This is a genomic window from Arthrobacter pascens, assembly GCF_030815585.1.
Lineage (GTDB): Bacteria > Actinomycetota > Actinomycetes > Actinomycetales > Micrococcaceae > Arthrobacter > Arthrobacter pascens_A.
The window spans coordinates 340,918-797,346 of the sequence record NZ_JAUSWY010000001.1 but is presented as its reverse complement, the minus strand read 5'-3'; the positions used below and the strand labels follow the sequence as shown (position 1 = coordinate 797,346).

The 456,429-nt window shown below is 65.2% G+C and carries 418 protein-coding genes, 1 tRNA gene, 9 pseudogenes and 2 riboswitches (2 of these 430 cut by a window edge); of the genes and pseudogenes, 197 read left to right on the top strand and 231 right to left on the bottom strand.

The features are described 5' to 3' along the window. Both QFZ30_RS03755 and QFZ30_RS03750 read left to right on the top strand, forming a co-directional pair. Nucleotides 1-334, top strand: the 3' end of a protein-coding gene (locus QFZ30_RS03755; RefSeq protein ID WP_307073617.1) for a FadR/GntR family transcriptional regulator. The gene continues 347 nt to the left of window position 1, outside the view; 334 of the gene's 681 nt are visible here — the last part of the coding sequence; its start codon lies beyond the left edge, outside the window; the stop codon is at nt 332-334. Between the two features lie 132 nt (nt 335-466). Then, nucleotides 467-1,690, top strand: coding sequence for an AI-2E family transporter (locus tag QFZ30_RS03750; RefSeq protein ID WP_307073615.1), 1,224 nt, complete (start codon nt 467-469; stop codon nt 1,688-1,690). Nucleotides 1,691-1,828: 138 nt separating this feature from the next. Here QFZ30_RS03750 and QFZ30_RS03745 read toward each other — a convergent pair whose 3' ends face one another. Next, nucleotides 1,829-2,365: a hypothetical protein gene (locus QFZ30_RS03745; protein WP_307073613.1), complete on the bottom strand. Its 537-nt coding sequence runs from the start codon at nt 2,363-2,365 to the stop codon at nt 1,829-1,831. A gap of 151 nt (nt 2,366-2,516) precedes the next feature. On the opposite strand from QFZ30_RS03745, the gene QFZ30_RS03740 reads away from it, so the two are divergent. Both QFZ30_RS03740 and QFZ30_RS03735 read left to right on the top strand, forming a co-directional pair. Then, entirely contained in the window at nt 2,517-2,807 is a 291-nt protein-coding gene (locus QFZ30_RS03740) for a hypothetical protein (RefSeq protein ID WP_307073612.1), read from the top strand. A 106-nt stretch (nt 2,808-2,913) separates the two neighbouring features. After that, complete coding sequence (locus QFZ30_RS03735; RefSeq protein ID WP_307073611.1) at nt 2,914-4,062, top strand: SRPBCC family protein; 1,149 nt, start codon at nt 2,914-2,916, stop codon at nt 4,060-4,062. A 97-nt stretch (nt 4,063-4,159) separates the two neighbouring features. Here the strand turns inward: QFZ30_RS03735 and QFZ30_RS03730 are convergent, their stop codons facing one another. From QFZ30_RS03730 to QFZ30_RS03665, 14 genes are all read right to left on the bottom strand, one after another. After that, complete coding sequence (locus QFZ30_RS03730; RefSeq protein WP_307073610.1) at nt 4,160-5,626, bottom strand: FAD-dependent oxidoreductase; 1,467 nt, start codon at nt 5,624-5,626, stop codon at nt 4,160-4,162. A 98-nt stretch (nt 5,627-5,724) separates the two neighbouring features. Beyond that, the gene (gene cobA / locus QFZ30_RS03725; protein ID WP_307073609.1) at nt 5,725-7,020 is read right to left on the bottom strand and encodes a uroporphyrinogen-III C-methyltransferase; all 1,296 of its coding nucleotides are present in this window, start codon (nt 7,018-7,020) and stop codon (nt 5,725-5,727) included. Nucleotides 7,021-7,225: 205 nt separating this feature from the next. Beyond that, on the bottom strand, nt 7,226-8,170 hold the full coding sequence (locus tag QFZ30_RS03720) for a PLP-dependent cysteine synthase family protein (protein WP_307073607.1): 945 nt from the start codon (nt 8,168-8,170) through the stop codon (nt 7,226-7,228). An 8-nt stretch (nt 8,171-8,178) separates the two neighbouring features. Then, nucleotides 8,179-8,544 (bottom strand): DNA alkylation repair protein, encoded by a 366-nt coding sequence (locus QFZ30_RS03715; protein ID WP_307073605.1) that lies wholly within the window; start codon nt 8,542-8,544, stop codon nt 8,179-8,181. 45 nt (nt 8,545-8,589) lie between these two features. Next, nucleotides 8,590-9,057 (bottom strand): SRPBCC family protein, encoded by a 468-nt coding sequence (locus tag QFZ30_RS03710; protein WP_307073603.1) that lies wholly within the window; start codon nt 9,055-9,057, stop codon nt 8,590-8,592. Between the two features lie 39 nt (nt 9,058-9,096). Further along, nucleotides 9,097-10,047 carry an ABC transporter permease gene (locus QFZ30_RS03705; RefSeq protein ID WP_307073601.1) on the bottom strand — a complete coding sequence of 317 codons (951 nt, stop codon included), beginning with the start codon at nt 10,045-10,047 and terminating at the stop codon, nt 9,097-9,099. Then, nucleotides 10,037-10,762 (bottom strand): ABC transporter ATP-binding protein, encoded by a 726-nt coding sequence (locus QFZ30_RS03700; protein WP_307073599.1) that lies wholly within the window; start codon nt 10,760-10,762, stop codon nt 10,037-10,039. Before QFZ30_RS03700 ends, QFZ30_RS03705 begins: the two co-directional genes overlap by 11 nt. Before the next feature lie 45 nt (nt 10,763-10,807). Next, nucleotides 10,808-11,938 (bottom strand): ABC transporter substrate-binding protein, encoded by a 1,131-nt coding sequence (locus QFZ30_RS03695; RefSeq protein WP_307080032.1) that lies wholly within the window; start codon nt 11,936-11,938, stop codon nt 10,808-10,810. Nucleotides 11,939-12,081: 143 nt separating this feature from the next. After that, entirely contained in the window at nt 12,082-13,248 is a 1,167-nt protein-coding gene (locus tag QFZ30_RS03690; protein ID WP_307073597.1) for an RtcB family protein, read from the bottom strand. Between the two features lie 138 nt (nt 13,249-13,386). Beyond that, nucleotides 13,387-14,826: a sulfate adenylyltransferase subunit 1 gene (locus QFZ30_RS03685; RefSeq protein ID WP_307073595.1), complete on the bottom strand. Its 1,440-nt coding sequence runs from the start codon at nt 14,824-14,826 to the stop codon at nt 13,387-13,389. Beyond that, nucleotides 14,826-15,773 carry a sulfate adenylyltransferase subunit CysD gene (cysD, locus tag QFZ30_RS03680; RefSeq protein ID WP_307073593.1) on the bottom strand — a complete coding sequence of 316 codons (948 nt, stop codon included), beginning with the start codon at nt 15,771-15,773 and terminating at the stop codon, nt 14,826-14,828. Before cysD ends, QFZ30_RS03685 begins: the two co-directional genes overlap by 1 nt. Continuing rightward, entirely contained in the window at nt 15,770-16,501 is a 732-nt protein-coding gene (locus QFZ30_RS03675) for a phosphoadenylyl-sulfate reductase (protein WP_307073591.1), read from the bottom strand. The genes cysD and QFZ30_RS03675 overlap by 4 nt, the downstream gene beginning before the upstream one ends. Beyond that, nucleotides 16,498-18,243 (bottom strand): nitrite/sulfite reductase, encoded by a 1,746-nt coding sequence (locus QFZ30_RS03670; RefSeq protein ID WP_307073589.1) that lies wholly within the window; start codon nt 18,241-18,243, stop codon nt 16,498-16,500. The genes QFZ30_RS03675 and QFZ30_RS03670 overlap by 4 nt, the downstream gene beginning before the upstream one ends. 75 nt (nt 18,244-18,318) lie before the next feature. Then, entirely contained in the window at nt 18,319-19,080 is a 762-nt protein-coding gene (locus tag QFZ30_RS03665; protein WP_307073587.1) for a sirohydrochlorin chelatase, read from the bottom strand. Between the two features lie 60 nt (nt 19,081-19,140). On the opposite strand from QFZ30_RS03665, the gene QFZ30_RS03660 reads away from it, so the two are divergent. Next, nucleotides 19,141-19,812 carry a trimeric intracellular cation channel family protein gene (locus tag QFZ30_RS03660; RefSeq protein WP_307073584.1) on the top strand — a complete coding sequence of 224 codons (672 nt, stop codon included), beginning with the start codon at nt 19,141-19,143 and terminating at the stop codon, nt 19,810-19,812. Between the two features lie 14 nt (nt 19,813-19,826). Then, the gene (locus QFZ30_RS03655; protein WP_307073582.1) at nt 19,827-20,252 is read left to right on the top strand and encodes a hypothetical protein; all 426 of its coding nucleotides are present in this window, start codon (nt 19,827-19,829) and stop codon (nt 20,250-20,252) included. Between the two features lie 115 nt (nt 20,253-20,367). Here the strand turns inward: QFZ30_RS03655 and QFZ30_RS03650 are convergent, their stop codons facing one another. From QFZ30_RS03650 to QFZ30_RS03635, 4 genes are all read right to left on the bottom strand, one after another. After that, nucleotides 20,368-21,207, bottom strand: a complete 840-nt coding sequence (locus tag QFZ30_RS03650; protein ID WP_307073581.1) for a type IV toxin-antitoxin system AbiEi family antitoxin domain-containing protein — start codon at nt 21,205-21,207, stop codon at nt 20,368-20,370. A 387-nt stretch (nt 21,208-21,594) separates the two neighbouring features. After that, nucleotides 21,595-22,695 (bottom strand): polyprenyl synthetase family protein, encoded by a 1,101-nt coding sequence (locus QFZ30_RS03645; protein ID WP_307073580.1) that lies wholly within the window; start codon nt 22,693-22,695, stop codon nt 21,595-21,597. Next, entirely contained in the window at nt 22,692-24,020 is a 1,329-nt protein-coding gene (locus tag QFZ30_RS03640) for a geranylgeranyl reductase family protein (protein ID WP_307073577.1), read from the bottom strand. The genes QFZ30_RS03645 and QFZ30_RS03640 overlap by 4 nt, the downstream gene beginning before the upstream one ends. 4 nt (nt 24,021-24,024) lie before the next feature. After that, nucleotides 24,025-24,792 (bottom strand): demethylmenaquinone methyltransferase, encoded by a 768-nt coding sequence (locus QFZ30_RS03635; protein ID WP_307073575.1) that lies wholly within the window; start codon nt 24,790-24,792, stop codon nt 24,025-24,027. Between the two features lie 108 nt (nt 24,793-24,900). On the opposite strand from QFZ30_RS03635, the gene QFZ30_RS03630 reads away from it, so the two are divergent. The 4 genes from QFZ30_RS03630 to QFZ30_RS03615 all read left to right on the top strand — a co-directional run bounded on the left by QFZ30_RS03630 (nt 24,901) and on the right by QFZ30_RS03615 (nt 29,123). After that, the gene (locus QFZ30_RS03630) at nt 24,901-26,322 is read left to right on the top strand and encodes an isochorismate synthase (RefSeq protein WP_307073573.1); all 1,422 of its coding nucleotides are present in this window, start codon (nt 24,901-24,903) and stop codon (nt 26,320-26,322) included. Nucleotides 26,323-26,596: 274 nt separating this feature from the next. Continuing rightward, a complete protein-coding gene (locus tag QFZ30_RS03625; protein ID WP_307073571.1) occupies nt 26,597-27,397 on the top strand; it encodes an ABC transporter substrate-binding protein in 801 nt (266 codons plus the stop codon). 118 nt (nt 27,398-27,515) lie between these two features. Then, entirely contained in the window at nt 27,516-28,307 is a 792-nt protein-coding gene (locus QFZ30_RS03620; protein ID WP_307073569.1) for an amino acid ABC transporter permease, read from the top strand. Between the two features lie 12 nt (nt 28,308-28,319). Continuing rightward, nucleotides 28,320-29,123: an amino acid ABC transporter ATP-binding protein gene (locus QFZ30_RS03615; protein WP_307073567.1), complete on the top strand. Its 804-nt coding sequence runs from the start codon at nt 28,320-28,322 to the stop codon at nt 29,121-29,123. A 94-nt stretch (nt 29,124-29,217) separates the two neighbouring features. On the opposite strand, the gene QFZ30_RS03610 is transcribed toward QFZ30_RS03615, so the two are convergent. From QFZ30_RS03610 to QFZ30_RS03585, 6 genes are all read right to left on the bottom strand, one after another. Continuing rightward, nucleotides 29,218-30,192 carry a hypothetical protein gene (locus tag QFZ30_RS03610; RefSeq protein WP_307073565.1) on the bottom strand — a complete coding sequence of 325 codons (975 nt, stop codon included), beginning with the start codon at nt 30,190-30,192 and terminating at the stop codon, nt 29,218-29,220. Nucleotides 30,193-30,379: 187 nt separating this feature from the next. Then, complete coding sequence (gene menD / locus QFZ30_RS03605) at nt 30,380-32,188, bottom strand: 2-succinyl-5-enolpyruvyl-6-hydroxy-3-cyclohexene-1-carboxylic-acid synthase (RefSeq protein ID WP_373462808.1); 1,809 nt, start codon at nt 32,186-32,188, stop codon at nt 30,380-30,382. A 90-nt stretch (nt 32,189-32,278) separates the two neighbouring features. Continuing rightward, on the bottom strand, nt 32,279-34,024 hold the full coding sequence (gene argS, locus QFZ30_RS03600; protein ID WP_307080028.1) for an arginine--tRNA ligase: 1,746 nt from the start codon (nt 34,022-34,024) through the stop codon (nt 32,279-32,281). 173 nt (nt 34,025-34,197) lie between these two features. Then, entirely contained in the window at nt 34,198-36,279 is a 2,082-nt protein-coding gene (locus QFZ30_RS03595; protein WP_307073563.1) for a PhoX family protein, read from the bottom strand. Between the two features lie 186 nt (nt 36,280-36,465). Next, entirely contained in the window at nt 36,466-37,512 is a 1,047-nt protein-coding gene (locus QFZ30_RS03590) for an o-succinylbenzoate synthase (RefSeq protein ID WP_307073561.1), read from the bottom strand. Between the two features lie 43 nt (nt 37,513-37,555). Continuing rightward, nucleotides 37,556-38,572 (bottom strand): magnesium and cobalt transport protein CorA, encoded by a 1,017-nt coding sequence (locus QFZ30_RS03585; RefSeq protein WP_307073559.1) that lies wholly within the window; start codon nt 38,570-38,572, stop codon nt 37,556-37,558. A 120-nt stretch (nt 38,573-38,692) separates the two neighbouring features. Here QFZ30_RS03585 and QFZ30_RS03580 point away from each other — a divergent pair, with 120 nt between their 5' ends. The 5 genes from QFZ30_RS03580 to QFZ30_RS03560 all read left to right on the top strand — a co-directional run bounded on the left by QFZ30_RS03580 (nt 38,693) and on the right by QFZ30_RS03560 (nt 42,660). Beyond that, nucleotides 38,693-39,208, top strand: a complete 516-nt coding sequence (locus tag QFZ30_RS03580) for an ArsR/SmtB family transcription factor (protein ID WP_307073557.1) — start codon at nt 38,693-38,695, stop codon at nt 39,206-39,208. Next, on the top strand, nt 39,103-39,555 hold the full coding sequence (locus QFZ30_RS03575) for an SRPBCC family protein (protein ID WP_307080026.1): 453 nt from the start codon (nt 39,103-39,105) through the stop codon (nt 39,553-39,555). Before QFZ30_RS03580 ends, QFZ30_RS03575 begins: the two co-directional genes overlap by 106 nt. A 130-nt stretch (nt 39,556-39,685) precedes the next feature. Continuing rightward, the gene (locus QFZ30_RS03570) at nt 39,686-40,228 is read left to right on the top strand and encodes a Chromate resistance protein ChrB (RefSeq protein ID WP_307073555.1); all 543 of its coding nucleotides are present in this window, start codon (nt 39,686-39,688) and stop codon (nt 40,226-40,228) included. A 47-nt stretch (nt 40,229-40,275) separates the two neighbouring features. Further along, a complete protein-coding gene (locus QFZ30_RS03565) occupies nt 40,276-41,409 on the top strand; it encodes an MFS transporter (RefSeq protein WP_307073553.1) in 1,134 nt (377 codons plus the stop codon). A 138-nt stretch (nt 41,410-41,547) separates the two neighbouring features. Continuing rightward, nucleotides 41,548-42,660, top strand: coding sequence for a LacI family DNA-binding transcriptional regulator (locus QFZ30_RS03560; RefSeq protein ID WP_307073551.1), 1,113 nt, complete (start codon nt 41,548-41,550; stop codon nt 42,658-42,660). 54 nt (nt 42,661-42,714) lie between these two features. Here the strand turns inward: QFZ30_RS03560 and QFZ30_RS03555 are convergent, their stop codons facing one another. The 4 genes from QFZ30_RS03555 to QFZ30_RS03540 are packed head-to-tail and all read right to left on the bottom strand — an operon-like array spanning nt 42,715 to nt 47,576. Further along, nucleotides 42,715-44,283: a glycoside hydrolase family 32 protein gene (locus tag QFZ30_RS03555; protein WP_307073549.1), complete on the bottom strand. Its 1,569-nt coding sequence runs from the start codon at nt 44,281-44,283 to the stop codon at nt 42,715-42,717. Between the two features lie 25 nt (nt 44,284-44,308). Beyond that, entirely contained in the window at nt 44,309-45,193 is an 885-nt protein-coding gene (locus QFZ30_RS03550; RefSeq protein WP_307073548.1) for a carbohydrate ABC transporter permease, read from the bottom strand. An 8-nt stretch (nt 45,194-45,201) separates the two neighbouring features. Then, nucleotides 45,202-46,158 (bottom strand): carbohydrate ABC transporter permease, encoded by a 957-nt coding sequence (locus QFZ30_RS03545; protein WP_307073546.1) that lies wholly within the window; start codon nt 46,156-46,158, stop codon nt 45,202-45,204. Next, entirely contained in the window at nt 46,155-47,576 is a 1,422-nt protein-coding gene (locus tag QFZ30_RS03540; RefSeq protein ID WP_307073544.1) for an extracellular solute-binding protein, read from the bottom strand. The genes QFZ30_RS03545 and QFZ30_RS03540 overlap by 4 nt, the downstream gene beginning before the upstream one ends. A gap of 159 nt (nt 47,577-47,735) precedes the next feature. On the opposite strand from QFZ30_RS03540, the gene QFZ30_RS03535 reads away from it, so the two are divergent. Next, nucleotides 47,736-48,644 carry a phosphatase PAP2 family protein gene (locus QFZ30_RS03535; protein ID WP_307073543.1) on the top strand — a complete coding sequence of 303 codons (909 nt, stop codon included), beginning with the start codon at nt 47,736-47,738 and terminating at the stop codon, nt 48,642-48,644. 132 nt (nt 48,645-48,776) lie between these two features. On the opposite strand, the gene QFZ30_RS03530 is transcribed toward QFZ30_RS03535, so the two are convergent. The 4 genes from QFZ30_RS03530 to QFZ30_RS03515 all read right to left on the bottom strand — a co-directional run bounded on the left by QFZ30_RS03530 (nt 48,777) and on the right by QFZ30_RS03515 (nt 52,689). Continuing rightward, complete coding sequence (locus QFZ30_RS03530; protein ID WP_307073540.1) at nt 48,777-49,397, bottom strand: DUF305 domain-containing protein; 621 nt, start codon at nt 49,395-49,397, stop codon at nt 48,777-48,779. Nucleotides 49,398-49,563: 166 nt separating this feature from the next. Beyond that, nucleotides 49,564-50,061 carry a hypothetical protein gene (locus tag QFZ30_RS03525; RefSeq protein ID WP_307073538.1) on the bottom strand — a complete coding sequence of 166 codons (498 nt, stop codon included), beginning with the start codon at nt 50,059-50,061 and terminating at the stop codon, nt 49,564-49,566. 94 nt (nt 50,062-50,155) lie between these two features. Beyond that, entirely contained in the window at nt 50,156-52,312 is a 2,157-nt protein-coding gene (locus tag QFZ30_RS03520) for a heavy metal translocating P-type ATPase (RefSeq protein ID WP_307073536.1), read from the bottom strand. 65 nt (nt 52,313-52,377) lie between these two features. Continuing rightward, entirely contained in the window at nt 52,378-52,689 is a 312-nt protein-coding gene (locus QFZ30_RS03515; RefSeq protein WP_307073534.1) for a heavy-metal-associated domain-containing protein, read from the bottom strand. A 217-nt stretch (nt 52,690-52,906) separates the two neighbouring features. On the opposite strand from QFZ30_RS03515, the gene QFZ30_RS03510 reads away from it, so the two are divergent. The 4 genes from QFZ30_RS03510 (at nt 52,907) to QFZ30_RS03495 (ending at nt 55,425) form a co-directional block, all read left to right on the top strand. Beyond that, the gene (locus QFZ30_RS03510; protein WP_307073532.1) at nt 52,907-53,329 is read left to right on the top strand and encodes a hypothetical protein; all 423 of its coding nucleotides are present in this window, start codon (nt 52,907-52,909) and stop codon (nt 53,327-53,329) included. 324 nt (nt 53,330-53,653) lie between these two features. Continuing rightward, nucleotides 53,654-54,259 (top strand): TasA family protein, encoded by a 606-nt coding sequence (locus QFZ30_RS03505; protein WP_307073530.1) that lies wholly within the window; start codon nt 53,654-53,656, stop codon nt 54,257-54,259. Nucleotides 54,260-54,296: 37 nt separating this feature from the next. Continuing rightward, complete coding sequence (locus QFZ30_RS03500; RefSeq protein WP_307073528.1) at nt 54,297-54,962, top strand: signal peptidase I; 666 nt, start codon at nt 54,297-54,299, stop codon at nt 54,960-54,962. Beyond that, entirely contained in the window at nt 54,955-55,425 is a 471-nt protein-coding gene (locus tag QFZ30_RS03495; protein WP_307073525.1) for a hypothetical protein, read from the top strand. The genes QFZ30_RS03500 and QFZ30_RS03495 overlap by 8 nt, the downstream gene beginning before the upstream one ends. A gap of 315 nt (nt 55,426-55,740) precedes the next feature. Here QFZ30_RS03495 and QFZ30_RS03485 read toward each other — a convergent pair whose 3' ends face one another. From QFZ30_RS03485 to QFZ30_RS03475, 3 genes are all read right to left on the bottom strand, one after another. Further along, nucleotides 55,741-56,667, bottom strand: a complete 927-nt coding sequence (locus tag QFZ30_RS03485) for a phosphotransferase family protein (protein WP_307073523.1) — start codon at nt 56,665-56,667, stop codon at nt 55,741-55,743. A gap of 493 nt (nt 56,668-57,160) precedes the next feature. Beyond that, nucleotides 57,161-57,970 carry an SRPBCC family protein gene (locus tag QFZ30_RS03480; RefSeq protein WP_307073521.1) on the bottom strand — a complete coding sequence of 270 codons (810 nt, stop codon included), beginning with the start codon at nt 57,968-57,970 and terminating at the stop codon, nt 57,161-57,163. Next, complete coding sequence (locus QFZ30_RS03475; protein WP_307073519.1) at nt 57,967-58,545, bottom strand: ArsR/SmtB family transcription factor; 579 nt, start codon at nt 58,543-58,545, stop codon at nt 57,967-57,969. The genes QFZ30_RS03480 and QFZ30_RS03475 overlap by 4 nt, the downstream gene beginning before the upstream one ends. Before the next feature lie 166 nt (nt 58,546-58,711). Between QFZ30_RS03475 and QFZ30_RS03470 the strand changes: the two genes are divergently transcribed. Further along, on the top strand, nt 58,712-59,131 hold the full coding sequence (locus tag QFZ30_RS03470) for a GNAT family N-acetyltransferase (RefSeq protein WP_307073517.1): 420 nt from the start codon (nt 58,712-58,714) through the stop codon (nt 59,129-59,131). A 760-nt stretch (nt 59,132-59,891) separates the two neighbouring features. Here the strand turns inward: QFZ30_RS03470 and QFZ30_RS03465 are convergent. Continuing rightward, nucleotides 59,892-60,461 (bottom strand): RBBP9/YdeN family alpha/beta hydrolase, encoded by a 570-nt coding sequence (locus QFZ30_RS03465; RefSeq protein ID WP_307073515.1) that lies wholly within the window; start codon nt 60,459-60,461, stop codon nt 59,892-59,894. An 81-nt stretch (nt 60,462-60,542) separates the two neighbouring features. On the opposite strand from QFZ30_RS03465, the gene QFZ30_RS03460 reads away from it, so the two are divergent. Next, entirely contained in the window at nt 60,543-60,680 is a 138-nt protein-coding gene (locus QFZ30_RS03460) for a MerR family DNA-binding transcriptional regulator (RefSeq protein ID WP_307073513.1), read from the top strand. Between the two features lie 342 nt (nt 60,681-61,022). On the opposite strand, the gene QFZ30_RS21940 is transcribed toward QFZ30_RS03460, so the two are convergent. Beyond that, on the bottom strand, nt 61,023-61,451 hold the full coding sequence (locus tag QFZ30_RS21940) for a nucleotidyltransferase domain-containing protein (RefSeq protein ID WP_373462807.1): 429 nt from the start codon (nt 61,449-61,451) through the stop codon (nt 61,023-61,025). A 95-nt stretch (nt 61,452-61,546) separates the two neighbouring features. Next, entirely contained in the window at nt 61,547-62,002 is a 456-nt protein-coding gene (locus tag QFZ30_RS03455; RefSeq protein WP_307073511.1) for an AAA family ATPase, read from the bottom strand. A gap of 444 nt (nt 62,003-62,446) precedes the next feature. Between QFZ30_RS03455 and QFZ30_RS03450 the strand changes: the two genes are divergently transcribed. Together QFZ30_RS03450 and QFZ30_RS03445 are read left to right on the top strand one after the other, a co-directional pair. After that, nucleotides 62,447-62,830, top strand: a complete 384-nt coding sequence (locus QFZ30_RS03450; protein ID WP_307073509.1) for a PAS domain-containing protein — start codon at nt 62,447-62,449, stop codon at nt 62,828-62,830. A gap of 578 nt (nt 62,831-63,408) precedes the next feature. Further along, nucleotides 63,409-64,038 carry a recombinase family protein gene (locus QFZ30_RS03445; RefSeq protein ID WP_307073507.1) on the top strand — a complete coding sequence of 210 codons (630 nt, stop codon included), beginning with the start codon at nt 63,409-63,411 and terminating at the stop codon, nt 64,036-64,038. Between the two features lie 86 nt (nt 64,039-64,124). Here the strand turns inward: QFZ30_RS03445 and QFZ30_RS03440 are convergent, their stop codons facing one another. The 3 genes and pseudogenes from QFZ30_RS03440 to QFZ30_RS03435 all read right to left on the bottom strand — a co-directional run bounded on the left by QFZ30_RS03440 (nt 64,125) and on the right by QFZ30_RS03435 (nt 66,198). Then, nucleotides 64,125-64,514, bottom strand: a complete 390-nt coding sequence (locus tag QFZ30_RS03440; RefSeq protein ID WP_307073505.1) for a hypothetical protein — start codon at nt 64,512-64,514, stop codon at nt 64,125-64,127. 143 nt (nt 64,515-64,657) lie between these two features. Continuing rightward, a pseudogene (locus tag QFZ30_RS21935) lies at nt 64,658-64,981 on the bottom strand (LD-carboxypeptidase); the annotation flags it as partial. Next, nucleotides 64,981-66,198, bottom strand: coding sequence for an MFS transporter (locus QFZ30_RS03435; protein WP_307073503.1), 1,218 nt, complete (start codon nt 66,196-66,198; stop codon nt 64,981-64,983). The gene QFZ30_RS03435 and the pseudogene QFZ30_RS21935, both read right to left, overlap by 1 nt. Nucleotides 66,199-66,351: 153 nt before the next feature. Here QFZ30_RS03435 and QFZ30_RS03430 point away from each other — a divergent pair, with 153 nt between their 5' ends. After that, complete coding sequence (locus tag QFZ30_RS03430; protein WP_307073501.1) at nt 66,352-66,720, top strand: hypothetical protein; 369 nt, start codon at nt 66,352-66,354, stop codon at nt 66,718-66,720. A gap of 38 nt (nt 66,721-66,758) precedes the next feature. Here the strand turns inward: QFZ30_RS03430 and sigJ are convergent, their stop codons facing one another. Further along, on the bottom strand, nt 66,759-67,700 hold the full coding sequence (gene sigJ / locus QFZ30_RS03425) for an RNA polymerase sigma factor SigJ (RefSeq protein ID WP_307073499.1): 942 nt from the start codon (nt 67,698-67,700) through the stop codon (nt 66,759-66,761). 121 nt (nt 67,701-67,821) lie between these two features. After that, complete coding sequence (locus QFZ30_RS03420) at nt 67,822-68,481, bottom strand: SDR family oxidoreductase (protein ID WP_307073497.1); 660 nt, start codon at nt 68,479-68,481, stop codon at nt 67,822-67,824. A 216-nt stretch (nt 68,482-68,697) separates the two neighbouring features. Between QFZ30_RS03420 and QFZ30_RS03415 the strand changes: the two genes are divergently transcribed. Together QFZ30_RS03415 and QFZ30_RS03410 are read left to right on the top strand one after the other, a co-directional pair. Then, on the top strand, nt 68,698-69,441 hold the full coding sequence (locus tag QFZ30_RS03415) for an SDR family oxidoreductase (protein ID WP_307073495.1): 744 nt from the start codon (nt 68,698-68,700) through the stop codon (nt 69,439-69,441). 159 nt (nt 69,442-69,600) lie between these two features. Further along, the gene (locus tag QFZ30_RS03410; RefSeq protein ID WP_307073493.1) at nt 69,601-69,924 is read left to right on the top strand and encodes a hypothetical protein; all 324 of its coding nucleotides are present in this window, start codon (nt 69,601-69,603) and stop codon (nt 69,922-69,924) included. 193 nt (nt 69,925-70,117) lie between these two features. Here QFZ30_RS03410 and QFZ30_RS03405 read toward each other — a convergent pair whose 3' ends face one another. The 4 genes from QFZ30_RS03405 to QFZ30_RS03390 all read right to left on the bottom strand — a co-directional run bounded on the left by QFZ30_RS03405 (nt 70,118) and on the right by QFZ30_RS03390 (nt 75,644). Then, nucleotides 70,118-71,386: a MinD/ParA family ATP-binding protein gene (locus QFZ30_RS03405; protein ID WP_307073491.1), complete on the bottom strand. Its 1,269-nt coding sequence runs from the start codon at nt 71,384-71,386 to the stop codon at nt 70,118-70,120. A 683-nt stretch (nt 71,387-72,069) separates the two neighbouring features. Next, the gene (locus QFZ30_RS03400; RefSeq protein ID WP_307073489.1) at nt 72,070-73,254 is read right to left on the bottom strand and encodes a sensor domain-containing phosphodiesterase; all 1,185 of its coding nucleotides are present in this window, start codon (nt 73,252-73,254) and stop codon (nt 72,070-72,072) included. Nucleotides 73,255-73,629: 375 nt separating this feature from the next. Next, the gene (locus tag QFZ30_RS03395) at nt 73,630-75,105 is read right to left on the bottom strand and encodes a signal peptidase I (protein ID WP_307073487.1); all 1,476 of its coding nucleotides are present in this window, start codon (nt 75,103-75,105) and stop codon (nt 73,630-73,632) included. A 149-nt stretch (nt 75,106-75,254) separates the two neighbouring features. Beyond that, nucleotides 75,255-75,644 (bottom strand): hypothetical protein, encoded by a 390-nt coding sequence (locus tag QFZ30_RS03390; RefSeq protein WP_307073485.1) that lies wholly within the window; start codon nt 75,642-75,644, stop codon nt 75,255-75,257. Nucleotides 75,645-76,046: 402 nt separating this feature from the next. On the opposite strand from QFZ30_RS03390, the gene QFZ30_RS03385 reads away from it, so the two are divergent. Then, nucleotides 76,047-76,499 (top strand): Hpt domain-containing protein, encoded by a 453-nt coding sequence (locus QFZ30_RS03385; RefSeq protein WP_307073483.1) that lies wholly within the window; start codon nt 76,047-76,049, stop codon nt 76,497-76,499. Nucleotides 76,500-76,558: 59 nt separating this feature from the next. Here the strand turns inward: QFZ30_RS03385 and QFZ30_RS03380 are convergent, their stop codons facing one another. After that, on the bottom strand, nt 76,559-77,338 hold the full coding sequence (locus tag QFZ30_RS03380; RefSeq protein ID WP_307073481.1) for a response regulator transcription factor: 780 nt from the start codon (nt 77,336-77,338) through the stop codon (nt 76,559-76,561). Nucleotides 77,339-77,469: 131 nt separating this feature from the next. Then, a complete protein-coding gene (locus QFZ30_RS03375; protein ID WP_307073480.1) occupies nt 77,470-78,285 on the bottom strand; it encodes an MBL fold metallo-hydrolase in 816 nt (271 codons plus the stop codon). Nucleotides 78,286-78,450: 165 nt separating this feature from the next. Between QFZ30_RS03375 and QFZ30_RS03370 the strand changes: the two genes are divergently transcribed. Next, entirely contained in the window at nt 78,451-78,597 is a 147-nt protein-coding gene (locus tag QFZ30_RS03370) for a hypothetical protein (protein WP_307073478.1), read from the top strand. Nucleotides 78,598-78,776: 179 nt separating this feature from the next. On the opposite strand, the gene QFZ30_RS03365 is transcribed toward QFZ30_RS03370, so the two are convergent. The 4 genes from QFZ30_RS03365 to pdhA all read right to left on the bottom strand — a co-directional run bounded on the left by QFZ30_RS03365 (nt 78,777) and on the right by pdhA (nt 83,334). Further along, the gene (locus QFZ30_RS03365; RefSeq protein WP_307073476.1) at nt 78,777-79,253 is read right to left on the bottom strand and encodes an SGNH/GDSL hydrolase family protein; all 477 of its coding nucleotides are present in this window, start codon (nt 79,251-79,253) and stop codon (nt 78,777-78,779) included. A 345-nt stretch (nt 79,254-79,598) separates the two neighbouring features. Continuing rightward, complete coding sequence (locus QFZ30_RS03360) at nt 79,599-81,005, bottom strand: dihydrolipoamide acetyltransferase family protein (protein ID WP_307080024.1); 1,407 nt, start codon at nt 81,003-81,005, stop codon at nt 79,599-79,601. A gap of 2 nt (nt 81,006-81,007) precedes the next feature. Further along, complete coding sequence (locus QFZ30_RS03355) at nt 81,008-82,120, bottom strand: alpha-ketoacid dehydrogenase subunit beta (RefSeq protein WP_307073474.1); 1,113 nt, start codon at nt 82,118-82,120, stop codon at nt 81,008-81,010. Then, nucleotides 82,117-83,334 carry a pyruvate dehydrogenase (acetyl-transferring) E1 component subunit alpha gene (gene pdhA, locus QFZ30_RS03350; protein WP_307073473.1) on the bottom strand — a complete coding sequence of 406 codons (1,218 nt, stop codon included), beginning with the start codon at nt 83,332-83,334 and terminating at the stop codon, nt 82,117-82,119. Before pdhA ends, QFZ30_RS03355 begins: the two co-directional genes overlap by 4 nt. Before the next feature lie 159 nt (nt 83,335-83,493). On the opposite strand from pdhA, the gene QFZ30_RS03345 reads away from it, so the two are divergent. Next, nucleotides 83,494-83,958, top strand: coding sequence for an Lrp/AsnC family transcriptional regulator (locus tag QFZ30_RS03345; protein WP_307073471.1), 465 nt, complete (start codon nt 83,494-83,496; stop codon nt 83,956-83,958). A gap of 322 nt (nt 83,959-84,280) precedes the next feature. Further along, the gene (locus tag QFZ30_RS03340; protein ID WP_307073469.1) at nt 84,281-84,850 is read left to right on the top strand and encodes a YdcF family protein; all 570 of its coding nucleotides are present in this window, start codon (nt 84,281-84,283) and stop codon (nt 84,848-84,850) included. A gap of 99 nt (nt 84,851-84,949) precedes the next feature. Here the strand turns inward: QFZ30_RS03340 and QFZ30_RS03335 are convergent, their stop codons facing one another. Genes QFZ30_RS03335 through QFZ30_RS03325 form a run of 3 tightly spaced genes read right to left on the bottom strand, consistent with a single transcriptional unit; the run spans nt 84,950 to nt 88,145 of the window. Then, nucleotides 84,950-86,713 (bottom strand): glycosyltransferase family 4 protein, encoded by a 1,764-nt coding sequence (locus tag QFZ30_RS03335; protein ID WP_307073466.1) that lies wholly within the window; start codon nt 86,711-86,713, stop codon nt 84,950-84,952. Next, nucleotides 86,710-87,957, bottom strand: a complete 1,248-nt coding sequence (locus QFZ30_RS03330) for a glycosyltransferase family 4 protein (protein ID WP_307073464.1) — start codon at nt 87,955-87,957, stop codon at nt 86,710-86,712. The genes QFZ30_RS03335 and QFZ30_RS03330 overlap by 4 nt, the downstream gene beginning before the upstream one ends. 11 nt (nt 87,958-87,968) lie before the next feature. Further along, nucleotides 87,969-88,145 (bottom strand): hypothetical protein, encoded by a 177-nt coding sequence (locus QFZ30_RS03325; RefSeq protein WP_307073463.1) that lies wholly within the window; start codon nt 88,143-88,145, stop codon nt 87,969-87,971. Between the two features lie 1,363 nt (nt 88,146-89,508). On the opposite strand from QFZ30_RS03325, the gene QFZ30_RS03320 reads away from it, so the two are divergent. Then, entirely contained in the window at nt 89,509-90,585 is a 1,077-nt protein-coding gene (locus QFZ30_RS03320; RefSeq protein ID WP_307073462.1) for an LCP family protein, read from the top strand. On the opposite strand, the pseudogene QFZ30_RS03315 reads toward QFZ30_RS03320, so the two are convergent. From QFZ30_RS03315 to paaA, 8 genes and pseudogenes are all read right to left on the bottom strand, one after another. Beyond that, nucleotides 90,582-90,907 (bottom strand): annotated as a pseudogene (locus tag QFZ30_RS03315) (integrase core domain-containing protein); the annotation flags it as partial. The gene QFZ30_RS03320 and the pseudogene QFZ30_RS03315 overlap by 4 nt on opposite strands. A 102-nt stretch (nt 90,908-91,009) precedes the next feature. Next, nucleotides 91,010-91,900, bottom strand: coding sequence for a UTP--glucose-1-phosphate uridylyltransferase GalU (galU, locus tag QFZ30_RS03310; RefSeq protein WP_307073460.1), 891 nt, complete (start codon nt 91,898-91,900; stop codon nt 91,010-91,012). A gap of 38 nt (nt 91,901-91,938) precedes the next feature. Then, entirely contained in the window at nt 91,939-92,718 is a 780-nt protein-coding gene (locus QFZ30_RS03305) for an enoyl-CoA hydratase/isomerase family protein (protein ID WP_307073458.1), read from the bottom strand. 30 nt (nt 92,719-92,748) lie between these two features. Next, nucleotides 92,749-93,990, bottom strand: coding sequence for a 1,2-phenylacetyl-CoA epoxidase subunit PaaE (gene paaE / locus QFZ30_RS03300; RefSeq protein ID WP_307073456.1), 1,242 nt, complete (start codon nt 93,988-93,990; stop codon nt 92,749-92,751). A gap of 9 nt (nt 93,991-93,999) precedes the next feature. Further along, complete coding sequence (gene paaD, locus QFZ30_RS03295) at nt 94,000-94,536, bottom strand: 1,2-phenylacetyl-CoA epoxidase subunit PaaD (protein ID WP_307080023.1); 537 nt, start codon at nt 94,534-94,536, stop codon at nt 94,000-94,002. 11 nt (nt 94,537-94,547) lie between these two features. Further along, a complete protein-coding gene (gene paaC / locus QFZ30_RS03290) occupies nt 94,548-95,432 on the bottom strand; it encodes a 1,2-phenylacetyl-CoA epoxidase subunit PaaC (RefSeq protein WP_307080021.1) in 885 nt (294 codons plus the stop codon). Between the two features lie 14 nt (nt 95,433-95,446). Next, complete coding sequence (gene paaB, locus QFZ30_RS03285) at nt 95,447-95,881, bottom strand: 1,2-phenylacetyl-CoA epoxidase subunit PaaB (RefSeq protein WP_307073454.1); 435 nt, start codon at nt 95,879-95,881, stop codon at nt 95,447-95,449. Then, nucleotides 95,878-96,945 (bottom strand): 1,2-phenylacetyl-CoA epoxidase subunit PaaA, encoded by a 1,068-nt coding sequence (gene paaA / locus QFZ30_RS03280; RefSeq protein ID WP_307073452.1) that lies wholly within the window; start codon nt 96,943-96,945, stop codon nt 95,878-95,880. Before paaA ends, paaB begins: the two co-directional genes overlap by 4 nt. 199 nt (nt 96,946-97,144) lie before the next feature. Between paaA and QFZ30_RS03275 the strand changes: the two genes are divergently transcribed. The 3 genes from QFZ30_RS03275 (at nt 97,145) to QFZ30_RS03265 (ending at nt 99,803) form a co-directional block, all read left to right on the top strand. Beyond that, complete coding sequence (locus tag QFZ30_RS03275; RefSeq protein WP_307073450.1) at nt 97,145-98,548, top strand: HNH endonuclease signature motif containing protein; 1,404 nt, start codon at nt 97,145-97,147, stop codon at nt 98,546-98,548. An 89-nt stretch (nt 98,549-98,637) separates the two neighbouring features. Next, a complete protein-coding gene (locus tag QFZ30_RS03270) occupies nt 98,638-99,387 on the top strand; it encodes an ABC transporter permease (RefSeq protein WP_307073448.1) in 750 nt (249 codons plus the stop codon). 128 nt (nt 99,388-99,515) lie between these two features. Then, the gene (locus QFZ30_RS03265) at nt 99,516-99,803 is read left to right on the top strand and encodes a hypothetical protein (protein WP_307073446.1); all 288 of its coding nucleotides are present in this window, start codon (nt 99,516-99,518) and stop codon (nt 99,801-99,803) included. Nucleotides 99,804-99,915: 112 nt separating this feature from the next. Here the strand turns inward: QFZ30_RS03265 and QFZ30_RS03260 are convergent, their stop codons facing one another. The 3 genes from QFZ30_RS03260 to QFZ30_RS03250 form a co-directional block, all read right to left on the bottom strand. After that, nucleotides 99,916-100,200 (bottom strand): DUF1540 domain-containing protein, encoded by a 285-nt coding sequence (locus QFZ30_RS03260; protein ID WP_307073444.1) that lies wholly within the window; start codon nt 100,198-100,200, stop codon nt 99,916-99,918. A gap of 72 nt (nt 100,201-100,272) precedes the next feature. Continuing rightward, nucleotides 100,273-101,244 (bottom strand): siderophore-interacting protein, encoded by a 972-nt coding sequence (locus QFZ30_RS03255; RefSeq protein ID WP_307073442.1) that lies wholly within the window; start codon nt 101,242-101,244, stop codon nt 100,273-100,275. Nucleotides 101,245-101,263: 19 nt separating this feature from the next. Beyond that, nucleotides 101,264-102,268 carry an ABC transporter substrate-binding protein gene (locus QFZ30_RS03250; RefSeq protein ID WP_307073440.1) on the bottom strand — a complete coding sequence of 335 codons (1,005 nt, stop codon included), beginning with the start codon at nt 102,266-102,268 and terminating at the stop codon, nt 101,264-101,266. 127 nt (nt 102,269-102,395) lie between these two features. Between QFZ30_RS03250 and QFZ30_RS03245 the strand changes: the two genes are divergently transcribed. The 4 genes from QFZ30_RS03245 (at nt 102,396) to QFZ30_RS03230 (ending at nt 106,095) form a co-directional block, all read left to right on the top strand. After that, entirely contained in the window at nt 102,396-103,466 is a 1,071-nt protein-coding gene (locus QFZ30_RS03245) for a FecCD family ABC transporter permease (RefSeq protein WP_307073438.1), read from the top strand. After that, nucleotides 103,463-104,554: a FecCD family ABC transporter permease gene (locus QFZ30_RS03240; protein WP_307073435.1), complete on the top strand. Its 1,092-nt coding sequence runs from the start codon at nt 103,463-103,465 to the stop codon at nt 104,552-104,554. The genes QFZ30_RS03245 and QFZ30_RS03240 overlap by 4 nt, the downstream gene beginning before the upstream one ends. Further along, nucleotides 104,551-105,396, top strand: a complete 846-nt coding sequence (locus QFZ30_RS03235) for an ABC transporter ATP-binding protein (protein ID WP_307073433.1) — start codon at nt 104,551-104,553, stop codon at nt 105,394-105,396. The genes QFZ30_RS03240 and QFZ30_RS03235 overlap by 4 nt, the downstream gene beginning before the upstream one ends. 102 nt (nt 105,397-105,498) lie before the next feature. Beyond that, the gene (locus tag QFZ30_RS03230) at nt 105,499-106,095 is read left to right on the top strand and encodes a ferritin (RefSeq protein ID WP_307080019.1); all 597 of its coding nucleotides are present in this window, start codon (nt 105,499-105,501) and stop codon (nt 106,093-106,095) included. Between the two features lie 25 nt (nt 106,096-106,120). On the opposite strand, the gene QFZ30_RS03225 is transcribed toward QFZ30_RS03230, so the two are convergent. Continuing rightward, complete coding sequence (locus tag QFZ30_RS03225; protein WP_307073431.1) at nt 106,121-106,798, bottom strand: hypothetical protein; 678 nt, start codon at nt 106,796-106,798, stop codon at nt 106,121-106,123. A 261-nt stretch (nt 106,799-107,059) separates the two neighbouring features. Here QFZ30_RS03225 and QFZ30_RS03220 point away from each other — a divergent pair, with 261 nt between their 5' ends. Then, nucleotides 107,060-108,373 (top strand): aspartate aminotransferase family protein, encoded by a 1,314-nt coding sequence (locus QFZ30_RS03220; RefSeq protein WP_307073428.1) that lies wholly within the window; start codon nt 107,060-107,062, stop codon nt 108,371-108,373. Between the two features lie 53 nt (nt 108,374-108,426). On the opposite strand, the gene mmuM is transcribed toward QFZ30_RS03220, so the two are convergent. Beyond that, complete coding sequence (mmuM, locus tag QFZ30_RS03215; RefSeq protein ID WP_307073426.1) at nt 108,427-109,380, bottom strand: homocysteine S-methyltransferase; 954 nt, start codon at nt 109,378-109,380, stop codon at nt 108,427-108,429. Nucleotides 109,381-109,517: 137 nt separating this feature from the next. On the opposite strand from mmuM, the gene QFZ30_RS03210 reads away from it, so the two are divergent. The 3 genes from QFZ30_RS03210 to QFZ30_RS03200 are packed head-to-tail and all read left to right on the top strand — an operon-like array spanning nt 109,518 to nt 111,537. After that, entirely contained in the window at nt 109,518-109,964 is a 447-nt protein-coding gene (locus tag QFZ30_RS03210) for a hypothetical protein (protein ID WP_307073424.1), read from the top strand. Further along, a complete protein-coding gene (locus QFZ30_RS03205) occupies nt 109,961-110,713 on the top strand; it encodes a cyclase family protein (RefSeq protein ID WP_307073423.1) in 753 nt (250 codons plus the stop codon). The genes QFZ30_RS03210 and QFZ30_RS03205 overlap by 4 nt, the downstream gene beginning before the upstream one ends. A 47-nt stretch (nt 110,714-110,760) precedes the next feature. Beyond that, nucleotides 110,761-111,537 (top strand): IclR family transcriptional regulator, encoded by a 777-nt coding sequence (locus tag QFZ30_RS03200; RefSeq protein WP_307073421.1) that lies wholly within the window; start codon nt 110,761-110,763, stop codon nt 111,535-111,537. 32 nt (nt 111,538-111,569) lie between these two features. On the opposite strand, the gene QFZ30_RS03195 is transcribed toward QFZ30_RS03200, so the two are convergent. The 3 genes from QFZ30_RS03195 to QFZ30_RS03185 all read right to left on the bottom strand — a co-directional run bounded on the left by QFZ30_RS03195 (nt 111,570) and on the right by QFZ30_RS03185 (nt 114,681). Then, nucleotides 111,570-112,370, bottom strand: coding sequence for an IclR family transcriptional regulator (locus tag QFZ30_RS03195; RefSeq protein ID WP_307073419.1), 801 nt, complete (start codon nt 112,368-112,370; stop codon nt 111,570-111,572). A gap of 56 nt (nt 112,371-112,426) precedes the next feature. Then, nucleotides 112,427-113,863: an amino acid permease gene (locus tag QFZ30_RS03190; RefSeq protein ID WP_307073416.1), complete on the bottom strand. Its 1,437-nt coding sequence runs from the start codon at nt 113,861-113,863 to the stop codon at nt 112,427-112,429. Nucleotides 113,864-114,012: 149 nt separating this feature from the next. Further along, nucleotides 114,013-114,681 carry a class I SAM-dependent methyltransferase gene (locus tag QFZ30_RS03185; protein WP_307073415.1) on the bottom strand — a complete coding sequence of 223 codons (669 nt, stop codon included), beginning with the start codon at nt 114,679-114,681 and terminating at the stop codon, nt 114,013-114,015. Between the two features lie 294 nt (nt 114,682-114,975). Between QFZ30_RS03185 and QFZ30_RS03180 the strand changes: the two genes are divergently transcribed. The 7 genes from QFZ30_RS03180 to QFZ30_RS03150 all read left to right on the top strand — a co-directional run bounded on the left by QFZ30_RS03180 (nt 114,976) and on the right by QFZ30_RS03150 (nt 122,649). Continuing rightward, on the top strand, nt 114,976-115,233 hold the full coding sequence (locus tag QFZ30_RS03180; protein ID WP_307073413.1) for a hypothetical protein: 258 nt from the start codon (nt 114,976-114,978) through the stop codon (nt 115,231-115,233). A gap of 460 nt (nt 115,234-115,693) precedes the next feature. Continuing rightward, complete coding sequence (locus QFZ30_RS03175; protein ID WP_307073410.1) at nt 115,694-117,676, top strand: amino acid transporter; 1,983 nt, start codon at nt 115,694-115,696, stop codon at nt 117,674-117,676. A gap of 19 nt (nt 117,677-117,695) precedes the next feature. Beyond that, nucleotides 117,696-119,120 (top strand): TrkH family potassium uptake protein, encoded by a 1,425-nt coding sequence (locus tag QFZ30_RS03170; RefSeq protein WP_307073407.1) that lies wholly within the window; start codon nt 117,696-117,698, stop codon nt 119,118-119,120. A 167-nt stretch (nt 119,121-119,287) separates the two neighbouring features. Beyond that, a complete protein-coding gene (locus QFZ30_RS03165) occupies nt 119,288-120,148 on the top strand; it encodes a phosphatase PAP2 family protein (RefSeq protein ID WP_307073405.1) in 861 nt (286 codons plus the stop codon). Between the two features lie 62 nt (nt 120,149-120,210). Continuing rightward, on the top strand, nt 120,211-121,470 hold the full coding sequence (locus QFZ30_RS03160) for an APC family permease (protein ID WP_307073402.1): 1,260 nt from the start codon (nt 120,211-120,213) through the stop codon (nt 121,468-121,470). 52 nt (nt 121,471-121,522) lie between these two features. Next, nucleotides 121,523-121,849: an ArsR/SmtB family transcription factor gene (locus QFZ30_RS03155; RefSeq protein WP_307073401.1), complete on the top strand. Its 327-nt coding sequence runs from the start codon at nt 121,523-121,525 to the stop codon at nt 121,847-121,849. Further along, complete coding sequence (locus QFZ30_RS03150; protein ID WP_307073399.1) at nt 121,846-122,649, top strand: cation diffusion facilitator family transporter; 804 nt, start codon at nt 121,846-121,848, stop codon at nt 122,647-122,649. Before QFZ30_RS03155 ends, QFZ30_RS03150 begins: the two co-directional genes overlap by 4 nt. Before the next feature lie 46 nt (nt 122,650-122,695). Here the strand turns inward: QFZ30_RS03150 and QFZ30_RS03145 are convergent, their stop codons facing one another. From QFZ30_RS03145 to QFZ30_RS03135, 3 genes are all read right to left on the bottom strand, one after another. Continuing rightward, on the bottom strand, nt 122,696-123,487 hold the full coding sequence (locus QFZ30_RS03145; protein WP_307073397.1) for a M23 family metallopeptidase: 792 nt from the start codon (nt 123,485-123,487) through the stop codon (nt 122,696-122,698). A gap of 3 nt (nt 123,488-123,490) precedes the next feature. Continuing rightward, nucleotides 123,491-123,668, bottom strand: a riboswitch (cyclic di-AMP (ydaO/yuaA leader). A gap of 272 nt (nt 123,669-123,940) precedes the next feature. Continuing rightward, entirely contained in the window at nt 123,941-124,684 is a 744-nt protein-coding gene (locus QFZ30_RS03140; protein ID WP_307073395.1) for an NlpC/P60 family protein, read from the bottom strand. Nucleotides 124,685-124,687: 3 nt separating this feature from the next. Further along, a riboswitch (cyclic di-AMP (ydaO/yuaA leader) is annotated at nt 124,688-124,883 on the bottom strand. A gap of 156 nt (nt 124,884-125,039) precedes the next feature. Then, entirely contained in the window at nt 125,040-125,789 is a 750-nt protein-coding gene (locus QFZ30_RS03135; RefSeq protein WP_307073393.1) for a PAS and ANTAR domain-containing protein, read from the bottom strand. 194 nt (nt 125,790-125,983) lie between these two features. On the opposite strand from QFZ30_RS03135, the gene QFZ30_RS03130 reads away from it, so the two are divergent. Continuing rightward, complete coding sequence (locus tag QFZ30_RS03130) at nt 125,984-126,628, top strand: arsenate reductase/protein-tyrosine-phosphatase family protein (protein ID WP_373462879.1); 645 nt, start codon at nt 125,984-125,986, stop codon at nt 126,626-126,628. A 147-nt stretch (nt 126,629-126,775) separates the two neighbouring features. Next, a complete protein-coding gene (locus tag QFZ30_RS03125; protein WP_307073389.1) occupies nt 126,776-127,873 on the top strand; it encodes an LCP family protein in 1,098 nt (365 codons plus the stop codon). Here the strand turns inward: QFZ30_RS03125 and QFZ30_RS03120 are convergent. Continuing rightward, nucleotides 127,827-128,819 (bottom strand): acyltransferase family protein, encoded by a 993-nt coding sequence (locus QFZ30_RS03120; RefSeq protein WP_307073387.1) that lies wholly within the window; start codon nt 128,817-128,819, stop codon nt 127,827-127,829. The two genes, QFZ30_RS03125 and QFZ30_RS03120, sit on opposite strands and share 47 nt — an antisense overlap. Beyond that, nucleotides 128,768-130,471, bottom strand: coding sequence for a non-ribosomal peptide synthetase (locus QFZ30_RS03115; RefSeq protein WP_307073386.1), 1,704 nt, complete (start codon nt 130,469-130,471; stop codon nt 128,768-128,770). Before QFZ30_RS03115 ends, QFZ30_RS03120 begins: the two co-directional genes overlap by 52 nt. 158 nt (nt 130,472-130,629) lie before the next feature. Here QFZ30_RS03115 and QFZ30_RS03110 point away from each other — a divergent pair, with 158 nt between their 5' ends. The 3 genes from QFZ30_RS03110 to QFZ30_RS03100 all read left to right on the top strand — a co-directional run bounded on the left by QFZ30_RS03110 (nt 130,630) and on the right by QFZ30_RS03100 (nt 134,166). Next, nucleotides 130,630-132,300: an alkaline phosphatase D family protein gene (locus QFZ30_RS03110; RefSeq protein ID WP_307073385.1), complete on the top strand. Its 1,671-nt coding sequence runs from the start codon at nt 130,630-130,632 to the stop codon at nt 132,298-132,300. A gap of 149 nt (nt 132,301-132,449) precedes the next feature. Then, nucleotides 132,450-133,211, top strand: a complete 762-nt coding sequence (locus QFZ30_RS03105; RefSeq protein ID WP_307073381.1) for a histidine phosphatase family protein — start codon at nt 132,450-132,452, stop codon at nt 133,209-133,211. A gap of 85 nt (nt 133,212-133,296) precedes the next feature. Further along, on the top strand, nt 133,297-134,166 hold the full coding sequence (locus QFZ30_RS03100; RefSeq protein WP_307080017.1) for an NAD(P)H-hydrate dehydratase: 870 nt from the start codon (nt 133,297-133,299) through the stop codon (nt 134,164-134,166). A gap of 211 nt (nt 134,167-134,377) precedes the next feature. On the opposite strand, the gene QFZ30_RS03095 is transcribed toward QFZ30_RS03100, so the two are convergent. Then, nucleotides 134,378-134,800, bottom strand: a complete 423-nt coding sequence (locus QFZ30_RS03095) for an Hsp20/alpha crystallin family protein (RefSeq protein ID WP_307073379.1) — start codon at nt 134,798-134,800, stop codon at nt 134,378-134,380. 445 nt (nt 134,801-135,245) lie between these two features. Here QFZ30_RS03095 and QFZ30_RS03090 point away from each other — a divergent pair, with 445 nt between their 5' ends. The 4 genes from QFZ30_RS03090 to QFZ30_RS03075 all read left to right on the top strand — a co-directional run bounded on the left by QFZ30_RS03090 (nt 135,246) and on the right by QFZ30_RS03075 (nt 141,815). Continuing rightward, the gene (locus tag QFZ30_RS03090; RefSeq protein ID WP_307073376.1) at nt 135,246-135,662 is read left to right on the top strand and encodes a CBS domain-containing protein; all 417 of its coding nucleotides are present in this window, start codon (nt 135,246-135,248) and stop codon (nt 135,660-135,662) included. A 630-nt stretch (nt 135,663-136,292) separates the two neighbouring features. Continuing rightward, nucleotides 136,293-138,548 carry a S9 family peptidase gene (locus QFZ30_RS03085; protein ID WP_307073374.1) on the top strand — a complete coding sequence of 752 codons (2,256 nt, stop codon included), beginning with the start codon at nt 136,293-136,295 and terminating at the stop codon, nt 138,546-138,548. A gap of 114 nt (nt 138,549-138,662) precedes the next feature. Further along, nucleotides 138,663-139,361 carry a peptidoglycan-binding protein gene (locus tag QFZ30_RS03080; RefSeq protein WP_307073372.1) on the top strand — a complete coding sequence of 233 codons (699 nt, stop codon included), beginning with the start codon at nt 138,663-138,665 and terminating at the stop codon, nt 139,359-139,361. 6 nt (nt 139,362-139,367) lie between these two features. Further along, nucleotides 139,368-141,815: a M50 family metallopeptidase gene (locus QFZ30_RS03075; RefSeq protein WP_307073370.1), complete on the top strand. Its 2,448-nt coding sequence runs from the start codon at nt 139,368-139,370 to the stop codon at nt 141,813-141,815. 21 nt (nt 141,816-141,836) lie between these two features. Here QFZ30_RS03075 and QFZ30_RS03070 read toward each other — a convergent pair whose 3' ends face one another. Both QFZ30_RS03070 and QFZ30_RS03065 read right to left on the bottom strand, forming a co-directional pair. Beyond that, nucleotides 141,837-142,301 (bottom strand): SRPBCC family protein, encoded by a 465-nt coding sequence (locus QFZ30_RS03070; protein WP_307073368.1) that lies wholly within the window; start codon nt 142,299-142,301, stop codon nt 141,837-141,839. 351 nt (nt 142,302-142,652) lie between these two features. Beyond that, nucleotides 142,653-143,255: a carboxymuconolactone decarboxylase family protein gene (locus tag QFZ30_RS03065; protein ID WP_307073366.1), complete on the bottom strand. Its 603-nt coding sequence runs from the start codon at nt 143,253-143,255 to the stop codon at nt 142,653-142,655. A gap of 844 nt (nt 143,256-144,099) precedes the next feature. Between QFZ30_RS03065 and QFZ30_RS03060 the strand changes: the two genes are divergently transcribed. Continuing rightward, nucleotides 144,100-144,600 carry a hypothetical protein gene (locus tag QFZ30_RS03060; protein WP_307073364.1) on the top strand — a complete coding sequence of 167 codons (501 nt, stop codon included), beginning with the start codon at nt 144,100-144,102 and terminating at the stop codon, nt 144,598-144,600. Between the two features lie 124 nt (nt 144,601-144,724). Then, complete coding sequence (locus QFZ30_RS03055; RefSeq protein WP_307073363.1) at nt 144,725-145,342, top strand: dihydrofolate reductase family protein; 618 nt, start codon at nt 144,725-144,727, stop codon at nt 145,340-145,342. Nucleotides 145,343-145,364: 22 nt separating this feature from the next. Here QFZ30_RS03055 and QFZ30_RS03050 read toward each other — a convergent pair whose 3' ends face one another. From QFZ30_RS03050 to QFZ30_RS03040, 3 genes are all read right to left on the bottom strand, one after another. Beyond that, nucleotides 145,365-145,919, bottom strand: coding sequence for a GNAT family N-acetyltransferase (locus tag QFZ30_RS03050; RefSeq protein WP_307073360.1), 555 nt, complete (start codon nt 145,917-145,919; stop codon nt 145,365-145,367). A 67-nt stretch (nt 145,920-145,986) separates the two neighbouring features. After that, nucleotides 145,987-147,153 (bottom strand): acetate kinase, encoded by a 1,167-nt coding sequence (locus QFZ30_RS03045; protein ID WP_307073358.1) that lies wholly within the window; start codon nt 147,151-147,153, stop codon nt 145,987-145,989. 52 nt (nt 147,154-147,205) lie between these two features. Next, nucleotides 147,206-147,565 carry a VOC family protein gene (locus QFZ30_RS03040; protein WP_307073356.1) on the bottom strand — a complete coding sequence of 120 codons (360 nt, stop codon included), beginning with the start codon at nt 147,563-147,565 and terminating at the stop codon, nt 147,206-147,208. Between the two features lie 68 nt (nt 147,566-147,633). Between QFZ30_RS03040 and QFZ30_RS03035 the strand changes: the two genes are divergently transcribed. The 4 genes from QFZ30_RS03035 to QFZ30_RS03020 all read left to right on the top strand — a co-directional run bounded on the left by QFZ30_RS03035 (nt 147,634) and on the right by QFZ30_RS03020 (nt 150,119). Then, nucleotides 147,634-148,758, top strand: a complete 1,125-nt coding sequence (locus tag QFZ30_RS03035; RefSeq protein ID WP_307073354.1) for a GTP-binding protein — start codon at nt 147,634-147,636, stop codon at nt 148,756-148,758. A gap of 73 nt (nt 148,759-148,831) precedes the next feature. Then, nucleotides 148,832-148,954, top strand: coding sequence for a type B 50S ribosomal protein L36 (ykgO, locus tag QFZ30_RS03030; protein ID WP_307073352.1), 123 nt, complete (start codon nt 148,832-148,834; stop codon nt 148,952-148,954). A gap of 122 nt (nt 148,955-149,076) precedes the next feature. Beyond that, entirely contained in the window at nt 149,077-149,334 is a 258-nt protein-coding gene (locus QFZ30_RS03025; RefSeq protein WP_307073350.1) for a hypothetical protein, read from the top strand. A 47-nt stretch (nt 149,335-149,381) separates the two neighbouring features. Continuing rightward, nucleotides 149,382-150,119, top strand: a complete 738-nt coding sequence (locus QFZ30_RS03020) for a VOC family protein (protein WP_307073348.1) — start codon at nt 149,382-149,384, stop codon at nt 150,117-150,119. Nucleotides 150,120-150,147: 28 nt separating this feature from the next. Here QFZ30_RS03020 and pta read toward each other — a convergent pair whose 3' ends face one another. Then, a complete protein-coding gene (gene pta / locus QFZ30_RS03015; RefSeq protein WP_307073346.1) occupies nt 150,148-152,223 on the bottom strand; it encodes a phosphate acetyltransferase in 2,076 nt (691 codons plus the stop codon). A 101-nt stretch (nt 152,224-152,324) separates the two neighbouring features. After that, the gene (locus QFZ30_RS03010) at nt 152,325-152,927 is read right to left on the bottom strand and encodes a DUF4190 domain-containing protein (RefSeq protein ID WP_307073343.1); all 603 of its coding nucleotides are present in this window, start codon (nt 152,925-152,927) and stop codon (nt 152,325-152,327) included. A gap of 228 nt (nt 152,928-153,155) precedes the next feature. Between QFZ30_RS03010 and QFZ30_RS03005 the strand changes: the two genes are divergently transcribed. From QFZ30_RS03005 to QFZ30_RS02985, 5 genes are all read left to right on the top strand, one after another. Further along, nucleotides 153,156-153,617, top strand: a complete 462-nt coding sequence (locus QFZ30_RS03005) for a hotdog fold thioesterase (RefSeq protein ID WP_307073341.1) — start codon at nt 153,156-153,158, stop codon at nt 153,615-153,617. 6 nt (nt 153,618-153,623) lie between these two features. Next, on the top strand, nt 153,624-155,018 hold the full coding sequence (gene paaK / locus QFZ30_RS03000; RefSeq protein WP_307073339.1) for a phenylacetate--CoA ligase PaaK: 1,395 nt from the start codon (nt 153,624-153,626) through the stop codon (nt 155,016-155,018). A gap of 59 nt (nt 155,019-155,077) precedes the next feature. After that, the gene (locus QFZ30_RS02995; RefSeq protein ID WP_307080015.1) at nt 155,078-155,683 is read left to right on the top strand and encodes a TetR/AcrR family transcriptional regulator; all 606 of its coding nucleotides are present in this window, start codon (nt 155,078-155,080) and stop codon (nt 155,681-155,683) included. A gap of 101 nt (nt 155,684-155,784) precedes the next feature. Beyond that, entirely contained in the window at nt 155,785-156,912 is a 1,128-nt protein-coding gene (locus QFZ30_RS02990) for a S1C family serine protease (protein WP_307073337.1), read from the top strand. Between the two features lie 30 nt (nt 156,913-156,942). Continuing rightward, nucleotides 156,943-157,179, top strand: a complete 237-nt coding sequence (locus tag QFZ30_RS02985; protein ID WP_307073335.1) for a hypothetical protein — start codon at nt 156,943-156,945, stop codon at nt 157,177-157,179. A gap of 70 nt (nt 157,180-157,249) precedes the next feature. Here the strand turns inward: QFZ30_RS02985 and QFZ30_RS02980 are convergent, their stop codons facing one another. Together QFZ30_RS02980 and paaZ are read right to left on the bottom strand one after the other, a co-directional pair. Then, nucleotides 157,250-157,657: a VOC family protein gene (locus QFZ30_RS02980; protein ID WP_307073333.1), complete on the bottom strand. Its 408-nt coding sequence runs from the start codon at nt 157,655-157,657 to the stop codon at nt 157,250-157,252. Nucleotides 157,658-157,938: 281 nt separating this feature from the next. Further along, complete coding sequence (gene paaZ / locus QFZ30_RS02975) at nt 157,939-160,047, bottom strand: phenylacetic acid degradation bifunctional protein PaaZ (RefSeq protein WP_307073329.1); 2,109 nt, start codon at nt 160,045-160,047, stop codon at nt 157,939-157,941. Between the two features lie 136 nt (nt 160,048-160,183). On the opposite strand from paaZ, the gene QFZ30_RS02970 reads away from it, so the two are divergent. Then, complete coding sequence (locus tag QFZ30_RS02970) at nt 160,184-160,624, top strand: PaaI family thioesterase (protein ID WP_307073327.1); 441 nt, start codon at nt 160,184-160,186, stop codon at nt 160,622-160,624. Here QFZ30_RS02970 and QFZ30_RS02965 read toward each other — a convergent pair. Continuing rightward, nucleotides 160,621-163,512, bottom strand: coding sequence for a trypsin-like serine protease (locus tag QFZ30_RS02965; protein WP_307073325.1), 2,892 nt, complete (start codon nt 163,510-163,512; stop codon nt 160,621-160,623). The genes QFZ30_RS02970 and QFZ30_RS02965 overlap by 4 nt on opposite strands. Nucleotides 163,513-163,522: 10 nt before the next feature. Continuing rightward, entirely contained in the window at nt 163,523-164,239 is a 717-nt protein-coding gene (locus tag QFZ30_RS02960; protein ID WP_307073323.1) for a tyrosine-protein phosphatase, read from the bottom strand. A gap of 163 nt (nt 164,240-164,402) precedes the next feature. Here QFZ30_RS02960 and QFZ30_RS02955 point away from each other — a divergent pair, with 163 nt between their 5' ends. The 3 genes from QFZ30_RS02955 to QFZ30_RS02945 all read left to right on the top strand — a co-directional run bounded on the left by QFZ30_RS02955 (nt 164,403) and on the right by QFZ30_RS02945 (nt 169,113). Beyond that, nucleotides 164,403-165,287, top strand: coding sequence for an SGNH/GDSL hydrolase family protein (locus tag QFZ30_RS02955; RefSeq protein ID WP_307073322.1), 885 nt, complete (start codon nt 164,403-164,405; stop codon nt 165,285-165,287). A gap of 61 nt (nt 165,288-165,348) precedes the next feature. Next, nucleotides 165,349-165,624, top strand: a complete 276-nt coding sequence (locus QFZ30_RS21925; RefSeq protein ID WP_373462806.1) for a hypothetical protein — start codon at nt 165,349-165,351, stop codon at nt 165,622-165,624. A 717-nt stretch (nt 165,625-166,341) separates the two neighbouring features. Then, the gene (locus tag QFZ30_RS02945; protein ID WP_307073320.1) at nt 166,342-169,113 is read left to right on the top strand and encodes a galactose oxidase-like domain-containing protein; all 2,772 of its coding nucleotides are present in this window, start codon (nt 166,342-166,344) and stop codon (nt 169,111-169,113) included. 17 nt (nt 169,114-169,130) lie between these two features. Here the strand turns inward: QFZ30_RS02945 and QFZ30_RS02940 are convergent, their stop codons facing one another. The 6 genes from QFZ30_RS02940 to QFZ30_RS02915 all read right to left on the bottom strand — a co-directional run bounded on the left by QFZ30_RS02940 (nt 169,131) and on the right by QFZ30_RS02915 (nt 173,893). Continuing rightward, nucleotides 169,131-169,739, bottom strand: coding sequence for a GNAT family N-acetyltransferase (locus QFZ30_RS02940; protein WP_307073318.1), 609 nt, complete (start codon nt 169,737-169,739; stop codon nt 169,131-169,133). Nucleotides 169,740-169,748: 9 nt separating this feature from the next. After that, on the bottom strand, nt 169,749-170,609 hold the full coding sequence (locus QFZ30_RS02935) for a 3-hydroxyacyl-CoA dehydrogenase family protein (RefSeq protein ID WP_307073316.1): 861 nt from the start codon (nt 170,607-170,609) through the stop codon (nt 169,749-169,751). A gap of 2 nt (nt 170,610-170,611) precedes the next feature. Further along, nucleotides 170,612-171,430 (bottom strand): enoyl-CoA hydratase/isomerase family protein, encoded by an 819-nt coding sequence (locus QFZ30_RS02930; RefSeq protein WP_307073314.1) that lies wholly within the window; start codon nt 171,428-171,430, stop codon nt 170,612-170,614. After that, nucleotides 171,430-172,641, bottom strand: coding sequence for a thiolase family protein (locus QFZ30_RS02925; RefSeq protein ID WP_307073313.1), 1,212 nt, complete (start codon nt 172,639-172,641; stop codon nt 171,430-171,432). The genes QFZ30_RS02930 and QFZ30_RS02925 overlap by 1 nt, the downstream gene beginning before the upstream one ends. Nucleotides 172,642-172,772: 131 nt before the next feature. Further along, entirely contained in the window at nt 172,773-173,435 is a 663-nt protein-coding gene (locus QFZ30_RS02920) for a pentapeptide repeat-containing protein (RefSeq protein ID WP_307073311.1), read from the bottom strand. Continuing rightward, on the bottom strand, nt 173,435-173,893 hold the full coding sequence (locus QFZ30_RS02915; protein ID WP_307073309.1) for an SRPBCC family protein: 459 nt from the start codon (nt 173,891-173,893) through the stop codon (nt 173,435-173,437). Before QFZ30_RS02915 ends, QFZ30_RS02920 begins: the two co-directional genes overlap by 1 nt. 133 nt (nt 173,894-174,026) lie before the next feature. Between QFZ30_RS02915 and QFZ30_RS02910 the strand changes: the two genes are divergently transcribed. Next, nucleotides 174,027-174,203, top strand: coding sequence for a CsbD family protein (locus tag QFZ30_RS02910; RefSeq protein WP_307073306.1), 177 nt, complete (start codon nt 174,027-174,029; stop codon nt 174,201-174,203). A 188-nt stretch (nt 174,204-174,391) separates the two neighbouring features. On the opposite strand, the gene QFZ30_RS02905 is transcribed toward QFZ30_RS02910, so the two are convergent. The 9 genes from QFZ30_RS02905 to QFZ30_RS02865 form a co-directional block, all read right to left on the bottom strand. Then, nucleotides 174,392-175,462, bottom strand: a complete 1,071-nt coding sequence (locus QFZ30_RS02905; RefSeq protein ID WP_444875967.1) for a DNA polymerase IV — start codon at nt 175,460-175,462, stop codon at nt 174,392-174,394. 270 nt (nt 175,463-175,732) lie between these two features. Beyond that, nucleotides 175,733-177,193 (bottom strand): amino acid permease, encoded by a 1,461-nt coding sequence (locus tag QFZ30_RS02900; RefSeq protein ID WP_307073304.1) that lies wholly within the window; start codon nt 177,191-177,193, stop codon nt 175,733-175,735. Nucleotides 177,194-177,367: 174 nt separating this feature from the next. Continuing rightward, a complete protein-coding gene (locus QFZ30_RS02895) occupies nt 177,368-177,736 on the bottom strand; it encodes a Rieske (2Fe-2S) protein (RefSeq protein WP_307073302.1) in 369 nt (122 codons plus the stop codon). Further along, the gene (nirB, locus tag QFZ30_RS02890; RefSeq protein WP_307073300.1) at nt 177,733-180,285 is read right to left on the bottom strand and encodes a nitrite reductase large subunit NirB; all 2,553 of its coding nucleotides are present in this window, start codon (nt 180,283-180,285) and stop codon (nt 177,733-177,735) included. The genes QFZ30_RS02895 and nirB overlap by 4 nt, the downstream gene beginning before the upstream one ends. Beyond that, a complete protein-coding gene (locus QFZ30_RS02885; protein ID WP_307073298.1) occupies nt 180,285-180,632 on the bottom strand; it encodes a molybdopterin oxidoreductase in 348 nt (115 codons plus the stop codon). Before QFZ30_RS02885 ends, nirB begins: the two co-directional genes overlap by 1 nt. A gap of 138 nt (nt 180,633-180,770) precedes the next feature. After that, nucleotides 180,771-182,429: an ABC-F family ATP-binding cassette domain-containing protein gene (locus tag QFZ30_RS02880; RefSeq protein WP_307073296.1), complete on the bottom strand. Its 1,659-nt coding sequence runs from the start codon at nt 182,427-182,429 to the stop codon at nt 180,771-180,773. Between the two features lie 298 nt (nt 182,430-182,727). Beyond that, a complete protein-coding gene (locus tag QFZ30_RS02875; RefSeq protein WP_307073294.1) occupies nt 182,728-183,603 on the bottom strand; it encodes a metal ABC transporter permease in 876 nt (291 codons plus the stop codon). A 3-nt stretch (nt 183,604-183,606) separates the two neighbouring features. Further along, on the bottom strand, nt 183,607-184,404 hold the full coding sequence (locus QFZ30_RS02870) for a metal ABC transporter ATP-binding protein (RefSeq protein WP_307073292.1): 798 nt from the start codon (nt 184,402-184,404) through the stop codon (nt 183,607-183,609). Beyond that, on the bottom strand, nt 184,401-185,390 hold the full coding sequence (locus tag QFZ30_RS02865; protein ID WP_307073290.1) for a metal ABC transporter substrate-binding protein: 990 nt from the start codon (nt 185,388-185,390) through the stop codon (nt 184,401-184,403). Before QFZ30_RS02865 ends, QFZ30_RS02870 begins: the two co-directional genes overlap by 4 nt. A 165-nt stretch (nt 185,391-185,555) precedes the next feature. Between QFZ30_RS02865 and QFZ30_RS02860 the strand changes: the two genes are divergently transcribed. From QFZ30_RS02860 to QFZ30_RS02845, 4 genes are all read left to right on the top strand, one after another. Further along, complete coding sequence (locus QFZ30_RS02860) at nt 185,556-186,317, top strand: CPBP family intramembrane glutamic endopeptidase (RefSeq protein ID WP_307073288.1); 762 nt, start codon at nt 185,556-185,558, stop codon at nt 186,315-186,317. A gap of 410 nt (nt 186,318-186,727) precedes the next feature. Beyond that, nucleotides 186,728-187,681, top strand: a complete 954-nt coding sequence (locus tag QFZ30_RS02855) for a 1,4-dihydroxy-2-naphthoyl-CoA synthase (RefSeq protein ID WP_307073286.1) — start codon at nt 186,728-186,730, stop codon at nt 187,679-187,681. Between the two features lie 12 nt (nt 187,682-187,693). Beyond that, a complete protein-coding gene (locus QFZ30_RS02850) occupies nt 187,694-188,914 on the top strand; it encodes an AMP-binding protein (protein ID WP_307073284.1) in 1,221 nt (406 codons plus the stop codon). Nucleotides 188,915-189,000: 86 nt separating this feature from the next. Then, a complete protein-coding gene (locus tag QFZ30_RS02845; protein WP_307073282.1) occupies nt 189,001-189,882 on the top strand; it encodes a 1,4-dihydroxy-2-naphthoate polyprenyltransferase in 882 nt (293 codons plus the stop codon). Here the strand turns inward: QFZ30_RS02845 and QFZ30_RS02840 are convergent. Beyond that, nucleotides 189,879-190,247, bottom strand: coding sequence for a DUF4229 domain-containing protein (locus QFZ30_RS02840; RefSeq protein WP_307073281.1), 369 nt, complete (start codon nt 190,245-190,247; stop codon nt 189,879-189,881). The genes QFZ30_RS02845 and QFZ30_RS02840 overlap by 4 nt on opposite strands. A 61-nt stretch (nt 190,248-190,308) precedes the next feature. Between QFZ30_RS02840 and QFZ30_RS02835 the strand changes: the two genes are divergently transcribed. Both QFZ30_RS02835 and QFZ30_RS02830 read left to right on the top strand, forming a co-directional pair. Further along, nucleotides 190,309-190,800, top strand: coding sequence for a PLD nuclease N-terminal domain-containing protein (locus QFZ30_RS02835; protein ID WP_307073278.1), 492 nt, complete (start codon nt 190,309-190,311; stop codon nt 190,798-190,800). 5 nt (nt 190,801-190,805) lie between these two features. Beyond that, nucleotides 190,806-191,447, top strand: a complete 642-nt coding sequence (locus QFZ30_RS02830; RefSeq protein WP_307073277.1) for a hypothetical protein — start codon at nt 190,806-190,808, stop codon at nt 191,445-191,447. Here the strand turns inward: QFZ30_RS02830 and QFZ30_RS02825 are convergent. From QFZ30_RS02825 to QFZ30_RS02780, 10 genes are all read right to left on the bottom strand, one after another. Then, on the bottom strand, nt 191,444-192,928 hold the full coding sequence (locus QFZ30_RS02825; RefSeq protein WP_307073275.1) for a dynamin family protein: 1,485 nt from the start codon (nt 192,926-192,928) through the stop codon (nt 191,444-191,446). The two genes, QFZ30_RS02830 and QFZ30_RS02825, sit on opposite strands and share 4 nt — an antisense overlap. Beyond that, a complete protein-coding gene (locus QFZ30_RS02820) occupies nt 192,925-194,781 on the bottom strand; it encodes a dynamin family protein (RefSeq protein ID WP_307073273.1) in 1,857 nt (618 codons plus the stop codon). Before QFZ30_RS02820 ends, QFZ30_RS02825 begins: the two co-directional genes overlap by 4 nt. Nucleotides 194,782-194,979: 198 nt before the next feature. Then, complete coding sequence (locus QFZ30_RS02815; protein WP_307073271.1) at nt 194,980-195,984, bottom strand: IniB N-terminal domain-containing protein; 1,005 nt, start codon at nt 195,982-195,984, stop codon at nt 194,980-194,982. A 164-nt stretch (nt 195,985-196,148) separates the two neighbouring features. Then, nucleotides 196,149-198,200, bottom strand: coding sequence for a LuxR C-terminal-related transcriptional regulator (locus QFZ30_RS02810; RefSeq protein WP_373462805.1), 2,052 nt, complete (start codon nt 198,198-198,200; stop codon nt 196,149-196,151). 137 nt (nt 198,201-198,337) lie between these two features. Continuing rightward, nucleotides 198,338-200,458, bottom strand: coding sequence for an Hsp70 family protein (locus tag QFZ30_RS02805; protein WP_373462804.1), 2,121 nt, complete (start codon nt 200,456-200,458; stop codon nt 198,338-198,340). A gap of 214 nt (nt 200,459-200,672) precedes the next feature. Then, the gene (gene ccsB / locus QFZ30_RS02800) at nt 200,673-201,791 is read right to left on the bottom strand and encodes a c-type cytochrome biogenesis protein CcsB (protein WP_307073268.1); all 1,119 of its coding nucleotides are present in this window, start codon (nt 201,789-201,791) and stop codon (nt 200,673-200,675) included. After that, nucleotides 201,791-203,527 (bottom strand): cytochrome c biogenesis protein ResB, encoded by a 1,737-nt coding sequence (resB, locus tag QFZ30_RS02795; RefSeq protein WP_307073266.1) that lies wholly within the window; start codon nt 203,525-203,527, stop codon nt 201,791-201,793. The genes ccsB and resB overlap by 1 nt, the downstream gene beginning before the upstream one ends. Next, nucleotides 203,527-204,282 carry a cytochrome c biogenesis CcdA family protein gene (locus tag QFZ30_RS02790; protein ID WP_307073264.1) on the bottom strand — a complete coding sequence of 252 codons (756 nt, stop codon included), beginning with the start codon at nt 204,280-204,282 and terminating at the stop codon, nt 203,527-203,529. Before QFZ30_RS02790 ends, resB begins: the two co-directional genes overlap by 1 nt. A 15-nt stretch (nt 204,283-204,297) precedes the next feature. Beyond that, nucleotides 204,298-204,909 carry a TlpA family protein disulfide reductase gene (locus tag QFZ30_RS02785; RefSeq protein ID WP_307073263.1) on the bottom strand — a complete coding sequence of 204 codons (612 nt, stop codon included), beginning with the start codon at nt 204,907-204,909 and terminating at the stop codon, nt 204,298-204,300. Nucleotides 204,910-204,912: 3 nt separating this feature from the next. Further along, nucleotides 204,913-205,593 (bottom strand): histidine phosphatase family protein, encoded by a 681-nt coding sequence (locus QFZ30_RS02780; RefSeq protein WP_307073261.1) that lies wholly within the window; start codon nt 205,591-205,593, stop codon nt 204,913-204,915. Nucleotides 205,594-205,791: 198 nt separating this feature from the next. Here QFZ30_RS02780 and QFZ30_RS02775 point away from each other — a divergent pair, with 198 nt between their 5' ends. From QFZ30_RS02775 to QFZ30_RS02765, 3 genes are all read left to right on the top strand, one after another. Beyond that, nucleotides 205,792-206,340 carry a YceI family protein gene (locus QFZ30_RS02775; protein WP_307073259.1) on the top strand — a complete coding sequence of 183 codons (549 nt, stop codon included), beginning with the start codon at nt 205,792-205,794 and terminating at the stop codon, nt 206,338-206,340. Between the two features lie 191 nt (nt 206,341-206,531). After that, entirely contained in the window at nt 206,532-207,218 is a 687-nt protein-coding gene (locus QFZ30_RS02770) for a hypothetical protein (protein WP_307073257.1), read from the top strand. 242 nt (nt 207,219-207,460) lie between these two features. Then, entirely contained in the window at nt 207,461-208,270 is an 810-nt protein-coding gene (locus QFZ30_RS02765; RefSeq protein WP_307073254.1) for a hypothetical protein, read from the top strand. A gap of 90 nt (nt 208,271-208,360) precedes the next feature. Here the strand turns inward: QFZ30_RS02765 and QFZ30_RS02760 are convergent, their stop codons facing one another. Then, a complete protein-coding gene (locus tag QFZ30_RS02760; RefSeq protein WP_307073252.1) occupies nt 208,361-209,065 on the bottom strand; it encodes a redox-sensing transcriptional repressor Rex in 705 nt (234 codons plus the stop codon). 90 nt (nt 209,066-209,155) lie between these two features. Then, the gene (locus QFZ30_RS02755) at nt 209,156-209,410 is read right to left on the bottom strand and encodes a glutaredoxin family protein (RefSeq protein ID WP_307073250.1); all 255 of its coding nucleotides are present in this window, start codon (nt 209,408-209,410) and stop codon (nt 209,156-209,158) included. Between the two features lie 88 nt (nt 209,411-209,498). Between QFZ30_RS02755 and QFZ30_RS02750 the strand changes: the two genes are divergently transcribed. Further along, complete coding sequence (locus tag QFZ30_RS02750; RefSeq protein ID WP_307073248.1) at nt 209,499-210,317, top strand: HAD family hydrolase; 819 nt, start codon at nt 209,499-209,501, stop codon at nt 210,315-210,317. A gap of 70 nt (nt 210,318-210,387) precedes the next feature. Here QFZ30_RS02750 and QFZ30_RS02745 read toward each other — a convergent pair whose 3' ends face one another. The 3 genes from QFZ30_RS02745 to QFZ30_RS02735 form a co-directional block, all read right to left on the bottom strand. After that, nucleotides 210,388-210,486 carry a 30S ribosomal protein bS22 gene (locus QFZ30_RS02745; RefSeq protein ID WP_003792170.1) on the bottom strand — a complete coding sequence of 33 codons (99 nt, stop codon included), beginning with the start codon at nt 210,484-210,486 and terminating at the stop codon, nt 210,388-210,390. Nucleotides 210,487-210,691: 205 nt separating this feature from the next. Then, nucleotides 210,692-210,904, bottom strand: a complete 213-nt coding sequence (locus QFZ30_RS02740) for a helix-turn-helix domain-containing protein (RefSeq protein ID WP_018761777.1) — start codon at nt 210,902-210,904, stop codon at nt 210,692-210,694. A 142-nt stretch (nt 210,905-211,046) separates the two neighbouring features. Next, complete coding sequence (locus QFZ30_RS02735; RefSeq protein WP_307073245.1) at nt 211,047-212,180, bottom strand: 3-deoxy-7-phosphoheptulonate synthase; 1,134 nt, start codon at nt 212,178-212,180, stop codon at nt 211,047-211,049. A gap of 421 nt (nt 212,181-212,601) precedes the next feature. Between QFZ30_RS02735 and QFZ30_RS02730 the strand changes: the two genes are divergently transcribed. Further along, nucleotides 212,602-213,069 (top strand): GyrI-like domain-containing protein, encoded by a 468-nt coding sequence (locus QFZ30_RS02730; protein ID WP_307073243.1) that lies wholly within the window; start codon nt 212,602-212,604, stop codon nt 213,067-213,069. Here QFZ30_RS02730 and QFZ30_RS02725 read toward each other — a convergent pair. The 6 genes from QFZ30_RS02725 to QFZ30_RS02700 all read right to left on the bottom strand — a co-directional run bounded on the left by QFZ30_RS02725 (nt 213,059) and on the right by QFZ30_RS02700 (nt 222,134). After that, nucleotides 213,059-214,078, bottom strand: a complete 1,020-nt coding sequence (locus QFZ30_RS02725) for an acetylxylan esterase (protein WP_307073241.1) — start codon at nt 214,076-214,078, stop codon at nt 213,059-213,061. The genes QFZ30_RS02730 and QFZ30_RS02725 overlap by 11 nt on opposite strands. A gap of 74 nt (nt 214,079-214,152) precedes the next feature. Further along, nucleotides 214,153-216,765 carry a glycosyl hydrolase family 95 catalytic domain-containing protein gene (locus QFZ30_RS02720; RefSeq protein ID WP_307073239.1) on the bottom strand — a complete coding sequence of 871 codons (2,613 nt, stop codon included), beginning with the start codon at nt 216,763-216,765 and terminating at the stop codon, nt 214,153-214,155. A 182-nt stretch (nt 216,766-216,947) separates the two neighbouring features. Further along, nucleotides 216,948-218,444: a rhamnulokinase gene (locus QFZ30_RS02715; RefSeq protein WP_307073238.1), complete on the bottom strand. Its 1,497-nt coding sequence runs from the start codon at nt 218,442-218,444 to the stop codon at nt 216,948-216,950. Continuing rightward, entirely contained in the window at nt 218,441-220,507 is a 2,067-nt protein-coding gene (locus QFZ30_RS02710) for a bifunctional aldolase/short-chain dehydrogenase (protein WP_373462803.1), read from the bottom strand. The genes QFZ30_RS02715 and QFZ30_RS02710 overlap by 4 nt, the downstream gene beginning before the upstream one ends. 2 nt (nt 220,508-220,509) lie before the next feature. Continuing rightward, nucleotides 220,510-221,676, bottom strand: coding sequence for an L-rhamnose isomerase (rhaI, locus tag QFZ30_RS02705; protein ID WP_307073236.1), 1,167 nt, complete (start codon nt 221,674-221,676; stop codon nt 220,510-220,512). A gap of 74 nt (nt 221,677-221,750) precedes the next feature. Further along, a complete protein-coding gene (locus QFZ30_RS02700; protein WP_307073234.1) occupies nt 221,751-222,134 on the bottom strand; it encodes an L-rhamnose mutarotase in 384 nt (127 codons plus the stop codon). Nucleotides 222,135-222,286: 152 nt separating this feature from the next. Between QFZ30_RS02700 and QFZ30_RS02695 the strand changes: the two genes are divergently transcribed. Continuing rightward, nucleotides 222,287-223,300 carry a LacI family DNA-binding transcriptional regulator gene (locus QFZ30_RS02695; RefSeq protein WP_307073232.1) on the top strand — a complete coding sequence of 338 codons (1,014 nt, stop codon included), beginning with the start codon at nt 222,287-222,289 and terminating at the stop codon, nt 223,298-223,300. Nucleotides 223,301-224,358: 1,058 nt separating this feature from the next. On the opposite strand, the gene QFZ30_RS02690 is transcribed toward QFZ30_RS02695, so the two are convergent. The 3 genes from QFZ30_RS02690 to QFZ30_RS02680 all read right to left on the bottom strand — a co-directional run bounded on the left by QFZ30_RS02690 (nt 224,359) and on the right by QFZ30_RS02680 (nt 226,240). Continuing rightward, nucleotides 224,359-224,847: a GNAT family N-acetyltransferase gene (locus QFZ30_RS02690; RefSeq protein ID WP_307073230.1), complete on the bottom strand. Its 489-nt coding sequence runs from the start codon at nt 224,845-224,847 to the stop codon at nt 224,359-224,361. Further along, complete coding sequence (locus QFZ30_RS02685; protein ID WP_373462802.1) at nt 224,834-225,319, bottom strand: hypothetical protein; 486 nt, start codon at nt 225,317-225,319, stop codon at nt 224,834-224,836. Before QFZ30_RS02685 ends, QFZ30_RS02690 begins: the two co-directional genes overlap by 14 nt. Nucleotides 225,320-225,433: 114 nt before the next feature. Continuing rightward, nucleotides 225,434-226,240, bottom strand: coding sequence for an APH(3') family aminoglycoside O-phosphotransferase (locus QFZ30_RS02680; protein ID WP_307073228.1), 807 nt, complete (start codon nt 226,238-226,240; stop codon nt 225,434-225,436). A 231-nt stretch (nt 226,241-226,471) separates the two neighbouring features. Here QFZ30_RS02680 and QFZ30_RS02675 point away from each other — a divergent pair, with 231 nt between their 5' ends. Continuing rightward, complete coding sequence (locus QFZ30_RS02675) at nt 226,472-227,215, top strand: class I SAM-dependent methyltransferase (RefSeq protein WP_307073226.1); 744 nt, start codon at nt 226,472-226,474, stop codon at nt 227,213-227,215. Between the two features lie 294 nt (nt 227,216-227,509). Here QFZ30_RS02675 and QFZ30_RS02670 read toward each other — a convergent pair whose 3' ends face one another. After that, nucleotides 227,510-228,208 carry a class I SAM-dependent methyltransferase gene (locus QFZ30_RS02670; RefSeq protein WP_307073224.1) on the bottom strand — a complete coding sequence of 233 codons (699 nt, stop codon included), beginning with the start codon at nt 228,206-228,208 and terminating at the stop codon, nt 227,510-227,512. Nucleotides 228,209-228,875: 667 nt separating this feature from the next. Between QFZ30_RS02670 and QFZ30_RS02665 the strand changes: the two genes are divergently transcribed. The 5 genes from QFZ30_RS02665 to QFZ30_RS02645 all read left to right on the top strand — a co-directional run bounded on the left by QFZ30_RS02665 (nt 228,876) and on the right by QFZ30_RS02645 (nt 232,961). Then, nucleotides 228,876-229,781, top strand: a complete 906-nt coding sequence (locus QFZ30_RS02665) for an NADP-dependent oxidoreductase (protein ID WP_307073222.1) — start codon at nt 228,876-228,878, stop codon at nt 229,779-229,781. Between the two features lie 136 nt (nt 229,782-229,917). Further along, complete coding sequence (locus tag QFZ30_RS02660; protein ID WP_307073220.1) at nt 229,918-230,406, top strand: MarR family winged helix-turn-helix transcriptional regulator; 489 nt, start codon at nt 229,918-229,920, stop codon at nt 230,404-230,406. Then, entirely contained in the window at nt 230,403-231,335 is a 933-nt protein-coding gene (locus QFZ30_RS02655; RefSeq protein WP_307073218.1) for an SDR family oxidoreductase, read from the top strand. The genes QFZ30_RS02660 and QFZ30_RS02655 overlap by 4 nt, the downstream gene beginning before the upstream one ends. Before the next feature lie 106 nt (nt 231,336-231,441). After that, nucleotides 231,442-231,828 (top strand): MmcQ/YjbR family DNA-binding protein, encoded by a 387-nt coding sequence (locus QFZ30_RS02650; RefSeq protein ID WP_307073216.1) that lies wholly within the window; start codon nt 231,442-231,444, stop codon nt 231,826-231,828. Nucleotides 231,829-232,217: 389 nt separating this feature from the next. Next, nucleotides 232,218-232,961, top strand: coding sequence for a GAF and ANTAR domain-containing protein (locus QFZ30_RS02645; protein WP_307073214.1), 744 nt, complete (start codon nt 232,218-232,220; stop codon nt 232,959-232,961). Between the two features lie 328 nt (nt 232,962-233,289). On the opposite strand, the gene QFZ30_RS02640 is transcribed toward QFZ30_RS02645, so the two are convergent. Next, nucleotides 233,290-233,988 carry an alpha/beta fold hydrolase gene (locus tag QFZ30_RS02640; protein WP_307073211.1) on the bottom strand — a complete coding sequence of 233 codons (699 nt, stop codon included), beginning with the start codon at nt 233,986-233,988 and terminating at the stop codon, nt 233,290-233,292. A gap of 537 nt (nt 233,989-234,525) precedes the next feature. Between QFZ30_RS02640 and QFZ30_RS02635 the strand changes: the two genes are divergently transcribed. Continuing rightward, nucleotides 234,526-235,056, top strand: a complete 531-nt coding sequence (locus tag QFZ30_RS02635; protein WP_307073209.1) for a hypothetical protein — start codon at nt 234,526-234,528, stop codon at nt 235,054-235,056. 7 nt (nt 235,057-235,063) lie between these two features. Further along, nucleotides 235,064-236,218 carry a hypothetical protein gene (locus QFZ30_RS02630; RefSeq protein WP_307073207.1) on the top strand — a complete coding sequence of 385 codons (1,155 nt, stop codon included), beginning with the start codon at nt 235,064-235,066 and terminating at the stop codon, nt 236,216-236,218. A gap of 61 nt (nt 236,219-236,279) precedes the next feature. Here the strand turns inward: QFZ30_RS02630 and QFZ30_RS02625 are convergent, their stop codons facing one another. From QFZ30_RS02625 to QFZ30_RS02595, 7 genes are all read right to left on the bottom strand, one after another. Beyond that, nucleotides 236,280-236,951, bottom strand: a complete 672-nt coding sequence (locus QFZ30_RS02625) for a DUF1961 family protein (RefSeq protein ID WP_307073204.1) — start codon at nt 236,949-236,951, stop codon at nt 236,280-236,282. Further along, a complete protein-coding gene (locus tag QFZ30_RS02620) occupies nt 236,952-237,665 on the bottom strand; it encodes a rhamnogalacturonan acetylesterase (RefSeq protein WP_307073202.1) in 714 nt (237 codons plus the stop codon). 58 nt (nt 237,666-237,723) lie between these two features. Next, nucleotides 237,724-238,596, bottom strand: coding sequence for a carbohydrate ABC transporter permease (locus QFZ30_RS02615; RefSeq protein ID WP_307073200.1), 873 nt, complete (start codon nt 238,594-238,596; stop codon nt 237,724-237,726). A gap of 3 nt (nt 238,597-238,599) precedes the next feature. Next, the gene (locus QFZ30_RS02610; RefSeq protein ID WP_307073199.1) at nt 238,600-239,604 is read right to left on the bottom strand and encodes an ABC transporter permease; all 1,005 of its coding nucleotides are present in this window, start codon (nt 239,602-239,604) and stop codon (nt 238,600-238,602) included. Nucleotides 239,605-239,690: 86 nt separating this feature from the next. Further along, nucleotides 239,691-241,220 carry an extracellular solute-binding protein gene (locus tag QFZ30_RS02605; protein WP_307073197.1) on the bottom strand — a complete coding sequence of 510 codons (1,530 nt, stop codon included), beginning with the start codon at nt 241,218-241,220 and terminating at the stop codon, nt 239,691-239,693. A 155-nt stretch (nt 241,221-241,375) separates the two neighbouring features. Then, nucleotides 241,376-241,537, bottom strand: a complete 162-nt coding sequence (locus tag QFZ30_RS02600) for a hypothetical protein (RefSeq protein ID WP_307073195.1) — start codon at nt 241,535-241,537, stop codon at nt 241,376-241,378. 3 nt (nt 241,538-241,540) lie between these two features. After that, nucleotides 241,541-242,281, bottom strand: coding sequence for a YesL family protein (locus tag QFZ30_RS02595; RefSeq protein WP_307073193.1), 741 nt, complete (start codon nt 242,279-242,281; stop codon nt 241,541-241,543). Between the two features lie 345 nt (nt 242,282-242,626). On the opposite strand from QFZ30_RS02595, the gene QFZ30_RS02590 reads away from it, so the two are divergent. Continuing rightward, entirely contained in the window at nt 242,627-243,967 is a 1,341-nt protein-coding gene (locus QFZ30_RS02590) for a Gfo/Idh/MocA family protein (RefSeq protein ID WP_307073191.1), read from the top strand. Continuing rightward, nucleotides 243,967-247,368, top strand: a complete 3,402-nt coding sequence (locus tag QFZ30_RS02585; protein WP_307073189.1) for a family 78 glycoside hydrolase catalytic domain — start codon at nt 243,967-243,969, stop codon at nt 247,366-247,368. Before QFZ30_RS02590 ends, QFZ30_RS02585 begins: the two co-directional genes overlap by 1 nt. 90 nt (nt 247,369-247,458) lie before the next feature. Here QFZ30_RS02585 and QFZ30_RS02580 read toward each other — a convergent pair whose 3' ends face one another. From QFZ30_RS02580 to QFZ30_RS02560, 5 genes are all read right to left on the bottom strand, one after another. After that, entirely contained in the window at nt 247,459-248,712 is a 1,254-nt protein-coding gene (locus QFZ30_RS02580) for an ABC transporter substrate-binding protein (protein ID WP_307073186.1), read from the bottom strand. A 185-nt stretch (nt 248,713-248,897) separates the two neighbouring features. Next, nucleotides 248,898-249,581 carry a Poxvirus protein I5 gene (locus tag QFZ30_RS02575; protein WP_307073185.1) on the bottom strand — a complete coding sequence of 228 codons (684 nt, stop codon included), beginning with the start codon at nt 249,579-249,581 and terminating at the stop codon, nt 248,898-248,900. A 25-nt stretch (nt 249,582-249,606) separates the two neighbouring features. Next, complete coding sequence (locus QFZ30_RS02570) at nt 249,607-250,524, bottom strand: carbohydrate ABC transporter permease (RefSeq protein WP_307073183.1); 918 nt, start codon at nt 250,522-250,524, stop codon at nt 249,607-249,609. Continuing rightward, a complete protein-coding gene (locus QFZ30_RS02565; protein ID WP_307073181.1) occupies nt 250,521-251,474 on the bottom strand; it encodes a carbohydrate ABC transporter permease in 954 nt (317 codons plus the stop codon). Before QFZ30_RS02565 ends, QFZ30_RS02570 begins: the two co-directional genes overlap by 4 nt. Nucleotides 251,475-251,505: 31 nt before the next feature. Further along, nucleotides 251,506-252,789, bottom strand: a complete 1,284-nt coding sequence (locus QFZ30_RS02560) for an ABC transporter substrate-binding protein (RefSeq protein ID WP_307080005.1) — start codon at nt 252,787-252,789, stop codon at nt 251,506-251,508. 172 nt (nt 252,790-252,961) lie between these two features. On the opposite strand from QFZ30_RS02560, the gene QFZ30_RS02555 reads away from it, so the two are divergent. The 4 genes and pseudogenes from QFZ30_RS02555 to QFZ30_RS02540 all read left to right on the top strand — a co-directional run. Beyond that, a complete protein-coding gene (locus tag QFZ30_RS02555) occupies nt 252,962-254,977 on the top strand; it encodes a beta-galactosidase (RefSeq protein ID WP_307073179.1) in 2,016 nt (671 codons plus the stop codon). A gap of 435 nt (nt 254,978-255,412) precedes the next feature. Then, nucleotides 255,413-257,236 carry an HNH endonuclease signature motif containing protein gene (locus tag QFZ30_RS02550; RefSeq protein WP_307073177.1) on the top strand — a complete coding sequence of 608 codons (1,824 nt, stop codon included), beginning with the start codon at nt 255,413-255,415 and terminating at the stop codon, nt 257,234-257,236. 89 nt (nt 257,237-257,325) lie between these two features. Then, the gene (locus QFZ30_RS02545; RefSeq protein WP_307080003.1) at nt 257,326-258,576 is read left to right on the top strand and encodes an IS256 family transposase; all 1,251 of its coding nucleotides are present in this window, start codon (nt 257,326-257,328) and stop codon (nt 258,574-258,576) included. Between the two features lie 49 nt (nt 258,577-258,625). Beyond that, a pseudogene (locus tag QFZ30_RS02540) lies at nt 258,626-259,114 on the top strand (AAA family ATPase); the annotation flags it as partial. Nucleotides 259,115-259,271: 157 nt separating this feature from the next. On the opposite strand, the gene QFZ30_RS02535 reads toward QFZ30_RS02540, so the two are convergent. The 3 genes from QFZ30_RS02535 to QFZ30_RS02525 all read right to left on the bottom strand — a co-directional run bounded on the left by QFZ30_RS02535 (nt 259,272) and on the right by QFZ30_RS02525 (nt 262,780). Next, complete coding sequence (locus QFZ30_RS02535; RefSeq protein ID WP_307073175.1) at nt 259,272-260,633, bottom strand: ABC transporter substrate-binding protein; 1,362 nt, start codon at nt 260,631-260,633, stop codon at nt 259,272-259,274. A 262-nt stretch (nt 260,634-260,895) separates the two neighbouring features. Then, complete coding sequence (locus QFZ30_RS02530) at nt 260,896-261,846, bottom strand: carbohydrate ABC transporter permease (RefSeq protein WP_307073173.1); 951 nt, start codon at nt 261,844-261,846, stop codon at nt 260,896-260,898. Continuing rightward, the gene (locus QFZ30_RS02525) at nt 261,836-262,780 is read right to left on the bottom strand and encodes a carbohydrate ABC transporter permease (RefSeq protein ID WP_307073171.1); all 945 of its coding nucleotides are present in this window, start codon (nt 262,778-262,780) and stop codon (nt 261,836-261,838) included. The genes QFZ30_RS02530 and QFZ30_RS02525 overlap by 11 nt, the downstream gene beginning before the upstream one ends. 374 nt (nt 262,781-263,154) lie before the next feature. On the opposite strand from QFZ30_RS02525, the gene QFZ30_RS02520 reads away from it, so the two are divergent. The 5 genes from QFZ30_RS02520 to QFZ30_RS02500 all read left to right on the top strand — a co-directional run bounded on the left by QFZ30_RS02520 (nt 263,155) and on the right by QFZ30_RS02500 (nt 271,730). Continuing rightward, on the top strand, nt 263,155-264,453 hold the full coding sequence (locus QFZ30_RS02520) for an ABC transporter substrate-binding protein (RefSeq protein ID WP_307073169.1): 1,299 nt from the start codon (nt 263,155-263,157) through the stop codon (nt 264,451-264,453). A gap of 47 nt (nt 264,454-264,500) precedes the next feature. Then, the gene (locus tag QFZ30_RS02515) at nt 264,501-265,670 is read left to right on the top strand and encodes an acetylxylan esterase (protein ID WP_307073168.1); all 1,170 of its coding nucleotides are present in this window, start codon (nt 264,501-264,503) and stop codon (nt 265,668-265,670) included. Between the two features lie 17 nt (nt 265,671-265,687). Next, entirely contained in the window at nt 265,688-267,778 is a 2,091-nt protein-coding gene (locus tag QFZ30_RS02510) for a DUF6807 family protein (protein WP_307073165.1), read from the top strand. 143 nt (nt 267,779-267,921) lie between these two features. Further along, a complete protein-coding gene (locus tag QFZ30_RS02505; RefSeq protein ID WP_307080001.1) occupies nt 267,922-268,995 on the top strand; it encodes a M24 family metallopeptidase in 1,074 nt (357 codons plus the stop codon). Nucleotides 268,996-269,345: 350 nt separating this feature from the next. Then, on the top strand, nt 269,346-271,730 hold the full coding sequence (locus QFZ30_RS02500) for a bifunctional SulP family inorganic anion transporter/carbonic anhydrase (protein WP_307073164.1): 2,385 nt from the start codon (nt 269,346-269,348) through the stop codon (nt 271,728-271,730). Between the two features lie 29 nt (nt 271,731-271,759). Here QFZ30_RS02500 and QFZ30_RS02495 read toward each other — a convergent pair whose 3' ends face one another. Genes QFZ30_RS02495 through QFZ30_RS02475 form a run of 5 tightly spaced genes read right to left on the bottom strand, consistent with a single transcriptional unit; the run spans nt 271,760 to nt 277,734 of the window. Next, the gene (locus tag QFZ30_RS02495) at nt 271,760-273,211 is read right to left on the bottom strand and encodes an aldehyde dehydrogenase (NADP(+)) (RefSeq protein ID WP_307073162.1); all 1,452 of its coding nucleotides are present in this window, start codon (nt 273,209-273,211) and stop codon (nt 271,760-271,762) included. Between the two features lie 43 nt (nt 273,212-273,254). Then, nucleotides 273,255-274,367 (bottom strand): mandelate racemase/muconate lactonizing enzyme family protein, encoded by a 1,113-nt coding sequence (locus QFZ30_RS02490; protein ID WP_307073160.1) that lies wholly within the window; start codon nt 274,365-274,367, stop codon nt 273,255-273,257. Continuing rightward, nucleotides 274,367-275,272 (bottom strand): 5-dehydro-4-deoxyglucarate dehydratase, encoded by a 906-nt coding sequence (locus QFZ30_RS02485; protein WP_307073158.1) that lies wholly within the window; start codon nt 275,270-275,272, stop codon nt 274,367-274,369. The genes QFZ30_RS02490 and QFZ30_RS02485 overlap by 1 nt, the downstream gene beginning before the upstream one ends. Then, nucleotides 275,269-276,237, bottom strand: a complete 969-nt coding sequence (locus QFZ30_RS02480; protein ID WP_307073156.1) for an NAD-dependent epimerase/dehydratase family protein — start codon at nt 276,235-276,237, stop codon at nt 275,269-275,271. Before QFZ30_RS02480 ends, QFZ30_RS02485 begins: the two co-directional genes overlap by 4 nt. A 30-nt stretch (nt 276,238-276,267) precedes the next feature. Next, nucleotides 276,268-277,734: a Gfo/Idh/MocA family oxidoreductase gene (locus QFZ30_RS02475; RefSeq protein ID WP_307073154.1), complete on the bottom strand. Its 1,467-nt coding sequence runs from the start codon at nt 277,732-277,734 to the stop codon at nt 276,268-276,270. Nucleotides 277,735-278,091: 357 nt separating this feature from the next. Between QFZ30_RS02475 and QFZ30_RS02470 the strand changes: the two genes are divergently transcribed. Then, nucleotides 278,092-279,105: a LacI family DNA-binding transcriptional regulator gene (locus QFZ30_RS02470; RefSeq protein WP_307073152.1), complete on the top strand. Its 1,014-nt coding sequence runs from the start codon at nt 278,092-278,094 to the stop codon at nt 279,103-279,105. 72 nt (nt 279,106-279,177) lie between these two features. Here the strand turns inward: QFZ30_RS02470 and QFZ30_RS02465 are convergent, their stop codons facing one another. Then, on the bottom strand, nt 279,178-279,876 hold the full coding sequence (locus QFZ30_RS02465; RefSeq protein ID WP_307073149.1) for a FadR/GntR family transcriptional regulator: 699 nt from the start codon (nt 279,874-279,876) through the stop codon (nt 279,178-279,180). A gap of 125 nt (nt 279,877-280,001) precedes the next feature. Here QFZ30_RS02465 and QFZ30_RS02460 point away from each other — a divergent pair, with 125 nt between their 5' ends. Beyond that, nucleotides 280,002-281,342, top strand: a complete 1,341-nt coding sequence (locus QFZ30_RS02460) for an alpha-hydroxy acid oxidase (protein WP_307073148.1) — start codon at nt 280,002-280,004, stop codon at nt 281,340-281,342. An 87-nt stretch (nt 281,343-281,429) separates the two neighbouring features. Here QFZ30_RS02460 and QFZ30_RS02455 read toward each other — a convergent pair whose 3' ends face one another. Further along, entirely contained in the window at nt 281,430-282,014 is a 585-nt protein-coding gene (locus QFZ30_RS02455; RefSeq protein ID WP_307073146.1) for an ArsR/SmtB family transcription factor, read from the bottom strand. Between the two features lie 89 nt (nt 282,015-282,103). Next, on the bottom strand, nt 282,104-283,315 hold the full coding sequence (locus QFZ30_RS02450; protein WP_307073144.1) for an acetoin utilization protein AcuC: 1,212 nt from the start codon (nt 283,313-283,315) through the stop codon (nt 282,104-282,106). A 104-nt stretch (nt 283,316-283,419) separates the two neighbouring features. Here QFZ30_RS02450 and QFZ30_RS02445 point away from each other — a divergent pair, with 104 nt between their 5' ends. Together QFZ30_RS02445 and QFZ30_RS02440 are read left to right on the top strand one after the other, a co-directional pair. Next, entirely contained in the window at nt 283,420-284,853 is a 1,434-nt protein-coding gene (locus tag QFZ30_RS02445) for a TrkH family potassium uptake protein (protein WP_307073142.1), read from the top strand. Between the two features lie 40 nt (nt 284,854-284,893). Next, on the top strand, nt 284,894-285,532 hold the full coding sequence (locus QFZ30_RS02440; protein ID WP_307079999.1) for a potassium channel family protein: 639 nt from the start codon (nt 284,894-284,896) through the stop codon (nt 285,530-285,532). Between the two features lie 58 nt (nt 285,533-285,590). Here QFZ30_RS02440 and proC read toward each other — a convergent pair whose 3' ends face one another. The 6 genes from proC to QFZ30_RS02410 all read right to left on the bottom strand — a co-directional run bounded on the left by proC (nt 285,591) and on the right by QFZ30_RS02410 (nt 293,854). Next, on the bottom strand, nt 285,591-286,424 hold the full coding sequence (proC, locus tag QFZ30_RS02435) for a pyrroline-5-carboxylate reductase (RefSeq protein ID WP_307073140.1): 834 nt from the start codon (nt 286,422-286,424) through the stop codon (nt 285,591-285,593). A gap of 352 nt (nt 286,425-286,776) precedes the next feature. Further along, nucleotides 286,777-287,778 carry a Ppx/GppA phosphatase family protein gene (locus QFZ30_RS02430; protein ID WP_307073138.1) on the bottom strand — a complete coding sequence of 334 codons (1,002 nt, stop codon included), beginning with the start codon at nt 287,776-287,778 and terminating at the stop codon, nt 286,777-286,779. A 52-nt stretch (nt 287,779-287,830) separates the two neighbouring features. Beyond that, entirely contained in the window at nt 287,831-288,283 is a 453-nt protein-coding gene (locus QFZ30_RS02425; RefSeq protein WP_307073136.1) for an SseB family protein, read from the bottom strand. A 131-nt stretch (nt 288,284-288,414) separates the two neighbouring features. Then, entirely contained in the window at nt 288,415-291,144 is a 2,730-nt protein-coding gene (topA, locus tag QFZ30_RS02420) for a type I DNA topoisomerase (protein WP_307073134.1), read from the bottom strand. Nucleotides 291,145-291,281: 137 nt separating this feature from the next. Further along, complete coding sequence (locus QFZ30_RS02415) at nt 291,282-293,015, bottom strand: DUF7059 domain-containing protein (protein ID WP_307073131.1); 1,734 nt, start codon at nt 293,013-293,015, stop codon at nt 291,282-291,284. A 71-nt stretch (nt 293,016-293,086) separates the two neighbouring features. After that, entirely contained in the window at nt 293,087-293,854 is a 768-nt protein-coding gene (locus tag QFZ30_RS02410; protein ID WP_307073129.1) for a MerR family transcriptional regulator, read from the bottom strand. 264 nt (nt 293,855-294,118) lie between these two features. Between QFZ30_RS02410 and srmL the strand changes: the two genes are divergently transcribed. The 3 genes from srmL (at nt 294,119) to QFZ30_RS02395 (ending at nt 296,517) form a co-directional block, all read left to right on the top strand. Beyond that, nucleotides 294,119-295,276, top strand: coding sequence for a PheS-related mystery ligase SrmL (gene srmL, locus QFZ30_RS02405; RefSeq protein WP_307073127.1), 1,158 nt, complete (start codon nt 294,119-294,121; stop codon nt 295,274-295,276). A gap of 23 nt (nt 295,277-295,299) precedes the next feature. Further along, nucleotides 295,300-295,737: a hypothetical protein gene (locus tag QFZ30_RS02400; protein ID WP_307073125.1), complete on the top strand. Its 438-nt coding sequence runs from the start codon at nt 295,300-295,302 to the stop codon at nt 295,735-295,737. A 186-nt stretch (nt 295,738-295,923) separates the two neighbouring features. Further along, nucleotides 295,924-296,517, top strand: a complete 594-nt coding sequence (locus QFZ30_RS02395) for a hypothetical protein (RefSeq protein ID WP_307073124.1) — start codon at nt 295,924-295,926, stop codon at nt 296,515-296,517. Between the two features lie 31 nt (nt 296,518-296,548). On the opposite strand, the gene trhO is transcribed toward QFZ30_RS02395, so the two are convergent. Both trhO and QFZ30_RS02385 read right to left on the bottom strand, forming a co-directional pair. Next, complete coding sequence (gene trhO / locus QFZ30_RS02390; RefSeq protein ID WP_307073122.1) at nt 296,549-297,442, bottom strand: oxygen-dependent tRNA uridine(34) hydroxylase TrhO; 894 nt, start codon at nt 297,440-297,442, stop codon at nt 296,549-296,551. Nucleotides 297,443-297,493: 51 nt separating this feature from the next. Further along, nucleotides 297,494-297,796 carry a hypothetical protein gene (locus QFZ30_RS02385; RefSeq protein ID WP_307073120.1) on the bottom strand — a complete coding sequence of 101 codons (303 nt, stop codon included), beginning with the start codon at nt 297,794-297,796 and terminating at the stop codon, nt 297,494-297,496. A gap of 312 nt (nt 297,797-298,108) precedes the next feature. Between QFZ30_RS02385 and QFZ30_RS02380 the strand changes: the two genes are divergently transcribed. Together QFZ30_RS02380 and QFZ30_RS02375 are read left to right on the top strand one after the other, a co-directional pair. Next, nucleotides 298,109-298,801, top strand: a complete 693-nt coding sequence (locus tag QFZ30_RS02380) for a GNAT family N-acetyltransferase (protein WP_307073117.1) — start codon at nt 298,109-298,111, stop codon at nt 298,799-298,801. A gap of 70 nt (nt 298,802-298,871) precedes the next feature. Continuing rightward, on the top strand, nt 298,872-301,262 hold the full coding sequence (locus tag QFZ30_RS02375; protein ID WP_307073115.1) for a DEAD/DEAH box helicase: 2,391 nt from the start codon (nt 298,872-298,874) through the stop codon (nt 301,260-301,262). Here the strand turns inward: QFZ30_RS02375 and QFZ30_RS02370 are convergent. Genes QFZ30_RS02370 through QFZ30_RS02360 form a run of 3 tightly spaced genes read right to left on the bottom strand, consistent with a single transcriptional unit; the run spans nt 301,259 to nt 302,567 of the window. After that, entirely contained in the window at nt 301,259-301,618 is a 360-nt protein-coding gene (locus tag QFZ30_RS02370; protein WP_307073113.1) for an Rv3654c family TadE-like protein, read from the bottom strand. The genes QFZ30_RS02375 and QFZ30_RS02370 overlap by 4 nt on opposite strands. Then, nucleotides 301,615-302,208, bottom strand: coding sequence for a TadE family type IV pilus minor pilin (locus tag QFZ30_RS02365; protein ID WP_373462801.1), 594 nt, complete (start codon nt 302,206-302,208; stop codon nt 301,615-301,617). Before QFZ30_RS02365 ends, QFZ30_RS02370 begins: the two co-directional genes overlap by 4 nt. Beyond that, nucleotides 302,205-302,567: a DUF4244 domain-containing protein gene (locus QFZ30_RS02360; protein WP_307073111.1), complete on the bottom strand. Its 363-nt coding sequence runs from the start codon at nt 302,565-302,567 to the stop codon at nt 302,205-302,207. Before QFZ30_RS02360 ends, QFZ30_RS02365 begins: the two co-directional genes overlap by 4 nt. 544 nt (nt 302,568-303,111) lie before the next feature. On the opposite strand from QFZ30_RS02360, the gene QFZ30_RS02355 reads away from it, so the two are divergent. Beyond that, the gene (locus QFZ30_RS02355; RefSeq protein WP_307073108.1) at nt 303,112-304,452 is read left to right on the top strand and encodes a hypothetical protein; all 1,341 of its coding nucleotides are present in this window, start codon (nt 303,112-303,114) and stop codon (nt 304,450-304,452) included. 28 nt (nt 304,453-304,480) lie between these two features. On the opposite strand, the gene QFZ30_RS02350 is transcribed toward QFZ30_RS02355, so the two are convergent. Genes QFZ30_RS02350 through ssd form a run of 4 tightly spaced genes read right to left on the bottom strand, consistent with a single transcriptional unit; the run spans nt 304,481 to nt 308,353 of the window. Further along, nucleotides 304,481-305,137: a type II secretion system F family protein gene (locus tag QFZ30_RS02350; protein WP_307073106.1), complete on the bottom strand. Its 657-nt coding sequence runs from the start codon at nt 305,135-305,137 to the stop codon at nt 304,481-304,483. Further along, nucleotides 305,134-306,003, bottom strand: a complete 870-nt coding sequence (locus QFZ30_RS02345; RefSeq protein WP_373462800.1) for a type II secretion system F family protein — start codon at nt 306,001-306,003, stop codon at nt 305,134-305,136. Before QFZ30_RS02345 ends, QFZ30_RS02350 begins: the two co-directional genes overlap by 4 nt. Next, entirely contained in the window at nt 306,000-307,208 is a 1,209-nt protein-coding gene (locus tag QFZ30_RS02340) for a TadA family conjugal transfer-associated ATPase (protein ID WP_307079993.1), read from the bottom strand. The genes QFZ30_RS02345 and QFZ30_RS02340 overlap by 4 nt, the downstream gene beginning before the upstream one ends. 38 nt (nt 307,209-307,246) lie before the next feature. Next, nucleotides 307,247-308,353 (bottom strand): septum site-determining protein Ssd, encoded by a 1,107-nt coding sequence (gene ssd / locus QFZ30_RS02335; protein ID WP_307079990.1) that lies wholly within the window; start codon nt 308,351-308,353, stop codon nt 307,247-307,249. Nucleotides 308,354-308,606: 253 nt separating this feature from the next. Here ssd and QFZ30_RS02330 point away from each other — a divergent pair, with 253 nt between their 5' ends. After that, nucleotides 308,607-310,319 carry a bifunctional 3'-5' exonuclease/DNA polymerase gene (locus QFZ30_RS02330; RefSeq protein WP_307073104.1) on the top strand — a complete coding sequence of 571 codons (1,713 nt, stop codon included), beginning with the start codon at nt 308,607-308,609 and terminating at the stop codon, nt 310,317-310,319. A gap of 141 nt (nt 310,320-310,460) precedes the next feature. Next, complete coding sequence (locus QFZ30_RS02325; RefSeq protein WP_307073102.1) at nt 310,461-310,655, top strand: YegP family protein; 195 nt, start codon at nt 310,461-310,463, stop codon at nt 310,653-310,655. 100 nt (nt 310,656-310,755) lie between these two features. On the opposite strand, the gene QFZ30_RS02320 is transcribed toward QFZ30_RS02325, so the two are convergent. The 3 genes and pseudogenes from QFZ30_RS02320 to QFZ30_RS02310 all read right to left on the bottom strand — a co-directional run bounded on the left by QFZ30_RS02320 (nt 310,756) and on the right by QFZ30_RS02310 (nt 313,661). Continuing rightward, a complete protein-coding gene (locus QFZ30_RS02320; RefSeq protein WP_307073101.1) occupies nt 310,756-311,433 on the bottom strand; it encodes an NUDIX hydrolase in 678 nt (225 codons plus the stop codon). Beyond that, a pseudogene (nth, locus tag QFZ30_RS02315) lies at nt 311,430-312,201 on the bottom strand (endonuclease III). Before nth ends, QFZ30_RS02320 begins: the two are co-directional and overlap by 4 nt. 104 nt (nt 312,202-312,305) lie before the next feature. After that, complete coding sequence (locus QFZ30_RS02310; protein WP_307073099.1) at nt 312,306-313,661, bottom strand: hypothetical protein; 1,356 nt, start codon at nt 313,659-313,661, stop codon at nt 312,306-312,308. A 411-nt stretch (nt 313,662-314,072) separates the two neighbouring features. Here QFZ30_RS02310 and acs point away from each other — a divergent pair, with 411 nt between their 5' ends. After that, entirely contained in the window at nt 314,073-316,121 is a 2,049-nt protein-coding gene (acs, locus tag QFZ30_RS02305) for an acetate--CoA ligase (RefSeq protein WP_307079988.1), read from the top strand. Between the two features lie 178 nt (nt 316,122-316,299). Beyond that, on the top strand, nt 316,300-317,088 hold the full coding sequence (locus tag QFZ30_RS02300) for a DeoR/GlpR family DNA-binding transcription regulator (protein WP_307073097.1): 789 nt from the start codon (nt 316,300-316,302) through the stop codon (nt 317,086-317,088). Between the two features lie 59 nt (nt 317,089-317,147). Here QFZ30_RS02300 and QFZ30_RS02295 read toward each other — a convergent pair whose 3' ends face one another. Both QFZ30_RS02295 and QFZ30_RS02290 read right to left on the bottom strand, forming a co-directional pair. Next, on the bottom strand, nt 317,148-318,167 hold the full coding sequence (locus tag QFZ30_RS02295) for a LacI family DNA-binding transcriptional regulator (protein ID WP_307073095.1): 1,020 nt from the start codon (nt 318,165-318,167) through the stop codon (nt 317,148-317,150). Between the two features lie 14 nt (nt 318,168-318,181). Beyond that, the gene (locus tag QFZ30_RS02290; protein WP_307073093.1) at nt 318,182-319,384 is read right to left on the bottom strand and encodes a Gfo/Idh/MocA family protein; all 1,203 of its coding nucleotides are present in this window, start codon (nt 319,382-319,384) and stop codon (nt 318,182-318,184) included. A 219-nt stretch (nt 319,385-319,603) separates the two neighbouring features. Here QFZ30_RS02290 and QFZ30_RS02285 point away from each other — a divergent pair, with 219 nt between their 5' ends. From QFZ30_RS02285 to QFZ30_RS02255, 7 genes are all read left to right on the top strand, one after another. Continuing rightward, the gene (locus tag QFZ30_RS02285) at nt 319,604-320,566 is read left to right on the top strand and encodes a carbohydrate ABC transporter permease (protein ID WP_307073092.1); all 963 of its coding nucleotides are present in this window, start codon (nt 319,604-319,606) and stop codon (nt 320,564-320,566) included. A gap of 11 nt (nt 320,567-320,577) precedes the next feature. Further along, on the top strand, nt 320,578-321,522 hold the full coding sequence (locus QFZ30_RS02280) for a carbohydrate ABC transporter permease (RefSeq protein WP_307073090.1): 945 nt from the start codon (nt 320,578-320,580) through the stop codon (nt 321,520-321,522). Nucleotides 321,523-321,611: 89 nt separating this feature from the next. Continuing rightward, nucleotides 321,612-322,952 carry an ABC transporter substrate-binding protein gene (locus tag QFZ30_RS02275; protein WP_307073089.1) on the top strand — a complete coding sequence of 447 codons (1,341 nt, stop codon included), beginning with the start codon at nt 321,612-321,614 and terminating at the stop codon, nt 322,950-322,952. A gap of 166 nt (nt 322,953-323,118) precedes the next feature. Next, on the top strand, nt 323,119-325,305 hold the full coding sequence (locus QFZ30_RS02270; RefSeq protein ID WP_307073087.1) for an alpha-galactosidase: 2,187 nt from the start codon (nt 323,119-323,121) through the stop codon (nt 325,303-325,305). Nucleotides 325,306-325,385: 80 nt separating this feature from the next. After that, complete coding sequence (gene aroQ / locus QFZ30_RS02265) at nt 325,386-325,850, top strand: type II 3-dehydroquinate dehydratase (protein WP_307073084.1); 465 nt, start codon at nt 325,386-325,388, stop codon at nt 325,848-325,850. Nucleotides 325,851-325,852: 2 nt separating this feature from the next. Then, nucleotides 325,853-326,653 (top strand): DUF2332 domain-containing protein, encoded by an 801-nt coding sequence (locus QFZ30_RS02260; RefSeq protein WP_307073082.1) that lies wholly within the window; start codon nt 325,853-325,855, stop codon nt 326,651-326,653. Beyond that, nucleotides 326,653-326,892: a DUF2332 family protein gene (locus QFZ30_RS02255; protein WP_307073080.1), complete on the top strand. Its 240-nt coding sequence runs from the start codon at nt 326,653-326,655 to the stop codon at nt 326,890-326,892. Before QFZ30_RS02260 ends, QFZ30_RS02255 begins: the two co-directional genes overlap by 1 nt. 12 nt (nt 326,893-326,904) lie before the next feature. Here QFZ30_RS02255 and QFZ30_RS02250 read toward each other — a convergent pair whose 3' ends face one another. Then, entirely contained in the window at nt 326,905-328,089 is a 1,185-nt protein-coding gene (locus tag QFZ30_RS02250; RefSeq protein WP_307073078.1) for a MarP family serine protease, read from the bottom strand. A gap of 263 nt (nt 328,090-328,352) precedes the next feature. On the opposite strand from QFZ30_RS02250, the gene QFZ30_RS02245 reads away from it, so the two are divergent. The 3 genes from QFZ30_RS02245 (at nt 328,353) to QFZ30_RS02235 (ending at nt 330,687) form a co-directional block, all read left to right on the top strand. Continuing rightward, entirely contained in the window at nt 328,353-329,030 is a 678-nt protein-coding gene (locus QFZ30_RS02245) for a Crp/Fnr family transcriptional regulator (RefSeq protein WP_214961308.1), read from the top strand. A 265-nt stretch (nt 329,031-329,295) separates the two neighbouring features. Next, nucleotides 329,296-329,475: a hypothetical protein gene (locus QFZ30_RS02240; protein WP_307073076.1), complete on the top strand. Its 180-nt coding sequence runs from the start codon at nt 329,296-329,298 to the stop codon at nt 329,473-329,475. A 39-nt stretch (nt 329,476-329,514) separates the two neighbouring features. After that, nucleotides 329,515-330,687 (top strand): pyridoxal phosphate-dependent aminotransferase, encoded by a 1,173-nt coding sequence (locus QFZ30_RS02235; RefSeq protein ID WP_307073074.1) that lies wholly within the window; start codon nt 329,515-329,517, stop codon nt 330,685-330,687. Between the two features lie 7 nt (nt 330,688-330,694). Here the strand turns inward: QFZ30_RS02235 and QFZ30_RS02230 are convergent, their stop codons facing one another. The 3 genes from QFZ30_RS02230 to QFZ30_RS02220 are packed head-to-tail and all read right to left on the bottom strand — an operon-like array spanning nt 330,695 to nt 332,314. Then, nucleotides 330,695-331,606, bottom strand: a complete 912-nt coding sequence (locus tag QFZ30_RS02230; protein ID WP_307073072.1) for an NUDIX hydrolase — start codon at nt 331,604-331,606, stop codon at nt 330,695-330,697. Nucleotides 331,607-331,622: 16 nt separating this feature from the next. After that, nucleotides 331,623-332,156: a RidA family protein gene (locus tag QFZ30_RS02225; protein ID WP_307073070.1), complete on the bottom strand. Its 534-nt coding sequence runs from the start codon at nt 332,154-332,156 to the stop codon at nt 331,623-331,625. 2 nt (nt 332,157-332,158) lie between these two features. After that, nucleotides 332,159-332,314, bottom strand: coding sequence for a DUF4177 domain-containing protein (locus QFZ30_RS02220; protein WP_011693223.1), 156 nt, complete (start codon nt 332,312-332,314; stop codon nt 332,159-332,161). Between the two features lie 37 nt (nt 332,315-332,351). On the opposite strand from QFZ30_RS02220, the gene QFZ30_RS02215 reads away from it, so the two are divergent. The 5 genes from QFZ30_RS02215 (at nt 332,352) to QFZ30_RS02195 (ending at nt 339,639) form a co-directional block, all read left to right on the top strand. After that, nucleotides 332,352-334,622: a transglycosylase domain-containing protein gene (locus QFZ30_RS02215; RefSeq protein WP_307073068.1), complete on the top strand. Its 2,271-nt coding sequence runs from the start codon at nt 332,352-332,354 to the stop codon at nt 334,620-334,622. Between the two features lie 6 nt (nt 334,623-334,628). Further along, complete coding sequence (locus QFZ30_RS02210; protein WP_307073066.1) at nt 334,629-335,576, top strand: metallophosphoesterase; 948 nt, start codon at nt 334,629-334,631, stop codon at nt 335,574-335,576. A gap of 150 nt (nt 335,577-335,726) precedes the next feature. Beyond that, nucleotides 335,727-337,541, top strand: a complete 1,815-nt coding sequence (locus QFZ30_RS02205) for an ABC transporter ATP-binding protein (protein ID WP_307073064.1) — start codon at nt 335,727-335,729, stop codon at nt 337,539-337,541. Beyond that, nucleotides 337,538-339,406 (top strand): ABC transporter ATP-binding protein, encoded by a 1,869-nt coding sequence (locus QFZ30_RS02200; RefSeq protein ID WP_307073062.1) that lies wholly within the window; start codon nt 337,538-337,540, stop codon nt 339,404-339,406. The genes QFZ30_RS02205 and QFZ30_RS02200 overlap by 4 nt, the downstream gene beginning before the upstream one ends. A gap of 156 nt (nt 339,407-339,562) precedes the next feature. Continuing rightward, nucleotides 339,563-339,639: transfer RNA gene (locus QFZ30_RS02195), tRNA-Pro, on the top strand. 125 nt (nt 339,640-339,764) lie between these two features. Here QFZ30_RS02195 and QFZ30_RS02190 read toward each other — a convergent pair. Beyond that, complete coding sequence (locus QFZ30_RS02190; protein WP_307073061.1) at nt 339,765-340,007, bottom strand: hypothetical protein; 243 nt, start codon at nt 340,005-340,007, stop codon at nt 339,765-339,767. Between the two features lie 132 nt (nt 340,008-340,139). Between QFZ30_RS02190 and QFZ30_RS02185 the strand changes: the two genes are divergently transcribed. Beyond that, a complete protein-coding gene (locus QFZ30_RS02185) occupies nt 340,140-341,420 on the top strand; it encodes a helix-turn-helix domain-containing protein (RefSeq protein ID WP_307073059.1) in 1,281 nt (426 codons plus the stop codon). A 7-nt stretch (nt 341,421-341,427) separates the two neighbouring features. Here QFZ30_RS02185 and QFZ30_RS02180 read toward each other — a convergent pair whose 3' ends face one another. Both QFZ30_RS02180 and purD read right to left on the bottom strand, forming a co-directional pair. Then, the gene (locus tag QFZ30_RS02180; RefSeq protein ID WP_307073057.1) at nt 341,428-342,381 is read right to left on the bottom strand and encodes a phosphoribosylaminoimidazolesuccinocarboxamide synthase; all 954 of its coding nucleotides are present in this window, start codon (nt 342,379-342,381) and stop codon (nt 341,428-341,430) included. Nucleotide 342,382: 1 nt separating this feature from the next. Further along, nucleotides 342,383-343,699 (bottom strand): phosphoribosylamine--glycine ligase, encoded by a 1,317-nt coding sequence (gene purD, locus QFZ30_RS02175; RefSeq protein ID WP_307079986.1) that lies wholly within the window; start codon nt 343,697-343,699, stop codon nt 342,383-342,385. Between the two features lie 117 nt (nt 343,700-343,816). Between purD and QFZ30_RS02170 the strand changes: the two genes are divergently transcribed. The 4 genes from QFZ30_RS02170 to nboR all read left to right on the top strand — a co-directional run bounded on the left by QFZ30_RS02170 (nt 343,817) and on the right by nboR (nt 347,590). Continuing rightward, on the top strand, nt 343,817-345,394 hold the full coding sequence (locus QFZ30_RS02170) for a molybdopterin-dependent oxidoreductase (RefSeq protein ID WP_307073055.1): 1,578 nt from the start codon (nt 343,817-343,819) through the stop codon (nt 345,392-345,394). A 36-nt stretch (nt 345,395-345,430) separates the two neighbouring features. Beyond that, a complete protein-coding gene (locus QFZ30_RS02165; protein WP_307073052.1) occupies nt 345,431-346,447 on the top strand; it encodes an asparaginase in 1,017 nt (338 codons plus the stop codon). A 63-nt stretch (nt 346,448-346,510) separates the two neighbouring features. After that, nucleotides 346,511-346,888: a sterol carrier family protein gene (locus tag QFZ30_RS02160; protein WP_307073050.1), complete on the top strand. Its 378-nt coding sequence runs from the start codon at nt 346,511-346,513 to the stop codon at nt 346,886-346,888. A gap of 87 nt (nt 346,889-346,975) precedes the next feature. Beyond that, nucleotides 346,976-347,590, top strand: coding sequence for a nicotine blue oxidoreductase (nboR, locus tag QFZ30_RS02155; protein ID WP_307073048.1), 615 nt, complete (start codon nt 346,976-346,978; stop codon nt 347,588-347,590). 37 nt (nt 347,591-347,627) lie between these two features. On the opposite strand, the gene QFZ30_RS02150 is transcribed toward nboR, so the two are convergent. The 6 genes and pseudogenes from QFZ30_RS02150 to QFZ30_RS02125 all read right to left on the bottom strand — a co-directional run bounded on the left by QFZ30_RS02150 (nt 347,628) and on the right by QFZ30_RS02125 (nt 355,842). Continuing rightward, nucleotides 347,628-348,608, bottom strand: a complete 981-nt coding sequence (locus QFZ30_RS02150; protein ID WP_307073046.1) for an aldo/keto reductase — start codon at nt 348,606-348,608, stop codon at nt 347,628-347,630. A 25-nt stretch (nt 348,609-348,633) separates the two neighbouring features. Continuing rightward, nucleotides 348,634-351,453 (bottom strand): molybdopterin-dependent oxidoreductase, encoded by a 2,820-nt coding sequence (locus QFZ30_RS02145; protein ID WP_307073044.1) that lies wholly within the window; start codon nt 351,451-351,453, stop codon nt 348,634-348,636. A 2-nt stretch (nt 351,454-351,455) separates the two neighbouring features. Next, nucleotides 351,456-352,391 carry an FAD binding domain-containing protein gene (locus QFZ30_RS02140; RefSeq protein WP_307073042.1) on the bottom strand — a complete coding sequence of 312 codons (936 nt, stop codon included), beginning with the start codon at nt 352,389-352,391 and terminating at the stop codon, nt 351,456-351,458. After that, nucleotides 352,382-353,684 (bottom strand): annotated as a pseudogene (locus QFZ30_RS02135) (XdhC family protein). The gene QFZ30_RS02140 and the pseudogene QFZ30_RS02135 overlap by 10 nt, the downstream one beginning before the upstream one ends. 104 nt (nt 353,685-353,788) lie before the next feature. Next, nucleotides 353,789-355,333 carry an NCS2 family permease gene (locus tag QFZ30_RS02130; RefSeq protein ID WP_307079984.1) on the bottom strand — a complete coding sequence of 515 codons (1,545 nt, stop codon included), beginning with the start codon at nt 355,331-355,333 and terminating at the stop codon, nt 353,789-353,791. Nucleotides 355,334-355,347: 14 nt separating this feature from the next. Further along, nucleotides 355,348-355,842 carry a nucleoside deaminase gene (locus QFZ30_RS02125; protein ID WP_307073040.1) on the bottom strand — a complete coding sequence of 165 codons (495 nt, stop codon included), beginning with the start codon at nt 355,840-355,842 and terminating at the stop codon, nt 355,348-355,350. 395 nt (nt 355,843-356,237) lie between these two features. On the opposite strand from QFZ30_RS02125, the gene QFZ30_RS02120 reads away from it, so the two are divergent. The 4 genes and pseudogenes from QFZ30_RS02120 to pucL all read left to right on the top strand — a co-directional run bounded on the left by QFZ30_RS02120 (nt 356,238) and on the right by pucL (nt 360,623). Then, nucleotides 356,238-356,675: a CBS domain-containing protein gene (locus QFZ30_RS02120; RefSeq protein ID WP_307073038.1), complete on the top strand. Its 438-nt coding sequence runs from the start codon at nt 356,238-356,240 to the stop codon at nt 356,673-356,675. Between the two features lie 90 nt (nt 356,676-356,765). Further along, a pseudogene (locus tag QFZ30_RS02115) lies at nt 356,766-358,140 on the top strand (8-oxoguanine deaminase). An 88-nt stretch (nt 358,141-358,228) separates the two neighbouring features. Further along, on the top strand, nt 358,229-359,473 hold the full coding sequence (gene ligD, locus QFZ30_RS02110) for a non-homologous end-joining DNA ligase (protein WP_307073036.1): 1,245 nt from the start codon (nt 358,229-358,231) through the stop codon (nt 359,471-359,473). Nucleotides 359,474-359,714: 241 nt separating this feature from the next. Continuing rightward, nucleotides 359,715-360,623, top strand: coding sequence for a factor-independent urate hydroxylase (gene pucL, locus QFZ30_RS02105; RefSeq protein WP_307073033.1), 909 nt, complete (start codon nt 359,715-359,717; stop codon nt 360,621-360,623). A gap of 127 nt (nt 360,624-360,750) precedes the next feature. Here the strand turns inward: pucL and QFZ30_RS02100 are convergent, their stop codons facing one another. Next, nucleotides 360,751-360,999 (bottom strand): SCO4226 family nickel-binding protein, encoded by a 249-nt coding sequence (locus tag QFZ30_RS02100; protein WP_307073032.1) that lies wholly within the window; start codon nt 360,997-360,999, stop codon nt 360,751-360,753. 126 nt (nt 361,000-361,125) lie between these two features. Then, nucleotides 361,126-361,881: an IclR family transcriptional regulator gene (locus tag QFZ30_RS02095; RefSeq protein WP_307073031.1), complete on the bottom strand. Its 756-nt coding sequence runs from the start codon at nt 361,879-361,881 to the stop codon at nt 361,126-361,128. A 317-nt stretch (nt 361,882-362,198) separates the two neighbouring features. On the opposite strand from QFZ30_RS02095, the gene aceB reads away from it, so the two are divergent. The 5 genes from aceB (at nt 362,199) to QFZ30_RS02070 (ending at nt 367,211) form a co-directional block, all read left to right on the top strand. Next, the gene (gene aceB, locus QFZ30_RS02090) at nt 362,199-363,797 is read left to right on the top strand and encodes a malate synthase A (protein WP_307073029.1); all 1,599 of its coding nucleotides are present in this window, start codon (nt 362,199-362,201) and stop codon (nt 363,795-363,797) included. A 3-nt stretch (nt 363,798-363,800) separates the two neighbouring features. Next, nucleotides 363,801-365,123 carry a DUF6986 family protein gene (locus QFZ30_RS02085; RefSeq protein ID WP_307073027.1) on the top strand — a complete coding sequence of 441 codons (1,323 nt, stop codon included), beginning with the start codon at nt 363,801-363,803 and terminating at the stop codon, nt 365,121-365,123. Then, nucleotides 365,120-365,941, top strand: coding sequence for a bifunctional allantoicase/(S)-ureidoglycine aminohydrolase (locus tag QFZ30_RS02080; RefSeq protein WP_307073025.1), 822 nt, complete (start codon nt 365,120-365,122; stop codon nt 365,939-365,941). The genes QFZ30_RS02085 and QFZ30_RS02080 overlap by 4 nt, the downstream gene beginning before the upstream one ends. Before the next feature lie 79 nt (nt 365,942-366,020). Further along, a complete protein-coding gene (locus QFZ30_RS02075; RefSeq protein ID WP_307073023.1) occupies nt 366,021-366,380 on the top strand; it encodes a VOC family protein in 360 nt (119 codons plus the stop codon). Between the two features lie 24 nt (nt 366,381-366,404). Next, nucleotides 366,405-367,211, top strand: a complete 807-nt coding sequence (locus tag QFZ30_RS02070) for an SDR family oxidoreductase (RefSeq protein WP_307073021.1) — start codon at nt 366,405-366,407, stop codon at nt 367,209-367,211. A 9-nt stretch (nt 367,212-367,220) separates the two neighbouring features. On the opposite strand, the gene QFZ30_RS02065 is transcribed toward QFZ30_RS02070, so the two are convergent. Then, nucleotides 367,221-368,402 (bottom strand): zinc-dependent alcohol dehydrogenase, encoded by a 1,182-nt coding sequence (locus QFZ30_RS02065; protein WP_307073019.1) that lies wholly within the window; start codon nt 368,400-368,402, stop codon nt 367,221-367,223. Between the two features lie 158 nt (nt 368,403-368,560). On the opposite strand from QFZ30_RS02065, the gene QFZ30_RS02060 reads away from it, so the two are divergent. Then, the gene (locus QFZ30_RS02060; RefSeq protein ID WP_307073017.1) at nt 368,561-368,833 is read left to right on the top strand and encodes a hypothetical protein; all 273 of its coding nucleotides are present in this window, start codon (nt 368,561-368,563) and stop codon (nt 368,831-368,833) included. A 4-nt stretch (nt 368,834-368,837) separates the two neighbouring features. Here QFZ30_RS02060 and QFZ30_RS02055 read toward each other — a convergent pair whose 3' ends face one another. The 3 genes from QFZ30_RS02055 to QFZ30_RS02045 all read right to left on the bottom strand — a co-directional run bounded on the left by QFZ30_RS02055 (nt 368,838) and on the right by QFZ30_RS02045 (nt 371,775). Then, nucleotides 368,838-369,557, bottom strand: a complete 720-nt coding sequence (locus tag QFZ30_RS02055; protein WP_307073015.1) for an HAD family hydrolase — start codon at nt 369,555-369,557, stop codon at nt 368,838-368,840. Next, nucleotides 369,557-369,850, bottom strand: a complete 294-nt coding sequence (locus QFZ30_RS02050; RefSeq protein WP_307073013.1) for a hypothetical protein — start codon at nt 369,848-369,850, stop codon at nt 369,557-369,559. Before QFZ30_RS02050 ends, QFZ30_RS02055 begins: the two co-directional genes overlap by 1 nt. A 116-nt stretch (nt 369,851-369,966) precedes the next feature. Then, nucleotides 369,967-371,775 carry a glycoside hydrolase family 15 protein gene (locus tag QFZ30_RS02045; protein ID WP_307073012.1) on the bottom strand — a complete coding sequence of 603 codons (1,809 nt, stop codon included), beginning with the start codon at nt 371,773-371,775 and terminating at the stop codon, nt 369,967-369,969. Between the two features lie 151 nt (nt 371,776-371,926). On the opposite strand from QFZ30_RS02045, the gene QFZ30_RS02040 reads away from it, so the two are divergent. From QFZ30_RS02040 to QFZ30_RS02030, 3 genes are all read left to right on the top strand, one after another. Then, complete coding sequence (locus QFZ30_RS02040) at nt 371,927-372,661, top strand: GAF and ANTAR domain-containing protein (protein ID WP_307073010.1); 735 nt, start codon at nt 371,927-371,929, stop codon at nt 372,659-372,661. A 2-nt stretch (nt 372,662-372,663) separates the two neighbouring features. After that, a complete protein-coding gene (locus tag QFZ30_RS02035; protein ID WP_307073008.1) occupies nt 372,664-373,395 on the top strand; it encodes a DUF72 domain-containing protein in 732 nt (243 codons plus the stop codon). Nucleotides 373,396-373,474: 79 nt separating this feature from the next. Beyond that, complete coding sequence (locus tag QFZ30_RS02030; RefSeq protein WP_307073006.1) at nt 373,475-374,581, top strand: App1 family protein; 1,107 nt, start codon at nt 373,475-373,477, stop codon at nt 374,579-374,581. Nucleotides 374,582-374,624: 43 nt separating this feature from the next. Here QFZ30_RS02030 and QFZ30_RS02025 read toward each other — a convergent pair whose 3' ends face one another. Both QFZ30_RS02025 and QFZ30_RS02020 read right to left on the bottom strand, forming a co-directional pair. After that, the gene (locus QFZ30_RS02025) at nt 374,625-376,172 is read right to left on the bottom strand and encodes a glycoside hydrolase family 1 protein (protein ID WP_307073005.1); all 1,548 of its coding nucleotides are present in this window, start codon (nt 376,170-376,172) and stop codon (nt 374,625-374,627) included. Between the two features lie 12 nt (nt 376,173-376,184). After that, the gene (locus QFZ30_RS02020; RefSeq protein WP_307073003.1) at nt 376,185-376,307 is read right to left on the bottom strand and encodes a hypothetical protein; all 123 of its coding nucleotides are present in this window, start codon (nt 376,305-376,307) and stop codon (nt 376,185-376,187) included. A gap of 146 nt (nt 376,308-376,453) precedes the next feature. Here QFZ30_RS02020 and QFZ30_RS02015 point away from each other — a divergent pair, with 146 nt between their 5' ends. Then, entirely contained in the window at nt 376,454-377,863 is a 1,410-nt protein-coding gene (locus QFZ30_RS02015; RefSeq protein ID WP_307073001.1) for an AAA family ATPase, read from the top strand. Nucleotides 377,864-377,871: 8 nt separating this feature from the next. Here the strand turns inward: QFZ30_RS02015 and QFZ30_RS02010 are convergent, their stop codons facing one another. The 3 genes from QFZ30_RS02010 to QFZ30_RS02000 form a co-directional block, all read right to left on the bottom strand. Then, on the bottom strand, nt 377,872-378,249 hold the full coding sequence (locus QFZ30_RS02010; protein ID WP_307072999.1) for a hypothetical protein: 378 nt from the start codon (nt 378,247-378,249) through the stop codon (nt 377,872-377,874). A gap of 65 nt (nt 378,250-378,314) precedes the next feature. Then, nucleotides 378,315-378,680, bottom strand: a complete 366-nt coding sequence (locus tag QFZ30_RS02005; protein ID WP_307072997.1) for a J domain-containing protein — start codon at nt 378,678-378,680, stop codon at nt 378,315-378,317. A gap of 74 nt (nt 378,681-378,754) precedes the next feature. Next, complete coding sequence (locus QFZ30_RS02000; protein ID WP_307079982.1) at nt 378,755-379,180, bottom strand: Hsp20/alpha crystallin family protein; 426 nt, start codon at nt 379,178-379,180, stop codon at nt 378,755-378,757. Between the two features lie 149 nt (nt 379,181-379,329). Between QFZ30_RS02000 and QFZ30_RS01995 the strand changes: the two genes are divergently transcribed. Continuing rightward, entirely contained in the window at nt 379,330-379,650 is a 321-nt protein-coding gene (locus QFZ30_RS01995) for a MerR family transcriptional regulator (RefSeq protein ID WP_307072995.1), read from the top strand. 16 nt (nt 379,651-379,666) lie between these two features. Here QFZ30_RS01995 and QFZ30_RS01990 read toward each other — a convergent pair whose 3' ends face one another. Further along, complete coding sequence (locus QFZ30_RS01990) at nt 379,667-379,978, bottom strand: MmcQ/YjbR family DNA-binding protein (protein ID WP_307072993.1); 312 nt, start codon at nt 379,976-379,978, stop codon at nt 379,667-379,669. A gap of 6 nt (nt 379,979-379,984) precedes the next feature. Continuing rightward, a complete protein-coding gene (locus QFZ30_RS01985) occupies nt 379,985-380,788 on the bottom strand; it encodes a phosphatase PAP2 family protein (protein WP_373462799.1) in 804 nt (267 codons plus the stop codon). A 76-nt stretch (nt 380,789-380,864) separates the two neighbouring features. On the opposite strand from QFZ30_RS01985, the gene QFZ30_RS01980 reads away from it, so the two are divergent. The 6 genes from QFZ30_RS01980 (at nt 380,865) to QFZ30_RS01955 (ending at nt 386,862) form a co-directional block, all read left to right on the top strand. Further along, on the top strand, nt 380,865-381,974 hold the full coding sequence (locus QFZ30_RS01980; RefSeq protein WP_307072991.1) for a DNA alkylation repair protein: 1,110 nt from the start codon (nt 380,865-380,867) through the stop codon (nt 381,972-381,974). A gap of 302 nt (nt 381,975-382,276) precedes the next feature. Beyond that, nucleotides 382,277-383,401, top strand: coding sequence for a multiple monosaccharide ABC transporter substrate-binding protein (gene chvE / locus QFZ30_RS01975; protein ID WP_307072989.1), 1,125 nt, complete (start codon nt 382,277-382,279; stop codon nt 383,399-383,401). 111 nt (nt 383,402-383,512) lie between these two features. Further along, a complete protein-coding gene (mmsA, locus tag QFZ30_RS01970) occupies nt 383,513-385,042 on the top strand; it encodes a multiple monosaccharide ABC transporter ATP-binding protein (protein ID WP_307072986.1) in 1,530 nt (509 codons plus the stop codon). 5 nt (nt 385,043-385,047) lie between these two features. Beyond that, on the top strand, nt 385,048-386,358 hold the full coding sequence (gene mmsB, locus QFZ30_RS01965) for a multiple monosaccharide ABC transporter permease (protein WP_307072984.1): 1,311 nt from the start codon (nt 385,048-385,050) through the stop codon (nt 386,356-386,358). Nucleotides 386,359-386,440: 82 nt separating this feature from the next. After that, nucleotides 386,441-386,650 carry a hypothetical protein gene (locus QFZ30_RS01960; protein ID WP_307072982.1) on the top strand — a complete coding sequence of 70 codons (210 nt, stop codon included), beginning with the start codon at nt 386,441-386,443 and terminating at the stop codon, nt 386,648-386,650. Nucleotides 386,651-386,664: 14 nt separating this feature from the next. Further along, nucleotides 386,665-386,862, top strand: a complete 198-nt coding sequence (locus QFZ30_RS01955; RefSeq protein ID WP_307072980.1) for a hypothetical protein — start codon at nt 386,665-386,667, stop codon at nt 386,860-386,862. Nucleotides 386,863-386,983: 121 nt separating this feature from the next. Here the strand turns inward: QFZ30_RS01955 and QFZ30_RS01950 are convergent, their stop codons facing one another. Further along, nucleotides 386,984-388,816, bottom strand: a complete 1,833-nt coding sequence (locus QFZ30_RS01950) for a S8 family serine peptidase (RefSeq protein WP_307072978.1) — start codon at nt 388,814-388,816, stop codon at nt 386,984-386,986. Between the two features lie 192 nt (nt 388,817-389,008). Next, nucleotides 389,009-389,587 (bottom strand): adenylate kinase, encoded by a 579-nt coding sequence (locus QFZ30_RS01945; protein ID WP_307072976.1) that lies wholly within the window; start codon nt 389,585-389,587, stop codon nt 389,009-389,011. A 513-nt stretch (nt 389,588-390,100) separates the two neighbouring features. On the opposite strand from QFZ30_RS01945, the gene QFZ30_RS01940 reads away from it, so the two are divergent. After that, nucleotides 390,101-390,844 carry a GAF and ANTAR domain-containing protein gene (locus QFZ30_RS01940; protein WP_307072973.1) on the top strand — a complete coding sequence of 248 codons (744 nt, stop codon included), beginning with the start codon at nt 390,101-390,103 and terminating at the stop codon, nt 390,842-390,844. Between the two features lie 164 nt (nt 390,845-391,008). Here the strand turns inward: QFZ30_RS01940 and QFZ30_RS01935 are convergent, their stop codons facing one another. Continuing rightward, nucleotides 391,009-391,590 (bottom strand): DUF488 domain-containing protein, encoded by a 582-nt coding sequence (locus tag QFZ30_RS01935; protein ID WP_307072971.1) that lies wholly within the window; start codon nt 391,588-391,590, stop codon nt 391,009-391,011. A 74-nt stretch (nt 391,591-391,664) separates the two neighbouring features. Here QFZ30_RS01935 and QFZ30_RS01930 point away from each other — a divergent pair. Further along, nucleotides 391,665-392,525, top strand: a pseudogene (locus QFZ30_RS01930) (phosphodiester glycosidase family protein). Between the two features lie 271 nt (nt 392,526-392,796). Here QFZ30_RS01930 and QFZ30_RS01925 read toward each other — a convergent pair. Continuing rightward, nucleotides 392,797-393,204 carry a winged helix-turn-helix transcriptional regulator gene (locus QFZ30_RS01925; protein ID WP_307072969.1) on the bottom strand — a complete coding sequence of 136 codons (408 nt, stop codon included), beginning with the start codon at nt 393,202-393,204 and terminating at the stop codon, nt 392,797-392,799. A gap of 237 nt (nt 393,205-393,441) precedes the next feature. On the opposite strand from QFZ30_RS01925, the gene QFZ30_RS01920 reads away from it, so the two are divergent. Then, the gene (locus QFZ30_RS01920; protein ID WP_307072966.1) at nt 393,442-394,119 is read left to right on the top strand and encodes an FMN-dependent NADH-azoreductase; all 678 of its coding nucleotides are present in this window, start codon (nt 393,442-393,444) and stop codon (nt 394,117-394,119) included. Nucleotides 394,120-394,171: 52 nt separating this feature from the next. Here the strand turns inward: QFZ30_RS01920 and QFZ30_RS01915 are convergent, their stop codons facing one another. Further along, nucleotides 394,172-394,534 (bottom strand): sugar-binding domain-containing protein, encoded by a 363-nt coding sequence (locus tag QFZ30_RS01915; protein WP_307072964.1) that lies wholly within the window; start codon nt 394,532-394,534, stop codon nt 394,172-394,174. A 66-nt stretch (nt 394,535-394,600) separates the two neighbouring features. Here QFZ30_RS01915 and QFZ30_RS01910 point away from each other — a divergent pair, with 66 nt between their 5' ends. Together QFZ30_RS01910 and QFZ30_RS01905 are read left to right on the top strand one after the other, a co-directional pair. Further along, nucleotides 394,601-394,798, top strand: coding sequence for a hypothetical protein (locus QFZ30_RS01910; RefSeq protein WP_307072963.1), 198 nt, complete (start codon nt 394,601-394,603; stop codon nt 394,796-394,798). A gap of 104 nt (nt 394,799-394,902) precedes the next feature. Beyond that, entirely contained in the window at nt 394,903-395,739 is an 837-nt protein-coding gene (locus QFZ30_RS01905) for an alpha/beta fold hydrolase (protein WP_307072961.1), read from the top strand. 72 nt (nt 395,740-395,811) lie between these two features. On the opposite strand, the gene QFZ30_RS01900 is transcribed toward QFZ30_RS01905, so the two are convergent. The 4 genes from QFZ30_RS01900 to QFZ30_RS01885 all read right to left on the bottom strand — a co-directional run bounded on the left by QFZ30_RS01900 (nt 395,812) and on the right by QFZ30_RS01885 (nt 399,650). Beyond that, entirely contained in the window at nt 395,812-396,981 is a 1,170-nt protein-coding gene (locus QFZ30_RS01900) for a fatty acid desaturase family protein (RefSeq protein ID WP_307072959.1), read from the bottom strand. Nucleotides 396,982-396,994: 13 nt separating this feature from the next. After that, on the bottom strand, nt 396,995-398,092 hold the full coding sequence (locus QFZ30_RS01895) for a ferredoxin reductase (RefSeq protein WP_307072957.1): 1,098 nt from the start codon (nt 398,090-398,092) through the stop codon (nt 396,995-396,997). 217 nt (nt 398,093-398,309) lie between these two features. Further along, nucleotides 398,310-398,513, bottom strand: a complete 204-nt coding sequence (locus tag QFZ30_RS01890) for a hypothetical protein (RefSeq protein WP_307072955.1) — start codon at nt 398,511-398,513, stop codon at nt 398,310-398,312. Nucleotides 398,514-398,615: 102 nt separating this feature from the next. Then, a complete protein-coding gene (locus tag QFZ30_RS01885; protein ID WP_307072953.1) occupies nt 398,616-399,650 on the bottom strand; it encodes an LLM class flavin-dependent oxidoreductase in 1,035 nt (344 codons plus the stop codon). Between the two features lie 76 nt (nt 399,651-399,726). Here QFZ30_RS01885 and QFZ30_RS01880 point away from each other — a divergent pair, with 76 nt between their 5' ends. The 3 genes from QFZ30_RS01880 (at nt 399,727) to QFZ30_RS01870 (ending at nt 400,893) form a co-directional block, all read left to right on the top strand. Continuing rightward, nucleotides 399,727-400,065, top strand: coding sequence for a YnfA family protein (locus QFZ30_RS01880; protein WP_307079978.1), 339 nt, complete (start codon nt 399,727-399,729; stop codon nt 400,063-400,065). 80 nt (nt 400,066-400,145) lie between these two features. Then, the gene (locus tag QFZ30_RS01875; RefSeq protein ID WP_307072951.1) at nt 400,146-400,550 is read left to right on the top strand and encodes a YidH family protein; all 405 of its coding nucleotides are present in this window, start codon (nt 400,146-400,148) and stop codon (nt 400,548-400,550) included. Nucleotides 400,551-400,554: 4 nt separating this feature from the next. Then, on the top strand, nt 400,555-400,893 hold the full coding sequence (locus QFZ30_RS01870) for a DUF202 domain-containing protein (RefSeq protein WP_307072949.1): 339 nt from the start codon (nt 400,555-400,557) through the stop codon (nt 400,891-400,893). 50 nt (nt 400,894-400,943) lie between these two features. On the opposite strand, the gene QFZ30_RS01865 is transcribed toward QFZ30_RS01870, so the two are convergent. The 3 genes from QFZ30_RS01865 to QFZ30_RS01855 all read right to left on the bottom strand — a co-directional run bounded on the left by QFZ30_RS01865 (nt 400,944) and on the right by QFZ30_RS01855 (nt 402,715). After that, on the bottom strand, nt 400,944-401,342 hold the full coding sequence (locus tag QFZ30_RS01865) for a DUF3592 domain-containing protein (RefSeq protein ID WP_307072948.1): 399 nt from the start codon (nt 401,340-401,342) through the stop codon (nt 400,944-400,946). A gap of 95 nt (nt 401,343-401,437) precedes the next feature. Continuing rightward, nucleotides 401,438-402,004 carry an alpha/beta fold hydrolase gene (locus QFZ30_RS01860; RefSeq protein ID WP_307072946.1) on the bottom strand — a complete coding sequence of 189 codons (567 nt, stop codon included), beginning with the start codon at nt 402,002-402,004 and terminating at the stop codon, nt 401,438-401,440. Between the two features lie 90 nt (nt 402,005-402,094). Next, a complete protein-coding gene (locus tag QFZ30_RS01855) occupies nt 402,095-402,715 on the bottom strand; it encodes a PadR family transcriptional regulator (protein ID WP_307072944.1) in 621 nt (206 codons plus the stop codon). Nucleotides 402,716-402,926: 211 nt separating this feature from the next. Between QFZ30_RS01855 and QFZ30_RS01850 the strand changes: the two genes are divergently transcribed. Continuing rightward, nucleotides 402,927-405,092 carry a transglycosylase domain-containing protein gene (locus QFZ30_RS01850; protein ID WP_307072942.1) on the top strand — a complete coding sequence of 722 codons (2,166 nt, stop codon included), beginning with the start codon at nt 402,927-402,929 and terminating at the stop codon, nt 405,090-405,092. Nucleotides 405,093-405,115: 23 nt separating this feature from the next. Here QFZ30_RS01850 and QFZ30_RS01845 read toward each other — a convergent pair whose 3' ends face one another. Continuing rightward, the gene (locus QFZ30_RS01845; RefSeq protein ID WP_307072941.1) at nt 405,116-406,510 is read right to left on the bottom strand and encodes an alpha-amylase family protein; all 1,395 of its coding nucleotides are present in this window, start codon (nt 406,508-406,510) and stop codon (nt 405,116-405,118) included. A gap of 52 nt (nt 406,511-406,562) precedes the next feature. Between QFZ30_RS01845 and QFZ30_RS01840 the strand changes: the two genes are divergently transcribed. Then, the gene (locus QFZ30_RS01840; protein ID WP_307072939.1) at nt 406,563-407,096 is read left to right on the top strand and encodes a GNAT family N-acetyltransferase; all 534 of its coding nucleotides are present in this window, start codon (nt 406,563-406,565) and stop codon (nt 407,094-407,096) included. A gap of 50 nt (nt 407,097-407,146) precedes the next feature. On the opposite strand, the gene QFZ30_RS01835 is transcribed toward QFZ30_RS01840, so the two are convergent. Further along, nucleotides 407,147-407,746 carry a DnaJ family domain-containing protein gene (locus tag QFZ30_RS01835; RefSeq protein ID WP_307072937.1) on the bottom strand — a complete coding sequence of 200 codons (600 nt, stop codon included), beginning with the start codon at nt 407,744-407,746 and terminating at the stop codon, nt 407,147-407,149. A gap of 233 nt (nt 407,747-407,979) precedes the next feature. On the opposite strand from QFZ30_RS01835, the gene QFZ30_RS01830 reads away from it, so the two are divergent. The 5 genes from QFZ30_RS01830 to QFZ30_RS01810 all read left to right on the top strand — a co-directional run bounded on the left by QFZ30_RS01830 (nt 407,980) and on the right by QFZ30_RS01810 (nt 415,943). Continuing rightward, a complete protein-coding gene (locus QFZ30_RS01830) occupies nt 407,980-410,352 on the top strand; it encodes a beta-galactosidase (protein WP_307072935.1) in 2,373 nt (790 codons plus the stop codon). A gap of 329 nt (nt 410,353-410,681) precedes the next feature. After that, entirely contained in the window at nt 410,682-412,454 is a 1,773-nt protein-coding gene (locus tag QFZ30_RS01825) for a family 43 glycosylhydrolase (protein WP_307072933.1), read from the top strand. Between the two features lie 77 nt (nt 412,455-412,531). Continuing rightward, complete coding sequence (locus QFZ30_RS01820; protein WP_307072931.1) at nt 412,532-413,560, top strand: LacI family DNA-binding transcriptional regulator; 1,029 nt, start codon at nt 412,532-412,534, stop codon at nt 413,558-413,560. A gap of 110 nt (nt 413,561-413,670) precedes the next feature. After that, nucleotides 413,671-413,928, top strand: coding sequence for a hypothetical protein (locus tag QFZ30_RS01815; protein WP_307072928.1), 258 nt, complete (start codon nt 413,671-413,673; stop codon nt 413,926-413,928). Nucleotides 413,929-414,110: 182 nt separating this feature from the next. After that, nucleotides 414,111-415,943, top strand: coding sequence for an HNH endonuclease signature motif containing protein (locus tag QFZ30_RS01810; RefSeq protein ID WP_307072926.1), 1,833 nt, complete (start codon nt 414,111-414,113; stop codon nt 415,941-415,943). A gap of 164 nt (nt 415,944-416,107) precedes the next feature. On the opposite strand, the gene QFZ30_RS01805 is transcribed toward QFZ30_RS01810, so the two are convergent. Then, nucleotides 416,108-418,309, bottom strand: a complete 2,202-nt coding sequence (locus QFZ30_RS01805; protein ID WP_307072924.1) for a glycoside hydrolase family 36 protein — start codon at nt 418,307-418,309, stop codon at nt 416,108-416,110. Between the two features lie 168 nt (nt 418,310-418,477). Then, nucleotides 418,478-419,389, bottom strand: coding sequence for a LysR family transcriptional regulator (locus tag QFZ30_RS01800; RefSeq protein ID WP_307072922.1), 912 nt, complete (start codon nt 419,387-419,389; stop codon nt 418,478-418,480). A gap of 93 nt (nt 419,390-419,482) precedes the next feature. Here QFZ30_RS01800 and QFZ30_RS01795 point away from each other — a divergent pair. From QFZ30_RS01795 to QFZ30_RS01780, 5 genes and pseudogenes are all read left to right on the top strand, one after another. Further along, nucleotides 419,483-420,310, top strand: a pseudogene (locus QFZ30_RS01795) (NAD(P)/FAD-dependent oxidoreductase); the annotation flags it as partial. Further along, nucleotides 420,270-420,530, top strand: a pseudogene (locus tag QFZ30_RS21920) (hypothetical protein); the annotation flags it as partial. The pseudogenes QFZ30_RS01795 and QFZ30_RS21920, both read left to right, overlap by 41 nt. 226 nt (nt 420,531-420,756) lie before the next feature. Continuing rightward, entirely contained in the window at nt 420,757-422,169 is a 1,413-nt protein-coding gene (gene hglS, locus QFZ30_RS01790) for a 2-oxoadipate dioxygenase/decarboxylase (protein ID WP_307072918.1), read from the top strand. Nucleotides 422,170-422,202: 33 nt separating this feature from the next. Continuing rightward, entirely contained in the window at nt 422,203-423,741 is a 1,539-nt protein-coding gene (gene amaB / locus QFZ30_RS01785) for an L-piperidine-6-carboxylate dehydrogenase (RefSeq protein ID WP_307072917.1), read from the top strand. 125 nt (nt 423,742-423,866) lie between these two features. Further along, the gene (locus tag QFZ30_RS01780) at nt 423,867-425,216 is read left to right on the top strand and encodes an FAD-binding oxidoreductase (protein ID WP_307072915.1); all 1,350 of its coding nucleotides are present in this window, start codon (nt 423,867-423,869) and stop codon (nt 425,214-425,216) included. Nucleotides 425,217-425,367: 151 nt separating this feature from the next. Here QFZ30_RS01780 and QFZ30_RS01775 read toward each other — a convergent pair whose 3' ends face one another. Genes QFZ30_RS01775 through QFZ30_RS01760 form a run of 4 tightly spaced genes read right to left on the bottom strand, consistent with a single transcriptional unit; the run spans nt 425,368 to nt 428,288 of the window. Beyond that, nucleotides 425,368-426,201, bottom strand: a complete 834-nt coding sequence (locus QFZ30_RS01775; RefSeq protein ID WP_307072913.1) for a substrate-binding periplasmic protein — start codon at nt 426,199-426,201, stop codon at nt 425,368-425,370. Between the two features lie 22 nt (nt 426,202-426,223). Beyond that, nucleotides 426,224-426,877 (bottom strand): amino acid ABC transporter permease, encoded by a 654-nt coding sequence (locus tag QFZ30_RS01770; RefSeq protein WP_307072911.1) that lies wholly within the window; start codon nt 426,875-426,877, stop codon nt 426,224-426,226. Then, on the bottom strand, nt 426,874-427,512 hold the full coding sequence (locus QFZ30_RS01765; RefSeq protein ID WP_307072909.1) for an amino acid ABC transporter permease: 639 nt from the start codon (nt 427,510-427,512) through the stop codon (nt 426,874-426,876). Before QFZ30_RS01765 ends, QFZ30_RS01770 begins: the two co-directional genes overlap by 4 nt. A gap of 5 nt (nt 427,513-427,517) precedes the next feature. Then, nucleotides 427,518-428,288: an amino acid ABC transporter ATP-binding protein gene (locus tag QFZ30_RS01760; RefSeq protein ID WP_307072907.1), complete on the bottom strand. Its 771-nt coding sequence runs from the start codon at nt 428,286-428,288 to the stop codon at nt 427,518-427,520. A gap of 333 nt (nt 428,289-428,621) precedes the next feature. On the opposite strand from QFZ30_RS01760, the gene QFZ30_RS01755 reads away from it, so the two are divergent. The 3 genes from QFZ30_RS01755 to QFZ30_RS01745 all read left to right on the top strand — a co-directional run bounded on the left by QFZ30_RS01755 (nt 428,622) and on the right by QFZ30_RS01745 (nt 431,844). Next, on the top strand, nt 428,622-429,533 hold the full coding sequence (locus QFZ30_RS01755; protein WP_307072905.1) for a LysR family transcriptional regulator: 912 nt from the start codon (nt 428,622-428,624) through the stop codon (nt 429,531-429,533). 160 nt (nt 429,534-429,693) lie between these two features. Then, nucleotides 429,694-430,866 (top strand): Glu/Leu/Phe/Val family dehydrogenase, encoded by a 1,173-nt coding sequence (locus QFZ30_RS01750; protein ID WP_307072903.1) that lies wholly within the window; start codon nt 429,694-429,696, stop codon nt 430,864-430,866. A gap of 3 nt (nt 430,867-430,869) precedes the next feature. Then, the gene (locus QFZ30_RS01745; protein ID WP_307072901.1) at nt 430,870-431,844 is read left to right on the top strand and encodes an ornithine cyclodeaminase family protein; all 975 of its coding nucleotides are present in this window, start codon (nt 430,870-430,872) and stop codon (nt 431,842-431,844) included. Between the two features lie 87 nt (nt 431,845-431,931). On the opposite strand, the gene QFZ30_RS01740 is transcribed toward QFZ30_RS01745, so the two are convergent. The 3 genes from QFZ30_RS01740 to QFZ30_RS01730 all read right to left on the bottom strand — a co-directional run bounded on the left by QFZ30_RS01740 (nt 431,932) and on the right by QFZ30_RS01730 (nt 434,554). Next, nucleotides 431,932-432,519 carry an adenylate kinase gene (locus QFZ30_RS01740; RefSeq protein ID WP_307079976.1) on the bottom strand — a complete coding sequence of 196 codons (588 nt, stop codon included), beginning with the start codon at nt 432,517-432,519 and terminating at the stop codon, nt 431,932-431,934. Between the two features lie 156 nt (nt 432,520-432,675). Next, on the bottom strand, nt 432,676-434,199 hold the full coding sequence (gene exaC / locus QFZ30_RS01735) for an acetaldehyde dehydrogenase ExaC (protein ID WP_307072900.1): 1,524 nt from the start codon (nt 434,197-434,199) through the stop codon (nt 432,676-432,678). A gap of 157 nt (nt 434,200-434,356) precedes the next feature. Next, entirely contained in the window at nt 434,357-434,554 is a 198-nt protein-coding gene (locus QFZ30_RS01730; RefSeq protein WP_307072898.1) for a hypothetical protein, read from the bottom strand. Nucleotides 434,555-434,898: 344 nt separating this feature from the next. On the opposite strand from QFZ30_RS01730, the gene QFZ30_RS01725 reads away from it, so the two are divergent. Further along, nucleotides 434,899-435,156: a hypothetical protein gene (locus QFZ30_RS01725; RefSeq protein ID WP_307072896.1), complete on the top strand. Its 258-nt coding sequence runs from the start codon at nt 434,899-434,901 to the stop codon at nt 435,154-435,156. A gap of 1 nt (nt 435,157) precedes the next feature. Continuing rightward, on the top strand, nt 435,158-435,403 hold the full coding sequence (locus tag QFZ30_RS01720; protein WP_307072894.1) for a hypothetical protein: 246 nt from the start codon (nt 435,158-435,160) through the stop codon (nt 435,401-435,403). 46 nt (nt 435,404-435,449) lie between these two features. On the opposite strand, the gene QFZ30_RS01715 is transcribed toward QFZ30_RS01720, so the two are convergent. From QFZ30_RS01715 to QFZ30_RS01695, 5 genes are all read right to left on the bottom strand, one after another. Then, nucleotides 435,450-435,794 carry a hypothetical protein gene (locus QFZ30_RS01715; RefSeq protein WP_307072892.1) on the bottom strand — a complete coding sequence of 115 codons (345 nt, stop codon included), beginning with the start codon at nt 435,792-435,794 and terminating at the stop codon, nt 435,450-435,452. Nucleotides 435,795-435,967: 173 nt separating this feature from the next. Further along, nucleotides 435,968-436,465 (bottom strand): SRPBCC family protein, encoded by a 498-nt coding sequence (locus QFZ30_RS01710; protein ID WP_307072890.1) that lies wholly within the window; start codon nt 436,463-436,465, stop codon nt 435,968-435,970. Nucleotides 436,466-436,478: 13 nt separating this feature from the next. Then, nucleotides 436,479-436,811 (bottom strand): ArsR/SmtB family transcription factor, encoded by a 333-nt coding sequence (locus QFZ30_RS01705; RefSeq protein ID WP_307072888.1) that lies wholly within the window; start codon nt 436,809-436,811, stop codon nt 436,479-436,481. 117 nt (nt 436,812-436,928) lie between these two features. Beyond that, a complete protein-coding gene (locus tag QFZ30_RS01700) occupies nt 436,929-437,291 on the bottom strand; it encodes a VOC family protein (protein WP_307072886.1) in 363 nt (120 codons plus the stop codon). 124 nt (nt 437,292-437,415) lie between these two features. Beyond that, on the bottom strand, nt 437,416-438,753 hold the full coding sequence (locus QFZ30_RS01695; protein ID WP_307072884.1) for an MFS transporter: 1,338 nt from the start codon (nt 438,751-438,753) through the stop codon (nt 437,416-437,418). A gap of 269 nt (nt 438,754-439,022) precedes the next feature. Here QFZ30_RS01695 and QFZ30_RS01690 point away from each other — a divergent pair, with 269 nt between their 5' ends. From QFZ30_RS01690 to QFZ30_RS01640, 11 genes are all read left to right on the top strand, one after another. Continuing rightward, entirely contained in the window at nt 439,023-439,706 is a 684-nt protein-coding gene (locus tag QFZ30_RS01690) for a GntR family transcriptional regulator (protein WP_307072882.1), read from the top strand. A gap of 198 nt (nt 439,707-439,904) precedes the next feature. After that, nucleotides 439,905-441,251 carry an enolase C-terminal domain-like protein gene (locus QFZ30_RS01685; protein WP_307072881.1) on the top strand — a complete coding sequence of 449 codons (1,347 nt, stop codon included), beginning with the start codon at nt 439,905-439,907 and terminating at the stop codon, nt 441,249-441,251. Further along, on the top strand, nt 441,248-442,753 hold the full coding sequence (locus tag QFZ30_RS01680; RefSeq protein ID WP_307072879.1) for an aldehyde dehydrogenase (NADP(+)): 1,506 nt from the start codon (nt 441,248-441,250) through the stop codon (nt 442,751-442,753). Before QFZ30_RS01685 ends, QFZ30_RS01680 begins: the two co-directional genes overlap by 4 nt. Further along, nucleotides 442,750-443,949 (top strand): fumarylacetoacetate hydrolase family protein, encoded by a 1,200-nt coding sequence (locus QFZ30_RS01675; protein WP_307072877.1) that lies wholly within the window; start codon nt 442,750-442,752, stop codon nt 443,947-443,949. Before QFZ30_RS01680 ends, QFZ30_RS01675 begins: the two co-directional genes overlap by 4 nt. 387 nt (nt 443,950-444,336) lie before the next feature. After that, on the top strand, nt 444,337-447,795 hold the full coding sequence (locus tag QFZ30_RS01670; protein ID WP_307072875.1) for a putative Ig domain-containing protein: 3,459 nt from the start codon (nt 444,337-444,339) through the stop codon (nt 447,793-447,795). Between the two features lie 241 nt (nt 447,796-448,036). After that, entirely contained in the window at nt 448,037-449,215 is a 1,179-nt protein-coding gene (locus QFZ30_RS01665; protein ID WP_307072873.1) for a serine hydrolase domain-containing protein, read from the top strand. A 388-nt stretch (nt 449,216-449,603) separates the two neighbouring features. Then, nucleotides 449,604-450,902: an ABC transporter substrate-binding protein gene (locus QFZ30_RS01660; RefSeq protein WP_307072871.1), complete on the top strand. Its 1,299-nt coding sequence runs from the start codon at nt 449,604-449,606 to the stop codon at nt 450,900-450,902. A 2-nt stretch (nt 450,903-450,904) separates the two neighbouring features. Next, nucleotides 450,905-452,032, top strand: coding sequence for a Gfo/Idh/MocA family protein (locus tag QFZ30_RS01655; RefSeq protein ID WP_307072869.1), 1,128 nt, complete (start codon nt 450,905-450,907; stop codon nt 452,030-452,032). Continuing rightward, nucleotides 452,029-452,970 carry a DUF6807 domain-containing protein gene (locus QFZ30_RS01650; protein ID WP_307072867.1) on the top strand — a complete coding sequence of 314 codons (942 nt, stop codon included), beginning with the start codon at nt 452,029-452,031 and terminating at the stop codon, nt 452,968-452,970. Before QFZ30_RS01655 ends, QFZ30_RS01650 begins: the two co-directional genes overlap by 4 nt. Further along, complete coding sequence (locus tag QFZ30_RS01645; RefSeq protein WP_307072865.1) at nt 452,967-453,704, top strand: cupin domain-containing protein; 738 nt, start codon at nt 452,967-452,969, stop codon at nt 453,702-453,704. The genes QFZ30_RS01650 and QFZ30_RS01645 overlap by 4 nt, the downstream gene beginning before the upstream one ends. Nucleotides 453,705-453,806: 102 nt before the next feature. Beyond that, nucleotides 453,807-454,841 (top strand): LacI family DNA-binding transcriptional regulator, encoded by a 1,035-nt coding sequence (locus tag QFZ30_RS01640; protein WP_307072863.1) that lies wholly within the window; start codon nt 453,807-453,809, stop codon nt 454,839-454,841. A 39-nt stretch (nt 454,842-454,880) separates the two neighbouring features. Here the strand turns inward: QFZ30_RS01640 and QFZ30_RS01635 are convergent, their stop codons facing one another. Then, entirely contained in the window at nt 454,881-456,371 is a 1,491-nt protein-coding gene (locus QFZ30_RS01635; protein WP_307072861.1) for a lyase family protein, read from the bottom strand. A gap of 45 nt (nt 456,372-456,416) precedes the next feature. Then, nucleotides 456,417-456,429, bottom strand: partial view of an ABC transporter permease gene (locus QFZ30_RS01630; protein ID WP_307072859.1) — the 3' end only. 1,745 nt of this gene lie beyond the right edge of the window; 13 of the gene's 1,758 nt are visible here — the last part of the coding sequence; its start codon lies off the right edge, out of view; the stop codon is at nt 456,417-456,419.

Here is a 456,429-nt window from a genome sequence, read left to right as displayed (position 1 = left end):
GGCCGACGACGTCTCCGCCCTGCGCGCGCTGCTCACCCGACGCGATGAGGCGTGGAACGCGGCCGACTACGCGGGCTGGGCCCTCGCGGACTGGGGCTTCCATGAGCGTGTAGCCCAGGCGTCAGGGAATCCCCTGCTGCACGAGCTGTACGTCAGCTTCGGCGACGTATTCCACAAGGACCTGCTGAATCAGCAGCGCCGCGCTGGCTTTGTCGGGCTCCCGCATGAGGGCCACGGTGCCCTGGTGGACGCCATTGAGGCCCACGACGTCGACGCTGCCGTGGCCAGCGTCAACAGGAACCTGAACTCCTGTGCGGAGTGGCTGCGGACGTAGGCCCCTGGCCGCCGGATTGTCCGGGCCGGTTCACCGACTCGCAACCAGTCAGTAGGCTTGCTATCTGATCCAGATAGTTGACCGTCGGGCGCCACCTGCGCCCGCGGTGCCCGCCGATGACGAGGAGTCCCCATGGCCCGAGCAGCAAAACTGTCCGAGCACGAACCTTCCGGTGAGCCGCCCGCCCCAGCCCCCGGGAAGTCCCCCGGTTCGCCGGCCGGTTCGCCAGCCGGTTCGCCGGCCGGGAAGCGGAACGGGCCAAAGCCGCCCGGCGCCCTGTGGGCCGACAGCCTTGGCCGGATAAGCATCCGCTCGGCCCAGATCCTGCTGATCCTGGGAGTGGCCGTGACCTCCGTCTACGCACTCATGCAGATCAAGCTCCTGGTTATTCCGGTCCTGATCGCGCTGATCCTTGCCGCCGCGATCGGCCCGTTCGTGAACCTGCTCCGGCGCCGTGGACTGCCCGGCGCCGCTGCCGCCAGCCTGGCTTTTGTAGCCTTGCTGATCCTGCTGGCCGGGATCTCCACGGTGATCTATTTCTCCGTCCGGAGCCAATGGAGCGACCTGGTGCAGCAGGCCTCCTCCGGCCTGGACCAGTTTGAACAGTTCCTGCTCACGGGACCTGTGCCCGTGGACCGCGAGCAGCTGGACCAGGCCAGGGAGGGGATCATCCAGTTCGCCACGAGCAGCCAGGTGCGCTCCGGCGCCATCACCGGACTGTCCGTAGTGACCGAGTTCCTGGCAGGGGCCGCCCTGATGGTGGTGATCCTGTTCTTCTTCCTCAAGGACGGCGCCAAGATCTGGAACTTCTTCCTCCGGCCCTTCAGCGGGAACCGCGAGGCAAAGCTCCGCCGGGCGGGCAGCCGGACCCTGGAGGTACTGGGAGGTTACGTCCGCGGAACCGCCGTGGTGGCCCTGGTGGACGCCGTCGCCATCGGCGCCGCGCTCCTGATCCTCCAGGTTCCGCTGGCCTTCCCGCTGGCCATCATCGTCTTTATGACCGCCTTCATCCCGCTGGTGGGAGCCACAGTTGCCGGCATCCTCGCCACCCTGGTGGCGTTGGTGGCCAACGGCCCGGTTGTGGCCCTCATCGTGGTGGCCGTGGTCATTGCCGTGAACCAGCTCGAGGGGGACCTCCTGCAACCCATCGTTATGGGCAAGTCGCTTCAGCTGCATGCCCTGGTGATCCTGATGGCGCTGACTGCCGGCACCATCCTGGCCGGCATCGTGGGCGCAGTGCTCTCCGTTCCCCTGGCCGCCGTAATCTGGGCAGTCATCCAGGTCTGGACGGCCGAGGATCCCAACTTGGAGCCCATGAATCCGGACCTGCCGCCGGCCAACAGCGAGCCCGTCTAGAACGACGGGGGCCTAAGACGACGGTGGCCCGGCACTTTGGTGCCGGGCCGCCGTCGAGCGTTGCCGCCTGTTACGGCTTCTGCCGCAAGTGCTTTGCCCTATCCTCCGGGCAGCACCCCTACTCCTCTGGGCAGTCCCCTACGACCTGAGGCCTGCGAACACGTTCTTGGGCCGCTGCATCTCACCATGCTTGGCGCCGAGGATAATCACCACAGCTGCGAAGACGGGGATGGTCCACTGCAGCATCTTGAGCTGCTCCTGCGCGGACTTCAGCTCCTCCGAGGCTTCCGGGTTGGGCTCCGTCGCGCCGCGTGCGCCCTGGTCCGCCAGCTTCTCCACTTTCTTGCCCAGAACGCCGGCGTAGAGCGTGACCGCGGCGCCGGCAACTGTCACGGCCGTCTTGACCGCGGTGTCCCGCGCCACGCCATCCTGCTTGGCGATGCGCCCTTTGTTCTCCCAGGCGATGGCGAGGTCTGCGACCAGGTGCGATGCGAAGGCCGCCGTCTGGATCGGCGCCCACTTCATCCATCCTGCGCTGGAGAGCCGCGTGCGTTCGGCCGGATCGCTGGCTTCAGCCGCCGCCCCGTTCAGGCCGATGGCACCCATCAGCGATCCACCGAACCACGCGGCGGCCGTCAGATCGTGCACGGACCGGGCAATGAGATTTCCTGCCATGATGTGTTTCCTAACGTTGAAGTGGTTCCGAGGTGCCGCTCGTGCGGTCTTCACCGTGTCCCATCAAGGTCATGGTGTAGCTATGGTAAGCACACTTACTAATGTTACGAAAGCCCGGTCTTTCCGCGGCCGTTGCGCGTAATATCGCTGCATGGAGAACACAGGGACTTTATTTGGCTGGGCATTCGGTGACGCCGACCGCGAAGACGACGGCAGGTACGTTGACTGGCTTCAGCGCGAAGCCCTGGATAACGCCCGGAAGACTGCAGAAGCTAAAGGACTCAAGGTAGAGGCAGGTTCCGAGGTCTATACCTTCCTGAACGCCAACGACACCCTGGTTGAGCACGATACCGCCCCGGACAGCCTGGTTGTCCGCTGCACCGTCAAGGTGGAGGGCCCGGGAGCCGGCAAGCTGCACGCCGAAGGCCCCATGAACGGGTAGCCATGTCGGACCGCGCGTCATACCGGCCACGTCGGACTGCCACGTCAGACCGGGGAATCCGCCGTCGTAGCCTGCTCTGCCAGGCCGATACCTGAGGAGGGAAGCCATGACGCAAGACCCCAACGGAGATCCCGCAGCGCCTGCCGCCGAACTCGGCGGCCGGGCGTTCGCAGCCCTCTTCCGGGCCCTCAAGGTGGTGCGTCCGGACCGGCCCATCCATCCGCACGGCATCCGCCTCGTGGGTGAGCTCACCCGAAGCGGGTTCAATGGCGCAGCCAGCGGCCTGGACTGGCTCGATTCTTCCGGGGTTGACCCTGTAGAGGCGCGCTTCTCCCGCTCGGCAGGATTGCCGCCGTCGGTCCCTGACATCCTGGGCCTCGCGCTCCGGATCGGCTCACCCGAAAAGGCCGCGGACGCGTTGTTCGCGTCCACCGGCTGGCGATTCCCTGCGAGGTTCATGCTCCTGCCCAAGCTCAATGTTGAAGCTGCCACGCTGACCACCCTGATGCCGTACAGGGGCCGGAAGGGTCCCGTGCTTCTGGGCCTGCGGACTCAGCAGGGCCGGCCTGCCGGCGACTGGGTCCTGGGGCTGTACTTCGCCGCACCGGCCGGGCACTGGATCAAGGCCGGGGAGCTTAGGCTGCGGCCAGCCCCTGAACCAGCGGATACAGCCATGCGCTTCAACCCGCTGCAACACCCGCTTCCGGACACCGGGACCTACCCCTGGACCCGGCGCCTGCGGGAACGGTCCTACCGGGCGGCACAGCGTCCGGCCGGCGCTGCAGCCCACTCCGCCCCGAACGAAAGGAAACCGATGTCAACAGTGACCAAGCTTTTCAATTCCCCCGCGGCGGATATCTGGAAGGTGATGGCCGACGGCTGGCTCTACTCCGGCTGGGTGGTGGGCGCGTCCCGGATCCGGGCCGTGGACGCCCAATGGCCCGAAGCGGGTTCCTGGCTCCACCATTCCGTGGGCGCCTGGCCGCTCGTCATCAACGACAGCACGCGAGTGACCGACGTCGATCCAGGACGGTCGCTGGAACTTGTCGCCCGCGGCTGGCCCATGGGTGAAGCCAAGGTGGTCATCAGGCTCGAGGACAGGGGCACCCAGTGCCTGGTCTCCATCGCCGAGGACGCCGTCCGCGGACCGGGGAAGATGGTGCCCAAAGTGCTGCGGGACGCCTTGATCGGCGTCCGAAACCGCGAGTCCCTCAACCGGCTGGAGCTGATGGCCGCCGGCGGCGCGGGACGCTAAGTCCCCCAAACCCAGCCCCCAAACCCGGCGCGAACTGGCAGCTAATGACCTCAAATCCGTGCGCAGGGGTCATTAGCTGCCAGTTCGCGTGTGTGCGTCAGACCTGGGCGGCTACCCCGTCGCGGGAAATAGCAACCATGTCCTCGCGCGGCACAACCTTGATGCGCTCACGCTTGACCTCAACACCGTGCGAACCGCCGGCGGCTGTGGCCTCGGCGCCCAGCGTAAGCTCGTGTGCGTCCAGGGCCAGCCAGCCTTCCCAGCTGGTGTACTGCACGCCGCGCCTCTCAAGGAGTTCGACGACGGCGCTGGCCGCGGGTGCCTCGGCAACCGGAAGGTTTTCGCGGTCTTCCAGCAGGTAGGTCACGGTTTCCAGGGCGTCGCCCTTGGTGTGGCCGATCAGGCCGACGGGTCCGCGCTTGATCCAGCCGGTGGCGTAGATGCCCGGCACGTGGGTGCCGGAGGCATCCAGGACGCGGCCGCCGTCGTTCGGGACCACGCCCTTCTTGTGGTCGAATTCGATCTCCGGCAGGGCCGAACCGAAGTAGCCGATGGCACGGTAGACGGCCTGCACCGGGTAGTCCACAAACTCGCCGGTGCCGCGGGCGTTGCCCGTGCCGTCCAGCTCGGTGCGCTCGAACTTCATGCCGGCAACGCGGCCGGGGGCCTCGGCGTCGTCGTAGATTTCCACCGGGCTGTGCAGGAAGTGCAGGTGCAGGCGGCGGGAGGCTGTGAGCTCGGAGAGGTCTTCGGGCTGCTCAGCGATCCAGTTCGTGAGCGTGCCCACCATGGTCTTGACCTGGTTGTTGCTCTGGATCAGGCGGTCCGATTCCTCGTCGAACTCGAAGTCCTCAGCGTAGAGGATGATGTCCACGTCCTTGGAGTGGGACAGCTCGCGCAGCTCCAGCGGGGTGAACTTCACCTGGGCCGGGCCGCGGCGGCCGAACACGTGCACGTCGGTAACGGGCGAGTTCTTCAGGCCGGCGTAGACGTTGTCCGGGATTTCGGAGACCAGGAGATCGTCGGCGTGCTTGGACAGGACGCGGGCCACATCCAGTGCCACGTTGCCATTGCCGATCACGGCGATTTCCTTGGCGTCCAGCGGCCATTCGCGGGAGACGTCCGGGTGGCCGTCGTACCAGGAGACAAAGTCCGCGCCGCCGTAGGAACCGTCCAGTTCGATGCCGGGGATGTTCAGGTCCGCGTCCTTGATGGCGCCGGTGGCGAAGATGACGGCGTCGTAGTGGGTGCGCAGGTCCTCGATGGAGAGGTCCGTGCCGTAGTCAACGTTGCCGAAGAAGCGGATGTCGCCGCGGTCCAGGACCTTGTGCAGGGCGTTGACGATGCCCTTGATGCGGGGGTGGTCCGGCGCAACGCCGTAGCGGATCAGGCCGTAGGGTGCCGGGTAACGGTCAAAGAGGTCGATGCTCACGGTCAGCTCGCCGCTCTTGACGGCCTCGCTCTTGGTGAGGATGTCCGCGGCGTAGACGCCGGCCGGGCCGGAGCCCACGACGGCGACGCGCAGCGGGCGTTCGGCAGATCCTACGGAGGTGCTTGATGACACGGCTGTGTTCCTTTTCTTCGGTCCCGCCCAACTGACTCGCACTTAACGTCGTGAAATCGACTTTTCAGTGCGTTATCTGCGAGTCAGTTGGGTGAGGGCTAGGTGGTGAGGACCCGGGCGGTTCTCGACGTGGTTCGGGGGCTTGCGGTGGTGCGGGGCTTGTTCGGGGTGGTGGTGCCGTAGTCGGCGGTTTTGAAGTGCGACGGCGCGAAGGGGCTCACGCGCACCACGTCACCGATGACGATCACTGCGGGGTTTGCGACGCCGGTGGCTGCCGCCTGGTCGGCGATGGAACCGAGCGTGCCGATCGTCACGCGCTGATTCGGCAGATAGCCGTTCTCAACGATGCCAACTGGAGTGTCCTGAGGCAAACCGGCACCGGCCAGGGCCGCGGCGGATTCGCGCAACTGGCCCACACCCATGAGCAGCACAATGGTGTGGTCCGCCCGGGCCGGAACCTCGGACAGCTCCTCGTGGCCAGTGACCACGCTGAAGCCCTTGGCAAGGCCGCGGTGGGTCACCGGGATGCCGGCGGCTGCAGGAACGGAAATCGCGGAGGTCACGCCGGAGACCACTTCAACCTCGACGCCGTGCTGCCGGCAGTATTCGGCTTCCTCGCCGCCGCGGCCCAGGACGTAGGGATCGCCGCCTTTGAGCCGGACCACCCGGTGTCCGGCCAGGGCTTCCTCGACCAGTATCCGGTTGATGTCGGCCTGCGGTACGGGATGGTGGCCGGGGGTCTTGCCCACCTCGATGACGCGGACGTCAGGGGCCAGTTCATGGAGCAGTTCGCGCGGGCCCAGCCGGTCTGCCACCACAACGTCGGCCTGGCCCAGGAGTCGGCGGCCGCGGACGGTGATCAGGCCGGTGTCGCCCGGGCCGCCGCCCACCAGGGCAACGGAGCCCCGGTGAGCCCGACGGCGGCGCAGCGGAAGGTCGCCGGTCTCCAAGGCAGTGGCGACGGCGTCACGCAGGGCCATGGCACGGCGCGGGTCACCGCCTGCATTGACGGCAATCTTCACGTCGTCCACCACGGCGACGGCGGGGGTCCAGGCGGCTGAGGCTTCATGGTCGGAGGCGTTGACGCACCAGACGCGCTGCGCCTCGGCGTCGGCCGAAACCTGGGCGTCCACCGCGGAATCGCCGGTGGCCGTCTGGACGAACCAGACGCCGTCGACGTCGGAGGGAAGGTAGGGGCGGGGCTCCCAGGTGAGCAGGCCGGCGTCGGCAAGTTCGCGGAGCGCAGCGGAGGCAACCGGAGCCACGACGGTGACCCGGGCACCGGCGTCGAGCAGGCCCTTGGCGCGGCGGGCAGCCACGGGGCCACCGCCCACCACCAGCACGGGGCGGCCCAACAACCGCAGTGCTGTGGGGTAGATATCCTGAATTGCCATAGATCGACGATAGGGCCGCGTCACATTCCCCAACAACGGCGGCGGAAACACCAGTTCACGTAAGGTAACGCGGCGTAACTTAGGCCGGGCCCCTCACGCGCCGCGGGGTGACCAAACATCCTGTTTCGTTCCCCGGCTAGGCCTCGGCCAGTGCCAACATTCCAGGTTAATTCCTCGTTCCGGCAGCGATGCGAGTCCCGGCCAGCTAGTGCCCGTATAGACCGGTGCTGAGGTAGCGAAAGCCGGAGTCGACCATGAGGGTGACAACGGTTGCGTCTGGCCCGAGCTGTTCGGCCACGCGCAGCGCGGCCACGACATTTCCTCCGGAGGAGGTGCCGGCGAAGATGCCTTCCTCGCGGGCAAGCCGCCGGCTCATCGCCATCGCTTCGTCGGATGAGACCTGTTCAATCGCATCAACTTCCTCGGGCTCCCAAAGCGGGGGAATGAAGCCGATACCGGTCCCCTCAATCCGGTGGGAGCCTGTCGGGCCCCCGGAGAGTACGGCAGACTCGGCCGGCTCGACGGCGACGACCCGCAGCCCGGGAAGGTGGACGCGGAGGGCACGCGCTGTGCCGTGGATCGAGTGGGCCGTGCCGACGAACTGGACAAAAGCATCTACGCGGCCGTACGACTGTTGCCAGATTTCTTGGCCCAACGTCAGGTAACCCGTCACGGCGTCGCGGTTGTTGAGCTGGTCGCAGGCCCAATGGCGTGGCTGCGCGCTCAGTTCAGCCGCACGGGCGATCATCGCCTTGATCAGCCGCTCCGTGATTCGTCCGTGGTCGCTAGGCACGTCCTCGACCTTTGCCCCCAGCGCCTCCATGGTGCGGCGTTTCTCGTCACTGAACGCGTCCGAAAAAACTACATGGAGCCCGTAGCCCTTGGCTGCGCAGACCAGTGCGAGCGAGATGCCCGTTGTCCCGGCGGTGTATTCGACGACCGTATCGCCAGGGGCCAGATCACCGCGGGCTTCGGCTCCCCTGATCGCCGCCACGGCCATCCGGTCCTTCATGCTCCCGGTGGGGTTCGCGAACTCAATCTTGGCAAGCACCCTGGCCGATCCCGCCGGTACCACTTTGCGCAGCTCGATCAGCGGCGTAGAACCGATCCCCGCCAGAACGCCACTGCCTGCCCCCACCGCCCGTTCCATGGTCTTCCTCACATCGCGCAATGCCTGCCCGGATGACTCCGGATAAGTCCCAAGATATACCTCTCAGGACAGAGAGCCGCGGGCGCGTCAAGGAATTCCAGCAGCCGTGGCCGGTCGCTCCGGCCGGCGTCACGGAGCCAACCACCCGTGGCCTTGTGGATCAGGTCCTCTGTGTCGTCGAGGAGCAACTCCGCGATGGCAAATGTATCTTTCACCTCGCCGGTCCGCAGGAACCACGATGTCGCCACGATGGCCGTGCGCCGCTCCCACATGTTGGCTGAGCGGGCCAGGCCGTAGAGGACGTCGCGGGGTTTGTCGACGAGCCAGCCGCCAACAACCCGCGAGGCTGTCGGAGTCGCTTCTGCTGGCGGCATAGCTGAATCATGACGCCGGGAAGTCTCAGTGTCTACAGCCCCGGGCTACAGCCAGGGGGCCTGGTCGCCAGGCAGTCCGGCCAGGAACCGGCCGCGGTCCGCGATGAGGCGCTGCAGGTAACCGCGGAGGATCAGCCGCTCAGCGAGGCGCCCCAGAATGCCGAATGGCGCTTTGAACTCGACGCGGTCCGTCATGATGCTGCCAGTCTCAGTGGCTTGGAACTCGTGGACGTGGCGAAAGAGCTTGAACGGGCCCCTGACCTGCTCATCCGTGAAGCTGGCGGGAAACTCCAGCGCTGTGATGCGGCTGGTCATGGTCAGCGGAACGCCGAAGTGCCGGGCCCGCCAGGTCACTTCCTGGCCTTCATCGATCAGCCCGGACATGACTCCCGCAATGGCTCGCTCCCCCGCACCCCGCTGCGAGTCCACGTGGGCGTCAACGCTGCGGGCGAGGTCGAAGAGGCGCTCCGGTGGCAGGGCGGACTCGGTGCGGCACACGAAGCTGACGGTCATGGCGTCAGTCTGCCAGACCCACGGCTCCGGCCGGTGCGGCTAGCGGGTGCTGCCTGAAAGTAGCCCACGGCTGCGGAGGAGGCGCTTTTCGATCGGCGCGAAGACCAGCAGTTCGATCAGGATGCCGACGGCGAGGATCAGCAGGATTGCCGACATCACCACGGTCATGTCGGAAAGGATCCGGCCCTGGTCCAGCAGTGAACCCAGGCCGAAGCCGATAGTGCCGCCCACCGCGATGATTTCCGCAGCCATCAGGGACCGCCAGGAGAATGCCCACCCCTGCTTGAGTCCGCTGAGGTAGCCGGGAAGCGCCGCGGGAAGGACAATCTGCAGCGCCATCTCAAGCCGTGACGCACCCAGGACGGTGCCCACCCTGCGGTACTGCGGCGGGATCTGGTCCACACCGGAGATCAGGCCATTGATGATGGACGGGATGGCGCCCATAAACACCACGAAGTACACGGTGGCATCGGTGAGGCCGAACCAGATGATGGCCGCCGGCACCCACGCCACGGACGGCAGCACCTGCAGCCCCGAAATGAGCGGTCCGAAGGCACGGCGCAGCGGAGCCACCTGAGCCAGCAGAAGACCCACCGGAGTGGCAATGGCAACACTGATCAGGAACCCTACGATTCCGCGTTGCAGCGACGTCCACACCGCTTCCTGGAGCTTTCCCTCGCCCCAGAGCACGCCGACCTGGCCCAGGACGTCGAGCGGGCCGGGGACCAGGTCACGCCGCTTCACGCCGAGCGACACGTAGAACTGCCAGGCGAGGACGAGGACCACCAGGGCAGCCACCGGAAGCAGCACGCGGCTCCAGCCGATCCGGTGCCTGCGCGCGGCGTCGGACTGCAGGGAATCAAGCCCGGATTCCAGCTCGCGGAGGTCCTCCGAACCGGTGGAGGACCGGGTGAGGGCCGCTGTGATGTGCCGGGTTTCGGTGGGCTCTGCCTCAGGGGCCTCAGCGGGCGGGGCGGGGTTACTTGGCATGGCGGCGAATCTCCTCCCGCAGCCGGGCGGTGATGACCCCGGTCAGCTGTCCGGCAAGTCCGGCGTCGGTTCGGTGTTCCTCGGTGACGGCCCATTCCTGGACCACCCGGCCGGGGCGGGAGGACAGCAGGAGCACGCGCTGTCCCAGCCGCACGGCCTCACGGACGTTGTGCGTAACAAAAACGATGGTGCGTCCGGTTTCCTTCCAGATGCGTTCCAGCTCGTCATGGAGGAGGTCGCGGGTGATGGCGTCAAGGGCGGCGAACGGCTCGTCCATCAGCAGCAGCTGCCGGTCCTGGGCCAGCGAACGTGCCAGGGCCACGCGCTGGCGCATTCCGCCGGACAGCTCGTGCGGGCGCTTGTCCCCCGCGCCGCCCAGGTGTACCAGGTCCAGGAGTTCATTGGCCTTGACGCGCCGCTGGGACTTGCCGACGCCGCGCAGCTTCAGGGCCAGCTCGATGTTCTCCCGGGCCGTGAGCCAGGGGAACAGGGCGGCGTCCTGGAACATAAAGGCGGCGCCGTCGCTGGGTACTTCAAGAGCGCCCGACGTCGGGACCTCCAGTCCCGCCATGATGTTCAGCAGGGTGGATTTGCCGCAGCCGGAGGCACCGAGGAGGGCGACGAACTCGCCTTTTTCGATGTTGGCGTTGACGTCGTCCAGCACCGGGGCGCCGTCGCCGAAGCGCTTGCCCAGGTTTTCCAGTACGACTGGCATGGTCCCGTCCTTCGATTGGTGGTGGATGGATTCGTAAAGCTGCGGTTAGTCCTGGCCGAGCCCTGCGGCGGAGATGGACTCGCCTGCGACTTCGTTGAGCGCCCGGAGGTCGAAGAGGCCGTTGATGTCTGCCTGCTTGGTGGTTCCGGCTTCCACCCCGTCCTTCAGCAGCTTGGGGTAGGTACCTGCCAGCGGATCCACGGTGAACACGATGTTCTTCAGGGACCTGTCGATGACGTCCGCCGGGAGGGCCGCGCCGGCGGATTCCTGCAGCGCGGTGTTGATGACTGCTGTCTTCTCGGCGGCGGGCGCCTCATTGAGCCAGGCCACCGACTCTGTGTGGCCCTTGAGGAGCGCCTTGACCGTGTCCGGGTGCGCTGCGGCGAACTTCTTGTTCACGATCAGGATGGTGGTGGGGAATTCGCCCGGTTTGCCGGAGCCCGAGCCGTCCCACAGGTCCTTCTCGTCCACCAGGACCTTGGCTCCGGCCTGGAGCACCAGGCGGGAGGCCCAGGGCTCGGGCAACCACGCGCCGTCGAGCTTTCCGTCCTGGAACAGCTTCAGGGCCTGGGCATTCTCGGTGGGGTTGATGGCGACGTCGCCGCTGCCGTCCACATTGGTCTTGTACCCCTGCGTGCCAAGCCAGGCGCGCAAGGCCACATCCTGGGTCCCGCCGAGCTGCGGGGAGGCGAGCGTCTTGCCCTTCAGGTCCGCCGCGGAGCTGATTCCCGGCCGGACCACCAGCTGCGCACCGCCCGCAGCAGCACCGGCGATGACGCTGACCGATTCGCCCTGGCTCTTGACGAAGGAATTGATGGCCGGGTTGGGCCCGATGTACGCGGCGTCGATGGCACCGGCATTTAGGGCCTCGATCGCGGCGGGCCCGGCGTTAAACGTCTCGGTGCTGAGCTTGGTGCTGCCCAGGTTCTTTTCGAAGAAGCCCTGGTTGAGGCCCACGAGGGCGGGGGCGTGGGTGAGGTTTCCGAAGTAGCCCAGTTTCAGTTCAGCCGCTGGAGTGGGCGACGGTGCTGCCGCCTGCGCTTCCGTATTACGGGAAACGGTGGAAGCCACCACTGCGCCCACGGCGATCAGGAGGACGAGTCCGATGGCCAGGGCTGCCTCGATGGCACGCTTGCGCTTGGGCACCGCGCTTTCGCCTGCCACGATGCGGGTCATCCCGGGCTTGGAACTAGTCATGCTTTCACCATAGGGAGTGTCGTAAACCCGGTTCAATGAAGCGGAAACGGGGGGTCACGCGCGTTCATCTGGCGTCACATTCGCTTCCGGGCGAACGGGCAGGCTTCGGGCGAACGGGCGGTTCAGTTGCCCTTGACGTTGACCAGCTGGCGCAACTTGTGACGGACCTTGACCAGGTCCTCCGCATCGCGCATGACCTGGTCGATCGGCTTGTACGCGGCCGGAATCTCGTCGATGAACGCTTCCGAGGCGTGGAACTCAATCCCGTGCATGGCTTCTTTCAGTTCCGCCAGCGAGAATGTCTTGCGCGCGGCCGTGCGGGAATATTCGCGGCCGGCGCCATGCGGGGAGGAATTCAGCGCAACCGGGTTGCCGAGGCCTTCCACCACGTACGACGCCGTCCCCATGGATCCGGGGATAAGTCCTGGATCGCCCTGCTCGGCTTTGATGGCTCCCTTGCGCGACACCCACACGGTCTTGCCGTAATGGGTTTCCTGCCGGGTGAAGTTGTGGTGGCAGTTGATCCGTTCCCTTTCCTGCACCCGGCCGCCCACCCAGTTGCCGAACTGGGTGATGACGCGGTCCATCATTTCCTCGCGGTTCAGCAGGGCGAAGTGCTGGGCCCAGCGCAGCTCCTCGATGTACCGGCTGAATTCGTGGGTCCCCTCCTCCAGGTACGCGAGGTCCGCATCCGGCAGCCTGATCCCCTTCTTCTCGATGACCCGCCGGGCCACCCCGATGTGGTGTTGGGCGATCTTGTTGCCCACTCCCCGTGATCCGGAATGCAGGAACAGCCAGACGGCGTCCGACTCATCCGCACACACCTCGATGAAATGGTTGCCCGAACCGAGGGAGCCCAGTTGCAGTTCCCACTTGGCGACATACTGTGCAGGATTGAAGCCTGCCTTCGCCGCCAGCCTCTTCAGCTCGGCAATGCGCGGTTCGGCCGTGGCCAGGACTTTCCTGTTGTTGTGGCCGGCAGACAATGGGATGGCCCGCTCTATGTCTTCGCGCAGCCGCTTCCTGTCCCGGGGCAGATCCTTCAGTGAGTACTGGGTTCGAACGGCGATCATGCCGCACCCGATGTCCACTCCCACGGCGGCCGGAATGACGGCGCGTACGGTGGGAATCACCGACCCCACCGTGGCGCCTATGCCAAGGTGCGCGTCCGGCATGAGCGCCAGGTGCGGATAGATGAACGGCAGCCGGGACGTTGCCAGCGCCTGCTCACGCGTCTTGTCGTCCAGGATCGAGGCCCAGTTGATGAGCCGGCTGTTGATGCGTTCCATGCGCGGCCTCCTACTGACGATAATGGTGCGCCGGTCGCAAGGTGGCAAGGCTAGCCGGGGCCCCAGGAACGGCTCTGCCCCGCATGAACGGTGTGTGGCAACACCGTTCATGCGGGGCAGGGCAGTTCTTGCTGAGGCTCAGATGGAGTAGCGCTCATCCTCGTGGTCGCCCGGGTGGTCCTTGACCAGGCCGGCGGCGAGGGTGTTGCCGTCCAGCGGGTCGATGACCAGGAACGCGCCGGTGCGGCGGTGGTGCAGGTAGTTCTCCAGCGGCAGCGGGGCGGCGAGCCGGAGCTGCGCGTGGCCGATGTCGTTCAGCTCCAGGCTTGACGCCGGTTCCAGCTTGAAGGAAGCCAGGTCCAGTTTGCCGTTAACGTTGCGGACCAGTGCCTGGACCGTGCGGGTGCCGTGCTTGACCAGGACCTTGGCGCCTTCACGCAGCGGCTTGGGCGAGAGCCAGCACAGGGCGGCGTACAGGTCGGCCGAGGATTCGCGGACCGTCCCCGCGGCGGCGATGGTGTCGCCCCGGGCAACGTCGAACTCGTCGGCCAGACGGATCGCAACGGACTGCGGCGCTGCGGCTTCCTGGAGCGACGTCCCGGCGAAATCGATGCCAATCACCGTGGTGGTGCGGGGCGCCTGGCCAGGCGTCAGCACACTCACCTTGTCCCCGACCTTCACGGAACCTTCGGTGATCTGGCCGGCGTAGGCGCGGTAGTCGCGGTAGGCCTCCACGTCCAGCCCGGCAGCCACGGCATCCGGAGCCAGCGCGCCCTGCGGCCGGACCACCAGCTGCACAGGGAGGCGGAAGCTCTCCAGCTGCGTGTCGATCTCGTCCGCGGCCGGCAGGGTCTCGAGGACCTCCAGCAGGGCCGGTCCGTCGTACCAGGGAGTGCGCTCGGAGCGGTCCACCACATTGTCGCCGTCGAGCGCGGAGACAGGGATAACCACCAGGTCGTCGATGTGGTCCGCGGTGCCCAGCTCAGCGGAGCCGATGCCCAGTTCGCGGGCAACCTGCTGCACGTCAGACTGGATTTCGCGGAACACGGATTCGCTGAAGTCCACCAGGTCGATCTTGTTCACAGCCACGATCACGTGCGCCACCCGCAACATCTGCAGCACGGACAGGTGCCGGCGGGTCTGCTCCAGGACACCCTTGCGGGCGTCAATGAGTACGACGACGGCGTCCGCAGTGGACGCGCCGGTCACCGTGTTTTTGGTGTACTGCACGTGCCCGGGGCAGTCCGCGAGGATGAAGCTGCGCTGGTCCGTGGCGAAGTAGCGGTAGGCGACGTCGATGGTAATGCCCTGTTCGCGCTCAGCCCGCAGGCCGTCGGTCAGAAGGGCCAGGTCAATCGCTTGGGTACCGGTGGCGCCGGCCCCGCCGAAGCCACGGTCCGCCGAGGTGCGGGTCACGGCTTCGAGCTGGTCCGCCAGGATCGCCTTGGAGTCGTGAAGGAGGCGGCCCACCAACGTGGACTTGCCGTCGTCGACCGATCCCGCGGTGGCAAAGCGGAAGAGGGTGGTGGGCAGGGCTGTCTCCAGCTCTGAGGCCAGGAGTGAAGTCTCGGTGCTCATTAGAAGTAACCATCCTTCTTGCGGTCTTCCATGGCTGCCTCGGAGATGCGGTCATCTGCCCGGGTGGCGCCACGTTCGGTGATGGTGGAGGCGGCAACTTCGATCACAACGTCGCTCACGGTGGCTGCGGCCGATTCGACCGCACCGGTGCAGGACATGTCCCCCACAGTGCGGTAGCGGACCGTCTTGATGGTGACTTCCTCATGGGGAAGCGGCTGCGAAACCTCGCCCACCGCCCGCCACATGCCGTCGCGGGCAAACACTTCGCGGTCATGGGCGTAGTACAGGCCCGGCAGCTCGATGTTTTCGCGTTCGATGTAGCGCCAGATGTCCAGTTCGGTCCAGTTGCTGATGGGGAACGCGCGGACGTGCTGGCCTACGGTGTGGCGGCCGTTGTACAGGTTCCACAGCTCGGGGCGCTGGTTGCGCGGATCCCACTGGCCGAACTCGTCACGCAGGCTCAGGATGCGCTCCTTGGCGCGGGCCTTGTCCTCGTCACGGCGGCCGCCGCCGAACACGGCGTCGAACTTGTTCTGCTGGATGGCGTCCAGCAGCGGGACGGTCTGCAAGGGATTGCGGGTGCCGTCGGCACGCTCGGCCAGCTCGCCGCGGTCGATGAATTCCTGGACGCTTCCGACGACGAGCTTCAGGCCCAGCCGCTCCACCGTCCGGTCGCGGAAGTCGATGACCTCCGGAAAGTTGTGGCCGGTGTCCACGTGCAGCACCGGGAACGGGACCTTGCCCGGCCAGAACGCCTTGGTGGCCAGGTGCAGCATCACCACGGAGTCCTTGCCGCCGGAGAACAGCAGCGCGGGCTTCTCGAACTCGGCCACAACCTCGCGGATGATATGGATCGCTTCGGACTCGAGCGTGTCCAGGCTGGAGAGGCGCGTGGAAATGGCAGCGTCGGTCACCTGGGTGGGCTCCTCGGTTAGGAAAGTGCTCATACGTGTAGTCCGCATTCTGTCTTGTCGGTCCCTGCCCAGCGGCCGGCGCGGGGGTCGTCGCCCGGCGCCACCTTCCGGGTGCAGGGCTGGCAGCCAATGGAGGGGTAACCCTGGGAAAGCAGCGGGTTGACGGGCAGGAGGTTGTCGTCGGAGTACTCGACCAGCTGATCGAACGTCCACGCGGCCACCGGGTTCACCTTGACCAGGCCGTTGGCCTCGTCCCAGGTCACCAGTGGCGTGTTGGTGCGGGTGGGGGCCTCGTCGCGGCGGACGCCGGTGAACCACAGTTCGTAGCCAGCCAGCGTGCGCTTGAGCGGGGCCACCTTGCGGAGGGCGCAGCACTGGGCGGCGTCGCGGGCAAAGAGGTCCTTGCCCAGGAGCCGGTCCTGCTGTTCCACGGTGTTCTCCGGGAGCACGTCCACCACGTTGACGCGCAGGTTCGCGGCCACTTCATCACGGGTGGCGTACGTTTCCGGGAAGTGGTAGCCGGTCTCCAGGAACAGGACGTCGACGCCGGGCATCTGGTCCGCGACCAGCGCCGGCAGGACGGCGTCGGCCATGGAGCAGGCGACAGCCACCGAGGAGAGGTCGAAGTTGCGCTCCACCCAGGCGATGACGTCGCGGGCGGGGGCGTCCCAGCCGAGCTCGGCGGCGCCGGCTTCGGCGATGGCCTTGAGCTCGTCCTTGCTGCGGAGTACCGGCTCCGCGCCCAGTGCGTGCTTGCTCATTGGAGATCCCCCTCATCAGCTGCGTGTGCCCACTCAGCAAAGGTCTGGCCCTCACTGCGCTGGGCAACGAATGTACGCACCACGCGTTCCACGTAGTCCGGCAGGTCCTCGACGTAGACCTTGAGGCCGCGGACGGTGCGTCCCAGGCCGGCCTCTTCACGGTCGGTGGAAGCCAGCCCGCCGCCCAGGTGGACCTGGAAACCCGGGGTGGGGTCGCCGTCGGGCGTTGGCAGCATCATGCCCTTGAGCCCGATGTCCGCGGTTTGGATGCGGGCGCAGGAGTTGGGGCAGCCGTTGATGTGCAGGGACAGGGCGTGCGGCAGTTCGCCGGATGCCGTGAGGTCCGCCAGGCGGCGTTCCAGCTCGGCAACGGCCGTTGCCGCGGTGACCTTGGTTTCCACGATGGCCAGCTTGCAGTATTCGATGCCGGTGCAGGCGATGGTGCCGCGGCGGAACACGGACGGCCGGGCGGAAAGGCCCAGGGTGTCAAGCTCGGCAACAAGCGGCTCAACCTGGTCCTTGGGAACGTCCAGGACCACCAGCTTCTGGTGCGGGGTGGTGCGCAGCCGGTAGGAGCCGCGCGCCTCCAGGGTCTCAGCGAGCTTGACCAGCTGCCCGCCGGAGAGGCGGCCGGCCAACGGGGTGGCGCCGATGAAGAACTTGCCGTCCTTCTGCTCGTGGATGCCGATGTGGTCGCCGGGAGCGGTGGGCTTGGGTGCGGCCGGGCCGTCGGCCAGCTTGTAGCCGAGGTATTCGTCCTCCAGGATCTGGCGGAACTTCTCCGGGCCCCAGTCGGCCATCAGGAACTTCAGGCGGGCCTTGGTGCGCATCCGGCGGTAGCCGTAGTCGCGGAAGATGCTGGTGACGCCGAGCCATACTTCGGCGGCTTCCTCGGGCTTCACGAAGGCACCGAGTCGCTTGCCCAGCATCGGGTTGGTGGAGAGTGCGCCGCCGGCCCAGAGGTCGTAGCCCACGCCCAGCTCGGGGTGGACCACGCCTACAAGGGCGAAGTCGTTGATCTCGTGCACCACGTCCTGGCTGGGGTGGCCGGTGATGGCGGTCTTGTACTTGCGGGGCAGGTTGGACAGCAGCGGGTTGCCGATGAAGCGCTCGCCCAGTTCCGCGATCAGCGGCGTGGGATCGATGATCTCGTCCTTGGCGATGCCTGCCACGGGCGAGCCCAGGATGACGCGGGGAACGTCGCCGCACGCCTCGGTGGTGGACAGGCCCACGCCCTCCAGCCGGCGCCAGATCTCGGGGATGTCTTCAACCCGGATCCAGTGCAGCTGGATGTTCTGGCGGTCGGTGAGGTCGGCGGAATCCCGGGCGAAGTCAACGGAGATCTGGCCGATGACGCGCAGCTGCTCGGTGGTGAGCGCGCCGCCGTCGATCCTTACCCGGAGCATGAAGTACTTGTCCTCAAGCTCGTGCGGCTCGAGCGTTGCGGTCTTGCCGCCGTCGATCCCGGGTTTGCGCTGGGTGTACAGGCCCCACCAGCGGAAACGGCCGTGCAGGTCCTGGCCCGGGATCGAGTCGAAGCCCTCCTTGGAGTAGATGGACTCGATACGCTCGCGCACGTTAAGGCCGTCGTCTTCCTGTTTCCAGGTTTCGTTGGCGTTCAGCGGCGTGGTGCCGTCCACTTTCCACTGGCCGTGCGGCTTTGCAGCGGGGCGGGACGGGCGTGCGGGGCGCTTGGCGGCAGCGGAGTCCGCGGACGCTCCGGCTAGAGCTGTATCAGTCATATATCGACTGTAGGGCCCACCCGAATTGGGTCCCAAAGGTCCGGGAAACGCTAGGTCACCTAGGGAAATATTTCGTCATGAATCGCCGGAAGTCCTTGCGGAATCCGAATTGGCCGCCACTGCGGCGTCGAACCGTTCCAGCGCGATCTCGGCGAGCACCGGAGAGGGGAGCAGCGGCGCCGTGACCAGGTCCGCCCCGGCCTTGGCCAGCTGGTCATGGAAGTAGCCCGGCGCCAGCAGGTAGGACGCAATAACGATGCGGCCGCCGAGGTCAACGGCGCCGGCGGACTCCCCCGCCCCGGCACCGCCTTCGGCTTCCTCGCGGAGCATGGCGACGGCGTCGGGCACCGACGGTTTGGCTGAGGCGCCATAGGCGGCCACGATCCTGTTGGGCCGGAGTTCCCTGAGCTGTCCTGCCAGTTCCTCCACGCTCTTCGCCGCATTCGGGTTGGAGGACCCGGCGGCGGCAAGGACCACGGAATCACGGTCGGTGACTCCGGCCTCAAGCAGGCGCCGGTCCAGCAGCGCTGCCAGCCGCGGATCCGGGCCCAGCGGCGCGGCGGCGAGGCTGCCCGGCCTGCTCTTCACGGCCCGCGCGATGTCCACCTTGACGTGGTACCCCACACTCAGCAGCAGCGGCACCACGACGGCCTTGTCCTCTTGGGGCAGCGAGGCCACCACATCCACGAGGTCCGGCTGCTGGACGTCCACGTAGGCTTCCCGCACCTCCAGGCCGGGCCGCAGGGCGGCGATGGCGTCGCGCAGGGCGTTGACCTCCGCGGCGCCTTGCACGCTGGACGTCCCGTGGGCACAGGCAATCATGATGGGGCTGTTCATAATGGCTAGCGTAACGTTGGAGCCGCCCTGTCCGCCCTCTTTGAATAGACGGGACGCTCCATGACTTTCGCTTTTGACATCGCCCTGGTGTGGCTGGATTTGGCGGGCGTCTTCTTCTTCGCGGTGTCCGGATCCCTCCTGGCAGCCAGGAAACAGTTCGACATCGTGGGCTCCCTGCTGCTGGCCTCCCTGGTCTCATTGGGCGGCGGCGTCATCCGCGACATCATCCTGGCCGCCGGCCCTCCCGCCGCGTTCACCAACCCCGCCTACCTGGCTCCTCCGGTGCTGGCCACCGTCCTGGTCTATTTTCTCTTTTCAAGTGTTCAGCGGTTCACCTCGCTCCTGGTCCTGTTCGACGCCGGCGGGCTGGCCCTCTTCTGCATCACCGGCACACTGAAGGCTTTGTCTTTGGGCATGAATCCGGTGGCAGCCGTCCTGCTGGGGGTTACGACGGCGGTGGGCGGGGGCCTTCTCCGGGACATCACGGCCAATGAGGTGCCCCAGCTGTTCGACCCCAGGGACCTCTACGCCTTACCGGCCTTCAGCGGGGCGGCTTTGACTGCCGTCCTCTGGACTTCGGGTGGCTTTAATGCCCTGACCGCAGGTGCCGTGGCGGCCGTGGTGTTCACCTTCCGGGTCCTTGCCTGGCGCCGGTCCTGGCACATTCCGCTGGCGGTGCACGGGTGGCACCGGCCGGGCGTGGACACGTCCGAATACGGGCGCCGCGATTAGCTAGGATAAGAGCCATGACTGACATGTTCCTCGAGAAATTCCGCGCGCTCGTTCCGAAGTATCTCGAAGACGAATGGCAGGAAGAGGACGGGCTGCCCGCCGACGAGCTTGATGAGGCCCTCACCGAACACCAGTTCCAGGTCCCGCTGGTCCTGCGCGAGTTCTACCTGGCCCTCGGCGGCTGCGAGGACCTCATGGAGGCCTACCACTACTTCTGGGATCCCGAAGAGCTCGAAGTCGATGACGAGGGCTTCCTGATGTTCATGGAGGACGAGGAAGAACAGTTCACCTGGGGCTTCCGCGTAGGCGATCTCAGCGTCCCGGACCCCATCGTCTGGCGGCGGAACAACGCCCGCGGCCAGTGGAAGAACGAAGAGGGAACCTTCTCGGAGTTCGTCTTCGACATGTTCGAGTGGGCCTTCAACGACGAAGAGGACTAGGGCTCCCCGGGCGCTCCGCCTAGCCGTACTAAACGGGGCACTTCGACCCGGACCCGCCGCCTACTAAGCCTGTTCCCTCGGTTTCGTCGCCCAAAGTGCCCCACGACGGCGGCACTTATCGCGTGCCGAAAGCTCCCTGCCGGCACAGTTCCAGTACCGCCAACACCTCGCCCACCATCCGCTCAGGGTGATGGACGACGTCGTCATAGCCGAATCTGAGGCCAAGACGTCCGCCGATGATGGTGGCATTGTTGCGCTTTCGGTCCTTCTTCACTTGCCGTGGCTCCAGATGGGTACTGCCGTCGACTTCCACCGCGAGGCACTCCTCAATAAGGAAGTCCACTTCTCCCACTCCAGGAAGTTCAACATGCCTGCGGACATGGAGCCCCGCCCGCCGGAAGTGGTAGTTGGCCAGTACTTCCAGTATGGAATCCGCCCTAGGGATCAGGCCGTCCAGGACGGACCGGGCGCGGGCATTGCGGTTTCCGGGGAGCTTGCGCCGCAGGAAACCAATAGTCACGTCCCCCCGCTGCGTTGCGCACTGAAGCATGACCAGCGACTCCAGTGGGGGCAAGCAGCGCAACGAATGAATCAGGACGTCGGCCAGGCCCGCGACCGGCAGCCATGGGTGGGGCGGATGGGGGCATCGGCCATGGGTCAGTGTCCCCAGTGGCGTCTTCTTGTGCCCTGGGCTCAGGTGCACAGAACCTGCGTCATGTAGCGTCCAGAGCCGGTACGTGGGGGCGGCCGACAGGCACGTCAGCAGAGCGTTGTGCTGCAGCGCCAGGCCGAACAGGCCAGCCTCCCGCGGCATGCTGTAGATGCCTCGCCGGACCCTCACAATGCGGCCGTCGGTCAGTGCTTTGCCGACGTAAGTTCGGGAAAACCCGGCCACCTGGAGCGTCGAAGCCCGGGCTACGCCGGCCCGCGCCCGGAGAAAAGTCTCAATATCCATGATCCCACGGTGCCCCGTAGCTACGGGAAAAGGGCAGATCCAAGCAGCGCCATGTGGACAAGGCAGCCGCAGCGGGGCACTTCGACACGGACACGCCGTCTCTCCAGCCGGAATGCCCACAGGGCACGGCGATGTGCCCCACAAAGGCTCCGAAAAAACTGTGACACGGCAGTAACAACAGGCTTGCCTTTTGTGACAAACCTGTCATAGACTGTTCACGGATCCGCTAAACGCCTCCGGCGGATCTGATGCGAACGGAGAAATAGCCTCGGTTCAATGCAACGTAATGACTCGTATCGTTGCAGCGGACCGGGGCTATTCCGCGTTAAGCCCAGTTCACGTTTACATCCCAGGTTCATCCCGACGGCACCGCCGCCAGGGAACAGCTTAGCTGGCGCGGTCCACCACAGCCAGGGCGAAGTTGGACAGCGAGGTCTTCACCACACCCTCCGGCAGCGGCGCCAGCGCGGCGATGGCCTCGTCAGCCCAGGCGCGCGCCACTACCCACGACTCTGCAGTCACCGGGTGCTCGCGCAGCCCTGCCACGGCGGCGGCCAAAGCGGAGTCGGAGGTCAGGTCCCCGTCGATCAGTTTCAAGAGTTCGACGGCGGACTGGTCACCCTCCGTGGCAGCCTTGCGCAGGAGCAGGACGGGAAGGGTGGGGACGCCTTCGCGGAGGTCCGTCCCCGGGGACTTGCCGGATTTGACCTTGATCCCGGTGACGTCGATGACGTCGTCCGCGAGCTGGAAGGCCACACCAACCTTTTCGCCGTACTCCACGAGCACTTCCTCATAGCCCTCGTCGGCACCGGCGAAGATCGCGCCCAGCTGGCCGGACGCAGCCACCAATGAGCCGGTCTTGTCAGCAATGACGGACAGGTAGTGCTCCACCGGGTCCTCATCCGGGCGGGGTCCCACGGTCTCGTGGAGCTGGCCCAGGCAGAGCCGCTCGAAGGTGCGGGCCTGGATCCCCAGCGCGCGCGAGCCCAGCTCGGACACCAGGATGGAGGCACGGGCAAAGATGAGGTCTCCCGTAAGCACGGCCACGGAGTTTCCCCACACCTCATGGGCCGTGGGGGCGCCGCGGCGGAACGGGGCCGAGTCCATCACGTCGTCGTGGTAGAGCGTGGCCAGGTGGGTCAGTTCCACCACCACGGCAGCCTGGACCACTGCGGGGAGGGAGGCGTCGCCAAGGTGCGCGCACAGCAACGTCAGCAGGGGACGGATCCGCTTGCCGCCGGCCTCCACCAGGTGGCGCGACGTCGCGTCAGCCAGCGGATCCGAGTTGGCAATGGCTTCACGGAGCTGCTTTTCCACCCGCGCCAGGTTGTTGGTGATAGCGGGGCCCAGCTCGGCGTCCTCCGCGATGGCCGCAAAGCCTGCGGGCAGCTGAAGTCCCGTGGCAATGGCCGTGGTGTTGAGGCTGGGTTCAGCGTCCGGCAGGCCGTGCCCGGCGTGCGTCCAGCTGTGGTCTGCGGAGTTGGTCACGGGTTAACCCTAACTTTATGTTGCGGATACCGCAGATTCGATGCAGATGAGGTGTTTGACGTGGCCGGGACCAACGACTCCAGGACGCGGATGGCCCGGTCCTCGAAACCTCTCGCCGACGGGTCTGTGAGGTTGGCCAGCAGGCGCACCACAAAGCGCATCAGCAGCGGAATGGGCATCCCGGTCCGCAGCGCGAGCTTCATCACCGCAGGCTTTCCGATCAGCGCGGCAAAGGCCCGGCCCAGCGTGAAGTGCGATCCCCACTGGCCACGCACGTAGTCCGCGTACCCTGCCAGGTGCGCATCGGCGTCGTAAGTTCCGGCAGATGCGGAACGCGGAGGGGCGTCAATGATGAACTCGGCTGCGAAGCGAGCGGACTCCATGGCGTAGGAGATGCCCTCGCCGTTGAACGGGGAGACCATGCCGCCGGCGTCGCCCAGCAGCAGGAGGCCCGGCGAATAGTGCGGCGTGCGGTTGAAGCCCATGGGCAGCGCGGCCCCGCGGATCTCCCCTACCTGGTTTTCCGGTGTGAAGCCCCAGTCTGCAGGCATGCCGGCGGTCCATTCGCGCAGGACCTGCTTGTAGTCCAGCCTGCCGAATTCCTTGGACGAGTTCAGGATGCCCAGGCCAACGTTGGACGTGCCGTCGCCCACCCCGAACACCCAGCCGTAGCCGGGGAGCAGATTGCCGTCGCGGCCGGGGAGCTCCAGCCAGCCTTCCATCCAGTCGTCGTCGTGGCGGGGACTCTGGAAATAGGTGCGCACCGCGACGCCGAGGGGGCGGTCGTCGCGCTTCTGGATACCCAGCGATACGGCGGTGCGGGTTGAATTGCCGTCCGCGGCCAGTACGACGTCGGCGTGAAAGTCGCGCGTCTCGCCCGTCTTCCGTCCGGACTCATCCAGGAGCGCTGCGCGGACGCCGGTCACGCGGCCGTCGTCCGACCGCAGCGCCTCGGTGACGCTGTGCCGCTCGAGGATCTCGGCGCCGGCGGCCTGGGCGTGGCGGGCCAGTTCCTCATCGAAGCCCAGGCGCGTACGGATCAGGCCGTACTGCGGAAAGTCGGAGACATCGGGCCAGGGCAGTTCGATGGTGCGTCCGCCCGCGATCAGCCGAAGGCCCTTGTTCCGGCGCCAGCCGTCCTCTTCCGGGTGTGGCAGGCCGAGCTTCTGGATCTCCCGGACGGCGCGCGGGGTGAGTCCGTCGCCGCAGACTTTCTCGCGCGGGAAGCTGGTTTTCTCCAGGACCGTGACATCAATACCGGCTTTGGCCAGGTAATACGCGGCCGTGGAGCCGGCCGGCCCCGCGCCGACGATCAGTACATTCACCGGGTCAGCGCATGATGTTGCGGCGGAGCTTGGCCACGGGGCCCTTTTTCGCGCCGATGGCGGCAGCGGCGCCGTCGGCTGAAGGCTTGAACGCGCGGTGGACCGCCACGATGCCGCCGCTGAGATTCCGGTAGGTGACCTTTTCCCAGCCGGACTCCTGCAGCCAGGCGGCCAGGTGGTCCTGGTCCGGCCAGGCGCGGATGGACTCCGCCAGGTAGATGTACGCGTCCGGGTTGGAGGACACCTTCACGGCGATGGCGGGCAGGGCACGCATGAGGTATTCGGTGTACATGGTGCGCCAGAGCGGGACCACGGGCTGGGAGAACTCGGCGATGACCAGTTTGCCGCCGGGCTTGGTGACACGAGCCATCTCGGCCAGGGCCTTCTTGGGCTCGTTGACGTTGCGCAGGCCGAAGGAGATGGTGCTGGCGTCGAAGGTGTTGTCCGCGAAGGGCAGGTTGGTGGCGTCGCCGGCGATGAAGTCGATGTCCGGGCGGCGGCGCTTGCCCACCTTGAGCATTCCGAGGGAGAAATCACAGGCGATGACATCTATGCCCTCATCGGCATATGGCTCGCTTGACGTGCCGGTCCCCGCAGCCAGGTCCAGCACGCGCTGGCCGCGCGAGACTTCCATGGCCTCCACCACAACCTTGCGCCAGCGGCGGGTCTGCCCCATGGAGAGGACATCGTTGACGACATCGTATTTAGGTGCGACGTCGTCAAACATCGTGGCTACTTCGTCCGGACGCTTATCCAAGGATGCTCGGTTCACTCAGCCATTGTCTCGAACTGGGCAACAATCCCCAACTTTCCCTACCTTCGCCCACCAAAGTCGGCACCTCCGGGGACCCAGCGCGCGGAGTAGTAGTGTTGAGCAATCATGACCAGCACGTTCCGAACCTTGACAGTCCCCCTGGATGAAAAAGCATCTCCCGGGGGGCTGCCGCAGTTTCTGGTCCGGGACGACGTCCTCTGCTGGACGCGACGCGAAGCTGGCCTGGTGGGCTTCGGCGAGATCGCGCGGTTCACCGCCACGGGCCCGGAACGCTTCCTCGAGGCCGACATCTGGTGGCGCCACCTGGTCCTCGAAGCCGACATCACCGACTCCGTGGAACTGCCCGGCACCGGCCCCGTTGCCTTCGGCTCGTTCGCGTTCTCCAGGAAATCCGCCCACGAATCACGGCTGATCGTGCCCGAGATTGTGGTGGGCGTGCGTGACGGCAGAGTCTGGGTCACCCAATTAACGTTCGACGACGGCGAACTCACCGAAACGGGCGCCCTCGCCGCACTCGACCGCTGGCTAAGCGGAGGCAGCGCCTTTCGCTCCGGCGGTTCCGGGGCCGAGGACTCTGGTGACAGCCCGACGCCGGCAGCTGGCTTTGCCGGGGACGGCACCTCCGCCGAGCTGCCCACCGGGGCGGGTGGCGCCGTCGTACGTCCTTTGCCTTTGGCTGCCGGGGCAACGCTGCATACCGGGTCGCTGAGCGAGGAAGACTGGATGGCCGCCGTCGCCGCGGGGGTGGCGGAGATCCGGACCGGTGCCCTGCAGAAATTGGTGCTGGCGCGGGACATCGTGGCCACGGTTCCGTCCGGCGTCAACGCCGCGCAGGTGCTGCGTGAACTGGCCGTCCGGTACCGCGAATGCTGGACGTACGGGGTGGACGGGCTGGTGGGCGCCACGCCGGAGATGCTGATCCAGGTGGAGGGCCGCACCGCCCAGGCACGCGTGCTGGCCGGCACCCTGGACCGCCGCGACGCGCACGGTGAGGCCGGAATTCCCATGGATTATGCCGAGCGGGTCCTGGCCGGGTCCGAGAAGCAACGGCACGAGCACGAGATCGCCATCCAGTCGCTGACATCGCAACTGGCGCCGTTCTCCGAGGCCATGAACGCGCACGACGAACCGTTCATCCTGGAACTGCCCAACGTGTGGCATCTGGCATCTGACGTGAAGGCTGAGCTGGCCGAGGTGGAAGGCCATGTGCCCACGTGCCTCGCCCTGATCAACGCGCTGCACCCCACCGCGGCCGTCTGCGGCACTCCCACGCTGGTGGCGGGCGCCCTGATCCGCGAACTGGAGCACCTGGACCGCGGGCCGTACGCCGGGCCGGTGGGCTGGCTGGATGCGGCCGGCAACGGCGAATGGGGCATTGCGCTCCGCGGCGCCGTAATCGAGGATCCCCATACAGTGCGCTTATATGCCGGCTGCGGCATTGTTGACGGATCGCAGCCTGAAGCTGAGCTGGCGGAGACTTGGGCCAAGTTCCGGCCGATGCTGGAGTCGCTCGGAATTGCCACCTAGTGCCCGGCCCGCGTGCCCAACTGACTAGCAGTTAACGTCGCGAAACCGCGTTTTCGGGACGTTAACTGCTAGTCAGTTGGGTGGGGCCATCGGGGAGGAGCCGAGGCGACGTGTCCGGGATTACAGACATCGCGCCGCCGTCTGAGCTTGATTTCGGCTGTGCTTTAGTTATCCAATAGTGAAACTAAGTTTCGTGTGATGCACATCTCGTAATCGGCGCTACACTATGAACCGATTTAATACCGCATACCCCCTGCAACAAAAGGTAAGAAACATGCAGCTCAAGTCCCTGGCCACGGCCAAAATTGCCGCCAAGGCAGCAGCAATCTTCGCCGCCGGTGCCCTCACCCTCACGGCATGCGGCGGCGGATCCACCCCGGCAGCGTCCGAGGGCGGTGTCCAGCTCATCAATTCCGGCAAGCTCACTGTCTGCTCGGATGTCCCCTACGAGCCCTTCGAATTCCAGAAGGACGGCAAGACAGTTGGCTTCGACATCGACATCGCCAACGAGGTTGCCAAGGACCTGAACGCCGAACTGAGCGTTGTGGACAGCTCCTTCGAGGCCATCGAGACCGGCACAGCACTCACCCAGTGCGACGTTTCCATCTCTTCGATCTCCATCACGGAAACCCGCAAGTCGGTTATGGATTTCTCCGACCCGTACATGGACGATGACCTCACCCTCGTGGCCACCACGGCATCCGGGATCACGGACATCAACAGCGCCAAGGGCAAGAAGGTGGGCGTCCAGCAGGCCACCACCGGCGCCAAGTACGCAGCGGAAAACGACATCGACGCCCAGCAGTTCGAAGACAGCGGTCTCCTGATCCAGGCTCTCCTGGCCGGCACCATCGACGCCGCCCTGGGCAACCAGTCAATCCTCGCCTACGCCATCAAGGATGATCCCAGGTTCGTGCGCGTGGAGGACTACGCCACCGGCGAGAAGCTGGGAATCTCCATCAAGAAGGGCAACTCCGCCATGGTCGATAAGGTCAACGGCACACTCAAGCGCCTGACCGACGACGGTTCGCTGGCGAAGTTCGAGACCACCTGGTTCGGCGAGACCGCCAAGTAGCCCGGCGCTTTCGGACTGAAACCTAAGCAGCCCTGAGAATCACGCCGCTGGGGCCCCGCACGAGCTGTACCGCAGTCCGTCCGGGGCCTCAGCCACGCACAACGAATGTGAGCACCCCATGGCAATGACCGCACGTCAACGGGCCAGAGTGAGCCTGTATGTCCAGGCCGGAATATTCATCGTGGCAGTGGCCGCCCTGATCCTGGCCACAGACTGGAAGACAGTCGGCAACAGCGTCTTCAACTTCGGCAAGATCGGCCCGATGTTCCCGGACATCCTCCTGGTGGGCCTGAAGAATACCCTGATCTACACGTTTCTGGGCTTCGTTGTGGGCCTCTCCGGTGGCCTCCTGCTGGCCCTGATGAAGCTGTCCAGTTTCCCGCTGTACCGCTGGATCGCCACCGGCTACATCGAATTCTTCCGCGGTATACCGGCGCTTCTGGTGTTCATCGCTTTCGGCTACGGTGTTCCGCTGGCCTTCGGTGTCTCCTGGAACGTCACTGTGGTGGTGATGGTCTCGCTGGGCATGGTGGCCGCGGCCTATATCGCCGAGACGCTCCGCGCCGGCCTGCAGGCGGTGCCCAAGGGCCAGCTGGAAGCCGCACGTTCGCTGGGTATGCCGCAGTGGCGGGCCATGGTGTCCATCGTCATTCCGCAGGCCTTCAAGATTGTGCTGCCGCCGCTGACCAACGAGGTCATCCTCCTGACCAAGGACTCCTCGCTGATCTACGTGCTGGGCCTGACTGCTTCCCAGTACGAGCTCACCAAGTTCGGCCGGGACGGCATCTCCAGCCTGGGCGCTGGCCTCACACCGCTCCTGGTGGCCGGTGCCTTCTACCTGGTGATCACCATCCCGCTGAGCCTCCTGGCCCGGAAGTTCGAAAGCCGCTCCGCGCGGACCAAGCGATAGGCAGGGAAGACAATGAACGACGTCGAAAACAACTCGCGCGGCGCTGCCGGGACTGTACGCGCAGCCGGTGTATCCATCACGGACCTCCGCAAGTCCTACGGCACCAATGAGGTCCTCAAGGGCATCAGCTTGGATGTGGCCCCGGGTGAGGTGGTGTGCCTGATCGGCCCGTCCGGCTCCGGCAAGTCCACCCTGCTGCGCTGCGTCAACCTTCTGGAGCAGCCCAACGAAGGCGCCATTCACGTGGGCGGCTTCGAAGCCACGGACCCGGATGTGGACATCGACAAGATGCGCCGCAAGGTGGGCATGGTGTTCCAGCAGTTCAACCTTTTCCCGCACCTTGATGCCAAGCGGAACTGCACCATCGCCCAGACCAAGGTGCTCAAGCGCTCCCAGGCCGAGGCGGACGAGGTAGCCCAGCGCAACCTGGATCGCGTGGGGCTGGGTCATCTGTCCGACCGTTTCCCGGACCAGCTTTCCGGTGGGCAGCAGCAGCGTGTGGCCATCGCCCGGGCGCTGAGCATGGACCCGGAACTGATGCTCTTTGACGAGCCCACGTCCGCCCTGGACCCCGAGACCGTGGGCGACGTCCTCTCGGTCATGCGCAACCTCGCCAAGGAGGGCATGACCATGCTGGTGGTGACCCACGAGATGGGCTTCGCCCGCGAAGTGGCGGACCGCGTGGTGTTCATGGACGGCGGGGTGGTGGTGGAGGAAGGCGTGGCCGAGCAGGTCGTCAGCGCCCCCACCCAGGCCCGCACCAAGGAATTCCTCCGCCGGGTGCTCGACCCGACGCACATCGAGATCGAGGAGTAGCCCGCTCCCTCCCGATTTCGGCGCGCAAATTACCTAGCGCGGCGCAAATTCCCTGCCGCTACCGGAATACCGGTGGCGGCAGGGAATTTGCGCGTCACAGGGTGTTACGAGCGTCGAAATCCGCAGAACGGGCACGACGGCGGGGCACCCCGGCCGCTGCGAGCATGCGTTCCAGCTTCCCCGGCTCCATCAGGTCAGACCAGTCCCACCTCACGACGTTGGTCCCAGTGGCCCGGATCCGGTTCTCACGCTTCTTTTCGGCCACCACCGCCTGCGATGCCGTCCGACCCTTCAGGAACTCGGGTTTGACATACTTCTCCAGGCCATCGAATTCACCAACAACCTTGGCCCGCTTCCAGTAGAAGTCGGCGTACCCCACAAGGCCATCCGTGCCGTGAATCGCGTGCTGCAGGACCGGGGCCTCGAAGCCGGCTACGTGGATCAGCGAGCGGCTGTAAGACTCCCCCGCCGAACCAGACAGTGGATCCGCGAAGGCCAAAGCCGCACGAATCCTCCGCCCGGCCGCCGAGGAGTAGTTCGATCCGATGCCGGCCACAAGGTCCTCCTTAGTCAGGGCCGGCAGTCCCAGGGTGCGATCCGGCTTCAGCACATGGTCCAGGGGCGCAGCCGCCTCGCTGAACGGCGTGAACGCGGCAAGATCCAGGACAGTGCGGATGCGGCCGGTGACGAGCAGGCCCTCCCGCTGGACGACGGTCAGACCCGACGGCTCAGCGAAGTGGCGGCTGACTCCGGCGCGGGACCTGCCGCCGTCGTTCTTCCCTGTCAGCGCCTGAACCGGGTGGTCCAGGCCGATGGTGGGAATTCCCCAAACACTGGCCGCGGAGTGACGAGCGAAGACGGTGGGGCGTTCGAATGTTTCTGCCGCGGCCTGGACGCGGAGCCGGTACTGTTCCCACGGCTTCAGGCCCCTCCAGACGTGCCCGTCGGTGTAGATGCCGTGCCGGATCCGGACAAGGGCTCCGGCTTTCACCTGCTTGGCCAGTTCATTGGCGGTCAGCCCATGCTGGACGCGGTCGCGGGCCATGAGAAGGGGCGGAAGGTCTGCCATACACCGAAGATGCCACCTGCGAGTCCAGGTGGACAGGTCCAGGCGCCGATATGTGGAGAACGGCCTACCCACTGTCGACGCGACTCTTCGTTTTCGACACGCACCAATTCTCGCGCGCCCGGAATCTGGGCCGCGGGAGGAAATATCCGAGTCGCCTGGTTCGCGCCGCGTCCTCAGGGCGCGGCGGTCAGCCCGCGAGGACTCCGGCGACTGCTGCGGCCACCGCTGCCTTGATACCTGCGTGGAGGGCGCGCAGGCCGTGCCGGTCCGTGCGTACCTCGATGATGCTGCGGCCTTCGATCGGGGCGGCGAGCGCCTCGGCGAGTCCCGCCGTCGTACTTACCGAGCAATGCCCGACGCCGTACGCTCCGGCGAGTGCCGCGATGTCCACTGAGTGGGGGGTGCCGAAGAGCCGCTCGACGGCGTCCCCGTACCGTCCGGATTCCTCCACTGCACCGTGTTCGAGCAGCCCGAAGATGGCGCCGCCGGAGTCGTTGAGCACCACGATCCGGAGCCGGGGTTCGTCCTCGCCGGAGCCGAGGAGGAGGCCGCCGGCGTCGTGGAGGAAGGTCACGTCCCCCAGCAGGACGGTGGTTTCCTGGCGGCCGCCCAGTGCGATTCCGGTGGCGGTGGAAATGGTGCCGTCGATGCCGGCGACCCCGCGATTGGCATACACCGTGGCCGCAGGTTCAGGGGCAGGCAGGCCGGCCAGGTCCACGTCCCGGATGCCGTTGGACGAGCCCAGGAACAGCTGCCCACGGGAATGCTTCCACACGAGTGAGCCGACGGCGGGACCCGTCGCCGGAGCTGGACCGGTGCCGGCGGTCGGCCCGGTGGCGTTGGACTCCCCGCCGCCGGACTCACCCAGCACGCTGTCCAGCGCGTGTTGGGCGGCAGATCCGGCCAGCAGCCAGGCATCAAGCCACGCAGCCGGTCCGCGGCCGGCAAATTCCGCAAGGTCGGCGAGGCCCTCCAGCGGGAGTTCGGTGCGCCGTCCGGGCTCGTGCCACGCCACCGGGACCGGCTGGTAGACGGCGGACGGCACATCGGCGCGGGCCAGCAACGCTGCAACAGGCCGGGAAAGCGTGGGCCGGCCGAACAGCACCACCCGCTCGACCGGCAGCGAGGAGGACGGCCCAAAATGCTCCAGCAACAACCGGTACGGGCCCACGGCATTCGGCCCGAAGCGCGCGTTTGACGAAGGCTCAGCCAGTAGCGGCAGCCCGTGGGCGCGGGCGAACGCCTCGGCGACAGGGCCGGCGTCGTGCCCTGCAACCACAACGGTGCGCCGCTCCGGCAGGCCCTCCGAGGCGGGCGGCAGGTTCATGGTGAGAGGCTGGGTGCCGATCCGGAAGCGCTGCCGCTGCGCCGCCGTCGGGAGCTGCTCCTCCGGGGAGGGAATCAGCGGGTCACGGAAGGCGAGGTTCAGCTGGACAGGCCCGGGGGCGAGGTCCGAGAACGCGCCGGTGGCAGCGGAGAGGGCCGTCTCCACCGCGCGCAGCGGACTGCTTCCGGCCGGGACATCGGCAGCGAACCGCACGTGCTCGCCGAACAGGTCCAGCTGGATGGTGGTCTGGTTGGCGCCGGTGCCGCGCAGCTCCTCGGGCCGGTCAGCGGACACTACCACCAGCGGGACCGCTGCGTGGTTGGCCTCCATCACGGCCGGCATCAGGTTCCCGACGGCAGTCCCGGACGTGGTGAGGACAGCCGTCGGTGTGCCGGTGGACAGTGCCAGTCCCAAAGCGGTGAACCCGGCACTCCGCTCGTCGATCCGCACCAGCAGCTCCACGCGTCCGGCCGCCGACGCCTCAGCCAGCGCATACGCCATGGGTGCCGAGCGCGAACCCGGTGAGACCACCACGTACTGGACACCGCCGTCGATCAGGGCGTCGACGGCGATCCGCGCCGCTGCCAGCGAACCCAGCGGGAGCGGGGCGGACGTTTCGGCCCCAGACGTGTCAGAGGCGTCCGGGGACGGGTCATTCAGCGAAGTCACCGACCCAGTCTGCCACCATCCAAAACGCTCTCTCACTTTTCGCGCCGAAATCAGGAACGCTCTCTCACCTTTGGTCGCGAAACGCAAGCGCTACATGTTCTCCGGCGTTCCGATCCCCAACAGGTCCAGCCCGTCAGACAGCCTGTGGAGGACGAGTGAGCACAGGGCAAGCCGGGACGCGCGAACGGACTCCTCTGCCTTCAGCACCGGGCATTGATCGTAGAAGGACGTGAACAGCTGCGCCAGTTCGAACAGGTAGGCGCATAGCCGGTGCGGCTCGAGCAGTTCGCCCACCCTCCGCAGCGTGGCACCGTACTCCAGGAGGTGGAGGGCCAGCGCACGTTCGGCGGGGTCGACGACGGCGATCGCACCCGCCGCCGTCGGCTCGCCTTCCGCTCCGGTTGGGCTGGAAACGCCGGCTTTTCGAAGGATGGACCGGATGCGTGCGGCGGCGTACTGCACATAAGGGCCGGTATTGCCGGTGAGTGCCAGCATGCGGTCGAAGTCGAACACATACTCGGTGTCGTGACCCACCGAGAGGTCGGCGTATTTGACGGCGCCCATGCCCACTTGGCGGGCGGTGACGGCGCGCTCCTCCTCGGAGAGATCGGGGCGGCTGGCATCAACCACAGCACGGGCGCGGTCCACGGCCTCCTCCAGCAGGGCCATGAGCTTAACCGGTGTGCCGGAGCGCGACTTGAGGATCTTGCCGTCCTGACCCAGCACGTTGCCGATCTGCACGTGGGTTGCCTCAACCGTGTCCGGAAGCCAACCGGCCTCGCGGGCCGTTTCCATGACCATGCGCAGGTGGACGTTCTGCGGTGCTCCCACCACGTAGAGGATGCGGTCGGCGTGGAGTTCCTGGACGCGGTACCGGACGGTCGCCAGATCCGTGGTGGCGTAGCCGTACCCGCCGTCGGACTTCCGGATGATGAGCGGCAGTGGCTCGCCGTCCCGGCCTTTGAAACCGGCCGGGAATGTGCAGAGCGCCCCTTCGCTCACACGTGCGAGACCGGCCTCCTCCAGTTCCTGGCACAGCTGTGCTAAATGGGGATCGTAGGAGCTTTCGCCGGCGATGTGGTCGTCCTCGAGGCTGACTCCGAGCGTCGAGTAAATGGCGTTGAAGTACAGCTTCGAGTGGTCCACCAGCCGGCGCCAGACGGCCAGGGTCTCTTCGTGGGCCGACTGAAGTGACACGACGCGAAGGCGAGCCCGCGTGGCGAAGTCGGCGTCGCCGTCGAACTTTGCCCGCGCTGCCTGATAAAACGCGCTGGGATCATCAACCAGAAGGGCACCGTCCGGCGAATCCTCTCCGACCTCCAGCCAGTGCTCGATCAGCATGCCAAACGGCGTGCCCCAGTCGCCGATGTGGTTTTGCCGGATCACGGTGTGGCCCAGGGCCTCGAGGATCCGGACCAAGCTGTCGCCCACCACGGTGGTGCGGAGATGCCCGACGTGCATTTCCTTCGCAACGTTTGGGGAGGAATAGTCGACGACGACGCGCTGGGCTTGCGCCCCCGGGCCGCCGCCCGTCGGGGTACTCTCCGCTTTGGTGGCGGCTGAGTTGAGCAGCTCTTCGATCCAGGTGCCGTCGAACGTAAGGTTGATGAAGCCCGGGCCGGATATCTCGACGCTGTTGCAGATGCCGTCGAGCTTCAGGGCCTCGACGATCCGTGCTGCGGCATCCCGCGGCGGCACGCCCACCTTCTTGGCGAGGGACATGGCTGCATTGATCTGGATGTCCGCGAACTGCGACGGCCGGACCACGGGATCGGTGTCGCGGAACTCCTCGCCGAACGCTTGGGCAATGGCTGCTTGGACTCTGGGGACAACCATCTCGGCCGGATTATTCACAAGCTCAAATTATCAGTCCCTTCCCTCTGCGACGTGCCGCCCCACAGGCGACGCTCTCTCACTTCCTGCCGTGGTGCCGATATGGGTGAGAGAGCGTCCCCAAAAAGCCGACCAAAAGTGAGAGAGCGTCGATAGTGGAGAGCCGGAGCGAGGTGCTAGCTATCGGTGCGGAACACCTGGATCACGGACGGGCGCGGGGCGCGCGCCTGGCCGGGAGCCGGCGTCGTACCAGCCGGGACGTAGTCCGGGAAGAAGGAGACCTGCTTCGCAAACGTGCCGTCCTCACCCGGGTGCTGCACGGCGACGAAGACGGTGCGCTCGTCGTCGTGGATGATCGGCCCGCAGGTTTCGGCGTCGCGCGGCACGGCGAGGAACTGCTCCACCTTGCCACGCTCGGCGCCGTCCAGGGTGACCTTGAACAGGCCGTCCGCGCGGCCGATGCCCGAGGGTGCGCCGTCCGTGGAGATCCAGAGGTTGCCCACGGAGTCGAACGCAAGGTTGTCCGGGCAGGAGATGGGCGAAACCTTGTCCGTGGGGAAACCGGAGAAGTAGGTGAAGTCGCCCTGGGCCGGATCACCGCAGACCATGAGCAGGTTCCACGTGAAGCTAGTGGAGGTCTGGTCCCCGGTTTCGGTGATTTCCACGATGTGGCCGTCGCGGTTCTGGTTGCGCGGGTTCACCTCGTTGGCGCCTTCGTTTGAGCCGACACCACGGTTGGAGTTGTTGGTGCAGGCCACGTAGACCTTGCCGGTGTGCAGGCTGGGCTCCACATCCTCGGCACGGTCCATCTTGGTGGCGCCACCCTTTTCATTGGCAGCTTTGTCGGCCGCCAGCCGGGTGTATACGAGGACTTCCTCAACGCTCATGCCGTCGATGGCGGACTTGCCGTCCACCACTAGCGGCAGCCATGCGCCGATGCCGTCAAATGCGCCGTCGTCCGGGAGATCGCTGTCCTTGAAATCCGGCGAGTTGCCCGTGAACTGGGCGACGTACAGGTTACCGGCGGAGAGCAGCGTCATGTTGTGCTTGCGGTCGCCCTCGCGGTACTTGTCCTTGGAGACGAACTTGTAGAGGTAGTCAAAACGCTCGTCGTCGCCGGAATAGGCCACCACGTGCCCGGACTCGGAAATGATCACGTTGGCGCCCTCGTGCTTGAAACGGCCCAGCGAGGAGTGCTTCTTCGGGGTGGACGTGGGATCGAACGGGTCAACTTCCACGATCCAGCCGAATCGGTTTGCCTCGTTCTGGTAGCCCTCATTGCGGGTGTCCCAGCGCGGATCGTCCATTTCCCACTTGCGCGCGGTGGCGTTCGAGGTCAGGCCGTACCGCTTGTCGCTCGCGGACGTGCCCGGTGCGACGAAGTAGCCCTGGAAGTTTTCCTCACCGGAGAGGATGGTGCCCCACGGGGTGGTGCCGCCCGCGCAGTTGCCCAGCGTGCCCTTGATGAAACGGCCTTCCGGGTCCTTTACTGTCTTGACGAGTGAGGATCCGGCAGCCGGGCCGGTGAGCTCGTAAACCGTGTTGTTCAGGTAGCGGCGGTTCAAAGGCGCGCCCTTAACGTAGTTCCACGGCGTGTTCTTGTTCTTCCGCTCCAGCTCCACCACGGACAGACCGTGCGCGGCTGCCCCCACAGCACGCTGCTGCTCGGCCGGCATGGTGGCCGGGAACATGATGGCGTCGTTGGTGTATTCGTGGTTGGCGAACAGCACCGCGCGGCGGCCCTTGCTTCCCGGGATCTCCAGGATGTCCGTGTAGTCGTTGTTGTAGCCGAACTGCTGTTCCTGGGCCGCTGCGGTCTGGTTGTTCAGGTCAAAGGCCGGAGCGTCGTTGAAGATCGGGTCACCCCAGCGGATCACTGGCTGCCAAGTGAAGCCTTCCGGCACGGTAACGGCGTCGACGGAAGCGTCAATCGACGGGATGGCCGTGAACTGCAGCTTCGACTGGCCAAAGCCCTCCTTCGCGGCCTTCGAGAGGCCGGCGGCGCTTGCCGGTTCCGCGGAGGTCACTGCGTTGCCAAGTACGACGGCGAGCGCACCGGCGGCGCCGAAGCCCAGGGCGGCGCGGCGGGACATCGTGGCAGAGGCGATGTCACGGAAGTAGCTGTTGGAGCTGGTGTTGCAGACGTCCCCGGCGCAGGCGTTGTCGCACTTCAGAGCGCAGGTGACGGCGCTTCGCTTGCCCTTCGTGTGGCCCAGCATGGGCAGAAGGTTGAACTTGCGGGCTGTCGTTTCAGACATGGGGGTGCCTTCCAAGGAATCCGATGCGGTCCCGCCCACCCTGTCAGCCGGTTCCAACGTCCAGCCGTCAGCCAGATGAAGTTCCGGTGAAGCCGAGGTGACCTGCAGGAGGTGCGAGAGGGTTCCCCGAAAACGTGCGAAAAGTGAGAGAGCGTCCGGAAGAAACCCGCGGGAAGTGAGAGAGCGTCAGTGGGAGGCGAGGAGGGCGTGGACGCGCCGGAGGCGGTCCAGCCACCAGACCCGGCGCTCGGCCGAAGCCGCAAACTGCTCCAGCAGCCCGGCGTCGGCGTGCACGTCGCGGAGGCGGATGGCGCCGTCGTCGGCCACCAGCGGATCGGTGGTGACGTCCGACTGAAACAGCGACACCGTCCCCAGCCCGCACGCATACGGCAGGTCCGGCAGCGCGGCAGCCAAAGCCAGCCCGGCACGGATCCCCACGGACGTGTCCAGGGCGGAACTTACGACGGCGGGCAGCCCGGCCTGCGCCACGATGTCCAGCGCCCGCCGTACTCCCCCCAGCGGCGCCACCTTGACCACGATCAGGTCGGCCGCGCCGGCGCGCGCCACGCGGAGGGGGTCGGATTCCTTGCGCACGCTTTCGTCGGCCGCGATCAGCACCGGCGTCCCGGCTGCCCGCAACTGGCGGCGCACCTCGGCGAGCCCCTCGATGGTGGGAACGGGCTGCTCGGCGTATTCAAGCCCGACGGCGGCGAGCCGGGTGAGTGCCTCAATGGCCTGCCTCACTTCCCAGCCGCCGTTGGCGTCCACACGGATAGCGGCGTCCGGCAAGGCGGAGCGGACGGCGGCGAGGCGGGCGGCGTCGTCGTCGAGGGTCTGGCCGCGTTCCGCCACCTTGACCTTGACGGCGTCCACTCGGCCGAAGCGGGCCAGGATCTCCGGGACACGGTCCGCGGAAACGGCGGGCACGGTGGCGTTGACGGGGATGCTGGTCCGGAGCGGTTCAGGGAAGCCGTGCCAGCCGGCCTCGACGGCGGACGCGAGCCAGCGGGCGGCCTCGGCGTTGGCGTACTCGGGGAACGCACCGAACTCGCCCCACCCGACGGGACCGTGAAGCAGCATCACCTCGCGCTCCAGGATGCCGCGGAACTTCACCCGCATGGGCAGGCTCACCACGTGCGCGGCGGCCAGCAGCTCGTCCAAGGGCGGGAGCTCCAGCGGCGGGAGCTCCAAGGGCGGGACTCTGAGCGGCGGCAGGGCGTCGTCGGCGGGCATGCGTTTCACTGTACCGGCAGCCGCCGAAAGGGCGCGGCAAACCCTAGATCCATCTGTTGCGCTTGAACGTCCAGTACAGGCCGATGCCCAGGGCCACCATCAGGCTCAAGGCCATCGGGTAGCCGAAGATCCAGTCGAGTTCGGGCATGGTGCGGAAGTTCATGCCATAGATGGTGCCCACCAGCGTCGGGGCAAACAGGATGGCGGCCCAGGACGAAATCCGCTTCACCTGCTCGTTCTGGGCGATGCTGGATTCGGTCAGCTTGCGCATCTCGTCGTTCTGCCGCTGCGCCACCAGGGCTGCGTTGACGGCCAACGCGTTCTGCAGCAGGGCGCGGAAGGATGCCACCCGCTCGTTCAGCCGGAGCACGTGGTCCAGGACGTCGCGGAAGTGGTCCTGCAGCTCTGGCCCGGGCTGGCGCTCCGGGGTTCCGGCCATCAGCGCCTGCAGGATTCCCACCAACGGGCTGGTGGCGCGCTGGAAGGTGATGACCTGGCGGGACAGTTCGTAGATCCGGCGCGACACCTCCGGATCCCCGTCGAAGAGATCGTCCTCGATCTCGTCAACATCGTTCTCCAGGCCGGCGGCAACCGGTTCATATTCATCCACCACCTGGTCGAGGATGCCGTACAGCACGGCGTCAGGCCCCAGCCCCAGGAACTCGGGCATGGCTTCCATCCGGCGGCGCACCCTGGCGAGGTCCGGCGATTCGGCGTGCCGGACAGTCACTACATAATCCTCGCCAACGAACACGTGGATCTCGCCGAAGTCCACCTTCTCCACGTCGTCGAGGTAGCGGGCCGGGCGCAGCACCAGGAACGCGCATTCGCCGTAGTGCTCCAGCTTGGCGCGCTGGTGTCCGGCCAGCGCATCCTCGACGGCGAGGGAGTTGAGGTCGAACTCTTCAGCCACGGACCGGAGTTCATCCGCATCCGGCCGGTAAAGTCCGATCCACGCCATCCCTTCGCGTTGCCGGAGGACAAAGTACGTCTCGTCCAGGCTCGCGGGATCGGCGGTCCGCCGGCCGTCCACGTACACCGCGTTGTCAATGATGGCCACCGCAATGCCTCCTTTGGACGGGTACAGGACAGGGATCCCTCTGGCTGTGACGTTAGCCCCTCTGCGGCCACACGCCAACAGGCCTTCCAATGCATATCCATATGGGTATACAATCGCGGTATGGCACGGGCAGCAACAACAGCGGATGCGTTCAACGCGGTGGCTGAGCCCCGCCGTCGGGAAATCATGGACGCCCTCACCCACGGCGAGCGCCCGGTCAATGAACTCGTGGAACTCCTGGGACTCGCCCAGCCGCACGTCTCCCGGCACCTGAGGGTACTGCGCGAGGTGGGCGCCGTGGACGTGCGGGACGAAGGCAGGCAGCGCCTCTACCGGCTCAACCCACAGGCTCTGAAGCCCATCCACGACTGGGTCTCCAGCTACCAGCACCTCTGGTCCGTACGGTTCGAGCTGCTGGAGGACGTGCTGGATGACCTCAAACAGGAAGACACGCACAGCCAAGAAGGAGCAGGGCAATGGCACAGGCAAGCAGCGGCACCATGGACGTCACCTTCCCCAGTGATGAGGAAATCCTCATCACCCGCACCGTCAACGCACCCAGGCACCTCGTCTACAGGGCCTGGACCACGCCCGAGCTCGTCAGGAAGTGGTGGCCCGGCCGGCGGGGCGAGGTGACGGTGGCCGAGATGGACTTCCGCGTGGGCGGTGCGTGGCGTTACGTCATGGTGGCGCACGGCGAATTCGAGGTGGCTTTCCACGGGACCTACCAGGAGATTGTGCCCAACGAGCGCATCGTCAACACGGAGGTGATGGAGATGCCGGGCGCGCCGCAGGACAGCGAGGAGGGGGCCGTGGTCAACACCGTCACGTTTGAAGAGGCCGACGGCGGCGCCACCACGATCAGTATCCGCACCAACGCGGGCAGCAAGGAAGTCCGGGACATGATTGCGCAGTCCGGCATGGAGGGCGGCGTGCGCGAGCAGTTCGAGATCATCGAGGAGCTGGCGGCGTCACTGGCCTGACGTCACCCCAGGCCCAACTGACTCGCAGTTAACGTCGTGAAACGCGCAAATGAGGACATTAAATGCGAGTCAATTGGGCCGGCGGGGCGCCCGCACGTTGAGTGATGTAACACTTGTTACAATTTTACGTGTGACTTCCTTAGAACAGGTTTCCTGGCTGGTGATGCTCGTCCAGGTTCCGTCGGAGCCGTCGCGGCACCGCGTAGCTGTCTGGCGTGAGTTGCGGCGCTTCGGCGCTGTCCCGGTCGGCCAGGGCGCCTGGACCGCGCCCGATGTTCCTGCCTGCCGAGAGGGCGCGAAGAAGGCCAAGGAGCTCGCCCGTACGGGGAACGGCGAGCTGCTGCTGTTCACCACCGGACCGGCCGACGACGACGCGTCCAGGCTGCGCGAGCTCTTCAACGCCGCGCGCGCGGACGAATGGACAGAGTTCGTCGCGGACTGCGGAAAGTTCACCGACGAAATTGCCAAGGAAATAGCCAAGCAGCAGTTCACTCTGGCTGAACTCGAGGAAGAGGAACAGAGCCTGGACAGGCTGCGGCGCTGGTTCCGCGCCGTCAGAACCAAGGACGTGTTCGGCAGCCCTTCGGCCGCCAGCGCCGACCAAAAACTCGCTGCCTGCACTGAAGCCCTGGACGGTTTTGCCGCGCTCGTCTATGGCGAGGTGCACTCGTGACCGCTGCCGGCTCTCAAGCCCAAGCTACTCGCACATCGTCTGCCCCCTTGTACGCCGCCGGATTCGTCACCGCGTTCGGAGCCCACAGCATCGCCGCCGGCCTGGGCGCGCAGAGTGAAAACATCGGCCTCACGCTGCTCAATCTGGGCATCCTCCTCGCGCTGTACGACGTCTCCGAGGTCTTTCTCAAACCCGTCTTCGGCGCACTCAGCGACAGAATCGGCGCCAAACCCGTAATCGTCGGCGGGCTTGCAGCCTTTGCAGTGTTGTCGCTCATTGGCCTTTGGGCGGCGGACCCGCTCATGCTCGCGCTGGCCCCGCTCGGCCAAGGTGCCGCCGCATCTGCGTTCTCGCCGGCGTCGTCGGCCATGGTGGCGCGGCTGGCACGCGGCGGGAAAGCGGGCACGTACTTCGGCAGGTACGGGTCCTGGAAGAGCCTCGGCTACATCATCGGGCCGCTGCTGGGGGCAGGCCTCATTTGGGCCGGCGGGTTCGCCCTGCTGTTCGGAACGCTGTCCGTACTCGCCGCCGCCACGGCATTGTGGGTCCTGCTGGCCGTGCCCCACCTGGAACCCCTCCCCCGCCAGCGCTACACCGTGCTGGACCTGGCACGCCAGATCGGGGAACGGCGGTTTCTCGTCCCCACACTGGTGCTGGCGGCATCGACGGCGGCGCTCGGCGCGGCGGTCGGCTTCCTCCCGGCGCTGGCCACCCGGCACGGCCTGGACGCCGTCGCCGGCACGGCAGCGGTCAGCCTCCTGGCTCTCGGCTCGGTGCTCACGCAACCGCGGATCGGCAGACTGCGCGACCGGCACAGCATCAGCGACAACCAGGGCACGACGGCGGGACTCCTCCTCATCGCATCAGGCGTCGCCCTGCTGGCTGTCGCCCCGGGAGCGGTCACCATCTTCATCGCAGCGGCGGCGATCGGCGTCGGCGTCGGCGCGGCCACGCCCCTCGGTTTTGCGCACCTGGCGGACACCACCCCGCCGGAGCGCATGGGCCGCACGATGGGGTCCGCCGAACTGGGCCGGGAACTGGGCGACGCCGGCGGGCCCTTGCTGGTGGGCGGGCTCGCCACACTGACGGCGCTGCCGTTCGGCCTTGGCGCCCTTGCGGTGCTGATAGCGGCGGCCAGCCTCCCCCGCCTCGCCCCGGCGAAACCACCCCTCCCCAAGTAACTCGCACATAACGTCGTCATTCCGCGGTTTCACGACGCTAAATGCCAGTCAGTTGGGGAAGGGGAACGCGGAAGTCCACACCCTCCTCACACGCGTTAGGTAGACTGCAGGGAATACCGCAAGACGGAGGGTCTATCCATGCAGCGCAAAGCCACCGCCCTGGACGTTGCCAAGAGGGCAGGGGTTTCCCGGAGCGCCGTCTCGCTGGTCCTCAACGGCCGCGGCGACGGCAATGTGGCCAAGGAAAGCCAGGACCGCATCCGGCGGGCCGCCGTCGAACTCAGCTACTCCCCCAACCCCATTGCCCTGAGCCTGCGGAACCAGCGGACACGGATGATCGGCATCGTGTCCGACCACGTCGTGGTCAGCGCCTTTGACGGGAACATCATTGGCGGGGCCGACGACGTCGCGCGCAGCCGCGGCTTTGTCACCGTGGCGATGGACACCGAGTTTGACGCCGCCCGGGACGAGAGCGCCGTGGAGACCCTCCTGGACCGGCAGGTGGACGGCCTCATCTACGTCACGGAGGGCCTGAAGCCGCTGGACGTGCCGCCCGGCATGCTGCGGGTCCCGTCCGTTCTGGCCAACTGCTACGACAACGCCCCGGTCCCGGCCCTCCCGCACATGATCCCGGACGAAGTGCGTGGCGGCAGGGAGGCCACCAACCATCTGCTGGAGCTGGGCCACCGGGATATCGCGCTCCTGGCCGGCGCCGCCGGATCCGCCGCCGCACCACTCCGCGTCGCCGGCTACCGCGAGGCCTTCGCCGAAGCCCGCCTGGATGTCCGGGAGGACTGGATGAGCTGGGTGGGCTGGGACATCGACGGGGGTTTCCACGGCGCCATGAAGCTGCTCGACGGGGTGTCCCCCGCCGAGCGCCCCACCGCCATCATGTGCGCCAACGACCGGGCCGCCATCGGGGTCGCCCTTGCCGCCGCCCGCCTGGGACTCAGCGTGCCGGGCGATCTCTCGATCATGGGCTACGACGACGAATCCCACGTCGCCGACACCATGGTCCCAACCCTGACCACCATGGCCCTGCCGCTCCGGGAGATGGGCGCCGCGGCCATGACGGCGCTGCTGGCCCAGATCGAAGGCCCAGGAAAATCCGAGGGGCACGGAAAATCCGAGGGCCCCGGGATTCCGGTGGGCCCCGGAATTTCGGAGAACGGACGAGCCGCAAGCCTGGAGACCCTGGCCCCTTGCCGGCTCGTGATCCGTGAATCGACCGGGCCAGCAGCCCACCGCTGACGGCGGCACCGATACCGGCGTCGCCCCGGCAAGTGCACCGCCCGGCCAAGTGCCCTACTCCGGTTGGGTCAGCTCCCAGACGTCGGCCTGCGCGAGGCCCGGAAGCTCCAGGTGCCACTCTTCGCCGGGTTGCGGGTAGGCGCGGACGGTGGTCGCCACCGAGCCGGTGCGGTATACCTCCACCAGGGACGCATCCACGAACACGCCTAGTTCCTCCCCCGGCGCCAGCCTTCCGCTGAACACAATCTGCCTGGGCGCCGCTGAGGCACCCGGGGAACCGGCGCCCGCTACCAGTGAAAGTTCGACGACGGCGTCGCCCGCCGGCGCAGCCACGTCGCCGGAGCGCGTGGTCGCCGCGGTTTCGGTCGCCGCAGCTTCGGGCCGCGCGGTCACCACGGCCTCCGCATAAGGAGGCAGGACAACCGTTCCGGTGGCCTGGGCGGCGGTCTGCACACCGCGGTACGCCTGGACCTCGGGGGCAGGCGTCACCACCAGGGAACCGTCCTTTACTGACAGCTCGCGCGGGAAGGTCAGCACACCGGCCCAGCCCGCGGCGTCGATCTCTTCCTGGCTGCGGCCCCTGAGCCCGTCGCGGCCGAAACCTTCGTTGGCCCAGCCCCACAGCAGCGCCTTCGGCCCAACAGTGTCTGGCCCAGCAGCCTTCGGCCCGGAGTCGTTCGGCCCAGCAGCGTCCGGCCCGGAACCCCCACCCTCGAGCTGCACGATCTGCGGGGCATAGAAGTCCCGGCCCAGGTCTGACTTGCCGCCGGTCCGCGGCGAGAACACCGGCAGCCCGGTGGCAGGATCCTCGGCCAGGGAACCAATGAGGTGCCCCACTCCGTTGGCGTGTTCGTGGGTATCCCCGGAAAGCCACAGCGAGAACATCATCACCCAAGCATCGGAGGAAGAGGCAGAGTCAACGTCGGAATCGGAGGGCACCCGGACCAGCTGCGGGCATTCCCAGATTTCGGCGGGCGTGTACCGTGAAGCCACCGGGTTCTCCGACGTGAGCCAGATGCCCTGGTACTTCCAGTCGGCCAGGTCCTCCACCGTGTACAGCAGCACGGCCGCGTGGCCGGACGCGAGCCCGGCACCCTGCATGGCGTAGCGCTTGCCGTTGAAGCGGAAGATGAAGGGGTCACGGACCGCGGTGACCTGGGCGTCGTCAGGCACGGACGCCGCGATGTGCCCGTCCTGGGCCCAGGACACCAGGTCCGCTGATCCGCGGGAGATGACCACCTGGGAGTGGCCGCCGTCGCCCCGCACGCCGGAGTACGCAGCGGTGGGGACATCGCCGTCGTCCGTCACCACACCGGTCCAGCAGCCGTACTCGTCCGGCCCCCCGTCCTGGGGACGGAGCGCCACGGGGTGTTCCTGCCAGCGGATCAGGTCCGCGGAGCTGACGTGGCCCCAGGCAATCTTCGAGTGCCGGGCGGAACCCGGGTTGTACTGGAAGAAGACGTGGTAGCGGCCGTTGAGGTGGCTGACGCCGTTGGGGTCGTTGATCCAGCCCTGCGCGGGGCGGGGGTGGAACTGCGGGAACGCGGGGTCCGGGTGGGCCGCTGCGACGTCCGCGCAATCGACGGCGGCGTGCACGGTGGCGGCGAGGTCCGGGGATGACATGCGGAAAGCCTTTCAGGAAGCTGGGTTATTTGCTGCTGCCGGCGGTGAGGCCGTCCTGCAGCGCGCGCTGGCCAAAGATGAAGACCACCAGCGCTGGGATCATGGACAGGACCACGCCGGCCAGCACCACCGAGATGCTGCCCGTGCCCAGGTTGCCCTGGAGCGAGACGAGGCCCAGCGGGAGGGTGAAGTTCTGTTCCGAGATGGTCATGATGAGCGGCCGGAAGAACTCGTTCCAGTGGAAGTTGAACGCCAGGATGCCCACAATCGCCATGCCGGGAACCGCCAGGGGTGCGTAGACCGAGCGGAAGGTCCGCCACGGGCTGGCGCCGTCGATCGCGGCGGCCTCCGCAAGATCGGCGGGCAGTCCCAGGAAGTACTGCCGCATCAGGAAGGTGCCGAACGCCGTCGGGATGGCCGGCAGGATCAGGGCCAGCAGCGTGTCCGAAAGGCCCATGCCGCGGATCAGCATAAACACGGGCACGATGGTCACCTGCACCGGCACCATCATGGTGGCCAGCACAATCGAGAAGAGAAAGCCGCGGCCGCGGAACTTCAGGTTGGCGAAGGCGTAACCGGCCATGGCCGCGGTCACCATCTGTCCGACGGCGATGACCCCCGTCACCAGGGCGCTGTTCAGCACCAGGATGACGATGTCCAGCTTCTGGAAGACCTCGGCGTAGGACGTGAAGTCGGGGTTCCAGGGGATGAACGACGGCGGCAGCTTGAACGATTCCGACGGCGACCGCAGCGAGGTGGACAGGGTCCACATCACCGGGCCAAGGGTCAGGACAGCCGCGAGCAGCAGCAGGGCCACCCGGGTGACGAGGCTCCAGTTCGGTTTCCGCCGCGCCGGGGTGTGCCCGGCCGGGGCGGGGCGGGTCAATACACGCTCTGTAGTGGTAGACATGGCTGGCCTTACTGGTAGAAGACGAATCGTTTGCTGAGCCGGAACTGCGCGGCCGTGATGGCCATGATGATCAGCATGAGGAGTACGCCGATGGCCGAGGCCTGGCCGAATTCCAGCCGCTGGAAGGCGGATTCGAAGATCACCATCACCGCCGTGCGGGTGGAATCGCCCGGCCCGCCGCGGGTCAGCACGTACGGCTGGTCGAACACCTGGAGCGCGCTGATGATGGCCATCACCGAGGCCAGCAGCGTGGTGGGGCTCAGCAGCGGCAGGGTGACGTAGACGTGCTTGCGCCACCCGGTGGCGCCGTCCAGCGAGGCCGCCTCGTAGGTTTCCGTGGGGATGGAGGCCAGCCCGCCGATGAACAGCAGGAAGGAGAACCCGAAGTTCTGCCACACGTAGACCATGATCACGACGGCGGCGGACCCGCCGGGCGTTGTCAGCCACGGAACCGCGGGGATGCCGGCGAGGGACAGAAACCAGTTCACCACGCCAAACTGCTCGTTGAAGAGGTAGCGCATGAAGATGGACACCGAGGCCGCGGAAAGGATCAGCGGGAAGAAGAACGCGGACCGGAAAAAGGTCCGGAGCCAGGACGGCAACTTCTCCTGCACCATGATTGCGAGCGCCAGGGCAAGCCCCAGTTGGAGAGACACGGCCACCAGCACAAAAACGATGGTGTTCAGGAAGGACACCCGGACCGTGGGGTCCTGGACCACCGTGGCGAAGTTGTCGAACCCCACAAAGCTCGGGGCGGAGATGATGTCCCAGCGGAAGAACGCCAGGACCACCGAGGCGACGATCGGCACCAGAGTGAAGAGGCCCATGCCCAGGATGGTGGGGGCCAGGAAGATCCACGCAAGCAAACGCTGGCTGTGCCATCCGGACTGTGCGGGAGCCGCACCGGGGGCAGCTTGTTTGGCGGTGTGCTTCTGCCCTTCCCGGTGACGAGTGGTGGTGCTCATGACTGCCTCCTCAGGGCAATTTCAAGATCGCGCTGCATGGAGTCGAGGGCCTGCTTGAGCTGGCGCTCGTCGCCGCTGACGGCCAGCGAGACGTTTTTCATCAGGGCCGTTTCGACGGCGGCCTGCTGGGGCGGTGCAGGAATGGGCCCTGTGGTGGGGTACTTGTCCAGCGTGTCGTAGAAGACCTTCCAGTGCGCCGGCCCCTTGCCCTTGTACAGCGCTTCGTTGACCATGGAGCGCCGGGCCGGGGTGGTCCCCGGGTTGGGGAAGATCAGCTCCATGGCCTCGCGGCTGGAACTGAACTTGATCCATTCCCAGGCGGCGTCCTTGTCCTTGGCGGTTTTCATGATGGCGTATCCGGCGGTGCCGAACTGGTGCCGCTGGGTCCGCCTTTTCGGGAAGAACGCGACGTCGAAGTCGTTCTCCTTCATGCCGGCCTCGTGCAGGCCCTGCACCCAGTAGCCGCCGGCCGGGGTGGTGCCGATCCGGTTGGAGGCGAAGAGTCCCACGAGTGAGCTGCCGCCGCCTTCCTCGGGACGCACGCCCAGGCCGTCCTTGACCAGGCCGCGCAGGTAGTCGAAGGATTCGAACACGCGGGGATCGTCGGCGTTGGGTTCCAGCCATTGGTAGCCGCCGGAGCGGAGGCTGCGGGAGGGATCGTTGGCGTAGAAGCTGTCCCAGAGCCAGTCCCCGCCTGTGGACTTGGTTTCCTTCAGGAAGCTGGTGTCGTTGGCGTAGAGCCAGGGCACCACGCCGCCGAACAGCCGGTTGGTCCAGTAATACGGGGTGAAGTCCTGCGGCCTGGCCTTTTTCATGGCGGCCAGGTTGCTGCGGAAGTCCACGTGGGTCCAGTCGTCCGCCGGGCGGTCCAGGCCGGCCTGCCGGAAAGCCGTGGTGTTGTAGTACATGTTGGCCGCATTCCAGTCCATGGGCAGCTGGAAGAGGCTGCCCTTGTACATAAAGGCCTCCACCAGGCTGGGGTGGACGTCAGCGAAGAACTCGGCCATGTCCGCGGCGTCGCGGCGCAGGTACTCGTCCAGCGGGTGGGCCAGCTTGTCGGCGAACAGCTGGGCGCCTTCGGTGGCCACGTACACAACGTCCGGCGGTGTACCGGCGGCAACCATGGTGAGGATCTTGGTGAAGAAGTCTTTCCAGTCCACGGCCTGGATGGCCTGGACCTTGACCCGGATGTCCGGGTGGAGGCGGGTGAACGCATCGATGGCGCGCTGGCGCGCGGCGGCATCGGCTGCGGTTCCCATGATGGCAATGCTGAGGCTGTTGTCCCCTCGCCCGGGGATGTCGGTTCCGGAGAGCCGCGGCCACGACGCCACGGTTGCTCCCACGATTCCCGCACCCAAGGCACCGAAGGCGGTCCGGCGTGAGAATTCACGCAGACGGCCATTTGTGGCACCGGTCATATCATTTTCCTTCCTAACACGTGTGAGGTAGCTTATGCATGTGACCTAACACGTGTCAAGCATCACATTGTTTGCGTCTCGGGATCCCCTTGTTTGGCGCCGCGGATCTCCTTGCCGAGGCTGAATACGCCTCCCAGCTTTCTGTGACACCCTTAACCGATGACTTTTCCACGACAGGCGCCCTCCCGGACTCCGATGCGCCCCGCACCGGGCTCTGGCTTCATGTTCGCGTTCGCCACGCTTGCCTGCATTGTGGGGCTGATCGCCACGTACTACTACTTCGTCCAGACCACCACTGGCCAGTTCATCGACGAGTCCGCCCTGGTTGAAGCAGTGGATATCCATGGCCCGGCCGGCAAGGCGGCCACGGAGTTCCTGGACTGGCTGCCCACCATCTCCCTGGTGGTGGCCGCCGTCGTCGTTCTGTTTGTTACGGTGATCCGGCGCCGCTGGACGGCGGCGGGGATCGCCGTGGCCGCGTGCATCGGTGCCAACATTGCCACCCAGGTCCTCAAGGACGTGCTGCCGGTCCGCCCGGACAGGGGTGTGGTGACGCTGGAGCTCAACTCCCTCCCGTCCGGACACACTACGCTGGCGGCCTCCGCGGCGGCTGCGGTGTTCCTGATGGCCTCGCCGCGCTGGCGCCCGATGGCCGGATTTGTGGGCGGCACCTTCGCGATTGCGTCGGGCGTGTCCACGCTGATCAACCAGTGGCACCGCCCGGCGGACGTTGTGGCGGCGTTCCTGCTGGTGGGCGCGTTCATGGTTCCCGCCGGCTGGCTGATCCTGCGGCTCGGCGGGGTCTGGAACGTGTGGGAGGGGTTCGGCAAGCATGTGGGATCCGCCAGGATCTGGCTGACGCTGCCGGTGGTGATCGGCCTGGCCTCGGCCGTGGTGGCGGTGTTTTCGCTGGCCAGTATCGCGCCGGGGCCGGGGCAGTCGGACAGTACCACCAGCTACTTCTGGGCCGGAATCTCGCTGATTGTCATTGCCGGGTACCTGGCCACGGTGGCCACCACGTCGCTGTTCGCCTACGCGGCCCGACGGCGGGTCCCGGCTTCGCGCTGATGGCGCCCCTTGCTGCCGCGCTGCCCAACTAGGTCGCAGTTAACGTCGTTATGGGCAGTCATAACGACGTTAAGTGCGACCTAGTTGGGCGGGGCAGACGAGCCCGAGAGGAGGGACCGGCGCCGGGGCTGGTTAGAGGGTTCCCAGCAGTCTCTGCATCTCTTGGATTTCGGCTTCCTGCCCGGTCACGATGGCCTTGCTGAGGCTGACCGCATCCGCGTTTTTGCCGGCGGTCCCTTCGGTTTTGGCCATTGTCACCGCGCCCTCATGGTGGGCGACCATCTGGCTCAGGAAGAGCTTGGCGGCTTCAGTGCCCTGCGCAGCCTCGAGCTTCTTCATGTCCTCCTCGCCCACCATGCCTTCCATGCTGTGGCCGGAGGGCATCGTGGGTTCGTTCCAGCTCTTGAGCCAGCCGGTCATCGTTTCGATCTCCGGGCCTTGGGCCGCCTTGATCTTGGTGGCAAGGTCCGTCACTTCGGCAGGAATGTCCTGCTTCATCAGAATCATGTCGCTCATCTCAACGGCCTGGGCATGGTGCGGGATCATCATCTGGGCGAACGTGACGTCCGCGGCATTGTGGTCGGCGGCAGCGGGTGCGCTGGTGGACGGGGCGCTGCTGGCGGAGCCGCCGTGGTCCATGCCGGGCATGGACGTACCGGAAGATCCGGGTCCCCCGCTCCCGCAGCCGGCAAGGGCGATGGCTGCGGCGATGGCGGTGGCGGTGGCTGAAAGGGTCAGAAGCTTTTTGGTCATGGAATCAGGTCCTTCAAACTTGGGTTGGCGCAGGGCGCCGCGGGTGGTGTGTGCATCGGTGATGCGGCGCGAGGTCCTCTGTGAGGGTCGCGCCGGCAGGAGGTCGCGTCGGCACGGGATCGGGGACTGCGCGCCGGGCGTTGCCGCCCGGGCGGGCACCGCCTGTTTACGTCCTGCTGATGGACAGTTCACCCGGCGAAGGTGCGTCAGGAAGGTAGGACCACAGTCCGGGGAGCATGCCGTCTGCTGCGCCGCTGGAGATCACCGCAATGACCGTGGTGCCGGGCAACGGAGCAGAGAATGAACCGGTCTTCGCTGTCGGGGTACACGCGGCTGTCATGGCGTGCCCGTTCGCGCAGCTGCCGGAGCACGAACACTGCTCCAAAGTTCCGGCCGCATCTTGGACAGACGACTGGGAATTGGCCACGGTTCCACTGGGAGCACTATGGCCCGCGTGGCCCGGCGGGGATTCGGCATGGCCGGTGCCGGTGATGGGCGTCAGGACCGCGTCGGTTGCAGTGACAGCGGCGGGGGAATGTGTGCCGTGGGTGCCGGTCATAACGTGCATGCCCAGGATCCCGGCGATGACGGCCAAGAGGGCCGCGAACAGTCCCGCGCGGTGGAGGAACGCCGTGGTGAAGTCCCCGCGGCCTGGTGCGGTCATGACGTTCCTCCTTCCGCTTGAGTCGGACTGACTTCAAGGCTACCGGCCGCGGCCGCCCAGGCCGTGTCCGTGTTTCGCTGGCCAGTGTTCCTTGTCAACGGACCTGCGCGGGGTTGAGTCTCACCCGGCGCAGCAGCTGTGCGTTCAGTGCGACCACGATGGTGGAAACCGACATCAGGACCGCACCGGCAGCGGGCGACAGCACAACCCCGGCAAAGGCGAGCACACCTGCGGCAAGCGGGACGGCGATGATGTTGTAGCCGGTGGCCCAGACGAGGTTCTGCCACATCTTCCGGTAGCTCTCGCGGGAGAGATCCACCATCGACAGGACAGCTCGGGGGTCGTTGCCGGCCAGGACCACGCCGGCTGATTCCATGGCGACGTCTGTGCCTGCTCCGATAGCGATGCCCACCTCGGCCCTCGCCAGTGCCGGGGAGTCGTTGACGCCGTCGCCGACCATTGCCACCTTCAGTCCGCGGGCTTGGAGCTCGGCGACCTTTTTGTCCTTGTCAGCGGGCAGGACTTCGGCGAAGACTTCGTCGATGTTCAGTTCGGATCCGACGGCCTGGGCCACCTGGTGGGCGTCGCCGGTGATCATGGCCACCTTGATGCCCCGGCTTTGGAGGGCGGATATTGCCTGCTGTGATTCTGCCCGGATTGCATCTTCCAGGCTCACCGCGCCCAGGACCCTGTTCCCCTCCACGACGTGCAGCACGGCCGCGCCGCGGTCCATCCAGACCCGGGTGGAAGCCGCTAAGGACTCAGGTTCATTGATTCCCAATTCCCTCAGCAAGGCCGGACCGCCCACCTGGATGGTTCTCCGGTCAACCGTTGCGCGGACGCCACGGCCGGTCATTGACGTGAAAGCTGTGGCGCGGGGAAGCTCCAGGCCCCGTTCCCGCGCTGCCCGGATGATGGCGCGCGCCACGGGGTGTTCGCTGTCGGATTCCACGGCGGCTGCCAGGGCCAGCAGCTCCTCCCGGCTTGTTCCGCCAAGAGCGGCCGCGTCTTTGAGTTCGGGTTCGCCCTTTGTCAGTGTTCCTGTCTTGTCGAACAGGACGACGTCGATGGTGCGCATGCGTTCCAGTGCCATCCGGTTCTTGATCAACACTCCTGCCCTGGCTGCCTGTTCTGTTGAGATTGCGATGACCAGGGGAATCGCGAGTCCCAAGGCGTGCGGGCAGGCGATCACCAGCACAGTCACGGCGCGGGTGACTGCGTCCGGCACGCTGCCCAGCAGTGTCCACGCGATGAAGGTGATGACGCCGGCGATAGCGGCGAAGTAGAAGAGGAAGGCAGCGGCTCTGTCGGCCAGGGCTTGGGCTTTGGAGGAGGAGGCCTGCGCTTCGGCGACGAGGCGCTGGATCCCGGCAAGGGCCGTGTCATCACCAACTGCCGTGACCTGGACCCTGACAGTGTTGTCCGTGGCGACGGTTCCGGCGACAACAGAATCGCCGGCCGCACGGAGCACCGTCTTGGATTCACCGGTAATCATCGATTCGTCGAACTCGGCCTGGCCATCGACGACGGTGCCGTCAGCCGGCATACGCGCCCCGGAACGGACCAGGACGGTATCCCCGGCCCTGAGTTCGGAAACGCTGACAGTTTCGGTGCCTGTCTCGGTGATGCGTTCGGCCTGGTCAGGGAGCAGGGCCGCGAGAGCGTCCAGGGCGCCTTGAGCCGAGCCGAGTGCGCGCATTTCGAGCCAATGTCCCAGCAGCATGATGGCGACCAGCAGGGCCAGTTCCCACCAGAAGTCCAGGTCGAAGCCGCCGACGCCGAGGGTGGTGGCCCAGGAGGCGGCAAAGGCGACGCTGATGGCCATGCCGATCAGGAGCATCATGCCCGGGGTCCGGGATTTGAGTTCCTTCAGGCCGCCTTTGAGGAACGGTTGGCCGCCGTAGAGGAAGATCACCGTTCCCAGTACGGGCGGGATCCAGGCCGATCCCGGAAACTCGGGCGGCATGTAGCCCAGCAGGTGACCGAACATCGGGCTGAAGTACACCACCGGAACGGACAGGGCCAGGGTCAGCCAGAACCTGTCCTTGAACATCGCCGTGCTGTGCCCGGCATGCTGGCCATGGCTGTGTACTGCATGGTCATCGTCGGAGCCGTGGCTTTCGTGCTGGTGGTGGCGGATCGGAGGGGTTGCCGTCCCCGTCCTGTTGGACGCCGGCGCGGCAGCCGCTTCGTGGCCGGGTTCGGGACTCTGGGCTGCGTGGTGGCTGTGGTGATGGGTGTGGTCTTCCATGTTTCCTCCTTGAGAGGATGAAGGCCTGCCTGCGGACGAAGCGCCGCAGGCCGGCAGGACCTTGGCTAGCTGGTGATCAGGCGGTATCCGGCGGAGGTGACAGCCGCACGGAGCGCAGCATCATCGGGAGTTCCGGAAACAACCAGGCGTGAGCGGCCGCCCCGGACAAGCTCGACGACGGCGGCGGCCACGCCATCCACTGCGGTGACGGCATTCTCAACGGTGGCCACGCAGTGTCCGCACGTGAGCCCTTCGAGGGCGTACTCGGCTCCTGCCGTGCTGGTGATTGAGTCTTCCGGGGCTTCGGTCGAGCAGCAGCGGCAGCCCGATGCGAAGGATGCTAGCGGCAATTCCTGCCGGGATTCTGTTCCATTCATGTCAGTTCCATTTCCTTGACGAAGGTTCCATGGGTGCTGGGGTTGAACGGCTGTGATGGCGGTGCACTGCACCCGCCGGGACATACCACTTCACTGACAACGCTCTCAATATACCCCCAGGGGGTATATTATGGAAGGGGTCATGAGGGAAAAGTCTTGAGCCCGGCTCAGGTGCGGGCCATCCTTGGGACAGCCGGAATCACAAAAGGAGATGGCAATGAATCAACATGGGGATCCAAACACCGAGGAAGCAGTCCGGACAGCCGGCGTGCTCGCAGCCCTCACCCATATCGACAATGTCGGCTTCCACGGCATAGCCACCAACCTGACGGGTGCATCCCCGAAGATCGACAGGAACTGGTCTGGCCTGATCCGTAACGCGCGCATCGCTGTAGATGCGATCGAGTGGCCCGACGAAATCCAGTCCGCCGCAGGAAGGTTTACGGCAGCAGCCGGACTGCTGGCCGACGCGCTCGATCAACGTGACACAGACGCCACCGCCGACCCTGCAAAAGAACTCCACGTGGCATACCACGCCCTCAGCGACGCCGGTTGGAGTCACCTCGCAGGCACGGCCAACATCCAGCAGGAAGAAAAAGTCCACCACCATAACCACGGCACTCCACACGGCGCGTCCTAGGCGAAGGCCCGAGGAGGCGCTCCACAGCAGGAAACTCCAAGGCACCGCCAGGGCCCCGCCCCGCCCAACTAGCTCGCAGTTAATGTCGTTGTGGGCCCTCATAACGACTTTAACTGCGAGCTAGTTGGGTGAGGCGTAGGAGCCTGAACAGCATCGATACCCTAAAAAACCTGCGCAAATCTTGAGGAAATTCCGCCCGTTCGTTGATCCGCGACGTGCACAGTGGTTCTTGCCAGCTCAAGAGCTTGGCACTAGGGCCGGCCCGCTGGGGGCCGGCCCGCCCATTTGGGGGGATGGGCTTTTCGCGTAAAGGACACCTCCCTCATGAGCATCAGCATGAAAACCACTTCCGGCAAGATCCTGGCTTCCGTCGCACTCGTGGGCACTGCTGCCGCCGTTGCAGGCATGGGAACCTATGGCGCCTTCACCTCCACCACATCAGCCAGCCAGGCAGTCACCGCCGGCACCGTGGTCATCGCCCTGAATGAAGCAGGCGCCGCCAACACCCTGAACGTCCCGGTGACCGGCCTCCTGCCCGGCGACTCTGTCGAAAAGATCGCCACGCTGACCAACACCGGCAACTCGGCACTGAACAGCATCACGCTGACGGCCGGCACCACCACCCCGTCGCTGCTCACCACGGACAGCACCAACGGCCTGCAGCTGACCATCCAGTCCTGCAGCACCGCGTGGACCGGCACCGCTGCACCGTACACCTGCTCAGGCACCACCACCACCGTCCTGGCCACGGGCCCGGTCATCGGCGCCGACAAGGCCCTGGCCGGTCTCGCCTCCGTTGCCTCCGGGGCGGCGGACAACCTGAAGGTCACCACCTTGCTGCCCGCCACGGCCCCGAACACCTTCCAGGGCGCCGCCAGCACCATCACGTTCGACTTCACCGGCACGCAGCGCACAGGAACGGTCAAGTAGCCTTTCCATCCGGACTCTTCCTTAGGGCTGTACAGCGATGAGCACAGTAACTGATTTCGCCCGGGCGCCCGGCGCCGTTGAGGAGCCCAAGCCGTCCCGGCGTCCTCGCATCTTCCGCGGCGGCGCCGGGACCACCACTGCCGGGACCACCACCCCCAAAGCCGGGACCACCCTCAAAGCCGCCGCGCACCGCACCGCGAACATCCTCTCCACGGTGATGGTGGTCGTCGCCGTGGCAGCGTTCCTGCTCCTCGCCGTCGGCCCCCGGGTGCTGCACTACCAGACGTCCACCATGCTCACCGGCTCCATGGCGCCGCTGATCAACCCGGGCGACGTTGTGGTCACCGCGCCCGCGCCGGTCAGCGCCATCCGGGTGGGTGACATCATCACCTACCACATCCCCGTGGAGGACCACCGGGTGGAAACCCACCGCGTGGTCGAGATCCTCACCAATGAGGAAGGTACGACGGCGGTACGCACCAAGGGTGACGCCAACAACGGTGCGGACCCCTGGAGGGCAACCCTCCAGGGAGACACCGTGCACCGGCATATCCTGACGGTCCCCTCCGTGGGACAGGCCATCCGCATGCTCCGGGAACCTGTTGTCCTGAACACCCTCATGTACGGGGCACCGGCTGTGCTGGTGATCGGGCTGTTGGCTTCCATCTGGCGCAGGAACGCGGAGTCCGCATCCGGTGAGTAGGCGACGGCGCAGCATCGCAGAGGCGGCCCGGGCCGCCGGCGTGGTTCCGTGCCTGATCCTGGGCCTCGCGCTGGCACCCGCGGCCAACGCCTCATACACGAGCACCGGCAACGCTGCCACGAGCTACTCGGCTGCTACAGTCCCAATGCCCAGCGCCGCGTCGTTTCCGGTGACCGCCAGTTGCCTGAAGATCTCAGGCAACTTCCACGTCAGCATCGCCGCCACCAGCGTCGGGACCGTGCAGTACGCGAACTACCTGGAGATAACCGTCCGCAACCCGGGTGGCGCGGTGCAGTTTACCGGTGATCTCAGCAGCCCGTCCCAGCGCACGTATTCCACCGTCGCCAGCAACAATGCGGGCAGGGGCACGTGGACCTACGAGATCCGGGCCAAGTACAAAGTCCCCAACTCGTCGAACATCTGGAGCAGCCAACCGCTGACGCGGACCCTCGTCTGCTCGTAGCCCTCTGCTCCTGAGACGATCAGTAGTTCTGGCGGTGCCTGAACCGGGGAATCACGACGGCGAACACGGCTGCCGCGGCGAAGCCCAGTATCCCGGTGGCTGAGACCCCCGCACCCAGGGAAGCCAGCGCCGTCACCACGGAGATGTTCCTGTAGTCAAGCCGGGCAGCCTTCGCGCACGAGTGCGTGTAGCTTGGGAAGGTACTATGAAACAGCCTGCACGAAATCCTTCGTTTCCGTGCACGGACCGGCCGAATACTGCAAGCTCCTAACTCGGCCCACACCTGAACCATCGGACAACATGGTCTGGCCGTCGCTAGTTGCGCCATCGCTGTTGGAGCCATCGAAGGGTGCTCTGGCTGGAGAACTCGCGGCGGCGCTTGAGCTCCGCGGGCACACCGTGGGTGAGCGTGGCAGCATGCCGCCAGTAACTGGCCAGGATAGTGAGGAATGCGTCAACCGCCTGCGGATCCGCGTCCGTGGCCCGTGCGCTTTGGCGGAACAGGCTCTCCAGATCTGTTGATCCCGCGTCGGATTCCAGAAGCAAGCAGACGACATCAACCCAGTCCGGACCTATGCACGCCCGGCCCCAATCAAGAACGCAGATCTGCCCGTGTTCGTCTATTTTTAGGTTGTCGTGTCGCATGTCGAAGTGAAGCAGGGTTTCGCCATGAACCATGCTTTCCCATGATCGTTCGAGACCGGCAAGCCTCGGAAGGTGTTCCAGTTCCCACCCGCTCAGCTCCCCTACGGAGAGCAGCCCGCAGGATCCAGTCGCCAGGACCTGGGACCACGTTGAACAACGACCCCTCATCCGATCAGCGACGGTCGGCAGACTTGCCACAGGGCTCGGGTTGAGCAGGCGCGAGAACTCATCCAGCATTTTCATGACCGCCAAGAGCTGATCGCGCTGCCATGGCTCATCCGGTGTTTGCCCTTTGGCCACATCGAACACCAGGAGAATCCAGCCCTCCACCGATCCTTCGAATAACAACCGTGGCATCGGGACTTTGGACGCAAGCGCCTTGGCCACACGCGCTTCAGTTATGTAATCCGCTGCAGGAGGCGAATTCAGCGGGACGGCCTTTACGAAGAACACGTCCCCGGAAACGGCCAACAATCCAGTCACACCGCCGGAATAGCCGCCGATTGTGGACGTAAAGGTGAGCGTCTCGCTGTTGACGTGTTTCCGCAACCAGTCATGCACTCCGGGAGGCAGCCGACTCCAATGAACGTTATCCACGAGGTCATGCAATCAGGCTTGGCCACTAACTTCAACGGAACCAAGCGTCTTGCCGATCCGACGATCACCTAGTCAGTGGACGTGTTCCTCATTCCCAAGGAAGTCGCCCTGGCCGCTAATGAACCAACAAGCTGCGCCTTTTGAGGAACGTGCACCGGACAGCTGTTCCCTCCGCAGTGTAGGCACTCGCAAGCACTATCTTGTTGGTCTATATTTCCCAATCCGATGAGTACGGTCGGTTCTTTAGGGCCGCGGCGAGTTCCAAAGCTACTTCGACGGTTTTCTGCATTCGTCTGGCGACTGCTTCGGAGAATACACCGTCCGTTGCATCACGGTCACTGGCGTACACCATGTACGGATTGATGATGCATTTGAAGTCAAGGGTCATCGACGATGCCAGTCCGGTGTAAGCGGTATAGCTGTGTGGCAGGCCCCCGGCACATAGGAAGGTCACAAATTTGTCGAACCAGGCAGCCTTCCGGTCCGCGGAAGGTCAGGCCGGGACGACGAGCTCCTGCAGCCAGGTTTGCCACGCCGGTTTTTCGCGCCGCACGTAGTCCGCTGCGTCCGGGGAGAACAGGTACGCTCGTACGCCTGCCGTCGCCGTACCCTCGCCCGCGCCCTCGCCCTCGCCCTCGCCGTAAGCAAAGATGCTGAGCATCCCGGGCACCGGTGCGGTGAGCCGGACCAGCGCCTGCCGCTCGCCGGCACGCTCGACCCTACCGGTAGCACCGCGTATCTCGACCGTCGTACCCTCGTCGCCGAGCCGGAGGGCGTCGTGCAGGGTCGACCAGAGCGCCTGTGCGTCGCCGGGGTGGGAGGCGGTGGCCTCGAGCTGTGTGGCCTTTTGGCCTGGGAAGTGCGACAGGTAAAGGCGCAGGTTGTCGAAGAACGGCATCCAGTTGGCTCCCATGTCATCCCAGAACTCTGACTCCCAGTCGGCGCCGGTCCCAAAGCCGCTGGTGGTGACGCGAACGACGCAGGTGCCTCCGGATTGCGCCTCGACGAGGAACTCTGACGTCAGCGGGCTGAGGGCATCCGGGTCTTTGCCCATGAGGGCCGCCCAATCCTCCTCATATGCGAAGCGGCGCGGCGGATCCCAGCCGGTGACTTGGCCGTCGGAGCCCATCTCCGGGCCCATCGTGAAATGTAGGGAGCCTCCCTCGCGCTCCTCCATTTCAGTCGGCAAGAACCAGGCGCTCATGCCCGTGGCGGTGGCGATGGCCTGCCAGACCTGTTCCGGGGTCCCCGGAACCTGGACGCTGAACTCTAGGCGGTACGGGACGGTCGGGGTCGTGCTCATCGGTTCTCCTCAGGAAGGGGGTGTGCGGCGACGACGAGCCTATGCGGGCGCCCGTCGTCATGGTGGTAGCGAGCGGCCAGGTCGAGCACCGCGGCGGTCAGATCGTCAGCGAAGGCAGCCCGGTCGGCGGCCGATTGGAAGCCGATTTGCGTGTCGATGGTCAGCGTCGGCAGGCCCTTGCCGGACGCGTCGGCCCTGCGCGCCAGGGCGCCGACCTCCCGCATTAGCCTGCCGGCCAGCGCAACGAGGTACCGCACTGACAGGTGGTCGTCGTTGGCGTCCGGATCAGCCGCCGTCGCGCTTACAGCCGCTGGTGACACGACGAACGATGCAGCCGAGGCCTGCAGCACCCGCTCGGTGATGCCCCCGTGCCGGCGCTCCTCAAACAGCTCCACGAGGCCGTGCTCCTCAAGCGCCTTGAGGTGGTAGTTAATCTTCTGGCGCGTGATGCCGACTCTGGCGGCGAGCCCCCCGGCGGAGGCCGGAACAGCCAGCTCGCTGAGCAACCTGGCCCGGACCGGATCCAACGCGGCGGCGGCTGCCTTCGTGCTTTCGATAACTTCAACGTCTTGCACGTCACTATCGTGGCTTTGACAATAAAACTTGTCAAGGGTGGTTGCTTGGCTAAAGGTGTAAGACGGTACGAGCAACTCGTGAGTACTTTCGAAGGTATGGACGGGGTCCGGGGGTTTGGCAATCCTTTGCTTTGGGTTGGCCGATTGCTACAGGATTGGATGTGTGATGGACAATCGCACCGTTCTTAACCGTCTCCCCACGCCAAGCGAGCACCGTCGGCTCGCTGAGGCGGTCGGCTGGGCCCACGCCTTCGACTGGGAGACCATGCCCGCGTCCCTTGAGGGATCACTGGCCGGGGTGGTTGCCCTTGACGGCAGCCATGTCGTCGGCATGGGCCGCTTGGTGGGGGACGGCGTCAAGTACTTCTATATCCAGGACCTCGCTGTACTGCCCGCTTATCAAGGCCAGGGAATCGGGACGGCACTGCTCCGCCGACTACTGGACTATGTGGCTCGCACTGCACCGGCAACTGCATTCGTCGGGCTCTTTGCCACCCATGATGCCGTCTCGCTCTACCAGCGAGACGGCTTCACCCTCGGCGATATGACCGGGATGTTCCAGCTGGTCAGACCAGCCAGCGACTAGAGCTGCCGCCCACCGCCTAGATCGATGCCTGCAGTGCCCCTGTTCGGAAGTAGTCTGCACGGAATGTCGTAAGTCGCCTGCACACTTCAGCTGGCGCTGTGGATGTGTTCGTTAACGGAACCGTATTTGAACCGGTCGCCCTCTCTTCTCGAAAACGAAGGATCCCGATGACCAGGACCGCTGCCGCCAGCGGCCCTACTCAACCGGAAAAGTAGAGTACAGACTACTCGTGACGGGACGGCCGGCGGCGTGCTTTTATGGTGACAGGTGTGGTGGGCAAGGCAGCGGTGACACTGCCGGGTCAACCACACCGGCCATATATGCATTTCAGTTTCCGGAATACTGCCCGGGTGAATGCCGGGTCGGCGGTGAGATGGCCTCTGAGAGCCGCGGCCGTCCCCCCAGTCACCGCCGGCCCCCCAAACGAACACGTTCGACGGCGGAACGGCCGACGGCCGTGCGCCCGCCATCGTCGATTCGGCGCCGAGCAGATCGGCGCGCACACCAACATGTACTTCTGCGGCCCGCGGTATCCCGGCCAGCACTTTGGCATTGCGAGGCACGATGAGCTGTCCTTCGTTCCAGTCCGTTAGCCGGTCGATCACCGTACCCATGGTGCCCGTTAGCCGAACCTCTTACCGGACAGTTTTCTGGTGACGCTTTTGGGGCGAACGTAAGAGCCGACATAACGGCGGGATAGCCTCTCACGCCGCGATATCGGTGCGAAGTCCGAGGTCTTGGTCTGAGCGGGAATCGGGTTCTACCGCCGCAGCAGATCTAGCACGATAGAGAGGGCGGACACTCCGTCTTCGGTGAGGAAGTGGCCGGCGCCGGGTCGTATATGGAGTTCTGCGTTGAGCCGCTGTGCAAGCTCGTCGGATGCTGCCGCCGGCACGAAGGCATCCGCATCAGAGCGGACCATGGCCCGCACGCCAATATTTTTCGCGATGCGCTCTGCGTCGACATCAGTACTGAGGTACTCGTCCAGCACCGGCAGTGATTTTAGTGCCCCGGTGAAACCGGAGACGAGCACAAGCCCGCCGAGCTGCCATGGCTCCGTCAACGTTGCAAGTGCGCGCAGCACCGTTATGCCTCCCAGGGAGTGAGCCACGACCCATGTCCCCGCATCAGGGACTCCGATCACCTCCGCGACTGCGTCCGTCCACGCTGCGGCTTTGGGAGCATCGGGAGTAGGGAGAGTCACCACAGTTGCGTCAACGCCAGCGGTTTCGAGTGAGTCGCGGAGCCAAGGAAACCAGTGCGCATCCGGTGCGGCAGCGTATCCGTGGACTATGAGGACGCGTCGGAGAGAATGAGATGTATCAAGCATGGTTGTTATGTTCATAGCATGGGACCTTAAGGGGTCACGTCAGCGTGAAGGTCAAACATCGTCAGTGGAAGGACTGCAGGTTTGCTGATTGGGGAGCTGTCCGAGCGTACGGGAGTCAGCCGGCGTGCACTTCGTTACTACGAGGAGCAAGGCCTGCTCGTCCCGGGACCGGGCCTGCAATGGATACCGCGTCTATGCCCAGGATGCTCCCCCTCATAGTCAGTCAGATACAGGGCCTGTTCGCCGCCGGCCTCGACTCCGACGCGATCCGCCAGTACCTCCCATGTGCCCGCGGTAGTGCTTCACAGCTTGAAATGTGCGCCGAGCTGCGTTCACACCTGACAGGGCGGGCCGCCGAACTGGAAGCCCAAGCTGAAACACTTACCCGGCAGCGCGAGAAAATGTTGGCTCACCTCGCATAGAGATGTCACGGCTCGGGATGCTCTCTGTCCTATCCTTCACCGAACACTGATCTAAGGACAGCTTTCGTCCTCTTTGGAACGGGTTATTGCACTGGGTACACCTTCTGCCTGCGGGCAGTGTTTGACGCGGAGCGATGGCCTATCTAGCAACGGCCGCGGAAGCCTCTCTGAGCAGACCTGCGTCGTACAGAACGCGGTGCCCGTCGCTCAGGACGCGGCGCGTTCCCTCATCCAAGGGGAGATCAGCCCAGCTGGAGGGAGCAATGCCCAGTTCTACAATCAGCCCTGATGCCAGCCGAAACCTGCGTTCGCGTACTGGCCCCCATACCTCCGAGCGAATAAGGCGCGCTCCGGGATGGATCTGTCCAAACCATGCCGCGTCTTCAAGAGTTTCTGGTGTATCGCTCAACACCACTAGGTCAACATCGCTTGCCATCCGCTCGGCTCCCCGCGCGTAAGACCCAACGAGAGCAACAGCTCTCACTCGATCTTCATGCTTCGCCCAGGTAGCAACTTCACTGATGAGCCGCTGGACAGCCCGCCTGCGACCTTTCAATCTTGGTGTCATAAAAGGGATGCTATCCGCTGAAGACCCACTGCGGCCCCGTTAGAGGGTCGGTTACCGCACCAATAGTGCCCGTTAGCCCAATCGTTGATCGGGCGTCACGTCTCATAGGACGTCGCGATGAGACGTTCAACCTCATCCGCCAGTTCGGGGACGGGTCGACGACCATCGAGTTCGAGGGTTGCCCCGTTCCGAAGCAGCGGTTCGACGTCGAGAATGTATTGGCGGATCGCGGGCTGGTCTGTCTCTGAGTTGCCGTAGTGATTGTTCGTGCGAACCGAGACTCGCTCGATGAGGACTTCTACGGGTGCGCTCAGGAGAACAACAGCGGCGAAACGGTCATAGAACCGTCCTTGATTTTCGACAGTCCCCGAGACAACCAGTGACGAATCAGACGCCAGAAGTGCCGACATGCGCGGTTCATCCCATGTGCCGTCAGGAAGCACCCAGGCGTCGCAGTCGGTGTCGATGGTTCGGTAGCCCCGCCGGGACAACTCGTGCAGCACCGTTGTCTTTCCCGTCCCTGACATGCCGGTGATCAGAACTCGAGACATGAGAGTCAGCGTATACGGTGCGCCGGGGGGTGCCCGGTAGCCGATGGGCTACCGGACACTACGACAGGCGCTTCAGGACCGCATCTCCGGGAAATTTTATGACTCGCTCATGCTTAGAAGTTAGAAGGTTGACTTGGCAAAGGTGGGGCTGCAGTATCTGTCTATGACGGTCCGCTCGCTTGCTACAGTCCCTCATGAACTCGATGGACTACTACCTGCGTAAGTACAAGTGGGAATCGAAACAGCTCGCCGAGTTGGTCGCCGACCTGACCACGTAGTTTCTCGATCTCTACGACCCTGCTCATGGGCGAAGGGATGTCGCCAAATATGCGGGCTACTTCCTGGGCAACCGCGTCTTTGGGCTTTCGAGACCCAGGAGTCCCTTGGGGCTTGACCCAGCAAAGTCGCCCTCCTAGCGTGGTGGCAAGTGAAAGGAGCCTTACGATGACCGTGTCGCATGAGACCGCACTGGCAGAGCTGGCCGGGCATTTCAAGCCGGTCTTCGAGCAAAGCCCTGACGGCGTTTACCTCTGGCTCGACGAACAGCACAAGGTCTGCAACCAGCGGTTGGCCGCCATGTTCGGGTACGACGTCCGCGAGTGGCAGGAGGTCGACGACTTCGCAGACACGTTCATCGCGGACGAGAGTCGGTCAATGTACGTCTGGCACTACCAGCACCAAGTCGGCGGCCTGCAGTATCCGGTGTCCTTCCGCTTCCGCGGCAAGCGCAAGGACGGGTCAACTTTCGACGCGGAGACGGACATGATTCCGCTGACGTACGCCGGGCATGTCGTGGCCTACCACTTCGTCCGCCAGATCGGTGCCTAGCTACAGGGGCGGATTGGGGGCGATAAGTGCACCGCCCCCAACCCGTTCCGGTGAGAAGAAGCTCGATCAGCAGGCGAACTGCCACATGTAGCGGCGGCACTCCAGCGAGTATCGGCGCACAGCGGGGTTGTGGGCCGCCGGGCGGAACGCGAGCGTGTAGAACACGAGCGGGGCAACGAGCGCCCCACAGCGCTACTTCACAGGGCGGGCTATTGTCCTCTCTTTGCTGACCACCGAGCCGAGCCCAGCGGACTGGGGTGGGACTACCCCGCCAAGTGGTCCGTGGGGGTGCAGAGGATTTGGGCCCGACGCTGATAATTGGATTTGTCTAGGGCAATCGGCAACCGTAACTGCCCTCGACCGCTACCGCCCGCCGACGTACCCGGGAGTAAACGTGTGCAAGTCGGGTCGAAGCGTCCAACCCTGCGCTCCCGCTAGCCGGTCCCCTACCGGAACATGCTTCGCGGCCCACCGAGCCCATCAAAAAACGCCGAGAAGTGCTTGATGGCTAGATTCGCGTATGACCCGCCCGCGCAAAAAAGCCCGCTGAAGGTATCTCAACCGCTACAGGTATAACCATGACTGCCCACATCATCGGCTATGCCCGGGTGTCGACCAATGAACAGGACCTGACCGCTCAACGCAACGGCCTGGCTCTCCTTGGTGTGCCGGAAGCCCGGATCTACGTCGACCACGGGCTAACTGGCCGGAGCAAGGAACGGCCAGGGCTGCATGAAGCTCTCGCAGCTGTTCGCGCCGGCGACACCCTCGTCATCACCAAGCTCGACCGTCTTGCCAGGTCCCTGCCCTATGCCGGGGACATAATCGAGGAACTAACCAGCAGGGGCGTGAAGCTCAGCATCGGTGGTTCAATTCACGATCCGAATGATCCGGTCGGCCGACTGTTATTCAACGTCCTGTCCATGGTCGCCGAGTTCGAATCCGACCTCATCCGCGCCAGAACCCGTGAAGGAATGCAGGTCGCCAAAGCCAAGGGCCGGCTTCGCGGCAAGGCGCCCAAACTCAGCAAGAACCAGGAAGCCCACCTCGTATCCCTTCATCGGGTGGGACAACACACCACCACCGAGATCGCAGAACTGTTCACAGTTGCAAGAAGTACCGTGTACCGCGTCGTTCAACGCACTCCGGAAGAAGAACCTAAAACGAGGCAACCGAAAAGGGCCAAGCGCCAAACGGCCTCCAGCTGAGCAACCCGGCGCGCCAAAGTCCCGATTCAACTGTTTTGGAAATCGTTCGTTTCATGCACGAATAGTGCCGGATCGATGGAGGTCTATCAGCCAGACGTTAGTTTGCCGGCAGCCGTATCGATCGTGGCGGGGGCGCCTAGCTTGACGCAGGTCTGGTCCGGTCGGCCGTCTGCACCGATGCCATTGTGTCCGATTTTGAGGCCGCCCAGGACAGGGATGCCTAGGGGTTCCAGATGATCCTTAAGGACATCCACTAAGGTCCAGTCACGGTCTTCATAGTCATCGAAGCCGCTGAAGAGACCAAGTGCGACGCCTGCCAGGTTGTCGAGCGCCCCGGCTCGTTTCAGTTGAGTGATTTGACGATCGATCCGACCGAGCCCCATGTCGCGCTTGTCTTCCAGTAGAAGGATGGTGCCATCAAGGGCTGGCAGGCCGGCACCAACCATATGCGTGATCGATGAAAGGTTTCCGCCCACAAGCAATCCCGTTGCCCGTCCTTCGACCTGGATTCTTGCGGAGTAGGCCTGTGGGTCTGGGTTACAGTCACCGGCGTGTCATCCATCAGGAGTTGCCTCACTGAGGCGGTCGCCTCTGTGCCAACAGCAGCACCATGGATCGTCACCAGGCGGCACTCGCGCCAAAGAGCCATCTGTAGGTAGCTAATGTCGCTGAAGCCTATGAGTGGCTTGGGGTCGCGCCGGACTGCTTCGAAGTCGATCTCCTCGGCGATGCGATACGCACCGGCACCCCCTAGTGACGCGAAGATGGCCCGGACCCTTGAGTCACGAAAGGCGGCGTTCAGGTCATTGAGCCGATCCAGGTCGCGCCCGGCCATGTAGCCCCACTGGTCGAACACATGCGCACCGCGTTCCACCACCAAGCCCCAAGCAACAGTACTGACTCGGACCCTTGTCAGCTCGTAGCCCTCTGCTGGTGAGACGATCAGTAGTTCCGGCGGTGCCTGAGCCGGGGAATCACGACGGCGAACACGGCTGCCGCGGCGAAGCCCAGTATCCCGGTGGCTGAGACCCCCGCACCCAGGGATGCCAGCGCCGTCACCACGGAGAGCAGAACCGGCCCGCCGGTTGACCCCGCATCCGCAATGAACCGCCACAGGCCCAAGAACTGGCCGCGCCCGCGGTCCGGCGAGAAGTCAGCTCCGAGCGTCATGATCAGGCCGGAGCTGATGCCGTTCCCGAAGCCGATCAGCAGGGCTGCCAGCAGCAGCCCGGTAAAGCTCGCGGTGAGCGGGATCAGCAGCAGGGCGATTCCCATGATGATGGTGGAGGGTATAGCCACCCACTGCCGGCCCCTCCGGTCCATGAGCCTGCCGGCGGGGTAGAACACCAGCATGTCGATGGCGCCGGACAGGCCGTAGATCAGCGAAGCCTGCGTGGCGTCCATGCCCAGATGCTCAGCCCACAGCGGGATCACCACCTGGCGGGAAGCCCGCAGCGCACTCAGCAGCAGGATTCCCACGCCCAGTGTCAGGAACACTCCTGCGTGGGACACCGCCACATTCCGCAGCGTGGGTTCCGGGCCCTTATGGCCGCCGTCGGGCGCAGGCGGAACCACCAGATCCGGGATGGTGACGGCCAGGACCGCGGCGGCAGCCATGCCCGCGACGCCCACCCAGTAGGCGCCGGCGATCCCGGCGAACTGCATCACCCCGGCCCCAACAAACGGACCGATAAAGATGCCGATCCTGCTCACGCCGCCCAGTGTGGACAGCGCCCGCGCCCGGAACTGCACGGGCACCGCCTCGGTCAAGTATTTCTGCCGCGCCAGGCTGAAGACGCTGGCGGCCATCCCGACGACGGACATCGCCACCGCGAGCAGCCACAGTCCGTTGGGGATCAGGGAGGACGCCCCTGCCGCAGCGAGTGCCAACGCACCGGCTGCGGCAGCACCCACAATTGACCAGCGTTCACCGAACTTGAGCGTGATGAGGGACGCGGGCAGGTTGAAGAACCAGGAGCCCAGGCCGATGAGTGTGACGATCAGCGCGGACACCGCCACGGATGCTCCGAGTTCCCGGGCCGAGAGGACCACCACCGGAAGGACTGCGCCTTCGCCGATGCAGAACAGCAGCGCCGGTCCGAAAGCGGGTATTGCGATGCTCCGGAAGCTGAAAGGCGGCGGGCTGTCTGGCGAAGTCATCAGATTTATCCTATGGCCCGGGCGGGCGCGGGTCTCTTTTGTTGGGCGTCCTTGGAAATTCAGCCCACCCGGGGGTCACAAAGAGCCACGGGAGGACTAGCGTTTGCCTTGTGGAACGCTTCAATCCGTTCCCCACAACCAAAGGGAGTCTTTATGGGGGAATTGTGGATCCGCACCATCGGCAACAGCCTGATCCGTGCGGACAGAGTCACCGAAATTTCATCCACCCGCGGGTCCCTCCACGAGGAGCAGGGATATTCGCTCAAAGTCATCGTGGACGGCAAGGCCCACGTGGTGATTGACGACAGCGATCTTCAGGGCAGCCTGGCGGAACGGCTTGAGTACGCACGGCATGTGGAGGACGCGCTGCTGCTCGTCATGGATGAAGCCAAGGGCGCGGAGGTGGCCATGGTGGTCTGCTATGAGCCGGAGAACGAGCGCTGGTCCCTGGCTGCCGCAGCGGAGTTGGCTGGCGCCCTTCGTGCGGAAGCACCGCCCCGGGAGATGACCGGCGCTTCATAGCCGGACAATTCCAACGGGCCGCCCCAAAGAACAGAGCGTCAGTTCCAAAGCCCCAGCTTGCCCGGGTTCAGCACAATCCACACGTCCTTGACGGCGTCCCCCACGACGTTCAGGTTCATCACCCCGGTGGTCCGTCCGTCCCGCCGGAACGCCAGGGCGATGCCGTCCCCGGTTTCCCGCTCCTCCACGCCCAGGCCCGGGTTCTTGGCCACGATCCCCAGCAGGAAGCGGGACACGTTGGATACTCCGATCACGGGCCTGCGGGCGGCACTCACTATCCCGCCGCCGTCGGACTTCAACACCACGTCCGGATCCAGTACCGAGGCCAGGGCGGAGAGGCTGCCGCCGCGGCAGGCGTCCGCGAAGGCGCGCACAATGACGTCATGCCGCTCCCGCGTCGCCTCCCGCGAGCGCCCTTCCCGGACGTGCCTACGGGCGGCGGACGCCAACTGGCGGCAGGCCTCAGGGCTGCGGCCCACCACCTGGGCGATGTCCGCGTACGGCATGGCGAAGACCTCGCGCAGGACAAAGGCCACGCGCTCGGCCGGAGTGAGGGATTCGAGCACCACCAGCAGCGCGGTGCTCACCGTCTCGTCCAGGGTCACGGTGTCCGCGGGATCGGCGTGCTCGGGCCGTGACGGTGCGAACGGGCTGCCCGGGAGCGGCTCGGGCAGCCATTCGCCCACGTACCGCTCGCGGCGGGCCCGCGCGGAGCCCAGCATGTCCAGGCAGATCCGGCCCGCCACCCGCGTGAGCCAGGCGCGCGGCGAATCGACGGCGTCGCGGTCTTCCGGGGTCAGCCGGTACCAGCGCACATAGGTCTCCTGCACGGCTTCCTCGGCATCGGCCACCGTGCCGAGCATCCGATAGCCCAGGTTCATGAGGTGCCTGCGCTCCCCCGCGAGCTCCGCCAGCCCGGCATCCTGCGCGCCGTCAGGCCGCCAGCCCGTTCCCACGTCAGCCAATGCCCATCCCCTCATCGTTCCAAAACTGGTGCACCGCCGGCTGGCGCTGACCACTCAGCCAGCCGCTTCGGCGCCACCTGCCTCCGGTCAACGCGTCCGACGGCGGGAGCAGGGATCAGCGCGTCCGTCACCGCGCCTACGCCGATAGTATCGGCCGTTGGGTCCGTAACCACGGACCGCGGGTCCCCGGCAGCGACAAAACCCCGCGGACAAACTCGTCCAGGGCCAGCACTTCGGGCCCTGCCAGCTCGTGGGTGGCACTGCCCGCTGCCGGCTCTCCAGTGGCGAGCGCGGCAAGCTCGGCCATCACATCGTCCACCGCTAGTGGCTGTACCGGCTCGGAGGACAACCGGACCACTGCGCCGTCGCCGTACAGGGCGGCAAGGCCGGCCGCGAATTCGAAGAACTGGGTGGCCCGCAGGATGGTCACGGGGATGGGTCCCGCCAGGGCCGCCTCCTCCTGTGCCAGCTTGGCTACGTAGTAGGGATTTCCCGGAATGCGGTCAATGCCAACGATGGACAGGATCACGTGGTGTCCTACCCCCGCGATCTCCCCGGCGGCCAGCAGGTTCCGGGTGGATTGGGTGAAGAACTCCAGGGAATCATCAAAGGAGGGCGGGTTGGACACGTCCACCACCACGGCCGCGCCCTCCAGCGCCTCCGCCAGCCCGGCGCCGGTCCACGTGTCCACCCCGGTACTGGGCGACGCCGCCAGCGCAGTGTGGCCTTCCGCTTCCAGGGGCGCCACCAGTTTCCGGCCGACAAGCCCCGTTCCTCCCACAACACCAACCTTCATGGTGTTCCCTTTCGTGCGCGGTGGCCTGCCCCGGCGGCGGCCCCTCTACACACAGGACGACGCAGCCCGGCAAAACGTGAGGTGGAGGCTGGTGCCGCCAGGGTAGGACGGATTCCGAACCTCACGTTTGGCGACGCTCTATCGTCTTAGGAGTATGAACCATCCTCCACCTGCTGCCGGAACGCCGGCAGTCGCCGAACAAAAGGAAACGCACGCATGAACATCGCAGTCGCCGGAGGAACCGGGAAGGTCGGCCAACACGTGGTCGGCATCGCCAGGGAGCGCGGGCACACCGTGACAAGCCTTTCCCGCGGCGAAGGGGTTGACCTGATGACGGGCGGGGGCCTGGACTCGGCGCTCCAGGGCGTGGACACGGTCATTGACGTAGCCAGCATCCAGACCTTGTCCGCCAAGGCATCCGTTGATTTCTTCATCGCCACCACCGGCAACCTGCTGAAAGCCGGCAAGGCTGCAGGGATCCGGCACTACGTGGCGCTCTCCATCGTCGGCGCGGACAAGGCAGCGGTTGGATACTACGCCGGGAAACTGGCCCAGGAAGAACTGATCAGCCACGGAGACCTGCCCTGGACCATCCTGCGCGCCACCCAATTCCTCGAATTCGCCACCCAGATGCTGGAACGCGGCTCGGTGGGCCCGCTGGCGCTGGTGCCCAGGATGACCACCCAGCCCGTTTCCGCCCGCGAGGTAGCTGTGGCATTGGTGGACGCCGCGGAGGCAGGATCCCGGGGACGGGTGGCAGATCTGGGCGGGCCGCGGGTGGAGCAGCTCGTGGACATGGTCCGCGCCTATGCCCGGAAAACGGGCCAGCGGAAGCTGGTCCTGGGCTTCACCGCCCTGGGCCCGCTGTGGAAAGCGATGCGCAACGGTGCCCTGATCCCGGCTGCGGATGCCGCCGTCGGACACCAGACTTTTGCCGAATGGCTGGAAGAGGTGGCGTAGGGTCTCCGCCTCAGATCGGGGCTGGGGCTGCTCCATCGAGATGAAATATTCACCTACCCATGTTGCATACGTCACATTAGATGTCTAGGCTTGTCGAGGTTGCAGCGTCGCAGCCGTCGTGACTGCAGCGTCGCAGTCGCCGAAGAAAGGCAGAAGCAATTGACCGATAAGCTCAATATTCTTGTCCGCGTTGACCTCGATTACGCCCGTGCCCAGGTCTCAGCCAGGGGCCACGTTACCGTCCACAGCATCCACGCCCTCTACGTCGTGGTGAAACGCGCCAACGCCCTGAGGAAGGGCCTTGAGCTGGAAGTCGACATGAGGAACGCCTACGTCGATCCGGATGCGCTGGAGCAGTTGCGCACCTGCTCAAAAACCCACCACCTGCCGGTGATTATCGACCCGCTCCAGGAAGACTGCACGTTCAGCATCCTGCCGCCGGCCCAGCCGGCCCTGGCCGCAGCACACAAACTCGCCGCCTGAAGAGGCCCGCACCGGACATGGGAAAGCCCCTCCTAGGAGGGGCTTTCAGCGTGTAGGACAGAAGTTGCAAGGTATTTGTCAGCGGTGACGTGCTCCTCCTTCCCGGACGCTGGATGCGCCCAGCCGGTTTTCGTACACAAAGACCTTAACAAAGGATCACCGGGCCCGTCCAGAGTTTTCTGGCCATTTTTTGTTAGCGGTAACCGTCCACGATCGCCGCGGCGATCTCCTTGTAGGCGCGCCGGGTCTCGGGCTTGAGCACGTCCAGGGTGACCAGGTCGCCGTCGGCCACCCCCCTGTCGTGGGGCACGGCGATCAGCTGGCGGCAGATGCCTGAGAGGTGCTCCTCGATGGCGTCCTTGTCCACGCGGGAGGAGACCTCCACCTTGTCCGTGATGACCACAATCGCGTTGCGGGCCAGATCCTCATAGCCGTGGTGGGCCAGCCACTGCAGCGTGCTGCGGGCCCGCTTGGCGCCGCTAACCGCGTAGCCGGCGGCGATGATCAGGTTGTCCGCGGACTGCAGGATCCCGCTCATGGCGTTGTGGGTGACGCCGGTGCCGCAGTCGGTCAGTGCAACGGAGTAATAGTTGGAGATGAGCTTGCGGATCCGCAGGTATTCCGCGGCGGTGAGCGAGTCCGAGACCTCCGGGTCCTGCTCGCCGGCGATCAGGTGCAGCCGGCCGGCGTGGTGCATGTACCGGGCCAGGGCGGTGAGGGAATCGATGGACTCGATGTTCTTGAGCAGGTCCGAGATGGTGCGCGGGGTGGCCTGCTGGTAGATGCCCTCCCCCAGGGCGCGCTCCACGAGGTCGCCGGAGTCCGGGTTGGCGTCGATGGCGCAGGGCGGGTCGCCGCGGAATTCGGCCAGTGTCAGGCCCACACCCACAGTGGTGGAGGTCTTGCCGATGCCGCCCTTCAGGCTCAGGACCGCCGTGTTGTAGCTGCCCTGCAGCTGGCGGGAGATGCGGCGGCCCAGTTCGTCTTCCTCGCGCTGCTTGGCGCCGGGGCCCAGGTTCCACGCGCCGCCGGACAGCGAGTAGAGGGCGCCGCGGAGTCCGCCCACCGGCCGGGGCTTCTGCTCGCGGACAAACAGGCCCGGCGAGCTGATGAAGTCCGGCATGGGGGCATTGGCAATCACGTCGGCAGTGCTGGGCCGGTTGCCGCGGCGCAGGGTTTCGGTTCCGGCGGCAGTATCGGGAGCAGCGTCCGACGACGGCGGTGCCGTGTCGACGGCGACCCTCGCTTCTGCGGAGGTGCTTGCCTCCGGCGTAGCCTCTTCCGCCTGAAAGGACTGCCCGGCTTCCGGCTGGAACGATACGGGCGGCCGGGTGGGGGCGGGAAGGTGGCCTGCCGTTTTTGCTTCGTCGGCCGCGGCGGCTGCCTCCGCCCAGGAGCTTCGCCTGATGACCGGCTGGCCGGCGTCGGATGGGGTGGAAGGATTCGGTGTTACAGCTGGCATGGTTCCTGTCCGGGCATCCGTTGGTCCGCCGTCGGCGCGACGGAGGTCACGGCGTCGGCGAAGCTGCGGCTGCCCTGCGTCCTGTGCAAGGGCACGTGCGTTCTTATCCGCCGGATCGGGCATGTCTGTCCCCCCAGGGCTTTCGGCAAAAGGTTCTGCGGCACTTTACGTTCTAGTTCAAACAGTAAGTCTAGGTGCTTGGGCAGAATCCCGCCGTCAGACGCGGGTCAGGGCGTGCGTCACCACGGCGGAAGTGATGATCAGCAGGATGGCAAGGACGGTGTACGCCTGCCACTTGGGGCGGCCTTTGTGGGGGTTGATGTCGATGTACGGCATAGCTAGCGTCGTCCGGCCTCGGCTGCGGCTAACACTGTGGCGTCCCGCAGGGCGCGGCGCCTGAGACGAAGCAGCTGATACAGGACAAGAAAGGGAATGAGCAGGGTGCCCAGCAGAGCGCGAGCAGAAAGTCGGCCAGAGCAACGGTAACCTCCGTTGGAAGCAGCGATCCCTCATGTCGGATCACGGAGGACGATACCGGTCTGTCACCGCCATGACAAGTCAAGTCAAGTCTGTTGTGGCAAACGTTTTCCTTCAGCACGCGGGCGCCGAAGGTGTTTGGGCGCCATTCCTGCGGGAACACGGGGTTTCTGCGAGATCTTGCACATCATCCGGGCCGGATCAAGTCAAGCCGCATATGACAACCGCCTACGACAGCAGCGATCGGATGCGTTTGGGTTAGGACCTGTCAGTGCGCGTTGGAGTCGCTGGTGTGGGCCTTGCGCCAGACCGCCCAATCGCTCGCCTGGATTGTGGGACGCCCAAGAAAGTAACCCTGCCCTGAGGTCATGCCGAGATGGGTGACGGCGGTGAGTTCTGCCTGGGTTTCGATTCCTTCGGCCACGATCCTGGCGCCGATTTGTTTGGCGAATTCGACCATCGCCGCACCGAGGGCGCGTTGGCCCTGGTGGGCTGTCGATGCCGGCGATGAGGCTCCGGTCGAGTTTGATGATGTCCGGCCTGAGCTGGAGGATGTGGCGCATTGACGAGAAGCCGGATCCGGCGTCGTCCACTGCTATCCGCAGGCTGCGGCGGCGCAGCGGTCCAAGAGCTGCCAGGAGCGGCGCGTACTCGTCTACGGCCAGGCGTTCCGTCAGTTCAAGGACGATCCGGTCAACGGCCAGTGCGGACTCTTCCCAGAATCCTGGCAAGCGGGGGTCCAGGCATGTTTCGGGTGAGAGATTGAGTGCCACGTAGAGATGTTCTGGAAGCTTCGCCGTATTGTGAAGGGCCGCTTCCAGGGCAGCGAACTCAAGTTCCCCGCCGAGACCGACGCTGGTTGCCTCGTTGAACCAGTGATCCGGACCCCGGCTGTCCTCGGTGGGAAAGCGCGCCAGTGCTTCGACGCCGGTGATGGTCCCGGTCGGAAGGTCGTAGATGGGTTGGAATGCCGTGAGGATCATCTGGCTCTGGACGGTTTTGTCGATCCGTTCCCGGACACGTTCCTTGAGGAGTGTCCGCACCGTCTGGGCTGGAAGGAGGCGGCTGGTGCCTTCGAAGCCTGTGGACCGTCCGTCCCGGTCCTGGCGTGATTTCCCAGATACTTCCATCCAGACGGGTGCGCCGTTGCGGTGGCGGCAGGAGACCACCACTCCGGCCCAGTCTGAACCGCGGTCACCGAGGGCGCCGGCCACCGATTGGCGGGAGCTGGTGAGATCGTCCTGATCGATGACCATGCTGATCGGTCTGCCGAGCAGCTCGGCAGGGTCGTATCCCAGAAGTGTGGAGCTGGTTCGGCTTGAGAAGGTGAAGTTCCCGCGGTCATCAATGGCCCAAAGCCATTCGCGGCTGGTGTCGAGTACGGTCTCCATGAGGTCCGAGATGGCCTGGCCCTGGTCGCGTTGCTTGCGCTGTGTGGATGCCGCGGGCCGCGGTCCAGACCGCGCTCAGGATCAGGCCTCCGGCGACGGAGCCAAGAATTCCGGTCAGCGCAGGCGAGTCCGGACCAACCATGGCCCCGGAGTGTAGTGCCATGACTATCGCGAGGGCGAAGGCGATCTGCAGGCTGAGGACGCACAGCAGCAGGTGGCTGCCAATGAATGACAGGATGTTCGTTCGACGCCCCCGGACCATCTGATACCCCTTTCCCATGCTATCCGTCTGGAGGTTCCCAGGCGGGTAACGACTTTCGGGCGTGGCATGCATGGTTCCGCCGACTGGATATTGGGGCAGGCTGGGGGCCAGGGTCATGGCTGGAGGTCCGCCAGCGCCGGGGTACGATCCGCGGGCACAGGGTCTGATCCGGCGCGGTAGCGGTAGGTGATGTTTTCGTCTTGGACGATGAAGGTCTCCACGCCGCTGCGGTTCCAGTGCAGGACCAGCAGCCCGTAGCGTTCGGCAAGTTTGGCTAGCGTCGGGAAGGTGGTGACGTCGATGAGGGGCCGGCCCTGGGGCGCGGGCATCGGGTGGACCCGCACGAGCAGTGAGGCGTAGCGGCGGCGGATGGCCGCTGCCTCGTCGGCGGGCGCGTTGCGGCGGGCGAAGATCACGATCATGACGCCGATGGCCAGGGCGGCGAGAAGCAGTACGGCCGATACGACGCGGGCTGTTGCGGCGCTGATGCCCACCCCGGTCCACGCAATCGTGCGGGGAACCATGGTTGCCTGCTGCGTGGTGGTTGCGTCTGTGACGGTCAGGGTATCCGGCGTGCCGGTGAGGGCGAGTTGGAGCGGGGTGAGGTTCAGCTTGAGTTCGGGCTGGAATTCGGTGCCTGTTGCTGATGTGACCTGTGGTGTCAGGGCGATGGTGAGCGGTCCGGCGGGGAGGCCGGTGACGGCCGATGCGGCCTGTGCTTTGGCTTCGAGGGTGGTCAGGTCCAGCCGTACGGTTCCCTCATAGTGGTTGGCTGTAAAGGTGGCGGGTCCGGTAAGCGGGACGCTTGAGTGCCAGCCTCCAGGTGTGGACAGGTCTGCCCTGACCGTCAAGGTTCCCGGGTCACCGTGATAGGCAAAGTGGACATCGACGGTATTGGTGAGTTTGCGAAAGACCGGGTCCGGGGAATGCGCCGTTGTTCCGTCGTATGCAGGACTTTGTCCGACGGCGGCGGTGTAGGAGAAGTCCATCCGAATGCCGCTCTTGACCTGGGAGGTCGAGGGCTCCTCGGCCGGCCCGAACCAGGCCAGCACACCGAGGGCCACGCCCATCAATGCGAGGACTGCGCCAAGAGCGGCGGAAATCCGCAGTGAGGACGGAAGGCCGTCCAGGACCTGTTGCTGAGCGGGGCGGGTGCTGATGTGGCGGGACACGGCTGCTCTCCTTCGTTTGCGCCGACGGCGGGTGGTTGCGGCGGCGCCGCCGCTGGCCAAGAGGGCGAATGCCAGCAGGCCCAGGACCGGGGGGCTGGCAGCCCGGCTAAGCCATGCGCCACCCTCGGGTATGCGGACTGTCAGGGCGCCGATAAGGTCGCTTCGTGTGGGCTGTTCCGGGTCGAGCCAGGAGTTGTTATCCCCTTTGAAGGTGTAATAACCGTTCTCGACCGCAACGATACGGTGCATCACCGCTGTTTGCATGAGCTCACTGCGGTAGGCCACCACGTCACCTACCTGATAGTCCCTGGCCGGACGGACAACTGCCAGATCCCCGGTGCGGAACTCGGGCTCCATACTGATTCCGTGGGTCGCAAGGTAAGTGGTGGTGCCACCCAGTTGCGCCGGTGCAGCCACCCACCAGCCAGCAGCAAGCAGTAGGCACAGGCTGATAGCAAAGCCGTATCTTGCTGTCCGCGACGCGATGATCCCGCTCCCTTCTATGTCTTCCGAACCGGTGCGGGCCGGCCTGAGGACCAGGCCCGCCCGCACCGTCAAAGCCCGAACTAGAGGATGGTGAGACCAGTGGTGTTGAATGCGCTCAGCAGCGGGTAATCCGCCGTGGTGCTGCACGTGATCGTCATTGTGGTGTCAAAGGATCCCAGCGTGCAGGTGTAGGGACTGCCGACGGGCGCGGCGCCGTTCTTAAGGGTCATCGACGCCGTCTTGCCTGTCACATCTGTGGAGCTGGTGAACGTGACGCTGGCGAGCTTGGAGTTGTCGGTGGACAGCAGTGTCTTAGAAATTGTGGTGATGGTGGCACCGGTGGCCACGCTCTCGCCATAGCCGGAGACGCCTCCCGCCGGCAGCGTGTTGCTGGCGGTAAAGGCGGAACCGGCGACAACGGCGAGACCGGCGACGGACAGGGCGGAGATGACCTTTGCAGAAGTGCGCATGTTGATTCTCTTTCGTTTTAGGAAGCCCGGCAGCCCCTGAGCGGGCCCCGCGGCGGTTGCAACCCCAAGTACAACTGGATGCCGCTGCCAACCGAGATACAGGCTCTTTTACTGCCCTGCATTTCGTCGACATCTCGAACCTAACAGCCAAAATCAAGGTTTAATCAAGACCTTTGACTAATCTGCGGAAACCCTAGGAAAGGTGCGGGGCATCGGGTTAAACAGTGCGCCGGCACTGCAGAAAGTCCGGAAGCCGAGGCTGCCTTTTCGTTTTCCCGGCAAGGGATTTCGCGGTAGGACGGGCCGCATGCCCTTGTTGCAGCGCAGCAGGGAAGGCCCAAGGTTTAAGCAGGAATTGCCGATGTCAGGCTCGGCCGTCCCGCGGGGGCGTAGCCTCAAATGATGACTACTTCAGCAGCAGGCCACCCCGGCGACGTCGGTGCGAACCGCGTCGGTTCCGTGTCCTCTAGTGCATCCGGCGGCGCGCTCCCTGCCCTTGGCGGCTCGGAGTTGCCGTTGCTGGATTCGGCAGTTCTTCGCGACATGGAAGAACAGTTGGGGCGGCCCGATATTGCCTGGAATTTTGCCAATGACTATGCCGGCATGTGGGTGGAGCGGCAGCGATGCCTGGTTGATTCAGTCGAGCGTGAAGACCGCATGGCAGCCCTTGATGCGGTCATCAGCCTCAAAGTTTCATCTGCCATGGTCGGCGGCCTGCGGTTGGCGCGCCTCGCAGAGGCGCTGGAGGCTACTCTCCGCAGGGGCGACCTGCGCGACGGAGCATCTGTCCTGGCCATGATTTCACTCCACGGCCATGCCACGGTGAAGGAGCTCCGGCAACGGTATCTACGATAGGGCAGATAGCCGCGGACGACGGCGCCAAGGATCAGTTCGGAGCATTTGTCATGGGGGAATTAATCGTCCGTGGCCAGCCGGTACCCGACTCCGCGGACCGTCTGCAGCCACCGCGGCGACTCCGGATCGTCCCGGAGTTTGCGGCGAAGATTCCCGATATGCACCTCCACGGCCCGCTCATCTGAGTCAATGGTCGAGGGCTCCTCCCGGTAGTACTCGCCCCGGAGGGCGCGCGCGAGATCCTTCTTAGACAAGACCGCCCCTGCCCCACGGATCAGCTCCTGCAGAATGTCGAACTCGCTCCGGGTTAGTTCCAGAGCCGTGCCGCCCACAGCGGCGCTCCGGGTCCTGCAGTCCAGAGCCAACCCGTTGTGCCGGAGGACCGGCTGTCGGCTCTGATCCTCTGGAGATGAGTTCACTGGAGGCGACGGTTCCGGGGAAGGGGACGGACCTCCACCCAGGCTCTGTGGCCGCTGTCTGCGCATCATCGCCGTGATCCTCGCCCGCATCTCCCTCGGCCGGAACGGTTTGATGATGTAATCATCGGCTCCGCCGTGAAGGGCGGTGAGCAGATCGGTCTCCTCGGTCCTGCCGGTGAGCATGACCACATAAGCGTTGCTGAACCGGCGGATACGGCGCAGAACCTCGAACCCGTCAATGTCCGGCAGACCCACATCCAGGGTCACGACATCAGGACTCGCGTCCCGAACCAGTTCAACGCCTTCGCGCCCACACGTCGCGGTATGGACTTCAAAACCTGACTGAAGAAGCACACCCTCGATCAGGTTGCGCATATCGGTGTCGTCTTCAATGATTACAGCCACGCCTAAGTCGCTCATGGTCCCCCTCCATGCTGACTCGAATCTTTCGCATCGACCCATCATCGAAGCGAAACTCAAAGCCACAATTTCCAACCTACAAGGGTGGATAGCGTTTTGCCCGGACACACCCGGAATACGGACCACAAAACCTAGTGCTGCGGGCGGGTTTCCTGGAGCCGCTTGATGAACCAGCGGGACTGCTCCGGGCCGTAGGGCAGCACCGGGATCGCCTTGGTGGCGTCGCTGGGGCTGTCGCGGATGGACTGCCAGGCCTGGCGCACGGCCGTGGTCATGGTGTTGGCCATGGTTTTGACGAACTGGTCGCTGCAGGGCTGCCCGTGCCCCGGGATCAGGAACTCGTAGCGGTGGCGCAGCGCGGAGATGTGCCGGAGCGAGTCGGCCCATTCCTCCGGGAAGGAGTCCTCGAAGGACGGGTGCGCGCCCTGTTCCACGAGGTCGCCCACGTAGAGGGTGGTGGGGGTGCCTACCAGGAGGTCACCGTCGGTGTGGCCGCGGCCCAGGTAGAAGAGGGTGGCGGTCAGCCCGCCGAGGTCCACCAGCACAGGCTGGTCCTTGACGATGGCGTTGGGCACCACCAGTTCAACGTTCTGGCCTTCGCCGGTGGACATCTCCGGCTCCAGGGTGCCCACAAAGCGGCGCTGCAGGTCTCCGCGCTCATCGATCTCAGCCGCGCAGTTCTGGTGCGCCCAGAATTCAGTGGCACCGGCCTCGGCGAACACGGCGTTGCCGAAGAAGTGGTCGTAGTGCGCATGCGTATTGACGACGACGAGCGGCAGCGGTGTCTTTTCGCGCACCGCGTTCAGGATCTCGCGTCCCTGCCGCGGCCCGCAGCCGGTATCGATCACCATGGCCCGCTCGGATCCCACAATCAGGCCGGTGTTCAGCAGCGAACCCTCGGTGACCAGCACATAGTTGTCCGCGCCGACTTCGAGCCATTCTGACATTTGTTCTCCATACCTTTGGCAGCACTGGTGTTCTTCCTGGCCTTGATTCTACCCATGGGGCATGTGTGGTTCCCGGGAACCCCGGCGGCCCCCGCCCGCATGTGGACTTCCACATTTCTCCATTCGTTTTGCCCCGCGGAACGCTCACCTGCGTAACATCTCTCCATGGGAACGAAACAGCACCACGACTTCTGCCACGACTGCGGCAAGCTAACAAACCACGTGACCGTGTATGAAAAGGCCGACGGCGGCGGCTCGCTGATCGCCAAGGTCCAGTGCGCGGAGCACTCGAAGATGCCCGTTCGCACCTGATGCGCACAGCTACGCATCGCGGCACGAACCGCAGTCCGCTGCCCCGCCGGATTGTCCACGGGTCAGAGCTGTGGCAGGAACTGACGGACCGGGTGACCATGGTCTACGTCGGGTTCAGATGGCAGCCTAGGCAGTCCGCACATTCAGCATCTACGGCGCCAGATGCCTTGGACCGGGCTCTAGCCAGTAAGGATAACTTCCCGGATAGTCTCACCGATGATCCGGGCCGCCCCTTCGGTGGGATGGACACGGTCTATTGTCATGCCCTCGGCGAACACGCCGTCTACCGTGCGGACGCCGGCCATCCCATCGACCCAGGTCCACCCATTCTGCTGCACGAAAGCCAGCACCTGGGCGTTGAAAGATTCCGCTATCCACGGCGCTTCGCCTAGCGGCGGAATCGCTGACACCACGACGCGCTTTGCGCTGGCCGCCTGCAAAATGGCACTGATGTTCCTCGCCGATTCCTCGAAGGGAACACCGTTGGCTGCGTCGTTCGTCCCGGCCAAAACGACTAGAACGTCGGACACTACAGGCCTGGCAGATGCCGCCATGGCATTCGTCCCCGCTCCCCCTTCAGCCCATCCGCCTGCGAACTCGACGCCATCGACGCATGCGTACGTAAACCACGAACCCGCACCGACGGCCTTATTCATAATGTCAGGGTGCTGTCAGCTTGAGTGATCGAATCCCCGATTGCTGCAAAGGTGATTGCCCTAGCGGCAAAGGTGGCGCTGGGGGTGGCCGTAGGTGTCGGCGTGCGGCTGGCAACGTGCTCGTCGTAATACTTCTGGACTTTCTCTGAGACGGGCGGCGTGGGCGCTGCGCAGCCACTGACGCCAGCAACCACGGCAGCACTGAGAGCGAGTGCAGGCAGGAAGCAACGGATGCGCATGGATGTCCCCAGAGTGAGCTAGTGAAGTCCCGGCCATTTTACTTTGCACACAAACAATTAGCTGGCGACGACCGGTCATGTCCTCTGTGGCGGGGCCTCCGGCACTTCAAATCTCCGCTAGAACCGTCCCTGGATTCTCAATCGCGTCCGCTACAAACCGCAGGAACCCGGCAGCAGTCCCTCCATCACACACGCGGTGATCGAACGTGAGCGTCAGCTCCGTCACCTTGCGGACGGCCAGCTCACCGTCCAGCACCCACGGTTTATCGATAATCCGGCCCACGCCGAGAATTGCCACCTCTGGATGGTTAATGATCGCTGCGGACCCGTCCACGCCGAACACACCGTAGTTGTTCAGGGTGAATGTCCCGCTGCCAAGTTCACCCGGAGTCGCCTTGCCTTCTCGGACGACGTCGATAAGTCGTCGGATCTCCGAGTCCAATTCGCGGGCGCTGAGCTTCTCCGCCGCCCGTATCGATGGCACCATGAGGCCGCGGTCCGTCTGCGCAGCGAAGCCAAGGTTTATGCCCTCGAATGCGACGATCTCCTGGGAACCATCTGGCGCGGTTTCGATGCGGGTGTTCAGCTCCGGGTACTTCTTCAGTCCCGCCGTTACGAAGCGCGCAATGAAGGCCAGCAGGCCTGGGGCATGAGCCCCGCCCTTCTTAAAGCCTGCACGTAGTTCCACGAGAGCGGTTGCATCAACATCCACCCAGACTGTGGCTTCCGGGATCTCCGAACGGCTGCGGGACATGTTCGCGGCAACGGCTTTACGCACGCCCCGAACAGGTGTGCGGGAGGCAATGCCCAGTCCTGTTCGGGCATCAGCCGTCGTACCTTGGTTAGGTATAGCCCGCGTGATCGGTTCCTCAATTACTGCGGGCTTGGTGATGACCGCTTCAACGTCCCGGCGCAGGATCAGCCCGCTGTCCCCGGATCCGTGGACCTCTCCCAAGTCAACGCCGTGGTCGCGGGCCATGCGTCGGACCAGAGGCGATATGACGGCGCCCAGCTTGCCCGGCACACGGGTGCGCAGGAGTAGAAGGTCGTCGGCCGCCTTCTCAGCATCGGATACTGAACTCTCCGGAGAAGCAACAGAGGAAACGCCGGCACGGCCTGAACCCGCAGTACTCTTTGGCGCCCTGCTCCGTCGGACCGCGCCGTTGCCGGCAGGAGTCCCGTAGCCGATCAGCACGTTCCCTGACCCTGCCTTCTCCTCTTCGCGGTACGTGTTCGCCGCCGCTTGCACAGGCTCAACCGCGGGAGCACCAGCAGGAGCCACCGAGATAAGCGGTTTGCCCACATCCAGGGTCTGGCCAGGCTCGCCGTGCAACTCAGTCACGGTGCCGGCATACGGCGATGGCACCTCCACCATCGACTTCGCCGTCTCCACTTCCGCAATGGGCTGGTCCACCCGGATCTCATCACCAACAGAGACGAGCCAGTTAACCAGTTCGGCTTCTGTCAGGCCTTCGCCTAGGTCCGGCAGCAGGAATACTTTCGCTTCGGTCATCATCAGTCTTCCCACTGGAGGTCGTCTACGGCGTCGAGGATGCGGTCCACGCCGGGCAGGTAATAGTGCTCGAGCTTCGGCGCCGGGTAGGGAACATCGAAGCCTGTGACGCGACGGATCGGCGCGGCCAGATAGTGGAAGCAGCGCTCCTGGACCCTGGCCACGATCTCGGAGCACACGGACGCGAAGCCATGCGCTTCCGCGATGACCACTGCACGCCCAGTCTTGCGGACCGAAGCGCATACGGTTTCGTCATCAAAGGGAACGATGGTTCGGACGTCGATCACTTCCAGCGACCGTCCTTCCTCGGCAGCTGCCGCAGCCGCTGCCAGCGCTGTCGGCACTGACGGTCCGTAAGCGATGAGCGTTGCATCAGTTCCGGGACGGGCGACGGCGGCACGGCCTTCGGAGGACGTGCCCGCGTCCGTATTGGCGGAGTGCTGTGCCCGCAGCTCCTCGAGATCCACCATGTCCTTGGACCAGTAAAGCTTCTTCGGCTCCATGAACATGATCGGGTCATCGGAGTCGATGGCCTCACGGAGCATGCGGTAGGCGTCCGCCACGGTGGCTGGGGTAAACACCTTCAGGCCTGCTGTGTGGGCGTAGTACGACTCGGAGGAGTCGCAGTGGTGCTCCACTCCCCCGATCCCGCCGGCATAGGGAACACGGATCACCATTGGCAGCTTGACGGCGCCCTTGGTGCGGTTGTGCATCTTGGCCACATGGCTGACGATCTGTTCGAACGCCGGATAGGCAAAGGCATCAAACTGCATTTCAATGACCGGTCGCATGCCGTTCATTGCCATGCCCACCGCCATGCCAACGATGCCGGACTCTGCAAGCGGGGTGTCAAAACAGCGCTGCTCCCCGAAGGTCTTGGTGAGCCCGTCCGTAATTCGGAAGACCCCGCCCAGCATGCCCACGTCTTCGCCGAAGACCAGGACGGAAGAATCCGCGTGCATGGCATCCGCCATCGCCGTATTGAGCGCCTTGGCCATCGTGATGGCCTGGGGGCCGGCGGCTTCAGCCGTGGCAGCGGCGGAGGCGGCAGCCCGGGCAGTTGCCGCGCTGACGTTGCCGTTCGCCTCTGACGAGGTGGTGATGGTGGGGCTCACTTTGGGGCCTCCTCAGATGATGCTTCACGGGAGAGCTCGTCGGCGAGCATGGCGGACTGTTCCTTCAGTTGCGGTGTGGGTGCGGAGAAAACATGGCGGAAGAGTTCCTGCGGATCCACGGGAACATCTTCGCTGAGACCGTCCCGCAGCTGGGTGGCCACAGCCTCGGCCTTGGCCAGGATCCTGGCCTCGGCTTGATCGTCCAGCAGGCCTCGGTCGGCGAGGTACGTCCTCATCCGGCTGACCGGATCCTTGGCCTGCCACTCAGCCACCTCGCTGTCCTGGCGGTAGCGCGTGGCGTCGTCGGCGTTCGTGTGGGCCTGCATCCGGTACGTATGAGCTTCCACCAGCAGCGGGCCTGAGCCCTCCCTGGCGAGTTTGACGGCGCGGTCCAGCACGGCGAGGAGCGCCACCACGTCGTTGCCGTCCACACGCTCCCCGGCCATGCCATAACCCACTGCCTTGTGCGCGAGCGACGGCGCCACAGACTGATGTGCCAGCGGAACGGAGATGGCGTATTTGTTGTTCTGGACGAAAAACACGACGGGAAGATGGAATACCGCGGCGAAGTTCAGTGCCTCGTGGAAGTCGCCTTCGCTGGTGGCGCCGTCGCCGCACATCGCGAGGACCACAGTGTCTTCGCCGCGGAGCTTGGCGGCGTGAGCAACGCCGACGGCGTGCAGCAGCTGGGTAGTGAGCGGAGTGCACTGGGCCCCCACCTTGTGCCTTAACGGGTCGAAGCCGCTGTGCCAATCCCCGCGGAAAAGGGTCATGGCCTCCACGGGATCCACTCCGCGGGCCATTACCGCCACCGAGTCCCGGTACGTGGGGAACATCCAGTCACCCTCGGAGAGGCAGAGTGCTGCCGCCACCTGGCACGCTTCCTGTCCATGGCTTGAGGGGTAGACGGCCATGCGGCCCTGCCGGACGAGAGCTGAGTTCTGGTCATTGACCCGGCGTCCAACTACGAGCTGTTCGTAGGCGGCCATGAGTTCCTCGTCCCCCGGCACAGGATATTCATGGCCGGGTTCGGTGCCCTGATCATCGTCAGCTTTAAGCCGGCCCTCCGGGTCCACCATCTGGATCTGGTGCCGGGCGGGAAGCATGTAGTCCTCAACCGTGATGCCGAACTTACGCACGGCTTCGGCCACGGCATCCTCGTTCACGGCCTGCTGCGCCTGGTCAGGTGCAGTGTGGTCTGCGGAGATCGTCATTGGTCCGTCCTTCTGTAGCCACTATTCACACCCAGTATCGACCCACGAGAAGTTTCGTATCCAGTGCTAAGCAAAATCGTGGAGAAGTAAGTTCAGTCGCCCTATTCTTGGAGACGAAACGTAAACGCGGGCTGGATTACGGCTAGGAGCTGTGGACAAATGGTACGACTGGAGTCAGACGTCGGAGCGGTGCCTCTAGATGATGTGGATCGGAAGATCATTGCTGAACTCACCCGGGATGGAAGGATGTCGGTAACCCAAGTCGCAGAGAACGTCCACATCTCGCGGGCACATGCCTACACACGGATTGCGAGGCTCACGGACGAAGGCGTGCTAACTAAGTTCACGGCACTGGTGGACCCGATAAAAGCGGGCCTCAAGTCCTCTGCATACGTGACGCTCAAGGTGAGTCAGCACTCATGGCGGCAGCTGCGAGAACAACTGCGATCGATACCGGAGGTCCATCACATTGCGCTGGTGGGAGGCGACTTTGATGTCATTCTCTTGGTGCGGGCCATCGATAACATAGACCTGCGGAGGGTTATATTCGATCAGCTTCAGTCGATGCCTGGGGTGCTGGATACGCAGACGTTCCTTGTGTTTGAGGACGTGGATACGCGCTAGGGCGCTCCCGTCAGCCACCAACTACGGCATCTGGTAACTAATGACGTCGTTCGAGGGGCCATCGTGAAGTTTGCACTCATCACAAAACAGTCCCTCCGCCAACTCCCCGCAGCATTGGCAGCGATGTTGCAGGGCTTGAGGTTCAACCGTATATGTGGTCATACAACCATAGTGGAACTCTGGATATTCGAAGTTAACGGTAGGGAGTACTCGAATTTCCCGGGCTGGCTACTTAGATATCCCGAATCAATTCATAACTTCGAACTCACCCGCCGGCAATCCGTCCATTTTCCGTCTGAGGGAACTCGTGCCAAACTAGACCGTGCCTGATTCCGTTGCCGTTGTGCTCCTCGTGCGCCGTATGCTCGCCGCGGTGTTTGTGGCGCTGGTGCTTTGGCTGGTGATCGCATTCCAGCTATTCTTCAACGTTCAGGACGCGCCCGCTGTGCGAACGGATGCAGTGATCATGCTGGGAGGCGCCAGCGCGGAGCGGCTTCCGGTGGCCCAGCGGCTGAAGGAATCATTAGGCATCCCGGTCCTGGTGGTTTCGCATACAGACACACCCGGAAACGCCAGCGCCGATGCACTTTGCAACGAGGCTCCCCGCCGCAGCTCGTCTCTGGTGTGCCTCACTTTGGATGCAAAGAACACACGGAGTGAGGCCCGCGCCATCGGCACCTTGGTGGCCGCCAAAGGCTGGACGTCCATCTCCGTGGTCACATCCCGTTACCATGAGGCCAGAGCCGGGACGCTGATTCGTCAGTGCACGACGGCGGACGTCCACTTAGCCGGTTCCACTCCGGACCTCAGCCCGGCGCAGTGGCTTGACCGTTTCACGGTGGAGACGGGCGGACTACTGGATGTGTCGCTGCGGCCCGAGTGTGGTTCCTGATCCGTAGGATGCAAGAATTGTGTGGGACAGCGTCCGCGTGTCCACGGACAGCGGCTGGATGGCCGCCGGCTCCGGCAGACTTGCCTTCTTTGCGAGACACTAGCGGGATCTCCTTGATCGACCCGCTGCTGCGGCGCGGTACGCCTGAACGCAGACCGCCGCATTGGCGTCCCACGTGCGGGTGCGCAGTACGCGCTGCCGGCCAGACTGCCCCATTGCGTCCCTCAACGGGGCGTCGGCAAGGAGGGAGGCCAAGGACTGTGCCAAGGCGGCCGGGTCTTCCGGCGGTACCAACAAGCCTGTGCTGCCGTCGTCGACGATTTCTGCCAGCGCAGGAAGTGCGCTGGCTACAACAGGCCGGCCGCTCGCGAGAGCTTCCACCGGCTTCAATGGTGTCACAGAACGGGTTACATCCAGATTCTTGCGTGGCACCACAAATATATCCAAAGCCTGATGGTAGGCCCGGGCCTGATCGCTCGGCACCAGCCCCGTGAAGATGACGCGGTCACCAAAGCCTGTCCTCCGGGCCTGATCCTGCAGCGACGGAAGGGAGACCCCGGAACCGACAATGAGTAGCCGGAGCTTTGGGTTGGACGGGGCCAGGAGCGCGAAGGCCGCGACCAGGTCGTCGAGCCCTTCGTACGGCACCAGGCTGCTGACCGTGCCGATGATCTGGGCGTCCTGCTCGAGTCCCAGCTGCTGTCTGGCCTCCCGGACACCCAGCGGCTCCCGCAGATAATCCCCGCCCACGGCGTTGGGGGCGACGATGATTTTGCCTTCCTGTACGCCGGTGGCCAGTATGTTTCCCTTCATAGTCTCCCCCAGCGTGACCACCAGGTCAGCCGACCGCATCACCTCAGACTCGCGCTCCTGGAACAGCTTGTAGCGCTGGCTCTCCTTGGCTTCCGGGCCCCTGGTGGAGGCCCAGGTGTCGGCCAGTTGCCCGCGGACTTCGTAGACCCACGGAATGCCCAGCGCCTCTGCAACAGCCCGGGCCACCAGCCCGTTGACGTAATGGGTGGTTGTGTGGATGACGCTCGGCCTGAACTCCAAAGCCAGCCGCAGAGTTTCCTCGGCCTGCTGTTGGAGGCGCCCCGCCGGCGTTGCCGCAAGGCGAGCGGGCAGCAGCCGCTGGTACCGAACGCCGTCGACGCGGTCCTGTAAGTTGGCGCCCAGCTTGCCCACCAGAACGGGATAGCCCAGGCGCGTCACTGCCAGGGTTTCCCAGCCGGCGTCCTGTTGGGCCATGAGAATCGACTGGGACCGCCTGGCGTAACCGCTTTGGGTGTGCGGCAACGAATTGGTGAGCAGGTGGAGTACGCGGTTGGGGACCGGCTCCATCCGCGTTGCAGGGAGCTGAGGCGCCCAGCCCCGAAGCAGGGATTGTTCAGACACGAGCCGGGCGAGCTGGCCGCCGTTCTTTGGCACAGGTCCGCGCTCTCCGTCCAATGCCGCGATAGCCTCATTTACCGCCCCGCCAAACCAGAATCGCCGGGCCTGCGCGGCAGCGTGGCCACGGCCGCCGGAGGACACCGTGAGGAATTGATCTGCGCGGACGGGATCATCGGCGGCCAGAGCGATGTCGGCGAGCTTGGCAGCCTTGCCCGGAGGCAGCCCCCGGTCCAGGGCGAGCTCCATGCGCCGCTTCAGTCCGTCGTTGTCACCGCGAAGCAGCTCAGCCACCAGGACCGGCACAGCGGTTGAGGCAGCAGGGGCAGCACCGGCGAGCATGCGCGCGGCCGGCGTCACCAGCTCCGCGGGAAGCCTGCGGGAGGCCTGCAGGAGAAATTGAAAGGGGTCATCCGCAAGGCTGTCAGCCACCACGCCGCAGGCCAGGCGCAGATTCCGGAACCATGGCTTCATTCTTCCCGGCCTTTCCGGGACAGCAGGCCATGGATGAGCTCCATGTAACGCTGGGCAAGGATGCCATAGTCCGCGTGGTCCTGCACCCAGTCGCGGCTGACACCGGACCGGATCAAACGGCCGCGGTCGTCGGCCAGTCCAATCCAGAGGTCCGCCACAGCCTGGGGGTCGTTGGCCACGATGTCGCCGGCTTCGGCATCGGTCACCACGCGGGCTGCTTCACCCAGGACTACTGCCGTGACGTGGCGTCCCAGGGCAAGAACCTCGTAGGTCTTGGACGGGATGGTGGTCTGGAACGACTTCCAGTCATCCCGCAGCGAAACTATGCACGTGTCCGCGGAAGCATAGCGGTCCAGCACGTCCTGGCCCTGCAGCGGCGGGTGGAAGGTGACCGGAGCGCCAAGATCACGGGCGAGCTTCTGCAGGGCACGCCTGCGGGAACCATCTCCGACCATATGGAGGTGCATGCGGCTGCCAACCATGGCGCTGGCTCTGATGGCAGTCTCCAGATTCTGGCTCTCCCCGTGGTTCCCCAAGTACAGAGCCTCAAAAACGTCACGGTCTATGGGAGGGGGCGGCATTGCGGGCAAAGAATTCACGTGCAGCCCGTTGGAAATGGTTGCCACGTTCAGGATCCCGCGGCCGCGAAGGACGTCGGCAAAACCCTCCGTCACCGTCACCACGAGGTCAGCGCGGCGCTGCACAAAATCAGCGAAGATCTCGAACGCGCTTTTGACGCTGCCCTGGACCAGCCGTGCGTCCCGGGCCAGATCCGGCCATGCGTCCCGCATCTCCAGGATGAGCGGCACGCCGCGCAGGCGCGCTAGAACGTAACCGGCACCCATCACGGGAAGGCTCGGTACGGTCACAATGACCACTTCCGGACGTCGCGTCAACATGCCCAGCGGAACTGTCCACATTGCCGAAAAGCATTGGTCCACGAACCGCCAAAAATGGTGTCTTCCATGCGGCAGGTAAGGCACGCGCCGGATCTTCTCACCGTGAGACCCGGTCTGTGACCGGAAAGTAGTCCCCGCCAAGTTCTGGGATAGAGTTCGGCGGCCCGCGGGCGAGTGTGCCACCGGAGTCACGACGTCGATCTCCCAGCCCTGCTTCCGGAACTCGCCAATCAGCGCACTCCAACGACGCTGCGGCGGGCTGTTCTCCGGCCAGTAAGAATGGGTCAGGAGGGTGAAACGCGGTCTAGTGCGCGGCTGTTCGGGAGGAGTTTCAGTGTTAGTCATGCTTTCGCCTATTAGTTCACAGCCTTGGAGGGCACTCGCGTGCCCTTGGAACCGAGGACACGGGAGTACGCCAGGCCGGCGACGATAAGGAGCAGGACTGTAAGCAGCTGGACCGCTAGCGGACTTCCAGTGGCCACCGCAACCGCCGTCTGAACGACGTCGGACGGGTAACGCGGCGACGTCGTCACGGACTGTGAAGGAACGGCCGGAGCGGCTGACGCGGTTTCGGCCGCCGTCTCCGTGGGTTCCGTCGACGGCTCAGATCGAATTTCAGGGGTCGCAGGCTCAGGGGGAAGCACCGGCAGGGGTTGCAGACCACCTTCCGGGGGCCGCCCGATAGGCATAGGGACCGCAACAGCGGGGGCAATTGGGGGGGGCGGGGGAATGGGGTTTGCAGGAGGCTCCCATGGCATGAGGGGAGGTTGCACGGGCTCCGGGGGAGGCAGGATCGGTTCCACAGTGGTTGGCTCTGGTTCCGTAGGAGACTCAGACCCAGGCTGCGAGGTCACCACAGGATCGGTGGTCGCGGGCTCCTCCTCGGCAAACGCCACCTGAACGGGCGCCAGAAACCCAAAGGAGAGCGCAGGAAGGCCGCATGCGACTGCGGCCCGGAAACGGTGAACCGTAGATGGTGGTCCGAGCTTGCTCAAGTATTCGTGCCCCCCATGGCTACGGTGAGTTCGGACTATGTTGGTCGGTGCGGCTTCGAGACCGGAGAGTCGAAATCTATGAACAGCCAGCCAAGTCAGTGAACGTTTTTACCAGCCTACTAGATGCCGGCATGAACCTGATGTTCACTCAACGGCCGCGCCCGCTCACTCATATCAGCTCTCTCCATTCCGTCGCACCGAACATTGTCAGCCAGTCATACCTGAGGCATAGCCTGTCAAATCGTGACCAAGGAATATCGACGCTGAAGAGCCTCGACAAATCAGGTCAAGTTATTGCCTTCCCCCAATGTCGGAGGCGTTGTTTCCATAAGGTCCTCGGAGGAAGGACGCTTTTCAATTAGGGTCCTTGGTCTCAACCTATGAGCCAGGGACCTGCCGTGACACATGCCGCAGAGACACATCCCTCCCTCACTCTCGGCGTACGTGGTACGCCTCTATGCGGTTCTCGCACTCATCGCCGGCGCTACCCATATTCCCGCCGCCAACTCTAAACCCGCACCCCACTATCCCATCAGTTATCCCATCAGTGGATTTTTCATCTGCCAGCTCAAAGCGTTTCAGTCAACAAACAAGAGCTGGCGGACATCATTAGCGGAGACACCGTTATCAGGTTCGGAACTCAGCTTAAGCCAGCCACTCACGGTCAATGTTGGCTCCACATCGTTGGGGGCCGGGCAAATATTACATGGTCAACGTCACTAATGGGTGGAGCGTCAAGAATGATGCCTTCTATTCGCAACGCGGATAGAAGGCCCAGCCTGGCGCCACGCCTGAGGGGCGGCATTCTCCTTGGTTCGATCACCCCGCTCAGCCGGTTTCAGCAAAGCTCACATCGCTTTGTTGATATCATGCACGAAGCTGAACCGACCTCAAGGAATACATGACGCTCCCGCCTGACGCCCAAGAACAGACACCTGACGCCGGCCTTCTCCACGGCAAGGTAGGCAGGAAAAAAGGCCGCAGCGTACTGATCGGCTTCGCGGCCTTGGTTGTGGCGGCTGGCCTTGTTGGCGGCGGCTACCTGTTCAACCTGGCACAGACCTTCAACTCGGAGACCACCAAGATCGAGTCCGCTTTTCCGGAGGAATCCACGCGCCCCCAAAAAACCGAGCCAGTCAACGGCACCCCCGCCATGAACATCCTTGTGATGGGCAGCGACACCCGCGGATCAAGCGAACTCGATGTGGATACCCAAGCAGCCACTGACCAGCGCGCTGATACGTTGATGCTCGTCCACATCCCGGCGGACCGCAAGAACGTCTTCGCAGTGTCCCTCATGCGCGACCTCTGGGTTGATATCCCCGGTAAGGGCGAGTCCAAGATCAACGCCGCGTTGGCCCTGGGCGGTGTACCATTGATGGTCCAGACCGTGGAGTCCCTGTTCCAGCAGCGCATCGACCACGTAGCCATGGTTGACTTTGAAGGATTCAAGGGCCTTACCGATGCCTTGGGCGGCGTTGAAGTGGACGTCAGGGTCCCGTTTGCGCCCGCATCCGGTCCCATGAAGGGCCATTTCTACCCATCAGGAGTGAACACGCTCAACGGAGACGAAGCACTTGCGTTTGTCCGCGAACGCAAATCCTTCAGCGACGGTGACTACCAGCGGGTGCGGAATCAACAGGCCTATCTGAAGGCCGTGATCGACAAGACGATCGCCCGCGAGACCCTCACAAATCCTGTAACCGTCAACAGCATGGTGAGCGCCGTTTCACCTTTCGTCAGCGTGGACAAGGGCTTCGACGCTGCCGCAGTTGGCAGCCTCGCCCTAGGCCTCCAGGGCATCCGGCAAAAAGACACCGTGATGTTCACTCTGCCCACGTTGGGTACAGGGACCTCCCTGGATGGTCAATCCATCGTCGTGGCGGACAACAACGCAATCTCGGAGATCGCGACGGCTCTCTCGAAAGACCAACTGGGCGCCTACGTAACAGCACATTCACTCGAAAGCGGAAACTAACTGTATTGACCGGGGAGGTTGGCGACGCGGCTGGATGGTTTTGCTTGAGTGACGTGTGGGCTCACAGTGATTGTAGGCATGGAGCCAGTCCGGGAAGCGACGACATGGTCGGCCTCTGATGGTAGGGGCGGGCGTAGGCCCATTCTTCCAGCATTGTGCGGTTGAATCGTTCGGCCTTCCTGTTGGTCGGGGGCCGGTAGGGGCGGGTGCGTTTGTGCTTGGTGCCGCCCAGGGCTCGGGTGAAGGCGTGGGAGCGATAGCAGTTCCCACGGTCGGTCAGGACCCGCTGAACGGTGATGCCGCGGGGCGTGAGAAGAGCGTTAGGTGGGACATGAAGACCTCCGGGCGTGGAATTGGCCCCAGACTGCAGCCTACGAACCCGAGGTACCGGCCCTGCGCCAGGCCACCACCACGCTGCATATCGTTAGCTGACGAAACCCTTCATCCAGGTCTTGAGGTCCTCGCCGAACTCCACCCGCTCTGAAGCCAGGGTGATGACAGCCTTGAGGTAGCTCAGCTTGTCCCCGGTATCGTAGCGGCGGCCCTTGAACACCACGCCGTACACGCCGGAGCCTTCGCCCTCGGCCGCGGCCAGCGTCTGGAGGGCATCGGTCAGCTGGATCTCTCCGCCGCTGCCCGGGCCGGTCTTCTCCAGCACGCCGAACACTGCGGGGTGCAGCACGTAGCGGCCGATGACAGCCAGGTTTGACGGTGCCGTGCCCGCAGCCGGCTTCTCCACCAGGCTGTTGACGCGGACGTAGTCCTCGCCCTCGATGGCCGTGATGTCCGCGCAGCCGTAGGCACTGATCTGGGTCGGATCCACCTCGATCATGGCGATGACGGAGCCACCGGTCTTCTGCTGGACCTCCATCATGGTGGTGAGCAGGGCTTCGTTCTCGTCGATCAGGTCATCACCGAGCAGCACTGCGAAGGGCTCGTTCCCCACGTGCTGGCTGGCGCACAGGACAGCGTGCCCCAGGCCCTTCGCCTCGCCCTGGCGGACGTAGTGGATGGGCCCGAGCTTAGAGGCGTGCTGCACGGCGTCAAGCCTGTCGGTGTCGCCCTTCAGCTCCAGGGCACGCTCCAGGCCCGGCTCGCGGTCAAAGTGGTCCTCGAGGGCGCGCTTATTCCGCCCCGTAATCATCAGCAGGTCGGTCAACCCGGCGTTAACGGCTTCCTCAACGACGTACTGGATGGCCGGCCGGTCAACAACCGGGAGCATTTCCTTGGGCATTGCCTTGGTGGCTGGCAAGAAACGGGTCCCCAATCCGGCGGCAGGAATCACGGCTTTAGTAATGCGTTTCCCGATTGTCATAGCTGAACCATACAAATGTGAGCGTAAACATAGCAATCTCAGCCCCTAAACCGCGGCTCACGCTTTTCCTGGAATGCCCGAAAACCCTCGGCATAATCATCACTTTTGCAGAGCCGCGCCTGCTCGGCATTTTCCTCCTCCATGGCCTCCCACAGGCCCAGTCGCTGGTCACGGATGTGCGCCACCAGCCCCTTACTCGCGGTGAAGGCACCCGTCGCCCCAACGGCCACCTTCCCAACAATTGCCCTGGTGTTCTCCAGCAGTTCATCCGCCGGCATGGCCCGGCTGAACAGCCCCTGCGCCACGGCGTCGGCACCGCTCATCAGCTCCGCGGTGTAGATCAGGTCCAGCGTCCGGTGCATGCCCAGCCGCTCGGTGAAATACCAGTGCCCGCCCGAATCCAGCGTGGCCCCCAGCTTGGCGAACGGCGATCCGAACTTGGCGTTCTCCGCCACGTACACCACATCCGTTGCCAGCAGCAGACCCAGCCCCACCCCCAGGCAGGCCCCCTGGGCCGCGGCAAACGTGGGCGCCGGGAACCGGCTCATCTTCTTCAGCAGCGGCTGCACCAGCCCGCCCAGGTAGGCTGCGGCGTCGTCGTCCTCCGGCGTGACGCCGGAAATGTCCCGGCCCGCGCAGAAGGCGCGGCCCTCTCCCCTGAGCAGCAGCGCCCGCACCTCACCGCGCGAGGCGGCGGCAGCGGCGTCGTCGTACGCCTGCCCTAAATCCGCCAGCGCCTGCTCATTCAGCGAGTTCAGCTTGTACGGCGCGTCCAGCACTACCTCGGCTACGCCGTTGCTGATGGAAAGGGAAATCATGGGGCTCCTGTTCGAAGAAATACGAAAAACCTAGACGTCGTAGTCGACGGTGACCTCCGGGGTGCTGGGGTGCGACTGGCACGTGAGCACGTAGCCCCTGTCCAGTTCATCCTGCTCCAGCGCGTAGTTCTCGTCCATGGTGACAGCACCCGTGACCACCTTGGCGCGGCACGTGCCGCACACTCCCCCGGCGCACGCGAACGGCACATCCGGGCGGACCCGCAGGGCGGCGTTGAGGATGGATTCGCGCGCGTGCGTGGGGCTGGCCACCTCGCCCTGCAGGCCGTCCAGCTTGAACGTGATCTTGTACGTCTGCTTGGACTCGTCCACCACCACGGGCCGGCCGGCATGGCCTTCCGGACGGTCCGGCTTGCCCGACGTGAACAGCTCAAACCGGATATGCTCCGGCTTCACCCCGCGCTCGGCCAGGGTGTCCCGGCACAGCTGCACCAGCTCGAACGGCCCGCACAGGAACCACTCGTCCACATCGTCCGCGTGGATGGCGGTGCCCAGCAGCTGCCGGAGCTTCTCGGCGTCGATCCTTCCGCTGAGCAGCGGCGCGATCCGCTGCTCGCGGGACAGCACATGGTGGATGGCCAGCCGCTGCGGGTACTTGTCCTTCAGGTCCGCCAGCTCCTCCAGGAACATGACGTCCATGGCGGCCTTGTTGGCGTAGATCAGGTCAAACCGGGTTTCCGGGTTGGCGGCCAGCAGCGTGCGGGCGATGGCGATCACCGGGGTGATGCCGCTTCCCGCGGCGATGGCCACAAAGCTGCCTCCCCCAATGGAGGCAGTTTCCCCAGCCAGATCGTCGGGATGGTTCATGGAGTTCATGACGTTCTGCTCCACGGCCTTGCCGTCCCGGCCGTGCTTGGAGACGAACGCGCCCATGGGGCTCATGACGTCCAGGGTGTCCCCCGGCTTCAGCTCCGAGTTGGCCCATGTGGAGAACAGCCCGCCCAGGTCCTTCTTCACGGCCACCCGGATCTCGCTGCTGCCGTCCTCAAAGGTCCGCGGCTCGGCGCAGATGGAGTAGCTGCGGCGGATTTCTTTTGGCTCACCGTTCTCATCCGGCAGCGTGGTGCGCAGGGCCACGTACTGGCCGGGCAGGTAATCGAACTGCCCGGCCAGTTCCTTGGGGACCGCGAAGCTCACCTCGATGGCGTCCTCGGTCAGCCGGCGCACCTCCTTCACGGCCAGGGTGTGGAAGGACGGACGACGGCGGCCGGTGGCCTGCGCCGATTCGGCGGCGGTCTGGCGGACAACAGGCATGGGGCTTCCTTACAGGACTTTGAAGTAGTCGAACGGTTCCTGGCAGTCCTGGCACACGTAGAGCGCCTTGCAGGACGTGGAACCGAAGCGGGTGAGTTCCTTGGTGTTCAGGCTGGAGCACTGAGGGCACTTCACGGCCAGGCTCAGCCTGACGGGGCCTGAGTGGCCGCCGGCTGCTGCCTTGCCGGAGGGCGGAGCAATGCCGTACTCCCGCAGCTTCTGTTTTCCAGCCTCCGTCATCCAGTCCGTGGTCCAGGCCGGCGCGAGCACCAGGTCCACGTGGACGCTGGGGTAGCCTTCCTTCGCGAACGCGGCATTGAGGTCGTCGCGGATAGCGTCCATCGCGGGGCAGCCCGAGTAGGTGGGCGTGATGGTGACCTGGACGGCGGGAACCAGCCCTCCGTCGTCGACTATTTCCACGTCCCGCAGGATGCCCAAGTCCTCGATGGTGAGCACCGGGATCTCGGGATCGCACACCGTGGCGGCGATGTCCCACGCCTTCTGCCTGGCGCTCTTTGGCTTGGCCTGGAAGCCGGCGACGTACATCTCCACGACGGTCACCAGCTTGCTCCGGGATACTGCCGGGCCAGCACCTGCATCTCTGCGAGGATGTAGCCCAGGTGCTCGGAGTGCTGGCCGCGCCGCCCGCCGCCGGGGGCAGCCGGAACCTCCGGCACCTCCAGCTCCGCTTCGGTGAGGACCTGGCCGGTGAGCCGGTCAAAGTCGGCTTTCAGGCTGGAAGGCTCGACGGCGGCGCCGGTTTCCGTCAGGCGGGTGGTGAGTTCATCGTCCTCGAAGAGTTCGCCGACGTAGGGCCAGATGAGCTTGAGCCCGTGCGTGATCCGCTCGCGCGACTCCTCCGTGCCGCCGGCCAGGCGCAGGATCCACTGGGCACTGTGGTCCCGGTGGTAGTCCACTTCCTTCACGGCCTTGGCGGCGATGGCGGCCAAGGTGGCGTCGCTGGACTGCGTGAGCCTGCGGTAGAGCTCGAACTGGTAGTAGCTCACCACGAACTGGCGGGCGATGGTCACCGCGAAGTCGCCGTTGGGCTGCTCAAAGAGGTGGGCGGAGCGGAACTCGTGCTCGCGGCGGAAGTAGGCAAGATCGTCCTCGGACTTATCCCACGCTCCCCCGGCGTAGCTGAGGAAAGACCGGGCGTGGCCCAGTTGGTCCAGGGCGATGTTGCCCAGGGCCACGTCCTCTTCCAGCTCGGGGGCGCGGGAGATCCAGTGGCCCAGGCGCTGGGCGAGGATCAGGGCGTCGTCGCCCAGGCGGAGCGCGTACTCGGCCACGTCCTCGCTGGGCTTGACCAGGCCGGTGCGGACCTCCAGCGCGATGTCCTCGGGGCGGAGGGCATTGCCGGGCGTGATGCGGGTCGCGGAAGGGCCCACGCCGGCGAGGGCCCCGCTGCGAGCTTGCGAGCTGTGGGAGCCGGTGGGGATCCATGGTGTCGCGTTCACAGGTGCTTCACGCCTTCGCTCTTGGTGTAGTACGTCGCGTGCCGGTAGTCCTTGCCCTGCGGCGACTCGAAGAAGGCCCCCTTGGAATCAGGATCGCTGGCGGCGATGGCGTCCGCGGGGACCACCCAGATGGAGACGCCTTCGTTGCGGCGGGTGTAGAGGTCGCGGGCGTTGCGCAGGGCCATGGCGGCATCCGGGGCGTGCAGGGAACCGGCGTGGACGTGGCTCAGGCCGCGGCTGGACCGGACGAAGACCTCCCAGAGGCCCCAGGCGTTGCGGTCCGTTGCCTTTGCTTCGGTGGCTTCCTTGGCCGCAGGCGCTTCGCTGGAAGCCGCCTCCGGGGTAGGGGCACCTACCGGGACCTTGGCCGCAGTGCTGGTTACTTCACCGGCGGAGCTTGCCGGAACTTCCGGGTTGCCATGGGGTGTCATGCTGCGTATTCCTTCGTCTTAGTCTGTTTTGCTGCCTGTTTTGCCGCATAGGCGGAAGCCGCCTCGCGGACCCAGGCGCCGTCGTCGTGCGCTTCCCGGCGGCGTTCCACCCGCTGGGCGTTGCAGGGGCCGCGGCCGGCAAGGACTTCCTTGAACTCGTTCCAATCCAGCGGGCCGTGCTCCCACTTCCTGGTTTCCTCGTTGAAGCGGACCTCGCTGTCCGGCAGGGTGAGGCCCAGGACGCGGACCTGCTCCACCATCATTCCCACGAAGCGGCTGCGGAGTTCATCGTTGCTGAAGCGCTTGATGTTCCAGGCCATGGACTGGCGGGAGTTGGGCGAATCGTCATCGGGCGGGCCGAACATCATCAGTGCCGGGGCGTACCAGCGGTTCACGGCGTCCTGCGCCATCTGCTTCTGCTCAGGGGTGCCGTTGGCGAGTTCCAGCAGGATCTCGAAGCCCTGGCGCTGGTGGAAGGACTCTTCCTTGCAGATCCGGACCATGGCCCGGCCGTAGGGGCCGAAGGACGCGCGGCACAGCGGCACCTGGTTGCAGATGGCGGCGCCGTCCACCAGCCAGCCGATGGCACCCATGTCCGCCCAGGTGAGGGCCGGGTAGTTGAAGATCGAGGAGTAGCGGGCCTTGCCGGCGATGAGGTCTGCCATCATCTTGTCCCTGGACTGGCCCAGGGTCTCGGCGGCGGAGTAGAGATACAGCCCGTGGCCGGCCTCGTCCTGGACCTTGGCCATCAGAATGGCCTTGCGCTTCAGGCTGGGGGCGCGGGAGATCCAGTTGGCCTCCGGCTGCATGCCGATGATCTCCGAGTGCGCGTGCTGGGAAATCTGGCGCAGCAGGGTCTTGCGGTAAGCGTCCGGCATCCAGTCCTTCGGCTCGATCCGCGAATCCTCAGCCATCACACGGTCAAAGTTCGCCTGGCCGTCCGCTTCGCGCTGGGCCGCGGCTGCGTCTGCCGGGTCTTCGGCTGCGGATGCGGATGCGACTGCGGCTGCCGGGTCTTCGGGGGATCGCTCAGCGGGCGCTGACTGCAGATTTTGCTCTGCCATGGTTGCTCCTATGCAAGGGCCTTCATTGGACCAATTTATTTACCGACCGTTCGTTCAGGATATGCGGAAGCCGCGGAGGGCGTCAAGCGAACCCCCAGGACACTCTCGCTACCTGCAATCTTTCCCGGCCGTGCGAATTTCACCTGGGCTGGTCGCCGCGTGGACCTTAATTGTCGTACCCTCCCCCGATGATGGATACATGGGAAGCGCAGCAGTGACGAAGGCATATGCGGACATCAATGCCGCCATTGCTGTGCTTACTGCGGAAGTGGATAGTGCGCGGCTTGGGGCGCCGGATGATGCCGATCCTTTGCAGGGTCTGACGGATAATTGCCTGGATATCCTCGCCGGGGTCCCCGGGGCAGAGGCGCGACTGGCGGCTCTGAAGGCCCGGGCCGCCGCGAAGTTCGCGGACACGGCGGCGTCGGTCGCACCTCCTGACGCGCCGACAATGCCGCGGGAGGCGTCTGTGGCTGCGGAGATCGCGTGCGTCCTGACCATAGGGCCGCGCGCGGCGAACGCGTTGCTGTCCGCGTCCCAGGAACTCACCACCAGCTTGCCGCTGACCTTGTCCGCCCTGCAGGCCGGCACCATCTCCTGGCAGCACGCCCGGGTGATGGTGGACGAAACCGCCACCCTCGATCCCGACGGCGCCGCGGCCCTGGAAACGCACTTCCTCGATCCTGACGCGCCGAACCCGGCCCGTGGGTGCCCTGCCGGGGAAATGCCCGCGTCCCGGTTCCGCCACAAGGCCCGCATCTGGCGCGAACGCCACCATACGGAAAGCATCGAGATGCGCCACGCCAAAGGCGTCCTGGACCGGAGGGTCGAATACTCGCCGGACAATGACGGCATGGCCTGGCTCTCCGCCTACCTTCCCGCCGACCAGGCGGCAGCGATCTGGAACCGCACCACCGCCGTCGCCCGTGGTTTGCAGGGCCCCGACGAGACCCGCAACCTCCCACAAATGCGGGCTGACGCCTACGCCACCGCCCTCCTCGGCGCCGGAAATGGCCGCAATATTGGCGACGGCGGGGATGCGGGGAATCCCGGCAACGTCCCCGCGCCCCGGGCCGAAGTCCTGGTGACGGTGCCGGTGTTTTCCCTGCTCGGCGCCACCGATGAACCGGCCATGCTCGACGGGTACGGCCCTATCCCCGCGTCGATGGCCAGGGACCTCGTCGCCAACGGAGCCGACTCGTTCTACCGGGTCCTGGTTGACCCGCGGGACGGGGCGGCGCTGGAGATCGGCCGCGCCAGCTACCGCCCCACCACAGCGATGCGGCGCTGGCTGCGGATGAGGGACGGTAGGTGCCCCTTCCCGGGCTGCAGCAACCACTCCCTGGACAACGAAGCGGACCACATCGTTGCCTGGCATAAGGGCGGAACCACCGGCGTATCGAATCTGGGACAGCCATGTCCCCGCCACCACCGACTCAGACACACGAGTACCTGGAGACCCACCCCAGCCAGCAAGAACGAACCACCGGGCTGGATATCGCCAAGCGGCCGCCACTATAAGAGCGAACACCAGGACTGGGAAGCACCCCACTGGCCCAAAGAACAAATGCTCTCTCACGACCTCAGAGGAATCTCTCCTTAAAGAACCTACGTGCCGTCATCGTCCCCTGGGCCGTGTCCCTTGGCCGTCATCTGGCTACGCCAAAAAGAGAGGCACCATAGGCTGGTCTGATGGCCCTCCTCCCTGCCTTGGCACCCACCCTGCTGGCTATGGCCATCCTGCTGGCGGTGACCACTGCAGTGCTCTGGATCTCGCACACGCCGTCGTTCCTGGCCCCAGCCTCGGCCATCCTCCGCGGCGCCGCTCAACTGGCCCTCATCAGTCTGGTCCTGGGCGGAATCATCACCGATCCTTTGTGGGTGGCGCTGGCGTTACTGGTGATGTTCACCGTGGCCGCCGTAACCGCAACGCGCCGGCTCGTGTGGTCATGGCGGCATTTCGCGGTGGTGTCAGCAACCATGGCCATCGGCATCATGGTGACCCTCGCCGTCGTGTTCGGCACCGGGGCCATCGAATTCACGCCGCGATACGTCCTCGCCGTGGGTGGAATCGTCATTGGCAACTGCATGACAATCGCAGTGCTTGCCGGGCAGCGTTTTTCTGAGGCGGTCCGCGGGGAGTGGGACCAGGTGGAAGCCTGGTTAGCCCTGGGCGCCATGCCACGCAGGGCGACCCGCACCCAGGCGCGCTACTCCGTGCATACGGCCCTGATTCCCTCCACTGATCAGACGAAAACCACGGGACTGGTTACCCTTCCCGGCGCGTTCGTCGGAGCGATTTTCGGCGGGGCGTCCCCCTTGGAGGCTGGCCGGTTCCAGGTGGTGGTTTTGGCCTCGATCCTGGCGGCAGGTGCCATCACCGCCGTCGCCCTGATCCGGACCCTTAGTGCGGTAAGGGTGCGTCCCGAAGTCAACCGGTGAGCAGGAATGGTGATTCGGCGCGCGGAACCATGGGCGGACACAGAAAAATCACCACGCCGAAACACTGCCGCAACTTCGGCAGGGGATGCTGAGCTTACGGGGACACAACGAGCAGGAGGCGGCTCATCATGGAAACTCAACGGGTACATACTGCCCAGCTCTACATTGGCGACTACATCGAGGCATGGCACAACGGCAAGCTCTTCCACCGGGGCCGGGTGACGCACCTTGTGCCCGCACTGGATCTGTTCTGGATCCTGGACGCACGGACGGGCACGCGAAGGCTGCTGGACCCGGAGTCGCTGGAGATCGTGCTGGTGGAGGCACCGCCAGCGTCGACACCCAGCGGAGCGACGGCGGCGAGCGCGGCGGCGGCAGGGAGCACGGCGGCGAGCGCGGAGCCAATGCCGGCCTGATCAAACCCGGCAAGCAGAACGTCGGCCCCGCCTGGAAAATTCCTGGCGGGGGCCGACTGGTTCTTATTTGACTGTTCCTATTTGACTCCAATGAGCCTGCAGGCGCAGACGCCTACACGTGTTCGTATGTGAGGCAGTCCGCGTTGTCAGCGCCGGGACCAACATGGACTTCCGCTGCCTGGCACATCAGATGTTCGTTATGGACACACTCGGTACGCTGGCAGGCCCCGACATCAGCCAGCACCTTGGACAGGCCACCGTGGACGCCAATGTCGATAAAGGTGGCGCAGGAGGCATGGTCTTGAGAACCGCCCACAGTGATGGCCGCGGCGTTGCATTCGGAGTGGTCGTTAAACGAACAATTGGTGACGCTGCAGTCGGCTACGTGCGTGGTCATTGGACATCCTCCGCGGTTCGGCCGCCCCGGCCGGACGGCTCTTTGTGTCCACGGTAGGCCTGTCCGGTCAAATCAAAAAGACCCAATCGTGTGACCTAATTCCGACGACGGGCTGGGCGGCGGATTGAGGGGCGTGCCGTTGGCCCCTGACCCCGCCTTGCCCAGGCTCCAGTAGGCCCTGAATTCGGACCGTTTCGGGTCCAGGCCGGCCTGGTTGACGAGTTGCCGCCGCAGGCACTTCACGGTCCCCGCTTCGGCAGCCACCCAGGCGTACAGACCGGGGTCGGGCTGCACGGAGTCCGGCCGCCCGGTGAGGTCGAGGGCAGCACGTACAGACTCATTCAGCAGTTCACCCCGGGAGGCGCCCGCAGGCTTCCGCGCGAGCCAGGTGATGCAGACGGCAGAAGCTGTGGTGACGGTGCCGACGTCGGACGTGTCCGGAACCTCCAGGAAGGCATGTCCGCTGATGTCCGCCGGCAGGTCCTCGAGGATGGAACTGATGGCCGGAACGGCCGTTTCATCTCCTGCCAGCAAGACGCGGCGGGCCCCTTGCGGATCCCATCTGATTCCGGTTTCACTCCGCAGCGTGGACGCGGTGATGGCATTCACCTCAGGACCGATGATGACCACACGGGCGCCGGGAGTGGCGGCCCCCGCCCACTCGGAGGCGGGGGCGCCGTGGCCGGCAGCAACAGGGTGGATGACGAAGTCAACGTCCAGTTCCCGGCCACCGGGCACGGTCCGCAAAGCGCGGACCGTGTAGCTGCGGATGAAACCGCGCCCTGGCTGTTCCCGGCGCAGCCATTCCTGGTACCAGCCGCCGCCGAGTTCTCCGCCAGGTGTTCCCAGGCGGTCCAGGGGGTGTCCCGGTGTGGGCAGCAGAAGCTTGATTCGCAGGTCCGCGGTGGGGCCGGGAACGCCGAACGTCTCCAGGGCAGGTCCGCCGAACGTGATCCGGCGGAAATGCGGCGTCAGGTCCCGGACACCCTGGACCGCCGCGTCAAACGCCCGGATGACGTGCCCAGGGACGGCTGCGGGGCTCACGGATCTGCTTCCTCTCGGGCTACGGCAGCTGCGGGTCCACGCCGTAGTGCTTGGCAAGGTCGGTGATCACAGCGTGTGCGCCCTGGATGCTGACGGAGGCCAGGAAGGTGGCATCGTCCACATTGATGACTTCACCCTGCAGCCGCTGCCAGAGCGGGTTGGACTGGAACTTCTCCTGCTGCGCACGGGACTTGTCACCTTCGGCACCGGCGGGTGTGAACGCACTCACCATGACCAGGCCGGCGTCACCCTGGAGGATCTGCTCGGCGGAGAGCGGCACGAAAATCTCCTTGTCGCTGTCCGGGGCGTCCTTGGGCCGCGGGATGTGCATGTCAGTCATGATTTCGCCGATGAAGGAGTTGGAGGAGTACAGGCGTGCCGTGTCTCCGCCGGTGAACCGGACCAGGGAATAGGTGGCATCCGGTTTCTTGGCCAGGATCTCGGCTCCGACCTTCTGGGCGCGGTCCTCATAGGCCTTGACGAGTTCTTCGGCCTTGGCCTTTTTGCCCAGGGCCTCGCCCAGGAACACAACGTTCTCTTTCCAGGTGGGCCCGGTGCTGACGGAGAAGATGGTGGGGGCGATCTTGGACAGCTGCGGGTAGAGCGCTTCGTGGCGGACCTTCGCCGAGACGATCAGGTCCGGTTCCAGCTCAAGAATCTTTTCCAGGTTGGGCTCGGCCAGGGTGCCCACGTTCACGGAATCCTTCGTGGCGTCGGCGACGTCGCCAAGGTACGGGGCGAACGGTGCCTTCGGGTCCTGGCGATACTGGACATAGCCCACCAGGTCCGCGCCCAGGAGGAGGGCAGCGTCGATGTAGCTCGGGTCAAGGGCCACGACGCGCTTGGGGACGGTGTCGATGGTGGTGGAACCCATGGTGTGCTCCATGGTCAGCGGGAAGCCGGCCGACTCTGCTGCGGTGGTGGCGGTGCCACTGGGGGCGGCCGGGGCGGCGCAGGCCGCGGTGGCCAGGAGTGCCATGCCGGCGGTAACAGCACTGAGCCGCTTGAGGATGCGTGTTTTCACGGTGTCGCTTTCGAAACGATGGTGACGGGGAGATGACATATTAGGCAAGGCTTACCTGCGTCTGCCGTAGACTGTAGCAGGACTTTGGGAAATAAATCACAAACCAATGACGTAATAGAAGGACCCTGTGAAGACGTTGGATCCGACTGTGGCCACTGGCCCGCTGGCGGGTGCGGGAGCACCCAGTGCCGGGCAGCGGCCCGGTTCCCGGCGGCCCATCGTGAAGTGGCTGGCGGTTTCCGTGGCGGCGATGCTTGCGGCGGCCGCCCTGAGCATCTGCATCGGCGGGCAGCCATCGTCCCTGCAGGACGTCTGGCATGCCGTGACTGCCCCGGACGGCAACGTCATGGACGTCACCATCCGCGAACTGCGCTGGCCGCGCACCGTGCTGGCCGTGTGCGCCGGGATTTGCCTTGGCCTGGCCGGAACCCTGGTCCAGGGACACACACGGAACCCCGTTGCGGATCCTGGCCTGCTGGGGATCAACCAGGGCGCGGCGCTGGCCATCGTGGCGGCAACCGCCCTCGCCGGGGAGATGCCTGCCCTGACCCAGGCCCTGTTGGCTTTCGCCGGCGCGCTGGCGGCCAGCGTGCTGGTGTTCATGATCGGCTCCGCAGCGCGTCATGGCTCCACCCCGGTAACCCTGGTCCTGGCGGGGGCGGCGGTGACTGCGCTGTGCTCGGGACTGGTGGCCGGCATCGTCCTGCTCAACGACCAGGCGCTGGACACACTGCGGTTCTGGCAGGTGGGTTCGCTGGCCGGGCGCAGCGATGTGCTGTCCATGGTCTGGCCGTTCGTCGGTGCCGGCGTGGTCCTGGCCCTGCTGAACATACGGCCCCTGAACGCACTGGCCTTGGGGGCAGACACCGCAACCTCACTGGGAATCTCCGTCTTCCGGGCACGGGCAGCAGGAATCGCCGCGGTCACCCTCCTGGCCGGCTCCGCCGTGACCATGGCCGGGCCCATTGCCTTCGCGGGGCTCCTGGTCCCGCACATCACCCGGGCCATGACAGGGCCGGACTACCGCTGGCTGATCCCGCTCTCAGCGGTGACCGGGGCCACCGTGCTGCTCCTCGCCGACACGGCAGGACGGGTCATCTCCCGTCCCGGCGAGCTGTCCGTAGGCGTCGTGCTGGCCGTGGTGGGTGCGCCGTTCTTCGTGTACCTCGCCCGCCGCCGCAGGCTGGCCACGCTATGACGAGCACGCGCGAAAGCCGGCGGACCGGCGCCGGAACCATCCGGGCGCTGCGCGCAGGTCCCGTTTCCGTCCGCCTCAACCTCCGTGTTGTCCTGGTGGCCTGTGTCCTGTGCGGCGTGCTGTTGGGCGCCATGGCGCTCCACGTCGCCTTCGGCGGAACGCCGATGGCGTATCCGGATGTCCTGCGGGCGCTGCTGGGCGATACATCGAATCCGCGGACCCACTTGGCGGTCACGGAATTCCGCGCGCCGCGGATGGTGGCCGCCGTCGTCGTCGGCGCCTCTCTGGCTGCTGCTGGAGCGATCACGCAAACAGTGGCACGGAACCCCCTGGCCAGCCCCGACCTGCTCGGCGTCACAACAGGCGCGTCACTGGGCGCGGTCACCGTGCTGGTGGTTGCAGGCGGCGGACATGCCGGGCTTAGCGGCCTTGCGGCAACCGTGGGAATGCCCCTCGCGGCCTTCGGCGCAGGCATCGCCAGCGGTGTCGCCGTCTACCTGCTCGCCTACCGCCGGGGACTGGACAGCTACCGCCTTGTCCTGGCAGGCCTGGGCATCTCAGGACTCGCTGCCAGCCTAACTACCTGGATCCTGACCCTGGGGGATGTGACCAGCGCAGCCCAGGCACTGACCTGGATGACGGGCTCCCTCAACGCCAAGGACTGGGCCACCGTGCAGCCCATGGCCGTCAGTGCCGCAGTGCTCATCGCGGCGGCGCTCTGCAGCGGCCGGTGGCTGCTGCTGACCAGCCTCGGCGAGGATACCGCCGTCGGGCTGGGCGCACGCAATGGCACCACCCGGCTGGTAGTCCTCACCATCGCCGTGCTGCTCGCATCGGTGGCCACCGTCACTGCCGGCCCGGTCGCATTCGTTGCGCTGGCCAGCCCGCAGATCGCGCGCTCTCTTACCTCCGCCGTGGTTCCCCCGGTGGGCGTATCGGCCCTGGTAGGTGCCGTTTTCGTCCTGCTGGCCGACACTGTCTCGGCCAACGCACTCAGCGTGCCGCTGCCTGTCGGTGTGGCCACCGCCGTCGTCGGTGCCCCATTCCTGATCCACCTGATCCTGAAATACCAGCGGAGGCTGAGTTGAAAACCACTACGGAGCGGCCCGAAGGACTGAGGGCAGAAAACCTCAGCCTTGGCTACGACGGCCCGGACATCATCCAGAATCTTTCCCTGACTATTCCGGATGCCAGGGTCACCTCGATTATCGGACCCAACGGCTGCGGCAAGTCCACCCTGCTCCGCGGACTCGGGCGCCTGCTCGCGCCGCGCTCCGGTCAGGTGATCCTGGACGGCCTGCCACTGGCCAGGCAGTCCACCCGGCAGATCGCGACCAGGATCAGCGTCCTGCCGCAGACACCAACCGCCCCGTCCGGACTGACCGTGGGCGATCTCGTCTCCCGCGGCAGGCATCCGCGGCAGAAGTGGTACCAGCAATTCTCCTCCACAGACGAGTCCGTCGTCGAAGACGCCCTACAGGCCACGGACATCGCCGAACTCGCGGACTCCTCCTTGGAGGACCTCTCCGGAGGCCAGCGTCAACGGGCCTGGATCTCCATGACCCTGGCCCAGCAAACCGGCATCCTCCTCCTGGACGAACCCACCACCTATCTGGACCTCGCCCACCAGGTCGATGTCCTGGAACTCGTGCGCGTCCTCAACCGCCGGCACGGCCGCACGATAGTGATGGTGCTCCACGACATTTCCCTCGCGGCCCGCTACTCCGACCACATCGTTGCCATGAAAGACGGCCGGATCGTTGCCCAGGGGACGCCGGCGGAAGTGGTGACGCCAGAGCGCCTTCTCGACGTATTTGGCCTGGAGGCCCACGTGGTCCGCGAACCAACCGACGGCCGCCCCCACGTCATACCACTGGGAACGTCAGGGACGGCGAACCCGCTTCTTGAAACTGGAACGCCAGGGTATTGACCGGTAGTCCGGCAGCGGAGGAGGCTCATGGGAGGCCCGGCAGCCGATCTGACCGAGTCCGGCCAGCCGGGTCCCAAGCCTTACCAACCCGAGGAGATCCAGATGGGAACCCCTAAATTCAATGAACTGCTGGCCCGCCATGTGGGCAACGAATTCGCCGCTTCCCACCAGTACATCGCCGTCGCCGCGTGGTTCGACAGGCAGGACCTTCCCCAGCTTGCCAAACACTCCTACCGCCAGTCACTGGAGGAACGAAACCACGCCATGATGATGGTCCGGTACATCTTGGACCGCGGACTCACAATCGCCATCCCCGGCATTGAGCCTGTCCGCAACGACTTCGCCAAGGTTGAGGAACCCCTGGCCCTTGCCCTCGCGCAGGAAGAGGAAGTCACCGAGAAAATCAAGGAACTCTTCGCCGCAGCCAGGGCGGAAAACGACGCATTGGGTGAGCAATTCATGCTCTGGTTCCTCAAGGAACAGGTCGAAGAGGTCGCCTCGATGACCACGCTGCTGAACATCGCCCGGCGCGCGGACAACCTCTTCGACATCGAAAACTTCCTCGCCCGCGAACGTATCGGCGACCACGGTCGCTCCGGCGGGCACCACGGCCATGGCGGGCACCACGGCGGCCACCATGGCGGGGCAGGGGAAAGCCACGACTCCGGAACGCCGGAAGCCGCCGGTGGATCGCTCTGATCAATTGAGTTTTTGTCCAGATAACTCAGTCTGCTGACCCACTCAGTGACGGCGGAGCGGGAGCCGTCCGTGACCGGGTGGTCGGCAGCTCTGCTGAGCGCCCAAGCACAGTCCTGAACGGGATCGACGTGGCGAGCCCCAGCACCAGGACCGATGTGAGCGCGAGCGTTCCCGCCCACGCACCACGCGGTTCCGCGAACGAGACGCGGCCCTCGCTGATCACGGGCGTCATCGCCACGAGTGCTACAACGGCTGCGAGGGCGACGACTCCGATAACACTGCGCAGCCACGCACGTCCCCGGCCGCCGAACGCATATCCGATCCCGACCGCGATGAGCGCGACGGCAATTCCTGCCGTGCCAATGCCTTGCGATAGCAGCGCCAGAGTGCCGGGCACCGTGAGCGGGAGGAGGCCGAGGATGAGCGGCGAGAGCGCGAGCCACCGCCAGTGCGGCCGCCCGCCCGTGCGGCGGATGTGGTCCGCCAAGCCGAGCAGTCCGCCGACGATCCCCGCGGCGCCGAGCAGGCCCACGAACGTCGCATACCAGCTGAACGTCGATTCATCGCCTGCGAGTTCTACCATGTAGGCCCGGAAACCCGCAGCCCAGGTGATACCGAGGAGCGCACCGATCAGCACACTCAGCGCGGCCCGCGGGCGTGGCCGGGCACCTCCGGAGCTTGTCCCGGCGTCGATCGGCTCCATGCCGCACTCCCCTTCAGGCGGGGCTGTTGTGCAGGCAATGCTAGCCCCGGCGTGAATGCCGGACAAGAAGCTCGCGTGGCCCACCCGCGTTAACCCAGCCGCACCGTTGCCGACCGCAGCGAAGGCAGGCGACCGCATCACCGCCGTCGTACTCGCCCGACGCATGCTATGGACACGCTCCATGCTATGGACGCTGCCGCACGACGGTGCCAAGGTGAAGCATTAAGGGTGGTCGGTCCGGCACTGAAAACGGAGGATGTCATGAATCTCGACGAACTGGTCTTCCACCCCTGGGCTGTGCAGGGGCCGCGCGACGTGCCTACCTTGGTGGGCGGCTCCGGGAGCTACGTCATCGACGCCAACGGACGGAGCTACCTGGACTTCAGTTCGCAGCTGGTGTTCACCAACCTCGGTCACCAACATCCGCGCATTGTTGCTGCGATCAAGGAACAAGCCGACCGTCTGTGCACGCTCGCGCCCGGCCACGCGTCCGATGTCCGGGGCGAAGCGGCGCGGCTGATTGTGGAGGTGGCGCCGGAGGGCCTGGGGCACGTGCTGTTCACCACCGGCGGCACCGAAGCCATCGAGCATGCTGTCCGGATGGCGCGCCTATACACCGGACGGCCGAAGGTGCTCGCAGCCTACCGCTCCTACCATGGCTCCACAGCGGCTTCGATCCACCTCACCGGCGACCCGCGCCGCTGGGCCTCGGACACCGGGGCGGGCGCCGCCGTCCACTTCTTCGGTCCTTTCCTGTACCGGTCGGCGTTCGGATCGAGGACCCCGGAGGAAGAGTGCGAGCGGGCGCTCGCCCATCTCGAGCAGGTGATCCTCCTGGAAGGGCCGTCGACGATCGCTGGATTGGTCCTGGAATCGGTAACCGGCAGTTCCGGCGTCATCGTGCCACCGCCCGGCTACCTGCGCGGCGTCCGGGACCTGTGCGACCGCCACGGCATCGTCTACATCGCCGACGAGGTCATGGTCGGCTTCGGCCGCACGGGAGCCTGGTTCGGCGTCGACCACGACGGCGTGGCACCCGACCTGATGGTCTTCGCGAAGGGCGTGAATTCCGGCTACGTCCCGCTGGGCGGCGTAGTGGTGGGCGACGCGATCTATGAGATGTTCACCAAACGCCCCTACCCGGCGGGCATGACATACAGCGGCCACCCGCTCGCCTGCGCAGCAGCCGTCGGCGCCATCAACGCGATGCGCGAGGAGGACACCGTCGCGGCAGCTGCCCGCCTCGGCACGGACCTCCTGGGGCCAGGACTCAGGGAGCTCGCCGACAAGCACGGGTCCGTCGGGGATGTTCGCGGCATCGGCGGCCTCTGGAGCCTTGAGCTGGTCCGCGACCGGTCAACCAAGGAGCCGCTGGTGCCAGCGGGAGCCACCGGGGCGGCCAACGCGCCGATGGTTTCCTTCGCCAGGGCGTGCCTTGACCGGGGCTTGTTGCCGCTGATGCTGGGCAACCGCGTCCATGTGGCTCCGCCCCTCAACGTGAGCGACGCCGACGCCGCCGCGGGCCTGGCCATCCTGGACGAGGCATTGGCTGCAGCCGACAAGTACCTGGCCTGAACCTACGGCTGCTGGCGGGTCGCGTGGATGCCGGACAAGAAGCGCGCGTTAACTCAGCTGGCCACGGCGGTAATATCCTCCGGGGTGGTCCGGCAGCACCCGCCAAGGAGCCGGGCTCCGAGTTCACGCCAGACGGCGGTTCCCTCCGCAAGGCTTGCGGGCTGCTGACCGCCGGGGCCCGCGAGGTGATCCCCGGACGCGGCCGGACCCCACGTTTTGGTGACTGCGTCGTAGGTTTCGCCCGAGTTTGGATATGCGATGAGCGGCGTACCGGTGGCTTTGCCCAGGGCATCCAGGGCCGGGGAGACCAACTCCAGCGGCACACAGTTCACGCCGATCGCCACCACGAGTGGCTCCTCCCCAAAGAGCTCCGCCACCTGACCCAGCGGCGTACCGTCACTGATGTGCCGCCCATCCCGCAGCGTGAACGAGAGCCAGCCTTCGACGTCGAACTCTTTCATAAGCGCCAACAGGGCCTCGGCCTCCGGCAATGACGGCAGCGTCTCACAGGCAAGAAAATCCGCTCCGGCCTCCACCAGCGCTGCGATTCGAGGCCGGTGGAACTCCAAAAACTCCTTACGGCTGAGGATGTAGTCGCCCCGGTATTCGGACCCATCCGCAAGGTACGCGCCGTAGGGCCCCACCGATCCTGCAATCAGCAGCGGGCCCGCATCCGGATTTTCAGCCAGGTGCTCGCGGCGGGCCTCGTCGGCCAGGCGCACACTCAAGGCCACCAGTTCCAAGGCCGCTTCCTCAGCGATGCCGCGCCGCGCGAATCCCTGGGGTGTGGCCTGGTAGCTCGCCGTGATGGCGACGTTGGCTCCGGCGCGGAAGTAATCCTGGTGCACGCGCTTAACGAGCTGCGGCTGTTCCAGCAGGACCTTAGCGGACCACAAAGGGTCTTCCAGATTGCAGCCGTGGGCTTCAAGCTCAGTGGCCAGTGCGCCGTCCACGGTCAGGTTCGCTCCGGCGTCGAGCATGCGGGAGAGCTTGGTGTTGCTGGGCATCGTGTGGGGCTCCAAGCGGGTCGGTTTCGTTCTTGAAGATGTGCGCCATAAGCATTTTGTGATGCTTGTAATGATCACAAGTCTATGTCAGCATGGCAGCCAAACACCATTTGCGAACCCGAACATGAAGGCTTTCCTTGAAGATTGAAATGAAAGCAGTGCGTAAGCTGCGTGTGCATTGGCCCATAGCGCCGGAAACCTTCTCGCGGCTCGCCAAGGGCGACGCAGCAGCATTCAAGGAGGAAGCGGGCATCGTGGCCCTGCTCCAGGCTTTGTCTGAATCCCCCGACCTCGGGGATTTTGGCAACTACAGACATGTCTTCGAATCCGGCCTGGGTTTCGAGGGGTTCACGTCCGCTGAAGGCGCCAACCCAACGTTGGGCGAGGTGGGCCAGGAGACAATTTCACCGACCTTTGTCTTCACGACGTATTTCGATGCGGCGCTCCCTGACGCCGCCGTCGAACGCTGCCTGCAGCACATCGTGGATATCCACCCCTGGGAGGTACCCGTCATCGAGCTGACAGGGCCCATCAGCGTCTCCCACACTGCCCTTCCAGTCTTTGAAAGCCGGGCCGCATCATGATTGAAGCCACCACCACCGGACTCTGGGACGGCCTGCAGCAGCTGCTTGCCGGCAGATCATTTACTGACCTGACGCACGCGTTCCATCCCGGCCAGCCGCATTTCCCTGCGTTCCCCGACGAAGTCAGGGAGTCCGTTTTCGATCTGGAGAAAGGTGACGGTTTCACCGCTCACCGCTATTCGATCATCGGCCAGTGGGGAACACACGTTGATCCTCCCTCGCACTTCATCTCCGGGGGACGGACCCTGGACCAGATTTCGGTGGAGGAGATGATCCTGCCGCTGGTCATCCTCGACATCACGGAGCGCGTCACCGCAAACGCGGACGCCACTCCCGGGATGGAGGACGTTCAGGCATGGGAAAGCCGCAATGGTCCCATCACACCCGGGACCTTTGTGGCTTTGCGGACAGGGTGGAGTCATCGCTGGCCCGATGCTGGCGCCATGGCAAACAGGGACGATGAAGGCGTCAGCCACACGCCGGGCTGGTCGCAGGAAGTGCTCTCCTTCCTGATTGAAGAGCGGTCGGCTACCGCCGTCGGTCATGAACAGACGGACACAGACCCGGGGCTGGCTACGTCCCGTCAGGATTTCTCCCTGGAGACCTATGTCCTGGCGCAGAACCGGTGGCAGATCGAGCTGATGGCGAACCTGGAAGGACTTCCCGAAGCGGGCGCGGCGCTCATTGCGAGCTGGCCCAAGCCCCTGCGCGGCAGCGGTTTTCCTGCCCGGGTCTTCGCCATCCACTAAGACGCGTCCGTCCAAGACTCATCAGTCCAATGACTAGAATCGGATCCATGTCTAAGACGTCCAGCATGGGCCGGGGAATCATGGCTGTCCTGGCGGTGGGCTCCCGCAATGCCGACGGCATGCCTGGTGGAACGGTGGCCGATATAGCAGCCGATCTCGGCAAGGACCGCAGCCAGGTTTCGCGCAGCCTGCGGGCCGCCCAGCAGGAGGGGTTCCTGGCACGGAGAGAGCATCGGTCCTACACCCTGGACTGGTCGCTCCTGACCGACGCGCAGCTATTGACAGAGCAACGGCTGCAGACAGACGGTGCGACCGCGTTGGAAGGGTTGGCCGGTGAAACCGATGAGGGATGCTTCCTTGGAGTTCTGAGCGGAGACAGCACGGTCACCGTCGGTGAGCGCGTTCCGGCCAGCAGCAACATGGTCGGATCCTGGCTGGGCCGCCCCTACCCGGCATACTGCAGCGACGCCGGCCAGGCACTGCTGTGGGAAGCGTCCGACGACGAGGTCCGGACCATTTTCTCCGACGTCGCCTTCGTGCGTCATGGCCCCAATACACCCGCTGACGTGGAGGACTTCCTGTCACGACTGCGCGCGGCCCGGGAACGGGGGTACTCCATCGTGGACGAGGAAGCCGAGCCGGGATTGTATTCCCTGGCCGTTCCGGTCAGGGACTTCAAGGGCGACGTGGTGGCCGGGCTGCAGGTGGTAGGCGCCAAGACCCGCCTGGAGCCGCGGCTGGAGGTCTGCGCCACGGCTCTGGTGTCATGGGGAAAGTGGCTTGAGTCGACGCTGGGTCACGCCCCGCCACAGAACCGGCTCTAGCCGGCCGCGCCCTTCCGGCCGACGTCGTCCTTCTAGCCAGCAACGCCCTTCCGCCCGGCGTCGTCCCGCGCGCGTCCTTCGCGCGTCCCCAGCCGTGCGGCTGCTGCCGTGAGGGCGGCTGCAATGTCATCGGTGCTGGACGTGATCCCGGCTCTGCTACCCAGGACGCTGAGCCCGGCAAAAATGGAGCCGTCGGCCCTGCGGACGGGAACGGCCAGCTCATAGACTTCATGCTCGAATTCTTCCTCCGCAAGAATGAAGCCCCGTGCCCTGTCCCGGTCCATCAGTTCGACGACTTCCTGTGGCGAATGGGCAGCCCCCGGACCGCCCACGCCGATGAAGTTAACGTCCTCAAGGAGGGCTTGAACGGCTGGCCTCCCGTCGTCCCACAGCAACGCCCGGCCAGACCCTGTGCACCATACGGGTGTCACCATGCCGGGTTTAACGAAGCTGCCGGGAAGCGCGTCATTGCTGGAGGCCCGCAGGAGAATGACGCGGAAGCCCTCGCGGACGGAGACCCTGGACCTAAGGCCAAAAGAAGCCACCAAAGCCTCAAGTTCGGTCCTGGATTCACGGACCCAGCCGGTATTCAACGCTGCGGCCAGGCTGAAAAAACGTTGTCCGGTCCGGAATGGGCCGCGTTCCACACGTTCCAGCAGTCCCAGTTCACACAATTCCTGGGTCAGCCGGGAGACACGGCTTTGTTCCATCTCCAGCTCGGCTGCGAGCTGGGAAACGCCGAGAAGCCGCCTCCCCCGCTTCTCCCGGTCTGCGACAAGCCGAACAATTCGAAGTCCTTGGGCCATGGACGACGCTTCCGAGGAAGAATCCACGCTCCATGCTCCTTCCGCTCGACAACTACGCCATTCTCACACGCCTGCACCGTTGATCAGGGCGAGGTTTCCTGGCGCTTGCGTCCGTACTTGAAGTAGAAGAAGGCGTAGCAGGCGCCAACAAAAGTCAGTCCGAAATAGAGGGCCGCTACCTGGTTGGGGTCAAAGGCGATGCCCACCAGCGAAATGAGACAAAGCGAAAAGGCCAGAATCGGCACGAGCGGGAACAGCGGGGCCCTGTAGGGAAGGGCAGCAACATCGCCGCCGTTCCTGACGAAGGATCTCCGGTGGAAAAAGTGCGAGGCGGTGATGGACATCCAGACTCCGACGACGGCGAATCCTGCCACCGAAACGAGCGCCAGGTACACAGTTTCTGGCGCCACGACGCTGCTGATGAGTGATGCCAGGCCGCCCAGCATGCTGACGGAGAGCGCGACCATCGGGATGCCGCGTCGGGTCAGCTTCTTCAACACCCGGGGGGCGTGCCCTTCGTCGGCAAGGGAGTAAAGCATGCGGGCGCAGGAGAAAAGACCGCTGTTCCCTGCGGAGAGGAGCGCGGTGATGATGACGAAGTTCATGATGTCGGCGGCGAAGGGAATACCGATGGATGAGAAGACCGTCACGAAGGGGCTTTCATCAAGTCCCACCTGCTCAAACGGGATGGTAGCGGCGATGACAGCGATGGCCCCGACGAAGAAGATCAGCAGGCGGATGACTGTGGTGCGCATGGCTTTGGGGATGCTGGTGGCGGGATCAGTTGTCTCGCCCGCTGCCACGCCGATGAGTTCAGAGCCGGAGAACGCGTAGAACACTGCAAGTGCGGTGACGAGGACACCGGTGAAGCCGTTGGGGAAGAAACCGCTGGAGGTGTTGAAGTTCTCAAACATCAAGGGGTGGTTGGCCCCCTCGCTGAGCGGGTGGAAGCCGAACAGCGCCGCGCCACCGAAAACAATCAGGACTATGATGGCGCCGACCTTGGCGATGGCAAACCAGAACTCGGATTCGCCGAAGAACTTCGATGAAACTGCGTTGAGGCCGAAGAGCACCGCGGCGAAGATGACGCACCAGATCCAGACGTCAACGCCCGGGAACCAGCGCTGCATCAGGAGACCTGAAGCGGTGAACTCCGATCCTATGGCCACTGCCCAGCAGAGCCAGTAGAGCCAGGCCGTGGTGAACCCGGTGGCCGGCCCGATCGACCTCGCCGCGTAGATATGGAAGGCGCCTGAGACCGGGTAAGCAATGGCAAGTTCGCCGAGGCAGGCCATCACCAGATACACAACAAAGGCGCCAATGAGATAGGCGATGACCGCACCCAGCGGCCCGGCCTGGGAAATGGTGTAGCCCGAGCTCAGGAACAGTCCGGATCCGATCACCCCGCCCATGGCGATCATGACCAGATGCCGTGGCCCCATGGACCGCCGGAGCCCGGAATCGGTCGCCGTGGGAGTCACTGGCTGTGGTTCCAGCCGGACAGGTGATAGAGGTTCCATGGTTTCTCCCAGGTGAGTGGACAGGTCCTGATGCGACGGGTGCGCCCGGCGCCCGACGGATGAGACAAGCCGCCTTGAGCTGTGCAGCAACGGTAGGGATGAAAGTAACACGAAACACGATTTTGGTCATTAAGAACATTTCATCATGCCTATGTGGAACGTAACATCTCCGGTCGGCTCGCGTGGCCCAAGATGTGGGCAACCGGTGGGACCAGTGGGTGGACGGCGAAGCCGAAACGCCGGCTGTCCCGGAGCGTGAGCCCGGCTGCGGTGATGGCACTGAGGGTGTCCCGGTTCGGATGGCAGCCACCGGCGATCCGCCCCCATGCCGGCGTGAGCAGGTCCTCCGCCTTGGCAAGCAGGCGGTGCCGGGACCGTACATGCTCGTAGAAGGCCAGGGTTCCGCCGGGGCGCAGGACGCGGTGGATTTCCGCCAGGACGGCAGCCTGGTCCGCGACGCTGCACAGGACCAGGCTTGTGACCACGGCGTCCGCGCTGGCGTCCGCGGCCGGAATCTGCTCCGCCGCCGCGGCCAGGACCGTCACGGGCACCGGGGCGGAGGCTGCATTTTCCTGGGCCCGGGCTCTAAGGAAGTCTTCCGGTTCCAGGGCCAGTACCTGCGTGACGGCGTCGGGGTACAGCCCGAACGCCGATCCGTCACCCGCACCGATCTCGATGACGGTTCCGTGAAGCGGAGCCAGCAAAGTGCGCCGGTGGTCGGTGCCCCCGCGGCGGTTCATGCCTTCGACGGCGGAGGCGTAGGCGCGCGCGAAGCGGGGATGCTGCAGCCGGGAGAGCCCGCCCTCATCCGTACCCATGCCGCTCCTTAGTGATGTCCGGCCGAGTCCGCCTTATCCCATGCTCCCTCCTCCCGTGTTTTTGTCCAGATAATGGCCCTTGAGAGATATTTACCGGCCCATTATCTGGACAAAAACTCGGGGGGACGGACGGACAGGATGATTGATGCAGACGCACTCGCAAATCTCGCGGCAGAAATGAACGCCGACATCTCGGGCGAGACCCCTCAAGCACTTCGACCTGTAGATTATCCATAAAGGTGCGGGCCACTTCATCGGACCGACCTGCCGACAGCCGCCTGCCGAAGGAGCGCCATGACTGACACCCACATTGAACAGTTCCTCTCCCAGGCTGTGACTGAGGAACGTGATGTCGAATCCGGCCTGGACGCCGATGAGCTCTACGGGTTGTACACGAGTTGGTGCCTGATCAATCTGGTGGAGCCCGAAGCGCCCGAGGTGCTGTGGGCTGCCTTGAAAGGCCACCACATCAGCCCCGGCCAAAACCACCTGACCATGAAGGGGCCCGCGGCCGCCGACTACATCATTGCCAGCGCACCCGATCTGGACTGAGGGACCGGCGGCGGACTGGATGGCATCACGCGATGTGGGGGACACCGCTGGCTCGGCCGTCGCCGGTCTGGCTCCAATCTACGCCTGAGGTTACTGACGCGTCAGTTCATTGCGTGGCAGGCCATTGACATCCGCCATCGCCAATATCAACCACGACCGAGAATGTCAGGGTGCCTGCTGGATCGTGCTGCCGGCAAGCATGTCGGACGCCGCCGTCGAGCGTCCCATAGCCCGGATTCTTGCCATCCCAGCGGACAGGATGCGTCAACGAAAAATGAGAACCGCCGGGCCAACAATATTTGCGTCACTTAGATGAGACAGGTCCTTTCGGAGCAGGCGTTAAGAACGCGTTAAGATCCCGGATTTGGACGCGAATGGCCCTCCGCCCGGTGCTAGGCTCCGTTGGTTGTTCGACCAGATCCCCGCGCCAAAACCCTGTGCGGTACAGAGAGATACGCCATTGACTGCACCCGCCCAGTTCTGCATTCCCGCCAGCGTTCCCAACCCCGAGCGCGACGCCGTACCAGGGAACGCACTGACCAGGTGGCTGCTGGAGCACAAAGTGCACCAGCCGTCGGGGCCGGAAGCGCCGGAGGCCGGCGCCCACCAGCACAGCTGGTGGAAGGTCATGTGCCTGACCGGCGTGGACTACTTCTCCACCCTGTCCTACCTGCCCGGCATCGCCGCACTCGCGGCCGGGGCACTGTCCCCGCTCGCCACCCTCCTGATCGTTGCCCTGACCTTGCTGGGCATGCTGCCCATGTACAGGCGGGTGGCCCACGAAAGCCCGCACGGGCAGGGCTCGGTGGCAATGCTGGAGAACCTGCTGTCGTTCTGGAAGGGCAAGATCTTTGTGCTCATCCTGCTCGGGTTCGTGGCCACGTCCTGGATTATCACCATCACCCTCTCCGCCGCAGACGCCTCGGTCCACATGCTGGAAAACCCCTATCTGCCTCCCTTCCTTCACGGCCAGGCTGTCCCCATCACTGTGGTGCTGCTCCTGATCCTGGGCGGCGTGTTCCTCCTCGGGTTCTCCGAGGCCGTGAAGGTAGCCATCCCTCTGGTGGCCATCTTCCTGCTGCTGAACGCCGTCATCATCGGGGCAGGAATTTACGACGCCGTCACCCAGCCGGGTGCCATGTCCGCCTGGACCGCTGCCCTCACCTCTTTCGGAGGCGGCCTGGGCAACATCGCCGGACCTGCCCTCCTGGCGTTCCCGCTGCTGGTCCTGGGGCTTTCCGGCTTCGAAACGGGCGTCAGCATGATGCCCCTGGTGGCCTCACAGGGCGCCACCCCGGAGGAACGTCTGGCCTCAAAGATCAAAAACACCCGCAATCTCCTCACCGCCGCGGCCCTGATCATGAGTGTCTACCTCCTGGGCAGCAGCTTCGTCACTACGGTGCTGATCCCCGCCGAAGCGTTCCGGGAAGGCGGCGAGGCCAACGGCCGGGCCCTGGCCTACCTGGCCCATGGGCTCCTGGGTGACGGCTTCGGTTCCGTCTACGACGTCAGCAGCATCCTGATCCTCTGGTTCGCCGGCGCCTCAGCAATGGCGGGGCTGATCAACATCGTGCCCCGCTACCTTCCCTCCTACGGCATGGCACCGGACTGGTCCCGCGCTGTGCGGCCGGTGGTGCTGGTGTATACGGCCATCAGCATCCTGATCACCATCGGCTTCAATGCCGATGTCAACGCCCAGGCCGGAGCCTATGCCACCGGCATCCTGGCCATGATGGTCTCCGGTGCGGTGGCCGTCAGCATCTCCGCGGCGCGCAAGAAGCGGCGCGGGGCCGCCGTCGGCTTCTCCGTAGTGACCTTTATCCTGCTGTATGCCCTGGCGGCCAACGCCATTGAAAAGCCCGACGGACTTGCCATCTCCGGATTCTTCATCCTGGGGATCGTGGTGGTCTCCCTGGTCTCCCGCGTCAGCCGCACCACCGAACTCCGCGTGGACAAGATCGAATTCGATGACGAAGCACGCCGCTTCATCACGGACACGATTGAGTTCGACGGGCGGATCAACCTCATCGCCAACCGCCCCCAGGCCCGGGATGCGGCGGAATATGCGAACAAAGAGGCCGTGCAGCGGGAAAACAACCCCGTTCCCGGCACTGCCGACGTCATTTTCCTGGAAATCGACGTCACCGACCCTTCTGGCTTCAGCGACGTCCTGGACGTCCGGGGAGTCGAGGTGGACGGGCACCGCGTGCTGCGCGCTGACAGCCCGGCCGCCCCCAACGCCATCGCTGCGATCCTCCTCGCCCTGCGCGACGCCACCGGAGTCCGGCCCCACGCCTATTTCGAATGGGCCGAAGGCAACCCGCTGGCCCACCTCATGCGCTATCTCCTGCTGGGCCGCGGCGACACTGCACCTGTGGTCCGCGAGATCATCCGGGAAAACGAGCCGGATCCGGACCGCCGCCCCGGCATCCACGTCGGTTGACCGCGGAGAGGACAGTCCGATGAAGGCAGCCGGTGCCGCATCCGTCCCGGAGCAAAGAGCTCAGCGGTGGAAGGGCAAGCGAGCCAAGGACAGCAGGGACAACGCCATCAAGCGCGCCCTCTCGCACCCCGTCCGGTCTGTCCCGCTGGCGTTCCTCGCCGTCATCATCCTGGGGGCCGCGGTGCTGATGCTGCCGCTGGCGCGCACCGGCAGCGAGCCCGGCGCCGACCCCCTGATGGCTGCGCTCTTCACCTCGGTTTCGGCGGTCTGCGTGACCGGACTGATCACCGTGGACACGGCCACCTACTGGACGCCGTTCGGCCAGGCGGTAATCATGGCGCTGATCCAGGTGGGCGGGTTTGGCATCATGACCCTGGCCACCCTCCTGGCATTGCTCGTGCGCAAAAGCATCGGACTCCGGGGCCAGCTGGTGGCGCAGTCCGAGACCCACACCCTGAACCTGGGCGACGTCCGCGCTGTGCTGCTCCGGGTGGCAAAGCTCATGATCGGCTTCGAGGCCGCCACCGCCGTGATCCTGACCGGACGCTTCTGGATTGCGTACGACCAGAACCCCGCGACGGCGCTCTGGCACGGAGCGTTCCACGCGGTCTCCTCCTTCAACAACGCCGGCTTTGCCCTCTACAGCGACAACCTCATTGGCTTCGCCGAGGACCCCTGGATTATCGCCCCGATCTGCGCTGCCATCATCGCCGGCGGCCTGGGGTTCCCGGTGGTCATCCAGCTCCTCAGGGGCGAGACCAATGCCAAAAACTGGAGCGTCCACCTCCGCCTGACCATTTACGGAACGCTGGTGCTCCTGGCCGCCGGCATCACACTGTTCGCTGCGTTCGAATGGAACCGAGACGAGACCCTAGGGCCCCTCTCCCTCACCGGGAAGCTGCTGGGATCCCTGGCCGGCGGCGTTTTTCCGCGTACAGCCGGCTTCAACAGCATCGATTACGCCGCCGCCTCGCCGGAGACACTCATGGTCACCAACATCCTGATGTTCATCGGCGGAGGCAGCGCCGGTACGGCAGGCGGCATCAAGATCACCACGTTCCTGGTGCTGGGCTTCTCCATCTGGAATGAGGTCCGCGGCCGCGAGGAGGTAACCATCGCCCACCGTTCCATCAGCTCCTCGTCACAGCGCCAGGCCCTCTCCGTGGCACTCCTGGGCGTCGCCGCGGTGGTTATTGGCACGCTGCTGTTGCTTGCTTTCACGGACTACAGCCTGGAAAAGGTGCTGTTCGAATCCATCTCCGCGTTCGCCACGGTGGGAATGAGTACCGGCATCACGTACAACCTCCCGCCGTCGGCCGAATGGGTGCTGATGGCCCTCATGTTCACGGGGCGCATCGGAACCGTGGCCGTGGCCTCTGCGCTGGCCCTGTCCTCACGCCCGCGGCTGTACCGGCTGCCGGAGGAACGTCCGATCATCGGGTAACGCGGCGTGCACCAGCACGCCGAACAGGAGATCCGATCCCGGGGCTGCGCGCACACGCCCAGCCTAACCGTAAAATACGGCCTTACCTCTGCCGCCGAACCGCCAAAAGGAAGTACGCTTATTATCTCGCTGACCCAGCCCGGCGGGACGCGCTGACGATTGGACCCATGATGGCCGAAGAACTCAGAGACCCACCCGAAAAAGGGGTAACGGGCGAACTCCAGCAGGACCGGGCCATCGGAGACAAAGACCTCACGCGGGGGCACACCCGTGCCGGTCGGTTCCTGGCCGACACCCTCCAGCGCATCAGCCGGAGGCTTGGCCCCAACGGGGCGCTGATACTGAGCCTTCTGGCGGGCGCCCTGATCGCAGCAACCCTGACGTACCTGTTCGCGAATGTCTACGATGCGGTCACCAGGGACAATGGCGTCTCCGGACTCGACCATCCGGTCCTTGACGCAGCCCAAAGTGTCCGGTCGCCTGCCCTGGACGCGATGGTGACGGCGTACACCAACATAGGCGGCGGCGTCGGGATGCCCGTTATTGCCGTGACCGCGCTCGTCATCCTGGGTCTCCGCCGCCGGTCCTGGACCCCTGTCATCCTCGTCGCGGTCGCGGGCCTCGGCTCCATGCTGATGATCACTGCAGGGAAACAGCTCGTCGGCCGGTCACGCCCCGAGCATATCGACGCTGTCCCGCCGTTTGAGTTTTCGGCTGCCTTTCCCAGTGGCCACGCCCTCGGTTCGGTGGTGGTTGCCGGAATCGTGGCCTACCTGGTGATCCTCCGCCGAAAGACCGCCTGGGGCCGTTTTTGGACCGTCGCCGTCGCTTCCCTCTTTGCCGTCAGCATGGGCCTGAGCCGGGTTTACCTGGGACATCACTGGCTGACCGATGTCCTGGGCGCCTGGGCTCTGGGCGGAGCCTGGCTGGTCCTGGTCATCACAGTGCACCGCACGTACCTCACGGTCCGCGAACGAAGGTCCGCACCGGGCCGGCTCAAGCTCCAAGCTTCCCGTCGCAATCGCTAGAGTTAGGACGGTTGTGGCCAGTTGATGGCCTTGGTCCTGAAGTTAGCGAAGGGTTTCCGCCGTTGAGCAACCATCCGGTTCTGGCCCGCAGGCTGAATACGTTTGACGCGGTGGTGATCGGCCTCGGGTCAATGATCGGCGCAGGCGTCTTTGCCGCCTTCACCCCGGCCGCCCAGGCGGCCGGGTCCGGGCTGCTGATCGGCCTGGTGGCCGCCGCCGCAGTGGCCTACTGCAATGCCACCGCATCGGCGCAGCTTGCCGCAGAGTACCCCACCTCCGGCGGCACCTACGTCTATGGCCGGGAGCGGCTGGGCCCGTGGCCCGGGTTCCTGGCCGGGTGGGGCTTTGTGATCGGAAAGACCGCCAGCAGTGCGGCCATGGCCTTGACGTTCGCCGCCTACGCCGCACCTCCGGGCTGGGAGCGGCCCGTTGCCATCACCGCGGTCATCCTGCTGGCAGCGGTGAACTACCGCGGAGTGACACGCACGGCTGCGCTGACCAGGATCATTGTGGTTGCCGTGCTGGCGGCGCTGGCCGTCGTCGTCGCCGCCTGCTGGGCGCCCGGTTCCGCCGACCCGCAGAACCTGTTCGACGGCGGCCTCCTCGCCCACGGCTGGTACGGCGTGCTGCAGTCCGCCGGCCTGCTTTTCTTCGCCTTCGCCGGCTACGCGCGCATCGCCACCATGGGCGAAGAAGTCATTAACCCACGCAAGACGATCCCCCGCGCCATTGTGATCGCGCTCGGGATCGCGGTGGTTGTCTATGCGGTCATCGCGGTGAGTATCCTGTCAGTCCTCGGCCCGGACGACATCGCCGGCAACCCGGCGCCGCTGGCTGCCGCGGTGAGCGCAGGGTGGGACTGGGCTTCCCCCGTTGTCAGGGTGGGCGCCGCACTGGCGTCCCTGGGGGCACTGCTGGCCCTGATTGCGGGCCTGGGCCGCACCACCCTGGCAATGGCCAGGGAAGCGGACCTCCCCCGCTGGCTCTCCGCCGTCCATCCCCGGTTCAAGGTCCCGCACCGGGCCGAAATGGTCCTGGCGGCCGTGGTCTGCCTCATCATCAGCGTTGCCGACCTCCGCGGTGCGATCGGATTCTCGTCATTCGGTGTCCTGATCTATTACCTGGTCGCCAACCTGGCTGCGTACACCCAGACCGCTCGAAACCGGCGCTATCCCAAAGCCCTTCAAGTGGCCGGGGCCATCGCCTGCGTGGCCTTGGTGGCCACCTTGCCCGTCGAGTCCGTCGTTGCCGGCCTGGTGATGTTTGCCGCCGGCATCCTCTACCGCGCCGTGCGCCTCCGGAGCGCCGCAAAGGGTTCCTGACGGTTGCTGCCCAGCTTGCCCTACAGTACATCCGTCGATGTACTATTGAGCCATGGAGACCCTGACGCACGCCCCAGTGCTCGCGAGGTTCGGCTACGCAGTCTCGGACCCCACGCGCGCCCGCATCCTGCTGGCGCTGGCGGACGGGCCTTCCTACCCTTCCGATCTGGCCGATTCCCTGGGCGTGTCACGGCAGAGCATGTCCAATCACCTGACGTGCCTGCGGGGCTGTGGCCTGGTGGTGGCTGTTCCGGACGGCCGGCGGACCCGGTATGAGCTGGCAGACGCCCGGCTGGGCCACGCCATCAGGGACCTTCTCGGCGTTGTCCTGGCCGTAGACCCGGCCTGCTGTGCCCCGGACGGGACGTGCGTGGCATGACAGCCACCCTAGGGTTGGCACCCGTCGCGCAGCGCCGTGCAGTCCTGAGCCGCCGCATCCGGCTGTTCGCTGCCGCGACCATCACCTACAACGTCATCGAGGCCCTCGTGGCGCTGTGGGCGGGGACTGTGGCGGACTCCTCTGCGCTGATCGGCTTCGGCCTGGACTCGGTGATCGAGGTTGCCTCCGCCGTCGCCCTGTCCTGGCAGTTCTCCGCCAAGGATCCGGAACGGCGCGAACACGTGACCCTGCGGCTCATCGCGTTCTCCTTCTTCACCCTGGCCCTTTTCGTCACCGTGGATTCGGTCCGTTCCCTGACCGGCGGCGGCGAAGCGCAGCACTCCACCCCGGGCATTGTGATCGCAGCCCTGAGCCTGGCCGTTATGCCGGTCCTGTCCTGGCTGCAGCGCCGCGCCGGCCGGGAGCTCGGCTCCAAAACCGCGGTGGCCGATTCCAAGCAGACGCTGCTGTGCACCTACCTCTCAGCAGTCCTGCTGGCCGGCCTGCTGCTGAACAGCGCGCTGGGGTGGTGGTGGGCCGATGCCGGCGCCGCACTGGTCATCGCCGCAATCGCCGTCCGGGAAGGCGTCAGCGCCTGGAAAGGCGACGTCTGCTGCGCAGTCCCCCACGCCGCCGTCGAGAAGGACGAGGCAGCAGCCGAGGCCCGCGTAAAGGACGATCCAAAAGCCGAGGCGGGAGCCGATGCCGGCTGCTGCGACGCTTGCGGCTCAGAAGACCCTCGCGGATCAGAACCTGGACCCCAGAATCTGGCCTTGCCCATTATCCGCCGGGAAAGCTGAGCCGCGCGCCGGAGGCTGGATGCTCCGGAACCTCAGCTGCTGCTGGTCACATCCAGCTCTGCGGATCGACGGCCTGGTCGTTGGAGAGCACCTCGAAGTGCAGGTGGCAGCCGGTGGAGCTTCCGGTCGTTCCTGCTGCGGCCAGGCGGTGGCCGGTGTTGAGGGCTGCCCCCACAGTCGTCTCGATAGAGGAGAGGTGGTTGTAGGTGCTTTTCAGACCGTTGCCGTGGTCCACCACTATCCGGTTCCCTCCGCCGTAGGCGTGCCATCCGGCCTCCACCACGGTGCCGGAACCGGCAGCGAGCACCTCAGTCCCGCACGGCGCCACCAGGTCAAGTCCGGTGTGGAGTTCCCCGGTTCCGCCGGTGATCGGACTAAACCGCAGGCCGAACGGTGAACTGACGGACATGCTGGCCAGCGGAGCGCTGAGCCTGGCCGGCGGGACGGCGGCTGCCGGGGCCGGTTCCTGCGGTGCGGCGGCGGCTGCCGGCTCGACTTCCAGGGCAGCTTCGGCAGGAGCAGTGTCCACTTGCGACCGGTCAAAGGCGATAGCCGCTTCGGCGGGGGCCTGGGCAGGGGGCCCGCCCGCGGCCTGCTGCACTGTGGCAGCCGGGAAGGGGCCAGTAACAGTCATGTCGGCGTGTGCTGCCGTGATTCCGGCGCCAACCAGCAAAGCCGCACCGATTGTTGCTGCGAACGGAAGATGCTGGCGCAGTCCTGCGTCGGATTGGGCGGTTCGGGGGCCGAGACGGTGCCGGAGTGCGGCGAAGGTGGAGCGGCGGGTGGTGGCTGGCGCCGGGTTACGGCGGCGGCGGGCGCGGGCAGACGAAAATGGCAAAGGGGATCCTTTCGGGCGCCGGCGAAGTTAGCTGTCGGGTTCGGGTCAAGGAATAAAGCCCGGCCGGTGCACCTCTGACCGCTTCACGAGCGTCAAAAAAGTTCCGGCCTCACCCCAAAGGCAGGATTGGCTGCCAACATTGGGTTCTCCGCCCCCGCCTAAAAAGAGTTGTAGTCTGAGGCCGCCGGCGGGGCTGGGCGTACGGGCTCAAGAGGCGTTAATACAGAAACGCCTGTATTCAACACTACCGCAGATAGCGGAATCGTTATAATTCTGTGATTAAACCAACAGAAACCGGATCAGCGGGCTCGGCCCCGAAGGTCGATGCTGGCACCGATGCCGGCTGCTGCGAAGGCTGCGGGTCCGGGACCGGGTCAGCGTTAAAGCAGTGATGGCCGGCTGTTCGGCGCCCCCAAGGCGCCGAACAGCCGGCCATCGATTGTGCTTGGCTTCTTAGGCTCCTGCGCGGACGAACGTGACGGAACCTTGGGCTGTCAGCCAGGACAGGGGGTGGACGGCCGTTTGGTTCCCGTTAATGCCTGAACTGATGACCTGCCCGTCACCGGCGTAGATGGCGACGTGGCCGGACTGGACCACCATGTCTCCCGGCTGCGGGTCGCTGACCACTGAGCCGTGGTTCATGAACTGCATCGGGGCGAGGTCACCGACGGGGATCCCCGCGGCGCCCAGGGCCTTTTCCACCAGTGCAGTGCAGTCCTGGGTCATGCCGATCTGCGCATAGGCGGCAGAAAGCATGGTGGCATTGACGCTCCCGGCCGGAGCTGCAACCGGGGCGGCGGCAGCAGCCTGGACCGAGATTGTGGCTTTCGCCGGTGCGGCGGCAGGGGCCGCTTCCACAGGAGCAGCCTCGACTGGTGGTTCGACGACGGGGGCCGGCGCAGTGCTGACAGCCGGGCGTTCGTAGGAAATGGTGACCGCTGAGTCGGCACTGAACTGTGCCGGCCCCTGGCTCGAGACTTCCAGGTTCGACGTCGGTTCCGCGTCCCGCTGCTGGGGCGCTTCCGCCGCCTGGGCGGCGACGCCGCTGGTCAGCACCAGGCCCGAGGCGGCCGCAAGGACGGCTGCCTGGCGGCCCAGGCCGCCGGCGCGGCCGGTGACGGTCCGGGAAGGCCCGGTGGATGGACGGGTGGGCATGACGGACGCGCGGTGGCGTCCCAGGTTCTTGCGTGAAGACATGACGAAGCCTCTCCCAATGCCTGCGAGGTGAGCTGTCGGATTCGGATGGGAGACACCCGGCCGCAAGTCCTGCACTAATGCAGGAAGCGCGGCTTCACCCCAAGGCCTGCGAAAGGCAGGCCATAATTGGGTTCCCCGTCTCTGCCTGACGAAATACGAAGGGTTCCCAAGCAGCGGCAGAGTTAGGCAAATCTGCTCAGGAGTGCCTCATTCGGAGAAATCGGCACTCTTTCGAAGGTACGGGAAAGCCCGAGCCTTGTCACATTTCGATAACGGCGGAACTCCCCTAGAGCACAGCCCTGACCTTGACTCCAATGCCCCAGGCAACCCTCTGACGCGGTTCGCGGCCGGCAGGCTATCCGGGACTGCCGGGCCTGGCGTTCACGCGTCCGCCGCGTCCCGCCGCTGGATGGGCCGCCGGGTGATGGGCGCGGCCAGGCTTCCGCTGAGGTGCAAGAGCGAAGGCCTGCAGTGCCCGGATTGCCGGATCGAGCAGCTCGGAGGCCTTCGGTCCGTCTGCCAACTGCACAAGATCTGCCGCCACAACGCATACTTTGAGGTTCCTGCGGCTGCTGTAGTCCACCAGCAACTGAAAGGCCTGTTCGGAGCCAATCAGCAGCCGGCCCATCAGAATGCCGCGTGCCTGGTCAATGACGGTGCGGGTGGCAGTGGCTCCGGCCACGGCGTCGCGGGCAATCTTTTCCGTCTCCCGCCGCAGTGTGAGGGTCAGGTCTACCATCACACCGTCAACGGCGCTCACCTGCCCGGACCCATCGAGAATTCCTTCCCCGGCGGTCAGCACCTGGTGGACGCGCCCACGGGCATCAATGATCCGGTGATAGATGGAGAAGTAACCCCCTACCCGGCACACCTCGTCAAGGATTTCCTGCGTGCGCTTCCTGTCATCCGGATGTTTGTGGGCAAGTATCAGCTCAACCGTGGGCACCACCTCGCCGCGCTCATAACCGTGCAGCAGGAAGAGCCCATCGGACCACTCCATCTTCTGCCGAGCCTTATCAAGACGGAACGAGCCGGCAGGGCATTCGCCGTCGCCCACGGCACTGGAATACGTAAAGGGGCCGCTCAACTCTGACAAACTTGGCACCTCCGACGATCCTCCAGGGCCCACTGCGGGCCATGTTTCCCAAGTATGGGGAGAACCCTGAGCCCTTGTAAGGCTTCCGGCACACGACGGCGGGAAACCGCATTGGCGGCAGCGGCACCTTCGCGTGTTAAGTTGAAAGGTGCGGATCGGACCCGGTCCTGCGCACACCGGCTGGAAAGAGTTGCTCCTTGGAATTGCCCGCACCTACCTCCGCACCAGTGCAAATCCTGACTGTCTGCACCGGAAACATCTGCCGCTCCCCCGTGGCCGAACGGCTGCTGCATGCGGGGCTGGACCAGGTGGTGCCCGGCGGATTTGTGGTGAGCAGTGCAGGGACCCGGGCCATGGTGGGCGACCCCATGCAGCCGGCGTCGGCAGACATTGTGCGCACCTTCGGCGGCAACCCTGACCATTTCGTTGCCCGCCAGTTGACCGGCAATATCCTTCGCGGCGTGGACCTTGTGCTCACCATGACCTCCGGCCACCGCGGAGAGGTGCTCCAGCTGGATGCCTCGCTGCTGAAGCGCACGTTCACCATCCGTGAATTCGCCCGGACGCTTGACGTCCTGGACGGACGTGCCGCCGAGTCTGCTGCCGAGGCTGCCGCGGCGGACGCTGCTGGCGCAGGCGATCCGCTGGCAGCCAATACCGCCTTCTGGCGCGGCCTGCCGGCCCGCGCGGCCTCGGTCCGCCACCTGTCCCTGCCGGCGGACTCCTCCGAGAACGACATCATCGACCCCTACCGCCGCGGACCTGAAACCTACAGTCAGATGGAAGACGAACTCGCCCCCGCAATCGTCTCCATCCTTCGCCATGCGCGGCTGAACGTTCCCGCCTGAGCCGGACCGCCGTCGTCGACCTTTTCGTTGTGGTTAGTGCGGGTTTTCTGCGGATTTCCGCGATGTTCGGCCCCAGTCCAACGACACGCTGGTGACTGGGTAGCGGCAAACGGGTTCCAAGGCGGACACTGATGCCATGGAGACACCATGAGCGCCCCCACCGGCCCTGAACCTTCCGCCCCGGCACCGCCGCCGGACGCGGCGGCAGTACGACGACGGCGCCTGATTGCCGCGGTACTGACGCTTGTGCTGGTGGCCGGGGTGGCCGTGGCCGCCATGCTCTTCCGGCCGGTGGACACCGTGCCAAGCGCCGCCACCCAGAGCCCGACGGAAACCGCGGCTCCCACGCCGACTCCGACGCCCGAACCCCCACCGGCACCCGCCCCTCCCCCGCCTCCGGAGCCCATCGCGGAGCTTCCGCCGGTGGCCATGAACGTCCTGGTGATCGGCAGCGACAGCCGCGGCAACGCCCGCGATCAGGCCGCCCACACAGCCGCCACGGCCGAATCTCAAGACCACCGCTCGGACGCCCTCATGCTGGTCCATGTCCCGGCCGACCGCCGCACCGTCCAGGTCATCTCCATGATGCGCGACCTGTGGGTGAACATCCCGGGCTACGGCGGCGCCAAGATCAACACCAGCCTGCAGGTGGGCGGAATACCGATGGTGGTGCGGACGGTGGAGTCACTGCTCGGTACGCACGTGGACCACACAGTCATGCTGGATTTCGCCGGTTTCAAGACACTCACGGACGCACTTGGCGGGATCGATGTGGATGTCCCCCTGCCGTTCCAATCCACGCACGACACGCAGCACGTCTTCACCCCGGGCGTGAACCACCTGGACGGCCAGGCGGCGCTCGAATTCGTCCGCGAACGCTATGCGTTCATCGAGGGCGACTACCAGCGGGTCCGTAACCAGCAGACGTACCTGCGTGCCGTGCTGGCCAGGCTCACCGGCGGGGGCGCCTTGAACGATGTCAATGTTGTCCGCAGCCTGGTGGACATGGCGGGACCATTCCTCACCGTGAACCAGGGCTTCGATGCCGTGTCGGTGGCAATCCTCGCCTACGGCCTCCGCAACATCGACCCCAACGCGTGCACCTTCTTCACCCTGCCCACGGCCGGCATTGGCACCGTGGGCGGGGCGTCAGTGGTGCTCCCCGACTACGGCGGGATCGGCGCCGTCGCCGCCGCGCTCAACGAGGGCCGACTGGCCGAGTACGCAGCTGCCGCCGGGCTCTGAAACCGGCTCCGAACCCGCCCGTGAGCCGGGCCTTGAACCCGTCCCTGAACCGGCCCGCCGGTCTGCGTCTGAACCGGCTCGTGAAGCGGCCTGCGGCGCCCATCAGACGCATGGACACCGCCCAATAAGCTACCCCCACGGCGAGCGACAGGGCCACGGCCAGGACTGGGTGGTTCTCCTTTAAGTCGGGGAACACAACCCAGTGCGTGACGTAGGCGTAGAGCGACGCGCTGGCAAGGACGGCGATCAGGCGGTGGAGGAGGGCGGGCACCGGAAGAGCCGGCAACCACGCGAGCACCAGGATTCCTGCAACGATGGTTGCCTCGCGCCAGGGCTCGCCAAAGTAGCCGGGCAGCGCCAATGCCGCAATGACGGACAGCGCCAGCCGCTGGGGAACAGTGCGGGCCCGCGCGATGGCCCAGCCAAGGGCAAACAGCCAGAGGACCGGCCGGGTGTGCAGGATGTCCACGCCCACCAGTCCATAGCGGGCCAGCAGCCCCACAGCAATGAGCGCGACGGGAAAGGCGAGCGGGAACCGACGCTCTGTCCGGTGGACCCAGGGGATGGCCAGAAGCGCCATCATGGCCACCAGCACGTACACCAGCACCTCCACGAACCAGAAATGCCAGGCGTCGGTCCAGCCCACCGGCCCGATCATCGTGTTGAGCAGCAACACGTTGGCCGGCGTGTAGTTGAACTTGTCCGTCACGAGCATCACCGCCCCGATGAACGCCACAGTGGGCACCACCACCCGCGCCAGGCTGCGGAGTTGGCGCCGCAGCCGCGGCATCCTGTCGCCGCCCAGCTGGAAGCGCGCGAAGTTGTAGCCGGCCAGGGCCATCAGCACGTGGGCGGTGCCCGGCCACCTGATGAGGTCCACATGGGTGCTGATGATCACCACAATGGCGGCGGCGCGGAGCACAATGCTGGTCTCCAGCGGCGCCAAGAGCCGCCATCGTCTGTGACGTGGGCCCGCGCCCGGGCCGCAAGGTCCCGGACAGGCGTCACGTGCCAGTCCGGCGGCAGGTGGCCCAAGGCTTTTTCCAGCCTTACGGATGCGGCGACGTAGGACAGCGAGTCGCCCCCGAGGGAGACGAACGTGTCGTCGTCGCCGATGTCCGAAAGTTCGAGCGCATCGGCGAAGATCCTGCGGACGTCCTCCGGCACTGCAGGGATCGCAGCCGTGGATGCGGGCGTTGCGCCGGCTTCGGGTTCCGGCTTGGCCAGGGCGAGGACGGCCGGGTAGTCGGTCTTGCCCGTGGCCAGCCGTGGCAGGCGTTCGACGGCGTGCACTTCCACCGCCGCCCGCGGGAGCCCCAGGGTCTGGGAGAGCATCTTGGCCAGGAGGCGTCCGTCGTGGCTGCCCTCGACGGCGGCCACCAGCTTCTGGTCCGTTCCGGCGCAGGCCGCATGCAGGCCGAGCTTCTGGAGGGTCTTCTCCACCTGCCCGAGGTCGATGCGAAGGCCCACGATCTTGACGAACCGGCTTCTCCGGCCCACAACCTCGTACAGTCCGGAATCGTGCCGGCGGGCGAGGTCGCCGGTGCGCAGCTCATGGATGGTGCGGCCGGCGGCGAGGTCGGCCGGGGTTGAGGCGTAGCCAAGCATAACGTTGGGTCCGGTGTAAACCAGTTCCCCGTTCTCCAGCCCGGGCACGGGATCGATGCGGAAGTCCCCGCCGGGCACCGGGATCCCGATGGTTTCCGGGTGGGCCGCGGCCAGGTGCGGGGGAAGGTAGGCCATCCTTGCGGTGGCCTCCGTCTGGCCATACATGACGAACAGCTCCCAGCCTTGGCTGCGTCCATGTTCGGCGTAACGGATCACCGTCCCCGCGTCCAGCCTGCCCCCGGCCTGGGTCACGTACCGCAGGTCCGGCAGCTCCATGTCCGTGAACCGGACACGGTCCAGCAGCTCGAAGGTGTACGGCACGGCCGCGAAAGACGTCGCCCGGCGGTTGCGGAAGAGTTCCCAGAAACAGGGATCCACCACCGACAGCTCCGTGAGCACAATCCCGGCACCACGGAGCAGGTGGCTGTTGATCACCGACAGCCCGTAACAGTAGTACATGGGAAGCGTGGTGGCGGCACGGTCATCTTCATCGATGTTCAGGTACTCCGCGATGGCCTCGGCGTTGGACTGCACATTTTGCTGCGACAGCCGGACCAGTTTGGGGGAACCGGTGGAACCGGACGTGCTGAGCAGGAGGGCGAGGTCCGGGTGCAGCTCGTGGTGCGTGCCTGGGCGCACCTCCTCAAGCAGCGGACCCCCGTCCTTCGGGGTCCCGGGCCTGACGATGACATCCGGATCGTACGCGGAGACCAGCGATTCCACGGCAGCTGGATTGCCGGCCGGAGCGAGGATCAGCGGGTGTCCGGAAGCCAATGCGGCAAGATACGCCACGAGGGAGTCCACACTGTTGTCTGCTGCGAGCACCACGAGGCGGCGGACCATGCCCAGGCGCGCGGCGAAGGAGCCCACACGGTCGGCGAGCTCCTGGTAAGAGAGCATCCGGCCTCCGGTCAGGACGGCGGGACGGTCTCCGTGGCGGGCGAGCTCGGCGGCAAAGGCCACCCCCGCGAGTTCTAGGGACGAATTCACTGCGTCACTGTAAAGGAAAGGCTAACCTAACAACAACTCGAATAACTGGCCCCGTACCGGCATGACGCCGTTTCACAACAGCATCAATTAATCCGGGGCATGCCCAGCGTTCATCCGAGGGCAACTGGGTGTGAACGCGGCACGGGCACGGTGGAAGCATGACTGACATTTCACGCCGCACCATTGTCAAGGGTTCCGTCCTCGCAGCAGCGCTGGCCGCGGCGCCGGCAGCAGCCCACGCCTCTCCCGCACGCACCGGGATCCCCCTGGTCCGGAACCGGCTCACCCTGCCCAGCGGCATCGCCACCGGGGACGTCACCTCCGATTCGGCAGTGCTCTGGTCCCGCGCCTCCGGAACTGGCCGAATGTCGGCCGTCATCCGTGCCGTGGATGCCGGCGGCGAGGTCCTGCGCGGACGCGGCGCCTTCGAACGCACCCTCCACGGCCCCCGCGCCACCCAGGCGTCGGACTTCACGGCCAAGATCCACGCGGACAGGCTCCCCGCCAACACCCGCTTCGCGCTGGAGATCAGCTTCGAGGACGACGGCGGCTCGGCCGGCGAGACCGTCAAGGGGACCTTCCGCACGGCCCCCGACGCCGGTGGTAACGACGCCGGCCGCGGCAGCGGCGAGGGGCGCACCGGCGGTGACCTGCCGCCGTCGTCCGCTCAAAGCTTTGTGTGGACCGGCGACACCGCCGGGCAGGGCTGGGGGATCAACGAGGAGATCGGCGGGATGCGCGGTTACCGCGCCATGCACACCACCCGGCCGGACTTCTTCATCCACTCGGGCGACACCATCTACGCTGACGGCCCTCTCGCCGAAACCGTGGTGGAGAAGGATGGGCAGGTGTGGCGCAACCTGGTCACCGAGGAGGTCTCCAAGGTGGCCGAGACCCTTACCGAATTCCGCGGGCGGCACCACTACAACTCCCTGGACGCCAACATGCGCGCCATGTTCGCTGACGTCCCCGTGATCGCCAACTGGGACGACCACGAAACCACCAACAACTGGTACCCCGGCGAGATCCTGACCGACCCCCGCTACACCGTCACCGACGTCAACACCCTGGCGGCCCGCGGCCGCCAGGCGTGGCAGGAGAACATGCCCATCGCCGACAGCGCGGCGCTGTGGCGCCCCGGAACGTTCGACCGCGCAGGCCAGTACCAGCCGGCCCGCATCTACCGGAAGATCGCCCGCGGCCCGCAACTGGACATCTTCTGCCTGGACATGCGCACCTTCAAGTCACCCAACACGGACGGCAAGGAACCCTACGCCACCTCCATCCTGGGCCAGGAGCAGACGGACTGGCTGATCCGCGAAGTGTCCAAGTCCAAAGCCACTTGGAAGGTCATTGCCGCGGACCTGCCGCTGGGCATCATCGTCCCGGACGGCGCGGTGAACCAGGAGAGCCTGGCCAACCGGGACAACGGTGCACCGCTGGGCCGGGAGCTGGAGATCGCCGGTGTACTGAGCGCCTTCAAACGGAACCGCGTGAAGAACGTGGTGTGGCTGACGGCGGACGTCCACTACTGCGCCGCGCACCACTACTCCCCCGAGCGCGCGGCGTTCACGGACTTCGACCCATTCTGGGAGTTCGTGGCCGGGCCCATCGCTGCGGGTTCGTTCGGGCCCAACGCCATGGACGGCACGTTCGGTCCCGAGGTGGTGTTCTCCAAGGCGGGCCGCTTCGCCGGCGAATCACCGCGCGACGGCGAGAACCAGTTCTTCGGCCACATCCAGCTTGGCGAGGATGACACTTTCACGGCCAGCCTGCGCAACGCCAACGGTGCTGTGGTGTTTACCAAGGTCCTCGCCCCGGAGCGGTAGGTCCGGACAGTTCCTTACCCACGTGGGATGGCCCGCCGTCGTCCGTTATTTTCTTCCCCCGGTGGGTACGCGGCTAGTAGCATCTCTGTTTTGGCAGGGGTGGACTGCGGGCAACTCGGGCGGGGTGAAGTCTCTTGGAAAACGATGGAATGACGCAGGCAGTCCGGCAAGCCGGCGCGGTTGAACTGATCCTGATCCGCCACGGCGAGAGCCAGGGCAATGTGGCAGCCTCCGAGGCGCAGCTGGCCGGGGCGGAGGTGATCACCGTTCCGGCCCGGGACGCCGACGTCACGCTGTCCCGCACCGGGCACGAACAGGCGCTCGCCCTGGGCAGGGCACTTTCCTCGTATTCTGCGGAGTTGCGGCCGGACGCCGTGGTGTCCTCACCATACGTCCGTGCCCGCCAGACAGCTGAAGTCGCCGTCGACACCGCCGGCTGGCCGGTTGACGTCCGCACCGACGAAAGGCTGCGGGACCGCGAGCTGGGCATCCTGGACATGCTCACGTGGCAAGGCGTCGAACAGAGGCTCCCAGAGGAAGCCGAACGGCGGCGCTGGCTGGGCAAGTTCTACTACCGGCCGCCCGGGGGTGAGTCGTGGGCCGATGTGGCGCTCCGGCTGCGCTCAGTGCTGAGCGAGCTGAACAGCCTGGGCATGGGGCACCGCGTGATGCTGGTGTGCCACGACGCCGTAATCCTGCTCTTCCGGTACATCCTTGAAGGCATGACGGAACGGGAGGTGCTGGACATCGCGGCCAGCACCTCGGTGCTGAATGCCTCCATCACCAGGTATGTGCGTCCCGAAGGACAGGGTCCGTGGACCCTGGAGAGTTTCAACCAGGCGGACCACCTCACGGAACAGGGTGTGGAAGTGACCGAGCACGCGGGAGATGCCAGTGTCCACCCGCGCTGAGGATGCCGCTGGCTCCGGGTCTGGCGGCTCAGGGTCTGGCGGTTCCGGGTCTGGCGGCTCCGGAACGACGCCGGTCACGCCATCCCTGCTGCGCGACTGGCCGCTCCCCTCCGCCGGCGGGGATAAGTACTCGCGCGGCACGGTCCTTGTTGTTGGAGGTGCCAGGACCACTCCCGGCGCGGTTCTGCTTGCCGGCACTGCGGCACTACGCGCCGGGGCTGGCAAGCTCTCGCTGGCGGTGGCCGAATCGGTGGCCGTGCAGCTGGCAGTTGCGCTCCCGGAGGCGGGGGTCACCGGACTCCCTGAGACACCGGACGGATCGGTGCGGGCCTCCGGCCTGGAACGGGTTTCCTCCGATCTGGACAGTGCCGACGTTGTGCTGGTGGGCCCCGGCCTGGACAACCTTGACCTCGCCGAAGAACTGCTCCGGGAGCTCCTCCGGCAGGATGCCGGGGACTCCGACGGCGGCGGTCCCGCGGTTGTCCTGGACGCGTATGCCCTGGGCTGCCTGCCCAAGCTGCGGGACGTGCTGGAGCCTTGGATGGGGAGGCTGATCCTCACACCGAACCCCACAGAGGCAGGAATCCTGTTGGGCCGGGACGTGGGCGAACTGAAATCTGACGTGAGCGCCATCGCGGCCGAATACCAGGCCGTGGTGAGCTGCCAGGGCATCATTGCCCGCCCGCCCGGGGGCCAGGCGCCCGAGGACGCGGAGCTTTGGGAAATCACCACCGGTTACGGCGGCCTGGGCACCTCCGGCAGCGGGGACGTCCTGGCCGGGGCCATCGCCGGACTCCGTGCACGGGGAGCCAGTGATGCCCAGGCAGCCTGCTGGGGCTCACATCTGCACGCCGCGGCTGCTGACCGGCTGGCCAGCAGGCTGGGACCGCTGGGCTTCCTGGCGCGCGAACTGGCCGATGAGCTGCCAGCCCTGATGATGGAGCTGAATCCCTAGCCTGACATTCCTGAGCCACCCCTCCTGAGGTGTCTTTCCGGCGCCCTGCGCGGACGTAGGGATGGCCCCCGGCAATGCCGGAGGCCACCGTTTCGGGAGGAACAGTCGCTCGCTGCCGGTGCGCTGTATAGCGCTGTGGCGTGCACAAAATGGCTAACCGCCCAAAAAGGCAGCCAACAAAGGCGTCCGGACCTCCCGGTCCTCTGAGAAACTAGGCGGCTATCTCGTGCCGTGCCTCCTTGGTTTCTATCTCGATTTTACGCGGCTTGGCCCTCTCTGTGACAGGGATACGCAAAGTCAGGACGCCGCCGTCGTACGTTGCCTTGACGTTCTCAACATCCAGCGTGTCCCCCAGGATCAGCTGGCGGCTGAAGACGCCGCGCGGCCGCTCCGAGGCGATCATCTCCGTATCGTTCCCCACCGGATCCGGCCGCTCGGCCCTCACCGTCAGGACGTTCCGTTCCACATCCAGGTCAACCGAATCCGCATTTACACCAGGCAGATCAAAGGCCACCACGAACTCCTGGTCCTCCCGCCACGCATCCATGGGCATTGCTGCCGGACGCGCTGCCGTGCCGAGGACCTGCTGGGCCAGCCTGTCCAGCTCGCGGAACGGATCGGTTCGCATTAACATGGCTTCCCTCCTCGTAAGAGACGGTCCAACTCATTTCCACACCAGCCGATCTATATCGGCTGATATAGATTTTTTAGCACTGGCGGGTGCAGCTTGCAAGGGGTTCAAGGCGCATTTTTCCGCTGTTTTTCCGGGCCGGGAGCCGGATCCACGCCACCACCACTAACCTTTCCCGCCTCGCTCCGGCTATCCACCAGGACCTGCCTCCTGGGACTACCGGACTGGTATTTCCTGCCTCCTGGGACTACCGGACTGGTATTTCCTGCCCCCTGGACCCTTTTCTTTTGATAAGCATGCTTAGCATAATTGTGGTGTCAGCGGTGTGGGACGTCGTTCGACCGAAACCGAAAGGTTTCCCTGGTGTCAGCGGCTGGCACGCCGTTCGACAGCAGGATCCAAGGAAGCAGGCGGCCCCAGCGCCGCCCCGATGGTTGGGAGACAGAAAATGCCCATCATGGCACGCGACATCATGACAGGCGGCGTTGAGTGCGTCGGCGAGAACGAGACGCTGGAGCAGGCCGCCAGGAAGATGAAGGATCTCAACGTCGGCTCACTGCCGATCTGCGGCGAGGACAACAGACTGAAGGGGATGATCACGGACCGCGACATCGTTGTGAAGTGTGTGGCCGACGGCGGCGACCCGAAGACCGCCACCGCCGGCCAGTTCGCCGAGGGGAAGCCGGTGACCATCGGCGCGGACGATTCCATCGAAGAAGCCATCCATACCATGCAGCAGCACCAGGTCCGTCGGCTTCCCGTAATCGACGGACACAACCTGGTAGGCATAGTCAGCCAGGCGGACATCGCCCGCAACTACCCGGAGGACCGCGTAGGCGAACTGGTGGAGTTTATTTCCTTCTGACCAGCGCGTCCTTCTGACCAGGGGCCCCCGGAGCTCGGCTCGGCCTCCTTACCGTCAGTCCCGCGTGGGATCGGGGCGCAGCGGTGCGGGACCCGGATCCGGAACCGGCAGAGGTCCGGGCGGTTCCGGCGTCGGGACCGGGCTGGGCCGGGCCGGGCCGGGGTGACCCGGCGACGTTGGATCAGGATTCAGGGGATCCGGGCCCGGCTCCGGTGGGAACGGCTCGGGTTCGTGCACTGGCGGGATGGTCATTTGGTTTTCCCTCTCACGCTGGGCGGACGTTCTCTCGCGTGATCAGGATACGCCTCACCCCCTCCCAACGCTCCCTCACCTTCCGCACGTACTTCCCAAACCCTCTCTCACTTCCTGCCGTAATTCTCCTGACGCTCTCTCACCTCTCGCAGGGATTCTCCCAACGCTCTCTCAGGTTGCGCTGCCACGAGTGGGGTTGCCGGGCAGGAAGTGCGAGAGCGTCGCGGTTTTGGCGGCAGGAAGTGCGAGAGCGCCGCGGTTTTGGCGGCAGGAAGTGCGAGAGCGTCGCGGGTTGGTGGGGCGGGGTGGTGGGGCGGTGCGCTCCCCCGGTAGCGAACGCCCACCCTCATTGCCCGCACGGGTCTATATATTGAAGTCATGACCCAGACTCCGCTGCAGGATTCCGCCAACACCGCCTCCGACGCCGCTGCTTCCGCCGAATCCATCCGGCCGCCGGTAGCCAAGAAGGTCCCGGTCGAGCGAACCCACCACGGCGACACCTTCGTTGACAACTACGAATGGCTGCGGGAGAAGGAATCTGCCGAAGTGGTTGAGCACCTGCAGGCCGAGAATGCCTACCAGGAAGCTGTCACCTCCCACCAGGAACCGTTGCGGGAGGCCATCTTCCAGGAGATCAAGGGCCGCACCCAGGAGACAGACCTGTCCGTCCCGAACCGCAAGGATGGCTGGTGGTACTTCAGCCGCTCGGCGGAGGGCAAGGAGTACGGCATCCAGTGCCGCGTCCGGGCCCAGGACACCGGCAACCCCGTGGCGGACTGGACTCCCCCGGCGGTGGAGGCCGGCGTCGAAATTCCCGGCGAGGAAGTGCTGCTGGACGGCAACGTCGAAGCCGAGGGCAAGCCGTTCTTCTCCGTGGGAGGCTCCGCCGTCACTGTCGACGGAAACCTGTACGCGTATGCGGTGGACAACGCCGGCGACGAACGCTTCACCCTGCGCATCAAGGACCTTCGCACCGGCGAGCTGCTGCCGGACGTCATCGAGAACATCTTCTACGGCGTCTCCTTCTCCCCTGACGGCACCCGCATCTTCTACACCGTGGTGGATGACGCCTGGCGCCCGTACCAGGTGAAGTCGCACGTGCTGGGCACTCCCGTCACCGATGATGAGGTGATTTACCAGGAGGACGACGTCGCCATGTGGCTGGGCTTCGAGCTCTCCTCTGACAGGCGCCACCTCGTGGTGGGCATCGGCTGCTCCGAATACAGCGAGACGCGCCTGCTGCGCTTCGACGACCCCTCCGGAGCCCTCACCACCGTCATCCCAAGGGGCGAACGCGTGCTCTACGAAGCCGAGCCGTTCCTGCTGACCGGCCCCGACGGTGAAAAATCCGAACGGATCCTGCTGACGCACAACCGCGGCGCCATCAACTCCATGGTCTCCCTGGTTGACCCGGCCGAGCTCACCAAACCGCTGGCCGAGCAGCGCTGGGACACCGTCGTCGGGCATTCCGACGACGTCCGCGTCAACGGCGCGGGCGTCACCTCCACGCACGTGGTTGTGTCCGTCCGGAAGGACACCATTGAGCGGGTGCAGGTCCTGGGCCTGGCCGGTTTGGGGACCCCCGCGCAGGAGGCCCCTGTGGAGCCCGCATTCGACGAGGAGCTCTACACTGCCGGGATCGGCGGCTCGGACTACGAGGCTCCGGTGATCCGGCTCGGCTACACCTCCTATTTCACGCCTTCGCGCGTGTACGACTTTGTGCTTCCCACCCCCGCGCAGCCCGCCGGCGAACTGCTGCTGCGCAAGGAAAGCCCGGTGCTGGGCGGCTACTCGGCCTCCGACTACGTGGCCACCCGCGAATGGGCCGACGCCGCCGACGGCATCAAAATCCCACTTTCGGTTCTGCGGCACAAGGCGGTCAAACAGGATTCGACGGCGGCCGGCCTGGTGTACGGCTACGGCTCCTACGAACTGAGCATGGATCCAGGGTTCGGGATCGCACGGCTGTCCCTGCTGGACCGGGGCGTGGTCTTTGTCATTGCGCATATCCGAGGCGGCGGCGAACTGGGCCGGCACTGGTACGAGAACGGCAAGAAGCTCACCAAGAAGAACACGTTCACGGATTTTGTGGACGCCACCGACTGGCTGGCCCGGTCCGGCTGGGTGAATCCGTCCCGGATCGCCGCGCTGGGAGGCTCCGCCGGCGGGCTCCTGGTGGGTGCCGTGGCCAACCTGGCCCCGGAGAAGTACGCCGCGGTGGTGGCGCAGGTGCCGTTCGTGGATGCCCTCACCACCATCCTGGATCCCGATCTGCCGCTGTCCGCGCTGGAGTGGGAGGAGTGGGGCAACCCCATCACGGACCCCATGGTGTACTCCTACATGAAGTCCTACTCGCCGTACGAGAATGTCCGCGACGTGGCCTACCCCAAGATCGCAGCGGTGACGTCCTTCAACGACACCCGGGTGCTCTATGTCGAGCCGGCCAAGTGGGTCCAGGAACTGCGGAACAGGACCACCGGGGACCAGCCCGTCGTAATGAAGATCGAAATGGACGGCGGCCACGGCGGCGCCTCCGGGCGGTACGTCCAGTGGCGCGAGCGTGCCTGGGACTACGCGTTCATCGCCGATTCGCTGGGGGCCACCGAACTGCTTCCGGGGGCCGGCCTGAAGTAAGCCCCCACATCGATTGCTCCGGAGGTACCCAAAAAAGCTAATCATGCTTACTATTGTCTGGCGCTGGGCTGCCCGCTGGGGGCAGGCCAACCCTGCGCCGGAACTGGAGGTTGCATGAGCATGGAAGAGGAACTGCGTCCCCTGACTGACGAAGAACTGACGTCGGAGCAGGCCACGGCCCTGCCGGACAAGGAAGTTGCATCTGTTCTGGACCTCAATGCCGATCTGGACCTGGGCATCGACGCTGCGGCCCCCATCGACCTGGCGGTAGCTGCCAACGCGAATGTGGCCGCGCCGATCGATGCCGCGGCCTCCGCCAACATCCTCTCCTATGGTTCCGAGGCCCAGGCCCTCGCGGACCAGGGCGTCATGATCGACCAGGGCATCGTGGCAGATGCGAATGCAGAAGCCACCCAGGACACCACCATCAGCCAGGGCAATGACGCGGTGGAAGGCGGCGAACCTGCCGCAGATGGCGCCACGGACGGGGCCACTCTCCCTGACGGTTCTGTTCCCGGCGAGAGCCTCCCCGACGTCGGCGCGCTGCCGCTTGATCCTGCTGCAGCGCTGGACGGGGACCTCCTCAACGTCAACGTGGACCTCGCCGCCGACGCCGACATCGCTGCCCCGATCAACGGCGCCGTGGCAGCCAACGCCAACGTCGCCGCCCCGATCGACGCCGCCGTGGCCGCGAACATCGGCTCCATCGACAGCCAGGCGTACGCTGTGGCCGAACAGGATGCCATCATCTCGCAGCACATCGAGGGTGAAGCCACCGCCTCGGCGGACCAGCAGTCCGACCTCGAACAGTAATCACAGGTGTCCACCGCGCAGGGCGGGCCACCTCCACAGGCGGGCCCGCCGCCGTCGCCCTCTGTTGCCGATGCCGACAGCACGCCCCCCGTGCCGGTCTGGGCTGACGGCGTCCAGCTCATTGGGCAATCGCAGGGTTCGGGCTATCGCGAGGCACCCTCCCTGGTGCGCCGCGCGGACGGCCAGACCCTGCAGCTGACGCAGCTGCTCTATCTGGTACTGGAGGCGGCAGACGGCACCCGCGGCCTGGCGGAGATCGCTGAATATGCCAGCGCCGGCTCCGGGAGACTGGTCAGCGCCGGGAATGTCCGCACGCTGATCGACTCCCAGCTGATGCCGATGGGCCTGCTCCAGCTGGCTGACGGGTCCCAACCGGAAGTCCGGAAGGCTGACCCGCTGCTGGGCATGCGCTTCCGCTACACGGTGACGGATCCGGAGCGCACCCGCAAGCTCACGGCCCCTTTTGCAGCCCTATTCAACCCGCTGATCGTGGTGGCCGTGACGGCTGCGTTCCTGGCCGCCTGCTGGTGGGTGCTGATGGTGAAGGGACTGGGCTCCGCCACGCACGAGGCGTTCGCGAATCCCTTCCTGCTGCTGCTGATCTTCGCCATCACCCTGCTCTCCGCCGGATTCCACGAGTTCGGACACGCGGCGGCTGCACGCAAGGGCGGCGCCACCCCGGGCGCCATGGGTGCCGGCCTGTACCTGATCTGGCCTGCGTTCTACACGGACGTCACGGATTCCTACCGTCTGGGCCGCGGCGGCCGGCTCCGCACTGACCTGGGCGGTCTGTACTTCAATGCCATTGTGGCCGTGGCCATTATGGGGACTTGGTGGGCCACCGGTTTCGACGCCCTGCTGCTGGTGGTGGTCACGCAGGTCCTCCAGATGGTCCGGCAACTGCTGCCCCTGGTCCGGTTTGATGGCTACCACATCCTGGCCGACGCCACAGGTGTCCCTGACCTGTTCCGGCGCATCAAGCCCACCCTCCTGGGGCTCCTGCCCTGGCGCCGGGGAAATCCCGAAGCCAACGTCCTCAAACCGTGGGCACAGGCCCTGGTCACCATCTGGGTACTGGTCACAGTGCCGCTTCTGCTGTTCAGCCTGGTGATGATGGTGATCGCGTTGCCGCGGCTGGTCGGCACAGCTTGGGCGAGCGCCTCGAACCAGCAGTCCTTGCTGTCCGGTAGCCTCTCCGCCGGGGACTTCGCGGGCGCTGCAGTGCGCGCCTTGGCGATCGCCGCCGTCGCACTTCCGATGCTGGGAATGCTTTACATTCTGCTGCGCCTCCTGAAGCAGCTGACCACCGCGCTTTGGCAAAAGACTCGTGGCAAAGTGCTGCAGCGTGGTGCAGCCATGGCTGCCACCGCGGCGCTGCTGGCCGGGCTCGCATGGGCTTGGTGGCCCGACGGCGGGACGTACCGTCCGGTGCAGCCGTACGAACGCGGAACGCTGGCAGACGCCACCGCTTCAGTTCTACCGCCATCCGGAACCGCACTCCGGGAGGGCGCGTCCGGCATGACTGTGGCCCTGTGGCCGTCGGGCGCGAAAATGCCCACGCGCGAGAATCCGCAACTGAGCATGGTGCTGGTGCCAGCATCAGGTATGGAGGCTTCAGCCGCACCATCCGGCACCCAGGCCGAGGCTCCGGCCGCCGGTGCCAGTCCGGCGCCCTCCTGGGTGTTCCCGTTCAACCGGCCTGACGCGGCGGAGCCTGACGACAACCAGGCGCTGGCGGTCAACACCACGGACGGTTCGGTGGCCTACAGTGTGGCCTTCGCACTTGTGTGGGCGGAGGACGGCGAACCCGTCGACACGACTAACGAGGCCTATGCCTTTGCCAGCTGCACGGGCTGCGCGGCGGTGGCTGTGGGATTCCAGGTGGTGCTGGTCGTGGGCCAGGTGGACGTCGTGGTGCCGGAGAACCTGGCCGCGGCGGCGAACTACAACTGCCTGCAATGCCTCACCTACGCACTGGCCAGCCAGCTGGTCCTCACCCTGGATGGACCGCTGAGCGAGGACGGCATGGCCCGGCTGACGACACTCTGGGCCGAGATTGCCGAGTATGGCAGGAACATCCAGAACGTGCCGCTCTCCGAGATCCAGGCCAAGCTCTCCGGGTATAAGGAGCAGATCGCCGCCCTCATCCGGGCAGACCCGAGCGCCACGAAGTCCGGAACGTCCACGGGCGCGTCTACGCCGGCTCCCACGGATGGTGCTGGCATACAGTCATCCTCCGGTTCCGCCGGCTCCCAGGCGCCCGCCACGGCACCTGCCCCGGCAGGGACCGGGCCAGCCACCGCCCCCGCCACAGGCCAACCAGCTCAGCCAGCGCCGGGCGACCCGTCGCCGTCGGCCGTGCCCAGCTATGGGACTCCTGTAGAGACTGCTGATCCCGCGCCCGCGGAAACGGGACCGGCGGCGGAACCGCAACCGAGCATCACTCCCACCTAGGAGGCAGGCAGGTGCGGGCGATCAGCCCTCCCGGCCAAGCTCAGGGTGCTCGGACAGCAGCTCGGCAAGCGTCTCAAGGTTGGCGCGGACCGTCCGGGCCTGGGCTTTTTCCACGAACCGGTCGGCCAGTTTGCCGAACACGCCGCCCAGGCCGGACTCCGCATCGATCCGATAGGTGAGGCGGGTGCCGTCGCCTTCCGGTTCAAAGGTGCTGGTGACAGTGAATTCCAGCGTTCCGTCCACCGAGCGGGATACAAGGCGGCCGGGAGGCTGGAATTCCCCGACTTCCAGGGTCCAGTCAAATTTCTTTCCGACAATCTTGCTGGTGCCCTTGGCCCGTGTGCCCAGCCCAACGGGCTCGTCCCCGATCGTTTCGGCATGTACAACCGACGAGTCCCAGACGGGGAAATTCTCGCTCTTCGACAGGAAATTGAAGACTTCCTGCGGAGGGAGGGCAATGTAGATGCTTTCTTCTACGGTGGGCATCGTGTTCTCCTTTGGACACGCCTTGTACCGGCGCGGCTTGGCTGGCAGATAAGGACAGCGCCATCTTGGCCCCGGCACCCCCGGCAGTCAATGGGCGTCGTCATGGCGGCCACAAGAGGCGCGGATAAACTTGGAGTTGGCCATGTAACGAACATGCTTTGCGTGGGAGCGTGCCTCAGAGAGCGGCGGGGGCGGGCGCTGGGCACTTCCGGACCTGGGCTATGGCCGCCTGCTGAACGGGTGCCCGCTGTCGGTGGCAGCGCCGTTCCCGAGTCGGCCCTGAGTTGGCCGTCGCGATCCTCAATCAAACACCGCCCGCACTACTGGCGGTGCGGTACGCCCCGACCGTGCTCAACCACGGGAATGTTTGGACGGATGGGCCCGCGGCAGGGGCGCCAACAGCGCATCCTGCAAGTCCTGACTCAGCCCCTCGGGGACGTCAAGGTCCACAGCTAGGGCCAGCAAGGACCGGCTGTAGAAGTTCCTGGCCGCAGCCGCCATTGTGATGTCAGCGATTTCGCGGTCGCTGGAGCCGAGGTCGCGCAACTGCCGGGCGTCGTCGTCAGTCATGGCGGCCGCATCACTGCTGAGCTTCACCGCATAGTCCATCATGGCCACCTCAGCGGTAGATAAGCCTGCGTCGTGAAAGTCTCGGGCTATGGCCAACAGTTGGTCTTCGTCGATGACCTTAAGTGTCTTTTTCCCGTGTGCCAGCCTGCAGTGGGAAGAACCAATGACTTGGGCCGCAGCGAGGGTTACCAATTCATAGCGGCGAAGGCCCAGGGAAGAACTAATGGCCCTCGTCAAGGATTCCCACGCCAGGTAGGCTTCCGGGTTCAGGCTCATGGCCTTGGTGTGGCTTGGTACGTAGCCGAGCGAGCGGACATCGTCGGCGTAGATTTCAGCCTTCAGGCCGGAGGCCTCCGCTTCGGACGTCAATTTCAGGATGGTCATGAGTACTCCTCAGGTTGTTGGCTGCGGGAGATCGCTGCCGCAGGTGGTGCCCTCACCCAGCGTCGGAGGCTCTGATGCGACTCATTGTGGCCTTTCGGCCTGGTGCTTGTAAATGACTGTGGCTCACGCCCCCCGCCCGCACGAACGCCGCGCTGAAGGGCTAACACGCGCCGTATTAGAGCAAACCTCCAGACTTGGACGACATCCTTCTATCGATGAAGCTCCGACCGGGGCATTTTTCGGCGGCGGCAGCAGCGGTGACCGTGAGGGTCTATTCGGCAATCGTATTGACACAATCCAGTGGCCGGGCCAATCTAAGAAACACTTATTCGCGCCGGTAACATCGGATGATTTCGCGGTTCGGCGCTGGGACGCCCGCGACTTCGCAACAGAGAAGGACGCCATGTCTGTGCGCACCCTCCCGAATCGCTATATCCGACGCAGTCTGGGCGCGGAATCCGGAAGCTACTTGATCCCAGCAAATTACTCATGGGTTCTCCGGAGCTGTAGAAATTCCGGCGGATCAACGTCCCGCTAACAGCCCGATAAAGGCTTCGTGCCGCCGGAGGGCAGGGTGCACGGAGTCATCGTTCGACCAAAAAAGATCTACACAAAAACAAGGCAGCCAAGCGAAGGACGGGCACACGAGGGTCTTACGTCAGGCCACAGCTCAAACTCCGCGACGACGCCCGAAACAATCGATGGGAGAAGGACCATGGAACAGCCGATGGCCCAAGAAACAGGGGACACGCGGGATTCATCAGGGGCGAATCCGGGCGCTGTTCGTGGAACTGCCATTTGCGCAGTTCTGGGCGGGCTTCTTCTGGTCGCGTACGCACTCCTCATGAACCTGAAACCCAGAGGCTGCATCGTCGAAGAATGTGTTGGCCAAAGTTACCGCGCCGCTGGACCACTGGAGTCAACCCTGATCCTGGCGGCCCTGGGGTTGATGATTGCGACCGCGTTTGGCCTCTTCTGGATGCACCGTTTCGAGGGCCGGGGAACGCGAATGGTGCGGATAGCCGCCCTCGTCGCTGCGGTCTCACTGTTCATCGGCGTAGCGTTGGCTAACGTCTTCTGGTGGGCAGGCTTTGCTGCCCTTCTCTTGGCCATGTTGGCCTTCGCGGTCACTGGCGCAGGACTGATGAGGTCCCGGGTTTTGCCTCCGTGGTCAGGAGCAATGTTGATCCTGACAACTCTATTGCTGCTCGTCCACAACGATCAGAACGAGCTGATTCTCCTTGTCATTCCCTTCGGAGTGACCTGGATGGTCCTAGGCGGCTTGCTGTGGTCCACGGCGCCATCTTCCACTGGAAGATGGCATGCCCGTATTCAGCACGCGTGAGGCCCATTACGGAAACCACGCAGGGCGGGCGATTTTGGAACCGACGACCAGTACATGAGCGCCGCAGTGGGAGACTGTCCGTGGTGCACCCGTCTGCTGACCCGACCCCGAGAGGCACCACACCATGAAACTGACACTCACGGAGTTCGTGACTTTGGACGGCGTTTCGCAGGGTCCGGGGTCCCCCGATGAGGACACCAGCGACGGCTTCACCCAAGGTGGCTGGCTGGTCCCCCACATGGACGAGGAGTTCGTCCAACAGGCTGCGGACTGGCTCAGCGGGGCCGACGCTTTGCTGTTTGGCCGCCGCACCTACGACAACTTTGCCAGGGACTGGCCGAAGATCACGGACCCCGATGATCCGTTCGCCGAAACGATGAACGGCATCCAGAAGTACGTCGCCTCCCGCGGCCCGGTGGAGGCTTCCTGGGCGCCGACGACTGTCCTGTCCGGAGACGTCCCGGCGCAGGTGGCAGAGCTGAAGCGGCAGCCCGGCAGGGAGCTACAGATCCACGGAAGTGCCAGGCTGTCCCAGTCGCTCCTGGCCGCGGGCCTGGTTGACGAGGTGCGGCTGGTGGTTGCCCCCGTGGTGGTTGGAAACGGAAGGCGGCTGTTTCCGGAGGGAGGTGCCCCGGCGGGGCTGCGTTTGGCCCGCAGCACGACGACGCCGGGCGGCCTCGCGATTCTGGTCTATGAGTCGGCAGGGCTTCCGGAGTACGGGACGTATCAGGCTGGCGCGTAGGAGGGCCGCGGTTCAGTCAGGCTCAGCCGCGCGTGCGCCATTCCTTCTCCAGGATGGAGTAGACCAGCTCGGTGGCCCACTGGCCTTTGTAGTGCCATTTGTCCACCAGCCGGGCTTCCAGCCGCATGCCCAGCCGTTCGCACAGCACGGCGGAAGCGGTGTTGAGCTCATCCAGGCGGGCTTCGATCCGGTGGAACCCCAGCTCCTCGAACCCCAGCTTGAGCACGCCTTCCGCGGCCTCGGTGGCGTAGCCCTTGCCGCGCGCTCCGGGCGCCAGGGTCCAGCCCGCCTCGCCCTGCCCGCGGCCCGGGAGCCATTTGAGCACCATTTCGCCCAGCAGGCCCGCCGACCCCTTGGCCTCGATGGCCAGGCACACCCAGTCGCCTTCCTTTTCAAAGACGAAGTTGGCGTACTTGCCCACCCGTTCCATGGACTGCGTGTAGGTCTTGGCCGGTCCCGGCAGGAAACGGGCCGTCTCCGGCATTGAATGGTAGCCATGGAAGGCGTCCAGGTCTCGGCCTTCGAAACGGCGGAGAATCAGCCGCTCCGTGCGGATGGGCAGGGTGATGTCCGGCATCCACAGAGACTACGCCATGCCCGATCGATTGCTCCAAATCCGCCGTTCTGAGCCCTCAAAAGAGCGGCTACGGAGCAGCCGATGAACCGACGACGGCGGCAGTCGCCTCCGCGATGGCCTGCTCTTCGTCGGTGGGCACCACCAGGACCGGGATAGCGGACTCCGGGGTGGAAATCACCCGTGGTTCCCTGGACCGCTCACTGTTCAGGCCGGCGTCGAGCTCTATGCCCAACGCCCCCAGCCGCTCAGCCACCTGGGCGCGGAACTGGTGGGAGTTCTCGCCGATGCCCGCGGTGAACACCAGGGCCTTCGCGCCGCCTACCGCCACGTGGTACCCGCCGATGTACTTTGCCAGCCGGTAGGACGTGACGGCGAGCGCCATCGAAGCCCTGGCATCACCGGCCTCGGAGGCTTCCACGACCGAGCGCATGTCATTGTTGCCGGCCAGCCCCTTCAGGCCGGAGCCGCGGTTGAGCATGGTGTCGATGTCCTCAGGGCTCCAGCCTGCCCTGCCCAGGAACACCAGGATGGACGGGTCCAGGTCCCCCGAGCGGGTGCCCATCACCAGGCCCTCCAGCGGGGTGAAGCCCATGGACGTGTCAACGGACTTGCCGCCCCGGATGGCCGTGACGGAGGCGCCGTTCCCCAGGTGGGCGATCACGCCGTCGAACTCTTCCACCGGAACGTCCAGCAGCGCGGCGGCGCGGTGCGTGACGTATTCGTGCGAGGTGCCATGGAAGCCGTAGCGGCGGATGCCGTGGTTCGTGTAGAGCTCGTCCGGTACGGCGTAGCGCCAGGCGTGCTCGGGCAGGGTGCGGTGGAAGGCGGTATCAAACACGGCCACCTGCGGGAGGGCCGGCCACTTTTTGGTGATGGCACGGATCCCGAGGACGTTGGCGGGATTGTGCAGCGGCGCCAGCGGGTTGAGACGTTCGATGGCGCGGGTGATCTCATTATCGATCAGCACCGGCTCGGCGAACCGCTCCCCGCCGTGCACCACACGGTGGCCGACGGCCCCAAGCTCAAGGTCCCCGAGTTCCCCGTGGATGGCGGCGTCCACCTGCTCCAGCGCCGCCGCATGGTCCCGGGGGCCCTCAATCTCGCCGTCCCCGTCACCGCCGTTGCCCATACCGATCTTTTCGATCAGCCCTTCGGTAAGCACACTGCCGGCGGCGACATCGCGCACCTGGTACTTGAGCGAAGACGAGCCGGAATTGATGACGAGCACAAGCATGGTGGCCTCCTGAGCCTTGCTACTGCGGTAGGACCCACTATAAATTGCCGGGCTAACGGTCGGTCAGCAGCAGCGTGTTGCCGTCGGGGTCTGCGAGTGTGAAAAAGAGGCAGACGTCGGCCGATCCTTCAACGGCGCCGACCGGGATACCCTGCCGTTCAAGCTCTGCACGTTTGCCGGCCAGGTTTTGGACCAAAAAGTTGCAGGTGGCCCACTTGAGTCCGGGTGTGGCCTTGATGCCGCTCTCCGGCCCAAGCAACGTCAGCGACGTGCTGCCTGCACCGTCCCCCAGGACCGCACTCCAGTTGTCCAGGGCAAGGATGTCCAGGCCTAGGATCTGGCTGTACCAGCGTGCGGCGACGGACGGGTCACTCACGGGAATGAACGCGGTGGTGATCATGGCGGATGACATGACAGTGATGCTACCCAACCACATGGCTCGGGTTGTATTTGAGAATCATTCTCATTAGACTCAACGGCATGCATCTCACCGTTATCAGCTCGCTCGACACCCTGTGCCGCCAGCAGGCCTGCGAGGCCATGGCGGCCGCGAATCCCCGGGCCCTGGTGGTCCTCCACGATCTGCTGGAGAACGGCCTTGTCATCCGCCGCGTGTCCGGCCATTCGAAGATCATCGAGCGCCATGAGACACACCTGAAGCACGGCTGCCTGAGTTGCACGGTGCGGCTTGATGTGGTGCCCACCATCGAACAGCTGATGGCCCGCGGGGAGGAGCATGTCATCATCGGCCTCCCTCCGGCAGTCTCATCTGAGTCAGCCATCGGGGCCCTCAGGCGGGGGCTGTCCCGTCCGGTCACGGTTGATTCGGCGGTACTGGCTTGCGCACCAGATGCGCTGGAGGACCATATCTGGGACCACCACACGCTGTTCGAATCCGGGTTCACGCCGGTCCCGGAGGACCAGCGGACGGCCGGCGAATTCCTCATCGGGGAACTGGCATTCAGTGACACGGTTCTGCTGGCCGAAGTGGACCTCCTTCCGGTTGACCCTGCCCTGCGCCTCCGGGGCGTCCAGCTCATCAGGGAACTGGCGCCGCACGCAGACGTGGCCGGCAATGCCGACGATATCCGGCCGGGCCGCCACGACTACCAGGACGCCCTGAGCAGGACAATGCCCGGTTCAATTCGGATCCCCGCCGGAGCATCGGCCTCGCCCTTCACCACGGTGACCCACCGGGCTGAGCGCCCACTGCACCCCGACCGGTTCCGGCAAGCCCTCATCTCGCTGGCCGAGGGATGCTGCTGGCTGCGGGGCCGGCTGTGGATCGCAGCCGCGCCACGCTGCCGGATCGCAATCCAAGGCATCGGACCGCGCGTATGGCTGGAAAACACCGGGCCCTGGCTGGCAGACCAGGATGCCGGTCCGGCATCGGATCCCCTGAAGTATTTGGACGCGCACCTGGACTGGCATCCGGAGCATGGCGACCGCGGGAGTGTACTCGCCGCAACCGGCGAGGACATGGACCCAGACGAAATCGCGCAGCTTCTCGCCGGATGCGAACTTACCGATGCCGAAAATGGAAGCCGGCTTTGCCGGGTTGACCGATCCGTTCCAGCTGGACCCAAGCCACTGACCCTGAACTGAACTGCCCTCAGCCCACGTCGCGTTATCAACTGGCCTCAACAACCCATCTGGCCTCAACAAAAGGAGCAAACCCATGAAGGTAAGAAATTCGCTGCGTGCCCTCAAGAAGATTCCCGGCGCCCAGGTAGTCCGCCGTCGCGGGCGCACCTTCGTCATCAACAAAAAGAACCCCCGCTTAAAAGCCCGGCAGGGTTAAATCCGGGCCGTTGCGAAAGCCCGGCGGCTGCGCTTAGAGTCGTCGGGCAAGCGCTCCACAACCGGCCGCTTCAGGCAGCCGGGACGTAGGACGCCGACGCAACACGCAAAGAGGGACTTTCCATGACGAACGACACCACTCAGCCAGACAACACCGAGCCCAAGCCCACCCACACCGAAACCGCCAAGCCGGACCCCACCGTCGTCGAGGGCGCCAACCCGGCGCTGGACGATACCGGAGAAGTGAAGGCCGCCGAAGTAGGGGAAGCTGCCAAGCCGCCCAAGGATCCCGAAGACCTGGACCTCACCCCGCTGGGACTGTCAGACGAGCCGGCCAAACAGGAGGATCCGGAGAGCCTGGCAAGCCCCGAAAACAGCTAGCGCGTGTCTCCCATACCGGGTATTAGCTGGATATAGGGTTTGGCGGTATGGCGCTGCGACTTGTTCAGGTGAATTTCAAGGCTCGGGATGACTCAGCCCTCGGCCGGTTTTGGGCGGACGCCCTCGGCTGGGGTGTTTCCAGCGAGGGACCCGGTGTGACCAACGTTGAACCTGTGGGCTTCGCCTGGCCGGACCCCTCCGCCGTCTGCATCGATGTGGTCACCGTCCCGGACCCGGAGACGGTGAGGTACCGCGCGCACCTCGATCTCGCCACCACCTCTGCGGCCCATCAGGAGGAACTGGTCGCCCGGCTGTTGGAGCTCGGTGCGACGCCCGCCGACGTGGGCCAGGGTGACGTTCCGTGGACGGTCCTGGCCGATCCGGAGGGCAACGTATTTTGCGTGCTGGAGCCCCGGGAGATCTACAAGGACACCGGGCCGATCGCCACAGTGGTGGTCAACTGCTCGGATCCGCGGGCCATGGCCCGGTTCTGGAGCGAAGCGACGGACTGGACCCTGCACGAGGTGGACGACGACCATGCGAGGCTGCGTTCGGCCAAGGGTGTCGGGCCCTACCTGGAGCTGCTTCGCAGGCCCGGCAAGGAGACCGTGTGGAACCGTGTCCATCTCGACCTGAGGCCGTACGCAGGTGATGATCAAGCGGCAGAGGTGGCCCGGCTGCGGGCTCTGGGCGCCACTGACGCCGACGTCGGCCAGGGCGATGTGCCATGGGTGTGCCTCGCCGACCCGGAGGGCAACGAGTTCTGCGTCCTCACCCCGGGCTGACGCAGAGCATGCGCAGCGCCGAGGGCACCTAAGCCGTCGCCTGCGCCTGGATTGCCGTGATGGCCACAGTGTTCACGATGTCCTCCACCGTGCAGCCGCGGGAGAGGTCGTTGACCGGCTTCCGCAGGCCCTGCAGCACAGGCCCGACGGCGACAGCACCGGAACTCTGCTGCACCGCCTTGTACGTGTTGTTGCCGGTGTTAAGGTCCGGGAAGATGAAAACGGTGGCCTGCCCGGCCACCGAGGATCCCGGCATCTTGGATTCAGCGATGGACGCGTCCACGGCGGCGTCGTACTGGATGGGGCCTTCGACGGCGAGGTCCGGGCGGCGTTCACGCACCAGTCCGGTGGCCTGCCGCACTTCGTCCACGGCCTCACCCGAGCCTGACCCGCCGGTGGAATAGGACAGCATTGCCACCCGCGGCTCCACACCGAACTGGGCCGCAGTTTCGGCGGAGGCCAGGGCGATGTCCGCCAGCTGCTCCACATTGGGGTCAGGGTTGACCGCACAGTCGCCATAGACCAGCACCCGGTCCGGCATCAGCATGAGGAATACGGAAGACACGATCTTCACGCCGTCCCGGGTTTTCACGAACTCCAGCGCCGGCCGGATGGTGTGGGCCGTGGTGTGCGCGGCCCCGGACACCATGCCGTCCACCACACCCAGCTGGACCATCATGGTGCCGAAGTAGCTGCCGTCCTGCATGATCTCCAGCGCCTTGGCCAGATCCACGCCCTTGTGCGCCCTGAGCTCGGCGTACTTCTCCGCGAAGCCCTGCCGCAGCACTGACGTGGCCGGGTCCACGATGTTGATCCCGGACAGGTCGATGCCCCGTGCCGCTGCCAGTTCCCGCACGTCCGATTCCCGCCCCAGGAGCGTGAGATCGCAGACGTCCCGGCGGTGCAGGATCTCGGCCGCCCTCAATATCCGGACGTCCGTACCCTCCGGCAGCACCACGTGCCGGCGCTGCGACCTGGCCCGTTCGATGAGGTCGTGCAGGAACCGCAGCGGCGTCATCCGCTCGGCCCGCGGCAGGTGGAGCCGTTCCATCAGCTCGGCCTCGTCCACGCGCCTTGACCAGAGCCCCAGCGCGGACGCCACCTTGCGCCGGTGCCCGGACCAGATCTCGCTCCGTACTTCGGACACGCGGCGCGCGGTGGTGTAGGTGTCCTCGCTCGCGGCAAATACGGGAAACGGCGCCTGCGCCAGGAGCGGATAGATGTTGGCGTCCGGAGCCAGGCCGCCCGTGAGGATCAGGGCCGACGGCACAGGGAACTCCGGTGAGAATGACGAGGCCAGGCAAGCCACCATCACGTCCGCGCGGTCTCCGGGGACTATCACCAGGGCACCCTCGTCCAGCACGTTCAGGAAGTTGCCCACGTTCATGGCCGCCACCTTGATGTCCCGCACATCGCGTTCCATGTCGGCGCGGCCGGCGATCTGGCGCACGCCCAGGGCGGCGGCCACCTCGCCGGTGGTGGGCCGGGCGATCTCCTCCAGCTCGGGCAGGACATACACCGGCCGGCCGGACGCCCCGGGCTTTATCTCGGCGGCGATGGCCTCCACATCGGCGGGATCAGCGCGGTTCACCATGATGGCCAGCAGCGCGCACTTCCCTGCGGCGAGCTCCTTGCGGGCAACCTGGACTGCGGCCGCCGCCTCCGCGACCGTGCGCCCCTTCGCGCCCACCACGGCTACAACGGGCGCGGCCAGGTTGTTGGCCAGGCGGGCGTTGAGGTCAAACTCGACGGCGGCGTCCTGGCCGGTGAGGTCCGTCCCCTCCACGATTACCACGTCGCAGTGGCGGGATATTTCGGCAAAGATCTCCACGCACCTGCCGTCGATCTCGGCCCGCTTTCCTTCAGCAAGCAATGCCCGGACCTCAGCGAAGGTCAGGCCGCCCCGGCAGCGGTGGTCGTCGAGCTCGAAGCGTGACTTCATCAACGCCACCATCGGGTCGTTCATCGCGTCGGGACCGAGGACCACGGGCTTGAAGAAGCCGATCCGGTCAGCGTGCCGGTGCAGGGTGTCTGCAAGGCCCAGTGCCACGAGTGACTTCCCGGAGCCCGGGGTGGTTGCGCTCACGTAAATGCCTTTGGCCATGGTCCGCCCTTTGCTGTGCTGGTGCAGTTCCTCCCCATCCTTGCACTTCCCGGTCGGGTTTCGCCTGCCGCGAATTGCGGGCGGGCCCGCGGGCGTAGCAGTCAGCCGCTATGGCCCTGTGATGAAAAGAGGCCGATGGTGATGTACGAGACGACGAACATGGACGCGTAGCCGACGACGAGTGCGGCTATGGCCAGCCCCCGGCCGCCTTGACGCGTGGTCTTGATCTGGTGCAGGGCGATGTGCCCCAGGATGACGCCGGCCGGCCCGATGAAGAACGATGTGATGAGTGCGGCGGTGGCAATGGTGTTGGTTTTGGCAGGTGCGGATCCGTGGCCCTGATACTGCTGTGGAACCACCGCCTTCCCGGTTCGGCGGTAACCCCTATCCAGGAGGCCGCCGACCGTTCCAGCGATTGCACCTGGCAAGGCCAATAGGGCGACGAGTTGCCGCAACATGCTGTATGGCCACACCAGGGCAACGCCACCAACCACGACTGCAGGCGCTGCCACGCACGCCGTAACCCAATGCGGATGGCCCCGACGGAACGACCAGACCGCTGCTGCGAGCGACGCTGCGGAGCCGCCCAGCAGATACAGGTTGCCGACGCGTGCATCCTCCACAAATTCCGGTATCGGCTGGTATCCCAGGATGAACATCGACCTCCATAGGCCAGTGACCATCAGGACGACGGACGCGATCACCAGAAGAGCCCAGAGGATAACGCCTGGCCATCCCCGACGGAGGACTGACGTACATTCCTGGCCAAGCATTCCGTTCTTCCCCGTTTCAGAACCACCGTGATCGGCAAGCTAGCACCGTGCGTTGGACTGGTCTATCGGTTCTCGAAACGCCGTCCGACACTTGACACCGACCCCCTCCATGGGATTACCTAATGAACATTCGGTAAATAAAGCTGGAGGCAATGACGCATGGCTGAATCAATAGTGTCCGGGGCCACCCACGCGATCCTGGAAAACGACTATGCCTCCGAATGGATGGGCATCCAGGTCCTGGCCATCAGCGACGGCCATGCCACCATTCGCATGAAACTCCGCCAGGAAATGCTCAACGGTTTCGGCATGGCACACGGCGGAATGATCTTCGCCTTCGCCGATTCCGCCTTCGCGCTGGCCTGCAACCCGGCCCACCCTGCCCCCGACGAGGCAGACAGCATCACTGTTGCCGCCGGCGTCGACATTAACTTCCTCAAGCCTGCCTACCGTGGTCAGGTGATCACCGCCGTCGCGGACCGCCGCTCCAGCGCCGGGCGCAGCGGACTGTACGATATCCAGATTTTCGCCGCCGACGCCGACGCGCAGCCTGATTCCGAAAAGCCAGGCGAACTCATCGCTGAGTTCCGCGGACGCAGCCGCACCATCCCCAAGAAGTAGGAAACCATGACGCTTCACGTCCCCGAAACCCCCGCAACTCCGGCCGCCCCGGTGCCCGGCGACGCCGTGCTGGACTCCCCTGTCCTGGACTCACCTGTCCTGGACCGGGAGGAAACCATCTCCCGCGACGAGCTGGAAGCCCTCCAGCTCAGCCGCCTGCAGCATACGGTGGCCTACGCCTACGACCGCGTGCCGCTGTACAAGCGCAAGTTCGACGACGCCGGCATCCACCCCACGGACCTGCGCGACCTCTCGGACCTGGGCAACTTTCCGTTCACCACCAAGGAAGACCTGCGCGCCGAATACCCGTTCGGCATGTTCGCGGTCCCGCAGAGCGACGTAGCCCGCGTCCACGCAAGCTCCGGCACCACCGGCCGGCCCACCGTCGTCGGGTACACCAAGCAGGACCTGGCCGACTGGGCCAAACTGGTGGCCCGCTGCCTCCGCGCGTCCGGCGTCCGGCCGGGGATGAAGGTCCACAACGCCTACGGCTATGGCCTGTTCACCGGCGGCCTGGGCGCCCACGCCGGCGCCGAAGCGCTGGGCTGCACCGTGATCCCCATGTCCGGCGGGCAGACTGAACGCCAGATCCAGCTCATCCAGGACTTCGAGCCGGACGCCATCCTGTGCACCCCCACATACCTGCTGACCATCGCCGATGCCATGGCGCACATGGGCATCGACCCCACGTCCACGTCCCTGAAGTTTGCCGTGCTGGGCGCCGAGCCGTGGACGCAGGAGATGCGGCACGAACTCGAAGTGACCATGAACATCAAGGCGTGTGACATCTACGGCCTGTCCGAAGTGATGGGCCCCGGCGTTGCCGGCGAGGCGGTGGAGACGCAGGACGGCAGCCACATCTGGGAGGACCACTTCCGTCCCGAAATCATCGATGCCTTCAACCCCGTAGTGGGCAAGGAGAATGTGCTGCCCGACGGCGAACACGGCGAACTCGTGTTCACCTCACTCACCAAGGAAGCGCTGCCCATCATCCGCTACCGCACCAAGGACCTCACCCGCCTGCTCCCCGGCACCGCCCGCCCCGCGCACCGCCGGATGGGCCGCATCACCGGCCGCAGCGACGACATGATCATCCTCCGCGGCGTGAACCTTTTCCCGTCCCAGATCGAGGAAATCGCGCTGCGCATCCCAGAGCTCAGCCCGCACTTCCAGCTGGAACTCACCCGCCCCGAAGGGCAACGGATGGACCAGCTGACGGTCAGGATCGAACGCCGGGACAACGTGACACCGGAGCAGAGTTCGACGGCGGCCCGCGCCCTGAAGGAACAGATCAAGATCCACGTGGGTTCTTCGTGCGCCGTGGACGTGGTGGAGCCCGGCTCGCTGGAGCGATCCAACGGCAAGCTGCGCCGGATCTACGACCTGCGCCCCAAGGGGTAGCCTGCGCCGGCTGACCGACCGTTCATGAGAAACTAGCCACTATGCCCCGTACCAGCGAGATGCCCAGTACTGCAGCACCCACCAAACGCGGCCGCCCCGGTTATGACCAGCAGTCGGTGCTGCTGATCGCCGTCGACGTCTTCAACCGGCATGGCTACGACGCCACGTCCATGGGGATCCTGGCTGAGAACCTGGGCATCTCCAAGTCCGCCATCTACCACCATGTGCCGTCCAAAGGCGACCTCCTCAAGCTTGCCCTGGACCACGCCCTGGGCGGCCTGGAGGCCATCCTGGAGGAGCCGGAGGCCACCTCAGGGGCGGCTGACGCCCGGCTGGAGTTTGTCCTCCGCCGGACGGTGGCGGTCCTGGTGGAGCGGCTCCCGTTTGTCACGCTGCTCCTGAGGCTTCGCGGGAACACCGACATCGAACGGAATGCCTTGGAACGGCGACGCGCGTTCGACCATAAGGTGGCGGGGCTGATTTCGGCGGCCCGCGATGAGGGCTCCCTGCGCCAGGACATTGACCCCCGCACCGTGACCCGGCTGCTGTTCGGCACCATCAACTCGATCGTGGAATGGTACAAACCGGGCGGTTCCCTCTCTCCGGAAAGGCTGGCCGACGACGTTATCACCATGGCGTTCGACGGGCTGCACGCGCAGCCTTAGGGGCCCGATTTAGGGGTGTTTTAGGGTAGTTTTGGCAGTGGCGGCTTCCCATCTGCGGGGCTACGGTAGAGGAAAGCCAGCATCCGCCAAAGGTTGTGTCGATGGGCCCGTCCGCCAGTTCCGTCCACCACCGCACTGGGTGGCACGCGGCCGCGGCCAGCGCCTTCCTGCTTATTGCAGCGTTGTGTTTGGGCGCGTGTACCGCGCCGGCCCCTGCACCGTCGCCGAGTGGCCCGCCCGCTTCCCCTGCCACCGGCGGCAACGCCTCGGCGAGCGCTGGCGCCGATAATCCTGTGCCGGAGAGCCCCGCCCCGGACCTGGCCGGAGGGATTCCGCAGATCGTGGAAAACCTGGCACCGTCCGTGGTCACCATCTTTACCGACGGCGGCCTGGGCAGCGGTGTGGTGTATTCCGAAGATGGACTGATCCTCACGAACGAGCATGTGGTCAGCGGTGCAACCCAGGTGGAAGTGGGCTTCGCCGACGGCCAGAGGGTGGCCGGGACCGTGAGGGCGACGGATGCCGTGACGGACCTTGCCCTGATCCAGGCCAACCGCACAGGCCTGCCGAAGCCCACATACCAAGCCACACTGCCCAAAGTGGGCGAAGGCGCCATTGTGCTGGGCTCTCCCCTGGGCTTTGAAAACACTGCCACCGCGGGCATCATCTCCGGCCTTCACCGGTCAATTCCGGACTCGGCTTCCACCAGCCTGTCCCTGGTGGACCTGATCCAGACCGATGCGCCCATCAGTCCCGGCAACTCCGGCGGCGCCGTGATCAACATGCGCGGCGAGGTGGTGGGCATCAGCGAGGCCTACATTCCTCCCCAGGCGGGTGCGGTGGCCCTGGGCTTCGCCATCCCGGCGGCGACAGCTGTGGAAGTGGCTGAGGAGCTTCTGGCAGACGGCACGGCCGAGCATGCCTATCTCGGTCTGACTCCGGGCGAACTGACTCCGCAGATTGGCGAGCAGCTGGGCATCAGCGTCAGCGCCGGCGTCGTCGTTTTGTCCGTCGACGAAGCCGGCCCAGCCGGGCAAGCCGGTATCCGCCCGGGCGACGTTCTGGAATCCATGGAAGGGGTAGAGCTGAACAGCCCCGAAAAGCTCCTGGCCGAACTCAGGAACCGCAACCCTGGCGACAATGTTGGATTCAAGATGAAACGGGAGGACCAGAGCCTGGACGTCAAGGTTGAACTCATTGAACGGCCCGCAAGCAACACCACCAGATAAGTCAGTGCTACCAGAGAGGACGGTTACGTCATGAACCAGCCCAACGATGAAGCAGACCCGGGATTCATCGTCCCTGACCCTTCAGCCTTCCGGGAGGGTGCTCCCGGAGACGCAGGCGATGAAGCCAGCGAGATCACCTTCAGCGAAGAACAGGCGCTGATCGAGGAGCAGGTCAACGGCATCCTGCCGGACACCTACAACGTCCCGCCCGGCGGGCCCACTATGGACAGCAGCGACGACGGGCTGCATGGCGGCGCGAACACCTGACGCCTCGGAAAGGTGCGTCCCGGGGAACCGGGCCGCACCTTTCTTGTGGTCTTGCGGGTTTACCGGCGCGTCAGAGCTGGTACTCAGCCTGCGTGCCCAGGCTCTCGTGGACACAGAGGATGTTGTGTTCCGTATCCATGAACCACGCGCACTTCTCGGAGTCCGTGGTACAGATGTGGTTCTCCGTCCTGAGATTTGGCAGATCGTAATCCTGGAACCGGACGCCTTTGGCCTCCATGTCCCGGACGGTCCGTTCGATGTCAGTCACCTCAAAGCTCAGGGCGGTGTGCTCGGAGTGTTTACCGTCCGAGACAGGCATCAGCTGCAGCATCGGGCCGCCGGCGTCGCCGAATAATTCGCTTCCATCATCTGTCATTCCCCGGTGCGGGAGCCCCAAGGCGTCCGTGTAAAAGCTGCGGGCGCGCGCTGCATCATCGACTGGCAGGATGGTAGTGGCTGTCTTCATAACTAGTGTCATTTGGCCACCTCCTACGGAGCAAATTTTACGCCCCGGCAGACAGGAACTACCCTACCTAGGCCCTACCTAATTCCTTCCCACCGCGTCCTCCCTCACTTCCTGCCGCCGCACGCCAAACGCTCTCTCACTTCCTGCGGCCCTTTCCCGAACCCTCTCTCACTTCCTGCAGCCCTTTCCCGAACCCTCTCTCACAGGGTGCAAGAGGGTTCAGGGAAACCCGATGAAACGTGAGAGAGCGTCTGTGAAAAACGGGCAGGAAGTGAGAGAGCGTCGGGTGGGGGTTACTTCTCCACGAGGGTGAGGACGTCGTAGGTGGCCACGATTTCGTCGTTCTGGTTGGTCAGCACGGCGTCCCAGGACACTTCGCCGTATTCGTCGGTCTCGCGCGGGATGATCTTCTTGGCGGTGAGGGTTACGCGGATGGAGTCGCCGGCGGCCACGGGGGTGATGAAGCGCAGGTTCTCCAGCCCATAGTTGGCCAGGACCGGGCCGGGTGCAGGCTCCACGAAGAGCCCCGCACCCCAGGCCAGCAGCAGGTAGCCATGGGCCACGATGCCCGGGAAGAACGGGTTGGCTTCCGCGGCCTCCGGGTTGGTGTGGGCGTAGAAGGTGTCGCCGGTGGAGTTGGCGAACGCGGTGATGTCCTCCAGCGTCACCTGGCGCAACCCCGACCTGACGGCGTCGCCGATCCGCAGCGTTTCCAGCGATTTCCGGAACGGGTGCATGCCCTCGGTGTCGGCGGTGAAGTTCCGGTCCGCACCGGCGTGCCAGACCCCCGTGACCGCAGTGAGCATGTTGGGCGAACCCTGGATGGCGGTGCGCTGCATGTGGTGCATCACCGACCGGATGCCGCCCAGTTCCTCGCCGCCGCCGGCCCGGCCGGGACCACCGTGGACCAGGTGCGGGACCGGCGAGCCGTGGCCGGTGGAGCTGCGGGCGTCCTCGCGGTTGAGCATGAGGACGCGGCCGTGATGGGCAGCGATGCCCGTCACCAGTTCGCGCGCGACAGACGGATCGTTGGTGCACACCGAAGCCACGAGCGATCCGCCGCCGCGCGCCGCGAGGCGGACGGCGTCGGCAAGGTCCTTGTAGCCGATGACTGAGGACACTGGGCCGAAGGCCTCCAGCGAGTGGATCGCCTCCGCCTCCGGATCATCCCAGCTGAGCACCACAGGCGACATAAAGGCGCCGCGCCTCACCACGCCGGTGGCTCCATCAGCAGAGGTGACCGACGGCGAATCGAGCGTGCCGTACGCAAGCTCACCGCCGGCGTCGAGCATTAACTGCACGGCGGCGCGGACGTCGGCGAGTTGCCCGACGGACGCAAGCGCACCCATGGTGACGCCCTCGGCACGCGGATCACCTAGGACCACGCGCTCATCCACGCGCTTGCCGATGGCGGCAATTACGGCCTGCACCAGCTCCTGCGGCACGATGGTCCGGCGGATGGACGTGCACTTCTGGCCTGCCTTGACTGTCATCTCGGTGACCACTGACTTGATGAACGCGTCGAACTCAGGCGTTCCCTCCACCGCGTCCGGGCCCAGGATGGCCGCGTTCAGGGAGTCCGTTTCCGAAGTGAACCGGACACCGCCCTGCATGACGTTGGGGTGCGATTTCAGGGACTGTGCCGTGGACGCGGAGCCGGTGAAGGCCACCAGGTCGCGGTAGTCCAGGACGTCCAGGAGGCCGCGGACCGAACCGGAAATCAGCTGGAGCGAGCCCTTGGGCAGGATGTTGGATTCGATGATCGCCTTGACCACTGCGGCGGCCACATAGCCGGTAGGGGTGGCGGGCTTGACGATGGTGGGGACCCCGGCGATGAAGGCGGGGGCAAGCTTTTCCAGCATGCCCCACACCGGGAAGTTGAACGCGTTGATCTGCACGGCCACACCAGGGATGCGTGTGTAGATGTGTTCCCCGGCGAAGGAACCGTCCTTCGACAGCACCTCCATGGGGCCGTCCACCACAACCTGCGAGTTGGGCAGCTCGCGCCGGCCCTTGGAGCCGAAGGTGAAGAGGACGCCGATGCCGCCGTCGATGTCGACCATCGAGTCGATCTTGGTGGCGCCGGTCTGTGCCGAGAAAGTGTAGAAGTGCTCGCGCCGGGCGTTCAGGTACAACGCCAGCTCCTTGAGCTTGAGGGCACGCTGGTGGAACGTCAGCTTGCCCAGTTCCTCCTGCCCGGTGGTCCTGCCGTAATCCACGACGGCGGCCAGGTCCAGGCCGTCCGTGCTCACCTTGGCCAGGATTTCACCGGTGCTCGCATCGCGCACCGGGACGGCGGAAGCCGCAGAGCCGGCGTCGGGCGTCCACCAGGAGTCCTGAACGAAACTGGGGACTGTCTCTACGGTGTCGACTGTGGCTTCGGCTGCTGCGGTGGTGGTCATCGTTGACGGGTCCTTCCAACAGGGGGCAAACAAGGACAGCCAGATCATTACTGACCGTCCGTTCGGTAATATGACTACAGTACATGAATGTCCCGTGCTGCACACTAGAAGTTCAGCTACACCACAAGGAGAGCCCATGACCGCCGAGCCCAGGGACGCAGCGTCCACCGGAGCGCAGAACGCCGCACTGTGGAAGATCACGCTGGGTGAACTCGACGAGAAGATGGGGGTGAAAATCGTGGAGGAGTCCGTGCAGCGCGTGGTGGCCACGATGCCGGTGGAGGGCAACAGGCAGTCGTTCGGGCTGCTGCACGGGGGCGCTTCCCTGGCGGTGGGCGAGGCCGTGGGTTCGTGGGCCGCCGTCATCCACGCCAGCACGCTGGGCAAGACCGCGGTGGGTGTGGACGTTTCGGCCACGCATCACCGCTCCGCCCGCGAAGGCCAGATCATCATCACGGCCACGCCCATCTACCTGGGCGGCACCCTCACCACCCACGAGGTCCTGATCACCAACGACGGCGGGGAGCGGCTCTGCACCCTTCGGATCACCAATCTGCTGCTGGACCGGCCGGACTAGGTTTCTTGCTTTGGGGCGCGCCTCTTCCGCCGCCTGACCATCACCATCAGTAAACCCCCGACGGCGATCGCACCCGCCGCGACCCCGGCTGCCGTCATGATTCCGCTTACGCCAGTATTGGCGAGGTAGGCCGCCGGCGGCCCGACGGCGGTGAGGTCACCGGCCGGAGCCAGCGCACCGTTTGCGGCAGGCACGGCGGCAGGCGGCGCCTGAGCTGGCACGACGACTGCCAACGGCGGAGCATCAATGGCGAACGTGATGGCGGCCGGGGCTGAAGTGACGCCTTCGACAGCCTGCGTGACTGAGACCGTATGCGTGCCAAGGGCCAATTCTGCCGGAAATGGCACGCTCCATCCACCGCCGGCCACCAGGACTAGCGGCGCAAAAGTGGACGCCACGGACCTTGACCCGACTCCGCCACCAACCGGTGCGCCGTCCAGGGGAACCCCATCAATGGACACCGTCACCTCTGCGCCATTAACCCCGCTTCCGGAAATGGTTGACGGAAGGGCGTCCTGCCGGAGGTGCTGTCCGTCGGAGATGCTGGATACGGCAGGGGCTGGCGGGGTTACGGTAAACGTTCCGGTTGCCGGCTGGCTGTCTGCAAGGTCGGCGTATGACACAACAGCTGTCACTTTCACCTTCCCGAAAGCTGCCGGGCCGGTCAGGGGAACCGACCATTGGCCGTCCGCGCCGACGGTACCTGAGCCCGCGACGTCGCCGGACAGAGTAACGGTGGCCCCGGGCGTTCCCGTTCCCGAAAGGCTCTTCAACTCCGGCAACGGGTTGCTGGCCGGCGTCGTGATGGTAGGAGCAGAAAGGGATGACGGAGTGACGAGGGCGGACAGGGACACGCCGCCAGAGCGGCTGAAGCCGTTGACGGTTTCCGCCGAGAATGCGAATGTCCCGGGTGCCTCAGGCGCCTTGAAGGACCAGTTTCCTCCGGCGTCCACGGGCACCTCGAGTGGCTGATGGCCAGCAACGGTGATGCGGACTTTCGAATTAGCGGCCACGGCAGAGGCCGGGGCAGCGGGGACACGACCCGTGATGTTCGTCCCTGCCGGTAACGTGAGGTTTGCCGGTGCGACGAGTTCGGGTTTGTTGAGGAAGAGTTCCAGCTGATAGCCGGGAAGAACGGCCAGGGCGTCATCCAGCGTCGCGGCGATGGCGAAGTTCCTGATGACGTTGCCGTTTGCGTCTGGAACGTCCCCGGCGCTGTGGATCCCCACCGCGTAGTTTCCGCTGAGCCACGGGCCGCCCGAATCGCCGCCGCTGGACTGCACGGCGAATGACAGGAAGCCCGTGAAGGCCCTCAGGTCCGCCGGATCCGCTGAGCGCCCCTGCACCACGTAGATGCCTACCTCATCGATGGTCCCGCAGGACCACGCCGACGAACGGCCGGACCGGCAGACCGGTTGCCCCACAACAGGCGCTGCCGCGCCGATGATTTTCACGTCCGGACCGGCCAGCGACGGATCGTTCCAGGTGCTGGCAGCGGGCTCCGGGTCCAGGCCCGCCCGGATCGACCCGATCACGGCCACGTCAGTCCCCACGTTCCCCGGATTTGCCGGATCCGGCGGGTTCCCTGTATTCCCGGGGCCAATAGCCGAGTTGCCGGGTCCGCCGAACTGGCTGAACCCGAAGGTCCCCAACAGGCCGGCCGGGTTCCACTGGGGAAATTCCAGCGTGGCCTGCTGCGCGGCGCCGTCGCTGGAGCAGTGTCCGGCCGTCAGAACGGACGGGAGGCCCGCGGGGTCGAACGCCGAAAATCCAGTTGAGCAGATTTCCCCGGTGTCCGCGAAGTACCCCTGCCCGCCCACGACGTCCGCTTCCGGCGCGAGCTCCGCACCGTCGTCGAGCACCACGTTCGCGTAGCGGGCCACAAACTCCGCGGCGGAGATCCTGCCGGCGGCGTCAGAGGGGGTTGCGTCACTGGTGGTTGCGTCAGTGACGGTTCCGTTGCTGGTGGTGGCGTTGCTGCCTGTCGAATCCGGCGGCGTTGCTTCGGGGGCATTGACGCCGCCTGCCCTGATGACGAACCGGCCGCCCGAATAGGCCACCGCCTGAAGGCCGGCGGGCCCAACCTCACGGAGGTAAGCCTGATAGAGCTGCTGAGTGCTGCGGGCCAGTTCCTTGCCGCTTGCGGGGACGGATGGTACTAAGCTTTCGGCAGCTTCGGCGCCTGTTTCAGCGTCAGCTGGGGGTGCCTCCAGTTCAACGGCCGGGACCGTGCTGCTAAGCTCGCCCACCCTGGCCTCCAGCTCGGGCCCGCTGCCGGTGACCAGGATCCGGCCGCCTTGAAGGCGTGTTCCAATGTACCCGGGGACGTCGCGGAGTCCCGCCGACGCATCGGCCGCCTGCTTGCCCAGCTCACCCGCTGCCGCGAATTCTTCGGGAGTGAGGCCGAGGTCGTTCAGGACGGCCTCCGCGAAGCCGCCCTCTGAGAGGCCAAAACCGCTGAGGCCTGGACCGCGGACTCCGGCACCAGCCGCCGTCGGCTCTTCCGTTGCTGCGGGCGGCGGAATGGAAGACGCCGGAACAGCCGAGGCAGGCACAGCGGCCAGCGCCGATACGAGCGCCACACCCGCGGCCGCTCCCAGCGCGAGAATCCGCTTCAGGCCGGCATCCGGAACTTTCCTTCTACTCATCAGCTCTGCCCCTCCCCTAACGAAGGCCGCTGCCACCGCGGCCAAACAGAAGACTGCTCCGGCGATCATCAGGAAGACCTGTCCCGGCAGCCACTCGCCATGGACGGTGCCATCCCCCAGCCCGAAGTTCTCATCCGTGCGGCCGATGTCCGAGTCGATGACAGCCCAGAGCGGGCCGGCGACAAGCATCGCCACTCCGGCTGCCGCCAGAGCTGCCGCAAGATACCGTGCGGTTTTCACAGTGCCATTTTCACAGGGCCACCCGGCTGCCCAGCATGGACAGGATAGCGGCCAGCTCAGCTTCTGTCAGGCCGTGCCGCAGCAGGAAATCCCGGGTGTCCAGATCCCGAACGAACTCCACGACAGTCCTGCCCCGCCGCTCCAGCAGTGGCGTCAGTTCCGATTCCTCAAGGCAGCGTTCCCGTGCATGCGGCGGTCCGTGGGTGCGGTGGCGCTCGTTGATGCCCCGTGCGGCACGTTCGTAGCCCCTGGCAATGAGCTGGTCGGAGTCGCCGGCAAGGTCCTGCAGCATTGCCGCCACCATGCCGCTGCGGTCACGTCCGGCCGCGCAGTGGACCACCACACCGGCGCCTGACGCTTCGGCAAGGGCGCGGAAGATGGCCACAAACCTTTCCGGGTACAGCCGGACGTTGTGCCGGTAGTGGGCGGGATCGTTGAGGTAGGGGCCGCACACGTCGGTCAGCCGCGGATCGTCGGGATCTTCTGTGGGGGCGGAGACGATCGCGACGCCGGACCAGGCCGCTTCCCCCACGACGGGGTCGGTGTCCCGGCGCCGCGCTTCATGGGAGTTACGCAGGTCGATCACGGTGCGGACGCCGTCGTCGTACGCCTGCCGCCAGCCAGCCTCGGTGAGCCACTCCCGCCGCCCCATGCGGTAGACGCCGCCGGCAACGTGCCAGGCATTCACGGCCCCGTCCCAGTTCAGGGCCCCGCGAGGTGTCTCCATCCGGACAGCTAACCACAAGCCGGGGGCGCCTGCACGTACCTAGGTAGTCGCCCGGCGAAAATTAGGGTACGCCACTGTCCGTGACCGGCGCCCGCGTTAGGCGTACCGTGGGCACATACACGCCCTCTCCACTCCGGCGGCTGATGATCTAAGGGGAAGACCAATGGCAAATGCAGTAGGACGACGGCGGCGCTTTGCGGCCGGGCTCGCCACCATGGCAATGGCACTCGGCTTTACAGCCCTCCCGGCAGATGCTGCGCCGGTTCCGGATGTCGACCTCGTGGCGGTCGGCGACTCTTACACGGCCGGGGTGGGGGCTGGGTCCTACATCACGCCTCCCCCGTGCCTGAAGACAGACGGAGGTTACGTCGACATCCTCGAAGACCTGGCCATTGTTGATGAAGTCATCAACGGGGCATGCAGCGGAGCGATCATTCCGCCTGATGCATCATGGAGCGTACCCAGCGTCATGGAGCAGATCGCGGCACTCTCCGCTTCCGAAAGACTCTCCGGCCGGACCGAACTGGTGACCTTGACCGCCGGGGCCAATGACCTTGACTTCACCACACCGTTGACGGTCTGCGCCGTGTACACGCTCGATATCTGCGCCCAGGCTGTAATGGCAGCCCGAGCCAAGCTACCCGCAATACGCGCGGACCTCGTTGAAGCGCTCACCGCAATCCACCGGGCCGCCCCGCGAGCTAGGATTGTGGTTTTTGGTTACCCGCTCCTGTTTGACCCCGAAGGCCTGCCGACAGTGCTGACCCGGGACGCGCAAGGGCTGATCAACTCAGGCACGGTAGCCCTTACCGAAGCCATCGAACAGGCTGTGGATAACGCCAACGCAGAGGCAAAGGCTAACGCGGTGTACGTCGACGTCACAGACGAGTTCGCCCGTCATGCAACCAACTCCACGGAGCCCTGGATCATCCTTGATCCGGCTGCCTTCTCTGACCCCCGGAATTTCCACCCGAATGCGGCTGGGCATGACGCGTACGCCGCAGCCCTCACAGCTGAAGTGAACCTCGCCTCGATCGCAAGGCGCTAACCACCGGCCCACCTCGCTAGCTGTATTGACCACGGACGTTAGTGACGTTCGGCGTGGGGGAATGCCACCGCCATCGTCGTCAAACGCCTCGCGGTCCGCCTACCGAAACCTGCGCCGGGAACTGGCCCTTATCGACGCCGAATTCGACGCGATCATCACCGTCCACGCAGCCATGATCGGCGACCTCCACGGCGTCGACACGCAGGTGGCCAGCCACCTGCTCGTCACCGTCGGCGACAAACCCGAACGGATCAGCAGAGAATCGAAATTCGCAGCCCTCGTCGGATCCCCGCATCCTCAGGGAAGACCATCCGCCACCGGCTCAGCCGTGCGGTGACCGGCAAGCCAACAAAGCCATCCACCAACCTCCGGCGTCTGGCCCTCCGCCCTGTCCAGGCTCGAACGCGGACTGACCCGCGACGACGAGTTCTATCAGCGCTATTCAGGCTGGCTCAAACGAGCATTGATTCCTGTAGGAGCATCAATTAACGACGTCACCGGTTGATGAGGCCCAGGCAGGACCCAGTAGCGGCATACTTCTGCGCGGCGGACCTTTCCTGGAGACGCCCCGGTCTGAACCGTCGGCCTGCATGGCGCGCCGCCGTCTTACACTGCTCCGGGTTGGACGACGAAGGCGGCAACGCTTCAGCCGGTGAGAAGCAGCTGCTCGCGTGCTCGGTGCTGTATGAGCCGCAGTTTCGCGGCTCCCGGTGGCCGAGGTTTACCCCCTCATCGGTGCCTCAGTTGATGCCGGCGCTCCGAGGGTCCGGCAGCGGCTGCTGCTCTTGCGGCCTGGAAAAGCGGATGGTGCGGCGAGTAGCCGGTGGAAAAAGGCAGGTAAGGATCAGTGACCGGCGAGTAGCTGGTGGGGCGAAGACAGGTACTGAGTACTCGGGCCCCGATGTCCTGTTGGTCCGTAGGCTTCGATCCATCACGTCTGCAATGACAGACATGGGTTGTGCGGTCCGGTGTTGGCCTGCTGTTTTGATGGGAAGCGACTATGTCTGTTGTGCGCCGTGTTCGGTCCGCCGCCGCCAGGATTCGTGTCCATGTTTTGTCCACACGCGGGCCGGTGGTGCCAGCCGGGCGGCCCGTTCGTGCGGAGAAGGGTTCGGGCGTCACGGTGCGGCTTCGCGGCAGGTTGGCCCTGGCTGCGCTGGTCACCGCAGCGATGGCGGCGTCCTGGCTGATCACGGGTTTCGTTGGGGTGGCTCCGCACGACTCCGACTCCTCGAGCGCGGCCGGATCACACAGGCACATCACCATGCTGCCGGCCGAAGCGATGGCGCCGGCTCCGCCTCCATCGCTACGGACCGGGTGGACGGTTTCGGCCAGCGACGAGGAGATTTCAGGCGAGAACGGCCAGGCCGCCAACGTTCTCGACGGGAACGCCGCCTCGTTCTGGCAGAGTAAGGGGCCCTCGCCTGCTGTCCCGCTGCCGCATACCATCACGATCGACACCAAGGAGACGCACAGTATCTCGGGGTTCCGCTATCTCCCGCGTTCTGACGTCCCGAACGGGCGGGTCGGCAGCTTCGAGATCCTGGTGAGCACCAACGGCACCACCTGGACTGCCCCGGTGGCTCGAGGGACCTGGGCCGACAGCAGTGCCGAGAAAAGTGTAACGTTCACGGCAGTATCGGCGCGCTATGTCCAGCTGCGAGCCATCACCGAAGCCGGCAACCGCGGACCTTGGAGCAGCGCTGCGGAGATCAATCTGCTCGCCCAGAGCAGCGACATGGTGATGGCTCCGCAACAGGCGAGCGGGTCGCTGGGATCCTGGGGCCCGACGATCAACTTCCCGATTGTCCCGGCCGCGGCCGCGCTGCTGCCTGGCAACAAGCTGCTGACCTGGTCTGCCTACTCCGCCACCCAAGCCGGTACTAGAAAGGGCTATACTCAGACGTCCATCTTGAACCTCACCACCGGCGCGGTGACCCAGACCCAAGTGGCCAACACCGGTCACGACATGTTCTGCCCCGGGACCTCGCTGCTGCCGGACGGGAAGATCATGATCAGCGGCGGCAGCAACAGCTCGAAAACTACCCTGTACAACCCTGGGACGAACACCTGGACCGCGGGGCCGGACATGAAGATCCCGCGCGGCTACCAGTCCAACGTGACCATCTCCACCGGCGAGGTATTCACCCTCGGCGGGTCGTGGTCCGGCGGTATCGGCAACAAGAACGGCGAGGTGTGGTCCGCCGCCGGCGGCTGGCGGACGCTGCCCAACGTGCTGTCCGACAACATCCTCACCGACGACCCCCGGGGCGAATACACCGCCGACAACCACGCGTGGTTGTTTGCCGCCCCCGGTGGCCGGGTATTCCACGCCGGTCCGAGCCGGCAGATGAATTGGATCTCCACCACGGGCAATGGCAGCATCAGCTCGGCCGGTCTGCGCTCCGACAGCCCGGATGCGATGAACGCAAACGCCGTGATGTACGACGTCGGGAAGATTCTTACCGTGGGTGGGGCCACCGCCTACAACAGAGCCCCCGGCACAGCGCGGGCGTACACGATTGACATCAACAACGGGGTGAAGGTTACCCGCACCGCAGACTTGGCCTTCGCCCGGTCGTTCGCGAACGGGGTCGCGCTGCCCGATGGCCAGGTGTTCGTCGTCGGCGGTCAGGCCACCGCCTCATCGTTTAACGACACCACCGCAAGGATGGCTCCGGAAATCTGGAACCCGGCGACCGGACAGTGGACCACGCTGGCCCCGATGGCCATCCCCCGGACGTATCACAGCGTCGCCCTGCTGCTCCCTGATGGCCGGGTATTCGCCGGCGGTGGCGGGCTGTGCGGCGACTGCACCACCAATCATCTGGACGGAGAGATTTTCACGCCGCCCTACCTGCTGAACGCAGACGGCAGCGCGCGCACCCGGCCGACGATTGTGACCGCACCGGCCACCGCCGCGGCAGGCGGCACAATTGCGGTGACCACCGGAGCGCCGGTCACGAAGTTCTCCCTGATGCGGATGAGCACGGTGACACACAGCGTGAACACCGATCAGCGGCGGATCCCGCTGACCGCAACTTCGGTATCGGGCAACACCGCGTCGCTGAAGTTGCCGGCGGATCCCGGCGTGCTGGTGCCGGGCAAGTACTTGCTCTTTGCCATGGACGGCAACGGGGTGCCCAGCGTCGCCTCGACGATCCAGATCGGTTCCCAACATCAGGCCTCGTCGGCGATAACGGCCCGGAGCTCAACCACAGCGAACGCTTCAACGGCCAACACTACGGTTGCACTGGCGGCGCCGGCTGGCAGAACGGCCGGCGACGTCCTGGTCGCCTCCTTCACGGCGGACCAGAACCCCACTGTGGCCGTCCCTGCGGGCTGGAAGACGATTGTCAACGGATTGAGCATCGCGAGTTCATCAACAGCCGGCGCGCGCGTTTTCGCCTACTACCGTGTGGTCGGAGCCTCCGACCCGGCCACCTATACCTGGACCCTGAGCCGGGCCGTGACGTGGGGCGGCGGCGTCACCGCCTACCGCGGCGTCAACAACACCACGCCGCTGGACAGCGCCGTGGCCACCGCCGTCAACGCCAGTTACACGGCCTCCAGCATCACCGTTCCGAGCATCACCACCGTAAGCAACGGCGCGATGCAGATCGGCGGCGTCGGGTTTGACAGCCCATACCCTGGAGCGTATCCACCGACCCGATGGACTGAACGCTGGGAGGCCGCAGGTGGCCAGATCGCCGAACACGCCGCCTGGACCAAGGCAACCGCCGGTGCCACCGGCACCGCCACCTGGACCTTCAGCACCGCCAAAGCCGTCGCCGCCTGGCGGACCGCCCTAAAACCAGCCAGCTAGCAGGCTCGCCAGGCGCCCTAGCGGCGCTTGGCGAGTCTGTACTCCAGCCCGGCGCGGACCATGGGCCACTCGTGCTCCAGGATGGAGAACACCACAGTGTCCCGGAGCACGCCGTCCTTGGTCCGCGAGTGGTTGCGGAGTACGCCGTCCTGCTTGGCGCCCAGCCGGGCGATGGCTTCCCGGGACTGGTGGTTGAGCCAGTGCGTCCGGAATTCCACAGCCGGGCACCCGAGCGTCTCGAAGGCATGGCGCAGGAGCAGCAGCTTGGAGTCTGCGTTGGTTCCGGTGCCATGCACAGAAGCCGCGTTCCAGGTGGAGCCGATCTCCACACGGGGCATGCCGGCGTCGATGTTCATGTAGGTGGTCATGCCGATGATCCTGCCCGGGCCGCCCGTGGCGGGATCGGTCAGGCGTGTGGTGAACGGCAGCATTGAACCCTGCTCCTGGAGGCTGAGCCGGCGGCGGATCTCCGCGGCCATCCCGTCGGGCGTGGGGACGGATGTGTACCAGAGCTTCCACAGCTCACCGTCCTGCGCGGCGGCAGCCAGGCCGTCGTGGTGGGCCGGGCTCAGGGGTTCCAGGATGACGTGCTGTCCGGCCAAAGTGATGGGTTCAATCGTGGTCACCCAGCAAGCTTACCCAGCCCAGTCGAAGAAGCCCTTTCCGGTCTTGCGTCCGAGTTCTCCGCGGGCCACTTTGTCCTTGAGGATCTGCGGCGGGGCGAACCGTTCACCCAGCGTGGAGTGCAGGTACTCGGCGATACCCAGCCGCACGTCCAGGCCCACGATGTCGGTGGTCTTCAACGGGCCGGTGGGGTGCTTGTAGCCCAGCACCATGGCTGCGTCGATGTCCTCCGCGGACGCCACGCCCTCTTCAACCATGCGCATGGCCTCCAGGGCAATGGCCACTCCCAGCCTTGAAGAAGCAAAGCCCGGGGCATCATTGACGACGACGGCGGTCTTGCCGAGTGCCTCGACCCACCTTTTCGCCGCCAGCGCCAAGTCCGGGGACGTCCGCTCGCCGAGCACTACTTCGATGAGCGTGGAGGCGGGCACCGGGTTGAAGAAGTGCAGTCCCAGGAAGTTGTTAGGCCGTTGTAGCTCACGGGCCAGGCCGTTGACGGAAAGGCTGGAGGTGTTGGAAGCGAGGTAGGCATCGCGGGCAAGGCGCTCCTCGATCCCCCGCAGTGACGTGACCTTCAGGTCCCAGTCTTCCGGGACGGCCTCGATGACCAGCCGGCGGTCCGCGAAATCGTCGTAGTCCACAGTCACGGAAAGCCGCGAAACCATCTCGTCCAGGTTGCCGTCCGTGGCTCCGCGTTCGATGCTCCTGGCAGCCGCCGATTCCACCCGTTCGCGGGCGGCCTGGGCGGATTCTTCGTCGCGCTCCACCACCAGGACGTTCGCGCCCTTGACCAGGAAGGCGTGCGCGATGCCGGCACCCATCCGGCCGCCGCCCAGCACACCCACAGTGGAAGGAAGGTTCGGGTTGCCCATGTCTACTTCTTCTCCGTTTTCTTGGCGGCGTTCTTGTCGGTGGACTTATCGGCGTCCTTGTCAGCCTTTTTATCCAGGAATGCCTGCATGCGGTCGAACTTGGCCTGGGATTCAAAGAGGATCCCCTGCGCCAGCTGGTCGATCAGCGGGTGCGCCTCGGCCGGGGCGTGGAACAAGGACTTGGTGATCCGCACAGCCAGCGGGTCCTGGCGGCCAATCCTGTCCGCGAGGTTGTGTGCAGCCTCCATGAGGACCGGTGCCTCGTGGATCTCCGTGATGAGGTTTAGCGCGAGCGCCTCCTCGGCCCGGAGTACCAGTCCTGTCAGCAGGATCTGCTTGGCCACCGGCTCCCCCACCAGTTCCTTGAGGCGCCAGCTGGCCCCGGCCGCGGCCAGGATCCCCAGCCCTGTTTCGGGATTACCGATCCGCACGCTGGGGGTGCCGATCCGGAAGTCAGCGGCATAGGCGAGCTCGGCGCCACCGCCCAGGCAGTAGCCGTCCAACGCTGCGATCACGGGCATGGGCAACTTGGCAACGCGGATAAAAATCGTGGAGTTAATGCCCTGGAGGGCGTCATCCCGTCGGCGCTCCCGTAGCTGGGCGATGTCCGCCCCTGAGGCAAACACGCCATCCACGCCGGCAAGGATGAGCATCCTGGGGTTCTGCTCCAGGGCGGCGCAGACTACGTGAAGCTCGTCCACCATCTGCTGGTCGATGGCGTTCCTGACGTCCGGGCGGTTGAGCAGCACCACCACCCGGTCCTCCCGCTCCTCAACCAGGAGAGTGCTGAAGTGTTCGTCCGCGAGGTCGGGGCCGGCCATCAGACACGCTCCAGCAACATCGCAGTGCCCTGGCCCACGCCAATGCACATGGTGGCCAGGCCAATACCGGCGTCCTCACGCTCCATCCTGCCCAGCAGCGTGATGGCGAGACGTGAGCCGCTGGAACCCAGCGGGTGGCCCAAAGCGATGGCGCCGCCGTCGTTGTTCACCATGTCCGGGTCCAGGCCCAGCCGCCGCATGCTGGCCAGCGACTGTGTGGCGAACGCTTCGTTAAGCTCGACGGCGCCCAGGTCACCGACGCTCAATCCGCTGCGCTTGAGCACCTTCTGGGTGGCCGGGACCGGGCCGATGCCCATGATTTCAGGTTCGCAGCCTGCCGAGGCGCCGTCGATGATGCGGGCGCGCGGGCTCAGGCCCAGCCTCTGGATGGCGGCCTCCGACGCGACGATGATGGCGGAGGCGCCGTCGTTGAGGGTGGAGGAATTGCCGGCTGTGACCACCGAACCGCCTGGCACCACGGGGCGGAGGTTGGCAAGGACATCCATAGTGGTGCCCGCCCGCGGGCCTTCGTCAGTATCCACTACGGTTTCGGTCTTGCGTGTCTTGACCGTCACCGGGACGATCTCATCCCGGAAGCGGCCTTCCGCGATGGCAGCGAGGGAACGCTCGTGGGAGCGGACCCCGAAGGCGTCGGCATCCTCCCGGCTGATGCTGTCCACGCGGGCCACTTCTTCTGCGGTTTCCGGCATGGAGAATGTCATCTTGCCGTCCCGGGCGAGCTCGCCTTTCTGGAACAGTGGATTGACGAACCGCCAGCCGATGGAGGTATCAAAGATCTGACCCGGCTTGGCGAACGCAGCAGCCGGCTTCTCCTGGACCCAGGGGGCGCGGCTCATGGACTCCACCCCACCGGCGATCACAAGGTCCGCGGCGCCGGACTTGATCATCTGGCTGGCCTGGATGATGGCGCTCAGCCCTGATGCGCAGAGCCGGTTGACCGTGATGCCGGGGATGTGGAGGGGAAGTCCGGCCAGGAGGGTTGCCATCCGGGCCACATTGCGGTTTTCCTCCCCCGCCCCGTTGGCGTTGCCCAGGATGACCTCGTCGATGCTGTCCGGATCCAGACCGGCGCGCGTCACCGCCTCGCGGATCACCAGCGCCGCAAGATCGTCGGGGCGCACCGAAGAGAGCGCACCGCCGTAGCGCCCCACCGGGGTACGGACACCGCCAACAAGAAAAGCCTCGACCATGAGAACATCCTTACGCAGGGAGCAGGGCCAGCGGGACCATCAGTGACCGCCCCAATTACCGACCGTTCGTTCTGTAAAGACTACACTGCGGCCGCAAGGGGATCCAAGACCCTCCCCTCCCCGGGAAAGGGCTAGAGGACGACGACGCCGAGGTGGGCCGCCAGGAGCGGGGCCAGGAGGCCGAGCTGGTAGTCGTCGATCACCACGCCTGCCAGGCTGCCCAAACCGTTGATGGTCCGGAAATCCGTGCCGCGCAGGTCGAAGTCCTTCAGCTTGGCCCCACCGAGGTCCAGGGTGCCGATGGTGCAGTTTTTCAGCGCCACCCTGGTTCCGGTGGCGGAGCCCAGGTCCAACTCGTTGATGATGCAGTCGCTGATGAGGACATCCGCAAGCTTGGATCCGCGGAGATTGAGGAAGTCCAGCTTGCCGCCGTCGATCCGGACTGACTGCCAGCCGCCTTCATAGAGTTCAGCCGATCCCAGCCTCGGACTGGTGAGGTGGACGTCCCGCCACGTGGAGCGGGCAGCGGTGAACACGGGCGCATACAGGTCGGCCAGGATGCAGTCACGGAACGTTGCGCCGCGCAGCTGTGTCTCATTGAAGGAGGCACCCTGGAACTCGCACTCGGCGAAGTCTGTGCCGCTTAACTCCAGGCCGTCGGCCGCCACGCGGCTGTACCGGACGCCGTCGTACCTCTCCCCCCGCTGGAAATCCGGCGCAGGATCTTCCCTGAGATCTTCCAGACGGACCGGCGACAGCCGGGGACCGGTAACCTTGGCGGCTTTTACCGCCACTAGTGCGATTCCGCTTTGGCCGCGATTTCCGCCAGGTCCTTGGCCAGTGCCTTGCGCGTGAAGTACATGCCGAGCTTGCCGAACAGGGCCATGGTGATCTTGCTGAGCGCCGTCGGCTTGACCACGTCGGCGCCGAACGTCAGCGTAAGGTCCGTCCCGCCGTCGCGTTCAGCCAGGCTGAACCGGGAGGTGTAGTCCGCGCCGCCCTGGAGAGCCTTGACCGTGGTGCTGTGGGGCGGATCGGCCTGCGCCACCCACATTTCCACGGTTTCCGCCCTGCCCATCATGGTGCGGGTTTCCTTCCAGCGGGTCCCTTCGCCGTATGGTCCTTCGCTGAGCATCTGCACCGAGTCGATGCCGGACAGGGTGGCCGCGGAGCCTGGAATGTCCGAGATGACGGACCAGACCCTTTCCGGCGAGGCGTGGACGTGCTGGGTGAGGCTGGTCTTGTGATCCATGGTTCGAGCCTAGCCCGGGTCCACGACAATCAACAGGAAGCAAGACTTCCCGCCACTTGAAATAGTAAGCATGCTTCGTGTTAGGGTGAAAATGCATTGTTTGACCAATCGGAAACGAAAGGCGGTTTGCACCATGGGCCTCGGAGACAAGATCAGTAACGCAGCAGAAGGCATGGGCGGCAAGGCCAAGGAAGCGGCCGGCAACGCCACTGACAACGACCGCCTGAAGGCCGAAGGCCAGAAGGACCAGGTCAAGGCTGACGCCAAAAAGGTCGGCGAAGACATCAAGGACGAATTCAAGAAGGACTAGTCCCCACGATGCTCCCCGGAGCATCCCGGACACGGCGGCAGCGGGCAAGCAGCCCAAAGCCGAACGGCGGCGGAATCCCATGGGGGATCCGCCGCCATTCGCTTTCCGCCCTCCCCCATCCGTTGCTCCGTTACGGCCCTTTTGAGGCTCTATAGCGGCAGTTACGGAGCAATCGATGGCGCGGCCCGTCACCATCCGCTGCGGGTCGGGGTATGCCCTTGTCTCGAGTCTTCGGGCATCGTCATTTCGGCCCGCAGCCCCAGGAGCCGGATGGGGCGACCCGGCTCGATCTTCGCCACAAGGTCCAAGGCGCGCGCGAGGACTTCCGCGGGGTCCGATGTCTCGGGGATCTTCCGGGCGTACGTCTTGGTCAGGAACGGGGCGTAGCGGACCTTGAGCGTCAGCCCGATCACCGGCCGCCCCTCGGCCGCCACATCTTCCAGGACGTGCGCCGCCAACTCCCTGACGGCGTCGTCAATCTGCCCGGCTTCAGTCAGGTCGCGCTGGAAGGTGGTTTCCCGGCTGTGCCCGCGTGCCACCCAGGGCGTGTCATCGACTGTCCGCGCGCCGTCGCCCCGTCCGAGCTGGGCGTACCAGGGACCCATCTTCGGGCCGAACTCGGGGACCAGGTCATCAGGATCGGACGCTGCGAGGTCAGCAACCGTCTCGATGCCGAGCGTGGCAAGGCGGCGCGACACCTTCGTTCCCACGCCCCACAGCTCGGCCGTCGGCCGGCTACCCATGACGTCAAGCCAATTCTCTTCCGTGAGCCGGAAGACGCCGGCCGGTTTGCCGAACGACGTCGCTACCTTGGCGCGGACCAGGGTGTCACCGACGCCGACACTGCAGTGCAGCCGGGTCTCCTCAAGTACGGCGTGCTGCAGTTGCCGGGCATAGGATTCCGGATCCTCCGTCTGCACACCAACAAACGCTTCATCCCAGCCGAGCACCTGAACCGTTGCATCCGGTTGCGAGCGCAGCACCGACATGACTTTTTCGGACGCAGCGAGGTAAGCCTCCTGGTCGACCGGCAGGATGACGGCGTCGGGCACTTTCCGGGCGGCGATGCGCAGCGGCATTCCGGAGCCGACGCCATACACCCTCGCTTCGTAGGACGCCGTGGACACCACCGCCCGCTCGGTCGGATCACCGCGGCCGCCAATGATCACCGCCTTGCCCGCGAGTTCGGGCCGACGGAGCACTTCGACGGCGGCGATGAACTGGTCAAGGTCCACATGCAGCACCCAGGGTTCGCTCACAAGCCCCAGTCTGCCCCCATCGATTGCTCCACAACAGCCCTGTTGAGGCGCCATAACGGCTGAGGACCCACTCCTGGGCGCACACTACCGAGGGGCCCCAATCGAGCTTGCGAGATTGGGAGGTAGCGGGGAGGGTTCCCTGGCCGAACTTGTGAGGCTAGGGGGCCGGTGGGGATCACTCGATGAATTAACGACGACGGCGGGCCGCCCCCGAAAGGGTGACCCGCCGACGTCGGACTTCTTAGGGTCCGGCCGCTGAGGCGAAAAGCCTCAGCTGTACAGGGCGCTCTTGGGCTCGTTGTTCTTGACCTTCTGCCAGCCGAGCCACAGGACCAAGGCGAAGAACGGGATGGTGGCAAGGGTCCAGAGGCCCAGGTGGAACACCTCGCCGGTCTTGCTGGTCATGGTGTCGAAGCCGATGAGCACGGTGATGGCCAGGAGTGCTACCAGGCCGGCCCAGCTGGTCCAGGTTCCGCCGGGCGCGGGCAGGGAGGAGACCTTGCCCTTTTTCTTGCGCAGGGCGATCTGGCTGGCGAAGATGGCGCCCCAGGTGAAGATCACGCCGATCGATGCGGAGTTGAGCGCCAGGTCGAAGGCATGTGAGCCGCCCAGCCAGATGTTGAGCAGGATGCCGACGAGGTAGACGGCGCCGATTGCCAGGATGGCGGCATATGGCACGTGGCTCTTGGACATCCTGGTCAGCCACTCCGGAGCGTGTCCGTTGTTGGCCATGGTCCGGAAGATCCGGCCGATCGAGTACAGGCCGGAGTTGCAGGAAGACAGCGCGGCGGTAATGACGATCATGTTCATTACGTCGCCCATCCAGCCGAGGCCCATCTGGCCGAACACTGTGACGAACGGCGAGGTGCCGGCCACGTACTGGTCCGAGGGCAGCAACATGGCCAGGAGGGTCACGGAGCCGACGTAGAACACCACGATGCGGAAAACGACGGCGCGGATCGCCTTGGGCACTTCCTTGGCGGGGTCCTGCATTTCACCGGCCGTGATGCCCACGAGTTCAATCCCGTTGTAGGCGAAGATCACGGCGTTCAGGACCAGGATCATCACCAACGCACCCTTGGGGAACATTCCGCCTTCGGCTGCGAAAAGGTTGCTGACCGAGGCGTTGCCGTCGCCCACCTGGGCGTTGGTGACCACCATGAAGGTGCCCACGGCCAGGAAGATCACGATGGCACCCACCTTAAGGCAGGAGGCCCAGAATTCGAATTCGCCGAACGCCTTGACGCTCAGGAGGTTGACGCCCACGAGCAGCAGCAGCGCTGCAATGGCGGACAGTTCAACAGGCACGTTGGGGAAGAAGAACTGGAAGTACAGCCCGATCGCGATGAGCTCGGCGATGCCGGTCATGGCCCAGTTGATGAAGTACATCCAGCCGGACAGGTACGCGCCCTTCTTGCCGAACATTTCGCCGGCGTAGCTGACGAACGAACCGGACGTCTGGCGGTACATGATGAGTTCGCCCAGTGCCCGCATCAGCAGGTAGGCGATCACGCCGGCAATGGCGTAGGAGAAGATGAGCGCCGGGCCGGTGGAGGCCAGGCGTCCTCCGGCACCCATGAAGAGGCCGACGCCGATTGCGCCGCCCATGGCAATCATGGTCACTTGGCGGCCGGTCAGGGACTTCTTGTAGCCCTCGGCGCTGAGGGTGGAGTCGACGACGGCGGATTGCGCCGCGCGGCTCTCGAGTTCTGTGGGGGTAGTTTGAGGCACAACAGTTCCTTGTGGGTTGGGGTCTGGCCGCACCGGAAACGCGGAAGATCATGGATACAAAATTCGGGCTTTCCACCGTTTGGCAGAGCGAATGTGACCCAGAACTCCTGCGCAGCCGAAGGTTAGCGCGGCTGGTCCATCCTACAAGATCCTGCGTGGCGTGCGTGACGGGGGCTACACCTGACCGGTCCGCAGGACGATGTTCCGCTCCTGGTCCGAAGTCACGTGATAGCTGCGCAGCGGCTCGGCACCCGTGCTGGAACATCCCGTCCTGAGGTCAAAGGCATGCTGGTGCAGGGGGCACAGGACTACCTGCTGGTCGATGGTGCCATCCGCTATGGGGCCGCCCCGGTGGGGGCAGACGGCGGACACTGCGCGCAGGGAGCCGTCCCTCAGCCGGAAGACGGCCACCTGCTCCCCGCCCACGCCAAACGCCCTTCCCTCCCCCAGCGGAATCTGTTCCACGGGGCCAAGGACGTGGACGGCACTGGTTCCCGGTCCGCCGTCGTACCCGATTCCTGAGCCGGGCGAATCCGTGCTCATCGGACTGGCACCTGCGGCAGGACCGTCAGGGGAAGTGACGTTCGGAACTGGCCGGGAGTAAGCTGATCATCGCGTTCACTCCAAGGGTCCACGTAATCATCCACGGAGGCCTGCATGGCGGCGTCCAGGCTCTCAGCCAGGTCCTCCGAGTCCTCAACGATTACCGCGCGGAGGTGCTCGATGCCCACCCTGGGAACAAAGGCGTAGGTCCGTTCCAACCAGTTGGCGCGTTCGCGGTAATACTGCATAAAACGGCCGGTCAGCAGCTTGACGGCTTCCGGGTTGTCCACGGTGGCCAGCAGGTCTCCCTTGCGGATGTGGGCACCGGCGGCGCCGCCCACATAGATCTCCCAGCGGCCTCCTTCCACTGCCACCACACCCACATCCTTGACCAGCGACTCCGCACAGTTCCGCGGGCAGCCGGAAACAGCCAGCTTCAGCTTCGCCGGGGATTCGATCCCCTGGAAGCGGGACTCGATGTCGATGCCCAGCTTGGTGGAGTCCCCTGTGCCGTACCGGCAGAAGTCCTGGCCCACACAGGTCTTAACCGTGCGGAAGCTCTTGCCGTAGGCGTAGCCGGACGGCATGTCCAAGTCCGCCCAGACCTGCGGCAGATCCTCCTTGGGGATGCCCAGCAGGTCGATCCGCTGTCCGCCGGTGAGCTTGATCATGGGTACGTTGTGCTTCTCAGCCACGTCCGCGATGCGGCGCAGCTGCTGAACCGACGTCACGCCGCCCTTCATCTGCGGCACCACGGAAAAGGTGCCGTCACGCTGGATGTTGGCGTGCACACGGTCGTTGATGAACCGGGCATCGCGCTCATCGATGTACTGGTCCGCGAGCATCATCTTCAACAGCGAGGCCAGGCCCATTTTCGATTTCGCGTCCTCGGCGCTGCCGGGCGCCAACGCCGTGAATACTTGGGACACCGACCGCAGGCCCTGCTTCCGGATGGCTGCCATCAGGGACGGTTTGTCCAACGGAATGCCTGGTACGTAGTAGCTGGCGGCCGGGTCCTCCTCCACCGCGCCGTCCGCTGCCCACTCCACCACCTGTTTGACCAGGAGCTTGCAGGAACCGCAGCCCTTGCCCGCCCGGGTGGCGTCCATGGCGCCGCCAACCGTGTTGCAGCCGTCCTTGACCACATCCACCAGGGCTTTCTTGCTGACGCCGTTGCAGTTGCAGACCTGGGCATCGTCATCCAGCTCGGCGACGCCCACGTCCTCCCCCGGAGTGCCGAGATCGAACATGAGCCCGATCCGCTCCTCGGGCAGCGGCAAACCCCGGTCATACGCCTGGGTCAGGTACGCCACCTTGCGGCTGTCGCCAAGGAGCGTGGCACCCACCATCTTGTTGTCCCGGACCACGATGGACTTGAAGACCCCGCGGCTGGGCTCGGAGAAGACGATGTGTTCGTCGGTATCGAGCTCCGGGCCGTGCAGGCCCATCGATGCGACCTCCACGCCCGCCACCTTGAGTTTGGTGGCCGTCCGCGAGCCCAGGTAGGCCGACGACGTATCCGCGCCGGTCACGTGGTTGGCAAGCACCACCGCCTGCTCCCACAGCGGCGCCACCAGCCCGTACACCTCGCCCCGGTGCTGGACGCACTCCCCCACGGCATAGATGTCCTCTTCGTCCTGGACCCGCAGCCTGTCGTCAACCACAATGGCGCGCTCCACGGGCAGGCCGCTGAGCACCGCAACGTCAACGTTTGGCCGGATACCGGCAGCCACCACCACCATGTCGCAGGCGATGTCCGGCTTGTCCCGCAGGCTGACTCCGCTGACCCTGTCCGTGCCAAGGACAGCTGTAGTACGGCTGCCTGTATGCACCCGGATGCCCAGCGCTTCCACGCTGCGGCGAAGGACGGCACCGCCGTCGGGCCCCATCTGGGCGCTCATGAGGTGCCCGCCGGAATGCACCACCTCCACTTCGATGCCATGGCTCTGCAAGCCGTAGGCAGCCTCCAGTCCCAGCAGGCCGCCACCGATCACCACGACCCGGCGGTGGTGCTCCTGCTGGGCATGCTGGACCATTTTGCGTGTGTCGTCGATGGTGCGGAAACCGAAGACGCCGGGCTTGATCGAGCCGCCGGGGGTGTAGAGCCCGTCCATTGGCGGCAGGTGGGAACGGCTGCCCGTGGCGATGATGAGGACGTCGTAAGGTGTTGCCCTGCCGTCGTCGGAATAGACGTACTTGGTGAACCTGTCGATCCGGTCTACCCGGACGCCCGCATGCAGGGTGATGTTGTTTTCCCGGTACCAGGAGAGGGCATTAAGGAAGATGTCCGCATCGCTCTCCTCCCCGGAGAGCACATGGCTGAGCATGATCCGGTTGTAGTTCCCGTACGGCTCGTCCCCGAACATGGTGATGCTGAACTGCTCCGCGCCGCCCCGGGCCAGGATCTCCTCCACCGCCCGGGCGCCGGCCATCCCGTTGCCGATCACCACCAGGCGCCGCCGCGCAGCAGGGCCGCCCGTCCTGGATTGAGGCCCGGCCTGGGGCTTGGCCTGGGGCTTGGCCTGGGGCCTTTCCACAACACCGGTCATCAGTGTTCCACCATGCCCAGGTCCACCACCACGGATCCCCCAAGACCATCCGGGGCAGCAAGATAGAGCTCGATCACCGAGCCGCCGTCGATGTCCTCCACCACCCGGAGCGGCACATGGACATCGCTCTTGGCGCCGATGGGGAAATAGCGCATTGGCACGCCGTTCCGCATCAGCACCACGGTGATCAGCTCCGCGCTGGAGTTGCCGCCCCGGAAATAGAGTGTCTGGTTGATCACCCCGTCCGGCACGTAGTGCAAAAGCTCGCTGTGGATGGGGACAGGTTTATCCAGGCCGGCTCCCGCGAACGGGTAGATGCCCTGCAGGAAAAGGTTCTTGGTGATCACGGTCAGATCCTTTCGGCCGGCGGGAAGACTGGCATGGCCCCATCTTCCGCCGCCGATGTTTCCGCCAGCCGGTCCCTGCGTAAAGATCCCTTAACGCAAACCTCACCGTTTCCAGCCCTGGCCTCAAGCCCACCGATCTCAGGCTCCCGTGAGCGCGCCGTTCTCCATCGAGTACCTGACCCAGCGTCCGACGTCGTCCGTCCTCGCTTTGTCGCTCGCCCGCGCGCACCTCGCGAACCACTCGCGCAGCGCGCGGTCGTGGCTGACCATGACCACCGTCCCGGCGAAACCGGCGAGCGCCTCCTCGAGCTGCTCCACCAGGACCGGCGCCAGGTGGTTGGTGGGCTCATCAACGATCAGGGTGCCGTAGCCGCCCAGCAGGAGCCGGGCCAGGGCAAGCCGGCGCTGCTGGCCCGCGGACAGACCTCCCACCGGAACATGGAACTCGCTGGTGCGGAAGAGTCCCAGACGCAGGAGCGCCTCAGCGTGCTCGTCGATGTTGCCGCCCAGGCCCGCGGCGAACGCGGGGAGCAGGCGGAGACTGGGCCGCTGCGGCAGTTCCAGTTCCTGCTGCAGGTAGCCGACCCGCGCTGGCCTGGTCACGCTCCCCTGCTCCGGCTCCAGTGTGCCGGCGAGCACGGAGAGCAGCGTGGACTTGCCCGCACCGTTAGGCCCTGTGATCAGGATCTTCTCCCCGGCATCGGCGCGGAAATCCGTCGGCCCCAGGCGCCCCGGAACCACCACGCCACAGGCCTCCAGGACGGGGGCGACGGGCCCGGAGTCCACGGCGAGCTCCGCGGCGAGCCGCAACGGCACCGGGGGCCGGTCGACAGGGCTGGCCTCGAGCCGGCGCAGGCGTTCCTGAGCGTTGCGGACCTTGCTGCTGGCCGCCTTCTGCCACGTGCCGGCCTTGAAATCGAAGCCCATCTTGTCCCCGTCCCGTTGGCGGGCGTACCCCATTTTTCCCGCCACGGTGCCTGCCTGGAGCTTTTCAGCAGCCATCGCATCCAGCCAGGCCTGGTACTCCTGGACCCAGCGACGGCGTTCGGCGGCCTTCTCCCGAAGGTAGCCCTCGTAACCACTGCCGTAGCGGGTGACGGTGCGGCGCTCGGCATCAACCTCGATCACGGTACTGGCGACCTTCCGCAGGAGCACGCGGTCATGGGAGACCACCACCACGGTGCCTCGGTGGGCGGCGAGCCGGTCCTCCAGCCAAGCGGTTCCGCGGGCATCCAGGTGGTTGGTGGGTTCGTCCAGCAGCAGGATGTCCGCGGGATCAGCCAGGACGCAGGCCAGTGCCACGCGTTCCTGTTCCCCGCCGGAGAGCGAGCCCAGCATGCGGCTGCGGTCCAGCCCGCCCAGGCCCAGCCGGTCCAGCGCGGCCTCCACCCGGGACTCCGCCGCGTACCCTTCACGCAGCTGGTACTCGGTCTGCAGCCTGCCGTAGGCTTCGAGCTCTTCGGCTTCAGCGTCCGCCAGGCCGGTTTCCAGCCGGTCAAGCTCCGCCTCGATGGCGCGCAGCGATGCCAGTGAGGCGTCGACGGCGGCCCCCACGGTGAAAGACTCCGGCAGTCCATGGGCCTGCGCCAGGTAGCCCACACGGCCATGACTGGCGACGGTGCCGTCATTCGGTGACTCAAGGCCGGCCATGATCCGGAGCAGCGTGGATTTGCCAGCGCCGTTTTCGCCCACGATGGCCACATGTTCGCCGGAGGTGATGACCAGGCTGATACTGTCCAGCAGCTGGCGGTCGCCGTAGCCGTGGGAAACGCCCGAAAGGTTCAGGTGTTCAGTCATGGGAAGTCCTTGAATAATCCGCAGTGTGGCCGCCGGAGCTGAACCTGCAGGTTCAAAGGGTGCTCAACGGGGCCCTGGCATCGGTGGGACAGCCCAGGGTAACCGGGGGCTGCTGCTTAGGACTTCATCGCTCCAGACTGCCTGCCAGGCGCCGCGACGTCAAGCCGGCAGCCGCCGTCGTCGTACTTCCCTCTCTACCCAACCCCGGCCCCAGGCGCGAACTGGCACGTAATGCCCGCAAAATACGGATTTGAAGGCGATACGTGCCTGTTCGCGAGGGGGGAGGTCGTACAGGGAGCTAAATGGCGAGAGCCGTTGCCTTCTTCCGGCGGGCCTTCGCCAGCCGAGTGCCAATCAGCCCCTGCCGGGGGCTGAAGAGATAGACGACGGCGAACACCGCACCCTGGGTGAGCACCACCATGGCCCCTGAGGCGGTGTCCAGGTAATAGCTGAGGTAGATGCCGGCGATGGAGCAGACAGCGGAGATGGCGGGGGCGATCACCAGCATGCGGGAGAAGCGGTCAGTCAGCAGGTACGCCGTGGCGCCGGGGATGATCAGCATGGCTACCACCAGCACCACGCCCACGGTCTGCAGCGCCACCACCGATGTCAGGGCCAGCAGCCCCAGGAGCAGCGCGCCCAGCCGTTTCGGGGAGAGCCCGATGGCGTGCGCGTGCGTGGGGTCAAACGCGTAGAGGGTGAGGTCGCGGCGCTTCAGGATGAGGATGGCGAAGGCCACCACGCCCAGCACCAGCACCTGGATGAGGTCCGGAATGCTGACGCCCAGGAGGTTGCCGAAGATGATGTGGTTGAGGTCTGTCTGGCTTGGCGTGACCGAGATCAGCACCAGGCCCAGGGCAAAAAGCGAGGAGAACACAATGCCGATGGCGGCGTCCTCCTTCACCCGGCTGGTATTGCGGACCACCCCGATCAGCGTCACGGCGATCAGGGCGAACACCAGAGCGCCCAGCGCAAACGGGGCGCCCACGATGTAGGCCAGCACCACGCCGGGCAGCACGGCGTGCGAGACGGCGTCGCCCATCAGGGACCAGCCGATCAGCACAAGCCAGCAGCTCAGCACCGCGCACACGATAGCAGCGAGCGCGGTGGTCACGATGGCACGCACCATGAAGTCGTAGCTCAGCGGTTCGAGCAGCATTTCCAGCAGGTCCATGGTTCAGCCCCTGCTCTCGGCGCGGGCGTGCCCGGTGCGCTGGTGCTTCGCGGCCTTCTCCTCCGGGAGGTCCCGGTTCAGGACGTCCAGGCCAAATGCCATGGCCAGGTTTTCCGGCTGAAGTACCACCTCCGGGGCGCCGTGCATCAGCACCCGGCGCATCAGCAGCACGGCTTCGTCGCACAGCTGCGGAAGGGCATGGAGGTCGTGGGTGGAGATCAGGATGGTGCAGCCGTCAGACGCGAGTTCGCGCAGCAGTCTGGTGATGGTGGCCTCGGAGCGTTTATCCACTCCCGCAAAGGGTTCGTCGAGGAGCATCATGGTGGCGCCCTGGGCAATCCCGCGGGCCACAAAGGCGCGCTTCTTCTGCCCGCCGGAGAGCTGCCCGATCTGGCGGCCTGCATACTCCCCTAGTTCCACCCGGTCCAGCGCTTCCTCGACGGCGGCGCGGTCAGCCTTGGACGGCCGGCGGGTAAACCCCTGGTGTCCGTAGCGGCCCATCATGACCACGTCGCGGACGGACAGCGGGAACTGCCAGTCAACGTCCTCACTCTGCGGCACGTAACCGATGCCGCCTTCCTTGCGGGCCTTGGACGGTGACGCTCCGCCGATCAGTACGCGGCCGGCGTCGGGCTTGATCATTCCCATGATCACCTTGAAGAGGGTGGACTTTCCGGAACCGTTCATGCCGATCAGCCCGCAGATCCGGGCCGCATCCAGGGTGAGGGATGCGGAATCAAGCGCCAGGACCTCGCCGTAGTGGACGGTGACGTTCTCCACGAGGATGGCCGGCCCGTTCACGGACTTGCCTTCGCTGAGGCGCCGGCCAGGGCTTTGGTGATGACGTCGGCGTCGTGCCGGATCAGGTCCAGGTAGGTGGGAACCGGCCCGTCCGCTTCGGAGAGAGAGTCAACGTAGAGGGTGCCGCCGAACTTGGCCCCCGTGGCCCCCACCACCTGCTGCATGGGGGCATCGGACACAGTGGATTCGCAGAAGACTGCGGGGACTTTATTGGCCTTGACGTACTCGATGGCGCGGGTGATCTGCTGCGGCGTAGCCTGCTGTTCGGCGTTGACTGCCCAGATGTACACCTCGCGCAGGCCGGCGTCGCGGGCGAGGTAGGAGAAGGCGCCCTCGCACGTCACCAGCGCGCGCTGCGGCTCCGGCACACCCGCCAGGCGGGTTTTCATCTCGTCCTGCACAGCCTGCAGCTCCGCCTTGTAGGCGTCACCGTTGGACCGGAACACCTCGGCGTTGTCCGGGTCCAGCTCGGAAAAGGCCTTCACCATGTTGTCAACGTAAATCTGCACGTTCACCGGCGACATCCATGCATGCGGGTTGGGCTTGCCCTGGTAGGAGTCCTCGCTGATGTCCATCACCTGCACGCCGTCGCTCACCACGGCATGCGGCACGTCCAGGCCCTCGACGAACTGCCCGAACCACGCTTCCAGGTTCAGCCCGTTGTCCAGGATGAGGTCAGCCTTGGATGCCTTGCGGATATCCCCGGGGGTGGGTTCGTAGCCGTGGATTTCGGCGCCTGCTTTGGTGATGGACTCCACGGTGAGCTTGTCCCCCGCGACGTTCCGGGCGACGTCGGCCAGCACCGTGAAGGTGGTGAGAACCACCGGCTTTTCGTTGCCTCCGTTTCCTGAGGCATCGCCTCCACAGGCGGTCAAGGACAGGGTCAAAAGGACGACGACGGCGGCACCGGCAGCGCGGCAGGCCGCCGATCCCCGGGCAAAAGTTCGGGCGGCTACTTTGGCGCACCGAAACAGAAAGTTAGGCATACCGAATATTCTACGGGACGCCGAAGTTGAACTGCAACGTGACGGTCGGGTCCCACGGCCTCCGCCCTTCCACCCCCCGGCCCAACTAGCTCGCATTTGACGTCGCCATTCGCGGTTTTCACGACGTTATCTGCGAGCTAGTTGGGGGGAAGCTAGGCTGAGAACATGGCCACCACGCACCGAAGACCACCCGCTCCGCGGCCCGAGTTCTACCGGTTTTCCGCCCTCGATTTCACCACCGTGGGCCTCTACGTGGCCGTAGCGGCGTTCTTTGCCGTGGCCGGCGAACTGCTCCTGCCCCTCCTGCAGCAGCTCGCCCCGAGTCCTGCCGCGGCGTCCTACGGCGTGAACCTGGTCTTTTACGGCTGCTTAGGGGCGCTGGCCCTTTTTGCCGCGCGCCGTGTGGTGGCCAGGGACCTCCGCGTGCTCGCCACCCGCCCGTGGTTCACCCTGTTCATGGTGCCTGCCGCCGTTGTGGCCATGCTGATCCTCACCGCCATCGTGGTGGCGGCCGCCGGCGGAGTGCAGACGTCCGCCAACCAAGCAGGTCTCCAGGCCCTCATGCAGCAGGTTCCGGCCTGGCTCATGGTCCCGCTGCTGGTGATGGTGGGCCCGTTTGTGGAGGAGTACATCTTCCGCCACCTGCTGATCGGCAAGCTCAGCCGCCGGATCAACATCTGGCTGTGCTGTGCCCTGTCCGTAGTGCTGTTTGCCAGCATGCACATTGCGGGCCAGGAGGCGATCACCCTCACGGCGCTGCTGCCCTACCTGGCCATGGGCGCCACACTGGTTCTTGTGTACGTGTGGACCGGGAGGAACCTGATGTTCGCCTATTTTGTGCACGCCGCCAAGAACCTGCTCGCCGTGGTGTTCATCTATGCCATCCCGCCGGAGGTGTTCGAGCAGTTGCAGCAGGTCCAGCCCTAGCGGCTTACGCTGGGCTAGGAGGAGAGGGACAGCCCGCGGAGCGTGATGCTGTGGGTGCCGCGGGTCCGGCCCGTGATGTAGACCTTCACGCCGTCCGCTCACCGCCGTGGCGTAGAGCGGACTGCGCTCGGAATACATGCCGTCCGGCAGCTGGTCGATCCCCTCGGCCAGCCACTGCCCGATGCGCCCAAGATTTCCTTGTTCCGGCACGGTCCCCAGGGGGTCGGCACACTGAACGCGTCCTCCCGCCGTCGAGATGGCAATCGCGGCAATCCGGGGCTTGGACCCTGCCGCAGACGTGCCATCCCGCGCGACCCCTCTCCAGCGGCAGGGCCTGCACTCCTGGCAGCGACGGCCGGTCCGAGGGGAGCGAGTTCTGCATCAGCTGGGCCAATTACTAGACTTGCAAAGTGAGCAACCAACTTCCCGACAAGGTGTCCGACGTTTTTGACCCGACCCGCTGGCGAACTGTGTCCGGTTTCGACGACTTCCAGGACATGACGTATCACCGCCAGGTGGAGCGGGACACGGACGGCAATCCGGTGCGGGACCTGCCCACGGTACGGATCGCCTTCAACCGGCCGGAGGTCAGGAACGCCTTCCGTCCCGGCACCGTGGACGAGCTCTACCGCGCCATGGACCATGCCCGGATGACCCCGGACGTAGCCACGGTCCTGCTCACCGGCAACGGCCCCTCCCCCAAGGACGGCGGGCATTCGTTCTGCTCCGGCGGGGACCAGCGGATCCGCGGCAGGGACGGCTACCGCTATGCCGATGGCGACACCAAGGAGACCATCGACCCCGCCCGCGCGGGCAGGCTCCACATCCTGGAAGTCCAGCGGCTCATGCGGACCATGCCCAAGGTGGTCATCGCCGTCGTGAACGGCTGGGCGGCGGGCGGCGGCCACTCGCTGCACGTGGTCTCCGACCTCACCATCGCCTCCCGCCAGCACGGCAAGTTCAAGCAGACCGACGCCACCGTGGGCAGTTTCGACGCCGGTTACGGTTCGGCGCTTCTGGCCCGCCAGATCGGGCAGAAAGCGGCCCGGGAGATCTTCTTCCTGGCCCGCGAATACTCCGCCGAGGACATGGTCCGGATGGGCGCCGTCAACGAGGCCGTGGACCACGAACGGCTTGAGGAGGTGGCCCTGGAATACGCCGCGGACATCGCACGCCAGTCCCCGCAGGCCATCCGAATGCTGAAGTTTGCCTTCAACCTGGCCGACGACGGACTGGCCGGCCAGCAGGTCTTCGCCGGCGAAGCCACCCGCCTGGCATACATGACGGACGAGGCCGTGGAGGGCAAGGAAGCGTTCCTGGAAAAGCGCGACCCCGACTGGTCCCGCTTCCCGCACTACTTCTAAGGCAGGACTTCCATGAATATCGGACCCATGAACATCGGACCCGTCGACATCGACCCTGCGCTCAAGGCGCTGGCGGCCGCCCTCCACGGGGAGGGTCCCGCCGTCGAACTTTCCGTTGGACCGGATGGCGACCTGGTGGTGGGGCACGTTGAGACCCCCGGCTGCGACGACGCCGTGGCGGTGGTCCGCACCTCCGGATCCACCGGCACGCCCAAAGCGACCATCCTGACAGTCGAGGCCCTGGCGGCTTCGTCCATGGCCACGGCGCTGGCGCTCAAGGGAGAAGGCCAGTGGCTCCTGGCGCTGCCCGTTCAGTATGTGGCCGGAGTGCAGGTCCTGGTGCGATCGCTGTTTGCCGGCACCCGGCCCTGGGTCATGGACATGTCCCGCGGCTTCACCCAGGAGGCCTTCACCGCCGCCGCGCTGGAGCTGACGGACAAAATACGGTTCACGTCGCTGGTGCCCACGCAACTGCAGCGGCTGCTGGACTCACCGACGTCCGAGACCCTGGCCGCACTCCGCCGCTTCAACGGCATCCTCCTGGGTGGCGCCCCGGCTTCCAACGAACTGCTGGACACGGCCCGCGACGCCGGGGTCCGCGTCATCACCACCTACGGCTCGGCGGAGACCTGCGGCGGCTGCGTCTACGACGGCCTGCCGCTGGAGGGCGTGGAGGTCCGCGTCGCAGAGGACGGCCGCATACTGCTGGGCGGCGACACGGTTTCCGCCGGTTACCTCGACCAGCCGGACCAGACCACGGCAACGTTCTTCGAGGAAGACGGCGTCCGCTGGTACCGCAGCAGCGATCTGGGCACCCTTGACGCTGACGGCCGGCTTACCGTACTGGGCAGGGCCGACGACGTCATCATCACCGGCGGCGTCAAAGTGTCCGCCGCGCACGTGCAGGCAGAGCTGGAAAAGTCCGACGGCGTGCTGGCGGCTTTTGTGGCCGGCGTGCCGTCCGCAGAATGGGGCCAGGCGGTGGCGGCGTATGTGGCGCTGGACGGCGACGGCGCATCCGCGAGTCCTGACTCTGCCAGCGCCACGGACGCCGCCTCCGGCTCCGGAGCCGGGGACCACGCCGTCGTCCTTGAACAGGAATGGCACCGAACGCTGGGACTCGTCGCGCCGAAAACCGTGCTGGCCGCCCCGGCGCTGCTGATGTTGCCGAACGGCAAGCCGGACCGCCTCTCGATGACGGAGCGGCTCAACGCCCTGCATCAGGGAAAGTAGAGTAGTCCTGCACCGGCAGCGATATCGCGGCAGGTGCACCATCACTGATTCACCGTTCTCCCCCGACCCAACACGAGGTACTGACCGTGGCCACAGCCGCACAATGGATCCAAGGCGCCCGCCTCCGCACTTTGCCGGCGGCGATCGCGCCGGTGTTGATCGGCACCGCGGCGGCCTACGAAATGGATTCCTTCCGCCCCGTCAATGCCGTGCTGGCCGCCCTCGTGGCGCTGCTCCTGCAGATCGGCGTGAACTACGCCAACGACTATTCGGACGGCGTCCGCGGCACGGATGAGGACCGCGTGGGACCGCTGCGCCTGGTGGGTTCCGGCGCGGCCCGCCCGGAACACGTCAAGTATGCTGCCTTCGGTGCTTTCACGGCGGCTATGCTCTTCGGCCTGGCGCTGGTGGTCATCACCCAGAGCTGGTGGCTGATCCTGGTGGGGCTGGGCTGCGTCATGGCTGCCTGGGGCTACACCGGCGGTAAGAACCCCTACGGCTACATGGGCCTGGGCGACGTTTTTGTGTTTGTGTTCTTTGGCCTGGTGGCCACCCTGGGCACCACCTACACGCAGGCCGGGCAGATCAACCTCGCGTCCATCATCGGCGCCATTGGCACGGGACTCATTGCCTGCGCACTGCTGATGGCAAACAACGTCCGGGACATCCCCACGGACATCCAGGCCGGGAAAAAGACCCTGGCAGTCCGGCTGGGAGACAAGCACGCCCGCGAAAGCTATGTGCTGATGCTCGCCGTGGCCATCGCGCTGGTAGTGATCCTGGCCCCCGGACGCCCGTGGATGCTGATCGTCCTGCTGCTCATCCCCGCCTGCCTGATGCCGGCGTGGCTCATGATCAACGGCCGCAAGCGCAAAAGCCTCATCCCCGTGCTCAGGCAGACAGGCCTGATCAACCTCGGCTACAGCCTGTTGTTCTCACTGGGACTTGTGCTCAGCCACGGCTTCTAGCTGTTTTTGCCTGGGGCGGCACTGCCCTTCGCATCAGTACCCCCGGCGTCACTGCTCCTGGCGTCACTGCTCTTGGCGTCGGTGCGGATGGTGATGTCCGGGTTGGCGTCAAGGAGGGTGTCCTCGGCCTGAGCGTCCTCCACCTCGCCGGCGGTGCGCAGCGGCTTGGACTTGCCGGAAAACCGGCGCTGGATGGCCGCGGTGGCCTCGTCCCGCTGCTTCTGGAAGAACAGGTAGCTGACCGCGAAGGCGATCAGGCCGGCGCAGATGACCGACATGAGCGCCCCCAGCCCCAGGACATCGAACAGCACAAAGAGCGGCGCGAAGAGCGCCAGCCGGATCAGGGAATATTTCAGAAAAGCCACTATCCAAGTTTAGCCGCCCTCCCTGAATCGCCCGCCGCCTGCGGACGATAGACTTAATGCCATGCTCTTCCGTGTGGTTCTCGCCGTCGCAGTACTCGCCATTTATGTGTATGGCCTGGTGGACGTGATCCGCACTGACGGACGCCTGACCAGGGGCATTTCCAAACCCGCGTGGATTGTCGTAGTAATTGTCCTGCCGCTGATAGGCACCATCCTGTGGCTCCTGATCGGCCGTCCGCGCGGTACGCCGCCGGTCCGGCAGAATTACAGCCATCCAACTTCTCCGGATGATGATCCGGACTTTCTCCGGAACCTGGAACTCCGACGCCGGAACCTGGCCGAATCTGCACGCCTTAAGAAGCTCAAGGATGAGCTGGAAGCCAAGGCAACGACGGCCGAAGGCACCGGCTCGACCACCACCGGAGCAGGGAGTTCGGGCCCTGCCGGAACCAGGGGTTCTACCGGGAAGGGCAGCGGCACGGGTGCTGATGAAGCCGCGGGCGATGCCAGCAGTGGTGATGCGGACACGCACGACACCGACGATCGGAAGTAAGCCACATGGCTCAACAACCGGACGGAGAGCAGCGACTACGGACCACACGGTCCTCAGAGCCCGCGCCCCCGTCAGGTGAGCCGCCTGCTTCACCCACCCGGCCCGGCCCGCCGCCTCGGCCCGGGATTTCCTATTCCGGGCCAGCGCCCATCGTGGTCATCCCGCCGCTGCCGCGTGCGGTCCGCCTTGCCAGATCGCTCTGGCTGCTGAGCTTTGCTGCGGGCCTGGCCGTGCTGGTCACCTCGTTCGTGTCCCGGGACGCACACCTGGAGCGCCTGCGAACGGTGGTGGATGAGATGGCTCCTGGCGGTGAGGCAGCTGCCCTCACCACCTCCACGGCCATCGTCTTCTGGGGCAGCGTCATCACTATGCTGCTGGTCGTCCTCCTTGAGGCAGCAGCCCTGGGTATTGTCATGGGCCTGCAGGGCTGGGCGCGTTGGCTGATGATTCCGCTGCTGCTTGGCCATGCGTTTGCCACCTGGGTTGCTGCCGCGTTCCTGATGCCGGCAGGTGACTCAGGCAGCTACGTGGCGCTGCTGTGGGGAGCCCAGCTGCTGTTTGCCTTCGCCGGCCTGATACAGCTCTTTGTGCCTGCAAGCGGAGCGTGGTTCCGCTCACGGCAGCGGGTAGCGCGAAAGGGGGCCTAGTGGTTGACCTGCAGGCCTGCGCACTCAGCGAGGACCCCTTCGCAGCTGCGGATGACCACGCGGCACGCGTCCATTCCTGAGCGGTCGGTCAGCGGGCTTTCAGCCACCAGCCGCCAGCGGTTCAAGCGCTGCCGTACCTCCGAGCTGACCTCGTTGGGGGCAGCGTCCGGCTCCAGCCCCAGCCGAAGGTGCGGGGCCATTCCCCAGCCGCCAATCAGCCTCTCCGCCTCGTCCGCCAGTTCATGGTTGAGTGATACCCCCGTTGTGCGCAGGGTAGCCAGCAGCCGCAGTTCCCGGAACTCGTGGGCATTGGCATGGACGCGCTCCAAAGCCGCCGCCAGCTGCCCGGAACCATCCCGCGGTGAAGCCCGCAGCAGGGTTTCCACGCCAACCAGCGCAGTGCGGGCCTTCAGGGCCTCAGCACGGGCATGGAACTGGACGGCCACCATTTCCAGCAGCGCATCCAGCCCGCTGCGGCGGGCCAGTTCGTGCGCAAGCGGGGTGGGTTCCGCGAAGCCGTTTCTGATGAGCACCACGCCCAGCCGGATCCCGAACAGCCCGAAGCGCCCCAGCAGCGCGGCCCGGGCGTCCGTGCTCAGCCCCTCCGGGACGGCGGCCCGAAGAAACCTGTCCACCGAAATGAGCAACCGTTCCCGGGCCGGGCGGTCCATTCCGGCCAGGAGGGCCAGCGACTCATAGTCGGACTGCCGCATGCTGCGGGCACTCTGCGCCAGCAGCCCCGCCACCGGGACCACCCCCAATGCCAGCTTTCGCAGGCTGTGGTCCCGGCGGTACCTCTCGGCGATGTCCGCGGCGGAGATCAGCGAGTCGATCCGGCCCGCTCCGATCTCATCCGCCCGGGACAGCACCGCCAAGGCGTTGACGGTGCCGGACCGTGCCGCCGCCGTGTCCTTGAAGGACTCCAGGAACCGGAGATCAGAGGCATGCATGTGCCGCATCAGGTAGATCACGGCGTCGGCCTGGGAGGGCGTATCCGCCGGTGTGAGGAAGGTGACGGACCGGGCGGATACGTCCTCGGACAGCGAGGCGATCCCGGGAGTGTCGATCAGGGTCACATCCCGGAGGTTCTCCGACGGCCAATCGACCACCAGCCGTTCCACGTCCTCCGCGCGGGCACGGCCAAGGACGAACACCAGGCGGCCATCCACGCGTTTGAGAGGCAGGGTGCGCGGTTCACCCTCCACCGGGTACAGCATGATGCGGGGTGAATGCCCGTAGCGGTACCAGGTCACGATCCGGGTGCATTCACCGGTGTCCGTGGGGGCGATCTCCTCCCCGATGATGGCGTTGAGCAGGGTTGATTTTCCCGCTTTCACCATCCCGGCCACAGCGATCCGCAGGGGTTCAGCCAGCCTCCGGGCGTACCCTTCCAAGGCAGCCACTGCAGCGGGATCATCCCTGTAGACGGCAAGGGCGTCCCTGACAAGGTCCGCCACTCCGGTGCTGATTGACGCGCTCATCCGGCAGCCGTCACCGCCGATGGGGCTGAGTTGGCCCCCGCCGCTTCGCCGCCGAGGGCCAGGGCGGCTCGGTGCAGGCCGTCCACCCGTTTGAGCTCAGCCCTGATTTCCCGGATGCGCCTGTCCTTTTCAAGCGTGTAGGTGGTGGCGGCCTTCTGGGCTGCTGCCACGGAATCCGCGAGCGAGCGGTGGTGCTCTTCCGCGATCCCGGTGAAGTGGTCCCGCGTGGACCGCTGGACCAGCCGCAGCCTGTCCTTGAGCTGCTTTCCCACCTGGAAGACAACATCGTCCAGCTGGCGTCGGACCAGGGCCTTGGCTTCAGTCTGCCGGCGCTTAAGCCGTGCTTCCTTGTCTTCCCGGTAGGCCTTGCGCCCCAGCAGCAGCCCGGCTCCCACGGAGAAGGGGTTGATAAGGGCCATGCCGAAGATCCCTGTCAACAGGCCAAACATCAGCACGCCGCCATAAGAACCGCGCATACCGATCAGAACCTTCTGGATGGGATTGAGATGCCCGTCGTCCAGCCCGGGCATATCGTCCACCGGATCCAGCGTGTCCCCTGTGTCGGAAACATGAAGTACCGGCAGGGCCACTTCGTCTTCGGAAAAGTGTTCGGCCACCTGTGCAGCCAACCATTGCGCCCGTTCGCTGGTCCAGACGAACGTGTCCGAGATCGCGGCTGCGGCACACTCTTCCAGCCAGGCGGTGAACTGCGGCCAGGTGGGGCCCGGATCACCCCGGTCGATGGCAGTCTCCGCCTCGCGCTGGATCCTCCGCAGGCGGTCCCGCAGGTCATAGTCCATGTCCGGAATCAGGTCGCTGATGCCGTCATTGAGCGTTATTTGCCACCGGGCTGAACGTTTCCGCAGGTCATCCGCCTGCAACTTGGCCGCCTCTAGCCCGGCGATCATCTGCGGAGTTCCTTCCGGGTCCTCCAGCGCCCCCAGTTCCGACTGCAGGGACAAGCGCAGATTATCCGTCACGGAGAGCAGGTCCTGGCTGACGGAGCGCCGTTGGATCCGTTCTGCCTTCCCTACGATCTCGTTCCGGAGATGGGCGATCAGGCCGGGGAAACCCGATTCCGCATTCAGCTCGGCGTCCTGCAGGCGCGTGGCTTCCAGGCGGAGATCCGCGGAGACCGGGAACAGCGGAATGTCAGGTGCCACCTGGGTAAGGTGGCCGCGATCCAGTTCAGCCACCCTGCGCCAGTCCGGATACAGATCAGTCTTGGACAGGACGCCCACCACGCTCGGCGTGATGCGCATTGCCTGCCGCAGGAACCGTACTTCGGGTTCTGTGTATTCCTGCGAGGCATCGGAAACGAGGATCATGGCGTCTGCGGAGGGCAGCGCTGTCAGGGTGGTCAGGGTATGCGATGAGCCCAGCCCGCCGACGCCCGGCGAGTCAACCACCGTCAGCCCTCCGGACAGCACCCTTCGGGGCAGGAACACCTCTGCTGCCACCAGTTTCTTGGCGTTGCCGGGATTGCCCCGTTCGGAAACGTACGCCGCCAGATCCGCAATATTGACCAGTTGGCGTTCCAGCCCGGCTTCGTCGCCGGGTTCCGCATCCGCTCTTGGCAGCAGGACAGACGCCGACGCCGATTCACCCTGGCGGATGACGGTTGGCACCGAGGTGGCGATGTCGTCGTCGACAGGGCACACCGGCGCGTTGACCAAGGCGTTGATGAGCTTGCTCTTGCCTTGCTTGAATTCACCCACAACGATCACGCGGATGCTCGGATCCGTCAGACGGCGAAGTGTCTGGTCCAGGCGCTGGCGGAGGTCGGCACGGTCGCCTGCACCCACCAGTTCGATGCCCTGCTCCACCAGTTTGACCAGTTCCGCAGCTTTCATGTGCGATCCGGGAGGCACCAGACTGACCGGTCCCGCCGAACGTGCTGTTGTTCTTGCCAGACCCCCCGGTCCTTGTGTTTCGGCCACGGCCTGTCCTCTGCCTCAAGTCTCGGAATGGAACGTGGGGTAAACCGTGAAGTGCCTGGCAGGAGGTTTTCGGCCTCCTGCCAGGGCGCTGCCGGGTACCCGGATCTGCAGTTAGAACACTGTCGACTCGTCGATCTCGGTGTTGGCTTCCAGCTCGCTGTCTTCCACATTGACGGACTTGTCCTCGTTAAATGATTCCTCTACCTCAACGTCCACCGGGTTGAACGATTCCTTAATGTCCACCTCGGTGATCTCCGTCTCCGGATTGTCTTTGAAGGACTCCTCAAACTCGACCTTGGTGGTCTCCGTCTCCGAATTGTCATTGAAGAACTCCTCAATGGCAACCTCGGTGCTCTGATCGTTGAAGGAATCGTCAACCTCAACCTTGGTGGTTTCCGAGTCATCGTTGAAAGATTTCTCGATCTCCACGGAGTTATCCGAGTTATCGGTGTTGCCCACGTTCTCCAGCTCGGCGTCAATATCAACCGAGTTGTCCGTATTGAAGGAGTCGTCAGCAACAACGTCAATCTCGACGTTGCCTACCGAGGCGTCACGGCCTGCGTTAATCGAGTTGTCCTCGGAGTTGTCCGTGTTGTAGGAATCTTCGACGTTGAAGGAATCCTCAACCTTGAAGTCGTCACCGGCAGCCATCGCTTGGTCACCGGAGGCGATGATGGCGTCGTTGTCGAAGAACTGCTTGACATCGCCGTCGGCCCAGACGTTCTGGTTGATGGACTGGTCGGTGACGGTATCGCGGTCATCCACCGTTGACGTGTACGAGTAGTTGTTCACCACGTGGTGCAGCTGCTGTACGGCGTGGGAATGATCGTCGTGGTGCCCGCCGCCGCCATTTCCACCCCCTCCGCCGCCGTTGTAGCCAGTCCAGGCGCTGTTGCCGCCGGTGTTGTACTCCCGGTCAAACGAGGAGGCGTTGACAGTGATGGGCGCGTAGTCCAGGACAACAGGCATTACGGCGTCTACATCCGCGGCGGAGACTTTGCCCAGACCAGCATCTTCCAGGGCCCGCTCCGGATCGTTCAGAAAGTTCTGGGCGGTTGCGGGGTTGTTGAAAAGACTCATCAGGAACTGGACGAGCTGGTTTGCGAGTGTAGGCATCGGATGGTCCTCAAATCTTTTCTGAATTGCGGATCGCCAGGCGTCGTTGCCGGGCCTAAATCAAACGTACGGTCTCACCCAAAGACCGGGCATCGGGTCCCAACCCCCTACTGGGCGGCCCCCGCTAGGGGATTGCGTGTCCGTGCGTTAGGGGCACTACGGACTCACTCCGGCGGCCGCAAGTCTGTCCCCAACGCCAGCCGCAGCCGCACCAGCAGATCGGAGCGGTTTTCCGCACCCAGACGGCGGCGCATCCGGGCAATGTGGTGCTCCGCCGTACGGGGCGAGATGTACATCGCTTCCCCGATTTCGCGGTAGGTCTTGCCCTCAAGCACCAGGCGGGCCACTTCCTTTTCGCGTTCGCTGAGCCCCGAAGCATCCGGCGGCAGAGGTTTGTTGTGGTCCGCCCCGGCAGCATGGCGGACTTCGACTGCTTCGGCGGCGGCCGTCCCGACGGTACTCCCCTGCGGGTGGAGATCCCGGGCACAGGCGAGCAGACGCATCATGTCTTTGCGTTCATCTGCCCGGCCCGCCGCGTGCCCGACCAGCCGTGCGCCTTCCCAGGGCAGCCCCACGGCATCCAACGCGCGGGCGGCCGACTCCACGTCGTCCGCCAGGAACTGGCCGGCAAGGACGGAAACCCACGCCTTGCCGGCGGCGGCAAGCACCGACGCAAGATGGCTGTGCTCTGCTGCCCGCACCAGGGCGGCAGCATGGGGGGACAGGTCAGCCGGGCTCTCGTTCAACAGGGCTGCCTGGACTGCTGCCCAATGAAAGGGCACAGCCCACAGCGGCGGTCCGCCAAGCTTCGCCAGCAGCTTCCATGCCTCATCCAGGTAATGCGCTACGCGACGCGTCTCCCGCAGCCGCGCGGCACTGATCATCAGTTCCCCCCACGGCAGCAGGCTGTACAGGTCCACCGAGGTATGCAGCATGGCTTCGCGGGCACGTTCCCACGCCACTACCAGGGCATGGACTTCGCCGCTTCGCCGGGCGAGTCCGACTTCCAATGCCGAACACAGGAATTCGTCACGCGGAACCAGCGGCCACGGGTTGGCTTTCGACGCCTCGTTGATGGCAAGGCGCGCTTCCTCGGGATTGTCCTGCTGCATGGCAGACCAGGCCTGGAGCAGGAAGAGCCTGGGCTTGACAGCATCCCCGCCCTGGCCGGCAGCCAGCGCAGAACGGATGATGGTGTCCGCAAGGTGGGGTTCAGCGCTGTGCAGCGCCACCAATGCGGCCAGGGACCCCGGAGTGTCCGGAAGCGGGAGTGCGGTCCCCGAGGCGTTCAGCATGTCGGACGCGTGGATCAGCACCGGCAGCCCTTGGTCCGGATCGCTCGCCAGGGTCTCAAGGATGCCCTTGCCCGTCTGGACCTGCGCCACGGCCAGGAGCGTTGGCGACCCTGGGGAAGACTCGCTTTGGAACATAGCCTCGGCTCCGGCCCGGTTGCCGCAGCCGATCATGGCCACTGCGGCGAAGGGTGCGGACGGCCCCACCCTCTCCGGACCCAGCCAGGTATAAACGTCAGCGCTGCGGTCCAGCATCCCGCGCTGCGCCCAGACGGCCGCAGCGACGTCCACGCCCAGCCGGAGGTCCGGCGGATCCGGGGAAACGAGCAACCCGTCGATGATGCGGCCTGCAGAGTCCAGGTCCCCGATTGCGGCAGCAGCCTGCGCACGACGCGCGGCCGTGGCAAGCTCATCGGCACCGGCGAGGAGTGCCTCCCCGTAGAGCTGGTAGGCCAGCCCCGGGTCATGCTCGAGCGTCTTGTCGGCAGCTTTTTCCAGTTCCGCGGCAACCCGGGGATCGGCGAGGCCGCTCCGCGCCAACTGGCGGGCGAAGTCGCCCATCGGCCAGCCTTGTGCAGCGAAGATGCCCACCAATTCCCGTTGCAGCGCATGGACCCTGGCCGTGGGCGTCATCGTCAGGAGGGCCTGCTGCACAGGCCCCACCACGGTCCCGCCCGGCAGCAGGAGGCCCGACGACTCCGCCCGGGCCACCAACGCGTCGAGGCTCTCCACGCCGCAGCCGTCCACCCTGCGTTCCAACTCCACGGGCAGCGGGCCGGGCAACATGAAGCCAACGGATAGAGCGAGCAAGAGCTCCCGGACGGCGGCATCTTCCCCGCGAAGTTGCTGCGCCACAGAGTAGGCGATGCCGGGCGCCAGCGGTTCCGTATGCGGGTCCGCCTGAGGCGTACCCGGCTGCAACACTCCGTCCGCTACTTCAGGGGTCTGCGCTGCTTTAGCCAGCGCCGCTTCTGAGGCTGGGCGCGATGCTGTAGGCCGTTCTTCCGTTTCCCGGCCAACGAGGTGTGCCCTGGTTGCCGGCGTATGCTGCCCCGGCATCCTCACGCCGCCGGCTCGGTGGGCGCAGGTGGATCAGTGGTTGGCGCCGGATCGGCGGGCGGAGGTTCCGTCGTCGGATCGGGCACCGGTTCCACGAACGGCTCGGTCGTCGGATCGGGCACCGGCGCAGGCGGCTCATTCGTCGGATCAGGCACCGGCGCAGGCGGCTCATTCGTCGGATCAGGCACCGGCGCAGGCGGCTCAGTCGTCGGATCAGGCACCGGCGCAGGCGGCTCAGTCGTCGGATCAGGCACCGGCGCAGGCGGCTCAGTCGTCGGATCAGGCACCGGCTCCACGGGCGGTTCCGTCGTCGGATCGGGCACCGGCTCCACGGGCGGTTCCGTCGTCGGATCAGGCACCGGCTCCACGGGCGGTTCCGTCGTCGGATAAGGCACCGGCGCAGGCGGCTCCGTCGTCGGATCAGGCACCGGCTCCATGAGCGGCTCCGTCGTCGGATCCGTGGGATCCGGATCAATTGCCGGCGTCCCCGTGGGTGATTCCGCGGGCGAACCGCTGGCGTGCGTTGGATCGCTCGAAGCAGCGCCAGTACCTTCCGACGTCGAGCCGGACGCCGCCCCGCCGTTTAACGGAGCCTCCCCAATACCCGCTGCGCTGGCGGGCTGGTCGCTTGCCTTTTCGGCGCTGGCCTCGACGCCCGCTAGTGGGACCTGTGTCCCACCGCCAACCCCTGCCACAGCGGCGCCCGCGCCACCCGCCGCACCACCTCCAGCATCCGAAAGGACGGACCCGGTGCCCGCCGCACCTGCTTCCGGCGGGACGAAGATCGCGGTGAGGCTGCCGAGCCCGTCGGGACTTTGGGCTGCGGTGGCGGTGAGGGCGGTGAAAAGCGCAGCCACTGCAGCCACCGCGGTAGCGCGCACCACCGGCCGCGGCGCGTGCGCGCCGGCCTTCGCCCCTGTGAAGCGGGCCGAGCCTTGCCGGGCAACGGTGCCCGCGACAGCGCCGGTGACAGACACAGGGACCAAGGCGGACCCGGATTTCCGGGACCAGCTCGCGCGCTGGCTTGCACTGTGTGGTTGGAGGGCGCTGTGTGGTTGGACGGCACTGGTAACGGACCTGGCCGCCTCCACTTCGGCGGCCGGCAGTGCACGTAAAGCGGCCGCGGCGGCGCCAAGGCAGATGGACGATTTGGGATCTGCGTCCACCGCGATGGGCCGGTCAAACTGTTCCGAAATCAGCTGCGCCACGAACGGGATGCGGGAAGACCCGCCGATCAGCAGCACGGCGCTCAGGTCGCGCGCGTCGAGCCCAAGATCCTGGAGGGAGCATTCCAGGGCATCCACTGTCTCGCGGATGGGCTCCTCGATCATCGCCTCGAATTCCGAACGGACCAGCCGCACCTGCTTCTGGACTCCCGGCAGGAAGACGGAGATGCTTGCCTCGGTGTCCGAGGAGAGGGCTTCTTTGACCTCCACACATTCACGCCGCAACCGGGACAGAGCCGCAAGGGCACCCGGAGCCGCCAAATCCAGGCCGGTGAGGGCCTCCCCCGTATGCTCGGTAACATGCCGGAAGACGGCGGCATCAAAGTCGGCGCCACCCAGTCCCTCAATGCCGTCCGGCCGTCCCAGGAGCTCGAAGCTGCTGGAGTCAGCCTTCCTCAGCACGGCAGTGTCAAAAGTGCCGCCCCCCAGGTCGTAGACGGCGATGGTGCTGCCGTCCTCCACCCGAACCTGGGAGGCGTAGTGCAGTGCTGCCGCTTCCGGTTCACTGATCAGGGTGACCTTCTGGAGGCCCCTCCTGGCCAGCGCCTTGAGGATCAGGGCCGTTCGGTGCCCTCCCCAGGATGCGGGATGGGACAGGATGATGTCCGACGGCGGCGCTCCCTCGCGCTCTTCCGCCCGGTCCACCACCCAGCGAGCCACGGTGGCGAAGACATCCTCGGCCGGCAGGGACAAAGTACCCACAACAATCGGAACAGCATCGCCCACCCGGCGTTTAAATTCGCGGACCACACGTTCGGGGGAATCGAGGCCACGGCGCTCGGCCGCCTCCCCCACCAGGATGGGGCCCTCTTCGGGGTAATACACCACAGACGGCACCGCCGTTCCGCGGAGCCCCAAGGGGAGGCTCTCCGGAACAGGCTGGGCATTCTGATTCATTCGGACAAGAGCGGCGGCCGTGAAACTGGTCCCTACATCAATGGCGAGGACATAGCTCATAGGTACCTCGGAAAACGCAACGAGTCGCCTGCGAGCTGCATCACGGGCGAACTTCATCCAAGGTAGCACCACCGATTCGCGGGCAACAGCCTTGTTTTTTACACCGATTTGATGTTAGCCCCGACCCGGGGAGGAATACCAGAGAAAGCCCTGCTCAGAGGCCTGAGTACGAGTGCAGCCCATTAAAGAATTGGTTGACGATGGTGAAGTTGAAGACGACGCACAGGTAGCCGACGATCGACAGCCAAGCGGCACGGGTGCCCGTCCAGCCGCGCGTGGCCCGGGCGTGCAGGTAGCCTGCGTAGACCACCCAGATGACGAAGGTCCACACTTCCTTGGTGTCCCAGCCCCAGAAGCGGCCCCAAGCCTTTTCTGCCCAGATCGCGCCAAACATCAGGGTGAACGTCCAGCCGATAAACGCTATGGCATTGATCCGGTAGGACAGGTTTTCCAGGCTCAGCGCAGAAGGCACCAGCCGCATGAAGCCCAGTTTGTCCGCCCCGCCGGCGTGCACGGTCTTCTGCCGGTGCGTCTGGACCAGTTGCAGGGCTGACATGGCAAACGTCAGGGTGAACAGGGCAGATGACAGCACCGCTATGGAGACATGGATGATCAGCCAGTAGCTCTGCAGTGCCGGAACAAGGTGGCCCACCGGCGTCCAGAACGCCACCGAAGCAGCCACGAGCATGATGATCACCAGGCCCACGACAAAAGTGCCCAGGAAGCGGAGGTCGCGGCGGATCAGCACCAGGAGGAACACGGCCGTGACGACGAAGGCACCTGTGGTGAGGAATTCGTACATGTTGCCCCACGGCACGCGCCCGGAGCCCAGTGCCCGGGTAATCACGCCTGCGGCGTGGATCGCCGCACCGAGCACCGTCAGTGCCACGGCGACGCGGGCAGGAACGCGGCGTTCTGCCGCGTAGCGCATGTCGCCGTCGGCCGTCCGTCCGTCGGCGGACACAGAGCCGGCCTGCTGCGAGGCGGACGACGACGGCCGCTCGGCCCGTCCCACGGGTCCGGCCAGATGCGACTCGGTCCGGTCCGCCAGGGCAACCGAACCTGCTGACGCCGCGGAGCGTACACCGGCTGCTACGGGCACCTTGCTTTCCTGCGCAGCAACGGCCGCCTTGAGGTCAACGGCGCGCAGCGCCTTGCTACTCTTCGCCAGGTCCCAGGCGAAGGCAATGAAGGCCACGGTGTAGGTGCCGGCGGCGAGCAGCATAAAAAGCTCGCTGTACTGGCCCATGGTTTCGTTGATGGCGAAGGGCATTACTTGTCCTTTTTCGGCCCGGCGGGGCTGGTGGGGGTGGTGACGGAATCTGCGCCATTATCGTCCTGGCGGCTGGGAGTTTGCTGGGGGGCAGCCACGGCGTCGTCGTCAGGCAGTTGCCATTCCTCCGACAAGAGTGTCCGGATCGCGGCCGCTTCCGTGGCCAGCCGGTGGTCCTCGCCGCGGGCAAGGAGGCCGTATTCCACCATGGTGCGGCCGTCCTCGTGGATTCCGGCGCGGACCCACACCCGGCGGCGGTTGATGTAGAGCGACAGGATGAGCCCGGCCACCGCCAGCAACCCGAAGATCAGGGCATACAGCTGGCCGGGGTTGTGGTGGATGTCCACGCCCACGTACTTCTTGACGCCGTCGAAGCTGATGCTGCCCTTGCCGTCCGGCAGGGTGTAGCTGCCGCCTGGCGCCAGGATAATGCCGCCGGCATCCAGGTTGCGTGCGTTCAGCGGTGTCAGGTCTTTGACGTCCAGATCGAAGACGTTCTGCGGTGAGCCATCGTCCAGCCCGAGGTCGCCGTAGTAGGAGTTCAGGTTGAGCTGCGGGTTGAACAGTTCGGGATCCCCGCTGAAGGAAACCCCTTCCGCGGTTTCGACGGCGGTGGGGAGGAAGAAGCCGGCGAAGCCGAGCTGTTCGGGCTTGGCGTCGGGGGCCTTGATCACGACGGAGCTGTAGTAGTTGTTGTTGCCCTGCAGCTTGCCAATGACGGGGCCCTGGAAGGCCACATCCCCCGCGCCGTCACGGACGGTGACCAGCGGCGCGTAGCCGTTGCCGGTGAGGTAGATGCTGGTGCCGCCCAGGGTCACGGGCTCGTTGACCTTGAGGATTTCCTGCTTGGCCGGTGAGCCAGGCGTTTCCTTGGTGGTGACGTCGGCGGTGAAATCGATGGGCTGGCCGACCTTGCCCTTCGATTCGCGGTCGAACGTGACATCGAACTTGTTTAGCTTGATGGAGTACGGCTGCAGCTGGCTGCTCTGGAAGTTGGTGCCCGGCGTGAACTGGTCATACCCCACCAGCGTGTTGACGAAGGTGTCGCCCTCCACCAGGATGCGCTGGCCACTGTAGCCGAACAGTCCGCCGACTGCTACGGACACCAGCACGCCGATCAGTGACGTGTGGAACACCAGGTTCCCCACTTCCTTCATAAAGCCGCGCTCGGCTCCCAAAGACGGCCGCGCGCCGTCGTCGTCCCTCACCTCAACCCGGTAGCCGCGCTTCCTGAGCAGCCCGGCGGCACCGCGGATGGCGTCCGACGCCGGGATGCCGGCTTCCGAGGGAACCACCAGTGTGCCGTATTCGGGAAGTCGGGAGAGCCGCTTGGGGGTCCGCGGCGGCTGCGAGCGCATGGCCCTGTAGTGCGCGATGGCGCGGGGAACCACACAGCCAATCAAGGAGATGAACAGCAGGATGTAGATGGCCGAGAACCAGGCGGACGAGTAGACGTCGTACAGCTGCAGGGTGTCCAGCAGCTGGCCGTAGTCAGGGTTGTCCTTGATGTACTGGGTCACGAGCGACGGGTTGGCCGGCCGCTGCGGGAACAGCGAGCCGGGCACGGCCGCAACGGCCAGCAACAGGAGCAGGAACAGCGCCGTCCGCATGCTGGTCAGCTGGGTCCAGGCCCAGCGGAGCATCCCCACCGGCCCCAGGGCGGGCAGGGCGGCTTCCGCCTTGGCTGCGGCCACTGGGGCCGGGGACTTCTTCTTTACGTTCACTCGCTCGCTCATCAGATCGGCAACTTCACATCGGTTTGGAACCAGTACTGCAGCCCGGTGACCCAGGTGCCCCAGACGCCGCTGGCCATCAGCAAGCCCAGCACAATCAGGATTCCTCCACCGGTCCGCTGGATGGCCAGGCGGTGCTGCCGGAAGAATGTCATCACGCCCATGCCGCGGCGCACAGCGAGCGCAATCAGCAGGAACGGGATGCCCAGGCCCAGGCTGTAGACAAAGGCCAGCAAAGCGCCCTTTGCGGCGGAGGAACCACCGGACAGGCTCAGGAGTTGGACCGCGGAATAGGTGGGGCCGATGCACGGCGCCCAGCCCAGCCCGAACGTCATGCCCAGCAGCGGGGCGCCCCACAGGCCGGCAGGCGGCTTGGCATGGATCTTGGCATCGCGCTGCAGCCAGCCGAAGCCGCCCATGAACACCACGCCCATGATGATCACCAGAACCCCCAGGAGCTGGGTGATCCAGGCGTTCTGGGAACCTGAGATCAGCGCGCCGAGCTGCCCGAATGCACCGCCCAACAGCACAAAGATCACCGAGAAACCGAGCACGAACAGCCCGATGCCCGCGAGCATCCGGCCGCGCTTCTGCTTTTGTAGGTCCACGCCGCTCAGTCCCGTGACGTAGCCCAGGTAGCCCGGTACCAGCGGGAGCACACAGGGCGACAGGAAGGACACAAGTCCGGCCAGGAGTGCCACCGGAATGGCGAGGAGGAGCGAGCCGTTCAGGATGGCTTCGGCGAAGGGGCTGTTCACGGTCCGGGGCCGCCGCTACTCTGCCACTGCGGCGGTGATGAGGGCTTTGAGCGTGCCCTTCTGGACTTCGCCCAGGACGCGGGAGGCAACCCTGCCCTGCTTGTCCAGGACCAGTGTGGTGGGAACTGCTCCCGGCGGCACCAGACCGGACACGGCAAGGAGCACGCCGCCATCCTTGTCGTCAAAGCTGGGATATGTCAGGTTGAACGTCTTGTCGAAGGCCTCGGCAGTGGCTTTTTCGTCGCGGAGGTTGACGCCGAGGAACTGCACGCCCTTGTCCTTGAACTCCTGGTGCAGGGCTTCCAGCTGCGGAGCCTCAACGCGGCACGGAGCACACGCGGCGAACCAGAAGTTCAACACCGTCACTTTGCCCTGGAAATCGGCGGGGGTCACGGCGGTGCCGTTGAAGAGTGTGCCGCTGATCCCGACGGCGGACTTCCGGTCCGCAGCGGCAAACTCGGTTACCGAGCCGTCCCCGGCAACATAGTTCTTGTTGTCACCGGCTTTGGCCTGCTTGGCGAGTGCATCCTCCTGCGCGCACGCCGAGAGTCCCAGGGTGAGGGCAGTCAGTGCAGCGCCGCCGGCGGCGAGTACGCTGCGGCGGGAGGTGACCGGGTTGGTGGCCATGGCTTAGGCTCCGGGGGTGCTGGCAGCACCGGGCAGAAGGGCGGCAGCGGGCTCACTGTACTCAACACGCAGGAGCGTACCGTCGTCGTCAAACACCAGGGAGGTAATGGACGTCAGCGTACACTCGCGTTTGCGCGGGTCATGCCACAGGGGCCTGCCCTCGGCGCTCAGCCGCGTGGCCCAGATGGGAAGCTGGTGGCTGACCATGATGGCCTCCGGCCCCTCCATTCCGTAGTCATCGCCGGCAAGCTCAATGGCACGGAGCCGAGCGTCCTGGACTGCGGCCCTGACCCGGGCCGCCTGTTCCTTGTACGGCTCGCCCCAGGACGGCCTGAGCGGGTTGACCATCCGGGGCCAGTGCTTGGGCTTGCGCAGCTCGGCCTTGCTGACCTTCATGCCTTCGAAGTAGTTCTCAGCCTCGATAATTCGCTCATCCGTGTGGATCTCAAGGTGCAGGGCCTCAGCCGTGGGCACGGCCGTCTCCTGCGCCCGGACCAGCGGTGACGCTGCAAGGTAGACGATCCTGGCACCCTGTGCGGCGCGCTGCCGGAAGTGCTCGGCAAGGGTCTGCGCCATCTGCCGGCCCAGTGCGGAGAGGTGGAATTCGGGCAGCCTGCCGTACAGGACGCCGTCGGGATTGTGGACCTCGCCGTGGCGGAGCAGATGGACAGTGGCTTGGGGCATGTTTACCAGTTTCTCAAAGATGGCGTGCTATCCGAAATCTTCTACATCCAGTAGAACCGAAGTTTTTTGAGAAATGTTCCGGAGGCGGGAACAAAACATGCAAATGCATGTTTATACTGGATGCAGCAGTTAGTTGATAGTTCAACAAATGAAGCGTCAACCTTCCGTATACCCGACACACTCCCAAGGAGATTCACCATGGCACTTCCCGCAGACGTCACCACCGGCACCTGGACCCTCGACACATCCCACAGTGAAATCGGATTCACCGTCCGCCACGCAGGCATCAGCAAGGTCCGCGGCCAGTTCAAGGATGCAGCAGCAACCTTGGACCTCGCTGAAAACGTTGCCGACTCCACGATCAGCGCCACCATCCAGACCGCCAGCTTCGACTCCGGCGACGTCAACCGCGACGGCCACGTCCGAGGCGAAGACTTCTTTGATGTAGAGAAGTTCCCGGAAATCTCGTTCGTGTCCAACGGCCTGGTGGCCAAGGGCAACAGCTATGAGCTGACGGGCGACCTCACCATCAAGGGCGTCACCCGTCCCGTCTCCCTGGAGACCGAGTTCAACGGTGTGGCCGTGGATCCGTTCGGCTACACCCGCGCCGGTGTGACCGCTGAGACCACCATCAGCCGCAAGGACTTCGGCCTGACGTGGAACGCCGTACTGGAAGCCGGCGGCGTGCTGGTCAGCGACAAGGTTGCCATCAACCTGGAACTGGCGTTCATCGCACCCGCGGCATAAATCCGCCTTCCTGACTGCGCCCCGGCCGCGGATTCCTCTGGAGTCCGAACGGCCGGGGCGCCATGTTTAAGCGGGCCATCTCCAGTTCTTCACGGCGGAGAATCCACCGTATGGAAAAACCCCGGCCGTTCCACTGGATTTCGCCTCGGTTCTCATAGATATCAAAGGACACGCGGTCTACAGTGAGAGCCATGAGCAACCCTAGTGAAGTACCGCAGCCACAGCAGCCGGGTGCCCAGCCGCCTGCCAGCAACGTTCCTCCCGCCGGCTCCGAGCCGTCGCAGGGTTACCAGCCACCACCACCCGGATACCAGGCACCCGCCCAGGCCTATCCGCCGTCCGGCCAAGCGCAGCCCTCACAGGGCCAGCCGTACGGTCAGCCGGGCCAGTCAGGCGGGTTCCACTTCGAGATGCCAACCGACGGCCCCAAGAACTTCAACGACGTGATGCCCAGCGGCGGCTTCTCCGGCATGTTTTCCGTCACCGGGTTACCCACCGAACTAAAGGTTTCCTACTGGATCTGGCTCATCGGCGGTCTCCTGGGCGTGCTGGGCGGCGTCCTCGGCCTGTTCGGATCGCTGGTGCTCTTCACAGTGGCCCCTGGCATAGCCGTGCTGGTGCTCGTGCTGGTGCTCGTGGCCCTGGCCTTGGGCGTCGCACAGATCATCCTTGCCATGAAGATGAAGGAGGGCAAGGAATGGGCCCGCCTGGCCCTTACCGTGGTAGCCGCAATCTCGCTGGTGCTGGCCGTGATCAACGGCAGCATGCTGGACCAGGGCGGCAGCTGGTTTGGCTTCGTCATCAGCCTTGCAGCCACCGTGCTGATGTGGCTGCCAAACTCACAGGCATGGTTTGCAGCCGCCAAGGGCCGCGTCTAGCCCCAGCCACCGCATACACTTCCCCTCGAAGGCCGCAGCCGGCATCACTACCGCCGGCTGCGGCCTTCCCAGCGTCCGAGGGTTTGCGTGCGCAGCGGGCGCAAATTTGAGTCCGGAATACCTCTCCGGAATGACCCGCTGGGGGCCTGCCCGGGAGTACGGTGGACTTAAGCCACGCTGGGGGCAGGGCCAGTGACCGATCCCGGCAGCCGATCCAAACCTCGACATGCAAAGGACCGCTCATGAGCACTCCCCCTGTCCAGCCTCCCACCCCGAACGAGCCGGAGTCCGGAGGCCAGCCGCCGGCTCCGCGTTACGGCGAGAACGCCCCTCAGTTTGGCCAGCCCACGCCCCCGGCACCGCAGTACGGGCAGAATGCCCCGCAGTACGGCCAGAATGCCCCGCAGTACGGCGAACAGAGCCCGGCTGCACCGCAGTATGGGCAGAACCCGCCACAGGCCCCGGCCTACGGGCAGCAGCAACCCTACGGACAACAGCCGTACGGGCAGTCACCCTACGCGCAGTATCCGTCGCAGCAGCCGCAGGCGCCGGGCACTTCGGGAATCCCCCCGCAGGTAGACCTTGCCTTCAAGCTGATCGTGGCTGCGGGAATCCTGTCAGCCGTCAGCTCCCTCATACTGGCCTTTACCGGCGGCGATTCCTTCCTGCAGATGCTGGAGCAGCAGGCCCAAGGTCAAGGGCAGGAGTTGCCCGCCGGATCAGCGGATGCGATGCAGGGCGTCTTGATGGTGGGCGGCATCATCGGGGCGATCATTTCCCTCGGCCTTTACGCCCTGGTCGCTTTTCCTGTCCGGAAGGGCAAGAACTGGGCCCGGATTCTTGGCACGGTTTTTGCGGCCATCTCAGTTCTGGGTCTCTTCGGAGGCGTCTTCTCGCTCGGCCCGGTCTACGGCATCATGCAGATCCTCGTGATCCTGCTGGGCGTAGCAGGAATAGTTCTCCTGTATTTGCCAGCCAACGCACCCTATTTTCAAAAGCAGCAGCCGTTCGCCAACCCTTACGGCCAGCCGGGCAGCCCCTACGGCCGCTAGCCGACGCAGCGCCCACCGGCACTGAAACAGGACCGGTGAACGCAGCGACCACCCCTGACGGGCGTGGATCCCGCCTCCCGCCGGCGCAATCTAGGCGGTCTGGCCCGGGGTCTGCGCCCGTTGTGCGTGGTAGGCCAGAATCTGTAGTTCGGTGGCCATGTCCACCTTCCGGAGGTTGACGCCATCAGGAACCTGGAGCATCACGGGCGCGAAGCTGAGGATGCTGTGGACGCCTGCCGCCACCACCCGGTCGCACACAGCCTGGGCCACCGCGGCTGGCAGGGCGAGCACCACCATGTTGGCACCTGTCCGCTCCAGCACTGTCTCGAGGTCGGCCACGTCGCTGACCCGGAGCCAGCCAACCTCGTTCCCCACCACCATCTGGTCGGCGTCGAAAATGGCCACCACGTCGAAGCCCCGGGATTCAAAGCCGCCGTAGCGTGCCAGGGCCTTGCCCAGATTGCCGGCGCCGACAATCGCGACTTTCCAGTCATGCGTGAGTCCAAGTGCCGCGGCAATGTGACGGCTGAGGTACTGCACCTCGTACCCCACGCCGCGGGTGCCGTAGGAGCCCACATGCGAGAGGTCTTTGCGGAGCGTCGCCGAGCTTACGCCGGAGGCCTCAGCCAGGGATTCCGAGGAGACCCTTTCCACACCCTCTGCAAGCATGGTGTTCAGGGCGCGCAGATAGAGGGTCAGCCGGGCTACGGCCGCGGGCGGAATCTGCTTGGCAGCCGCGCCCTTGTCCTGCGGGACACCCGGCACGGCCTGGGGAGATGAATCCAGCGAAGTCACTATCCCCTCCATCGCGTCGCGTCGTGACTCCACTCTAGAGCCCGATCACTGATGCCAACAAAGCCGGTGCCATTGTGTGCAACCGCACTCCTACTGAGCCATGGCCCGCTGGAGGACCCGCTCCAGCCGGATCTCATCTATCTTCCAGAAATCACGCTGGACACCGTCCACCAGCACCACCGGTATTTCTTCGGCATAGCGTTCGCGCAGCTCCGGCAGGTGATCCACCAACTGTTCCGTCCACTCAAGTCCCAGCGAGGCAGTAACCCGCCCGACGGCGTCGCGCGCGTCTGCGCACAGGTGACAGTCTGCTTTGGTGATCAGGACAACCTGCGGTTTAGCCATGGTTAAACCGTATCGCCCTTTGGGGCGGACCGCGCGGCGCACGGCGACGCGGACCGCGGCGGCCCGTGGATTGACTAGACTCGGGGACATGCCCGAGGAGAAGTACGTCGCTGTGGTCACCCATCCGGTTGCGGCACCCCAGCCCGGCGAGGCGGCGTTCTTCGACGTAGACAACACCCTGATGAGGGGCGCCAGCCTCTTCCACGTGGCACGCAAGATGCACCAGCGCGGCGCGTTTACCTTCGCGCAGGCCGCAGGATTTGCCTGGAAGCAGTTCAAGTTCGTGGCGCGCGGCGAAAACATGGACGATGTCCACGCTGTCCGCGATTCCGCCCTTACCCTCGCCGCCGGCATCACCGTGGAGGACATCAAGGCCCTTGGCGAAGAGGTCTATGACGAAATGATCGCGTCCAGGATCTGGCCCGGGGCAAGGGCCCTGGCGCAGCAGCACCTCCGAGTGGGCCGGCGGGTCTGGCTGGTCACAGCCACTCCCATCGAGGTAGCCACCGTGATCTCCACCCGCCTTGGCCTGACCGGAGCCCTGGGTACCGTGGGCGAAGTTGCCGACGGCATGTATACCGGACGGCTGGTGGGCGACATCCTGCACGGCTCCGCGAAAGCAGTGGCCGTCCAGGGCATCGCAGACGCCGAAGGCCTGGACCTCAAACGTTGCTGGGCCTACAGCGATTCCTACAACGACATCCCGCTGCTCACCCTGGTGGGACACCCCGTGGCCATCAATCCCGACTCCAGGCTCCGCCGCCACGCCCGGGACAACAACTGGCCGGTCTACGATTTCCGTTCAGGCCGCCGTGCAGCCACCTTGGGGCTCAAGGCGGCGACCGCAGGAGGCGCGGTGTACGGCCTCTGGCGGGGGTTCTCCCGTATCCGCGGCCCCCGGGTGTAGGGCGGCCAGACAAAACAAAAATGCCCGCTGCCGGAGAGGCAACGGGCATTTCACGCAGTTCGAAGTATCTCTACTTCTTATTGCGGCGCTGGTGACGGGTCTTACGAAGCAACTTGCGGTGCTTCTTCTTGGCCATACGCTTGCGACGCTTCTTAATAACTGAACCCACGAAAGTTCCTTACAAACTAGATGCAGTACCTGTCTGATGGAAATGGTCCGTGGACAGAGCTACAGACTGAACAACTGACAGATTCTTACAATGACCTAAAACGTTCCTTAACAGGGTACCGCTTATCGGGAGCACCCACTGACCGGCCCCCGCTGAGCGTCCCAAACAGCGGTGAATCGCCGCCGGAACTCACCGGCTGGGCACCTCAGGCGGTCTCAGAGTGGCCGTCCACTACAGCACCCTTGAGGTACTGTTCGACGGCGTTTTCCGGTACCCGGTACGAGCGGCCAAAGCGCACCGCGGGCATTTCGCCGGAATGGACAAGGCGGTACACGGTCATTTTGGAGACGCGCATGACCTCGGCCACTTCGGCCACGGTCAGGAACTTCGCGTTCGAGAAGTTCTGTTCTGCGGACATTTGCCTTTATTCCTTTGCTGACGGATGGACAACACGGACCCCAGGTTTATGCCATTGCGGTGTGCCGATGCTGAGCCATCCACCAACCATGTGCTAGATACTCTAGAGGTTCTTGGGGCTATTGTGAAAGCCATCCGGGTAATCATTTCGCCGCACGGCGCTTCCGTGCCGACGCCGCCAGCTGGTTCAGCACGGATACCGACACGTCCCAGTCCATGCAGGCGTCCGTGACGCTCTGGCCGTAAACAAGCTCCGACCGGCCCGCTGCGTGCTCGGCCACGTCCAGGTTCTGGGCGCCACCCACCAGGAAGCTCTCCAGCATTACGCCCGCAATGGCCTGCGCGGCCTGGCCGCCGTCCTCGAGCTGGGCTCCGATTTCCAGTGCCACCTCGGCCTGACGGTGATGGCTCTTCCCGCTGTTGGCGTGGCTTGCGTCCACGATGAGCCGAGTGTTGAGCTGCTTCGCTGCAAGCCTTGCGGAGGCGGCTTCGACGTCGGCAGCCGAGTAGTTGGGTCCCTTGCGTCCGCCGCGGAGGATGACGTGGGTGTCCGGGTTGCCGGCGGTGGCCACGAGCGCTGCCCGCCCGTCGCCGTCGATCCCCAGGAACGCCTGGGCAGCACCGGCGGCACCGCAGGCGTCGATGGCGATCTGCAGGTCGCCGTCGGTGCCGTTCTTGAACCCGATCGGCATGGACAGGCCGGACGCGAGCTGACGGTGGATCTGGCTTTCGGTGGTGCGTGCCCCGATGGCGCCCCAGGAGATCAGGTCAGCCATGTACTGGGGGCTGATGGGTTCCAGGAATTCGGTGGCCGTGGGCAGCCCCAGTGAGGTGATCTGGTGCAGGAACTGCCGGGCGGCGCTGAGCCCGGTGGCCATGTCGTGGCTGCCGTCCAAGCGTGGATCGTTGATCAGGCCCTTCCAGCCCACGGTGGTGCGCGGCTTCTCGAAGTAGGCCCGCATGACAATCAGCAGGTCTTCCTTGTGCTTCTCCGCCTGGCTCACCAGCCGGCGGGCGTATTCCAGTCCGGCCTTCGGATCGTGGATGGAGCATGGGCCCACAATGACCAGCAGCCGGTCATCCACACCGTCCATGATGGCGCGGACTTCATCCCTCCCCCGCTCGACGACGTCCGTCACCCGGGCATCCAGCGGCAGCTCGCCAATGAGCTCCTGGGGCGTGGGCAATGCCGTGAATTCGCTGACGCGCAGGTTGGATGTGGATTTACCGGCTTGTGGCGTGGATGTGCCGGCGGTGGCGGCTGGTGCTGTGCTCATGTTCGGGTCCTGTTCCAGATGGGAAGCGGGCCCAGATCAGAACCCGCCGGAGAAATGGCGAAGGGCAGAGAATGATCTCTGCCCTGTTAGCTCTGAAGGAAAGTTGGATGCGTGTCAGTTAGACGCGGGCCCCTCCAGAGCCAACGAAAAATACGCATACCAACGGTTAGTCATAGCCAAGACCATAGCGTGGGCGCTAGCCTGCTCGCAAACCGTGAGCTTCACATTGGGCCCTGCTGTGCGGGAAGGACTGCTGATTTGCTGAAGGTGGATTACAAGAAGGAGCTGAAGCACCTGTATTCGGCTCCCCGCGAGCCGACGATGGTGGACGTGCCCGGGATGGCGTTCCTGATGATCGACGGCCACGGCGATCCCAACACCGCCCCCCGGGTATGCCGCTGCCGTCCAGGCGCTTTATGCCGTGGCGTACACGGCAAAGTTCGCGATCCGCCGGGCGCCGGAGGAAATCGACTTCAGCGTGATGCCCTTGGAGGGGCTGTGGTGGGTGCAGGACATGGCCACCTTTTCGGTCACGAACAAGCAGGACTGGAATTGGACCCTCATGATCATGCAGCCTGCGGCGGTCACGGCCACGCTGTTCCAGGAGGCGGCTGAAGCTGCCATGCGGAAGAAGCCCGAGCTGACATCGATGGACAGGATGCGCCTGGAACACTTCAGGGAGGGACCGGCTGCACAGGTACTTCATATCGGCCCCTATTCCGAAGAAGGGCCCGTTATCGAGCGCCTGCATGACTTCATCGCCGATCACGGCTGTGTGCGCTCCGGAACCCACCACGAGATCTACCTCAGTGATGCCCGTCGAACCGCTCCCGAAAAGTTGAAGACCATCATTCGGCAGCCGCTAACGGAGGCAGCGGCTACCCAATAAGCTTCCGCAGGAACTGCAGCTGCTTGATCCAGTGGTGCTCCTGGCCGCCCTCGTGGTTGTTGAACCGGTACACCTCGATCTCCTTGGCCGCCCCGGTGCCCGACGTTCCGGCGGTCCCGGAACCGTAGGCGTTGAAGCTGGCGAACACGGTCGAGGGCGGGCAGATGTCGTCCATCTGCGCCGCCGAATACAGTGCCGGAACCGTGGCCGCCCGGGCCAGGTTGACGCCGTCGAAATAGTTCAGCACGGCGAGCATGGGCTCGTACCGGTCCCGGTGCCGGCCCAGAAAGGCCGCAATCTCCGGATACGGGCCCCGCGGCGTGATGTCGATGGCGCGGGGAAAGTCCTGCAGGAACGGGACGTCCGGCAGCGCGGCGATGACGCCGTCGAGCCGTCCGGCAACCAGCCCCGCGACCGCCACCACTATGCCGCCACCCTGGCTGACTCCGGCCAACACCACCCGCGAAGCATCCACCTCCGGGTGCGCCTGGGCCGCTTCCACCGCACGGAAGGCGTCCACGTAGACTCTGCGGTAGTAGTAGTCCTCACGGCTCCCTGCTCCCCTGGTCATCAGCCCCGCGTGGGCCACCTCCCCGGCGGTCGGGTGCGGGTCCGCCGTCTCCCCAAGCGTCCCGCCGTAGCCTTGGCCGCGGGTGTCCATGATGAAGTGCGCGTAGCCCGCCTGCGCCCATTTGGTGTCCTGGTTGACCAGTCCGCGCCCTCCTGAATAGCCCACATAATTCACGACGACGGGGAGCCGGGTTCCGGCCGGACGGTTCGCCGGGAGGTGCAGCCAGCCCTTGATCGGGGACCCGCCGAAGCCGGCGAACGTGACGTCGAAGGTGTCGATGACCGACAGGTAGTTCTCCACGGGCTCGAAAGTTGCAGCGAGGGGAAACGTCCGGGCCTCATCTATGGTCGAGTCCCAGAAGGCCTGGAAGTCGGCCGGCTGCGTGATGCTGGATGTGTAGCCTCGGAGCTGGCCAAGGGGAAGGTCAAAGAGGGGCATCGGGCTGTCCGGTTCTGTCGGTTTCTTGAACGTTGGTGGGTTGGCGGGGTACGGGGACTGTTGGCGATCCTATGTCACGAGGGCAGGGCTGCACCGTCGAATGAGCCCTCGAATGAAGCCACGTTCAGAACTGTTGCCTGCCGGGGCTCCAGATGAACTTCCTGGACGCGCGCGCCGTAACGGACGAGGACCCGCCGCTGCAGCGGCGAGGTGAGCGTCGCCGCCGTCAGCAGGCCGTCCCTCCACTCCAGGTCCACTTCAACGCCCGGACGTGCGCGCAGGCGGCTGGCGGCGCCGTCGGACAGTTCAACCGGCAGCGCCGGCAGCAGTTCAATCTCCTGCAGGCTGCCCTGTGTCCGGTGGCTTTGCAGCAGACACTCCGCGAGGCCCGCCACAAAGCCAAAGTTGCCGTCGATCTGGAACGGAGGGTGCGCGCCGAAGAGGTTGGGGTACAGGCCCCCGCCGTGGCCGCCGCGGTCAGTGGTCATGTCCCGGAAATAGAGCCGGAACAGGTCGCTGACTTTCCCCGGCTGGCGGAGCCGCGCCCGGAGCAGGATCTTCCATGCCAGGGACCACCCGGTGGAGTCGTCGCCGCGGCCGTCCAGGCTGGCGCTGACTGCGGCCTCGAGCCCGGGGCTCAGCGGGGTGTCGCCGGGGTAGGCCAGATAGAGGTGACTCACGTGGCGGTGCTCCGGCTCCCACTCCTCCGGATCTGCCAGCCATTCGCGGAGCCTGCCGTTCCGGCCGGGCATGGGCTCCGGAAGCCGCGGCAGAGCTGCCCGGGCCTCGGCCACCACGGAGTCCTCTTCCATGCCCAGCTCCTCCGCGAGGGAGCACAACATCCGGAACACGTCATTGATCAACGTGAGGTCCAGGGTGGAGGACAGGGCCGCGGCTGCAGGGCTGCCTGGCTGGTCCGGGCCGGCGCTCCCTACGGCGAAGTTGTTCTCCGGCGAGGTGGACGGGCTGGTGCCCAAAGTTCCGTCCGGGAATTCCATCATCAGGTCCAGGGCCAATTCCGCGGCGCCCCGGATGGCAGGCCAGGCGGCCTCCCGCGCAAAGCCCGCTGTCCCGGCAACGGCAACGGCATCGGCAGAGGCGTCGGCCCGTCCGCTGCCGGCCGGATCAGAGAACCGAAGGTGTTCCCACAGATGCCGGACCAGCCACAGACCGGCCATGGGCCAGAAGGACCATTCCGGCGAATGGGTTCCATCCCCTACTGGCTTGCTGTAGCCCCAGATGTCCGAGTTGTGGTGCACCGCCCAGCCGCGGGCGCCGTAATACTCCTGCGCCGTGGCGGCGCCGGTCTCTTGCAGTGCTTCGATAAGCGCGAACAGCGGCTCCGCGCATTCGGCAAGGCCCGTTGGCTCCGCACCCCAATAGTTCATCTCCAGGTTGATGTTGGTGGTGAAGTTGGAGCTCCAGGGAGCTGGCAGTTTGTCGTTCCAGATGCCCTGCAGGTTCGCTGGCGTGCCTCGCCAGGCAGTGCCTTTCCGTGAGCCGGGCGGCCCGGTCCGCGAACTGGAAATCAGCAGGTACCGGCCGTAGTTGAACAGCAGCGCCGCCAGCCCGGGGTCGGCGGCAAGCGGTCCGTCCGGATGCGCATTGGCGGCCCGCAGGCGGTGGCCCGTGTTGGTCCCTGTCCACGCCGGCACGTCCAGGCTGATACGGGAGCTGTCATAGAGCCGCCCATGGCTGTCCTCATGGCGGGCCAGGAGTGCGCCACGCCCGGCCGCCATGGCGGCGTCGAGGGTTTCGCGTGCTGCGGCGACAGCGTCTGATGCCGTGCCCTCCGGTTGCTGGCCCAGACCCATAAAGGTTGTCTCTGTGGTCACGTAAATGACGGCGTGCCGGACGCCTGTGGCGGCCAGGCCGTCGTCGTCTGTGTTGCCTGCAAGTGCGGCACTGTCTGCAACTGCGGCGGTGCCGTTGTGCTTCCATGCGACCACAACGGCCCCTTGGAGACTGAGGGCATCGTCGTCCGAGTACTGCACCAGGCCGCCGTCGTGGGAAGGAGCGACGTCGGAGGGCATCTTCAGTTCCAGGGCCGCCAGCACCGGGCTGCTGGAACGGCGGAGGATCCGCAGCTGCGAGTCCAGGCGGAGGGCGAGGTCAAGGCCGCCGGGCGCGTCCGTTTCCACCGAGATGACCATGACGGAGGGATCGTGGCTCGCGAAGGCGTCCACCCGGACCGTGTGGCCGTCCACCTGGTAGGTCGTGGAGTTGACGGCGCGGGTGAGGTCAAGGGTGCGGCGGTAGGCCTTGGGCGGGTTGCCGGTGTGCGTGTCTGTCTCTGGAGCAGATCCGGGCACATCCGAATGGGCCACCGTCAGGAACAGGTCAGCAAACGGCAGATATGACTGCGAGTGGCGGTGCTGGAGTTCCTTCAGCGTTTCGTGTGCGGCCGTAAAGTGGCCTGCGCTGATCTGCCGGCGGCTGGTGGCAAGGATCCGGTCCGCCCGCTCCCGGCTGAAGACCGGTTCGAGGGCCTCGCTGTGTGGCGAGCCGGACCAGGCGGAGCCGTCATTGAGCTGGAACCGGTGCTCCAGCGTGCCAACAGGAGCTGAGTCCCCGGCGAGCGGCCGGCCGCCAAACACCATGGCCCCCAAGCGTCCGTTCCCCAGCGGCAGGGCTTCAAGCCAATCGGCGGCCGGGGCATCGTAGACGAGAGTGTGTTCTGCACGCATGGGACTAAATCCTAGGGGAAAACATCGGATGATTACAGGGTCTAAGAGCGCCGGATCCCCTTACCCACCCAGCTCCTGTTGCGCGAACTGGCAGATAATGCCCTCATTGCGGAGGATTGAGGGCATTACCTGCCAGTTCGCGCCAAGGTGGGGACTGGAATGGTCCGACCTATCGGGCAAACTTAGAGCCGGGAAAGCGCCGGTGTGAAGTGCTGCAACGCGCTGCTGCCGCCCGCCAGGCTCCGCAACTCCGCCAGGCCGCCGCTGACCTGGCCGGCGGCCCTGGCTTGCACCAGGACGTTGCCCAGGGCAGTGGCCTCGACCGGTCCTGCCACCACTCGTTTGCCGGTGGCATCCGCTGTGAGCTGGCAGAGGAGCCCGTTCTGCGAGCCGCCGCCCACCACGTGCACCACGTCTACGGAATGGTCCGCGAGGCGCTCCGCCGCCGTGATGGCTTTGGCGTAGCCGGCAGCCAGGCTGTCCATGATGCAGCGGGTGATAGCCGCGGGGTCATCCGCGAGCAGCTCCCCTGTCCCTCGCACCGCGGCCCGGATCCGTTCAGGCATGTTGTCGGGGGCGATGAAGTAGGAATCATCCGGGTTGATCTTCGGCCCGCCCGGAGGCAGGGCCGCGGCGGCCGTGAGCAGCGCCGTGAGTTCCGTGGTGAATCCTTCCGCTGCCCAGGTCCGCTGGCATTCGCTGAGCAACCAGAGCCCGCCCATGTTGCGCAGGTAGCGGATAGTGCCATCCACGCCGCGTTCGTTGGTGAAGTTCGCCTCCCGGCTGGCATCGGTGAGCACCGGGTGCCGGAGCTCGAGACCAACCAGGGACCACGTTCCGGAGGAGATGTAGGCGAAGTTCTCTTCCTGTGCGGGCACGGCGGCGACGGCGGACGCTGTGTCGTGCGATCCGACAGCCACCACCTTGGTGCTGGCCGGAAGTCCCACGCGGGCAGCGATCTCCGGCAGCAGCGTGCCCACCGTATCGCCCGGCTGGATCAGGGGCGGGAACAGCTTCCTGGGCAGGCCCAGCGCAGTCAGGAACCCGGTGGCCCACTCCCCCGCCACGGCATCAAACAGCCCGGTGGTGGAGGCGTTGGTCGCTTCGGTGCGCCGGATGCCGGTGAGCAGGAAGGCGATGAGGTCCGGGATGAGCAGCGCCTGCACGCCGTTCAATGCCCGCTCGGTGGCCAGCTGGTAGACCGTGTTGAACTGCAGGAACTGCAGCCCGGTGGTGGCATATAGCCGGGCCGGGTCCAGCTTCTGGTGGACAGGGGCGACGGCGGCGTGGTTGCGGTCATCGCGGTAGCTGAACGGTTGGGCCACCAGCTCCCCGGCGGCATTGACCAGACCGTAGTCCACCGCCCAGGTGTCGATCCCGATGCTGGTGATTTCCTCGTCCTGGACAGCGGCTACGGTGGCTGCAGCCGACAGGCCCGCGAGCACCTCATCGAACAGGGCGTCGAAATCCCAGCGGAGGCCGCCGTCGAGCTCCACTACCCCGTTGGGAAAGCGGTGCACCACCTCGAGCTCGACGCGCCGGTCCTTGCCGGGACCGTCCTTGATCCGGCCGAGGATCACCCGGCCGGAGGAGGCGCCGATATCGACGGCGGCAAAAACACCGCGGGCGGGCGTACCGCCGCCGGCACTTTCCTTTGCATGGTGTGCCGTTGTGTTCATCGCAGGAAGGCTGCGGCCACACCGGCGTCCACGGGGATGTGCAGGCCGGTGGTGTGGGACAGTTCGTTGCTGGTGAGGACGGCGGCGGCGTTGGCCACGTGCTCGGGCAGGACTTCGCGCTTGAGCAGGGTGCGCTGGGCGTAGTACTCGCCCAGCTTCTCCTCGTCCACGCCGTAGACCGCGGCGCGCTTGGCGCCCCAGCCGCCGGCGAAGATGCCGGAGCCGCGGACCACGCCGTCGGGGTTAATCCCGTTGACGCGGATCCCGTGCTCACCGAGTTCGGCAGCGAGCAGCCGGACCTGGTGTGCCTGGTCGGCCTTGGTGGCCGAGTACGCGATGTTGTTCGGACCGGCGAACACCGAGTTCTTTGAGGAGATGTAGATGATGTCCCCGCCCAGGCCCTGGTCGATCATGACCTTCGCAGCGGCCTTGGACACCAGGAAGGAGCCCTTGGCCATGACATTGTGCTGGAGGTCCCAGTCCTTTTCGGTGGTCTCCAGCAGCGGCTTGGAGATCGAAAGGCCAGCGTTGTTGACCACCAGGTCCAGCCCGCCGAACGCGAGCACGGCTTCCTGGATGGCGGCCGCGATCTGCGCTTCGTTGGTGACATCGGCCTGGACACCGATGGCGACGTCGGGCCCGCCCAGTTCCGTGGCGACGGCCTGGGCGTTCTCCAGGTTCAGGTCGGCAATCACTACGCATGCGCCGTCGGACGCCAACCGGGTGGCGATGGCCTTGCCGATCCCCGACGCCGCTCCGGTCACCAAGGCGATGCGGGTGGCGTGGGATTTGGGCTTGGGCATGCGGGCCAGCTTGGCTTCCTCCAAGGCCCAGTACTCGATCCGGAATTTCTCGGATTCCTCGATCGGGGCGTAGCTGGAGATCGCCTCGGCGCCGCGCATGACGTTGATGGCGTTGAGGTAGAACTCGCCGGCAACCCGGGCGGTCTGCTTGTTCGCGCCGAAGGAAAACATGCCCACCCCCGGGACCAGGACGATCGCCGGGTCCGCGCCGCGCAAGGCGGGGCTGTCCTGGTCCGCGTGGCGACCATAGTAGGCCTGGTAGTCCGCCCGGTAGTCCGCGTGCAGCTCCTGCAGCCGGGCGATGGAGTCCGCCACGGACGCATCGGCGGGAAGGTCCACAATGAGGGGCTTGACCTTGGTCCGCAGGAAATGGTCCGGGCACGAGGTACCCAGCGCGCCAAGGCGCGGATGTTCGGCGGCTTCGAGGAAGTCAAGGACGACGGCGTCATCACTGAAATGCCCCAGGACCGGCTTGTCCGTGGACGCGAGGCCACGGATCACCGGTGCCAGCGCGGCGGCTTTGGCCTTCCGCTCCGCCTCCGGCAGCGCACCATAGCCGGGCAGCTTGGCGCCGAAGGGCTCTGCCTTGCCGTTGTCCGCGATGTATTTTTCGGCCTGTTCGATGATCCACAGCGAGTTTTGCTCTGCTTCTTCGGACGTGGCGCCCCAGGCGGTGATGCCGTGGCCGCCCAGGATGGTGCCGATGGCCTGCGGGTTGGCGTCCTTGATTGCGGCAATGTCCAGGCCCAGCTGGAACCCGGGGCGGCGCCACGGCACCCACACCACCTTGTTGCCGAAAATCTTGGTAGTCAGGGATTCCCCGTCCACCGCGGTGGCGATGGCGATCCCGGAGTCCGGGTGCAGGTGGTCCACATGCGCAGCGTCCACCAGGCCATGCATTGCGGTGTCAATCGACGGCGCGGCGCCGCCCTTCCCGTGCAGGCAGTAATCAAAGGCGGCCACCATCTCGTCTTCCCGCTCAACCCCCGGGTAGACGTTCTTCAGCGCGTTCAACCGGTCCAGGCGCAGCACCGCGAGATTCTCAGCCTTCAGCGTGCCCAGGTCCCCGCCGGAGCCCTTGACCCACAACAGCTGGACATCCTCCCCCGTGACCGGGTCTTGCTCCGTGCCCTTGGCCGAGGTGTTGCCCCCGGCAAAGTTGGTGTTCCGCTTGTCAGCGCCGAGGCGGTTGGAACGGGAAATCAGTTCCGCAACAGTCTTATTGCCTGTGCTCTTCATGTCTGTGTTCTGCATGTTCATGCCTATGCGCCCCATCCGGCTTGCTGGCCGCCGACGCGGTCCTCGTTGATCTGTTTCTGGTAGCCGCTGGCCTTGAAGGCGGCCATCGGGTCCGCGGGCAGGCCGCGGGCTTCACGCCATTCGGCCAGGATGGGCCGGACGTCGGTGTAGAAGGCATCGTTGAAGATGCCGTTGGCGGCCAGGACATCGCCGGCGCGCTGGGCCTCGGCCAGGGCCTCGGTATCCACCAGCAGGGCCCGTGCGGTCATTTCCTGCACATTCAGGACCGAGCGGATCTGGCCCGGGATCTTCTCTTCCAGGTTGTGGCACTGGTCCAGCATGAGCGCCACGCCGGAGCCCTTGCCATAGCCGCCGCCGCGGATGACCTCGTACATGATCCGGAACAGCTGGAACGGATCGGCCGCGCCCACAATCAGGTCATCATCCGCGTAGAAGCGGGAGTTGAAGTCAAAGGAGCCCAGCTTGCCCAGGCGCAGCAGCTGCATCACGATGAACTCGATGTTCGTGCCCGGGGCGTGGTGGCCCGTGTCCAGGCAGACCATGGCCTTCTCCCCCAGCGCCAGGGTCTGCGCGTAGGAGGTGCCCCAGTCCGGAACATCGGTGTGGTAGAAAGCCGGCTCGAAGAATTTGTACTCCAACACCAGGCGCTGCGCGTCGCCCAGCGCCTCGTAGATCTCCTGCAGGGACTCGGCCAGGCGGTCCTGGCGGCCGCGGATATCGTCCTGGCCGGGGTAGTTGGTGCCGTCGGCGAGCCAGATCTTCAGATCCTGCGATCCCGTGGCGTGCATGATCCCGATGCAGTCCAGGTGGTGGGCGATGGCCCGGCGCCGCACAGCCTCGTTGGAGGAGGTCAGGGAGCCGAACTTGTACTCGTCATCTTGAAAGGTGTTGGAGTTAATCGTGCCCAGGCCCACGCCCAGGCCCGCCGCATACTCCTTCAGCGCCGCGTAGTCATCCACCCTGTCCCACGGAATATGCAGAGCAACAGTGGGGGCCAGGCCGGTCAGCTCATGCACCTTCGCCGCGTCCGCAATCTTCTCCTGCACCGTCCGGGGCGTCCCCGCAGTGCCGAATACCCTAAAGCGCGTGCCTGAATTTCCATACGCCCACGAAGGGACCTCGATGGCAAGCTCCCCGAGCCTGCCCAGCGCCGTTGCTACGTCATTCATGATGGTTCTTTCCGGTCTCTTGTGTTGCTCTGGTCTGGTTGCCTACTGCAGGCTGCTGCTGGAGCCCTTAAATCTCAGCCGGTGTGGTTCAGCCCGCTGGTCCGGCCTGAGCCGGCGGCCGCCCGGGCGAGCTGGTCATCAAGGTTGAAGACTTCCTCGAGAACCCGAAACCCTTCATCGGGTGCCTGGTCCGGGTTTTCGGCGTTGTCAAAAAGGGAGGCCATCTCCGCCTGCCAACGGGCGTTAACGTCGGCCAGGGCCATCCTTGCGCGGACGGCGTCGAAATCGTCGCATTCGAGATAGCCGATGAGGAGGCCGTCAGACCCGAGGAACAGCGAATAGTTGTTCCAGCCTGCATCCTTGAGCGCACGGAGCATCTCAGGCCACACGGCCGCGTGCCGCCGTCGGTATTCATCGATCAGCGCTGGCTGGACCGAGGAGCGGAAACACACCCTCATCTGGGACTCTCTTGAACTTTCACTTCTTTGAATCGTTTCATTGTTACGATTCAAAGTACTCTTGAACTTGAGTAGGTGTCAAGCGATTCCCGGACCATGGTCTGATGAGCTTCCGGGAACGTACTGCACACGGCATAGAGGCACGGAGAAACATGAATCGTTCAGCCAGCATTAAGGACGTCGCCAACCACGCCAGCGTGGCCGTGGGCACGGTGTCCAACGTCCTGAACTACCCGGACAGGGTGTCCCAGCGGACCAAGGAGCGCGTGCTGCGGGCCATCGAGGAGCTGGGTTTCATCCGCAACGATGCTGCCCGTCAGTTGCGCGCGGGCCAAAGCCGGACCATCGGCCTGATTGTCCTGGATGTGGGGAACCCGTTCTTCACCTCGGTGGTGCGTGCCGCCGAGGACGCCGCTGCGCTCCATGGCAGCGCCGTGCTCCTCGGAGACAGCGGGCACAACGCCGGCCGCGAAGCCAACTACATCGATCTGTTCCAGGAGCAGCGCGTGCAGGGCCTGCTCATCTCCCCCGTCGGCGACGTCACCGAGCGGCTCGACCAGCTCCGCGAACGAGGTGTTCCCACTGTCCTGGTGGACCGGCTCGCTGATGAGAGCCAGTACAGTTCCGTATCCGTTGACGACGACGCCGGCGGTTACCTGGCGGCCCGGCACCTGCTGGACACCAGGCGCCGTCGGCTCGCCTTTGTGGGCGGCCCCACGTCCATCCGGCAGGTGGCAGACCGCCTGCAGGGCGCCCGGCGTGCCGTGAAGGAGGAAGAAGACGCCACGTTGGAGGTGCTGGATTCGGACGGGCAGACCGTCCTGGCTGGCCGGAGCGTGGGCAACATGCTGGTGGAACGTGGCCGCACAGAACTCCCGGATGGCATCTTCTGCGCCAACGACCTCCTGGCCCTGGGTGTCATGCAGTCGCTCACCATGACGCATACGCTCAGAATCCCCGAGGACATCGCGCTGATTGGCTACGACGACATCGACTTTGCCGTCTCTGCCGTGGTGCCGCTTTCCTCGATCCGTCAGCCCACCGAGGCTATTGGACGGACCGCCATTGAGCTGCTGACGGAAGAAGTGGAAGCGGAGAACCCCAAGCACCGGGCCGTGATCTTCACTCCGGAGCTGGTGGTGCGCCAGAGCACCGGGCGAGCCTAGAACCCAGTGCTCAGAGGCTCGCGGAGCGGAGGGACTCCAGTGAGTTGTTTGAGCTCCGGGAGACTAACTACAGTGAACGGGCCTGCAGGATTGAGAAGAACGCCAACAGTTCCTGGACCTGCCCACCTCTTTGGAACCGGGACGGCCCATTAGCCCCTTACTTAAGGAACCGCGGAGTTTCCTAAGAAACCGTTGAGATAGAGAATCACAAAGGCAGCCACGAAAAGCAGCGTGATAACTGGCAGTTGCCACTCCTTCATCGCTTGTTCATCCACGGCCCCATATGGGCAAGGGTACGTTAGCCCGGCTGGCCGGCTCTTCATCATGACCGCGACCTACACTTTCGACGTCTTTACCAGCCTCGACGGGCTTCGGCGCCCAGAGCGGCAAATGGGGCGGTACTGGGGCAAACAAGGCCCCGAACTGCTCGACCACCGCCTCGCCCTGTACGACCAGAAGCAGCGGATGGTCTTCTTGACCAACACGTACCGGGGGCACGCGCAGATGCTGGCGACATGCCGACCGGTCCCACGGCCACCCTGGTCACGCGGCTTGCTGATCACCTCCCGATTCGTCGGGTCGTTCGACGAGTTTGCCGTTCATGAACCTCGCGCCAGAGCGGACAGGGCGACCAGGTGGTCCGTTCCACCGAACGCGAAGCTTGCTACCGTCGTCGTGCCTTACGTCTATAAGCTGCTGTTCGCTGAGGCTTCTACGTGCCACCGGAGGCATGTTTCACTGGCGGCCACAAGAGGCGCCGCATAAACTTGGATGGGTCACGTGGCGAACTTGGTTTGCGTGTTAAGCGTGCTTCGGAACGGAGAGCCATGCTCAAGATCCTGATGTGCAAACTGAACTTGCGCCACGTTTGGCACATAGAATCCACAGAGGATGGCAGCGGCCGCTATAGGCGCTGCACGCGTTGCGGTAAGTACGACCGCGGCAGGGATGGGAGTGGCTTTATGCACTGACTTTATGCGCTGAACAGCCCCGACGTTGCCAGATCCACGCACACCGTGGACTCCGGGCCGTCTAGTGGGCGCGGGCCAGCATTCCATCTAGCTTAGAGGCCTGAGGAAACGTCGTTCGAGGCGCCCTGATTTTACGTCCCGCTTCAGCTCTTCAGTAGCGACAAAACCGGATCTCTCGTAAACATGGATAGCACGGTCATTATCATTAATGACCCACAGTTCAAGGGCCTGCTGGCCAATCTTTCGCGCATGATCCTCGGCGCTGAGGAGCAAACGCCTCCCAATGCCTCGGCCCCACATCTCGGGGGCAACACCAAGATAGAAGATCTCCAGGGTCCGCTCACGGGGTGCAAACAGAATAAAGCCCACAGAAGAGCCACTGCGCTGAGCAAGTAGCAGCACCGCCCCATCAAGGTCGAGGCGGCTCCGGATGCCCGGCATGGTTTCTTCAACCGTGGCCGGATTTGAATTCCGGTCACGGTATGCCTTTGCATGTACCCAAATCGCTGCCGACTCCCTGACGCCTGCAACTCCATGGTCAGCAACCACGGAAACAGGATCATCAGCTATTGCCAACGGATCCTCCTAACGAAGTCTGGCCCTGGTTCAACAGCCTGAGAATCATCGTCGCGATCTGAGTCACGCCCAAACCGTCAGTCTCAATAATGTGATCCGCGGGCGTCGACTGAGCGGCAAAGTAGCGATGCTCATAGAATGCGTCGATAGCTGGACGGGCTGTATCAAGGGCGAACCGTTCGCGCCAGACCGTCGCACTCGCCCGGAGTTGTACCGTGAAGGTTTCCCAATTCAGTGGAGCCAGATCTGCAACCAGTCTATGAAACTCCCCGCTTTGGTAGACCCAGGTCACGATCACGACGTCGACGCCGGCAGCATCCGCGTTTGCCAGCACGGCCTGGAGGTTTCTCTGGACCATCAGTTTTGTTCGGTCATCCACCCGCCAGGGTTGGTGTTGCCACAGCGCGTCGACGTCGATCCATTGAACCAACGGGTCACCGCCCGCCATCAATCCGAGGAGTGCTCTCGCCACGCTGGTCTTTCCAACTCCAGGAGCCCCACCCAACATCACTAAGCGCATTTCGCCAATCGTAATGGAATTGGACGAGCGACTCGCATCATGAACGAAGAGTTCTGATTGGTGCGATCAGAAGAACTGGTCGAGGAGCCGATAGAACGTGACTCGGTCGGTGTCGACCTGGTCCGCGCCATAGCGGGTGAGGTAACGATCGGCGTGGAGAACGCCGTACTGGGGGTTCAGGGTACTGGTGATACTACGGGAGGCTAGGGCGAGGTCGGCGTAACGGTCGGCGCGCCCAAGGCGGCCGACGTCGATGAGCCCTGTAACCGCGAGAGTGTCAGGGTCGAGCAGTACGTTCGGCAGGCAGAGATCCCCGTGGCAGACGACTAGATCTTCGAAGGTGGGCACAGTGGCGTGAGCATCTTCGAGAAGCTGCTGCGGTGTCCAACCCTCATAGGCGGGGTCCAGCCGTTCGAGATCAACCAGATGCAGCCGGGCTGCGTGCTCAGCGGCAGGCACGGTGACGGCGAGACTCCGGTCGTAAGGACAGTCATCGATCGGTAGGCCGTGCAGGGTGAGGGTGACATCGGCCAGGGCGTCTATCACGTAAGTCCGCTGGTCGGCCGGCCAGTGTTCAGCGGCCGACCGCCCTGGTACGGCCGTTGTGACCAACCAAGCGCAGTCGTCGGAGGGGTCGTATTCGACAACCTCGGGGGCGGGAATTCCGGCCTTGGCAAGCCAGCCCAGCCGGTCGGACTCGGCGGCCAAATGATATCCAGTGTCGAGATGTGCAGTCACGCGGGCTACCTTCACATACAGGTCGCTGGCTCCTCCCAGCCTGTAAACCAGCGCGCCAGAGCAGCCGGTGCTGACCGGACTCCACTCGTGGCGGGAGTACCGTCGCCGAAGTGCCTTAACCTGCTGCTGAGTCATTCCTCGATACTAAAGGTCAGCCCAGGATCCCAGCCCCCGTGCGGAGTCGCCCTAAATCAACCGCTTTTTGGCTCTAGTTCCTGACAGCTACTGTCCGGCAGTGAGCTGGACCTAGCGAACGACGAGGACGGGCCGTGGGCTGTTTAGCCAACTCGAACTCCTCATTTCAGGGATGACGGATCCTTCACCCGAGCCATAGTGTCAGCACCGATTATCTGAGAGTGTGGCGTAATGACCGTTCACGGCAACACGCAGCAGGCGTGGGAATCAGCGTCGCAGAAGCACATCCACGAGTACAACGAGCTGCTCGACGAGGCGAAGTACGCCCGTCTGCTCCCCCTCGAGGAAGCCGTCCTCCGCGACATCGTCGTCGACGCCGACGTGGTGCACCCGATGAGCGGCCACGGCATCGACGACGTCGCGCTGATACACCTTGGCGCCGGCAGCGTCACCGGTGTCGACTACAGCCCCACGGCCGCATCCGCAGCGCAGCGCCGGGCAGACGAACTAGGCGTCGACTGCAGGTATGTGACCGCGACGCTGCCTGCGAGTGGACTCATCGATAATTCGGCCGACCTCGTCTACACCGGCAAGGGTGCGCTGATCTGGGTCGACGATCTGGAGGCATGGCTGACCGAGATGCGCCGCCTGTTGCGCCCAGGAGGCCACCTCTTCATCTACGAAGCGCACCCCCTGACGCCACTGTGGAGTTGGGACCGCGACAAGGTCGAGGTTCGGAGTGACCGTGGGTACTTCGCCCGAAGCCATGTCAATGATTCATTTCCTGCAGGCGGTGCTGTCGAGTACCAGCGAACATTCGCCGAGACGATCATGACGATCACCGGTGCGGGCTTCGAGATCCTGCACCTCGAGGAGCACCCCGAACCGTTCTGGCGGCCCGACGGCATGGACGCAGCCGCTTGGAACGGCCAGGTCCCGAATGCGTTCAGCCTGCTCGCACGGCACAGAGGCTGAGCGAAAGAGACGCTGGTCTTGCAGCGGCAAGGACACGGAACGCTCCCGCAAGTCGACCCGCTAACAGCACAACGGCCCACAGGTTCCTTCAACTCGCTGGTCGGAATGCGAAGGAGCAGTGGTGGCCGTTCCTCGCCGCACTGTCACCGAGAGGCGCACCGTTCCACTTCCTTAGAGCTGGGACACTTCCCGCGGCCGGCACTCCCAGCTCGCAACTGCCATTCTTTAGAACCCGTAGACCGGTCCACGGCGCAGTCCACTGCCGTTCGGGGTGGCGAAACGACCGAGCAAGCGTCAGGTTGCTCGGGCCGACAGCAGTAGGAACATCGGAACACGCCTCCTGCGCGCCAACTCGGCTTCGTCTCCGCCGAATCGGCCGGGTTCCGGTTCGCACTCGCGCATAGCTGTCAGGTTGAATCCTGCACCACTAATTGCACCCACATACTGTTCAGTGGTTCGGTGGAACCAGGTCACTGTGTCGCCCATCCACAAGCGCTCCCGGGCTCCACTCAGGAAGTAGTCATCAACGGTCCAACTTCCCTGCGGTCCTGGCGATGGCTGCACATCCGATGAGGTGATGACGGGGTGAAGGACTGAGAAGCACAGCCTCCCGCCGGGACGCAGTGCGGCATGGCAGGCACGCAGAACGGCGTCCAGGTCCTCAAGATAATGCACGGCCAGCCGCGAAACCGCGAGGTCGATGCTCCTGGCAGGAAGCGACAGCTCCTCCATATTCTGAAGGGCCACTGTCCCCCTAGGGTCCTGGAGTGTTACCTCGGCTCGCGTGACCATCTCCTGGGAACCATCAATACCCAGATAGCTGGTGCATCCCAGTTCAAGGAGCATTGCCCCCAGTGCTGCGTCTCCACAGCCAAGGTCCAGGACATCCAGCCCTGCGACGTCTCCGAGCTCTGCAAGCAGCGCCGGCTCCTCCATGACGAAGTTCGGGCTGGACACTCCGCCGTGGCGATGAGCTCCGTACCGCTCAGCCACGCCGGGACGGTCATAGAACCAGGCCCCACTTTCAGATCTGGGGTAAGTCGCCGAGGATGAGGGGCAATTTTCAGAGCTTGGTTGAGTCACCCTCACAGTCCACCACATGGGCAGACCAACTTCGACGGTACAGCCGCCTGCTCATGCCTAGCAACAGACCCAGGTCCACGGCCTCAAGCCGGGATAGGAGCGCATCGTCGTGGCTGACGAGGATGACCGCACCACGGTAGGACCGGGACGGCTCCCTCTTTGTGATGCTGCGCCACGCAGCATCACAGTTCCTTAGAAACGGGACACCCTTGATGGGACCCTCCCCCTACGGATCGCCTCGGCATGGAAGTGGACGTTGTGCTGCGGCGACATGTGAAAGTTCTGCCACGGAATCCGTTCGATGGTCCTGATACTGCGATGCTAGCCGTGCCGGCCATTGAGAGGCCCTCCCCCACATGGGAATGGCAAAATCTGTTGCCTTCGGGCGGCATCCGGGTTGGCCCCCACAGCTACTTCGCCAGGCGGTACACCCACTAGGCTGCCATACCTTTGCCGCATCCTATGACGACCCTGTGCCGGCTTTTCCGCGACTGGTCACCGAGATACTTGGCTAGCCACATATCTCATGTATAGTAGGTGGCTAGCCACACATTTCGTTTTAGAGGGAGAAGAGACCATGAAAGCTATCCAGTTTGACCAGTTCGGCGGAACCGATGTTCTGCGCGAGGTGGACGTCGAGGTCCCACACCCCGGTCCTGGGCAAGTGCGTGTCCGGGTCAGGGCGGCCGGAGTGAACGCGCTGGACGGGAAGATCCGCTCGGGCGCGCTGCTGGCCGTGTTCCCGACGGCACTGCCCGTAATTCCGGGCTTCGAGGTCTCCGGCACGGTGGACGCAGTGGGCGTCGGCGTGACGGATGTGAGCGTGGGGGACGAGGTCGTTGGGTGGTCGGATACCGGCGCCTACGCCCAGTACGCGCTGGCCACTATCGTCGCCCCCAAGCCGGCCGAACTTGACTGGGAACGCGCGGCATCGCTCCCTGTGGCGGGCGAGGCAGCCGAGCGGGTCTTGAAATTGCTCGGCGTTGAACCCGGGGAGACTTTGCTCGTCCACGGTGCCGCAGGAGCGGTCGGGACCATCGTGGTTCAACTCGCCGCTGCCCGCGGTGTGCATGTCATCGGCACCGCCGGCCCCGGCAACCAGGACTATGTCGCCTCACTCGGTGCCGACGCGACCTTGTACGGGGGTGGGCTGGTCGAGCGGGTGCGGGCTCTTGCTCCCGACGGTGTGGACGCGGTGCTCGACGTCGCAGGGAAGGGGGCGCTCGAGGACTCCATCACCCTGCGCGGTGGCACCGACCGGATTGTCACTCTCGCCGATTTCGGCGCTCACCAGCTCGGGATCACTTTTGCCAACGGTGCCACAGAGCGCTCGGCCAAGCGCCTGGCTGCGCTGGCGCAGGACGCAGCGATCGGAAAGCTCGTCACCACAGTCAACGCCTACCCCCTCACGCAGGCCGCCACGGCCCAGCAAGTCAGCGATACCGGGCACATCCGCGGCAAGCTCGTGCTCACCCTCGCCTGACCACGCCCTGGCTTTCCGCCCCGTGACCATCACCGCACCGAAGGAATACAAACACCCTGACCCGGCGACTTTCTATGGAGGTGGCGCTGTAGGCTACACCGACTACCCGACGCATAGCGGCTGAATGGACAAAACGATGCCGACCCCAAAACTGCACATCCCCACTACCTTCGACCAAGGTCCAGTGAGCTACTCGATCTTCCAACTTGCCCGCGCCCACCGGGGCTACGCCGCCGGCCTGCTCCGACAACTGGATCTGCATCCCGGACAAGAACTGGTGCTCATGCACCTCTTCGACCGGGAGGGCCAGACCCAGTCCGAGCTGCTCGCCAGCGTCGGACTCGACCACTCCACCCTCTCCAAGACCCTGCGCCGCATGCAAGACGCCGGCCTTCTTATCCGCCAGCCTGCCGAACACGACCGGCGCGTGCTCGTCGTCCATCTCACCGAGAAGGGCCGAGCCATGCGTGAGCCGATCACCTCCATGTGGCGGACCTTGGAAGAGACCACGACGCGGAATCTGTCACCACAGCAGGCGGAGTCCATGATGAACGCCGCTGACGCCATCGTTAACGCAATCAACACCCGGACCACAACGGACCGGACGGAAAGTGAGACCTCATGACCACCACCCCATCGACCCTCCCGGTCCTCGTCGTCGGGGCCACCGGCTCCCTCGGGGGCAAGGTCGTCGACGAACTGCTCAAACGCGGCAAGAGCGTTCGCGCTCTGGTCCGTTCAACTACCGACGCTAGCCGCCTGGAGAACAAGGGCGTCGAAATCGCCCGCGGCGACATGCTCGACCTCGACTCGCTCGTCGCCGCCATGCACGGGGCGGATGCCGTCATCACTACCGCCGCCGGATACACCCGCGGCGGCAAGAACGCGCAGGACATCGATACCGTCGGCAACTCCAACCTCGCCGAAGCGGCCCACCGGACCGGTATCCGGCGCTTCGTCCTGACCAGTATCCTGACCAGCGACCAGACACCCAACGTCCCCCACTTCTGGCACAAAAAGGTCGCCGAGGACAAGCTCGAACAGCTTGGAGTCCCGTTCATCGCCCTGCGTCCAGGGGCATTCATCGACCAGGTCGCAAGCATGGGCGGCAACCCGGTCGAAAAAGGCCGAATGATGTGGCCGGGCAAGACATCCGTCCCGCTGACCTTCGTCCACACCTCCGACCTCGCGGCATACCTAGCGGCAGCCGTCGACGCCGATGCCGAAGACGCTGAGCGCATCGACATCGGCTGGGACCGGCCGGTCAGCGTCCTCGAGGTGGCAAACCTTATGGCTGACAGCGCTGGGAAACCGATCAAGGTCCGCGCAGTTCCGTCTGCCGTCACCCGCTCCGTAGGCGCCCTCGCCGGGCGTTTCTGGCCCATAGTGCAGGACATGACGGCGATGTTCGGCTGGTTCGAGACCGGCCGATACGTCGCCGACCCCCGCCGACAGGAGCAGTTGTTCGGGCCCCCTCCCACGGCCGAGGACGCCATCGCCCGCCTCACCAACGAATTGGTCAAACCTAACCACCACATAGGCGTGCCCCAATAATCGACGTCAAAGTCCCAACAGCGCCGGCTGAATTCCTCTTCTGCCCGTCGTTGCGGGCCGTCGCCCTAGTCAGTGGCAGTTGTCGTATCTTGGAAGGAATGTCACTTTGAAAGGAACGAAGCTGCAGGAGCGGGCAGCGGCCCGTACGCAGGAGCTGCCCGGCACGGAGCTGGAACACCCCTTCGGTGAGGACTGGGACGTGTACAAGGTGCGCGGGAAGGTCTTCATGCTGCTCACGGAAGTGACCGGAGAGCCGATCGTGGTGCTAAAGGCGTCCCCCGCAGACAGCAAAGCCTTGCAGCAATCGCACGAACACATCACCCCTGGCTACCACATGAACAAGAAACACTGGATCACACTGTCCGAGGGCAAGGACATAGACCCGCTCCTGGTTGATGATCTCGTGACTGAGTCGTACCTCCTGGTGGTGGAAAACCTTCCGAAGGCGCAGCAGCCAATCGGCCCAAGTCGGTTCGGGCAAGATCGTCCCTGACCCTTACCCAGGTAGAGAGCTGTAACGGGCACACCCCAACATGAGTCGCGCCGGTCCACCGGTGCCACCCCATCTGCAGGCTTGAATCCCTACGTGGGGAACGTCCGTGGGAGACGGTCAATTCAGTTGGTGAGGATACCTACGCCACTACCCCGAGCCAGTAAGCCGGAGCCGCTTTCTCAGATGGACGCGGCCCACTCGGATGAGGATCGTCGCACAGACCTGGGGTGAGTCCGTAGAGCCCATCGGAGGGCGTGGTAGCGGGGATTGTTGGCGATTGCAGTAGAAGCGGAGCATACTCAAGGGACAGCCGCACGAGCTGTTCCGCCGTCCTCCGGTGTCCCCCTCAAAGGGTTGTTGTCAGGGCCCCTTGAGGAACGAGGCCACTCATGGCCGACGAAACACATCTACTGTCCCCAGATCTCGTCATTGACCACTTGCAGGATCTTGTCCTGAAAACCGACGACGTGAAAGAGATGCTGGACGAACTTGCTGAATTCTCCGCCGTCACCTTGGCCGACGCGGCCAATGCCTTCTGCAGCATCACGCTGATTCAGCGAAAGAAACCAGTGACGGTGGCCAGCAGCGCGGAAAGGGCCAGCCTGTTGGATGAAACCCAATACAGTGCCGGCGACGGACCCTGCCTGTCAGCGATCCGCCAACAGGTCGTTGTGCATGTACCCGATTTGACCCACGAGAACCGCTGGCCCGACTACACTGCCGCCGCTCTGGAGGCAGGAGTAGGATCCAGCCTGTCCGTGCCACTGGTCCTTGAGGGGGAAGCGGTAGCCGGCCTCAACCTGTACTCCACCCGACCCCACGGCTTCACCGGTGGGGACATCAGCATGGTCGAAACTTACTCATATCATGCATCAAAAGCACTTCGCCTGGCCGTGCGGATCAGCCAGCTGGCCGAGGCAAGAACCAATCTCATGGCAGCCTTGGAATCCCGGACCACCATCGACCTGGCAACCGGCGCCATCATGGCGCAAAACCGCTGCAGCCAGGAGAGGGCGTTCAAGATCCTGAAAATCGCTTCCAGCACCCGAAACGTCAAACTCCGGGACATCGCCGCATCAGTGGTCGCCTCGCTTTGCCAGGACCCGACCGTCCGGACGCACTTCGACGCGTAAGGACGGGATGGCCTGGCCAACTGTGAGGTCTGAGGTCCTCATAGTGAGCACAAAGCGCAGCCTTTCAGTACTGACGAAAGCCATGACGAATGCCAGGGCCTCGATATCAGTTCTCCTACTCCCCCGCAGAGCAGGGCAGAGGATGCCTCATCACTCGGTTGCGGTTCCTCCACTCGATGTCCTAAACGGCTCCCGATAGTGTCGAATTGGAAAGCCCACCGGTCCCCCATCGGTGGGCTTTCTTGCCGAGGCGCCGCTGCCCCATTTCCTTGGAACACGGGTGTGAGACGCACTGCATACCTTCATCGTCCTAGCGACCGGAAGATCCTCAAATCATCTTGCCCTGCGTCTCAGCGATCCTTTGGGCGAAGTCGTTCAGCGCCGCAGCTACAGCTTCTGGATTGCTCAAGGTGGCGTAATGACCCCCTGGAATTTCCAGCGGTTCGACTCCAAGTCGCTGGTGTACTTGGCGTCTCATGAATGACGCTGGAAAGAACCGGTCGTCACGGCACAGTATTGCTCTGGTGGGGACGGCCGGATGCCGCAGACCAGGCCAGGGCCGTGCCATCCATGCACCTTGCTGGTCGCGCTCCTTGTCACGTGCCAGGCGTGCCAAATCTTCAGGGACTTCATTGAAAAACGCCGCCTGGGGGTCCGGATCTATGGTTTCGCGATGATGACCCGTGTTGGTCCACCAGTCGCCGAATGTTTCGCCCGGTAGTGGGATCATTCCTGCGAGATATACCAGTCCGTCCGATTGGAGCTCGTCGCAAACCAAGGGCGCCGTAAAGCCTCCTAGCGAGTGGCCGACCACGATGGTGTGCTGAACGTCGCCCACCGCTGCAGTTACTGCATGGGCGTAGTCCTCAAGCCCGGCATTCTCGTCTTCGATGGGCAAGTCGATCGCAATGACGTCATGCCCCGATGCCTCAAGCAGCGGTCTGACCAGATGCCAGTCCCATGCGGTGGAACCGCCACCATGAATCAGTATGAAAACCGCCAAAATCCCACCCCAATTCCAAGACATGTACGAACACGTCCACTTTAGCCAACGGCACCCCCGGCCCGGGTCGTCGCGTGAAAGGGCACAGGCCCGAACAACCTACCCGTGCGTGGACTTGCTGCGGCGTTTGGGCCGTGTGGCTCCACCGGCGCCGTCGGGAGAACCGCCCAGGGGACCCTCTCAGTTTTCACTAAGCAGGACACAGAGAACCGTCCCTGAGGGAGGAAGTTGGTTCGTTATCCCGGCTCTGCAATGCCCGCGGACGGCAGGGTTCCCTTACTCGCGTAAAGGTACACCGAGGAATCTATCTAATTGACTTTCAGCCGAAAGAGGCACACAGTGACGTTACGCACCACGTCGTTGGTGATATCCGTTCATGGTGGGGGCTACAGAACGGATTTCTTATTGCTCTCACGCGATGAGCCGATCAGCAGGCTAGAAGCGGGCAACCAGCAAATCGCTGGACCCGCCTTCCGGTCCACAGTGAATGTCGACAGACGCGTCAAGCGCTTCTTCCTGATCCAATACTCATCCTGTCTCTAGCAAATTGGGGTCCCACTCATGGGTTCAATCACCCGCGCCGCACTCGTCCTCGCCTTCTCCGCAGCCCTCGCCGGGAGTACGGCGCTGCCCGCCTCGGCGGATCCGACAACCGCCACCATCCAGGTCACGGGAGGTGCCCTCGCAATCAGCGTTCCTACAGGTGCCAACCTTGGCACCCGGGCGAACACTGTTGGCGGGGGGACTATCAGCGGAGCCTTGGGGCAGGTGCAGGTCAATGATGCGCGCAGCGCCATTGCCGGTTCCGGCTGGGTTGCAAGCGTCATTTCCACCGCTTTCATCCCGTCGCCGCCTGGAACAGCCATTGCTGCCAGCGCTGTAGGCTACACGGCCGGAACTATCGCGAAGGTGGGCACAGCGACCTACATAGCGAATGACCCCGCCAGCCTCGTCGGTGTAGTTCCCGCGGTCACGGCGACCGGGATCACCGGGGACAACTCCGCGACCTGGAACCCGACGATCAGCGTCGCAGTCCCGGGAGGCGCCGCCGCCGCCGTCTACTCGGCAACAATCACCCACTCCCTTCTTTAGGCACCGATTGGGCACGTACTCGCAGGAGGGACGCCCCGCGTTCCTCCCGCACATATGGCAGCGCATCATCATGCGGTTCCTGTTGTGCATTGTCGCCGGCGTCGGTTTGTGCGTAGTTGTCGGGATGCCCGTGGACGCGTCCACGGGCACAGGCCAACTCCCTGCCGCAGGCCTCGGGTTGCGGCTCCTCGACGCCCCATCCGGCGCCGCGAACGATCCGCGGGCACAGCTATACATCGTGGACCACCTCGCCCCTGGAACGGTTATTCAGCGGCGGATCGAGGTTTCGAACGGAGCCGCTTCCTCCACCCCTGTTGTCCTGTATTCTGCCGCCGCCACCGTTGCGGGCGGCTCGTTCCTCGGCGCCCCGGGCGACACGCCTAACGACTTATCCACCTGGACGTCTGTCGATCCGGGCACATCCACGGTCCCGGCCGGCGGAAACGTGACGGCCACTGTAACCATCGCCGTCCCGGCCGACGCAGCTCCAGGGGAGCAGTACGGCGTTGTCTGGGCCGAGGCGCGTGTGGGTCCCGTCAATGGCGGCGGCGTCACTCAAGTCAGCCGCGTCGGTATCCGTCTCTATCTGTCCGTGGGGCCCGGCGGGGCGCCCGCGGCCAACTTCACGGTCGACTCGCTAACGGCCGAGCGCACGGCCGACGGCCGGCCATCTGTGCTTGCCTCCGTCCATAACAACGGCGGCCGGGCACTGGACATGTTCGGAACCCTGGAACTTTCGGGCGGTCCGGGCGGACTCAGCGCGGGCCCGTTCCCCGCCAGCCTTGGCACGACCGTGGCGATCGGTGCCACCGAGTCCGTCACGATTGTCCTAGACAAGCAGGTACCTGCCGGTCCCTGGGAAGCAGAGATCATATTGCATAGCGGACGGCTCGAACGCCGCGCCCAAGCAACCATCACCTTCCCCGACGCCGGGTCATCGCCCCCAGCGGAAACGAAGACCCCCGAATCCGGATGGCTGTACGTTGCCGTCGCGGTGCTGACCGTCCTGCTGCTGGGTACCGCCGCATGGCTCCAATTGCGCTACCGACGCCGGCGCCGCATCACGGCGGAGTACGCCATACGGACCCGTCCAATGGGCGACCAAAACCCTGAACCAGGGCGGACACACTTGGTAGAAGGACAGACCGGCCAACGGTCGTGAACCCGCCAAAGCTCGAACACGCTGTCCTTCTCAGGGAGAAGGGAGCGTCAATTGCCGGGACCTAGAGGTTCTCCACCACGAGGTTCCGGTAGGCGGCCCGGAGCGGTGCCATCTGGCGGAAGCCGAAATAGCCCCGGCCCAGCACATGCTCTGCGGGGTCCGTCCAGTCGAGGACCGGAAGCCCGTTGATGGAGAACTTCACCCGCGGGCCGTCCTTGACCAGTTCCATGCTGTAGAAATCAAGGGCGTCTTCCGTGGGCGGCAGGGGATCAGCGGCCTGGGCCACCAGTTCAAAGCCGGCGCTCTTTCGCAGGTTGCACGTCCGGAAGGCCCGCTCCTCCGCATGCTTGTGCCGGAAATACGAGACGTGGAGGGCATCGATATCTCCCGAGTGGTACTGCGGGTAGTAGCCGGTCCGAGGCGCTAGCCGGGGTGAAAAGATGTCCCGCCCACCGTGTCCCGCTGCTGAAAAGAAAACCATAGCCAGCCCCGGCTCGGCCAGGGGAAGGAACTCCCAGCTGATCCGGATGCAGTCCGGGAACTCCACGGGGCACCAGAAGGTCCAGTGGGCGTGGTCTCCGAGCTGCACGTCGTCCAGCTGTCCCGAGAGTTCCAGCCCGCCGTCATGGCGAGCAAGATTCACGGGACCCTCCGCAACCCAGTCGGCCACGTCTTCCGGTCCAGCAAGCGGGTTGCTGTAGAGCAAATCCGTTCCCGCGCGCGCCCTTCCCACCTAGCGCCGTCCCGGCATCGAGAGTCCCGGCATTGCATCTTCAGCCGTGGCGGGTTCCGCCGGACCGAAGCCCAACAGCGCAAGCTGCCGAGCAACGTGGTCGGCAACCAAGGCGGCCCCGCGCTGGGAAAAGTGCGTGTTGTCAGCCAGTCCGGCCGGCCAGTAGGCATGCTCCCCCGGGCCGAAGTGGCAGAACAGCGACTTGGAGTCCTCAACACCGAGTTTCGTGTACAGGGCACGCGTCCACGCGTTAAGGTCGACGACGGCCAGCTGCAGCTCGAGCGCGATTTCCCGGACCACTTCCGGGTAGTCCTCAAGGGTCTCCTCCAGGACAGCCCGCGCCCCGGTTCCATCCAGGAAGTGCCGGCGCTCCACTGAAGTACAGAGCACCGGGACTGAGCCCCGTGCCCGGACTTCCGCCACCATGGTGCGCAGGTTCGCGGCGTAGCCGGTCCGGGCGGCGAGGTGGACCTTCTTCTGGTCGTTGTGCCCGAACTGGATCAGCACCACGTCCCGCTCCTCCAAAGTCTCCAGGAGCCGGCCCCAGAGCCCTTCTTCGCGGAAGGACTCTGTGCTGGCTCCTCCCTTGGCGAAGTTGTGGACGGCAGCCCAGGTGTACACATGCCTGGGCAGGTGCGCACCCCAGCCGCTCATGGGGTATTCGTAGGTGGGACAGTTGGCCACTGTGGAATCTCCGGCGAGCAGGATTTTCATGCTGTGCTTTCCTTTCTGGGTTGAGGGTGATGGTTGGCTGCCTAGGCGCCCAGGGCCCTCAGCCCTTGACGGAGCCGATCAGCATGCCCTTGGCAAAGTGCTTCTGCAGGAACGGGTAGAAAATCAGGATGGGCAGCGTGGCCACCACAATCACGGCGAACTTGATCCCCTGTTCCGGCGGGATGTAGGCCGGGTCCGCGTTGCCGGTGCCCAGCAGGTCGCTGGCGGCCGTCACCTGGCGCAGGTACATCTGCAGCGTCCATTTGGAGTTGTCGCTCAGGTAGAGCAGCGGTGACATGAAGTCGTTCCAGATGCCCACCGCGTAGAACAGAGCGAACGTTGCCAGCACAGGCTTGGACAGCGGCAGCAGGATCCGCCAGAGGATCCCGATTTCGGTGGCGCCGTCCATCTTGGCGGACTCTTCCAGCTCTGCAGGCAGTTCCTGGAAGAAGTTCTTGATGATGATCAGGCTGAACGGGTTGATGGCCGCCGGCAGGATCAGGGCCCAGTAGTTATTGAGCAGCCCCAAGTCCTTGACCAGCAGGAACGTGGGGATCATGCCGCCGGAGAAGACCATGGCGAACACCACCAGGCTCAGGATCAGCTTGCGACCGCGGAGGTTCCGTTTGGCAAGCGGGTAGGCCATGGTGACGGTGAAGATTAGCTGAACCAGGGTTCCCACCGCAGTGACCAGCACCGTGGTGACCAGCGCCCGGATGAAGGCGGGCGTTGAGAAGATGTACTCGTAGGAGCCCAGGCTGAACTGCTCCGGCCAGACGAAGAACGCGCGCCGGGTGATTTCTGCCTCGGTGGCGAACGATCCCGCAAAGACATAGACGAACGGGAGCAGCGTGATGATGCCGATCAGGGCCAGGAACACGTAGTTGGCGGCATCAAAGATTCGGCCGCCCCGGGTGTTGTGGATTTTCATGGCTTAGAACAGTCCGCTCTGATTGAATCGCTTGGCCAGCCAGTTCGTGCCGAAGATCAGCACGATGCCCACCACGGACTTGAACAGTCCGACGGCGGTGCTGTAGCTGTAGGCGCCCTGGGTGATGCCCACGAAGTACACATAGGTGTCAAAGACGTCCGCCACGCTGCGGTTAAGGGCGTTGGTCATGAGGTAGATCTGCTCGAACCCGGTGTTCAGCATCTGGCCGATCGCCAGGATCAGCATCACGATGATGGTGCTGCGGATGCCGGGCAGCGTGATGTGCCAGACCCTGCGGAAACGGCCGGCGCCGTCGATGATGGCGGCCTCGTACTGGTCCTGGTCCACGGTGGAGAGGGCCGCCAGGAAGATGATGGTGCCCCAGCCCGTGTTCTTCCAGATCTCCTGAAGAACAATGAGCGGCCGGAACCAGTTGGGATCGGACAGGATATCGATGTCGGTTCCCAGCACGCCGTTGATGAACTGGAAGAGCGGCCCGATGTCCAGGGCGAACAGCAGGAAGCTCAGCGACGCCACAATGGTCCAGGACAGGAAGTGGGGGATGTAAACCAGGGTCTGCACAGTGCGCTTGAGGATGCTCAGCCGGACCTCGTTCAGCAGCAGCGCCAGGATGATGGTCAGCGGGAAGGCCACCAGAAGGTTGAGCGCGGCCAGGATGAGGGTGTTGCCCAGCAGCCGCGGGAAGTCGGGGTTGCTGAAGAAGTCCTGGAAATGCTGGAAGCCCACCCATGGGCTCCCGTTGACGCCCAGGAAGGGAACGTACTCCTTGAAGGCAATACTGACCCCATACATGGGGGCGTAACGGAAAACGGCGAAATAGATCACCCCGGGAAGGAGCAGGACGTAGAGCCACTTGTAATGCGCAATATGGACGGAGAGCTTGCCGCGCTTGGTCTTGGGGGCCTTGGCGGGCTTCTTTGCCTTGCCCGACGCCGCGCCGTCGCCGGTTGCGATGTCCGAGGCCAGTGCGTCTGTCAGCTGCGACATTCAGGCCTCCTTTCTGGGTGGTGATGGTCCGCCGCCGGCCGGCCCCGCGCAAAATGCAGGACCGTCCGACGGCGCCGGGGCGGCTGTTACTTGCTGTCCTGCCAGAGCTTGTTGATCTCTTCCTTGACCTTGTTGCCGCCGCTGGTGTCCCACAGCTTGATGGCGTCCTTCAGGCCCTGCTCATCGATCTGGCCTGCCAGGTACTTGATCCGGGCATCTGCCACGATGTTGTCCAGCTGCGCGCCCTTGGCAACGTACGTGGGTGAAACGAAGGCTGCAGCCGGGTTGTAGACGGCGCTCTTGAGGTCCTCCGCCATGACCTCGACGCGCTTGTCGTAGACCTTCTGTTCGTAGTCCGAGGCCTGCTTGACGGGATAGAAGTTGTTGCCCGTGATGTTGGTGCCAAGCTGTGCGTAGCTCTTGATATCCGTTGCCACAGCCTTTCCTTCGGGCGTCTCAGGCTTGATGGCGGCGGCCTTGCCGTCCTCGACGGTGAAGTTCACCCCTTCGATGCCGTTGTTGAAGAGCGTGGCCACGTCCTTCCCGTTCATCGTGTTCAGGAATTCCAGGACGTTCTTCAGGTCCGCTTCGGTCCGGACGCTGGTCTTCGGGATGGCCAGGAAGCCTGAGTAGCCATCCGTGGGGTGGGCATGGAGCTTACCGTCGGGGCCCTTGAGGTTGCCCACAAAGCCCACCTTGTTCTGGAAATCGTTGGGGTTCGCCTGCTTGAAAAGGTTGATGAGCACGCTGACGCGGGAGTCGACGTCGACGATGATCCCACCCTTGCCGTTGAAGAACGGCTCGTTCCACTTGGTGCCGTCGAAGGTGGCGAAGTCCGGGTTGATGAGCTTCTCGTCAATCATCTTCTTGACGAACCGGTTGGCTTCCAGGAACTCATCGGTCTCGAAGCTGGGGACCAGCTTGCCTTCCTTTTCGGTCCAGCGGTTACCCGTGCCGTACCACTCTTCAATGATGTCGTAGGGGCTGTTGGAACCCAGGGCGCCCCACTTGGGGATGGTGATGCCCCAGGTGTCGTCCTGGCCGTTTCCATCAGGATCCTGTTCGGTGAAGGCCTTGGCCACGTTGTACAGATCTTCAGTGGTTTCCGGTGCCTTCAGGCCCAACTTGTCCAGCCAGTCCTGGCGGAACATCACTGCTGCGCGCATGGGTCCGCGGGCACGGAAGACACCGTAGACCTTGCCGTTGACGCTGGCGTTGTTCTGTACTTCCGGGAAGGTGGTCTTGAGGTTCGGATAGTCCTTCAGCTTGTCAGTGAGGTCCCAGAAGGCACCGGCCTCGGCATTCTTGACGAAGCCGGGCGATTTGCCCTGAACCACCATGACATGGGGAATATCGGAAGACGCCAGGGTGATGTTCATTTTGTCTTCGTAGGAGGCGTTCGGTGCCCAGGTGATGTTGACGTCCTTGCCGGTGAATTCCTCAAACTTCTTCTGCACTGCCCCATCATTTGACGGCGGCTGTGCCTCAAGGAAGGGCGCCATGATGCTGACGCTGGTCAGATCGGTGGCCGGTGCCTCACCCGCGCCACACGCGGTCAGGGTCAGGGCCGTGGCGGTCACGACGGCGGCGGCCAGGCTGGGTTTTCTGCGGATCATCTTGTTCCTTTTCCACTTCTTCGGGGTTGGTTGGTTTGCTGCTTGCGGCCGGATTGAGCCGATGATTGGGTCAGACGGTTGAGTCATTTGGAACCGGTTGGTGGCCGGGGATAGTCCACCCAGGCCCCGCCGGTCCGAAGAGCATTTGATACGTTTCACTCACCCGCGGCAAAGATCGCAGCTCCGCAGAAGAACCGGCCCTCAATGGGATCGGCAGGCCCGACGAACCGGCCGTCACTGCGGTCGGCCGCGCTGACGAACCGGCCCTCAATGGGATCGGCCAGCCCGACGAACCGGCCGTCAACGGGGTCACCCACCGGTCACCCAACGGGTGCCCCACGGCCGACAGTGCGGGCGGGGCGCGCAGGCGTCCGGCCGGCGCCGTGCCGGGAGGTCTCCGGGAGCGCTTGTTCCTGGGCTGTGCCCTCCTGAAGTGCCGCAAGGGCTTCCAAGGATTCGTCGTTCGCGGTGAAGAAGCGGTCGCACAGCCAGCCGGTAACAAACAGCCAGACTCCGATACTGAAGAACGGGATGAGACCAGGCAAGGCACGGCTGGCATAGACAGCGGCGGCAGAGATGAACAACAGAATCACAGTTCCCGCTAGATGCCGCACCGCGAAACGCGAGCACATCATCAGGTACTGCCCCACCGGCAGTTCATAGCGGGCATACATCGGAAACAGGTAGCAGACCACGCCTGCCAGGAAGATCGCTCCCACGAAGCTTCCGGCGGCGATGAGCTGGGAGACCAGATCCCCGGCACCGGCGAAGTAGTTCCAGTTCATGGCCAGGGCGAGCGCCACGATCATGACGGGCAGCGCCAATGCATTGGCGCGGAGAAAGTTTTTGAAGTACTCCGTGGCGAATGTACGCAGCAGCGGAGCGGCTCCCCCTTGCGCCCTCCGGCGGACCAGGATCTGGGCTGCAGCCGTGGCCGGTCCTGCACCAAGGACCCCCAGGCCCAGCAGCGTGAACACGACCCACAGCAGGTTCAGGCACGCGATCCACAAGAGGGTGTCAAAGAATGAGTAGGCGCGCGCACTGAATGTTCCGGCCAGCATGGCTCAGCTCCCTTCAGTTTTCCATCGTTTCGGGAACGGGGCCACGAGTGGTCCACGTCACGTGAGTAATCGGTTTCTCGAAAATCTAGACCCCAGAAGCCAGCAGGTCAAGCCGTGTTTTGAATCGTTACATGGCTGGACGCATAGCCGCCCCATGCCGCACACTGGATCTTGGAAAGCGCTTGCTGGATTCCGGCAGGCCGCCGTTCCATAGGGGACTTCGGACTCCGCTCTCGTCTGCCGCACACGGGGAGGCGAATTTGTCACACGGTCCTCACCGGTCACCTCATAAAGCCGTTGCAAGGACCCAGTTTTTTGTGCCTCGCGGGGCAGAGATGGAGACCCATGGGAACGCCCTTCGGCAACGCCGCCGAGTCACAGTCCCCCGAAAGAACTCCTGCCCGGCCGGCTGACACCGCGGCCCCAGACACAAGCGCATCCTCCGAACACAGGAACCCGGCCCCCGGACAGCGTATTCGTCCGGCAGCGAGGGTGGCGCTGGTAGGCGTCCATGGCTTCGGTATGCACCACCTGGGTATCCTCGAACGCCTCCAGGAGGCCGGCGTCGTCGAACTGGTCGCTGTAGCCGATCCGCAGCCCCCGGCACCGGGATCCGTGCCGGCGACAGCGGCAGTCTTCTCCGGGCTCACCGAACTCCTGGTAGCAACCGAGTGCCTCGACGTAATCATCGTGGCCACCCCAATCCAGACGCATGCCCCGCTGGGGCTATCCGCCCTGGCTTCGGGGGCGGACCTCTACCTGGAGAAGCCGCCAGTCGCCTCGCTGGCAGACTTCAACAGGCTCTGCGAGGCTGCCGAAGCCATTGGACGGCGCGTGCAGATCGGGTTCCAGAGCCTGGGTTCCCACGCCCTGAAGGCGATCGATGAACTGCTGGCCGGGGGCACGATCGGAACCCTCCAAGGCATCTCGGCAACGGGCCGCTGGGTGAGGGACCGGGCGTACTACAAGCGCTCCCGGTGGGCCGGGAAGCGGAGCATCGACGGCGTTGACATTGTTGACGGCGTAGCCACCAACCCACTGGCCCATGCTGTGGCAACAGCACTGCGCATCGCCGGGGCGCGGACCGTGGCCGACGTCGCCTCGGTGGAAACGGACCTGTACCGCGCCAATGAGATCGAGTCGGACGACACCTCGGTGATCCGCATCCGTACCGCAGCCGGGACTCCCGTCACGTGCGCGCTGACCCTGTGCGCCACCGAATCCGTAGAGCCCTATGTCACTCTCCAGGGTTCCCTGGGCACTGCAGTTTTCCACTACACCGAGGACCGGCTGAGCATCAGTACCGCAGCGGGCCGGACCGAAGAGGTGTTTGGCCGGAATGACCTCGCCGAGAACCTGCTGGCACACCGGAATGATGGGGCCGAGCTGATCAGCCCGCTCCCGGACAGCGGCGCGTTCATGCTGGTCCTTGAGGCCATCCGCACCGCCCCGCTTCCGTCCCCTATCGGCGGGGCCCATATCCGCTGGGAAGGTGAGGGCGACTCGGCGCACGCTGTTGTGGTCGGAATCGAAGAGGCTTTGGAGCGCGCGACTCACGAACACGCCACGTTCAGTGAGCTCGGTCTCCGCTGGGCCGGTTCCATGAGACAGGTCTCCATCGGGCCGGGCTCCGCACAGCGAGAGTCCGCCGGTCCCGGTTCCGCCCAGCGCCTGACGGCATCCTGATGAGAATCCTGCCGGTACAGGAGGCCAGCCCGACGCAGGTTCTGCACGGGCAACTGGGAGCGGCAAATCTGCTGACAGACGGACTCGCCCCATGCCTCACGGCATCCGCGCGCCCGGTGTTCGGCTGGCAGTTGGTCCAGGCCGACGGCTCAGACCCCGCCCGCGCCCGCCAGACCGGTTATGAACTGGCCGTGGCCGGACCCGACGGCGCCGAGGTTTGGTGCTCCGGGCCTGTTGGATCGGCCCGGCAGTCCGGCGTTCCCTTCGGCGGGCCTGACCTCGTGGAGGACAGGGACTACAGCTGGCGCGTCCGGATATGCGATGCGGCGGGGGCCTTGGGCCCGTGGTCGGAGGCCCAGACGTTCAGCACGGGTCTGTCTGACGCGGGCTGGGACGCCGCCTGGATCCACCGCACGCCCGGCGGCCGGGCCCCGCTGGAGATCCTGGACGGCGCACTCCGGGTTGCCGGTTCGCCTTTCCTGCCCATCCCCTGTCCTCCCGTTCGCCACTATGCGCTGGAGGCACACCTCCGCCCGTCGATGGGGTATGCGGGGCTGATCCTGCGCAGCACCGGCCCCGGAGCGGGTCTGCTGCTGGAGCTCAACAGCGCTGGCAATGTGGTCCTCCGCCGCGCTGCCCGGTGGGAGATTCCCATCACGGCGGTGCCGTCAACCGAGATCCTTGCGAGCGCCCAGCTGGACCGGCAGCCCCCGGCCAAACAGGAAAGGCTGCCCGGCAAAGACCTGGTCCCCGGAACCTGGCGGGACCTCAAAGTCACCGATGACGGCCGGACCATCACGGTCACGCTCGACGGCGTGGAGCTGCTGACAGTGGACGAGCAGGCGCCCGCTGGGTCAGTGGGAAAGCTCGCCCTCCACCAGGGCCCGCGCTGCCAGGCCGAGTATGCCTCCCTCAAGGTCCGTGAAACCCAGGCTTCAGGCGCAGACGCAGGCTCAGACACGGTACTGATTGACCACCGGTTCGACGCCGGCACCGAAGAGGCCCGCGCGTTCCTGGGCCACTGGGCCCACACCACCGCGCACCGCCAGCCCGACGAATGGACCCTTTTCCGCAGCACCCTTACCCTCAACGGCACCGTGGCGCGGGCACGGCTCTTTATGGCGGCCAGCCACCACGCGCAGCTGGCCCTGGACGGCGCGGAATGCCTCAGCACCACCTCCTTCGGCTACCCAGGTGAGGGATATTACGACGCCGCTGACGTCACCGCGCTGCTGGCCGGCCCCCTCGCCACGCGTTTAACAGAGCCGCACGTGGCACAGCCCCCGGAGGTGTCAACAGTTGCGCTGACGGCGCTCCTGCACTGGTACGGCCCGGGCCAGGGCAGGGCGGCCGGCACGCCTGGCCTGCTGGTCCGCCTCAGTGTGGACTACACGGATGGCCGGCGCGAGGTCTTTGGATCCGGGCCGGACTGGACCGCCGCCGAGGCTCCGTACCGGCAATCGGGCTACCGCAATGACGAAGGCGACCCCGTGGAGCACCTGGACGGCCAGGCCGCGGTGACCATGGCCGCCGCCCGGGACATGCCGCCGGCCTTGAGCTACGGCCGGCACCCTGTCCAGGAATTCCCTGCCCTACATCCCCGCCGCACCCTATTGTCTGAAGAATTTGTTGCCCCACAGACCTTCCTGGCGGCGTCCGACGGCACGCTGGTGGCAGACTTTGGCCAGGTCATCCCGGCACGTCCGGAGGCGGACTTCCGGGACGGCATCCCTGGCCGCACCCTGATGATCCGGGCTGGCTACGTCCTGGATGCGTCCGGCCGGGTGGATGCCGGCAAGACAGCCAGCCAGAACACGGACATGTCCTTTCCCTACACGCAGGCGGGCGGCCCGCAGCTGTTCCGCGCCACTGTCCATCTGGGGTTCCGCTATCTGGAGCTGCCCGGAGTTGATGCGCAGGACCTGTCGCGGGTGGGGGCCGTTGTGGTCCGCGGCAGGCATCCAGACGAAGGAAACTTCAGCAGCTCGGACCCGACGCTGGATGCCGTCTTCCGGCTGTTGCGGAACTCTGCCCTGTACGGCGTCCAGGAGCAGTTCGTGGATACGCCCACGCGCGAAAAGGGCCAGTTCCTGGCCGATGCCGTGAACATCTCCTACGCCACCATGGCCCTGTTCGGCGAGCATGCCTTCACTGCGCAGGCCCTGCGTGAGTTCGGCTGGTCCGCCGGACGCTACTGGAACAGCGGAGATGACCTGGGCCGCTACAACGCTGTCTATCCCAACGGTGACGGCAAACGGGATATCCCCGATTTTTCGCTCATGGTGCCGGAGTGGGCGGAGGAGTACTATCTGCGGACCGGGGACTCAGGGCTGGTCGAGGAACTGCTCCCGCACCTCCGGGCCACCGCTGACTATGCGCTGCGGTACCTCGCCCTGGAAGGCCCGACGGCGGGACTGGTCACCCAACTGGGCGGCGGCTCCGGCCCGTACCTCCATGGCATCGTGGACTGGCCAGCACCGGGGAGGTTCGGATACGACATGGGCTGTGCCGCCAAGACCACGGTCAATGCCCAGGCATATTCGGCCCTTGTATCAACGGCCCGGCTCTGCAGCATCGCCGGCCGGGAGGATGCGGCTGTGAGGTATGTGACCCATGCCGGGACACTGGCGGACGCCATCCGCTCCCGCCTCCGCGTGGATGGCGTGATGGTGGACGGCCTGCACGCCGACGGAACGCCGAGCACCCACGGGTCCCAGCACGCCACGTCCTTTCCGCTGTCCCTGGGAATCACCGACCCCCGGCACGCAGCGGCTGACGCGCAGCGGATCGCAGGCCTGGGAATGCAGCAGGGTCCCATGACCGTGCACCGGCTGGTGCGCGCCCTCCTCTCCCAGGGCCTGACGGACGCAGTCCTGGATTTGCTCACGTCAGCGGATCAGCCCGGCTGGGCGCGGCTGCTGGAATCCGGCGCGAGCTTCACCTGGGAATCCTGGGAGCTGGTGGAGGGGACGGACCACAGCCAGTCGCACGCCTGGTCCGCCTCCGTGGTGAAGGAAATCCTCGAGTCCCTGCTGGGAATCCGGATCACTGCCCCGGGAGGCAGCGAAGTGCTGATCGAACCGCCGGTCTGTCGGCTGGAGCACGCCCAAGGAAGCGTTCCGCTGCCCAACGGCCACGTCACGGTGGCCTGGCGCCGCACGGAAGCGGGGATGGAACTGGAATGCACGGTTCCCGCGGGTGTCGCGGCAACAGTCCGCCTGCCGGCCTCACGCTACGGCGTCCAGGGCCCGACGGCGTCGAGCGGCTTCCTGGGATCCGGCACGGAACGGGCCACCACAAGCAGCGCTGGTACAGATGGCTTCACTACAGGCAGCACCGCAGCTGTGGACTTCCGGATCCACGCGGGAAGCTGGGCTTTCGTCCCGTCTGCCGACACCTGACAGCGGTTCTATAACGCAGAGTGACAAAAGCGAACGACGCCGGATGCGGACCTCAAGCGGTTCGCATCCGGCGTCGTTCGCTTTACCTCATCAGGCGAGGGTGCTCTTGATCTCCTCGATGGATTTCTTCGCCGCTTCCTGCGGGGAAATCCTGCCGAAGTGGACCTCGGTGTTGTACCGGGTCAGGACTTCGGACACGGGGCTGGATCCTGCCGGGGGCACAGCCGGGGCTTCGCCCACCTCGTCGGCAATGTCATCGATGAATTTGGCCGTCAGTGCATCGGTGGGAGTCAGCTTCGGCGCTATGGCCGCCCGGACTTCCGAGTTTCCCGGGATGCCACGGTCTGCGAGGCCAATTTCGCCGGCCTCGACGCTGTTGGCGAGGAAGTCGATAAACTTCTGGGCCTCCGCGGGATGCTTGGTCTTGGAACTGGCCGACCAGAACTGCGAAGCCTTGTAGAACTGCTCAGCGCTGGACGCCTTGCCTTCCACGCTCGGCGGGCGGTGGATTTCCAACGCTTGTCCGGACGCCTTGCTGAGGGCGCCAAGCTGGTTGGACCAGTACCACGCCATCGCGTACCGGTTGGTGGCAAGGCCCTGCTGATCAACTGATGCGCTGGCGTCTTCCGTTATCACGGACGCCGACGGGACAGCCTTGGCGTCACGGAGCGATGCCTGGTACTCGAAGTACTCCGTGGCATCGGCCTCATCGAAGCCCAGTCCGCCGTCGTTGGTGAAAAGGGATTTCCCATGCTGCCGCATCCAGAGGTTGAAGGAGGCATCACCGGTGATGGGTCCTGAGCCGGAGACCCCGTCCTTGCTCTTGGCGGTGATGGAGGCCGCCGTTTCCAGGTACTCATCCCAGGTCCAGCTCGAATCATCAGGCAAAGGCACCCCGCTGGCGGACACCAGGGCGGGGTTGGCCATGACCACCATCGCGTTCATGCCTGCTGTGACCGCATACAGCCCGTCTTGCGTCCTGCCCGCATCCGCGGCCGCCTTGTCGAACTTGGATAAGTCCACGTCCTTCAGTTCCAGGAGCGCGCCGCGGTCGGCATATTCACCCAGGTACTGGGCATCCATCTGAATGATGTCCGGCGCATCCTGTGATGCCACTTGGGTGGCCAGCTTGTCCCAATATCCGGACCAGTCGCCGTACTCGCCCTCGATGTTGATGTTCGGGTTCTTCGCTTCGAAGGCGTCAATGAGTTCTTGGGTCATCTTGTGGCGAACGTCGGAACCCCACCAGCTGAAACGCAAGGTGACGGGTCCATCCGACGCGGCCGGTGAGCCGCTTCCGCAGCCTGTAAGAGCCAGTGCCGAGACGGCCAATGCGGCTGCCATTTTGGAAATTGTGGACTTTCGGGCACGCAAAAGCATTCGTGGTCCTTCGATGTTGCACAAGGGGGGATGCATGGGGATGCTGTGAGAAAGCGCTTTCTCACAGAAAGCCTAGGTGTGGGCCACGCCACACGTCAAGGACACCCCTCGAAAGTTACTTCCGGGCTGGGACTTGGGCGCGGGCGGAGCTAACCGCGGGTGGAGCGCATCTTGACTGAGGCCGAAGCCAGGATCAGCATGCCCGGCACCACTACAAAGAGGGCCACCAGCATCCACACGAAGACCACGGCGGCAAAGAGCGCGGAAGCCAGAAGCAGGGAACCCGTCCAGTCGCGAACGGACAGTGTTTTTGCCGCGGCCAGCGCGGAGGGCCAGGCAGGCTTGCCTGTTGCACCCTGGCTTGCTTCAGCCTGGCTTCTTGCAGCATGGCCGAAGCCGGGGGCGGAGGCGGAGGAGGCGAAGTCTGACCATGCCGCGGCAGTGCGCAGGAGCAGGATCGCCCCCGCCGCGGCGAGGACCAGGGTGGCAGGAAGGATCACTGCCCGGCCGGGCAGTTGCCCCACCATTGCGAGCAGCAGGTTGAAGGTGATCGCGACGGCGGCTGCCGCCGTCGTGATTCCCAGCTTCCAGCTGCCCGGCAGGGCGGAGCGGAAGGTGCCCCAAAGGGCACGGATGGAGTCGTCCCGGCCGGAGAGGTGCCGCTCCAGATGGGCTATGCCGGCCGCGTAGGCGGCGGGAATGGTGACAAGCGGGATGGACAGCACCAGCACGAGCAGTCCGGCCAGCAGCGTCTCGGAAAACAGTGCGAACCGGTTTACCGGGATGGGTTCATTGTGGCCTGACGCGGGTGTGGTGCTGTCCATGATGCTCATTTTCCGTCTCTGTCTTCGGTCGCCGTCAGCCCTTGAGGCCCTGGGTGGAGACGCCCTCAACAATGTAACGCTGGAACACCAGGAAGAACACCAGCACCGGCAGCAGGGCCAAGACGGACATGGCGATCATGGCGCCGTAGTCCGAGCTCTGGGTCTGGTCCACAAAGAGGCGCAGGGCCAGCGGCAGCGGGTATTTCTCCGGCGTGTTCAGGTACAGCAACGGGCCCAGGAAGTCGTTCCAGCTCCAGATGAAGGAGAAGATCGACGTCGAGATCAGGGCCGGCTTCATCAGCGCCAGCATGATGGACCCGAAAATCCGCACGTGGCCCGCGCCGTCGATGCGTGCTGCCTCGTCCAGTTCGGCCGGAAGGTTGCGCATGAACTGGACCATCAGGAACACGAAGAACGCGTCCGCGGCCAGGAACTTGCCTATCAGCAGTGGGACATAGGTATCCACCAGGCCAAGCTGCTGGAAGACGATGTACTGCGGGATGATCACCACGTGGAACGGCAGCAGCAGGGTGGCGATCATCATGCCGAAGAAGACACTGCGGCCGGGGAACTTGATCCTCGCGAACGCATAGGCTGACACGCTGGCCGACAGGACGGTGCCCGCCACAGCGCCGATGGCCAGGATCAGGGAGTTGGTGAAGAACTGGAGCGTGGACACGCCGCCGATCCCGTCCATCGCCGTGACGAAGTTATCGAAGCTGAAGTTGTTCGACCACAGCGATGTGTTCGCGCCGCCGATTTCGGCGTTCGGCTTGAACGAGGAGGCGATCATCCACAGGCCCGGATACAGGACCACTGCCGTGAGGGCGAGGGCCACCACATGGAAGATGGTGCTCTTGGCGCGCTTGGCCCCGACCGATTCGGACTTGGGGTTGTAGTACGGCACCTCTGCGTCCGGGGTGGACTGGGTGGGGGTTGCCATGGTTGTCATTTTGTATCACCGCTGTAATGGACCCAGGACTTGGACGTGCGGAAAATAATCAGGGTCAGGATGCCCACAACGATCAGGAGAAGCCAGGCCATTGCTGAGGCGTAGCCCATCCGGAAGTCGCTGAAACCGCGCAGGTACAGGTAGAGGGTGTAGAAGAGGGTGGAGCCGGCCGGGCCGCCTTCACCGTTGGAAATGATGTAGGCAGAGTTGAAGATCTGGAACGCGTGGATGGTTTCCATCAGCAGGTTGAAGAAGATCACCGGTGAAAGCATGGGCCAGGTGATGTTGAAGAACTTCCGCACGGGACCGGCGCCGTCCATGGACGCAGCCTCGTAAAGATCCGCCGGGATCTGCTTCAGGCCGGCGAGGAAGATCACCATCGGCGCGCCAAACTGCCAGACCGTCAAGAGAATGAACATCGGCATGGTCATGGCCGGGTTGCCCACCCAGCCGCCCAGGTTGATACCAAAGATGGACAGGCCCTGGTCCACCGGGCCTGCGTCGCCGAACATGGCCTTCCAGACGATGGCGATGGAGACGGACGCGCCGATCAGGGACGGGGCGTAGAACGCCGAGCGGTAGAAACCCTGGCCGCGGCGCTTGCTGTTCAGGAGCATTGCCACTGCAAGCGCGGCGGCGAGCTTGAGCGGGGTACCGAACACCACGTAACTGACGGTCACGCCCACCGACTGCAGGAACCGTTCGTCCTGGAACAGGGTGGTGTAGTTGTCCAGCCCAATCCACTTGGGCGGCTCGAACAGGTTGTAGTTGGTGAAGGAAAGGTAGAGCGAGGAAATCATGGGCCCAACAGTGAGGGCGATGAATCCCAGCAGCCAGGGCAGCAGGAAGGTGTAGCCGGCGCGGGCGTCCGCCCCCCGCTGCCGCGACTTGCGCGGCAGCGGGGAGTCGGACTGCGCCGAACGCCTGCTCAATGTTGGGCTTTGAGTCACGAGTTCAATCCGTCAGTTGTGAAAGCCTGGATCAGGCGTTCTGCTTGATGAGGTCTTCGGCTTCCTTGAACCATGCGTCGGCTGCGCCGTCGATGGTCAGCTTGCCGTAGTTAAGATCGGAGGCGACGCGCTTGAAGGAAGCCTCGAGGGTACCGAACCCGACGATGGGCGGCTCGGGAGCGTCCTTCAGGTATTGCTCGATGGATTTTTCGTAGTCAACCACGAGCTTGTCGGCGCCCTCGAAGGTGGTCCCGTCCCGCTGGGTCTTGGAGGCCGGAACACCGCGGGACGTCTTGAAGATCTGGCCCACCTCTGGATCGTTGACCATAAAGTCGATGAACCGGGCAGCGGCGTCCTTGTTCTTGGTCTTGGCGCTGGCCACCATGAGCATGGAGGGCTTCAGGAACAGGCCAAGGTTGTCCGGGTCATCGGAGGGAACCGGCACGACCTTGAGCGCCTTGGCACCGCTGTCCGCGAGGTAGCCGGCCATGTAGTTGTCCCACGTGACTTCCGTGGCGGTAGCGTTTGAGCCGAACGGGGACTTGGGCGCGAGCTGGGTTACCCGTTCTTCAGAGACGAGGGCAGGCGTGCCACGCAGGTCAGCGGTGAGGTTCCACCACTTCTTTAGGTCATCCTTGCCGAAGCCAAGCTTGCCGTCCTCTGTGAACGCTTCGATGTTGTTCTGGCGCAGCCAGATGTTGAACATCCACCAGACCGACGTGTAGTCGGTTGAGCCAAAGAGTGCGCCGTTGCCCTTCGCTCCAACCTCGGCCAGGAACGTGTTGAACTCCTTGTAGGTCCAGCTGCCATCCGGCTCCGCTATACCGAGGGATGCAAGCTTTGCTGGATCGTAGTAGACGGCGAACGCGTTGGTGCTGGTGGGGATGCCGTAGGTCTTGCCCCTGATCTGGCCGGAGGGCAGCAGCGACTTGTCGAACGCGGAGGTGTCGATTTTGACTGTGCTCAGGTCCAGGAGCTGGTTGCGCTGGCCGTAGTCCCGCAGGTAGGACAGGTCCCACTGCATGACGTCGGGCAAGCCCCCGCCGGCTGCCTCGGTTGCGCGTTTCTGCCAGTAGCCGGGGAAGTCGGTGAAATTGCCGTTGACCTTAATGTCCTTGTTCTTCTCTTCGAACAGGGCAATCGCCTTGCGGGTGCGCTCGGCGCGGTCATCGTTGCCCCACCAGGTGTAGTTGATGGTGACCGGGTTGTCCGCGGAACCGGTCTGGCTGGGTGCGGGCTGGCCGCAGGCCGCCAAAGCGGCGGCAGATGCGCTGCCGATTGCCACGGTGGTGAGAAAATTCCTTCTATTGATCACGAGAGCCTCCTTGCTCAATTGTGCAAACCCTTTTCTCAACATCAACGTGAATAGTGAGGTGGCTTACATGCCTTCTGAAACGATACAATATCGTCATTCCCAGATTTGGGCAAGCGTTTTCCAAGGATCTGGTTCAGCTAGGTTTTGATTGACCCATAGACAAAGGAGTCCTATGACTTTGCAGCAAGCCTCCGGCCCGTCGAGCGTCTGGAGCAAGGTTGAAGGGATCGCCTACGGCGGCGACTACAACCCGGAGCAGTGGCCGGAAAGCGTCCGCCTGGAGGACTTGGAGCTCATGAAGGAAGCGGGGGTCACGTTCCTCAGCGTGGGGATTTTCTCCTGGGCCCTGCTGGAACCGGCCGAAAACGAATACGACTTCGACTGGCTGGACGAGGTCCTGGACAACCTCGCCGCCTCCGGCATCAAGGTGGCGCTGGCCACGGCCACCGCTGCTCCCCCGGCATGGCTGGTCCGCAAGCATCCGGAGATCCTCCCCGTCACGGCTAACGGAACCGTGCTGGGGCCGGGCTCCAGGCGCCACTACACGCCGTCGTCAGCCGTTTACAGGCGATACGCAACAGGCATCACGCGCGTCATTGCGGAGCGGTACAAGGACCACCCGGCCCTGGCGCTCTGGCACGTGGACAACGAGCTGGGCTGCCACGTCTCAGAGTTCTACGGCGAGGAGGACGCCGCAGCCTTCCGCCTGTGGTTGGAGCGGCGGTACGGCGGCATCGAGGCCCTCAACGAGGCCTGGGGGACGGCGTTCTGGTCCCAGAACTACGGTTCGTTCGACGAGATCCTGCCGCCCAGGGTTGCACCGTCCACACTGAACCCGGGGCAGCAGCTGGACTTCCAGCGGTTCAACTCCTGGGCGCTGATGGACTACTACCGTGCGCTCGTGGACGTACTACGGGACGTCACCCCGGACATTCCGGCCACCACCAACCTGATGGCCTCAAGCGCCACCAAATCCATGGATTATTTTGAGTGGGCCAAGGACCTTGATGTCGTCTCGAACGACCACTACCTGGTGGCAGCGGATCCGGAACGGCACATCGAACTGGCGTTCAGCGCGGACCTGACCCGGGGAATTGCTGGCGGTGACCCGTGGATCCTGATGGAACATTCGACGTCGGCAGTCAACTGGCAGCAGCGCAACCAACCCAAGATGCCTGGCGAAATGCTCCGCAATTCCCTCGCGCACGTGGCCCGCGGCGCGGACGCCGTGATGTTTTTCCAGTGGCGCCAGAGTTTTGCCGGCTCGGAGAAGTTCCACTCCGCCATGGTCCCGCACGGTGGACGGGATACCCGGGTGTTTCAGGAGGTGGTGGGCCTCGGAGCCGCGCTGAAGCATCTCGGACCCGTCCGTGGTTCCCGGGTGGATTCCAAGGCTGCCATCGTGTTCGATTACGAGGCCTGGTGGACTAGTGAAAGCGACTCCAAGCCGAGTCAGGACGTGACGTACCTGGACCTGCTGCGGGCCTTCCACCGGTCCCTGTTCCTGCGCGGCATTTCGGTGGATATCGTCCATCCTTCTGCATCGCTGGACCGCTACGACCTCGTGTTGGTCTGCACGCTTTACTCGGTCACTGATTCCGCTGCCGAGAACATTGCCGCTGCCGCAGAGGCCGGCGCCACAGTGCTGGTCAGCTATTTCAGCGGGATCGTGGACGAGAAGGACCACGTCCGGCTGGGCGGTTACCCTGGCGCCTTCCGTGAGCTGCTGGGCGTACGGGTGGAGGAATTTCATCCGCTGCTGGCTGGCTCACAGCTGAAGTTGAGCGACGGCGGGGTCTCATCTGTCTGGAGCGAACACGTCCACCTCGCTGGCGCGGAAGCCGTGCAGATGTTCAACGAATACCCGTTGGAGGGAGTCCCATCGCTCACACGCAGGGCCGTGGGCGATGGCTCAGCGTGGTATCTGGCCACCTTCCCGGACCGCGACGGCGTCGAGTCCGTTGTGGACCGGCTGCTTGCGGAATCCGGGGTGGCGCCCGTCACCGACGCGGACGCCGGCGTCGAACTGACGCGCCGCCGTGCCGCGGACGGCAGCAGCTTCCTGTTCGCTATCAACCACTCGCGTTCGTCCGCAACCGTGCACGCCTCAGGGGTTGATCTCCTGACCGGTGGGCGGTTCAGCGGGACGGTTGACGCGGGAAGCGTGGCGGTGGTCGCGGAGGACTGACGCCGTGCGGGGGGCTGCGTCCGGGGTCGCGTCGCATGGAACGTTCGACGGCGGTGCGCGGGTTGATCGGCTGGCCCGCGGGTGGGCGCTCACCGAGTGCGCCGCCAGTGCTCCTCTGCAGGTCCTCGCGGGACTGAGCCGGACAGGTCCGCCTCGGTTCTACGCGGCCCACCAATCAATCTTTGGAGCCGTAAGCGCAGCGCGGCTTAAATGTCAGTGCCCTTTGGCAGAGTGTTCCTATGGAAGCTCTTAGAGTTCAGCACGCGGGGCACGGCGGTATATCCGCCGTACTGAGGCGCCCTGATCCGCCTGTTGAGGACGCGTCCGGCATCAGGGCGTTCGACGGCGGCGCGGACGTGGATCGGCCGGCCCTCCGTAGCGTGCCAGCCACTTGGACGACCCGTTATTGTCGTACCCCTTTGGCAGAGTAGTCCTATGGAAGCCATTGGGGATCAGCTTGCGGAGTACGGCGGCAGCGTCGCCTTACTGGCCCGCGCTTCCACACCGGCGGAATCAGGGACCAGAGCGTCCGACGGCGGCGCGGGAACAGGAGTGTTCGACGGCGGCGCCCGGCCGGCTCTTTCGGCCCACCCTTCGGTGGGGCTGGCGGACGCTGTTGCCCTGGTTCATGCTGCCGCCGCGGCTGCTCCCGAAGAACTCGCTATGGCCGGCTACGTCGAGGCCGCCAATTACGCGGGCCTGGTGGAGGAGCTCTCCCGGACTACGGAGTACCTGCAGATCCTGGGAGCCGGCACCGTGGACCGCGCCCGCACCCGGGCAATCGCCGCCGCGGCAACAACCCGGGCCGCCCGGACAGGACGGTCCTGGGTCACCGGCTGGGACCACGGAACCGAAACCCTCACCGAAACCGACGCCGCATGGCCCAACCACACCGCCACCATCGAGGGCACGACCAGGCCTGTTCCGGTGTCGCCGGCTGACGACGGCTGCCGGAACACCGCCGAGTTCCTGCGGATCAGGCTCAGGATCGGCATCACCGAAGCCCGCCGCCGGCTCCGCCTCGCCCACGACGTCCTGCCCGCCACCACCCTCACCGGCGACCGGATACCACCGGCCCGCGAACACCTCGCCGCCGGACTCACCCCCACCATCCCCGACAGTGACACGGAAGCGGCGGATCCCGCACTCTCAGCCGCGGTGGCGGGCCCGGTGGTGTCCTCCCGGGCCGGGACCATCATCAGCCTCACCCTGGACCGGCTCCAACACCACACCACCCCGGAGACCCTGGCCCGGATCGAACAGGACCTCACCCGCACGGCCGCGACCGCAGGCCCGGACTTCCTCGCCCGGGTAGCCCGCCGCTGGGCCGACACCATCGACGCCGACGGCACCGAACCAACAGAAGAAGCCCTCCGCCACACCCAGGGCGCGTTCATCCGCAAACCCCGCCACGGCCTCCACCACCTCGAAATCTTCGCCACCACCGACCAGTACGAACACCTCCTCACCGTCATGAACACCGCCACCAACCCCCGCACCCACACCACACCCACCGGGCAGCAGCCCCACACCAGCACCGACGCACCAGCGACAGATACCGGCACTCACGCGAATCAACACATCTGGCAGGACAACGACGTCGACCTGGACCGGCGCACACGCTCCCAAAAACAACTCGATGGCATCATCAGCGCCGTCAAAGCCGGACTCACCACCAACACCCTGCCCACCACCGGCGGCAACCGCCCCCAAATCCTCGCCACCATCAACTACCAGGACCTCCTCCCCCACACCACCCACACCAGCCCGGAAGCAGATCAGGAAACCGGATCGCTCACAGACGCTGGACCAGGAACAGGGACGGGGAACTTCACCTTCACCGGCCCCGTCGCCGCCACCACCCTGCGCAAAATCGCCTGCGACGCCGACATCATCCCCGCCCTCCTGGGCACCGACGGCGAAATCCTGGACCTCGGCCGCAAAACCCGCCTCTTCACCGCCGCCCAACGCCTCGCCCTGACCGCCCGCGACCAAGGCTGCACCTTCCCCAACTGCACCATCCCCGCACCCTGGTGCGAAGCCCACCACATCACCTACTGGTCACACGGCGGACCAACCACCCCCGACAACGGCACACTCCTCTGCAGCCACCACCACCACCTCATCCACAAAGACCAATGGACCATCCAAACCACCCACGGCACCCCCTGGTACATCCCCCCACCCCACATCGACCCCCAACAAAAACCCCAACAAAACCACTACTTCAAACCCCCACCACCACCGCAAACAGAGTGACGGGACTGTCTGAATAACGGTGTGTGGGGTCCGGCCTGATCCGAAAGGAGATGGCCGTGTCAGATTCCACGACCGAGATGACAGGGGTGATGATCGATCCTGTGACGGGAGAGATCATCGATCAGAAGGAGCTTGCGGAGCGGTTGCTCGCGCAGGCCAAGGAACAGGGTGTGAGCCTGGTAGGCCCGGGTGGGCTGCTGAACCAGCTCACGAGGAATGTGCTGGAGACCGCGCTGGAAGCGGAGCTGACCGAGCACCTCGGGCACGAGCATGGCCAGAGACCGATCGCAGCCAACATGCGCAACGGCACCAGGTCAAAGACCGTGCTGACCGAGATCGGCCCGGTCGAGATCGAGGTGCCCCGGGATCGGGACGGCTCGTTCGAGCCGGTGATCGTGCCCAAACGGAAACGGCGTCTGGACGGAATCGACCAGATCGTGCTCTCGCTGTCCGCCCGGGGGCTGACCACGGGGGAAATCGCCGCGCACTTCGAAGAGGTCTACGGGGCCAAGGTCTCCAAAGACACCATCAGCCGCATCACGGAGAAGGTCGCCGGGGAACTGGCCCAATGGTCGGCCCGGCCTTTGGATCCGATCTACCCGGTGCTCTTCGTTGACGCGGTCGTGGTCAAGGTCCGTGACGGGCAGGTGCGCAACACCCCGTTCTATGTCGTCATGGGGGTCACCACAAGTGGTGAGCGGGAGATCCTGGGCATCTGGGCAGGCGACGGCGGCGAGGGTGCACGGTTCTGGCTGCAGGTCTTCTCCGAGCTGAAGAACCGGGGCGTTGAAGATGTGTTGATCGCCGTCTGTGACGGGCTCAAAGGCCTGCCGGAGGCGATCACGACCACGTGGGAGCGAACGGTGGTGCAGCAGTGCGTCGTGCACCTGATACGCAACAGCTTCCGCTACGCCGGACGCCAGCACCGCGACGGCATCGTCAAGGCGCTCAAGCCCGTCTACACGGCCCCGTCAGAGCAGGCGGCGAAGGACCGGTTCGCCGAGTTCACGGCCGAATGGGGCCAGCGATATCCGGCAATCGTGCGGCTCTGGGAGTCCTCCTGGGCTGAGTTCGTGCCATTCCTGGAGTACGACGTGGAGATCCGCCGGGTGATCTGCACAACGAACGCGATCGAGTCGATCAACGCCCGCTACAGAAGGGCTGTGAGGGCCCGCGGGCACTTTCCGAACGAGGCCGCGGCCCTGAAATGCCTGTATCTGGTCACCAGATCTCTTGATCCAACCGGCGGCGGCCGGGCACGCTGGGTAATGAGGTGGAAGCCTGCGCTGAACGCGTTCGCGATTACCTTCGCCGGTCGGTTCGAAAGAACCACTCACTAATGAAAACCGGCCGGACCCACACACCGTTTATCGGACAGTCCCAAGCCGACCCCCGGAAGCTGTCATGATGTGCGGTGTTGCGGGGTCAGGGAAAACCACCTTTGCCCAGAAACTGGAGCGGGCCGGCTACACCAGGCTGTCCATTGACGAGGAGCTGTGGCGCCGTTATGGCAGGTACGGCGTGGACTACCCCGAGGCGCAATACCCCGAATACAGTGCGCAGGCGGAAGTTCACCTGAAGTCTGAATTGGCTTCAGCTCTTCGCCGGGGCAGCGATGTAGTGGTGGATTTCAGCTTTTGGCAGAGATCCAAGCGTGATGCCTACAAGCGGCTGATCGAGGGCGCAGGCGCTGCGTGGCGGTTGATTTACCTCAAGGTGCCGGAGGAAGTCCTTCGCACCAGGTTGCAGAACCGCGCGGGAAGATTCGACGCCAACGCAGCCTTCCCCATCACGGAATCCATCCTCGCGTCCTATCTCGCGGGCTTTGAAGAGCCTAAGGATGAGGGCCAGGAAACTATCGAGATTGGGCACTCCTGACAGCGAAGGACCGCTCCAAAGCAACCTTAAACAACTCCGTCCCGGCCGGAACCTAAGGTTCCAACCGGGACGGAAGCTGCCACCCGCCGTCGGACGTCCCCCCAAATAAAACGAGACGTTCGCGAGGTCAATCCAGAGCCGCTTCGGCGAGTGAGACTTAGCTGGTTATGGCTGACTTCATTTCATCCACTGCCTTCTTGCCGGCCTCGTCCGTGGACAGCCTGTTGAAGAGGACCTCGGAGGTGTATCGCTTGACGATCTCCTGGATGGCTCCCGCACCCTTCGGCGGTGGGGCCGGAGCCTCGCCGAGCTCATCCTTGATCTGGTCAATGAACTTGACCACCTTGATGTCGGCGGGCGTCAGCTTGGGCTCGATGGCGGCCCTGACCTCCGAGTTGGGGTAGACCCCACGGTCGGCAAGGAGGGCTTCGCCTGCCTTGGTGTTGTTTGCGAGGAAGTTGATGAACTTCGCTGTTTCCTCCGGGTGCTTGGTCCGGGAGGATGCCGACCAGAACTGGGACGCCTTGTACCAGAGCTGGGTGTCGGCAGATTTGCCAGTCTTGGAGGGGAATCGCAGGACCTGCAGCTCGCTGCCCGCGGCCTTCTCCAATGCGGGCAGCTGGTTGGACCACCAGAAAGCCATCCCGTTCTTGCCCGTGGCCAGGCCGCTCTGATCCAGCGGGGCCGCCTCAGCCTCCACTACCTCGGACGCGGTGGGTACTGCCTTCTTCTCGCTGAGTTCCTTCAGGAATGCCCACCACTCGGCGATGTCGCCGGGCTCGAAGCCCAGCTTGCCGTCCGAGGTGTATAGGGACTTGCCGTTCTGCCGGAGCCAGACGCCCAGAGATGCTTCGTCCGTGCCATAAGCGGCGGCACCGTACGTGCCCTTCGGCGACTTGGCCGTTACCTCGGCGGCGATACGCTCGAAGTCTTCCCAGGTCCAGGTCTTGTCATCGGGAAGTTCAACACCGGCGGCCTTGAAGACGGCAGGATTGGCCAGAATGGTGGCGGCGTTGATACCGGCCGCGATGCCTGTCAGCCCGTCCTCGCTCTTGCCGGCGTTCAGGGCAGCCTCGTCAAAGTTGGAAGTGTCGATGTCGTACTTCGACAGGTCCAGCAATGCGCCGCGACTGGAGTACTCGGTGATGTACTTTTCGTCCATCTGGATGATGTCCGGGGCATCATTGGCTGCCACCTGGGTTGCCAGCTTGTCCCAGTAACCGCTCCAGTCGCCGTATTCGGGCTTGATCTTGATGTTCGGGTTTTCGGCCTCGAATGCGGCAATCGCATCCTGGGTCAGCTGGGCGCGCTTGTCGCCTCCCCACCAGGAGAAGCGCAGCTCCACTTTGCCGTCTGCACTCTGCGGAGCGGCGCCCCCGCCGCAGGCACTCACGGCAAGGACGACGGCGGCTGCCGCGGCAACCACTCCCGTCTTACGTAGCCGGCGACGTGCGCCGGTGGATGGTGTCTCTGCCGGATGGTTCTTGGCGGCAGAGTCAGAGCGGGGAAAAAGCGGCACTTGGTACTCCGATCTTCTTTGATCATGTTGCTGGGGAAGATAAACGAGGAAACGCTTTCTTGGATCTGATACTACAAGTAGAAAACTTGTAATACAAGATGCTTTTGAACATCCCTCCGCGGGAAAAGCCGGCGCCCTTCCTCGGGCCTCCCCACACGGCAGGACAAGCCGCTGGCCCGTCCCTGGGGACGGGCCAGCAAGCTAGGCGGGCGGTTAGGGAAGTTGGAGCGGCTGGAGCGGTTGCAGGGGCCGGATCCCGAAACTACTTGATGCCCGTGGTGGCGATGCCCTTGATCAGGAACCGCTGGCCAAAAAGGAACACCAGGAACACCGGCAGAAGGGACACGATGGACATCGCGAACAGCGATCCCCAGCTGGTGGCCGACTGCGAGTCCACAAAGGCTCGCAGGGCCACCGGAACGGTGAACATGTCCGGGTCCGTCAGGTAGATGAGGGCTCCGAAGAAGTCGTTCCACGTCCAGATGAAGGTGAAGATGGTGGTGGTGGCCAGGGCCGGCACCATCAGGGGCAGGATCACCCGCAGGAAGATGCGCGGGTGTCCGGCGCCGTCGATCCTGGCCGCTTCATCAAGGTCCTTGGGGATGCCCCGGATGAATTGGACCATAAGGAAGACAAAGAACGCGTCCGTGGCCAGCAGCTTGGGCACCAGGAGCGGCCAGAAGGTGTTCACCCAGCCGATCTGCGAGAACAGGATGTACTGCGGAACGATTACAACGTGGAAGGGAAGCATGATGGTCAGCAGCATGATGCCGAAAAACAGCTTCTTGCCGGTGAACTGCAGGCGGGCAAAGGCGTAGGCCGCCATGGAACAGGAGATCAGGTTCCCCAGGATGGATCCCACCACCACGATGGCCGAGTTCAGCATGTAGTGGCCGAACGGGTGCGTCAGAGCTGACCAGCCATCCGTGTAGTTGCTCATCTCCAGGCTGTTGAGCCAGAGCCCGGGATCGCGGAAGATGACCTCGTTGGGCCGGAGCGAGGAGACCACCATCCACAGCAGTGGGTAGATCATCAGGGCGCCGGCGAGGATCAGGATGGCGTGCTTGACCAGGGCCTTGGTGCGCTGTAAGCGGCTGAAGGCCAGCGTGCCACGGGATTCCCGTGCCTTCTTGGGCTTGCGGTGGTTCGTAGGCTTACCGGCCCCGGCACTCTTCTTGTCCGGAGCGGGCAGCGTCTGAAGCTTAGTCGTCATAGAAAACCCAATACTTTGCAGCGATGAAGTTGATGGCGGTGAACACACCGATGATGACCAGCAGGAACCACGCCATTGCGGAGGCGTAGCCCATGTCGAACTGGCCGAAGCCCTTCTGGTACAGGTACAGCGTGAAGAACATCGTGGAGTCGGACGGGCCGCCATTGCCGCCGGAGACGATGAACGCCTGCGTGAAGGACTGGAAGGATCCGATGATCTGGAGCACGAGGTTGAAGAAGATGATGGGGCTGAGCATCGGCAGGGTGATCCGCCAGAACTGCTGGAGCGTCCCTGCGCCATCCACCCTCGCGGCCTCGTAGTACATCACCGGGATCTGCCGGAGGCCCGCCAGGAAAATGATCATCGGGGCACCAAAGGTCCATACGTGCAGCAGAACGATGGATCCCAGTGCGGTGCTGGGATCGGAAATCCAACCCGGTCCCTGGACTCCGAACATTGCGAGGACCTGGTTCACCAGGCCAGTGGTTCCGAAGATCTGCTTCCAGAGGATGGCAACGGCGACGGAGCCCCCCAGCAGTGACGGCAGGTAGAACACCGACCGGTAGAACGGAAGCCCGCGCAGGCCCTTGTCCAACACCAGGGCGATCAGCAAGGCCACAGCGAGCTGAAGCGGGACGCCGACAAAAACGTAGGTGAAGGTGACCCCCAGCGAGTTATGCAGCCGTGCGTCGCTGAGCATCCGGATGAAATTGTCCAGCCCGGTCCATTCCGGCGGCTGCAGCAGGTTGTAGTCCGTGAAGGACAGGTAAAGGGACATCAGCATCGGCCCGATGGTGATGGCCACCAAACCCACCAGCCACGGCAGCAGGAAGATGTAGGCGGCTTTGTTGTCCCGGCCGTTGGCTTTCTTCTCGGCGGCGGTCACCGGCCCTTTGCGTTTGGCAAGGGTACTGAGTTCACTGATGGCACTCATTGCGGCGACTCCGCTTCAGCCAGCAGACCTGCTGCCGCCGGCACACCTGCCGGCAGGCCTACCGGTCGCGGCGTCCTGGGTATATGTTCAGCGGCCATGTGGTCTCCTTTGGTCATCGTGGCCCTCCACGTCTTGGGTGATCGCCCTGGAGCAATCATGTTACGTACCGCCTCCGGTGGCAGACTCTGTTCAGTGCAGAACGCAGATGCTGTTGTCCGGATCCGGCCACCGTCCAGCGGGACATTGAAAAAGCGGCTTCATACCAAAGTAAACGGTTTCTTGACTCCTGTATAGCCCTTTGTTAGTTTTTGAGAAAGCGTTTTCTGCACGATGAAACACTCTACTCAACAAAACGACGCCTGAGAGGCAGGACAATGCGGTTTGGTCTCAAGAAGTCAGTATTGGGGGTTGCCGGCGCAGCGGCGGCCCTGGGAATGATCCTTACCGGCTGTGGCGCGGGCGGCGCAGCCTCCGGAAAGGTGGGAACGGTAGAGGATCCCGTGACCATCCGGTTCGCTTGGTGGGGCAACGATTCCCGGGCCAAGACAACCCAGGAAGTCATCAAGGCCTTTGAAGCCGCCAACCCCACCATCAAGGTGGAGGGCGAGAACACCGAGTTCAGTTCCTACTGGGACAAGATGGCCACCCAGATTGCCGGCGGCACCACTCCCGATGTCTTCACCATGAGCGGCGCGTACCCGGGCGAATATGCCAGCCGCGGCGTGCTCCTTGACTTGGACAAGGTGAAGGACCAGCTCGACACCTCCAAGTTCGCGGACGGGACAGTGGACCTGGGCAAGATCGCGGGCAAGCAATACACCATTACAGCCGGGGTGAACGCAATGTCCATGGTTATCGACCCCAAGGTCTTCGAAGCAGCCGGCGTGGAACTTCCGGATGACGAGACCTGGACGTGGGACGACTACGCGGACATCGCTGCACAGATCACCAAGAACTCGCCGCAGGGCACCTTCGGCACCACCCCCATGGCCAACGACTCGTTCCTTGCCGTCTGGGCCCGCCAGCATGGCGAAGACCTTTACACCGACGACGGCACGAAACTGGGCATCAGCGAGGACACCGCGGCTGAGTGGTTCGGGCTGAACAAGAAGCTCATGGAAACCGGTGGTGCGCCGTCGGCCTCGCAGACGGTGGAGGACGGTTCCGCGCAGCCCGAACTGACACTGATGGGCCAAGGAAAGCAGGGCATGAAGATCTCCTGGAGCAACCAGATGAACTCCTACTCGGGATCGCCTCTGGTCATGATGAAGCTGCCGGGCGAGAGCACGCGGCCCGGCTCATGGCTGCGGTCATCCATGGAATACGCGATCTCCTCAAAATCTGCGCACCCCAAGGAAGCTGCCCAGTTCATCAACTACCTGGTGAACAACATGGACGCCGCAACCAAGATCAAGAGCGACCGCGGCATGCCCGCCAACACCGAGCTGAAGGCCGGAATCGCCCCGTTACTCAAGGAGTCGCAGCAGAAGGAAGCCGTGTACCTGGACCGCCTGGCCAAACTGGACATCGAGCCGCCCCTTCCGTTCCCGGCCGGTTCTTCGGCCACCATGGAGGTCCTGAACCGCTACAACACGGATGTACTCTTCGGAAAGGTCAGCCCGCAGGACGCAGCCAAGGGCTTCATCTCCGAGGTCAACCAAAACCTGGGCTGACCTCGGCAACCCTCGAACCACACATTCCGCGAACTTTAGGCAGGTCAGTGAGCACAAATACACAGCCGGTCCGGCCCAGCGCGATCGCCGGCTATGAGGACTGGCCTGCCTACGTTCAGACGCATGCCCGATTCCAGGCCGACACTCGGGCAGCGCAGGAGCTTTCGGACGCCCTCGGCGTTCCGGAAGGGGCCGGTACCCCAGACATCACGCTCCTGTGGGAGGAAACGTACGACGGCGTCACCACCTCCCAGCTCAGCTGGCAGTTGGGATTCGGCCCCCGCACCACGGCCTGGCTGGTGCGGCCTGCCGGCCATTCTGGACCGCTGCCGGGCGTCCTCGCATTGCATTGCCACGGCGGCAACAAGTTCGGCGGGGCGGACAGGCTGGTGGAACTTCCCGAGTCCCACCCGTCTACGGCAGCCGCACGCGCAGGGCACTACGATGGCCGTGCCCTCGCAACGGACGTGGCCCGCAGCGGCTTTGCGGTCCTGGCCCACGACACGTTCGCCTGGGGCAGCCGGCGCTTTGACCTCTCCGCCCCGCCACGGCGGACGGTCTCCGCGCTGGAGGCGCGGAACTCGCAGTGGCGGGAGGACGGCGTCGTGCCTTCCGACGCGGAGCTGTACAACGCCGCCGCGGGATTCCATGAGGACACCGTCGCCAAGGCCGCAGGCCTGCTGGGCACCAGCCTGGCGGGAATGGTGGCGCACGACGACCTTGCCGCCCTGGATATCCTTGCCGGGCTTCCAGGAGTTGATGCCGACAGGCTGGGCTGCATCGGCTTCTCCGGCGGCGGCGGCCGTTCACTGACGCTGGCGGCCCTCAGCCCCCGGATCCGGAACTACGTGGTGACCTGCATGATGGCCACGTTCGAGTCGCTGCTGCCTGCCTACCTGGATGCGCACTCCTGGCTGCTCCAGACGCCCGGACTCTGGCAGCTGGGCGACTGGCCTGAGCTGACAGCAAGGTCCCGAGCCGACGGCTTGCTGGTGCAGTACGCCCTGGCGGATGAACTCTTTCCGGAAGAAGGCATGCGCGACGCCCACCGGACGCTGGCAGCCCTGCACGGGCGGACGGCCTACACCGGAAGCTTCTGGCCAGGCGGCCACGTGTTTACGGCGGAGATGCAGAATGAAGCCATCAGCTATCTCTCCCGGACCCTGGGCGCCGGAAGCCCCTCCGTCCACGATCTTTCGTCTCTTCCCACCATTTAGCCACCGAGGACCCTTTGATGATTCAGCAATCCGCCCCCGCGGCACCCGGCACCCCAGCAGCAACTGCCCCACCGCGCATTGCCCTGGTAGGCGTTCATGGCTACGGCGAACGGCATCTGGCCAACCTGGCCAGGCTCGAGGAATCCGGCGCCCTGGAACTGGTGGCCGTGGCCGATCCCAACCCGCCCGAGGCTGGCAGGCTTGCCGGTTCCGTGGCTGTCTTCAACACCCTGGACCAGCTGCTGGCTGCCGGGCCGGTCCCTGATGTGGTCATCCTGGCCACGCCCATCCAGACTCACGCACCCCTTGCCCTGGCAGCCCTGGCAGCCGGCGCCGACGTGTACGTCGAGAAACCGCCCGTGGCATCCATGGCCCAGTTCCAGGACGTCCTGGCAGCTGCGGACGCCGCTGGCCGGCTGGTCCAGGTGGGCTTCCAGAGCCTCGGGTCCCAGGCCCTGCCGGCAATCCGTGAAACCATCGACTCCGGCGGCATCGGCGACGTGTTCGGACTGAGCGCTACCGGAATGTGGGTGCGGACCAAGTCCTATTTCAAGCGCTCACGGTGGGCAGGAAAGCGCAGCATTGACGGCATCGATGTGGTGGACGGCGTGGCCACCAACGCGCTGGCGCACGCCGTCGCCACCGCGCTGAGTGTTGCCGGCGCCCACACCGTGGCCGACGTGTCCTCCGTGGAGACGGACCTGTACCGTGCGCATGACACGCAAAGTGACGACACTTCTGTCATCCGCGTCCGCACGGCGGGCGGGAGGACCCTGCTCTGCGTGCTGACCCTGTGTGCGCCCGAACAGCAGCACCCGTCTGTCACGGTCCACGGGACGCAGGGAGAGATCACGTTCTTCTACACCAAGGACGAAGTGGTCATCACCACGCCGGACGGCGAGCGCAGGGAGACCTTCGGCCGGACCGACCTCCTGGAGAACCTGCTCGACGCCCGGACCTCCGGCACGCCGCTGCTCTGCGCCCTGGCCGGCACCGGTGCATTCACCTGTGTCCTCGAAGCCATCCGTACAGCGCCCGACCCCCACGAAATTGGCCCTGACCACATCACTTGGGAGGGCCACGGGGACGACGCGCACCCCGTGGTCCACGGAATTGCCGGACTGATCGAACGCGCCGCCAAAGCCCAGGCCACTTTTGCTGAGCTGGGCGTCCCGTGGGCGCGCAGCCTGCCACCGGTCCGGACCTTCACCATCGGCGGGCACCCCGTGGCGGACTATCAGGACGGCAGCCGCATCCGCGCCGTATCGTCGCCGCGGCCGTACCTGCATCCGGTCCGTACGCTCGCCGGAACCGTTGTGACCGGCCACCAGCCCCTGGACCATGTGTGGCACCTGGGTGTCGGAGTGGCGCTCCAGGATGTGGACGGCGTGAATTTCTGGGGCGGCCGGACCTACACCCGGCCGGCGGGTGAATACGTCTGGCGGCCGGACCACGGGAGCATCGTCCACACTGGCGCGGGAGCCCACGACGGCGACCGGGGCGGAGCGCAGGACGGCCGGCTGATCGAGTCCCTGTCCTGGAATGGCCCCGACGGCCGCCCCGTACTCCGAGAGCAGCGCACCTGGACGTGGGACGCCGTCGGCCCTTCAGTCTGGCGACTGGGACTGGACTTTGCCCTCTCCCCCGCCGGCGACCGGCCGGTGAGCCTGGGCAGCCCGGGCTCGAACGGCCGCCACGAGGGCGGATACGGCGGCTTTTTCTGGCGGCTCCCGGAATGCGCCGGAGCCAACGTGTGGACTCCTGACGGGGCGGGCGAGAGCGCGGTCCATGGAAGTGTGACGCCGTGGCTGGCCTGGTCGGGAACGTTCGACGGCGGGACCTCGGGCAGAAGGACCTCCGACGGCGGGAGCTCGGGCAGCGCCGCTGCCGCCACCCTGGTGTTCGTGGCCGCAGAGAGTTCCACGGACCCGTGGTTCGTCCGCGTGGAGGGATACCCGGGCGTGGGCCAGTCGCTCGCCTGGGACGTGCCGGTCATAGCCGAACCAGGCGCACCGGTGCGCCGCAGCGTCACCGTGTTCGTCGCGGACGGCATTTTAGGTACCGCAGACATTGACACGTTGATCAACCAGCAGGGGAAAAAATCATGAGTCCAACAACCGCCGCCGCAGCCACCTCGCTGGCAGCCACGCCGGCTTCAGCGGCCCAGCCTTCCCTCACCCAACCTGCCCCCAACCAGCCTTCCCCCGCTCACCCTTCGGCCGCTGGTCTGGCCAAGGACACGGGCAGCCGCATGCCCCCGGCTTCGCCCGCGGACAGGGACGTCAAACGGCGCCGGGTATTGGACATTCTCGATGCCAAGGGCCGGGACAGCCTGCTGCTGACCACCCACACGGCGCTGACCTGGTACCTCGACGGCAGCCGGGTCCACGTCAGCCTGGCCGGTGACCCGATCGCGGCGATGCTGGTGGACCGGGACGGCGACCACCTAGTGACGTTCAACAACGAGGCCGGGCGCATGGCCGCGGAGGAACTGCCGGCCGGCGTCTCCGTCCACCCACTACCCTGGTACGGGAACCTGCACGAGGCCGCCGCCGCCGTCGGGAGTTCTTCCAACAGCGCGCCCTTGGCTGAGGCTGAAATTGCCGCGGAGCTCAGGGCTGCGCGCCAGCAGCTCCTGCCGGGCGAGAGTGCGCGTTACGCCCACCTCAGCGCGGAACTGGCTGGCATCATGACCGATGTACTGGCCACGGCCCGTCCGGACACCACCGAGTTTGAGCTGGTGTCCGCCCTCGCTCGCCGTGTGGTCGCCGCCGGCGCAGAACCGCTGGTGCTCCTGTGCAACGGCCACTCGCGGGGCACGTTCAGGCATCCGCTGGCCACGCATTCTCCCCTGGGCCGCCGCGCCATGGCGGTGGTGTGCGCCCGCAGGGACGGCCTGGTAGCCAACATCACCCGGTGGGTGAGGTTCGACGCCGGCACCCCGGAGGAGCTCGATGCCGAGGCCCGGATAGCCGCCGTGGAGGCCGACATCTTCGACGCTACGGTTCCCGGCGCCCGCCTGGACCGGATCTTCGCCGAAATCAAGGCAGCCTATGCCCGGCATGGTTTCGGCGCCGATCAGTGGGAGCACCACCACCAGGGCGGGCCTGCCGGCTACGCGGGGCGCGACCCGCGCGTCACTGCAGCGGTGACCGACACGGTGGTGCTGAACCAGCCGTTCACCTGGAACCCGTCCGGGCCGGGAGTGAAAATCGAGGACACCATCCAGCTCACCGAATCGGGTATCACGGTCCTTACCGTGGACGGGCGCTGGCCCGCCACCACAGTCAACGGTCTCAAGCGGCCACAGACGCTACAGCTCTGACCCATTCGAGGCGGAAACACAAATCGTGGCCGCAACAGAGGGTCACAGGTCTAGACCAACACACGCTTTCAGTGATCTCAGGGGTACGAAATTCACGCAGACTACGGCCGACGGAGCCAATTTGTGCTGATTTGACTTGAATTCCGGGCCCGATTCGGCAGGTAATTCTTCCCTCACAACGCCGGGGCAGAGCCGCCGTCCGGAGCGCACGGCGAGAGGTGCTGGACAGCCTTTTCGCAGGTCAGAGCGTTTTTTTGGAGTGTTTCTTCTCACCACCGGAGTCCTTGCGGGCTGAACGGGCAGGTCAATAGCGTGACACAGGACCGCCACCTACCAGCGAAGGGACTGCAATGCCATCGGCACCCGCCACGACGGATCCGCCCACTCCAACTGACAGGGACGCGTCGACAGTCCAGCAAGGCCCATCCGGCCCATCTCCTTCCAACAGCGTCCGGAACTACCTCACATCCGGCCTCCGCTGGGACCTTCCGGCGTCCCTCGTGGTGTTCCTCGTCGCCGTTCCCCTTTCCCTGGGGATAGCTGCCGCGTCAGGCGCCCCTGTCATGGCCGGCTTGATTGCCGCCGCCGTGGGCGGGATCGTCGCAGGGAGCCTGGGCGGTTCACCACTGCAGGTCAGCGGACCCGCCGCCGGGCTGACGGTCATCGTCGCCGGCCTGATCGAACAGTTCGGCTGGCAGGCCACCTGTGCCATCACCGCGGCGGCAGGTGTGCTCCAGGCGTTGCTCGGCGTGGCCAGGATCGGCCGTGTTGCGCTGGCCATAGCACCTGTGGTGGTGCACGCCATGCTGGCCGGCATCGGCATCACCATCGTGCTGCAGCAGCTGCATGTGATGCTGGGCTCGGAATCCGCCAGCTCGGCCTGGGAGAACATCATCGCCATCCCGGCAAGCATCTTCGCGGCTGATATCCCGGCTGCAATCCTTGGCGCGGTTGTCATCATCGTGCTCCTCGTGTGGAAGCACCTTCCCTCCCCCGTCCGCCGGATTCCCGGGCCGCTGGTTGCAGTCATCGCCGCAACGGCCCTTTCCCTGCCGTTCCACGTGGACAGGATCACGTTCGACGGCTCGCTGCTCGACGCGTTGTCCTTTCCCCAGCTTCCGGAAGGGAACTGGACCGCAATAGTCATCGGCGTGGTGACCATCGCACTGATTGCCAGCGTGGAGTCCCTGCTCTCGGCGGTAGCCGTGGACAAGATGCACCATGGGCAGCGGACCAATTTCAACCGCGAACTCCTGGGCCAGGGCGCGGCCAACGTGTCCTCCGGGCTGCTCGGCGGACTTCCCGTCACGGGCGTGATTGTGCGCAGCGCCACCAACATTGAGGCCGGTGCCCGGACCCGGAAGTCGGCCGTACTCCACGGGGTGTGGGTCCTGGTCTTCTCGCTGCTGCTGGCGGGCATCATCCAGCTGGTTCCGGAGGCCGTGCTCGCCGGGCTGCTTATTGTCATTGGCTCGCGCCTTGTCCGGGTGGCGGACATCAGGACAGCCCGGGTGACCGGCGACCTTACCGTCTACGGGGTGACCCTGCTCTGCGTTGTGTTCGTCAATCTCCTGGCGGGAGTACTGACCGGCCTGCTCCTGGCGGTGGGACTCGTCCTGTGGCGCGTGGCGCGGGCCAGCATCCATGCTGAAGCGCTTGCCACCGAAGACGGGGAACGGTGGCGGGTGGTTATCGACGGATCATGCAGTTTCCTTTCGCTGCCGAGGTTGAGCACCGTGCTGGCCTCCGTTCCAGCGGGCTCCCACGTCACGGTCGAGCTGGAGGTGGACTTCCTCGATCACCCGGTCCACGACACGTTGGATGCCTGGCGCAACCGGCACACGGCCAACGGAGGCACCGTGGTGATTGAGGAAAGCGGCACTGCCACGCTCCACGCCGCCCAGGCAGGCCCGCCAACCCGCGGCACCTCGCGCTCGGCACTTCGGGGCGGCTTTGCACCGTGGCGCAGCTGGCAGCGCCGCATCCAGGCCGGGCACGCCGCTGCGCCGGACGTTCCGACGCCCCTACGTTCAGTACTCACTGGTGTGGACAACTACCATCGGCGCAACGCCCACCTCGTACGGCCACACGTGCAGGAGCTGTCCTCGTTCCAAGACCCGGACACACTCTTCATAGCCTGCTCCGACTCCCGCCTGGTGCCCAACCTGATCACCAGCAGCGGCCCCGGAGACCTCTTCACCGTCCGGAACGTGGGCAACGTAGTGGGGGAAAGCGGCAGGGACGCTTCCATAGAAGCTGCCCTGGACTTTGCCCTCAGCGAGCTGTCGGTGAAATCCATCGTCATCTGCGGCCATTCGGGCTGCGGGGCCATGACCGCGCTGCACGCCGACCCCCTCAGTTCCGGCACGGAGGGCCCGTCCGATGCGCCGTCCGGCTCCGGGCCGCGGGGGGCCATCGACGTATGGCTCGATCACGCAAGGCCAAGCCTGGCTTCTTTCCGCGACGGACATCCTGTTCAGGTGGCCGCAGCGGATGCAGGGTATGACGCCGTCGACCAGCTTGCGATGGTCAACGTCGCGGTGCAGCTGGAACGGCTCCAGCACCGCCCTGGCCTTCTGGAGGCGGTGGAGGCCGGACGCGTCCACGTGGCCGGGCTGTTTTACGACATCTCCACGGCACGGGTCCTGCGGATCACTCCCTCCGGGATCACTCACCTCGACCAGCTGCCCCGGCAGCCCCTGGCGGAGGCGCTGGAAGCCCAGCCTGTCGGCTAGTTGCCTGGACGGAAGTCTCGGGCGAGGAGCTAGGGCAGCATCAGTTCGCCGTCAACGCGGCGTGGAATGCCCAGGGGGTTACTCTCGCGCAGCGCCGGGTGCAGGACGGCGTCCGGCGCATCCTGGTAGGCCACCGGACGCTGGAACCTGCGCACCGCCGTCGCCCCAACCGAAGTGAACAGCGAAGTGGTGGCCGGGTACGGTCCGCCGTGTTGCTGCGCCCAGTTCACGGCAACGCCCGTGGGCCAGCCGTCGAACAGGACGCGGCCGGCAAGGCCGGACAGCTGTTCCACGAGCCCGGAGACGTCTTCGCCGGGCTGGGCGTGCAGTGTGGCCGTGAGGCTGCCCGGCACCTTCGCCAGCACGGCGGAGAGCTCCTCCTGGCCCGAGTATTCGATCAGCAGGGTGGTGGGGCCGAAGCACTCCTCCAGCAGCTCGTCCGCACGCTCCAGCACGTTGGCGGCGGACGTGGAGAACACCACGGGCGCCGCACCGTCCTGGGTGGCATCTTGGTCCACCGTGCCGCTGACGATGTCCACGTCCGGTACCGAAGCCACGCTGCGCAGGCCGTCCGGGTAGGCGTCAGCGATGCGCTGGGTGAGCATGGCAGCCGTCGGCTTATCCTTGCTGGCTTCTGCCAGCTCCGCGGCAAAACCCGTGCCCGCCGGAATGAAAACCAGGCCCGGCTTGGTACAGAACTGGCCTGCACCCATAGTGAATGATCCGGCCAGTCCGGCGGCAAGCTGGCCGGAACGCCCGGCCAGGGCTGCGCCGGTAATGACAACAGGGTTGAGGCTGCCCAGTTCGCCGTAGAACGGGATGGGATCGGGGCGGGAGACAGCCAGGTCAAAGAGGGCCCGGCCGCCGGGGATGGACCCGGTGAAGCCCACTGCCTTGATGGCGGGATCCTGGACCAGCGCGGTGCCCACCTCGCGGCCGCTGACCAGGGCGAAGAGACCCTCCGGGGCGCCCGCCGATCGCAAGGCGTGCGTGACGATCTCTGCGGTCCGTTCGGACAGCCTCAAGTGCCCCGAGTGGGCCTTGACCACCACCGGGCAGCCCACCGCCAGCGCGGAGGCAGTATCCCCGCCAGCCACGGAGAAGGCGAACGGGAAGTTGGACGCGGAGAAGACCGCTACCGGGCCAATGGGCCGCAGGATGCGGCGCAGGTCCGGCTTCGGCGGGGTGGCGGACGGATCCGCGTGGTCGATCACTGCTTCGAGGTAGGAGCCTTCGGTGATCACGCGGGCAAAGAGGCGGAGCTGCCCTGAGGTGCGCGCCACCTCGCCGGTCAGCCGGACTGTGCCAAGGCTGGTTTCCGAATCGGCGATGGCCACAAGTTCGGCCACATTGGCGTCCAGCGCGTCGGCAACGGCGCTGAGCCAGCTGGCCCGTTCGGCGTCGGAGGCCGCCGCTGCGGTGGTGGCCGCTTTGCTGGCGGCAGCCGTGAGCTCTGAAAGCGAGAGGGTTGCAGTTGTCACTGGAGTTACCTGTTCTTCGTGTCGGAGTTCATCGTGTCGGAGTTCATCGTGCCGGCGGCATTTCACTGAAGCGGAAGCCGAGGCCCGGCTGGTCCGTGAGCGTCACGCGGCTCTCGCTGAAGCGGACCGGTGACGGTTCAACCAGGACGCCCAGCTGCTCAAAGGAAGCGTCTTCCACATCCTCCACCAAGGTAGGCTCCGCAAGGGTCAGGGCCAGCTGGGCGGAGAGTTCGGGCAGCAGGTGGGGCATCACCCGGATGCTGTTAGTCCGGGCCAGTTCCACGATCCGCCGGAATGGCGTGATGCCGCCCACCCGGATGATGTTCGGCTGGATGATATCCACGGCCTCTGCGTCTATGAAGTCTCGGAAGCGGTAGATGGTGTGCAGGTTTTCGCCCAGGGCGATGGGGACCGGCGAGTGCTTGCGGAGCCTGCGGTAGGCCCACAGGTCGTCCGCGCGGATGGGTTCTTCTAGCCATTCCAGCCCATAGCCGGCCAATACGTCCAGCGCCTTGAATGTGGTGGGCAGGTCCCAGCGCTGGTTGGCGTCAATCATGAGCTTCCGGTCCGGCCCCAGCACAGACCGGACGGCCGCCACCCGCTCGGCGTCCTCACGGATGTCCGGCTTTCCCACCTTGATCTTGACCGCCTGGTGCCCCGCGTCCACCCAGCGCCCGGCCTGGGCCACCAGCTCCTCAAGCGTGTAATGCAGGTTGACGCCGGAGCCGTACACCTCGGCGGACTCCTGCCGTTGCCCCAGCAGCCCTGTCACCGAGGTCTGTGCGCGGCGGGCCTGGAGATCCCAGAGCGCCAGGTCCACACCAGCCATCGCGATGGTGGTCAGTCCCCCGCCGCCGGCCTCGTGCAGCCGCTTCCACAAGGCATCCCACACCGTCTCCGCATGCGCCGGAAGGCCGGCGACGAAGGGGGCGATGTCATAGTCCAGGAGGGCCTTGACGGCCTGTGGACCAATTGTGGGCGTCCACGAAAAACCGTGCCCCGCGCCGCCGTCGTCCGTGTGGATTTCCGTGACGATCACATGGTTCTCCGGCGCCTCCACGCCCCAGTTGCGCCGCAGCGGAACGGTCAGGAGCCGGGTGGAAAGGCCGGTGATGCGCGGTGCCGTCCGGATGGCTTGGGCAAGGGGCATGCTCATCAGCGGCCGGCCAGCTCGTAGCCCTTGGCGAGGATGGACTTCAGCTGGACCAACTGGTCCTCCGTGGGGTCCACCAGCGGCGGGCGCACCGACCCAACAGCCAGTCCGCCGAGCCGCAGGCCCGCCTTGATGAGCGAGACGCCGAAGCCCGGGGTCTGGTCGCGGAGACGCACCAGCGGGGCGTAGAAACCCTCAAGCAGGGCATTGCGGCGATCCTCGTCGTCCGACATGTACGCGTCGTAGTACGCCTTGGCGATCTCCGGGGCCATGGCGAACGCGGCGGAGGAGTACAGCGGGATGCCCAGTCCGCGGTACGCGCCCTGGGTGAGCTCGGCGGTCAGGAGGCCGTTGAACAGGGCAAAGTCTTCGCGTCCCGTGGTACGGACGGCGGACACGATCTCCTGCGCCAGGCCAACATCGCCCAGGCCGTCCTTGAAGCCGATGACCTTGGGGTTGGCAGCCAGTTGCGCCATGGAGGCCGCCGTGAACTTGGCGTTGCCGCGGTGGTAGACGATCACCGGGAGACTGCTGGCATCCGCCACGGCCTCGATGTAGGCCACGAGCCCTTCGGTGGGGCCAGTGACGAGGTAGGGCGGCAGGACCAGGAGTGCGTCGGCACCTGCCTCCTCGGCCACGCGGGCTGCAGCAAGCGCATGGCCCAGCGGCCCGCCGGCCCCGGCAACCACCGGCACCTTGCCGGCCACAACCTCGACGGCGGCAGCCACCACGGTGCGCACCTCATCGATGCTGAGGGCATGGAATTCGCCAGTTCCGCAGGCGGGAAAGACGCCCCCCGGTCCGAACGCCAGCCTTGAGCTGATGTGCTCCTTGAGGACGTCCACGTCGACGGTGCCTTCGGACGTGAACGGGGTGACGGGGAAGAACAATACGCCGTCGAATTTCATGGTGTCTCCTTGGGTCCGGTGCCAGCCGTGACCAGCGCTGCGGACGTCTCGTGTTTGAGGGATGTTGCTGTCCTGAGTTCGGTCCGCCAGCTGCGCTTGGGCTCCCAGCCAAGCAGCTCACGCGCCTTGGCAATCGAAAATGCAGGGCTGGTGCCGGTCAGTCCGGCACTCAGTTCGGCGCTGCCGGGAAGGAACCTCGGCATCAGGTCGGCCAGCGGTGCCGTAGCCAGTGCGTCGGCGGCGCCCACGAAGAACGTTTCGCCGTTGGGGACGGAGTCCATCTTCTTCAGGAGCACGTCCAGGAAATCGGCGACGTCGCGGGCATCAACATAGTTGAATAACGCCGGCGCGGACAGCGCGGGATCCGCCAGCCGCTCGGCCACGGTATGCCCCTGCTGGGTGGGCGCGCCGTCCCATTCCTCGGGCGAGATGACGTAGCAGGGCCGGAACGCCGCGTAGCGGATCTTCTCCCCCTGCGCCGCCGCAAACATCTCCACAGTCTGTTCCGCGATCAGCTTTGAGAGCGCATACGCGTTCCACGGCCGCGGAATGGTCCGCTCATCCACGGGGAACCTGTCCGGCAGCCAGCCGGCCGGTGAACCGTAGCCCAGCACTGTGGGGCTGCTGGCGGTGACAATCTTGCCGATGCCCAGTTCCGTGGCCGCGCTGATAACGGCGTAGGCAAGGCGGGTGTTGGTGGCGAAGATGACATCTTCCGGCGCACTGAACGGGACGGCTATCGCCGCGAGGTGGACGACGGCGTCGGGCGTGGTTTCCCGAAGGAGGCGCAACGCCTCGCCGGGGGCCAGCAGGTCGCCGGTTTCCTGCACGACGCCGGCTGGCAGCTGGTCCGCCGGGACGGCGTCACGGTCCACCGAAATCACGTGGTGGCCCGCTTCCGCGAGCCCGGCCACGACGCTGCGTCCCAGCCGGCCGGAGCCGCCGGTGACAAAGATCCTGCTCATGTTGGTTCCTTAGGTCTCAATGTCCGCGGACTAGGCGCCGCGGCGGAGGTCGGCGCCGAGATCAAGGTCTTCGATGCGGACCGGCAAGGATGACTCCAGCGAGCGGTTGCCGGCAATCCCCACGGAGACGGAGCGGAGGCCGTCCAGGTAGCCCGAGGGCCGTCCCAGGGGATCCTCGCCGGGACCGTTGAAGAGGTCCGAGAGGAGGAGTTCGTCGCCCCCGCCGTGGCCGCCTTCACCGTTGACGATCGGAACCTCATAGGCAGCTTCCCAGTGGCGCTGGACCAGCAGGCGTTCGCCGTTGCGGCGGACGGCGTCCTCCTCCTCGACCGGGGTGGCGCTCGGATCCACCACCGTCTTTTTGTCCGTGCTGCTCAGGACGGCGGCGCGCTCCACCACTTCCAGCTCGGCCCGGCCCTCGGTGCCGTTGACGGCCACGCGGTAGCCTTCCCACGGGCTGTGCGCGTTCAGGGAGTAGCTCAGGCGCGGACCGCCCTGGTACTCCACCACAAGCGCCAGGTTGTCTTCAATCGTGATGCCGCCGGTGAACACATCCTGGTCGCGGCGGTAGCCGTCGTAGTGCTCGTTGTCCAGGAAGAGGGCCTTCAGTCGCTCATCCTCACGGAGGTCAAGCGCGAACGGATCCTTTTCGGCTGTTTTGTCCCCGGTGCCGGGGGTTTCGGCGTCGGGCGTTCCCCGCTCCGGACGGGGACCGAGGCCGCGTTCGGCAGCGTTTTTGTCGCCATAGAACTTCAGTCCGCCGGAGGCGAAGACGCGCTCAGGGACGTCGTTCAGCCACCAGTTGACCAGGTCGAAGTGGTGTGAGGCCTTGTGGATCAGCAGGCCGCCGGAGTTCTTCTTCTCTCGGTGCCAGCGCCGGAAGTAGTCCGCGCCGTGGACGGTGTCCAGGACCCAGCTGAAGTCGATGGAGGTGACCTTGCCGATCACGCCGCTCTGGATAATCTCCTTCAGGGCGCTGTTGCGCGGCGAATAGCGGTAGTTGAAAGTGACCACCACGTTGCGGCCGGTCTCCTCCACGGCCTTGGTGATCCGGCGGCAGCCTTCGGCGTCGATGGTGAGCGGCTTTTCAACGACGACGTCGGCGCCCGCCTCGAGTGCCTCCACGATGTAGTCGGCGTGGGTGTAGTCAGGGGTGGTCACCACGACGCGGTCGATGTTGTTGGCCTGGATGAAGGCCGTCAGGTCCGCCGGATCGAAGGAAGCAACGGGACCGGCTGCGCCCAGATCATGGATGAGCTTCTGGTAGAACTCCACGCGGCCGGGGTTGACGTCGGAGAACGCCACCAGCTCGGCGGTATCCGCGTGCTTGCCGAAGATGGCGCGGATGTACATTTCCGAGCGGCCGCCGGTGCCGATCAGGGCGATGCGGGCTTTGGCCCGCTGCCCTGCCTGTGGCGCAGCTGCCGCAGCATCACCGGTGCGGGGTTCGGAGCTCGATGCCCCGGTGGCAGAACTCGATTGGGCTGTGTTGGCCATGAGGGGTTCCCTTCAAAAAAAGCTCATACTCGGCCGGACGCCAGCTGTTGTTCGTGCGGCGGGCTGCTGACGTGGCCGATCTGTCCGTTCGACCGAGAAAGCGTTTTCTCGGTCGGCTATATGATTTCTATCAATAGATGCACAGTCCCGTCAACCATTATGCCCCTAGGAGAAAGCGTTTTCTAGGCTGCATCTTCCTCCGTTGGCACCAGAACTGCCCTGGAGAGCGCCCTCACCACAGAAATCGGTTTCCGATAGCGTTATATGCTTTCTCTCACAACACCGCTGGCCCCAAGGTCCAGAGCCCGCCACCCCAGGCGGGCACAATGGGTCCAAGGGACTTACGAAAGGCAGACCATGGTGAGGAAATCGGCGAGCGGCAGAATCGGAATCGCGGACGTTGCCGTCAAGGCCGGGGTTTCACATGCCACGGTTTCGCGCGTCATGAATGGGAACTTCACGGTTGATCCGGACATCGCGGCACGCGTGCGGGCAGCCGCCGCCGAGCTGAAGTACCAGCCCAACCCCGTGGGACGCAGCCTGGCGTTGGGAAAAACAGACACCATCGGCATCGTGGTTCCGGATCTGGCAAACCCCACGTTCCAGGCCATCCTGCGCGGATTGAGCCGGGCAGCAGCGCAGGACGGCTACCGCGTCCTGATCGCTGATTCCTTCGAGGTCTCCAGCGAGGAAGCCATCCTGGCCAGCGAGGCCAGGCGCCGGTGCGACGGCCTGGTGCTGTGCGCACCGCGCATGAGTGACGCCGAACTTGAGGAAATAGCGCCGTCCCTGCATCCTTTGGTGCTGATCAACAGGACCACAACAGTAGCCGAGGTGCCCAGCCTGGTGGTGGACTACGGGCAAGGCGTCCAGGACCTCGCCGAGCATCTGGTGGGGCTTGGCCATACCCGGCTGGCCTTTCTGGCAGGGCCTGCACGCAGCGCCTCCAACGGGCTCAGGCTCCAGGGACTGGAGGCGTTCAAAGCGGCCCATCCGCAGGTGGAGGTCAGGATGCTCGAAGGCGGCTCGGACTTCGACACCGGCCACGGAGCCGTCGATGCCGTGCTGGACAGCGGCGCTACCGGCATCCTGGCCTTCAACGACCTTGTGGCCATGGGCCTGATGAGCGGTCTGCACGAACGCGGCGTGGATGTACCGGGAGACATTTCCGTGACTGGCTTCGATGACATCCCCTTCGCCAGGTACACCACACCCACCCTCACCACGGCCGCCGTACCCATCACGGAACTTGGCCAGCAGGCGTGGCACCAGCTGCGGGCGCTCATCCGGAAGGAAGAAAGCGACGCGCCTGGCAGCAGGTACCAGCCGCGGCTGGAGATCCGCGCCAGCAGCGGCCCCGCGAAGAACTAGCTTGCCCCCGGAGTTTTTGTCCATATGACGCCACCTCAACACGGTTTTCGCGGCATTATCTGGACAAAGCTCCTACCCCTGCCGGACCCCGGCTTCGCGGTAGTAGCCCTCGATGTGGGCGGCCACCAGCCTGGCCGCACTGTCGCCGTCGTCGTTCCGGATGGCGGCCAGAATCTCGCGGTGCTCTGCCCGCAGGCGCGACGCTGTGGCGTCCCAGTCCGGGAGGTTGGCCGTGAGCTGCGCGGCGTAGCCCTGAATGGATTCGCGCAGCGAGCCCATCATGGCGCTGACCACGGCGTTGCCGGCAGCGTCTGCGAGGGCAAGGTGGAACCGGACGTCGAGTGCCAGGAAGTCATCTGCGGCCAGTCCGTCCTTGCCGACTGCATCCATCTCATCCAGGAGCGCAGCGGCCGCGGCCAGTTCCGGGGCGTCCGGCCTGGCACGGGCCGCCGCCCAGGACTCCAGCAATACTCGGGTTTCCACGATGTCCGAGACGGGAAGGTGCTGCGTGGCGACGTGGAGCCGCAGCGCCGAGCCGAGCGCCGCCGTCGGATCGGAAATGACCACCGTCCCTGCCTCCGGGCCTGACCCGACGCCGGCGCGGACCACCCCCATGGCTTCGAGAATCCGGATGGCCTCGCGCACCGAAGTCCGGGAGACCTGCAGCTGTTCCGCAAGGGTCCGTTCAGCGGGCAGTCGGCCGCCCACGGTCAGCCGTCCTTCGGAAAGCTGGTTCTCGATCCAGTGCAGGACAAGCTGATGGGTACGCATGGTGCCATCCTAGTTGATGTGGTTGGACCACATGCCTTACTGTGGTTAGACCACAGGCGCCCGGCCCACCTGTCCGGCCGACCTGTCCGGCCCACCAACTGTCCGGCCCACGAACTGAGGAAGCCATGACCCACACGATCCAGCCGAACAACCCTGAAACCACTTCGGCCGCGGACTCCACGGAGATCCCGGCGGCCGGCGTCCCGGCTTCCCAGCCCGCCGCCTCCCCTGTGGTGCCTGCGGCGCTCAGGCGCCGAATTCCCAAGTACTCGGATCTGGCTCCCCTCATGCAGTTCAAGAAGCCTGAGTTCAGCAAGGAAGCCCGCCTGAGGCGCGCCAGCACCATCTGGGAACTCCGCGACATCGCCAAGCGCCGCACCCCGCAGGCCCCCTTCGACTACACCGACGGCGCCGCCGAAGCCGAGATCACCCTGCGCCGTGCCCGTGAGGCGTTCCTGGACATCGAGTTCCGTCCCGGCATCCTCCGGAACGTCTCCAGCATCGACCTCAGCACCGAAATCCTGGGCAAGTACTCCCGCCTTCCCGTGGGCATCGCGCCCACCGGCTTCACCCGGATGATGCAGTCCGAGGGTGAATACGCCGGCTCGCAGGCCGCGGAAGCCGCCGGAATCCCCTATACCCTCTCCACCATGGGCACCGCCTCCATCGAGGATGTGGCCGCCGCAGCACCCAACGGGCGCAACTGGTTCCAGCTCTACCTGTGGACGGACCGGGACCGTTCGCTGGAACTCATCGAGCGCGCCGCCAATGCCGGAAACGACACCCTCATGGTCACGGTGGACACCGCCGTCGCCGGCGCCCGCCTCAGGGACGTGCGCAACGGCATGACCATCCCGCCGGCGCTCACCATCAAGACCGTGCTGGACGCGTCCTACCGCCCGGCCTGGTGGTTCAATTTCCTCACCCACGAGCCGCTGACCTTCGCCTCCTTGTCCCGCTACACCGGCACCGTGGCGGACCTCATCAACTCTATGTTCGATCCCACCCTCACGTTCGAGGACCTGGACTGGCTGCGCGAAACCTGGAAGGGCAAGCTGGTGGTCAAGGGCATCCAGACCGTTGAGGACGCCCGCAAGGTGGTGGACCATGGCGCCGACGGCGTGGTGCTCTCCAACCACGGCGGCCGCCAGCTGGACCGCGCCCCTATTCCGTTCCACCTGCTCCCGGAGGTTTCCGCAGCGTTCAAGGCGGACAACTCCGACGCAGCCATCATCCTGGACACGGGCATCATGAGCGGCGCCGACATCGTGGCCGCCCTGGCATTAGGTGCAGACTTCACCATGATCGGGCGCGCTTACCTTTACGGCCTGATGGCCGGCGGCCGGGCCGGCGTGGACCGCGCCATCCAGATCCTCGAGAAGGACATGGCCCGCACCATGGCGCTGCTGGGCGTCAGCAAGATCTCCGACCTGACCCCGGACCACGTGCGGCTGCTCAACAAGTAAGGTCCCCGCCCGCCCAAGTGACTCGCAGTTAATGCGCCCAAAACGGGTTTTCACAGCGTTAACTGCGAGTCAGTTGGGCTAAAGGAGCTATTTCTTGCGGCCGAACTTCGGCAGGTTGGGGAGGTTGGCCAGCAGGTCCGCGGCTTTCGTGGCGGCCCGGCCCACGGTGCGGCCGATCTGCTGCGGCACCGTGTCGTCGCTGAGCGGAGCGGCGGTGCCGCCGGGAATGACGACGGCGGGACTCAGTTCCGCGCTCCCGCGCGCCAGCACGCCGGCAGCAACCGCATCAGCGGCGATTGCCTCAGCAGCCATGGCATCCGTCTCCTTCCGGGTGGCCTGGGGCTGGCCGCCCGGCCCCACGGGAACCTTGGCGGCCGGGGATCCGGCCTCGGCGGTGCCTTCAGCACGCGGGCCGACGTCAAACGTTTCCAGCCACTTCACGATTCCCTCAAGCGGTTTGGGGTTCAGCGCGTAGTAGCGCTTCTGACCCTCCGCACGCATGCTGACAAGCTGTGCCTCCCGCAGGACCTTAAGGTGCTTGGAAATGGTCGGCTGGCTGGCGGACAGCTCCTCCACCAGTTCCCCCACTGCCTTGTCCCCTGCGCGAAGCGATACCAGGATGTCGCGCCGGGTTGCTTCCGCAATGACGGCAAATACGTCGTCTGTCACCATGCCTCCCACCCTAGCGACATATACGCCGAAAGGCATCAACTATTTCGGCAACCGGCATCGCGCCAAACCACTTGCTGCCCGGGCCAGGCTTAGTCGAACCACGGGTCCAGGCCGTACAGCGGAAACACTGCCTTGCGCGTGGCCATGACAGTCCGGTCCACAGCATCGTTGGGGTCGAAACCCACTTCCCAGGAGCGCCACCACAGCTCCACGTCATCGCCCATCAGCCCGGGCGTGGCAGTACCGAACTTATCCTCGACATAGGTGCGCCAGTCCTCCGGCACGGGAGTCTTCAGCGGCACGGGCCGGCCCGCCGCGATGGCGATCAGGTGGCTCCAGGACCGCGGGACGACGTCGGTGACGTTGTAGCCTCCGCCGCCGGTAGCGATCCAGCGGTTGCCGCAGTGCCGGGCGGCAAGATTCCCGACGGCGGCAGCCGCCTCGCGCTGTCCGTCAACACTGATGTTGAGATGGGCCAGCGGATCCAGCCGGTGCGAGTCGCAGCCGTGCTGGCTCACGATGACCTCGGGTTCGAAGGCGCCCACGAGCTGCGGCACCACGGCGTGGAAGGCCCGCAGCCAGCCGGCATCCCCTGTGCCGGAAGGCAAGGCGACGTTCACAGCACTGCCCGCAGCATGCAGGCCGCCGATCTCGTTGGCGAAGCCGGTTCCCGGAAAGAGCGTGAGCCCGCTTTCATGCAGCGAGATGGTGAGCACCCGGGGATCGTCCCAGAAGATGCTCTCCGTCCCGTCCCCATGGTGGGCGTCGACGTCGATGTACGCCACGCGCCGGATGCCGCCGTCGAGCAGTTTACGGATCGCGAGCGCTGAATCGTTGTAGATGCAGAAACCGCTGGCGCGGTCGCGGGCGGCATGGTGCAGGCCGCCACCGAAATTCACGGCGTGGAGAGCAGACCCGTCCAGGACAGCGGACGCCGCGAGCAGGGAACCGCCGGCCAGCCTCGCGGCGGCCTCATGCATTCCGGCGAAGGCGGGATCGTCCTCAGTACCCAGGCCCCGGGCTTCGTCCGGTACCGTAGGGTCGTCGCTGACTCGGTGCACTGCCTCCACGTATTCGGGCGAGTGCACCGTCTCCAACTCGATGTCTGAAGCGACGGCGGGAGCCTCAACGGAGACGTGCGCCAAATCCAGCAGCCCCAGGCTCCGTGCCAGCCGCGCCGTAAGGTCCATCCGTGCCGGCGCCATCGGGTGGCCCAGGCCGAAATTGTAGGCGGTCATGGATGAATTCCACACCACCGTCGTTGGTGGTGCGGGCTGGCTGAGACCGGGCAGGTATGTCATCAATCACAGGCTACCCGAGCACGCCAACCCTCCAGCCCAGTCATTACGCGGCCATTAGTGGTTTACTACTGAAGGAAACAGTTTCTACCGAGGAATAGCCACATATGACGGAACGCCAGTCGAGGCCCCGGATCCCGGCCAGCTGGCAGCCTGCCGCACCGGAGCGGGAAGGCCTTTGGATCTTCACGCGGCTGCGCGACTTCATTGACGACATTGCCAATACGTCGCCGGCCCGGCTTGCCCTGAGCGCCTTCGCCGCCGTCTGCCTGGTGTTCACGTTTCTTCTTTCGCTGCCCATCTCATCGGCAACCGGTTCGGCCACGCCGTTGCACCAGGCGATGTTCACGGCCGTTTCCGCCGTCTGCGTCACCGGGCTGACGGTGGTCTCGACGGCGGTGCACTGGTCCTTCGTGGGCCAGCTGATCATCCTGGTGGGCATCTTCGTCGGCGGCCTGGGAACGCTGACACTGGCTTCGCTGCTGGCGCTGATGGTGAGCAAAAAGCTCGGTGTCCGCGGCAAGCTCATTGCCCAGGAGGCCATGAACAACGCCGGCCGCCTGGGAGAGGTAGGTACTCTGCTGCGCATCGTCATCACCACTTCGGTGGTGATCGAAGGCGTTCTGGCAATGGCCCTGATCCCCCGGTTCCTGGTGCTGGGAGAGCCATTCTGGCAAGCCGTGTGGCACGGTGTCTTCTACTCAATCTCGTCCTTCAACAACGCTGGCTTCACGCCGCATTCGGACGGCATCGTGCCCTACGAGACCGATCTGTGGATCCTGGTCCCGCTGATGCTGGGCGTGTTCCTGGGCAGCCTTGGCTTCCCGGTGGTTATGGTCCTGCAGCAGAACGGGCTCAACTGGAAGAAATGGAACCTGCACACCAAGCTGACCATCCAGGTGTCCTTTATCCTGCTGGCGGCCGGCACGGTGCTCTGGGCGCTGATGGAATGGGACAACGCGCGCACCATCGGGCCCATGGAACTCGGCGACAAGATCACGCACTCACTCTTCGCCTCCGTGATGACCAGGTCCGGCGGCTTTAACCTCGTGGACCAGAACCACATGGAGTCCACCACCATGCTGCTCACGGATGCGCTCATGTTCGCCGGCGGCGGTTCGGCCTCCACTGCAGGCGGCATCAAGGTCACCACCATCGCCGTGATGTTCCTGGCCATTGTGGCGGAGGCCAGGGGCGACGCCGACGTCAAAGTTTATGGCCGGACCATCCCGCAGGGCACTATGCGGGTGGCCATCTCCGTGATCGTGGCCGGAGCCACCCTGGTCTCCGTGTCCGCATTCCTGCTCCTGCAGATCAGCGGCGCGTCCCTGGACCGGGTGCTGTTCGAAACCATTTCGGCCTTCGCCACGGTGGGTCTGAGCACCAACCTCAGCGCCGAACTGCCGCCGTCGGGCGTCTACGTCCTCACTGCCCTGATGTTCGCGGGCCGCGTAGGCACCGTTACCCTTGCCGCAGGCCTTGCACTGCGCCAGCGCAGCCAGCTATACCACTATCCGGAAGAGAGGCCCATCATTGGCTAATTCCCCAGGCGCCCCCAACCGCCCCGCCCACAACGCACCCGTGCTGGTGATCGGTCTGGGCCGCTTTGGCTCCTCCACCGCCGAACAGCTCGTGAAGCAGGGCCGTGAAGTGCTTGCCATCGAACGCGACCGGACCCTGGTTCAGAAGTGGGCGCCGCTCCTCACTCACGTGGTTGAGGCGGACGCCACCAACATCGATGCGCTGCGCCAGCTCGGAGCGCAGGAGTTCACCTCCGCCGTGGTGGGCGTGGGCACGTCCATCGAGTCCTCCGTGCTGATCACCGTGAACCTGGTGGACATGGGTATTGAGCATCTCTGGGTCAAGGCCATCACGCCTTCGCACGGCAAAATCCTCACACGGATCGGCGCCAACCACGTTATCTACCCGGAAGCTGACGCCGGCGTCCGTGCGGCGCACCTGGTCTCCGGCCGCATGCTGGACTTCATCGAATTCGACGACGACTTCGCCATCGTCAAGATGTACCCCCCGCGTGAAACGGTGGGCTTCACCCTGGACGAATCCAAAGTCCGCTCCAAATACGGTGTGACGATCGTGGGTGTGAAGTCCCCGGGCGAGGACTTCACCTACGCGCGCCCGGAGACAAAGGTGTCGTCCCGCGACATGCTGATTGTCTCGGGCCACGTTGACCTGTTGGAACGCTTCGCGGCCCGGCCGTAAAGACTGCCCCCTCGCCACTTTCTCGCCCTGTTGGCAGGGGGGTTGGAAAGAGGTGAAGTCAGCCGAGCTGGCGGGTGATCTCGGCGGCCCGGTCCGCTGCGGCGCGGGCGCCCGCGGCAATGATTGAGGGGATGCCGCGCTCATCGAACGTGGCAAGGGCGCGTTCGGTGGTGCCGTTGGGGCTGGTTACGGACTTGCGCAATGCCGAAGGATCAGCGCCGGGCTCGGCCAGCATAAAGCCTGCACCAGCCACTGTTTCGCGGGCCAGGAGCACGGCCAGGTCAGGGTCCAGGCCCAGCTCGACCCCCGCCGCTGCCATGGCCTCCGCCAGGTAGAACGCGTAGGCCGGCCCTGAACCGCTGATCGCCGAAAGGGCATCCACCTGTTCCTCCGGCACCTCCACCACGGTGCCGGCCGCCTTCAGGATGTCTTTGGCTCTTTGGAGCTGCTCCGGCGTGCAGTTGCTGCCAGGCGATACGGATACGACGCCGCGGCCCAGCTTGGCGGGAACGTTGGGCATGGTCCGGATGACCGGCTGGCCAGCTGGCAGCGCGGCTTCAAGCTGCGCCAAGGAAACGCCCGCAGCCACGCTGATCACGATGGTTCCCGGCGACAGGGAACTGCTGATCTCCCGTGCCATGTCTGCGATGCCCACCGGCTTGGTGCCCAGGATCACGACGGCGGAGCCCTTCGCCGCCTGCTTGTTGTTATCCGGCTCCTCCTCGCCGGCAATGGCGGTGATGCCATGGTGGCGTTCGGCCAGTTCCGCCGCCCGCTCTGCCCTCCGGACGGTGGCCACAATGTCTGAGGCGTCTATTCCGCCTTCCACCAGGCCACCCAGGATAGCTTCGTTCATGGATCCACAGCCAAGGAATGCGATTCGGTTGCTCATGGCTCCATCATTGCAGTTCCGCGGCCGCGCTGCAGAAACGGAAGAAGAACTACAGGGAACTGCCAGATAGCGATTCACAGGAGACTCCCATGTTCGCCGCAGGTCGCACACAAGTTGGGCGCCTAACGTAGTTAGTACCTCATTGAGGGTGCGAGTGATGCGGCAAGCATGGGGATGTTTGCCCGTGGCGCCGGTGGTCTGCAGCAGGTTTTCCCCCCATTTTCCTGCCGCAGGGCACCGGTGCTTTCGCAATTAAGGCGAGCGTCAGCCGGCGTGTTCACCCCCGGCTCAGCCGGTGTGCTCAGCCGGCGTGTTCACCCCCGGCTCAGCCGGTGTGCTCAGCCGGTGGTGCTCAGCCCGCGAGAGAGCCCTCCGCTGCCACCATATTGGGTGCCACAACGTGGGGCGCCGGGTCCAGCGGGCCCGCAAAAACGAGCTGGTCCAGCCTGCGCAGGATCAGGCCTTCACGCAGCGCCCAGGGACAGATCCTGATCTTCTTGAACCTGAACAGTTCCAAGGCTGCTTCCGCCACCAGCGCACCCGCGAGGAGCTGGTTGGCGCGGGCTTCCGAAACGCCCGGCAGATGCAGCCGGTCCTCCGTCTTCATGGCCGAAATCCGCTGGGCCCAGACACCGAGGTCCGTCCCGTTCAGCTCACGCTTCACGTACGGCCCTGCGGCACTGGGGGCGGCGCCCGCGATCCTGGCCAGCGAACGGAAGGTCTTGGACGTCCCCGCCACGAGGTTTGCCCGGCCCAGGCCATCGAGTTGGCTGACCGCAGGTTTGAGCGTGGCGCGGATGTACCGGCGCAGCTCCTTCACGCTCTTGGCCGACGGCGGATCTTCGGCCAGCCAGTCCCGGGTGAGGCGGCTGGCTCCGAGCGGGACGGAGGTGGCGACTTCGGGCAGTTCATCCTGGCCGAAGGCCATTTCAAACGATCCGCCGCCGATGTCCAGGTTCAGGATGGGCCCGGCGCCCCAGCCGTACCAGCGCCTTACGGCGAAGTAGGTCATGGATGCCTCTTCGCTTCCCGTCAGTTCCGCCAGCGTCACGGTGGTCTCGTCTTTGACGCGGGCAAGCACCGCCGGGCCGTTGGTGGCTTCGCGGATGGCCGACGTACAGAACGCCAGCAGGTCCTCAGCTTTGTGCCTGGCCGCGAACTCCCAGGCTTCCAGGACGAACTCCGTCAGCTCATGCTGACCGGCGTCCGTGATGTTGCCGTCCCCGTCCAGATACTGGACCAGGGAGATCGGCCGCTTGTGCGAGGCAAAAGGCACCGGACGCGCGCCAGGGTGGGCATCCACCAGGAGGAGGTGCACAGTATTGGACCCGATATCGAGGACGCCTAGCCGCATGCTGCCATTATTCCCCGGCCCGGCCCCTCATCCACAACCGGCGCGGAAGATATCAGTTCGCGGCGGGATCCGCGGGCGCGCCGTCGGGAAGCTCATCCGCACGTTTGAAGTCGCGCTTGATGTTGGCCACACCCTCAGGATTGATCTCGAAACCGAACGCGGCGCCCGGGTTGATCACCATTCCGAGCTCCTCGCCGATGTTGGCGATGATCGCAGCGCCCTGCGTCCCCAGCACATTCGGCGCGGCCTCAAGGTACTGCACGTCAACGCGGCTGGGGTGCGAGAAGACCGCCAGGACGGGGTCGCCGTCGGCGTTGGCCAGTACCAGTGGTTCCACCTGGGAGTCCTCGCCCTCGATCCCTTCGGTGCTGACGACGTAGACCTCGCTGTTGAGGAACGACAGGATGACGTCCACCGGGCTGGCGTCCGGCTGTCCGCCCTTAGCGAGCTTTTCCTCGAGGTCGTTGAGCGGCTGGAGATCCATGTGCGCGGGCTGTTCAGTCATGCATCTACTCGATCACGTTGCGGACCACGGCGCAAACGGAAATCTGCTCCAACGCGAAATCGCCGGAAGCGTGCGGTTCGCCAGATACTTCCGGCGAACCCGCATGTTTCGGCGAAATCGGTGCTGATGCCTTATTTTTTTGCGGCGGCTTTCTTCTTCGCGGGGGCCTTGCGGGCCGTCGTCGTGCGCTTGACCGGGCCCTTGGCCCGCTTCTCGGCGAGAAGTTCGACGGCGCGTTCCCGGGTAAGTTCCTCAAGCGAGGTGGTGCGCGGCACGGTGATGTTGGTGACGCCGTCGGTAATGTACGGACCGAAGCGGCCTTCCTTCACCACGATGTTCTTCTCCGAAACGGGGTCCGGGCCGAACTCGGCCAGGGGCGCCACCGCGGCACGGGCACCGCGCTGCTTGGGCTGGGAGTAGATCTCCAGTGCCTGCTCCAGGGTGATGGTGAAGATTTCCTCTTCTGAGCCGATGGAGCGCGAGTCGGTGCCCTTTTTCAGGTACGGGCCAAAGCGTCCGTTCTGCACCGTGATGAGGTTGCCTTCGGCGTCCTCCCCCAAGGCCCGGGGCAAGCTCATGAGCTGCAGTGCCTCGTCCAGGGTCACGGAATCGACAGACATCGAGGCGAACAGGGAGCCCGTGCGCGGCTTGGCCTTGACGGGCTTCTTCGGTGGTTTGGGCTTGCCGTTCTTGTAGTAATCCACCGGCTGGTTGGCCAGCTGTTCCTCGGTCATCTCCGGAATGATTTCGGTGACATATGCGCCATAGCGGCCATTCTTGGCAACAACGGTGTGCCCGGTGTGCGGGTCGGCACCCAGCACCCGTTCCTCCGGTGCCGCTGTTTCCATCAGTTCGATGGCCTTGGCTGCAGTCAGTTCATCCGGGGCCAGGTCTTCAGGAACGTTGGCGCGGGAGGATTCGACCACCTCGCCGGTCTTGGGATCCACCGAAGGAATGGAGCTCTCCAGGTACGGTCCGAACTTGCCCACCCGCAGCGTGATGCCGTCGGTGATGGGGACGGAGTTGATCTCGCGGGCATCGATTTCGCCGAGGTTGTTCACGATGCTCAGCAGGCCTGGATCAGCGTCTTCACCGTAGTAGAAGTGCTTGAGCCAGGCAGCACCGACAGCCTGGCCGTTGGCGATCCTGTCCAGGTCACCTTCCATGTCGGCCGTGAACTCGTAGTCCACGTAGTCGGTGAAGTGCTGCTCCAGGAGGCGGATCACCGAGAAGGCGATCCAGCTCGGGACCAGGGCCGAACCCTGCTTCCGGACGTAGCCGCGATCCTGGATGGTGGAGATGGTGGAGGCATACGTGGACGGGCGCCCGATGCCTTTCTTTTCAAGTTCGGCCGTCAGCGAGGCTTCCGTGAAGCGCGGCGGCGGGGAGGTCTCATGGCCCACGGCCACAATATCCGACGCCGTGAGGGCATCGTCCTTGGCCACGTTCGGCAGCCGGCGGGCTTCCTCGGAGTCGTCGTCCCCGCGGCTTTCGTCCTTGCCTTCCTCATAGGCGGCAAGGAAGCCGGGGAACGTGATGACGGTACCGGAGGCGGAGAATTCGGCGTCCCGGCCGTCAGCAGCCACGGCGCCAAGGCGAATGGTGGCTGTGGAGCCCTTGGCATCGCCCATCTGCGAGGCGACGGTGCGCTTCCAGATGAGCTCGTACAGGCGGAACTCGTCGCCGGACAGCTGCTTGGCCACCTGCGCCGGGGTGCGGAAGGAGTCACCGGCGGGACGGATGGCCTCGTGGGCTTCCTGCGCGTTGGCAGCTTTGCTGGAGTAGACGCGGGGTGACTGCGGGATGTACTCCGGGCCGTACAGCTCGGAAGCCTGGCGGCGGGCGGCCGTGACGGCTTCATCACTCAGCGCCGAAGAGTCAGTACGCATATAGGTGATGTAGCCGTTTTCATACAGGCGCTGGGCAACCTGCATGGTGCTCTTGGAGGAGAAACGCAGCTTGCGGCCAGCCTCCTGCTGGAGCGTGGAGGTGGTGAACGGAGCCGCTGGGCGGCGCGTATACGGCTTGGTGTCCACGGACCGGACGCGGAAGTCGGCATCCTGCAGGCCGGCGGCCAGCGAGGTGGCCAGTTCCTCGTTCAGGTGGGCCGCATTGCGGGAGGTGAGTTCGCCGTCGTCGTTGAAGTCACGGCCAGTGGCCACCTTGGCGCCGTCAACGGCAGCCAATTTGGCTTTGAAGGAACCGGAACCGGCACCGAACTGCCCGGTGAGGTCCCAGTAGGACGCGGCCCTGAACGCCATGCGTTCGCGTTCGCGGTCCACCACCATGCGGGTGACCACTGACTGCACACGGCCGGCGGACAGGCCGCGGGCCACCTTGCGCCACAGGACCGGGGAAATCTCGTAGCCGTACAGGCGGTCCAGCACGCGGCGGGTTTCCTGGGCATCCACCAGGGCCGCATCAACATCGCGCAGGTTGTCCATGGCGCGATGGATGGCTTCCTTGGTGATTTCGCCGAACGTCATCCGGTACACCGGGACCTTGGGCTTGAGGACTTCCAGCAGGTGCCACGCGATGGCCTCGCCCTCGCGGTCCCCATCGGTTGCGAGATAAAGAGCGTCAGCGTCTTTGAGCTGGGCCTTGAGTTCGGCCACCTTTTTCTTCTTGTCCGGCGATACCACGTAGTACGGCTTGAAGTCGTTTTCGATGTCGACGGCGAACTTGCCCACGGACGTTTTCTTCAGTTCCGCGGGGAGTTCGGACGGCTGCGGCAGGTCGCGGATGTGACCGATGGAGGCCTCTACGATGAAACCCTCGCCGAGGTACTTGGCGATGGTCTTGCTCTTGGCCGGAGACTCCACGATCACGAGTTTCTTGCCGGTTTTGGCCTTGCTTGGCACGGTGCTCCTACAGAAAAAGGTTGCTCGGGCAGATGCGCCCATATTGGCCTAGTTCACCATATTTTGGTCAAACATGCGCATTCCTGTGGAAAACGTGCGGCTTTTCGCGCTGTGGTGATGGCCCGGATTTCCAGCGTTTACACCGCGCCCGAGGTGTCGTCCGCCGCACGCGCGGCGGCCAGATCGGAGCCAGGCAGCAGGAAGCCGTCGCGCACCAGGTTCCCTACTTCGGTGAGCAGCCCGCTGCGGAACGCGCCGGCGTCGAACCCCTCCTCCCCCGCAAGACTTCCGCCCAACAAGGCTTCCAGGGCGCCGATGATCTGCCCGACCGAGAGATCGCCGTCGCAGGCCGAGACGAATCCTGCCAGTTCCGTGCTGAGCAGGTTGGTCCGGCGCAGCCCGGCTCCCTGGCGGAGCAGGATCACCCCGGGGTGTTCGGCGCCGGGGCGCTGGTGGCGTTCCTCGGTGACGTCATCCGCCACCAAGAGGTGCGCATCCTCCAGGCTGTTCTCCTCCAGCCAGTCGGAACGCTCGACTGCGGCGCCCATGTGAGGCCCGATGGGCTGTTCTATGGGATACGTGATTTCCTCGAAGCGGGTGATGGCAGCTGGGCCAGCGTCCCGCCGGGCGGGCCTGCGCAGCCAGATCATGCCAAACCCGATTCCTTCCACGTTCCGGGAAGCGAAGTCGGCCAGGTAGGCCCCATAGGCGTCCTGGTAATGCTGACGGTCCCGGGTTTCCGAAGCATCCTGCAGCCAGGTTTCGGCGTACTGCTCCGGGCCCACCTGTTCGCGCTGGATGAACCACGCGTCCACGTCCGGGCTGACCCACGCGTGCGGCCGTTCCGACCACGGCGTACCGGCCGCGATCTCCCAGTTTCCCAACAACTGGGCCGTCCCGCCTGGCGCGAGGACATCGGGCAACGCCGCCACGAGCGAGGCCACGATCCCGTCGCCGGGCAGGCCGCCGTCCCGGTAGGTGAACTGATCCGCAGCCAGTTCACCCAGCGTCCGGGGCGTGATCACAAAGGGCGGATTGGACACCACCAGTTCAAACTCTTCACCGGCCACAGGGTCCAGCAGCGAGCCCAGCCGCAGGCTCACCCGGTCATCCAGCCGGTCCGGGTCCAGTCCCAGTGCCTCGGCATTAAGGAGCAGGTTGAATCTGGTGAAAGCCAAGGCCCGCTCGGAGATGTCGGTGGCGGTCACGTGCTCGGCGTGATGCAGGAGGTGGAAAGTCTGGATCCCGCAACCAGTGCCCAGGTCCAGCGCCTTGGTTACGTGCGGGCGGATGGTGGTCTGCACCAGCGTGGTTGACGCCTGCCCGATCCCCAGCACGTGGTCGTGCCGCAGCACCCCGGCCTGCTGATGCGCGGCGAGATCGCTCGTCACCCAGAGTTCGGCTCCCCCGCTGGCTGTGCCTGTTGCGGCGTTGCCGGTTGCGTCGTCCGCCGCCCAGCCGTACGGCCGCAGATCCGCCTTGGCGGCTATCAGTTCAGAGCCTGGCGCAGGCTCAACCAACCCCAGCTCCAGCAGGCCGCCGGCACGGATCCCCGGCAGGGCGGCGTCGAGGATTTCACGCTTCTGCGGTTCCGACAGCAGCCAGAGACGTACGACGGCTGCGAGGGCCGCCGCTGCTGGTCCGCCACCGGCGGGGGAACCGTGCGCAGCAGTTTCGGTGGCGAGCAAAGCCGGAATGACCTGGTCCCGGTTCAGCGCACGGTAGGCGGACTCGCCCAGAAGCCCCGCCACGCCGTCGAGCGTGTAACCCACTTGGCGCAAATCCGAGGCAAGCGCAGTGAGCAGCCCTGGGAGGTCGCTGCGCGGAGCATCGGGGGTGTTGCCGGCCGAAAAGTGCGTTGAGTCAGTCACCGGTCAAGTCTATTGGCGGCGGGATGCCGGGGCGTTTCCCGCCCCCGCATCCCCCCGTCGACGACGGGCGGTTACAGGTTCTGCTCCGCGTAGAACCTCAGCGCATCCCGGACGAAGACCGCCCCCTCGTGGCCCCCGTAGTTCGCGCCGAACCGCGGGTCAGCCACGTACATCTCGCCGAGACCGGTGACGTACGCCTTGACGCCCGCCTTGCCCCCGCCCTTGTCAGAGGCCGGTGTGCCGGGAATTGCCGTCAGCCATTCGATATGACGCTTCGCAACGGCCTGGGCTTCCGCACTGTCCGGTGCGATGCCGGCGGTGGCGGCCGCAATCCAGTCAGCGCCCAATTGCTGCGAGCGCTGCTTCCAGGCGCTCTTCTCCTCGGCGCTCATGCCGCGCCACCACGAATCCCCCTTCGCATACGCGTCCTTCCCCCAGCGCTCCTCCACCTCATCCTTGTACTGCGTGTGGTCGAAACCGTTGAACATGTCCTCTGCCATGATTTCGCCGCCTCCTTTCACTGCGTCAATGGTTTGCCTGACCGACGCGATCTGCCGCGCCAGCCTGTCCTGCTCCTGCCTGAGCCACTCCAGATGGCCGGCGAGCGCCTTGGCGGCGTCCGCCTGGTCGTCGAGCACCTGGCTGATCACCGGCAGGCCAAGGCCCAACCCGCGCAGGAGCAGGATGCGCTGGAGCTGCACCAGCGCGTCCTGGTTGTAATACCGGTAGCCGTTGTGCCCCGTCCGGCTCGGTTTGAGCAGGCCGATGTCGTCGTAGTGGCGCAGCGTCCTGCTGGTGGTGCCTGCGATCCGGGCTATGTCCTGGATGGACCAGTCCATCTCCTCCTCCTTCCTGAGCGGGCCGATACCTCGACTGTAGATGTTGACGTAGCGTCAAGGTCAAGAGCTCGCTCAAGATGGTTGTGACCGCCGGGCGTATCATGGACGCATGCACACGCAGCAGCGATTTATCAGCCCTCGGCCGCTTACCGGCCGCACGGGCTTCCCATCGCGCGCCTGACTGGAGCTGCCGGGGTCCGTCCGGCGCAGCGGCTGAGGGCCATTCCCCTCCCTCCCGCAAACTGACGCACCCTAGGACCCGCCATGAAAAAGTACCTCTCCCTTGCCCGGCTCAATTCCGCCCTGTCCCTGCGTGACCTGTCCGATCCCGACGCCGGCCCGCACGCCATGCAGCTGCTCCTCGCCGACGTCGTGGCCGGCCTGGAACGCCTCTGGGCGGTGACGTCCCGGACGCACCGCCTCAGTCCGCTGGTGGCCACTGCCGACAACTACGATCGGCTGGGATATTCCCCCGACGACGTCACACGGGACTCGCGTTATTCCCGCCACGTGAGCCCCACGGTGATGCTCCGCAGCCACACCTCCTCGGGCATCCCCGCCCTGCTGGATTCGCTCCGCGGCGAGCTGGGCCACTACGACCGGCTTCACGTCCTTCCGGGCCTGGTGTACCGGCGCGACGCGATCGACCGCACCCACGTGGGAGCCCCGCACCAGGTGGATCTCTGGCGACTGAAGGCACGCGGCCTGCTGGGTCAGGCAGATCTCGAAGCGATGACGGCGGCCGTGGTGGAGGCCGTCCTTCCCGCTGCCGAGTACCCCGACGTCCGGTGGCGCGCCACGCCCGCCCGCCACAGCTACACCGCAGCCGGACGGCAGCTGGACGTCCTTGTCAGCCAGCCGGACGGGCGCGGCGAATGGCTGGAACTGGCAGAATGCGGCCTGGTGGCCGCGCCTGTCCTCCGCGGTTCCGGCCTGGATCCCCGCCGTTGGGCCGGTCTGGCGCTCGGCATGGGGCTGGACCGGGCGCTGATGCTGCGCAAGGGAATCACGGACATCAGGCTCTTGCGTTCCACGCACCCGGAGATCCAGGCCCAGCTGCTGGACCTCTCGCCGTACCGTCCCGTCTCGGCCATGCCTGAAATCCGGCGCGACCTTTCCCTGGTGCTGCCTTCCGAAGCCGACGCCGACGTCGAACTTCTCGGCGACCTGGCCCGTGACGCCCTGGGGCAGGACGCAGAGGTCCTGGCGGCCCTGGAGGTCAAGGCCGTAACGCCGACGGCGGAGCTGCCGCCGGCCGCCGTCGAGCGTTTGCGGATGTCTTCCGGCCAGGTGAACGTGCTGCTGCGGCTGGTGCTGCAGCCGTTGGACCGGACATTGACTGACCCTGAGGCCAATGCGCTGCGGGACCGCGTCTATCTGGCACTGCACCGGGGCGAGGTGCTGGAGCTGATCGCAGGGTAGCGTTTGCCGGGTAAATTGGAGGCATGGCTCTCCTTCTTCCCTCCTTCCCGCGGGCAGCTTCCTGGGTGGCAGCGGCCGCCGCCCTGCTGGCCGTTTCCGGCTGTGGGCAGCAGGTTTCGGTCGAGAACGCGGACGTGCCGGCGTGGCAGGCCACGGCGCTGCCATCCGCTGCCGGAACGGTGGCGGCGGACTCCGGGAAGATCCTCAACGCGCAGCCGAGGGCCCACACAGAGGAGGTGCCAGCAGGTACCTACACGTTGACGCTGGTGTGCGAAGGCGGAGGCAAGGCATTCCTGGCGGTGCGTTCCGGGGGCCGCGAATTGGCCGACTTGGGCGCGGCCTGCTACCGCACCCGCGAGAGCGTCAAGGTCACCGTTGCGGAGTCCGGCCCGCTGGAAATCAGTGCATCGAGCGTGGATGCACCCCTGCTCTACGCGTACCAGCTGGCAGCGGCCGGGTAGTCGGGTTCCTTGGCTGGCCCCGCAGGACACTGTGTCGGCGCCATGCGCCTGGAGAAGGTGCCCCGCCAGCAGAAGTGGCCGCGGCAGGCACCGCCGGCGGCATCCCCCACCCGGCCGAAACCCTAGTCCTGCATTAGGGGGAGGCACCCTCTGGTTTGCCGCCAGTCCCGGGCCTACAGTCAGAGTATGCCCGCCTCGAAGGGGCCCATCCGCCGCGCTGCGGTTCCCGTCCCTGGCTATTCCCCGTCCCGGACGGCGACGCTGCGCACCCGGACCAGGGCCACCGTCGTGCTCTGGACCGCAGGCACTCTTGTGGCCGGCGCGTCACTCACGGGGTGTGAGTACACGTTCGACGACGGCGGGAGCCGGGAACCTGCCGGCTCGGCGGCGCCGGCCGTCACGGACCCTGTGTTCACGCGCGACCCCCGGGACGGCCCGCCCGTCAGCGAGGCCGAAATGGGCCGCTGGCTGGAACAGGCGCTGCCCGACACGGGACGCGAGGTCCTCCACACGGGCCACGGTCTGCTGTCGGCGGGCGAGGTGAGGATCGAGAGCGCCCCGCAATTTCCGACCGGAACGTACGCCCTGGCCTTGGCGTGCAAGGGTCAGCGGCGGGTCAACTTCACGGTGCGCACCGACGATTTCACCATGGTGGATGTGGGCCTGCGCTGCGGATCGAGCCGGGAGAACGTGGTCTACCTGTCCAGGGACTCTGTGCTGACCTTCCGGATGGAGGCACGCTCAGCCGCCAACTATGCCTACCGCCTAATCCGGCGCTGACTCCTGACTGCTGGTTACGGCGGACTGGCCCTCAGGCCGCGCAGCCTTCGGGGCAGCGCAACGTCTCCGGACGGGAAGCGCATTCAGTGCAGTACAGCGTGAGGGTGCGGCAGCTGGGGTTGGAGCAGTTTTCGAACTTGCTGGTAGGCGCGGCGCAGCGGACACACTCGCCGATGGTCTTGGCATCCTCGCTGAACTCCAGGTGCATGCGCTTGTCGAAGACATACAACGACCCTTCCCAGAGGCCCTGGTCCTTGAAGGTTTCGCCGTAGCGGACAATGCCGCCGTCCAGCTGGTAGACCTCCGAAAAGCCACGGTTCACCATCAGGCTGGAGAGGACCTCGCAGCGGATGCCGCCGGTGCAGTAGGTGACTATCGGCTGGTCCTTGAGGTCGTCATACTTGCCGGAATCAAGTTCTCTGATGAAGTCGTGAGTGGTGGCCACGTCCGGGACGATCGCGTCCTTGAACTTGCCGATCTGGGCCTCGAAGGCGTTGCGTCCGTCAAAGAACTTCACTGCCTGGCCGGTCTGCTTTTTGGCCTCCACCAGTTCGTGCAGTTCTTCGGGCTTGAGGTGCGTGCCGCCGCCCACCACACCGTTGGCGTCCACCTTGAGTTCACCGGGGGCGCCGAAAGAGACAATCTCGTCCCGGACCTTGACGCTGAGGCGGGGGAAGTCCTCCGCGCCGCCGTCGGACCATTTCACGTCGATGCCGTGGAAGCCCCTGTATTCGCGCGTGGTCTTCACATACTGCTTAACCGCGCCGATCTCGCCGCCCACCGTGGCGTTGATGCCGTCCCGGGAGATGAGGATGCGCCCGGTCAGCCCGAGTTTCTCGCACAGGGCGCGCTGCCAGAGCCGCACCGCGTCCGGATCCGCGATGGGGGTAAAGCCGTAAAAGAGCACAATTCGGTTCAAAGCCACGTATTTAAGGGTACTGGGTCGCCCAAAACGCACCCACCGGCGGGCGTCCGCTTAGGGCTGCTGCGCGGCTGCCGCTGCGTCGCGCCTGCTCAGGGCCGTCTCGGCTGCCCGATAGCCCACGATGACGACGGCGAAAGTCACCGCTGTTGCCGTCGCGGCGGCCAAGAGGCCACCCGCCCCGCTGTTGCTGACCACGGCCGCGGCGCCGTCGCCAACAAGCCTCGGCACCAGAAAGAGGACGACGGCGGCCAGCAGTCCGCCGCGTCCTGGCCTTTTCGCTCCGGGTGCCTCCGTCCGGGAACCGAGGAACGCCACAGGCCCTTTGAATCTCCGATGGATCAATGCGCCAGTCACCAGTGGAAGCAGACCACAGGCCAGCCAGGCCCAAAAACTCACTCCCGTGGCGGCCTCCCAGCTCCTGGCGCTGCCAACAACTGCCACAGTTGCTGCAAGACACGCCAGCAGCGTCGACGGGAATCTGACTGGGGCGGGATGCCGTCCCCCAGGGGCGCTGGCGTCAGGGTTGAACGCGTCAGGGTTGAACGCGTCAGGGCGCAGTCGCTCGGCAGGCATAAGTCAGTGTTCCCCCATCACAATTGCATAATCAAGTCACATCGAAGCACCGAACCCCTGTTGCTTGCGACAGGGCTGGAATAGTCTCATCCCATGAGTCCGGACGCCATGGTTGGAGACATCACCCACCTTCTTGAAGTCTGGGTAGCCGGCTGGGCCGGCTGCCGCGGTTACCAGACTGCCACCGAGGGCCGCTTCCCCGCCGCACTGCGGGCCGACACCACCGGGGAATGGGAGTATTTCGCCCACGACCCAAGCGACGGCGAGTTCGCCTCCTTGGCCGCCAAGACCGCCGAAGCCCCCGCCAGGATCCTGACCATCCTGACCAACGACGTCGCCCGTTACATCCACCTGGCCGAAACGCACGCGCTGAACGTCACCTCCGCCTCCCAGTCGATGATGATCGTGGACATGGAAACCCAGGACTCGGAAGATCCCTGGCTCTCCGACGATGACCTCTCGGTGGCCACCTCTGAGCTGGACGGTGTGCACCACGCGGTGGTCCGATCCGGTGACACCGTAGCCGCCAGCGGCAGGGTTTTTGTGGTGGGCGAAACGGCAATCTTCGACAAAATCGTCACGGAACCGGCCTTTCAGCGCCGCGGCCTGGGCAGCTTCATCATGAAGGCGCTGGCCGCCCAGGCTTTCGAACACGATGTGGAGAACGGACTGCTCCTCGCGTCCCTTGACGGGCAAAAGCTGTATTCCCACCTGGGCTGGTCGACAGTTTGCCACGTTCTGATGCTTTCCGCCTCGGACGAAGGCTCTGATCTTTCCGTCGTCTGACCGGGGCAGAATGACCTGGCCCGGGCGATTTTCCGCCGAGTGATTTTTTCCCGGATGAAAGAATGTTGGGGTGAACCCCCATGACTCCCTGATTCCCTTGCTGGGCCGCGGCCCGGATCCGGAACAGCTCCGTCATGTCCGCACCATCCCGGCCCGCAAGGCCGTCAATGAGGAGTGGCCGTTATGGGCTCATCCCGATCTGGTGTCCGCCTACGGCACCATCGGCATCCATGAGCCGTACCGCCACCAGATCCAGGCGGCCAACCTTGCCCACGGAGGCGAGAATGTGGTCATCGCCACCGGCACGGCCTCTGGAAAATCGCTCGCCTACCAGCTGCCCGCACTTGACGCCATCCACCGCTCGGAACTCCGTGTTCTGTCCGAACCCGGAAAGATCCACGACGACGGCGCCGTAACTCTGTACCTCTCCCCCACCAAGGCCCTCGCAGCGGACCAACTCGCAGCCATCCGCTCCCTGAAGTTGCCGACTGTGCGGGCCGAGACCTACGACGGCGACACCGATCCTGCGTCCCGCCGCTGGATCCGGGACCACGCAAATTTCATCCTGGCAAACCCGGACATGCTGCACTTCGGCATCCTGCCCAACCACGCCTGGTGGGCAGGTTTCTTCCGCAGGCTGCGATACGTAATTGTGGATGAGGCCCACAGCTACCGGGGGGTGTTCGGCTCGCATGTGGCTAACCTGATGCGCCGGCTACGCCGCATCTGCGCCTATTACGGTGCAGGGACCTCCTATCCCGGGCCGGTTTTCATCGCGGCGTCAGCCACAGCCTCTGAACCGGGCACGTCTTTCGGACGACTGATCGGGGCGCCGGTCCGCGCCGTTTCTGAGGACTGCTCGCCCCACGGCTCAACCACCGTGGCGTTCTGGGAGCCTGCCCTGACCGATCTCAAAGGCGAAAACGGTGCCAAGGAGCGCCGCACCGCAGTGGCGGAAACGGCCGACCTGCTGGCGAACCTGGTTTCCTCCCGGATCCGGACCATTGCCTTTATCAAATCGCGGCGCGGGGCGGAGACCATTTCGTCCATCACCAAACGCCTCCTGGAAGACGTGGATCCCAGCCTGCCGCAGCGCGTGGCCGCCTACCGCTCAGGTTACCTGCCGGAAGAACGGCGCGCCCTGGAACGATCGTTGCGTTCCGGCGAGCTGCTGGGAGTCTCAAGCACCTCCGCCTTGGAGCTGGGGATCGACATCTCCGGACTGGATGCCGTACTGGTGGCGGGTTGGCCAGGGACCCGGGCGTCGCTGTTCCAGCAGATCGGCCGGGCGGGGCGTGCCGGCCAGGACGCCATCGCTGCGTTTGTGGCCAGTGATGATCCTTTGGACACCTATCTGGTGAACCACCCCGAAGCGATCTTCGATGTCTCGGTTGAGGCCACGGTGTTCGATCCCTCCAATCCCTATGTGCTTGGACCACACCTTTGTGCCGCAGCCGCAGAACTGCCGCTGGGAGTGGCCGAACTCGAACTCTTCGGCAGCACGGCCGAGAAACTGCTCGGACAGCTGGTGACTCAGGGCTACCTTCGGCGCCGACCAGCGGGCTGGTTCTGGACGCACTCCCAAAGCGCCGCCGCCATGGTGAATCTGCGGGCAGACGGTGGCGGCCCGGTGAGCATCGTGGACGCCGACACCGGCTCCCTGCTGGGAACCATGGATTCGCCCCAGACCCACTACCAGGCACATACCGGGGCCGTCTACGTCCACCAGGGCGACAGTTATGTGGTGGAGGACCTGAACGAAGATGACCACTGTGTGGTGGTGCGTCGAGCCAACCCGGACTTTTACACCACCGCGCGGGACGTAACCCAGATCGAAGTCCTGGAGACGCAGCGGACGGTGCAGTGGGGCGATGTTGCCGTGCACTTCGGCGATGTAAAAGTGACAACACAGGTGGTGTCCTTCCAGCGCAAAGCACTCATTTCGAATGAGATTCTGGGCGAGGAGCCCTTGGAACTGGGCGCCAGGGAGCTGTTCACGAAGGCCGTGTGGTTTGTGGTGGAAAACCGGTCACTGACGGGTGCCGGACTCATGGAAGCGCAGTTCCCCGGAGCTCTTCATGCCGCCGAGCACGCAGCCATCGGCCTGCTGCCGCTGGTGGCCTCCAGTGACCGCTGGGACATCGGCGGAGTATCCACCGCAGTCCACGCCGACACCGGGGTGCCCACCATCTTTGTGTATGACGGGCACCCCGGGGGTGCGGGCTTCGCAGAACGCGGCTTCGACAAGGCCAAGGTGTGGCTCTCCGCCACCCGGGACGCCATCAAGGCCTGCGAATGTGAATCGGGTTGCCCGTCCTGCGTCCAGTCCCCCAAATGCGGGAACAAAAACAATCCGCTTGATAAGGCAGCCGCAGTCACCCTGATCGATGTCCTGCTCAAGGACGCAGTGGAAGCACTCCCAGCCAACGCGGATCTCGCCTGGGGTAGTTTCCAGAACTAGGGCGGAGGCCCCGCACGCGCTTGGCCGGTGGCGGCGCCAAGCGCAGTCCGGGAAAGCAACTCCGTCCTGACCTCGACGGTCTGGCCTGCTCCTTCGCTGCAGCTCACGAGCGTGGCAGCATGGCGTCCGGCCACCTCCGCCGCCACAGCGCACGGCTCCCCGGACGTGAGGCCGCGCAGGGCGTCGGCCGCGGCAAGCGCTGCCAGGTCCGCGGCTGCCGCTGCCCTGCTGGCCATGGTCGCCGACTGCGCCAACAGCAGCATCAGTGCCATCACCATCATGACCACCACGGCCAGACCGGCCGCCAGGACCGTTCCCGAGCCCCGCTCCGGGTGGTCCCGGACCAGACGGCTCATGCGGCGGCCCGCCGCCCGGAGAGCAGCGGACCCGTAGCCGCCGGGGGCGTTGCGCCCGGCGAAGGCGTTGCACCTGGCGAAACAGGCGGCTGCTGCGAGCCTGCCGCCAGCGTCCTCCGCGGCCTTGTCAGTTCCCGCACCGGCACCTCGCCGGCAGCAGCAGTTTCGCTTCGTGTGGAAGCCCTGGCAGTCAACGTCCAGGGCACCGTTGATCCCAGCGGGCCGCCCACCCTGTCAGCCACGGTGACGCTCAGCCACTCGCCCTCCTGCGCTACAGCGGCAGTGGCCGAAGCCCCGGCCAGCGTCCTGACGATCCCCTCGACAGCCGCCGGGCTCTCGCCGCGTGCCAGTGCCCGGGCACCGGCACGCGCTGCCTCCTCCAGGCGCAGTTGGGTGACTCCGGCAGCTGCACCTGCCAGCAGCAGCGCCAGAAGCAGCAGAACCCCAGGCAGCGCCACCGCGAACTCCGCCGTCACGGCGCCGCGGGCATTCCCCGGCCCACGGCCACTGCCACAGCGGGCACTTGCTGCCGCACCTGCCCGGCCCCGCCGGCGAAGGCGGGTCCGCGAGGGTGCCGGCGTAGCGTTCATGGCAAGGCCAGCGCCGTGCGGATGAGGTTCAGCAGGAAACCGCGCACTTCGTCACTGCGAAGGATAAACACGAGCAGCCCGGCGAATCCCACGGCGGCGAGGGTTGCTATGGCGTATTCTGCAGTGGCCATTCCCGTCTCCGAACCCATGAACCGGACCCGGCGGCGGTACCTCCGTCCGCGGCCCGAACCTGGATACAGCTCAACCACGTTACTAAGGCCCGCTGCAGTCTTGCCACCTGTACCCTTGCCCGCTGCACCCTTGGCGGGCTGGGAACCGGGAGGCTCTTCGGCCTGGGGGCCGCTGCCCAGCAATGGGGTGTCCGGGGCGGCGGCGAGGCTGCTTTGCTCGATAGACATGTCGTTGTTCCTTTCTATGTTCCGGCACTGTTGCCGGCTACTTCGACTCTTGCCGCCGTCACCGGAGGCGGTAAGAGCCAACGTGTCCTAAGTGGAAAGCCACCGGCTGTGGAGGAAAGGACCGGCAGGTATCACGGCTGTGGAGGACTGCTCGCACGGCCGCCAGCTTGGCGCCGGAAACGCTCCGGGCCGCCGGTCAGGGCATGGTTCGATCGGAGGTGACTGTTCGGAGATGACTGCCCGGACCCCGCGGGACTGACGGAGGTGTTCTGGATGCAGCTCGACTTGAGTTGGCCTCGGCCATCAGCTCGCCTACGATACCGTGTGGTGTTGTCGGCACCGTTCCCGGATGAAAAGCAGGGAAGGCAGCCGACCGAGCCCGGTATGAAGGCCCCAGATATCTTCGGAAGGTTGGACAGTGACCGGTTCATCGTTTAGGGCAGTACCGCAGTCCCGGGCATTGGTTATGCGTGGAGTGCGCGGCATTCGTCGCCGTCTTCGGCATCTAGTGGGCAACGCGCTCCCGGATTCCCGGAGCCTAGCCATGCCGGATCTGGCTGGGTACGCCTTCAAGAAGACAGCTTCGTTCGGACCCTTTGAATTGCTGTCTGGGGATTTTGTCATCGATTCGCGGTACCCGGGGTCCTCGGAATCTCTGCATGCGCTCTCGCCAGAGGCCCTGATGGCCCCCTACGTCGCTTTCGAACTGGAGTTGGACGGAAGCAGTGCAGGTGCCGGTGTGCTGGGCCCAGGGCTTGCGGTCCACGGTTACTTCGATACCCGGAGCGGGACCCAGCAGATCGTCGTCACGGTAAACGAGAACACCCGGGTGGTGGCCTCAAGCAAAGCACTGGCCGGAGCACACGCTGGCGTTGCAGTTACGGTGACCGAGAACGCGGTCACCCTCTGGAGTCGGTCCAATGGGCGATGGGAAGCGTTCCTGACCCACCGGCTGGACCCTAGGACGGAGGTTGACCTTCGTGCCGCCGCGGCCACGCGCCAGTTGCGCCCCGCCAGCGTGGGAAGCCCCAGGTCCGTGCGCGTCGGATACTTCGGCCATACAGGGCTCAGGGACCCACAACTGGTCAAGTACGCGGACGGGTCAAATTACATGGTGGACGGGCGCCTTCTGGCCACCATGACGTGTGCAGGACCGGGGCCATTCCAGACCGCGCACTGGGGCGTGTTCTCCATCGACCCCGATGATCCCTGCGACATCACGCAGGTCGCACACCTGTTCTTCGAGCGCGACGACAGGGTCCTTGGAGACCATGCCGGTCACATCGTCGTAGACGACGACGGGAGTGCCATCATCCTGGTCAGCTCGTGGGGAGACTTCGACGAAAATGTGCATGTCCGGCACCTGCGTACGGACAGAGCCATCCTCTCGGGCGTCCATATCCTTCCGTCAGAGCCTCTGGCTTTGCCCACCGCCCTCAATACTTGGGATCCGACATTGCAGCGCAACAAGGACGGTTGGTGGCTCGGGTTTGTCGAATGCAAGGCGTTCAGTCCCCGCTTTGATTTTCGGCCCGCTCTGGCACGTTCCCGGGCAGGCACGTCCTACGACTCCCCTTATGAGTATGTTGGTGCGGATACGCTGCACCATCAGACAGAAGGAACAATCCTGACCCAGCTGGGAGGCGAGCTTCGGCTACTGGCGAGTGACGGAGACGCCAAGGAGTATCCTGTCTACGATCTTCAGATGAACAGGATTGCGCAGATTCGGGCTCCGTATGAGTCCAACATCCCGCACCCGTTACTCATCGACGGGCCTGAAGCCGTGTGGATGATGACTTTCGACGGAACCCCTGTCAGCCCTGACATCCTCGGCTATGGAACGCATGGGGACATCCTCATTTTCAAATCGAGCAAGACACCCTAAGCGCGGGAGTCTCCAGGCAGGACGGTGCTCACGATCCGTCGGGCACCAAGGCAAGAAGCACGGGCACTACTCCGAGGCAGATAAAGGCAGGCAGTGAACACAGCCCGAGCGGGATAACCAGTTTCACGCCGAGCGACGCGGCGCGTTTCTCTGCTGCGCGGAACCTCTCGCGGCGCAGCCTGGCAGCCTGCGCATAAAGAATAGCCGACGACGGCGCACCCGTCAGCGCAGCGAAACCCAGCGCGTCCCGCAACTCCAATATCTCCGGCAGCCGCACTTCGGAGCTCCTCCAGGCCGTCGCCCAGTCGGCCCCGACGGACAGCGCAGAAACCACCGGACGCAAAGACCTGCCGTACTCGGTGGACGCGGAGGCGGCCACCAGGTCCAGCGAACGCCCGATGCCGGACCCTGCGTCAAGCATCGCGCCCACGAGCTCCAGCATCATGGCAGTGTCCCGCAATCCGTGAGGACCGATCCCCGAGCCAGCCGGAGGTCCTGCCTCCCGGCCTCGAGATTGGTGCCGGTTGCCGGACTGGTCGCGACCGCCTCCAAAATGGGAGGGTCCCAGGCCAGCCCCCAAGCTGACCAGTCGCCTCCGCACGCGGCCGCGGTCCGCAAAGGCCAAGCCTGCGGCAGCCGCCAGGGTCACAAAGAGGGCCAGGCCCGGCAGGAGGGTCTGGGTCATGGCAGCGCTGCCCCGGCGGCGGAACGGACCAGTCGGGCAGACCAGATCCTTCCGGCGACAGTGAGAGCCACCCCGGCAGCCAACGCGGCCATGCCCACGGGCGTCCCTACCAGAACGGCAAGCGGATCCACGCCCAATGCGATTCCCAGGCCAAGGCCCATCAGCGGAAGCCACGTCAAGAGGGTGACCGTGGCCTTGGGACCGGCAAGTGCCGTCTGCCGCGCGGCCTCGGCGTCGTCCTCCACCTCGAGCTGTGCGGCGAACCGGGTCAGAACATCGGCCAGCGGACAGCCGCTGGCCTCCGCAATGTCAAAGCACGCGGCCAGCTCAAACCAAATCCGCGGCTCCCTGCCCTCCATCCGGGGAAAGGCTACCGGTGCCGAACTTCTGATGGCGTCAGACACCGGCGAGCCCCGGAAGGCTGCGGCCCGGGCAGAACCCAGCACGGACACCGAACCCGCGCTGAGGCCCGAGCCGCTGCGCACCGCCACAAACGGTCCGGCCTGTTCTGCCCCAAGTGAAGGATCATCCGGTCCGCCGGTATAAACGAGCCACAGCTCTTCCCACAGTCTCGCAGGAGTGCGGCCGCCCTTCAGCAACGCGGCGAGCTGCTGCACCACTACCGTCACGGAGATGCTGGCGACGCCCTTGCCGGCTCGATGAACCCGCCCGGCCCCTCGCAGCGATAGACCGCGGGCAGAAGCGCCTCCGATGGTCCGGCCCGGTCTGTGTAGTTCAACACTGCCCGCTCGGCCGCCCATCGCCGCATGGCGGAGCCGGCCTGCCGTTCCCCGTGGCGGTGTCAGAATCAGCACAGCGGCGAGCACGAGAACCAGGGCCAGGACTGCGGCCAGGAGACCGGTCACGCGGCGGCTCCGGTGGCGCCGTGGAGTCCAAGCCGTGCGGCGAGGGAAGCCCATGCGGGGCCCGGACTGGTCTTTCCCCTCCTGCTCACCAGCGCGGGAACTACTGAGAGGCCGTCCGGGCCGTCTTCCACCACCCCGACGCAGGCGACGTGGCGCCCCTGGACGGTCCTCTCCACATGGATCACGACGTCGAGGGCGCTGGATGCCTGAAGCCTGACGGCGTCCTGCCCCATGCCAGCCAGCGCCCCCAGGGCGGTCAGCCGGGCGGGGACAGCCGTGGCGGTATTGGCGTGGATGGTTCCGCCCCCGCCGGTGTGGCCGGTGTTCATGGCGGACAGGAGATCCCGCACTTCGGCGCCGCGGCATTCCCCCACCACCAGCCTGTCCGGACGCATGCGCAGCGCCTGGCGGACCAGCTCGCCCAGATCCACTCCGCCGCCGCCTTCCAGGTTTCCATGGCGGGATTCCAGCGACACGATGTGAGGGTGGACAGGGTTCAGTTCCGAGGCATCCTCTATCAGGACCAGCCGTTCGGCAGGCGAGCACAGGCCGAGCAATGTGGACAGCAGCGTTGTTTTGCCCGAGCCCGTGGCTCCGCTGATGAGGAAGCTCAGCCGGTGCTCAACGACGTGTTCAAGGACGCCCTGGACCTGCCCGCCGAACATGCCTCCGGACCGGAGCTCGTCCATGCTGAACACCTGTTCACGCCGGATCCGGATACTGAGCAGGGTCCCGGCCGTGGAAATGGGCGGCAGCACGGCGTGGATGCGGTAGCCACCGTCGAGTCTGACATCAACGCACGGTGAGCCGTCATCCAGCCGCCTGCCGCCCGCCGCGACAAGCCGCGACGCCAGAGCGCGCAGCTGGGCTTCACCCGCGAAAGTAACCGCAGCGCGTTCAATGCCCTTCCCCCTGTCAACCCACACAGAGTCTGGGGCGTTGACAAAGATGTCCGTCACCGACACATCCCGGGTCAGCTCCTGAAGGGGACCCAGCCCGTTGAGCTCGGCGCTGATCCGTTCGACGGCGGCGAGGGAGCCCGCCGTTCCCAGCAGCTTTCCGGTGGCCTGGACAGCTGCGGCCACACGGGAGGGGGTGACGGGTCCGGCGTCGGCCATCACTGACTCGCGGACCGTTTCCAGCAGCCCCGAATCCAGGAGCCGGGCATTCAAGACCCGCGCTTGGCGACCGCGTGTACCGGCCAGCGAGGCAGCAGGCGATGGCGGCACGGGTGGGCGGGGGCTCACGGGAGTTCACCGACAGGGATTTCACCATCGAGGAGGTCCAGGACCGAAGCAGCAAAGTACCTGACGCTTCGCCGTTTCCCCAGCTCAAGGAGCCGTCCGTTCTCGGCAGCGGCAGCCAGGCCTCGGAGCTCCGGGACCCTCCCGTGGACCGGTAGCCCCACGGCACCCGCAATCAGCTCGCCGTCCAGGGCGGCGCCTGGCTTTCCCCTGACCAGCAGGGCAGCCTCCACCGGCGGAAGTTCCTGCAGCAGGCGGGCCGAGGCCACCGCTGCCTTCAGCTGGGCAGGAACCACAACCAGGATGCGGTCGCAGTCCCAGGCGAAGGTATGCAGCGGCTCGCTACCGCGGCCGATGTCCACCACCACCAGCTCGTACCCGCGCCTGGCCGCATCCAGCACCCCGGCGGTGGTGGCAGCGTCAACGGCCGCAGGCCGTTCACGGCTGCCGGGCCAGGACAGGAAGGAAAAACCTCCGGCGACGGGGAGGGAATCGGACAACTGATCGGGATCGATGCTTCCGCTGGCCTCGGAAAGGTCAGGCCAGCGCAGGCCCGGCGTCTCTTCGGCAGCGAGCGCCAATTCCAGGCCGCCGCCCCACGGATCGCCGTCAACCAGCAGCACCCGCACCCCCAGCCCCGCGGCCGCCTGGGCGATCCAGATGGCGGATGTGGTGGCGCCTGCCCCGCCGCAGCCGCCCGTCACACCGAGCACCAGGCCGCCGGCTTCGGGCGAGCGCGACCTGCTGAGATATTCCGCCAACCACGCAGCGGCGTCAGGCAGGACAGCTACCCGCTCCGCCCCGAGGGCCGCGGCCAGGTGCCACAGGCTATCGCCTTCGCCGTTCAATCCCACGAGAACGGCGGGCGCGCGGCGCCGCGGCGGCAATTCACGAACGTCGCTCCCCACCAGCACTGCGGCCGCCGAGTCCCAATATTGGGCGGCATCAGCGACGTCGGCCACCACCCGCAGTTGCCCGCCGGTGGCAGCCACGATCCGTTCCACCTCGCCTTGGAGGAAGTGGAACCCGGTGACCAGCAGGACCTCAGCGGCATCATCCGGCAGCCACGCTTCCGCGGCTGGATCCGGACCGCCCGCCGACGACATCCCGGTTCCTGGCGAAATGGGACCGGCGCCGGTTGCACGGCGCGCCGCGCCAAGTGCTGCGCCGTGTGCGGTGCCGTGTGCGGTGCCCCGTTCGGAGGGGGATGGACGAAGCTGGTGCCTGCTCATGGAGCTACTCTGCCCCGGGCCAGGGAAGCGGATAAGGGGCAGTCCGCCCTATGTGGACAAAGGTCCACGGCCGCCCACTGTGCAGGACGGGTCAGAACCAGCGCCGGCACAGGGCAGAATTGGAGCCATGTACCTGCTGCTCGCCGCCCATCCCCACGGCGCAACCCTGCAGGAAGTCACCCAGGCCGGCGATCCGCACCCGGAAGCTCCGGAGCCGCGGCTTATCAGCGCGAAGGAGCTCGCCGCCGTCGTGCGCCGACTGGAACAGCAGGGCGGGCAGCCGCCGCGCTGGATCTGGCACCGGACCCGGGACTGGTACCCGGCGCTGCTGGCGTCCGGGGTGGAACTGGACCGCTGTTATGACCTGAGCCTGTGTGGCAGCATCCTGGCGTATTCGCAGGTCACTGCCCACACGGAGTACGCCCGGAACGCCGATAAAATCACGCTCGACGACCTCCAGCAGCCGCTCAGGGCCCTGCAGCCGCCGCCCGCGTCTGCCGAGCAGGGCGCACTCTTTGATGACCCGGGCCACCGCTCGGCACCGCGACACACTGCTGAAGAACTGCGGGCCGAGTACGCTGCCCAGCAGGCGGCCCTGGTTTCGGCCAGCCCCGCGGACAACCGGCGGAAGCGGCTGCAGCTGCTCCTGGCCGCGGAATCCGCCGGCGCCATGATCGCGGCTGAGATGCAGCACGCCGGCGTCCCCTGGCGGGAGGATCTGCACGAGCAGATCTTGGCCGACTACCTCGGACCACGCCCGCCCCTGGGGCACCGCCCGGCGAAACTGGAGGCGTTGAACACGGAACTGAGGGGGCTGCTGAACTCTCCCGGGCTGAACCCTGACTCGCCGCAGGAGCTGATGCGCGCCCTGCACCGCAACGGCATAGAGGTAAAAAGCACCCGGCAGTGGGAGCTTCAGGAATCCAAGCACCCCGCCATCGAGCCGCTCCTTGCCTACAAAAAACTCTCCCGCCTGCACACCGCCAACGGCTGGGCCTGGCTGGACGCCTGGGTGACCAATGGCCGCTTCCAGCCCGAATACGTGGTGGGCGGCGTCGTGTCCGGCCGCTGGGCCTCCCGTGGCGGCGGTGCCCTGCAGATCCCGCGCCAGATCCGCGGCGCCGTCCATGCCGATCCCGGCCACAAGCTCATCGTCGCGGATGCTTCCCAGCTGGAGCCCCGCGTTCTGGTGGCGCTGGCACAGGATTCCAAAATGGCCGAGGCCGCGAAGGGCAAGGACCTGTACGCCGGCATCGCCGCGCAGGGTTTCGGCGGCGACCGGGCCAAAGCGAAGGTGGCCCTCCTGGGCGCCATCTACGGTGCCACCACCGGCGAATCCGGACGCCTGATGCCGCAGTTGACCCGCACCTACCCGCGCGCAGTCGGCTATGTGGAGCAGGCAGCGCGCGACGGCGAGGCTGGCGGCACTGTGACCACCCGCCTGGGCCGCAGCAGCCCGCCGCCGTCCGAGGGCTGGTTCCAGAGCCAGCAGTCCACGACGGCCGAGGAGCAGCGCCGCGCTGACTCGATCGCCCGCTCCCGCGGCCGCTTTACCCGCAATTTTGTGGTCCAGGGTTCGGCCGCTGACTGGGCGGCCTGCTGGCTGGCAGAATTACGACGGCGGTTGCGCGCCATGCGTGCGGACGGTTCGGTTCAGGCGGAACTCGTGTTCTTCCTCCACGATGAAGTGATGGTCCATGTTCCGGAGGCAGGAGTCGAGGCGTGCATTGTCGCGATTGAAGAAGCTGCCAAGGCCGCCAAGGAACTGCTGTTCGGTCCCATTCCGGTGGAGTTTCCAGTCAGCGTGGCAGTAGTCGATTCCTACGACAACGCCAAATAGCCGCTTTCGGCCGTCCCGGAAGTAACGTACCCGGCAGTAGCTATCCTGACCTCGGTGACCGGCGCTACAGTCAAAGTGGCGACTGTAGCAGAACGGTCTAGCCGCGATTGCAAAGAAGCAAAACCAGGGGAGGTCCGGCATATGGCGGGCAGGTTCGAAATTCACCGTGTTGGCGACGAGTCCTACAGGCTCCGACTCACTGATGCGGAGGGGAACATCGTGGCGGTTTCGCCAAACTTCAGGCACGTTGGTGCGCTGATTGAAGGGATCAACGCGGTACGCGAAAACGCCGCTACCGGAATTGTGGTGGACCTTCGCCACCAGACGCAGTCGTAGACGGCCAGGCAGGGGCGCGGGCCACAATTAACGGTCCGCGGAACCCCATCGCGGTGCTTCATGGATGTGCTTAGCCTGGCAGGGGGTTACAGCCGGTGAACTACAGGCGAATCGGGTACAGGCGGGTCCGGTCCCAAGGGACAGCCCAGCCCAGTTGATCGAAGAGTCCGGTCAGTACGATCCCGGTAAAGCCCCAGACGACAACGCCGTTGACGGTGAAAGCCGGGCTGTTGAACGTCTGGCCACCGCGGCTGACGGTGGACATCACCCGATTGTCAGGGTCCAGGAGGTCGCGGACGGGGATCCGGAAAACCTGCGCGGATTCGCCGTAGTCCACCACGCGCACCGGCGACGGCGAAGCCCACCACGCGAGCACTGGGGTCACCAGGAAATTGCTGCGTGCCAGTCCAAGTTGTTGCAGCGTGCCCAGGACTTCCACGCCGTCGGTGTCCAGCCCGGTTTCCTCCTCAGCTTCACGCAATGCCGCGGCCACAGGCGATTCGTCCGGATCAATGCTGCCCCCCGGAAACGCCACCTGGCCTGGGTGGGACTCCAGCGTGTGCGCGCGTTCCAGCAACAGGACGTCCAGGTCCGCAGGCGCCAGTGGCTTGCCGGACGAGGCGGGGACGTCGTCGAGCGCGCCAAAGAGCATCAGGACTGCCGCCCTGCGGGCAATGGTTTCGTCCACTGTCAGCGCCGCCCACAGTGCATCAGGCTCCGGGGCATTGCCGGAATCCGTCCTGCCCACCAGGTCGATCAGATCCTGGCGTGCACTCACGGAACCCTCTTCTGGGATTCCATCCGGATCTCCGCAGCACGGTGGGTTTCGGCAAGCAGCTGCGCCAGGAGCGGTTCACTGCCGGGAGCGAGCTCGTATTTGAGCAGCCTGGCGGCCTTGGCGGGATCCGTCTCGCCGAGGCCGTAACTGGGACACCAGTTGGCCACCGGACAAGCCCCGCAGGCCGGCTTCCGGGAATGGCACACCCTCCGCCCGTGGAACACCACGCGGTGGGACAACATGGTCCAGTCCCTGGGCACAAACAGTTCCGCGACGTCGAATTCGATCTGAACCGGATCTTCGGAAAGCGTCCAGCCAAAGCGGCGGGCCAGCCGTCCGAAATGGGTGTCAACGGTGATCCCCGGGATGCCGAAGGCGTTGCCCAGCACCACGTTGGCCGTTTTGCGCCCTTACTCCCGGCAGCGTCACCAGGTCCTCAAGCCGGCCCGGCACCACACCGTTGTATTCATCCACCAGGCGGGTGCCGAGGGCAATCAGGCTCCTCGTTTTGGCCCGGAAGAATCCTGTGGGCTTGATGATGGCTTCCAGCTCGGCGGGATCGGCCTCTGCCATGCTGCGGGCATCCGGGTACCTGGCAAACAGGATCGGCGTGATCTGGTTGACAGTGACGTCAGTGGTTTGAGCGGACAGGACGGTGGCCACCAGCAGCTCAAAGGGGCTCCGGAAATCGAGTTCCGCGTGGGCATAGGGGTATTTCTCGGCCAAGGCCTTATTGATGCGGCGCGCCCGGCGCTTCAACGCCAGCAAGGATTCCGACGAGACTTTGGGACCGGCCGCTTCTTCACCGCCGGCAACTGCTCCGGCAGCAGCCGCACCGGGGTTCGGGGCACGGGAAGTGGCCACGGGTCCGGCTAGCCGCGCTCGATGTTGCTGAGGTCGCGCAGCAGGCCAACCCGTCCGTCGGTGTGCTGGACCAGGAACTCGTCGCCCCGGTCTTCGAGGGCCAGCACCCAGCCGCCGGGCTCAATCACGAAGGCGGGGGCACCTGTTTGGGGATCAACGGCCGTACGGTGCTGCGCTACGGCAAACCAGAAGGCCTCGTGGACCGGCTGTTCATCCGACTCCTCAGGGCGGCTGGCCGGATCAACGGTGGCTCCGATGGGTTCCTCACGACGCACCTGCTGGTGCACTGCCGTGGCGGCAGCTGGCTCCGCGGGAGCCTGCCGTGCAGAGGCAGCGTCCTCTGTCCCGCCGTCGTCGTTGGCTGTCCCGGCCGGAGCGGCGGCTGCAGTGCCGGCCGTCGGAAGGTCTCCGATCTGGGTTTCCTCCGCGGCGGTCGACGTGGCGGCGGGAGGAACGACGTCGGCTGCCCTGGTTGCAGGCGTCGAGTCACCGGAGGCGGTCCACTCCGTCGCTTCGGGTGCGGAGGAGACTGCTGCCGCGGGTGCGGGCTCAGCAACAGCGGGCTCGGCAACAGTGGGCTCGGCCGCAACCGGCGCGGCTGCGGAATGAGAGGCAGCGGGTGTTGGAACCGAGAAAGGTCCCGTGTGGAGCGCGGAGGATCCAGCATGGGCCTCCGCAGCAGGAGCAGCAGAGGCGGTTGGGACTCCGGCGTGGGAAGCTGCGGCGGTGTCCGCCGCGGGCTGCGGAGCCTTGGGGGTGTGGGGCTTCGGCAGTGGAACAGCGGATTCCCGGGCTACTACGTGGGCCGGCGATTCCTCACGGCCCAGGAAGTCGCCTGCGAAAAACGGAATGAACCGGCCCAGCACGGTGGCGGCAAAGAGCAAGAGGGAGCCGATCAGGCCCACCAGCAGGCTGGGGACGTACGCGCCGACGACCGACAGGAAGAAGAAGGCCACGGAGAAGGACGCAACCACCGAAGCGAACTGGTCAATGGACAGCGAGCCGATCCGGATCTTCGTGGCGGGAGAGAGCCTGCGGGCCGTGAAGAGTGTGCTGACGATGAGCGGCAGGACGATTCCCAGCCCCAGGAAGAACAAGCTTCCCAGGTTCCAGAGGTTGTACCGGACGGCGAACATCGGCAGCAGCGAAGCAACAAAAAGAATGACGATGGCGGCGAAGACGGCCAGGTCGCGTACCGTGAACGGCCCCAGGACAGCCTGGTTGGTGGTACCGGGCTTGGCGGCCTCCGCACGCGGCTGGCCGGTTCCTGCACCGCCATCACCCGACCCGGCACCAGGGCGACGGGCCTCTGTTGCACGGCCAAGTTTCTGGCCGAGTTTCTGGCCGTAGCTCTGCAGGTTCATGATGTTCTCCTTAGCGTGGCGGCACCCGGGACGGTTTCGCCCCCAAAAAACTGTGCCGTCTGAACAGCGGCACCGGCCGATCCGGGCACTTGGAGTACCCGGTCCGGCTGCACCGCAGAAAGTCACAATTCAATCTCAGCCTAGTCAAGAGCATGGCCGATCACTAGCTGAGCTGAGGGAGCAGGCAACCCGCCGCCGGCTTCCGGGACCATTCGTCGCTTAATAAACGCCGTTCGTGGGTGCCGGTGTGACTGCGACCACACAGCAACGGATTCAAGCATTAGTGTTGATTCCGGAACAGCTCTTTGCGGAATGTCCGTGACCAGCCGCTGCTCACTGTCGCGGAAGCGGCGAAGCACGGCCGTCGACGGCGTGCCCCGCAGCGAAGATCGATGAATGATGAGGTTCACCATGTCCCACGACACCACCAGCTCGACGGCTACCGCCGCAGGCACGCTGCACGGAAAGCAAGAGGGCGACCAACAGGGCGACGCCTTTGAAAACCTGCTGCACGAAGACCGGAAGTTTGCCCCCACCCCGGAATTCGCCGCCGACGCCGTTGCCACCGCAGCCGACTACACGGAGGCCGACGCCGACCGCCCCGCCTTCTGGGCCCGGCAGGCCCGCGAACTGCTGACCTGGAACAAAGACTTCACCCAGCCCCTGGATTGGTCCAACCCGCCGTTCGCCAAGTGGTTCGTCGGAGGCGAGGTCAACGCTGCCTACAACGCACTTGACCGCCACGTCGAGAACGGCCTTGGGGACCGCGTCGCGATCTACTTCGAGGGCGAACCGGGAGACACCCGCACGTACACGTACGCGCAGCTCACCGACGAGGTGAAGAAGGCCGCTAACGCCTTTGAATCCCTCGGCGTTTCCAAGGGTGACAGGGTAGCCGTCTACCTGCCCATGATCCCGGAGGCAGTCATCACGCTCCTGGCGTGCGCCCGGATCGGTGCCGTCCATTCCGTGGTGTTCGGCGGTTTCTCCGCGGACGCCCTCCGGTCACGGATTGAAGATGCCGAGGCCAAACTGGTGGTCACAGCCGACGGCACCTACCGGCGCGGCAAGCCCAGCGCCCTCAAGCCCGCCGTGGATGAAGCATTGTCCCGGGACGGCCACAGCGTGCAAAACGTTGTGGTGGTCAAGCGCAACGGCCAGGACGTGGACTGGCACGAAGGCCGGGACCACTGGTGGGCCGACACCGTCGAGGCCGCCTCCACCGGTCACACAGCCGTGGGCCATGACTCCGAGCACCCGCTGTTCATCCTCTACACCTCCGGAACCACGGGCAAGCCCAAGGGCATCCTGCACACCACCGGCGGCTACCTCACACAGACCGCGTACACCCACAAGGCAGTCTTCGACCTGCACCCTGAGACAGACGTCTACTGGTGCACGGCCGACGTCGGATGGGTCACCGGCCATTCCTACGTCGCCTACGCCCCGCTCATCAACGGCGCCACCCAGGTCATGTACGAAGGTACCCCCGACGCCCCGCACCAGGGCCGCTGGTGGGAGATCGTTGAAAAGTACAAGGTCTCCATCCTTTACACCGCGCCCACGGCCATCCGCACGTTCATGAAGTGGGGCCGGGACATCCCGGACAAGTACGATCTCTCCTCGATCCGGGTGCTGGGTTCGGTGGGCGAATCCATCAACCCCGAGGCCTGGATGTGGTACCGGGACGTCATCGGCGCCAATGCCGGCAAGAACGGCGAGAAGAAGGACCACCCCGCCCCCATTGTCGACACCTGGTGGCAGACCGAAACGGGCGCGCAGATGATCGCCCCGCTCCCGGGAGTCACCGCCACCAAACCAGGCTCCGCGCAGGTCCCCCTGCCAGGCATCGCCGTGGACGTAGTGGATGAACAGGGCGAATCCGTGCCCAACGGCCACGGCGGGTTCCTGGTGATCCGCGAACCGTGGCCCGCCATGCTCCGCGGCATCTGGGGCGACCCCGAACGGTTCAAAGACACCTACTGGTCCCGCTTCGAAACCATGTACTTCGCCGGGGACGGGGCCAAGAAGGACGAGGACGGGGACATCTGGCTCCTGGGCCGCGTGGACGACGTCATGAACATATCCGGCCACCGGCTCTCCACCACCGAAATCGAATCCGCACTAGTATCCCACCCCGCCGTGGCCGAGGCCGCCGTTGTGGGCGCCGCAGACGAGACCACCGGCCAGGCCGTCGTCGCGTTTGTCATCCTGCGCGGGAACGCCGTGGACTCCGGCGACGCCATCGTCCAGGAACTCCGCAACCACGTGGGAAAGGAAATCGGCCCCATCGCCAAACCCAAAACCATCCTCGTGGTCCCGGAACTCCCCAAAACCCGTTCCGGCAAAATCATACGCCGCCTCCTCAAGGACGTGGCCGAGGGCCGCGAAGTGGGCGACGCCACCACCCTGGCAGACAACACCGTCATGGCCCAGATCGCGGCCTCCCTGCGCAAGTGAGTGCGTGGCGAGGGCGAGGAGTGGGAGTCATGCTCCGCGTGCTAGCTCGTTCCTCGCTTCTGACGCACGCTTCCGCATAACTCCCACTCCTCGTCGACGGCGCTTCCCACCACGGTGGGCGGCGCCGTCGCCGTATGCTGGGTGCAGCCCTGTCCCTGGCTTTAAGGATCTTTTTTCGATGCTCGCCGCTGCACGTCACCAGGCTATTTTGGATTCCGTCCAGCGGGAGCGCGTTGTGCGCGTCGCGGACCTTGCCCAGCAGTTGGGTGTTTCGCTGATGACTGTTCGCCGGGATATCGAGCTGCTGGAGGAAGGCGGCCTTCTGGAGCGTATCCATGGAGGCGCCAAGCTTCCCGGTGATGCCAGTACCCACGAGCCTGGGTTCGACCTCAAGTCCACTCAGCTGCCCGCGGAGAAGCGCGCCATCGCCTTGGAGGCCGCCGGCCTCGTGCAGGAGGGCATGGCCGTAGGGCTCGGGGCCGGAACCACCACCTGGGCGTTGGCCAAGGAGCTCGTCAACGGCCCGCGGATCACGGTGGTGACCAACTCGGTGCGCATCGCAGATCTTTTCCATCACGGCGGGTCAGCCGGTTCAGCCCGCTTCGGATCCACTGTGATCCTGATCGGCGGCGAGCGGACCCCGTCGGATGCTTTGGTGGGGCCCATAGCCACTGCCGCACTGAAGCAGCTGCACCTGGACCTACTGTTCCTCGGCGTGCACGGGATGGACGCCGAGGCCGGATTCACCACTCCAAACCTGCTGGAAGCGGAGACCAACCGCGCCTTTGTGGCGGCGGCCCGTAAGGTGGTTGTCCTCGCCGACCACACCAAATGGGGCCTGCTGGGGATCAGCACCATCGTGTCTTTGGACGAGGTTGACGAGGTCATCACCGACTCCGGCCTGGGCGCCGAAGCCCAGCGGCTGCTGGGTGAGAGAATCACCAAGCTCCGGATCGCTTCCGTCTAAGGACGCCTTGCGGACGCCAACCCGCCGCGTCAGAAGCGCAGCTCCCTGCAGGCTCTGTCTCAGGGGCAGCCGCAGGACTGGCGGACACGGAGTTGGGTGGGGAAAATGCGGTGCTGTGCCGGCTCCCCGCGCCCGGCCCCGACCAGGGCAGCCACCGCTGCCTCGGCCATGGCACGGACTGGCTGCTCCACGGTGGTCAGGGCGGGCCACGAATATTCGGATTCCACGGACCCGTCAAAGGACGCAAGGGCAATGTCGCCGGGCACGGTGAGTCCGGCTTCGCGGACTGCCCGCAGGATGCCGATGGCCTGCATGTCGGAACTGGCAAAAATAGCCGTGGGCCGGTTGGCGGACGCTATCAGGCGCTGCCCCGCAAGATGGCCACCGGGGCGGGTGAACTCGCCATGGACGATCTGCCCTTCGGGCACGCCCGCATCCCGGAGCGCCTCCAGCCATCCCCGCTCACGTCCGTCCACTTCGCCGGATACGTTGGTACCCATGGCCAGGCCGATCCGGGTGTGCCCGTGCCCGATCAGGTGTTCCACCGCGATCCGGGCCCCGGCGGCAAGGTCCACGCCGATGCTGTTGAAGCCTGCGGCCTCGCGGCCATGGTTCATCAGCACCGAAGGGATATCAGCCTTCTCCAGGTCGTCCAGGTCCGGTTCAAAAAGGACGCTCGCCAGTAATACGCCATCCACCTGGCGCGCGGCCAGGTTGCGGATGTTCCGCCGTTCCTTCGCCAGATTCCCGTCCGAGTTGGTCAGGACAAGGGCGTAACCCAAATCGGCGGCGGCATCTTCCACGGCATGGGCCAGGAGGGAGAAGAACGGGTTGCTGTTGTCCGGGACAATAAGCCCCAGTGTCTCGCTGGAGCCCAGCTTGAGGGCGCGCGCTGCCGCGTTGGGCCGGTATCCCAAGACCCTGATGGCATCCTGCACTTTGGCCTCCGTGGCAGGAGCCACCCGCTTGGGGCCTCCGTTCACCACATAACTCACGACGGCAGTGCTCACGCCGGCGTAGCGGGCCACATCCTTTCGGGTAACGGGTCCGCGAGGAGTGTGCAAAGCCGAAGAGGTCATGGGATCCATGCTAACTACACGGTCTCGGGGGCATCGCCGAAGTCGCGGATTGGGAGCCGTTCGCCGCCGCGCAGGGCGGATTCGTGCGCGACGATGCCGGGCAGTGTGAACCGTGCCGCCACCCAGGCGTTGACCGGGGGCAACGTGCCCTGGTTGACCGCTGTCACGAAGTCGTCCACCAGGAAGTGGTGGCTGCCCTCGTGCCCGTTCGGTGCGCCACGGAACTCCTCCGGAAGCCGTTCGGCGTCGTGAACCGGGGACAGCCCGGAAACGAAGGCATCCCTCAGTTCGGGGGCCACGTTGGCCAGCGAGGGGTCGTCCAGGGACATGCTGGGCCGCGTTTCCAGCTGCTCGGAGATGTCGTGGACGTTTTCCTTGTCCTGCCAGACGGTGACTTTGGCAAGCTGCTCGAAGCTGGCGTCAGTGCCAAAGAAACGGAAGCGGGACTCCCGGATGTGCGACGGGTAGCCCACCCGGCGCATCTCATTGGTGCGCATCACGCCGCCGTCGTTCAGCTCGAACAGGGCCGTGGCGTTGGAGAAATCGTTGCCGAACATGCTGACGTCCTTGTCGAACACGCCATCGTTGCGGTGGTCCTTGACGCCGACGCAGCTGACGCTGACGGCATGGGCCGGGACGGCGCCCAGCACTCCGCCGACGGCATGGGTGGGGTACAGCATGGGAGGGTAGCTGGCCGTCTCCTTCCAGCGTTCGCCTCCGCTGTACTGGTAGGCGTCGTAGAAGCCGAGGTCCATGTCGTGGACGTAATCGCCCTCGCTGTAGAAGATCCTGCCGAACCTGCCAGCCGCATGCTGCTTGCGGGCATAGACGGTGGCCGGGTTGTAGTAGCTGGTCTCGCCCATCATGTAGACGTTTCCGGTCTCGCGCACGGCATCGATGATGCGGGCGATCTCGTCCTCGGAAATGGCCATCGGAACAGCCGAATAGACATGCTTGCCCGCACGAAGTGCCTGCTCCACCAGGGGACCGTGGGTCCAGCGCTGCGTGAAGATGGCCACAGCGTCGACCTCGGATTCCAGCAGTTCATCAAAACTCGCCTTCACACCGGCGAGCTGCAGGCGGTCCGCTGCTTCGGCGGCCCGCAGTGAAACTTCATCCACGACATACACCTCGCTGACCCCGGGGTGCAGATTGAACAGGTGCGCAAACTGGCTGCCGAACTGACCTACGCCTACTACGCCGATTGAAAACGACATTGTTTACCTTCCATTGACGACCATCCGGGGACTTGCCCGGCAAGCGCTCTCCGCCGGGGTTTCCAAGTGTTACACCCAAATCTACTCGAGTCAACAGACTAATCAATGGGATAAAACCCTGAATGAGCAAGATAGAAAGAAACACTTGCCCTCCTGAATCTACTCGTGTAGATTGCTTCACAGTTGTTATCCACATCACAGTCAAGGAAAGGGTCGACGATGACCACCCTTACCAAGCAGCAACGGGACCCGGCAGACCGGGCGCCACACTCCACGGCAGGAACCGGAGGCCCCCGGAAGAAGAGCCTCACGCACCGGATGGGCGACATGAGGATCGCCATGGTTTTCATCTTCCCGGCGATGATCGGCTTCGTAGCGTTCTTCCTGATTCCCACCATCCGGGGCGTCTACCTCAGCTTTACCGAATACAACATCCTCGGTGATCCCACGTGGATCGGGCTGGATAACTACACCGCGATTTTCGCCGATGAGCTTTTCTGGAACGCGATGAGCGTGACCGTCCAGTACGTGGCCATCAACATCGGTTTCCAGACCGCCATAGCCCTTGGCCTGGCGCTGCTGATGCACCGGGTGGCCAAATCCACGTTCATCCGTGGCGCGCTGCTGCTGCCGTTCCTGGTGGCCAACGTGATCGTTGCGCTGCTGTGGTTCTGGATGCTCGACTACCAACTGGGCATCGTCAACGAGGTCATCAGCTGGCTGGGCGGGCAACGCATCGCTTTCTTCGGCAGCGAGCAATGGGCCATTCCCACCATCGCGGCCGTGAACGTCTGGCGGCACATGGGCTACACCGCGCTGCTGATCTTCGCCGGACTGCAGTCGATTCCCAGCCATGTGTATGAGGTTGCCTCCCTGGACGGGGCGTCCCCTACCCGGACGTTCTGGTCCATCACCATGCCGCTGCTGCGCCCGGTCATGGTGCTGGTCCTGGTGGTCACCGTCATCGGCTCCTTCCAGGTCTTCGACACCGTGGCCGTCACCACCGCCGGCGGTCCCATCAACGCCTCCCGCGTCATCCAGATGTACATCTACCAAAAGGCCTTCACCGAGTCGGACTTCGGGTACGCCTCGGCACTGTCTGTCATTCTCTTCGTCATCCTCGCCCTGGTGGCCTTCGTTCAAATGAAGTTCCTCAAGGGCAATGAATCGGATCTGGACTAAGGACCCCCGCAATGACTACTTCGACTCCCTCACGCAACGACGCGGCCGCCCCGGCCCGCGCAGCCATCATCAAGCCCCGCAAGCCGTTCAACTGGCGACGTGCGGGAGCCTGGACCCTCGTGGCCATCGCGCTGGTGGTGACCATTGCGCCGTTCCTGTGGATGCTCCGCACCGCCCTGTCCAGCAACCATTCCCTCGCGGCCAACTCCGGCAACCTCCTGCCTGCCGACTTCAGCTGGGGCGCCTTCAAACGCGTTTTGGGCCTGCAAACCCCTGAGGAAGCCATTGCCGAGGGCGGGTCCGGTGCGGCCATCAACTTCTGGTGGTACTTGCGCAGCTCCATCATTGTCTCCACCGTGGTCACCGTCGGACAGGTGTTCTTCAGCTCCATGGCCGCCTATGCCTTCTCCCGGCTGCGCTGGCCCGGGCGGGAGAAAGTGTTCGCACTCTTCCTGGCCACCATGATGGTGCCGCCGATCTTCACGGCCCTGCCCAACTTCCTGATGATCAAGAACCTGGGTCTCCTGAACACCTACGCCGGCATCATCCTGCCGTTCCTGTTCATGACGCCCTTCGCGATCTTCTTCCTGCGCCAGTTCTTCCTGAGCATGTCCCGGGAAGTGGAGGAAGCTGCCATGCTCGACGGCGCCAGCAAGTTCCGCATCTACTTCAAGATTGTGCTGCCCAACGCCGCGGCCCCCTTGGCCACGCTGGCGTTGTTGACCTTCATCGGCACCTGGAACGAATACTTCTGGCCGCTTCTGGTCGGCCAGGACGAGAGCGTCCGGGTCCTCACCGTTGGCCTGGGTGTCTTCAAGTCCCAGTCCCCGCAAGGCGCCCCCGACTGGTCCGGCCTCATGGCGGCGACCCTCATCGCCGCCCTGCCGGTCCTCCTGCTCTTCATCGCCTTCGGCAAGAAGGTAGTGAACTCCATCGGCTTCTCCGGAATCAAATAATCCCCCCTGTTCCACCGGCTCCACAGTTCCACTGTTCCTTCAGTTCCACACTCCCCCGTTCCGCCCCTGCATGAACCGAAAGGCCCACCATGAAAAAAACGCTTGGCGTCGCCGCTGCTGCCGCTGCCATTGCCCTGTCCCTGTCCGCCTGCGGCGCACCCGCTCCAGCCTCCACCGAGGCCAAGGGCGAGATCAACTACTGGCTCTGGGACGCCAACCAGCTCCCTGCCTACCAGCAGTGCGCTGATGACTTCACCAAGGCCAACCCCGATATCAAGGTCAAGGTCACCCAGCGCGGCTGGGACGACTACTGGACCACCCTGACCAACGGCTTCGTTGCCGGCACCGCACCGGACGTTTTCACCGACCACCTGGCCAAGTACCCGGAGTTCGCCTCCAACAAACAGCTCCTCGCCCTGGACGACGCCGTCAAGAACGACAAGCTCGACCTGAGCATCTACAACGAGGGCCTGGCCGACCTCTGGGTGGCCGAGGACGGCAAACGCTATGGCCTGCCCAAGGACTGGGACACCATTGCCATGTTCTACAACAAGAAGCTGGTGGCTGATGCCGGTCTCACCGAGGAACAGCTGAAGAACCTCGACTGGAACCCCAAGGACGGCGGCAGCTACGAGAAGGCCATTGCCCACCTGACCGTGGACAAGAACGGCGTGCGCGGCGACGAGGCCGGCTTCGACAAAAACAACGTTGCCACTTACGGCCTGGGCCTTGAAGACGGCAGCGCAGGCATGGGCCAGACACAGTGGAGCTTCCTCACGGCCACCACCGGCTGGACCCACACCGACAAAAACCCGTGGGGCAAGAAATTCAACTACGACGACCCCAAGTTCCAGGAAACCATCACCTGGTGGGCAGGACTCGTGGAAAAGGGCTACATGCCCAAGCTTGAAACCACAGTAGGCACCGAGATGCAGGACACCTTCGGCGCAGGCAAGGCCGCCATCAACACCAGCGGTTCCTGGATGATCGGCCAGTACACCAGCTACAAGGGCGTGGAAACAGGCATCGCCCCCACACCCAAGGGACCGGACGGCCAGCGCGCCAGCATGTTCAACGGCCTGGCCGACTCAATCTGGGCCGGCACCAAAAACCCGGCAGCATCCGTCAAATGGGTGGAATACCTCGCCTCCACCGCCTGCCAGGACGTAGTGGCCAGCAAGGGCGTCGTGTTCCCCGCCATCACCACCTCCTCCGAGAAGGCAGCCGAGGCATTCAAGGCCAAGGGCACGGACGTCTCGGCCTTCACCACACACGTGAAGGAAGGCACCACCTTCCTCTTCCCGATCGCGGACAAGGCGGCCAAGGTCGAGGGCATCATGAAGCCCGCCATGGACGCCGTGATCTCGGGCAAGAAGCCTGCCAGCTCCTTCACAGAGGCCAACGAGAAGGTCAACGCCCTCTTCAAGTAGGCGTAAGACGTGACTGCGGGTGTGGCTGCAGTCACCCGTTCCGGATGCCGCCGTTCCCTCCTCGCGACGGCGGCATCCGGATTCCCCCGCTCCATCGAAGCCACTCAACAGCACCACCGTCCTGCGTCACCGAACGCACATCATCATTACTGAAAGAGATATACCTATGGATCCGCTCCACCTCCGAACCGCCGGCACCAGCCTGGTGATCAGCTTCAACAGCGGGGAGGCCGAGATTATCCATTGGGGCGCCGATTTGGGCGCCACCCTGCCGGATCTCGCCATCCTGGGCGAGCCCGTCCCCCACTCCGCGGTGGACGCCACTGTCACAGCCGGTCTTCTGCCTCAGGCGTCGTCGAGCTGGCGCGGCAGGCCTGCACTCCGCGGCCACCGCATTGCCGACGGCGTCTCCGGTCTGGATTTCTCCGCCCGCCTGCGCGTCGTGACTGCCGCCACCGACTGCAACTCCGCTGTCATCGTGCAATCCGACGCCGATGCCGGCATCACCGTTGAGTCTTCCCTGACACTGCACGACGGCGGCCTGCTGGAGCTGCGCCACACCATCACCAACGACGGCACCACCCCCTATCAGCTCGACGAACTGGCCACGGTCCTGCCAGTGGCTCCGGACGCCGTCGAACTCCTTGACCTGACCGGACGCTGGTGCCGTGAAAACCACCCCCAGCGCCGGTCCATCCAGCAGGGGACCTGGGTCCGGACTGGCCGGCACGGCCGCACCGGCCACGACTCCTCGCTGCTGTTCGCTGCCGGCACCGAAGGCTTCGGCAACCGCCAGGGCAAGGTCTGGGCAACCCACCTTGCCTGGAGCGGAAACCACGAACAGTTCGCGGACAGCATCGGGGACGGCCGCACCATGATCGGCGGCTCCGAACTCCTGGGCCCGGCGGAGGTCATCCTCCAGCCCGGCGGCAGCTACACCACGCCCGCACTCTTCGCCGCCTACTCGGACCGCGGACTGGACGGCATCAGCGAAGCTTTCTACAGCTGGTTCCGGTCCCGGCCCCACCACGTCATGCCTGCTGCGGGCGGCGGCAAGCCCCGTCCCGTGGTGCTCAACACCTGGGAAGCGGTCTACTTCGACCACAATCTGGATACGCTGATCGAGCTGGCCGACTCCGCCGCCGAGCTGGGCGTGGAGCGGTTTGTGCTCGACGACGGCTGGTTCCGCGGACGCCGGGACGACCGCGCCGGCCTGGGCGACTGGTACGTGGATGAGTCGTTGTGGCCCAACGGGTTCACGCCGCTGATCGACGCCGTCACCTCGCACGGTATGGAATTCGGCCTGTGGGTGGAGCCGGAAATGGTCAACCTGGATTCCGATATTGCCCGGGCACACCCCGAGTGGATTGTTGGCCCGGCAGTGCCCTCGCACAAGGACGGCGGCAGGCTCCCACTGGAGTGGCGGACTCAGCACATCATTGACCTCGTGAACCCGGACGCCTGGCAGTACATTTTCGACCGCATGGACGCGCTCCTGCGCGGAAACAACATCAGCTACCTCAAGTGGGACCAGAACCGCGACCTGATCGAACACGGCCACGCCGGTCGCTCCTCCGTCCACGAACAGACGCGGGCGGCCTACAGGCTGTTTGACGAGCTCCGCAAGGCCCATCCCGGCGTCGAGATTGAAAGCTGCTCCTCCGGCGGCGCCCGGGTGGACCTGGGGATCCTGGAGCGCACCGACCGCATCTGGGCCTCGGACTGCAACGACGCCCTGGAGCGGCAGACCATCCAGCGCTGGACCGGGCTGGTGGTGCCGCCGGAACTCGTGGGCGGGCACATCGGCCCCACCACCTCTCACACCACAGCCCGCACCCACGATCTCTCGTTCCGCGCCATCACCGCACTTTTCGGCCATTTCGGCATGGAATGGGACGTCCGCAGTGTCCAGGGCGCCGAGCGCGAGGAACTCAAGCGCTTCATCGGCCTCTACAAGGAACACCGGGACCTGATCCACAGCGGCCGGATGATCCGCGCCGACGTCGCTGATGACTCGCTCATGCTCCACGGCGTGGTGGCCGACGGCGGAGCAGACATGGGTGAAGGTTCGACGACGGCGCTGTTCGCCCTGGTCAGAACCCGCACGGCGTTCGCTGAACAGCCGGGCAGGGTCGCGATTCCGGGGCTGGAACCGGACCGCACCTACCGGGTGGAAGCCATCTTCCCGGTACCCGGAGACGTCGACTACGCCCACACGTACACGCAGGTCCGGCCGCCGGCGTGGCTGGCAGACGGGGCCGTTGCCAACGGCCGGTTCCTGGCCGAAGTCGGGCTTCCCATACCGATCCTGAACCCGGAGCATGCCGTTCTTCTAAGGTTCACGGCGGCGTAGCGGCGATTGGGTGGCCTGCCGTGCCTTCTCCTCTGGCACGCAATGCACGGCAGGCCAAGCCAGCCTATACATTTGGAGGCATGACTGAAGCCTCAACCGCCGCCGAAGCCGGCCGCGGCACCATCCTTGTGATCAACGGGCCCAACCTGAACCTTCTGGGAACCCGCGAGCCGGAAAAATACGGCACCTCCACCCTTGCCGATGTTGAACAGCTGGCCCGCGGTGCAGCTGAGGTCCACGGCTTCACGGCGGAGTGCGTCCAGTCCAACCATGAGGGCGTCCTGTTGGATACTATTCACGCCGCCCGGGGCAGCGCCGTCGGGATTGTGATCAACGCCGGCGCCTTCACCCACACCTCAGTTGCCCTCCGCGACGCGCTCGCGGCGGTTCAGCTACCGGCGGTGGAGGTCCACATCACCAATGTGCACCAGCGCGAGGAGTTCCGGCACCACTCGTTCCTGTCCCCGGTCTGTGCAGCGGTGATCGTGGGGGCGGGCGTGTTCGGCTACAAGCTCGCCATCGACTATCTGGCGGAAGCCCTGTAGAAATGGCCGCCGCGCCGATATCCGCCAGCCGCACCGCCTCGTGGTACCGGCATTTTGGCCTGGTGGAAGCGCCCGGCTCCTCCCCCTGCTACGCCGAGTGGACGCTCGGCATCGCAGATGACCCCCAGATGATCTCCCGGATCGACCAGTGGCCGCACGACAAGCGCCAGCCCAACCTGCTTCTTGCCGCTGCACGGTTTCTGGGTGCTGGGGCCGGCCCGTACGCGCAGTTCCGCGGTTTCCTGGAAGACCATTGGACTGCCGTCAGCAGGATTGTCCTCTCGCGTTCCACGCAGACCAACGAGGCCGGCCGCTGCGCCGCTCTACTGCCCTCGCTGGCTGCAATCTCAGCGGCTGAAAGGAAGCCTTTGGCCCTGATCGAAGTCGGGGCGTCGGCCGGTCTGGTGCTGTTCCCCGACCGGTACGGCTACGAGTTCGACGACGGCACCACCGTCACCCGGCTGTCTCCGGACCAGGCGGTGCGAACCGGAGGTGAGCCTCCCGTCCTAAGGTGCGTCACCAGCGGCCCGGTTCCCTTGCCGGCCGAGCTTCCGCAGGTGGTGTGGCGGGCGGGCATCGACCTGAACCCGCTGGATGTGAACAACGCCGACGACGTCGCCTGGCTGGAAGCGCTCGTCTGGCCCGAGCAGGACTTCCGGCTCATGAGGCTGCGCCAGGCCGTGGCCATTGTGCAGCAGGATCCCCCGTTCCTGATCGCCGGAGACCTCAATGACCAGCTGGTCGACGTTGCTGCGCAGGCACCCGCCGGCGCCGCCCTGGTGGTTTTCCACCATGTGCCGTGATGGGCTACCTCAACGCCAACGGCCGATCCAGGTTCCGCGAGACCATCCGGGAACTCGAGGCCAGCCGGGGCTGTCACTGGCTGTCCAACGAGGGCCACATGGTGATCGACCAGGAGGACGGGTCCAACGTGGTGCCGGAGGTGGATCCGCAGCGGATCCTTGGCAGGTTCCTGCTCACCCACAACGGCCGGCCGGTGGCCATCACGGGCCCGCACGGCCAAAGCCTCGAGTGGCTCTGACTCACAGGCTCCCTACTTCTGGATGCACTGCCCGGATGACACGGGGGCGCTCAGGCCGGAAGCCTGGGACGCAACCGGGGTCAGGTCGTTCATGGTGATGGCAAAGCCCATCCCGGCGTCGGACGTCGCCTTGGCAAAGATCACGCCGGCCACCAGGCCTTCAGTGGTGAGCAGCGGCCCACCGGAGTTTCCGGGCTGGACGTCGCCGGCCAGGCGGTAGATCTCCTCCGGTGATGAGTTGTTGCCGTAAATGTCCGGCACCAGCACGGTGCTGATGTCCTGGACTGTGGCCGGCTTGGACTGGAACGGGCCGCCGTGCGGATATCCGGCGAAGGCGGCCGGGCTGCCGTTCGGGAGGTCAGGGCTGAGCGCCAGCGGTTCGGAGGGCAGCCCGTCAACGGCCAGGACTGCGAGATCGTGTTTGGTGTCGAAGTAGACCACCCGACCGGGCATCGCTCCGCCGTCCGGGATCTCCACAACCGGCTGCGACACGCCCGCCACCACATGGGCATTCGTCACAACCCGACCGGGGGACACCACAAAGCCGGTGCCGGTCTGGTTCTGGCCGCATTCGTAGGCAGTTCCCGCGATTTTCAGGACCGATTCCGCCGCCTGGTTCAGCGCGGGCGTGTCGGTGCTGGCGTTGGGAACAGGCACGGGTTCGCCCGGCCGCAGGCCTTCAAGCAGGATGGGAATTCCGTTGCCGATCACAGTGGACCGCAGTTGCGCCATGGTGGCCTTGACCGGCGTGGGCGTCAGGCCGTCGATGAACCGGATCACCTTGGACTCGGCCAGCTGCTGGGAGACAAACGGCACACCCAGCGCGCTGATGCTGAAGGCGAGCAGGGACATGACCAATGCGGAGACCACCACATTGACGGCACCGCCCAGCAGCCGGTCCACTGCCCGCAGTGGCTGGATCCGCACGGCGCCGCGGATTCTCCGCCCGATCATGGTGCCCAGGCCGTGTCCCAGTGCCACCAGCACGACCGTGGCGGCCACAATCGCGGTCAGCCTCCACCCGGAGTCATCCACATAGCCGCTGACCAGGGGCACGGCGAAAAACGCAGCCACCGCCCCGGCAGCAAAACCGGCGATCCCACCGAGGGTCACCAGGAAGCCGTTGCGCAGGCCGTAGATCAGGTAGGACAGCAGCGCCAGGATCAACGCCAGGTCCAGAACAGTCAAGCCAAACACCAAGGCTCCTTATAAGCGGTCGAGCCCTCATTCTAGTGGTGCATGCTGGCATTCTTCTGTGGACGACGGCGGCCCCGGATTCTCCCCGACATTTGACCGGAAGGGTGCCGTGCAGGTGGGCGGCAAGCAGCATCCGGCCGCGTGAATGGGTACTCTCTGCCGTCCTTTAGGGCGTTTCGGCTGCCAAGTACGTCACAGAACCTTCAAAATTCTGAAACAATGGCACAAGCGCCACAGCCGACACATTTTATTCAGGAGATTACATGGACATCGAGGTACTGCGCCGAGCACCCCTTTTCGCCACGCTCGACGACGAAGCATTCCGTCTGCTGACGGACGAGCTGACCGAGGTGGACCTTTCCCGCGGTGCGTCGGTATTCCGCGAGGGCGACCAGGGCGACCAGCTCTACTTCATCGTCTCCGGCAAAGTGAAGCTGGGCCGCACGTCCCCGGACGGCCGCGAATCGCTCCTGGCTATCCTGGGCCCGGGCGAATTGTTCGGCGAAATGGCCTTATTTGACCCCAGCCCGCGGACCGCCACGGCGACGGCCGTCTCGGAGACCCGCCTGGCCGGGCTGAGGAACGAAAGCCTCAACGCCCTGCTGCGCACCCGCCCCGAGGTCTCGGCGCAGCTCCTGCAGGCTCTGGCCCGCCGCCTGCGCCGCACCAACGATTCACTCTCGGATCTTGTCTTCTCGGACGTCCCCGGCCGCGTGGCCAAGGCACTCCTTGACCTGGCAGACCGCTTCGGCCGCCCGGCAACGGATGGCGTCCTGGTAGCCCACGAGCTCACCCAGGAAGAACTGGCACAGCTGGTTGGCGCATCCCGTGAAACGGTCAATAAGGCCCTGGCCGAATTCGTACAGCGCGGCTGGCTCCGCCTGGAAGCCCGCGCCGTAGTAATCCTGGACATGCAGCGCCTCCGCCAGCGCTCGCGATAGCCCCGTAGCAAGCCCCAACAAGCGTCCGGCCCAAGGCCGGCATCCTCCGCGTGCTGCTCCTTCGTCGCTTTGACGCACGCTTCCGGATGCCGGACCTCGGGCCTTTTGCGTTTAAAGGCCTGGGTGCCGGATCAGGCAAGAGTGCGAGAGGGTCCGGCCAAAACTGACCAAAGGTGAGAGAGGGTCTGAGCTGGGCAGCGGACTCAACCACGGCCTATTGCAGAACCCCCGGCGGTCGTAGGATTGAGCCACGAGGTGCATAAGCATGTCTGTGGCAATGGTTGTAGTATTGATCTTCCTGGGCTTGGCGTCGTTGTCGGCCATGATCGGCACGGTCGTCCTGGTGATCCGCGACGGCCGTGGCCGGATTCCCTTGGAACCCACCGAGCAGCGCTGGATTCCGGGGACCCTTCCCAGCCGCCCGTATTCTGAAATCCGCCTGTAGCATGCTGCGCGGTCACCTTCGGCGAAACGAGGCAGAGCGATGAGGCCCAGGCCCACCCGGCTGGACCATGTAGCCGGATTCAGCATTGACACCGTGGCTGCGGCAGCCGGAGACGATCCGGACACCTTGCGGCTCGAGAATCTGGATACGGATCTGCTCCCTCCGGCCGCGGCGATCGAGGCGACGCGTGCAGCAGTAGGGCTGGATTCCGCTAATTCATATCTTCCGTTCACCGGTCAGCTGGCTGCCAAGGAAGCAGTCGCCGCCTATGTGGCCGGGCGGACCGGCGTTAGTTACGACCCGGCGACGGAAGTCATCCTGACCTCCAGCGATGGGGACTGCCTGCTTGATGCCCTCCTGGCTCTTACTGATCCCGGAGATGAGATCGTGCTCACGGACCCCACGTATGCAGGCATGCTCAATCGTGTGCGCCTGGCAGGGGGCGTACCGCGGCTCGTGCCGATGACGGTCTCCGTGGGTGCGTGGCGCATGGACCTGGATGCGCTGGAGGCCGCCGTCTCGCCGGGAACGCGGGCAATCTTCGTCCAGAACCCGTCTTTTCCCTCCGGATACCGGCTTAGCGACGAAGAATGGTCCGCCGTCACACGCCTCTGCGTCGAGCATGACCTGTGGCTGATCTACTGGTCGGTAATGGAGGGAATCGTCTACGACGGTCAACCAATCCTCAGCCCGGCTTCCTACCCCGGAATGCGGGATCGCACCATCATCATCGGCACGGCTTCGATTGAGCAGCGCATGATCGGCTGGCGTATCGGTTGGATTCTGGCACCGGCCGCGGTCATATCCGATCTCGCCGTCGTCCATATCTACAACGGCATCACCCCGGGCGGTATTGCACAGGCAGGGCTGATTGCTGCCCTGCGTGATGGCGATGACAGCTTTGCCGAGTGCCTTGCTGAATGGGAGCGGCGACGCAATGCCCTCACAGCTGCCCTGCACGGATTCGCCATGGTCCCGGCAGCAGGCGGCTGGTCCCAGATTCTGGACACCGTAGAACACGGCGTCCAGCCGGGTGACCTCTCCCGGGTCCTGCTGCGACACGGCGTTGCGGCGACCGCGATGACAGGCTGGGGCGGGGAAGTCGCAGACCGCCACCTCCGCCTGGTATTCAGCAATGAACCTGTCGAACGGATCCACCTGTTGGGCGACCGTTTCAGGGCAGCGATGCAGGAGGCCGGCGGCCGCGAGTGAGCGGGTTCTAACGCTCCCGCTGCGGATCGCCCGCCACGGTTTTAGCGGCTTCAACCTCGAGCATGAGCTTGCCGTCCTCTTCCACGAGGCTGGGCTGGTACACGTGGGCCTTGCGCTTGTAACTGAGGTAGGCGATGCAGCCGTTTGCCGATGCCATCTTCTCCAGCATGATCTCCGAGCCGGGCACGAGGAGCTGGCCGAGCGTAAGCCCCACGGTGTTTTCCTGGCCCACTTCATCACCCAGGGCAGTGGTGTCGCGCTCGGCAATGACCTTGGTAACGCACACCCAGCGGCCCCATACGCCTTTGCTCTCCAGGATGGTGGGGTGCTGGTTCATGGGAACCGTAGCGGCAAAATAGCGGGTATCGAAGCGCAGGTGTGCGAAGTCCGGGCTGCGCCAGTTGACCAGGGATTTCAGGAGGTCGGTCCGCAATGACAGACCGCGCTTGGCCAGGACCGCTGAGAAGGACTTCTCCTGGTTGGCCACGGCCTCACGGGCGCGCATCCACTCGGTGGTGTAGGTGGTCTCCACCGTGGTGGACACGTCAGGGCCCGCAAGGAGCACCCCGGTTTCCTCAAAGAGTTCGCGGATGGCGCCGACCACATGGCGGCGCGCAAGCCCGACGTCATCCGTTCCCATCTGCTCGGCCCAATACTGGGGCGAGGGGCCCAGCCAGCCAACGGCGTCGTCGTCGGACGCATCCAGAGAACCTCCGGGGAAGGCGAGGACCCCCAGCGGTGAGGAGCCGGGACGGTAGCCCAGCCAGGTCTCCAAACCGGTGGGGGAATCCCGGAGCAGGACCACCGACGAGGCGAGGCGGGCGGCACGCGGAGTCCGCTCACCGTGTTCGAGCCAGCTTTGTGCTGCCCCTTCAAGATCGGGAGGAAGGGCAAACAGTCGTCGGGCGAGCTGAGGCAAAAGAAGTTACCGGTCCCTAGCTGAATTCGGCGATCAGTTCGACTTCTACGGGAGAGTCGAGCGGCAGCACTGTAACGCCGACGGCGGAGCGGGCGTGATGTCCCGCGTCGCCCAGGACACGGCCCAGCAGTTCGGACGCTCCGTTGATGACGCCGGGCTGGCCGGTGAAGGACGGATCCGACGAGACGAATCCCACCACCTTGACGATCCTGGTGATGCGGTCAAGGTCGCCGATGACGCTCTTGACAGCCGCCAGGGCGTTGACGGCGCAAATGGCGGCGAAGCGGTGGGCATCCTCGGGCGACACGGTGGGTTCGTCAGCGTAGCCCTCGGTACCGGTGGAGACTTTGCCCGTAGCTTCGAGTTTGCCGTTAATAAAGGGCAACTGTCCGGAGGTGTAAACGTGGTTGCCGGAGATCACTGCCGGCACGTAGGAAGCCACCGGGGCGGCCACCGCGGGAAGGGCCAAGCCCAGTTCAGCCAGGCGCTGTTCAACGGCGGAAATAGGCGCGGTTTCCGCGCCGGACGTGGTCTCTGCGGGGGTGCTCATGGTTACTGCTTCTCCCTCTTGAGATAGGCAACAAGCCCGTTTCCGTCCGGACCCGTGACTACCTGGACGAGCTCCCAGCCGTCCTCTCCCCACTGGTCCAGGATCTGCTTCGTGGCGTGAATAATGAGCGGAATCGTGGCGTACTCCCATTTGGTCATGACCTAAAGACTAGTCCTTGCCGGTAAAGTGGAAAACATGGTGACTCGTAAGAACCCCATTTTCGACACAGCCACTACCCTCGGAAAGCTTTTAGGCTTCCTTGGTGTGAGCGCGATTTGTGGTGTCCTGGTGGCAGGCCTGCTGGTTCCGGCCGCGGCCGTTTCCGGCAGCGCAGCAAGCGGTTCCATCGAGTTCTTCGACACTCTCCCGGCGGAGCTGCAGGTGGACCCGCCCAGCCAGTCCACCAAGGTCCTGGCCGCGGACGGCAGCCTGATCGCCAACCTGTACGAGGAAAACCGCACCAAGGTTGCCCTCGACCAGATCTCCCCGTTTATGCAGCAGGCAGTGATCGCCGTTGAAGACAGCCGCTTCTACGACCACGGCGGCGTGGACACCACGGGTATCCTCCGCGCCGTGGTCAGCACGGCCCGCGGCAACAAGCAGGGTGCCTCCACCATCACCCAGCAGTATGTCAACAACGTCCTCAACGCCAACCTCGCCGCCGAGGGCAATGAAGCGGACATCAAGCTCAACGGCGTTAACAAGGGCGTGGGTGACAAGCTCCGCGAAATGAAGCTGGCCATCGCCCTGGAGAAGAAGTTCAGCAAGGAGCAGATCCTTGAGGGATACCTCAACATCGTCTTCTTCAACCGTGACGCCTACGGCATCGAAGCCGCCTCCAAACTTTTCTTCAGCACCACGGCCAAGGACCTCACCCTCCCGCAGGCGGCCCTCCTTGCCGGCCTGGTCAACAGCCCCTCCGCGTTTGACCCCATCACCAATCCGGACAACGCCAAAGCCCGCCGTGACCTGGTGCTGGGCCTGATGCTGGACCAGGGCAAGATCACCCAGGCCGACCACGACGCCGCCGTGGCCACCCCAGTGGAGCCCAAGGTCACTCCCGCCCAGCAGGGCTGCGCCTACGCGGCCACAGCACCGTACTTCTGTGACTATGTGCTGCACCTGCTGCTGAACAACCCGGCCTACGGTGCGGATGCACAGGAACGCACCAACAACGTGTTCCGCGGCGGCCTCACCATCACCACCACGCTGGATCCCAAGGCCCAGGCCGTTGCGCAGGCCGAATCCGACGCCGCGGCCGGAGCCAACCCGGACAAGTGGGGCTCGGCCATCGTCTCGGTGCAGCCGAACACCGGCAAGATCACCAACATGGCGCAGAACACCTCGTTCCTGCCAGCGGACGGCAGGTTTGATTCGCAGGTGAACTTCAACGTGGACAAGCTGGACAAGAACGGCAACGACCTCAATGGCATGGGCGGCTTCCAGCCGGGCTCCACCATGAAACCGTTTACGTTCGCCGAGTGGCTGAACGAGGGCAAGTCCATGGACACGAACATCAACGCGTCCGTCCGCAAGTATCCGCAGAACTTCCCCTGGAAAAACACGTGCCCGAATCCCACCGTCGGCTGGTATGACGCCAGGATCCCCGGCAGCTTCGACCTGCAGAACTCGGACGAGGGCTATTACCGGAACATGACCGTCCTGTACGGCCTGATGAACTCCATCAACACGGCCACCTTCGCCTCGGCGGCGCAGGTTGACCTCTGCGGCATCCAGAAGATCGTGGATGCCGTGGGTATCCATGGCGGTCTGCCGGACGCGGAAGGAAATCCGAACCCGCAGGTCAAAATGACCACTTTGGCAAACCTGATCGGTTCCACCCAGACGGCCCCGCTGACCATGGCTGCTGCGTTTGCCACATTCGCCAACGACGGCAAGTACTGCGAGCCCATCGCCATCACCTCAGTGACGGACCAGACCGGCGCCCAGCTTCCCGCCCAGTCCTCCAACTGCAAGGACGCCGTCAAACCCGAGGTGGCCCGCGGCGTTGCCTACGCCATGGGGGAAGTGCTGAACGGCGGCTCCGGCTCGCTGATCCAACCGCGACTGTCCACGAAAACCAACTTCCCGGTGGCAGCAAAGACCGGCACCAACGACACCAACGGCTCGACCTGGGTGGTTGGCTACACCACCGGCCTCGCAACCGCCGCGTGGTTCGGTGACCCGCTGGGCGACCAGAAACGCCCGGGTCGTAACCTGACCATCAACGGCAAGAAGTACGACGCGATCGACGGTTACATGATCGCCGGCCCCATGTTCTCCAAGTACATGCTCCAGATGGCACCGGCTTACGGCACTAACCCGTTCATTGCGCCGCCCAGCAACATGAGGGGCGGGACCCCGCCCAAGCCCGCTTCGCCGTCACCCGCGCCTTCTTCCCCGCCGTCAACACCGCCGTCACCGGAGCCAAGCAAAAACGACAACGGCAACAAGGGCAACGGCTAGCCGCCCATGGGAGTCAGCCCCGCCTTGGCGAGCCGCGTCCGGAGTATCGGACGCGGCTTTGCCGTCACCGCCGCCGCCGGAACCGCCGCCGGGCTCGCCGCCGTCGGGTACGGACTGTGGGAGAAGAACCAGTTTGTCCTGCGCGAGGAAAGCCTGCCCATCCTGCCCGCAGGTCAGGAGCCGTTCAGGATCCTGCACCTGAGTGACATCCACTTCGTCCCCGGCCAGGAGACCAAGGCGCAATGGCTTGAGTCCCTGGCATCGCTGGAGCCGGACCTGGTCGTCGACACCGGCGACAACCTGAGCCACGTCAAGGCCGTTGATCCCCTCCTCAAAGCCCTGCGCCCCCTGCTGGAATTCCCCGGCGTTTTTGTTCCCGGGTCCAACGACTACTACGCCCCAAGCCTCAAGAACCCCGCCTCCTACCTCCGGGGACCTTCCAAAACCAGGCCCGAAAACATCGAACTGGACTGGCCGCGGCTGCGGGCAGGGTTCGGCATGGGCGGCTGGGTGGACCTGACCAACCGGCACCAGTCAGTGGTCCTGAAGGGGATGCGTTTTGACTTCTCCGGTGTGGACGATCCCCACCTGAACCGTGAAAGGTATGCGGGCTGGCCGCACGGCACCCGGAACCAGGACGAGAACCCGCACCTGCGGGTGGCCGTCATCCACGCCCCCTACCAGCGCGTGCTGGACCACTTCACGGAGGACGGTGCTGATCTGCTGCTGGCAGGCCACACCCACGGCGGGCAGCTGTGCATTCCGGGCTACGGCGCAGTCGTGGCCAACTGCGATATCCCCACCTGGCGGGCAAAAGGCCTGAACGACTGGCAAAGCAACGGACGTACGACGCCGGTGAACGTCTCAGGCGGCATCGGCACCTCGCGCTTTGCCCCGGTCCGCATCGCGTGCAGACCTGAGGCCGTGCTGCTGACACTGACGTCCCGGGACTAACACCCGCAGTGCCTGCGAACCATTGCGCATCGCAATAACTGGCGAAGCCTTCCTGCCCGCCCGCAAGTGATGTGAATCGTGTCACCCCATGGCATAAGGTAGTAGTTGCTACGGGAAACTACATTCGTTTTACGAGCTTGAGAAGCGGGCATGGCCAAGCAGACTCCATTCTTCACATCAATCAGCCGTCTCTATCCCCACGTCAGGCCGATCATCCCCCGGCTTGTTATGGGACTCCTCTGCGCACTCCTGGCCAGCATCGTGGCACTCACCATCCCCCAGGTGCTCCGGGTGCTGATCAACGACTCGCTCCAGCCCGGCGGTGCGACGGACGCCGTCTGGATTGCCGCCGTCGTGATCCTGGTCCTCGGCATTGCCGAGGCCGGACTCGTCGCACTCCGGCGCCAGTTCGTCATCAACCCGGCAACCACAGTGGAGACCCGGATGCGGGTTTCCCTCTACGGCCACCTGCAGGACCTGACAGTCTCGTTCCACGACCGTTGGGGTTCAGGGCAGCTGCTCTCCCGCGCCATGACGGACCTGAACTTCCTGCGCCGGTGGATGGCCTTCGGCGCCATCATGCTGGTGGTCACCACCCTGACCGTGATCATCGGCATTGCCGTCATGTTCGCCATGAGCTGGCAGCTCGCCCTGATCTTCCTCGCGGCCGCTGTGCCCATCATGGCCTACAGCTTCCGGTTCCGTACCCGCTTCAGCAAGGTGGCGCGGCTCAGCCAGGACCAAGCCGGCGACCTTGCCACCACCGTGGAGGAATCAGTCCACGGCATCCGCGTGCTCAAGGCCTTCGGCCGCAGCCGCGAGGCACTCGAGAACTTCAATGGGCAGGCCGAGGAACTCCGCCAGACCGAGATCTCCAAAGCCCGGCACCAGGCCACGTTCAGCATGGTGGTCACGCTCCTGCCGGAACTGGCGCTTGGCTCGGGGCTGGTGGTGGGCGTGATGCTGGCTGCGAGCGGGCAGCTGAGCATCGGCTCCCTGGTGGCCTTCTTCGCCACCGCTGCAGTGGTAGCGGCCCCCGTGGAGTTCTCCGGCATGCTGCTGGCCATGGCGCTCACCGCCAAGACAGCGATCGACCGGCATTTCGAGGTGATGGATTCGGTGAACACCATCACCAGCCCGCCTGAGCCCCGGAAGCCCACGCAGCTCAGCGGTGCCCTGAGCTTCAACAGCGCCACGTTCGCTTTTGAGGACGCCCCGGACAAGCCAATCCTCAAGGACATCAACCTGGATATCCGGCCCGGCGAAACCATGGCGCTGGTGGGCATCACCGGAAGCGGCAAGAGCGCCCTGATCCAGCTGGTCCCCCGGCTCTATGAAGTGACGGACGGCTCCATCACCGTCGACGGCGTGGACCTGCGCGACTTCGACGTCGAGGAGCTCCGCCGGGTGGTGGGCGTCGCCTTCGAGGACACCACACTGTTCTCCAACTCCGTCCGGGACAACGTGCTGCTGGGCGCGGAGGAACGCACCGAGGAAGCGCTGGAAGAGGCGCTGGACGTCGCCCAGGCACACTTCGCGTATTCCCTGCCCGAAGGCGTGGACACCCTGATCGGCGAGGAAGGACTGAGCCTGTCCGGCGGGCAGCGCCAGCGGATCGCCCTGGCCCGCGCCATTGCGGCCAGGCCGCGGGTCCTGGTGCTGGATGACCCGCTCTCCGCCCTGGATGTCCATACCGAGGAACTGGTGGAGGCCCGGCTCCGCGAAGTCCTGCGGGACACCACCACGTTGATCGTGGCGCACCGCCCGTCAACCGTCGCGCTTGCCGACCGCGTGGCGCTCCTCGAAGAAGGCCGGATCGCCGCCGTCGGAACGCACACCGAGCTGCTGGCCGGGAACCCCCATTACCGCTACGTGATTGCGAGCCTAGGCCAGGAACCCCGGGACCTGGACTCGGAACTGTCAGAGCTTGAGCAAGAGGCAGATTCAGAGGAAGTCAACCGATGAGCACCGCAACTTTCGGCACGGCCAACGAGGACAACGCCCACCTCAGCAAGAGCGACAGCAAAACCGTACGACGGCGGTCGCTCGCCCTGCTGGGCTCCCTGATCCGACCCGTACGGCTCAGGTTCTGGCTCACCATCGCAACCGTGGTCCTCTCGCAGGCTGCCCGGGTCGCCGGGCCGGCGCTGATCGCCTTCGGCATCGACCACGCGCTCCCGGCCCTGCAGGCAGGAGACAACCTGCCGCTGGTCCTCACCGGCGTCGCGTACCTGGCTGCGGCCGTGGCGACGGCGGGACTCACCGCCCTCTACGTCACCTCCACCGCGAGGCTCAGCCAGGCCATGCTCCTGGACCTGCGGGTCAGGGTCTTCCGGCACACCCAGCGCCTGAGCCTGGAGTTCCACGAAAAGTACACCTCAGGCCGGATCATCGCCCGGCAGACCTCGGACCTTGAGGCGCTGCGCGAACTCCTCGATTCGGGTGTCAGCTCACTGGCTTCGGGCATGCTGTTCATGATCTTCACAGCGGTCACTGTGTTTGCCCTGGACTGGCGGAGCGGCCTGATCGTACTGGCTGCCGGCTTGCCGATGTTCTTCCTTGCCCGGTGGTACCAGAAACACTCCCAGATTGCCTTCCGCCAGTCGCGCGTGGTGTCCGCCCGGCTGATCGTGCACTTCGTGGAAACCATGACCGGCATCCGGGCTGTGAAGGCCTTCCGCAAGGAACGCGAGAATGCGGAGCGGTACGGGCAACTGTCCGAGGATTACCGCCTGGTGACCGTGCGCTCCATCAACCTCAACGGCATCTTCCAGCCCGGCCTGGTGCTGATCGGCAACGTCTGCGTGGCGGTGGTGCTCCTGTTCGGCGGCTTCCGGGTCCTCAGCGGCGAGCTGGCCGTCGGTGTCCTGCTGGCACTGATCCTCTCCACCAAGCGCTTCTTCCAGCCCGTAGACCAGATGGCCATGTTCTACAACTCCTTCCAGAGCGCGCAGGCAGCCCTGGAAAAGGTGTCCGGCCTGCTCGAGGAGATCCCCACGGTGCGTCCGCCCAAGAACGCCGTGGCACTCCGGGATGCCAAGGGCACCATCGACTTCACGGGCGTGGAATTCCGCTACGGGGACGGGCCGGTGATCATTCCGAACCTGGACCTGCATATCCCCGCCGGCCAGACCGTCGCGCTGGTGGGCCAGACCGGCGCCGGCAAGTCCACGCTGGCCAAGCTGATCGCCCGGTTCTACGACGTCTCCTCCGGCTCCCTGACCTTGGACGGGGTGGACCTGCGCAATCTCAGCACAACGGATCTGCGCCGGAACATCGTGATGGTTACGCAGGAGGCATTCCTGTTCAGCGGGTCCGTGGCGGACAACATCGCCCTGGGCAGGCCCGACGCCTCCCGCGCGGAGATCGAGGAGGCTGCCCGTGCCGTGGGCGCCCACGAGTTCATCACCGAGCTCCCCGAAGGCTACGACACCGACGTCAACAAGCGCGGCGGCCGCGTATCCTCGGGGCAGCGCCAGCTCATCAGCTTTGCCCGGGCGTTCCTGGCCCGCCCCGCCGTGCTGATCCTGGACGAGGCCACGTCGTCGCTGGACATCCCCTCCGAGCGGCTGGTCCAGGCCGGCCTGGCGCACCTTCTGGAAGCAACATCCGACGCCGGCGGTGCTGCCAGCGGGACACCCACAGCTTCCGCTGGCGGGGGCCGCACGGCGCTCATCATCGCGCACCGCCTCTCCACGGTGGAAACGGCCGACCGTGTGCTGGTGGTGCACGACGGCCGTGTGGTGGAGGATGGCACTCCCGCGGAGCTGATCGGCGGCGGCGGACGGTTCGCTGACCTCCATGGCGCCTGGAAGGACTCCCTGGTCTGAGCAGCGCCGCCGGGTTTCCCCGCCTCTGACCGGGCGGCCCGGCGTGTCCCCGTCCGGGCCGCGGTCAACCGCCCCGAATCTGGGGAATTCCCTGCTGTGGATTTCGCATCCTGACCAGGCATCCGCTATTCTTGTAAAGTTGCTTTTGCAGCGGATCGGGATGTAGCGCAGCTTGGTAGCGCGCTTCGTTCGGGACGAAGAGGTCGCAGGTTCAAATCCTGTCATCCCGACCATACAAAAGAGGGTCTCCCCCAGGGAGGCCCTCTTTTTGCATCCCTGGCAGTGCCTGTATCCGGGCAAAGAAATGGCCCCGGAGCACGGTTTGCGCCTGCTCCGGGGCCCGCCTCCTTTAGAGGACCTATTGCATCGGGTCAGGCCAGTTGCCGACGTAGGGGCTGACGGTAGTGCCGCCGTCCTTCGTCTTGTCCTTGTCCTTGTCCTTGTCCTTGACAGGCTTCAACATAGGATCGGGCCAGTTCCCTACGGCTACGGAGACACCGGTGGTATCAGCAATGGAACCTGCAGACAGGACGGCCGGGGCCGCCGCCGAAAACGCCAGGGCCCCAGCCAATACGGCTGCGGCTGCAATCTTCTTCAACATGTGAGTTCCTCAATACGAGTCGGATTCGTTACAAAGCCAGCACTGTCCTTGTTGACATACATTGTAAAATGTTTTCCACAGGGACTGTCAAGCATTGAGTATAAAGACTGTCCGGAATAAGGAGGCAATCCCGTGGGCAACGGATTCGGGGAGAAGCTCCGGGCGGAGCGTCTCGAACGTGGGCTGACACAGGCTGAACTGGGCAAGGACCTGTATTCCCCCAGCTACATTTCTCTGCTCGAAACCGGCCGGAGGGAACCTACGGCCGAAGTGATCGAGGAGCTCGCGCGCAGGCTGGAGCTGGCGCCCAAGGCGCTGGAAGCCTGGAGCCAGCCTATTTCTGTCAGTGACGCCGAATACGTCCTGGCCGGCCTGTACGCACGCCAGGCCTGGGACCTCAGGGACTACCCGCTCGCGGCCAGCCACGCAGCCACGGCCGCGCAGATAGCCCTCGAGGGCAAGAACACCAGCGCGTGGTGGAACATGACCTACATGCAGGCCGAGTGCCTGATCAAGCAGGGCAACTGGCAGGAGTGCCAGAAGATCATGCAGCACCTGCTGGAACACCCCATGGCCACCGAGTCCGTGGGCCTCGCCGTCCGGGCCCGGCAGATGCTCGCCGGTATCTGCCAGGGACAGGGCCAGCTGAGCACCGCAGTGGACCACGCTCTGGAAGCCGTGAAACTCTGCGCCCAGCTTTCCAAGGGCTCAACCCTGATCATCGGCGCCCACCGCGCCCTGATCGGTGCCCTCGCCGAAAGCGGCCGGCTGGACGAAGCATGGAAGTACTGCCAGGCCATGAACGACCATGTGGACGAACACTCCATGTCGCAGCTCGCAGGCGAAGTGGCCTGGGTGGTGGGCAACGTGGCATTTATGCGGCATGACTACCCGGAGGGCATCAAGTACCACGAGAGGGCTGCCAGGATGCTCTCCCCCGCCAACGACATCGAGCTGTGGGCCCGCTTCAACAAGGCCTCAGCCGCCGTCAGGCTGTCCTCCGGGATTGTGGAACCCGAAACGCTTTCATCCATTGAACGCGCCGAGCTGGCCCTGTCCATCGTGGGCGGCAACAAGACCGACCAGCTGGAAGTTGCCTTCATCCGCGCCCGCTGGCTCTACCTCACGGGCGACATTGTGGCCGCCGTGGAGAAGCTGCGGGAAATCCACGCCGAACGCGGCGCCCTGGCCAAGCACACGGCCGGGGAAGTGTCGCTCCTGCTGGGCAAGTCGCTCAAGGCCGCAGGCGAGTCGGAGGAAGCCCTGGTCTACCTCAAGGAGGCGCAGAAGGCGTTCAGCGCTGCCGGCGCCCAGGACCGCGTCCAGCAGGCACTTGACGCCGTCCTGGAGATCAAGCTGGCCCAGCAGCGGGCCGCGGCGGCCACCAAACCAGCCAGGAACCAGGCCAGCTAAGAGCCTCCTAGACGAACGTTTTTCCGGTGAGCTTCTCGAAAGCCTCCACGTAGCGGCCGCGGGTCCGGTCGATGATGTCCCTGGGCAGCGCAGGCGGAGGCGTGTCCGAGTTCCTGTCCCAGCCGGACTCGGCCGAGGTGAGCCAGTCCCGGACATACTGCTTGTCGTAGGACGGCTGCGCCTGGCCGGGCTGGTAGGTTGCGGCATCCCAGAAGCGGGAGGAGTCCGGGGTGAGCACCTCGTCGCCCAGGGTGATGGCACCGGAAACGGCGTCGTAGCCGAATTCCACCTTGGTGTCGGCCAGGATGATGCCGCGTTCGCGGGCGATCTTTTCGGCGTCGGTGTAGATCTTGAGGGTCAGTTCGCTCAACCGTGCGGCGATGTCATCCCCAACCATGGCCACAACAGCCTCGTAGGGGATGTTCTCGTCGTGCTCGCCGACCTCGGCCTTGGCGGACGGGGTAAAGATCGCCTTGTCCAGCCGCGAACCGTCCACCAGGCCCGGAGGCAGCGGAATCTCACACACGGTGCCTGAGGCCTTGTACTCCAGCAGGCCGGAGCCCGTGAGATAGCCGCGGGCAATGCATTCCACGGGAAACATGTCCAGCTTCTTGCAGATCATCGCACGGCCGTCCACGGCCGCGGGAACCCCGCCCTCCACTGTCGAGGCCAGAACATGGTGCATCACGTCCAGCTGGTCGAACCACCATAGGCTCAGCTGGGTGAGGATGCGTCCCTTGTCGGGGATTTCGCTTGCCAGGACATGGTCGTAGGCGCTGATCCTGTCGCTGGCCACCACCAGGACGCAGTCCTGGCCCACCTGCTCCCGGATGGACTCGTCCTCGGGCTCGTACAGGTCGCGGACCTTGCCCGAGTAAACGTGCGTCCAGCCCGGCAGGTGCAGCGCCTCAGTGTCCAAGCCTGTTTTGGTGGCCGGTTCCAGCGGGGAATTCTCAGTCATGCTATGCCTTCGTTTTCGTCACGGGCAGGGATCCTGTTGCGTTGGACGCGACCTTGATCTCACCGCGGGCAGCCTTGCGTCCGATGTCCGTCCGGAACTGGGAGCCTTCCAGGTGAACCAGCTCCACGCCGTCGTACGCTCTTTCGCGGGCCTCCACGAGGTCGCTGCCGAGGGCCACCACGGCGAGCACGCGGCCGCCGGCGGAGACCACCTTTCCCTCGTCGTCCAACGCGGTTCCGGCGTGGATCACGTGCACGCCCTCCAGCTCATCCACCTTCTTGAGGCCCCGGATGCGGTCACCTGTGCGCGGGGTGTCCGGGTAATTTTCGGACGCAACGACGACGGCGACAGCCGTTTCCTTGGACCAGCGCAGCTCTTCCGCCTGGTCCAGTTCGCCCTTGGCCGCTGCCAGCAGCAGCGCACCGAGGGGGGTCTTAAGCCGGGCCAGCACGGCCTGAGTTTCGGGATCACCGAAGCGGACGTTGAACTCAATGACCCGGGTTCCGCGTGATGTCAGAGCCAGGCCAACGAACAGCACGCCCACGAACGGGGTGCCGCGGTGCGCCATCTCGTTGACGGTGGGCTGGGCCACGCGGTCAATGACCTCCTGGACCAGGCCTTCGGGGGCCCATTCCAGCGGGGTATAAGCGCCCATGCCGCCGGTGTTGGGTCCTTCGTCATCGTCGAAGATGCGCTTGAAATCCTGTGCCGGGGACAGGGCCACGGTGTTGCGGCCGTCGCACAGGACAAAGACGGAGACCTCGGGGCCGTCCAGGAATTCCTCGATCACCACGGTGCCGCCGGCGTCGAAGCACGCCTGGGCGTGTCCCAGGGCTTCCTCGCGGTTGTTGGTGACCACCACGCCCTTGCCTGCAGCCAGGCCGTCGTCCTTCACCACGAAGGGCGCGCCGAAGGTGTCCAGGGCCGAGGCTGCTTCCTCCGCGTTGGCTGCCACCATGGCCATGGCGGTGGGTACGCCCGCTTCGGCCATGATTTCCTTGGCGAACGCCTTGGAGGCTTCCAGCTGGGCTGCGGCCTTGCTGGGCCCGAACACCGGAATGCCGGCCTCGCGGACGGCGTCGGCCACGCCCGCGGCCAGGGGAGCCTCGGGGCCCACCACCACCAGGTCCACAGTCAGCTTGGTGGCCAGGGCCGCCACAGCCTCCGGATCGTTGCCGTTGATGTTGTGCGTGGGGACCAGCTTGCTGATGCCGGCATTGCCCGGGGCTGCATGCACCTCGGACACGTTGGGGTCGGCGAGCAGGGAGCGGACAATGGCGTGTTCGCGGCCTCCGGGGCCGATGACAAGTACCTTCACAGTCACCAAGGGTACTTTGTGCACCCGGCTGGCTCCTAAGCCGTGTCTTCGCCCGCTTGGCCGCGCAGGGGTTGCCCCCAAACCAATCCCCGCCGTCCTCCGCTACGAACCGGTGGCATGAAGAAGCCCATGAACTGGCTCAAGGGTCCCGCCGCCATGGCCTCGCTGGCCGGGGTGGCGGCTGCCGCCGTCGTACTTTCCGTCGCGGAGCTGACCGGAGCGTTCTTTACGGCGCGGGCCGCCCCGGTGCTTGCCCTGGGGTCAACGTTCGTCGACTTCACGCCTCCGTGGATGAAGGATTTTGCCATCGCCACGTTCGGCACCAATGACAAGGCCGCGCTGTTTGTGGGCATGGGCCTGACCATCGTGCTGCTGGCCTGTTTGCTGGGCGTGGTGGCCTACCGCACGTGGGCACTCGGGGTGACAGGTGTGCTGCTTATGGGTGCGGTGATCGTGGCCAGCGTGGTGACGCGGGCCGGTGTCAGGCCGGTGGATGCCATCCCGACCTTGGTGGGCACGCTGGCCGGGCTGGTGGTGCTGCGGTTGCTGATCGGCACGCTCTGGAGGCTGAAGACCTGGCCGGACGCCCCCGCGGACACGGCCGCGAAGGGGAGGGAGCGGCCCGTCACGAGCCGGCGCGGATTCTTCGCCGCCGCCGGCATCACCGCCGCGGCGGCCGGGATCGCCGCCACCGGCGGCCGTCTCCTGAGCGCCGCCCGCAGCACCATTGCCCGGGCCCGTGAGGCTGTGCGGCTGCCCGCCCCGGTGAACGCCGCGCCCTCCGTGCCGGCAGGCGTGCAGTCCCCTGCAGCCGGGGTGACAGCGTGGCTTACGCCGAACCGGGACTTCTACCGCATCGACACCGCACTGAGCGTCCCGGAGATCAACGCCGATGACTGGGAGCTCAGGGTCCACGGGCTCGTGGAGGAGGAGGTCCGCCTCACCTTCCAGGACCTGCTCGACGCCAACCTCGTCGAATCGCACGTGACCCTCACCTGCGTGTCCAACCCCGTGGGCGGAAACCTTGCCGGGAACGCGAAATGGCTGGGGCTCCCCATCCGGGAGGTCCTCAGGCGCGCGCGCCCCAGGGACGGCGCGGACATGGTGCTGTCGACGTCGATCGACGGCTTCAGCGCCTCCACCCCCTTGGAGGTCCTGCAGGATGACCGCGGTGCCATCCTGGCCATCGGCATGAACGGTGAGCCCCTCCCGCTGGAGCACGGCTACCCGGTCCGCATGGTGGTGCCGGGGCTGTACGGCTTTGTCTCTGCCACCAAGTGGGTGGTGGACCTCGAGGTGACGCGCTTCGCGGACAGCAAGGCCTACTGGACACAGCGCGGCTGGTCGGAGCGCGGCCCCATCAAGACCATGGCGCGGGTGGAAGTACCCAGGCCCTTCGCCAAGGTGCCGGCCGGGCGCGTGGCGATTGGCGGCACGGCCTGGGCGCAGACCCGGGGCATCACCAAGGTGGAAGTGCAGATCGACAACGGCGCCTGGGCCGAAGCCACGCTGGCTGCCGAGGCATCGGTGATCACGTGGCGGCAGTGGTCCTTCGACTGGGAGGCCACCCCGGGTCCGCACTACATCAAGGTCCGCGCCACCGACGGAACCGGGGAGGTGCAGACGGACCAGCGCGCTGATCCCGTCCCCGACGGCGCGTCCGGCCGGCAGTCCGTCATGGTCACCGTGGAGTAGCCCGGCATTCCCGTTTCCGGCCCCTAGACTGGCATCATGCCGCACAACCCCCATGCCACCTTCACCGTGGACTCCGCCGTCGAACTGGCCGTTGTTGAACGCAGCGGCTTTGTGGAATCCCGGCACATCGGCGCCGCGGTGGTGCTGGCCGCCGACGGCACCGTGGTCACCGAACTGGGCGACGCCGGCACGCCGATCTACGCACGGTCCGCGCTCAAACCCCTGCAGGCACTGGCGTCAATGCAGTCCGGCGTGCCCCTGCGCGGCGCCCAGGTGGCGCTGGCCTGTGCCAGCCACGTGGGTTCCCTGGACCATATGGACGTGGTGGAGGGAATGCTCAAAGCCGCGGGAGTCAGCGAGGACCAGCTCCAGTGCCCGGCCGCCTGGCCCCAGGACGAGACCGCCCGGGACTGGCTGGTCCGTTCCGAACGCGGCAAATCAAAGCTCGCCTTCAACTGCTCCGGGAAGCACGCCGCATTCCTGTGGGCATGCATGGAAAACGGCTGGGACACCCACAGCTACCTTGAGCCCAACCATCCGCTGCAGCAGCGTGTCCGCAGCGTGATCGAGGAATACGCCGGCGAGCGGATCGCCCATCTGGGGATCGACGGCTGCGGCGCCCCGGTGGCCGCAATCTCACTCACAGGGCTCGCCCGTGCCTTTTCACGGCTGGCCAAGGCGCCGGGGGACAAGAACTCCAATGCCCGCGCAGCCACCATCGCCACGTCCATGCTGGACTACCCGTGGGCTGTCCAGGGCCGCGGCGAGGCCAACACCATTGTGATGGAGGAGCTCGAGATCATCGCCAAGATCGGCGCGGAGGGCGTGCTGGTGATGGCCACTCCACAGGGTGCCTCCGTGGCTGTGAAGATGCTGGACGGCAACCTCCGCGCCACCTCTCTGGTGGGCCTGACGCTGCTCGCGGCGGCCGGAGCCGTGGATATCCCGGGCGTTTCGAGCGTCCTGGAAAAAGTGGTTGAACCCGTGATGGGCGGCGGGCGGCCCGTGGGCAAGATCCGCCTGGGCCCGGCCGTGTCTGCGCTGCTGGACTGACCTTTTCCTGACCCGTTCCCTGTCGTTGGACGTTCCGCACTTATTCTGAAGGAGGCCGGCCGGATGGCCGTAGCGCGCCGTCGTATTGGCATCGAAGAAGGCACGGCTGCACTGTCCGCCTGGCGGGAAGCTGCCCGGCCGCCGTCGGACGTTCCTGTTCCCCGCGCTGTTACCGCAACCGCCGTGAGGTACACGCTGGAGGAGGTCACCGCGCGGGCGCCGGGCAACTCGGTAGAGGTGCGCGTGCCGCCGTTCGGTGTCACCCAATGTGTGGAGGGCCCCCGCCATACGCGCGGCACCCCGCCAAACGTCATAGAGTGCGACGCCGCCACCTGGCTTGCCATGGTGACCGGCCAGTTGAGCTGGGCGGACGCGCTGGCGGCTGGCCGGGTGGAGGCGTCAGGACTGCGCGCGGACCTCTCCGGACTCCTGCCGCTCTAACCCGCCCGCCCTCTCGGAGTTTTTGTGCACTTATGGCGAGTTATTGATGGGCGATCATCTGGACAAAAACTCGGTTAGGGTGTGGCTATGGGGAATGGGAGCCATACCAGGACCACCGGTGTCCTGCTCGCCGCCGGCGCTGGCACGCGCCTGGGCATGGGACCGAAGGCCTTGTTGCCGTACCGCGGCCGGCCGCTGGTGGAAGCCGTCGCGGGCGCACTGCTCGATGGCGGCTGCCGCGAGGTGGTGGTGGTGCTCGGTGCCCGCGCAGCGGATGTCAGCGCTATTGCCGCCCTTGACCGCTTCAGGACCGTGGTGAATCAGGGCTGGCAGTCGGGAATGGGCAGCTCTCTCCTGCTGGGTGCAAGCGCGGCGGATCCGGCCGATCATCTCCTGATCGCGCTGGTGGACCAGCCGGGCCTGAGGGCACGCACGGTGGGCCGGCTGCTGGCCTCCCACCGGCAGGGCCGGATCACCGCCGCTGCCTACAACAACGGAGCCCCGTCAGGAGAGCTCCGCCGCGGGCATCCGCTGCTCATCGACGTCGTACTCCGGGCGGCCGTGGAAGCGACTGTGGCGGGCGACGCCGGTGCACGCCTTTTTCTCCAGGCCAACCCCGAGCTGGTGGACGAGGTGGATTGCAGCGACCTGTCCACCGGCGAGGATATTGACACCCCGGAGCAGCTCCACCTGCTGCGGTAGCCCTGCGGCAGTCAGGCCAGGCGTCGCTGCGGGGAGGCTACCAGCGCGGGTGGATGGCCTCGCTGAAGTAGTGGTCGTAGATCCACCGTACGCCGGCGTCGAACTCGTCATTGAGGACAACGTCAGCGGCTGCGGCATTGGCCTTGGCCTGTTCCACGTTGCGCGCGCCCGGGATCACTGAGGTGACGCCCTCCTGCGCTGCGATCCACGCGATGGCCGCTTGGGCGGTGCCGGTACCTTCAGGAACCAGCTGCTCAAACTCGGCCACCGCCTTCAGCCCCAGCTCGTAGTCCACACCGGAGAACGTCTCCCCAACGTCGAATGAGCCGCCCGTGCGGTTGAAGTTGCGGTGGTCGTTCTCGGCGAAGGAGGTTTCTTTGGTGTATTTGCCGGAGAGCAGGCCCGACGCCAACGGCACCCGGGCGATGATGCCCACGCCTGCTGCCTTTGCCGCGGGAAGGACCTCGTCCAGCGGCTTGAGCCGGAACGCGTTGAGGATGATCTGAACTGACGCGGTGCCGTCGTGGCTGATCGCTTCCAGTGCCTCGTCCGTGCGCTCCACGCTGACGCCGTAGCTGCGGATGGCGCCTTCGGAGACCAGCGTGTCCAGCGCGTCATAAACCTCGGCGTTGCTGTAGACGGCGGTAGGCGGGCAGTGCAGCTGGACGAGGTCCAACGAGTCCGTGCCCAGGTTGTGCCGGGAGCGGTCCACCCACTGACGGAAGTTGGCCAGCGTGTAGTTCTCCGGCCGCTGTTCCAGCCGGCGGCCCATCTTGGTGGCCACGGTGATGTCCAGTCCCGGATTGTCCGCCAGGAACTTGCCGATGGCCTGCTCGCTGCGGCCGTCCCCATAGACATCGGCGGTATCAAAGAGCGTCACGCCGGCTTCAACAGAGGCCGCAAGGATGGCCTGGGCCTGGTCCTGATCCACGTTGCCCCAGTCGGCGCCAAGCTGCCAGGTGCCCAGCCCCACGATGGACACGTTCCGTCCGGTCTTGCCTAATTTGCGCTGTTCCATGCCTCGACTATATGGCCTTGATGCTTCAGGGGGAGGTTGGCACGGCGGCATCCTTCAGGCCAAGGTAGATCCTGTCCCGGGCGATGGGCAGTTCCGCGAACCTTACTCCGGTGGCATCGCGGATGGCATTCGCCAGGGCCGGCGCCACCGGATTGAACGGACTTTCGCTCATCGACTTAGCGCCGAGCGGCCCCAGTTTGTCGCTGGTATCCGCGAAGTACACCTCACTCCGCGGCACGTCCGCAAAGGTGGGGATATGGTACTGCCGCAGGATGTCGGTGGTGACCCGGCCGGCGTCGTCCACCACCACCTCCTCGTACAGCGCGGCACCGAGCGCCTGCGCGATCCCGCCCTCGATCTGGCCGCGGCACTGCCGCGGATTGACCACCACACCGGCGTCCGCGGCCTGGACGCTCTGCAGGATCCGCAGCTCCCCCGTGCCGCGGTTCACGGCCACCCGGAAGCCGTGCACGTTGAACGCGACGGACCGCGGCGTCCCGCCCCAGCGCCCTTCGGCGGCCAGTTCGACGCCGGCTTCCGCAGCGGCGTGCGCCAGTTCCGTGAGCGGCACTGGCGTTCCCTCGCATACGACGGAGTCGCCGTCGAGGACGCAGCCGGATGACTGGATCTGCCGGATCCCGGCGGCGAATGCCCGGATGCGGACGGCCAGCTCCTCGGCTGCCGCAAGGGTCGCCTTGCCGGCCACCACCGTCCCCGAGGATCCGAACGCGCCGGTGTCGTGCTCGATCAGGTCCGTGTCCGACTGCCGCACGGCTACGCGGGAGGCAACCGTGAACAGCGCGGTGGCCGCGAGCTGGGCATGCACGGTGGTGGTTCCGTTGCCGAACTCGGCAGTCCCGACGTCGGCCTGGTACGTACCGTCCGGCAGGAGCCGGAGCTTCGAATGGGCAAAGTGGCCCCGCGGCGGCACTGTGTCGATCATGGACAACGCCGTGCCCTCGCCGACGGCCCAGTCCGGTCCGGGCTGGTTCAGGCCGGCTGCCCGATAACGCTCGCGGCCGCGTTCCAGCGCATCCCGGACCAGCCGGGTGCACTGGTCCAGTCCGTAGCTGCCGTAGAGCACGTCCTCCTCCGGGTCCGGATGGGTGGACAGCATGTGGTCCCCCTCCTGCACCATGTTCTTGCGGCGGAACTCCAGCGGATCCATCCCGATCCCGATGGCGAGCTCGTCCATGGCTGACTCGATGGCAAAAATCATCTGGCTCAGTCCGTAGCCGCGGAACGCACCGGACGGCACCGTGTTGGTGTACACCGCCTGGGCGTCCACCTTCTTGTTGGCGCACTTATAGACGCCCAGCGACTCGCCGCAGCCGTGGAACATCACGCCCGGCGCATGGTTGCCGTAGGCGCCGGTGTTGGTCAGGACGTCCAGCTGCAGCGCTGTCAGCAGGCCCGCCGCGTCAGCGCCGGCCTTGAGCTGAATGGTGAAGGGGTGGCGGGTGGTGGTGGCGGTGAACTGCTCGGTCCGGGTGAGCTCGAGCTGTACCGGACGGCGCAGTTTCAGGGCCGCGAGCGCCACGATGTCCTCCGTGAGCACCTCCTGCTTCCCGCCGAAGCCGCCGCCCACCCGGCCTGCCACCACGTGGATCTGCTGCTCGGGCAGCCCGAAGACCCGGCACAGGGTGCGGCGGACCAGGAACGGGACCTGGCTGGACGTGCGCACCTGCAGCCGCCCGTCGCTGTCCACCGAGGCGATGGAGGCGTGCGTCTCCAGCGCCACGTGCTGGACCCGCTGGGTGCGGTAGGTCTGTTCGTGGATGAAGTCGGCGGCCGCGAAGCCTTGCTCCACGCTGCCCAGTTCCGAATGCAGTTCGGCCACCACGTTCTGCTCCGGCCGGGAGATCCGGGCCGTCGCCCCGTCCTTCTCCCCGTGGAGTGCCGGGGCTCCCGGGCGGACTGCATCCTGCGGGGTGAAGACAGCGGGGAGCTCCTGGTACTCCACCTCCAGCGCCCGGACGCCGGCTTCCGCGGCCTGGACGGTCTCACCCACGACGGCGGCGACCCGCTGCCCGATGAACCTCACCACGTCATCCAGCACACGCGTGTCGTCCGGGTCATCGGTGTAGAGCTCATGTTGCGCGGTCGAAAACAGCTGGGCCGGGGCGTCCTGGTGTGTGAACACCGCCACCACCCCGGGAACCTTCAACGCTGCCTCTGTGTTGATCCGGAGACCCCGGGCGTGCGCGTGCGGCGAGCGGAGGAGTTTCAGGTGCAGCAGTCCCTCCAGCTGGTCCGCCGGGACATCCAGTGTGTAGCGGGCAGCACCGGTGACCACCGCCCGGCTGGCCGGGGCGCGGACATCGTCACCCAGCTGCCCGGACCGTGGCTCCGGCTGGCCTTCCCCGGCGATCCCGGAACCCTGTCCCGCCGGATCCGGGTGCCCCGCGTGACCGCAGACGGCGTCCTCGATGGCCCGGTAGCCGGTGCAGCGGCACAGGTTGCCCTTAAGGCTGCGGGGCAGGTCCTGCTTCTGCTCTTCGCTGAAGGTGGCCGCGGTCATCAGCATGCCGGCAGTGCAAAAGCCGCACTGGAACCCCTGGCGCTCCAGGAACTGGTCCTGCATGGGATGGAGTGCCTCACCTGCTCCCCCGGCCGTCCCGGCCAGGCCCTCGATGGTGGTCACGGCGTGCCCCTCGGCCCTGACGGCAGGGTAGATGCAGCTGTGCACCGCGGTGCCATCCACGTGCACCGTGCAGGCTCCACAATCACCACCGTCGCAGCCCTTCTTGACTCCCAGGTTGCCCTGCTCCCGGAGGAAAGTACGCAGGCACTGCCCGGGCCGCGGCTCAGCCCGTGCCGGAATACCGTTGATCTCGATGGCCACCCTTATCCGCCTTCCTGCGCTGGGGTGGTCTGCGGCGGTGTCTGCTGCGTCGGCTGCGGCGGCCAGAAATCCCCGGAGACCTCCACCGCCGCGGTGCCATCAGGTGCCGTGAGTTCCATCCGGATCTCCTCGGCCAGGCGATACGTCATGTCCCGCCGCCAGGCGGGCAGGCCGTGGATGTCATCGTGGTAAAGGCTGCCGGGGATGGCGTCGTCCAGTGCGGCGGCCAACCCCGGGGCATCCGGCAGCTGACGGAAGCGGAGCTGCACCGGTCGCTTGGTGGCGGCGGTGACGGTCAGAACCAGGGCGCCGCCGCCGTCGAGCCTTCCAATCAGCAGCACCCCGGAGCGCCCAAGGTTGGTCAGCGACAGGCGGCGGAAGGCCACCCGGGAAGAAAGGGCCGACGCCGGGAGGTGGACGCTGCGCAACAGCTCGCCGGGGGCCAGGCAGTTTGTTCCGTCTCCCGTGACGAATCCGGCCACCGGGACTGTCCGGCTGGCGCCGCCCGGGCCCAGGATGGTGGCCACGCCGTCGAGCCCGGCGCAGAGCGAGATGACCGGTCCGGCAGGCAAGGACGTGCACAGGTTGCCGCCCACGGTGGACATGTTCCACACCTTGTAGGACGCCACAAAGGAATCGCAGCAGGGCCGGACCAGGTCCAGGGCGGGCCACTTCGTGTGGGACGTTCCCGGCGGGTCAGGGAGTGCGTAGAGGTCCGCTACCGTGCAGGTTGCCGCAAGCTCCATCCCGGCGTCGGTCTCAGTAATCGGCGGCCAGCCCGCCGAGCCCAGGTCCAGCAGGCGCTTCAGCGGCTCGGCCCCAAAGGCGTAGCTGCCGTAGGAGAACAGGACCGTGCCGCCGGCCAGCCAGGCATCGCCGTCGCGCCACTCGGCCGGGTCCGTGGTGGAGACCACGGCCTCGATGGTGTTCATGTCCATGCGATCTCCTGGTGGCTGGCATGCGCGGGGGCCGGCTCTGCTGCGGGGTGTTCGTGCACTGGCTGTTGATGCACTGGCTGTTGATGGATGGGGCCGGAGGCGTCCCGGAGCGGCCCGAGGGAGGCAAGGGCGTTTCGTGCCGCTATGACCTCCGCGGTGATGGATATGGCCACCTCGGCCGGTGTCACCGCACCGATGTCCAGTCCGATCGGCGAATGCAGCTGCGCGATCCGTTCGGGCCGCACGCCGGCGTCCAGGAGGTCATCCACACGCTGTAGGTGGCTGTGGCGGGACCCCATGGCGCCCACGTAGGCAACATCCAGGGCCAGGGCAGTTTCCAGCAGGGGGATATCGAACTTGGGATCGTGGGTGAGGACGCAGAGGACGGTGCGCTGATCGAGGCGCCCGGCTTCGGCCTCGGCCGCGAGGTACCTGTGGGGCCCAGTCGGTGACCACCTCGTCGGCGGTGCTGAAACGGGACTGGGAGGCGAAGGCCGGACGGGCGTCCACCAGTGTCACGGAATACCCCAGCAGTTTGGCGGCCGGCAGCAGGGCCCCGCTGAAGTCGTTCGCGCCGAACACCAGCATGCGCGGTGGCGCCAACCGGCTCTCCACGAACAGGGTGACGGGCCCGTCGGCGCGTCCTGGGCGGTGTCCCCAGGCTTCCATGGACGCAGGAGTGTGGCAGCCGCCGGCTGGGGCCAGACGCACCAGCCCGGTCCGGCCACCCCGCACCAGCGGCTCCAGTTGTGCGGCTGCTGCCAGCAGCACCGGCGTCCCGCTTGCGGACAGATCCCGCCCGAGGAGCCGCGAAATCTCAGCGGATCCGGCCACCGAGAATGTAGCCGGATCCGTGACTACCGTCAGGCCGCGGCCATGTGCGTCCACCCGTCTGATCACGGCTACCGGGCCTGCCGCCGCCGAGGAGGCGAGCAGCCTGAGCCCCAGCAGGGACTGGTCTCCGCCGGTCTCCGCCGGGCCGAACGGTTCGATGTGGATGTCCAGCTCTCCCCCGCAGGTGAGCCCGGCGGCGAAGGCATCGGCGGCACTGTATCCGAACGTTTCACAGCGGGTGCCGCCGTCGTCCATTGACTCCAAAGCCAGCCCCACCACGGCCCCCTCCACACAGCCGCCGGACAGGCTGCCCAGGACGGCACCGGACTCGGCGACCAGCATGGAGGTTCCCACGGGCCGTGGCACCGAGCCACTCGCCGCCACGATGGTGGCCACGGCGAAGCGTCGGCCGGCCAGGGCAGGCTCCCAGCCGCCCAGGGAAGGCATCAGGTCCAGCATGGCGGCACTCCTTCTTCCGGCGCTCTGGTGGTTTCCATATTGTCGTTCTAATCGGCGGCCGGACCAAGCATCGGCCCGGCCGGTGGTGTGGAATGGGCTGAAAGCTAGGCGCCGAGCAGCACGTTGATGGGCCCGCGGGCGAAGTAGACCAGGAACCCGGCGCTCACCACCCACATCAGCGGGTGGATCTTTTTCGCTTTGCCGGACGCCGCGCCGATGATGGCCCAGGAGACAAAGCCCACGCCGATGCCGTTGGCGATGGAGTAGCTCAGGGGCATGGTGACGATGGTGAGGAAAGCGGGCAGGGCTACGGAGAATCTACTGAACTTGATCTCGCGGATCTGCGCCATCATCATCGCGCCCACCACCACCAGGGCTGCCGCCGCCACTTCCAGCGGAACCACGCTGGTAAGCGGCGTCAGGAACATGGATCCCAGGAACAGGACACCCGTGACAACCGAGGCCAGGCCTGTGCGTGCGCCTTCCCCGATCCCGGCAGCGGAATCGATGTAGACCGTGTTGGACGATCCCGAGGCGGCGCCGCCGGCCACTGCCCCGACGCCTTCCACGATGAAGGCCGACTTCAGCCGGGGGAAGGTGCCATCCTTGTGAGCCAACCCGGCACTCTTGGCCAGTCCGGTCATGGTGCCCATGGCGTCGAAGAAGTTGGTGAAGACCAGGGTGAAAACCAGCATGGTGGCCGCCAGCCCACCGATACGGCCGAAGGCGCCGAACATGTCGAACTGGCCTACCAGTCCAAAGTCCGGGGCGGAGACCAGCTGACCGGACAGGACGGGTGTGTTCAGGTGCCAGCCGCCGGGGTTGGTGGCGCTGGCCGGGCCGATCTTCATCACGGCTTCCACCACGGCAGCCAGCACGGTGGTGGCCACGATGCCGATCAGGAGCCCGCCCTGGACCTTCCGCGCCACGAGGATGCCCATGGCCAGCAGTCCCACCACAAATACCAGGGTGGGGACGGAGGTGATGGAGCCGTCGTTGCCCAGCTGGACGGGCGGACCGCCCGCCGTCGGCCGGATGAACCCGGAGTCCACAAACCCGATGAAGGCGATGAACAGGCCGATCCCTACCGTGATGGCTGCCTTGAGCTCCTTGGGGACGGCCCGGAAGATGGCGGTGCGTGCACCGGTGACGCCAAAGAGCACAATGAGCAGCCCGTTGATGACCACCAGGCCCATGGCCTCAGCCCACGTGACTTCCTGGACCACGGAGACAGCCAGGAACGAGTTGATTCCCAACCCTGCGGCCAGGCCGAAGGGGAGGTTGGCCACCAGCCCGAACAGGATGGTCATGACGCCGGCCGTCAGTCCCGTGACCGCGCCCACCTGGGCAGCGGACAACCAGCCGCCCGCCACATCGGTGGGCGCATTGTCCGCGGTGAAGCCGCCAAGGATCAGCGGGTTGAGGATCACGATGTACGCCATGGTGAAGAAGGTGACCAGCCCGCCGCGGAACTCACGGGCCACGGTTGAGCCGCGTTCGGTGATCTGGAAGAAACGGTCCAGGAACGGGTTCGACGCCGGCGGCTTGGGTTTGCCGCCGGCCCGTTGTGTTGCGTTGCTGGCGGGTGTTGCCCTGCGGGCGGCGTTCGGAGCTGCGTGCTCCTCGGGGGAATTATCCAGGATGGTCATCTCAGGCACCGGCCCTAGTAGTCGATCCTGGATTCGAGCGTGTTCCAGGTGTTGAACGGTTCCAGCGGCATGGGGGACTGTGGGTCGCCCAGCTCCAGCCTGCCCACCGGCATCAGGGCGTCCCGGTCCTGGTTCTCGAAATACCCGTAAAAGACGGCGTCGTCGAATCCAACGGAAGCGGCATCGTGCCGGTCCGCGGCGAAAACGACCCGCTGGACGCGGGCCCACAGCGCCGAGGACAGGCACATGGGGCATGGTTCACAGCTGGTGTAGAGGACGGCCCCGCTCAGGTCGAACATGCCCAGCTCCCGGCACGCCGTGCGGATGGCTGTGACCTCGGCGTGCGCGGTGGGATCGTTGTCGGCAGTGACGCGGTTGACGCCGTCGAACGTCCGACCGTCCGCTGTGACGATCATGGCGCCGAAGGGGCCGCCGCTGTTGAGGACGTTGGCCGTTGCCAGCCGGATGGATCTGGCCAAATACTGTTCGGCCGTGACGGTAGTACTCATGATGCGACTCCCTTTGCTTGGAAGCCGGTATCCCGTTGCGGGACCAGTGGAACCAGTGCGACGGCTACCCGGCTTCAGCATGTGCTGTGAAGGTTAAGTTGCGCCTGGTAGATAGCTTCCCGAAGTCCGGGTGCCCGCCTTTGGCAAGATCGAGATTAGCACCGGAATGTGAACCACACCATAGTTTTCTGGAAACTAGTTTTCGCAATGTGAAATCCTTGTTGCCGGATGCTCACAGCATGAGCGGCGTCGAGGAGACCTGCGCCGTCGTATGAATCCGCGATCAACAAGGGCTCCAGTGAGCCTAGTCAGGGCGTTGGCCCGGGCGTAGGCTGACAGCATCGGCGTCGGAGCCGGAGCCCCTGCGTCGAACCCCAACCGATGAAGGAGGACTGATGAGCGTCGTACGTGAATTCATGACCACCAACGCCCAGTGCGTCAAGGAAGACCAGACGCTGCAGGAAGCTGCAGTTATGATGCGTGACCTCGACTGTGGATCGCTGCCGATCTGTGGCAGCGAAGGCAAACTCAAGGGATTCATCACGGACCGCGACATCGTACTCAAGTGCGTTGCCGAGGCCAGGGACCCCAGGGAGGTCAGGGCCCGCGATCTGGCCCAAGGCACTCCGCACTGGATCGATGCCGACGCCAACATTGACGAGGCCATCGCGATGATGGAGAAGTACCAGGTCAGGCGCCTGCCTGTCATCGCGGACCACAATCTGGTGGGCATCATCAGCCAGGGCGACATCGCACGCAACTACTCGGAAGAGCGCGTCGGTGAACTGGTGGAGCACATTTCGGCCAAGAAGCCCATGCAGAACATGGCGTAGCAGCTACTGCAACCGAAACCCAAGCGCCGCGGAATGTCCGCGGCGCTTGTCGTTTGGAGGCCAGCACCCCGCGCTCAGACAAGGTATTCCATGACCCCCGCATTTCCCCACGCCTCCGCAACCACGCTCTGGATCAGAGATCCCCTGGCCGCATTCACCGCCAACAACCTGGACGCTTCAGGCGGCCTGGTGATCCATGACGGCATCATCCTTGAAGTGCTCGCGGCCGGCCAGCGGCCCTCCGCACGGTGCACGGCGATCTTCGACGCCGGCAACCACGTCCTGCTCCCGGGCCTCATCAACACCCATCATCACTTCTACCAGACCCTCACGCGGGCCTGGGGCCCCGGTTGTCAACGCCCCGCTGTTTCCTTGGCTCCAGAACCTTTACCCGTTGTGGGCCCGCCTGACGCCGCGGGACCTTGAGCTGGCCACCACCGTAGCCCTCGCGGAGCTCCTGCTCTCCGGCTGCACCACCGCCGCGGACCACCACTACCTGTTTCCCGACGGCCTGGAGAACGCCATCGATATCGAGATGGACGTGGTCCGCCGGATGGGGATGCGGGCCACGCTCGCCAGGGGTTCCATGACCCTTGGAACGGACGACGGCGGCCTGCCGCCGCAGTCGGCGGTGCAGCCGCCGGAGGTGGTTCTCGCGGACAGTGAAAGGTTGGTTGCTGAGTACCACGAGCGCGGCGACGGTGCCGTGATCCAGATTGCGCTGGCTCCGTGCTCGCCGTTTTCCGTGACCAAGGAAATCATGGCCGAAAGCGCCCTGATGGCGGATCGGCTGGACATCCGGCTGCACACCCATCTCGCCGAAAGCCTGGACGAGGAGGAGTTCTGCCGTGAAATGTTCGGGTTGCGCACCGTTGATTACCTGGACAGTGTGGGCTGGCTGACGGACCGCACCTGGCTGGGCCACGGCATCCACTTCAACGACGCCGAGATCCGGCGGCTGGGGGCCGCGGGCACCGGCGTCGCCCATTGCCCCACCTCGAACATGCGGCTGGCATCCGGAACCGCACGCGTCCTGGAGTTGGAGGATGCGGGAGTCCCCGTGGGGCTGGGAGTGGACGGCTCGGCGTCGAACGATGCGTCCAATATGATCCTGGAAGCGCGCCAGGCGCTTTACCTGCAGAGACTGCGCTACGGGGCTTACGTCCCCGTGGAGCGGTCGCTGGGCTGGGCAACACGGGGCTCGGCCGCGGTGCTTGGCCGCCCGGATCTGGGCCAGCTGGCGCCGGGGATGCAGGCGGACCTGGCCCTGTTCCGGCTGGACGACCTGCGCTTCTCCGGCAGCCACGACCCTGTTGCCGCCCTGCTCCTGTGCGCGGCGGACCGGGCGGACCGGGTGATGGTGGGCGGCGAATGGCGCGTGGTGGACGGGCAGATTCCGGGCCTGGACATTGCCGGGCTCATCGCGGAGCACTCCGCCGCGGCCCGCCGGCTGGTGAAGGGGTAACGCGGCACATTTACCGCACTGTGCCACCGCTTTCGATTGCCGCGCAGATAGTCTGGCTGCGACCTCCGATCGTTGCTAGCGTGGCGGAATGAACCCGTCGAAGACCCCGGCCGAGATCCTCAACATTGCCGGCACCGAGGTTCGCATCTCCAGTCCGGACAAGGTGGTGTTCCCCGAGCCCGGGCTGACCAAGCTCGACCTGGTGCGCTACTACCTCGCCGTCGCGGATGGTGCGCTGCGCGGCGCCGGCGGCCGGCCAATGGTGCTCAAGCGCTTCCCGAAGGGCATCGACGGTGAGCCGTTCTTCCAGAAGCGCGTGCCGGAAAACCACCCCGACTTCATCGACACGACCACGCTGCACTACGCGTCGGGGACGTCGGCCGAGGAGGCGGTCATCCGGGATGCCGCGGGCCTGGCGTGGGTCGTGAATCTTGGCTGCCTCGACCTCAACCCGCATCCCGTGCGCGCCGAGGACCTGGAGCACCCCGATGAGCTACGCGTCGACCTCGATCCGATGCCTGGAGTCGACTGGTCGCAGATCGTCGACGTCGCGTATGTCGCGCAGGAAGTGCTTGACGACGTCGGCCTCGTGGGATGGCCGAAGACGAGCGGGTCACGCGGACTCCACATCCTGGTGCGCATCGCGCCGGAGTGGTCGTACCGCGACGTACGGCTCGCCGCCGAGACCCTCGCCCGCGAGGTCGAGAACCGCGCTCCGGGCCTGGCCACAGCGCGGTGGTGGAAGGAGGAGCGCGGCGAAAGTGTGTTCGTCGACTTCAACCAGAACGCCAAGGACCGCACGGTGGCATCGGCGTACTCTATCCGGTCCCTGCCCGACGCCCGGGTGTCGACGCCACTCACATGGGACGAGGTCCGCTCCATCCGGCCGGAACAATTCACGGTACGCACGGTGCTCGAGCGCTTCGCCGACGTGGGCGACCCTCACGCCGGCATCGATGATGCGGCCGGCACACTCGACGGGCTGCTCGCGCTGGCGGCCGAGCTCGGACCCGCCGAGAAGCCGCCGCGCGGCGGCGACGGCTCCGGCCGCCGGCAGTCGGTGATGCCGCTCATCGAGGTGGCCCGCACCAAGACCAAACCCGAGGCGCTCGCGGCGCTCGACGAGTGGAAGTCCCGGCATGCCGACGCCGTCGCGGCCCTGCACCCCGCCGACGTGCTCGTCGACGGGATGCGCGGATCGAGCTCGCTCTGGTACCGGGTGCGGGTGAACCTGCAGCACGTCCCCGAAGCGGAGCGTCCGCCGCAGGAGGAACTCATCGCCGATTACGACCCATGGGCCGGCAAGGAGTGGCCGGGGCGCACAGTGTCCTGACGCCGGCGCTGCGATCCCGCCTGAGATCCTGTACACCACCGAATCGCTGGGCTACTCTGGAACCCAACTCGTGGCGCACGTCACGTAACCTGGGAGCAGCAGGCAGGGTCGTAATGAGCTGACATCACGTGATGTCGGCTCATTTTTTGTTGGGCCGACGGCACAAGAAATGCGCGGGAAACGCGCGCTTAATTTCTATGTGGAACGTTGGTCCCACATACCTGAAGTTGGGAATCTGACCATGAGTAGCAACATCATCCTCGGCCACAACCAGTACGGAAAGGCCGAAGTCCGGGTCGTCAAGATCACCCGCGACACGGACCGCCACGAGATCGAGGACCTGAACATCACCTCGCAGCTGCGGGGCGACTTCGAGGCCGCCCACCTTGAGGGCGACAACGCCCACGTGGTGGCCACGGACACCCAGAAGAACACCATCTACGCCTTTGCCCGTGAAGGCGTCGGCTCCCCCGAGGCCTTCCTGCTCCGGCTAGGCGAGCACTTCACGTCCAGCTTCGACTGGGTCACCGGCGGCCGCTGGGAAGCGGAGTCCTACAGCTGGGACCGGATCCGGGCCCACGGCAGGGAACACGACCACTCCTTCGTGCGGAACGGCCAGGAAGTCCGCACCGCCGTCCTGGTCCGCGACGGCTCCGCCACCCACCTGATCTCCGGACTCAAGGACCTTACCGTCCTGAAGTCCACGCAGTCCGGCTTTGTGGGCTACCCCAAGGACAAATACACCACGCTCCCGGAAACCACGGACCGCATCCTGGCCACTGATGTTTCGGCCCGCTGGCGCTACAGGACCGGTCAGGATTTCCGGACGCTGGACTTCAACAAGAACTACGACGACGTCAAGGCCCTTCTGCTGGAAGGCTTCACGGAGAAGTACTCCCACGCCCTGCAGCAGACCCTCTTCGACATGGGCACCAAAGTCCTTGAAGCCCATAGCGAGATCGACGAGATCAGGTTCTCCATGCCCAACAAGCACCACTTCCTGGTGGACCTCTCGCCGTTCGGCCTGGACAACCCGGGCGAGGTCTTTTTCGCGGCAGACCGGCCGTACGGACTGATCGAGGCCACGGTCCAGCGCCACGATGCGGCACCGGCGGACAGCGCCTGGGCAGGCATCGCAGGCTTCTGCTAGGGCCTCCCCGCACCACCGGTCGCCATCCCTGCCCCGCCCCAGCGCGAACTGGCAGCAAATGCCCTCAGATGTGGACTTTGAGGGCATGACCTGCCAGTTCGCGCGGGGGTGTAGAGGGCCCTGCGGATCAAACGGCAACCGGCACGGGGTGAATCTCGTCGGCCGGGTGTCCTGTCCGCTCGTGGATACGTTTGACCGCCTCCGCAGAAGGAGCCTCGGAGAGGCAATAGACGACGCCGGCTTCCGGGTCCGCCCATGCCTGTTTGAAATCAACGTTCTCGTCACCCTGGATCTCCACGTCGGCGTCGTGCGCAGCCTTGAGCTGCTCCGCAGTGATACCGATCATGTTGTGGTGAACGTCCATAAATTGCGTCATGACAGCCCCCGATGGGTCCGAGTCCGATGGGATGGGGCTGATGCTACGCCCGCGGCTGCACATGGTCAACGGTGCGGAGGTACGCCTCTGCCAGGGTGCTTTAGTATCCGTTCGCGCCGGTGTGCGTCAGCTGCGGTTGAGTTCGTCCGAGATAGCCCGGGCGGCTTCGCGGAGGAGCGGGACGGCGCGTTCGCCGAAGGACTGGTCCACGCGGGACACCGGGCCGGAGACGGAGATGGCCGTGGGCGTGGGGGCGTTGGGCACGGCCATGGCAAAGCAGCGGACACCCAGTTCCTGCTCCTCCTCGTCAATGGAGTAGCCGCGTTCGCGGATCTTGCCCAGGTCGGCCAGCAGGGAATCGATGTCGCCGATGCTCTTGGCCGTGGGGGTGGGCATGCCGGTGCGGCCCACGATGCCGCGGACCACTTCGTCGTCCAGTTGGGCCAGGATGGCTTTGCCCACACCGGTGTCGTGCGTATGGGCGCGGCGTCCCACCTCGGTGAACATCCGCATCGAGTGCAGGGAGGGCACCTGGGCCACGTAGATGACCATGTCCGAATCGAGCACGGCCATGTTGGAGGTCTCCCCCAGCCGGTCCACCAGGGACTTGAGCTGCGGCCGGGCCACGGCGCCGAGCTGCTTGCTGGCTCCTTCGCCGAGCCGGATCAGCCGGGGGCCCAGGGCGTACCGGCGGTTGGGCAGCTGGCGGATGTAGCCCAGGGTGACCAGGGTGCGCAGGAGCCGGTGGATGGTAGGCAGCGGCAGATCTGTGGAGGAGGAGAGTTCGCTGAGCGTCACGTCGCCGCCGGCGTCAGTAATCAGTTCCAAGAGTTCAAAGACGCGCTCTACGGACTGGACGCCCCCGGGGGCTTTTTCAGCCATGTACCAGTCTCCTGCAGTCGGTTTCCCGACAACTCTTATCCGCATCGTGAAAAGAATTGTCCTAGATGTCCCAAAGATACATCACCATCCGAAGGCAGTCGAAGAGGCCGCCGGGCTTGTGCTTCCACAAAGTAGATAATAATATCCATAATACGAAAATATTGGCAGCGATGGCCCGCCTACCTGCCCGCAGGAGGACCTCAATGGGCTTGATGCCAGTTACATTAGCCCCAGCGTCTTTGACCCCACATTGCGGCTACCGCCCACACCACAGCCTGATTCACCGCCAGATTCGCAGCCAAAGGAAAGGACCAGAAATGGCCATCACCGTCACAGACCCCCGGCCGATCGACCGTGCGGAGGAAATCCTCACCCCCAAAGCGCTGGCATTTGTGGAGGAACTCCACGAACGTTTCGCCGGCACCCGCAATGAACTCCTGGCCGCCCGCGGCGTCAAGCGGCAGCGCGTTGCTGACACCGGCAGGCTGGACTTCCTGCCGGAAACCCAGGAAGTACGCGACGGCGACTGGCAGGTTGCGCCTGCACCTGCGGCGTTGCAGGACCGCAGGGTCGAAATGACCGGCCCGGCCGCGCCGGCCAAGATGGCCATCAACGCGCTGAACTCCGGCGCAAAGGTATGGCTGGCCGACCTGGAGGATGCCAGCACGCCCACCTGGGGCAACGTGGTCGAATCCATCCTGAACCTCCGCGATGCTGCCCAGGGAACGCTGAGCTACACCTCGCCCGAAGGCAAGGAATATACGCTCCGCACCGACGCGCCGCTGGCCGTGGTGGTCGCCCGGCCGAGGGGCTGGCACATGCCGGAGAAGCACCTGCTCATCGACGGCGAACCCGCGGTGGGTGCGCTGGTGGACTTCGGCCTACACTTCTTCCATGTGGCCAAGCAGCTGGTCCTCAACGGTCACGGGCCCTACTACTACCTGCCCAAGATGGAAAGCCATCTGGAGGCCCGGCTCTGGAACGACATCTTCGTCTTCGCCCAGGATTTCCTGGGCCTTCACCAGGGCACCGTCCGCGCCACCGTCCTGATCGAAACCATCCCGGCAGCGTTCGAGATGGACGAGATCCTGTACGAGCTGCGGGACCACGCCTCCGGCCTGAACGCCGGCCGCTGGGACTACCTGTTCAGCATCATCAAGTACTTCCGGGATGCCGGCGAGGAATTTGTGCTCCCGGACCGCGCCTCCGTGGCCATGACGGCTCCGTTCATGCGGGCCTACACCGAGCTGCTGGTCAAGACGTGCCACAAGCGCGGCGCCTTCGCCATGGGAGGCATGGCGGCGGTCATCCCCAACCGCAGGCACCCCGAGGTCACTGAGGCCGCCTTCGCCAAGGTACGCGCGGACAAAACCCGCGAAGCCAATGACGGGTTCGATGGTTCCTGGGTGGCCCACCCGGACCTGGTCCCGACCTGCCGCGAGGTGTTCGACGCCGTTCTCGGCGAGCGCCCCAACCAGCTGGACAAGCAACGCCCCGAAGTTTCGGTCACGGCGGACCAACTGCTGGACATCGCCTCGGCCGACGGCCAGGTCACTGAGGCCGGGCTGCGCCTGAACCTGTACGTCGGCGTCGCCTACACAGCTGCCTGGCTGTCCGGCAACGGTGCGGTGGCCATCCACAACCTCATGGAGGATGCCGCCACGGCAGAAATCTCGCGCTCGCAGGTGTGGCAGCAGATCCGTAACAGATCCGTACTGGCGGACACCGGCAACACGGTGACCCGGGAACTGGTGGAACGCATCCTGGGCGAGGAAACCGAACGCCTCCGCACCGAGTTCGGCGACGAGGCCTTCCGCCGGTACTACGGGCCGGCCAGCAAGCTCATCGCCGGGATCTGCCTGTCCGAGGACTACACGGACTTCCTCACCACCCCCGCCTACGAACTGGTGGGCTGAGCCGTGGCGGTATCGCCCGCGCTCTCGCTTTCCGCGGCGGACACCGCGCATATCGATGCGCAGCTGGCGGCCACGGACCGCTTGCTGGACCGGAACTACCCGGGCGACGACGGCTCCCGCCAGCCCGTCCACACCGTCTACGTTCCGGCCGACCGGTTCACCCCGTCGTTCGCCGCTGACTGGGGTGCCCAGGCACTGGCGACGGCGGCGGCGCACGGCGGGCTGGAACAGCTGGGGCAGCTGCTGGGGCAGGACGCCGGGGTGGCGGAGGCGGTGGGCTCCCGCGTTGAAGCCAAACTGGCAAGCGAACCGATCGAGGACCTCCGGCTGGATTTCGAGGACGGTTTCGGGGACAGGGGCGACGACGCCGAGGACGCGGCAGCGGTTGCCGCGGCCACCGCTGTGGCCATCGCTGTCGCGGCCGGCTCCGCGCCCCCTTTCATCGGGATCCGGTTCAAATGCTTCGAGGCCGCCACCCGGGCCCGCGCACTGCGCACCCTTGACCTGTTCGTGTCAGGCCTGGCTTCGGCCGGCGAATTGCCGGACGGGCTGGTCCTCACCCTGCCCAAGGTCACCACGGTTGCCCAGGTGAAGGCCATGGACTACGCCGTCACGCGGCTGGAGGAAATCCACTCGCTCCCCCCGGGGCGGCTGCGGTTCGAGGTCCAGGTGGAAACGCCGCAACTCATCCTGGGCCCGGAGGGCACCGCTCCCGTCGCACAGCTGCCGCATGTGGTTCCGGGCCGGATCAGCGGGCTCCACTACGGCACCTACGACTACTCTGCGTCACTGCAGATTTCCGCCGAGTACCAGTCCATGGAGCACCCTGTGGCTGACTTCGCCAAGGAGGTCATGCAGCTGGCCGTGGCCGGGACCGGCATCCGGCTGTCGGACGGTTCCACCAACATTCTCCCCGTGGGCGATAACGTGGAGAATGCGTGGCAGCTCCACGGACGCCTGGTCCGGCGTTCCCTGGAACGCGGCTACTACCAGGGCTGGGACCTGCATCCGGCACAGCTGCCCAGCCGCTTCGCAGCCACGTATGCCTTTTACCGGCAGGGGCTGCCCGCCGCCGCGGCACGCCTGCGCAACTATGTGCAGCGGACGGAGGGCGGCGTCATGGACGAACCCGCCACGGCACGCGCGCTCGCCGCATTTGTCCTCCGCGGCGTCCAGTGCGGCGCCGTCGGGGCCGAGGAGGTCCAGGCGCTGGCCGGCGTCGGGCTTGCACGCTTGACCGGGCTGGCGCACCCGCGGATGGCCGCGAAACCCTCCCATCACTCGTCGGCACCGCCGCCTTCAACACCGCAAGGAGCAAACCCATGAGCACCTACTTTTCCCCCGAAGGCGGCCTGCCACCGCAGACCCAGCTCCTCACGGACCGCGCCGTGGTCAAGGAGGCCTACACAGTCATCCCCAAGGGCGTGCTCCGGGACATCGTCACGTCCAACCTCCCGGGCTGGGACAAGACCCGGTCCTGGATCATCGCCCGCCCCATCGCCGGGTTCGCCACCACCTTCAGCCAGCTCATCGTGGAAGTAGCCCCCGGCGGCGGAAGCACCAGGCCCGAAGCCGAGGCCGGCGTCGAAGGCGTCATCTTCCTGACCAAGGGCTCGCTGACCCTGACACTCGACGGTGAGACCCACCGGCTTGAGGCCGGCGGCTACGCCTACCTGGCCGCAGGTTCGGACTGGAAGCTCAGAAACGACGCCCCGGCCGACGGAGAGGCCGCCTCCTTCCACTGGATCCGCAAAGCCTACGAAGTGTTGGAAGGGCATACGGCAAAGTCCTTCGTCACCCGAGACCAGGACGTGGAACCCCGGCCCATGCCCGGAACCAACGGCGCCTGGGCCACCACCAGGTTCGTTGATCCTGACGACCTGGCGCACGACATGCACGTCAACATCGTGACGTTCCAGCCCGGCGCCTCCATCCCCTTCGCCGAAACCCACGTCATGGAGCACGGCCTGTTTGTACTGGAAGGCAAGGCCGTCTACCGCCTCAACGACGACTGGGTGGAGGTGGAGGCTGGCGACTTCATGTGGCTCCGCGCGTTCTGCCCGCAGGCCTGCTACGCGGGCGGTCCCGGCCCGTTCCGATACCTCCTCTACAAGGACGTCAACCGCCAGATCCGCCTCACCTAGCCAAGCCAGACGCCGTGTTCGGCGCGCCGACTCTGCCACAAGGGTTGATCCACAGCGCCAATCGGGGAAGCATACAAGCATGCTGGCTATTGGAACCACGGTTCTTGGTGTGGAGGACGTTCCCCGGTCCACCGCTTTCTGGTGCGACGCCCTGGGCTATGTCCCGCGTGAGGACGGTGATGACACCTGGGTGGTGCTCATCCCGCAGACGGGCGGCGGGGCACGGCTTGCGCTGATGCTCAGCGAGACCCCTGTGCAGGAGCACCCGCGGATCCACCTGGATCTCTACGCGGACAACCAGGACGCCGAGGTGGCCCGCCTTCTCGACCTGGGTGCTACCCGGGTGGACTGGGACCTCTATCCTGACGACCCCGACTTCATTGTGCTGGCTGACCCGGACGGCAACCGCTTCTGCGTAGTGGATGTGGCCCACGCATAGTGCCCGCGACGAAAGGACAGGACTGTGGAATTCTTGCCCCGTACCGCAATCGTCACGGGAAGTGACTCCGGAATCGGCCGTGCCACGGCTGTTGCCCTGGCACAGGCAGGACTGGATGTGGGAGTCACCTGGCACTCGGATGAAGCGGGCGCACGGCACACTGCGGACCAGGTGGCAGCTGCCGGGCAAAGGGCCGTTATCGTACGGTTGGACACCACCGACATCCCCCGCTGCGCCGCGGTCATTGATGAGCTGGCCGATCAGCTGGGCGGAGTGGATGTGTTCGTTAACAATGCAGGTGCGGGCGACGGCCGCGGATTCCTTGACCTCGAGTACCGGACCTGGGCAAGCACGATGGACATCAACCTCAACGGCGCGTTCATCTGCATCCAGGCGGCGGCGCGGCGGATGGTGGCCGCTGGCCGGGGTGGGCGGATCATCGCCGTCACCAGCGTGCACGAATCACAGCCCAAGGTCCATGCGGCAGCCTATGTGGCGGCCAAGCATGGGCTGGGCGGCCTCATCAAGACCATCGCCCTGGAGCTGGCGGAGTTCGGGATTACCGCCAACTCCGTGGCCCCGGGCGCCATTTCCACGCCGATGTCGGGCAAAGAAGGCGACGACCCGCAGCCGGCCATCAACCCCGGCATTCCGCTTGGCCGGTCCGGGAGGGCCAGGGAGGTAGCCGCCGTGGTGGCCTTCCTGGCATCGCCGGCGTCAGCCTACGTCACGGGGGCGTCCTGGGCCGTGGACGGAGGCATGCTTCAAATGGGGCCGATGGCCGGCGCCCACCTTGAGGATGATGCGTGGCGGGAGCGCCACCACGGCTAGGAGGACAAGTCAGCCCCAGGGCCTAAGGACCACCTTGATGCAGCCGTCTTCCTTCTTCTGGAACTTCTCGTACAGCGCCGGGGCTTCATCCAGCGTCCCCCGGTGGGTGACCAGGTCCATCACACCCAGCGGATCGGCGTCGTCCTCGAGGAAAGGAAGCAGTTCATCAGTCCAGCGCCGGACATTGCACTGGCCCATCCGCAGCTGTATCTGCTTATCGAACATGCTAAGCAGCGGCATGGGGCTGGCCTGGCCGCCGTAGACACCGCTGAGCGAGACGGTTCCGCCGCGGCGCACTGCGTCGATCGCTGTATGCAGTGCCGCCAGCCGGTCCACGCCGGCGGTTTCCATGGCTTTCTGCGCGAGCTTGTCCGGCAGCAGCCCCAGCGCCTGGTGGGCAAAACCTGCCGCCGGCGAACCGTGGGCCTCCATGCCGACGGCGTCGAGCACCGCGTCGGGTCCTCTTCCGTCTGTCAGCTCCCGAAGCTCCGCTGCGAGGGTATCGCTGTAATCCACGGTCTCTGCGCCGTGCCGCGCCGCCATCTCGCGCCGCTCCGGAACGGGGTCCACGCCCAGAATGCGCAGGCCACGGACGGCTCCGATGCGGACAGCGAACTGGCCCACCGGGCCCAGGCCCAGCACCGCCAGCGTGCCGCCAGGCGCAACATCGGCGTACTCCACGCCCTGCCAGGCCGTGGGGAGGATATCGGAGAGGAAGAGGTAACGCTCGTCCGGCAACTCCTGCCCGATCTTCACCGGGCCATAGTCGGCATGCGGCACCCGCAGGTACTGGGCCTGGCCGCCCGGGACGGAGCCGTACAGTTCGGAGTACCCGAACAGTGCGGCCCCTGAGCCTTTGCCCCGAACTTGCGTCGTCTCACACTGTGACTGAAGCCCCTGGCGGCACATGTAGCAATGGCCACAGGAAATGTTGAACGGTATGACAACCCGGTCGCCCGTGCGGAGGTTGGTGATACCGTGGCCTACTTCCTCCACTATGCCCATGGGTTCGTGCCCAATAACGTCACCCTTGTGCATGTAGGGCCCCAGCACCTCGTACAGGTGGAGGTCCGAACCGCAGATTGCCGTGGAAGTTATCCGGACGATGGCATCTGTGCGTTCCTGGATTACCGGATCAGGTACGTCTTTCACGCTTACTGAGCGCTTGCCTTGCCACGTAAGTGCCTTCATCGTCTTCCTTTCGTGGTCCGGACGAGCGCCGCTGATTCGACGCTAGCCGCTCTGCGGGACAAAAGTAAGCACACTGATTAAATCCTTGTGGTGGCGGGCCAAGGCTCCTAGCGTAGAGAGGGAAATGTTTCATCAAGAGAGAGGGAAGAGGACCCGCCATGACGCTCTACCAGCCGGAACCAGTTGAGATTTCCACCCGCATGCGCCCCGGCGAATGGACGGAATCCAGCCTGGAGGAGCTGGTCACCACCTACCGGGCGAAGATCCTGGCCATGGGCGCGAGCGTGTCCGAGGTGGTCACTGACGTGGAACGGAACGACGACGGTTCCGTTGAGGTTGCAGTGTCCTGGGCCAAACCCGCCACCGCCGATGAAGGCGTCGTTAATGGCACCGCCGAGAGGAACAACGCTGCCGGCGGCGCGTCCGTCTAGCCCATCAGACCCGGGACTCCAACGAAAGCAACCTGCCGATGGCACCGGCATGGAGGTTCGCCAGAAGATCCCCCGGCCCTTCGTAGACCTCCGCGGCGCCGGCGTCGCGGAGTTCGGCCGCGCTCGTGCCGCCGCAGCTCAGCCCCACCGCCGGAATGTCCAGCGCTGCCGCCGCTTTCATGTCCCACACCGCGTCGCCAACATAGACGGCATTCGCAGCCTCCACCCCGACGGCTTCCAGCGCGGCAACCAGGATGTCCGGCGCAGGCTTGCTGGCCGTGGCATCATCGGCACTGGTGGCCGCATGGATGAAGGCGTCCGCACCCAGAGCCTTCCTGGTGGCCTGCAGGTCCTGTTTGCGCGCAGACGAAGCCAAAGCCACCGCCAGCCCGCCTGCATGGCACTGCGCCAGCAGTTCCTTCGCGCCGCCCAAGGGACGCAGCAAGGGCCAACTGGCGGCAAAGAGGGCAGCGTGGCTGGCCAGGATCACCTCGTCGGCAGACTTGTCACGGCCGGAAGGCAGGAGACTGTCCACCAGGCGGGCTCCGCCCATCCCCACGCACCGGTGGATGGAGGCCATGGGCACATCGTGCCCTTGTTGGCGGAAGGCCTGCCACCACGCGACCGTGTGGATATAGGCAGAGTCCACCAGCGTCCCGTCCACGTCAAAGAGGACCGCCCGCCGTCGTCTGGCGCCCGCCTGGCCATCGCCATGGGACGCCATCAGCTGACCGCGGCCCGCCTGGTTCCGGACAGTTTCTTGGCGCGCAGTGCGGCGATTTCCTTGGCCGACCCAACGGGCCGGACCCGCTCCCTGATGACGGTCCCCGCCCCGTCATGGCTAAGGTCCCTGATCAGGCCCGTGCCGGCGATCTCGCGCGCCATGGCTACACCGGCAACGGCTGCGCGCTTGGTAGGAAAGGTCACCGAGATGGCCATCAGGCTTCCTGAACCATCCAGCATCCTGACCCTGTAGCCACCGTCAGGCGCATCCACGAGTTCGAAATGTCCAGCCATTCCAACCACCCTTCGTCAGTCACGGCGCTGTGCCTTTTGGGAACAACCCCATGAAGTGTTAGTAAGTATACTTACCGATTCTGCCAAGGAGAAGTGCTGCATCCCCTTGCAGGCAACTACGCCACTCTCCCCGACTCCGGGGGAATGGGCATATCGCTCCGGCGAAACGTATCCTGATGCAGCTCCAAGGCGCTGGTCACAAGCCCGAAGTGGCTGAATGCCTGGGGTGTGTTGCCCAATTGCCGGCCTGCCCGGACTGCCCACTCCTCGCTCAGAAGGCCCACATCGTTGCGCAGCTCCAGCAGGCGTTCAAAGAGTTCAACAGATTCCCGACGGCGGCCCGCACCCAGGAGCGCCTCCACCATCCAAAACGAACAGGCAAGGAACACGCCCTCGTCCCCCGGAAGTCCGTCGTCGCTGTCTGCGGGACGGTACCGGAGAACAAAACCGCCTTCGGTCAGCTCGCGCTGGATCGCGTCGATGGTCCCCACGACCTTCGGATCATCCGGGGGCAGGAACCCCACCCGCGGGATGAGCAGGAGGCTGGCATCCAGCTCAGGGCGCCCGTATGCCTGCACGAACGTGTTGCGTGCGGCATCGAAGCCGTTGGCCATGACGTCCCGGTGGATGGTGTCCCGAAGAGCCTCCCAGCGCTCAACAGGACCAGGCAGCCCGGACTCACGGACCCCCTTCACCATCCGGTCCGCGGCAACCCAGGCCATCACCTTGGAGTGCGTGAAATGGCGGCGCGGTCCGCGCATCTCCCAGAGGCCGTTGTCCGGTTGGTCCCAGATGGTTTCCAGGTGCTGCATCAGCGCGACCTGCACGTCCCAGGCCTCATCCGGATGCTTTAGCAGGGAATTGCGCGTCAAGGCCAGGCAGTCCAGGACTTCGCCCCACACGTCCAGCTGCAACTGCTCCGCGGCGCCATTGCCGATCCGCACCGGGGTGGAGTTTTCGTAACCGGCGAGCCAGGGCAGCTCCATCTCCGGAAGCCTCCGTTCACCGTGGATCCCGTACATGATCTGCAGGTCCGCCGGATCCCCCGCCACTGCGCGGAGCAGCCAATCCCGCCAGGCGGCTGCCTCCGCTGTATAGCCCGCGGCCAGGAGCGCCTGCAGCGTCATGGTGGCGTCCCGCAGCCAGCAGTATCGGTAGTCCCAGTTGCGGGGTCCGCCGAGTTGTTCGGGCAGGGACGTGGTCACGGCCGCAACGATGCCGCCCGTCGGTGCGTACGTGAGGGCCTTCAATGTCACCAGTGAGCGCACCACGGCATCCTGGTATTTGCCCTTGACGGTGCATTGGGACGCCCATCCGCGCCAGAATGCCACTGTGGTGCCCAGCACCTCTTCGGCGTCCACGGAGTGCGGGCGCGGGACATGGCTGGGGGCCCAGGTAAGGACGAACGGGACCCGCTCCCCCGCCCGCACCGTGAAGTCGCTTACGCTGCGCATGTCCTCACCGCTGACGGGCGCCTTCGTGACGAAGTAGACGGCGTCCGGGCCGGCGATCGCATGAACGCCCAGCTCATCCTTGCGGACCCATGGCACTATGTGCCCGTAGTCGAACCTCAGCGCCAGCTCGCTGTGCATCCGGACCGTTCCGCTGACGCCTTCCACGATCCGCACGATGTCCGCCACTTCATCCCGCGGCGGCATGAAGTCGATCACGCGGACTGTCCCCTGGGGGGTCTCCCACTCCGTTTCGAGGACAAGTGTCCCGTCCCGGTAGCCCCGCCTGGCGCAGGTGCCGCCACCCTCAGGGGCAAGAAGCCACCGCCCGGCCTCCGGCGTGTCCAGGAGTGCGTTGAAGCAGGCCGGGGAGTCGAACCGCGGAAGGCACAGCCAATCGATGGACCCGGCGGTACTCACCAGGGCAGCAGTGTGGAGATCGCCAACCACCGCGTAATCTTCAATTCGCGCCATTCCCATACATTGCCACATGGATCCTCCGAGGGGCCTCGGAGCAAAGGGGGTGTAGCCTGAAAATACGGTAAAGCAGCTTGCCGAACGGCGTCAGTGCTGGCCTTTTGACCGCCAGAGCGGCCCTACTTGGCCGGCAACACGGGAGGCACCCATGGAACACCCTTCACCGCCCGAAATGGTCTCCGGAAAGGTCCAGGACCTTCTCCTGGACACCCAGGACGTAGGGGACTTTCTCAACGAACTTGCCCGGTATACGGCCGAAGACCTGTCCGGGCCGCGTGGCGAAGTGCTCTGCGGCATCACGTTGCTGCGGCATCGCACGGCGGCCACCGTAGCCAGCAGCGGGGAACGGGCACAGTTGCTGGACGAGCTCCAATACAACTACGACGACGGGCCATGCCTCAGATGCGCCAGGGAGGGCGTCCTGGTGCATATACCTGACTTCAGGACGGAAACGATGTGGCCCGACTACACGGCGGTTGTCCTGGAGCACGGCATCCATTCAGTGCTGGCCGTTCCTTTTGAGCTGTCGGGCGACGAGGCCAGGGCCGGACTCAACCTCTATTCGGACCGGGCCCACGCCTTCGACGCAGAAGCCGTAGAGCACGCGGTCAGTTACGTAGCGCAGGCGTCCAAGGGGCTCCGCCTGGCCGTGAGGCTTGCCCAGCGCTCCGATGCCGCCACGAACCTCAAGGCAGCGCTGGACTCCCGCACCGTGATCGACACCGCCGTGGGCATCATCATCGCCCAGAACCGCTGCAGCCAGGACGAGGCGATCGAGCTCATCAAATCGGCATCAAGCACACGGAACGTGAAACTCAGGGAAGTGGCCGCCGCTATTGTGTACTCCGCCGGCGGCGGTTCACTCAAGACCCACTTCGTCTGACCTTGGCCATCCACATCGGCACATCCGGCTGGAGCTATGACCACTGGGAGAACGTGCTCTATCCGCCGGGGCTTCCGGCCAGGGACCGGCTCCAGCACTATGTTTCCCGCTTCGGCACCGTTGAACTCAACGCGAGTTTCTACCGCTGGCCCAGGGACACGTCGTTCGCCAGCTGGCGCCGTCGGCTCCCCTCCGGCTTCTCGATGTCCGTCAAAGCCCCGCGCGGGCTGACACATGGCAAAAAGCTCTACGCGCCGGAGGTCTGGCTGGAGCGGATTGCCCGCTGCTGGCATGAGCTTGGCGACAAACGCGCCGTCCTGCTGGTCCAGCTGCCGCCCCAGATGGGCCGGGACGATGCCCGGCTGGACTACTTCCTCTCCGCGATGCCGTGGTGGATCCGGGTGGCCGTCGAATTCCGCCATCCCAGCTGGGACCATCCGGACGTATTCGGCCTGCTGGAGCGGCATCAGGCAGCCTACTGCATCATGAGCGGAGCGAATCTCCCGTGCATCCTGAAGACCACGGCTCCGTTTGTCTATGTGCGGCTTCACGGACCGGATCACCAACACCTGTACGGCGGATCCTATTCGGATACGGACCTGCACTGGTGGGCGGACCGGATCCGCGAGTGGTCCGGACGTGGACAGGACGTGTTTGTGTATTTCAATAACGACGGCGGCGGGAACGCCGTGCGGAACGCCGAGACGCTCCGCTGGATCGTCGGCGAAGGCTGAACGTCACGGAAGCATGCCGAAGCTGCTAAACCTGCCCTTCCCCTCCGCACCGCGGGTCGCCCTGTGGCAGAGTGGAGGAATGGACAGGGCTCCGCAGGACTCATCGCAGAACGCACCACAGGTCGCACCGAATGGCACACCACACGGCACAACGGTGTCCGGCAACCAGGTCTTCAGGCTGGCGCACCGGCTTTCCGACGGCGTCAACGTCGCCCGCATGAAGCTGGCCAGGCGGTGGAACTTCGTGCCCCAGACCGTCGCCTACCAAGGCTACGGATCCACCGGCTGGGTCCGGGTGCTGGGCCGCGTCCTGCTCACCAAGAAACCAGCCCCCGGCAGCAGCGCGGAACATGCAGCCCGCAACGGCACGCAGAACGTGCGCGGATGGCGGGCCTTTACCAGCGTTCCCGTGCATTTTACGGATGTGGAAATCACCATCGGCGACGTCGTGACCCGCGTCAAGGCTGACCGGGGCGGGCTCATAGACACCGTGGTGGACGTCCAACTCTCCCCCGGCTGGCACACGGCCGTCCTCCGGGCCGCTGGGACCGACCCCGTGGAGGCGCTCATCAGGGTGATTGCCCCCGATGTGAAGTTCGGCATCGTTTCCGACATCGACGATACGGTGATGGTCACCGCCCTGCCACGTCCTTTCCTGGCCCTGTGGAACACCTTTGTACTGAGCGAACGCGCCAGGATGGCCACTCCCGGGATGGCAGTCCTGCTGGACCGGCTCACCGTTGAACACCCGGACGCCCCGGTGATCTACCTGTCCACGGGCCCCTGGAACGCGGCCCCCACCCTGGGGCGGTTCCTGAACCGCAACATGTATCCGTCCGGCGCCCTCCTGCTCACGGACTGGGGACTGACCCAGGACCGCTGGTTCCGCAGTGGGCAGGACCACAAGCACCGCAACCTGGAACGCCTTGCCAAGGAATTTCCGGACATGCGCTGGCTCCTGATCGGTGACAATGGCCAGCACGACGAGCAAATCTACTCGGGTTTCGCCCGGGAACATGCGGACAAGGTGGCTGCCATCGCCATCCGGCAGCTTTCCATCAGCGAGTCGGTGTTCGCCGGCGGCCACTCCGACGACGGCGACCACAGCACCTCAGTGGTGCCGTGGATCTATTCGCCCGACGGCGCCGGAATGGCGAAGCAGCTCACAACCCTTGATCTCCTCTAGGCTTCTGGCCCGGGAAGCTCCTGCCTGAAGTACGGCCGGCTGGCTAAGCTGTGGCGTCCAGCGCGGGAACGTCGTCGTCCGGCGCTTCCGAATCAGTGGGCTTCGGGCCGATGGCCTTGGCGACGGCGGCGTCCGCCGCCGTGGCCAAGTTCCGTTCCTCGATGAGTTCCTGAAGCCAGAAGTAGGACGCCTTAGGCGTCCTTTCCAGGGTGTCGAAGTCCACATGGAGCAGGCCGAACGGCTGGTTTAAGCCGGCTGACCACTCGAAGTTGTCCAGGAGCGACCACACGTACACACCACGCAGGTCTATAGCCTCAGCTTCTCCGCCCGGCGCCGTGGCCCGCAGCGCAGTTTCGATGTGGTCCGAAAGGTACTTGAGCCTCCGCTCGTCCGGGATGAACGTGTTATTGGTGGACTTGTCGCGGACGATGATGTCCTCGAAGCTGGCGCCGATCTCGGTGAGGATGACGGGCGGCAGGTTGGGGTAGCGCTCTGCCATTTCCTTCAGGGCCACGCCCATGTATTCGGGCTTCACCGGCCAGCCGTAGGCGGTGATGTCCGCTTCGGGCCAGGGCTCAATGTGGAAGGGCGTCCCGCTGCCGGCGGCCGCGGTGAGGTCAGACCCCATGGCTTCCGCCATCCCCGCCGGAACGGCACCGTCACCGGAACCCACCGCCACCTTGGTGGGCATGTAGTAGTTGAGCCCGTAGAAGTCCAGCGGCTGGGAGATGATCAGCATGTCCTCATCCGGGTGGTCAAAGGAGCCAAAGAACTTCGCGGCCCGGATCAGGTCCGGGTATTTGCCTGTGAGCACAGGATCCGCATAAAGCCGGTTCTGCGCGATGTCCATGACGCCGGCGCTCAGCTTGTCCAGGGGATTGATGGTATTGGGAACCATTGGTGAATACACGTTGGACATGCCGATCTCTCCCGGCACCCCCGCCGCCCGCAACGCCTGGACGGCCAGGCCGTGGCCCAGCAGTTGGTGGTGCACAGCGGGTAGGGCATCGAGCAGCAGCGCCTCCCCGGGCGAGTGAAGGCCCAGGGTGTAACCATTGGTGGCGACCGTGGCGGGCTCGTTGATGGTCACCCAGCGCGCTACGCGGTCGCCGTAGGCAGCGGCGGCGATCGCAGCGAACTCCCCGAGACGGTAGGCGGTGTCCCGGTTGAGCCAGCCGCCGGCGTCGTCCAGGGCCAGTGGTGTATCCCAGTGGTAGATGGTCACCATCGGCGAGATGCCGTTGGCCAGCAGTTCGTCCAGGAGACGGTCATAGAAGTCCAGCCCGGCACGATTCACCGGCCCGCTGCCCTTGGGCTGGATGCGCGGCCAGGAGAGCGAGAAGCGGTAGGAGTCCACGCCCAGCTGCTTCATCTGGGCCACGTCATCAGGCATCCGGTGGTAGTGGTCGCTGGCTACGGCGGGGCTGTGGCCGTCCACGATGGCCCCCGGCTTGGCCGAGAACACATCCCAGCCGGCCGGACCGCGGCCGTCCTCGTCGAGCGCGCCCTCGATCTGGAATGCGGACGTGGCAACGCCCAGCGTGAACCCAGGCGGAATGAGTCCAGCCAGGTCCTTGGCGGTGATGTGCATGGAAATCAGCCCTTAACGACGGAGAGAAATGATGCCTGCGGGGTCCTTGGACAACGCGATGTCCGGACCATATCCTCGCATGATTCCCTTGCGCTCCGTGGGCAAGCCGGTGGTCGTTCCCTTGGGCGTGAACATGGCCAACTCCTTTGCTGGGTGCGGAACTGGTAAGTCCCAGAATGACACATGGCCGGACCCCCTGACGAGGGAAAATTTGCGGCCGTAACAGGTGGGCCAGCGGAGGCTCCGGCCGTCGTGTCGACGCCTCCTGCTAGGGTCAGGGGATGGATGAAAAACTGGGGAAGTTCATCGACGATTTTGCCGCGTTGGTCCAGCTGGCGCAGGCCGGAAACCCCCGGCAGCAGGCAGGAAAGCAACTGTTGGAGGCCTTGACGGAGCATCTGGGTGCACCGGCCGAAAGCCTGGCCGTGGTGGTGGAAAACGTCCCGCTTCACCGTTTCGTGGACGCGGACATCCTGATGGCGGAGTTCGCCGCCCAGGACCCGGACAGCCGGCTGGTGGGGATCGGCGGCGGCGGCCAGCGGCACCACCAGTCCCTGAGTGACATGGTGCAGCAGTCCCAGCTCTTCCCGCAGTTTCCGTTGTCGCAGCCTGACTACACCAACCTGGCGGTGGGACCTGAAAAGCAGCGCCAGGCAGTGGCGCTGGGTCTTTGGCTCTTCACCTTTGCCGGCTACCCCATGGCCGTCCTGCAGCGCGACGCGGACCCGCGTTCCGGGCGCCCGTCCGCATCCCTGGAACTGTTGGCGGCGGATCCGCAAGCCGGCTCGGACTTCCTGGCCGAGTACCGCAGCCGGATGGAGAGCCAAAGCGTGCTCAAGGGCCAGATCATCTCGCTGACCACGGCAGAATACGGGCCAAGCAGCGCCGGGGTCACCTTCCACCACCGCCCCAATCTGCCGGCTTCGGACGTCATCCTTCCCGGTGGGCTCCTGCAGAAGGTGGCGGACCATACTGTGGGCATCGCAACCCACCGCGAATCCCTCAAGCGCCACGGCCAGCACCTCAAGCGGGGCATCCTGCTTTACGGCCGGCCTGGAACCGGCAAGACACATACGGTGCGTTACCTGCTGAGCCAGAGCGAAGGGGCGACGGCGATCCTCCTCTCAGGCGGTTCGCTCGCAAGGATCTCGGACGCGGCGCGCATGGCCAGGGCGCTGCAGCCCTCGATTGTGGTCCTGGAGGACTGCGACCTGATCGCCGAAGACAGGAGCTTCGGGCACGGACCGCAGCCGCTGCTTTTTGACGTGCTGGATGCCATGGACGGGCTGGACAACGACGCCGACGTCGCATTTGTCCTCACCACGAACCGGCCTGACTTGCTGGAGCGCGCCCTGGCGCAGCGCCCCGGCCGGGTGGACCTGGCCGTGGAAATCCCGCTCCCGGCCTTGGAGGAACGGGTGGGTCTGCTGAAGCTGTACGGGCGGCAGGTGGCTTTCAGCGCCGAAGCACTGGACGCCGCCGCCGAGCAGACCGCCGGCACCACCGCCTCATTCGCCCGGGAGTTGGTCCGGCGGGCGGTGGTGGCAGCGGCGTTGGACAGCATCCCGGCGTCCGATGCCCATTTGGCCGCCGCGGTGGAGGACCTGATGGCCGACGCCGAATCCCTCACCCGCAGCCTGCTGGGCAGCGGCGAACCGGCGAGGGCCGCAGACCTCCCCGCGCTCGGCTGACGGAACGTTTACTGCGAGCCGAACAGGAACTCCTTGGCATGTGCCACGGCTTTCCTGAAGGCATCGTTCCGGAGCGTCGCGAGGTGTTCGGTGTCGCCGTCCGCTGGTTCGAGATAACCGGTGTAACCGGGCCGGAGCACCCAGATGTCTCCGGCAGGCGGGAGGTAGAAAACGCCGAAGGAACGCTGCTGCCCCTCCTCGGACGTCCACACGGGAACAACTGCCAGTGCTGCGCCGGTGGAGGGGTTGATCCATTGGGCGCGGGGAACGGGCTCCTCGTGCGCTTCAGGGTCCAGGAAGGGGGCAGTCCCCTGGCCCCAGCGTTCTTCGAAACGTTCATGGAACGCGGGAATCAGGTGGGAATCGTAGCGACGCCACTCGCTCATGGTTTTGTCCGCCTCATGGTTTTGTCCGCCTCCTTGCGGTTGTGGCTGCCTCGGCTGTTGCTGCATCACACCCATGGTCCGCTTTCCCAGCGCACCGGGGTGATCCGGATGGTGTGGGCGGAAGGTTCGGCCTGGCTGTGTACCTTCCGGACCGGGACGCTGTGCGGAGCGGCGCCGCTTTCCTCCTGCCCCGCGATAGTTCGATCGTAGGCTTCCCGCCGTTCTGGATCGCGGAGGACGGAGAACGCCTGCATGATCATCAGCAGCTCATTGTCTTTTACCCCGCGGTCCACTGCTGCGCCGCCCCCTGCGCCGCCGTCGACGTCCGGGTGGTGGGTGCGCATCAGTGTCCGGTAGGCACGCGAGATCTCCTGCTGCGTGGCCCCGGGTTCTACACGCAGTGCAGCATAGTAGTCCGGAAAGCTGTCCATATCTGGGCCCTTCACCAGCGGACGACGGCGGGCGCAGGCACGACGTCACGCTGCCTGCGCCCGCACCGAACCGGCTAGGTTCCGATCTCGTGCATCTGCTCCTGCTTGGTTTCGATTTCGATCTTGCGCGGCTTGGCCTGTTCCGCCACGGGGATCCGCAGCGTCAGAACGCCCTGGTCGTAACTGGCCTTGATATTGTCCGTATCCAGCGTGTCGCCGAGGATGAGCTGCCGGCTGAAAACACCGCGCGGACGCTCCGAGGCCACCAGTTCGATATTGGGCTGCGTGGGGTCCTGGCGCTCCGCCCTGACCGTCAGTACATTGCGCTCGACGTTCAGGTCCACGGAGTCCACCTTGACACCCGGAAGGTCGAACGCGACCACAAATTCGCCGTCTTCCTGCCACGCGTCCATGGGCATGGCCGCCGGCCGGGCCGCTGTACCAAAGACCTGCTGGGTGAGCCGGTCCAGCTCACGGAACGGGTCCGTACGCATCAACATCATTTCCTACTCCTTCAGTTCCTAGATGTTGAAATCCAGTCATATCCACGTCGTTATCTATGGTGGTGGATATAGATTTTTTATAGCACCAGTGGGAAACTGAGGCAAGACCGCACGAAGGATTCTTGAGAAGGATTTTTGGAGAAGACATGACAGACGGTTCATCAGGGCGGTTGCCGGAACCCAGGGCAGGGCGTGCGCTGTACGCCATCTCGGTGGCAGCCAAGCTGGCGGGAACAGGACAGCAGAACATCCGGCTCTATGAAACCAGGGGCCTGCTCACTCCGGTCCGCACGTCTGGCGGCACCCGCCAGTACAGCGATTCGGACATAGCCATGCTGCTGCATATCGGAGAACTCTTGGACCAGGGACTCAACCTGGCAGGAGTAGCCAAGGTCCTGGAACTTGAGGCAGCGAACGCCAAACTGCACCGCGCACTCAAACGTGCGCGGTCACGTCCGGGGACCTAGCCAGGGACTGGCACGCTCAAACCGGGCCCCGCCCACCGGCCAGCAGGTATGACTCCTCGAGCAGTTCGGCGAGTTCATCCGCGCCCACCCTTTCCAGGCGGATCAGCACCAGCTGGGGCGAACGCTGGTGGTGCGGCGTCCAGAAGTAGGTTTGAGGATCGGTACCGGCGAGGGCTTCACGCTCTTCCGTTTTGACCGTAAGGATGCCGTCTTCCCAGATGCGGGCCATGAGGGTCTTGGCAAACCAGGCGGGCTGGTTCCAGCTGCTGCGCTCAGTAACCCCCGGCAATGCCAGGCAGGCCCGGCGAACGTCCTCTTCGGTTGCCATGTGGCCTCAGTCCCCCGGCGCGTCTGCCTTGGAGAGCTCACCCGTGATCCGTTCGCCGGGGATCCGGGCAGTCCGCCACGTGTCCAGCGCAATGGCGGCTCCCAGGATGACGAGCGACAGGAAGATGGATGCCAGGGCGTCACTCACCCAGTGGTAGCCCAGGTAAAGCCGGCTTATCGAGGCGAGGAGAATCCCGATGCCGGCACCCACAAAGCCGATGACGGCCGCCCGCGGGTTTTCGCGCCGGGAGAAAATCAGGAACGCAGTGACCAACAGGAAGTCGCAGGCGCCCAGGACATGGCCGGAGGGGAACGAAAAGGTGTGGTCGGCTCCGAACAGCATCAGCTCCAGGGGCGGCCGGGACCGCCTGACGATCGGCAGGATGATCTGCGACACCAGAACGCCGGTAAGCATGGCGGCCGCAAGGACAATGGGGCGCCAGGCGTGCCTTGCTGCGAACCCCCACACGACGGTGACCACCAGCACAATGATCGGCAGGGCAATGGGCCCGAAGATCACAGCCAGGAAGATCATCACGCCGGTCAGCGGCTCCGAGCGGAGCGTAAGAAGCCAGTTGCGGGAGGATTCATCCGCTGCGGAAAGCCCGCTCCACTGCAGGAAACCCACCAAGGTGGCAATGAACAGGCCCGTGCCCAAGCCCATGAGGACCACCGCGGTCCGGTACAGGCCCCTGCGCGCGTCGGGGTCCATATAACGTTCCTCCACCACGAACTTGTCATGGAAGACACGCCACCAGCTAGCGTTCTTGCCCGAAGCGCCGGACTTTCCTGTTCCCGACCGCTCTGCCACTGTGATTCCGTCCTGCGTCGTTGATGACTCTCCTAACGTGAAGATTACAGCGGACCGCCCGCGGTAGCCTGACTGAATGGGCGTGATGAATGAACTGATCAACAGGCAGGGCGTTGAATCGCTCACGGAAATCCTCGCCGCGGCCGCACCGGGAACGCCCTGGCCTCACGTGTCTGCTGCCGCCGCCACACTGGGCGGCATGAGCCTGCGCCAACGCACGGACCATGTTAGCCACGCGCTGCTCACAGAGCTTCACGGGCTGCCCGGACCGGGCTACACGACGGCGGCACGCATGTTCCGCAGGGCCCTGTCCCTCCCCGGCTTCACTGGCTGGATCCTGTGGCCGGTGTCCGAAGCGGCAGTCACCCTGGCACTGGAGTCGGGCACAGCAGAAGATTTCGACGACTGCCTGGTACTGCTCACCGAGTTGACGCCCCGGCTCACCGGCGAGTTCGCCATCCGCCGCCTGCTGGCCCGGGATCCGGACCGTGCACTGAAGGCCATCCTGATCTGGACAGCCCACCCTGATGAGCACGTCCGGCGCCTGGCCAGCGAGGGGACGCGGGCCTATCTTCCATGGGCCGTGCGGGTTCCCGGGTTGGTTCAGCGCCCCGAAGCAACCGTTCCCATCCTGGACGCCCTCTACCGGGATCCCTCCGAGTATGTGCGGCGGTCAGTAGCCAACCACCTCAACGATCTGGCCCGGCACGCACCCGGGACTGTGGTGATGACAGCGGCAGCCTGGCTGGCCGCACCCGACGCCAATACCGCGTGGGTGGTCAGGCACGGACTGCGAACCCTCATCAAGAACGCACATCCGGGCGCGCTTTCGCTGCAGGGGTTCGCCCCGGCGTCGGTCGCGGTGACTGCGCCCCGGCTTGACCGGCAGGTGGTGAAGATGCCGGCGGAACTTGTGTTCGACTTCGACATCTCCAACACTGGCACCGAGGACGTACGGCTCGCCGTGGATTATGTGGTCCACTACCTCAAAGCCAACGGCAGCCAGGCCGCCAAGGTCTTCAAGATAACCACACTTACCCTGGCCGCGGGCGAGACCAAAGCACTCTCAAAGCGCCATCTGTTCAGGCCCATGACCACCAGGGTGCATCATCCGGGCGTGCATTCCCTGGAGGTGCAGATCAACGGTGTCCGCCACGCACGCACTGACTTCCTGGTGCAACTGTGACGGCCCAGGCAGCCCTGCCACTGCGCCGTTGCTAAAAAGTGATTTGACTCACATCGGCAGCAGGTAGTAAGCTCGCAGTTGTTAGCGCTAACAGTACTAACAACCTTAGAGGATCCGCAACAAGGCCTGGGAGGGAGTACGGCTCCCTGCCGGCCCGCGGCTCCTTGGATGCCTGGGGACTCCGGACCGGGGCATCAAAATGACCAGGTAATACTGGCCGCCCCACTCTCTCGGTAAGCGCAGATGCTTGCCGACTTAGCAACACTTCGCGGACTTAGCGGCCCGCGGAAGGAGAAATAAACGTGAGAATTAAGAAACTCCTGGGCGCCGTCGCCGTCGTCCTCGCAGTCACTGTGGGGGCCACTGGTTGCGGAAGCCGAGGCGGCGAAGCCGCATCCACTGCCAGCGCCAATCCCAGCGATTCACTGGTGGGCATTTCGATGCCCACGCAGACGTCCGAGCGCTGGATCGCCGATGGCGGCAACGTCGAGAAGTCGCTGAAGGAACTGGGCTACAAGACTGACCTTCAGTTCGCCAACGACGACATCCCCACGCAGGTTTCTCAGATCGAGAACATGCTGACCAAGGGCGCCAAGGCGCTGATTATCGCCGCGATCGACGGCACCACCCTCACCGATGTCCTGGCCAAGGCGAAGGAATCGAACGTCAAGGTCATCGCCTATGACCGCCTCATCAACGGCACCCCCAACGTGGACTACTACACCACCTTCGACAACTACACGGTGGGCGTCCAGCAGGCAACCTCCCTGCTGACTGGTCTTGGCCTGGTTGATGCCAGCGGCAAGAAGGTGGACGGCAAGGGTCCGTTCAATGTCGAGCTCTTCGCCGGCAGCCCGGATGACAACAACGCCAACTTCTTCTGGACCGGCGCCATGGACACGCTTAAGCCGTTCTTGGATGCAGGCACCCTGAAGGTCCCCAGCGGCCAGACCAAGTTCGAGCAGGCAGCCATCCTGCGCTGGCAGGCTCCCGTAGCCCAGAAGCGCATGGAAGACATCCTGACCGCGGCGTACAGCTCCGGCACCAAGCTCGACGGCGTTCTGTCCCCGTACGACGGACTCTCCATCGGCATTATCTCGGCGCTGACCAGCACCGGCGGCTACGCCAAGGGCAGCCTGCCTGTCGTCACCGGACAGGACGCTGAGAAGGGCTCCGTGAAGTCCATCATCGCCGGCGAGCAGTACTCCACCATCTTCAAGGACACCCGCCAGCTCGGCGCGCAGGCCGTGAAAATGGTCGACGCCGTCCTGAAGGGCCAGGAGCCTGAAACCAACGACACCAAGACCTACGACAACAAGGTCAAGGTTGTTCCGGCCTACCTGCTGAAGTCCGTCATCATCACGAAGGACAACTACAAGAAGGAACTCATAGACTCGGGTTACTACACCGACGCTGACGTGAAATAAACAAACGTCACGGGGTTGTGGCCGGGCCTTGACCGGCCCGGCCACAACCCGTCCATTGGCCCCTGCATCCGCAGGTGGGCCAGTTTTCCAACCAGTCAGTGGGAATTGACGATGAATACACCCATTCTTCAAATGCGAGGAATCACCAAGACCTTTCCGGGCGTGAAAGCCCTGCAGGACGTCACCCTGGAAGTGAACCGCGGCGAGGTCCATGCCATCTGCGGTGAAAACGGGGCCGGGAAATCCACCCTCATGAAAGTCCTGTCCGGCGTCTACCCGCACAGTTCCTTCGACGGAGACGTCCTCTTCGAAAACGAACCCTGCGACTTCTCCACCATCAACGACAGCGAGAAGCGCGGCATTGTCATCATCCATCAGGAGCTCGCGCTGAGCCCGTACCTCTCCATCGCGGAGAATATCTACCTTGGCAACGAGCAGGCCAAGAACGGCTGGGTGGACTGGCGCAAAACCAACCTGGAGGCGGCCAAGCTGCTGGCCAGGGTGGGCCTGTCCGAAAATCCGATCACTCCTGTCCAGCACATCAGCGTGGGCAAGCAGCAGTTGGTCGAGATCGCCAAGGCGCTTTCCAAGGAAGTCAAGCTGCTCATCCTTGACGAGCCCACGGCGGCTCTCAACGACGAAGATTCCGGCCATCTGTTGGACCTCATACTCCACCTGAAGGGCCAGGGAATCACCAGCATCATCATCAGCCACAAGCTCAACGAGATCCGCAAGGTGGCGGACGCCGTCACCATCATCCGCGACGGCAAGACCATCGAAACGCTCCGGCTGGACGAAGGCCAGATCACGCAGGAACGCATCATCCGCGGCATGGTGGGCCGGGACCTGGAAAGTCTTTATCCGGACCGCGACCCCAAGATCGGCGAGGAAGTCCTCCGGATCGAGGACTGGTCCGTCCGGCACCCGCAGGACCACTCACGCATGGTGGTCCATAACGCCAGCCTCAACGTCCGCAAGGGCGAAGTGGTGGGCCTCGCAGGGCTGATGGGCGCCGGCCGGACGGAACTTGCCATGAGCGTCTTCGGACGCACTTACGGCACGGCAATGTCCGGGAAGGTGTTCAAGTACGGCCAGGAAATCAACACCTCCACCGTTTCGGAAGCCATCCGGCATGGCATCGCCTATGCCACGGAGGACCGCAAGCTCTACGGCCTGAACCTCATTGAGGACATCAAACGGAACATCTCCATGGCTGCGCTGCGCAAGCTGGTCAAGGGCGGCTGGGTAGACAGCAACCAGGAAACGGTGGTGGCCAACAGCTACCGCAAGAGCATGAACATCAAGGCGCCGTCGGTTGCCGCCATCACCGGCAAACTGTCCGGCGGCAACCAGCAAAAGGTGGTGCTGAGTAAGTGGATGTTCTCCGACCCGGACGTGCTGATCCTTGATGAACCCACCAGGGGTATCGACGTCGGCGCCAAGTTCGAGATCTACACGATCATTGCCAGGCTGGCGGCTGAAGGAAAAGCAGTCATCGTCATCTCGTCCGAACTGCCGGAACTCCTGGGGATCTGCGACAGGATCTACACCCTGTCAGCGGGCCACATCACCGGTGAGGTCCCTATCGCCGAAGCATCCCAGGAAACCCTTATGCACTACATGACCAAAGAGAAGGAATAGCCACCATGTCCGCCCTACGAGAATCCCTCGGCTTCCTGACAAGCCGCCTCCGGCAGGTTGGCATCTTCGTCGCCCTGATCCTGATCGTCCTGCTGTTCCAGGTCCTCACCGACGGAATCCTTCTGCAGCCGCAGAACGTCAGCAACCTTGTGGTCCAGAACAGCTACATCCTCATCCTGGCAATAGGCATGGTGATGGTGATCATTGCCGGCCACATCGACCTCTCCGTGGGTTCGGTCGCCGGCTTCATCGGCGCCGTGGCCGGCGTCATGATGGTCCACTGGGGATGGGCCTGGTGGCTGGCCATCCCGGCCTGCCTCCTGGTCGGCGCGCTGGTGGGGGCCTGGCAAGGCTACTGGATCGCGTACGTTGGCATCCCGGCGTTCATCGTCACGCTGGCCGGCATGCTGATCTTCCGCGGCCTCACCCTGATCACCCTGAAGAACCAGCAGATCACCCCGTTCCCGTCCGAACTGCGTGCCCTGGGCGGCGGCTTCCTCCCTGACATCTCCGGCGGCACGTCGGTCCTGGAGTGGCTGACTGTCATCCTGGGCGTCGGAGCCACCCTTGCCCTGGTCATCCAGGCACTCAAGGAACGCCGGATCCGCAAGAAGTTCGATCTCGAGAACGAACCCATGGCGTGGTTTGCCACCAAGACCACGTTCGTCGCACTGCTCATGCTGACCATCACGTTCCTCCTCGCCAGCTACCGGGGCACACCCATCGTCCTCATTGTCCTGGCCGTCCTGGTGATCGTGTACACGGCCCTGATGAACAACAGCGTCTTCGGCCGGCACGTCTACGCGATCGGCGGAAACCTGCACGCGGCAGAGCTCTCCGGCGTGAAAACCAAAGCCGTCACCTTCCGGCTCTTCGTCAACATGGGCGTCCTGGCCGCACTCGCCGGCCTGGTCTTCACTGCCCGCCTGAACTCCGCACAGCCCGCCGGCGGCACCGGCTTCGAACTGGACGCCATCGCCGCAGCCTTCATCGGCGGCGCCGCCGTCCAGGGCGGCATCGGCACCGTGGCAGGAGCCATGATCGGCGGCCTGATCATGGGTGTGCTGAACAACGGCATGTCCATCCTGGGCCTGGGCACCGACTACCAGCAGCTCATCAAGGGGCTCGTCCTCCTGCTGGCCGTCGGGTTCGACATCTTCAACAAGAACCGCACCGGTGGCGGTGGAAGCAGCATTGGCAAAAAGTTCAAGTTCAGGACCACGCCTCCCGCCACCACTGAATCCAAACCGCCTGCGGAAAGCAAGACAGAGGCGAAGGACCGCCCTGTTACTGTTTCCGCCGCCAAGCCTGAATGACTGGGACCTACTCACACATTCGGAAAGCGTTGCCTAACAATAGGTAGCGTTCACAAATTGGGGTCACAATAAGGAAAAACGAATGTCCACCTCCACAGACCGCATCGACATCGAAGTCACCGACCGGCACCTTCTGGACGAACAGCTCGAGGCCGCCGTCCACCGCCTCCAGGAAGTGGCCCTCCTCACGGGAACCCACGGCATCCTGGTCACCAGGCTCGGACCCGGCCGCTATACCGTCGCGCTGTCGGACCAGGTTCCATTCGGGATGACCCGCGAACTCGTTCCCTAAGGATTGCCTGAACCATGGACGAAGCGACCGAAGACTGGCAACAGCTGGTAGGCAGCTGGGTGGAACTGCGCTACGGGGGCAGCGTGGTCCGCACCGGCGAAGTTGAGGTCGTAGCAGAGGACTCGTCAGTGATGTGGCTGAAGTTCAATGGCAACCATGGCCGGCAGATGGTGGCCAAGACGGACGGTTACGAGGTTTTCCCGATCCGGTGAACCGGCTTCGGACTTCGGCGCATCGGCGAAAAGGAGGCCGACGGCGGCAGGTAACTGCCGCCGTCGGCCTCCTTTTGCTGTTCAAGCCGGAGATCCTTGTACTGACGTCCAGCGAACGGTGCTAGAACGAACCCGTGCTGAACTGCCAGCTTTTTGTGGCCAACTGGTTGCCGGCAAGGTCACGGACCGCGGCTGTCCCGCCGGAAACTGTCACTGTGTACTTGGTCTTCGCGGAAAGGGTCTGCTGCGGATCGAGGACCCACTGGTTGGTGCTGCCGTTGCGGAAGACCGCCGCCGTAACCACCGCGCCGGTGGCAGCGTTCTTTACCGTGAACGTGGCGGTGCTGACGCCCTGGACTGCCTCGCTGAAGGTCACGGTGATGTTGTTGCCCCGCTTGACCAGGTGGGCGTTGCTCCCGGGTGTGAAGCCCGCCACCGTTGGCGCCGGTCCAGTGACAAAAGTCCACCTGGTGGTGGCCAGCGGAGTTCCTGCGGCATCGCGGATCGCCGTGGCCCCTCCCACCAGCGTCGCGGTGAAGGTTCCATCCACGGCCAGGTTCGACGCCGGATCGAGGGTGGCGGTGCGCGTGGCTGCGTTGTAGCTGACCGCGGCTGGAATGACTGTACCGGCGGAATTCTTGAGCACAAACGTTCCCGTGCCTAGCCCCTGGACTGGCGTGCTGAAAGTGGCTGTGACGTTGCTTCCCACGGGCACCGCCGTCTTATCCGCGGCCGGCGTCAACGCCGTGACCGTAGGAGCACTGACGGTTCCGGCTCCGGAATACAACAGGCGGTTGGGCGTGCCGGTTCCGGCGGCCGTGATGAGGCCGGCAGTGGCGTTCGCTGCCAACGTTGCCGCAACCTGTGCCGGGGCGAGCGACGGATTTTGGGAGAGCAGTACCGCCGCTGCACCGGCCGCGTGGGGCGAGGCCATTGACGTGCCGGACATAGACGCGGTTGCCGTGGTGGAGGTGTGGTAGGCCGAGGTGATGCCGACGCCGGGTGCATAGAGGTCAACGCAGGAGCCGAAGTTGGAAAAGGAGGCCTGCCTGTCGGTGGAGTCGCTCGCAGCGACAGTCACGGCCGCGGGCAGGCGGGCCGGGGAAGTGCCGCAGGCGTCAACAGCGGAGTTGCCGGCCGCGACCACTACGGTCACGCCGTCGTTGATGACTCCCTGGAGGGCGGAGTCCACCGCCGAACTGGCGGCCCCGCCCAGGCTCATGTTGGCCACGGCCGGCGCTCCCGCGGCGTGGTTGGCGGCGATCCAGTCCAGGCCGGCGACGACGTCGGAGCTGTAGCCGGATCCGGTGCAGTCAAGGACCCTCACGGGGACGATCGTCGCGCCCTTCGCCACCCCGTAGGTGGAGCCGGCGACGGTCCCGGCGACGTGCGTGCCATGGCCGTTGCAGTCTCCGGACCCGAGGCCGTCGGCAACAGCCGACCAGCCGGCTGCGGTGCGGCCACTCAACTCGGCATGGGAAGCGACGCCGGTGTCAACCACGTAGGCAGTGACGCCTGCGCCCGACGCCGCCCAGGTGTACGAACCCGACAGTGGCAGGGGCCGCTGGTCCACCCTGTCCAGGCCCCACGGGGCCGGCTGCTGCGTCGCGGAAATGCTCACGCGCGCGTCCACTTCAACGGACACGACGCGCGCCGACCGGGACAGCGCGGCAGCCTGTGCCGGCGTGGCGGTCACTACCGCGCCGCGGATCGCCTGCGAAAACGTGCGCCCCACGCCCATTCCCTGGGACCTGTGGGCCGCGGCCTCGGCAGCGACGTCGGAACCGGTGGAGTACCGGACGATGTAGCGGGAGCTGGTGCCGGCTTCTGCCGGGGCAACTGCAGCGGCCGGAAGAGCTGTCGCGGCGAGGGCGACGGCGGTCACCAGCATCGTGGCGGCGCCTGACCGCAGGAGGTATGAGTTGCGAATTTCGGGGTCCTTTATTGGTCGCACGGTCTGCTTCGGACGGACTGTCCACTCGCATTACCAAAAGGATAGGAGTCCGCCACCGCTCAGGCGGCGAATTTGCAGGATCCTGCGCAAACCTTGCGGCTGCTGCGCAGATCCATGGACTTCCCGCGGCAAGGCGGGACTGGCCATGCCAAGGCAGTCAGTCTTCGGTGCCAGGGCTCCTGCGGGACCTGGCTAAGCGGTGAGGAATTTTTCGACGGCGGCAATCGCCCGTTCAGTGATCTCATCGGGGTCTCCGCTGCCCTCAACGGACACCACCATCCCCCTGCCAGCGTAGACGGACACGACCTCGTGGGTTTCGCGGTGGTAGAGGTCGAGGCGGCGCCGGAACACGTCCACGGTGTCGTCCTTGCGGCCCTGTTCCTTGGCCCGCTGCAGCATCCGCTGCTCCAGTTCGGCGTCGGGGGCCAGGAGTTCGATGACGGCGTCAATGCGCTGGCCCTGCGATGCCAGCATGTTGTCCAGTTCCGAGACCTGCGAAGCGGTGCGCGGGTAGCCGTCCAGCAGGAAACCGCCCTGCGCGTCCGCATCCAGAAGACGGTCCTTGACCATGGCGTTCGTCAGGTGGTCCGGCACAAAGTCCCCGTCATCAAGGTACTTGGCGGCCTCCTTGCCGAGTTGAGTGGCCTCGTTGACGTTGCTCCGGAAAATCTCCCCGGTTGATACCGCCGGGATGCTGAAGTGCCGTGCGATGTGCTCGGCCTGGGTTCCTTTGCCGGAGCCGGGCGGACCGATGATGAGCAGTCTGGTCATGTTCCTGTCCCTCCGCGGCCGCATAGTCGCTGGTTTCGGCTCCGCCGCCGGCAGCACCAACGCGTGATTCATTCTGCCCATAAGGGGCAACACAAAGCCAGCCTCCGGAAGATCCCGAAGGCTGGCGTTGGGTTGATGGCAGTGCCGTCGCTGGTGATGGCATAAGCCTGTACGGCGTAATCGTTGGGATTGGAGGCCCTGACGACGGCAACATCGGCTGTGCCGCCCGGGACAAGGTTGGTCCCGAACGGGCAAACAACGCGAGGGGTACTGGTCTTTTGCGGCGTGCTGCGGAAAAACCTCGTGGATTCCGGTCCGTGTCCTCAGTTTTGTTGCGTAAGACAATGAGTTCGCATGACCATGCCGGAGCACGTATATACTTCTCGGTATCGGTTTAGCAGCAGGCCGTTGGAAAGTTCGTCGATCCAGCGACCGTTACCGCTAACACTCCCTCGTGGGTAGGGCGGTACGTTGCCGGCTCGTTTTGACCTGAGTGAATGGCACCAAGAAATCGTGGCCAGCGAGTCAACAGCAAAAACTGACACATCCATCACCGAGCACCTGCATGAACTGGTCCTCAACAGCTCCGATGTTGAGGACTTCCTTAACGAACTTGCCCGCGTGTCCGCGCGCAGCCTCTCGGAGCCCGGCGACGAAGTGCTGTGCAGCATCACCCTTCTGCGCCGGCGGAAAGGCGCCACGGTCGCCAGCAGCGGCCCGGATGCTCAGGCCATCGGCCAGATCGAGTACCAATTCAACGACAGCCCCAGCATGGCGGCGTCCTTGGACCAGATGACAGTCCACATCCCAGATGTGCAAGGTGACGGCCGGTGGCCAGAGTATTCCAATGCTGTCCTGGCCCAGGGGGTCCACTCCGTCCTTGCCCTCCCGTTCCAGCTGGAGGGGGAAACCAAGGCCGCCCTGCTGCTCTACTCCCGGCGGCCCCACCGGTTCGAGGGACGGGTGCTGGAATTCGCCCAGGACTTCGTCAGCCAGACCTCCCTCGCCCTTCAGCTTGCCGTGCGCTTTGCGCATTACAGCGAGACAGCGGCGAACCTGCGGGCCACCCTTCAATCCCGGACCGTGATCGACATGGCGGTTGGCATCATCATGGCCCAGAACCGCTGCAGCCAGGACGGCGCGTTCGGGATCCTCAAGGCCGCCTCCAACACCCGCAACTCCAAACTGCACGATGTGGCAGCGGCCGTGGTCAACTCCATGGGCCAGGGGCCCGCCCGGACGCACTACGACGGGTAGCGCACGGCCGGGCTTCCATTGGGGGAAGCCCGGCCGCCGCACCACCAGGGCGCGTTGGGAGGACGGTCCGCACGAACTCGCCGGAGGCCTGCCGGCTCGCAGCCTGACACATAGGGGCCTATCGGCGAACAGGCAGGCTTCGGTACCGGGGGAGGCGGCTGCGGCTACCTTTGGGGCAGTTCGTGTCCGGCCAACGGCGGAACCACGTCGTAGTAGAGCTCGGCGCCCTTCACCCTCGCCCCCGACGTCGGCTGGTGCGGCGTCAGTTTTCCCCCGGGCATCAGGTGCCGGACCTCAAGTCGGTCCAGTAACACGGCATGGTCGGAGATGAGCCGCCGATGGCACCGCCACCACACTGTCTCGCTGCACATGATCGCCACGGATTGCTCCACCGCCTGCCCGATAAGCTCACCGAGGGCGAGCGAAAATTCAGAAGTCCTCATGTAGGCCGCGTAGGCCCGGAATGACTCGTTGCGCAGCGCGATGTCCGGCGAATCCGGCGGAGGCTTGCGGAACCCTCCCAGCCGCTTTTCCCAGCGGTACTCGACCCCGGCCGCTGGCAGCCACTCTTCGAGCTGGTCTTTGCCGAAATGCGGAAACTTGCGGCTCCCGGGAGCAATGCGGACGTCAACCAGCGCTTGGATTCCTGCCCCGGCCAGCAGCTCCCCGAATTCGTCTTCGCCGGCGGTTCCGTGGCCCACGGTCAGCAGCCGCACCCTCCTGTCCGCCACGACCACGTCCGCCATGACACCCAGCCTTTCACAGGCGCAGCACATATACGGCAAATCGAAGCGATAGCCTGGCTGCCTACAAATGAGGCATGACTCCTCTCAAGAACCAACACCGTAAGGGCCGCCGGATACGGCACGCTGTCGTCGCCGGGGGGCGTCGCCCTCACACTCGCAGCGGGAGGAACCACGGCCTGGGCGCTGGACCCGTTTGTGGTCCAGCACGTGGAAACCTCCGACGCCTCTGCCTATGAGGCCAGCCAGACGGGAACCACGGCAGAAACCACCACTGATTCCTCCAGCACCGCCGTCACCACCGACACCTCCTCAAATCAGCCTTCGCCAACAACAGCTTCGGCGAGAACATCACCGAAACCACCTCCGCCATCGCCGAGGACAACAACGCCGTGTTCGCCATCAACAGGGACTACTACGGCTTCCGCGACACTGGCATCGTGATCCGCAACGGCGTGGTGTTCCGCGACGAGGGCGCACGGCAGGGCCTGGCCTTCTACCGCGACGGCACCGTCAAGGTGTACGACGAAACCACCACCACGGCCGAGCAACTGCTGGCCGACGGCGTCTGGAACACCCTCTCCTTTGGCCCCTCCCTGCTCGACAACGGCGAGGTCGCCGAGGACATCGAGGACGTGGAGGTGGACACCAACTTCGGCAACCATTCCATCCAGGGCGAACAGCCGCGAACCGCCGTCGGAATCATTAATGAGAACCACCTCGTGTTCGTGGTGGTGGACGGCCGGAGCCCCGAGTACAGCGCAGGCGTCACCATGACCGGACTGGCTGAGATCATGCAGGGCCTGGGCGCCACCACCGCGTACAACCTGGACGGTGGCGGATCCTCCACCATGTACTTCAACGGGGAGCTGGTCAACAACCCCTTGGGCGGGAACAAGGAACGCTACCGCCGCCTCGCGCTGAACCTCAAACAATGAACTAAACCCACGCATAGAACTGCTCCCCGGGAGTCGGAACTGAATTTCTCAGTCCAACTTCCGGGGAGCACTTCACCTGGGTGAGAGAGCGTTTGGGAATTTCCCGCGAAAGGTGAGAGAGCGTCCGCGGTTTGTGGTCAGGCCGGCCGCAGGCCGTACTTCGCCCGCGGGTCCAGCGGCACCGCCGTCGGGCGCTTCAGACGGTGGACGGGCGCCGTCAGGAAGACGTGCTCCACGCGGCCGGCGTCCAGGAGCCGTGGAGGCCGTGGCGTCAGTTGAAGGCGAGCTTGTGTCTGTCGTGCTCCATGCGGGAGGCAGCCACGTCATCCATGTTCTCCTCGGCCCATTCCTTCATTTCAAAGACGATACGGAGAAGCGAGTGACCGAGGGGCGTGAGCTCGTAACCTGTGCGCACGGGAACGGACAACGTGACGTGCCGCGAAATCAGTCCGTCACGTTCCAGGGAGCGCAGCGTGGAGGTGAGCATCTTTTGGCTGGCACCGGGAATCCGCCTGCGGAGGTCACTGTGGCGCTGCTCGCCATCCACCAAGGCGAGCATCACCAGGGTCACCCATTTGCTGCTGATCGCCTCAAGCAGTTGGCGTGCCGGGCAAAGGTCCAAGGAAGCGTTGTAGTGCTTCTGTGCTGTCTGACGTTTCTGTTCGGCCGTGAGAGTCATTTCCCCAATACTCTTCTCATCCGATTGGCTCGTGGGCCCAGCATACTTGGGGGTTGATACAGAAGGAAACGTGCCGCAATCCTGGGGTTCCTTTTGCGCGTTGGATGCCTTTGCGAGGAAGGCACTTTGAAGTGCCCCAGGCACAAAATAGTGCGTTCTTACGCACCGCAGAGGCGTAGGTCACGATCGATAACGGGGCACAAAGTGTCCTCTCAGCAAAGCTTTGAAAGGAAGCCCATGCCTACCATCCTCCACATCAACGCTTCTCCCCGCTACGCCAACAGTGACTCTCTGCGGTTGGCCCGGCATTTCATCGATTCCGTCCAGGCTGCCGGTCCGGAGAGCTTCGAGCTGGAGACTCTGGACTTGTTCAGCGACAGTGCACTGCCCGTTTTCGGCCGCACCGCAGCCGCTGCCAAGATGGCTGTTTTCTCCGGCCAGGACCAGACGCCGGAGCAGATCACCGCCTGGGAATCAGCACGGGCCGTCTTCGACCAGTTCGCCGCCGCCGACGCCTATGTCTTCAACATCCCCATGTGGAATGCCGGCGTTCCCTATGTCCTGAAGCAGTGGATCGACATCATTACCCAGCCCGGTTGGAGCTTCGGATTCGACCCGGAAAAGGGCTACCGCGGCCTGATGGAGGGCAAGCAGGCCCTCGCCATCCACACCAGCGGTGTTTACGCCCCCGGCGCTCCGGCAGCCTTCGGTTCTGATTTCAGCAGTACCTTCTTCGCTGACTGGCTGAACTTCGTGGGCATTGAGGACGCCACCCATGTCCATTGCGCCCCTACGGTCCTCAACGGCGACGTGGACGGCACGCGCATGGTTGCCGAGGCCGAGCTCACCGACGCAGCCATCGAGTTCGCCGGCAAGCTCAGCGCCGCCGGAACCCTCCAGCTCGTCAACGACTAAGGCGGCCATTCCTGGACGCGGAAGCGGGGACATTCCCTCCCGTGGCGGTGCTCTAAGCCTGGAATAGCTGCACTAAATCCGCGGCGGTGGTGTGGTCGGTGACCAGGTCGGGGATCACTCCACCGCTGATGGCCGCGGCTATCGGCACCACCTTCTGCCGGCCCTTGGCTACGGCGATCCGTTTGGCGATGTGCTGTAGCCCGTCGGCGCCTATTCCCAGCACAAACGGCGCGTCGTCGGCCTCAACCAGTGAGCCGTCCGCGCGGAGGAAATGACCGCACAAATGGCCCACAGCGCCCTGCAGCGCAAGCCGGGCCAGTTCCTGGGCGGGGATGGGACTGTAGACTCCCGTGCTTTCACAGTGAGAGAGCGTTCGGTATGACAGCGCGGAAAGTGAGAGAGGATTTCCGGGCACTGTATTGATTCCGGTTAACGGCGCATAATTGAACGCACAGGCGGCCTGGAGCCATTGGAGGACATCATGCGGATTCTCGGAGCACTGCTCATCATCTGGCTGATCATCGGAGGTTTCGCCGCCTGGCAGCGTGGTTACTTCGGCGGAGCCCCGGGGTCCTGCGCCCAAGCCGGAACGGTGGCCGTCACCATCGTCGCCGGGCCACTGAACTATATGGGAGCGAACCCGCAGATTGACTGCGAAATCCCGCAACCCTCCCAGTAGCTGCCTTCGTGGTACCGCGGGCGATCCTTCCCTAGAGTAGGACGTGCCGGGTGCGGACGCGTTCCCACCCGAATCGATCCCACAGTCTCGAAAGGACCGCCGCGATGGCTTTCATCACCGTTGGAACCGAAAACAGCACCGACATCGAGCTCTATTACGAAGACCACGGCGCGGGCCAGCCGGTTGTCCTGATCCACGGCTACCCCTTGGACGGAGCATCCTGGGAGAAGCAGACTGTCGCGCTCCTGGACGCCGGCTACCGCGTCATCACCTATGACCGGCGCGGGTTCGGCAAGTCCAGCAAGCCCACCAAGGGCTATGAGTACGACACCTTCGCCGCAGACCTGAACACCATCCTCACCACCTTGGACCTCAAGGAGGCCGTACTGGTGGGATTCTCCATGGGCACCGGTGAAGTGGGCCGGTACCTCAGCACCTATGGTTCGGCGCGCGTGGCCCGGGCCGCCTTCCTGGGCTCGCTGCAACCGTTCCTGCTCCAGACGGCGGACAACCCCGACGGCGTTCCGCAGTCAGTCTTCGACGGGCTCACCGAGGCCGTCACCGCAGACAGGTACGCGTTCTTCACCGAATTCTTCAAGAACTTCTACAACAGTGACACGTTCCTTGGCACCCCGCGGCTCAGCCAAGAGGCAGTCGACGCCAGCTGGAACACCGCCGCGGCCGCCGGCGCCACCGCGTCCGTGGAGGCCCAGCCCACCTGGCTCACCGATTTCCGTGCTGACATTCCCAGGATCGACATTCCGGCATTGATTGTGCACGGCACCGCGGACAACATCCTGCCGATCGACTCCACCGGGCGGCTCTTCGCCAAGGCGCTGCCGAGTGCCCAATATGTAGAGATCGACGGCGCCCCGCACGGCATGCTGTGGACGCACGCCGCGGAGGTCAACCAGGCCCTGCTCCGCTTCCTCGGGAAGTAGCCCGCCCAGCGGGTAGCAGGAAACACGGGAGGTGCCCGGCATTTCGCCGGGCACCTCCCGTGTTCTTACAGATCAGGCCTTTGCGGTCTTGCCGGGCAGTGCCAGCTTGAAGACCTTCGCCCAGGACGATCCCACCTGCTTCAGCAGCGGGCCCGTGGTGTACTTCAGGCCGTAGCGCTGGCAGATCTCACGGACGCGGGGCGCCACCTCGGCATACCGGTTGGACGGCAGGTCCGGGAACAGGTGGTGCTCGATCTGGTGCGACAGGTTTCCGGTCATCAGGTGCATGAACTTGGAACCAGAGATGTTGGCCGAGCCGATCATCTGGCGGACATACCAGTCACCGCGGGTCTCGCCTTCCACCATTTCCTCGGTGAAGGTATCGGTGCCTTCCGGGAAGTGGCCGCAGAAGATCACCGCGTGCGCCCAGACATTGCGAACGGCGTTGGCGGTCAGGGTTCCGTAGAGTGCCTGCCTGCCGGAACCGGTGAGCATGGCCACGGCCGGAGTGGCCGCATAGTCCTTGGTGAACTGCGTGACCACCTTGCGGCCCAGGGCCTTGAGGTCCTTGAGCAGGGCCTCCTTTGACTTCGTGCCTTCCTTGTACTCGGTCAGCTCGAGATCGTAGATGGCGATGCCCCATTCGAACACGGGGGCCAGGATGGCGTTGAACAGCGGGTTGGCCAGATTAATGGGCTTCCACGGCTGGTTCTCGTCCATCCGCAGGAGGTTGTATCCGACGTCGTTGTCCTTGCCCAGCACGTTGGTCCAGCGGTGGTGCAGGTCGTTGTGGGTGTGCTGCCAGGAGCGCGAAGGGGTGACGAAGTCCCATTCCCAGGTGGTGGAGTGGATGTCCGGGTCCCGCATCCAGTCCCACTGGCCGTGCAGGATGTTGTGGCCCAGTTCCATGTTTTCCAGGATCTTGGCGAAGCTCAGCAGTGTAGTGCCGGTGACCCAGGCTGCCTTGTTCTTGCTGACCAGTAGTGCTGCGCGGCCGGAGATCTCCAGCCCGCGCTGGATCTTGATCATGCGCCGGATGTAGGCGGCGTCGGAGGCGCCGCGCTTGGCCAGGATCTCGTCGCGGATCGCATCGAGTTCGCGGCCCAGCTCAGCTACCTGTTCGTCGGAAAGGTGTGCTGCTGCGGGGGGACGGACTGTCGGGCTGCCGGATTCCGCCAATGCTCCCGGGCGCGTCCTTGCCGTCCCTGTCGTGGTGGCCTTGCCTGCTGAAATTACTGACATGCGATATAGCTCCTCAGATTTCGAGGTTGACGGGTCCGGCGGCTGCCGAGACACACGTTTGGATCAGTTGGCCGGGTTCGCCGTGGATTTCGTTGGTGCGGAGATCCCGGACCTGGCCGGCCCGGAGCGGGGTCAGGCAGCTGTGGCAGATTCCCATCCGGCAGCCGCTGGGCATGAGCACCCCGGCGTCCTCGGCGACGTCCAGAAGGGGGGTATCGCCGTCGGCGTCCACCTCCCTGTCCGATGTCTCAAAGGTGACCAGGCCGCCGTCGTGCCCCACACCGCCGGCGAACGTGGTGTTGAACCGTTCAATCATGAGGTTTCCGGGATCGCCGGCGAGCGCCACGTCCGAGCCGGGGGCACCCGCGGTCAGGGAGGCCTGCTTCCACAGGGCCTCGGCGTCATCCAGGAAGCTGTCCGGACCACACGCGTAGGCGGCACGTTCCTTCCAGTCCGGGCAGATGTCGTCAAGCTCGGCCGTAGTGGTGAAGTCCATGCGGCCCTGCTGGCCCGTGAACCAGTGCGCCAGCCGGAAGTTGGGGAACTGGTCCGCGAGTTCGGCAAGTTCCTCCCGGAACAGGCTGTCACCCGGCGTGCGGGCCGAGTGGATCAGCACGACGTCGGCATCCCGGCGCCGCGGGACCAAGGTACGGATCATGGACATCACCGGAGTGATACCGCTTCCGGCGGTGACCATCAGCAGCGGCCGCGGGTGCTCCGGCAGGACAAAGTCGCCCTGTGGCGGGGCCAGGAACAGGACATCGCCGGGTTTAGTGGTGCGCACCAGCGTCCCGGAAACGGCGCCTACGTCCGTGACGGTGATCGCCGGGTCCTTGCCGGCGGGGGCGCTCAGGGAATAGGAACGCCAGTGGCGGACGCCGTCCAGCTCAACTCCGATGCGCGCCCACTGGCCGGCCAGGTGGGAATGCCAGCCGCGGCCGGGGCGGAAGAAGATGGTGGCCGACTGTGCCGTCTCCTGGACCACACGCGTGACCACGCCTCGCAGCTGCCGGGCGGAGTAGACAGGGTTGAATAGCGCCAGGATGTCTTCGGGCGCCAATGGCGAAGTCAAAACAGAGGCCGCATTGGCCAACTGACGTAGCCGGATCATGCAGTTAAGCCTAAAGCGGCGCGAGCCATATTTCTCTCTCCCGTCACATGACCGTTCCGCAGTCACGCTGTAATGGTGGACGCTAAGCCCCCAAGCCGCTATAAGCCTAACGGCTCCCGTCCGTCGATGGTTCCATACCTAGGATAGTAAGCATGCTGGCTAGATTCCATTACCTCTTTTGGGAACCGCCAATTTGGACCACAGCTTGGTCTTATGGTTAGCGGGCATCCCGCTCGTCGAACTCCTCATCAAGATCGAAATGCCTGAATTCGGTCTCAGGATTCGGTCCGCCCTCCGCCACATACTCGAAGTCCAACTGTCGCTGGACCTGGCTGTCCAGGACCTGAAGCTCCTGGTCCGGCACGGCGGAAAGGTCTTCGGGAAACGCGTCTTCCGGTTTCAGGTGGAGTTTGTCAGACATAGGGTGCCTCCCGGGCAGTCACGGATTGCCCGGCCGCAGATGGTCCGTGCTCCCTCAGAATATTACTTCCGGGAGCGGACACCCAAAGCTTTGGCATAAGCATCAGGAAACCGAGCGACTCCAACCGATGGCGGGCGCGACGTGGCGGGCGATGTTGCCCAGCATCTTGGCATTGAAGTCAACGCCGAGCTGGTTGGGCACGGTGAGCAGCAGAGTATCGGCTGCCTGCACTGCGGCGTCGGCAGCGAGCTGCTCCGCCAGGACGTCCGGGGCACCCACGTAGCTCTTGCCGAACCGTGCCGTCAGCCCATCGATAATGCCCACCTGGTCCCGGCTGTCCCGCAGGGCACTTCCGGCGAAGTACCGGTTGTCCTCTTCGTCCACGATCGGCAGGACGCTGCGGCTGACGGACACTCGCGGCTGGTGGCTGTGGCCTGCCGCGGCCCACGCATCCCGGAAGAGTTGTATCTGCTCTGCCTGGAGCTGGTCGAAGGGCACGCCTGTGTCCTCCGTCAGCAGTGTGGAGCTCATCAGGTTCATGCCCAGCCCGGCGGCCCACACCGCGGTTTTCCGTGATCCGGCACCCCACCAGATGCGCTCCGTCAGCCCCGGCGACTGAGGCTGGACAGGCAGCAGCCCAGTGGCGCCGCCGGCATAACGGGGATCCGCCTCCGCAACGCCCCCGCCGCCGATGGCCTGGCGGAACTGCTCAGTGTGCCGGCGGGCCATGTCTGCGTCGGTCTCCCCGGTCTCCGGGCTGAAGCCGAAGGCCGCGGCCCCGTTCCGGGCCGGCTCGGGTGAGCCGCGGCTGATGCCCAGCTGCAGGCGCCCAGCACTGATCAGATCCGTGGCTGCCGCTTCCTCTGCCATATACAGCGGATTCTCATAGCGCATGTCTATGACGCCGGTGCCCATTTCAATCCGGCTGGTCCGGGCTGCGATGGCGGCCAGGAGAGGGAACGGGGACGCCTGCTGCCTGGCGAAGTGGTGGACCCGGAAGAACGCCCCGTCTATTCCCAACTCCTCGGCCGCTACCGCCAGCTCGATGCCCTGAAGCAGGGCTTCGCCCGCTGTCCGGGTCCGGGAACCCTGACCGGGACCCCAGTGGCCAAACGAGAGAAATCCGATGCGCTTCATGTCAGGCCCAACCGCGGGACAGGCGGCGGCATTCCCGTGCTGCCATGATGGCACTGTGAGTATTCCTGATGACGCTGTGGCTGTCGCAAAAACGGTCGTGTTGTTCGCCTTGGCAGCGGCGGCCGAGATCGGCGGGGCGTGGCTGGTGTGGCAGTCCGTACGTGAAGGCAAGGACTGGTGGTGGGCAGGGCTGGGAGTAGTGGCCCTTGGGCTGTACGGCTTTGTGGCCACGCTGCAGCCCGACGCGCATTTCGGCCGGATCCTGGCCGCCTACGGCGGTGTATTTGTTGCCGGTTCGCTGGTTTGGGGCATGTCCTTTGACGGCTTCCGGCCGGACCGGTGGGACATCATCGGCTCCGCCATCTGCCTGGTTGGCGTGGCCGTCATCATGTTCGCCCCGCGCAGCTCTGGCTGAGACGGCCCCTCTTGGGCCTGAAGTGTGCATCTACGGCGCCGGCCCGCCCGGCCCGTCGGCATGGCGGCTAAACTGTCAGCGTGCCCAGCAACCAGCTCCCGTCCAGCGACCCTGGACCGCCGTCGCGCGGGAAAATCGCGGAACGGCTGCTGCCCGGCGGCACCGAACCGGATCCCCGTTTCACGCTCGCCAACGAACGCACGTTCCTGGCCTGGATCCGCACCTCGCTGGCGATGCTGGCAGGTGGCATCGCCATTGAGGCGTTCACATCAGACCTGTTCCTGGAACCTGTCCGTAAGGGCCTGGCCGTGCTGCTGCTTCTGCTTGGAATGCTGCTGAGCGCCGGTGCTGCGGTTCGCTGGATCCGGGTGGAGCGGAGCATGCGCAACAAAACCCCGCTGCCGCTGCCGCTCATCGTGCCACTGCTGTCCGGAGCGGGAGCCTTGGCCGCCGCCGTCGTCCTGATTTTCGTCCTCTGGCGCTGAGGCCATGGCCCGCAGCCGCCATCCCGTGGGCCAGCACGGCGACCCTGGCCTCCAGCCCGAGCGGACCACGCTGGCGTGGGGCCGGACCATGATGGCGCTGGTGACAGTCAGTGCGATTTTCCTGCGCTGGCTCCCCCAGCACGGCCTCCCCATCCTGCTGCTGTTTGCCGTTGCTGCCACCGCCGCGGGGACGATCTATCTCACGCAGCGCCGGCGCTACCGCGCGAGTGCGCAGGGAATCGCGCGGGAGAATTTCGACGCCGACACCACCGCGGTGCTCTGGACCGCGTTCGCAGGGGTTGCGATGGGGGCACTGGGGATCGGTGTGGTCCTGGCCGGCTAAAGCCGCTTTTGGAAATGGGCCGCTGCCACCCCGCCGCTTCAACGTGCACTTCAGAACATCGGGAGAAAAAAGCCCACGATCAGGGCCAAGGTTCCAACGCCTGTGAGCAGCCGGCCAACGACGACGGCGGTCCTCCCGGCAGGCTCCGGAGCTGCGGTCTGCCACTGTGTGGGGCGTTTGGGGTGGTAGTAGATGGGGAGGGTGTCCCCCACTGCCATGTCCTTGATGTCGTGGGGTGACATCGGCGCGTGATGGATCCGGTACTTGTGGTCGAACCACCGGAAGCCCGTGCCGGTGGCGTCGGAGTACACCACGCCCTCGGCCACGACCCACGGATTCACGAAGCGCCGCAGGATCCCCGTGTACACCAGCAGGACCAGCCCGATCGGCAGGCATAACCAGGTCAGCATCTCCAGGATGGGACCTGCCATATCGAGCACAGTGGACATGGTCATGATGCTACAGGTGGCAGGTTACGCAGGAGACGCGGCCGCCGCAGTCAAGACCGATCTGACCACCTGTGCCGTCAGGTGAGCAGGCACCATCACACCGGCGTCGAACCGCGGCCAGAAACCGTCCCTACGTTCTTCAAGGTCGGCAGCCCACGCTTCCGCCAGGGGTGCGCCGCCAAGGAATGCACGCGCAGCCTCCCGGCTGGGAAACGGGACAGGCCAGGACCTGAAGTACTCCCCCAACGCTGCATGATCTTCGGGGTTCCCGGCGCCGGCATCCGTTTCCAGCAGGACGAGCCTGGCCACCAGATCCGGACGGGCTTCTGCCGCCAGCATCGCCGTATGGCCGCCCATCGACTCCCCACCAAGGTGACCGGCCGCGCCGCGGTTTCTTCGATGACGCGCACGACGTCGGCCACGTAGGCTCCGCGGGAGAGGTCACCGGGGTGGCGGGTGCTTCCGCCGTGGCCGCGCAGGTCCATTAGCAGGGTCCGGAACTCGGGCAGCGCCGCCGCCGTCGGGAAGAATTCGCGGGCACTGCCTGCGAGGCCATGGAGGATCACTACGGCGGGTCCGCTGCCGCCGGTGTCGTAGCAACGGATCTCCACGCCGGGCGCGGTGGCCACCGCGAATTCATTCAGTGGCGCGGACAGAGGCATGCACCCACGCTACGCGAACTGCCGCACTCCCCGGGCGGTGAGCAACCGTTCATATCCACGAAACCGTTTGAGAGAGGTTCAGGAGAGGGCTTAGTCCGCGAGGATGTGATAGAGAGCCCGGCGGGTTTCGTCGATTTTCTCCACCGCGGCCTTGCGTTGCTCATCGGTGGCTGCGGCGCGGAACTGGTGGATGACCCCCATCAGCTTTCCCACACTCTGGAAAAAGGCCTGCCCGGATCCCTCCGATTCAGCGTTCCAGGCGTTGTCCAGTTCCTCAGCGTGTTCGCTCACGTACGCCTTCCCAGCATCGGTGAGCGTGAACTCAGTCCGCCGGCCTTCGCTGAGGGGAGCGATGAGGTCTTCATCCACGAGCTGCTGCAGGGTGGGGTAAATCGACCCCGGACTGGGCCGCCAGGCCCCGGATGTTTTCTCCGCGATGGTCTTGATCAATGCGTACCCGTTGGAGGGCGCTTCGGCCAGGAGCGAGAGAATCGCCCAACGGACGTCACCCCTGTTGGCCCTTCTGAACCCGGGGCCAAAACCGCCTCCGGGTCCGAATCCAGGTCCGAAGCCGGGCCCAAAACCTGGGCCGAAGCCGGGTCCGAACCCGCCTCCGCGGTGTCCGTGGGGTCCCCGGCGTCCCCTGCCGCGCTCGAAGCGTCCCCTTCCGAATCCGGTGTCCGAAAATTTGTCGTCATGAAAGTTTTTCATAGCGGCATCTTCCTTTCTTTAGTCTGCCATGCTCAGCATCGGCGAACCATTCACCGATACTTAACGATATATCGCTGAATATCGGTGGTCAAGAGTGATCAGGCGAAAAATCTCACGGAAAAATCCAGTCGAAATCAGCCGCACGGACTCTGGCTGAAGCGTGTCCCGGCGGCGTATCCTGTTGTCACGTCGCTAGCTAAAGAGCTGAAAAATGGCGCAGAAGAAGCAACGCAGACACGGTCTGGCCGCGGCCCTGGGAAGGGTCCTCGGGTTCTTCACTGCGAGTGCATTGTGCGGCGTTTTAGCTGCGAGCCTGGTGGTTCCGGCCGTTGCTGCTGCCGGCTTCGGGATCAGCAGATCCATCACCTTCTTCGACAGCCTGCCCGAGGAACTGGTGGTCACGCCGCCGTCGCAGTCCACCAAGGTCCTGACGGCCGACGGGCAGCCGATCGCCACCTTCTATGTTGAGAACCGGGTGAGAGTTCCCCTGGACCAGATGTCCCCCTACATCAAAGATGCCATTGTGGCCATCGAGGACAGCCGCTTCTACGATCACGCCGGACTCGATCCCCAAGGGATTCTCCGGGCAGTCATCTCCAATATGACCGCCGGCACCCAGCAGGGGGCGTCCACGCTCACGCAGCAGTACGTCACCAACGTGGTCAACGAGTCCCTGCTGTCGGCGGAAAAGAATGACCAGGTGATCCTTAGCGGGCAGAAGTCTGTCGGCGACAAGCTGCGGGAAATGAAGCTGGCCATTGCGCTGGAGAAGAAGTTCAGCAAGGAACAGATTCTTGAGGGGTACCTGAACATTGTGTTCTTCAGCCGGGACGCCTACGGCATCGAGGCCGCGGCCCGGTACTTCTTCAGCACCACAGCCAAGGAGCTCACGCTGCCGCAGGCCGCCCTGCTGGCAGGGCTGGTGAACAGCCCCAGCTTCTACAACCCCGCACTGAATCCGGACAAGTCCATCACGCGCCGCAACCAGGTGCTGGGCGAGATGCTCACCCAAGACAAGATCACCCAGGCGGACCATGACGCGGCCGTGGCCACCCCCATCGAACTCAAGCTCAACCCCGGAAGGCAGGGCTGCGCCAATGCGGCCATGGCGCCGTACTTCTGTGACTACGTTTCGCATCTGATCCTGAACAACCCGGCGTACGGCAGCAGCCTGATCGAGCGGGAGCGGAAGCTCTTCCGGGGCGGGTTGACTATCGTCACCACGCTGGACAGCAGGCTGCAGGCAGCCGCACAGGCACAGGTTGACGGCACGGCAGGAGCAAATCCGGACCGGTGGGGCGCATCCTTGGTCACCATTCAGCCCGGCACAGGGAAAATCCTGGCCATGGCGCAGAACACCGTGTTCCTGCCGGAGCCAGGAAAGTTCGATACCCACCTGAACTTCAACGTGGATTCCAAAGACGCGCAGGGCAATGACCTCAACGGTGCCGGCGGCTTCCAGCCCGGGTCCACCATGAAACCCTTCACGTTCGCTCAATGGCTCAACGAGGGCAAGACCCTGACCGCTGAGGTGGACGCCTCCAAGCGGGTGTACCCCTTGGGTTTCCCGTGGCGATCCAGCTGCGGGAAGGTCCTGGGGGCCTACAGCACGGCGCAGAACAATCCTGAACTGGGTGCGGCCGATGACCTGCAGAACGCGGACGAGGGATACTACCGGCGCATGCCCATCAACTACGGGCTCTATAACTCCATCAACACCGCCACCTTCGCTACCGCCGCCCAGCTCGACTTCTGCGGCATCCAGAAAATGGTGGATGCCGTGGGCCTGCACAGCGGCCTGGACGGTGCCCAAATCAACATGCACCAACTGGGCAACATCCTGGGTGCCATCGGCGTGGCCCCGCTCCACATGGCCAATTCCTTTGCCACGTTCGCCAGCGATGGGCGGTACTGCGCCCCAATCGCGTTGGTGGAGGTAACAGACGTGGCCGGCGGGAAGCTTCCGGCCCAGACCAGCGAGTGCCGCAATGCCGTGAAACCGGAGGTGGCGCGCGGTGTCAACGCCGTGCTCCAGGATGTCCTCAAGGTGGGCTCCGGCGTGTACATCAACCCCAAGCTCCACACCCAGATGCCCATCGCGGCGAAGACCGGCACCTCCAACAACAACGGGGCCACCTGGGTGGTGGGCTACACCTCGGGTCTTGCCACGGCGTCATTCTTCGGCGACGCCCTGGACGGCCAGAAGCGCCCCGGCCAGAACGTCACCGTCAACGGCACGTTCTACAAGCGCCTTGACGGATACATGGTCGCCGGCCCGCAATGGGCCAACTACATGCAGCAGGTGGCGCGACTCTACCCGGCGGACCCGTTCCCGCCTCCCCCGCCGTCCATGGTGGGTACGCCCCCGAAGCCCTAGCCAGGTCCCTCGCAGAGCGGCCGTCAGTCGCCGGCGGACAGGATGGCCCAGCCACGCGCCGGCACTGCGAGCCGGTTGTTTCGGGTTAGGCTGCCATTCCCCGCCAGCAGGATAGAGGCCGACGGCGGCACCTCAAGTTCCGCTGACTGTGCCGCCTGGTTGAGGGCCACCACTATGGACGCGCCGTCTCCTGCTTCGGCTGCCTCGTACACCAGGTGCTCGTTGCTCAGGGAGAGCACCCTGGTGCGGGCCATATGCAGCCAGGCGTGCCGCCGTCGCACGCCAATCAGCTGCTCATGCAGCCGGTAAATGTGCTGCCCAGCGGGTGACAGGTCCGACGGTGAGCCGGGAAAAACTGGACGGACGTCGTCGTCGCCCCCTGTCCTGTCCTCTTTGACGCCCCGGAACGCCTGCTCGTCGCCGTAGTAGACGGACGGGGTGCCGCCCACGGTGAACAGGACCACCAGGGCGTGCGGCAGGAGCTCCGGATCCTTGAGCTGGCTGGAAATGCGCGTGACGTCGTGATTGCCCACAAACGTGAGCGGGGCGAAGGTGTCCAGGAAGGTGTTGTGGCGCTCCAGCGCGGCAGCGAGTTCGTAGTAATTCGCGTCGTTGAGTGAGCTCCAGGCGGCCTTCCACAGCTCGTACTGCGTGCCGGAATCCAAGGTCCCGTTGCGCACCTCGGCGGCGTAATCGCCGTGGATGTACTCCCCCACAAAATAAGCCTCGGGGTAGTCGGTGCGGACCTCGGCCAGCACTGTCGACCAGAAAGCTGAAGGCACTGCGTAGGCCGCGTCCAGCCGCCAGCCGTCCGCTCCGCGTCCCAGCCAGTGCTTCATGACCCCGGTGACAAAGTCCGCCACCTGAGGCTCGTCGTGGTTGAAGGCAACCAGGTGGTGATGGCCTTCAAAGTCCTCATAGTCCGGTTCGGCGATATCCGGCCCGGTGCCGGCGCCCTGGTCTGGCCAGCTGATCCTGAACCACGGTGACGTGGGCGCGGACGGCCCCTGGACCAAGGCGTCCCTAAAGGGCTGGAATGAGCGCCCGGCGTGGTTGAACACTCCATCCAGGAGCACCCGGATACCGCGGTCGTGGGCTTCACGGATGAGGTCGTCAAAGTCCGTGTCGTCGCCCAGACGGGGGTCGATGCGAAAGTAATCCGTGGTGTCGTAGCCGTGTGTTTCCGACGCGAAGACCGGCCCCAGGGCGATGCCTGACGCTCCCAGTTCCAGCACGTAGTCCAGCCACGGGATCAGTTTCCTGAGCCGGTGTTCGCCGGGAGCTGAGGCCGGGAGCGCTTCCTTCTCCGCCCCGGTGAAACCCAACGGGTAGACGTGCCACCACACGGCGTGCTGGACCCAACTCGGTTCTGCCATGGTGGAGCGGGCCTTTCGTCGGGGATCGATCTGACGTTCCATTCTGCTCCACGACGGCGGCGCGGTCACGTCAGGCGCGTGGAAGGATGAGGACGTGCAAGCTCTCGAGACTGACCGGCTGACCCTCCGCATCTGGGAGCCGGACGACGCTGACTTCGCCTTTGACCTGTACTCACGCTGGAAGGTGCAGCGCTTCATCGGCGCGGTACCGCAGGTGATGGTGGAACGCTCCCAGGCTGTGGAGCGGATCAATGCCTGGCGGAGCAAGGACCATCCGGTGCACGCGGTCTGGGCCGTCCAGCTTAAGGCCAGCGGCCAATTGGCCGGAACGCTGCTCCTGAAGTCCATCCCGGCGTCGGGGGAATCCCTGCCGCTTCGGCCGTCCGGCGATACGGAGATCGGCTGGCATTTCCACCCGGACCATTGGGGGCACGGTTACGCGTGCGAGGCCGCGGCCGCCGTCCTGAACTACGCCTTCTCCAGCGGCGTGAAGCGGGTGGTGGCGGTGACGGCTCCCGGCAACGTGGCATCCCAGAAGGTCTGCAGGCGGATCGGGATGAGTCACGCGGGCCAGACGTCGGAGTACTACAACTCGCTGTGTGAGCTTTTTGTGGTGTCGGCGCCGTAGTGCGCGGAAGCGGACGATGGCGGGAGCTGCCGCCGTCGTCGGCTTCCGGACTATCCCGTGCCGTTCCAGACGCGCTGCCACCACGAACGCTTTGGCGCCGGATCCGGCGGAGCTGGGGCGGTCTTGGCCTTGGCCGCGCGGCGCTCGTGCCAGTGTGACACTTCCGCCTCCACATCGCGGGTCTTGGTGACCACCGGCGGACCGCCCTGGAGCTGGCGGCGGGCGTCGATCACCCGGGCATTGAAGTCCGCCAGGATGTCCCGTACCTGTTTTTCGGTGAACTGGGCGTCGAGCCGGGCATCCAGTTCGGCGTCCTCGGTCCGGAGCAGGATGGCCTTGGGGCCCAGGCCGCTGATGTGCTCCCGCTGGATCAGGCCCTTGACCCACCAGTCGGGGTCATAGGCCTCACCCAGCCCCGGGATGGGCTTGCCGGAGTACTTGAGATTGTCGAACTTCCCCTGTGCCATCGCGTCACGGATCAGGTATTCCACCCGCGCCGCGTCGTCCACCTTCTTGCGCTTCTGCCGTTCTTTCTCCTCGGCGGCCTCAATCGCCGCCTCTTCCTCTGCGCTGAGGCCTGCGCCGCGGTAGGAACGGAGTTCCGCTGCACGTTCCAGTCGCCGCCTGAAATTCCCCACCCCGCCGCTCATCGCCTGTCACCGCCCTTGCGCCTGGTCTGAACCCTGACTTCCAGTATTCAGTCACCGGCGGGCCGTTTCAACGGGTGCGCCCCGCAGCCAGTATGGCGACCTGGACTTCGTCATAGCAGGGCGGCGCCATGAGCCCACCAACGGACCTTATAAGCTCAGACAATCCCGTGACCGCGACGAACGGGTCAGCAATTCGTCATCAAACAGTCCGCCTCGGCAGAGAGATTTCCACCATGAGCACCCCGGCCCGCAGCAAGACGCGAACTCTCGGCACCTCCCACCAAGCCTGGGATTCACCGTTCGTTCGGCCGGCCATGAGCAACACTGTGGACGTCCACCAGCGGTACAGGGTGACCAACCGCTACGTGGAGATCGGAGGGAAGCCCGGCATTCCTGTCTCAGGCGAACTGCACTTCAGCAGGCTCCCCCGGGAACGGTGGGAAGAGCGGCTGCGGCTCATGAAGGGTGGCGGCATCACGGTGGTGGCGTGCTACATCTTCTGGATCCACCACGAAGAGCATGAGGGCGGAGTGCGGTTCGACGGCAACCTGGACGTTGCCGGGTTTGTCAGGCTGTGCGACTCGATCGGGCTGGACGTCGTCCTCCGGATCGGCCCGTGGTGCCACGGTGAGGTCCGCAACGGCGGGTTCCCGGACTGGGTGCAGGCCTCCCGAGTAGAACACCGGACGAACGACCCTGCCTATCTCCGGCTGGTCAAGGGTTGGTTCGGCCATCTGGGGGCGGAAGTTGCTGGATTGACGGGCCCGGCCAGCAACATCATCGGCATCCAACTTGAGAACGAGCTGTACGACCAGCCTGAGCACATCCGCGAACTGAAAGACCTTGCCCGGGAGGCCGGGCTTTCGGCCCCCATCTGGACCGCTACAGCCTGGGGCGGCGCAGACCTGCCGCAGGAGGAAGTCCTGCCACTCTTCGGCGGGTACGGGGACGGCTTCTGGGTTGATGCTGATTCCCCGTGGGACCCCACTTTCCGGGAACACTATTTCTTCAGCCATGTGTGGGACGATCCCGGAATCGGCGCGGACCTGCGCGAGCACCTCAGCACCGGTGCCGCCGCCGCTGCGCCGCGCACGCCGTCGGCCCTTTATCCGCCGGCCACCTGCGAGTTGGCAGGTGGCATGGCCACTGCTTACCAGCGCCGGCCCTGGCCGGGCGGCCTGGACGTGGCGGCGGTGGCGCACAACAAGATCGGCAACGGTTCTGCGTGGCAGGGCTATTACATGTTCGTCGGCGGCACCAACCCCGCTGACGGAATGCAGGAGTCCCACGCCACGGGCTATCCCAACGATCTTCCCCGCTACGACTACGATTTCCACGCCCCCATCGGCTCCTCGGGCCGGCTTGCCCCCAGCTTTTCTGCTCTCAGGAAGCAGCATGCGTTCCTGGCAGCCTTCGGCGACCGGCTCGCCCAGATGCCCTCCACCCTGCCTACGGCAAGGCCGGCGGGCATCGAGGATACGGAAACACTCAGGTGGGCACTCCGCAGCGATGGCCAGTCGGGCTTCGTCTTCATCACCTGGCACCAGCCGCACATCCCGTTGCTGGCCTGTCCGGACACGCAGTTCGAGATCGGGCTCCAGGAGGCGTCCGTGACCTTCCCCAGCAGGCCCACCGAGATCCCGCCGGGCACCATCGCCCACTGGCCAGTAAACCTGGACGTGGCAGGCGTGATGCTGCAATGGGCCACCGCCTCGCCGCTGACCATTCTCTCCACTGAGGTCCGGGCGCCCTCGCCCACTCTGGTGCTGGCTGCGGAAGCCGGCGTTCCCGTGGAGTTCCGTTTCGCAGATGGAACCACCGTCAGTGGTCCGGCCACCGCGCTCGGTGACGGCGTTTACGTGGTGGAGACGGAGCATCCAGTGACCGTCACGGCGCGGGCCGGGGAGTCCGCACTGGACCTCCTGGTTCTCCCGGCCCCCGCGGCGGATCAAGCCTGGGTCCTGGACACTATCAACGGCCGCGAACTCATTCTGTCCAAGGACCCCGTGTGGGTTGCTGCGTCCGGGAGACTGGGAGGCCGGGCGGGGATGCAGCCCGAAGTACTTCGCTACAGGCCGGACTCGCGCTCCTTCACGGCTGTAGCCGCCCAGGCCCCGGATGCCGGGCAAGACGAACGGCCGGTTGGTTCGGTTTTGCGGGTTGGCGTTGAACTCCGGCATCCCGCCCGGCCGGTGCCGCCGTCGTACGGGACCCTGGCGAACCGCGCCTCGGCTCCCACACCGGAAACCATCGATGCCCTGGCGCAGACCTACAGCATCAACCTCCCGGCCGAAGCATTCACCGGCGAGCTGCACACAGAGCTGGAGATCGCCTGGGCCGGGGACATTGCCCAACTGCTGGTCGACGGGACCGTGGTGGCGGACCGGTTCTGGGACGGCTCTCCATGGATCCTGGAAATCCACGACGCCGGGATCCACCGGAATTCTGAGGTCACCCTCCAGATCCTCCCGCTTTCCCGGGAAGCCCGCGTCGGCGTGCCCGCGGAGGCCCAGCGTCGCCGGGACGGAACGCCCGGGGACCTCGTTGAGCTGGATTCTGTCCAGCTCGTCTGCTGGTGCGAGTGGCTGGAACTCGACCACGACTGAGCGGCGTGTCCGGAGGGGAAGGAACCGGACAGCGGCGCGTCCCGCCGTCGTCCGTTTCCTTGCGTTTGTACGTCTCCCCCCGACAACCCTGCGGAGGGGCGCAGGAGTCCGCCTTCCCGGAATTTGGGACAAAGGGCCCAGCATGTTGACTGTCTGTGACGCATGCCGCATGATTGGGATAACGTTTTCCCACTGCCGGCGTCGGCGCCAACGAGGTCGCTACGGAAGACATTGTCCGAACTGGAACGGTACGTGGCGGGCCGCCCCTTCGCATACCCCGAAACCCTCGCATCGCTGACCGTCGCGCCGCCAGACCTGGAGACCATCGCATGACACTGCTCACCAACCCGGTGCTGCCGGGCTTCTCACCGGACCCTTCCTTGATCCGCGTCGGAGAATGGTTCTACCTCGCCAACAGCTCCTTCGAGTGGTATCCGGCCATTCCCATCCATCGGTCACGGAACCTGGTGGACTGGGAATACGCCGGTTCGTTTTCGGGCCCCGATGCCCTTCTCGATCTGCGCGGGCTGCAGGACTCCGGGGCCATTTGGGCGCCATCCCTGAGCTGGAGCGATGGCACCTTCTGGCTGGTTTTCACCGTGGTACGTGGCTTCGGCGGCCCGCATAAGGACATGGACACCTATATCTCCCGGGCATCCGACGTGGCGGGACCATGGACAGCGCCGGCGCGCGTCACCACCACCGGGTTCGACCCTTCCATCTTCCATCACGAAGGCCGCCACTGGCTGCTCAACATGGAATGGGACCACCGGCCCACGGGCCGCGGTGGCTTCGCCGGCATCAACCTCCAAGAGCTGAACGTCGACGGCACGGCCAGCATCGGGGAACCAAAAATCATCCACCGCCGCCCCGTGCTCATCGAGGGGCCCAACCTTTACTTCTTTGCCGGCAAGTACTACCTGATGCTGGCAGAAGGCGGTACCGGGCAAAAGCACGGAATCGCCATGATGCGGGCGGATGAGCTGCTTGGACCGTATGAGGCCGACCCCCACGGACCAGTGCTCACCACCAGGGACGACCCTTCCCATGAGCTGCAGAAAGCCGGCCATGGCGAAATGGCAGTCGACGCCCAGGGGGAAATGTTCCTGGCGCACCTGGCCAGCCGCTGGACTGAAAAGGACGGCAAGCAGTATTCGGTGCTTGGACGCGAAACATGTGTCCAGCGTCTCCGCCTTACGGATGACGGCTGGCTCCGGCTGGAGCAAGGCGGGTGGTCTCCCGCGCTGACAGTCGAAGCTCCGGCGCCGGAGTCCGACGGCGGCGCTGTCTCCGAGTCCGACGGCGGCGCTGTCTCCGATTCCGCCGTTGGTGCAGGCTCCGATTCCGCCGTTGGTGCAGGCTCCGATTCCGCCGGCGGTCCCGGCGCCCCTCCTGCCGTTGCTTCCGGACCGGAGGCGCCTTCCCTGCCGGACGCTGCCAGCAGGTTCGGTGGCTTCACCCCGGGTTCCTCCTCGGATGGCCGGCTGACCGTCGGCTGGCCGTGGAGCACACTGCGCCATGCCGCCGACTCGAGCTGGGCCAGCCTCTCCGACCGTCCCGGTTGGCTAAGGCTCCAAGGCCGTCACAGCACAGATTCGTTGTTTGAGCAGTCCCTCGTTGCGAGGCGGCTGACAGGACCCACCCTTACGGCTGCTGTCACCGTTGAGGCGCGACCGGCGAACTTCACGCAGAGTGCAGGCCTCATCTTCTACTACAACACCGCCAGCTACTTCTATCTCAGGACCACCGTGCGCGAAATCGGCGGAGACCTGGTTCCCGGCGACGCTGCCGTGGAACAGATCCTTGAAGTCTTTGAAAAGGATCCCCTGACAGGCCTGCAGTCGCACGGGGCCGCTGTGGTGGAGCCTGGGCTTCCCCTCCGTCTTGAGGGCACACTGAACGGCGCCCAGTTACAGTTCCACTGGGCCCAAGGCAACAACCAGCTGCGCCCCATCGGGCCGGAGTTGAACGCCCTCCAGTTGTCCGATGACCACGGCGGGGCCCTGCGATTCACCGGCGCCTTCGTCGGCGTCGCCGCCCAGGATCTCCGGGACCGGCGCTTCACCGCGGACTTCACGGATTTCCGTTACCAAACAGACTAGGCAGCCCAGATGAAAACGATTGCCCGTCGTCCCCGGACCTTTCCGTCATTCGCAGCATTTGGCATTACGCTGTGAAGGTGACCAAGGAACCGGCGCCTCCCCTGAGGCAGAAAGTGCCCGTGCTGAGCGACGTCGCCAAGGCCGCAGGGGTATCCGTTCCCACAGTCTCGCGCGTCCTGACCAGCAGCAAATTCGTTGCACCGGAACTCCGTGAGCGGGTGATGGAAGCCGTCGCTGAACTTGGCTACCGGCCCAACGGCGCCGCCCGCGCCACCCGGTCCGGGAAACGGTCCATGGTGGCCGTGCTTACCGGGGGCACATCCAACTATGGCTATGCAAAGACCATCGAAGGCATCGAGAAGGCGGCCCGGCAGTCAGGCATGTCCGTGATCATCGCCGTGGTTGAATCTGATGACGACGACGCCGTCAACTCCGCCATCGACCTTGTCCTGTCGCAGCCGGTGGCCGGCGTCATCATCCTGGAGTTTGACCGGCCAGGTCTTGCCGCCGTCAAGGCCTTCCCCAGTTCCATCCCGCTGGTGGTCGCCGGCGGCGGGACCAGGCGCGCCGGCAAGGCACCGGGGGCCCTGCTCGACGAACGCGGAGCCGGGAAGGACGCCACGAATCATCTGCTGTCACTGGGGCACAAGACTGTCCACCACGTTTCGGTCCCCACCATGGGCAAGCATTCGGGCCGCACGGATGGCTGGCGGGCCGCGCTGACTGCCGCCGGGGCAGCCATCCCGCCGGTACTGCATGCCACTTGGGAACCTGCCAGCGGCTACCGCGTGGGGCAGGAGCTCGCAGCACGGGATGACGTCACGGCCGTGTTCTGCGGCAACGACGACGTCGCCATCGGCGTGATCCGGGCCCTGCTGGACAGCGGCAAGCGCGTCCCGGAGGATGTGTCGGTCGTGGGCTTCGATGACCAGCCGCACGTAGCTTTGTGGCGGCCTGCACTGACCACCGTCCGTCAGGATTTCCAGGATCTGGGTGCCAGGGCCTTTGCCCTTCTGGCGTCGACCGTCGCAACGGGGACCTCTCCCGGCTCTTCCACCGTCAGGCCCGAACTCATCCTCAGGGAGTCCACCGCCGCCGTCGGCTGACAGCGGGAAGGACATCCAGTTCACCCAGCACGACTGCATCGTTCGTAAGGTGCTCTTGCTCGCCACCGGGACGTCCCGTTTTTGTCGTACCCTCGCGGCAGAGTAGACCTATGGAAGCCATTGGGGATCAACTGGCGGTGTACGGCGGCAGCGTCACGGTACTGACCCGCGCTTCTTCTGCTTCCCGTTTCGCAGGCCAGACGCCGGAACTCTCCCGGATCCTGGAGCATCTGCAGATCCTCGCCGGACTGAGCCGGCCAGGTCCGCCCGGTCTCTACGGGGCCCGCCAGCTGATTTTTGGGCCAGGGAGCGCAGCGCGGTTTAAATGTCAGTGCTCTTTGGAAGAGTGTTTCTATGGAAGCTCTTAGAGTTCAACACGCGGGGCAGGGCGGTAAATCCGCCCTGCTGACGCGCGCTGATTCGCCTGTTGGTGCCTCTTCCGGCATCAGCGCGTTCGACGTCGGCGCGCACGTTGATCGGCTGGCCGTCCGTAGCGTGCCAGCCACTTGGACGACCCGTTATTGTCGTACCCCTTTGGCAGAGTAGTCCTATGGAAGCCATTGGGGATCAGCTTGCGGGGTACGGCGGCAGCGTCGCCTTACTGGCCCGCGCTTCCACACCGGCGGAATCAGGGACCAGAGCGTCCGACGGCGGCGCGGGAACAGGAGTGTTCGACGGCGGCGCCCGGCCGGCTCTTTCGGCCCACCCTTCGGTGGGGCTGGCGGACGCTGTTGCCCTGGTTCATGCTGCCGCCGCGGCTGCTCCCGAAGAACTCGCTATGGCCGGCTACGTCGAGGCCGCCAATTACGCGGGCCTGGTGGAAGAGCTCTCCCGGACTACGGAGTACCTGCAGATCCTGGGAGCCGGCACCGTGGACCGCGCCCGCACCCGGGCAATCGCCGCCGCGGCAACAACCCGGGCCGCCCGGACAGGACGGTCCTGGGTCACCGGCTGGGACCACGGAACCGAAACCCTCACCGAAACCGACGCCGCATGGCCCAACCACACCGCCACCATCGAGGGCACGACCAGGCCTGTTCCGGTGTCGCCGGCTGACGACGGCTGCCGGAACACCGCCGAGTTCCTGCGGATCAGGCTCAGGATCGGCATCACCGAAGCCCGCCGCCGGCTCCGCCTCGCCCACGACGTCCTGCCCGCCACCACCCTCACCGGCGACCGGATACCACCGGCCCGCGAACACCTCGCCGCCGGACTCACCCCCACCATCCCCGACAGTGACACGGAAGCGGCGGATCCCGCACTCTCAGCCGCGGTGGCGGGCCCGGTGGTGTCCTCCCGGGCCGGGACCATCATCAGCCTCACCCTGGACCGGCTCCAACACCACACCACCCCGGAGACCCTGGCCCGGATCGAACAGGACCTCACCCGCACGGCCGCGACCGCAGGCCCGGACTTCCTCGCCCGGGTAGCCCGCCGCTGGGCCGACACCATCGACGCCGACGGCACCGAACCAACAGAAGAAGCCCTCCGCCACACCCAGGGCGCGTTCATCCGCAAACCCCGCCACGGCCTCCACCACCTCGAAATCTTCGCCACCACCGACCAATACGAACACCTCCTCACCGTCATGAACACCGCCACCAACCCCCGCACCCACACCACACCCACCGGGCAGCAACCCCACACCAGCACCGACGCACCAGCGACAAATACCGGCACTCACGCGAATCAACACATCTGGCAGGACAACGACGTCGACCTGGACCGGCGCACACGCTCCCAAAAACAACTCGATGGCATCATCAGCGCCGTCAAAGCCGGACTCACCACCAACACCCTGCCCACCACCGGCGGCAACCGCCCCCAAATCCTCGCCACCATCAACTACCAGGACCTCCTCCCCCACACCACCCACACCAGCCCGGAAGCAGATCAGGAAACCGGATCACTCACAGACGCTGGACCAGGAAACGGCACCGGTTCCGGGACGGGGAACTTCACCTTCACCGGCCCCGTCGCCGCCACCACCCTGCGCAAACTCGCCTGCGACGCCGACATCATCCCCGCCCTCCTCGGCACCAGCGGCGAAATCCTGGACCTCGGCCGCAAAACCCGCCTCTTCACCCCCACCCAACGCCTCGCCCTGACCGCCCGCGACCAAGGCTGCACCTTCCCCAACTGCACCGTCCCCGCACCCTGGTGCGAAGCCCACCACATCACCTACTGGTCACACGGCGGACCAACCACCCCCAACAACGGCACACTCCTCTGCACACACCACCACCACCTCATCCACAAAGACCAATGGACCATCCAAACCATCCACGGCACCCCCTGCTACATCCCCCCACCCCACATCGACCCCCAACAAAAACCCCAACAAAACCACTACTTCAAACCCCCACCACCACCCCGCGATTAGCAGGCCGAAAGCAAGAATTCCCACGCCCGAAATAACCGGACACCCGCGGGCACCCTGGAAACACGACCCCCGTCGTCTCAGATAACTCCGTCGCCTTAAAAACCTCTGTCCCGGCCGGAACCAAGGTTCCAACCGGGACAGAGGCCGCCACCCGCCGTCGGACGCTAGGTAGCCCGGAGGATGATGAGTCTGGCACTGTTCTCTCCGGCCAGCGTGACCTTCAGGATCGCCGGGCCGGCCGTTCCTGGAAGAACCGATCCGGGAAGAACCACGGCGTCTTCGGCGCCCCAGGCGGGGTACTCCACCGTGGCCGCGGGGTGCTGGCCGAGCCAGGCCGGCAGCTCGATGGACTGCTCCACTTCACCTCCGCGGCGGTGCACGGCAATAGCAAGAGCTGTCTGGCCCAGCCGGGCCCCCTGCGCGATCCAGTTGTCACGCCACGCCGGCAGCCCCAGCGGGAAGGTGGGCAGGCTGGAGGAAATACCGGAACGGAGTTCCTTGTAGGCCGCCACGCCGGCCCGGACCACATCCAGCTGGGCTGGGCCCAGGGTATCGATCCGCCCTGCCAGGTGGACGCGGGACAGCAGCGCACTGATCAGGGAGAATGCCAACTGTTCATCTCCCATTGACCCTTCCACGGACGCCCAGACGCCGGACTGTTCCGGAGTGATGGCGAGCGGCGCCGCCGCCGAAATGGGCGGCGTCTTTACGAAATCCTGTTGGTCGGTCAGCGACTGGATCGGGAACACCGCGCCTGAGGCTCCGTCCGTGCGGGAGCCGCCCGCGGCGCAACCTTCAATGGTCAGGCCAGGATGCCGGTCCATCACGTCGGTAACCCAGCCCAGGAAGGCACGGTTGTGGTCCAGCAGCCCCGCTCCAACAGCACCGTTCAGGTCTGTGCCGGCGCCGATGTCGATGTTGTAGTCCAGCTTGAGGTACGCCAGATCGAAATCATCCATCAGCCGGTCAACCACCCCGTCAAGGTGCGCCCGTGCTGCCGGGTGACGCAGGTCCAACTGGTACCGTCCCCATTCCTTGATCCGTTCCCCGCGGCGGCTGAAGAAAGCCTCGGCTGGAAGTAGCTCGGCGATACGGCTCCGTGCACCCACCACTTCCGGTTCCAGCCACAGGCCCGGCTTCATGCCGGCGTCGCGGATTTTCCCGATCAGGCCGGCCAGGCCGCCGTCGGGGAAACGGTTGATGGACGGCTCCCACTCCCCCACGGAATCCCACCAGCCGCCGTTTTCGTCGTCATACCACCCGGCGTCGATGCAGAAGACCTCCACGCCCAGCGCCGATGCCGCAGCGATCAGCGGCAGCTCCTTTGCCGTTGTGGGGTCCGACATGAGGCAGTTGAGGAAGTCGTTGTAGATGACCGGAAGCTCCACATTGTCGTAGTGCGGCCTGCGGATCCTCCGGCGGTAGGCGGTCAGTTCAGCGGCGACGGCGTCGAGACCACCGGTGGGGACCACGGCCACGGCAGCCGGCAGGGTGGTGAACGTCTCCCCCGGCTCCAGCGTCACTGTCCACTGGTGCTCAGCCGCGGTGGGGCCGGACAGGGTGAGGTAGAGGTCGTTATACCGGTCACCGAGTTCGTAGTGCCAGGCACCGTTGTGCTCCAGCTGCCAGGCAAGCATGCTCCCGGTGGACAGGTCCTCAAGGATGGCCATGGGCAGCTGCTCCGCGGTGGACCAGGCGCCCGTTGACGTTGCGGCGATCCGGTTCTTGGAACCGACCTGGCCGTATTCCACCATTCCGACGTTGTACAGTCCCCGTTCCGCGAGGCTGGCCCGCTGCCAGCGGAACTCGCCGGACCACGGGTTGGCAGCCTGCCAGAGGGCAAGCTGTTCCTCCCAATCCTGGCCGTGGCCCAGCCCCGAAAGGGTGAGGGAGGAGACATATTCAACGCCGACGGCGGAGCTTCCGGCCTGCAGGTCGGTCCAGCACCGAAGCACGGACGAGCCCGCGGCGAGTTCATAGTGAACGGTTGCGCTGACACCGGAAACGGGATCGGTGGCACGCAGGTCCAGCCGGCGGACTCCGTTCGCTTCGGATTCGTGCGCATCGGTCAGCCGCAGCCGCTGGGCAGCGCCTCCGTCCACGTGCCGTTTTCCCGCGGTACCGTGCCGCCCGTCGCCGGCGAGGGCAATCTCCACGATTGGGAGGGACGAACGGCGCAGCTCCTCCAGGTCGCGGAGCTGGGCCTGAACGTGCTGGATGGTGAGCAGCTTGGGGGCGATGTCCTCGCCGTGCAGGAAGTGCAGCTGGACGCAATCGTTGCCCCAGGACAGAACCTCTCCGCCGGCTGCGACTTCGGGAGTCGGCGGCTTGTCCTCAAGCTCGGGGCTAACGTGCGCAAGGGTCATGGAGGCTCCCGGGGAGTATGCGGTCAGGCATCAATGCCGCCCGCTAAACGATGGTGAATTACAGGATAACGTTATCCTGATGTTTTGGCGAGCGCCTGGGTTAGCGGGCTCCAGGCACTGTCAGTGGAGGGGCGGGTGAGCGCGGCGGCACCAGACTCTGCTGGGCGGTTATGTCCGCAAGGGCGGGAATGCCTGGATCAACGCATCCCTCACGGCCAGGACGCTTTCCTTTTCGAGCGCCGAGGAACGGGCAATGGCGACGATTCGGCGCTGCGAGTTGCCCGGCAGTGCCACTGTGGGGGTGTCTGTCGGGCGCAGGCCCATCATGAGTGGCGTCGCGAGCGTAATACCCACGCCGGATTCGGCCAGGGCAATGGAGACTGCCGTATCCGTGACAGTGTGCTGGACTCTCGGCTCAATGCCGCCCTTTGCGCAGGCGAAACGGCACGCCCTGCCGAAGTAGGTCTCAACGGGCGGGAGGATCCAGTCATGGTTATTGGCGTAGTCCACCAGGGCGGCATCGTCACCACCCAGCTCGGCGGCCTCAGGAGGAAGCACCATCAGAAACGGCTCCTGATGCAGCACTTCGGTCACCACCCCTCGCAGAGGCGGTTGTGGCGCGTCGTCGTAGCTCAGGCCCAAGGCGATATCGATCCGGTGGTCGAGAGTCGCCTGGGGCATGATCTCCACGTCCACTTCCATTGCTTGGATGGCCACGTTGGGCGACGTTTTCCGCAGATACTCAATCGCAGGCTGCATGGCGGAGACCGCTGCCGAGCCAAAAACTCCGACCGAGACCACCGTCCGCTGCTCGGATTGGGGCCCGCTGAGGGCGGTTGCTGCCCGTCGCTCGGCTTCGAGGAGGATCCGCGCATGTCGAAGCAGAGTTACCCCTGCGTCGGTAAGGGTGACCCTCCGCCCGTCCCGGGCGAAAATCGGCCGCGACAGCCCCGCCTGCAATGCCGCCATCTGCTGAGAGACTGCCCCCGGGGTGAACCCCAACGCTTCAGCTGCCGAGGTCATCGTGCCCAGGTCCGCGACCACACTGAAGGTTTTCAACTGCTCGAAGGTCCACTTCATATAGCAATACTATACGGATTGTTAAAAATGTATCGATTGACCTAAACGAAGCGTGGTTTGAAGCTTGATCCAAGAGAACGTTGGAGGATCACAATGCTTGTAAAACACGTGGACAATATTGTTCCGTTGGTGAAGACCCCCGGTCGGCCGCTGCCTGCGGCCGGCGACATTGTCATCCTGGGTGGCGGAATCATGGGAACCAGCATTGCGTACCATCTGGCCGAGGCCGGCGTGAAGAACATCGTCCTGATCGAACGGAACGCCCTTGGCTCCGGCTCTTCAGCCAAGCCGCTCGGCGGTGTCCGGGCCACCTTCTCTGATCCCGGAAACATCAGGCTTGGTCAGCGCAGCCTGGAGGCCTTTGAAAGATTCGGCGAGAAGTTCAGGACGGACATCGGCCTCCGACAGGTTGGCTACCTCTTCCTCTGCCGAAACGAGGCAGAGCTTCTGCAGGTCGAGGACAGCACGCATATCCAGAACCATCTGGGTGGTTCCAGCCGGATGGTCACGCCGGACCAAGCGCACCAGATCAATCCTTTCCTGGATCCCCGCGCACTCGTGGCCGCTTCATACTCTCCGCGTGACGGGTTCGCCCAGCCGTCTAAGGTAGTCCAGGCTTACGCCGAAGCGGCCCAGCAGCTCGGCGTAACCATCTGCCAGGACACGGAAATCCTGGATCTCGACGCCGGCGGCGGTGAGGTCCAGGCCGTTCACACCAACCGCGGGACGATCCGGACGCCCACTGTCATCTGTGCGGCCGGGGCCTGGTCAACGAGACTCGGAGCGATGGCGGGCGTCCACCTGCCCATTGAGCCTGTCCGCCGCCAGATCGGCATGACTGCGCAGGGCTCCAAGCCCCTTCCCACGGTTCCGTTCACCCTTGACCTGTCAACCACTCTCTACTTCCACAACTACCTCAACGGGATGCTTCTGGGAATCTCCAACCAGGACCAGGGAACCTGGTTTTTGCCGGGAGTTCGACTACCAGTGGCTGCCGGCCTTCAACCAGGCTGCGGAAATTGTCGCACCCTCCTTGGCCCACCAGGACCTGGAAGTCGGCTGGGCAGGATTGTACGAAAACACACCGGACCACAACGCCATGATCGGGTCTTCGGACACTGTGGAGGGATTCATGTACGCCACCGGATTCTCGGGTCATGGCTTCCTGCAGGGCCCGGCAGTGGGTGAGCTGATCAGGGACATGTACCTTGGCCGGGAATCCTTCATGGATCCGGCGCAGTTCAGCGCCGCAAGGTTCGCCGGAGAACTCTCCCAGGTCCGGGAGGTCCACATCATCTAAGCCGCCCAAGAATCCTGCCATCTGCTCCATCGCCACCGACATAGACAGCACCAGAAGGGACAAGCCCATGCCAACAACAACGAAGCTGCAGCTATGGGAACTGCGGGCCGAATTCGCCCTGCGCCTGGCCTCGCTTTACGGGAACGAGGTTCCGGCCTACAACACCCTCGTCGACGTCTCCCAAGAGGTCAACGAGGACTTCATCCGCAAAAACGGGGAAAATGCCGAGAGGCTCGGGAGCATCCAACGTGTTACCGCCGAACGACATGGCGCCATTCGCGTCGGATCAGCTCGGGAACTCGCCCAGGTGGCCCGCGTTTTCGCAGCCTTCGGGATGTATCCGGTCGGCTTTTACGACCTGCGTGACGCGTCCAAGAGCTCGGTGCCTGTGGTTTCCACGGCATTTCGCCCGATCGATGCCGATGAACTGGCAAAGAACCCCTTCCGGGTGTTCACCTCGATGCTCGCACATGACGACCGGCGGTTCTTCGATGAAGAAACCGAGAAGCAGCTCGAGACCTTCATCGGCGCCCGGATCCTGTTCAGCCAGGAACTCCTCGAACTGGCGGACAAGGCCAGCGCGGAGAAGGAGCTTGTACCGGAAGAGTCCACCCGGCTTCTGGACCTGGCTACGGCGGCCTTCGAACTGTCGCAGGAACCGGTCGATCACGACTGGTACTTCAAGCTGGAGCGCATCTCCGCGGTAGCTGCAGACATCGGCGGCGTCCCCTCGACACACATCAACCACCTCACCCCACGCGTCCTGGACATTGATGATCTCTACGCCCGGATGGAAGCGCGCGGGATTGCCATGATCGATGAGATCCAGGGCCCGCCGAACTGGGAAGGACCCGATGTCCTGCTCCGCCAGACATCCTTCCGTGCCCTCGCCGAGGAACGGAACTTCCGCCACTCCGACGGCGGGGTCCGTCCCGGGTCCCTCCGCGTCCGGTTCGGTGAGGTGGAGCAGCGCGGCATCGCCTTGACCCCGCACGGCAGGGACGTCTACGACCGGCTGGTTGCCGAAGTCGACAACCTGCTGGCCGCATCCCCGGCAGGAACAACAAGGGTGGAGGTAGCCGCGCAGGTCTGGCGCCGGAACCTCCCGGACAATGAGCGGGACCTGGCGCTGACGGGGCTCGCCTACTTCACCTACCGCGTGGCGGATCCAGCCAAGGCACCCACGACGGGATCGGCGTCCCTGCGCCAGCTGGTGGAGGCCGGCGTCCTGGTGCCCGAGCCCATCGTCTACGAAGACTTCCTGCCGCGCTCGGCAGCCGGCATCTTCCAGTCCAACCTCACCGACGACGGCTCACGCGACGATGGGCAGCTGGGAACGCCCTACGACATTGACCGTCTCTCCGAAGTCCTGGGTAGCAGGATCCTCGATCCCAACGAGCTGTACAGCGCGCAGCAAAACGCCTCCGTCAAGGACGCCGAACGCCAACTTTGCATCACCATCACCGACCTCCCCTCCTGATTAGGACCACCCAAGCACCGAAAGAAGGCAATCATGACCACCATTACCTCCTCCATCCCGGCCACCGCCGAAATCACCGAAGAAGTCCGCAAGAGCCTCCAGTCCATCGGCGTTGACCCCGCATCCCTCGACGGGACCCGCGAAACCCGGTCCCCGATTACCGGGGAAGTCATCCTCCGCACCAAGGTCCACAACGACGAGGAAATCGAAACTGCCATTGCGCAGGCCGCCGAGGCCTTCAAGACCTGGCGCAGCGTCCCCGCCCCCGTCCGCGGTGCACTGGTCAAGCGCTGGGGCCAGCTGCTGACCGAACACAAGGAAGATGTCGCAGCCCTGATCACAGCCGAGGTCGGCAAGACCCGCTCCGAGGCCCTCGGCGAAGTCCAGGAAATGATCGACATCGCGGACCTTGCCGTTGGCCAGTCCCGCCAGCTGTACGGCAAGACGATGCCGTCAGAGCGGCCCGGCCACCGCCTGGCCGAAACCTGGCACCCCCTCGGCGTCGTAGGCATCATCTCGGCCTTTAACTTCCCCGTTGCGGTCTACGCCTGGAACACCGCCCTGGCACTGGTCGCCGGCGACACGGTGGTCTGGAAGCCGGCGGACGCCACCCGCCTCTCTGCCCTCGCCGTCGACACGCTGTTGGCGCGAGCTGTCAGTGACGTCGGGGCACCCGAAGGGATCCACCACCTGCTCCTGACGGATCGTGTGGGCGGACAGAAGCTGGTCGAGGACCCGCGCATCGCCCTGGTTTCAGCCACCGGTTCGGTACGCATGGGCCAGGAAATCGCCCCGCTGATCGCCAAGCGCTTCGGCCGTGCCCTGCTGGAGCTCGGCGGCAACAACGGCGCCATCGTTGCGCCATCGGCAGACCTGGACCTTGCGCTTCGCGGCATTGTCTTCGCCGCAGCCGGCACTGCCGGCCAGCGCTGCACCTCCCTTCGCCGGCTCATCGTTCACTCCTCCATCGCCGACACGCTCGTCAGCCGGATCGTAGACGCCTACGGCACCCTGAACATCGGAAGCCCGACCCGGGAAGAAACCCTGGTCGGACCGTTGATCAACGCCGGCAGCTTCAAGGCCCAGCAGGATGCACTGGTCCAGGCCGTGGCCGAAGGCGGCGAGGTGGTCTACGGCGGCAACCGCGTCCTGGCTGAGGACCAGCCCGAGGCCTACTACGTTGAACCTGCCGTCGTGCGCATGCCGGCCCAGACCGCCGTCGTTCACGACGAGACGTTCGCCCCCATCCTCTACGTCATGACCTACGACACCCTGGATGAGGCCATCGAGATCCACAACAGCGTCCCGCAGGGTCTTTCCTCGGCAATCTTCACCCAGGACCAGACCGAGGCCGAGCGTTTCCTCTCTGCCAGTGGCTCGGACTGCGGCATCGCCAACGTCAACATCGGAACCTCCGGAGCTGAAATCGGCGGCGCCTTTGGTGGCGAGAAGGAAACCGGTGGGGGACGCGAATCCGGCTCCGATTCCTGGAAGGCATACATGCGCCAAGCAACCAACACCATCAACTTCTCGGGCGAACTGCCGCTCGCCCAGGGCGTCAAGTTCCTCTAGAAAACCCATCGGCCCGGAACGGACTGAGACCGAAATATGCGGTGGCCGCCTTCGGGGCGGCCGCCGCATATTTTCGTCCCGCAGGGTCCTAAGAAATACCACCAGCCAAAGGAAGACCACCAGCCATGATCACAACCAAAGAACTGGCAGCAGAGCTCGCAGGCAGGATTTTGACAGACCCGGCCGAGCTGGTTCGCTACAGTACGGACGCCTCCCGGGCGGCACCCCAGGGACTGCCGCTCGCTGTCCTCACCGCCCGGAGCACGGAGGATGTGGCAGCCGGGGTCCGCTGGGCGGGGCGAAACAACATCCCCGTTTCCGTCCGTGGCGCCGGCACCGGCCTGGCCGGCGGCGCCGTCGCCTACGCTGAGGGTCTGGTCATTTCGCTTGCAGAAATGGACACCATTCTCAGCATCGATCCCGGCAATCGATTGGCGGAGGTCCAGGCCGGAGTCATCACCGCGGACATCGACGCTGCCGCCGCCGAATTCGGCCTGATGTACGCCCCCGACCCCGCCAGCTACCGCCAGTCAACAATCGGCGGCAACATTGCCACAAACGCCGGCGGGCTCCGCTGCGTGAAGTACGGCGTAACCACCGACAGCGTGGCTGGCCTGGAGGTTGTGCTGGCCGACGGCGAAATCATCCGCACCGGTTCAACAACGCGCAAGAACGTGGTGGGATACGACCTCACCAGCCTTTTTGTCGGCTCTGAAGGAACCCTGGGGATCGTTACCGCCGCGACCGTCAGGCTCGTGCCCCGCCCAGCCGGCAAAGCAGTCACCTTCCGCGCAACATTTCCCTCAGCCTCCTCCGCGGGCAGGGCGGTGACCGCGATCATGAACAGCTCCGTGGTCCCCGAGGTCCTCGAACTGATGGACCGGGCCAGCGTGGAGATCGTTGAAAAGTTCCATCCCACGGGACTGTCCACCGACGGGGCGGCAATACTCGTCGGTCAGTTCATTTCGGTCAGTTCGGAGGAAGACGCTGCGGTGGCTGCATGGCTCTGCAGGGAAGCAGGAGCCACCGATGTGGAACAGGCCGAAGGCGACGTACTCCTTGAAGCACGCCGGGTCTCCGGTAAGGCGCTTGATGCCAGGGGCCTGCGCGCGTCCTGCGACGTCGCCGTTCCAATCGCCCGGCTGGCCGACATGTTCGAGGCGCTGGAGAAAATCAGTGCGGACGAGGGCGTGGCCATACCCACGTTCGCGCATGCCGGCGATGGAAACCTCCACCCTTCCGTCGTCATAACCGATGAGTCGGCCGGGGCGTACGCGGCAGCGGAACGGATCCTGGACCTCATCACAGACAGGGCGCTGAGCCTGGGCGGAACGCTCAGCGGTGAACATGGCGTCGGATCGCTCAAATTCGGGTCACTCACCAAGCAGCTGGATCCTGCCACCCGGGCAGCGCACCAGCGGATCAAGCACGCCTTTGACCCCCAGGGAATCCTCACTCCAGGCCGCGGCGTCTAGCCCTTCCGGCGTCCAGTCCCTCCCGCTGTGTAGTCCCTCCCGGCAGGAACACGAAGCGGCGGTCCCATCAGGGCCCGCCGCTTCGCTGTTGCCACACCGCAGCGGCACAGCACCTTGTGCGTCAACCGCAGGTGCTGTGCCGCCACGGGGCCTACTTGATGAGGCGCGCCTCACCGGTGTCCGCCGCGGAAGCGTCCAGGCCGTTGGCCTTGAGGATTTCCTCGAGCTTTCCGCTTTCCCGCAGCGTCTTCAGGTCGGCGTTCAGGGCCGCCAGCAGTTCGGTATTCTTCTGCGGAACGGGGATGGCGATCTGTGCCGCTTCCTTGGACGCGGCAATGGCCTCATGGGGCTTGATCACGGCGACTTTGAGATCGCCCTTTTTGTTGAACTGGGCTGAACCGTAGCTATCGATTCCGACGTCGATACGGCCGGCAGCAAGGTCCTGGTTCATGTTCAGCGTGGTCGGGTAGACCTTGAGGGAATCTCCGAGGAGCTTCTTCATGTCGTCCACCCACAGGTACCCGTCCACGGTCCCGACGCTCTTGCCCTTGAGTTGCTCGGCGTCATCCAGCCCGTCCTTGGAGATGATGGCCATCTGGTCCGTATAAATCGGGTCGGTGAGGCCCACGATCTCAGCCCGGGAAGCTGTGCGGTACCACGCCGCGATGGACACGTCGGCCCGGCCGGCCTGGACAGTGGGGATGTTCGCTGCAGTGGCAACGGATTTCGCCGAAACTGTCAGGCATTCCATCTCGGCGATGGCGTTCACAATGTCGCCGTCGACACCGGTCACTTTGTTGCCTTCAAGCTTCGAGAACGGGGGCAGGTCGTACAGGACCACTGAGAGTTTGCCTTCGGCAACGGTCGGGAATGTATGGGCAGGCTTGCAGTCCGCGTTCTGGGCGGTGGCGGCGGCGCTGCAGCCGCTCAGGGCCGTGGCCCCGAAGGCGAGCGCTGCAAGGAAGGCGGTTTTCTGGTTCTTCATGGTTTCTCCTTGGGGTGCGTGCTTAGAGGTGACGGGCGAGACGTTTTTCTGCCCTGCTGGTGAGCCAGCTGGCTGGAATGGTGATGGCGGCATACATGAGGCCTGCCAGAACCAGCACGCTGAGGTAGTTGAACGTGGAGGAACCGATCGAATACGCCTGGCTGAGCAGTTCCGGCAACGCCACCGTGTACGCCAGGGATGTGGCCTGGAATATCAGGATGGCGAAGCCAATGAGGGACGGGATCGCCACCCTGAAGCCCTGGGGAATGACGATGAACCGCAGCGTGTCACGCCGGTTCATACCCAGCGCGCCGGCAGCTTCCACCTCGCCCTGGGGGACTGCCTGTAATCCGCCACGCAGGATTTCGCTGGTGTACGCGGCAGTGGTCGTAGCCAACGCGACGACGCTCGCGGCTGTCGACGTCAGCGTCATGCCGCTGGCAGGAAGCCCGAAGTAAAAGATCTGCAGGACCACCAGCGCCGGCGTTCCGCGGCCGATCTCCACAATGCCGATGATGAGGATCCTGACGAATTTTTTCTTGCTGCCCGCACCAATTGCCAGCAGCAGGCCGCCGGGCACACCGATGAGCAGGCTCAGCAGGGCTACCTGGACGCTGACACCCAGGCCGCCCAGCAGCCCGGGCAGGTACGAGGGCCAGTCATTGAGGATATTCATCGTGCTACTCGCTTCCGCAGCCGGGCGTCAAGGGCCCGGGTCACCCAGGCGCAGGGGATGGTCATGATGACGTACACCAGGGCCGCAAGGAAGAACGGACCGAGGGCGTCCGAACTTTGGCGGGACTGGTCGTTGGCGAAGTACACGATTTCGGAAACGCCGATGGTGTAGGCCACTGACGAGTCTTTGATCAGTCCGATGGCGTAGCTCGCCGCGGCCGGAACCGATACACGGAAGACCTGGGGGCCGATGATGAACGTCAGCACCGACTGTCTGCCCATGCCGAGCGCTTCGCCGGCTTCCCACTGGCCCCGGGTAATGGCCGAAAGGCCACCCCGGTAGATCTCGGCCATATAGGCGCAGGAAATCAGTCCCAGGCCGATGATGGCCGAAGTGAGGGGATCCAGCATCGGCAAGGCCGTACCGAGGCCGAAGTAGATGATGAACAGCCAGACGATCGGCGGGATGCCGCGCAGGACTTCGATCAGGGACACGGCAACGAACCTGATCCCTGGAATGTTCGAGCGGCGGCCCAGCGCCAGCGGGATGCCTCCGACGGCGCCGATGGCAAGGGCAGCGACCGTCAGCCCAATGGTCATCGGGACGCCCTGAAGGATGGTCAGGAAAGTATCCATTGGCGTCAGCGCTCCAATACGGCGCGGAGGAATTCGCGGGTGCGCGTCTGGACGGGATTGGTGAAGATCTCTTCCGGGTCGCCTTCTTCCAGGATCGCCCCGTTGGCCATGACCACCAAATGATCGGAGACGTCCCGGGCAAACTGCATTTCGTGGGTCACCACGACCATGGTCATGCCCTCCGCAGCCAGTTCCTTCATCACTGCCAGGACCTCGAGGCCGACCTCAGGGTCCAGGGCTGACGTGGGTTCATCGAAGAGCATGACGCGCGGGTCCAAGGCCAGCGCCCGTGCGATGGCGATACGTTGTTGCTGGCCGCCGGAACAGCGGGACGGGTACTGTTTGGCCTTGTCGGCCAGGCCCACACGCTCCAGCAGTTTCATGGAGCGGACATCGGCTTCCTGGCGTGAGCGTCCCAGGACGCGCTCCTGCGCAAGACTCACGTTGCGCAGGACGTTCAGGTGCGGGAAGAGGTTGAAAGACTGGAAAACCATTCCGACGTTCCGTCGCAGGGCAGCCAGGTCCTTAGCGGTGAAGTTGGTGCTGGCATCGATCTGGCTGCCCTCCACCGTGATACATCCTGTGTCAGGGCGTTCCAGAAGATTGATGCAGCGCAGCAGAGTGCTCTTGCCCGCACCACTGGGACCGATGATGGCCGTCACCTCCCCCTCCCGCACCGACAGCGAGACGTTGTTGATGACCGTGTGATCCCCATATTTCTTGGCTACGGACTCAAGCTGGATGGCCAGTGGTTTTGTCAGGGGCTTCTCATGCATGGATGGCGGCATTGCTGGGTGTGCTCCTACGGGTTGACTCATGGAATACATGGGTGTGGGAAGGCAAGCCCCGGCGGGGCCACGGCTACGGCATCGTCCCCAACAGTCAATGACCTAAAGTTGCCCGGCTTGTCTGCTTGACTATGCCCGAGGACAGAAGGCCACGGAAGCGTTTCAGAATGACCAGTGTTGACCCTGGCATAAGGAAATCTTGCGCTGCATCGAGATTTTAATCACGGTGTGTGGCTATACGCGAAAACAGTTAATCAGGGGCAGCACCGAATCTTTGCGCCTCGAGCCTCAATACGGTTAGCTGGCCTTATGCTGAATCCGTTGCATCTGAGAACCCTGATCGCTGTGCTGCGCACCGGGTCGTTTGCCGAAGCTGCCCGCCGGCTCGGGTACACGGGATCGGCCGTTTCCCAGCAGATGGCCAGCCTGGAACGGGCAGCGAAAGTCTCGCTGTTCGAACGGGACGCCCACGGCATCAGGCCGACACCCACCGCCGACTTCCTGGCCCAGCGGGCGCAGGAGGTCCTGGCCGCGTTCGGAGAGTTTGAGGACGAGGTGCAGGCAATGTCCGAAGGAAGCGTGGGGAGGGTCAGGCTGGGCAGTTTTCCCACGGCGAGCCAACAATTGCTGCCGTTGGCCCTGTCTGTCTTCGTGCAGTCCCATGAAAATGTGGAGATCGAACTTGATGAGGGAGAACCGGAAAAGCTGGTCCCCCTGTTGATTGACCGGGATCTGGATCTCGCCTTGGTCTATCACTACGATCTTGTGCCCCACGCCTGGCCCAAGGCCCTGCGCTCCACAAAGCTGCTCAGTGAAGAGCTGGTGCTTCTTCTGCCTGCCGGCCACAGCATGGCGGGATCTGATATTTCCCTCGCAGAGCTGAAATCCGAAACCTGGGTTTCCACCGGGATAAGGACCTCAGGGGCACGCTCACTGCGACGGGCATGCGCCGCCGAGGGGTTCGAGCCCGTTGTAAAGTTCCGCAGTGACGATTACGACGTGATCCGTGGATTCGTCCGGTCCGGACTGGGGATCGGGGTCATTCCCGCGCTGGCCCACGTGGGCAGCGATGGCATTGCCACTGCCACTGTGCGGGACCTTGCGGTCCGGCGGCACGTTGTGGCCCTCTATCCCCCAACCAGTGTCAACCCCGCCGTCCAGGGGGCCATCAGCGCGCTGAAGGGTTCTTCAGCCGCTGCGGCGGACCGGATGGAACATGTGTCCGTCGGCTGAAACTGGGCTGATTTTCCTCATGCCCCAGCCTGACCTTCAGGGCAAGGATTGCTTATGCCAGCTGGACCAACTGTGGCACTCGGAGGCTGGCGCCCGTGTAGATACGGGCTGCAAGCTGGTTAGTAATTACTAATGCTTCCGGAAAAGAGATGGATCTAAAGTGACTGACAGCGTATTTGGCCTGATCGACGAGTGGGGTCCGGAAAAGATAGTTGTTGTGTCGGACCGCAGGACGGGCATGCGCGGAGTCCTGGTCCTGGACAACACAGCCCGGGGAACGGGCAAGGGCGGGACCAGGATGAGCCCCACGCTTACGGTGCAGGAAGTGGCACGCCTCGCGCGGACAATGACATGGAAGTGGGCGGCTGTCGATCTGTTCCACGGCGGTGCCAAGGCCGGCATTCTGGGCGATCCCAATAGCCCGGACAAGGAGGCGATATTGCGTGCCTTTGCCCGGACGCTGTCGAACGAGGTCCCGGCTGAGTACGTCTTCGGACTCGACATGGGACTCTCCGAGGAGGACGCGGCGATATTCCTTGACGAACTTGGGGATCGCGGAGCCTCTACTGGACTTCCCCGGGCCCTGGGCGGCCTGCCCTACGATCAACTGGGCGTGACCGGGTACGGCGTAGCTGAAGCCGTGGACGCCGCAGCCCAGAGCCGGAATATCACCCTGAAGGGATCCCGCGTGGCGATCCAGGGATTCGGTGCGGTGGGCCAGGCCGCAGCAACCCGTCTGGTGGAACTGGGGGCGGTGGTGGTTGCTGTCTCGACGGCTGTCGGTGCGGTCCACGACCCTGACGGTCTTGATGTGGATAGGCTCGTCAGGCTCCGGGCCGGAGCCGGGGACGCCTGTGTGAACCACTACGGTACGGTGCTGCCGGCAGAGTTCGCCCTGACCGTGGACGCGGACATCCTGGTCCCCGCCGCGCGGGAAGACACCGTCACGGACGTCATCGCGGCCTCCACCAACGTCAAACTTGTGGTTGAGGGCGCGAACCTTCCAACATCCATCAGTTCCCGTGGCATCCTTCACGAACGTGGCATCGCCGTCGTCCCGGATTTCATTGCCAATGCCGGCGGCATCGTGGCCGCCGCGCACTCCATGGCCGCCCGGTACTCGCCTTTCGTGGTGGAGCCCGCCGACATCTTCGCCATGATCTCCACGAAGCTGCGCGCCAACACGATCGCTGTGCTGGACGAGAGCGCCAAAGCCGGCCTGACCCCCCATGAAGCCGCCTACGCCCTGGCGAAAAACCGCGTCCTGGAAGCCATGCGGCTGCGCCGCCAGACGCCAAAGGCAGCCACCGAAGCGATCGACGTGTTGGTATAGGACATGACTCAACCAGCCCCCATCTTCATCAGCGGATCCGACCTCGGGAAGACGGTCACCATCCCCGACGCAGTCAGGGAGCTGGAAAACTTCCTGCTGGACGGTTTCGATCCCGAGCATGATGGTCTACGCACGAGACTGGCCACCAGCAGGGGACAACTGCTGCAGATGCCGTCCACCTCCAGCCACTACGCCGGAACGAAGGTCCTTACGATCAGCCCTGACAATGCATCCGCCGGGCTCCCCGTGGTTCAGGGCCTGTACGCGCTCTTCGGCGGCTCCGACCAACGGCCCTTGGCAGTAATTGACGGCACGGCACTGACAAACCTCCGCACGCCGGCTGTGTCTGCCTTGGGCGCTTTGCGGCTCTCCTCGCCGTGCCCCAAGAGTCTCCTGGTCTTCGGCACCGGACCGCAGGCATGGGAGCACATCAAGGCTTTTGACAGCGTCTTTGCGCTAACCAGCATCGGAGTTGTGGGGCGGAATGCAGCCGCCTCGAGGGCTCTGGCCGAACGTGCCTCTCAAATCGGGCTGAACGCCCATGTTTCAAGCGCGGACAAGGTGGCTGATGCCGAGCTGATCATCTGCTGTACCGGTTCAGCCGAGCCGCTCTTTGACGGTTCGAGGGTGAAGGACACGGCGGTCGTCGTCGCCATGGGTTCACATGAACCGGGAAGGCGTGAACTGGATGACGCCCTGATGTCCCGTGCAGGCATCTACGTCGAATCCCTCCGGAGTTCCCTCAACGAGGCCGGCGACATCATCCAGGCATTGACCTCCGGCGCCATTGCCGGGCCGGAGAGTCTCAACACCCTGGCGGATATGATGTCCGGTCGTATCCACGCCCGGGAGGACCGGCCCGCGGTGTTCAAGACGACAGGCATGCCGTGGGAGGATCTCGCCATCGCTGCCGCAGCCTATGAAGCGTGCTCCCCGGAAATCAGCGAGCCTGCCCTGACGTGGAATGTTCGGCCATGACCGAAGCCTCGGGCCAGGACTCTCCCGCAAAGAGAGGACGACGGCGGGAGCACCCGTCGTCGTCCTCTGGCCTTTTGCGTCGCGGGACTACCGCGTGCTTACGATGGAGACACTGCTTAGGTTTTCGATGGCGCCCAACACGCGGTTAGTCACCTCGTCGATCCCTCCAATGCCGTCAACCTTGGTCAGTATGCCCCGCCCGGCATACTTGGCCACAACGGCCTCGGTCTGCTCGTGGTACAGGTCCAGCCGGTGCTGGATGACGGCCTCGGTGTCGTCGCTCCGGCCGGTTTCCTTGGCACGGCCCAGAAGGCGTGCAACGAGTTCCTCGTCGTCAGCAGTCAGCTGCAGGACCACGTCAAGCTTCTGCTCACCGTTGGCAAGGATCGCGTCAAGGTAGTCCACCTGCGCCGTAGTCCGGGGGTAGCCGTCCAGCAGGAAGCCGTCCTCGACGTCGGGCTCGCTGAGCCGGTCCCGCACCATTTTGTTGGTGACAGTGTCCGGAACGAAGTCACCGTCGTCCATGTACTTCCTGGCTTCGATGCCAAGCGGCGTCTCACCCTTGACGTTGGCGCGGAAGATGTCACCGGTGGAGATCGCAACAACGCCGAGGCGCTCCGAAATGCGTTCCGCCTGCGTTCCCTTGCCGGAACCGGGAGGTCCAATAATCAACATTCTCGTCATTCATTTATCCTTTCGTGATGCCGTTGCCTGACAGGAGAGTACGACGGCGGGAAGTCCCGCCGTCGTACACTGGCCCTTTTGTGCTGCTGCCGGTAGCTCTGGTGCAGTAGGCGGTCAGGTCCGGGCGTGCTCGGCGAGGTTCAGGCTCTAGAAGAAGCCGAGCTTATTTTCGGAGTGGCTGACCAGGAGGTTCTTGGTCTGCTGGTAGTGGTCCAGCATCATGGAGTGGTTCTCACGGCCGATGCCCGAGGACTTGTAGCCGCCGAACGCGGCACCGGCCGGGTAGGCGTGGTAGTTGTTGACCCAGACGCGGCCGGCCTGGATTTCGCGGCCGGCGCGGTAAGCCACGTTCCCGTTGCGGGACCAGACGCCGGCACCAAGGCCGTACAGGGTGTCGTTGGCGATGCTGATGGCGTCGTTGTAGTCCGTAAAGCGTGCCACGGAGAGCACGGGGCCGAAGATTTCCTCCTGGAAGATCCGCATCTTGTTGTTGCCCTCGAAGATGGTGGGCTGGACGTAGAAGCCGCCGGCCAGATCGCCGTCGAGCTCCGTCTGTGCACCGCCGGCCAGGATCTTGGCGCCCTCGTCGAGCCCGATATCGATGTAGGAGAGGATCTTCTCCATCTGGCCTACCGACGCCTGGGCGCCGATCTGGGTGTTGGTGTCCAGTGGGTTGCCCTGGATGATTTTCTGCGTCCGGGCGACGGCGTCGGCCATGAAGGAATCGTAGATGCCATCCTGGACCAGGGCGCGGGACGGGCTGCTGCAGACTTCGCCCTGGTTGAAGGCATACAGGGTGAAGCCTTCAAGGGCCTTGTCGTAGAAGGCGTCGCTGGAGTCGGCAACGTCGTTGAAGAAGATGTTGGGGCTCTTGCCGCCCAGTTCCAGGGTGACCGGAATCAGGTTCTGGCTGGCGTACTGGCTGATCAGCCGTCCCGTGGATGTTTCGCCGGTGAAGGCGATCTTCCGGATCCGGGGGCTGGACGCCAGCGGCTTGCCAACCTCTGTGCCGAAGCCGTTGACGATGTTCAGCAGGCCCGCCGGGAGCAGGTCCGCGATGAGTTCGGCCAGGACCAGGATGGAGGCCGGCGTATTGGACGCCGGCTTGAGGACCACGGCGTTGCCTGCGGCGAGCGCCGGGGCCAGCTTCCAGACGGCCATCAGGATGGGGAAGTTCCACGGGATGATCTGTCCGACCACGCCGAGCGGTTCGTGGAAGTGGTAGGCCGTCGTGTCGTCGTCGAGCTGGGACAGCCGGCCTTCCTGGGCGCGGATAGCGCTGGCGAAGTAGCGGAAGTGGTCCGCGGCGAGCGGGATGTCCGCGTTGAGAGTTTCACGGATGGGTTTGCCGTTGTCCCAGGTTTCGGCCACGGCCAGCATCTCGAGGTTGGCGTCGATCCGATCCGCGATCCTGTTCAGCACGGCGGCGCGCTCCGTGGCCGAGGCCTTGCCCCACGCTGGGGCGGCCTTGTGGGCGGCATCCAGTGCCAGCTCAACATCAGCAGCGGCACCGCGGGCCACCTCGGTGAACTGCTTGCCGTTCACTGGGGAGACGTTCTCGATGTATTGGCCGGTGGTAGGAGCCACCCACTCGCCGCCGATCCAGTTCTCGTAGCGGTCCTTGAACTGGACCTTGGATCCTTCTTGGCCGGGCTGTACATAAACAGTCATGGTTACTCCTCTGGATGACAGACGTCTTCGTCCTGGCTCCCATGCTAGGGATTCAGAGGTTGCGACCAGGCTGCAACGGCGTCAGCGCCCGGACTTCACCCTCGTCATGCCATCTTCTCCAGCAGCCCGGAGGCAAAATGGGCTACACACTGGCGGCCTATGCCTTTGCGGCGATGAAGTCACGATCCTCCTTGGACAGCACCATCTGTCCGTGCCTGTCACGCTCGATGGTTCCGCCCGCCGCGATACTGATCTTCGCCGATACTGTTCGCGGCAGGATCTGGCATCCTGGATTTTCCGCCAGCCATCTCTGTGTCGTGGCATCGAGCCTGTCCCACAGCTCACTGATGCACATCTGAATCACTGCCACCTTCCCCCGAGGCTTCACATGGACGACCGGACACCCTCCGGACCCACATCATGCCCAGAATACGCCCGGTCAGCGTAGAACGACAGAGTCCGCGGCGACGACACCGGACCCGTGAGAAGCCCGGCGAAGACCCACCGCGGCGGTGTCCCCAAGCTGCTCCCGATTTTTTTCAGTGCTCTGGACATACACGGCCCCGAGCCGTAAATTCATTAGCAGTCCCAGTGACAGCCCGTCAGGGCGGGACTTCTTCCGGCCGAGTGCACGGCCGCCAAGAAACGCCGCTGTAGACGCATGGCGGCACATAATGTACCCGCGGAAATGAGCCCGTCATGGCCACCTCCCACTTTGAACGATTCCTCAACGAAGCCACTGTTCCGGACCCGGACACCGACTGCCCGCTTCAGCCCGATTGCCTTTACGGACTATACGTCAGCTGGTGCATCCTGGACCGCGTTGATCCCAAACCAGACGACGCGTTCCGCGCCGCCATGAGACGAAACGGAATCGACATCCAGGACAGCCGGCTCCGGATGAACGGCCCCGCAGCAGCGGACTACATCCTGGCCAGCTACCCCTCGGCTGCCTGACATGTCCATCAGCTCAGACGCCTACGCCCCTGGCGAATCCAATCAGTGCAATGTGCTCGTCTTCGGAGGGCAGTACATGCACTGCGGACAACCGATGGAAAAGAGCGGGACAGAACTTCGGCACCTCCAGGGACCCCGGTCAACAGAGAATGTCCAGTATTGGGCCCTGGACGTCTACCTCTCCACCCGCGTCCTCAGGTGTATCTGCGGCTTCCAAATCGAAGTACCCGAACAGGACGAAGGCTGACGCGACGCCGTCAATTGTCCTTCCGCCGGCAACCCGCGCCGGCGGGCTACCGCTTCCGCTGCCACCTGCGGATCCATAGGACTTCGATGGCCGCATCGAGGAGGTAGATCCTGCTGATCCGCCCCTTGGCCACGTACGTCAGGTCGATGGCGGCCAGCGTGGCTGCTGTTCCGATCCCAAGGCGCTTGGCGAAAGCTACACTTTGGGTATCGTCCGGGGTGAGCAACTGGACCACACCAATGGTGACCAGGAGCCCAGAGACCGTGCGGACCAGCCATTTGTCTGTCTTGGGTCCGGTTACGGCCTCAAAGCTGCGCATATGGACCAGCGGCCAGACCCCGCTCACAACGTTGAAGCTGCCCTGAAGCCTGGATACTGTCAGCGCCGCCACGGCTACTCCTAGATCGTCTTCTGCTGTTGTTTCGCCACGGATTGTCCGGCAAACACCGTGTCTATGATCAGCACACGGGCCCCGGCATGCGCAAGGGGACGACGGCGGGAGGTACCGCCGTCGTCCCCTTCGCTTTCGTCCGGTTTCCGGCCAGTGATGGTCCAGTGGGGCCGTCAGGCGCGTGCGTGCTCGGAAAGGATGGCATCGATCTGGCCGACGGCCTCCTTCATGCCCTCTTCCATGCCCATGTCGACCATCTTCTCCATCTGCTCCTCGGATTCGAAGGACGAGTTGATGGTCATCCGGGTTCGGCCGCCGTTCTCCTCGAGGGTGACGGTCGCATGGGTGGTCCCCATGGCCTCGACGGGAGCGCCGTTGTCATCGGCGAAACCGTCGTCGAACTCCAGGCTGTTCGGGGCCTGGATGGCCGTGAAGCGCCACCAGCCCGCGGCCTTTTCGCCCTCGGGGCCGGTCATGTAGTACGCGGCCTTCCCGCCCGGCTGGAAGTCGAAGTCCTCGAAAGTGGCAGGCCAGGTGGGCGGTCCCCACCAGCGCTCAAGCTGGCGAGGGTCTTCCCAGATCTGCCAGACCCGCTCGACGCCGGCATCAAACTCGGCGACAAGGGTGAAGCTCAATGCCTCGAGATTCTTGGTGGAACTGATAACTGTCATTGCAGAACCCTTCCTATCCTTCAGCCAGAATGTCCGCGATCCGCCCGACTCGTTGCCGCCAGATCGCCTCATACTCATCGAGCAGTCGCCGGGCTTTCTGCAGGCCTTCATGATTGCCCCGCACGATCTGCTCCCTTCCGCGCTTTTCCTTGGTAACCAAGGACGCGCGTTCCAACACCGCCACATGCTTCTGCACTGCAGCGAAACTCATGGCGTAGAGGGCAGCAAGGCCGGACACCGAATATTCAGCCACCGTAACCCGGCGGACAATATCCCGGCGGGTAGCATCAGCGAACGCCTGGAAGAGGCGGTCGACGTCGGCATCACTCATTAGATCTACAACCATTTGGTTGTAGGATATGCCGGTGAAGGAGGAGTGTCAATGGGGCCGCGTAGGCTGCAAAGATTCTTGACGGCGCGCTGGCACGGGTCATTTACGAGGGCGCCGTAGAGCCGGTTGAAGCTAGACGGCCGGACGTGGAGGTTGGTGCAGGCCGAAGGCTGAACCCTGATCATCCTTGCAAAGCTTGAACCTGCCGTACTCCGCAGCACCATCCTCGCCCGCAAGGTCCGCATCATCGACTGAGCCACCCAGTTCCCGCACCCGGTCCAACGCAGCGTCCATGTCGTCCACTCGGAAGAATATATAGGGCACGGCACCGGGGTCTCCGCCGTGCACGCCGCCGGGGATCCCTGGGGTCCCGATGGTAAACCCCTCTTGGGAGGGTCCGGGAGCGAACTCCCAGCCGAAGAGCGCGCCGTAGAACGCCATACCACGCTGGGCGTCTTCTACGCCGATTTCAAAAAACACTGGCTCACCGGACATGGTTCCTCCTGGTCTCTGGGAGAGCACGAACCCACGGTAGGACCGAAACGCCAAGGCGCACAACCGTGCGGCGTTAAGAGGACGACGGCGGGAGGTCCCGCCGTCGCCCTCCTGCGTTACTGTCCTACGCCGAGGCAGGCACCGGCACCTTCAGCGGTTCGATCTTGCCCATAATGAACAGATAGTTCGCGGCACCCAACAGCGAAACGACTCCGATGACGGCGAGCGGCGCCACGAAGGAACCCGTCAGATCCACCAGCACGCCGATCAGGATCGGCGTGAAAATGCCGGCCAGGTTGGAAGCGAAGTTCTGGAGGCCGCCAATGGACCCGACGTGCCGGGAACTCGGGGCAACATCCGCGGGCAGTGACCAGATGCCGGTGGCGGCGACAGTGAGGCTGGAGTAAGCTACCGACAGCAACGCCAGGGCCATCCACGCCTCGGGCACCAGGGCAGCGAACATGATGACCGAACCGCCGGTCAGTCCGCCGGCGATGGCGGTCTTGCGGACGCGGGTTATCGAGACTCCGCGCTGTACGGCACGGTCGGCGACGTAGCCGGCCAGCCACCCGAATCCCACCGCACAAATGCCTGGGATGGCACCGAAGAAGCCGAATTTGAGCAGGTCGAATCCGCGCTCCTTCACCAGGTAGCTCGGGAAGAAGGTGATGAAGAAGTAGATGGCGCTGTTCAGGCAGAAGAATCCGAACATCATGCTGAGGATGGTGCGGTATTTGAAGAGTGCCCGCCATGGGAGCTTCGCAGCTCCTGCATCGTCGCTGGACGCGCTCCGGGCGCCGCCCTCCTGGATGTAAGCCACTTCGGCAGCGTTGGCCGTCGGGTGTTCTTCGGGGCTGCGGTACACCTTCCACCACACGGCGGCCCAGATAAGGCCGGCTACGCCGATGATGATGAAGACCGCATGCCACGAGGTGACCGCGACAATCAGCGTGACGATGGGCAGCGCGATGACCGCACCCACCCGGGATCCGGAATCCCAGATGCTGGTGGCAAAGGCCCGCTCGCGGACCGGGAACCAGGTGGCCACCACTTTGGCTGCGGTACTCGGGGCCGGGCTTTCACCGACACCGAGCAGGAACCTGGCAGCGAACAGCGACCAGAAGCCCTGAGCCGCGGCCGTCACCATGGTGAAGACGGACCACCACACGGCCGCCAGCGAGAAGGACCTTCGCGGCCCGACCTTGTCGACATACCAGCCGGCGGCCAGCTGGCAGAAATCGTACGCCCAGAAGAATGCGGCAAAGATGAGTCCCTGCTGGGTGGCGGTGAGTTCAAAGTCCTTGCCCATGAAGGGCAGGGCCACACTGAGGCTGGAACGGTCCAGATAATTGATACTGAGCCCGATGAAAGCGAGCCAGATGATCAGCCAGCGTTTGCGGGTCATGGCGCGGGGGGCCTTGGCGGACGGTTTGGGGGCGAGCCTACTGCCTAGAGCAGTCATACAGTCTCCTTTGACGTAAACGTGGCTTCGGGTGCTTGCGCACCGGGAACAGGAAGACGCCGGGGACCCGACGCCAAAATCATATAGGAATCTGATCAATCATATATACATTGTGATCCAGGACAAGCCCCCGTCCAAGAAAACTTCCAGACCGGCCCGGAACGCAGGGTGTGGCTTATGATTCCCACAACGACTCCCACCACCAAACGCAAAGAGGTCTCCGCGTGCCCCCTCGTCAATCGTCCGATCCATCCAGAGGCAAGGCCGCCATGAGTGATGTCTACTCGGCCATGCGCGACTCCATCGTAAAAGGCGAAATTGAACCCGGCACGCGGATCAACATCGATGCGGTTTCGCGCAGCCTGGGTGTCTCCCAGACGCCGGTCCGGGAAGTGCTCCAGCGCCTGGAAGGCGACAACCTGGTGGTTTACACCCCCGGACGCGGCTACAGCACCACCCCCCTGCTTGATCTGGACGAGCTCCGCTCACTGTTTGAGTTCCGGCTCCTCGTGGAGCCCTGGGCGGCGCGGTCTGCGGCGGTGGACCGCCTCGCCAACCCTGCCGTCGCCCTGGAAAGGGAGCTGTCCGCCTTCCAGGAGACCATGCAGGCCAGCAGCGATCTGCGGCAGGACCTGGTGGCCCACGACACCCGGTTCCACGACACCATCCTGGCGGCAGCGGGCAACCCGGTGGTGCGGCACGCCTTCGCCCAGACCCACTGCCACCTGCACACCTTCCGCCTCTACGCTGCCGACGTGGACGGCGCCAACACGGTGGCCGAGCACTCCGCCGTACGGGAGGCCATCAGGGCCTGCCTGCCCGACCGCGCCGAAGAAGCCATGGCCCAGCACATCAGGAATTCGTTCACCCGCTTCGCGCAGGCTTTCGAAGGCAAGGTGGACTTGGCACCGCTGGAGGACGGCGGACCGCCCAGGACGCGGATCGTCAGCTGAATCCGGAAGTCCTCAGCTGAATCCCACGCGAAGCCCCGGCCGGCAGGCCGGGGCTTCGCTTTGTCCTGCGGAGATTTTTGCCGTCCGGACATTTCTTGCGCTCCTAACCCTTGATCTGTAGTGCAATTCCTATATGATTATCAGAATTTATATAGGAATCGTGTCCCGCTCATCACCCAGACCTGAGAGAAGATCTCCATGCCTTCCATCATCTCCATCCATACCCAGGACGTACGCTTCCCCACGTCCCTGGAACTCGACGGCTCCGACGCGGTCAACGTTGACCCCGACTACTCCGCCGCCTACGTGGTCATCCGCACCGATGCGGGCGACGAAGGCCACGGCTTTGTGTTCAGCTGCGGACGCGGCAACGAAATCCTCACGCACGCAATCGACGCCTACGCCCGCCTGCTCCTCGGCCGGGACATCGAAGAGCTCATTTACGACCTCGGCGGCGCATCCAAGCGACTGATCCACGATTCCCAGCTGCGCTGGCTCGGACCGGAAAAGGGCGTCACCCAAATGGCCTGCGGTGCGCTCGTCAGCGCACTCTGGGACATCCGTGCCCGGCGCGAAAACAAGCCCCTGTGGCTCCTGCTCAGTGAGATGCCCGCCGAGGAAATTGTCGATGTCGTCGATTTCACCCACATCCGCGACGCCCTCAGCCCCCAGCAGGCGCTGGACATACTCCGGGCAGGCGAGGACGGAAAGGCAGTCCGGATCGCTGCCCTGAGGGCGGACGGCTACCCCGCTTACACCACGTCCCCGGGATGGCTCGGCTACAGCGACGAGAAGCTGGTCAGGCTGAGCAAGGAGGCCGCCGCCGACGGCTTCTCCATGGTCAAGCTGAAGGTGGGCGGCGACATCAATGATGACCGCCGCCGCATGGCCCTGGCCCGGCAAGCTGTGGGCGATCTCCCCATCGCCATCGACGCCAACCAGCGGTGGGAAGTGTCCGAGGCGATCGAATGGGTCAACGAGCTCGCGGAATTCAACCCCTACTGGATTGAGGAGCCCACCAGCACGGATGACATCCTGGGCCACGCCCTCATCCGGAAGGGCGTTTCGCCTGTGCGCGTCGCCACCGGCGAGGCCGTCGCGAGCCGCATCGTGTTCAAGCAGCTATTGCAGTCCGGCGCCATCGACGTTCTTCAGCTGGATTCCACGCGTGTAGGCGGCGTGAACGAGAACATCGCCAACCTCCTGCTCGCCGCCCGCTTCGACGTACCAGTGTGCCCGCACGCCGGCGGAGTGGGGCTGTGTGAACTCGTCCAGCACTTCTCGTTCTTCGACTACGCGGCTATCAGCCGAAGCCAGGACGGACGCATGATCGAATACGTGGACCACCTGCATGAGCACTTTGCCGAGCCGGTCCGGATTGTCAACGGCCGCTACGCTGCACCGCAGTTGCCGGGCACCGGCGCCGAAATGTTCAGCGCCTCCCGGTTACGCTGGGAGTTCCCCGCCGGAGCAGGCTGGGTTGAAGTGGGCAGCCGCGCCGCAGTGACGGGTGCCTCCTTGACCACCACTGGCAGGCTCCGATGAGAACCGACGTCGCAGACCTGATCTTCACCGTCCAGGCCGCCCAGGCAGCCTTCGAAAAGGCCCGCGCGGCCGATCCCTTCACGCGCGCATCCTGGCTGGACGCCGTGGCCGTCAGTCTGGACGACGACGCGGACGGGCTGGTAACTCTGGCCGCCCAGGAAACACACCTGGGCGAGGCGCGGCTCCGGGGCGAACTGAAACGCACCACCTTCCAGCTCAGGCTCTTCGCGGCGGAAATCCGACAGGGTGAGCACTTCGACGCCACTATCGACCACGCAGACCCGGACTGGGGCATGGGGCCGCGGCCGGACCTGCGCCGGTACAACGTGCCGATCGGCGTCGTGGGGGTCTTCGGGGCGTCCAACTTCCCCTTTGCCTTCAGCGTGATGGGCGGCGACAGCGCCTCAGCGCTGGCCGCCGGCTGCGCCGTCGTCCACAAGGCACACGACGGTCACCTCAACCTCGCGCTTCGCACCGCCGCAACCGTTGCAGCGGCACTCAACGACACCGGCGCACCGTCCGGCCTCTTCTCGCTGGTCACCGGCCGCCCGGCGGCGGAGGCCCTGGTGGACCATCCACTGGTCAAAGCCATCGGCTTCACGGGCTCGACGGCGGGGGGACGGGCGCTGTTCAACCGTGCCGCAGCCCGGCCGGAACCCATTCCCTTCTTCGGCGAGCTCGGCGGCATCAACGCGGTCTTCGTCACCGAGAACGCCTGGGCGTCCCGGCGCGACGAGATCCTCGCCGGATACGCCGGTTCGTTCACCATGGGAATGGGCCAGTTCTGTACCAAACCGGGCCTGATCTTCCTCCCTGGCGGACAGTCGGACAAGGTCCGTGCGGCGCTCAGCGGCGCTCTGGCGGATTTCCCCGCTGCCCCGTTGCTCAGCGAGCGGCTGCACGAGGGGTATGCGGACGCCGTGCGCAAGCTCCGGGACACGGCCGGCGTGCAGGTGCTGGTGGACGGCGGTTTCGCCGCGACGCCGTCGCCCACCGTGCTGCAGACGACGGCAGCCGCGGTGCGCAACGCTCCATCGATCCTCCGGCAGGAAATGTTCGGGCCGGCCAGCCTGGTTGTCGAGTACGGGGACGAATCGGAACTCCCGGCACTCGCGGAACTTCTTGAGGGACAGCTCACTGCCACCCTCCAGTCGGAGCCGGATGACGATGTGTCCGGCCTCGCTGCGGGGCTGGCGGACATCAGCGGCCGGGTGCTTTGGAACGGCTGGCCCACGGGAGTCACGGTCAGCTACGCCCAGCACCACGGCGGGCCCTACCCCGCCACCACATCGGCCACCACGTCGGTGGGAACGGCCGCAATCCGCCGCTTCCTCCGGCCTGTGGCCTACCAGTCGTTCCCGGAAGGGCGGCTGCCCGAACCCTTGCAGGACGCCAACCCCTGGAACGTACCGCAGCGCGTGGATGGCGCGTGGAGCAGGCCCACCGGGCCCAATAGGCCCATCAACTCGGAGCGGCTGCCTGATTGGGAGGTTCAGCGATGAACGCACCACTGAACACCGGCGGAGCATCGGTGCTTCCGGACGACGCAGCCCGGGCTCTCCTGATCGGCCGCATCTGGGACGTGGAAACCTCAGGCCCGCGTGTGGTCGCGGTACAGGAGGACAGTGTGTTCGACCTCCACAATCTGGCCGGGACGGTCTCCGAACTCCTTGAACGCCCTGACCTTGTGGCGGACATCCGGGCAGCAATGACCTCGCCGCGGTGGGAGACCTCCGAGGTAGTCGAGGCGTCCCTGACGCAGGACCCTGCACGTCCGCACCTGCTGGCTCCGGTGGACCTCCAGGTCATCAAGGCCTGTGGTGTGACGTTCGTGGACAGCATGATCGAGCGGGTCATCGAGGAGCGCTGCGGCGGGGACGCCGGCCGCGCGGCGGCGGTGCGGGAGCTGGTGGGCACGGCCCTCGGCGGCAGCATCGGCGCCATCCGCCCCGGCTCCCCGGCGGCTGCCGAAGCCAAGAAAGTGCTGAGCGCCGAGGGCCTCTGGTCTCAATACCTGGAAGTCGGGATCGGGCCGGACCCGGAGGTCTTCACGAAGGCCCCGGTGCTCTCCTCTGTCGGGTTGGGCGCCGGAATCGGCATCCCGTCCTTCTCCTCCTGGAACAATCCGGAGCCGGAGCTGGTGCTTATTGCCACCTCGGAAGGGACAGTTGTGGGCGCCACGCTGGGCAACGACGTGAACCTTCGCGACGTGGAGGGACGGAGCGCCCTGCTGCTGGGAAAGGCGAAGGACAACAACGCGTCCAGCGCTATGGGTCCCCTGATCCGGTTGTTCGACGGCGGGTTCACCCTGGAAACGCTGCGCAACGAAGAGATCCTGCTGAGCGTGGAAGGCGGGGACGGCTATCGCCTGGAGGGCAGCAATTCCGTGGCCAGGATCAGCCGGCCGTTCGAAGAGCTGGTGGCGGCAACGTTCGGCAAGCATCACCAGTATCCGGACGGGTTCGCACTGTTCACAGGCACCCTCTTCGCACCGACCCAGGACAGGGACGAGCCGGGGCAGGGATTCACCCACCACCTGGGCGACGTTGTGACCATCCGCAGCAGCCATCTTGGAGCCCTCATCAATCGGGTGGGCCGTGCGGAAGAGCTGCCGGAATGGTCTTTTGGGCTGCGGCAGCTGTTCGGCTATCTGCATGACCAGCGCCTGCTCCAGGAGTCCGCCTCCACGGGTCGGTAGAGTCACGCGACAGGCGGCCGAGGAAGGCCGGACCTGAAAGGACGACGGCGGGAGCTCCCGCCGTCGTCCTCTTGCGTGATGCGAGACCCGCGGTAAGCGAAGGTGACCAGCTGGGCGCGGTCCAAGCGGTCGCAGGAAAACGTTTGCCTGCCATCTCAGGAAAACGATTGCCTGTGCATCGAATGACAGCTAAGCTTGCCAAAAATCGGTTGCTCCGCGCTTACCCGTGCGGGAAACCGGCACCGCAGACCCGTCCGCTGTGACGTGGCGGGCGGCACTCCGGCGCGCCCATCCGGCACCGGGCGCAACTGCATCACCCCCACTGCACCACCCCCAAACAAGCACCACCAAATCGATCCAGGAGGACCGATGAAACATCCTTCAACGATGAGGCGATGGGCCCGCATGCTCGGGCTTGCCGCGGCCGTTGCCCTCGTGGCACCGGCAGGGGGCATCCCCCTGCCGGGGAGCACGGCTCCCGCAGTGGCCGACACCGGCCAGGACGTGACAATCACTGAGAGTGTGGACGCGAGCGGGTTCGTCCATCCGGGCATAGGAGTGAGCGCGGCGAGCCTGCGCAACGCCCGCGACATGGTCAAGGCGGGCACCGAACCGTGGAAGAGCTACTACGACGCCATGATGGAGACGCCGTTCGCCGCCAAGGACTTCCGCTCCTCCAACGCCAGCAGCGTCCTCGACATGCCCGGCACCACCGCGTTCAACTCCCAGGGAGTCCAAAGCAAACTCATCCGGGACGCGTTCGGGGCTTACACCCAGGCAGTTCTGTATGTCATCACGGGTGACCCCGTCTACCGGGACAACGGGATGCGGCTCATCCGCACCTGGAGCAACATGGATCCGGCGAAGTACGCGTACTACCCGGACGCACACATCCACTCGGGGGTCCCGCTCTACCGGATGGTGGCCGCGGCTGAGATCTTCCGCGCCACGAGCGTCCCCGACGGCTACACGGCCTACGACCTGGGCTGGAACGGGCAGGACACCACAAAGCTGAGCGCCAACCTCATTGGGCCCATGACCGAAACGTTCCTGCACACCAACTGGCGCTACCTGAACCAGCACTCCTACCCCCTCATCGGTGCGATTGCCGGGTACATCTTCACGGAAAACCGTGACCGGTACACCGAGGCGGTGGAGTGGTACACGGTCAACGCGTCGACGTCGCGGCCGGAGCAGAACGGCTCCCTTGCTGCTCTCTTCCCGCTCATCTCCAAGGATGATCCACTCAACCCCTATGGCTACGACTTCGTCCAGCACCAGGAGATGGGCCGCGACCAGGCGCACGCCTGGGACGGCATCAACACCAACGGAGCACTTGCCCGCTTCCTGACGGTCCAGGGCACCAAGGTGGATCCGGCGGCGGGCACACTCTCCACGGCTCCGGATGCAGTTTCGCCGTACAAATTCCTCGGTGACCGCCTCCTCAAGGCCGCGAACGCGTTCACGGGCTACATGCTGGGCTACGACACGCCGTGGATCGACACCACCGGCGGGCCGGGCCGGCTCTCTGAGGCGTACCGCGGGCGCATGTACAACCCGATCGACGAGCTCTACAACGTCTACAAATACGAGCTGGGCGTGGACGTCGAAAAGGAGGCGCCCTACGTCGCCGAACTCCATGCCAAGGCGGATGGACCGAAGTTCTACTGGGGAACTGGCCTCTACAACTCCTGGGAAAGCAATCCGGATTACAGCCCTGAGTTCTGGCTGTCCCTCCCGTCCGAGATTGCAGGCCAGAAGCGGCCGGTCGCCACCGATGCGAAAGTCCAGTTCGAGACCCGCAGCTCGGCGACGGACGGGAAAAAGCTCAAGGTCAAGACCGAGGACGGCCGCACGTTTGTCCAGGTTAATGCCACAGGTAAAGGCCGCACAATTGCCGCGCGCACCCTCATGTACCTCAGCCGCACCGGCTACAGCCCGGTGGGTGTTCAATTCCGGACAAACGCCCCCGCGACCCTGGCGATCGGAAAGGACCCTGCCAACCGGCTGGAAGTGCCTCTTCCGGATACCCGTGGACAGTGGCGCAACGTGACGTATGACGTAGACGCTGAGAAGCTGACTGGCATAAGCCTGGGCGGGGAAAACCTGGCCTACTTCACGGTAATTGGAGCGGATGACACCCAGGTCGACTTCGACTACGTCAACCTCGAAGCCAAGACGCAACTGACCGTTCCGCAGTTCCCTGCAGACACGGCAACGCCCATCATCGGACTGTCAGGAGCCCAGCTTTCCCGCTCGCTCGCGGCAACGGATGCGGGCGGAGAATCGCTGCAATACTCGACCATGGGTCTGCCGGCAGATGCCCAGCTGGATCCCGGGACGGGACAGCTTGTATGGACTCCTGCGGCTGGCGCTGTGGGCGAACACACCTTCCAGGTCACGGCCGACGACGGCACGTCCGTCACGACGCGTCCCGCCACTGTGGCCGTCGCCGCGAACCGGCAAGCCGCCTTCGATGCCGCGCTGGTCGGCTTCGGTCCGAATGCGGTGTATGAGTCGCCGTCGTTCGCCGCCTTCGACGCGGTGAGGAAGGAAGTCACATCGGCCATGCAAACGGCCGACGACGCCGGCTACCTCGATCAGCTGGTCCGCCTCCAGGCAGCGGTCAAGGCGCTGAAGCTACTCACCCCAAGCCTGGCAGACGACGGTTCGATCGACTACCGCGGGCTGGTGACGACGAATCCGACCAGCGTCCAGCCAAGGAACCTCGTGGACGGAAACTTCGACACCACCACCGGGGACCTGCGCGCACCGTTCACGCTCGACTTCGGCCAGGACTTCCAGGTTTCCGCCGACGCGTTCGGCCTCCAGGCCAGGTACAACTTCGCGAACCGCTCCCAAGGCGCCAACGTCTACGGCTCCCGTGACGGACGGACCTGGACACTGCTGACCGAGCGGGAGACCACCAACACAACGGCCAGCGGGTTCGCCATGGAGACCATCCCGGTGCGCGCCGAAGTGGCCGGCCAGACCTTCCGCTACCTCAAGGTCCAGGTGGACCACCCCGGTGTGCCTACCGACCCGGCCTACCCGGGCATCTCCTCCTTCGGCGAGTTCCGCATCCATGGCGAACGGCACGAGATGGCGAATGCACTTTCCTCTCTGTCTATGTCAACGTCCAATGCGGACAAGGCGCTGGCCACGAACGAGGATACGGTAACCTTTAGCGCCGTGGCCACGGAGCCATTGTCGGCGCTGACCATCGTCGTCGAAGGAGCGTCCGCTACCGCCTCCTCCGCTGACGGGACCAACTGGACGGCCGCCGCTGTCCTGCCCAACGACGTCGAATACGGCCGGGACGTGCAGTTCACGGTGGACTACCGCACGGCTTCCGGCAAGTCCGGCACTACCCTTACCAACACCACTGACGGAAGCCGGCTTGCCCTGTGGAACACGGCGATCCAGCGTGTCCCGGTTGTTGCGGGTTGGGTGAACGCCTCCACCCGGGCATGGCCGGGGACCGGCACAACACAGGAGAACGCCTGGAAGATGTTCGACAGGAATACGGCCACGTACACCGACACGACGACGGCGAACGGCTGGGTCACGGTGAAGCCGACTGACGGCACACGCATCATCACCGACATGGTCCGGGTCTACCCGCGCGCCAGCCACATCAGCCGCGGCAACGGTACCGTCGTTCAGGGCTCCAATGACGGCGGCGCAACATGGACCACGTTTGCAACCATCACGGGCATGACAGCCGCGAACTGGTACACGTTCACCCTTCCGCAGCGGGCTGACTACGCCCAGGTCCGGGTGCTGGATGAGCACGGCGGCAACATCAACCTGGCGGAGGTGGAGCTGCTGAACCGGGTTTCCTAACTCCCTTCGCGGAAAATAAAAGGTCAGAGGGCGACGGCGGGAGGTCCCGCCGTCGCCCCCCGGCGTTTAACCCACACCCCACGCAGCCCCGCTCCCGTTCCGCAGGGCCTGCGTCCTTGCGCTATTGGCCGGCGTTTGCATGCTTGACGGCCGCCCCGGCTCTGAGGAAGATCGATCGTACCGGCGCAGTTGGCGGTCTCTCGGGAGTCCAGCTGCGGACCGGCCCTTGAAGGGCGATGAGATGCAGACAGCATTCACCCGTGTCATCTCGCTTCGCATCGCGGCCGCCGCCACGGCAGCTCTATTGGCGTTCACCCTTGGAGGCTGCACGGCGGTACCGAACCCGCCTGACCAGCAGTCCCCCACGGTCCAGCCCTCCCCGGCCTTCGTCCCGGCGCTGGAACGGTTCAGCGGACTGATACTTGATGCCGGGGCTCCGTCGGTCTTCATCCAGATCAAGTCGCGGATTGGGGAATGGTCCAAGGCCGCCGGCGTCCGGAGCCTCGAGAACCAGGAGCCGGTCCGGCTGACGGACCAGGTCCACATCGGTGACGTCACGAACGCCATGGTGGCGGTGTCGGTCATGAAGCTGGTGGAGGAAGGGAAAGTCCGGCTGGATGACCCCATAACGCAGTATCTCCCGGAACTGGAGAAGGTGATCCGGCTGCCCGGGCCGGTCAGCGTGCGCAGCTTGCTCAATCACCAGTCCGGAATGCCCGACTATTGGGAGACATTGCTGGGGACAACACCCATGCGCGAGGTACTGGACAAGCGCCTGAGCCATGAGGAACGCCTGGCAGTCGCTGCGACCAGGCCATGGGAACGCCAGGGCGTCTTCAAGTACTCGGGCTCAAATTATGCTGCGTTGGCGCTCCTCGTCGAGCGGCTGCGCGGGCGCGAAATCGGCGAGGTGCTTCACACCGAAATTGCGGCACCCTTGGGGCTCCAGGACACCCTGATGGCGGGCAGCGATCCCGGTCCACAGAAGATGGCCCACGGGTACGTCCTCCTCGGCGGCAATCAGGCGGATGTCACGCTGCCCGCCATCCACGACGGTGCCGCCGACCACGGGATGATCTCCACCGTACCGGACCTCAATATCTTCTTTGCCGCGCTGGCACAGGGGAAGCTGCTGAAGGCCAGCACGGTCGTAGAAATGTATACGTTGAATCAAGTCAATAAAGAGGAGGAGTACGGTCTCGGACTCCAGCAACGCTACGATGCGTGCTCCAACAACTACTATTTCGGCCACGTTGGAGATGTGCCGGGATACGAGACCGTTGCCCTCATCAGCACGGACGGTTCCCGGCAAGTGGCGATGGCAGTGGCGCTGCCACCGGCATCGCCGCCGTCGGGGTTCAACCAGCTTGTGCTCGACATGCTGGACGCAGCCCTGGAGTCGCTCAATCACGCCTGCTAGCTGTATTGACCTCGGCCGCCGGGGCTGGACCGGTGAAGCGCCACCAGCCACTCTCCTCCCGCCGTCTTGTTTCCTTTTCGGAACGCCCGGCAGGTAGCTGTTGACAAGAAAGTGATCGATAACCATAATTGTGTTACCGATCACTTTCTAGCCGGATGTCGGCCTAAGAGTCCGCCCCACGACGCCTCCGCCATCCGCACCCACCTGCAACATTGCCGTTGAAACCAGAGGACCCCACGTCGCCGTGCAGAGTCCTGCTGAGTGAGGAAAGACGTGAATCCATCCACTAACCAGGTGCCAACCTGTGCCGTTTTCCGGCTGACGCACCTCCTCAAAGTAGCTCCCAACCACATCAGGCGCCGACGATGACGCCCACGAAAGGACTCCCATGAACCACGACACAACCCGCCGGAGCTACCTTAAGCTCTCAGCCGCGGTGGCGGCCTCCGTCCTAGCATTGTCAGGGTGTGCCGCCGGCACCCCCGCTGCAGAGGAGACCGGTCCGGTCACTCTCCGGTTCACCTGGTGGGGCGGCGATGCACGCCAGAAGGCAACGCAAAAGGTCATCGACGCGTTCCAGGCGGAAAACCCCAACATCACCGTGGTGGGCGAATACAGCGACTGGAATGGCTACTGGGACAAGCTCGCCACGCAAGTGGCCGCCAACGATGCCCCGGACATCATCCAGATGGACGAGAAGTACGTCCGCGAGTACGGTGACCGCGGCGCCCTGCTGGACCTGAAGAAACTCACCGGGCTGGATACGTCCGGCATTGAGGCGGACACGCTGAAGAGCGGCGAGGTGGACGGCAAGCTCGTCGGCCTGGTCACCGGTGTCGCCACCTATTGCATCGCGGCCAACCCCGGCGTCCTTGCCAAGGCGGGCGTGGCACTGCCCGACGACACCACATGGACGTGGGACGACTACAAGAAGCTCGGACAGCAGATCAGCGACAGCGGCACGGGAGCAGCCGGCGTCGGCGTTGCCTACGGTGACCAGGACCTCTACATCTGGGCCCGGCAAAACGGCGACCGGCTCTACGACGACTCCGGCAAGGTGGTCATCAAGCCTGAAACCCTCGCCTCCTTCTGGAAGCACCTCCTCGATCTCTCCACGTCCGGTGCCGGCCCCAAGCCCTCGGCCATCATCGAAAACGCCACAGCATCCCTGAACCAGACCGCCATCGCCAAAAACGAGATGGGCTTCGCTGGCGTGTTCAGCACCCAGCTCACGGCCTACTCGGGAGCCAGCGGCCAGGAACTGAAGCTGCTGCGACTGCCCGGTGAGTCCGCCGCCAAGGAACCAGGCGCCTACTACAAGCCCTCAATGTTCTGGTCTGTATCGTCCCGCAGCAAGCACCAGAAGGCGGCCGAAAAGTTTCTGAACTACCTGACCAACAGCCAGACCGCTGGCGACATCATGCTGACCGAACGCGGGATCCCCGCCAACACGAAGATCCGCGAAGCTATTTCGTCCAAGCTCGGTGCCACGGATAAGGCCGCCATCGACTTCACCGATGCCATCGCCAACGACGTGCGTCCCGCCCCGCCCATAACGCCCGCCGGCGGAAGCACCATCCTGGACATCCTCAGCCGCTACACCTCAGATGTCCTCTTCGAGCGCACCACCCCCGAAAAGGCCGCACAGCCCTTCATTGACGAACTCTCCTCATCACTCCGGAAGTAAGAATGACTGACACTCACAACACCAATAAAGCCAATGGCCGGCCACTGAGGGTCGCCTTCATCGGCACCGGCGGCATCGCCAACGCCCATGCCGAGGCCCTCCGGCAGCAGCCAGGCGTGGAACTCACAGCGGCCATCGACATCGACGCGTCCCGCTCAGAGGCCTTCGCCGCCAAATGGGGCGTCACCCGCACAGCGGCGGACCTGGCAGAAGCGGTCGACGGCGGCGGGCTTGATCTCGTAGCCATCTGCACTCCCCCGTCCAGCCACTTTCCGCTGGCGCTCGGGGCGCTCTCCCACGGACTGCATGCCGTCATCGAAAAGCCGCCCGCGCTGTCCCTGAGCCAGATGCGCGAGCTCGAAGCCGCCGAAGCGGCGTCGTCAGGATCCCTCAGCTGTGTGTTCCAGCACCGCTTCGGGTCCGGCGCCCAGCGGCTGCTCGCCCTGCAGCAATCCGGCGTCCTGGGCAAGCAGCTGGTAGGCACCTGCAACACCCTCTGGTTCCGCGACCAGCCATATTTCGATGTACCGTGGCGCGGCCTCTGGGATGTGGAGGGAGGCGGGCCGACCATGGGCCACGGCATCCACCAGTTCGACCTTCTCCTGCACCTCTGGGGTCCCTGGTCGGAAGTAACGGCCTTCGCCGGCAAGCTCGCCAGGAAGACCGACACCGAAGATGCCTCCGCCGCAGTGGTCCGCTTCGAATCCGGAGCGATTGCCACCGTCATCAACTCCGTCATTTCCCCGCGGGAAACCTCCTACCTCCGGCTGGACTACGAAAACGCGACAGTCGAACTTGAACATCTCTACGGCTACAGCGACCACAACTGGACGGTGACGCCGGCACCCGGCCAGGACGCCGTCGTCGGCCTCTGGGCCCAAGGTGAGGACCAGGCAAGCGGGCACGCGGCGCAGTACGCCGGCATCATCCGCAGCCTGCAGGGCGGAGAACCCGCCCCCGTCTCCATCCGAGATGCCTACGCCACCATGGAACTGGCGTGCGCCATCTACGCGTCCAGCGTCAGCGGAACCACCATCGCCCGCGGTCAGATCGATGAGTCCAGCCCGTTCTTCGCCCGCATGGACGGCCACCTGGAACCCTGGAAAGAAGAGGAGGCACTCAACGCATGAACAATTCAACAGCCCTCAGCTGGCGCGATGACAACAGGTCCGTGACCATCTCGCTCGGGGATCTGGAGATCGCCACGTACACCTACGACGCCACGGACGAGCAGCGCGAGTCACCGCGGCCGTTCTTCCACCCGCTGCGGACCACCGCCGGGGAAATCGTCAGCATCTACCGCCCTTGGGACCATGTGTGGCACAAAGGCATCGCCTGGTCGCTGCCGCATTTCGGCGACGACAACTTCTGGGGCGGTCCCAGCTACCGCCGCGGGCAGGACTACAAATGGCTTCCCAATAACGGAAGCATGCGCCACGAGCGCGTCGTCGACGCCGGGCTCGACGGCGGCACGTTCCGTTTCACGCATGCGCTGAGCTGGTGGACCGAGGACGGCAAGAAGGTTGTTGACGAAATCCGCGGCATCCGGATCATCCCTGGCCAGGATGGAAACTCCTGGACGCTGGTCTTCGAAACGGACATGACCAACGTTTCCGGCCGGGACATCCAGATCGGCTCCCCCACCACCGAGGGCCGCGAGAACGCCGGTTACGGCGGCCTGTTCTGGCGCGGGCCCCGGGAATTCGCCGGCGGCCGGATCGCCGGCCCGGGCGGAGCAACGGGCGAGGCACTCCGCGGAACACGCGGACCGTGGCTCGCCTTCGTTGGCCAGCATGATGATAGCTGCCGCTTCTCCACCGTCCTGATCGCCGATGATGCCGCCAATGCCCAGCACCCGCCCGAGTGGTTTGCCCGGTCCGAGCCCTTCGCCTGCTTCGGCCCCGCACCATTCTTCAGCGAGGAAGTCACGTTTGCCGATGGAGCAACGATGGTGAACCGGTACGCCGTGGTGATCGCCGACGGCGACTCCAACCAGGACCGTCTGGTCAACCTGGCGGCTGACGCTGCCGACGTGCTGCGTCACCAGCCAGTGAAGGCGACGGCATGACGGCCAGGGAGGAAGCCGCCCCATTCCCCGGCGGGGTGGCCCTCACACGGCTTGGCGTCTACGACTGGGAAGCGGCAGACGGAGTCTGCGGCGGATCGCCGCACATGCATACGGCTTCCACCGAGGCGTACCTGGTGCTGTCGGGAACCGGAAGGGTGGAGACCATCCGGTCGTCCGGCTACGAGTCCCACGACCTGGCCGCCAACGATCTCCTGTGGTTCAGCCCGGGAACGATCCACCGGATCGTAAACACTGGCGGCCTGGACATTCTGGCCATCATGCAGAACGGAGGGCTGCCGGAAGCAGGCGACGCCGTCCTGACCTTCGAGGCGGACATCGTTGCTGACCCGGAGCGGTATTCCCGGACCGCGGCACTCGCTGCCAGGCCGTCGTCGGACTCGCTGGCTGAGGCTGCGCGCACCAGGCGGGACGCGGCGATGGCTGGCTACCAGCGGCTGAAGGATGCGGCGCTGTCCGGTGACTTCGACGCCATCGAACAGTTCCACAGTGATGCCGTCCGCCTGGTCCAGTCCCGGGTTTCGGGCTGGCAGGAGCTGTGGAGCGGGACCATTGCACCGGAGGCCGCCCGGACGGAACACTGGCTCGCGGACCTGGCAGAGGGCCGCTTCAGCCACTTTAAGGACGCCGCGGTATCAAGGACAGCGCCGGCGGGCCCGGACAGGAGCTTCGGCATGTGCGGGATGCTGCAAAAGTGGGACGCCGGGCCTCTCTGAGCAACGGCAGCGTGGGTGGGCCGCGGAAAAGCGGGAGGGATTAAGCTGGAGCCGGATCCCTCCCGCGACACCCGCAGGAAGAAAATCTGAAGGGAGGCCACCATGGTGCAATCAGCAGTAGGACCGGGCCGGTCAAAGGCGCCCACGATCTATGACGTGGCCGACCTGGCCGGAGTGTCGCACCAGACGGTGTCGCGATACCTGAAAGACAAGGCCAAGCTCAAGCCGGCAACACTGGAACGGGTGGAGAAGGCACTGGCGGAACTCCGCTATACACCCAACCTGGCCGCCCGCTCCCTGCGTTCCCGCGAGCTGTACCGCATCGTTGTGGTTGTGCCGGATGCCTCCCTGTATTTCCCCATCCGCATGCTTAACGGTGCCGCGGAGACCGCGCACGCCGCAGACTATCGCATTGATGTGGTGGCGATGGAGGGAACCGCAGAAGCCCGTGCACGCCGGCTGCAGGGACTGCTGCAGGGCGATGACATTGCCGGCATCCTGTCCTTTGTCCCCCGGCCCTCCAAACTCGGCGCATCCCCGGACGAGGCGCCGGATGTTCCCATGGTCGTGGCTGGTGAGTACGACAACCGGATGCGCGCCCGCGGCAGCCTGGCGGACGGCTCCGCCGCGGCCAAAATCGTGGAACATCTGGCATCCCTGGGACACCGGTGTTTCTATCATGTGGCCGGGCCCGCCGCCTGGCAGTCCGCCCGGAACCGCCTTGCGGTGTACGAGGAAACCATCGCCAGCCTGGGGCTGACGTCCCTGGGCGTCGCTGCAGGCGACTGGTCATCGGCCTCCGGCTACGCTGCCGGGCAGGAAATAGCTGCCTTGCCGGATGTGACGGCCGTGGTGGCCGCCAACGACGCCGTGGCCATGGGAGTGGTCCGTGCGCTGCACGACCATGGCATCACAGTGCCTGATCAGGTCAGCGTCTTCGGCTGGGATGACATGGCGGAATCGACGTACTTCATACCGTCCATTTCCACGGTGCACATGGACCTTGAAGCGCTGGGGGCCAGAAGCATGGGGGAACTGATCGCCAGGATTCGCGGCGAGCAACCCACCGAGACTGCCCTGACCCTCGCCCCGATGGAACTCATCTTCCGGGAATCCATCGGCCCAGTGCGCGCCTGAGCCGATGGACTGACCCACAAATGATGGTGATTCCGCCACTCACCAACGGCCTCTTTCGGCGTCCGCGGCCGTTGCCATCAGGCGTTCCCTGGCCGCGTCAATCAGGCCCCTCCTGCGTTGGACGTCACGGCCCAAGGCGTCTGCGCGGCCCTGCAACTCGGCGGCGTTGTGCTGGACAGCCTCAATGCCCGGACTCCCGCTCTGTGCACGGGCCAGGATGCGTTCGGGCTGCTGTCCTGCGCTGAGCGTGGTGGCCACGAGCTCTTCTGCAGCATCGATGCCGGCGTCTGCGAAGGCCTTGGCGACGCCGTCCGGGGTCCAGTCTGCCGGCGCGTCGGCTCGTACCAGCCGGCCGACAATATCGTGGGCTGTCCGCCATGGGATTCCCCGGGCGGCGAGTGCCTCCGCCACGGCAGTGGTGGTGGCTCCGGAGGCGACGATTTCAGCATGATCCGGCAGTTGGAGCACGCGCAGGTCCAGCAGCAGCCCGTCCATCATCCGCATGAAGCGGACAACGCGTTGGCCGGCGCGCCAGAGGTGCTTCTGTACGTCTGTTGTGGCGTTGTTTGAATCCTCGTACCAGGCGGAGCCGATGTTGGCGTATGTGGCTGCCATATCCGCCGCGGTAACACCGGCCATGGAGACCATGTGCTCCAGCACCACGGGGTTCTTCTTTTGCGGCATGATCGACGAGCCCTGGGTGTAGGCCGTTGGCGTTTCCACCCATTTGAAGGTCATCCACTCAAGCAGCACCCGGGAGAAACGGGCGCCGGTGGCGGTAATGCGGGCTTGGACCGCGGCCAGCCGCATGAAGTGCTCCGCTCCGGCCACGGCTTCGTAACTGGAGGTGAAGCTTGAATCGAACCCGGTCAGCTCGCCGACCATCACCGGGTCGATGGGCAGGTCGGTGCCGGTGAAGGCCGCTGATCCCAGAGGGGAAACGTTCAGCTCCGAGTAGATGCTGAGCATTTCCGTTGCCTGACTCACCATCGCTTCCGAAAGCCCTGCGAGAACGTGGCCGATCGTCGTCGGCTGGGCTGGCCGGCGGTGGGTGAACCCGATAATGAGGCTGTCCGCATTCGCAGCAGCCTGCGACGCCGCATCCCTGGCGGCTTGGACCACCAGGGCTGTCTGTTCCAGCAGCTGGCGCCGCAGCACCATCCGGAACACGCCGGCGTCCAGATCATTCCGGCTTCGGGCCAGCTGTACGTCCAGTTCGGATGTCGGGATGCGGCATTCGGCAGCGAGTTGCTGCTCCAGGAAGTAATACGGATCCTCAACGCTGCCGTCGAAGAAGTAAGTCTGCTCGCCCGATTCGGTTCTGGCCCACAGCGCCAGCAACCCCTTGAGCAGGACCTCCCCCCGGCCACGCGGCAGAATGCCCTGCCGCGTCAGCATCAGGACGTGCGCCAGGCTGGCTTCGACCATGGCCGGGTAGATGTACGGGGCTGATTCGTGGAAGGCGTCCCGCAGGTGGTTGTCCCAGTAGACGCTGAGATTTTCCTGATCCCTAAGGTCAGGGCGCGGCATTGACGGATTGGCTGGCACGTTCATTCGTATCACCGGTTTCGTGGATCAGGTAGGCGTG

Coding starts and splice junctions, on each gene's coding strand:
- QFZ30_RS03750 (WP_307073615.1), top strand. CDS start 467: ATGGCCCGAGCAGCAAAACTGTCCGAGCACGAACCTTCCGGTGAGCCG.
- QFZ30_RS03745 (WP_307073613.1), bottom strand. CDS start 2,365: ATGGCAGGAAATCTCATTGCCCGGTCCGTGCACGATCTGACGGCCGCC.
- QFZ30_RS03740 (WP_307073612.1), top strand. CDS start 2,517: ATGGAGAACACAGGGACTTTATTTGGCTGGGCATTCGGTGACGCCGAC.
- QFZ30_RS03735 (WP_307073611.1), top strand. CDS start 2,914: ATGACGCAAGACCCCAACGGAGATCCCGCAGCGCCTGCCGCCGAACTC.
- cobA (WP_307073609.1), bottom strand. CDS start 7,020: ATGGCAATTCAGGATATCTACCCCACAGCACTGCGGTTGTTGGGCCGC.
- QFZ30_RS03720 (WP_307073607.1), bottom strand. CDS start 8,170: ATGGAACGGGCGGTGGGGGCAGGCAGTGGCGTTCTGGCGGGGATCGGT.
- QFZ30_RS03715 (WP_307073605.1), bottom strand. CDS start 8,544: ATGCCGCCAGCAGAAGCGACTCCGACAGCCTCGCGGGTTGTTGGCGGC.
- QFZ30_RS03710 (WP_307073603.1), bottom strand. CDS start 9,057: ATGACCGTCAGCTTCGTGTGCCGCACCGAGTCCGCCCTGCCACCGGAG.
- QFZ30_RS03705 (WP_307073601.1), bottom strand. CDS start 10,047: ATGCCAAGTAACCCCGCCCCGCCCGCTGAGGCCCCTGAGGCAGAGCCC.
- QFZ30_RS03700 (WP_307073599.1), bottom strand. CDS start 10,762: ATGCCAGTCGTACTGGAAAACCTGGGCAAGCGCTTCGGCGACGGCGCC.
- QFZ30_RS03695 (WP_307080032.1), bottom strand. CDS start 11,938: ATGACCCGCATCGTGGCAGGCGAAAGCGCGGTGCCCAAGCGCAAGCGT.
- QFZ30_RS03690 (WP_307073597.1), bottom strand. CDS start 13,248: ATGGAACGCATCAACAGCCGGCTCATCAACTGGGCCTCGATCCTGGAC.
- QFZ30_RS03685 (WP_307073595.1), bottom strand. CDS start 14,826: ATGAGCACCGAGACTTCACTCCTGGCCTCAGAGCTGGAGACAGCCCTG.
- cysD (WP_307073593.1), bottom strand. CDS start 15,773: ATGAGCACTTTCCTAACCGAGGAGCCCACCCAGGTGACCGACGCTGCC.
- QFZ30_RS03675 (WP_307073591.1), bottom strand. CDS start 16,501: ATGAGCAAGCACGCACTGGGCGCGGAGCCGGTACTCCGCAGCAAGGAC.
- QFZ30_RS03670 (WP_307073589.1), bottom strand. CDS start 18,243: ATGACTGATACAGCTCTAGCCGGAGCGTCCGCGGACTCCGCTGCCGCC.
- QFZ30_RS03665 (WP_307073587.1), bottom strand. CDS start 19,080: ATGAACAGCCCCATCATGATTGCCTGTGCCCACGGGACGTCCAGCGTG.
- QFZ30_RS03660 (WP_307073584.1), top strand. CDS start 19,141: ATGACTTTCGCTTTTGACATCGCCCTGGTGTGGCTGGATTTGGCGGGC.
- QFZ30_RS03655 (WP_307073582.1), top strand. CDS start 19,827: ATGACTGACATGTTCCTCGAGAAATTCCGCGCGCTCGTTCCGAAGTAT.
- QFZ30_RS03650 (WP_307073581.1), bottom strand. CDS start 21,207: ATGGATATTGAGACTTTTCTCCGGGCGCGGGCCGGCGTAGCCCGGGCT.
- QFZ30_RS03630 (WP_307073573.1), top strand. CDS start 24,901: ATGACCAGCACGTTCCGAACCTTGACAGTCCCCCTGGATGAAAAAGCA.
- QFZ30_RS03625 (WP_307073571.1), top strand. CDS start 26,597: ATGCAGCTCAAGTCCCTGGCCACGGCCAAAATTGCCGCCAAGGCAGCA.
- QFZ30_RS03620 (WP_307073569.1), top strand. CDS start 27,516: ATGGCAATGACCGCACGTCAACGGGCCAGAGTGAGCCTGTATGTCCAG.
- QFZ30_RS03615 (WP_307073567.1), top strand. CDS start 28,320: ATGAACGACGTCGAAAACAACTCGCGCGGCGCTGCCGGGACTGTACGC.
- QFZ30_RS03610 (WP_307073565.1), bottom strand. CDS start 30,192: ATGGCAGACCTTCCGCCCCTTCTCATGGCCCGCGACCGCGTCCAGCAT.
- argS (WP_307080028.1), bottom strand. CDS start 34,024: ATGGTTGTCCCCAGAGTCCAAGCAGCCATTGCCCAAGCGTTCGGCGAG.
- QFZ30_RS03595 (WP_307073563.1), bottom strand. CDS start 36,279: ATGTCTGAAACGACAGCCCGCAAGTTCAACCTTCTGCCCATGCTGGGC.
- QFZ30_RS03590 (WP_307073561.1), bottom strand. CDS start 37,512: ATGCCCGCCGACGACGCCCTGCCGCCGCTCAGAGTCCCGCCCTTGGAG.
- QFZ30_RS03580 (WP_307073557.1), top strand. CDS start 38,693: ATGGCACGGGCAGCAACAACAGCGGATGCGTTCAACGCGGTGGCTGAG.
- QFZ30_RS03560 (WP_307073551.1), top strand. CDS start 41,548: ATGCAGCGCAAAGCCACCGCCCTGGACGTTGCCAAGAGGGCAGGGGTT.
- QFZ30_RS03555 (WP_307073549.1), bottom strand. CDS start 44,283: ATGTCATCCCCGGACCTCGCCGCCACCGTGCACGCCGCCGTCGATTGC.
- QFZ30_RS03550 (WP_307073548.1), bottom strand. CDS start 45,193: ATGTCTACCACTACAGAGCGTGTATTGACCCGCCCCGCCCCGGCCGGG.
- QFZ30_RS03545 (WP_307073546.1), bottom strand. CDS start 46,158: ATGAGCACCACCACTCGTCACCGGGAAGGGCAGAAGCACACCGCCAAA.
- QFZ30_RS03540 (WP_307073544.1), bottom strand. CDS start 47,576: ATGACCGGTGCCACAAATGGCCGTCTGCGTGAATTCTCACGCCGGACC.
- QFZ30_RS03535 (WP_307073543.1), top strand. CDS start 47,736: ATGACTTTTCCACGACAGGCGCCCTCCCGGACTCCGATGCGCCCCGCA.
- QFZ30_RS03530 (WP_307073540.1), bottom strand. CDS start 49,397: ATGACCAAAAAGCTTCTGACCCTTTCAGCCACCGCCACCGCCATCGCC.
- QFZ30_RS03525 (WP_307073538.1), bottom strand. CDS start 50,061: ATGACCGCACCAGGCCGCGGGGACTTCACCACGGCGTTCCTCCACCGC.
- QFZ30_RS03520 (WP_307073536.1), bottom strand. CDS start 52,312: ATGGAAGACCACACCCATCACCACAGCCACCACGCAGCCCAGAGTCCC.
- QFZ30_RS03515 (WP_307073534.1), bottom strand. CDS start 52,689: ATGAATGGAACAGAATCCCGGCAGGAATTGCCGCTAGCATCCTTCGCA.
- QFZ30_RS03510 (WP_307073532.1), top strand. CDS start 52,907: ATGAATCAACATGGGGATCCAAACACCGAGGAAGCAGTCCGGACAGCC.
- QFZ30_RS03505 (WP_307073530.1), top strand. CDS start 53,654: ATGAGCATCAGCATGAAAACCACTTCCGGCAAGATCCTGGCTTCCGTC.
- QFZ30_RS03500 (WP_307073528.1), top strand. CDS start 54,297: ATGAGCACAGTAACTGATTTCGCCCGGGCGCCCGGCGCCGTTGAGGAG.
- QFZ30_RS03480 (WP_307073521.1), bottom strand. CDS start 57,970: ATGAGCACGACCCCGACCGTCCCGTACCGCCTAGAGTTCAGCGTCCAG.
- QFZ30_RS03470 (WP_307073517.1), top strand. CDS start 58,712: ATGGACAATCGCACCGTTCTTAACCGTCTCCCCACGCCAAGCGAGCAC.
- QFZ30_RS03465 (WP_307073515.1), bottom strand. CDS start 60,461: ATGCTTGATACATCTCATTCTCTCCGACGCGTCCTCATAGTCCACGGA.
- QFZ30_RS21940 (WP_373462807.1), bottom strand. CDS start 61,451: ATGACACCAAGATTGAAAGGTCGCAGGCGGGCTGTCCAGCGGCTCATC.
- QFZ30_RS03455 (WP_307073511.1), bottom strand. CDS start 62,002: ATGTCTCGAGTTCTGATCACCGGCATGTCAGGGACGGGAAAGACAACG.
- QFZ30_RS03450 (WP_307073509.1), top strand. CDS start 62,447: ATGACCGTGTCGCATGAGACCGCACTGGCAGAGCTGGCCGGGCATTTC.
- QFZ30_RS03445 (WP_307073507.1), top strand. CDS start 63,409: ATGACTGCCCACATCATCGGCTATGCCCGGGTGTCGACCAATGAACAG.
- QFZ30_RS03435 (WP_307073503.1), bottom strand. CDS start 66,198: ATGACTTCGCCAGACAGCCCGCCGCCTTTCAGCTTCCGGAGCATCGCA.
- QFZ30_RS03430 (WP_307073501.1), top strand. CDS start 66,352: ATGGGGGAATTGTGGATCCGCACCATCGGCAACAGCCTGATCCGTGCG.
- sigJ (WP_307073499.1), bottom strand. CDS start 67,700: ATGAGGGGATGGGCATTGGCTGACGTGGGAACGGGCTGGCGGCCTGAC.
- QFZ30_RS03420 (WP_307073497.1), bottom strand. CDS start 68,481: ATGAAGGTTGGTGTTGTGGGAGGAACGGGGCTTGTCGGCCGGAAACTG.
- QFZ30_RS03415 (WP_307073495.1), top strand. CDS start 68,698: ATGAACATCGCAGTCGCCGGAGGAACCGGGAAGGTCGGCCAACACGTG.
- QFZ30_RS03405 (WP_307073491.1), bottom strand. CDS start 71,386: ATGCCAGCTGTAACACCGAATCCTTCCACCCCATCCGACGCCGGCCAG.
- QFZ30_RS03400 (WP_307073489.1), bottom strand. CDS start 73,254: ATGGAGACCGTACTCGACACCAGCCGCGAATGGCTTTGGGCCATTGAT.
- QFZ30_RS03390 (WP_307073485.1), bottom strand. CDS start 75,644: ATGCGCACTTCTGCAAAGGTCATCTCCGCCCTGTCCGTCGCCGGTCTC.
- QFZ30_RS03385 (WP_307073483.1), top strand. CDS start 76,047: ATGACTACTTCAGCAGCAGGCCACCCCGGCGACGTCGGTGCGAACCGC.
- QFZ30_RS03380 (WP_307073481.1), bottom strand. CDS start 77,338: ATGAGCGACTTAGGCGTGGCTGTAATCATTGAAGACGACACCGATATG.
- QFZ30_RS03375 (WP_307073480.1), bottom strand. CDS start 78,285: ATGTCAGAATGGCTCGAAGTCGGCGCGGACAACTATGTGCTGGTCACC.
- QFZ30_RS03370 (WP_307073478.1), top strand. CDS start 78,451: ATGGGAACGAAACAGCACCACGACTTCTGCCACGACTGCGGCAAGCTA.
- QFZ30_RS03365 (WP_307073476.1), bottom strand. CDS start 79,253: ATGAATAAGGCCGTCGGTGCGGGTTCGTGGTTTACGTACGCATGCGTC.
- QFZ30_RS03360 (WP_307080024.1), bottom strand. CDS start 81,005: ATGACCGAAGCGAAAGTATTCCTGCTGCCGGACCTAGGCGAAGGCCTG.
- pdhA (WP_307073473.1), bottom strand. CDS start 83,334: ATGACGATCTCCGCAGACCACACTGCACCTGACCAGGCGCAGCAGGCC.
- QFZ30_RS03345 (WP_307073471.1), top strand. CDS start 83,494: ATGGTACGACTGGAGTCAGACGTCGGAGCGGTGCCTCTAGATGATGTG.
- QFZ30_RS03335 (WP_307073466.1), bottom strand. CDS start 86,713: ATGAAGCCATGGTTCCGGAATCTGCGCCTGGCCTGCGGCGTGGTGGCT.
- QFZ30_RS03330 (WP_307073464.1), bottom strand. CDS start 87,957: ATGACTAACACTGAAACTCCTCCCGAACAGCCGCGCACTAGACCGCGT.
- QFZ30_RS03320 (WP_307073462.1), top strand. CDS start 89,509: ATGACGCTCCCGCCTGACGCCCAAGAACAGACACCTGACGCCGGCCTT.
- galU (WP_307073460.1), bottom strand. CDS start 91,900: ATGACAATCGGGAAACGCATTACTAAAGCCGTGATTCCTGCCGCCGGA.
- QFZ30_RS03305 (WP_307073458.1), bottom strand. CDS start 92,718: ATGATTTCCCTTTCCATCAGCAACGGCGTAGCCGAGGTAGTGCTGGAC.
- paaE (WP_307073456.1), bottom strand. CDS start 93,990: ATGCCTGTTGTCCGCCAGACCGCCGCCGAATCGGCGCAGGCCACCGGC.
- paaD (WP_307080023.1), bottom strand. CDS start 94,536: ATGTACGTCGCCGGCTTCCAGGCCAAGCCAAAGAGCGCCAGGCAGAAG.
- paaB (WP_307073454.1), bottom strand. CDS start 95,881: ATGACACCCCATGGCAACCCGGAAGTTCCGGCAAGCTCCGCCGGTGAA.
- paaA (WP_307073452.1), bottom strand. CDS start 96,945: ATGGCAGAGCAAAATCTGCAGTCAGCGCCCGCTGAGCGATCCCCCGAA.
- QFZ30_RS03275 (WP_307073450.1), top strand. CDS start 97,145: ATGGGAAGCGCAGCAGTGACGAAGGCATATGCGGACATCAATGCCGCC.
- QFZ30_RS03270 (WP_307073448.1), top strand. CDS start 98,638: ATGGCCCTCCTCCCTGCCTTGGCACCCACCCTGCTGGCTATGGCCATC.
- QFZ30_RS03265 (WP_307073446.1), top strand. CDS start 99,516: ATGGAAACTCAACGGGTACATACTGCCCAGCTCTACATTGGCGACTAC.
- QFZ30_RS03260 (WP_307073444.1), bottom strand. CDS start 100,200: ATGACCACGCACGTAGCCGACTGCAGCGTCACCAATTGTTCGTTTAAC.
- QFZ30_RS03240 (WP_307073435.1), top strand. CDS start 103,463: ATGACGAGCACGCGCGAAAGCCGGCGGACCGGCGCCGGAACCATCCGG.
- QFZ30_RS03230 (WP_307080019.1), top strand. CDS start 105,499: ATGGGAACCCCTAAATTCAATGAACTGCTGGCCCGCCATGTGGGCAAC.
- QFZ30_RS03225 (WP_307073431.1), bottom strand. CDS start 106,798: ATGGAGCCGATCGACGCCGGGACAAGCTCCGGAGGTGCCCGGCCACGC.
- QFZ30_RS03220 (WP_307073428.1), top strand. CDS start 107,060: ATGAATCTCGACGAACTGGTCTTCCACCCCTGGGCTGTGCAGGGGCCG.
- mmuM (WP_307073426.1), bottom strand. CDS start 109,380: ATGCCCAGCAACACCAAGCTCTCCCGCATGCTCGACGCCGGAGCGAAC.
- QFZ30_RS03205 (WP_307073423.1), top strand. CDS start 109,961: ATGATTGAAGCCACCACCACCGGACTCTGGGACGGCCTGCAGCAGCTG.
- QFZ30_RS03200 (WP_307073421.1), top strand. CDS start 110,761: ATGTCTAAGACGTCCAGCATGGGCCGGGGAATCATGGCTGTCCTGGCG.
- QFZ30_RS03190 (WP_307073416.1), bottom strand. CDS start 113,863: ATGGAACCTCTATCACCTGTCCGGCTGGAACCACAGCCAGTGACTCCC.
- QFZ30_RS03185 (WP_307073415.1), bottom strand. CDS start 114,681: ATGGGTACGGATGAGGGCGGGCTCTCCCGGCTGCAGCATCCCCGCTTC.
- QFZ30_RS03180 (WP_307073413.1), top strand. CDS start 114,976: ATGACTGACACCCACATTGAACAGTTCCTCTCCCAGGCTGTGACTGAG.
- QFZ30_RS03170 (WP_307073407.1), top strand. CDS start 117,696: ATGAAGGCAGCCGGTGCCGCATCCGTCCCGGAGCAAAGAGCTCAGCGG.
- QFZ30_RS03165 (WP_307073405.1), top strand. CDS start 119,288: ATGATGGCCGAAGAACTCAGAGACCCACCCGAAAAAGGGGTAACGGGC.
- QFZ30_RS03155 (WP_307073401.1), top strand. CDS start 121,523: ATGGAGACCCTGACGCACGCCCCAGTGCTCGCGAGGTTCGGCTACGCA.
- QFZ30_RS03150 (WP_307073399.1), top strand. CDS start 121,846: ATGACAGCCACCCTAGGGTTGGCACCCGTCGCGCAGCGCCGTGCAGTC.
- QFZ30_RS03140 (WP_307073395.1), bottom strand. CDS start 124,684: ATGTCTTCACGCAAGAACCTGGGACGCCACCGCGCGTCCGTCATGCCC.
- QFZ30_RS03125 (WP_307073389.1), top strand. CDS start 126,776: ATGAGCGCCCCCACCGGCCCTGAACCTTCCGCCCCGGCACCGCCGCCG.
- QFZ30_RS03110 (WP_307073385.1), top strand. CDS start 130,630: ATGACTGACATTTCACGCCGCACCATTGTCAAGGGTTCCGTCCTCGCA.
- QFZ30_RS03105 (WP_307073381.1), top strand. CDS start 132,450: ATGACGCAGGCAGTCCGGCAAGCCGGCGCGGTTGAACTGATCCTGATC.
- QFZ30_RS03095 (WP_307073379.1), bottom strand. CDS start 134,800: ATGTTAATGCGAACCGATCCGTTCCGCGAGCTGGACAGGCTGGCCCAG.
- QFZ30_RS03090 (WP_307073376.1), top strand. CDS start 135,246: ATGCCCATCATGGCACGCGACATCATGACAGGCGGCGTTGAGTGCGTC.
- QFZ30_RS03085 (WP_307073374.1), top strand. CDS start 136,293: ATGACCCAGACTCCGCTGCAGGATTCCGCCAACACCGCCTCCGACGCC.
- QFZ30_RS03080 (WP_307073372.1), top strand. CDS start 138,663: ATGAGCATGGAAGAGGAACTGCGTCCCCTGACTGACGAAGAACTGACG.
- QFZ30_RS03070 (WP_307073368.1), bottom strand. CDS start 142,301: ATGCCCACCGTAGAAGAAAGCATCTACATTGCCCTCCCTCCGCAGGAA.
- QFZ30_RS03065 (WP_307073366.1), bottom strand. CDS start 143,255: ATGACCATCCTGAAATTGACGTCCGAAGCGGAGGCCTCCGGCCTGAAG.
- QFZ30_RS03060 (WP_307073364.1), top strand. CDS start 144,100: ATGAACCTGAAACCCAGAGGCTGCATCGTCGAAGAATGTGTTGGCCAA.
- QFZ30_RS03055 (WP_307073363.1), top strand. CDS start 144,725: ATGAAACTGACACTCACGGAGTTCGTGACTTTGGACGGCGTTTCGCAG.
- QFZ30_RS03050 (WP_307073360.1), bottom strand. CDS start 145,919: ATGCCGGACATCACCCTGCCCATCCGCACGGAGCGGCTGATTCTCCGC.
- QFZ30_RS03045 (WP_307073358.1), bottom strand. CDS start 147,153: ATGCTTGTGCTCGTCATCAATTCCGGCTCGTCTTCGCTCAAGTACCAG.
- QFZ30_RS03040 (WP_307073356.1), bottom strand. CDS start 147,565: ATGTCATCCGCCATGATCACCACCGCGTTCATTCCCGTGAGTGACCCG.
- QFZ30_RS03035 (WP_307073354.1), top strand. CDS start 147,634: ATGCATCTCACCGTTATCAGCTCGCTCGACACCCTGTGCCGCCAGCAG.
- ykgO (WP_307073352.1), top strand. CDS start 148,832: ATGAAGGTAAGAAATTCGCTGCGTGCCCTCAAGAAGATTCCCGGCGCC.
- QFZ30_RS03025 (WP_307073350.1), top strand. CDS start 149,077: ATGACGAACGACACCACTCAGCCAGACAACACCGAGCCCAAGCCCACC.
- QFZ30_RS03020 (WP_307073348.1), top strand. CDS start 149,382: ATGGCGCTGCGACTTGTTCAGGTGAATTTCAAGGCTCGGGATGACTCA.
- pta (WP_307073346.1), bottom strand. CDS start 152,223: ATGGCCAAAGGCATTTACGTGAGCGCAACCACCCCGGGCTCCGGGAAG.
- QFZ30_RS03005 (WP_307073341.1), top strand. CDS start 153,156: ATGGCTGAATCAATAGTGTCCGGGGCCACCCACGCGATCCTGGAAAAC.
- paaK (WP_307073339.1), top strand. CDS start 153,624: ATGACGCTTCACGTCCCCGAAACCCCCGCAACTCCGGCCGCCCCGGTG.
- QFZ30_RS02995 (WP_307080015.1), top strand. CDS start 155,078: ATGCCCAGTACTGCAGCACCCACCAAACGCGGCCGCCCCGGTTATGAC.
- QFZ30_RS02990 (WP_307073337.1), top strand. CDS start 155,785: ATGGGCCCGTCCGCCAGTTCCGTCCACCACCGCACTGGGTGGCACGCG.
- QFZ30_RS02985 (WP_307073335.1), top strand. CDS start 156,943: ATGAACCAGCCCAACGATGAAGCAGACCCGGGATTCATCGTCCCTGAC.
- QFZ30_RS02980 (WP_307073333.1), bottom strand. CDS start 157,657: ATGACACTAGTTATGAAGACAGCCACTACCATCCTGCCAGTCGATGAT.
- paaZ (WP_307073329.1), bottom strand. CDS start 160,047: ATGACCACCACCGCAGCAGCCGAAGCCACAGTCGACACCGTAGAGACA.
- QFZ30_RS02970 (WP_307073327.1), top strand. CDS start 160,184: ATGACCGCCGAGCCCAGGGACGCAGCGTCCACCGGAGCGCAGAACGCC.
- QFZ30_RS02960 (WP_307073323.1), bottom strand. CDS start 164,239: ATGGAGACACCTCGCGGGGCCCTGAACTGGGACGGGGCCGTGAATGCC.
- QFZ30_RS02955 (WP_307073322.1), top strand. CDS start 164,403: ATGGCAAATGCAGTAGGACGACGGCGGCGCTTTGCGGCCGGGCTCGCC.
- QFZ30_RS21925 (WP_373462806.1), top strand. CDS start 165,349: ATGCCACCGCCATCGTCGTCAAACGCCTCGCGGTCCGCCTACCGAAAC.
- QFZ30_RS02935 (WP_307073316.1), bottom strand. CDS start 170,609: ATGGGCAACCCGAACCTTCCTTCCACTGTGGGTGTGCTGGGCGGCGGC.
- QFZ30_RS02930 (WP_307073314.1), bottom strand. CDS start 171,430: ATGGCCGGCCCCGACCTCGCGGACGAACACTTCAGCACTCTCCTGGTT.
- QFZ30_RS02925 (WP_307073313.1), bottom strand. CDS start 172,641: ATGGTCGAGGCTTTTCTTGTTGGCGGTGTCCGTACCCCGGTGGGGCGC.
- QFZ30_RS02915 (WP_307073309.1), bottom strand. CDS start 173,893: ATGGATCACAAGACCAGCCTCACCCAGCACGTCCACGCCTCGCCGGAA.
- QFZ30_RS02910 (WP_307073306.1), top strand. CDS start 174,027: ATGGGCCTCGGAGACAAGATCAGTAACGCAGCAGAAGGCATGGGCGGC.
- QFZ30_RS02895 (WP_307073302.1), bottom strand. CDS start 177,736: ATGAGCACGGATTCGCCCGGCTCAGGAATCGGGTACGACGGCGGACCG.
- nirB (WP_307073300.1), bottom strand. CDS start 180,285: ATGACCGGTGTTGTGGAAAGGCCCCAGGCCAAGCCCCAGGCCAAGCCC.
- QFZ30_RS02880 (WP_307073296.1), bottom strand. CDS start 182,429: ATGACTGAACACCTGAACCTTTCGGGCGTTTCCCACGGCTACGGCGAC.
- QFZ30_RS02875 (WP_307073294.1), bottom strand. CDS start 183,603: ATGGACCTGCTGGAAATGCTGCTCGAACCGCTGAGCTACGACTTCATG.
- QFZ30_RS02865 (WP_307073290.1), bottom strand. CDS start 185,390: ATGCCTAACTTTCTGTTTCGGTGCGCCAAAGTAGCCGCCCGAACTTTT.
- QFZ30_RS02860 (WP_307073288.1), top strand. CDS start 185,556: ATGGCCACCACGCACCGAAGACCACCCGCTCCGCGGCCCGAGTTCTAC.
- QFZ30_RS02850 (WP_307073284.1), top strand. CDS start 187,694: ATGAATATCGGACCCATGAACATCGGACCCGTCGACATCGACCCTGCG.
- QFZ30_RS02835 (WP_307073278.1), top strand. CDS start 190,309: ATGCTCTTCCGTGTGGTTCTCGCCGTCGCAGTACTCGCCATTTATGTG.
- QFZ30_RS02830 (WP_307073277.1), top strand. CDS start 190,806: ATGGCTCAACAACCGGACGGAGAGCAGCGACTACGGACCACACGGTCC.
- QFZ30_RS02825 (WP_307073275.1), bottom strand. CDS start 192,928: ATGAGCGCGTCAATCAGCACCGGAGTGGCGGACCTTGTCAGGGACGCC.
- QFZ30_RS02820 (WP_307073273.1), bottom strand. CDS start 194,781: ATGAAAGCTGCGGAACTGGTCAAACTGGTGGAGCAGGGCATCGAACTG.
- QFZ30_RS02815 (WP_307073271.1), bottom strand. CDS start 195,984: ATGCCTACACTCGCAAACCAGCTCGTCCAGTTCCTGATGAGTCTTTTC.
- QFZ30_RS02805 (WP_373462804.1), bottom strand. CDS start 200,458: ATGAATCAGAATGCCCAGCCTGTTCCGGAGAGCCTCCCCTTGGGGCTC.
- ccsB (WP_307073268.1), bottom strand. CDS start 201,791: ATGCCCTTCGCCATCAACGAAACCATGGGCCAGTACAGCGAGCTTTTT.
- resB (WP_307073266.1), bottom strand. CDS start 203,527: ATGAGCGAGCGAGTGAACGTAAAGAAGAAGTCCCCGGCCCCAGTGGCC.
- QFZ30_RS02785 (WP_307073263.1), bottom strand. CDS start 204,909: ATGGCCACCAACCCGGTCACCTCCCGCCGCAGCGTACTCGCCGCCGGC.
- QFZ30_RS02780 (WP_307073261.1), bottom strand. CDS start 205,593: ATGCCCCAAGCCACTGTCCATCTGCTCCGCCACGGCGAGGTCCACAAT.
- QFZ30_RS02775 (WP_307073259.1), top strand. CDS start 205,792: ATGGCACTTCCCGCAGACGTCACCACCGGCACCTGGACCCTCGACACA.
- QFZ30_RS02770 (WP_307073257.1), top strand. CDS start 206,532: ATGAGCAACCCTAGTGAAGTACCGCAGCCACAGCAGCCGGGTGCCCAG.
- QFZ30_RS02765 (WP_307073254.1), top strand. CDS start 207,461: ATGAGCACTCCCCCTGTCCAGCCTCCCACCCCGAACGAGCCGGAGTCC.
- QFZ30_RS02755 (WP_307073250.1), bottom strand. CDS start 209,410: ATGGCTAAACCGCAGGTTGTCCTGATCACCAAAGCAGACTGTCACCTG.
- QFZ30_RS02750 (WP_307073248.1), top strand. CDS start 209,499: ATGCCCGAGGAGAAGTACGTCGCTGTGGTCACCCATCCGGTTGCGGCA.
- QFZ30_RS02740 (WP_018761777.1), bottom strand. CDS start 210,904: ATGTCCGCAGAACAGAACTTCTCGAACGCGAAGTTCCTGACCGTGGCC.
- QFZ30_RS02735 (WP_307073245.1), bottom strand. CDS start 212,180: ATGAGCACAGCACCAGCCGCCACCGCCGGCACATCCACGCCACAAGCC.
- QFZ30_RS02725 (WP_307073241.1), bottom strand. CDS start 214,078: ATGCCCCTCTTTGACCTTCCCCTTGGCCAGCTCCGAGGCTACACATCC.
- QFZ30_RS02720 (WP_307073239.1), bottom strand. CDS start 216,765: ATGCGTGCAGAACACACTCTCGTCTACGATGCCCCGGCCGCCGATTGG.
- QFZ30_RS02715 (WP_307073238.1), bottom strand. CDS start 218,444: ATGAACACAACGGCACACCATGCAAAGGAAAGTGCCGGCGGCGGTACG.
- QFZ30_RS02710 (WP_373462803.1), bottom strand. CDS start 220,507: ATGAACATGCAGAACACAGACATGAAGAGCACAGGCAATAAGACTGTT.
- rhaI (WP_307073236.1), bottom strand. CDS start 221,676: ATGAATGACGTAGCAACGGCGCTGGGCAGGCTCGGGGAGCTTGCCATC.
- QFZ30_RS02700 (WP_307073234.1), bottom strand. CDS start 222,134: ATGAGGGTGTGTTTCCGCTCCTCGGTCCAGCCAGCGCTGATCGATGAA.
- QFZ30_RS02695 (WP_307073232.1), top strand. CDS start 222,287: ATGAATCGTTCAGCCAGCATTAAGGACGTCGCCAACCACGCCAGCGTG.
- QFZ30_RS02680 (WP_307073228.1), bottom strand. CDS start 226,240: ATGACTCAGCAGCAGGTTAAGGCACTTCGGCGACGGTACTCCCGCCAC.
- QFZ30_RS02675 (WP_307073226.1), top strand. CDS start 226,472: ATGACCGTTCACGGCAACACGCAGCAGGCGTGGGAATCAGCGTCGCAG.
- QFZ30_RS02665 (WP_307073222.1), top strand. CDS start 228,876: ATGAAAGCTATCCAGTTTGACCAGTTCGGCGGAACCGATGTTCTGCGC.
- QFZ30_RS02660 (WP_307073220.1), top strand. CDS start 229,918: ATGCCGACCCCAAAACTGCACATCCCCACTACCTTCGACCAAGGTCCA.
- QFZ30_RS02655 (WP_307073218.1), top strand. CDS start 230,403: ATGACCACCACCCCATCGACCCTCCCGGTCCTCGTCGTCGGGGCCACC.
- QFZ30_RS02645 (WP_307073214.1), top strand. CDS start 232,218: ATGGCCGACGAAACACATCTACTGTCCCCAGATCTCGTCATTGACCAC.
- QFZ30_RS02640 (WP_307073211.1), bottom strand. CDS start 233,988: ATGTCTTGGAATTGGGGTGGGATTTTGGCGGTTTTCATACTGATTCAT.
- QFZ30_RS02635 (WP_307073209.1), top strand. CDS start 234,526: ATGGGTTCAATCACCCGCGCCGCACTCGTCCTCGCCTTCTCCGCAGCC.
- QFZ30_RS02620 (WP_307073202.1), bottom strand. CDS start 237,665: ATGAAAATCCTGCTCGCCGGAGATTCCACAGTGGCCAACTGTCCCACC.
- QFZ30_RS02615 (WP_307073200.1), bottom strand. CDS start 238,596: ATGAAAATCCACAACACCCGGGGCGGCCGAATCTTTGATGCCGCCAAC.
- QFZ30_RS02610 (WP_307073199.1), bottom strand. CDS start 239,604: ATGTCGCAGCTGACAGACGCACTGGCCTCGGACATCGCAACCGGCGAC.
- QFZ30_RS02605 (WP_307073197.1), bottom strand. CDS start 241,220: ATGATCCGCAGAAAACCCAGCCTGGCCGCCGCCGTCGTGACCGCCACG.
- QFZ30_RS02595 (WP_307073193.1), bottom strand. CDS start 242,281: ATGCTGGCCGGAACATTCAGTGCGCGCGCCTACTCATTCTTTGACACC.
- QFZ30_RS02590 (WP_307073191.1), top strand. CDS start 242,627: ATGGGAACGCCCTTCGGCAACGCCGCCGAGTCACAGTCCCCCGAAAGA.
- QFZ30_RS02585 (WP_307073189.1), top strand. CDS start 243,967: ATGAGAATCCTGCCGGTACAGGAGGCCAGCCCGACGCAGGTTCTGCAC.
- QFZ30_RS02580 (WP_307073186.1), bottom strand. CDS start 248,712: ATGGCAGCCGCATTGGCCGTCTCGGCACTGGCTCTTACAGGCTGCGGA.
- QFZ30_RS02575 (WP_307073185.1), bottom strand. CDS start 249,581: ATGAGCATCATGGACAGCACCACACCCGCGTCAGGCCACAATGAACCC.
- QFZ30_RS02570 (WP_307073183.1), bottom strand. CDS start 250,524: ATGACAACCATGGCAACCCCCACCCAGTCCACCCCGGACGCAGAGGTG.
- QFZ30_RS02555 (WP_307073179.1), top strand. CDS start 252,962: ATGACTTTGCAGCAAGCCTCCGGCCCGTCGAGCGTCTGGAGCAAGGTT.
- QFZ30_RS02550 (WP_307073177.1), top strand. CDS start 255,413: ATGGAAGCCATTGGGGATCAGCTTGCGGAGTACGGCGGCAGCGTCGCC.
- QFZ30_RS02545 (WP_307080003.1), top strand. CDS start 257,326: ATGATCGATCCTGTGACGGGAGAGATCATCGATCAGAAGGAGCTTGCG.
- QFZ30_RS02530 (WP_307073173.1), bottom strand. CDS start 261,846: ATGACGACTAAGCTTCAGACGCTGCCCGCTCCGGACAAGAAGAGTGCC.
- QFZ30_RS02525 (WP_307073171.1), bottom strand. CDS start 262,780: ATGAGTGCCATCAGTGAACTCAGTACCCTTGCCAAACGCAAAGGGCCG.
- QFZ30_RS02520 (WP_307073169.1), top strand. CDS start 263,155: ATGCGGTTTGGTCTCAAGAAGTCAGTATTGGGGGTTGCCGGCGCAGCG.
- QFZ30_RS02510 (WP_307073165.1), top strand. CDS start 265,688: ATGATTCAGCAATCCGCCCCCGCGGCACCCGGCACCCCAGCAGCAACT.
- QFZ30_RS02505 (WP_307080001.1), top strand. CDS start 267,922: ATGCCCCCGGCTTCGCCCGCGGACAGGGACGTCAAACGGCGCCGGGTA.
- QFZ30_RS02500 (WP_307073164.1), top strand. CDS start 269,346: ATGCCATCGGCACCCGCCACGACGGATCCGCCCACTCCAACTGACAGG.
- QFZ30_RS02490 (WP_307073160.1), bottom strand. CDS start 274,367: ATGAGCATGCCCCTTGCCCAAGCCATCCGGACGGCACCGCGCATCACC.
- QFZ30_RS02485 (WP_307073158.1), bottom strand. CDS start 275,272: ATGAAATTCGACGGCGTATTGTTCTTCCCCGTCACCCCGTTCACGTCC.
- QFZ30_RS02480 (WP_307073156.1), bottom strand. CDS start 276,237: ATGAGCAGGATCTTTGTCACCGGCGGCTCCGGCCGGCTGGGACGCAGC.
- QFZ30_RS02475 (WP_307073154.1), bottom strand. CDS start 277,734: ATGGCCAACACAGCCCAATCGAGTTCTGCCACCGGGGCATCGAGCTCC.
- QFZ30_RS02470 (WP_307073152.1), top strand. CDS start 278,092: ATGGTGAGGAAATCGGCGAGCGGCAGAATCGGAATCGCGGACGTTGCC.
- QFZ30_RS02465 (WP_307073149.1), bottom strand. CDS start 279,876: ATGCGTACCCATCAGCTTGTCCTGCACTGGATCGAGAACCAGCTTTCC.
- QFZ30_RS02460 (WP_307073148.1), top strand. CDS start 280,002: ATGACCCACACGATCCAGCCGAACAACCCTGAAACCACTTCGGCCGCG.
- QFZ30_RS02455 (WP_307073146.1), bottom strand. CDS start 282,014: ATGGTGACAGACGACGTATTTGCCGTCATTGCGGAAGCAACCCGGCGC.
- QFZ30_RS02450 (WP_307073144.1), bottom strand. CDS start 283,315: ATGACATACCTGCCCGGTCTCAGCCAGCCCGCACCACCAACGACGGTG.
- QFZ30_RS02445 (WP_307073142.1), top strand. CDS start 283,420: ATGACGGAACGCCAGTCGAGGCCCCGGATCCCGGCCAGCTGGCAGCCT.
- proC (WP_307073140.1), bottom strand. CDS start 286,424: ATGAGCAACCGAATCGCATTCCTTGGCTGTGGATCCATGAACGAAGCT.
- QFZ30_RS02430 (WP_307073138.1), bottom strand. CDS start 287,778: ATGCGGCTAGGCGTCCTCGATATCGGGTCCAATACTGTGCACCTCCTC.
- QFZ30_RS02425 (WP_307073136.1), bottom strand. CDS start 288,283: ATGACTGAACAGCCCGCGCACATGGATCTCCAGCCGCTCAACGACCTC.
- QFZ30_RS02410 (WP_307073129.1), bottom strand. CDS start 293,854: ATGGACTGGTCCATCCAGGACATAGCCCGGATCGCAGGCACCACCAGC.
- srmL (WP_307073127.1), top strand. CDS start 294,119: ATGAAAAAGTACCTCTCCCTTGCCCGGCTCAATTCCGCCCTGTCCCTG.
- QFZ30_RS02400 (WP_307073125.1), top strand. CDS start 295,300: ATGGCTCTCCTTCTTCCCTCCTTCCCGCGGGCAGCTTCCTGGGTGGCA.
- QFZ30_RS02395 (WP_307073124.1), top strand. CDS start 295,924: ATGCCCGCCTCGAAGGGGCCCATCCGCCGCGCTGCGGTTCCCGTCCCT.
- QFZ30_RS02380 (WP_307073117.1), top strand. CDS start 298,109: ATGAGTCCGGACGCCATGGTTGGAGACATCACCCACCTTCTTGAAGTC.
- QFZ30_RS02370 (WP_307073113.1), bottom strand. CDS start 301,618: ATGAGCCGTCTGGTCCGGGACCACCCGGAGCGGGGCTCGGGAACGGTC.
- QFZ30_RS02365 (WP_373462801.1), bottom strand. CDS start 302,208: ATGAACGCTACGCCGGCACCCTCGCGGACCCGCCTTCGCCGGCGGGGC.
- QFZ30_RS02360 (WP_307073111.1), bottom strand. CDS start 302,567: ATGTCTATCGAGCAAAGCAGCCTCGCCGCCGCCCCGGACACCCCATTG.
- QFZ30_RS02355 (WP_307073108.1), top strand. CDS start 303,112: ATGCCGGATCTGGCTGGGTACGCCTTCAAGAAGACAGCTTCGTTCGGA.
- QFZ30_RS02350 (WP_307073106.1), bottom strand. CDS start 305,137: ATGACCCAGACCCTCCTGCCGGGCCTGGCCCTCTTTGTGACCCTGGCG.
- ssd (WP_307079990.1), bottom strand. CDS start 308,353: ATGTCGTCGGCGGGCGGTCCGGATCCAGCCGCGGAAGCGTGGCTGCCG.
- QFZ30_RS02330 (WP_307073104.1), top strand. CDS start 308,607: ATGTACCTGCTGCTCGCCGCCCATCCCCACGGCGCAACCCTGCAGGAA.
- QFZ30_RS02325 (WP_307073102.1), top strand. CDS start 310,461: ATGGCGGGCAGGTTCGAAATTCACCGTGTTGGCGACGAGTCCTACAGG.
- QFZ30_RS02310 (WP_307073099.1), bottom strand. CDS start 313,661: ATGAACCTGCAGAGCTACGGCCAGAAACTCGGCCAGAAACTTGGCCGT.
- acs (WP_307079988.1), top strand. CDS start 314,073: ATGTCCCACGACACCACCAGCTCGACGGCTACCGCCGCAGGCACGCTG.
- QFZ30_RS02300 (WP_307073097.1), top strand. CDS start 316,300: ATGCTCGCCGCTGCACGTCACCAGGCTATTTTGGATTCCGTCCAGCGG.
- QFZ30_RS02295 (WP_307073095.1), bottom strand. CDS start 318,167: ATGACCTCTTCGGCTTTGCACACTCCTCGCGGACCCGTTACCCGAAAG.
- QFZ30_RS02290 (WP_307073093.1), bottom strand. CDS start 319,384: ATGTCGTTTTCAATCGGCGTAGTAGGCGTAGGTCAGTTCGGCAGCCAG.
- QFZ30_RS02285 (WP_307073092.1), top strand. CDS start 319,604: ATGACCACCCTTACCAAGCAGCAACGGGACCCGGCAGACCGGGCGCCA.
- QFZ30_RS02280 (WP_307073090.1), top strand. CDS start 320,578: ATGACTACTTCGACTCCCTCACGCAACGACGCGGCCGCCCCGGCCCGC.
- QFZ30_RS02275 (WP_307073089.1), top strand. CDS start 321,612: ATGAAAAAAACGCTTGGCGTCGCCGCTGCTGCCGCTGCCATTGCCCTG.
- QFZ30_RS02270 (WP_307073087.1), top strand. CDS start 323,119: ATGGATCCGCTCCACCTCCGAACCGCCGGCACCAGCCTGGTGATCAGC.
- aroQ (WP_307073084.1), top strand. CDS start 325,386: ATGACTGAAGCCTCAACCGCCGCCGAAGCCGGCCGCGGCACCATCCTT.
- QFZ30_RS02260 (WP_307073082.1), top strand. CDS start 325,853: ATGGCCGCCGCGCCGATATCCGCCAGCCGCACCGCCTCGTGGTACCGG.
- QFZ30_RS02255 (WP_307073080.1), top strand. CDS start 326,653: ATGGGCTACCTCAACGCCAACGGCCGATCCAGGTTCCGCGAGACCATC.
- QFZ30_RS02245 (WP_214961308.1), top strand. CDS start 328,353: ATGGACATCGAGGTACTGCGCCGAGCACCCCTTTTCGCCACGCTCGAC.
- QFZ30_RS02240 (WP_307073076.1), top strand. CDS start 329,296: ATGTCTGTGGCAATGGTTGTAGTATTGATCTTCCTGGGCTTGGCGTCG.
- QFZ30_RS02235 (WP_307073074.1), top strand. CDS start 329,515: ATGAGGCCCAGGCCCACCCGGCTGGACCATGTAGCCGGATTCAGCATT.
- QFZ30_RS02225 (WP_307073070.1), bottom strand. CDS start 332,156: ATGAGCACCCCCGCAGAGACCACGTCCGGCGCGGAAACCGCGCCTATT.
- QFZ30_RS02220 (WP_011693223.1), bottom strand. CDS start 332,314: ATGACCAAATGGGAGTACGCCACGATTCCGCTCATTATTCACGCCACG.
- QFZ30_RS02215 (WP_307073068.1), top strand. CDS start 332,352: ATGGTGACTCGTAAGAACCCCATTTTCGACACAGCCACTACCCTCGGA.
- QFZ30_RS02210 (WP_307073066.1), top strand. CDS start 334,629: ATGGGAGTCAGCCCCGCCTTGGCGAGCCGCGTCCGGAGTATCGGACGC.
- QFZ30_RS02205 (WP_307073064.1), top strand. CDS start 335,727: ATGGCCAAGCAGACTCCATTCTTCACATCAATCAGCCGTCTCTATCCC.
- QFZ30_RS02200 (WP_307073062.1), top strand. CDS start 337,538: ATGAGCACCGCAACTTTCGGCACGGCCAACGAGGACAACGCCCACCTC.
- QFZ30_RS02190 (WP_307073061.1), bottom strand. CDS start 340,007: ATGTTGAAGAAGATTGCAGCCGCAGCCGTATTGGCTGGGGCCCTGGCG.
- QFZ30_RS02180 (WP_307073057.1), bottom strand. CDS start 342,381: ATGACTGAGAATTCCCCGCTGGAACCGGCCACCAAAACAGGCTTGGAC.
- QFZ30_RS02170 (WP_307073055.1), top strand. CDS start 343,817: ATGAAGAAGCCCATGAACTGGCTCAAGGGTCCCGCCGCCATGGCCTCG.
- QFZ30_RS02165 (WP_307073052.1), top strand. CDS start 345,431: ATGCCGCACAACCCCCATGCCACCTTCACCGTGGACTCCGCCGTCGAA.
- QFZ30_RS02160 (WP_307073050.1), top strand. CDS start 346,511: ATGGCCGTAGCGCGCCGTCGTATTGGCATCGAAGAAGGCACGGCTGCA.
- nboR (WP_307073048.1), top strand. CDS start 346,976: ATGGGGAATGGGAGCCATACCAGGACCACCGGTGTCCTGCTCGCCGCC.
- QFZ30_RS02150 (WP_307073046.1), bottom strand. CDS start 348,608: ATGGAACAGCGCAAATTAGGCAAGACCGGACGGAACGTGTCCATCGTG.
- QFZ30_RS02140 (WP_307073042.1), bottom strand. CDS start 352,391: ATGGACATGAACACCATCGAGGCCGTGGTCTCCACCACGGACCCGGCC.
- QFZ30_RS02130 (WP_307079984.1), bottom strand. CDS start 355,333: ATGACCATCCTGGATAATTCCCCCGAGGAGCACGCAGCTCCGAACGCC.
- QFZ30_RS02125 (WP_307073040.1), bottom strand. CDS start 355,842: ATGAGTACTACCGTCACGGCCGAACAGTATTTGGCCAGATCCATCCGG.
- QFZ30_RS02120 (WP_307073038.1), top strand. CDS start 356,238: ATGAGCGTCGTACGTGAATTCATGACCACCAACGCCCAGTGCGTCAAG.
- ligD (WP_307073036.1), top strand. CDS start 358,229: ATGAACCCGTCGAAGACCCCGGCCGAGATCCTCAACATTGCCGGCACC.
- pucL (WP_307073033.1), top strand. CDS start 359,715: ATGAGTAGCAACATCATCCTCGGCCACAACCAGTACGGAAAGGCCGAA.
- QFZ30_RS02100 (WP_307073032.1), bottom strand. CDS start 360,999: ATGACGCAATTTATGGACGTTCACCACAACATGATCGGTATCACTGCG.
- QFZ30_RS02095 (WP_307073031.1), bottom strand. CDS start 361,881: ATGGCTGAAAAAGCCCCCGGGGGCGTCCAGTCCGTAGAGCGCGTCTTT.
- aceB (WP_307073029.1), top strand. CDS start 362,199: ATGGCCATCACCGTCACAGACCCCCGGCCGATCGACCGTGCGGAGGAA.
- QFZ30_RS02080 (WP_307073025.1), top strand. CDS start 365,120: ATGAGCACCTACTTTTCCCCCGAAGGCGGCCTGCCACCGCAGACCCAG.
- QFZ30_RS02075 (WP_307073023.1), top strand. CDS start 366,021: ATGCTGGCTATTGGAACCACGGTTCTTGGTGTGGAGGACGTTCCCCGG.
- QFZ30_RS02065 (WP_307073019.1), bottom strand. CDS start 368,402: ATGAAGGCACTTACGTGGCAAGGCAAGCGCTCAGTAAGCGTGAAAGAC.
- QFZ30_RS02060 (WP_307073017.1), top strand. CDS start 368,561: ATGACGCTCTACCAGCCGGAACCAGTTGAGATTTCCACCCGCATGCGC.
- QFZ30_RS02055 (WP_307073015.1), bottom strand. CDS start 369,557: ATGGCGTCCCATGGCGATGGCCAGGCGGGCGCCAGACGACGGCGGGCG.
- QFZ30_RS02050 (WP_307073013.1), bottom strand. CDS start 369,850: ATGGCTGGACATTTCGAACTCGTGGATGCGCCTGACGGTGGCTACAGG.
- QFZ30_RS02045 (WP_307073012.1), bottom strand. CDS start 371,775: ATGGCGCGAATTGAAGATTACGCGGTGGTTGGCGATCTCCACACTGCT.
- QFZ30_RS02040 (WP_307073010.1), top strand. CDS start 371,927: ATGGAACACCCTTCACCGCCCGAAATGGTCTCCGGAAAGGTCCAGGAC.
- QFZ30_RS02030 (WP_307073006.1), top strand. CDS start 373,475: ATGGACAGGGCTCCGCAGGACTCATCGCAGAACGCACCACAGGTCGCA.
- QFZ30_RS02025 (WP_307073005.1), bottom strand. CDS start 376,172: ATGCACATCACCGCCAAGGACCTGGCTGGACTCATTCCGCCTGGGTTC.
- QFZ30_RS02020 (WP_307073003.1), bottom strand. CDS start 376,307: ATGTTCACGCCCAAGGGAACGACCACCGGCTTGCCCACGGAGCGCAAG.
- QFZ30_RS02015 (WP_307073001.1), top strand. CDS start 376,454: ATGGATGAAAAACTGGGGAAGTTCATCGACGATTTTGCCGCGTTGGTC.
- QFZ30_RS02010 (WP_307072999.1), bottom strand. CDS start 378,249: ATGAGCGAGTGGCGTCGCTACGATTCCCACCTGATTCCCGCGTTCCAT.
- QFZ30_RS02005 (WP_307072997.1), bottom strand. CDS start 378,680: ATGGACAGCTTTCCGGACTACTATGCTGCACTGCGTGTAGAACCCGGG.
- QFZ30_RS02000 (WP_307079982.1), bottom strand. CDS start 379,180: ATGTTGATGCGTACGGACCCGTTCCGTGAGCTGGACCGGCTCACCCAG.
- QFZ30_RS01995 (WP_307072995.1), top strand. CDS start 379,330: ATGACAGACGGTTCATCAGGGCGGTTGCCGGAACCCAGGGCAGGGCGT.
- QFZ30_RS01990 (WP_307072993.1), bottom strand. CDS start 379,978: ATGGCAACCGAAGAGGACGTTCGCCGGGCCTGCCTGGCATTGCCGGGG.
- QFZ30_RS01980 (WP_307072991.1), top strand. CDS start 380,865: ATGGGCGTGATGAATGAACTGATCAACAGGCAGGGCGTTGAATCGCTC.
- mmsA (WP_307072986.1), top strand. CDS start 383,513: ATGAATACACCCATTCTTCAAATGCGAGGAATCACCAAGACCTTTCCG.
- mmsB (WP_307072984.1), top strand. CDS start 385,048: ATGTCCGCCCTACGAGAATCCCTCGGCTTCCTGACAAGCCGCCTCCGG.
- QFZ30_RS01960 (WP_307072982.1), top strand. CDS start 386,441: ATGTCCACCTCCACAGACCGCATCGACATCGAAGTCACCGACCGGCAC.
- QFZ30_RS01955 (WP_307072980.1), top strand. CDS start 386,665: ATGGACGAAGCGACCGAAGACTGGCAACAGCTGGTAGGCAGCTGGGTG.
- QFZ30_RS01945 (WP_307072976.1), bottom strand. CDS start 389,587: ATGACCAGACTGCTCATCATCGGTCCGCCCGGCTCCGGCAAAGGAACC.
- QFZ30_RS01935 (WP_307072971.1), bottom strand. CDS start 391,590: ATGGCGGACGTGGTCGTGGCGGACAGGAGGGTGCGGCTGCTGACCGTG.
- QFZ30_RS01925 (WP_307072969.1), bottom strand. CDS start 393,204: ATGACTCTCACGGCCGAACAGAAACGTCAGACAGCACAGAAGCACTAC.
- QFZ30_RS01920 (WP_307072966.1), top strand. CDS start 393,442: ATGCCTACCATCCTCCACATCAACGCTTCTCCCCGCTACGCCAACAGT.
- QFZ30_RS01910 (WP_307072963.1), top strand. CDS start 394,601: ATGCGGATTCTCGGAGCACTGCTCATCATCTGGCTGATCATCGGAGGT.
- QFZ30_RS01905 (WP_307072961.1), top strand. CDS start 394,903: ATGGCTTTCATCACCGTTGGAACCGAAAACAGCACCGACATCGAGCTC.
- QFZ30_RS01900 (WP_307072959.1), bottom strand. CDS start 396,981: ATGTCAGTAATTTCAGCAGGCAAGGCCACCACGACAGGGACGGCAAGG.
- QFZ30_RS01895 (WP_307072957.1), bottom strand. CDS start 398,092: ATGATCCGGCTACGTCAGTTGGCCAATGCGGCCTCTGTTTTGACTTCG.
- QFZ30_RS01890 (WP_307072955.1), bottom strand. CDS start 398,513: ATGTCTGACAAACTCCACCTGAAACCGGAAGACGCGTTTCCCGAAGAC.
- QFZ30_RS01885 (WP_307072953.1), bottom strand. CDS start 399,650: ATGAAGCGCATCGGATTTCTCTCGTTTGGCCACTGGGGTCCCGGTCAG.
- QFZ30_RS01870 (WP_307072949.1), top strand. CDS start 400,555: ATGGCCCGCAGCCGCCATCCCGTGGGCCAGCACGGCGACCCTGGCCTC.
- QFZ30_RS01865 (WP_307072948.1), bottom strand. CDS start 401,342: ATGTCCACTGTGCTCGATATGGCAGGTCCCATCCTGGAGATGCTGACC.
- QFZ30_RS01860 (WP_307072946.1), bottom strand. CDS start 402,004: ATGCCTCTGTCCGCGCCACTGAATGAATTCGCGGTGGCCACCGCGCCC.
- QFZ30_RS01855 (WP_307072944.1), bottom strand. CDS start 402,715: ATGAAAAACTTTCATGACGACAAATTTTCGGACACCGGATTCGGAAGG.
- QFZ30_RS01850 (WP_307072942.1), top strand. CDS start 402,927: ATGGCGCAGAAGAAGCAACGCAGACACGGTCTGGCCGCGGCCCTGGGA.
- QFZ30_RS01845 (WP_307072941.1), bottom strand. CDS start 406,510: ATGGAACGTCAGATCGATCCCCGACGAAAGGCCCGCTCCACCATGGCA.
- QFZ30_RS01835 (WP_307072937.1), bottom strand. CDS start 407,746: ATGAGCGGCGGGGTGGGGAATTTCAGGCGGCGACTGGAACGTGCAGCG.
- QFZ30_RS01830 (WP_307072935.1), top strand. CDS start 407,980: ATGAGCACCCCGGCCCGCAGCAAGACGCGAACTCTCGGCACCTCCCAC.
- QFZ30_RS01825 (WP_307072933.1), top strand. CDS start 410,682: ATGACACTGCTCACCAACCCGGTGCTGCCGGGCTTCTCACCGGACCCT.
- QFZ30_RS01815 (WP_307072928.1), top strand. CDS start 413,671: ATGGAAGCCATTGGGGATCAACTGGCGGTGTACGGCGGCAGCGTCACG.
- QFZ30_RS01810 (WP_307072926.1), top strand. CDS start 414,111: ATGGAAGCCATTGGGGATCAGCTTGCGGGGTACGGCGGCAGCGTCGCC.
- QFZ30_RS01805 (WP_307072924.1), bottom strand. CDS start 418,309: ATGACCCTTGCGCACGTTAGCCCCGAGCTTGAGGACAAGCCGCCGACT.
- QFZ30_RS01800 (WP_307072922.1), bottom strand. CDS start 419,389: ATGAAGTGGACCTTCGAGCAGTTGAAAACCTTCAGTGTGGTCGCGGAC.
- hglS (WP_307072918.1), top strand. CDS start 420,757: ATGCCAACAACAACGAAGCTGCAGCTATGGGAACTGCGGGCCGAATTC.
- amaB (WP_307072917.1), top strand. CDS start 422,203: ATGACCACCATTACCTCCTCCATCCCGGCCACCGCCGAAATCACCGAA.
- QFZ30_RS01780 (WP_307072915.1), top strand. CDS start 423,867: ATGATCACAACCAAAGAACTGGCAGCAGAGCTCGCAGGCAGGATTTTG.
- QFZ30_RS01775 (WP_307072913.1), bottom strand. CDS start 426,201: ATGAAGAACCAGAAAACCGCCTTCCTTGCAGCGCTCGCCTTCGGGGCC.
- QFZ30_RS01770 (WP_307072911.1), bottom strand. CDS start 426,877: ATGAATATCCTCAATGACTGGCCCTCGTACCTGCCCGGGCTGCTGGGC.
- QFZ30_RS01765 (WP_307072909.1), bottom strand. CDS start 427,512: ATGGATACTTTCCTGACCATCCTTCAGGGCGTCCCGATGACCATTGGG.
- QFZ30_RS01760 (WP_307072907.1), bottom strand. CDS start 428,288: ATGCATGAGAAGCCCCTGACAAAACCACTGGCCATCCAGCTTGAGTCC.
- QFZ30_RS01745 (WP_307072901.1), top strand. CDS start 430,870: ATGACTCAACCAGCCCCCATCTTCATCAGCGGATCCGACCTCGGGAAG.
- QFZ30_RS01740 (WP_307079976.1), bottom strand. CDS start 432,519: ATGTTGATTATTGGACCTCCCGGTTCCGGCAAGGGAACGCAGGCGGAA.
- exaC (WP_307072900.1), bottom strand. CDS start 434,199: ATGACTGTTTATGTACAGCCCGGCCAAGAAGGATCCAAGGTCCAGTTC.
- QFZ30_RS01730 (WP_307072898.1), bottom strand. CDS start 434,554: ATGTGCATCAGTGAGCTGTGGGACAGGCTCGATGCCACGACACAGAGA.
- QFZ30_RS01725 (WP_307072896.1), top strand. CDS start 434,899: ATGGCCACCTCCCACTTTGAACGATTCCTCAACGAAGCCACTGTTCCG.
- QFZ30_RS01720 (WP_307072894.1), top strand. CDS start 435,158: ATGTCCATCAGCTCAGACGCCTACGCCCCTGGCGAATCCAATCAGTGC.
- QFZ30_RS01710 (WP_307072890.1), bottom strand. CDS start 436,465: ATGACAGTTATCAGTTCCACCAAGAATCTCGAGGCATTGAGCTTCACC.
- QFZ30_RS01705 (WP_307072888.1), bottom strand. CDS start 436,811: ATGGTTGTAGATCTAATGAGTGATGCCGACGTCGACCGCCTCTTCCAG.
- QFZ30_RS01700 (WP_307072886.1), bottom strand. CDS start 437,291: ATGTCCGGTGAGCCAGTGTTTTTTGAAATCGGCGTAGAAGACGCCCAG.
- QFZ30_RS01695 (WP_307072884.1), bottom strand. CDS start 438,753: ATGACTGCTCTAGGCAGTAGGCTCGCCCCCAAACCGTCCGCCAAGGCC.
- QFZ30_RS01690 (WP_307072882.1), top strand. CDS start 439,023: ATGAGTGATGTCTACTCGGCCATGCGCGACTCCATCGTAAAAGGCGAA.
- QFZ30_RS01685 (WP_307072881.1), top strand. CDS start 439,905: ATGCCTTCCATCATCTCCATCCATACCCAGGACGTACGCTTCCCCACG.
- QFZ30_RS01680 (WP_307072879.1), top strand. CDS start 441,248: ATGAGAACCGACGTCGCAGACCTGATCTTCACCGTCCAGGCCGCCCAG.
- QFZ30_RS01675 (WP_307072877.1), top strand. CDS start 442,750: ATGAACGCACCACTGAACACCGGCGGAGCATCGGTGCTTCCGGACGAC.
- QFZ30_RS01670 (WP_307072875.1), top strand. CDS start 444,337: ATGAGGCGATGGGCCCGCATGCTCGGGCTTGCCGCGGCCGTTGCCCTC.
- QFZ30_RS01665 (WP_307072873.1), top strand. CDS start 448,037: ATGCAGACAGCATTCACCCGTGTCATCTCGCTTCGCATCGCGGCCGCC.
- QFZ30_RS01660 (WP_307072871.1), top strand. CDS start 449,604: ATGAACCACGACACAACCCGCCGGAGCTACCTTAAGCTCTCAGCCGCG.
- QFZ30_RS01655 (WP_307072869.1), top strand. CDS start 450,905: ATGACTGACACTCACAACACCAATAAAGCCAATGGCCGGCCACTGAGG.
- QFZ30_RS01650 (WP_307072867.1), top strand. CDS start 452,029: ATGAACAATTCAACAGCCCTCAGCTGGCGCGATGACAACAGGTCCGTG.
- QFZ30_RS01645 (WP_307072865.1), top strand. CDS start 452,967: ATGACGGCCAGGGAGGAAGCCGCCCCATTCCCCGGCGGGGTGGCCCTC.
- QFZ30_RS01640 (WP_307072863.1), top strand. CDS start 453,807: ATGGTGCAATCAGCAGTAGGACCGGGCCGGTCAAAGGCGCCCACGATC.
- QFZ30_RS01635 (WP_307072861.1), bottom strand. CDS start 456,371: ATGCCGCGCCCTGACCTTAGGGATCAGGAAAATCTCAGCGTCTACTGG.